This is a genomic window from Streptomyces sp. NRRL S-37 (assembly GCF_000721605.1).
Lineage (GTDB): Bacteria > Actinomycetota > Actinomycetes > Streptomycetales > Streptomycetaceae > Streptomyces.
Window position 1 is genome coordinate 112288 of the sequence record NZ_JOIZ01000005.1, and the last position, 456278, is coordinate 568565.

A 456278-nucleotide genomic window follows, 5' to 3' on the forward strand; every position below is an offset into this window, starting at 1 on the left:
GGGGTCGCGCAGCTGGTAGGCGGTGTGCCGCTGGGAGCCGTGGTTGTCCAGCTCGGTCGGCCCCTGGTCGCGGACGTAGGTGCGTCCGCCCCAGAAGTTGAACCCCTCGACGTCGGGAACGGCGACACCGACGCCGAGGTGGTGGGTGTGGTCGGCGGGGCTCAGTTCGGTGACCGCCGTGCCGGCCAGGGTGGTGACGGGGTGCAGGTACGGCCGCGGGGAGAGCCGGGCCGGCAGTTCGGGCCGGGTGACGTACCGGCCGACGGGCCGGCCCGCGACGCGCAGCACCACGGAGTCGTTTCCGGTCATCGGGTGCTCACCTCTTTCGGCAGGTGGTGGGCGGGCGGGGCCCAGGGGGCGCCCAGCTCGGAGTAGAGGGACAGGGTGTCGGCGGCGGCCGCGACGAGGCCGTCGACGCCGGGCACGACCCGGCGGTTCTCGCCGGGGACGCGGTGCCAGGCCCCGTCGGGCAGCGGGGCCGGGTCGGGGGCCTGACGGATCGCCTCGACAACCTGCATGAAGGCGCCGGTCTCGTCCGGGGTGACCAGCAGGGGGGTGCCGTCGGTGAGGTGGGCGACGAGGTTCTCCAGCAGGTCGGTGCGGTCGAACCGCGTCTCCTCGGGGCCGTGGCCGGCGCGCTGGAGCAGGACGCGGTCCTGCTTGTACCAGAAGGTGATGCGTCCGCCGGTGCCGTGCACCACGACGTACGGTTCGTCGGCCCGCTCGGCGCACAGGGTCGCGGCGACGGTGACCGAACCGCCCCGCGTGGTGGTGATCCTCACGCAGGAGGTGTCGTCGGACTCGATGTCGTTGGCGCGCAGCAGCTCGGTCTCGATGCCGGCGACGTCCTCGGCGCGGGTGCTGCCGGCGAGCGCGAGGGCGGTGGCGACGGCGTGGGCGAGCGGGTTGGTCAGCGCCCCGTCGACGACGTCGACGCCGTTCAGCCGGCGCCGGCCCGCCCAGGGCGCCCTACGGAAGTACTCCTCGGGCCGCACCCAGGCACCGGCTCCGCCGATCCCCACCACCCGGCCGACGGCGCCCCCGTCGATCAGCTCGCGGATCGCGGGCACGGCGTGCGAGCCCAGCGACTGGAAGCCGATCTGGCAGGCGACCCCGGCCGCGGCGACCCCGTCGGCCATCCGGCGGTACTCGGCGTACGACGGCGCGGGCGGCTTCTCCAGCAGGATGTGCACGCCCCGCCCGGCCGCCGCGAGGGCGAGGTCGGTGTGGGTCGGGATCGGGGTGCAGATCACCGCGATCCGGGCGCCGGTGGACTCCAGCAGCGCGCCGAAGTCGGCGGACTGCTCGGGGAGTTCACCGCCGAACTCGTCCTCGGTGAGCGGGGTGAGCTCGCAGATCCCGGCGAGCCGGACGAGTCCTTCCGCTTCGAGGCGGCGGATGTTCGCCACGTGCCAGCGGCCGTGGCCGCGGGCACCGGCGAGGACGACGGGCAGCGGGGTGCCGGGCACGGTCCGGGGCGTGGTCCGGGGTGCGGTCATCCCTTCACCGCCCCCGCGCTGAACCCGGTGATCAGCCACTTCTGGATGAAGGCGAAGACGATCACGACGGGGACGGCCGCGATGATGCCGCCCGCGGCGAGCGCGCCGAGGTCGACGCTGTCCGCGCTCATCAGGGTGTTGAGGCCGACCGGGATGGTCTGCTTCTCCTGGTTGTTGAGGAACATCAGGGCGAACAGGAAGTGGTTCCAGGAGTGGACGAAGGCGAAGGAGCCGACGGCGATCAGGCCGGGCCGCAGCAGTGGCAGGACGACCACCCGGAAGGCCTTGAACCGGTTGCAGCCGTCGACCCAGGCGGCCTCCTCCAGGGAGTACGGCACGTTCTTGATGAAGTTGCTGATCAGGATGATCGACAGGGGGAGCTGGAAGACCGTCTCGGCGATGATGACGCTGCCGAGCGAGTTGATCATCTGCAGTTCGGCGAAGATCTCGAACAGCGGGACCAGCAGCAGCGCGCCGGGCACGAACTGGGAGCAGAGCAGGGCGAGCATGAAGCCCCGCTTGATCTTGAAGTCGAACCGGGCGAGGGCGTAGCCGCCGGCCAGGGCGACCAGCGTCGTCATGATCAGGGTGGCGACGCCGACCAGCACGCTGTTGTAGAAGAAGGTGCCGAAGCTGCGGTCCGTCCAGACCTTCTCGAAGTGGACGAAGGTCATCGGCCAGGGGACCAGCGAGGTGGAGCCGGCCGGGCGGAGCGCGAAGAGCAGGATCCAGTAGAAGGGGATGAGGGTGAAGACGAGGTAGATGCCCAGCGGCAGGTAGATCTGCCAGCGGGGGGCCTCGTCCCAGGCCCGGCGCTTCTTGTCCGGGCGCGGCGGCGCGGGGGCGGTGCGCGTGGGGGCGGGGGCGGCCACGGTGGCCTCCTTGGTGATCACTTCTCGCCTCCGAACTTGCTCAGCCGCAGGTAGACCATCGAGCAGAAGAGCAGGATGAGGAACGCGACCGTGGTCAGGGCCGACGCGTAGCCGAAGTTGTGGGCGTCCACCGAGGTGTTGGCGATGTACAGCGGCAGTGTCGTGGTCTCGCCCGCGGGTCCGCCGCCGGTCAGCGTGTAGAGCAGGTCGACGTTGTTGAACTCCCACACCGCGCGCAGCAGCGTGGACAGGATGATGGCGTCCTTCAGGTGCGGCAGCGTGATGTGCCAGAACTGCTTGAGGCGGCTGGCGCCGTCGACCTCGGCGGCCTCGTAGAGGTCCTTCGAGACGGACTGGAGGTCGGCGAGGATGAGGATCGCGAAGAAGGGGACACCGCGCCACAGGTCGGCGACGACCACCGCCGGGAAGACGGTGGAGGTGTCCGACAGCCAGCTCACGCCGTAGTCGCCGATGCCCATGTCCGCGAGGTAACGGGTGATGCCGGTCTGGGAGTTGTAGAGCAGCACCCAGATCGCGGAGGTCAGCACGCCGGAGACGGCCCACGGCGAGAAGACCATGGCGCGGCCCAGGGCGCGGCCGACGAAGGTCTGGTTGACGATGAGGGCGAGGGCCAGGCCGAACAGCAGCTGCAGTCCGACCTCGACGAAGACCCACTTGGCGCTGAAGACGAGGGTGTCCCAGAACAGGGGGTCGTCGGTGAAGATGCGGGTGAAGTTGTCGAAGCCCGCGTAACCGTTCCGCCAGGGCTTGGTGGGGTTGTAGTTCTGCAGGCTGTAGTAGAAGACGCTGATGACCGGGTAGGCGATGAAACCCAGCATGAGCAGGGCGGCCGGCCCGATCAGCAGGTACGGGAGCCTGCGGGGCGTGGCGGAGGCACGGCGCCGCCGGGGTGGCCTGGGCGGTTTCGCCACGGCTGCGGCATGGGCCATGACTGTTCTCCGTTTCTCGGTACGTCGTGCTGTGTGGCGCGTGTGCGGGGGGGGAAGCGCTTTCTTCACAGGTGTGCGGGGGCCTGGACCCGCGGCCGGTCAGCCGGCGTACGGGTCCTGGACCGTGCCCGGGCGGGCGAGGAACTCGAAGTCGCAGCCGGTGTCGGCCTGCGTGATCTGCTCGTTGTAGAGCGCGCCGTAGCCGCGTTCGTAGCGCACGGGCGGTGGCGTCCACTGCTCGCGGCGGCGCTGAAGCTCCTCGTCGTCGACGTCGAGCCGGAGGAGGCGGTTCTCGACGTCGAGGGTGATCGAGTCCCCGGTGCGCACCAGGGCGAGCGGTCCGCCGACGTGCGACTCGGGGGCGACGTGCAGGACGCACGTGCCGTAACTCGTCCCGCTCATCCGGGCGTCGGAGATCCGCACCATGTCGCGTACGCCCTGCTTGAGCAGGTGGTCGGGCAGGGGCAGCATCCCGTACTCGGGCATGCCGGGGCCGCCCTTGGGTCCGGCGCCCCGCAGCACCAGCACGCTGTCGGCGGTGATGTTCAGCGCCGGGTCGTTGATGGTGCGCTGCATCTGCTTGTAGTCGTCGAAGACGACGGCGGTGCCGGTGTGCTTCAGCAGGTGCGGTTCGGCGGCGATGTGCTTGATGACGGCGCCGTCCGGGCAGAGGTTGCCGCGCAGTACGGCGACCCCGCCCTCGTCCGCGACCGGGTTGTCGCGGGGCCGGATGACGTCGTCGTCGTGCACCCGCGCGCCGGCGATCTGTTCGCGCAGGGTGTCGTGGCAGACGGTGGGACGGTCCAGGTGGAGCAGGTCCGGGATCCGGGAGAGGAACCCGGGCAGTCCGCCCGCGAAGTGGAAGTCCTCCATCAGGTACGTCTGTCCGCCGGGCCGCACGTTGGCCAGCACCGGGACGGTGCGGGCGATGCGGTCGAAGTCGTCGAGGGTGAGCCTGACGCCCGCGCGTCCGGCCATGGCGATCAGGTGGATGACGGCGTTGGTGGAGCCGCCGAGTCCGAGGACGGTCGTCACCGCGTCCTCGAAGGCGTCCGCGGTGAGGATGTCGCTCAGTTTGCGGTCCTTGTGGACCAGGTCGACGATGGTCATCCCCGCCCTGGCGGCCATCCGGTCGTGCCCGGAGTCGACGGCCGGGATGCTGGACGCGCCCGGGACGGTGACGCCGAGGGCCTCGGCGGCGGCGGTCAGCGTGGACGCCGTACCCATGGTCATGCAGTGGCCGGGCGAGCGGGCCAGGCCGCTCTCCAGTTCCTGCATCTCGCAGTCGCCGATGAGGCCGGCCCGCTTGTCGTCCCAGTACTTCCACATGTCGGTGCCGGAACCGAGGACCTCGTTGCGCCAGTGCCCGGGCAGCATGGGCCCGGCGGGCACGAACACGGCCGGCAGGTCGGCGCTGGCGGCGCCCATCAGCAGGGCGGGCGTGGACTTGTCGCAGCCGCCCATCAGCACGGCCCCGTCGACCGGGTAGGAGCGCAGCAGCTCCTCGGTCTCCATGGCGAGGAGGTTGCGGTAGAGCATGGGGGTCGGCTTCTGGAAGGTCTCGCTGAGGGTGGAGACCGGGAACTCCAGGGGGAAGCCGCCCGCCTGCCACACGCCCCGCTTGACGGCCTGCGCGCGATCACGCAGGTGGACGTGGCAGGGGTTGATGTCGGACCAGGTGTTCAGGATCGCGATGACCGGCTTGCCCAGGTGCTCCTCGGGGAGGTAGCCGAGCTGGCGGGTGCGGGCGCGGTGACTGAAGGAGCGCAGGCCGTCGGTGCCGTACCACTGGTGGCTGCGGAGCTGCTCGGGGGACTTCCCGGTGCTCATATCGACCACCCCGCGGCGATGGCGGCGACCTCGGCGCGCTCGCTCTCCGGCAGCGGCCTGCTCGGCGGGCGGACCTCGCGGCGGCACAGGCCGAGGGAGGCGAGGGCCTCCTTGACGACGGTGACGTTGTTGGCGGAGCCGTTGGCGGCGCGCAGTTCCTCGAAGCGGCGGATCTGCTCCCACACCTTCATGGCGGTCGGGTAGTCGCCGGAGCGCAGCGCCTCGAGCATGTTCAGCGAGACGGACGGGGCGACGTTGACCAGGCCCGAGGTGAAGCCGGTGGCGCCGGCCGAGAAGTAGGAGGGGGCGTACGGCTCGGCCAGCCCCGCCACCCACACGAACCGCTCCAGGCCCGCGTCGCGGGCGAAGGCGGCGAACTTCGCCGCGTCCGGCACGGCGTACTTCACACCGATCACGTTGGGGCAGGCGTCGGCGAGTTCGGCGAGCCGGGCGCCGGTGAGCTGGGCGTTGCGGAGGTAGGGGACGACGCCGAGCTCGGGCACGGCCTCGGCGATCGCGCGGTGGTAGTCGACCCAGCCGCTCTGCGAGACGTAGGGGTGGACGGGCTGGTGCACCATCACCATCTGCGCGCCGAGTTCCCGGGCGTGCCGCGCGGAGGCGACGGCGGTGGGCACGTCGTGGCCCACGCCGACCAGGATCACCGAGCGGTCGCCGGCCTCCTCGACGGTCAGCTCGGTGACCAGCCGGCGCTCGTCGGGGGTGAGGGCGTAGAACTCGCCGGTGTTGCCGTTGGGGGTGAGGGTCGTGATGCCACCGTCGAGGAGACGACGCAGCAGGGTCCGGTAGGTGTCCGGGTCGACGGAGCCGTCCTCGGCGAACGGGGTCACCGGGATCGCCACCACGCCGGCCAGGGCCGCCCGCTGGGTCTCGAACGTCGTTGTCATGCCTGACCGTCCTCTTTCTGGGCTTCCGGGGCCGCCTCGAAGTCCGCTTCGACCTCGGGGAAGGCCCGTCGCACGAACGACGCGATGTGCGAGTGCAGGGCGCGCGCCGCGCCGTCCGCGTCCCCGTCGAGCGCGAGCCGCAGGATCTCGCGGTGCTCGCTCGCCTCCTGTTCCCAGGAGGGGTCGGCGGCCCAGGCGACGGCCGAGACGAGGGCGGCCTGGTCGCGGACCTCGTCGAGCATCCGGCCGAGCAGCGGGTTGCCGCAGGGCACGTAGAGGGCACGGTGGAACGCGCGGTTGGCGAGCGACCGTTCGGCGGTGTCGCCGGCCTCGTCGGCGCGGGTCAGCGCGTCACGTGCGGCGTCCAGGGAGGCGCCGCGGCGCACGGCGCGCCTGAGCGCCTCGGGTTCCAGGAGCAGCCGCACGTCGTAGACCTCGCGTGCCATGTCCGCGTCGACCATGCGCACCGTGACGCCCTTGTACTGGCTCATCACGACCAGACCGGTGCCGGCCAGGGTCTTGAGCGCCTCGCGCACCGGGGTCTTGGACACCCCGAACTGTGCGGCGAGGTCGGTCTCGACCAGGGCCTGGCCCGGTGTGAACCGGCCGGTGAGGATGCGGCGTTTGATCTCCTCCAGCACGTACTGCGTGCGGGAGGGGATCGGCGTGGGCACAGAGGTCATGCGCGCCTCTCGGATGTCGCGTCGGATCTCGCGTATCGGATCTCGCGTATCGCGTCTCATATATGACGTACGAAGTACGACGCCGATGACCGTAGGAGCGGCCCAGAGTTTCGTCAATGCTTCTGACACAGAAAGTTTCTGTTGCCTCACACGGTGTACGTGCGGCCCTCCCGGGCGGTGGCGGTGGGTCCGCCGAAGGCGGAGGCGGCCCGGCCGGTCGCGGCCTCGGGGGTGAGCGCGGGGCCGACGTGGGTGACGAGGAGTGCGCGCACGGCCGCCCGCCGGGCGGTGTCGCCGGCGTCCTCGGGCGTCAGGTGGACCCGTTCGCTTTCGCGATGCTCGTCGATGTCCGCCTCGCAGAGGAACAGGTCGGCGCCGCGGGCGAGTCCGGTGAGCGCGTCGCACGGTCCGCTGTCCCCGGAGTAGGCGAGGACCCGCCCCGCGCACTCGGCGCGCAGCCCGTAGGCCTCGACGTCGTGGACGACGGCGGTGGAGGTGAGGGACAGGCCGCCGTGCCGGACGGTCTGCCCGTCGTACAGGGGCCGGAAGTCGAATACGCCGCTGAGGAAGTCGGTGTCCGGGCGCCCGAAGAACCCGGCGAGCCGCTGTGCGCAGCCGGCCGGCGCGTGGACGGGGATCGGCGCGGGCGGGGTGAGCCCGCCGTACGCGAGGCCGTACACGGCGGCGAGCAGATCGGCGCTGTGATCGGCGTGCAGATGGGAGATCCACACGGCGTCGATGCGCGCCGGGTCCGTGTGCCGCCGCAACTCGGCGAACGTCCCGAACCCCGCGTCGACCCACACCTCGGCGCCACCACCGCGCAGGAGATACCCGGAGCTGGGGCGGTCGGGGCCGGGGTGCGGGGAGGCGGTGCCGAGGACGGTGAGTGCGAGATCGGAAGTCATGCGGGGAGGCTATGAGGCGCTGCCCGGCCCGCGCGCCTGCTTTAACTCGGTCCTCGGCCCGCGCTCCTGCTTTACGCGGTCCTCGCCCTTTACGCGGGCCGCGTCCAGCCCGGGTCCCGGCCGCTCAGCCCGATCGTCCGGTCCAGGAGCGGGGCGTCGGGCGGGACGGGGACCACGGGGCCGAAGATGCCGCCGTCCCGGTCGGAGTCCGCGGCGGCGGCCAGGAGGAAGTCGTACGACGCCCGCAGCAGGACGGGATCGGGCGCGTACGACTGGCCGGTCGCGCGGGCCAGGTCCCAGCCGTGGATCACGAGCTCGTCGGCGGTGACGGCACCGGCGACGTCGCCCGGCAGGTCCAGGCCGCCCGCGCGGGTCATGCCGGTCCAGGCCGCCGGGTCCCGCCAGACCCCGGCGAGTTCGTCGAGCACCTCGGGCAGCTCCTCGCGCCAGCCGGGCCCGATGTCCGGCAGGGCGGTCTCCGGGCCGGTGTCGGTGGTGGCACCCGGCTTCTTGCGGCCGGCGTCCCGGAAGGCGACGGCCAGCCCGAGGAGGTGGCCCAGCATGTTCCGTACCGCGTACCGCGGGCAGGGCGTCCCGTCCGCCAGCTGTTCGTCGGTGACGCCTTCGGCGAGGCGGGCCACGATCCGGGTCTGCGGTCCGAGGTCGAGCGTGGTGTCGGTCATCGGGCTGCCCTCCTGAGGGTCTTCCTGGGTGGTAGACCGATCCCGGCGGCGGAACTCATCGCCCGGCCGCCTCGTCTCTAAGGCATCTGCCCGATCCCCGGGGCCCGTCCTTAGCCCCACGATGGCCAGGCATGACGACGACATGGACGACGGCCCGCGTCATACGCGACCGCAACGCCGGGCTCTGCCTCGCCGGGGTGGTGATCTCCGGGTTCGGCACCTCCGCGCTGTGGCTGGCCTCGGGGGTGTGGGTCAAGGACCTCACCGGCTCGGACGGTCTCGCGGCCCTGTGCCTGCTGGCGATGTGGGCACCCACCCTGGCCGGCCCGCTGCTGGGCACCCTGGCCGACCGGTTCCGCCGCCGGCCGCTGCTGATCGCCGCGAGCCTGCTGATGGCGGTGCTGCTGCTCACCCTCTGCGCCGTCGACTCACCGCGCGGGCTGTGGCTGCTGTACGCGGTGCTGTTCGTGTACGGCGCGACGGGCGTCGTCCACGACGCGGCCGAGTCGGCGCTGATCGCCACCGCCGTGGACCGCTCCCTGCTCGGTGACTTCAACGGGCTGCGGACGACCGCCGGCGAGGGCATGAAGCTGCTGGCCCCGCTGGCGGGCGCGGGCCTGTACGCGGCGTACGGCGGGGCGGGTGTCGCCGTACTGGACTCGGTCACCTTCCTGCTCGCCGCGGTCGTGTACGCGTTCCTGCGGGTACGGGAGGACCGGCCGGCGCCCCCGTCGGGCAACCGCCGGAAGCGGACGGCCGAGGGCGCCCGCCACCTGTGGGCGCATCCGCTCCTGCGCCCCTTGGTGCTGGCGGGCGGCACGACGATGCTGTGCGCGGGCCTGAGCGGGGCGCTGCTCTACGCCGTGGTCGACGCCCTCGGCCACTCCCCCGCGTACGCCGGTGTGCTGTACGCCGTCCAGGGCGCGGGGTCGGTGGCGGTCGGCCTGCTCTCCGGCCCGGCCCTGCGCCGCCTCGGCGAACGGCGCTTCGCGGCGTACGGCATCGCCGTACTGGCGGTCGCGGTGGCGCTGCGCGCGGTGCCGGACGACCCGCTGGCGTGGGTGTGCAGCGCGGCGATCGGCGCGGGCCTGCCCGCCGTGCTGATCGCCACCCTGACCGCCGTGCAGCGCGAGACCCCGCCGCCGCTGCTGGGCCGGGTCACCGCCACCGCCGGCACGCTGGTGTTCGCCCCGAACGTCCTCGGCCTGGCGGCGGGCGCGGCCCTGGTCGAACTCGTCGACCACCGGCTGCTGCTGGCCGTGCTCGGGGGTGTCCTGGCGGTGACGTCGGCGATGCTGTCTCACAGGCCGGCGAGCGCCGACCGCACCGCCTCCAGGTCCCCGTCCGACGCCAGCCCCGCGTGATACAGCCGCAGTTCCGTCGCGCCCAGCCGGCGGGCCTCCGTCGCGTCCGCCGCCAGCGTGCCGGGGCTGCCGCCCATGCCGGAGACCACGGTGAAGTTGGCGGCGAGGACGGTGTCCGCGCGGGCCTCCCGAGCGAACGGCGTCAGCAGGCCGGCGCCTCCCGTGCAGGGCACGACCACTCCGTCGGCGACGGAGAGGATGTGGGCCGGGTCGACGCCGGCGTTGGCGCCGCAGTGGTAGGAGACCGGGTCCGCGTGCAGGAGGACCTGGAAGCCTTCGGGCGCGGCCTCCCGTACGGCCCGGACCGCGGCCTCCTGGAGCGTGCGGGCCGTCGCGTCGCGCCACGCGCGCGTGGCGTTCGCCGGTGTCTCGCCGAGGAGCTTCTCGACGCCCGCCCAGCCCCCGTCGGAGGGCGCCCCCCGCCACACCGGTTCCAGCGCGGCGCGTACGGCGGCGGCGAGTCCGTCGGCGTCCAGGCCGTGCGCCCCGTAGCCCTCCCGGCAGGAGGGGCAGAAGCACAGGGACATCAGGTACTGTCCGGCGTCCCCGAGGCCGACCCCGGCGGTCTTGTCGTGGGCGTGCAGATGGGCCAGTCCGTACCAGCCGAGGGACTCCAGCTCGGTGCCGCGCGCCCCGGGGCGTACCGCCGCCTCGGCGGCGAGGCCGGTCAGGTACGCGCGGGTGGCGGGCTGGGCGATACACGGCGCCCAGGGGTAGCGGTCGCCGTAGGCGTTGACCACCGAGGTGTCCGGATGCTCCGCGCCGAGGCGGGAGTTGTGCGCGAGCACCACCCAGGTGTGCACCTCCAGGCCCGCGTCCGTGAGGGCGGCGGCGGCCTCGCCGAAGGCGTCGCCGGGTGCCCAGTCGCCGGCCGGGTACGGGCGCGGGGTGCGGCCGGACCAGTGGTCCCCGGCCGGGTACAGCACGGCCGCGTGTTCGGCGGTGACGACGCGGTGGCGCGGGTGGCGCGGGGTCAGCGCGCGGGTGGAGTGGTAGGCGGAGGCGAGCGTCACCTGCGCCGTGCCGAGCGCGGCGATCCGCGCGGGTGCCTCCGGGTCCCCGTTGACGTCCCAGGGGTAGACGAACGCCGACGTCTTCACCGGCTCTCCTCCAGCAGTGCGTGTCCCCGCTCGATCAGCCGAGCGAGCTGCTTGACATGGTCCCCGGCCGGTTCGTGCAGCGGCGGCCTGACCTCCCCCACGTCCAGGCCGCGCAGGCGTACGCCGGCCTTGACGAGGGAGACGGCGTAGCCGCTGCCCCGGTCGCGCAGTTCGACGAACGGCCGGTAGAAGCCGTCGATCAGGCGGTGCGCGGTGGCCGTGTCGCCGGTGCGGAAGGCGGTGTGGCAGGCGAGGGCGATCTCCGGCACGAAGCAGAACGCCGCGGACGAGTAGAGGATGACGCCGATGCCGTCGTAGGCGGGCTGGGTCAGTTCGGCGGTCGGCAGCCCGTTGAAGTACAGGAAGTCGGCGGGGCCCTCGGTGCGTACGGCGCTGACGATCCGCTGCATCAGGCCGAGGTCGCCGAGGCCGTCCTTGAAGCCGACGATCCCTTCCGTACGGGCCAGTTCGACGACGCTTTCGGGGGTGAGGACGGCGTTGTCGCGCTGGTAGACGATGACCGGCAGGGAGGTGGCCGCGGCCAGTTCCCGGTAGTGCCGCAGCAGTCCCTCCTGCGCGGCCCTGACCAGGTAGGGCGGCATCGCGAGCAGTCCGTCGGCCCCGGCGCGTTCGGCGAGGCGGGCGTAGCGGACCGCGAGCGCGGTGCCGTATCCGGCGCCCGCGACGACCGGGACGCGCCCGTCGGCGGCCTCCGCGGCGGCCGTGACGCACAGTTCGAACTCCTCCGGCGTCAGCGCGTGGAATTCACCGGTGCCGCAGCAGGCGAACACGGCGGCGGCTCCGGCCTCCACCCCGCGCCGCACATGGAGGCGGTAGGTGTCGAGATCGACGGAGCCGTCCGGTCCGTAGGCGGTGACCGGGAAGAACAGCGGCCCGCTGGGAACACCGAGTCGGGCGGCGAGAGGGGCTGACGTCACAAGCTCTCCCTGGTCCACATTTCTGATTCACGTCCCCATATTTGAACATGTTCACGCTAAGACGCCCCGGAGGTCCCGGTCAAGCACCGCATCCCGTCACGCACCAGCGAATTCTTTCGTTCCACGGGAAGTCGCGGGATACTTGACGCACCACGCCCCGCCTTCTTAGCGTGTCCAAGAATATGAACATCGTGCACCCATGTGCAGGGGTGACACGGTCGGCGAGGCAAGGAGACCCGAGGATGCCCGCTCCCCGCACCGTTCTGCTCACCGGCGCCGCCGGCGGCCTCGGCACGCTGATGCGGGACCTGCTCCCGGACCTCGGCTACGAACTGCGCCTGCTCGACCTGCGCCCGATCGACGGCGAACCGGACGCGATCGTCGCGGACCTCGCCGACCGGGACGCCGTGCGCGAGGCGGTCCGCGGCGTCGACGCGATCATCCACCTCGCGGGCATCTCCCTGGAAGCCCCGTTCGAGAAGATCCTGAAGGCCAACATCGAGGGCACGTACCACCTGTACGAGGCCGCCCGCGAGGAGGGCGTCAAGCGCGTCGTCTTCGCCTCCTCCAACCACGCCGTCGGCTACACCCCGCGCCCGCGGGGCGACGACCCCCTCATCCCGGTCGACACCCCGCGCCGTCCCGACACCTTCTACGGCCTGTCCAAGTGCTTCGGCGAGGACCTCGCCCAGCTCTACTGGGACAAGCACGGCATCGAGACCGTCTCCGTGCGCATCGGCTCCTGCTTCCCCGAGCCGACCAGCGTGCGCATGCTCTCGGTGTGGATGAGCCCCGCCGACGGCGCCCGCCTCTTCCACGCCGCCCTGACCGCCGAGGACGTCGGCCACACCGTCGTCCACGGCTCCTCCGCCAACACCCGCCTGTGGTGGGACCTTTCCTCCGCGCGGGCGCTCGGCTACGACCCCCAGGACGACTCCGAGCCGTACGCCGAGAAGCTGATCGCCGAGCAGGGCGAGCTGGACCCGGACAACCCGGCGCACGCCCGCCTCGGCGGCCACTTCGTCACCGACCCGCCCGTCTGGCCGTACTGACGGAGCAACTCCGGCGGAAAATCGACGCATCCGACGGCGGGCGGGCAGCGAACGGGCCCGCCCGCCGCCGTATTCGGGCATCCGCGCTGCCCGCTCCCACCCGCTCCCCCGCACCCTCCCAGGTCCGAGCCGGACACGGGACGATCCGAACGGGCACAACCGGGCAGCAACGGACTCGCGACAGACCTGGTCAGCTCCGAAAGCCCGCTGTAGAACTTCCTGCATGGGTCCCACCGGGCCCGAACGGGCAGCGAGACCAGGAAACGGGAGTCCGGCCATGAGCAACAGGACGGCCGAAGAACGCCAGCGGGAGATCGTACGGGTGGCACGCACCACCGGCTCGGTCGACGTCAGCGCGCTCGCCGCCGACCTGGGCGTGGCCAAGGAGACCGTACGACGGGACCTGCGCGCCCTGGAGGACCACGGTCTGGTGCGCCGCACCCACGGCGGCGCCTATCCCGTGGAGAGCGCCGGCTTCGAGACGACGCTCGCCTTCCGCGCCACCAGCCACGTCCCCGAGAAGCGCAGGGTCGCGGCCGCCGCGGCCGAGCTGATCGGGGACGCCGAGACGGTCTTCGTCGACGAGGGCTTCACCCCCCAGCTCATCGCCGAGGCCCTGCCCACCGACCGGCCGCTCACCGTGGTCACCGCCTCCCTGCCGGTCGCGGGCGCGCTCGCGGAGACCGGCACCACGTCCGTCCTGCTGCTCGGCGGCCGGGTCCGCTCCGGAACCCTCGCCACCGTCGACCACTGGACGACGAGGATGCTCTCCGGTTTCGTCATCGACCTGGCGTTCATCGGCGCCAACGGGATCTCCCGCGAACACGGACTGACCACGCCCGACCCCGCGGTCAGCGAGGTCAAGGCACAGGCGGTCCGGGCCTCCCGCCGGGTGGTGTTCGCCGGTGTCCACACCAAGTTCGGGGCGGTCAGCTTCTGCCGGTTCGCCGAGGTCGGCGCGCTGGAGGCGATCGTCACGAGCACCCTGCTCCCGGCGGCCGAGGCCCATCGCTACTCCCTGCTGGGGCCGCAGGTCATCCGGGTCTGAACCAGATCAGCACACCGTTCCACGTCCCCCTCGGGCCGATCCACACCGGATCACGCCCGTTATCTCCCTCTATGTCCAGGAGCGATCCATGCGAACCCAGAGCCGACGGAGGCCGCCGCGAGCCACACTCGCCGCGGCCGCCGCAGGGACGCTGCTCGCCCCGCTGCTCTCCGGCTGCTGGGTCGGAGCGGGCGGGGCCGGATCCGGCGGTGACTCCATCAACGTCCTGATGGTCAACAACCCGCAGATGGTCGAGTTGCAGAAGCTGACCGCGGACCACTTCACCGAGGAAACCGGCATCAAGGTCAACTTCACCGTGCTGCCGGAGAACGACGTCCGCGACAAGATCAGCCAGGACTTCGCCAACCAGGCCGGCCAGTACGACGTGGCCACCCTGTCCAACTACGAGATCCCCATCTACGCCCGCAACGGCTGGCTCCACGAGATGGACTCCTACGTCGGTGAGGACGCCTCCTACGACGAGCAGGACGTCCTCAAGCCGATGCGCCAGTCCCTCACCGGCGACGACGGCAAGCTCTACGGCCAGCCCTTCTACGGCGAGTCGTCCTTCCTGATGTACCGCAAGGACATCTTCGAGAAGGAGGGCCTGACCATGCCCGCCGAGCCCACCTGGCGGCAGGTGGCCGACCTCGCCGCCGAACTCGACGGCGCCGAACCGGGCATGAAGGGCATCTGCCTGCGCGGGCTGCCCGGCTGGGGCGAGGTCATGGCCCCGCTGACCACCGTGGTCAACACCTTCGGCGGCACCTGGTTCGACAAGGACTGGAAGGCCCGGCTCGACTCCCCCGAGTGGAAGGAGGCCGTGGAGTTCTACGTCGGCCTGGTCCGCGAGCACGGCGAGTCCGGCGCCCCCCAGGCCGGCTTCGCCGAGTGCCTGAACAACATGACCCAGGGCAAGGTCGCCATGTGGTACGACGCCACCTCCGCGGCCGGCTCCCTGGAGGCCGCCGACTCCCCCGTCAAGGGCAAGGTCGGTTACGCCCCCGCGCCCGTCGAGAAGACCGAGTCCTCCGGCTGGCTCTACACCTGGGCCTGGGGCATCCAGCACGCCTCCCGCAACCCCGACAACGCCTGGAAGTTCGTCTCCTGGGCCTCCAGCAAGGAGTACGAGCAGCTGGTCGGCGACCAGATCGGCTGGTCGAACATCCCGGCCGGAAAGCGCGCCTCCACCTACGCCAACCCCGACTACCGCGCGGAGGCCGCCGCCTTCCAGGAGATGACCAAGGAGGCCATCGAGCAGGCCCGGCCCGACGACCCCGGCGTACAGCCCCGTCCGGCCCCCGGCATCCAGTTCGTCGGCATCCCCGAGTTCACCGATCTCGGCACCAAGGTCTCCCAGGAGATCAGCGCGGCCATCGCCGGACGCCAGTCCGTCGAGTCGGCCCTGAGGAAGTCCCAGCAGCTCGCAGAAGAGATCGCCGAGGAGTACGAGGGACGATGACCGCCACGACAACGGCCCCCGTGGCCGCGCCGGAGACACGCTCCGCCCTCCGCCCGCCCTCCGCCCGGCTGCGCGCCTGGGCCACCCGGGCCCCCCTGCTGCCCGCCCTGATCTTCATGATCGCGGTGACCCAGCTGCCCTTCGTGGCGACGCTGGTGATCTCCTTCTTCGACTGGAACTCCCTCTATCCCGACGCCCGTCACTTCGCCGGCTTCGAGAACTACCAGGAGGTCCTCACCGACGCGGCCCTGCGCAAGTCGGTCTGGACGACGATCCTGCTGACCGTCGCGGTCGTCCTCGCCAGCCTGGTCCTCGGACTGCTGCTCGCCCTGCTGCTGGACCGGAAGTTCCGCGGCCGGGGCATCGTCCGCACCCTGCTCATCGCCCCGTTCCTGGTGGTCCCGGTGGCGGCCGCGCTGCTGTGGAAACACGTCCTCTACAACCCCGAGTACGGACTCCTCAACGGCCTGCTGCACTACGTCGGCGGCCCTCAGCCCGACTGGATCTCCAACACTCCGCTGCTCGCCGTCGAGGCCTCACTGGTGTGGCAGTGGACCCCGTTCATGATGCTGATCCTGCTCGCCGGACTGCAGAGCCGGGACCAGCAGCAGATCGAGGCCGCCCGCGTCGACGGCGCGAGCGACTGGCAGATCTTCGTCCACCTCACCCTGCCCCACCTGCGCCGCTACCTCGAACTGGGCGCCCTGCTCGGCTCGATCTACATCGTGCAGAACTTCGACGCGGTCTTCACCATCACGTCCGGCGGCCTGGGCACCGCCAACCTGCCCTACACCGTCTACCAGACCTTCTACCAGGCCCACGAGAACGGCCTCGCCTCGGCCGCCGGCGTCCTGGTCGTCATCGGCTCCATCATCATCGCGACCTTCGCCCTGCGCGTGGTCTCGTCCCTGTTCCGCGAGGAGGTGTCCCGCGCATGAGCAGCACCACCGTACGCACCGGCGGCCGGTTCCGCGGCGGAGCGGGTCTCGGCCTGGTCGCCTGGCTGGCCGGCATCGTGTTCTTCCTGCCCATCGCCTGGATGGCGCTGACGTCCTTCCACTCCGAGACGGACGCGGCCACCAACCCGCCGTCCTTCACCGCCGCCCTCACCCTCGACGGCTACCGCGAGTTCTTCGGCGCGGACGGCGGCGCCAGCCCCTGGCCTGCGCTGATCAACTCCGCGGTGGCGTCGATCGTGTCGACCCTGTTCGTCCTGGTCCTGGCACTGCCCGCCGCGTACGCCCTGTCCATCCGCCCGGTGAAGAAGTGGACGGACGTCCTCTTCTTCTTCCTCTCCACCAAGATGCTGCCCGTCGTGGCCGGCCTGCTGCCGATCTACCTGTTCGCCAAGAACACGGACATGCTGGACAACATCTGGCTGCTGGTCATCCTCTACACCTCCATGAACCTGCCGATCGCGGTGTGGATGATGCAGTCCTTCCTCGCCGAGGTCCCGGTCGCGATCATCGAGGCCGCGCGGGTGGACGGCGCGAAACTGCCGACGATCCTGGCCCGGGTCGTCGCGCCCATCGCGCTCCCCGGCATCGCCGCCACCTCCCTCATCTGCTTCATCTTCAGCTGGAACGAACTGCTCTTCGCCCGGGTCCTGACGGGCGTGGTCGCCGAGACCGCCCCCGTCTTCCTGACCGGCTTCATCACCAGCCAGGGCCTGTTCCTGGCCAAGGTGTGCGCCGCGTCGCTCGTCATCTCCCTGCCGGTGCTCGCCGCGGGGTTCGCCGCCCAGGACAAACTCGTCCAGGGCCTGTCGTTGGGAGCCGTGAAATGAAGGCCGCCGTCATCGAGTCCGTGGGCAAGGCCGTCGTCGCCGAGGTCCCGGACCCGACACCAGGGCCGCGCGACGTCGTCGTCGAGGTCGCCGCGTGCGGGCTGTGCGGCACGGACCTGCACATCCTCCAGGGCGAGTTCGCGCCGAAGCTGCCGATCGTGCCGGGGCACGAGTTCGCCGGCGAGGTGGTCGGGATCGGCTCCCAGGTCACCGAGGTGTCGCTCGGCGACCGGGTCGCGGTCGACCCCTCCCTGTACTGCCACGAGTGCCGCTACTGCCGCGTCGGCCACAACAACATGTGCGAGCGGTGGGCGGCGATCGGCGTCACCACGGCGGGCGGCGCGGCCCAGTACGCGGTGGCGCCGGTGGCGAACTGTGTGAAGCTCCCGGAGCACGTCCGCACCCAGGACGCGGCGCTGATCGAGCCGCTGTCGTGCGCGGTGCGCGGCTACGACGTGCTCCAGTCGCGTCTCGGCGCGCACGTGCTGATCTACGGGTCCGGGACCATGGGCCTGATGATGCTGGAGCTGGCGAAGCGGACCGGCGCCGCGAGCGTGGACGTGGTGGACCTGAACCCGGCGCGGCTGGAGACGGCGCGGCAGCTGGGGGTCTCCGCGGCGGCGGCGTCGCCGGACGAGCTGGACCGGCCGCAGGGCTGGGACCTCGTCATCGACGCGACGGGCAACGCGGCGGCGATCCAGGACGGCCTGGACCGGGTGGCCAAGGCCGGTACGTTCCTCCAGTTCGGGGTGGCCGACTACGCGACGCGGGTGACGATCGACCCGTACCGGATCTACAACCAGGAGATCACCATCACGGGGTCCATGGCCGTGCTGCACAGCTACGAGCGGGCGGCGGAGCTGTTCGCCGGGGGTGTCCTGGACCCGGACGTCTTCATCAGCGACCGTCTGCCGCTCGACCAGTACCCGCAGGCGCTGGAGCAGTTCGCGTCCGGCGTCGGCAGGAAGATCGTGGTGGTGCCGTAAAGGTTTTCGCCCCCGCCGCTCTTACCCGTCCCATCCCGGGGGCGCTGCCCCCGGACCCCCGCTCCTCAAACGCCGGAGAGGCTGAGATGTAGCCCCTCCGGCGTTTGAGGAGCGGGGTCTGGGGCGGAGCCCCAGGTTCGGGACGGGAAGGGGCGGCGGGGGCGAGATCCCTCCGGCCCGATCGGGCCGGAGGTAAGGGAACGGCAAAACGCCCCCGCTCGTTCACCCGGCATGACCGCAATGACCCCCGGCTCGAACATCCCTCTCCCCGCCGCCCGAGTGACGGTGGACGTCTCCGCGCCCGTGCGGCTCGACGTATCGGGCCTGCTGCTCACCGCCGACGGCAAGGTGCGCTCCGACGACGACTTCATCTTCTACAACCAGCCCGCCGGCCCGGGCGTGACCTACCGGTCCGGCGGCGGCACCGCCCCCGACGCCATCACGGTCGACACCACGGCCGTACCCCCCGGCATCGAGAAGATCGTCGTCACCGCCAGCCCCGACGCCGCCGGCCAGACCTTCCAGGGCATCGAGCCCACCGCCACCCTCCGCAACGCGGACGACAACGCGGTCCTGGCCACCTTCACACCCCCGGCCCTCGGCACCGAGACGGCCCTGGTGGTCGTCGAGATCTACCTGCGCAACGGCGCCTGGAAGGCCCGCGCCGTCGGCCAGGGCTACGCCAACGGCCTGGCCGGCATCGCCACCGACTTCGGCGTCACGGTCGAAGAACCGGCCGCCGCCCCGCCCCAGCCGGCGGCCGCCCCGCAGGCACCCCCCATGCCGGCCGCCGCTCCCACGGCACCCGCCGCGCCCGCCGCTCCCCCGGCCCCGCCCGCCGCCGCCCCCGGCACCGGGAAGATCAACCTCGACAAGGGCCGGGTCAGCCTCCAGAAGAACCAGACCGTCTCCCTGATGAAGGGCGGCAGGCCGCTGCTCTCCCAGGTCAAGATGGGGCTCGGCTGGGAGCCGGCCTACCGCGGCAAGGACATCGACCTCGACGCCTCGGTCATCGCCTACGGCCCGCAGCGCAACCACATCGACAGCTGCTACTTCGGCAAGCTCCAGATCGTCAACGGCGCGATCCGCCACTCCGGCGACAACCTCACCGGCGAGGGCGGCGGCGACGACGAGGTGATCACCGTCGACCTCGGACGCCTCCCCCAGGACGTCTCCGGCCTGGTCTTCACGGTCAACTCCTTCTCCGGCCAGAAGTTCACCGAGGTCGCCAAGGCGTACTGCCGCCTCCTGGACGCCACCACGGGCGAGGAGCTGGTCCGCTTCGACCTCACCAGCGCCGAACCGCAGACGGGCGTGATGATGGCGAAGCTGATCCGCCAGTACTCCGGCGAGTGGGAGATGACCGCGATGGGCGACTTCGTGAAGTCCCGCACCGTACGGGGGATGGTGAAGCCGGCCGCCCAGGCGCTGTGACCACTCCGCGAGCCGTCGGGCGCCCCCGCTCAGGGGGCGTCCGGGGCCCGCAGTCCGGTCATCAGCAGCTCCAGGTACCGGCGGATCTGCGTGCCCTCCCCGCCCGCCAGCTCCGAGGCCGTCGCCACCCCGTGGGCCAGCCGCAGCACGTCGACGGGCTCGACGTCGCGCCGCAGCACGCCCGCCTCCCGCGCCGCCCCGACCAGCCGGTCCACCGCGCTCTTCAGCGGATCGCAGCACTCCGTGCCGCCGTCCCCGACGGCGGCGCCCAGCAGCGCCCGCAGTCCCCGGATCCGGAGCATCCCGGCGCCGAGTTCGTTCAGCCACTCCACCAGCGCCTCGCCCGGCGGCAGCCGCCCGGCCAGGTCGCCGGCCCGCGCCGCGATCGACTCGATGCGGTCGACGTACGCGGCCTCCAGCAGCGCCTGCCGCGTGGGGAAGTGCCGGTAGAGCGTGCCGGACCCGACGCCCGCCCGCTTGGCGATGTCGTCGAGCGAGGCGCCCTCACCGTGCGCGGCGAACGCCTCCACCGCGGCCTCCAGCAGCAGTTCGCGATTGCGGCGGGCGTCCGCGCGCATGGACCTGACCTGCGCCATCAGCCACTCCTCACCCCGGGAACCCTCCCCGTACCCTACCGAGCGGGCAGCGGGGAGGGTCCCGGAACGGAGCACCGCCTCACACGGCCCACGGCCAGTCGGCGTCCCGGCCGGCCTCCAGCAGCGGAACCATCCGGAAGGCCGCGTCGGAGAGACCGCCGAAGGTGTGCCGGTTCGCGGTGCCCGACGGGCCGTGGCCCGCACGGTACCCGGCGAGGTTCCAGGTGTAGACCGGCACGTCCGCCGGGACCTGCTCGGTCGGGTCGCCGTGGTGGCTGTGGGCGTACTGCTCGTCGGTGACGATCAGCACCCGGTCGTGCCGCCGGTAGTGCCGGCGCACCGCCCCGGTGGTGTCGGTGCCGCCGAGGTCGCCGAACCGGCCGAGGATCCTCAGCACCGACTCGCCCCGGCGGAACGGCACCGGCCTGCTCGTCGAGCCGAACTCGACGAGGTCCGCCTTCCGGGCCCGCAGCGCGAGCGCCGTGCCGAAGACCGCCGCCGCGTCCGCGCGGGTGAGCTCGGAGCGGTCCGACATCCGCGAGTAGAACATCGAGCCGGAGCGGTCGACGAGCACCAGGGTGCGGCCGGGCAGCGCGGGCACGTTGGCCAGCGAGTGGCCGAGCGCCTGCTCCAGCGGGTACGACCAGCGCAGCGACGGCGCGTGCCGGTACGCGGCGAGGTACCGGAAGGGGAACTGCCGGGACTTCGCGACCTCCGCCGGGTCGGCGATGCGGGCGGCGACCCGCGCCGCTGCTTCGTCGGAGACCCCGGCCTCGTCGAAGTTCCGCAGATTCCGGATCAACGCCATCGCCCCCATGGAGGGAATCATGGCCTCCCAGGCCGCCTTGTCCATCGGCCCCTGGAGCCAGCCCGCCAGCGCCTCCCAGGTGATGCCCGCAGCCGCGAGCCGCTCGGCCCCGTCGGGTGCCGTGACGACCGCGCGCCGCTCCGCGACGGGCAGTGCCATCAGCTCGCGGTGCGCGGTGAGGACACGGTCCGAGGCGGGTGGCACCGCGGTGTCCGGGTTGTGCCGGCGGTCGAGGGCGTACCGGAACAGCTCTCCCTGCCACGGCTTGTCCGGGTCGGGGGCCGCGTGCACCAGGTTGAGGATGTCGCCGAAGCGGTAGCCCTTGGACGCGGTGTCGTACTTCAGCAGGGACTTGCCGCCGTAGAGCCGTCGTACGGCGTCGGCGAGACCGCGCTTGACGGGCTTGGGGATGCCGCGCCCGTACCGGGCGGTCCAGTACGCGAGGAGTTCACCGGGCTCGTCGGGGCGCCGCAGTACGGAGTCCACGACCTGCCGGTTCGACGGGCCGCCGGTCGCGCCGGCGTCCAGGCGGGCCTTGACGTACTCGGCGGCGCCCACGATCGACGCGGTCCGCAGGTTGCCCTCGCCGCGCAGCCAGCCGAGCAGCCCGGCCGTCCAGGACGGGTCGCTCACGGCGAGCTCGCGCACGAGCTTCGCGAACCGGTCGTCGCGGTCGTCACCGGTCTCGTAGAAGGCCCGCTGCGTCACGAAATGGGACACGGCGAGCAGGAAAAGCTCGGAGCGCGGCTCCCGCTCGCGGCCCCGGCCGCCCTCGTAGGTACGCAGCACACGGCCGGTCGACGTCACGCGCGACGCCGGCTGCGCCTTGGCGGTCCGGATGTTGAATCGCGCCATGGTGAATTCCCCCGAATTCTTTTCGCTGTCGGAGGGAGGCGCGACAAAGGAGGGTGCCCGAGAAACGAGTCGGCCGCGGAACAAGTCGGGCGCGTCTTCCACTTCCGCCACACCGGCCCGAAGCCGATGACGGGATTCGAACCCGCAGTGAACCCGATCCGAGAAGTACCCGCTGCCTGCGCACCGGGCACCCACCAAATGCCGCACCTCCCGAGATCAAGTCGGCGGCGGCCTGGATTCGTCTGCGGCGAAGGAGCCGTCGCCCGCGCACCGGGAGGTACGTGAAGTTGTGGTGTCCAGAGATCGAGGCCGGCGGAACCAACGATGGTGCTCTAACCCCTGAGCTACACCGGCGCGTTGTGCCGGTGACGGGACTCGAACCCGTGACCGCCCCATGATGAGTGGAAGTAGGTCCTGCCTTCGCACCTGGACGTGCATCACTCTAGGAGGGCGGCCCTCGGCCGGGCGAGCGAATTAATCAGCGGCGCTTCTGCCGCTTCCAGGGCCCGGTGATGGCGAGCATGATGCCGGGTTCCTGGATGTTGGCGTACAGGGTCTTGCCGTCGGGGGAGAAAGTGACGCCGGTGAATTCGCTGAACTCGGGCTCCTCCTCGGTGCCGATGTTCAGTTCGTTGCGGGCGATGGGGTAGGTGCGTCCGCTGTCGGTGGCGCCGAACAGGTGCTGCGCGCCCTCGCCGTCCTCGGCGATGATCAGGCCGCCGTACGGCGAGACGGTGATGTTGTCCGGGCCGTCGAAGGCACCGTCCCCGGACGGGTCCCGGTCGGCGCCGAGCAGGACCTTCAGGGTCAGCGTGCGGCGCCTGGGGTCGTAGAACCAGACCTGGCCGTCGTGCCGCACGGGGCTCTCCTCGCGGGCGTACGAGGAGACGATGTACGCCCCGCCGTCACCCCACCACATACCCTCCAGCTTGCGGGCGCGGGTGACCTCGCCCTCCGCGAACTGCTCACGCACGTCGACGGTCCGCGCGTCGCGGTCGGGTACGTCCACCCAGTCGACGCCGTACACCGTGCCGGTCCTCGTGGCGCGGGAGAGGTCGTCGACGTACCGGCCGCCGGAGTCGTAGCACTTGGGCGCCTGGAGGACGCCGGCGTCGTCGGCGAGGGTGCGGAACCTGCCGGGGCCGTGGCGGAAGTCCTCCGGCGGGGTCCAGCGGTAGAAGAGGCCGTTGGGCTCGTCGGCGTCCTCGGTGAGGTAGGCGTGGCCGCGCTTGACGTCGATGACGACGGCCTCGTGGTCGTAACGGCCGAAGAACTTCAGCGGCTTGGGGTCGCGGTTGGCGCGCCGGTCGGCGGGGTCGACCTCGAAGACGTAGCCGTGGTCCTTGGTCATGCCGTTCTGGCCGGCCCGGTCGGAGTTCTCCTCACAGGTGAGCCAGGTGCCCCAGGGGGTGCTGCCGCCGGCGCAGTTGTTGGCGGTGCCGGCGATGCCGACCCATTCGGCGACGCTGCCGTCGCGGCGCACCTCGACGACGGTGCAGCCACCGGGGGCGGCCGGGTCGTAGACCAGGCCCTCGGCGAGCGGGACGGGGAACTCCCGTTCGTCGCGCGGGCCGTCCATCTCGTGGTTGTTGACCAGGAGGGTGCTGCCGCGAGGTCCGGGGAAGGCGGCGGTGCCGTCGTGGTCGGCGGGCGTGAACTCCCCCGATTCCAGGCGGGTTCTACCGGTGTGGGTGAGGACGCGGTAGGTGAACCCGGCGGGCAGGGCGAGGAGTCCGGCCGGATCCGCGACGAGCGGCCCGTACCCGACCCCGTCGTGCCGTCCGGCCGCTGCCCCGGCGCCTTCGTCCACGCTCTCGGTGTCGGTGACCGCGAGGGCGTGGGGCGCGGAGGCGAGGGCGGCCACACTGCCCGCCAGCGTGACACCGGCGAGCGCGGACGTCCTGGTGAAGTCCCTGCGGGTGAGCGACATGCTGTCTCCTGTGGCGTGGCCGGTCCGTGGAGGGTGGCGAACCTCGTGCGCCCGCCACACTCCCGCCCATGCCTGAACGCCGGTTGAACACCAGGAGTCACGGTGGTTCTCCCTTGCGTGAACCACCCGGCCCCCGCACGGCACCGGGCGCATGCCGCTGTCGCGGCGCGGAGAATTCCCGCCCCCCTCCGGTCCTTTCCCGTCCCTGGAAGCCGGCCCCTCGGCCCCCCGCTGCGCCCACACGGCAAAGCCGCATGCCGGCACGGCCCCGCGCACATCGCGCCGCCCGGCCGCCGGTCACGCGAGCGCGAACGGCACGGCGCAGGTGCCCGGCCCGCTGAGCGGCCGCCGGCTCGGTCACGCGCGCGCGAGCGGCGCGGCGTTCAGCTCCCGTGCTGCGACCGCGCCTTGAACGCCGCCTTCCTCGCTTCCTTCGCGATCCGCTTGTCGGGGTGCAGCCGCCCCATGGCCTCCAGCACGTCCGCGGTGGCCGGGTGCTCCACCCGCCAGGCCGTGTCGAAGAAGCCGCCGTGCTGCCGCGCCAGCCCCTCCACCAGGGAGCGCAGTTCCTCGGAGTTGCCCTCGGCGGCGAGCTGGGCGGCGACCGTGTCGATGGTCAGCCAGAAGATCAGGGCCTCGGACGGCGGCGGCACGTCGGCCGCCCCGTGCTCGGCCAGCCACACCCGGGCCAGCCCGCCGAGTTCGGGATCGTCCAGCACCTCCCGCAGCGCGGGCTCCGCCGCCGTACCGACCAGTGACAGCGCCTGCTGGCACCGCAGCCGCCGCAGCGGCGCGCCCTGGTCCGCCCCGCGTGCCGCCGCCAGCAGCTCGCGTGCGGCCTGGAGCGGATCACGCCGGTCCAGCCACTGCGCGGTCTCCGCGTGGGCGGCGGCCGGCGGGAAGTCCGCGGTGCCGTCGAGCAGCGCGTCCGCGCCCTTGTCCACGAGGTCGCCGACGGCCGGCGCCTCGAACCCGGCCTCCAGCAGCCGGGCGCGCAGTCCGTACAGTCCGAGCGGGGTCAGCCGCACCATGCCGTACCGGGCGACGTCGGTGTCGTCGACCGGCGCGGCGGGCTCCTCGTCGGCGTCGGCCATCAGCGCCTCGTCCACCGGCCGGTACTCCACGAGCCCGGCCGGCTCCAGCATGCGGAACTGGTCGTCCAGCCGCATCATCGCGTCGGAGATCCGCTCCAGGACGTCGTCGGTGGGTTCGGCCATGTCCTCGGGCACGATCACCGACGCGGCCAGCGCGGGCAACGGCACCATCGTCCCGTCGGCGTCCTCCCCGCCCACGGTCAGCAGGTAGAGGTTCCCGAGCACGCCGTCGAGGAACTCCGCCTCGGCCTCCGGGTCCCAGCCCAGCGCGTCGAAGTCGATCTCCCCGGGCCCCTCCCCCTCGGCGAGGGCGTCGGCCAGTCCGTCCAGGTCCGGAACGCTCGCGTCATCGAGCACCGTCTCCAGGGCCGCGAGCCACACTCCGAGCACGTCCTGCGGCGACCCCCCGGTGAGCACCCCCAGCCCGTCCCCCGCGGTGACGGTCCCCTCCTCCTCGTCGACCACCTCGACGAGCCCGGTGTCCACGGCGACGCGCCAGGCCTCACTGGCGTCGGCGGCGGCGTCCTCCCCGGTCAGCCCCAGCTCCGCGGCGGCCGCCGGCAGCTGCTCGTCGACGAGCCCGGCGCCGGCGTCGACCCTGGTGTCCGGTCCGGCCCAGCGGGCGAGCCGGGCGGCCCGGGAGAGCACCGGGGTGGACAGGGCGTCGTGCGCCAGCTCCGCTTCGGGGCGCAGCCGCGCAGGCGGCAGGATGGAGCTGTCTGACATCGGCTGTTTCTCCTAGGCCTCTCACGACTCGGCCACTCAGCCTAGACGGATTTCCCCCCATGCCGCCCGCTTCATCTCCTCTTCAGCGGGCGTACATGGCCGGAACCTTGACAAGTGGCGGGGCCCGGCTGGAGATTGACGCGCGTAGAAGAGGGTGGGTCACACGTCCCGGGAGGGAATCCGTTGCCGAGAAAGTCCGCGCGTCTCGCCGCGCTCACCGTCGCCGCCGCATGTTCCGCGGCGTCCGCCGTCGTCCTCACGTCGCCCGCGCACGCCGACACGGTGCGCGTCCATGACATCCAGGGCGACACCCGCACCTCACCGCTGGCCGGGCAGCAGGTCACCGGCGTGACCGGCATCGTCACCGGCGTCCGTACCTACGGTTCGTCCCGCGGCTTCTGGATCCAGGATCCCGCCCCGGACGCCGACCCGGCCACCAGCGAGGGCGTCTTCGTCTTCACGAGTTCCACCCCGAAGGGTGTGGCGGTCGGCGACGCCGTCACCGTCTCCGGCACGGTCTCGGAGTACGTCCCCGGCGGCACGTCCTCGGGCAACCAGTCCCTGACGGAGATCACCCGCCCCACGTTCACGGTCACCTCCAGCGGCAACCCGCTGCCGGCCGCCACCACCCTCGACGCGCGTTCCGTCCCCGCCGCCTACACCCCCGAGCCGAACGGCTCGGTCAACGCGCTTCCCCTGCGCCCCGCCCGGTACGCCCTGGACCTCTACGAGTCACTGGAGGGCATGACCGTCCAGGTCTCCGACACGCGCGTGGTGGGCGCCACCGACCCGTACACCGAACTCTGGGTCACGGTGAAGCCGTACGAGCACCGCAACCGCCGGGGCGGCACGGTCTACGGCTCCTACGACGCCCAGAACACCGGCCGCCTCCAGATCCAGTCGCTGGGCAAGGCGTCCGACTTCCCCGACGCGAACGTCGGCGACACCCTCGCCGGCACCACCGCGGGCCCCCTGGACTACAACCAGTACGGCGGCTACACCCTCGTGGCGAGCGAGCTGGGCACGCTCGAGAGCGCGGGTCTGCGGCGCGAGACGACCCGCGAGCAGCGCGGCACCGAACTGGCCGTCGCCACCTACAACGTCGAGAACCTCGACCCGGGCGACGACACCTTCGCCGCCCACGCCGCGGCGATCGTGAACAACCTCAGGTCGCCCGACATCGTGTCCCTGGAGGAGATCCAGGACAACAACGGCGCCACCGACGACGGTACGGTCGCCGCCGACCTGACGATGGCCAGGCTGATCGAGGCCATCGAGGCGGCGGGCGGTCCCCGTTACGACTGGCGCTCCATCGACCCCGCCGACAAGCAGGACGGCGGTGAACCGGGCGGCAACATCCGCCAGGCCTTCCTCTTCAACCCGGCGCGGGTCTCCTTCACGGACCGTGCCGGCGGTGACGCCACGACCGCCACCGGCGTCACGAAGATCCGCGGCAAGGCGGCCCTGACCCTCTCCCCCGGCCGCGTCGACCCGACGTCCGAGGCCTTCGACGACAGCCGCAAGCCGCTCGCCGGCGAGTTCACCTTCCGGGGCCGCACGGTCATCGTCATCGCCAACCACTTCGCCTCGAAGGGCGGCGACCAGGGCCTGACCTCCCAGTACCAGCCCCCGGTCCGCGGCTCGGAGACCCAGCGCCATCTCCAGGCGAAGGCCGTCCACGACTTCACGGCGAAGATCCTCAAGACCCAGAAGAACGCCGACGTGGTGGCCCTGGGCGACATCAACGACTTCGAGTTCTCGGAGACGACGGAGATCCTCGAAGGCAGGGGGACCCTCTGGTCGGCGGTCAAGTCCCTCCCCCGGTCCGAGCGCTACTCCTACGTCTACCAGGGCAACAGCCAGGCCCTGGACCAGATCCTGATCAGTCCGTCCATCCGCCGCGGCGCCTTCACGTACGACAGCGTGCACATCAACGCGGAGTTCCACGACCAGATCAGCGACCACGACCCGCAGGTGCTGCGCTTCCGCCCGTAGGGAGGAACAGCCGCCCACGGCGGTGAGGGGACGGGGCGGAGGTGTCCGCCCGCCGCGGCCGGCGCGTCGGCCCGGGCGCCTGAGGGCGCCCGGGCCGCGCCGGACCGAGGACGGGTACTCCCGGCCCGTCCCCGCCCCCACGCCGCCGAAGGCGCCGCGCCGTGGGTACGGACGGCTCAATGCCGATGGCGCCGCACCATCACCGCACCCGCCACGACCGCGGCCACCGCGCCGGCGATCATCACCGGCTTGCGATGCCGCATGCCGACCTCCCCGGCGTGGGCCGCACCGCTCCGCATCTGCACGGTCATCGCCCCGGCCCGGTCCCGAAGGTCGTCGGCCCGCGCCCGCGCCCGTGCCCTCACATCCATCTTCCCGGCCAACTCCTCCACGGTGTCGCCGAGTTCATGCCGCGTCCGCTCGATCTCCCGCCGCAGCTCGTCCGGTCCCTTGGCCCCGCGCCCCGCGGCCTCCGCGTCCGCATCCACATGGGACCCCGCGCGCCTCATGTCGTGCGTCATCGGTGCGCCCTTCCCTTGATCTCCTCGACATCGGCCTTCACGCTGCCCAGCGTCCGCTCGGGTTTGGGCGGCGTGGCCCGGCGCAACTGTCCACGACCGGCGAGAGCGAGCACACCGGCGATGGCGAACAGCAGTCCCGTGACGACGAGCGCCGCCGCCCACAGCGGCAGCACCAGGTCCAGCGCGGCGACACCCGTACCGGCCAGCGCGAGCAGCCCCGCATAACCGAACGCCCCCGCCGCACCCAGCATCCCGCCGCCGCGCCCCGCGCGGCGCCCCTTCTCCGCCAGCTCCTCCTTGGCGAGCGCCACTTCCTGCCGTGCGAGCCGGGAGATCTGCTCGGTGGCCTGTCCGACGAGCTCACCCACGCTGTGCTCGTCGCGAACCGGCCGTCGCTCGATGGTTCCGGTCACGATGCGCCTCCTCTCGGGTCGGGAACCCCGGGTACCCCCACCACACCGGCGCTATCCATAAAGCAACGCTTACCGGTAACAGGCACAACATGTAAGTAGACCTTCACCGCTCCTCGCCGGACACTACCCCCATGACCCCACCCCTCGGCCGCACCCTGTGCGCGATGATCACCCCGTTCACCCCCGCCGGCGCACTCGACCCGGACGGCGCCCAGCACCTGGCCGACCACCTGGTCACCCACGGCTGCGACGGCCTGGTCCTTTCGGGAACCACGGGCGAGTCCCCCACCACCACCGACGCGGAGAAGTCGTCCCTCATCAGGGCGGTACGCCAGGCCGTCGGCACCCGGGCGACGATCGTCGCGGGCGTCGGCACCCCCGACACGGCCCACACCGTACGACTGGCCCGCGAGGCGGAGAAGGCGGGCGCGGACGCCCTCCTGGTGTCGGCCCCGTACTACAGCAGACCCCCGCAGGACGCGATCGAGGCCCACTTCCTCGACGTCGCGGAGGCCACCTCCCTCCCCCTCGCCCTGTACGACATCCCGTCCCGCACCGGAGTCCGCATCGAGCCGGACACCCTTCTCCGCCTGGCGGAACATCCCCGCGTCCAGGCGGTCAAGGACTGCTCGTACGACTTCCTGGCCGCCCAGAAGGTCATGTCCCGCACCGGCCTCGCGTACTACGCGGGCTGCGACGAACACAACCTGGCCCTCTACGCGGTGGGCGCCGCCGGCTGCGTCAGCACGGTCGCCAACGTGGCCCCCGCCCGCATCCGCGCCGTACTGGACGCCTTCGACGCGGGCGACACGACGAGGGCGGCCCGCCTCCAGCACCGGGCCACCCCCCTCATCGAGGCGATGATGGCGGACGGCCTCCCCGGCACGGTCACCGCGAAGGCCCTCCTCACCGCCCTGGGTCTCCCCGCAGGCCCGGTCCGCCCACCGCTGAGGCCTGCCGACCGGAGGACGACCGACGGGCTCAGGGCGGCACACGCGCTCCTGACGGAACCCGGCTAGGAGCGACGCTCGACGAAGACCGGCTCCCACTCCACCGTCCCGAACGCCTCGTCCGGCTCACGCACCCCGCTGAGCGGTACGACCTTCTCGCTGCCGATGGTGACCAGTACCAGCCGCGGCCGGTACTCCTCCGACCCGGGAGCCCGCTCCCAGGCGATGAGCCGCCGGTCGTCCACCCAGGCGAGCAGTTGCGCCCCGCGCACCCGGGCGATCTCCTCGCCCGTGTACGGATCACGGATCCCGGACCAGGACGTGTCCTTGGCCTCGGCCGTCAGACCGAGCGCGGCCAGCTTGCCGTCGGGTGACAGCCGCGCGGAGACGTCGGACCGCAGGTGCCGTTCGTTCGCGGGCGCGGGAACCGTGTCCCCGTCGAGGTCGTGGAACTGCTGCAGTCCGTCCTTGCCCCCGATGACCTGCGAGTACACGAGCCGGCCGTCCCGGGAGAACGAGAAGTCCTGCCGCCCGTTGATGTCCCGGCGGTCCGCGACCGGGCTCCAGTCGCCCCTGCCGTCGGCCGCGTCCAGGACGTAGAAGCCGCTCCGGGACGAGTGGCTGCCGAACGGCGACACCCAGGCCATGTCTCCGGAAGAACCCTTCACCCGCGTGATCAGATCGGGGTGTTCACCGTAGGTCGTGGCGACGAGCCTGCTCCCGTCGCGCGAGTAGGCGAGGCCGCCGACTCCGCGGTCGACGGTGATCCACCGGTCGACGCGTCCCGAGGCCAGGTCGAGGATGCCGATCCGCCGGGCGGGCAACGTCCGCTCCAGTACGGCCGCGGTACGCGCACCGGGCGCCACGGCGACGAACGACCACCGGTCGTCCTTCTCGTACGTCCCGGTCTCCGGGTCGAGCAGCCAGTAGGTACGGGTCAGCACCCCTCGGTCGCCCGACCGGGCCACAGGTTCCGCCCTGTAGTAGGCGGCCAGCACGGACCGCCCGGCCGCGATCGCGTCGCGCGGCGGCGACTGGTCCGGGTGCGCGGATACACCGCTCCCGTCGAGGACGGACGCGGGGCGGACGTCCTCCTTCCCGGTGTCCAGCAGCGGTACTCCGACGGCGACCGCGACGACGGCCGCCACGGCGGCGGCGACGGCGACCAGCCCGCGGACCCGGCGCCGCCGTACCGCCAGCACCCGGTCGGCGAATCCCGGTCCGGGCGCGGTCAGTTCCGCCGCCTGTTCACGCAACGCGTCACGCACGAGTTCGTCGACGTTCACGACCGCACCTCCACGGGTGAGTGGTCACCGGACGGCCGTCGCCCGGCCTCGGACCGGCCGAGGGAGCGCAGTTCGGGCGCGAGGGCGCGCAGCCGGGCCAGGGAACGGTGGGTGGTGGACCGCACCGTGCCCACCGAGCAGCCCAGGATGCGGGCCACCTCGGCTTCGGGAAGGTCCTCGAAATAGCGCAGTACCAGCATGGTGCGCTGGCGCGCGGTCAGCCGGGCCAGCGCGCCCCGCATCAGCAGGCGCAGTTCCGCGTCGGCCGAGACGGCGCCCCCGTCCGTACCCGCTTCCGGCGGTTGGGCCACGCTGAGTTCCCGCCCGCGCCGTTTCAGCCGCCAGCGGCTGATCTGCTGCCGGTAGAGGATCTGCCGTACGTACGCCTCGGGTTCGTCGATGCGGTGCCAGCGGCCCACCGCCTTGATCAGCGCGTTCTGCAGCAGGTCCTCGCCCGCGTGCCGGTCGCCGCCGCTCAGCAGGACCGCGGTCTTCAGCAGCGCGGACGACCGGTTCGCCACGAACTCCCGGAAACTCTCCTGCGCCTGGTCATCCATCGTCACCTTCTCTTCACCCGGGAGCGGCCCCTGTGTCCGCTCCCCGCGCCCCTATGGACGCGCGCGGGCGGCTCCCGCTATGCCACCGCGCAGCGACTTCACAGAAAAAGGCGGGCCGGACCGCGTCACGTTTCCACGCGCTGCGGTCCGGCCCGCCGAAGCGGCCCTCAGTCCCAGGCGTACCCGTCCCCGAACAGCAGGGTGTGTTCCAGTACGTCCTCGGCGGGGTCGTCGATCTGACCGACGTTGGCGTTGATCAGTCCGACGCGGTGACCGTTGTGGGAGGCCGTGTTGGTCTCGTCCGCGTGTGCGGAACCGGCCAGTGTGCCGCACAGCATCAGCACGGCCACCACTCCCATCACTCCGACCGCACAGCGGAACACGCCCCACACCCACTCGTTCGTCATCGCCCGTTCGTCCCCATTTCTGTATGTCAGTCGTCCCGGCTTCTGATCGGACCCTGTGTCCACCCGTTCATCTGCCAAAACGACCCCGAAGTCACGGGGAGTAACCCGTACGAGAGCGTACGGGGGTGACGGCCGGCTCAGTTGTGGCTGTGCAGGACCTCGTTCAGGCCGCCCCAGACCGCGTTGTTCGGGCGGGCCTCGACGGCGCCGGTGACGGAGTTGCGGCGGAACAGGATGTGGGAGGCGCCGGACAGTTCACGGGCCTTGACGACCTCACCGTCGGGCAGGGTGACGCGGGTGCCCGCGGTGACGTACAGGCCGGCCTCGACCACGCACTCGTCGCCGAGGGCGATACCGACGCCCGCCTCGGCGCCGACCAGGCAGCGTTCGCCGATGGTGATGCGCACGTTGCCGCCACCGGAGAGGGTGCCCATGGTGGAGGCGCCGCCGCCGATGTCGGAGCCGTCGCCGACGACGACACCGGCCGAGATACGGCCCTCGACCATCGACGTGCCGAGCGTGCCGGCGTTGAAGTTGACGAAGCCCTCGTGCATGACGGTGGTGCCCTCGGCGAGGTGCGCGCCGAGCCGTACGCGGTCGGCGTCGGCGATGCGGACGCCCTTGGGGGCGACGTAGTCCGTCATGCGGGGGAACTTGTCGACGGAGGTGACGGCCAGGTGCAGGCCCTCGGCGCGGGCGTTGAGCCGCACCTTCTCCAGGTCGTCCACGGCGACCGGGCCGAGGGAGGTCCAGGCGACGTTGGCGAGGTGGGCGAAGATACCGTCCAGGTTCTGGCCGTGCGGCCGGACCAGGCGGTGGGAGAGCAGGTGGAGGCGCAGGTAGACGTCGTGGGCGTCGACGGGCTTCTCGGCGAGCGAGGAGATGACCGTGCGGACCGCGACCACCTCGACGCCGCGGCGGGCGTCCGGACCGACCGCCGCGGTGGCGCCGCCGCCCAGAAGTTCGGCGGCCTGCTCGGCGGAGAGCCGCTCGGTGCCGGACGGGCCGGGCTCGTCGGCCAGGACGGGGGCGGGGAACCAGGTGTCGAGAACGGTGCCGTCGGCGGCGACGGTGGCGAGGCCGGCGGCCACCGCGCCGGAGGTGCTGTGAGCAGTCGTGTCGGTCATGAGGGCAACCTAACCAACCGGCGGCCACGGACGCGAACCGGTGCGGAGCACGTCTCAGCGTGCGGTCCACGCGGACGGCGGCCCCACCGTCTGTCGCCCCGCCGGGGCGACGCACGGCCACAGGACAGCCCGGCTGGGAACGGCACGCGCACCACCGGACAGCCCGCCCGGAACGCGACGCACACCAGCACCGGACAGCCCGGCCGGAGCGGACACACTCGCGAAACAACCCTCGTCCGGAACGGCACACCACCGCCGAACAGCCCTGCCCGGAGCGCGACGCACACCACCGCCGGACAACCCCGCCCGGAGCGGCACACACGCCGTCGAACGGCCCCGTCCGAGGCGGCACACCGCCGTCAGTGCGCCCCGCCCATGTTGAGCACCACCACCCCGGCGATGATCAGCGCGATGCCACCGGCCTTGGCGGCGGTGAGTCCCTCGCCCAGGAACATCGTGCCGATCACCGCGATGGCGGCCGTCCCGACCCCGGACCAGATGGCGTACGCCGTCCCGACCGACAGGGTCTTCAGGGTCTGTGCGAGCAGGGCGAACGCCACCAGGTACCCGGCGACGGTGACGACCGAGGGCCACAGCCGGGTGAATCCCTCGCTGTACTTCATGGCGGTCGTCCCGACCACTTCCGCTGCGATGGCTCCGGCGAGCAGTACGTACCCCATGACGGCGATCGTAGCCAGGGACGATCACATGCGAGTGGCCCCCGGCAGGATGCCGGGGGCCACTCGACCGAACCGCTCGCTCAGACGTTGAAGCCCAGCGCCCGCAGCTGCTCACGGCCGTCGTCCGTGATCTTGTCGGGGCCCCACGGCGGCATCCACACCCAGTTGATGCGCAGCTCGCTGACCAGACCGTCCGTGGCGGACTTGGCCTGGTCCTCGATGACGTCCGTCAGCGGGCAGGCCGCGGAGGTCAGGGTCATGTCGACGGTCGCCACATTGGAGTCGTCGACGTGGATGCCGTAGATGAGGCCGAGGTTGACGACGTCGATGCCCAGTTCGGGGTCGACGACGTCCATCAGAGCCTCGCGGAGTTCCTCCTCCGAGGCCGGCTTCGTCTCCAGGGTCTCGCTCATGCCGTAGTCCTTTCGGCGTCGGCGCCCAGCGCCTGGGCCGTCGCGTCCTTCCACGCCATCCAGCTGAGGAGGGCGCACTTCACCCGGGCCGGGTACTTAGAGACCCCGGCGAACGCGACCGCGTCCTCCAGGACCTCCTCCATCGCGTCGTCGGGCTCGATCCTCCCCTTGGACTGCATCAGTTCCAGGAAGGTCCCCTGGATCCGCTGCGCCTCGGCGAGGTCCTTGCCGACCAGCAGGTCGTTCAGCACGGAGGCGGAGGCCTGGCTGATGGAGCAGCCCTGCCCCTCGTAACTGACGTCGCTGATCGTCGTGCCGTCGTACTTCACGCGGAGCGTGATCTCGTCGCCGCACGTCGGGTTGACGTGGTGCACCTCGGCGTCGCCGTCCCGGAGACCACGCCCGTGCGGGTTCTTGTAGTGGTCCAGGATGACGTCCTGGTACATGGAGTCCAGCTTCACGCCTCAGCTCCTCATCCGAAGAAGTTCCGTACGTGCTCCAGGCCGTCGACCAGTGCGTCGATCTCGGCCGGCGTGGAGTACAGATAGAACGACGCTCGCGTGGTCGCGGGAATTCCGTACCGCAGGCAGACCGGCCGTGCGCAGTGGTGGCCGACCCGGACGGCGATGCCCTGTTCGTCGAGGACCTGGCCCACGTCGTGCGGGTGGATGTCGCCGAGCGTGAACGAGATCGCCGCTCCCCGGTCCTCGGCCGTGGCGGGACCGATGATGCGCAGGTCCGGGACCTCGGTCAGGCGCTTGACCGCGTACTCGGTGATGGCGTGCTCATGGGCGAGGATCTTGTCCATGCCGATGGCCGACAGGTAGTCGATCGCCGCGCCGAGACCGACCGCCTGGGCGATCGGCGGGGTGCCCGCCTCGAACTTGTGCGGGGCCGGCGCATAGGTCGACGAGCTCATCGACACGGTCTCGATCATCTCGCCGCCGCCGAGGAACGGGGGCAGGTCCTCCAGCAGCTCCTGGCGGCCCCAGAGCACCCCTATGCCGGTCGGGCCGCACATCTTGTGGCCGGTGAAGGCCACGAAGTCGGCCTGGAGTGCCTGCACGTCCAGCGGCATGTGCGGGGCGGCCTGGGAAGCGTCGACGCAGACCAGCGCGCCGACCTCCTGGGCGCGGCGCACGATCGCCTCGACCGGGTTGACCGTGCCCAGGATGTTGGAGACCAGCACGAAGGAGACGATCTTCGTCTTCTCGGTGATGATCTCGTCGATGTCGGACAGGTCGAGCCGGCCGTCGTCGGTCAGCCCGAACCACTTCAGCTTCGCGCCGGTGCGCTGCGCGAGCAGCTGCCACGGCACGATGTTGGAGTGGTGCTCCATCTCCGTGATGACGATCTCGGTCTCGTGGTCCACCCGGTAGGGCTCGTCGGCCCAGCCGAGCATGTTGGCCACGAGGTTGAGCGACTCGGAGGCGTTCTTGGTGAAGATCACCTCGTCGCGCGAGGGCGCGTTGACAAACTCCGCGACCTTGTCGCGCGCGCCCTCGTACAGCGCCGTGGCCTCCTCGGCGAGCACATGCACACCGCGGTGGACGTTGGCGTTGTAGCGCTCGTAGTACTCGCTCAGGGCGTCCAGCACCTGGCGCGGCTTCTGCGAGGTCGCCGCGTTGTCCAGGTACACGAGCTTCCGTCCGTCGTGGACCTGCCGGTCCAGGACGGGGAAGTCCTTGCGGATCGCCTCGGTGTCGAGGAGGCCCGGCAGCTGTGTCACTCGGATGCGCCACCCTTCGTGTATGCCTCGTAGCCCTCTTCCTCCAGCTTGTCGGCGAGCTCGGCACCGCCGGACTCGACGATGCGGCCGGCCGAGAAGACGTGGACGTGGTCGGGCTTGATGTAGCGCAGGATGCGCGTGTAGTGCGTGATCAGCAGGGTGCCGACCTCACCGGTCTCGCGGACGCGGTTGACGCCCTCGGAGACGACGCGCAGGGCGTCGACGTCGAGGCCGGAGTCGGTCTCGTCGAGGATGGCGACCTTCGGCTTGAGCAGCTCGAGCTGGAGGATCTCGTGGCGCTTCTTCTCACCGCCGGAGAAGCCCTCGTTGACGTTGCGCTCGGCGAAGGCGGGGTCCATGTTGAGGCGCTCCATGGCCTCCTTGACCTCCTTCACCCAGGTGCGCAGCTTGGGGGCCTCGCCGCGGACGGCGGTGGCGGAGGTGCGCAGGAAGTTGGAGACGGAGACGCCGGGGACCTCGACCGGGTACTGCATGGCGAGGAAGAGGCCGGCGCGGGCGCGCTCGTCGACGGACATCTCCAGGACGTCCTCGCCGTCGAGGGTGACGGTGCCGCCGGTGATCGTGTACTTGGGGTGACCCGCGAGGGAGTAGGCGAGGGTCGACTTGCCGGAGCCGTTGGGGCCCATGATGGCGTGCGTCTCGCCCTGCTTCACGGTCAGGTCGACACCCTTGAGGATCTCCTTCGTGGCGTTGTCGGCCTCGACGGTGACGTGCAGGTCTCGGATTTCAAGCGTTGCCATGGGTGCCTCAGGACTCCTGGGTGAGGGAGACGAGCACGTCGTCCCCTTCGATCTTTACGGGGTATACGGGGACGGGGCGCGTCGCCGGGAGGGCGTCGGGCTTGCCGGAACGGAGGTCGAAACGCGAGCCGTGCAGCCAGCACTCGATGTGGCAGTCGTCCACCTCGCCCTCCGCGAGGGAGACGTTCGCGTGCGAGCAGATGTCGTGGATCGCGAACACCTCCCCCTCGGTGAGCACGACGGAGACCGGCGTGCCGTCGAGTTCCACCCTTTTCGGGGTGTCCTCCTCCAGCTCGCCCAGTCCACAGGCGCGTACGAAGGTCATGCGACCGCGGCCTCCAGCTCCTCCTCGATCTTGGCGATCAGGCGCTCCTCGATGTCCGGGACGCCGATCTGCTGGACGAGTTCGGCGAAGAAGCCGCGGACCACCAGACGGCGGGCGTCCTGCTCGGGGATGCCGCGGGCCATCAGGTAGAAGAGCTGCTCGTCGTCGAAGCGGCCGGTCGCGGAGGCGTGGCCGGCGCCGACGATCTCACCGGTCTCGATCTCCAGGTTGGGCACGGAGTCGACGCGGGCGCCGTCGGTGAGGACCAGGTTGCGGTTCATCTCGTAGGTGTCGGTGCCCTCGGCCTTGGCCTCGATGAGGACGTCGCCGATCCACACGGCGTGCGCGTCGTCGCCCTGGAGCGCGCCCTTGTAGGCGACGTTGGACGTGCAGTGCGGGACGTTGTGGTCGACGAGGAGGCGGTGCTCCTGGTGCTGGCCGGCGTCGGTGAAGTACAGGCCGAACAGTTCGGCCTCGCCGCCGGGGCCGGCGTAGACGACGCGCGGGTGGAGCCGGACCACGTCGCCGCCGAAGGTGACGACGACCGACTTGAAGGAGGCGTCGCGGCCGACGAGGGCGTTGTGCTGGCCCACGTGGACGGCCTTGTCGTCCCAGTCCTGGACGGAGACGACGGTCAGCTTGGCGCCGTCGCCGAGCAGGTACTCGACGTTGGCGGCGAGCACCGCGTCGCCGGTGTGGTCGATGACCACGACCGCCTCGGCGAAGGCGCCGAGCTCGATCACCTGGTGACCGTAGGCGGTGCCGCCCTCGCCGTGCACCGCGATGCGGATCGGCTCGGTGAGGACGGTCTCCTTCGGCACGGTCACGACCGAGGCCCGCTCGAAGGCGGAGTACGCCTGGGCGGCGACGCGGTCCACCGGGGCGCCCGCGCGGCCGAGCCGGGCGTCGTCGCGCCCGACCGTCTCGACGGTGACGCCCTCGGGCGCCTCGACGGCGACCTTGACGCCCTCGCCGGTGGCGGTGGCGGTGCCGTCGTGCAGACCGCGCAGCCGCTCCAGCGGGGTGAACCGCCACTCCTCCTCGCGGCCGTGGGGGACGGGGAAGTCCGCCACGTCGAAGGAGGGGGGCGCGCTCATGCGGGTCGCGACGGTCGACTCCGCGGCGACCGCGATCGAGCCCGCGGTGGTGGAACCCACGGGGATGTTCTGAGCCTCAGCCATGGCTGTCGTAGTGCTCGCTTTCCTGTGCGTAAGGGGCTTGACGGAACGGCGTGGTGCTCAGCCGACCGCGCCTTCCATCTGCAGCTCGATCAGCCGGTTGAGCTCGAGTGCGTACTCCATGGGCAGTTCCTTGGCGATGGGCTCGACGAAGCCGCGCACGATCATCGCCATCGCCTCGAACTCGCTCAGGCCGCGGCTCATCAGGTAGAAGAGCTGGTCCTCGGAGACCTTGGAGACGGTCGCCTCGTGGCCCATGGACACGTCGTCCTCGCGGACGTCCACGTAGGGGTAGGTGTCCGAGCGGGAGATGGTGTCGACGAGCAGCGCGTCGCAGAGCACGTTGGACTTGGAGCCCGGGGCGCCCTCGCCGATCTCGATCAGACCGCGGTAGGAGGTACGGCCACCGCCGCGCGCCACCGACTTGGAGACGATGTTGGACGAGGTGTTGGGGGCCATGTGGACCATCTTGGCGCCCGCGTCCTGGTGCTGGCCCTCGCCTGCGAAGGCGATGGACAGCGTCTCGCCCTTGGCGTGCTCGCCCATCAGGTAGACGGCCGGGTACTTCATCGTCACCTTGGAGCCGATGTTGCCGTCGACCCACTCCATGGTCGCGCCCTCGTAGGCCACGGCGCGCTTGGTGACCAGGTTGTAGACGTTGTTCGACCAGTTCTGGATGGTCGTGTAGCGGCAGCGGGCGTTCTTCTTGACGATGATCTCGACCACGGCGCTGTGCAGCGAGTCCGACTTGTAGATCGGCGCGGTGCAGCCCTCGACGTAGTGCACGTAGGCACCCTCGTCGACGATGATCAGGGTCCGCTCGAACTGGCCCATGTTCTCGGTGTTGATCCGGAAGTAGGCCTGGAGCGGGATCTCGACGTGCACGCCCGGCGGGACGTAGATGAAGGAGCCGCCCGACCACACGGCGGAGTTCAGCGACGCGAACTTGTTGTCACCGACCGGGATGACCGTGCCGAAGTACTCCTTGAAGAGCTCCGGGTGCTCCTTCAGCGCGGTGTCGGTGTCGAGGAAGATGACGCCCTGCTCCTCCAGGTCCTCACGGATCTGGTGGTAGACGACCTCCGACTCGTACTGGGCGGCGACACCGGCGACGAGGCGCTTCTTCTCGGCCTCCGGGATGCCCAGCTTGTCGTAGGTGTTCTTGATGTCCTCGGGCAGGTCCTCCCAGGACTCCGCCTGCTTCTCCGTGGAGCGCACGAAGTACTTGATGTTGTCGAAGTCGATGCCGGAGAGGTCGGAGCCCCAGTTCGGCATGGGCTTCTTCTCGAACAGGCGCAGGCCCTTGAGGCGGAGCTTGGTCATCCACTCCGGCTCGTCCTTCTTCGCGGAGATGTCCCGGACGACGTCCTCGTTCAGGCCGCGGCGCGCGGACGCACCGGCCTCGTCACGGTCGGCCCAGCCGTATTCGTAGGTGCCCAGACCCTCCAGCTCGGGGTGGGCAGTCTCCGTGGGGAGAGTCATGCGGGGTTCCTCCCGGACGTGCTTTCAGATGCGTGGTGGGAAATCTTGGGGATGAACGTCGTACAGACGCCGTCGCCGTGCGCGATGGTCGCGAGGCGCTGCACATGCGTACCGAGAAGCTCGGCGAAAAATTCCGTCTCGGCCTCGCAGAGCTGCGGGAACTTCTCGGCGGCGTGGGCGACCGGGCAGTGGTGCTGGCAGAGCTGCTCACCGACCGGCGCGCTGCGCGCAGTCGCAGCGTACCCGTCCACACTCAGGGCCTTGGCCAGCGCTTCCGTCCGCTCCTCGGGGGCCGCGGCCTCGACCGCCTTGCGGTAGGCGTCCGCCTGGGCCGCGATCCGGGCGCGGGCGAACGCGGCGATCGCCTCGCCGCCGCCCTCCCGCTCACCGATCCACCGCAGGGCGTCCAGGGCCAGTTTGTCGTACGACTGGTCGAAGGCGTCCCGCCCGCAGTCGGTGAGGGCGAAGACCTTGGCCGGACGCCCGCGCGTGCGCGCGCCGTAGACGCGCCGCTCGCGGGCTTCCACGACGTTGTCGGCGGTCAGCGCGTCCAGGTGCCGGCGTACGGCCGCCTGGGTGAGCCCGAGCCGCTCGGCGAGCTCGGCGACGGTCGACGGGCCGTGGTCCAGGATGGAGCGGGCGACACGGTTGCGGGTGGACCGCTCACCGGTCGCCAGTTCCTCGTGAGGAGCCTCGCCGACGTTTTTCACAACGCCATTGTTGCGTAATTCATCCGAGCCGGGCAAGCCGCGTCCGGACGGCCCGAAGGTGCGCTGCATCACTTAGGCATACCTAACGTGACCTGCGGAAACGATCTTTGATCGATCAAATCGGCGAGGCCGGGTGCCACCTCCGGAGCACCCGGTGGCCCCGCCCGCGCCCCCTCCGACCGGCCCTCTTGCCACGCGGGGAGGAGTTCCCGCACCCGGCGCCCCGACGCCCCGGCCGCCTCCCTAGACTCGTGACCCATGCGAAGTGAGCCCGTGGTCCAGGTGCAGGCCCTGGTGAAGCGGTACGGCACGAAGACCGCGGTGGACGGCCTCGACCTGGTGGCCCGGCCCGGCGTGACCGCCGTGCTCGGCCCCAACGGGGCGGGCAAGACGACCACGGTCGAGACCTGCGAGGGGTACCGGCGGCCGGATTCCGGCACGGTGCGCGTCCTGGGCCTCGACCCGGTGCGGCAGTCGGCGGCGCTGCGGCCCCGCGTCGGGGTGATGCTCCAGTCCGGCGGCGTCTACTCGGGCGCACGGGCCGACGAGATGCTCCGCCACGTGGCGAAGCTGCACGCGCACCCGCTGGACGTGGACGCGCTGATCGAGCGCCTCGGGCTCGGCTCCTGCGGCCGTACGTCGTACCGGCGGCTCTCCGGCGGCCAGCAGCAGCGGCTCGCGCTGGCGATGGCCGTGGTGGGGCGCCCGGAGCTGGTGTTCCTGGACGAGCCGACCGCCGGCCTCGACCCGCAGGCCCGCCGCGCCACCTGGGACCTGGTCCGGGACCTGCGCGCGGACGGCGTCTCCGTCATCCTCACCACCCACTACATGGACGAGGCCGAACAGCTCGCCGACGACGTGGCGGTCATCGACGCCGGCCGGGTCATCGCCCAGGGCTCCCCCGAGGAACTGTGCCGGGGCGGCGCCGAGAACACGCTCCGCTTCTCCGGACGGCCGGGCCTGGACATGGCGTCCCTGCTGAAGGCGCTGCCCCCCGGCTCCTCGGGCGCCGAGGTGGCCCCGGGCTCGTACCGGGTCATGGGCACGGTCGACCCGCAGCTGCTCGCCACGGTGACGTCCTGGTGCGCGCAGCACGGGGTGATGCCGGACCGGATCTCGGTGGAACGGCACACTCTCGAAGACGTCTTCCTGGAGCTGACCGGCAAGGAGCTGCGTTCGTGACCGCCACCGGCGCCTACTCACCGAAGCCGGGCGCGGCACCCCTCGCCCGCATGATCGCCGCGCAGGCCGCGCTCGAGACGAGGATGCTGCTGCGCAACGGCGAGCAGCTGCTGCTGACGGTGATCATCCCCACGCTGCTGCTGGTGCTCTTCAGCACCGTGGACGTGGTGGACACCGGTGAGGGCGAAGCGGTGGACTTCCTCGCCCCCGGCATTCTCGCGCTCGCGGTGATGTCGACGGCGTTCACCGGGCAGGCCATCGCGACCGGCTTCGAGCGCCGGTACGGCGTGCTGAAGCGGCTGGCCTCGTCACCGCTGCCGCGCTGGGGTCTGATGACCGCGAAGACGCTGTCGGTGCTGGTCACCGAGGTCCTCCAGGTGATCCTCGTCACGGTGATCGCGCTCGCGCTCGGCTGGTCCCCGCAGGGCGGCCCCTTCGCGGTGCTCTCTCTGCTGGTCCTCGGCACGGCCGCCTTCTCCGGGCTCGGCCTGCTGATGGCGGGCACCCTCAAGGCCGAGGCGACGCTCGCCGCCGCCAACCTGGTCTTCCTGCTGCTGCTCGTCGGCGGCGGGGTGGTCGTACCGCTGGACAAGTTCCCGGACGCGGCCCAGGACGTGCTCGGCCTGCTGCCGATCTCCGCACTGTCGGAAGGCCTGCGGGACGTGCTCCAGCACGGGGCCGGAGTGCCGTGGGCCGGCCTCGGGATCCTCGCCGTGTGGGCGGTGGCGGGCCTCGCGGCGGCCGGGAAGTTCTTCCGCTGGGAGTAGGGGCGATGGCCGAGACGGACCCTCGTGAAAGCGTGCACAAGCGACGTCCTACGATGGGACGCGTGCCAAACGTGACCCGCGCCGACGCCCTGGCGGCCCTGCGCAACCCGCTCGCCTTCATCGCCACACGCTGGACCCCGGATCCCCGGACCGTCCGCCGGGCGGCCCTCGCCGCGCTCGTCATGACGGTCGTCATCGTGGTCACCGGCGGTGCCGTACGCCTGACCGGCTCCGGCCTGGGCTGCCCGACCTGGCCCAAGTGCACCGACGACTCGCTCACCACGACCAGCGAGATGGGCCTGCACGGCGTCATCGAGTTCGGCAACCGCCTGCTGACGTACGTGCTCTGCGCCGCCGTCGGCTGGGCGATCATCGCCGCCCGCTCGGAGAAGCCGTACCGGCGCGGCCTGACCCGGCTGGGCTGGGCGCAGTTCTGGATCGTGATGAGCAACGCCGTCCTCGGCGGCATCGTCGTGCTCGTCGGCCTCAACCCGTACACGGTCGCGGCGCACTTCGTGGCGACGGCGGCCCTCCTCGCGGTGGCCACGGTGATGTGGTACCGCACTCGGGAGGGCGACGGAGCCCCGCGGCCCCTGGTCGGCAAGGCCGTCCAGCAGCTGGTGTGGGTCCTCACCGGCGTCTCCGTGCTGCTCATCCTGGTCGGCACCGTGGTCACCGGCGCCGGTCCGCACGCGGGTGACTCCAGCGAGGTCCCGCGGATGCCGGTCGACTGGGAGACGGTCAGCAAGCTGCACGCCGTACTGGCGTGGGTCGTGGTGACGCTGACGTTCGCCCTGTGGTTCGTCCTGAAGGCGGTCGACGCCCCCAAGGGCCCGCTGGCCCGCACCCGCGAGCTGTTCCTGATCCTGCTCGCGCAGGGTGCCGTCGGCTACGTGCAGTACTTCACCGACCTTCCCGAGGTCCTGGTCGGTCTGCACATGTTCGGCTCGAGCGTGATGTGGATCTGGGTGCTCCTGGTCCTGCTGTCGCTGCGCGAGCGCCCGGCCGGCGGGACGTCCGTCCCGGCTCCCGGCCCCGCCGGACGGCTGGAGCCCGCCGCCGGCTGACGGCGGCCTTCTCAGGCCAGTCCGTACACCCGGCCCGCGTTCCCCGAGGCGATCAGGCCGGCCACCCGCTGGGCGTCGTCGAGCGACCACGCGCCCTCGGCGACCCAGGTGCCCAGCACCCGGCCGAGCGCCTCGCGGAACAGGTGGGCGCCGACGACGTGCAGCTCGGGCAGGCCGCGGGCGCCGCTGGAGAAGAGGATCTTGCCGAAGGGGGCGAGTTCCAGGATCTCCGCGAGGACGGTCGCCGCGCGGGCGCCGGTGCGCACCAGGGCGGCGCCGCAGTCGGCGTAGACGTGCGGGAAGACACCGGCGAGATGGGCGGCGTGACGGTGGTACGGGTAGCCGTGCAGCAGCACCAGATCGGTGCCGAGACCGGCGGTGGCCCGGACGAAGTCGGTCAGCAGGACCGGGTCGGTACGGTCGACGCGGGCGCCCGGTGCGGCGAGACCGGCATGGAGCTGGAGGGGTCGGCCCGAGGCGACGGCGATCCACAGCAGGTGCCGGAGCAGTACGGGGTCGCTCAGTTCGTCCCCGGCCCGGCGGGCGGCCAGCCAGCGCCCCGCCGCACCCCGCACCTCCCCCGGTCCGGGCGGCTCGGGGGCGAGCGCCAGACCGTGCCGTACGCCGGCGACGGAGGTAAAGGCGACGGCGTGCGCGGCGGCCGCGTGCACCGACTCGGCGAGGTTGGCGAGGAAGGACTCGACGGTGCCGGAGGTGTCGGCGACCTGTTCGGCGAGCTGTTCCAGACGGACGATCTCGTGCGCCTCGGCGTCCCCGGCCGTGCCCAGCTCGGTGGGTCCCGTGAGGTCGCCGGGCAGCCCGGTGTCGACGAGGTAGGCGGTGATGCCGCTGCCCCGCAGCAGCCGCCGCCCGGCCTCGAGCACGCCGAGTTCACGGCGCCGGGCGAGGTAGCGGGCGGGCGGGCAGTGCGGTTCCAGACCGAGCAGGGGCGGACACCAGCGGCGTACGGCGAAGCCGGTCTGGGTGTCGAAGAGGGTGGTGCCGGGGGCGGGCGGTCCCTCGGTGGCGGCGAGCTGGGCCTCGAAGGTGCCCAGGCCCAGCTCCGTGCGGAGTACTCCGTGGCAGTACTGGTCCACGAGTGAGGGCGTTTCGATCATCCGGGGCTCCCCGTCGTGGACCGTGTGCGTCACAGGTCCTAACGGGTGAACCCCGGAAGAGGTCGCGCGTCCGCCGGGTACGGGCTGTCCGTGGCCGCTCGCGCCCACGCGGCGAAACCGCACACCGGTACGGTCCCGCGCCGCCGGGCCGGCCGCCGTTCAGCCGTCGGACGGGCCGCCGACCTGGATGCCCGCCATGCGGCTCCACTCGTACGGCCCCGTCCTCACCTTCGCCGCGAACTCGCCGTCGAAGTTCTCGTGGACGGTGATGCCCGCCTTCTCCACGGCCTTCCCGGCGATCTCCATGGAAGGGGCGAAGACGTCGCCCCAGGCGCCGTCCTCGCCGACGAGGACGATGCGGGCGCCGCGCTGTCCGAGGTACGCGATCTGTCCCTCGGCGCCGCCGTGTGCCGTGGCGAAGCCGCTGATCTGCTTGGCGAGCCGGGCCGCCTTCTGCTCGGCCTTCGGGTCCACCTGCTGCGTGTCTGCCATGACCAGGATGCTACCGACGGGTAGATCGAACGGCGACGGGCGGGGTCCGTGGCCTTGACCACGTACCCCGCCCGGTCGGCGAGCACGGAGCGGCTACCGCAGGAACGGGTCCACCGCGATGGCCACGAAGAGCAGCGACACATAGGTGATGGACCAGTGGAACAGCCGCATCTCCTTCAGCTTGCCGCCCGTCACCTCGGCCTTCGCGCGGTTCAGCAGCGCGTGCGCCTCCCACAGCCACCAGCCGCCCGCCGCGAGGGCGACCGCCGTGTAGAACCAGCCGGTGTAGCCGAGCGGGGTGAGCAGCAGCGACACCGCGACCATGACCCAGCTGTAGAGCACGATCTGCTTGGCGACCGCCTTGTTGCCGGCGATGACCGGCAGCATCGGCACGCCGACGCGCGCGTAGTCGTCCTTCACCTTCATGGACAGCGGCCAGTAGTGCGGCGGCGTCCAGAAGAAGATGACGAGGAAGAGGATGACCGGTGCCCACGACAGCGAGTCGGTGACCGCGGACCAGCCGATCAGCACCGGCATGCAGCCGGCGATGCCGCCCCACACGATGTTCTGCGACGTGCGCCGCTTGAGGATCATCGTGTAGACGACGACGTAGAAGAGGAGCGCGCCGAGGGAGAGCCACGCGGACAGCCAGTTGACGGCGAGCCCGAACATCAGCGTCGAGACGACCGCCAGGGTGATGCCGAAGGCCAGGCACTCGCGCGGGCTGACCATGCCGGTCACCAGCGGACGCTGGGAGGTGCGGTCCATCAGCGCGTCGATGTCGCGGTCGATGTACATGTTGAGCGCGTTCGCACCGCCCGCGGACAGGTAGCCGCCGACGCAGGTCAGCAGCACCAGCCCCAGGTCGGGCACGCCCTGCTGCGCCAGGAACATCACCGGGACGGTGGTGATGAGCAGCAGCTCGATGATCCGCGGCTTGGTGAGAGCCACGAATGCCATCACGCGGGCCCCGAACGGCCGATGGGCAGGGCTCTGACTCGTCCCCAGCACCCCCGCTGGACGGGATTCAACGGCCGTCACGCACACCCCTACAGAGATTCCAGCAAGCCTCCCCGCGTGAAGCGGGGGTAAAGGCTCGCGCGTACCACGCCACTGTAGACGTTGCCCAGACCCGGACATCCGCGGGGGTCCGCTCGTGTTGGCCGGCACCCTCCGAGGTGCGCCCGGAAGCTCGATTGAGCACCCGGATGAGCGGCTCCGTATTCATCTGCCGAATGGGAAAACGAACCGGTCAGGAGGCGGATCCACAAGAGTGACCGCACTCTGGAACGACACGGAAAAAGGCACGTCCTACGGGGGTAGGCTCGACCACGCCGGTGGGCAGTCACCGGCCGTCCGAATCCATGTGGAGAGGAGCCCTGACTCAGGGTGAGCAACAAGCCGACCACCACAGACCTCGAGTGGACCGAGTTGGATCAGCGGGCCGTCGACACCGCCCGCGTCCTGGCCGCCGATGCCGTACAGAAGGTCGGTAACGGCCATCCGGGTACGGCGATGAGTTTGGCGCCCGTCGCCTACACCCTCTTCCAGAAGGTGATGCGGCACGACCCGGCGGACGCCGACTGGGTCGGGCGCGACCGTTTCGTGCTGTCCGCCGGCCATTCGTCCCTGACCCTCTACACCCAGCTCTACCTGGCCGGCTTCGGCCTGGAGCTGGACGACCTGAAGGCGTTCCGCACCTGGGGCTCGAAGACGCCGGGCCACCCGGAGTACGGGCACACCACGGGCGTGGAGACCACGACCGGCCCGCTGGGCCAGGGTGTCGCCAACGCCGTGGGCATGGCGATGGCCGCCCGCTACGAGCGCGGTCTGTTCGACCCGGAGGCCGCCGCGGGCGAGTCGCCGTTCGACCACTTCGTCTACTGCATCGCCGGTGACGGCTGCCTCCAGGAGGGCATCTCCGCCGAGGCGTCCTCCCTCGCGGGCCACCAGAAGCTGGGCAACCTGGTGCTGCTGTGGGACGACAACCACATCTCCATCGAGGGCGACACCGAGACGGCCGTCTCGGAGGACACCGTCAAGCGGTACGAGGCGTACGGCTGGCACGTGCAGCGTGTGGCGCCGAAGCCGGACGGCGACCTGGACGTGAACGCGATCTACGACGCGATCCAGGAGGCCAAGAAGGTCACCGACCGTCCGTCGTTCATCGCGATGCGCTCGATCATCGCCTGGCCCGCGCCGAACGCGCAGAACACCGAGGCCGCGCACGGCTCGGCGCTCGGCGACGACGAGGTCGCGGCCACCAAGCGCGTCCTCGGCTTCGACCCGGAGAAGTCCTTCGAGGTCACCGGCGAGGTCATCGGCCACACCCGCAAGGCGCTGGAGCGGGGCCAGGCGGCCCGCGCGGTGTGGGAGAAGTCCTTCCAGCAGTGGCGGGACAACAACCCCGAGCGTGCCGCCGAGTACGACCGGATCGCCGCAGGTGAGCTGCCCAAGGGCTGGCAGGACTCGATCCCGGTGTTCGAGCCGGGCAAGGGCGTGGCCACCCGTGCCGCCTCCGGCAAGGTGCTCCAGGCGCTCGGCGCGGTGATCCCGGAGCTGTGGGGCGGCTCGGCCGACCTGGCGGGCTCCAACAACACCACGATCGACAAGACGTCGTCGTTCCTCCCGGCCGGCAACCCGCTGCCCGAGGCGGACCCGTACGGGCGCACGATCCACTTCGGCATCCGCGAGCACGCCATGGCCGCGGAGATGAACGGCATCGCGCTGCACGGCAACACGCGCATCTACGGCGGCACCTTCCTGGTGTTCTCCGACTACATGCGCAACGCGGTACGCCTGTCGGCGCTGATGCACCTGCCGGTGACGTACGTGTGGACGCACGACTCCATCGGTCTGGGCGAGGACGGCCCCACCCACCAGCCGGTCGAGCACCTGGCCTCGCTGCGCGCCATCCCCGGTCTGAACGTGGTCCGCCCGGCGGACGCCAACGAGACCGCGATCGCCTGGCGGGAGATCCTCACCCGCTGGACGAAGGAGTTCGGCAAGGGCGCCCCGCACGGTCTGGCGCTGACCCGCCAGGGCGTGCCGACGTACGAGCCCAACGAGGACGCGGCGAAGGGCGGCTACGTCCTGTTCGACGCGGAGGGCGGTGAGCCGGAGGTCGTCCTGATCGCGACCGGCTCCGAGGTGCACGTCGCCGTCGAGGCGCGCGAGCGGCTCCAGGCCGACGGTGTGCCCACGCGTGTGGTGTCCATGCCGTCCGTGGAGTGGTTCGAGGAGCAGGACCAGGGGTACCGGGACAGCGTCCTGCCGCCGGCCGTCAAGGCGCGCGTGGCCGTGGAGGCGGGGATCGGTCTCACCTGGCACAAGTACGTCGGGGACGCCGGCCGGATCGTCTCCCTGGAGCACTTCGGCGCCTCCGCCGACGGCAAGGTGCTGTTCGAGGAGTTCGGCTTCACCGCCGAGAACGTGGCGGCCCAGGCCCGGGAATCGATCGCCGCGGCCCAGCGCTGACGCCCATACACGACACGTAGGAGATGGAATTTCCATGACGGACGCACTCAAGCGCCTTTCCGACGAAGGCGTCGCGATCTGGCTGGACGACCTGTCGCGCAAGCGGATCACGTCCGGCAACCTCGCCGAACTGATGGACCAGCAGCACGTCGTGGGCGTCACCACCAACCCGACGATCTTCCAGAAGGCGATCTCCGAGGGCGACGGCTACGACCAGCAGCTGAGCGACCTCGCCGCCCGCAAGGTCACCGTCGAAGAGGCCATCCGCATGATCACCACGGCGGACGTCCGCGACGCCGCCGACATCCTGCGGCCGGTCTTCGACGCCACCGGCGGCCAGGACGGCCGGGTCTCGATCGAGGTCGACCCGCGGCTGGCGCACGACACCAAGGCGACGGTCGCCGAGGCCAAGCAGCTCGCGTGGCTGGTGGACCGGCCCAACACCCTCATCAAGATCCCGGCGACCGAGGCCGGCATCCCGGCGATCGCCGAGGTCATCGGCCTGGGGATCAGCGTCAACGTCACGCTGATCTTCTCCCTGGAGCGCTACCGCAAGGTCATGGACGCGTTCCTGACCGGCCTGGAGAAGGCCAAGGAGCGCGGCCTGGACCTGTCGAAGATCCACTCCGTGGCGTCCTTCTTCGTGTCCCGCGTGGACACCGAGATCGACAAGCGGATCGACGCGCTCGGCACCGACGAGGCCAAGGCGCTGCGCGGCAAGGCCGCCATCGCCAACGCGCGCCTGGCCTACCAGGCGTACGAGGAGGTCTTCTCCACGGACCGCTGGAACGCGCTGGAGCGCGAGGGCGCCAACAAGCAGCGTCCGCTGTGGGCATCGACCGGTGTGAAGGACAAGGCGTACAAGGCCACGATGTACGTCGACGAGCTGGTGGCGCCGAACACGGTGAACACCATGCCGGAGGCGACGCTGTTCGCCACCGAGGAGCAGGGCGAGATCCGGGGCGACGCCGTCTCCGGCACCTACGAGCAGGCCCGCGCCGACCTGGACGCGGTCGAGGCGCTCGGCATCTCGTACGACGAGGTGGTGCAGCTTCTGGAGGACGAGGGCGTCGACAAGTTCGAGGGCTCCTGGAACGACCTGCTGAAGTCGACCGAGGCGGAGCTTCAGCGCCTCGCCCCCGCGGAGGGCTGAGACCTTGTCGAGCAGCAACCCGCTGCGTGACCCCGCCGACCGACGGCTCCCGCGTATCGCGGGGCCGTCGGGCCTGGTCATCTTCGGCGTGACGGGCGACCTGTCCCGCAAGAAGCTGATGCCGGCCGTGTACGACCTCGCCAACCGGGGCCTGCTGCCGCCGGGCTTCTCGCTGGTGGGGTTCGCCCGCCGGGAGTGGGCGAACGAGGACTTCGCCCAGGAGGTCCACGACGCGGTCAAGGAGCACGCCCGCACCCCCTTCCGCGAGGAGGTCTGGCAGCAGCTCATCCAGGGCATGCGCTTCGTGCAGGGCACCTTCGACGACGACGCGTCGTTCGAGCGGCTGCGCGACACGATCGAGGAGCTGGACAAGGCGCAGGGCACGGGCGGCAACTTCGCCTTCTACCTGTCGGTGCCGCCGCGTTCCTTCCCGGTGGTCATCCAGCAGCTGAAGAAGCACGGGCTGGCCGACCAGAAGGACGGTTCCTGGCGCCGCGCGGTGATCGAGAAGCCGTTCGGGCACGACCTGAGGTCGGCCGAGGAACTGAACGCGATCGTCCACGAGGTCTTCGCCCCGGACCAGGTCTTCCGCATCGACCACTACCTGGGCAAGGAGACGGTCCAGAACATCCTGGCGCTGCGCTTCGCCAACACGATGTTCGAGCCGATATGGAACCGGTCGTTCGTCGACCACGTGCAGATCACCATGGCCGAGGACATCGGTATCGGCGGCCGGGCCGGCTACTACGACGGCATCGGCGCCGCCCGTGACGTCATCCAGAACCACCTCCTCCAGCTGATGGCGCTGACCGCGATGGAGGAGCCGGCCTCCTTCGACGCGGACGCGCTGGCGGCGGAGAAGACCAAGGTGCTCGGTGCCGTGCGGCTGCCGAAGGACCTGGGCCGGGACACCGTGCGCGGGCAGTACGCGGCCGGCTGGCAGGGTGGCGCGAAGGCGGTCGGGTATCTGGAGGAGGAGGGCATCGACGCCTCCTCGAAGACCGACACCTACGCCGCGATCAAGCTGGGCATCGACAACCGCCGCTGGGCGGGTGTCCCCTTCTATCTGCGCACCGGCAAGCGGCTGGGACGGCGGGTCACCGAGATCGCGGTGGTCTTCCAGCGGGCGCCGCACTCCCCCTTCGACACGACGGCCACCGAGGAGCTGGGCTCCAACGCGATCGTCATCCGCGTCCAGCCGGACGAGGGCGTCACGGTCCGGTTCGGCTCCAAGGTGCCGGGCACGTCGATGGAGATCCGGGACGTGTCGATGGACTTCGCCTACGGCGAGTCGTTCACCGAGTCCAGCCCGGAGGCGTACGAGCGCCTGATCCTGGACGTCCTGCTCGGCGACTCCAACCTCTTCCCGCGCACGGAGGAGGTCGAGCTGTCCTGGAAGATCCTCGACCCGATCGAGGAGTACTGGGACACCCACGGCAGGCCGGCCCAGTACCCGGCCGGGACGTGGGGACCCGTCGAGGCGGACGAAATGCTCGAGCGAGACGGACGGAGCTGGCGCCGGCCATGAAGACAGACCTCACGGACACCACGGCCAGCAAGATCAACAAGGCGCTGGTGAAGGCCCGCCGGGCCATCGGCACTCCGGCCGTCGGCATGGTGCTCACGCTGGTCATCGTCACGGACGAGGAGAACGCCTACGACGCGCTGAAGGCGGCCGGTGACGCCTCGCGCGAGCACCCCTCGCGCACGCTGGTCGTCGTCAAGCGCGTCTCCCGCTCCCCCCGTGACCGCACCCAGTCCCGCCTCGACGCCGAGGTCCGGGTGGGCGTGGACGCCGGCACCGGCGAGACCGTCATCCTGCGCCTGTACGGCGAGGTCGCCGACCACGCCCAGTCGGTGGTGCTGCCGCTGCTGCTGCCGGACGCCCCGGTGGTGGTGTGGTGGCCGGTCAACGCCCCGCTGGACCCGGCGAAGGACCCGCTGGGCGCGCTGGCCCAGCGCAGGGTGACCGACACCTACGCCTGCGAGAAGCCGGTGGAGGAGCTCGCCGCCCGCGCCGACGCCTACACCCCCGGCGACACGGACCTGTCGTGGACCCGCATCACGCCCTGGCGTTCGATGCTGGCGGCGGCGCTGGACCAGATCGCCTGCGAGGTGCAGGGCGTCGAGGTGGAGGGCGAGGAGTTCAACCCGAGCTGCGAGCTGCTGGCGATGTGGCTCGCGGACCGGCTGGACGTCCCCGTCAAGCGCTCCCACTCCGGCGGCCCGGGGCTCACGGCGGTCCGCATGGACACCGACTGCGGCCCGATCGTGCTGGACCGCGCCGACGGTTCGCTGGCGACGCTGTCCATCCAGGGCCAGCCGAAGCGTGCGGTGGCGCTCAAGCGCCGCGACACGGCGGAACTGATCGCGGAGGAGCTGCGCCGTCTGGACCCGGACGACACGTACGCCTCGGCGCTGCGCTACGGCGTGGAACGCCTGAAGTCGTCGGAGCCGGAGAGGGCTGACGCACCGGCCAAAGGAGAACGGGAAGCGGTCCCGGCTCCCGTCGAGTCGGCTGCGAAAGCTCCCGCGGCCGAGGCGACGGCGCAGGCCCCGGTGAAGAAGGCGGCGGCGAAGTGAGTACGGCACCGCAGCTGGTCGTGCACCGGGACAAGGAGCTGATGGCGCAGGCCGCGGCGGCCCGGCTGATCACGAGGATCGTGGACGCGCAGGCCTCGCGGGGTGCGGCGTCCGTGGTCCTGACCGGCGGCCGCAACGGCAACGGCCTGCTGGCCGCGCTGGCCGCCGCCCCGGCGCGGGACGCGATCGACTGGGCCCGGCTCGACCTGTGGTGGGGCGACGAACGCTTCCTGCCGGAGGGCGACCCGGAGCGCAATGTCACCCAGGCCCGTGAGGCGCTGCTGGACGCGGTGCCGCTGGACCCGAAGCGCGTGCACGCCATGCCCGCGTCGGACGGCCCGCACGGCACGGACGTGGACGCGGCGGCGGCGGCCTACGCGGAGGAACTGGCCGCGGCGGCCGGCCCGGAGAACCATGGCCCGGTCCCGACCTTCGACGTCCTGATGCTGGGCGTCGGCCCGGACACACACGTGGCGTCCCTCTTCCCGGAACTCCCGGCGGTCCGGGAGACGGAACGCACGGTGGTGGGCGTCCACGGCGCCCCGAAGCCCCCGCCGACGAGGGTCACCCTGACCCTCCCCGCGATCCGGGCGGCCCGGGAGGTCTGGCTGCTGGCGGCCGGCGAGGACAAGGCGGAGGCGGCGGAGATCGCCCTGGCGGGTGCGGGGGAGATCCAGGCCCCGGCGGCGGGTGCGTACGGCCGCAGCCGCACCTTGTGGCTCCTGGACAGGGCGGCGGCGTCACGGCTGCCGAGGGATCTGTATCCGGCGGCGTCGGCATAGCCCGGTCCGGCGGTGGGGAACGAGCCGTTTGATTCGCCCCCGCCGCCCCTTCCCGTTCCCGTCCTCCGGGGGCGCTGCCCCCGGACCCTCGCTCCTCAAACGCCGGAGGGGCTGAGATTTAGCCCCTCCGGAGTTTGAGGAGCGGGGTCTGGGGCGGAGCCCCGGTTTCGGGACGGGAAGGGGCGACGGGGGCGAAGAAACCTACTTGACGGACCCCGCCATGACCCCCTGCACGAAGTGCCGCTGGAACGCGAAGAACACGACGACCGGCACCACCAGCGACAGGAACGCCCCCGGCGCCAGCACATCGATGTTGCTGCCGAACTGCCGGATCTGCGACTGAAGCTGCACCGTCAGCGGCTGCGCGGAACTGTCCGCGAACAGCAGCGCGACCAGCATGTCGTTCCACACCCACAGGAACTGGAAGATCGCGAGGCTGGCGATCGCCGGCCGCCCCACCGGCAGCACCAGCCGGGTGAAGATCCGCCACTCGCTCCCCCCGTCCATCCGCGCGGCCTCCAGCATCTCCTTCGGCATCTCGGCGAAGTAGTTCCGCAGCAGGAACACCGCGAACGGCAGCCCGTAGGCGACGTGGAACAGCACGACACCCGGAATGGTCCCGAACAGCCCGAGCTGCCCGAAGAGTTTCGCCACCGGCAGCAACCCGATCTGCACGGGCACGACCAACAGCGCGACGACGACCAGGAAGACGGGCTCACGCCCGGGGAAGTCCAGCCACGCGAAGGCGTATCCGGCCAGCGCGGCGACGACCACCACCAGCACCGTGGTCGGCACCGAGATCAGCACGGTGTTCCAGAACGCCTGCGTGATCCCCGCATTCCCCAGCAGGGCCGAGTAGTTCTCGAAGGACAACTCCCCCGGGCTGGTGAACACGGTCCACCAGCCCCCCTCCGCCGTCTCCTCGGCCGACCGCAGCGAGGACAGGAACAGCCCGGCCAGCGGGGTCATCCACACCAGCCCGATCACCACCAGGAACGCCTGCACCACCGCGTTGCCCAGCACACGCCGTACCGCGCTCACCGCTGACTCCTCCGAAAACGACGGACGTTGAACACCATGGCCGGAATGACCAGGAGCAGCAGCAGCACGCCCAGCGCGCTGCCCAGCCCCTGGTTGTTGCCGCCGCCGAACGACACCAGCCACATCTGCGTCGCGAGCACGGTCGCGTCCTCCTGCACGGGACCGGGCGCGATGATGTAGACGAGGTCGAAGACCTTCATCACGTTGATCACCAGGGTCACGAACACCACGGTGAGGACGGGCGCGAGCAGCGGGACGGTGATCCGCCGGAAGATCTGCCACTCGTTGGCCCCGTCCATCCGCGCGGCCTCCAGCGCGTCCCGGGGCAGGGTGGACAGCCCCGCCCCGATGAGCACCATCGCGAACCCGGTCCAGATCCACAGGTACGCCCCGATGATCGCGGGGGTGACGAGCGTGGGGCCGAGCCAGGAGACGCCGTCGTAGGGTGCGGCGAAGTTCGACGCGGGCAGCTTCAGGGCGTACGGGCCGCCGTCCAGCCCCGTGAACCGGAACGACCCGTCGGCCGCGGTGGTCGTACGGGCGGCCGTCTCCCCGTCACGCACCGCTTCGACCGTGACCCCGGGCAGTCCGCTCTCCTCCCGGTCGACCACTCCCGGCTTCCCTCCCCCACCGGGCGTGAAGTCGAGGTACACCACACCGCGCACCTCGCCGGAACCGGCCTTTCCGGCGACGGCGGCGGGTTCGGCGTCCCCCGGCAGGTCCTTGGGGGCCACCCCGACCAGCCCCAGCACCGCCGCCGTCCCCCCGGGCGACACCTCCGCCCCGGTGACGTACGACCCGTCCTTCTCCTCGGTCAGCCCCTCCCCGTCCCGCGCACGGGCGGTCGGGTACGAGGAGGACCCCTTGAAAGCGTCGTGCACGGACACGACGGCCGCGTTGAGCACCCCCTTGTCCGGGTCGTCGTCGTAGGCGAGCCGGAAGATGATGCCGGCGGCGAGGAAGGACACCGCCATCGGCATGAACAGCAGCAGCTTGAAGGCGGTGGCCCAGCGGACCTTCTCGACCAGGACGGCCAGGATCAGCCCGAGCCCGGTCAGCAGCGTCGGCGCCACGACGACCCAGATCGCGGTGTTCCGGATGGCCTTGAGGGTGACCGGGTCGCGGAACATCTCGGCGTAGTTCTCGCCGCCCACGAACTCGTTGCCGGAGGCGTCGAAGAAGCTGCGGCCGACGGAGAACAGCACCGGGTACACGACCAGCGCGCCCAGCAGGAGCAGCGCGGGGAACACGAACAGCAGGGCGATGACGCGGCCCCGACGGCGCAGGCGTCGGCCGCCCGCGCCGTCGGGGTGCACGGATGCCGGCGGGCTCGCCTCTTTCACCAGGGTGTCGGTCATGGCGGTCAGTTCCCGTACGCCTTGGCCGCGGCCTTCTCGAGTGCGGCGGCGGTCTTCGCCGGGTCGGCCGGGTCGCGCAGGAAGTCCTGGAGGATCTTCCACTCGCCGGTGCCCTTGGTGCCGCCGAACGCCGCGGGGGCCTGGTCGGACATGTCGAAGCGGACCGAGTCGCCCGCCTCGACGAGGGACTCGGCGGTGGCGCGGGTGACGTCGTCGCCGTAGGAGGAGAGGTCGAGCTTCTTGTTCGGGGAGAGGAAGCCGCCCGCCTCGGCCCATACGGCGGCGGCCTCCGGGCTGGCGAGGTACTCCACGAGTGCCATGCCGGCCTCGCTGTTCTTGCCGTCCTTGAGGACGACGGCCGCGTCACCGCCGCTGACCACGGGGGCCTTGCCGTCGCCGACCGGCGGGAAGGGGAAGAAGTTCGCGTCGGTGCCGATGCTCCTGCCGAACTGGTCCTTGGCGACACCGGCGACGAAGTCGCCCTCGTAGACCATGGCGGCCTCGGCCTTGGGCCCGAAGACCTTCTCCACGGAGCCGGGGAAGTCGGTGTTGAGGGCCTGCTTCCGGCCGCCCGCGACGAGCTGCTCGTCCTTGAACAGTTTGCCGAGGGTGGTGAGCGCCTCGACGACGGTCGGGTCGGTCCACTTGATCTCGTGGGCGGCGAGGGCGTCGTACTTCTCGGGTCCGGCCTGGGAGAGGTAGACGTTCTCGAACCAGTCGGTGAGGGTCCAGCCGTCCTGTCCGGCCACCGAGAACGCGGCGAGACCGGAGTCGGAGACGGTGCGGCCGTTCTTCAGCATCTCGTCGTAGGTCTTCGGCGGGGTGACGCCGGCCTGTTCCAGGGCCTCGGGGCTGTACCAGACGGTCGACTTGTGGGCGGCCTTGAAGTAGAGGCCGTACAGGGTGCCGTCGACGCTGCCGTAGTTCCGCCACACCTCGGCGAAGTTGCCGTCGACGGTGGACCGCACCTTCTCGTCGAGCGGCTTGAGCCAGCCCTTCTCGGCGAACTGCTTGAGCACGCCGACCTGCGGGACCATGACGACGTCGGGGGCGTTGCCGCCCTCGATCTTGCTGCCGACGACGGTGGAGACGTTGTCGCCGGTGGAGACGAAGGCGGTCTCGGCACCGGTCTTCTCGGTGAAGGCGTCCAGCACCTTCTGGAAGTTCTTCTGCTCGCTGCCGGACCAGACGCCGGCCACGGTGACGGTCTGGCCGCCGAGCGACTTGTCGCCGCCGCCGGCCGTGACGGGGTCGCCGCTGCCGCAGGCGGTCGCGCCGAGCGCGAGGACGAGGGCGGTGCAGCCGGTGAGCAGGGTGGTACGTCGTCGCATCATCGTCGATGTCCCTTCGTGGGTACGGAGATTCAGTCGGTACGGGGTTTCAAGGAGCCGTCGATCCACCAGGCGGCGGTGGAGCCGGGGAGCGTCCCGGGCGGGCAGGGGCCGCTGGCGAGCAGCGGGGCGCCGGCGGCCGGGGCGGGTACGGGGGCGGTACCGAAGTTGACGGCGCAGACCAGGTCGTCGCCGCGGGTGAAGGCGAGGACGCCGGGCTGGGTGTCCAGCCAGCGGAGCGTTCCCTCGCCCAACTGATTCAGGGCGGAACGTAGTTGGAGGCCGTCGCGGTACAGGTGCCAGGAGGAGCGGGTGTCGGCCAGCGCCCGGTCGGTGGCGTGCTCGGCGAACCACTCGGGCTGCGGCAGCCAGGGCCGTACGCCCTCGGCGCCGGAGGTGAAGCCGAACGGTGAGGCCTGTCCGGACCAGGGCAGCGGCACCCGGCAGCCGTCGCGTATCCGGGCGCGGCTGCCGGTGCGGCGGAAGATCGGGTCGGTGAGCACGTCGTCGGGCAGGTCCACGACCTCGGGCAGGCCCAGTTCCTCGCCCTGGTAGATGTACGCGGCGCCGGGCAGCGCCAGCATCAGCAACGCGGCGGCGCGGGCGCGGGCCGGGCCGAGTCCGCTGCCGTCCGGGGCGGGTTCGCCGTAGCGGGTGACGGTGCGGACCTGGTCGTGGTTGTTGAGGACCCAGGTGACGGTGGAACCGGTGCCCGCGATGTCCTGCATGGCCTCGGAGATGACCTTGCGGAAGGCGTCGGCGTCCCAGGGGGCGCCGAGGAGGTCGAAGAAGAAGGCCTGGTGGAGTTCGTCCGGGCGGACGTAGCGGGCGTGTTCGCGGGCGGTGGGGACGGAGACCTCGCCGACCAGGAGGCGTTCGCGGCCGTCGCGGGCGGTGTACTCCTCGCACACCGCGCGCCAGTGCCGCCACACGTCGTGCACCTCGGGCTGGTTCCAGGCGAGCGGGTTGACCGAGTCGCGGGTGCGGGCGTCGGCCTCCGGGTCCGGGGAGTCGGGCAGCTCCGGGTGTTTGAAGAGGCCGGCGGCGACGTCGATGCGGAAGCCGTCGACGCCCCGGTCCAGCCAGAAGCGGAGGATCCGGTCGAACTCGGCGGCGACCTGGGGATCGCGCCAGTTCCAGTCGGGCTGTTCGGGCGTGAACATGTGGAGGTACCACTGGCCGGGCCGGCCGTCCGGCTCGGTGATCCGGGTCCAGGCGGGGCCGCCGAACATGGCGTGCCAGTTGTTGGGCGGCTCGGCGCCGTCCGGGCCGCGGCCGTCGGCGAAGTGGAAGCGGGCGCGCTCGGGGCTGCCGGGGGCCGCGTCGAGGGCGGCGCGGAACCAGGGGTGCTCACTGGAGCAGTGGTTGGGGACGATGTCCAGCAGCACCTTGACGCCGAGCCGCCGGGCTGCGTCGACCAGCAGGTCGAACTCGGCGAGGTCGCCGAAGACCGGGTCGACGCCGGTGTAGTCGGCGACGTCGTAGCCGTGGTCGTGCTGCGGCGAGGGGTAGAAGGGGCTCAGCCAGATCCCGTCCACGCCGAGCTTCTTCAGATACGGCAGCCCGGCCCTGACGCCGGCGAGATCGCCGATGCCGTCGCCGGTGCTGTCCAGAAAGCTGCGGACGTAGACCTGGTAGATCACCGCGTCACGCCACCAGTGGTGCCTGTTCACCCCATTGACCTGTCTGTGAGGAGTGCTCGTTATGCATGCATGTTAGGTAGCGGAGTCGCGAGGGTGTCAATGAACGTGCGCGAGCTACCGTGGAGTTGGCCGGTCCAGACAGGTATTCAAGTGGGTATAGCGGACACATTCGAGACGTCCGCGTTACCTAACATGTAACTAGGGAGGGTTCTATCGCGAGGAGACGGCGGCCAGCTCGGCCGCCAGCCGGCGCACCGCGGCCCCGGGCGTCTGCCGCCCGGTCATCGCGTCGTGCACCACCGCCTGCACCACCAGGCTCACCTGGTCGTAGTGCGGGCTCTTGGGGCGCGGGGCGGCGGCGAGCACGCTCTCGCGCAGGGTCGGCAGGTAGGGGAACCGCCGGACCAGTTCCGGATCGTCGTACAGGCCGGCCCGTACGGGCGGCAGGGCGCCGCGCGTGAGGACCTGGCGCTGCACGCGCTCGCTGGTGAGGTACGCGATCAGGCGCGCGGCCGAGTCGGGGTGCCGGGCGTGGCCGGCGACGGCCAGGTTGGAGCCGCCGAGGACGCTGGTGCCCGGACCGTCCGGTCCCGGCAGCGGTACGGCGCCGACCTTGCCGGCGACCTTCGAGCCCGGGGCGGAGGCGGCGACGTAGGCGTAGGGCCAGTTGCGCAGGAAGAGCAGCCGGCCGTCCTGGAAGGCCCGCTTGGACTCCTCCTCCTTGTACGTCAGCGCCTCGCGGGGGATCCAGCCCTCGCGGACCCCGCGCGCGAGGAAGCCGATGCCGTCCCTGGCCGCCCGTGAGTTCACGGTGACGCGTTCGCCCTCGTCGCCGAGGATGGTGCCGCCGGCCGAGTAGACGGCCTCGGCCGCGTTGACGGTCAGGCCCTCGTAGGGCAGGAACTGGCCGGCGTAGCCGTCGAGACCGTGCTCCGGGGCGAGGGTCCTCGCGGCCCGTTCGAGATCGGCCCAGGTGCGCGGGGGCGGGACGCCCTCGGCGTCGAGGACGTCCTTGCGGTACAGGAGCAGTCCGGCGTTGGTGACGTACGGGACGGCGTACAGGCGTTCGTCGTAGGTCGCCGTGTCCACGACCCGGGGCAGGAAGGCGTCGAGCGGGAAGCGGTCGCGGGACAGCGGGCGGATCCAGCCGGCGGCGGCGAACTCCGAGGTCCAGCTCACGTCGATGTTGAGCACGTCGAACCGGCCGCGCTCGCCGCCGCGCAGATCGGTGATCATCTGCGCGCGGGTCTCGTCGGCGGAGTCGGGCAGCTCGACGAGGGTGACCTCCTCGCCGGGATGGGTGCGGTTCCAGCCCTCCAGCACGGAACCCAGATAGCCGGTGAGGTCACCGGCGGTGGCCAGGGTGAGCGGTCCACGACCGCCCCCGCCGGCCTCGTCGGCCCGCGCCCCGGAGGCGACGTAACCGGTCAGGACGACGACCAGGACGAGGAGGCCCCTACCCGCGGCATGGATCCACCGCATAGGTTCCTCCCTGTACACCGGCACCCGGGCACCATCGTCCGGGGTCAGAGGCCATGTATACCCGTTAGGTATGCGCGATACTAGGCCCTGCGGCACATTGCCCCCCAGGACGCGAGGAGGAGAGCACGAGTGCGGCTGCCCCTCCTGGCGCTGCTCGCCCGTGGCCCGGCCCACGGCTACGAGCTCAAGCAGGACCTTGAGCAACTGCTGGGCTCCGCGTACCCTCAGCCGAACGTCGGCCAGATCTACGTCACCCTCGGCCGCCTCGAGAAAACGGGACTGATCGAGGGCGAGGACGTCGAGCAGTCGAGCCGGCCCAACAAGAAGGTCTACCACCTCACCGACACCGGGCGGGAGGCGCTGCGCGCCTGGTACGAGGAGACGGCGGACGAGCCGCGGGTGCGGGACGAGTTCTTCATGAAGCTGGCCCTGGCCCCGCAGACCGGTCTCGCCGACCGGATCGCGCTGATCAACCGACAGCGGCGCCAGTACCTGAACACCATGCGGCAGTTGTCGAAGCTGGCCGCCGCCGAGGACCGGGACAACCGCATCTCCCACCTGCTGATCGAGGGCGCCATGCTGCATCTGCAGGCCGACCTCGACTGGCTGGAGCGGTGCCAGGAGGAGCTGGAGGAGCTTCAGTGAGCGAGCGCACCGCTGAAGTGCTGCGCGCCGAGGGCCTGGTCAAGACGCACCACGGCGAGGGCGCCCCGGCGCACGCCGTGCGCGGGGTCGACCTGCGGGTGGCGCGCGGCGAGTTCGTGGCGATCACCGGCCCGTCCGGTGCGGGCAAGTCGACGCTGCTGCACCTGCTCGGCGGGCTCCAGCGGCCCGACGCGGGCAGCGTCTGGCTGGACGGCGTGTGCACGGACGGCTACGGCGAGGCCCGCTGGGCGGTGGAGCGCCGCAAGCGGATCGGGATCGTCTTCCAGTTCTTCAACCTCGTCTCCGGCCTGTCGGTCGCCGACAACGTGGAACTGCCCGCACTGCTCGCCGGGGTGCCGCCGAGAAAGGCCCGCGCCGGGCGGGAGGAACTCCTGGCCGAACTGGGGCTCGCGGGCAAGGAACGCAGCATGCCGGGCGAGCTGTCCGGCGGTGAGCAGCAGCGGGTCGCCCTCGCCCGGGCGTTGGTCAACCACCCGCCGCTGCTGCTGGCCGACGAGCCCGCGGGCAGCCTGGACAGCAAGGGCACCCGCGAGGTGATGCGGCTGCTGTCCCGCTTCCACCAGCGCGGGCAGACGATCCTGCTGGTCACGCACGACGCGCGGCTGGCGAGCGCGGCGGACCGGGTGATCAGCTTCTTCGACGGCCGGATCGCCGACGACGCCGCGCTCGACGGCGGCGTCCCGCCGCGCCGGACCGGTGCGTCCGGTGTGCTGGAGCTCAAGGACTGACATGCGCGTCCACGACCGCCCCGCGCCGAGGGGTTGAGCGCCCGTGCGAGCCACTCTGCGCTGGGCGCACTCCGATCTGCGCACGCACCGCGGCGAGGCGCTGTTCCTGGTGCTGGCCACCGCGGGCATCGTCGCGTCGCTGCTGCTGGCCACGGCCCTGTTCGGGTACGCCACCAACCCCTGGCAGCGGGTCTTCACGCAGGCGCGCGGCGCGCACGTCACGCTGCACACCACCGCCTCCGCCGACGCGGGGAGGCTGGCCGGGCTGGACGGCGTGGAGTCCGTCGCCGGCCCCTACCCGACGGCCTCGCTCACCCTCGCCTCGGCGGGCGGCCGGGCCTCCGTGGAGCTGCGCGGCACCCCCGCCGAGCCCGAGGTGGGCCGCCCGCTGATCACCTCCGGGCACTGGCTGGACCCGGCCACCCCCGACGGGGTGGTCCTGGAGAGCCGCCTCGCGCGGGCGCTGTTCACGGCCCCCGGTGACACGCTCACCGTGCCCGGCACCGCGCGGGAACTGACCGTGGTGGGCGTCGCCGACAGCGCCGAGCCGCGCTACCGGCCGGGTGAGCGGGCGGGCCTGGTGTGGGCGCTGCCGTCGGCGGTGCCGGACCCGGGCGGCCGGGTGGTCGGGCTGCGGCTGACCGACCCGGGCGACACCGGGTACGCCGTGCAGCGGGCGGTGACCGAGCTGGGCGCCGGGGCGATCGGCGAGGTGGCCACCTGGCAGCAGGCGCGGGCCGAGGCGCAGGGCGACAACCGGCTGCTCGGGCAGGTGCTCGGCCTGTTCGGCCTGGGCGCGCTGGCCGCCGCCGGGTTCGCCGTGCACGGGGCGATCGCCACCCGGATCCGGGGGCACCTGCGGGACATCTCGGTCCTCAAGGCGATCGGCTTCACGCCCGGCCAGGTCGTCCGCGTCTTCCTGATCCAGCACCTCGGTTACGCCCTGCTCGGTGCCGTGGCCGCCGCCGTGCTCACCGAGGCGCTGGGCGGCGCGGTGCCGGGGCGGCTCGGGGACGCGGTCGACGTGTGGCAGGGGCTGCCCGGACACACCGCGGCGCTGTTCGCCGTACCGGCCGGGGCGGTGCTGTTCATCGGCGCGACCACCGGGCTGGCCGCCTGGCGGGCGGGGCGGGTGCCGCCGGTGCCGGTGCCGCGCCCGGCGGCGCCCCCGGCCGGGCGGCTGACCGGTGTGGCGCGGCGGGCGCTGGGGGCACGGGTGCCGCCGGCGCTGGTCCTGGGCTGGCACAAGGCGTTCACCCGCCGGTCGCGTTCGCTGGGCGCGGTGGGCAGGCTGGCGCTGCCGCTGCTGCTGATCGTGGTGGCACTGAGCGCGTGGACCACCCTCGACCGCTTTCACAGCAGTCCGGAGCAGGTGGGGCTGCCCACCGCGCTCGGTGTCCGCGCGGACGCCTCGCTGGGCGACCGGGAGACCCGCGCGCTGCTGGAGCGCGACCCTCAGGTCGCCGCCGCCTATCCGGGTGTGGAGGTGGCCGCGCTGGTTCCCGGCCAGACCGCCACCATCGCCCTGCGCGGCCTCGGCACCCGTGCGGAGCCGTACCCGTTCACGCTGGCCGAGGGGCGTCCCGCGCGCGGCCCGGACGAGGCGGTGGCCGGTCAGGGGCTGCTCGACCTGCTGCACGTGCGGGTGGGCGACTGGGTGCGGATGACCGTCGGCGACCGGCCGCAGATCCTGCACATCGTCGGCCGCAGCATCGAACCGGAGAACGCCGGACGGACCGTCTCCACCTCGCTGGACACCCTCCGCGCCAACGACCCGGACCTGCGCCCTGCCCTTTACCAGCTCCGGCTGGACCCCGGCGCGGACCCGGTCGCGGTCGCCGATCGGCTGACGGCGGCGGGCCGCGGCCATCTGGACGTGCATGCCGTGGCCAACCCGGCCGACGGGCTGTCCCCGCTGCGCGCGGTGGTCCTCGGGCTGATCGTGGTCCTCGCGCTGATCGGACTGATCGAGCTGCTGACGGCGATCGGCGGCACGGTCCGCGAGGGTGAACGCGATCTGCTGGCGCTCAAGGCCGTCGGCCTGACCCCTCGGCAGATCACCGCCGTCACGGTCACCGCCACGGCCGGTACGGCTCTGGTGGCCGTGCTCCTCGCCATGGCCCTGGGGCTGCCGCTGGCGCGCTGGCTGATCGACGCCCAGGGGAGGTCGAGCGGCATCGGCGCGGGGATCGCCCGGCTGCCCTCCCCCGCGCTGCTGGTGCCGCTCGGGGCGGCGGCGGTGCTGGGTGCCGCGGGGCTCGCCGCCCTCCCGGCGGCGCGAGCGGCCCGGCGGCGCCTCGCGGACACGCTGAGCGCGGTGGCCTGAGCGGCGGGGGCGAAACAACCCCGTGCGACGCGGCGTCAGCCGCTGCCGCGGACGTAGGGATTCCCCTGCGGCGGTACGTGAGGCAGTCCCGTCGGCGGCATGACCGGAGGCATCGGGGGGACCGGTCCCGGGACCGGCGGGAGGCTCGCCGGGTGGACCTCCAGCCGGATGCCGTAGCGCCGCTTCAGCCGGCCCGCCTCCGCCAGGGCGATCGCCGTGACGGTCACCGGTGCGCCCAGGATGAAGACGATGCCCAGGGTGAGACTGAGCCCGTGCAGATCGCCGGTGACGAGGTCCGGGATCGCCATCAGCCAACTGGTCACCGTGGCGAGCAGCGCCGGCAGACAGCGGTGCACGGCGGCCGTGCCGAAGAAGTTGCCGGAGACCCGGATGGCTCCGGAGACCAGGAAGACGGCCATCCACATCATCGTCAGGCCGACGCCCATGACCGTGAGCATGCTGTTCGAGCCGTTCGTCCACTGCACCAGCACCACCGTCGCCACCACGCAGCCGATGAACAGCAGGAGCAGCTTGAGGGAGTTGAGCAGCGGTACCCGAAGCTGGCGCACGGTGCCGGTGCGCCGCCAGACGAAGAGCATCACGCCGACCGTCAGCGGGGTGAGCACCAGCAGCACCGCCGAGGCGGTCAGCGCGTTCTCCAGCAGCTCCGTGATCTCGAAGCCGCCCTCCACGACGGTGTAGACGCCGACGGAGGCGACCGCTCCGGCGATGACCCTGAAGCGCTTCAGCCGCTCGATGGACGGGTCGAGCGGCTGCGGGATCCACGCGGGGTGGAACACCGCCCTGGCGACGTGGTGGGGTTTCAGGAAGGTACGGACCCTCAGCGTGCCGCCGGTCCAACTCCCGGACGTACGTGTCACCTTGTGCTCCCCCGAGCGCTCGCCGTGATGATCGCGGGGGATTCTACGGGAAGCGGACGGCATCGCGCCGCCCGCTTCCCGCACCGTGCTCACCGCCGGCCGCGCAGCTCCCGGTAGGTGGCGACGAGGGCCTTGGTGGAGGCGTCCAGGCCGGGGACGTCGGCGCCCTCGGTGAGGGCGGGTTCGACGCGCTTGGCGAGGACCTTGCCGAGTTCGACGCCCCACTGGTCGAAGGAGTCGATGTTCCAGATCGCGCCCTGCACGAACACCTTGTGCTCGTAGAGCGCGACGAGCTGGCCGAGCACGGACGGCGTGAGCTCGCGCGCGAGGATCGTGGTCGTGGGGTGGTCGCCCTTGAACGTCTTGTGCGGGACCAGTTCCTCCGGCACCCCTTCGCCGCGCACCTCGTCGGGGGTCTTGCCGAAGGCGAGGGCCTGCGTCTGGGCGAAGAAGTTAGCCATCAGCAGGTCGTGCTGGGCCCTCAGTTCGTCGCCCAGCTCGGCGACGGGCTCGGCGAAGCCGATGAAGTCCGCCGGGATGAGCTTCGTGCCCTGGTGGATCAACTGGTAGTAGGCGTGCTGCCCGTTGGTGCCGGGCGTGCCCCACACCACCGGGCCCGTCTGCCAGTCCACCTCGCGCCCGTCCCGGCCGACGTACTTGCCGTTGGACTCCATGTCGAGCTGCTGGAGGTAGGCGGTGAACTTCGACAGGTAGTGCGAGTACGGCAGCACCGCGTGCGACTGCGCGTCGTGGAAGTTGTTGTACCAGACGCCCAGCAGGCCCATCAGCAGCGGCACGTTGGACTCGGCCGGGGCGGTGCGGAAGTGCTCGTCGACGGTCCGGAACCCGTCGAGCATCTCCCGGAAGCGGTCCGGGCCGATGGCGATCATCAGCGACAGGCCGATCGCCGAGTCGTAGGAGTAGCGTCCGCCGACCCAGTCCCAGAACTCGAACATGTTCGCCGTGTCGATACCGAAGTCGGCGACCTTCTGGGCGTTCGTCGACAGGGCGACGAAGTGCTTGGCGACGGCGGCCTCGTCCTTGAGGGCGTTCAGCAGCCAGGTCCGCGCGGAGGTGGCGTTGGTGACCGTCTCGATGGTGGTGAAGGTCTTGGACGCGATGATGAACAGCGTCTCGGCCGGGTCCAGGTCCCGGGTCGCCTCGTGCAGGTCGGCGCCGTCCACGTTGGACACGAACCGGACGGTGAGGTCGCGGTCGGTGAAGGCGCGCAGCGCCTCGTACGCCATGGCGGGGCCCAGGTCGGAGCCGCCGATGCCGATGTTGACGACGGTGCGGATGCGCTTGCCGGTGTGACCGGTCCACTCCCCGGAGCGGACCCGGCCGGCGAAGTCGGCCATCTTGTCGAGCACGGCGTGCACGGCCGGGACGACGTTCTCGCCGTCGACCTCGATCACCGCGTCCCGCGGGGCGCGCAGCGCGGTGTGCAGCACGGCCCGGTCCTCGGTGGTGTTGATCTTCTCGCCGCGGAACATGGCGTCACGCAGCCCGAACACGTCGGTGGCGACGGCCAGTTCACGCAGCAGCCGCAGGGTGTCGTCGGTGACCAGGTGCTTGGAGTAGTCGATGTACAGGTCACCGACCCGGAGCGTGTACCCGGTGCCGCGGCCGGGGTCGGCGGCGAACAGCTCGCGCAGCCGCACCTCGCCGAGCTCCTCACGGTGCTTGGCCAGTGCGGTCCACTCGGGCGTCTGGTTGAGCCTGGTACGACCGTCTGCGTTCATCTCGGACTTCAGCCTTCTTCCTTGGGTGGCCCCGCTGCGTCCAACCTAATTGATCAGCGGTGAACAGAACGGAAGAGGAAGGCGAAAGGAATCCGAAGCGGTTCGGCGGTACTCCGAAGGGGCGCGGACCGTACCGGCGTGCGGCTACCGCCGTGTGGGCGCGGCCGGCCGCGACGGCGCCGCGGACGCCGTACCGCCCCGCGGGGCGCTCAGATCTCGCCCCGCAGCTTCGCGAGGGCCTCCGCGAGGATCGCCTCGCCGTCCGCGTCGCTGCGCCGCTCCCGCACATAGGCGAGGTGCGTCTTGTAGGGCTCGGTGCGCGGCGGGTCCGGCGGGTTGTCGCGGTCCTGCCCGGCCGGGAATCCGCAGCGGGGGCAGTCCCAGGTATCGGGCACCTGCGCGTCGCTCGCGAAGCTCGGCTGTGTCTCGTGCCCGTTGGAGCACCAGAAGGAGATGCGCAGCCGGGGCGCGGACTCGCCGCGTTCGGCCTCGCCCATCGGGCCCGCCCCGACCCGGCTTCCCCGGATCGCGTTGCCACTTGCCACGGTCGTAACTCCCTGCGTGATGGTGCCGCGAAGCGAGTCGGCGTGCCGCTTCGCTGCGAGCGCCTCAGTCTACGTAAGGCCCAACGCACGTCCAGTGTGGGGAGTTACCGGCCCCGTATCCAGACGCAGGCCCCATGATAGGCCGCGCTCTGCTGCGCGTACCGAACATGGGGCCTTACGTGCGGAATGCTGGGGAAATGGGGGCGGACGCGCCCTCGGATCAGTTGTTCATCTTCATGGTGATGCCGAGGACGACGATGCACGCGAACCAGAGCAGACCGACCACGACGGTGATCCGGTCGAGGTTGCGCTCGGCGACCGAGGAGCCGCCGACGGAGGACTGCATGCCACCACCGAACATGTCGGAGAGGCCGCCGCCCTTCCCCTTGTGCATCAGCACCAGCAGCATCAGCAGCAGGCTGAAGACGATCAGGGCGATGGAGAACCCCATAACCACGGCTGGACCAACTTCCTCGGATTCGGATGGACGACGCGGGGTCCAGCACAGTGCTGGACCCCGCAAGGGTACGACGGATCGCTGCTAGCGCATACTCACTGGTCGCGGAAACGAACGATCTTGACGAACTCGTCGGCGTCCAGCGAGGCGCCGCCGACCAGGGCGCCGTCGATGTCGGCCTGCGCCATGATCTCGGCGACATTGCCGGACTTGACGGAGCCGCCGTACTGGATGCGGACCTTGTCGGCCAGCTCCTGGCTGTACAGCTCGGCGAGCTTGCCCCGGATGGCCGCGCAGACCTCCTGGGCGTCCTCGGCGCCGCAGACCTTGCCGGTGCCGATGGCCCACACCGGCTCGTAGGCGATCACGACCGTCTCGGCCTGCTCGGCCGGGAGGTCCTTCAGACCGCCCTCGACCTGGGCGAGGGTGTGGGAGACGTGGTTGCCCGCCTCGCGGACCTCCAGTTCCTCGCCGACGCAGAGGATGGGGGTGATGCCGTGCTTGTAGGCGGCCTTCACCTTGGCGTTCACGATCTCGTCGGTCTCGGCGTGGTACTGGCGCCGCTCCGAGTGCCCGACGGCGACGTAGGTGCACTTCAGCTTGGCCAGCATCGGGCCGGAGATCTCGCCGGTGTAGGCGCCGCCGTCGTGCGCCGAGATGTCCTGGGCGCCGTACGTGATCCTCAGCTTGTCGCCGTCGACCAGGGTCTGCACGGAGCGCAGGTCGGTGAAGGGCGGCAGGACGGCGACGTCGACGGCCTCGTAGTCCTTGTCGGCGAGGGCGAAGGCGAGCTTCTGGACGTGGGCGATGGCCTCGAGGTGGTTGAGGTTCATCTTCCAGTTGCCCGCCATCAGCGGCGTGCGGGTGGTCATCGGGGTCAGTCCTCCAGTGCGGCGAGGCCGGGGAGCGTCTTGCCCTCGAGGTATTCGAGGGAGGCGCCGCCGCCGGTCGAGATGTGGCCGAATGCCTGCTCGTCGAAGCCCAGGATGCGGACGGCCGCGGCGGAGTCGCCGCCGCCGACCACGGTGAAGCCCGGGGAGTCGATGAGGGCCTGGGCGACCGCCTTGGTGCCCTCGGCGTAATCGGGGTGCTCGAAGACGCCCATGGGGCCGTTCCAGAAGACGGTGGCGGCGTCGGCGAGCTTCGAGGCGTACAGCTTGCGGGTCTCCGGACCGATGTCCAGGCCCATGTGGCCGGCCGGGATGGCGTCCGCGGCGACGTTGGCGGGGTGGGACGGCGCCTTGGCCTTCATGTCGGGGAACTCGGCGGCGACCAGCGTGTCGACCGGCAGCAGCAGTTCCACACCGTTCTTCTCGGCGCGCTCCAGGTACTCCAGGACGGCCGGGATCTGGTCCTCCTGCACCAGCGACGTGCCGATCTCGTGGCCCTGGGCCTTGAGGAAGGTGTACGCCATGCCGCCGCCGATGAGGATGCGGTCGGCCTTGCCGAGCAGCTCGTCGATGACGGCGAGCTTGTCGGAGACCTTGGCGCCGCCGAGGGCCACGACGTAGGGCCGCCGGACGTCGTCGGTGAGCTTCCTCAGGACGCCGACCTCGGTGGCGATGAGGTGGCCGGCGTAGTGCGGCAGCCGCGCCGGGAGGTCGAAGACCGAGGCGTGCTTACGGTGCACCGCGCCGAAGCCGTCGCCCACGTACAGGTCGGCGAGGGCGGCGAGCCGGTCGGCGAAGGCGGCGCGCTCGGCGTCGTCCTTGGACGTCTCACCGGCGTTGAAGCGCAGGTTCTCGATGACCGCGACCTGTCCGTCGGCGAGGCCGGAGACGGTGGCGGTCGCGGACTCGCCGACCGTGTCGGTCGCGAACGCGACGTCGGCGCCGAGGAGTTCACCGAGGCGCGCGGCGGCCGGGGCGAGCGAGAAGGCGGGGTCCGGGGTGCCCTTGGGGCGGCCCAGGTGGGAGGCGACGACCACGCGGGCGCCCGCCTCGGCGAGGGCCTTCACGGTGGGCAGTACGGCGCGGATACGGCCGTCGTCGGTGATGGTGGTGCCGTCCAGCGGCACGTTGAGGTCGGCGCGGACGAAGACCCGCTTGCCCGCGACGCCTTCGGAGAGGAGTTCGTCGATCGTCTTCATAGGGGCTCCCTGGCTAGAGCTGGCTGGAGCGACGTGCCCAGCGACGTGTTCGCTCGTGATCGCTCGTGATCGAAAGAGGGCGACCGTTCCGATACGTGCGTCAGGGCTCGGACAGCGCGTTGCCGCACCGGCCGAGCCCTGCACTCATATCAGGCTGCCCGCTCCGCGATCAGAGCTGGTTGCCCACGAAGACCGTCAGGTCGACGAGGCGGTTGCTGTAGCCCCACTCGTTGTCGTACCAGCCGATGACCTTCACGCTCTTGCCCTCCTGGACCATGGTCAGGGAGGAGTCGAAGGTGCAGGACGCCGGGGCGTTGACGATGTCGGAGGAGACGATCTCGTCCTCGGTGTACTCGAGGTAGCCCTTCAGCTCGCCCTCGGCGGCCTTCTGGAAGGCGGCGTTGACCTCTTCCTTGGTGACCTCGCGGGAGAGCTCCACGACCAGGTCGGTGACCGAGCCGGTCGGGACCGGGACGCGCATGGCCATGCCGTCCAGCTTGCCCTTGAGCTGCGGGAGCACCAGGGCGGTGGCCTTGGCGGCACCGGTGGTGGTCGGGATGATGTTCTCGGCGGCGGCACGGGCGCGGCGCAGGTCCTTGTGCGGGAAGTCCAGGATGCGCTGGTCGTTCGTGTACGCGTGCACCGTGGTCATCAGACCCTTGACGATGCCGAAGTTCTCGTCGAGCACCTTCGCCATCGGCGCCACACAGTTGGTGGTGCAGGAGGCGTTGGAGATGACGTGGTGGTTGGCCGCGTCGTACTGCTCGTGGTTGACGCCCATGACGAGGGTGATGTCCTCGTTCTTCGCCGGGGCGGAGATGATGACCTTCTTGGCGCCGCCGGTGATGTGCTTCTCGGCGTCTTCCTTCTTGGTGAAGATGCCGGTCGACTCGATGACGATGTCGACGCCCAGCTCGCCCCACGGGATGTCGGCGGGGTTGCGCTCGGAGAGCACCTTGATCGTCTTGCCGTCGACGGTGATCGTGTCGGCGGTGTGGGTGACCTCCTGCTTGAGGCGGCCCAGGATGGTGTCGTACTTCAGCAGGTGGGCGGTGGTCGCGGTGTCACCCAGGTCGTTGACAGCCACGATCTCGATGTCCGCGCCCTGCTCCAGCAGCGCGCGGAAGTAGTTGCGACCGATGCGGCCAAAGCCGTTGATGCCTACGCGGATCGTCACGAACCGATCTCCTCGTTGGTACGCCGGCCCGATGTGCCGGCGAGCTGTATTTGGGATGTCCCCGACCACTGCCGACCCTACCTCTCCGGGGCCCCAGCCGTGACATCGAGTTGCCCCATACCCGGCAGGGCGGCCCGTACCCGTCAGTAGGGTGCGGACCGCCCCGTCCGACGCTCCGTCGTCACCCGATCTCGTCACGGATCGTCAGCGTGCGTTGACGCGAGGTGTCACCCGTCCAGGGCGGCCAGCGCCTTCCTCAGCAGCGCGGTCCGGTCGGCCGCGGAGGTGAGGTGCTCCAGGCCGAAGCCCAGCAGCACGGTGTCGCCGGTGGTGACCGCTCCGTAGGTCCGGAACAGCGCCCCGGTACGCGTCCAGTCCTTCAGGACGGCCGGGCTTCCCGCGGGCGGCCCGGAGACCGTCCAGGCGCCGAGCGAGCTCTCGAAGCCCTCGGTGCCGGCCGCGGTGCCACCGGTCACGAGCGAGGCCTCGTCGGCGAGGACCCCGTGGCCGCCGCTGCCCGGGTCGGTGACGTAGGCGAGGGAGACCTCGACCGTCTTCCCGGCGTAGGCGCTCAGGTCGAACTCCACCTGCCGCCAGCCGCCGGAGGAGCCGGTGAGGCTGTTCCAGGAGCCGGTGGTGCCGGTCGCGGCGCAGCCGTCGTCGCCCAGGGTCAGGTAGTGCTCCAGCCAGGGGTGCTCGCCCATGTAGAACCCGGCGGCGCACTCGGCCGGCACGGTGGTGCGGGTCGCGCCGCCGGCCTCGGGCAGGGTCGTCCAGTCGTCGGCGCCGGCGGTGTGCGCCTCGACGACGACGTGGTCGTAGCCCGGCTCGGTGTCCCACAGGAGCTGGGTGCGCAGGGCGGGCCGGTCGGCCGCGGCGGTGCCGGTGAGGTCGATGGTGCGGGTGAGGCGCTTGTAGCCGTCGTCGGTGTGCACGGCGGCGGCCATGAAGGAACCGGCATAGGGCCCGTACGGGTTGACCGTGCCGGGGAACTCTCCGGCACCCGCGCTCGCGAACTGCGGGTAGGTGCCTGCGGGCAGTTCGTCGGAGGTGACGCCGTAGGTGCCGGCCTTGTCCAGCGGGTTGCCGGGCGCGTCGCCGAGCGGGCCGGTGAAGCCGCCCAGGCCGCCGGAGCCGGCGAACGCCGTGGCCCCGGAGGTGGAGGTGCGGGAGTAGGCGCCCAGGTAGTACTGGCTGAAGTCGTCGGACAGGGTGCCGCCGCCGAGGTCGACGCTGCCGCCGGCCTGCTCGCCCGCCTCGATCAGCCGGCCACCCTCGTTGAGGAAGGCCCGCAGCTGGAGCTGGGTGGCGATGCCCGGGGTGGCGGCGCCGGTGTGGTGGACGACCGTGTCGAAGTGGCTCAGCACGCCGAGCGCGTCCGGGGCTCCCTGCTCGGCGACGTCCCAGACCGCCGCGCGGCGGCCGCCGGCCTTCAGCGCGTCGACGTACTTCTGGGTCTGGGTGGCCTTCGCGCCCTCCTCGGAGACGACGAGGACGTCCGCGCGGGGCCGTTCGGCGACGGTGTAGGTGAAGTGCCCGCTGGAGACGTCCCGGCCTCCGCGGGTCTCGCCGGTGAACCACACCTCGACCTTGTCGCCCGGGTCGGCGTGCCTCACCCTGGCCCGGTACTCGTCGAAGTAGAGGTTGTCCTCACCGCCGTACCGCTCGCCGCCCTTCCACCGCCTGAGGTCCTCGTCGTGCGTACGGCCGCCGTTGACGCGGTACTTGAGCTCCTTGTCGCGTACGGCCCTGCGGACGACGACGGAGACCTCCTGGTCGGCGCCGCGCGCGTACGACGTGCCGAAGGCCGCCGGGGTGAAGTCCGCGGCCTCCAGGCCGACCGAGGAGGACGGCCGGTCGGGGTGGGCGGCGGTCTCGGCGACGGAGAGCGCGAACGGGATGTTCTTCACGAACTCCTGCTGGATCAGCTTCTCGTCGTCGGGGAAGTTGAAGCCCGACCGGCAGTCGCTCGCGTTCCACTCGTCGTCGGGGTCGGCCTCGGAGACGGTCTGACAGGTCGACATCTCGGGGGTGAACATCGCCATGCCGTTGACGTTGGCCGCGTGGCCGTCGGCCTCACCGTTGGTGGTGTACAGCTCGGAGGAGAGCTGCGGGTGGTAGCCGGGGATCGCGGAGTTGCCGGGCGTGCCGGCGAGGGCCTCGTAGAGGACGTCGTCGGGGGTGGGGGTGGCCACCTGCCAGCCGACCCCGTAGAGGAGGAGTTCGGCCGCGGAGTGGTAGTTGATGCCGTAGGTGAAGCCGATGCGCTTCTCGAAGGCGTCGATGGCCTTGGTCTCGGGCTCGGAACCCGGGCTCGCGCCGCGGTAGGTCTGGCTGGTGGGGTTGGGGGACGAGCCCTCGTCGTCGTAGCCCCACTTGTAGGGGAAGTTGCGGTTGAGGTCGACGCCGTCGCCGGTGCCGATGACGCCGTCGCCGTTGACGTCCCGCAGGTTCTTGCGCCAGAGGCGGTTGTCGTCGTCGGCGAAGGTGTAGTCGTAGCCGTCGGGGTTGGCGGAGAGGACGAACCACAGTTCCGTGGTGTCCACAATCTTCTTGATCCGCTTGTCCGTGCGGTACGAGTCCAGGTAGTGGTGCATCAGCCGCCGGGTCATCTCCGGCGTGATCCACTCGCGCGCGTGCTGGTTGGACATGTAGAGGACCGAGGGCTTGGAGCCGTCCTCGGTCTTCCTGGCCTTCTTGGTGAGCTTTAAGGCGAGGATGTCCTGGCCCCTGACCGTCTTGCCGATGGAGACGACCTTGGTGAGGTCGGGGTTCTCCCGCGCGGTGCGCAGGATCTCCTCCCGCAGACCGCCCGCTCCGCTGTACGGGCGGAACACGCCCTCGGCGGCGTCCTCGACGCGGGTCTCCGCGCGGGCGGAGAGCGCGTGCTCGGTGAGGTCGACGCCCTGTTCCTCCAGCTTTTCGGCCTGCCCCTCGGTGAGGTAGACCTCCACGGTGGCCGTGCCCTTGTCGGGCACCCGCTCACCGAGTTCGTGGCCGTCCTGCCCCGCCGCGAGCAGCAGGGACACCTGCCGCTTGGTGACGTCGGCGCGGAAGACCTTGACCTCGTCGGTGTCGGAGGCCGCGGGGTTCGCGGGCTGTGCCTGGGCGATGGGCGCCAAGCTCGCTCCGCCGATCAGGAGCGTGCCGACAGCGAGGATCGATCTCGCTCTGTGTCTCATGAGCCCCCCTCGAAGTGGTCCGCCACAGTGGCGAACAGATGCCAGGCTCATGACACAACATGATCGAGTCAAGGGCGCCGCCGCGACACGCGAAAACCGGCGCCGGTCACCCGGGTGGGCGCCGACGCCGGTCTTCTGACGGCGGGTCAGACCATGAGTTTGTCGTCCAGCTCCTCGCCGAGGTTGGCCTCCGTGCCCGGGATGCCGAGGTCGGCGGCGCGCTTGTCGGCCATCGCCAGCAGCCGGCGGATCCGGCCGGCCACGGCGTCCTTGGTGAGCGGCGGGTCGGCGAGCGCGCCCAGCTCCTCCAGGGAGGCCTGCTTGTGCTCCATGCGCAGCCGGCCGGCCGCGGCGAGGTGCTCGGGGACGTCGTCGGCGAGGATCTCCAGGGCGCGCTGGACGCGGGCGCCGGCGGCGACGGCCGCGCGGGCGGAGCGGCGGAGGTTGGCGTCGTCGAAGTTGGCCAGCCGGTTCGCCGTGGCGCGCACCTCGCGGCGCATCCGGCGCTCCTCCCAGGCCAGCACCGACTCGTGCGCGCCGAGCCGGGTGAGCAGCGCGCCGATCGCGTCGCCGTCGCGGACCACGACCCGGTCCACGCCGCGCACCTCGCGCGCCTTGGCGGCGATCGACAGCCTGCGGGCGGCGCCGACCAGGGCGAGCGCGGCCTCGGGGCCGGGGCAGGTCACCTCCAGGGAAGAGGAGCGGCCGGGCTCGGTGAGGGAGCCGTGGGCCAGGAAGGCGCCGCGCCAGGCCGCCTCGGCGTCGCAGGTGGCGCCGGAGACCACCTGCGGGGGCAGGCCGCGGATCGGCCGGCCGCGGCCGTCCACCAGGCCGGTCTGGCGGGCGAGCTGGTCGCCGCCGGCCACCACCCGGACGACGTAGCGCGAGCCGCGGCGCAGCCCGCCCGGGGCCATCACGATCAGTTCGGAACTGTGGCCGAAGATCTCCAGGATGTCCCGCTTGAGGCGGCGGGCCGCCATCGCGGTGTCCAGCTCCGCCTCGATCACGATGCGCCCGCTCACCAGGTGGAGGCCGCCGGCGAACCGCAGGACGGCGGAGACCTCCGCCTTCCTGCAGCAGGTCCGGGTGACGGGGAGCCGGGAGATCTCGTCCTTCACCGCTGCCGTCATCGCCATGGGCCGATCCTTCCATGCATCCGAAAAATACGGTCGTACGCGGCGGCCAACAGCTCCGGGTCGTGCCGGGGGCTTCCGTCGGGCCTGGCCACCGGGGCCAGCTCGACCGCGGCGCCGAACCGCTCGGCGGCATCGGTCAGGGAGTCGCGGTCGGGCACGGCGGCCTCGTCGGCCAGCACCACGTCCAGGGCGAGTTTAGGGGCGTGTCGTCCCAAAACCTCCAAATGACGCTGCGGGGAGAAGCCCTCGGTTTCTCCTGGCTGCGGCGCGAGGTTAAGGGAGAGTACCCGGCGCGCCTTGGTCTCGATGAGGGCGTCCAGCAGTTCCGGCACGAGCAGGTGCGGGATGACCGAGGAGAACCAGGAGCCGGGGCCGAGCACCACCCAGTCGGCGTCGAGGACCGCCGCGACCGCCTCGGGGACGGCGGGCGGGTCGTTCGGCACGAGGTGCACGGACTGCACCTCGCCCGGGGTGAGGGCGACAGTGGCCTGGCCGCGGACGGTGCCGATCTCGTCGGGCCGCTCGGGGTCGTGGCCCTTGACCAGGGCCTGGAGCTCCAGCGGCACGGCGGACATCGGCAGCACCCGCCCGTGCGCGCCGAGCAGCCGGCCCACCAGGTCGAGGGCCTGGACGTGGTCGCCGAGCTGCTCCCACAGGGCGACGATCAGCAGATTGCCGACCGCGTGCTCGTGCAGATCGCCCTGGGACTGGAAGCGGTGCTGGATGACGCGGGCCCAGGTCTGGCCCCAGTCGTCGTCGCCGCACAGCGCGGCCAGGGCCTTGCGCAGGTCACCGGGCGGCAGCACGCCCAGTTCGTCACGCAGGCGCCCGCTGGAGCCGCCGTCGTCGGCCACGGTGACGACGGCGGTGAGATCACCGGTGATCCGGCGCAGCGCGGCGAGCGAGGCGGACAGGCCCATGCCGCCGCCGAGGGCGACGACCTTGGGCTGGGTGCCCCGGCGGCGCGGTCTCGCGCCACGGGTCTCGGCCGGCCGGCTCGCGCGTCCCTCGGGGACCGCTCGGCGCAGCCGGCTCAGCCGCGGAGTACGTGGTGTCATTCCCGTCCCATGTCCCGGTGGACCACCACCGTCTCCACGCCCTCGGCGACGAGCCGGGCGGCGAGCTTCTCCGACATGGCGACCGAACGGTGCTTGCCACCGGTGCAGCCGACCGCGATGGTCACGTAGCGCTTGCCCTCACGGCGGTAGCCCGCGGCGACCAGCCGCAGCATCTCCGCGTACCGGTCGAGGAACTCCTTGGCGCCGGGCTGGTTGAAGACGTACGACGCCACCTCCTCGTTGAGTCCGGTGTACGGGCGCAGCTCGGGGACCCAGTGCGGGTTGGGCAGGAACCGCATGTCCACGACCAGGTCGGCGTCGACCGGCAGGCCGTACTTAAAGCCGAAGGACATGACGGTGGCCCGCAGCTCGGGCTCCTCCTCGCCGGCGAACTGGGCGTCCATCTTGGCGCGCAGCTCGTGCACGTTGAGGCTGGAGGTGTCGATCACCAGGTCGGCGTCGCCGCGCAGCTCGCGCAGCAGCTCCCGCTCGGCGTCGATGCCGTCGACGATGCGGCCGTCGCCCTGCAGGGGGTGCGGGCGGCGCACCGACTCGAAGCGGCGCACCAGGGCGTCGTCGGAGGACTCCAGGAAGACGGTCCGCCGGGTGACGCCCCGCCCGTCGAGGTCGGCGAGGGACTCGCGGAGGTTGTCGAAGAAGCGCCGGCCGCGGACGTCGACGACGACCGCGATCCGCGCCACGTTGCCCTGGGAGCGCGCGCCGAGCTCCACCATGGTGGGGATCAGCGCGGGCGGCAGGTTGTCCACGACGAACCAGCCGAGGTCCTCCAGACACTTCGCGGCCGTCGAACGGCCGGCCCCGGACATGCCGGAGATGATCACCAGCTCGGGGATGGCCGCCTCGGGCACCCCGGCCTTTTCCTTGCCCGTACTCACCTGTGCTCCGTCGTCCTGGCGGGCGGTCCGGCCGGTGCCGTCCCCGCCCGCCTCCTGCGGTGTCCGGTCCCGCGCGGGTCCCGTCTCGTGCTCGGTCATCGCTCCTGCCCCCGTCGTCCGTCCGGGGCGCCCGTGGTGACGGGCTCCCCGGAAGAACCCGTCGCCTGCCCGGGTTCTTCCGTGTCATCCATGATCTCGCCCGTCGCCGTGTTCACGGCGGGGGCGGCGGGTGCCGCCCGGTCGAGGGCCGCGACGATCGTCTCGGCCGTCTTGCGGCCTATGCCCGGAACCTCGCAGATCTGGTCGATTGTCGCCGACCGCAGCCTCTTCACCGAACCGAAGTGCTTGATCAGCGCCTGCTTTCGGGTCTCGCCGAGGCCGGCCACGTCGTCCAGCGGGCCGGCGCGGAAGCGCTTGGCCCGCTTGGCGCGCTGGTAGGTGATCGCGAACCGGTGGGCCTCGTCGCGGACCCGCTGGAGCAGGTAGAGGCCCTCGCTGGTGCGCGGCAGCACCACCGGGTCGGTCTCGCCCGGCAGCCAGACCTCCTCCAGCCGCTTGGCGAGGCCGCACACGGCGATGTCGTCGATGCCCAGCTCGTCCAGCGCCCGCTGGGCCGCCGCGACCTGCGGCGCGCCGCCGTCGACGACGACGAGCTGCGGCGGGTAGGCGAAGCGCCTGGGGCGGCCGTCGTCCTCCGTGAGGGTGTTCCCGGGCGGCTCGGCGAGGCCTCCGGGGGGCCCTTCGGCGCCGGGGTCCTCGCCGTCGGTCCACTCCCCCGTGCGCTCCTTCTCCGCGAGGTAGCGGCGGAAGCGGCGGGTGATCACCTCGTGCATCGAGCGGACGTCGTCCTGTCCCGCGAAGCCCTTGATCTGGAAGCGGCGGTACTCGCTCTTGCGGGCCAGTCCGTCCTCGAAGACGACCATGGAGGCCACCACGTCGTCGCCCTGGAGGTGTGAGATGTCGTAGCACTCGATCCTGAGCGGGGCGCTGTCCAGCTCCAGGGCGTCGGTGATCTCCTCCAGCGCGCGCGAGCGCGTGGTCAGGTCGGAGGCGCGCTTGGTCTTGTGCAGCACGAGCGCCTGCTGGGCGTTGCGCTCCACGGTCTCCATCAGGGCCCTCTTGTCGCCGCGCTGCGGGACGCGCAGGGACACGCCGGAGCCGCGCCGCTCCGTCAGCCACTGCTGGACCGGCTCCACCGGGTCGGGCAGGGCGGGGACCAGGACCTCCCGGGGGACCGCGTCGCCGGTCTCCTCGCCGTAGAGCTGCTGCAGCGCGTGCTCGACGAGGGCGCCGGTGGTGATCTCCTCGACCTTGTCGGTGACCCAGCCGCGCTGGCCGCGCACGCGTCCGCCGCGTACGTGGAAGATCTGGACGGCCGCCTCCAGCTCGTCCTCGGCGACCGCGATCAGGTCGGCGTCGGTCGCGTCGGCGAGCACGACCGCGCTCTTCTCCATGGCCTTCCTCAGCGCCCCGATGTCGTCGCGCAGGCGCGCGGCCCGCTCGTACTCCATCTCCTCGGCCGCCTCCGCCATCCGCCGCTCCAGACGGCGCAGGTAGGCCCCCGTACGGCCGGCCATGAAGTCGGAGAACTCCTCGGCCAGCGCGCGGTGGTCCTCGGCGGAGACGCGGCCCACGCACGGTGCCGAGCACTTGCCGATGTAGCCGAGCAGGCAGGGGCGGCCGGTGCGGGCGGCGTTCTTGAAGACCCCGGCCGAGCAGGTGCGCACCGGGAAGACGCGCAGCAGCAGGTCCACGGTGTCGCGGATCGCCCACGCGTGCGTGTACGGACCGAAGTACCGTACGCCCTTCTTCTTGTGACCGCGCATCACCTGGACGCGCGGGAACTCCTCGTTCATCGTCACCGCGAGGTACGGGTAGCTCTTGTCGTCGCGGTACTTGACGTTGAAGCGGGGGTCGTACTCCTTGATCCAGGAGTACTCCAGCTGGAGCGCCTCGACCTCCGTGGACACCACCGTCCACTCCACGGACGCGGCCGTGGTGACCATGGAGCGGGTGCGCGGGTGCAGCCCGGCCAGGTCCTGGAAGTAGTTCGCCAGGCGCTGGCGCAGGCTCTTCGCCTTTCCGACGTAGATCACCCGGCGGTGCTCGTCGCGGAACCGGTAGACCCCCGGCGAGTCGGGGATCTCACCTGGTTTGGGGCGGTAGCTGGAGGGGTCGGCCATGTCTCACACCCTACTGGCGGGGACCGACACCGCGGCGGGCCTGTGGACGGCGGGGCCCGGCCGGGTCCGGAGGGGTTACGGCGTGCGGGAAGCGGGAAGGTGGGGGTTCCGTCCCCCGGATGATCGGCGGACGGCCACGAGGGCGGTCACGAGGGCGGTCACGAGTCGGAGGGCTGGTCGGATGCGACAGACGCGGATCGAGAAACCACGACGGCCGGCCCGGACCCGCCGGTACGCGGACGAGACGTCCGGCCTCGCCGACTCCCTCGACCCCCGCGATCCCGACATCGTGCGCGCGAAGCGCCTGCGGGCGCGGCCGGCGGGCGGGGCCGGGGCCGGCGCGTCGTAGGGAGGGCGCGTACCGCCGTCGTGGGCCGCTGTCGGGCGTCAGGTGTTGTCGGGACTTGGTCAACACGCTTCAATGCGGGGGAACTCCGGGCCCTGAACGGCGGCGTACGGATGTGAAGACTCCGCCGCGCCGGCGGGGGACGGTTCCGGGGTGCCCGCGCGACGGCCCGACCAGCCGTCGCGGACTTCACAGAAAGGCCCCTGCATGCCGCACGCCACACCGCACGCGGACCCCGTCACCGCGGAACTGGACTCGGCCCTGCGAGGCGGCCCCTTCCACGTCGCCCTGCGCGCGGCGATCGCCGCGCGGGGGCTGCCGTTGCAGCGGGTGCAGCACCATCTGTCGCGCCACGGCGTGAGGGTCGGCGTCACCAGTCTGAGCTACTGGCAGCAGGGAGCCCGCCGCCCGCAGCGCCCGGAGTCGCTGCGCGCCGTACGGGCGCTGGAGGAGATCCTGCAGCTGCCGGAGGAGTCGCTGATCCGGCTGCTCGCCGAACCGGACGAGCACACGGCGGACCGCCACTCCCCCCGGCGGTCCTACCGCTCCCTGGTCGAGGCCTCGGGCGTACGGGAACGGCTGCTGGCCGAATTCGGCGCCCCGCGCGACGGCGGGCTGCACACCCTGGGGCACCACGAACGGATACGGATCGGGGCGCGCCGCGAACTGGCGGAGCGCGAGTCGCACCACATCGTGCGCGCCCACCGGGACGGCGTCGACCGCTATGTGGCCGTCCACCACGGCGATCCCGGGGCCGTGCCGGAGCGGATGACCGTGCGGGCGCTGGAGAACTGCCGTACCGGACGCGTGCTCCGGCACCACGACACCGGGGTGCTCGCGGCCGAGCTGCTCTTCGACACCCGGCTGCGGGCCGGTGACACCTTCCTCTTCCGCTACGCCGTCGAGGACGGCACGGCGGGCGTCTCGCGCGAGTACGTGCGCGGGGCGGAGCCCCCGGGCGGCCAGTACGCGCTCCAGGTGTGCTTCGGCTCCGGGACGCTCCCGGTGCGCTGCCACCGGTTCACCCAGCACTCGGCGGCGGCACCGCGCGGCGGCCACCAGGAGCTGCTGCTCAGCGGGCGGCACCGCTCGGTGCACCTGGTGGAACCGCGTATGCGGTCGGGCTACGTGGGGATCGCCTGGGACTGGGAGTGACCCCGGTCAGGTCTGCGGCCTGACGACCAGCGTGCCGTTCCTCACCTCGACGGCCAGCTTCTTCAGGGGTGCCACGGCCGGCTCGCGCAGCACCTTGCCGGTGGTGGCGTCGAACTCGCTGCCGTGGCAGGGGCAGATCAGCTTCGTGCCCTCGAGCTTGTTGATGGGGCATCCCGCGTGGGTGCAGACGGTGTCGTACGCCTTGAGGGTGCCGTCCCCGCTCCGGCTGACCACGACGTTGTGGTCCCGGTACAGCTTCGCGCCGTCCTCGGTGACCTCGCTCTCGGGGCCCAGCTCGACGGGGCCGGTCAGCGGGGCGGCGCCCTCCTCGGTGCCTCCGCACGCGGTGAGGCCCAGTCCGGCCACGGGGGTCAGGGCCACGCCTCGCAGGACGGTGCGGCGGGTCGCGGCGGGGCGGCGGGCGGGCATGAGGGCTCCACGGGTGGGACGACGGTGCGCGGGTGGACATCGGGGACGATACCGGGAGTGATCGTTCCGGCTGTGGGCGGGGCTGTCGCGAGGCGGCCCGGCAGGCGTTTACGCACGTCCGGCGAATGGGATACGGTCCCCACCCGAGAGGCGGCACGTGGTGCGCGGCTGTACGGAGCCGGCAGGTCGTGAAGCCCGGTCCTTCGGAGACCTTCGGAGAAGGGAACCCCTCGTGATCGTCGTGACCGGTGAGGCACTGATCGATCTGGTACCGCGCGGCGCGGGCGCGCTCGCGCCGCTGACGCCGGCGCTCGGCGGCGGCCCGTTCAACACGGCGGTGGCGCTGGGCCGCCTCGGCTCCCCCACCGCGTTCTGCTCCCGGGTGTCGCGCGACGCCTTCGGTACGGCGCTGCTGGACCGGCTGCGGGAGACCGGCGTGGACGTGTCGTCGGTGCAGCGCGGCGACGAGCCGACGACGCTGGCCGTCGCCACGGTCGGCACGGACGGCTCGGCGGCGTACACCTTCTATGTGGAGGGGACCGCGGACCGCCTGTTCACGGCCTCCGGCGCCTTGCCGGCCGGCACCCGCGCGGTGTCCTTCGGGACCTGCTCCCTCGTGCTGGAACCGGGCGCGAGCGCGTACGAGGAGCTGATGCGCACCGCCCGCGCGCAGGGCGTCTTCACGGCGCTGGACCCCAACATCCGGGCGGGTCTCATCCCTGACGGCGACGCCTACCGGGCCCGGTTCCGGAGCTGGCTGCCGTCGGTGTCGCTGCTGAAGCTGTCCGCGGAGGACGCCGAGTGGCTCGGCGGGTCCCCCAAGGAGTGGCTGGCGGCCGGTCCGGCGGCGGTCGTGGTCACCCGGGGCGGGGACGGGCTGACCGTGTTCACCCGCGACGGCGGCGAGTACGCCGTGCCGGGTGAGCGGGTCGAGGTGGTGGACACGATCGGCGCCGGTGACACGGTGAACGCGGCGCTGCTGCACGGCCTGGCGGTGCGGGACGCGCTCAGTGACGCGGGGGTGGCCGCGCTGGGCGGCGAGGGCTGGGCGGACCTGCTCGGCTTCGCGGCGCGCGCGGCGGCGGTCACCTGCTCACGCGCGGGCGCGGAACCGCCGTACGCCCATGAACTGGAGCCGCTGGAGCCGGAGGCCGCCTGACGTACGTACGCGCCGTGCCGCACGGGGTTCCGTGCGGCACGGCGCATGCGAGTGCGGGCCGGTCAGGCCTTGGGCGCCCGCGTCGTCCTCTTCGCGGCGGCCTTGGTGGCCGTCTTCTTGGCGGACGCCTTCGCAGGGGCCGTACCGTCGATCGACTTGGTGGCCGTCCTCCTGGTGCCGGCCTTGGCCGCGACCGTCTTCTTCGCCGCCTTGCGCGGGGCCGGGGCCTGCGCGGCGTCGCTGATCCGCTCCGCCCCCAGAATGTCGCGCAAAAACTTGCCCGTGTGGCTGGCCGGGACGCCGGCGACCTGCTCCGGGGTGCCCTCCGCGACCACCAGGCCGCCGCCGGAACCGCCCTCGGGGCCCATGTCGATGACCCAGTCGGCGGTCTTGATCACGTCGAGGTTGTGCTCGATGACGATGACCGTGTTGCCCTTCTCGACCAGGCCGGACAGGACCGTCAGCAGCTTGCTGATGTCCTCGAAGTGCAGACCGGTGGTCGGCTCGTCCAGGACGTAGACCGTGCGGCCAGTGGAGCGCTTCTGCAGCTCGCTGGCGAGCTTCACGCGCTGCGCCTCACCGCCGGACAGGGTGGTCGCGGACTGGCCGAGGCGGACGTAGCCGAGACCGACGTCGTTGAGCGTCCGCAGGTGGCGGGAGATGGCCGGGACCGCCTCGAAGAAGTGCATGGCCTCTTCGATCGGCATGTTCAGGACGTCGGCGATGGACTTGCCCTTGTAGTGGACCTCCAGGGTCTCCCGGTTGTAGCGGGCACCGTGGCAGACCTCGCACGGGACGTACACGTCCGGGAGGAAGTTCATCTCGATCTTGATCGTGCCGTCGCCCGCGCAGTTCTCGCAGCGGCCGCCCTTGACGTTGAAGGAGAAGCGGCCGGGCATGTAGCCGCGGACCTTCGCCTCGGTGGTCTCGGCGAACAGCTTGCGGACATGGTCGAAAACGCCGGTGTACGTCGCCGGGTTGGAGCGCGGGGTGCGGCCGATGGGCGACTGGTCGACGTGGACGACCTTGTCGACCAGGTCGTCGCCGTCCACGCGCGTGTGCCGGCCGGGGACGCTGCGCGCACCGTTCAGCTCACGGGCGAGGTGGGTGTACAGGATGTCGTTGACCAGCGTGGACTTGCCGGAGCCGGAGACACCGGTGACCGCGGTGAAGACGCCCAGCGGGAAGGACACGTCGATGTCCCGCAGGTTGTTCTCGCGGGCGCCGTGCACCGTGAGCCGGCGCGAGGGGTCGTGCGGGCGGCGGAGGTCGGGCAGCGGGATGGCCTTCTTGCCGGACAGGTACTGGCCGGTCTGCGACTCGGTGTTGGCGAGCAGCTCCTTGAGGGAGCCGCTGTGCACGACCTTGCCGCCGTGCTCGCCGGCGCCGGGGCCGATGTCGACGATCCAGTCGGCGACCTTGATGGTGTCCTCGTCGTGCTCCACGACGATGAGCGTGTTGCCCATGTCGCGCAGCCGGACCAGGGTCTCGATCAGCCGGTGGTTGTCGCGCTGGTGCAGGCCGATGGAGGGCTCGTCGAGGACGTAGAGCACGCCGACGAGTCCGGAGCCGATCTGGGTGGCCAGGCGGATGCGCTGGGCCTCGCCGCCGGAGAGGGTGCCGGCCGCGCGGTTGAGCGAAAGGTAGTCCAGGCCGACGTCGACCAGGAACCGCAGCCGCTCGTTGACCTCCTTGAGGACGCGCTCGGCGATCTTCTTGTCGCGGGCGGTGAGCTTCAGTTCGCCCAGGAAGTCCGCGCAGTCGCTGATGGACATCCCGGAGACCTCGGCGATGGACTTGCCCATGACCGTGACGGCGAGGACGACCGGCTTGAGCCGGGTGCCCTCGCAGGCGGGGCAGGGCACCTCGCGCATGTAGCCCTCGAAGCGCTCACGGCTGGCGTCGCTCTCGGCCTCGCTGTGCCGGCGCTTGACGAAGGGGACGGCGCCCTCGAAGGCCGTGGTGTACCGGCGCTCGCGGCCGTAGCGGTTGCGGTAGCGGACCTCGACCTGGGTCTTGTGGCCGTGCAGCAGGGCCTTCTTGGCACGCTGCGGCAGACCGGCGAACGGGATGTCGGTGCGGAAGCCCAGCGCGTCCGCGAGGGCGCCGATCAGGCGGCCGAAGTAGTCCTTGGTGTGACCGTGCGACCACGGGTGGATGGCGCCCTCGTCGAGGCTCTTGTCCGGGTCGGGGACGATCAGCTCGGGGTCGACCTCCATGCGCGTGCCGATGCCGGTGCACTCGGGGCAGGCGCCGAAGGGCGAGTTGAAGGAGAAGGAGCGGGGCTCCAGCTCTTCGAAGGACAGGTCGTCGTACGCGCAGTACAGGTGCTCGGAGTACATGCGCTCGCGCTCGGGGTCGTCCTCGGGGAGGTCGACGAAGTCGAGCACGACCATGCCGCCGGACAGCCCGAGGGCGGTCTCGACGGAGTCGGTGAGGCGGCGCTTGGCGCTGTCCTTGACGGTGAGGCGGTCGACGACCACCTCGATGGTGTGCTTCTCCTGCTTCTTCAGCGTGGGCGGGGTGGAGAGCTGGATCGTCTCGCCGTCCACCCGGGCGCGGGAGTAGCCCTTGGTCTGGAGGTCGGCGAACAGGTCGACGAACTCGCCCTTGCGCTCGCGCACCAACGGGGAGAGCACCTGGAAGCGGCTGCCCTCGGGCAGTTCCAGGACCTTGTCGACGATGGCCTGCGGCGACTGGCGTGCGATCGGGCGGCCGCACTCGGGGCAGTGCGGCTTGCCGATGCGCGCGAAGAGCAGGCGCAGGTAGTCGTAGACCTCGGTGATGGTGCCGACCGTGGAGCGCGGGTTGCGGGAGGTCGACTTCTGGTCGATGGAGACCGCCGGGGACAGACCCTCGATGAAGTCGACGTCCGGCTTGTCCATCTGGCCGAGGAACTGCCGGGCGTACGAGGAGAGGGACTCCACGTAGCGCCGCTGTCCCTCGGCGAAGATCGTGTCGAAGGCCAGCGAGGACTTGCCCGACCCCGACAGGCCCGTGAAGACGATGAGCGCGTCGCGCGGGAGATCGAGCGAGACGTTCTTGAGGTTGTGCTCGCGCGCTCCACGGACGATGAGACGGTCGGCCACGCCGGTCCGCACCTTTCTTGAGAGAAGTGACAGGGGCGGGGCCCCCGTCTTTCCCAGACTAGGGGGAGCCACTGACAACGCCGGTTCGGATTCACGGGTTGTCAACAAACCCCGGCTCTCCAGCATGCCCGACGCCGAACACGACCATATAGCACGTACATTCGATTCAGGGTGCGGCTTCACCACCTTCACCCGATGGTGTGATGGGACTAGGGTCAGCACCATGATTGATCACGCTGATGACCTGGCGTCTGTACAAGCAGCGACCGACCGGCTGCTCACCGCGGTCGCCGCACTGGACAACGCGGCTGTGACCCAGTCGTCACGGCTGCCCGGCTGGACCCGCGGCCACGTCCTGGCCCACCTGGCCCGCAACGCGGACGCCCTGGTGAACGTCTTCGAGGGCCGCCCCATGTATGTCTCCGCCGAGGCCAGGGACGCCGACATCGAGCGGGACGCGCCGCGCCCCCTCGACGTGCACCTCGCCGACCTGCGGGAGAGCGGGGAGCGCTTCCGCGCGGCGGGCGCGGCCCCGGCGGACTGGTCACGCACGGTGGAGCTGCGCAACGGGATCACGGACCGGGCGGAGCGGGTGCCGTTCCGCCGGTGGATCGAGGTGGAGCTGCACCACGTGGACCTCGGGATCGGCTACGAGCTGGAGGACCTGCCGGCGGACTTCACGGAGCGGGAGATCGACTTCCTCGCGGCGCGGTTCGCCGGCCACCGGGACGTGCCGCCGGCCACCCTGGCCACCGTGGACGGCGGGACCTGGACGACCGGCGGCGGGGCGGACGGCGACCCGGTCTCGGTCGAGGGGACGGCCGCCGACCTGCTGGGCTGGCTGGCCGGCCGCCGGGACGGCGCCGCCCTGACGGTCAAGGGCGGCGATCTTCCGTCGCTTCCCCCGCTGTAGCACCTGTCCGGCGCGGGTTCCCGCTATAGGCTGGCGGTCATGACGTACAGCGGTCGGGTGACGGTCGGCGGCCCAGCCGACGTGCACGAACTCAAGGACCTAATGATCACCAAGGTCGCGGTCGGCCCCATGGACAACAACGCCTATCTGCTGCGTTGCCGGGCCACCGACGAGCAGTTGCTGATCGACGCGGCCAACGACGCGAGGGCCCTGCTGGCGACGATCGGTGACGACGGCATCGTGTCCGTCGTCACCACCCACCGGCACGGCGACCACTGGCAGGCGCTCGCCGAGGTCGTCGCCGCCACCGGCGCCCGCACCCACGCGGGCCGGGAGGACGCCGAGGGCATCCCCGTGCCGACCGACGTGCCGGTCGACGACGGCGACACCATCCGCGTGGGCCGGGTGGAACTCACCGCCCGCCATCTGGTCGGCCACACACCCGGCTCGATCGCCCTGGTCTACGACGATCCTCACGGGCATCCGCATGTGTTCACCGGGGACTGCCTGTTTCCGGGCGGCGTGGGCAACACCCACAAGGACCCGAAGGCGTTCGCCCGTCTGATCCACGATGTCGAGACCAAGATCTTCGATGTCCTCCCGGACGAGACCTGGGTCTATCCCGGGCACGGCGACGACACCACCCTGGGCGCGGAGCGCCCGCACCTGCCGGAGTGGCGCGCGCGGGGCTGGTGAGACGCAGCTCACGCCTGGGCCACTCCGGGGCCGGCCAGCGCGGCGATCCGCTCCACCGCGAACACGTACCCCTGCACCCCGCACCCCGCGATGACTCCGTCGGCGCGCAGGGAGACGTAGGAGTGGTGCCGGAAGGACTCGCGCCGGTGGATGTTGGAGATGTGGACCTCCATCACGGGCAGGCCGTCGCAGGCGTTGAGGGCGTCCAGAATGGCGACGGAGGTGTGGGAGTAGGCGCCGGGGTTGATGACGATCCCGCAGTGGTTCAGCCGCGCCTCGTGGATCCAGTCCACCAGCTGACCCTCGTGGTTGGACTGGCGCAGGTCCACGGTGCCGCCCCGCGCGGCCGCCGCCTCGGCGCACATCGCCTCCACGTCGGCGAGCGTGTCGGAGCCGTAGATCTCCGGCTGGCGCTGTCCCAGCAGGTTCAGGTTGGGGCCGTTGAGGATCATGATGGGGGCGTTGGCCAGATCGCGGGGCACGGTTCCTCCGGTCCGTCGGGGTGGGGCGGTCCTCACCGGAACCGCTGCTCGGACCCGGTTTATCACGCTGCGCCGCACGGCCCTTGAGCCCGGCCCCGGCCCGTACCGGGCGACCGCGTGGCCGCGCCCGGGGCGCTTTTCGGCACTGCTCGTGGGCCGCCCGGAGAACCAGGTCTCCGGGCGGCCCACGGGCTCCGGGGAGCACGGTCACAGCCTGTGCCACCGGGCGACGTGCTCCCCGTCAGGGGTTGAGCGCCAGTTCCAGATAGGCCGCGAGCAGCACCAGGTGCACACCGCCCTGGAGCGGTGTGGCCCGCCCGGGGACCACGGTCAGCGCGCCCACCACCATGGTCAGGGCGAGCAGCACCATATGGGTGTTGCCGAGGCCGAGGACGAGCGGGCCGGGGAGCCAGAGGGAGGCCAGCGCGACGGCGGGGATGGTCAGGCCGATGCTGGCCATCGCCGAGCCGAGCGCGAGGTTCATACTGGTCTGCACCTGGTTGCGGCGTGAGGCGCGCACCGCGGCGATGGTCTCCGGGAGCAGGACCAGCAGGGCGATGATCACACCGACGACGGAGTGGGGCAGCCCGGCCGCCTCCACTCCGGACTCGATCGTGGGCGAGACCCCTTTGGCCAGCCCGACCACTCCGATCAGGGCCAGGCCCAGCAGCCCGAGACTGATCAGGGCGGTGCGCGTGGAGGGCGCCTCGGCGTGCTCCTCCTCTGGGGCCGCCGTTTCGCTCTGCTTGACGATCGGCAGGAAGTAGTCGCGGTGTCTGACGGTCTGGGTCGCCACGAACAAGGCGTAGAGGATCAGCGAGGAGACCGCCGCGAACGTGAGCTGGACCGTGGAGAACTCCGGGCCCGGCTTGCTCGTGGTGAACGTCGGCAGCACGAGGCTGAGGGTCGCCAGCGTCGCGACCGTGGCGAGGGCCGCGCCGGTGCCTTCCGAGTTGAAGACCGCCGTGCCGTGGCGCAGTGAGCCCACCAGGAGACTCAGTCCGAGGATGCCGTTGACGGTGATCATCACGGCCGCGAACACGGTGTCCCTGGCGAGGGTCGCGCTCTTGTCCCCGCCGTCGAGCATCAGTGTGACGATCAGCGCCACCTCGATGACGGTGACGGCGACCGCGAGGACCAGGGAGCCGAAGGGCTCACCGACCCGGTGCGCTACCACCTCGGCGTGGTGCACGGCCGCCAGCACGGATCCCGCGAGAACCGCGGTCACCAGTACGACGACCCAGCCGGGCAGTTCGCGTCCCCAGGTCAGGGCCAGCAGAACCACGGCGAGCACCGGCACCAGGGTCGTCCACTGTGCCGTGAGTGACCTGAGCCGAGCGGTCATGGGGCGATCGTCGCAGACGTGAACGGGCGGCGCACCTCACCGCGGCCCTCCGACCACCGGCCGACCGTGGGGGGCGCGGGGGGTGTCACCGCCGCACGGTGTACCCCTCCGCTCCGTGTTCCTGATCGTCTCGGGGTCATCATGGTCACGCATGGCCTCCTCGTACGAGTCGTGTTCGGTCGGCGCCGACGGGCGGCGCGGAGTGGGAGCGAACAGACCGGGAGCGGAGGCCGGCGATGTGCCGGCCTCCGCTCCCGGTACCGGCGTCCCGGTGTCCGACAGGGTCAGACGTCGATGTCGTTCTTCACGGGGTTCTCGCCCCGGCCCGCCGCCGCCTCGGCCTCCGCCTGCTTGCGGGAGGCCCGCAGGCTGGTGAGCGTGGTGACGACCAGGACCGCGCAGATGACGCCCAGCGAGACCGGGATGCTGATCTCGGGGACGTGTACCCCGGATTCGTGCAGTGCGTGCAGCACCAGCTTCACGCCGATGAAGCCGAGGATGATCGACAGGCCGTAGGACAGGTGGACCAGCTTCTTCAGCAGGCCGCCGATGAGGAAGTACAGCTGCCTCAGGCCCATCAGCGCGAACGCGTTCGCCGTGAACACGATGTACGGGTCCTGGGTCAGGCCGAAGATCGCGGGGATGGAGTCGAGCGCGAACAGGACGTCCGTGGTGCCGATGGCGAGCATGACGACGAGCATCGGGGTCATGACCCGCTTGCCGTTCTGCTCGATCCACAGCTTGGTGCCGTGGTACCGGTCGGCCACGCCGAAGCGGCGCTCGGCGGCCTTGAGCAGCTTGTTCTCCTCGTACTCCTCGTCCTCCTCGTCGGCCCTGGCCTCCTGGATGAGCTTCCAGGCCGTCCAGATCAGGAAGGCGCCGAAGAGGTAGAACACCCAGGAGAAGCTGGCGAGGATCGCGGCGCCGGCGGCGATGAAGATCGCGCGCAGTACCAGGGCTATGAGGACGCCGATGAGGAGCACCCGCTGCTGGTACTGCGACGGGACCGCGAACTTCGCCATGATCAGGACGAAGACGAAGAGGTTGTCGACGCTCAGCGACTTCTCGGTGATGTAGCCGGCGAAGAACTCGCCTCCGGCCTGGCCTCCGCCCCAGATCAGCAGGCCGAATCCGAAGAGCGCGGCCAGGACGATCCAGACGACGGTCCAGATTCCGGCTTCCTTGATGGACACGTCATGCGGTTTGCGGCCGATGAAGAAGTCGACCGCGATGAGGACACCGAGGCCCACGATCGTCAGGACCCATAGGGTCGGGGAAACATCCACTGCGCCTCCGGCAGATACGTCACACGGCAAATGTCAGCGTCGTCGCTGCCGGAGGTCTCTTCCACCCGGGTCGCCGGCGCTCGAGTGCGTCCGGACGGTCCATCGGGCCGACGCCCCGGGATCTGGCCTGATCCGTATTGACGGGGTCGCCGCACAGACAGGGAGTACTCCCCTCCGTGCGGTCAACAGTACCCAACCACCAAGGATTGGTAAAGAGGCGGGTAAAGAAAGATACAAAGCACCAGGTGGGAAAGGTTTACGCGAACTTGGTCAAAGGCGCGGGGACGTCACCTGCCCCATGCGCGGCGGGCCGCCGCGACCTGGGTGAGCACCTGGTGGAGGACCTGGCTGCCCGGCGGCACGAGCGGCGGCTCGTACGTCCAGGCGTGGCCGACCCACGGGTCGGCCAGATGGTCGTCGGGCACGGGGGTCAGTCGCAGCAGCGAACGCCACAGCGGGTCGAGGAGCGGACCGTAGCCCGCGGACTCCTCGCGGTCGGCGACCATCATCAGATGGACCCCGACGGCCGGGCCCTCGTCGGCGAGGTAACGCAACTGGTTCACGGCCCGGTCGTCGAAGCCGTGCGGGAAGTCGTTGACGATCAGTAGCTGCTGGGAGGTGTCGAAGCCGGGCGGCAGCGCGTCCGGGGCACCTCCGCGCAGCGCCATCTGCACCAGGTCGACCCGCTGCGTGAGCCGGCCCAGCACCTCCGCCACCCCCGCGGCGCCCTGGGCGGGCGGGGCCGCCAGCACATCGGTCCGCGTCAGCGGTGCCAGCGGCTGCGCCCCGGATCCGGCCGGGTCGATGACGTGCACGGTGAACTCGCCCGCCGGGTAGACGGCGAGCAGCCGGGCCGCGTGCGCCACCGCCGTCTCCATGGCGAGGCGCCGCATGTCGTGGGAGTCGGTGAACGACCCGTCGGCCGAGTCGGCCCGCCCGCTGTCGATCCACAGACCGCGCTCCAGCGGCAGCCGGAGCAGCATCGGGATGCGGATCCGGTCGGCCTCGGGCAGCCGCAGGTCGCCCAGGCGCAGCGCCATGGGTATCTCCATCGGCACCCGGTAGGCGTGCCAGGCGGGGTTGTCCCAGCGGGCGAAGGCGGGGGGCAGCGCGGGTTCGACGACGTCGGCCTCGGCGACGAGCTGGACGAGGTCCCGGTCGAGGGCCTCTCGCGCCTGGTCGACGAGGTGGGTGTACCGGGCCCGGGCGGCCTCGCGCGCGGCGTCGCCCTGACCGCCGATCCGGCTGCGCGGGTCGGACAGGGTCTGCTCCAGTTCCTTGTCCATGCGGGACTCGGCGAAGTCGACGGCACTGCGGTAGGCGGCGGTGGTACGGGCCAGGTCCTCGAACATGCCCCAGACCTGGTTGTAGAGCCGCTCCTCCATGGACCAGCCGGTCGCGTCCCCCGCGACGGGCTGCGCGGGCTGTCCGGGCTGCGCCGGCGGTGCGGTGGGCGGGGGCGGCGGCGGGGCGGAGTTCCGCCGGCCGGGGTGGCTGTAGTCGATCGGACCGCCGGTGGTGGCGGACGGGTCCGCGGCACCGGCTCCGCCGTACGCCGGCTGCGGCCCTGTCTGTCCCGGCCCTCCGTACGACGGCGGTACGGGGCCGGGAGCGCCCTGCGGTGCGGTGCCGCCCTGGTCGGAGCCGAGGGCGGGGGCGGCCGGCTGACGGGAGCGGTCACCGTCGGCCGGACGGGGCGGGGGTGCCTGCACGGAGCGGGCGAGACCCCGCGCGACCGCCTCGTTGATGGTGTCCGCAAGCGGTACGGCCTCGGGCAGGCCCTGGTCGGTGAGGAGGTCGGCCAGGCCGCCCGCGTAGCCCTGGCCGACGGCGCGCACCTTCCAGGCGCCCTGCCGCCGGTAGAGCTCCAGCGCGATGACGGCCGACTCGGTCTCCAGGCCGGTGATGGTGTAGCTGGCGATCTCGTCGCCGTCCAGGCCGGTGACGGCGACGAAGGGGGCCGCCACGGCGCCGAACCGGGCCGGTCCCGGCCCGCCGCCCGGGGCGGGCAGGGCGAGCAGCACGCTGACGCGGTGCACCGCGTCCGTCATGGCGTCCAGGTCCACCGCGAGACGGTGGTCGGCGGCCGCCTGACGCGACACCTCCAGGCCGGGCTGAGTGGGCGCGCCCGGGTGGGCCACCCACTCCACTCCGTGGATCCGGCCGTTCTCGTCGCCGAGCGCGGCCGCGGCCACGACCGGCGTGCCGGCCGAGATCCTGATCTCCAGACGGGACTGGGAGAGCGGGTGGTTCTGTCCCCGCACCAGCTCGGCCGTCATCGCCTTCGTCCCCCTGTGTCGCGGTGGTGGCTGCTCGTATCGCCCGTGGTGCCTAGAGGACCGGCAGGATCGCCGGCATCAGGTCCTGGAAGGTGCGGCCGTTGGCCGGGTTGCCGAGGGCCGTCATCGTCCAGCCCGTGCCCGTGCGGTGCACCTTCGCCATGAGCTGGGCCGTGTAGGCGCCGCCGCCGGCCAGCGTGTAGCGGGCGAGCTCCTGGCCGTTGGTCTCGTCGACGAGGCGGCAGAACGCGTTCTGCACCTCCTGGAAAGTCTGGCCCGTGAAGGAGTTCACGGTGAAGACGATCTGGTCGATGTGGACCGGGACGCGCGCGAGGTCGACGAGGATGGCCTCGTCGTCGCCGCCCTGGCCGACACCGCCGACGAGGTTGTCGCCCGTGTGGCGCACGGAGCCGTCGTCGCTCACCAGGTGGCGGAAGAAGACGACGTCGACCGGCTGCTTGTCCGCGAACAGGACGGCCGAGGCGTCCAGGTCGATCTCCCGGGTGCGCGAGCCGAACAGGCCGCGACGGGGAGCCGCCTGCCAGCCGAGACCCATGCGCACCGCGGTCAGGCTGCCACCGTCGTTCTTCTGCAGACTGATGGCCTGACCCTTGGTCATGTTGACGGTCACGCGCTGATTCCCCTCTCGAACTTCCCCTGTTACCGCGCGATCGCGGTTGACCAGAACCCTACGCAGGGGCACTGACAGCGACGTACCCGGGACCGCACTTTGTGTCGTTCTTGCAACACATCGCGTACGCGGCCGTCAGGACAGTCCAGCCTCCTGCATCTGCCGCAACTCCTTCTTCATCTCGGAGACCTCGTCACGCAGCCGGGCCGCGATCTCGAACTGCAGGTCGGCGGCGGCGGCCCGCATCCGCGTGGTGAGCTCCTCGATCTGCTCGGCGAGTTCGGCGGCGGGGCGGTCGGTCGGCGCGGTCTCGGCGGCCTTGCCCCTGGTGCCCTTGGCGCTCTTCGCGCCCTTGGCCGCCTTGGCGCCCAGGGAGGGCACGGGCGCCTTGGTGCCGCCGCCCTCCTTCTTGGTCTGGCGGTAGCCCGAGCCGAGCAGTTCCTCGGTGTCGATGTCCTCGCGGGCGATCTGCGCGACGATGTCGTTGATCTTCTTGCGGAGCGGCTGGGGATCGATGCCGTTCGCCTTGTTGTACGCGACCTGCTTCTCCCTGCGGCGGTTGGTCTCGTCGATGGCCTTCTCCATCGCCGGGGTGATCTTGTCGGCGTACATGTGGACCTGGCCGGAGACGTTGCGCGCCGCGCGGCCGATGGTCTGGATCAGGGAGGTGCCCGAGCGCAGGAAGCCCTCCTTGTCGGCGTCGAGGATGGCGACCAGGGACACCTCGGGCAGGTCGAGGCCCTCGCGCAGCAGGTTGATGCCGACGAGGACGTCGTACTCGCCGCTGCGCAGCTCCCGCAGCAACTCGACCCGGCGCAGGGTGTCGACGTCGCTGTGCAGGTAGCGGACCTGGATGCCGAGTTCCAGGAAGTAGTCGGTGAGGTCCTCGGCCATCTTCTTGGTGAGTGTGGTGACCAGGACGCGTTCGTCCTTCTCCACACGGGTGCGGATCTCGTGCACCAGGTCGTCGATCTGGCCCTCGGTGGGCTTGACCACGACCTCGGGGTCGACGAGGCCGGTGGGGCGGATGATCTGCTCGACGAAGCCGTTCGCGCGGGAGAGCTCGTACTGGCCGGGGGTGGCCGACAGGTAGACGGCCTGCCCGATGCGCTCCTGGAACTCCTCCCACTTCAGCGGCCGGTTGTCCAGGGCGGAGGGGAGCCGGAAGCCGTGGTCGACGAGGGTGCGCTTGCGGGAGGCGTCGCCCTCGTACATGGCGCCGATCTGCGGGACGGTGACGTGCGACTCGTCGACGACGAGGAGGAAGTCGTCCGGGAAGTAGTCCAGCAGGGTGTTCGGCGGGGAACCGGGCGAGCGGCCGTCGAAGTGCATCGAGTAGTTCTCCACGCCGGAGCAGGAGCCGATCTGGCGGAGCATCTCGATGTCGTACGTGGTGCGCATGCGCAGGCGCTGGGCCTCCAGGAGCTTGCCCTGCTTCTCCAGCTCGGTCAGGCGCTCGCCGAGCTCCTTCTCGATGTCGCCCACCGCGCGCTCCAGCCGCTCGGGGCCCGCGACGTAGTGGGAGGCCGGGAAGACGTACAGCTGCTGGTCGTCGCTGATGATCTCGCCGGTGAGCGGGTGGAGCGTGGACAGCGCCTCGATCTCGTCGCCGAACATCTCGATGCGGACGGCGAGCTCCTCGTAGACCGGGAAGATCTCGATGGTGTCGCCGCGGACGCGGAAGGTGCCGCGGGTGAAGGCCATGTCGTTGCGCGTGTACTGGATGTCCACGAAGCGGCGCAGCAGCTCGTCCCGGTCGAGCTCGTCGCCTACGCGGAGGGGGACCATGCGGTCCACGTACTCCTGCGGGGTGCCCAGGCCGTAGATGCAGGAGACGGAGGCGACCACGACGACGTCGCGGCGGGTGAGCAGCGAGTTGGTCGCTGAGTGGCGCAGCCGCTCGACCTCCTCGTTGATCGAGGAGTCCTTCTCGATGTAGGTGTCCGACTGCGGGACGTACGCCTCGGGCTGGTAGTAGTCGTAGTACGAGACGAAGTATTCGACCGCGTTGTTCGGCAGCAGCTCGCGGAACTCGTTGGCCAGCTGGGCGGCCAGGGTCTTGTTCGGCGCCATGACCAGGGTGGGGCGCTGGAGCTTCTCGATCATCCACGCGGTGGTGGCGGACTTGCCGGTGCCGGTCGCGCCGAGCAGGACGACGTCCTTCTCACCTGCTTGGATGCGCCGGGCGAGGTCGGCGATGGCCGCCGGCTGGTCACCGCTCGGCTGGTAGGGACTGACGACCTCGAAGGGCGCCACCGTGCGTTCGATCTGGGAAACGGGCCGCATGCCATCCACCGTACGGCCCCCCACTGACAACAGGTCCGGATCAGCGGCGCTGCGGGGTCCGGGAGCGGTGTTCCACGGGGCCGCGGGCCCGCAGCCGCGGGCGTGCCGGGGAGTGGCGGGCCGGGGAGTGGGCGGGGACGCCGGGCTTGTGCTCGGCGGGGGGTGCGGCGGGCCCGCCGGCGACCATCAGCGGGTCGAAGATCACCACGACGCCCGCGAGGACGAGGAAGGCGAGCGGGCCGACCATCATCGGCCCGATCAGGGCGGCCGCCGGCTCCCCCGCAACGGGCTCGGCCGTGCCGTGGACGTGCACCTCGAGTGCGGCCATGCCGGTGTAGTGCATCCCGGTGACCGCGAGTCCCATGACGACGCTGGCGCCCACACTCCACAGGAAGCCCCGCACCCGTCCGGCCGCCCACAGGGCGGCGCTGGCGGCGGCCATGGCGATGGCCACGGACGCGGCGACCGTGGGGATGTCGTACTCCAGGTATCCGTCGAGGCTCATCCCGGCCATGCCGAGGTAGTGCATCGAGGCGATGCCGAGGCCGGTGATGGTGCCCCCGGTGAACAGGGCCGTTCCGGAGGCGCCCTTGTAGCCGACGATGAAGACCCCGATGCCCACCATGACGACGGCGACGGCCAGGCTCGCGAACGTGATCAGCCGGTCGTAGTGGATCGGCGTGCCCTCGACGGTGAAGCCCGTCATCGCGACGAAGTGCATCGTCCATATGCCGGAGCCGATGGTCGCGGCCCCCAGGGCGAGCCAGCCCGGGCGCCAGGAGCCGGACATCCTGATCGCCCTGGTGGTGCAGCGCAGGCCCAGGGCGCCGCCGAGGCAGGCCATGAGGAAGGCCACCACCGGTGTGACCAGGCCGTAGCTGAATCCGTCGACCGTGCCTTGCATGCGCGGCCTCCCTCCCGACCTGCGTGTCTCGTGATGTCCCGATATCCCCCCTCCTGGCGCCGTGACGGCGGCCAGGGATGACGCAGAGAGTATGACCCCACCGGAATGGTCGAACGACTTTCCGGCAAAGAAACACGTCCTTGCCCCAGGTGTGTGGCATCAGTGTGCGAAGTCCGGGCGGCATCGTTCAATCCGCGGCCATCCCGCACTCGCCTCGCGTCGACCCTCTGCTGTCACAGTGGGACTGACCGTGACCGCTCGACGCGAGGAGTACGCATGCACGCACGCGCTGTCGCTGCTTCGACCACCGCGCTCCTGGGCACCGCCTCCCTCCTGCTCCCGCTGTCCCCCGTGCGGGCCGCGGAGGACTCCGCGCGGCCCTTGGTGATAGCCCACCGGGGCGCGTCCGCGTACGCGCCCGAGAACACCCTGGAGGCCGTCGACAGGGCCGCCGCGCTCGGTGTCGACTGGGTGGAGAACGACGTCCAGCGCACCAGGGACGGTGAGCTCGTCGTCCTGCACGACGACAGCCTGCGGCGCACCACCGACGTCGAGGAGGTCTTCCCCGACCGGGCTCCGTGGAAGGTGAAGGACTTCACCGCCGCGGAGATCGCCCGGCTGGACGCGGGAAGCTGGTTCGGCGCCGCGTACGCGGGCGCGCGCGTGCCGACGCTGGAGCAGTTCGTGCACCGCGTCGAGCGGCACCGGCAGAAGCTGCTGCTGGAGATCAAGAACCCTCAGCTGTATCCCGGCATAGAGCGGCAGATCGTCAAGGTGCTGGGCAACGAGGGCTGGCTGGACCGCCGGCATGTGCGGAACCGGCTGGTCGTACAGAGCTTCAGCGCGGACAGCGTACGGACGGTCCACGATCTGCGGCCCGCGGTGAAGACGGGCTTCCTCGGGACGCCGCCGGTGTCGGACCTGCCCGCGTACGCGGCCTTCACCGACCAGATCAATCCCTCGCACGGTTCCCTCTCCGCCGGTTACGTCGCCGCCGTGCACGCCTTCAAGGGGGCGCGCGGCAAGCCGCTGGAGGTGTGCGCCTGGACCGTGAACGACGCGGCCGCCGCCCGGCGGGTCGCCGGGTTCGGGGTCGACGGGATCATCACCAACACGCCCGACGTGGTGCGGGACGCGGTGCGCGGCTGAGGCGTCCGCCCGGGGCGTTGTCAGTGGCGGGCCGTACGGTGGTGCGCATGGACAGCCATGGGCAGTGCGAGCAGCGGGTGGTGTGGGCCGTCGTCGGCACCGGCATCGGCCCGCTGCTGCTGGCCGCGACCCGTGAGGGCCTGGTCAACGTCGTGTTCCACGCCACCGACGAGGTGCGCGGCAGCGCGCTGGAGCGGCTGGCGTCGCGGCTCGGCACCGAACCCGTCGAGGAGCCCGGCTCCCCGCTGCTGGCCGAGGCGATACGGCAGGTCGAGGCGTACTTCGCGGGTGAGCGGCGGGACTTCGAGCTGCCGCTGGACTGGTCGCTGGTCTCGGGCTTCAACCGCGAGGTGCTGCGGGAGCTGGCCGCCGGGGTGCCGTTCGGCTCGGTCGTCGGGTACGGCGATCTGGCCCGGCAGGTGGGCCGGCCCGGCGGGGCCCAGGCCGTGGGGATGGCGATGGGCGCGAACCCGCTGCCGGTGGTCGTGCCGTGCCACCGGGTGGTGGAGAGCGACGGGGGCATCGGCGGGTTCGGCGGCGGCCTGGAGACCAAGCGCCACCTCCTCGTCCTGGAGGGCGTCCTCCCCGAGCCGCTGTTCTGACGGCTCGGAGACCCGCTCGCGGTGCTCGCCGGGCGCTGTCGCGCCCGCCCGTGCCGCCCCGAGGTGACTTTCGGGCTCGGGGCACCGGGGAGGCACGACGGCCCGCGGATCGCGAGGGCTCGGGTCAGTCGTAGTGGCGGGCCTCGAAGACGTTGCCGTCCGGGTCGCGGAAGTAGAAGCTGCGCTTGGCCAGGCCGCGCGCCCCGAAGGAGTCGCGCGAGACGTCTGACACCGGTACGGAGCTCGCCTCCAGGCGGTCGCGGAGGGTGTCGAAAGCGTCGGCCGGCAGGGACAGACAGACGTGGTTGACGGGATGCCCCGAGCTTTCGGCGGCGCCGGGAACCATGCCCATGCGTTCCGCCTTCGCCCGCGGCATGAGATCGAGGATCGTCTCCTCGTTCACCCGCACCGAGGGGAACGGCGCCTCACCGACGGAATAGTCGGTGAGCCTGACGGGCTCCAGGCCCACGGCCTTCTCGTAGAAACCGGCGGCGACGATGGGGTCGTCCACCCACAGGACGATGTGATCGAGGCGGGTCGTGTTGTCCGTCATGGTCCCCAGCCTCCGCGACACCCATGACGGCGCGCAAGGGGGTTTGGCCCGGTGCCCGGCCCGCCAGAGATGAGGGGAGAACCGGCAGACAGGAGACAGGCACGTGGTGCTCATGGTGTCCGAAGAGGTACGGGAGGCGATCGCCGCGGCCCGCCCGGTGGTGGCCCTGGAGTCCACGATCATCGCCCACGGGCTGCCCCGGCCGCGCAATCTCCGGGTGGCGCTGGAGCTGGAGGCGGCCGTACGGCAGGAGGGCGCGGTACCGGCGACGATCGCCGTGCTGGACGGGCGGCCCCGGGTCGGCCTGGACAAGGAGCAGCTGGAGCGGGTCGCGAGCGAGGACGGCATCCGCAAGCTGGGCCACCGGGATCTCCCGCTCGCGGTGGCCGCCGGGGCGAGCGGGGCGACCACGGTGTCGGCCACGGCCCTGCTGGCGGCGCTCGCGGGCATACGGGTGTTCGCCACCGGAGGGCTCGGTGGTGTGCACCGGCAGTGGACGGTGAGCCAGGACGAGTCGGCCGACCTCGGCCTGCTGGCGCGGACGCGGATCACCGTGGTGTGCGCGGGCGTGAAGTCGATCCTGGACGTGCCCGCGACCCTTCAGCGGCTGGAGACGCTGGGGGTGGCGGTCGCCGGATACGGCACGGACCGTTTCCCCGGCTTCTACCTGTCCGACTCCGGACACCCCGTGGACTGGCGGCTGGACTCTCCGGCGCAGGTGGCGCAGGTCATGCGGGCACAGGACGCGCTGGGCGGACCGGAGTCGGCGCTGATCGTGGCCAACCCGGTTCCCGAGGAGGAGCAGTTGGATCCCGGGCTGCACGCGCGGGTGCTCGACGAGGCGCTGCGCGCGTGCGAGGCGGAGGGCGTCACCGGCCAGGCCGTCACGCCCTTCCTGCTCGATCACCTGGTCCGGCACACCGACGGCGCCTCCCTCGCCGCGAACCTGGCGGCGGTCCGGGGCAACGTACGGCTGGCCGCGCGGGTCGCGGCGTCCTGGGCCGCCGGGGAGTGACGGACACCGTGCGGGGCGGGGCGCTGCTGGTCGTCGGCGATGTGATCACGGATGTGGTCGTCCGGCACCGGGGTCCGCTCGCGCCGGGTACGGACACGGCGGCGGCGATCCGGACGGTGCCGGGCGGCGCGGGCGCCAACGTGGCCTGCTGGGCGGCGCGCCGGGACGGCACGGAGGTGCGGCTCCTCGGGCGGGTGGGCGAGGACGCGGCGGCCTGGCACGAGCGGGAGCTGGCCGCTTGCGGGGTCCGTCCGCTGCTGGTCGTGGACGGACAGGCACCGACGGGAACGGTGATCTGCCTGGTCGACGGAGGCGCGGCGGCCGAGCGGACGTTCCTCACGGACAGTGGCGCGTCGCTGCGACTGGCCCCCGGTGACTGGTCGGACGCGTTGCTGGACGGGGTGGCGCGGCTGCATCTGTCGGGCTACCTGCTGTTCACCGAGCCGGGCAGGGCCTTGGCCTCGGTGGCGTCGAAGGCGGCGCGGGCCCGTGGGGTGCCGGTGAGTCTGGATCCGGCGTCGGCGGGGTTCCTCGTGCGGCTGGGCGTCGACCGGTTCCTGTCGCTGGCCGAGGGCGTGGACGTCCTGCTGCCCAGCCGTGACGAGGCGTGCCTGCTCACGGGGGTGTCCGAGGTCGCGGACGCCGCGGCACGGCTGAGCCGGCACGTTCCGCTGGTGGTGGCCAAGCAGGGTGCCGAGGGCGCGTTGCTCGCGCGGTCCGGGAAGGTGTACGCCCGCGTCCCGGCCGTGCCGGCGGTGCCCCGGGACACCACGGGTGCCGGTGACGCGTTCACGGGCGCGTTCCTCGCGGCCCTGCTCGCGGGAGCCGGCCCGGAGCAGGCGGCGCGGGAGGGCTGCCGGGCGGGCGCGCAGGCGGTGGAACACATAGGGGGCCGCCCGTCGGCACCCGTCTGACGAACGGGTGTCACGACGGGTCAACTCCCTTTGTCCACAGGAGGGAACAAAGCGGAATTCCCTCTTCCCACAGGCTCGCACACGACTCGTCCGGGACTGGCAGACTGGCGGTCCAGAGCGCGGGACGCAGGACGGCGCACGGGGGAACCACGCAAGGAGAAGCGGATGTCCATGGCAGGGAATCTGCGGAAGGTCACGAATCTCGGCAAGGTCGGCGGGCTGCGCCGGGTGGCACGGCTGGCGCGGCGGCGGCCCCGTGTGGACCTGAGCCATCCGGCCCGCTCCCCGCTGGGCTCCTCGGTGGTCAACTGCGTGACGTACCGGGACGGTCACCGCACCGGCGCGCCCGGGGACCTGGTGGACGCGGTGAGGCAGGTGCGCAAGAGCGGCGAGGGTTTCGTCTGGCTGGGGCTGCACGAGCCGACCACCCGGGAGTTCGCCGGCATCGCGGAGCTGTTCGACCTGCACCCGCTGGCGGTGGAGGACGCGGTCGAGGCCCACCAGCGGCCCAAGCTGGAGCGGTACGGGGAGACGCTGTTCGCCGTGTTCAAGACGGTCTGCTACGTCGAGCACGAGGAACTCACCGCGAACAGCGAGGTGGTGGACACCGGCGAGATCATGGTGTTCCTCGGCGAGGACTTCGTGGTCACGGTGCGGCACGGCCGGCACGGCTCGCTGGGACCGCTGCGCGAGGGGCTGGAGTCCGATCCCGAGCAGCTCGCCCAGGGCCCGTCCACGGTGCTGCACGCGATCGCGGACCATGTGGTCGACGACTATCTGACCGTCATCGACTCGGTCCAGGAGGACATCGACCAGGTCGAGACGGATGTGTTCGCGGAGCACGGCGCGCGGGTCGATCCGGGCCACATCTACCAGCTCAAGCGCGAACTCCTCGAACTGAAGCGGGCGGTGGTGCCACTGGGCCGGCCGCTGGAGGAGCTCGCCACCCGGCCGATCCGGGTGGTCCCCCCGGAGATACAGGCGTACTTCCGTGACGTCTCCGACCATCTGCTGCGGGCGAAGGAGCAGATAGCGGCCTTCGACGAGCTGCTGAACTCCATCCTCCAGGCGCATCTGGCGCAGGTCACGGTCGCGCAGAACGAGGACATGCGCAAGATCACCGCTTGGGCGGCGATCGTGGCGGTGCCGACGATGGTCTGCGGGATGTACGGCATGAACTTCGACCACATGCCGGAGCTGCACTGGCGGTACGGCTACGGCATGGTCATCGGGGTGATATCCGTGGCGTGCCTGCTGCTGTACCGGGCGTTCCGGCGCAGCCGCTGGCTCTGAGACCCGCTGCCCTCCACCGCCGGGCGGGGAGGCGGGGTCAGCCACGCCAGGCCGGATGGCGGGGGTCGTCGGCCCGTACCAGTACGTCGGCCGTGCCGGCGGGGTCGGTCTCCTGCTCGTAGCACTCGAAGGCGGGGAGGGTCCAGTGCTCGGCCTCGGCGGTACGGCGGCGCAGGGCGCCCGGGGAGAGAAGGACATGGACGCTCAGGTCGAAGGGGAACCAGTGGCGCAGGAGGAGGGGGCCGTGCAGCAACAGCACGCCGCCGGGAGGTAGGGGGACATAGGGGCTGCGGGTGGCGCGGTCGGTGACGGGGTCCCACAGGTCGGGCAGGACGCGTCCGCTCCCGCCGGGTTCGAGGGGGCCGAACACCTCGCGCCAGAGGGCGCCGGTGTCGTACCAGCCGCCGTAGTAGGACTCCAGGTCCCGGTGGCCGTATTCGAGCCGGACGGAGGCGGGCCGCAGGAAGCCCTCGGTGCCGACGACCAGGGAGGGCCGGCCGCGTATCCGCAGCGCCTCGGCGACCCGCTCAGCGAGGTCTCCCGGACGCGCGGCGGGGGCGCCGTCGAGGGCGACCCGCGGCCAGGGTCCGCCGTCGGCCGTCTTCAGCTCCAGCAGGCGCTCGGCGAGGAGGTCGCCGAGCCGGTCCCAGGTGATCGCTTCGAGTCGCACACGGCCATGATGCGCCCGCGGTCCGTCCGGCCGCGTGGGCCTCCTGACGGTACAGATCTCCCGGCTGTACGGATTCGGGGCCCGATGCCCGGAGGAGCGGGTGGCGCCCGGGGTGTTCGACGTCCCTGGACGTTCGCGCATGCGCCCGCGCTCCTGGGCCATGGCCGGGGACGCCAAGGGGCGCTTTCACTGGCGATGACGGTGGTGGCCGGGGAGGAGTCCCGGCCGGGACGGGGGTGACGACATGATCGACGGGCCGTACTTCGTGCTGACGGTGCTGGGCGTGCTCGGGACCGGGCTGACGGCCGGGGTCTTCTGCGCCTTCTCCACGTTCGTGATGAGAGGGCTCGCGGCGCTGCCGCCGGCACAGGGGGTGGCCGCCATGCAGGCGGTCAACGTGGCGGCGGTGCGGCCGGCCTTCATGCTGCTGTTCCTCGGTACGGCGATACTCTGCGCGGTGGTCACGGTGGTGACGTGCGTGCTGTGGCCGGACGAGGGGACGGTCGAGCTCCTGGTGGGCGGTGCCCTGTATCTGGTCGGCTCGTTCGGGCTGACCGTGGCCGCGAACATACCGCGCAACGAGGCGCTGGCCCGGCTCGGACCGGACGGCCCGGAGGCGGCCGCGTACTGGCCGGCCTATGTGCGCGAGTGGACGAGGTGGAACCACGTCCGCGCGCTCGCCTCAGCCGGGGCGGCGGTGGCGTACCTCCTGGCCCTCGTCTGAGGGGCCCGGCCGACGGGCTCCCGGGAAAGCGCTGTCCCGGCGCTCTGCGGGGGCGGGTGAGCGGACGTATCGTGGCCCGAGGAGTGCCGCCCGACGACGCACGGCCTGTCACCCGCGCACGCAAGGAACACGGCCATGGCCGATCCCAAGGGTTTTCTGACCACGCCCCGCGAGGAATGGCCGCGCCGGCCCGTCGAGGAACGGGTCCGCGACTGGAACGAGGTGTACGTGCCGGGGGCGCTGCTGCCCATCGTCAGTGCGCAGGCCGACCGCTGCATGGACTGCGGTGTGCCGTTCTGCCACCAGGCCTGCCCGCTCGGCAATCTCATCCCCGAGTGGAACGAGCTGGTCTCGCGGGAGGACTGGCGGGCGGCGGCGGAGCGGCTGCATGCCACCAACAACTTCCCGGAGTTCACCGGCCGGTTGTGTCCGGCGCCCTGCGAGGCGGGGTGTGTGCTCGCCATCAACCAGCCTGCGGTCACCATCAAGAACGTCGAGTGTGCCATCGCCGACCGGGCCTGGGAGGAGGACTTCACCCCGCCGGCGCCGCCGGAGCGGCTCTCCGGCCGGACGGTCGCGGTCATCGGTTCGGGCCCGGCCGGGCTGGCCGCGGCCCAGCAGCTCACCCGGGCGGGGCACACGGTCGCCGTGTACGAGCGGGACGACCGGGTCGGCGGACTGATGCGGTACGGCATCCCCGAGTTCAAGATGGAGAAGCGGCATCTGGAGCGGCGGGTGGAGCAGATGCGGGCCGAGGGGACGAAGTTCCGTACGTCCACGACGGTCGGGCGGGACGTGGACGCGGCGGAGTTGCGGGCGCGGTACGACGCGGTGGTGATCGCGACGGGGGCCACGGCGTGGCGGGAGCTTGCCGTGCCGGGGCGTGAACTGGCGGGGATTCACCAGGCGATGGAGTATCTGCCGCTCGCGAACCGGGTGTGCGAGGGGGATCTGGAGTCGTCGCCGCTGTCGGCCGCGGGGCGGCATGTCGTCATCGTCGGTGGCGGTGACACGGGGGCGGACTGTCTGGGTACGGCGGTGCGGGAGGGGGCCGCGTCGGTCACCCAGCTCGACATCTACGGCCGGCCGGGGGACGAGCGCGATGAGGACGCCGAGCCGTGGCCGACGTATCCGAGGGTGTACCGGATGTCCGCGGCGCATGAGGAGGCCGGGGTGTCGCGGATGGCGCCGGCGGTGGGGGCGGGCGTGGACGCGGGCGTGGGCGCTGACGCGCGGTTGTTCGCGGCGTCCACGGTGCGTTTCACCGGGGACGGGGACGGACGGGTGTGTGCGCTGCACCTGGTGGGGGTGGACGCCGGACGTCGGCCCGTGCCGGGGACCGAGCGGGTGCTGCCGGTGGATCTCGTGCTGCTCGCGCTGGGCTTTTCCGGGCCGGAACGGGGGGACGGGCTCCTCGCCCGGCTCGGGGTGGAGGTGTCGCCTCGTGGCACGGTCGCACGGGATGCGGGCTTCGGCACGAACGTGCCGGGGGTGTTCGCGGCGGGGGACGCGGCTCGGGGGCAGTCGCTGATCGTGTGGGCGATCGCCGAGGGGCGGGCGGTGGCCGCGGCGGTCGACCGCTATCTGACGGGTGCGGCGAGTCGGCTGCCGGCGCCGATCGGTCCCTATGACCGGCCGATGGCGGTATGAGCCGGTCCTGCGGATTGTGTGTCCCGGGGCGGTCTGGCGTCATGCGGGGCACCCGGGGTTGGTTCGGGCCGGGGGTGTTCGCGCGGCCCGGCGCTTGCGGGGTGCCGTCGCGCCCACCCGTGCCGCCCTGGGGGTACCTCCCAGGCCCTTAAGGCACTGGGGGAGGCACGACTGCCCGCGGAGGGCGGGGATGCGGCGTGTGGGGGACCGCGGGTGTGAAGGGGGCGGCCCGCTGTGTTGTGGGGGCGGGCCGCCGCCTCCGGGGTCACGGCTTGCGGGCCACCGCGCCGTAGCCGGGGATGATGTCGTCGTCCTGGCCCGGAATCGGGTCGCCCAGTTCGGGGCGCCAGTGGTGGGGAACCTGGACGCCCGGTTCCACGAGGGTCAGGCCGTCGAAGAAGCGGGTGAACTCCTCACGGGAGCGGAGCGCCAGGGTGACGCCCGCCGCCTTGAGCTTCTCCGTGGCCGCCTTCGACTCCTCCGGGGTGAAGTCGGACGTCGCGTGGGTGACGACCAGGTAGCTGCCCGAGGGCAGCGCGTCCAGCAGCCGCCCGACCAGCTCGTGCGCCCCGTCCTCGTCGGAGACGAAGTGCAGCAGCGCGATCAGCGACAGCGCGATCGGCTCGTCGAAGTCGAGGATCTTCCGCGCGCCTTCCAGGATGACGTCCGGATCACGCACATCGGCCTGGAGGTACTCGGTCACTCCCTCGTCCGTACCGCGCAGCAGGGCCGCCGCGTGGGCCAGCACGATGGGGTCGTTGTCGCAGTACACGACACGGGCGTCGGGCGCGACCCCCTGCGCCACCTGATGCAGGTTGGGCTCGGTGGGGATGCCCGTGCCGACGTCGAGGAACTGCCGTACGCCCTGCCCGGCCAGCCAGCGCGTGGCCCGCTGCATGAACGCGCGGTTCACCCGCGCCATCACCGGCACCCGCGGGTCGAGGGCGAGCATCTGCTTCCCCATGGCCTCGTCGACCGGGTAGTTGTCCTTGCCTCCGAGATACCAGTCGTACATCCGCGCGGGATGGGGCCTGCTCGTGTCGATCTCCACGGGGTGCTGCCCGGTCATGAAGGACTCCATAAGTCTCTGCGCCTGCAATTGCAACGGTTAGGGATCAAGTCGGTGCCAAGCCAGAAGGGGGAACAAAGGTAGAGCGGACAACAAGGTTCAGGACAGCAGGAAATCCGCCTCTCCCGCCTTCGCTCCCTCGATGAAGGCCGTCATCTCGGCGGAGGTGTAGATGAGCGCCGGCCCGTCCGGGTCGGTGGACTGGCGTACGGCGATCCGGCCGTCCTCGAGCTTCATCGCCTCCAGGCAGTTCCCTCCGTTGCCGCCGCTCCACGGCTTGTGCCAGCCCTCGCTGCCCAGCTCCCGCGCGGGCATGCCGTTGTAGATCCTTCCGGTGCGCGCCCGCGGGCGGGGCGGGGACTTCAGGGGGTCCAGGGGCTTCACGAGTTCCATTCACAGCTCCTTGCGGAGATCTCTGAGGATCTCCTTCGTGCGATGTGCCGTAGCGGCCTGCGCCGCCATGCGGTCCATGACCTCGAGGTGGGTCGCCACCTCTTCGCGCGCGTCCAGGTAGACGGCGCCGGTCAGGTACTCGCTGTAGACCATGTCCGGCAGTTCGGGCATGGCGAATCGGAACAGCACGAACGGCCCGTACGTGCCGGGATGGGGCCCACCGGCGAACGTGGCGATCTGCAGCGTCACATTGGGCAGCTTCGTGGCCTCGAGCAACTTGTCGATCTGCGCGCGCATCACCTCCGGGCCGCCGACCGGGCGGCGGAGCGCGGTCTCGTCCATCACGACCCACACCCGGGGCGCGTCCTTGCGGGTGAGCAGCTCCTGCCGTCGCATGCGCAGGTCGACGTGGCGTTCCATGTCCTCGGGCCGGGTCTGCCCGACGGCCCCGGAGCGCAGCACGCCGCGCGCGTAGTCCTCGGTCTGGAGCAGTCCGGGGACGAAGTGGGGTTCGTAGCTGCGGATGAGGGAGGCCGCACCCTCCAGGCTGACGTACATCGAGAACCAGCCGGGCAGGATGTCATGGAAGCGCTGCCACCAGCCGGGCCGGTTGGCGTCCTCCGCCAGGTGCACGAAGGCCTCGGCCTCCTCGTCGGAGACGCCGTACTCCTTCAGCAGCATCTGGAGGTACGGGATCTTGAGCGCGACCTCGGCCATCTCCATGCGGCGGACGGTGGCGGGCGCGACACGGAGGATGCGGGCCGCTTCCTCACGCTTGAGTCCCGCGCGTTCCCGCAGGTCCAGCAGGCGCCGGCCGAGGACGACCTGTCCCACCGTCGGCGCGGACCGGGGTTCGCTCACTCTCCACCTCCCTCGAACAAAAGCCGACAGCCCGGCGGCGCCACTCGAAGATCCATCCGAAGATCCACTCTGCCCGAACTCGCATTCGAACGGATCTTCGGCGATCCCAACTGGCGCCGCGCGGGGTGCTGTTGCGAGCAGTGTGCCACGCCCGTCCAGAACGTCACACCGCACTCTGCATTTTTCAGAGTGACACTTGCCAAGTGTTCACGGCGGGGCGATAGTGGCAAGCGTGATTCCGTCCGCGCCCTTAGGAACAGACGCCGCCGCAGGGTCCATCGGCCTCGGCGCCGCCTCGGTGTCCGCCCCCTCGGGGGTCGCCGCCGAGCGCCGGTTCCGTTTCGAACTGGCCGCTCATCCGGGTTCCCCGGCTCAGGCCAGACGCCTGACGAGGGCACGGCTGACCGGCTGGTCGGTGTGCGAGGACACCTGTGACACCGCGGCTCTCGTCGTCTCCGAACTGGTCACCAACGCCATCGTGCACACGGCGAGCAGCCACATAGTCTGCGAGCTGCACGACGGTGGCGAGCTGGTGCGCATAGCCGTGCGCGACGAGGGGTGCGCGCCGGGCCAGCCCCGGGCGAACACCCGGCAGCAGCCGGAGGACGAGCACGGGAGGGGACTGCTCCTCATCGACGCCCTGTGTCATTCGTGGGGCGCGCACGAGAACGGCCCCGGACTGCTGGTCTGGGCCGACCTCCCCCGCACGGCGGACGCCGGCGGCACCGGGCACGGTCCCGTGGAGCCCACCGACGACCTGGGCTGGGGCGCCCGCCCGAAGCCGGGCCCGCCCGGCACTCCGGACGACGACTCCGCGGACGAACCGGACCGCCCCCACGCCCCGGCGGCCGGAAACCACGGCCCGGCGGCGGAAACCCCCGGCCCGACGGCCGGAGACCAGACCCCCACCCCGCCGGCCCCGCCACTCCCCCCGCACCAGCGCACCCCCCGCCCCTGGAGCCGGGCGTGACAGGCGGTGCACCCGGCACCCGTGTGCTGGGCCTGAACTCACTGGTGCGGTTCCAGCGCGAACGGCACGCCCTCGGCGCCCACGCCCCCCGGCGGCTCCCCGTCCCCGACGGCATGACCGCGCCCATGGGCTGCGACGCGGTGGCGGTGCCCGCCCGCTTCGGCCCGCTGGTGATGCCCCGGCTGCCCCGCGTGGGCTGCGTGTACGCCGATGACGCGCACTGGTGGTGGCTGGTCCCGTCCGATTCCGACTACGCCATGGAGTGGCCGGCCCCCGCCCACTACGCCACCGGCGCGGTCCTCCCCGCTCCCTCGGAGGCCCCCGGCGGTGCCCCGGGCCTCCCCGGCCTGATCCACCGCCCCGACGGCACGCTCCCCTATACGCCGCCGATACCGCTCTATCTCGCCCTGTGCCGCCTGACGGGAACGCCCCCCGCCTGGTCACGCCCCGTCACCGCGTAACCGGGCAGCCCGGCACGGTCACGCCGTGGCGTCGCCACCCCCGCCGTTCCCCCGGACGATCACCAGGAACATGTCGGTCGCGAGGTCCATGACAACCTCGGCGGGCAGACCCTCCAGGCGGCGCGCGTGGGCGAACTCCTCCGCCGGCCATGAGCCACGCGGTCCACCTGCGGGAAAGCGTTCGAGCACCGTTCGCCCGTTCACCCTGCCACCTCCATGCTGCGTTGTACTCGTAGAGTTAAACGCCAACCATGGGGTGAACGCCTTGCTCAGTGACGGTACTGAGACGTAGTTGACACCCGTTCACCGCCAAGTGTGACCGGACTCTCGACCGATCGCACCAGAAGGTCACCCTCCGTACCGGCCGCCGCACCGATCGTGCCGTCAGGTGCCGTACTCCTGGATCCGCCGTCCATGGCTCCGGTCGACCAGCGCGGGCAGCCGCTCCCCCAGCTCCCGCACCACCTCGGGCACGTCGATCGTGAGCAGTTCCCGGTCCCGCATGAGGATCCGGCCGTCGACGATCGTCGTACGGACGTCGGCGGCGCGGGCGCTGTGCACCAGGGTCGCGGCGAGGTCGTGCACGGGCTGGGTGTGCGGCCCGGTGAGGTCGACGAGGACGAGGTCGGCGCGGTGGCCCGGCGCGATGCTGCCGACGCTGCCGCCGAGGCCGACCGCGCGGGCGCTCTGCAGGGTGGCGTGGTGCAGGACCTGCCGGGAGGTCAGCCAGCGGGGGTCGTTCTCGGTCGACTTCTGGATCAGGGAGGTGAGCGCCATCGACTCCCACACGTCGAGGGAGTTGTTGGAGGCGGCGCCGTCGGTGGCGAGTCCGACCGGAACGCCGATGTCGCGCAGGGCGCGTACGGGTGTGGTGTGGGGCCAGGCGAACTTGAGGTAGCCGCGGGGCGCGGTGGCCACGGCCGTACGGCCGCTCGCCCGCTCCAGCAGCGGCAGGTCGCTCTCGACGATGCCGGTGCCGTGGGCGATGAGCACGTCGGTGTCGAGGACGCCGGTGCGGTGCAGGACCTCGACGGGGGTGACACCGTACCGGGCGAGACTGGCCTCGGTCTGGTCGCGGTTCTCGGCGGCGTGCAGATGCACGGGCAGTCCGTGCTCGCGCGCCAGCCGCGCGGTGGCGGCGAGGTCGGCGTCGTCGACGGTGTAGGGGGCGTGCGGGGCGAGGGCGGTGGTGATACGGCCGTCGGCGGCCCCCCGGTGCCGCAGCGCGAACGCCAGCGACCGCTCCCGCCCCTCGGCCCCCTGCGAGGAGAAGAACGCCTCCCCCAGCAGCGCCCGCATCCCGCACCCGGTGACCACGGCGGCGACCGCGTCCATGGCGAAGTAGTGGTCGGCGAAGCAGGTGACCCCGCCCCGGATCATCTCGGCGCAGGCGAGCAGCGCGCCCAGTTCGACGTCCCGCCCGGTGAGGTTGGACTCGACCGGCCAGATGACGTCGTTGAACCACTCCTCGGTCGGCAGGTCCTCGGCGATGCCGCGCAGGGCGGCCATCGGGGCGTGCGTGTGGCAGTTGATCAGACCGGGCAGCGCGACCTGCCCCCGGGCGTCGATCCACTCCCGGGCCGTCCGCCCCGTGACCGCCCCGGCACCGGTCACCTCCTCCACCACCCCGCCCCGTACGACGATCGCCGAGTCCTCCGCGAAGCCGATCCGTTCCCGGTCGTCGTGCGTGAGGACGGCGCATCCGGTGATGACGAGGTCGGCCGGACTCTCCGTGGCAGCGGGTGTCATCCCGTCAACGTACGACGCGGTCGCGGTCCGGTGTGAGCCGAACCGCCACATCGCCCCGGCTCCCCAGGCGGTCCGCGAGCTCGGTCAGCCGCCGGACGTGCCGGGGGTCGAGGCGGCCGGTGTCGTCGAGGTGGACGGCGCCGGCGGTGACGGTGTCGACGAGGAGCTCGAGGGTGGCGGCGGTCTCGTCGGTGCCGTCGGCGTGCCGGGCGAGCGGGGGGAGTTCGGCGGAGGCGAGGGCGATGGCGGCGCGGGCCTCGGCGAGGGTGCGGTAGGCCTCGCGGCGCAGCGCCCAGCGGGCGGCGCGGTCGTCGGACCCGCCGAGCACGTGGTCGAGGTACGCCTGGGCGGCGCCGGCCGCTTCGGTGAGGCGGGCGCGGATGGCGGCGCCGCCGCGCTGTCCCGGCATCGGAAGGTGTCCCGCGACGAGGACGAGGGCGCAGGCCAGCAGGGTCTCACCGATGCGTCCGGCGGAGGCCTGGGGTTCGCCGCCGGCCATCACCAGGGCGAGGACGAGCACGGTGACGACGGCGGTCTGCGCGGCGAAGTGCCGGGTGGCGACGGGGATCAGCGCGCCGCTGACCGTGACCAGAGCGACGAGTCCTTCCGGGCGGGGCAGCACGGCGGCGAGCCCGGCGAACAGGAGCGCCCCGAGGACGGTTCCGGCGGCCCGGGACAGGACGCGGGAGGCGAGGGGTCCGAGGTCGGGTTTGACGAGGAAGACGGCGGTGGCGGGCAGCCAGTACCAGTGGTCGTGCTGCCCGTACCAGCGGGTGTGGTGCAGGGCCTGGGCGAGGGCGGCGCTCACCCCGAAGCAGAGGGCGACCCGCGTTCCGTACTCCCGGCCGCGGGCGCCGAGGACGGTCCGCAGGGCGGCGGTCCGGGAGCGGCTGCGGCCGTGCAGGTCGCCGCCGTCTCCCCGGTCGAAGGCCTCGGCGGCGCGCAGGAGGGCGTCGTCGAGGGCGCGCAGGGCGGGGACGGTGCGGGAGGGGGCGGGCAGCGGGCCGGTGGGAGTGCTGTCCCGTACGGCGGTGGCGAGGCGCCGGGGGCCTTCGGCGGCGCGGGCCGGTACGGGGTCCCCGGCCCAGGCGAGCGCGGTGGCGGCCTCGGCGAGCGGGAGGGCGGCGGCGTACCGGGCGTGCAGCCGGCGTTCGGCGGAGGAGGAGGCGTAGCGCCGCAGCCGGGGGCCGGCGAGCGCGTCCTGCGCGTGGTCGAGCGCGGCGGTGAGCGCGGCCCGCCGTGCGGTGGCGGTCTCCGACCCGGTGGCGTCGAGCAGGCCGGCGATGGCGTCGTACACCCCGGCGACGGCGTTCCGCTCCCCGTCGAACCGGAAGCCCCCGGCGAGCGAGCCGGGGGTGGGCAGCGCCAGCCGCAGCAGGAGCAGCCAGGCCGCGCCGGCGAGGAAGGCGAGCGCCCGCTGCCAGCCCGGTTCGGGCAGCGGCATCCCGGCACCGACGGCGGCGCCGACCAGGAGTTGCGTCCCGACGGAGGATCCGACGGGCCCCAGCGCGCTGACCGCGCCGGCGACGAGACCGAGCCCGGTCAGCAGCAGGGTGAGCAGTACGGCGGGGACGTGGTCCCCGCCGTACGTGCCGACGACCAGCCCGGCCGCCCCCGCGAGCGCGGGCCCGCCGACGCGTCCGACGGAGGCGCGACGGCTGCCCGGCCGGTCGTTGATCCCGGCGAACATGGCACCGATGGCGGCGACGACGCCGAGCGTGGGCCGCCCGGCGAGGACGGCGGCGAGCAGCAGCGGCCCGCCGCCCAGCGCGCCGCGCGCGACGGCGCTCCACGGGACCGGTCCGCGCTGGGCACGCAGGGCGTGGGCCAGCCATGGGGGTACGGCACGGGCGGGTCGGGTCACGGGGCTCCAGTCGTCGCGTCGGGAACGGGGCGGGCTCACGGGCGACGGTGACCGGGCGAGGGGAAACGTACGGTCCACGGTAGTCGGTGGGGTGGAAGGGGAGCGAACGGCCGCGTTTCCGGAATGTGACGGTGCGGACGGGAGCGGGACGGCGGGCCGGGCCGGGGATCCGTGCCCGGGCGAGCGGTTTCTCCGCCCGGACGGGTTCCCGGCCCGGCCCGCCGTAGCGTCGACCGGGCCGTGACGCGCAGTTCGGTGTCCTTCGGCCGCTCGGCGGACTCGGCCCGCGCCTCGGCGTGCCCGTCCGCCCCGGGCCTGCCGGACCCGTTCCTCCGGTTCCTGGCAGCGGTCCGCCCGCTCCCCCACCGCACACGTCGGCACCTGGCCGACGACGTCGGCCCGCGCCTCCGTCCGCACGTCGCCGCGGATCTCCTGGCCGCCGGCCGCCCGGCGCCGACGCTCTTCCACCAGGTCCCGCAACTCTTCGGCGGCTTGCGGATGTTCACTGGGCAGTGCCGCGGAACTCCCGCGCCGTTGCTCCCACCGTAGCCCGATCCTCGCTCACAGTAACGACGTTGCCGTGCGGTCCACGGGCTCGGGGCCGGTCCGCCTGAGGTGCGCGCGGAGCGTCCCGGGAAGAGGATGGGAAGGGGCGGGGGAACCCGGGGAGTGGTCCGACACCGGGATGTGAGCAGGATGGTTGACGGTGTAACAAGCGGCCGTGAGGCCGGCGACGGGGAGGCACGTGGCCCCCGGAGTGCCCGCCGTCACGACCGGCCCCGCCACCGGGCCCGTATCCCGGGATTCGCGCGTGAGGGAGCGGAGATCGGACTGGGCGACGCCGTCGCCCGGGTGACCACGGCCGTGGGTCTCCGGCCCTGCGGCGGCTGTGGTCGCAGGGCCGAGGCGCTGAACCGGTGGATGGCGATCGGCGGCGGCCGGGACCGCTGAGGCACCGCGGGGGCGCGTACGCGGTCAGGACGGTCGGCGCGCGACCCGCTGTGGCCGGAGAGCCCCGGCCGAGCATGTGTGAGGAGTGACCGATGGACCCCGAGACCACCGACGCCGTCACCGCCACGGGCCCTTTGGCGGAGGCCGGAACACGGCCCGCGCCCACTCCTGTTCCCGGTCCCGAGGATCCCCGCCCCCTGCCCGGCGAGCCCGCCGTCGCCCACGCCTCGTGCGGCTGCGGTACGGTCGCCTCCTGCGAGGGCGGCCGGGAGACCGGCGGCGACATCGGCGCCGGTTACGTCTACGTCCTGGGCCGTGTCCACGCCGTCTTCCCGGACCTCTCCGTTCAGCATGAGTTCTTCCAGGTGGCGGGAGCCGACGGCGCCACCGACGTCACCGACGCCGACGCGCTCCACCGGGTCCTGTCCGACCCGGAGAACCGCTACATCGCCCGGCAGATGTGCTACGTCCTCTCCGTGCAGGGCGTCGACGCCTACATCCTGGAGCCCGCCGACCCCACCGGTCTGGACGACATCGTGGAGGCCCTGCGCCCGGTCGCCGACCGGCGCGACCTCGCCGTGGTCGTCGGCCGTCTCGGCCCGGTCGCGCCCCCGGGCGCCTGCCAGGGGCTCTCCGTCCCGGTCGTCCGCGTCGAGAAGATCTGGGCCTTCGACAGCAAGGATTTGATCCGGGCGATCGACCGCCCCGACGACACCCCCCGCAAGGAGTTCCAGAGGGCCGCCGGAGCCCTGCTCGACCGGTTGCTCCAGCTCGGCGACAACGCGGGTACCGAACCCGTCGACCGGGCCCTCAACTACCTGACGGTCAGGGACCAGGAGATCTACCGGAAGACCCACGAGAAGTCCACCGACGGCTACGCGCTCTCCGCGGTGGAGGCCGGGCCCTCCCGGCTCAGCTCCGGATCGCACACCGTCATCACGGTCGTCTTCTCCTACACCCACCGTCAGACCAATGTCACCGAGCAGTGGTTCGTCCGCGTCGGTCTCGCGGGGCTCTTCCCCTTCCACGTGACCTCGCTCCAGCCCTACTACGCCCGGTGAACCACGAGAGAGAAAGAGGCGAACGGACATGCGTATCCCCGGATTCGCCGTCGAGCGGGCGGCACGTGGAGTGAACCCCGGTGATCTGTTCCTCCCTCAGCAGTTCACCTGCGAGGAGGAACTGGCTCCGGTCTGCCGCAACCAGTGCCGGGGCGCCCACAACGTCCGTGTGTGCGTGCGGAACTGCCTGACAAGGCTCTGCTCGGAGAAGTGGTGACCGCAGGATGAGCATCCCTGGATTCGAGCGCCGGCGGGAGCCACGGGGCGGCTCCGGACCGGCACCCGGCGACCGGTTCGTGCCGCAGCAGATCACCTGCGCGGAGGAGTACCAGTCGATCTGCGAGAACGTGTGCGAGGACTCCTGGGACCCTCGCTGCTTCCGCAAGTGCATCAACCGGTACTGCTTGGGCCCCGGGCCGGAGCGGTGGTGACCCCGCCCGTCCGCCCCGTCCGGCCGCACGCCGCTCCCCGCCCGGCGAAGCGGCACTCCGTATGACGTCCCGGACGTGCCCCCGCCCGGCGGGGGCCGCGGGACGGTGACCGGCCGCGCCCGCCCCGTGGCCGGAGGCGGGAGGGCTTCCGTGGATCCCAGGGACCTGGTCCGCCTCACGCCGCTCATGGCGCGCACCTCCGGTCGGCCCTCGGTCGCCGTCGGCCTGATCGACGGCCGCGTCGACCCGCACCACCCCGCCTTCGCGGGCCGCCCGGTCCGGGAGCTGCGCCCGGCCGCCGGTGCGGGGGCCTGTCACCGTGCCGACGTCTGCTGTGCGCACGGCACCGCCGTCGCCGGGACCATCGCCGGGGCCGGGGGCGTCTGCCCCGGCTGCACTCTGGTGTCCCGGCCCCTCTTCACGGACCGGCCGGCCGACGGCGGGCCCGCGACCTGCCTCTCCGGCGTGCGGACGGGAGAGCTGGCCGAGGCGATCGTGGAGACCGTCGACGCGGGCGTCCTCGTCCTGAACCTCAGCATGGCCCAGCCCGCGCCCTCCGGGGCCCGCGACCCCGCGCTGGAAGCGGCCCTCGACCACGCCGCCGACCGGGGCGTGATCCTCGTGGTCGCCGCCGGGAACCAGGGGCGACCGGGCTCCTCCGCCCTCACCGGGCATCCCTGGGTCATCCCGGTGACCGCGTACGACCGCGCCGGGCGCCCCATGCCCCAGTCCAATCTCGGCGTGTCCATCGGCCGCCGCGGAGTCGGCGCCCCCGGTGACCGCGTCCCGGCGCCGGGGCCCGGCGACCGCCCCTTCGTCCTGAACGGCACGAGCGCCGCCGCGCCGTTCGTCACGGGTGCGGTCGCCCTGCTGTGCTCGGCGTTCCCGGAGGCCACTCCGGCGGCCGTACGGTACGCGGTCACCCATGGACCCGGCCGACGGCATTCGGTCGTCCCGCCGCTGCTGGACGCGTGGGCCGCGTACACGGCGCTCCGCGACCGGCCCCGGGAGCCGTCCCGCCGGTCTCCCCGGACCCTTGGCGTCCGGAACCGGGTTCATCCGGCCCGGGAACCTTTCCGGCGGCTGTGACGACCTGTGGACCTTCCGGGTCGACGGGTCCGCACACCGCTTCTACGAGCGGCACGGTTTCGCGCCCGTGGAGTGGACGGACGGGTTCGGGAACGAGGAGCGGGAGCCGCCGAGGGCGACGGCCCGGACACCGGGGAGGCCGGCGAGGCGGTCGGCCGTACGGTCGAGGAAGGCTTGGTCCGGGAGGGCGGACGGCACGGGGCTCCTGGTGATCGGCGGTGTGCGGGAGGCATCGGGCAGGGTACGGGGAGGTGGTCGAGGGTGCGAGCGAAATACGGGTGCGGTGGCTCGGTGTGTCGTGCAGGATCGGGGGTTGTCCGTCCTCCCCGCAGATCGGAGTCCGCGTGATCCGGCGCGTCACCGTCCCCGCTCTCTTCCCGCCGCCCACCTACTCCCACGCCTCCGTCGTCGAGGCGGGCACGAGGCTGGCGTTTCTCGCCGGGTCGGTCCCGTTGGACGCCGACGGGAAGCTGGTCGGCGAGGGGGATCCGGTGCGACAGGCCCGGCAGGTGATCGCCAATCTCGAGGAGCAGTTGCGGGCGGTGGGCTCCGGCCTGGGGCACGTCGTCGCGACGGACGTGTACGTCGTGAGCGGTGAGTCCGCGGTGCTGACCTCAGTATGGGACGTGGTCGAGGCGTCCGGGCTGAGCACGGGGCCCCACTCGTCGACCCTGATCGGTGTGGCCTGCCTCGGATACACCGGGCAGCTCGTGGAGATCACGGCGACGGCGGTCGTGCCGGACACCGACGCCGGATCGTGAGGGACGGCGACCGGACGGTGGAGCTGCGCCGGGCGCTGCCCTCCGACGCCGGGGCCGCGGCCGGTGTCTGGCTTCGGTCCTTCGCCGCCGCGCTGCCGGGCGTGGTCCGGCCCCGGTCCGACGACGAGGTGCGGGACCACTTCCGGCACGTACTCATACCCGTACGGGAGACGTGGGTGGCGGAGGCGGGCGGGGGCGTGGCCGGTGTGATGGTGCTGGACGGCGAGGAGCTGGACCAGCTCTACCTCGCCCCCGAATGGCGCGGGCACGGAATCGGTGACCGGTTCGTCGCGCTGGCCAAGGAACGCAGCCCCAACGGGCTCGCGTTGTGGACCTTCCAGGTCAACGCGCCCGCGCACCGCTTCTACGAGCGGCACGGTTTCGCGCCCGTGGAGCGGACGGACGGCTCCGGGAACGAGGAGCGGGAGCCGGACGTCCGGTACGTGTGGCGGCCGTAGGCGGCCGGGCGGCGTCGTTCACCGTACGACGCGGTCGTGGCCCGGCGTGAACCGGGCGGGCGGGACGGCCGGGAAGTGGCCGGTCACTCGGCAGGTGCCGCCGGTTCCGCGCCGCCACGCATGGATCGGGGCGAGGTCACCCGCAGGCCATTCACATCATCGTCGAGCGAATGAGCCACCATCACCTTCCTGGCGGAAAACCCACCACCCACAAGAATACGTTCCAGGAAAATCCGACACCGAGCGATTCGTCACCGGCAGATCTTCTGCACCCGCATTCTTTCCAAAAAATGTTTACACCGGGCAGCTCTTGATCATGGATGCTTCCGGCAGGTGAAAGACGCCGCCGCAAGATGATCCGGAAATGACTTCAGGAGGGTCTTCCATGTACGGAGTGCCGCGCACTGTGGGCAGGACGATAACCACCGCCGCGATCGCCCTCGCGATCACGGCGGCCGGCCCGTTCGCGACCTCTTCCCACGCCGCCGACGACATCCGGATCGGGCCCGGCGTGGACGCCGAATCCGCGGCCTACGCGCAGGCCCACCCCGAGAAGGTGGCGGCCATGGCCAACCTCTGCGGGGCGGAGTACGACACCATCACCCTCGCCCTGCGTCTGCCCACCGACACGAACCGGCTGGGCACACTGTGGGTCTACGGGGGCAACGGTGCCGCCAGCGACCAGAACACCTGCTCCATGTTCGACAACAACACGGGCGGCGCCAAGTGGATGAAGCTGCAGCTCTGTGACAACTTCACGTCCACCCCGTGCGCCGTCGACGAGGGCACGTTCAGCTCGTACGCCGGTCCCGTGTGGCAGAAGCCGGGAGGCTGCGGCACGGTGACGGCCCTGATGAAGTCGTCGTCGTCCTCCTCCACCTACCTCATCAACCGGGTCGCCAAGAACGTCACCAACTGCAACTGACCCACGCACGGCTCCCACCCGGCGGGGACCGCGGCCGGGCGGTGGGGACGCTCGCGGCCACCCCGCGCGGATCCGGATGCTCGCCGCCCGCACCCACTTCCGGGCCCGCCTGAACGCCGGATCGCAGCCGGCCGTCAACACGCCGGTGCCCCGTGACCACGTCAGCGGTCACGGGGCACTGCGACAGCTCCACCGGGACCGAGGGCGGCATAGTGCGCCCCGGTGACGGCCGTCCGGGAAACCCGTCCCGGCGCTTGTCGGCCGGGGCGTCCTTTTCCGTTGTTTCCGCCGCGCTTTCGGTCGTTGGCATGGGGCCGGATTTCGTCGGGCGCAATTTCCGCGCGTACTTCCGGTGCGGAACCGGGCGGTTATACCCCATGCGGAACACGCGGCGCCACCGAGAAGACAAACGGGGGTGAAGCAACCACATTCCGGGGCTTCAGTGACCCCAAATGTCCCATCGCTCGACACGCCGTCATTCAACTGGTCAACAATCCGGCCGCCGTTCGGAATTCTCCGCAACGGCTCGTTCGGCGTGCCCATTTCGCGTCCGGCGGGACAGGCCGCCGATGTCGAAAGGTCATGACGTGAAGGTGCCGCACAGGAGACATCTCTCCTGTCCGGTGGTGGCGGCGACAGCGGGATCGCTCTTGCCGCAGGTCGCGTACGCGGCCCCGCCATCGGAGCCCGGAGCCGATGTACCACGTGCCGGGCACGCCGGCCCGGATGACGCCCGACTCCGCCCACACCGTCGACGTCACCCTCACCACCATGGATCGCGCTGGAGCAGGAACTCGGCATGGGATTCCCGTCGGACTTCCGCGAGATCGTGGACGCCTACGGTTCGATCGAAATCAACGGACAGTTGTATCTGAAGCATCCCGCCGCGCACCTTCTGCACGATCTGGGGACGCTGATCCGGATGGACCTCGGCCTCTGGCGCGAGGAGGACATGGCGGAATTCCTGCCGAGTCCGGTAGGGGCGAACCCCGGCGAACTGATGCCGGTGGCGACGGCCGCGACGGGGGAGGCGGTCTTCCTCCGCGTCCCCGACGCTCCCTCGTCGCCCTGGCGCGTCGTGGTCCAGGAGTTCGACAGTCCGGCCTGGACCCTCTACGAGATGACGTTCAGCGAATGGTTGCTGGATTACCTCAAGGGGAGAGACGTGACGTTGTGTTCCCGCGATCGCGCGCCTGAGGGCCCGTTCTGGGAGTTCCTGCCCGGCGGCTGACGCCCGGCGCCTTGCTCCATTGGAAGGAAACGTCCTGCTCCGGGCGCCCTCTCACGGCGATGCGCATACGCTGCCGATGAGGGAGGGGAAGGCCTGTGCCATTCCTGCCGAGGAGAGCCGATGGCTGAACGCATCAAGGCGGAGAGCAGCCCACGTCGTCGTGGTTACCGAGAAGATCTCGGCGGCGAGATGATCGCCGAATTCCTGGGGACGTTCGTCCTGCTCCTGCTGGGCGCCGGGTCGGTGGCCGTCGCCGTCGTCGGTCTTCCCGGCTCGGGACGGCAGATCGTGGAATTCGGGCCGGCCAACTGGCTCATCATCTCGTGGGGCTGGGGCCTCGCCGTGGTGTTCGGTGTCTACGTGGCCGGCGGTGTCAGCGGCGCCCACATCAACCCCGCGGTGACGCTGGCCTTCGCCGTGCGCGGGGACTTCCCCTGGCGGAAGGTCCTGCCGTACTGGCTGGCGCAGGTGGTGGGCGCCTTCGCCGCCGCCGCGCTCGTCTACGCGTGCTACCGGTGGGCCATCGACGCGGCCGACGCCAAGGCCGGAATCCCGCGGGACGAGTCGCTGGCGACCTACTCCATCTTCGCGACGTTCCCCGCCGAATACTTCGGGAATTCCTGGTGGGGCCCGCTGCTCGACCAGATCGTGGGAACGGCGGTCCTGCTGCTGCTCATCTGCGCCGTCATCGACACCCGCAATACGGCTCCGACGGCGAATCTCCACCCGTTCATCATCGGTCTGGTGGTCGTCGTGATCGGCCTGACCTTCGGCACCAACGCCGGGTACGCGATCAATCCCGCGCGTGATTTCGGACCCCGGCTGTTCACCTTCTTCGCAGGCTGGGGCGACATCGCCCTGCCCGGCACCTTCGGTTGGTTCAGCGGCTACTGGTGGATCCCCATCGTCGGCCCGCTGATCGGCGGGATCGTCGGTGTCGGCGTGTACGACCTGCTCATCAAACCGGTGATCACCGCCAGGGCGAGGGCGCTGGAGGAGCAGGAGAAAGGCCCGGCCACCGAGGAACCGTAGGTCCCCGGACCCTGCCGTCAGGACCCTGCCGTCAGGCCCCTGTCGTCAACCAGGAGGTGTCAGCGATGCCCGAATTCGTCGGCGCGGTGGACCAGGGGACCACCAGCACCCGCTTCATGATCTTCGACCACGCGGGGAACGAGGTGGCCAGGCACCAGCTCGAACACCAGCAGATCCTGCCCCGGTCCGGCTGGGTCGAGCACGACCCGGTGGAGATCTGGGAACGCACCAACACGGTGATCCAGAACGGCCTGCGCGACGGCGGCCTGACCGCCGCCGACCTGCGGGCCATCGGCATCACCAACCAGCGCGAGACGACGGTGGTCTGGGACCCGCGCACCGGCCGCCCGTACTACAACGCCATCGTCTGGCAGGACACCCGCACCGACCGCATCGCCGCCGCTCTCGAGCGGGACGGTCACGGCGACACCATCCGCCACAAGGCCGGTCTGCCGCCGGCCACCTACTTCTCCGGCGGCAAGATCAAGTGGCTGCTGGAGAACGTGGACGGCCTGCGCGAGGCCGCCGAGGCGGGCCACGCCCTGTTCGGCAACACCGACGCCTGGGTGCTGTGGAACCTCACCGGCGGGCCCAGCGGCGGTGTGCACGCCACGGACGTGACCAACGCCAGCCGCACCATGCTGATGAACCTCGAGACCCTGGACTGGGACGACGAGCTGCTGGACCTCTTCGGCGTCCCGCGCACGATGCTGCCGGACATCCACGCCTCGTCCGACCCCGAGGCGTTCGGCCAGGCCCGCACCTCCCGGCCGCTGGGTGCCGCCGTCCCGATCACCGGTGTGCTCGGCGACCAGCACGCGGCGACCGTGGGCCAGGTCTGCTTCTCCCCCGGCGAGGCCAAGAACACCTACGGCACCGGCAACTTCCTCGTGCTCAACACGGGTACGGAGCTGGTGCGTTCACGCAGCGGGCTGCTGACGACGGTGGCGTACCGGTTCGCGGGAAGCCCCGCGGTCTACGCCCTGGAGGGCTCCATCGCCGTCACCGGCGCGGCCGTGCAGTGGCTGCGCGACCAGTTGAAGATCATCGGGAGCGCCTCGGACAGCGAGCAGCTGGCGCGTTCGGTGGAGGACAACGGCGGGATGTACTTCGTCCCGGCGTTCTCCGGTCTCTTCGCCCCCTACTGGCGCTCCGACGCACGCGGCGCCATGGTGGGGCTGGCCCGGTACAACACCGGCGGCCACATCGCGCGGGCCACACTGGAGGCCATCTGCTACCAGAGCCGCGACGTGGTCGAGGCCATGGAGCAGGACTCCGGTGTGCGCATGGACGTGCTCAAGGTCGACGGCGGCGTCACCGCGAACGATCTGTGCATGCAGATCCAGGCCGATGTGCTGGGCGTGCCGGTCAGCCGTCCCGTGGTGGCCGAGACCACCGCGCTGGGCGCCGCCTACGCCGCCGGGCTCGCCGTGGGCTTCTGGCGCGACACCGACGAGCTGCGCACCCACTGGCAGGAGTCGAAGCGCTGGACCCCGCAGTGGAGCGAGGAGCGGCGCCAGGAAGGCTACCAGGACTGGAAGCGGGCGGTGGAGCGGACCCTGGACTGGGTCAAGGTCAGTGACGACTGACACCGGCCGGTGGGTTCCGTGCCGGCCGACGGGTGACGGGCGCCTCGGTCAGCGGTCGGCGATGTCCTCGCGGAGGCCGTCGGAGAACTCCCACCACGACAGCGGAAGCCAGTCGCCGTTCACGAACCCGTCGACAGTGGCCCCACGGCCACGGACCGTCACCGTCGTGCCCGGGGGGTAGGTGGTGCCGGACAGTCCGGGCACCGCGACCAGCAGGGTCCCCAGCCGCTGCGCTGCCATGGCGGCCTCTTTCCGTTCTCGGTTACGGCATGCGTCGTCCGCGGAACGCCGGACGATATGCGTCCGGATATTACCGGCTTGCCCTGTCGGCCAGACCGGAGAACCATGAGAAATCGGTCACGCGGAACCATCGGGAGAGGCGCGCCACCGGACCCGTACGTCACCGAGTGGAGGTCGTAACCATGAAGGCCGTCGTGTACAAGGGACCGTTCGAGGTCGCCGTCGAAGAGGTCGACAACCCCGCCGTCCAGCATCCGAACGACGTGATCGTCAAGGTCACCTCGACCGCGATCTGCGGTTCCGACCTGCACATGTACGAGGGTCGTACCGCCGCCGAGCCCGGTATCACCTTCGGTCACGAGAACATGGGCGTCATCACGGAGGCCGGCCCGGGGGTCACCTCGCTCAAGGAGGGCGACCGTGTGGTCATGCCCTTCAACGTCGCCTGCGGATTCTGCCGGAACTGCGCCGAGGGATTCACCGGGTACTGCCTGACCGTCAATCCCGGTTTTCCCGGCGGCGCCTACGGCTATGTCGCGATGGGACCGTGGAAGGGCGGCCAGGCGGAATACCTGCGCGTCCCCTACGCCGACTTCAACTGCCTGAAACTGCCGCCGGGAAAGGAGCACGAGAACGACTTCGTGCTGCTCGCCGACATCTTCCCCACCGGCTACCACGGCTGTGAACTCGCCCAGGTCCGCCCCGGCGAGAGCGTCACCGTGTACGGCGCCGGACCGGTCGGTCTCATGGCCGCCTACTCGGCACTGCTGCGCGGCGCGAAGAAGGTCTTCGTCGTGGACCGGGTCCCCGAGCGGCTGCGGAAGGCCGAGGAGATCGGCGCGGTCCCGGTCAACTTCGCCGAGGGCGACCCGGTGGAGCAGATCCACGAGCAGACCGAGGGCATGGGCACCGACAAGGGCATCGACGCGGTCGGCTACCAGGCCACGGCGGGCGGCACGGACCGCGAGGAACCGGCGACCGTCCTGAACTCGCTCATCCGCACGGTGCGCGCCACCGGAATGCTCGGTGTTCCCGGGCTCTACGTGCCGTCCGACCCCGGAGCCCCGGACGAGCAGTCCAAGCAGGGCATGCTCCTCGTCGCGGTCGGCAAGCTCTTCGAGAAGGGCCTGCGGCTGGGCACGGGGCAGTGCAACGTGAAGCGCTACAACCGGCAACTGCGCGACATGATCATCCAGGGCAGGGCGAAGCCCAGCTTCGTCGTCTCCCACGAACTGCCCCTGGACCAGGCGCCGTCGGCCTACGACAAGTTCGACAAGCGCATCGAGGGCTACACGAAGGTGGTGCTGCGCCCGTAGAGCCCCGGCGCCGCGGGAGCAACGCGGATGCGGGGGCGGGGCTCTACGGGCGGCGGGCCGGAATGCGGCCGGCGTGCCGGTGCCGGAGGGCGAGGAGGCGGACCGGCTCCGCCTCCTCGCTCCGAGTGGCGCGGGCACGGAACCGGTGACCGGCCCGTCCCCCTGGCCAGGGAACGTGGCCCCGAAGGACTCGCGCTGTGGACCTTCCGGTCAGCACACCCGCGCACCGCTTCTCCGAGCGCACGGTTTCACAGCCGTGGAGTGGACGGACGGGTCCGGGGACGAAGAGCGGAAGCCGGACGTGCGGTACGTGTGACGGCCGTGAGGTGTCAGGCGCGGGACCGGGCGTCCCGGTCCGCCGCCGGCGCGTCGTCGTACGGGTTCGCTCCATGGATGCCGGCTCGCCGGAGCACCGTACCGGCGTCGTCCTGGACCGCTCATCCCCTTCCCTGTGTACTCAGTCCCGCTGCCCCGGCCGCCGTGCGCAGCGCCTCCCGGAGCATCTCGGGGGTGAGGCGGCCGGTGAAGGTGTTGCGCTGGCTGACGTGGAAACAGCCGAAGAGGTCGAGGCCGGGGCCGTCGGGGGCGTCCAGGGTGACGCGGGCGCCGTGCGCGAAGGCGGGCCGGGGCCGGGGCACGGTCCAGCCGGCCTCGGCGAACGCGGGCAGCGCGGCCTGCCAGCCGAAGGCCCCCAGCACGAGCGCGGCCCGTACCGTCGGCCGCAGCAGGCGCAGCTCCCGTACCAGCCAGGGCCGGCAGGTGTCCCGCTCCTCGGGGGTGGGCTTGTTGGCCGGCGGGGCGCAGTGCACGGGCGAGGTGACGCGCACGCCGTACAGCTCCAGACCGTCCCCGGCATGGGTGGAACCCGGCTGTGAGGCGAGCCCCACGTCGTACAGCGCCTGGTACAGCACGTCCCCGGAGCGGTCCCCGGTGAACATCCGCCCGGTGCGGTTGCCGCCGTGCGCGGCGGGTGCCAGGCCGACGATCAGCAGCCGGGCGTCCGCCGGCCCGAATCCGGGCACCGGCTTCCCCCAGTACGTCCAGTCCGCGAACGCGGCCCGCTTGGTCCGGGCGACCTCCTCCCGCCAGTCGACCAGCCGGGGGCAGGCACGGCAGCCGGCGATGCGCTGGTCGAGCCGGTCGAGGCCATGGGGGTCCATGGTTCCACCGTAGGTGTTCGGGGCGGGCGAAAACCCCGCACCACCGGCCGGGGTCAGGAGTTAGGGTCGGGACCATGGCTTCTGAGAGTGCCGAGGACCCCAAGGTCGCCGCCGCCGTGGCCGCCGCCGAGGCGGCCGGCCCGCCGAGTGGTGAGTCCGTACGGATCGACAGCTGGATCTGGTCGGTGCGGCTGGTCAAGACGCGCTCCCTCGGAGCCGCCGCCTGCAAGGGCGGACACGTCCGGGTGAACGGCGAGCGTGTGAAGCCCTCCCACTCCCTCCGGGTCGGTGACGAGGTGCGGCTGCGGGCCGAGACCCGGGAGCGGATCGTCGTCGTCAAGCGGCTGATCCGCAAGCGGGTCGGCGCCCCGGTGGCCGTCCAGTGCTACATCGACAACTCCCCGCCGCCCCCGCCCCGCGAGGCCGTCGCCCCCGCCGGCATCCGCGACCGCGGCACCGGCCGCCCCACCAAACGCGACCGCCGGGAGATGGAACGGCTGCGCGGCCTGGGCGGCCCCGCCCTGTTCGGCGGACACGCGGGACCGGGCGGGCCGGGCGGCAGCGGTGCCCCGGGCGCCGCGTCCGGTGGAACCGGCAGGGGGCGCGGTGGATCCGCCGGACGTGAGACGGCCGGTGGACGCAAGGACCGCGGCAGGGGGACCGGGGGCGCGGCACGGCCGTGAGCGCGGGGCGCGTGATCAGGTGTCGGACATCGGCACCGCCCTCACCCACATCCTGTCCTCCGTCAGGTACCGGTCCACCGTCAGGCCCGTCTCCGCCAGCGCCTCCTCGAACTGCTCCCTCGTCAGGGGGCGGGCGCGGAACGTCTGGGTCCAGGTCGCGTCCGGGAACACGTACTCCGCGTGGACCGAGTCGACGCCGTCGCCCACCGGCTCCGCCGACACGATCCGCACGGTGAAGCCGGCCGGGTCGACCCGCTCGCGCGGCACATCGGTGTGGTAGTCCTCGCCCTCCCGCTGGATCAGCACGCACCCGCCCTTCGCCAGATGCCGCGCGCAGGTGCGCAGCAGGCCCCGCCGCACCTCCACGTCCCCCGCGTGCACCAGGAACGACGCGAGCAGCACCACGTCGAACGTCTCACCGAGGTCGAGCTTCTCTATGGGGCCGCATATCGTCCGTGCCCCGCGCACCCGCTCCAGCATCCGAGCGGACTCGTCCACCGCCGTGACCTCGAAGCCGCGTTCCAGCAGCGCGTGGGTCATCCGCCCGACGCCGCTGCCCAGCTCCAGGATCCGCGCCCCCGCCGGCACCGCGGCGGCGATGATGTCCGGCTCGTCCCCGACGGGCAGTCGCGCGTACAGCTCCACCGCGCAGCCGTCCGGGGTGATCGCCCCGGGACCCGTCCCCTCATGGCCCTCGCGCATTCTCAGTTCCATGCCCGTGAAACGGCCGGCGGCCGCACGCCCGTTCCCCTCCCTCGTCGGTTCACCCGACCGAGTGACACGCGGTCCTGGAGGCGGTTCGGGGAACCCGGAGCACGTGGGAGCGGCGTGGACGAGGTGGTGACCGGGATGCGTACGGGCAGTGAGCCGACGACCGCCCGCAGTGCTCTGCGGATGCGGTTCTGGCTGAGCGTGTGGGGCGTGGTCTGGACGGTGTCCGGGACCGTGGCGTTCGCGCTCGCGGGGCATCCGGGCTGGGCACTCGCCTGCGGGCTGCTGTGGCTGGTCGTCACGGTCGACCTGGCCGTCGTCCTGCGGCACATCCGCCAGGGCCCGCACTACCAGCCGGGGCGCGATGTGCCCCCGTACCAGCCGCCGGGGGGCCGCCCGTAGCGCCGGCCGCCGCTCACTCGTCGAAGCGGGCCGCCTTCAGGTACTCCGGGTTCGGGTCCAGCGCGGCCGCCAGCCGGAAGTGGCGCTTGGCCGGGTGCGGGCGGCCCTGCCGCTGGTAGGTGCGGGCGAGCGCGAAGTGGGCGAAGGCGTTGTCCGGCTCGCGCTCCAGCACCAGGGAGAACTCCAGCTCGGCGGGGCGCAGCTGGGCCGCCGCGAAGAAGGCACGGGCGCGCAGCAGCCGCGCGGCGGTGTTCTCCGGGTGGACGTCTATGACGCCGTCGAGCAGCTTCACCGCGCCCCTGGGGTCCCGGGAGGCGAGCAGGTGCTCGGCGGCACGGAAGTCGATGACATGCGTTTCCGGCGTACGTCCGGTCGAACCGCTGGTCTCGGGCACGGCGGAATCCTTCCCTTGCTGAACGGGTTCAACGCCCCGCCCGGCACCCGCTATTCCGGGTGGGAGGCCCGCTCCCGGTGGACGAGGTCGGCCCACACCTCCTTGACGCGCCGGTGCAGTTCGTCGAGGGGGACGTCGTTGTCGATGACGATGTCGGCGATCTCCCGGCGCTGCTCGCGGGTCGCCTGGGCGGCCATCCGCGCGCGTGCGTCCTCCACCGTCATGCCGCGCCGGCCGACGAGCCGGTCGAGCTGGGTCTCCGGGCTCGCGTCGACGACGATCACGAGGTCGTAGAGGGAGGCCAGGCCGTTCTCCGTGAGGAGCGGGACGTCGTGGACCACGACGGCGTCCTCGGCGGCGGCCTCCTCCAGCTCACGGGAGCGGGCACCCACCAAGGGATGGACGATCGAGTTGAGGACGGCCAGCCTCTCGGGGTCGGCGAAGACGACGGAGCCCAGCTTGGGCCGGTCGAGCCTGCCGTCCTCGGTGAGGATCTCCGCGCCGAAGGCGTCCACGACCGCCGCGAGACCGGGCGTGCCCGGTTCGACGACCTCGCGCGCGATCCGGTCCGCGTCGATCAGCACGGCCCCGCACTCGACGAGCAGCCGCGACACCTCACTCTTGCCGGCACCGATCCCGCCGGTCAGCCCCACTGTCAGCATGGGGACAGCCTAGGGCGTCAGCCGTCGCCCTCGCGCTCCGCCAGGAAGCGCTCGAACTCGCGGCCGATCTCGTCCGCCGACGGGATGTCCACCGGCTCGGCGAGCATGTTGCCCCGGCTCTCCGCGCCCGCCGCCGCGTCGTACTGGTGCTCCAGGCCCTGGACGAGGGCGGTGAGTTCGTCGTCGCCCTCCCGGATCTGGCGGTCGATCTCCGTCTGGGTGCGGTGGGCGTCGGTGCGCAGCGCGTGCGCGACGCCGGGCAGGACCAGTCCCGTCGCGGCGGTGATCGCCTCAAGGGCGGTCAGTGCCGCGTCCGGGTACGGGGAACGGGCGATGTAGTGCGGCACGTGCGCGGCGACGCCCAGGACGTCGTGCCCGGCCTGCATGAGCCGGTACTCGACGAGCGCCTCGGCGCTGCCCGGCACCTGTGCCTCGTCGAAGACGCTGCCGGCCACCGGGACGAGGTCGGCGCGGTTGCCGTGCGGGGTGAGGCCGACGGGCCGGGTGTGCGGGACGCCCATGGGGATGCCGTGGAAGTTCACCGACAGACGCACGCCGAGCCGCTCCACGATCTGCTGGACGGCGGCGGCGAAGCGCTCCCACTCCACGTCCGGTTCGGGCCCGGAGAGCAGCAGGAAGGGCGCTCCCGTGGCGTCCTGGACGAGGCGCACCTCGATGGCGGGCACCTCGTAGTCGCTCCACCGGTCGCGGGTGAAGGTCAGCAGCGGGCGGCGGGCGCGGTAGTCGACGAGCCGGTCGTGGTCGAACCGGGCGACGACCTGGTGGGGCAGCGAGTCGAGCAGCCGGCTGACGATCTGGTCCCCGGTCTCCCCCGCGTCGATGTATCCGTCGAAGTGGTAGAGCATGACAAGTCCGGCCGACTCCTGGGCCAGTGCCACGTCGACGACACCGAGCCCCTTCGGCTCCCACGCGTACAAACCCTGCGGATCAAGCACAGTGACCGCTCCTCCTCATGTCCGTACACCACAACATGGCACGCACCACTGACATTCCCCGGCGAGGGCAACTCCCCGGGGATCGTGTGGATCTTCTCATCGGAGCCGCCGACAGCTCCCCGGAGGGCACGGGGGTCTCCCTCGGGGGCACGCGGGCGCGGCGGACTCCTCATCGGGGCCGCGGGCGACTCCCCAGAGGCGCGGGACCGTATCGGTATGCGGCTCCGCCGCCCGGGCGCGAGAACCCCCACCGGGCACGGCCCGGAACACAGCACTGAGGGGCCGCACCCCGGAAAGGTGCGGCCCCTCAGTCAACGGCTAGGCGTCAGTGGAGAGCGTCAGCTCTGCCCACCCGCCAGCTTCTCGCGCAGCGCGGCGAGCGCCTCGTCCGAAGCCAGCGCACCGGACTGGTCGCCACCCTCGGAGGAGTACGAACCGCCACCGGACGCGGCCGGAGCGGCGGCCTCGCCACCCTCGGCAGCGGCCTTCTCGTCCGCCTCGCGGGACTTGATGACCTGCGCCTGGTGCTGCTCGAAGCGCTGCTGCGCCTCGGCGTACTGGGTCTCCCACGCCTCGCGCTGGGTCTCGTAGCCCTCGAGCCAGTCGTTGGTCTCGGGGTCGAAGCCCTCGGGGTAGATGTAGTTGCCCTGGTCGTCGTAGGACGCGGCCATGCCGTACAGGGTCGGGTCGAACTCGACCGCCGACGGGTCGGCACCGAAGGCCTCGTTGGCCTGCTTCAGCGAGAGGCTGATGCGACGGCGCTCGAGGTCGATGTCGATGACCTTGACGAAGATCTCGTCGTTGACCTGGACGACCTGCTCCGGGATCTCCACGTGGCGCTCGGCCAGCTCGGAGATGTGGACCAGACCCTCGATGCCCTCGTCCACGCGGACGAACGCACCGAACGGAACCAGCTTCGTGACCTTGCCGGGCACGACCTGGCCGATCTGGTGGGTGCGGGCGAACTGCTGCCACGGGTCTTCCTGGGTCGCCTTCAGCGACAGGGAGACGCGCTCGCGGTCCATGTCGACGTCGAGGACCTCGACCGTGACCTCCTGGCCGACCTCGACGACCTCGGAGGGGTGGTCGATGTGCTTCCAGGACAGCTCGGAGACGTGGACCAGACCGTCGACGCCACCCAGGTCCACGAAGGCACCGAAGTTGACGATCGAGGAGACGACGCCGGAACGGACCTGACCCTTCTGGAGGGTGGTGAGGAACGTCTGGCGGACCTCGGACTGGGTCTGCTCCAGCCAGGCACGGCGGGACAGGACCACGTTGTTGCGGTTCTTGTCCAGCTCGATGATCTTCGCCTCGAGCTCCTTGCCCACGTAGGGCTGGAGGTCGCGGACGCGGCGCATCTCGACCAGGGAGGCCGGGAGGAAGCCGCGGAGGCCGATGTCGAGGATGAGACCACCCTTGACGACCTCGATGACGGTACCGGTGACGATGCCGTCCTCTTCCTTGATCTTCTCGATGGTGCCCCAGGCACGCTCGTACTGGGCGCGCTTCTTCGAGAGGATCAGGCGGCCTTCCTTGTCCTCCTTCTGGAGGACGAGGGCCTCGATCTCGTCACCGACGGCGACGACCTCGTTGGGGTCGACGTCGTGCTTGATCGAGAGCTCGCGGCTCGGGATGACACCTTCGGTCTTGTAACCGATGTCGAGCAGGACCTCGTCCCGGTCGACCTTCACGATGACGCCGTCGACGATGTCGCCGTCGTTGAAGTACTTGATCGTCTCGTCGATCGCGGCGAGGAATGCTTCCTCGTTACCGATGTCGTTGACCGCAACCTGCGGGGTGGTGGCGGTGGTCTCGGTGCTGCTCGTCATGTGGGAAAGGGCTCCGGTACGGACATTGAAGTCGTAGGTACTGCTACGCCGGAGCCCGTTTCGCTCTGCAGAAGCCGGACAGCCAAGGAAGCGCCTCACCGTATGACCAGTGATGACACCTCGAGAACCGAGGGGACATACAACAGATGCGAGCGCAGCCTGCTACGTCTGAGGTGCGCAGGCTCGCAGCGCAACTTGTAGCATACGGGGACTGCCGGGCATGGTCAATGCGCGAAGCCGCCCACCCGGGGCGGATCGCCGCATAACCGGCACAATCACGGTCTCTCGAGGCCACGCAGGGGTGATGAGACCCCTTCTGCGACACGCCGGGGACCGGCTGGTTGGACGGAAGAGTACGACGAGGGAGCCGATCATCCAAGAGCCCGAAGCGCCCGAACCGGAGGCGACCCGGCGGCAGGCCGGTGTCACGGAGAGCTCCCGAGCCAACCGGGGATGGTGGGACCGCAACGCGGACGAGTACCAGATCGAGCACGGCACGTTCCTCGGCGACGACCGCTTCGTGTGGGGGCCCGAAGGTCTGGACGAGGTGGAGGCGGAGCTGCTCGGCCCGCCGGAGGAACTGAAGGGGCGGGACGTCCTGGAGCTGGGCGCCGGCGCGGCGCAGTGCTCGCGCTGGCTGGCCGCGCAGGGGGCGCGGCCGGTGGCGCTGGACATCTCGCACCGGCAGTTGCAGCACGCGCTGCGGATCGGCGGACCGGTCCCGCTGGTGTGCGCCGACGCGGGGGCGCTGCCGTTCGCGGACGGCTCCTTCGACCTGGCCTGCTCGGCGTACGGGGCGCTGCCCTTCGTCGCCGATCCGCGGCTGGTGCTGCGCGAGGTGCGGCGGGTGCTGCGGCCCGGCGGCCGGCTGGTCTTCTCGGTCACGCACCCGATCCGCTGGGCGTTCCCCGACGAGCCCGGCCCGGAGGGGCTGAGCGTGTCCGCGTCGTACTTCGACCGCACGCCCTACGTCGAGCAGGACGGGAAGGGCCGCGCGGTGTACGTGGAGCACCACAGGACGCTCGGGGACCGCGTCCGTGACGTCGTCGCCTCGGGGTTCCGGCTGGTGGACCTGGTGGAGCCGGAGTGGCCGGCCTGGAACACCGCCGAGTGGGGCGGCTGGTCGCCGCTGCGCGGGAACCTGATCCCGGGGACGGCGATCTTCGTGTGCGTACGGGACTGAGTGCGTGATCCGTCACGACGCCCTGGACGCCCTTCCCGTACGCGAGGCCCTGCCGGGGCTGACCGGCGCGCTCGACGCGCACGGCACCGCCGTCCTGGTGGCGCCGCCGGGCACGGGCAAGACGACGCTGGTGCCGTTGGCGCTGGCGGGGCTGCTCGGGGACGGGCCCGCGCGGCGGGTGGTGGTCGCCGAGCCGCGGCGGATCGCGGCCCGCGCGGCGGCCCGGCGGATGGCGTGGCTGCTGGGCGAGCGGGTCGGCGGGTCGGTCGGTTTCACCGTGCGCGGGGAGCGGGCGGTGGGGCGACACACGCGCGTGGAGGTCGTCACGACCGGTGTGCTCCTCCAGCGCCTCCAGCGCGACCAGGAGCTGTCCGGGGTGGACGTGGTGGTGCTCGACGAGTGCCACGAGCGGCACCTGGACGCGGACACGGCGGCGGCGTTCCTGTGGGACGTGCGCGAGGCGCTGCGCCCGGAGCTGCGGCTGGTGGCCGCGTCGGCGACGACGGACGCGGAGGGCTGGGCCCGGCTGCTGGGGGACGCGCCGGTGGTCGAGGCGCGTGGTGCCGCGTTCCCGGTGGACATGGTGTGGGCGCCTCCCGCGCGTGCGGTACGGCCGCCGCACGGGACGCGGGTCGATCCGGCGCTGCTGACGCATGTGGCGTCGGTGGTGCGGCGGGCGCTGGCGGAGCGGGACGGGGACGCGCTGGTGTTCCTGCCGGGGGTCGGCGAGATCGCCCGGGTGGCCGGGCAGCTCGGAGGCCTCGGGGACGTCGACGTGCTCCAGGTGCACGGGCGGGCGCCGGCCGCCGTGCAGGACGCGGTGCTGGCGGCCGGGGAGCGGCGCCGGGTGGTGCTGGCGACCTCGGTCGCGGAGTCGTCGCTGACGGTTCCCGGGGTGCGGGTGGTCGTGGACTCCGGGCTGGCGCGCGAGCCGCGCGTGGACCACGCGCGGGGGCTGAGCGCGCTGACGACGGTACGGGCCTCCCGCGCGGCGGGGCTCCAGCGGGCGGGCCGGGCCGGGCGTGAGGCGCCGGGGACGGTGTACCGGTGCTGGGCGGAGGCGGAGGACGCCCGTCTGCCGCGGTTCCCCTCCCCCGAGATCAAGGTGGCCGACCTGACCGCGTTCGCGCTCCAGGCGGCCTGCTGGGGCGATCCGGACGCCTCGGGGCTGGCGCTGCTCGATCCCCCGCCGGCCGGGGCGATGGCGGCGGCCCGCTCCGTCCTGACGGCGATCGGGGCGGTGGGCCCCGACGGACGGGCCGGCGAGCGCGGGGCGCGGCTGGCCCGCCTGGGCCTGCACCCGCGTCTGGGCCGCGCCCTGCTGGACGCGGCACCGGTGGTGGGCCCGGACCTCGCGGCCGAGGTGGTCGCCCTGATCGGCGAGGAACCACCGCGCGAGTACGGCGACGACCTCACCGCCGCGCTGCACGCCGCCCGGCGCGGCGGCGACGCGTACACCGCGCGGTGGCGCAAGGAGGCCGCCCGCCTCCGTGCTCTCCTCTCGGAGCCCGCACGGACCTCCCCACCGGCACCGGCGGACCGGGGCGGCACCCGGGCCGTCGGCGGCGCGGACACGTCCGCCCCGGGCACCCCGCGAGGGCCTGGGGACGGGAGCGCCGGGCCGGGGGCGTCGCGGGCGGCCGAGGGCTCCCGGCCCCGGTGGACGGACGGAGCCGGCTTCCCGCCCGTGGCCGGGGACGGTGAGGACGGGCGGGTCGGGTTCGTCGTCGCGCTGGCTTTTCCCGAGCGGGTCGCCCGGGTGGAGGGCGGGTCGTATCTGATGGTCGGCGGGACGCGGGCCGAGACGGGGGCCGGGTCGCGGCTGCGGGGGGCCGAGTGGATCGCCGTCGCCGTGGCCGACCGGCCTGTGGGGCGGGGGCACGCGCGCGTGCGGCTCGGGGGCGTCGTCGACGAGGGGGTCGCGCGGGCCGCGGCGGGGGCGTTGCTGGAACACCGGGAGGAAGTGGGCTGGGCCGACGGGGACGTCGTCGCGCGGCGGGTCGAGCGGCTCGGGGCGGTGGAGGTGGCCGTGCGGGCGTATGCCGACGCCGGCCCCTCGCTCGTCCGGGACGCGCTGCTGGACGGGCTGCGGCAGGAGGGGTTCGGGCTGCTGCGGTGGCCGGCCGGGGCCGTCGTACTGCGGCAGCGGCTGGCGTTCCTGCACAGCCGGCTCGGTGCGCCGTGGCCCGATGTCTCCGACGAGGCGCTGCACGCGCGCGTGGCGGAGTGGCTGGAGCCGGAACTGAGCCGGGCGCGGCGACGGGCCGACCTCGGACGGATCGACGCCGGGCAGGCGCTCGCGCGGCTGCTGCCCTGGGCCTCCGGCGAGGCCGTACGGCTCGACGAGCTCGCCCCCGAGCGGATCACCGTACCCAGTGGGTCCGGAATCCGGATCGACTACTCCGACCCGGAGCGGCCGGTGCTCGCCGTGAAGCTGCAGGAGATGTTCGGGCTCCAGGAGTCACCGCGGGTGGCCGGGGTGCCGCTGCTGGTGCACCTGCTGTCCCCGGCCGGGCGGCCCGCCGCCGTGACCGCCGACCTCGCCTCGTTCTGGCGGGACGGCTACCACGGCGTACGGGCCGAACTGCGCGGACGCTACCCCAAGCACCCCTGGCCGGAGGATCCGGCCACCGCCGAGCCGACCCGGCACACCAACGCGCGGCTCCGGCGGTGATCCATCCGTCTCGTTCCGGTTCCGTCAGACGGCAGGGCTCGCCGACGGGCTGGTGGACGGGGTCTCCGACGGAGCCGGCGTCTCCGTCTCGGCCGGGGGTTCCGTCTCGGCCGGGGGTTCCGTCTCGGCCGGCGCCGCCACGGTCAGCTCGACCGTGATGGTCGCCCCGCCCGCGGTGGTGACGCGGAGCTGGAACGTGCCCGGGGTGTTGTCCGCGTAGAGCTGAGGCAGCTTCAGCAGGCCGTCCGCGTCCGTCGTCAGGCCGCTCAGGGTGCGTACGGCCTTGCCGTCGGCGTCCTTGAAGTAAGGGCCCTTGTCGTTCTCGGTGCCGTCCTCGGCCGACGTGACGAGCGTCGCGGTGGCGGCGACCTTGTCGGCGACCGCGCCCTTGTAGGTGGCCTTCAGCTCGACCGCGTCCGCGAACGCGCCGCCCGGCGTGCAGGTCAGCTCCTTCACACTGGTGCGGACGAGGGTGTCGGCGGCGCGCTCGGTGACGGTCGCCCGGTAGGTGACGCCCTTGACCGTACGGCCGACCACGGCGGCCCGGACGGTGACGGAGCCGGTCTTCTCGCCCGCCTGGAGCGCGGGCGCCACGGCGACGCCCGAGCCGTCGGTGACGACGGTGGCCACGCTCTCGCCGCCGGCGAAGGTGGTGTCGGTGTCACCGGCGATGGTGAACCGGATCCGCACCTTGGCCACGGCCTTGCCGGCGTCCGTCTCCGCGCGGGCGCTCATCCGCTCGGTGAACGCGTCGCCCGCCATCGCGGTGAACTGCGCGGTACCGGCGTTCTCCAGGTGGTCCACCGTGTCGGTGGGGGTGGACGGGGTGGTGGGCGGAGTGGTGGGCGGCGGCGTGCTCGGGCTGCCGGAGCCGGCGGGCTTGTCCGGCTTCGGGCTGGGCTTCGGCGACGGCGACGTGCTCGGCGGCGCGCTCGGCACCCTCGGGGAGGGAGGCACCGTGACGGTGCTGTCGCTGCGGTCCCTGGGCAGCGTGCCGGTGCCGTCGGGGATCTCGTGGGTGCCCCTGCGGTAGTACTCCAGCCACGACATGACGGTGTTCAGGTACTCCGTCGACTGGTTGTAGCTGAGGATCGCCCTGTCGAGGTCCCGCTGGTCGGACAGGTCCCAGTCGTTGCGGCACAGGTAGTGGCCGGCGGCGAGGGCGGCGTCGTAGATGTTGTTGGGGTCCTCACGGCCGTCGCCGTTGCCGTCGCGGCCCGCCCACTCCCAGGTGGAGGGGATGAACTGCAGGGGGCCGACGGCCTGGTCGTAGGAGCTGTTGCCGTCGTAGGCACCGTTGTCGGTGTCCTTGATGAGGGCGAAGCCGTTGCCGTCGAGCTGGGGGCCGAGGATGGGTGAGAGGGTGGTGCCGTCGGCGTCGACGCGTCCGCCGCGGGCCTGACCGGACTCCACCTTGCCGATGGCGGCGAGGAGTTGCCAGGGCAGGTTGCAGCCGGGCTTCTTCTCGCGCAGCGTCGCCTCGGCCCGCTTGTAGGCGTCGAGGACCGTCGCGGGTATGCCGGCCTCGGTCACGCCCGACGTGTCCGTCCCGGTGCTCGCGGACGGGGCGGGGTTGGGGCTGTTGAGCGGCGGCAGGTCCGTGTAGTACGGCGAGTTGCCGGTCGCGCCGGCGGCCTCCTCGGGCGAGGGCGTGGCGTCCGAGGTGGTCTGCCCTCCCCCTTGACCGTCGGTGGTCGCGCCGGGGGCCTGGGACGCGGCCAGGGCCGCCACCGCCGCCGCGGCGACGGCGGTGGTCGTCACTCCCTTGCGCAGCCTCCTGCCGAATTGCGCCGCCATAGAGTGAGCCCCTCCCCTGAACGCCGTGACGTCCGTCAGCCTGTGTTGTGTTCGCCCTGTTGTGACGATCTACCCGCCCCACTGGTTGCCCTCCTGAGGGCATCCGGCACGACGGCCCTCGCGACCCTACGGCAACTTCCTTTGCGCGGACACCTGTTCATGCCCGATATTCACCGGTTCACCACGTTCCCGTGGGGCGGGAGTCGCCGCGGGGTTTCCCGCATACTGGGGCCTGCCGATCAGGTGGGCCCGCGGGCCCGGTCAGCCACTGCCACGAGGAGCCGCGTTGCCGTTCACGCTGAGCCATGCGGCGGCGGTGCTGCCCGCCGTGCGCGCCGACGGAAGCGGGCGGGGCCCCCTGGTCCCCGCCGTACTGGTCGCGGGCAGTTTCGCTCCCGACATGACCTATTACGCGGCGAGTGTCCTGTCCGGGGCGATGGAGTTCGGTGACGTCACCCACGCGTTCGGGGGTGTGTTCACGGTCGACGTGCTCATCGCCTGGGCGCTGGTGGGGCTGTGGCTGCTGGTGCGCGAACCGCTGGTGGCGCTGGTGCCGCGGGCCCGTCAGGGGCGGGCGGCGGCGCTGCTGCGCTGCGGGGCGCCGCGTGCGCGGATACGGCCGTCGCTGGTGGCGCGCTGGTATCTCTCGGCCGTGGTGGGGGCGTTGACGCATGTGGTCTGGGACGCGTTCACGCATCTCGACCGGTGGGGGACGCGGGTGTTTCCCGTGCTGGGCGAGAAGGTGGCGGGGTCGCCGCTGTACTGGTATCTGCAGTACGGCGGTTCGGCGGTGGCCGCGGTCGTCATCGCGCTGTTCGTGGCGCGGGCACTGCGGCGGGCGGCCCCCGGGGGCGAGCCGGCGGGGGTGCCCGTGCTGTCCGCCGGGGACCGGTGGTGGGCCGTCGCGCTGCTCGGCGGGTGCGCGGTGGTGGGGGCGGTGCAGCGGGCCTCGCGGTGGTGGGCCCACTGGGGCTCGTCCGCGAAGCCCTGGGAACTGATTCCGACGGTGTGCTTCGGGGCGGGCGCTGGACTGGTCCTGGCGCTGCCGCTGTACGCGGTGGCTGTCAGGGTGTGGCGTCCGGCCACGGGGGTCCCTGCGCGCGCCGGTACGCGGCGGCCGGACCGTACGGGCGCACGCTGAGGGTGTCGCTCGCCGCGACGAACACGGTGACGGTGCGGACCGGGCGGGGGCGGGGCAGCAGGGTGAGCACGAGGGTGAGGTGGGCGCGGGCCAGCTCGGCCCACAGCCGCCACGGCGGCTGCTCGGCCGTGAGGATCCCGGCGGCGGGGGTGCGGGCGGTTCGCCGGCGGCCGCCGGCGATACGGCGGCCGAGGCCCGCCGTGACGCTGCGCAGCGCGGTCACGAGGGTGGCGGGGATGCGGACGGTACTTGCGGAGGCCGCGAAGACCGGGACCGGCGGATACGGTGCGCGTCCGCCGGGGCGCGGGGGTGCGTTGCCTGCCGCTGCGCGGTGAAGCATGCGTATACCCATGCATGGCATGGTGTCCGGCCCTGCGGGCGGGGGCTTTCCCGCGGGGGCCACGCGAGTGAAGGTTCCCGGCCCCGGGGGCCGCCCCCTCCGGCCTTGGACGGGCCTTGCCCTCAAGCACCGGACGGGCTGAAACGACAGGCCTTGCCCTCAAGCACCGGGCGGACCGAAATTCGGCCCTGGGCGGGCTCCGTCCTCGAGCACCGGACGGACCGGACGGACCGGGCGACGGGCCTCGCCGTCACATACCGGACGGGCCGGGATCGGTCCGTCCGGCGTGTGAGGAGCGATGGCACGGGGACTGCGCCCCCGGAAGGGCTAGTGCGCCGCCGACTCCCAGTCCGGGCCCGCGCCCACCGAGACACCCAGGGGGACCCGGAGCTCGACCGCGGACGCCATTTCGCGGCGGACCAGGTCCTCCACCGCGGCGCGCTCGCCGGGGGCCAGTTCCAGGACGATTTCGTCGTGGACCTGGAGGAGCATGCGGGAGCGCAGATCCGCCTCGCGCAGCGCGCGGTCCACGTTCAGCATGGCGATCTTGACGATGTCCGCCGCCGTGCCCTGGATCGGCGCGTTCAGCGCCATGCGCTCCGCGGCCTCGCGGCGCTGGCGGTTGTCGCTGTTGAGGTCGGGCAGGTAGCGGCGGCGGCCGAAGAGCGTCGCCGTGTAGCCGGTCGCCCGCGCCTCGTCGACGACCCGGTGCAGATAGTCCCGTACGCCGCCGAAGCGCTCGAAGTACGCGTCCATCAGGGCGCGGGCCTCCGCCGCCTCGATGTTGAGCTGCTGGGAGAGGCCGAAGGCCGACAGCCCGTACGCCAGCCCGTACGACATCGCCTTGATCTTGCGGCGCATCTCCGCGTCGACCGCGGACCGCTCGACCGAGAACACCTGGGCCGCCGCCGTGGTGTGCAGGTCCTCACCCGAGGTGAACGCCTCGATCAGGCCGGCGTCCTCGGAGAGGTGGGCCATCACGCGCAGTTCGATCTGGCTGTAGTCGGCGGTCAGGAGCGACTCGAAGCCCTCGCCGACCACGAAGCCGCGGCGGATCGCGCGGCCCTCGTCCGTGCGGACCGGGATGTTCTGGAGGTTGGGGTCCGTCGAGGACAGCCGGCCCGTCGCGGCGACGGTCTGGTTGAACGTGGTGTGGATCCGGCCGTCCGTGGCGATCGTCTTGATCAGGCCCTCGACGGTGACGCGCAGCTTCGCCTGCTCACGGTGGCGGAGCATGATCACCGGCAGTTCGTTGTCGGTCTGTGTGGCGAGCCAGGCCAGGGCGTCGGCGTCCGTGGTGTAGCCGGTCTTCGTCCGCTTCGTCTTCGGCAGGGCCAGCTCGCCGAAGAGGACCTCCTGGAGCTGCTTGGGCGAGCCCAGGTTGAACTCGTGCCCCGCCGCCGCGTGCGCCTCCTTCACCGCCTGCTGCACGGCGCCCGCGAACATCTGCTCCATCGCCTGGAGGTGGTCCCGGTCGGCCGCGATGCCGTGCCGCTCCATGCGGGCGAGCAGCGCGGACGTGGGCAGCTCCATGTCACGGAGCAGGTCCGCCGCGCCCACTTCCGCCAGGCGGCTCTCGAAGGCCCCGCCCAGGTCGAGGACGGCGCGGGCCTGCACCATCAGCGCCTCGGCCTCCGCTCCGTCGTCCGCGCCGAAGGCGAGCTGGCCGTCGGGCGCGGTGGCGGGCGCCAGCTCGCGGTGCAGGTACTCCAGGGACAGCGCGTCCAGGTCGAAGGAGCGGCGGCCCGGCTTCACCAGGTACGCGGCGAGCGCGGTGTCCATGGTGACGCCCTCGATGGTCCAGCCGTGCTCGGCGAAGACCCGCATCGCGCCCTTGGCGTTGTGGAACACCTTGGGCCGGTCCGCGTCGGCGAGCCAGGCCGAGAACGACCGCTCGTCGGCCTCGTCCAGCTCGGACGGGTCGAACCAGGCAGCCGGTCCGTCGGCCGTGGCCAGCGCGACCTCGGCGACCGAGCCGGTGCCGAGGGCCCAGGTGTCGACCGTGGCGACGCCGAGCGGGCCGGTGCCGTGCTCGGTGAGCCAGCCGGTCAGCTCACCGGTGCCCAGCACCGCGCCGTCCAGCTCCACGCCCTCCGCGACGACCGGGGTGGCCTCGGCCTCCTCCGCGCCCGGGTCGACGGCGAACAGCCGCTCGCGCAGTGACGGGTTCCTGATCTCCAGGGTGTCCAGGATCATCGCCACGGCCTTGCGGTCGTAGGCGGTCCGCGCCAGGTCGAGGACGCCCTTGGGCAGCTCGACGGCGCGCTCCAGCTCGGTGAGGCGGCGGTTGAGCTTGACCGCCTCCAGGTGGTCGCGCAGGTTCTGCCCGGCCTTGCCCTTGACCTCGTCGACGCGCTCGACCAGCTCGGCGAAGGAACCGAACTGGTTGATCCACTTCGCGGCCGTCTTCTCACCGACGCCGGGGATGCCGGGCAGGTTGTCCGACGGGTCGCCGCGCAGCGCCGCGAAGTCGGGGTACTGCGCGGGGGTCAGGCCGTACTTCTCGACGACCTTCTCCGGGGTGAACCGGGTCAGCTCGGAGACGCCCTTCGTCGGATACAGCACCGTGGTGTGCTCGGAGACGAGCTGGAAGGAGTCGCGGTCGCCGGTGACGATCAGCACCTCGAAGCCCTCGGCCTCGGCCTGGGTGGCGAGGGTGGCGATGATGTCGTCCGCCTCGAAGCCCTCGACGGCGAAGCGGTCGGCGTGCATCGCGTCGAGGAGCTCGCCGATGAGCTCGACCTGGCCCTTGAACTCGTCCGGGGTCTTGGAGCGGTTCGCCTTGTACTCGGCGAACTCCTCCGAGCGCCACGTCTTGCGGGAGACGTCGAAGGCGACGGCGAAGTGGGTGGGGGCCTCGTCACGGAGCGTGTTGGCCAGCATCGACGCGAAGCCGTAGATCGCGTTGGTCGGCTGGCCCGTCGCGGTGGTGAAGTTCTCCGCGGGCAGCGCGAAGTACGCGCGGTACGCGAGGGAGTGCCCGTCCATGAGCATCAGGCGGGGACGGGTGCCGGTGGGGGGCTGGTCGGTCTTCTTCGATGCTGTGTCTGCCACGTGTCCGATCCTGCCACGTGACACTGACAGTGGGGGGCGGGCGTGTGCCGTGGGGTTGATTCGCCCCCTCCCGTCCCGTCCCCGGGGGCGGTGCCCCCGGACCCCCTTTCGGCCCTGAACGGGCCTCGCCCTCAAACGCCGGACGGGCTGGGGGTGACCGCCTCGTCCTCAAGCGCCGGACGGACCGGAAGGGCGTGGCAGGATCGGGGGTCCACCTCATACGTGTATGTGGAACAGGAGTGCGCGATGGCAGCGAAGCCGCCCAAGAGTGATCCGGTCCAGGACGCGCCGCAGGTCGCCGGACCGCAGCACGCGGCCGCGGGGCTGCCCGCGATCGGGCACACCCTGCGGATGGCCCAGCGGCAGATGGGCGTGAAGCGGACCGCGCTGACCCTGCTCAGCGTGAACCAGAAGGACGGCTTCGACTGCCCGGGGTGCGCCTGGCCGGAGCCGGAGCACCGGCACCGCGCGGAGTTCTGCGAGAACGGGGCGAAGGCCGTGGCCGAGGAGGCCACCCTGCGCCGGGTCACCCCGGAGTTCTTCGCCGCGCACTCCGTCGCCGGCCTGTCCGGCCGCAGCGGCTACTGGCTGGGGCAGCAGGGGCGGCTGACGCACCCCATGTACCTGCCCGAGGGCGGCGAGCACTACGAGCCGGTCACCTGGGAACGCGCCTTCGGCATCGTCGCCGAGGAGATCGCCGCCCTCTCCTCCCCGGACGAGGCCGTCTTCTACACCTCCGGGCGCACCAGCAACGAGGCCGCCTTCCTCTACCAGCTCTTCGCCCGCCGGCTCGGCACCAACAACCTGCCGGACTGCTCCAACATGTGCCACGAGTCGTCCGGCTCGGCCCTGTCGGAGACGATCGGCGTCGGCAAGGGCAGCGTCCTGCTGGAGGACCTCCACAAGGCCGACCTGATCATCGTCGCCGGCCAGAACCCCGGCACCAACCATCCCCGCATGCTGTCCGCCCTGGAGAAGGCCAAGGCGAACGGCGCGCGGATCGTCAGCGTCAACCCGCTGCCCGAGGCGGGCCTGGAGCGCTTCAAGAACCCGCAGACCCCCAAAGGGCTCACCACCGGAGCCGCCCTGACCGATCTGTTCCTGCAGATCCGCATCGGCGGCGACCAGGCCCTCTTCCGTCTCCTCAACAAGCTGATCCTGGAGACGCCGGGCGCGGTCGACGAGGAGTTCGTGCGCGAACACACGCACGGCTACGAGGAGTTCGCCGAGGCCGCGCGCGCCGCCGACTGGGACGCGACGCTCACCGCGACCGGTCTCACGCGCGGGGACATCGAGCGGTGTCTGCGGATGGTCCTCGAATCGAAGCGCATCATCGTGTGCTGGGCGATGGGGCTCACCCAGCACAAGCACTCGGTGCCGATCATCCGCGAGGTCGTCAACTTCCTCCTGCTGCGCGGCAACATCGGCCGTCCGGGTGCGGGCGTGTGCCCGGTGCGCGGCCACTCCAACGTGCAGGGCGACCGCACCATGGGCATCTTCGAGCGGCCCGCGCCCGCGTTCCTGGACGCCCTGGAGAGGGAGTTCGGCTTCGCACCGCCGCGCGAGCACGGCTTCGACGTGGTCCGGGCCATCCGGGCGCTGCGCGACGGGAAGGCGAAGGTCTTCTTCGCCATGGGCGGCAACTTCGTCTCCGCCTCCCCCGACACGGAGGTCACCGAGGCGGCGATGCGCCGGGCGCGGCTGACGGTGCACGTGTCGACCAAGCTGAACCGCTCGCACACCGTCACGGGCGCGCGGGCCCTGATCCTGCCGACGCTGGGCCGCACCGAGCGCGATGTCCAGGGCGGCGGCGAGCAGTTCGTGACGGTCGAGGACTCGATGGGCATGGTGCACGCCTCGCGCGGGCGCCTGGAACCGGCGAGCGGGCACCTGCTGTCCGAGCCGGCCATCGTGTGCCGGCTGGCCCGCCGCGTCCTCGGCGAGGACGACACGGTGCCGTGGGAGGAGTTTGAGAAGGACTACGCGACGATCCGCGACCGCATCGCGCGGGTGATCCCCGGTTTCGAGGACTTCAACGCGCGCGTGGCGCGTCCCGGGGGCTTCGCGCTGCCGCACGCCCCGCGCGACGAACGCCGCTTCCCCACCGCCACCGGCAAGGCCAACTTCACCGCCGCGCCGGTGGAGTACCCCGAACTGCCGGAGGGCCGGCTGCTGCTGCAGACGCTGCGCTCGCACGACCAGTACAACACCACGATCTACGGTCTCGACGACCGCTACCGGGGCATCAGGAACGGCCGCCGCGTGGTGCTGGTCAACCCCGAGGACGCACGGGAGCTGCGGCTGGCGGACGGCGCTTACGTCGATCTGGTCGGCGAGTGGAAGGACGGCGTGGAGCGCAGGGCGCCCGGGTTCCGCGTCGTGCACTATCCGACGGCGCGGGGCTGCGCGGCGGCGTACTACCCGGAGACCAATGTCCTGGTGCCGCTGGACGCCACCGCGGACACCAGCAACACCCCGGCCAGCAAGTCCGTGGTGGTGCGTCTGGAACAATCGGCGACCGACTGAGCGTTCGCTCAGCAGACAGCCGTACCGACGCAGGACGAATGGAGCCGGGCCCATGGGAGAGCAGCAGCAGGTGACGTTCCCGCAGGAGGTCATCGACGAGTACGCCGCGCTCGGCGTGGACCTGCCGGCACTGTTCTCGGCGGGCCACCTGGGCACGCGTATGGGCGTGCAGATCCTGGAGGCGTCGGCGGAGCGGGTCGTCGGGACGATGCCGGTGGAGGGCAACACCCAGCCGTACGGGCTGCTGCACGGCGGCGCCTCGGCCGTGCTGGCCGAGACGCTGGGGTCGGTGGGGTCGATGCTGCACGGCGGCAGCTCCAAGATCGCCGTCGGTGTCGACCTCAACTGCACGCACCACCGCGGTGTCCGCTCCGGCCTGGTCACCGGGGTCGCCACTCCGGTGCACCGGGGGCGGTCCACGGCGACGTACGAGATCGTCATCACCGACGAGGCGGACAAGCGGGTGTGCACCGCGCGCCTGACCTGCCTGCTGCGGGACGTCCGGCCCGGCGACGGGGAGCAGGCGGCGGGCTGACGGCCGCCGGGGGTGCGGAGGGCGTCCGCGGCTCCGCACCCCGTTGCCGTGGGGCGGCGGCCGCCCTACGGTGCGGGCATGGGACGGGGAGGCACCTCTCGGACGTGGGCCGTGTCCTTCGCGGCGGCGCTCCTGGCAGGCTCGACGGTGACCGGCTGCGGCGCGACGGATTCCGGCACCGCGGACCGGGCGTCCCCGGCCGGGGCGGACGGCGGGCGCACGACGTCACCGTCACCGCGAGTGACGTCCGACGAGGACCTGTGCGCGAAGCTCGTCGGCCACTGGGCGCGCCAGGTGCTGAACGGCCGCGCCTACGGCGACTACCAGTCCATGGGGCTGTCCGGCGGACAGTACGACATCCTGCGCGAGGTGGTCGATTCCGCCCGGGCCGCCGAACGCCAGGGAGCGGCGGATCTCGGTCAGTCGATCGACCGTGAGGCGCGCGAGGGGTGCGCCGAGTGGTACCGCGCCGGCGGGCCGGGCAAGGGGCCCTGGGGGTGAGCGGGGTCGGTCCGGTGGAACCGGGCGAGGGCACTCACGCCCGGACCGTTCTCTCCGCGCCCCGCCCTCAACGCGGGCTCATGGCACAGCCCTTCGAGCGGCACCGCAGGGCCGCGCTGGGCGCGCTCCTCACCACCGCCGCCCTCGCGGGCAGCGGCTACCTCTACGTCACCCGGCCCCGGCCGGAGCCGCCGCCTCCGCCGCCGTACCCGAGTCAGGTGACCACCGTCGCGTACCTGGCCCCGCGAGCCACGGGCGCCGCGGCCGATCCGCGGATTTTCTCCTTCGACGTGACGGTGACCGTGGAATCCGATCATCCGGTTACCGTCACCCGGATAGCGCAGCCGTACGCGGGACTCTCCGTGTCATCCAGCCCGCGCACACCTTTTCGGACAAAAACAGGATCTCCCCGCAAGATCACGATCACCGCACGGGTGACGGAATGCGGAAAAGTGCCATGGAACGTCGGACTCCCTTTCCTGGACGTAACTTTGCGTAATCCGCGCGCAATACAGACGCACAGCTTCATCCTCGGGCCACGGTACGCACAGGACCTCTCCCACGCCCTGCAAGTAGCCTGCAGCAACAACTTCAGGTAATCACCAAAACGCCTGATACACCTGAACCAACGCGGCCGGGTCCTGCGGTTTCTCACCATCCGGACAGGGCAAAACGGCGAGAATTCCGCCGTTCCCCCCACTCAGTACCGCTCTGCAATACGTCGTGTCATAACAAGAGCGTCACAGCCTTGGCCAGAGTCTCCTCCGCATTCCCCACCCCCGCTTAGAGTCACGGCCAGTCACCGCGCCGTCCGATTCACACGTCGGCCCAGCGCTCGACTCGGCCGTTTCCACCGGGAAGCGACCGTCAGGGGAAAGGACTGGATCGTGCGTCAACGTTCGCTCATCGCCATCACCGCCGCCCTGGCGGCGGGAGCACTCACCCTCACCGCCTGCGGCTCACGCGACGAGAACGGCGGCGGCAGCTCGGACTCCGGCAACGGTGGCACCACCGTGGTCATCGGCGTCGACGCGCCGATGACCGGCGACCTGTCCGCGCTGGGCCTCGGCATCAAGAACTCCGTGGACCTCGCGGCCAAGACCGCCAACAAGGAGAAGTACGTCGAGGGCGTCACCTTCAAGATCGAAGCCCTCGACGACCAGGGCCAGGCCTCCGTCGGCCAGCAGAACGCCACCAAGCTCGTCGCCAACGACGACGTCCTCGGCGTCGTCGGCCCGCTGAACTCCTCTGTCGGCGAGGCCATGCAGCAGGTCTTCGACCAGGCCAAGCTGGTCGAGGTCTCCCCCGCCAACACCAACCCCGCCCTCACCCAGGGCGTGGACTGGCAGACCAAGCAGGCCCGGCCGTACAAGTCGTACTTCCGCACCGCGACCACGGACGCCATCCAGGGCCCGTTCGCCGCGCAGTACGTCTACAACGACGCCAAGAAGAAGAAGGTCTTCGTCATCGACGACAAGAAGACCTACGGCGCCGGCCTCGCCGCCACCTTCACCGAGGAGTTCAAGAAGCTCGGCGGCAAGGTCGTCGGCACCGAGCACATCAACCCCGACAGCAAAGACTTCAGCGCCGTCGCCACCAAGGTCAAGAACTCCGGCGCCGACGTCGTCTACTACGGCGGCGAGTACCCGCAGGCCGGCCCGCTGAGCAAGCAGATCAAGGAAGCCGGCGCCAAGATCCCGCTGGTCGGCGGCGACGGCATCAAGGACGACACCTTCATCAAGCTGGCCGGCTCCGCCGCCGACGGCGACCTCGCCACCTCCGTCGGCTCGCCCGTCGAGGAACTCCCCTCGGCCAAGAAGTTCGTGGCCGACTACAAGGCGGAAGGCTACAAGGAGGACTACGCGGCCTACGGCGGCTACTCCTACGACTCCGCCTGGGCGATCATCGAGGCCGTCAAGAAGGTCGTCGAGGACAACGACGGAAAGCTCCCCGACGACGCCCGCTCCAAGGTCGTCGACGCCATGCAGAACGTCTCCTTCGACGGAGTGACCGGCAAGGTCTCCTTCGACGAGTTCGGTGACGCGACCAACAAGCAGCTCACCGTCTACGCCGTCGAGAACGGGGCCTTCAACGACGTCAAGTCCGGCACCTACACCGGCTGACCGACCCCGCACCACAGCCCACGAGCCGCGCGGGGCGCTGTTCCACAGGCGCCCCGCGCGGACTCGCATCCGGCCCCATCCGTCGAACATTCCGAAAGTCTCGGAGGACATGCGGTGAACGAACTGCCGCAGCAGCTGGTCAACGGCCTGCTACTGGGATCCATGTACGGCCTCGTCGCCATCGGCTACACAATGGTCTACGGCATTGTCCAGCTCATCAACTTCGCCCACGGCGAGATCTTCATGGTCGGCGCCTTCGGCGCGCTCACCGTACATCTGTACATCTTGCCCGACGGCACCTCCATCTGGGTCGCACTGCCCCTGATGCTGCTCGGCGCCGTGATCGTCTCGGTCCTGGTCGCCATCGGAGCGGAACGGTTCGCCTACCGCCCCCTGCGCAACGCGCCCCGCCTGGCCCCCCTCATCACCGCCATCGGACTCTCCCTCGCACTCCAACAGGCCATCTGGGCCTTCTACCCCGAGGCGAAGTCCAAGCTGCCCTTCCCCCAGATCGAAGGCGGCCCCTTCACCATCGGCGGCGCCACACTCCAGACCGGTGACATCTTCCTCCTCGTCGCCGCCCCCATCAGCATGGCCTTCCTCGCCTACTTCGTGATGCGCACCCGCACCGGACGCGGCATGCAGGCCACCGCCCAGGACCCGGACACGGCCAAACTCATGGGCGTCAACACCGACCGCATCATCGTGGTCGCCTTCGCCCTCGGCGCCGTCTTCGCCGCCGTCGGAGGCGTCGCCAACGGCCTCAAGTACGGCCAGATCGACTTCAAGATGGGCTTCATCCTCGGTCTCAAGGCCTTCACCGCGGCAGTCCTCGGCGGCATCGGCAACATCTACGGCGCCATGATCGGCGGCGTGGTCCTCGGCGTCGCCGAAACCCTCGCCACCGCCTACATCGCCGACATCCCCGGACTCGACAAGTTCGGCAGCCAGTCCTGGGCCGACGTCTGGGCCTTCATCCTCCTCATCCTCGTACTCCTGTTCAGGCCACAGGGCCTGCTCGGCGAGCGCGTCGCGGACAGGGCGTGACACCGATGACCACACAGACCACCGCTTCGACCACCGCAGCCGCCCCCACCACGAACGCCTCCACCGGCCTCATCGGCATACCCCCGCACACCGGCCGGGCCCTCGCCACCGGCGGCAGCGTCCTCACCATCGTCTCCACCTTCCTCGCCTGGACCTGGACCGCCGAATTCCCCGGCGACCTCACCTTCTACGGCTACCCCGGCGGACTCCAGGTCCTCGTCCTCATCGGCGGCGCACTCACCACCCTGCTCGGACTCGCCTCCTACGGCGTCAAGGGACTGGGCTGGCTCACCCCGGCCGGCGCCGACGCGGCCGTCAAGTACGCCGCACTCGGCACCTTCGTCACCGCCTGGTACACGATCCTCGCCATCAGCTTCCAGCTCGGCGGCCTCGTCAACCTCGAACCCGGCGGCTACGTCGTCGCCGTCGCCACGCTGACCGCCCTCCTCGGCGCCCTCGCCCTCCCCTTCGAACGGCCCGAACCCGACCCCTTCGACCCCGACGACACCGGCTGGGAGCAGTTCAAGCACAGGACCGGCCACAGCATGACCGTCCTCCGGGCGGCCTTCGCCTCCGGCAGCCCGCGCCCCGTGCGCGCCCTGCCGTCCTACGCCGAGATCCTCATCATCGTCGCGGTCCTGGCACTCGCCCTGGTCGTCTTCACCTACGGCATCGGCACCGAGTACGACGAACTCTTCGTCGGCTTCCTCATCACCGCCGGCTTCGGATTCGCCGCCCTCAACCGCTCCGGCCTGATCGCCCACGCCTCGCAGATCACCGCGCGGCACACGAACATCACCGTCTGCGGCGCCTTCGTCGCGGCCGCCTGCTTCCCCTTCACCCAGACCGACGACCAGTACGCCACCCTCGGCGTCTACATTCTCATCTTCGCCACGGTCGCCCTCGGCCTGAACATCGTCGTCGGCCTCGCCGGCCTGCTCGACCTCGGATACGTCGCCTTCCTCGGCGTCGGCGCCTACGCCGCCGCACTCGTCTCCGGCTCCCCCAGCTCACCGTTCGGCGTCCACTTCCCCTTCTGGGCCGCCGTACTCGTCGGAGCCCTCGCCTCCCTCGTCTTCGGCGTCCTCATCGGCGCCCCGACACTACGACTGCGCGGCGACTACCTCGCCATCGTCACCCTCGGCTTCGGTGAGATCTTCCGCATCGCGGCCAACAACACCGACGGCACCTCCGGCCCGGACCTCACCAACGGCTCCAACGGCATCGCGTCCATCCCGGACCTGAAGATCCTCGGCTTCGACCTCGGCATCCAGCACGACATCGCCGGCTTCACCATCGGCCGGTTCGCCAATTACTTCTTCCTGATGCTGCTCATCACGGCCGTCGTCGTCCTCGTCTTCCGACGCAGCGGCGACTCCCGCATCGGCCGCGCCTGGGTCGCCATCCGCGAGGACGAGACCGCGGCACTCGCCATGGGCATCAACGGCTTCCGGGTCAAACTCATCGCCTTCGCCGTCGGCGCCACCCTCGCCGGCCTCGCCGGAACCGTCCAGGCACACGTCACCTACACCGTGACCCCCGAGCAGTACCTGTTCGCCGGCACCACCCCGCCCAACTCCGCCTTCCTGCTCGCCGCAGTCGTCCTCGGCGGCATGGGCACCATCGCCGGACCCCTCATCGGAGCCGCGCTGCTCTTCCTGATCCCCAACAAACTCCAGTTCCTCGGCGACTACCAGCTCCTCGCCTTCGGACTCGCACTCGTCCTGCTGATGCGCTTCCGCCCCGAGGGCCTCATCCCCAACCGCCGCCGCCAGCTGGAGTTCCACGAAGAGGACGACGCGCCCGCAGTCCTGAGCAAGACAGGGGCCTGACCACCATGACCACCGACACCACCACCAAGGACACCACCCCGGGCACACCCGCCCCCGGCGAAACCGTCCTCGACGCACGCGGCGTCACCATGCGCTTCGGCGGACTCACCGCCGTCCGCGACGTCGACCTCACCGTCAGCAGCGGCGAGATCGTCGGCCTCATCGGCCCCAACGGCGCCGGCAAGACCACCTTCTTCAACTGCCTGACCGGCCTCTACGTCCCCACCGAGGGCGAAGTCCGCTACAAGGGCAAGGTCCTGCCGCCCAAGTCCTTCAAGGTCACCGCCGCCGGCATCGCCCGGACCTTCCAGAACATCCGGCTCTTCGCCAACATGACCGTCCTGGAGAACGTCCTCGTCGGCCGCCACACCCGGACCAAAGAAGGCTTCTGGTCGGCCGTCCTGCGCGGACCCGGCTTCCACAAGGCCGAGGCCGCCTCCCGCGAACGAGCCATGGAACTCCTGGAGTTCGTCGGCCTCGACACCAAAGCCGACCACCTCGCGCGCAACCTCCCCTACGGCGAACAGCGCAAACTCGAGATCGCCCGCGCCCTCGCCAGCGAACCCGGCCTGCTGCTCCTCGACGAGCCCACCGCCGGCATGAACCCCCAGGAGACCCGGGCAGCCGAAGAACTCATCTTCGCCATCCGCGACCAGGGCATCGCCGTCCTCGTGATCGAGCACGACATGCGGTTCATCTTCAACCTCTGCGACCGCGTCGCCGTCCTTGTCCAGGGCCAGAAACTCGTCGAAGGCGACCCGGCCACCGTCCAGGGCGACGAACGCGTCATCGCCGCCTACATCGGTGAACCCATGGAGAACGACCCCGGCGCCGCCGAAGCCGCCGAAGTCGAGGCCGCCGAAGCCGCGGCCGAGGCCCAGGCCGAAGCCGCCACGGACGCCGCGCCCGGCAAGGAGAACGACCGATGACCGCACTCCTCGAAGTCGAGGACCTCAAAGTCGCCTACGGCAAGATCCAGGCCGTCAAAGGCATCTCCTTCAGCGTCGACGCCGGCGAAGTGGTCACCCTCATCGGCACCAACGGCGCCGGCAAGACCACCACCCTGCGCACGCTCTCCGGACTCCTCAAGCCCGTCGGCGGCCAGATCAAGTTCAACGGCAAGTCACTCAAGAAGATCCCCGCCCACAAGATCGTCTCCCTCGGGCTCGCCCACTCCCCCGAAGGGCGGCACATCTTCCCCCGCATGACGATCGAGGACAACCTCCGCCTCGGCGCCTTCCTCCGCAACGACAAGGCAGGCATCGAGAAGGACATCCAGCGCGCCTACGACCTCTTCCCCATCCTCGGGGAACGCCGCAAGCAGGCCGCGGGCACCCTCTCCGGCGGAGAGCAGCAGATGCTCGCCATGGGCAGGGCGCTGATGTCCCAGCCCCAGCTCCTCATGCTCGACGAGCCCTCCATGGGCCTCTCACCGATCATGATGCAGAAGATCATGGCGACCATCACCGAGCTGAAGGCCCAGGGCACCACCATCCTGCTCGTCGAGCAGAACGCCCAGGCCGCCCTCTCCCTCGCGGACCACGGTCACGTCATGGAAACCGGCAACATCGTCCTCTCCGGCACCGGACAGGACCTCCTCCACGACGAATCCGTCCGCAAGGCCTACCTCGGCGAGGACTGAGCCGCACGACGAGGCCCGCGCCCCCTGCCGTGCAGGGAGCGCGGGCCTCTCGCCGTATCGCGGGACCTCAGCCCTTCGACGCCTTCTTCTCCTCCGCGTCGTCGATGACCGCCTGCGCCACCTGCTGCATCGACATCCGCCGGTCCATCGACGTCTTCTGGATCCACCGGAACGCCGCCGGCTCCGTCAGCCCGTACTGCGTCTGCAACACCGACTTCGCCCGGTCCACCAGCTTCCGCGTCTCCAGCCGCAGACTCAGATCCGCGACCTCACGCTCCAGCTCCTTCAGCTCCGTGAACCGCGACACCGCCATCTCGATCGCCGGCACCACATCACTCTTGCTGAACGGCTTCACCAGATACGCCATCGCACCCGCGTCCCGCGCCCGCTCCACCAGGTCACGCTGCGAGAACGCGGTCAGCATCAGCACCGGGGCGATGCTCTCCTCGGCGATCTTCTCCGCCGCCGAGATACCGTCCAGCTTCGGCATCTTCACATCGAGGATCACCAGATCGGGCCGGTGCTCACGCGCCAGCTCCACGGCCTGCTCACCGTCACCGGCCTCACCGACGACGGAGTAGCCCTCCTCCTCCAGCATCTCTTTGAGATCGAGCCGGATCAGGGCCTCGTCCTCGGCGATCACGACACGGGTCGTCATCGGAGGCACGTGCGACTTGTCGTCGTCGGGCACGTCTGCGGGCTGGGGCGACTCGGGGGCGCTCACGTGGGCTCCTTGGTGCGGGGCAGGCCGGTACTGCTGAGAAGCAGCGTACCTAGAGGCGGCGACCAAGGGTGACCCGGTATGATTCCGTGAGCCAGTCCTGCCGGGTTGGTGGAATGGCATACACGGATGTCTCAAACACATCTGCCCGAGAGGGCTTGCGGGTTCGAATCCCGCACCCGGCACTCCTGAAGCGGAGGATCACGTTCGCGTGGTTCTCCGCTTTTTACTGCATGGCGTCACGATCGCTCACGCACAGTGTCCGTATGGAACAGCACAGTCCTTCGATCCGCGCACATGCTGTCGCACTCATGCGGCAGGGCGTTCCCAACCGTGTGGTGGCGGAGCAACTGAACATTCCGCGAGGCACCATCGGCTGGTGGCGCTGCGAGGACCGCAAACTACGCGGTGAGGTGTACCGGCAGCCAACGGATTGCCCGAAGTGCACAGGCCGCGACTTCGACGAAGTGGCGTACTCGTATCTGCTGGGCCTCTACCTCGGCGACGGCCACATCGTCTCGAAGCCGAAGCAGCATCACCTGTCGATCTTCTGCAACGCAGAACAAACAGGACTGATCGCGGCTGCCGAAGACGCGATGCGCAAGGTGATGCTTTTACCCAGCGTCGGACGCCACTACAAGCCCGGCTGCATCGAAGTGAAGTCGTACACCAAGCACTGGGTGTGCATGTTCCCCCAGCACGGCCCCGGCATGAAGCACACCCGCAAGATCGCCCTCGAACCCTGGCAGCAGGCCATCGTCGACGAGCACCCCTGGGAGTTCATCCGCGGGCTGATCCACTCGGACGGCTGCCGGATCACCAACTGGACGACCCGCATGGTCGCCGGGGAGCGCAAGCGCTACGAGTATCCGCGGTACTTCTTCACCAACAAGTCGGACGACATCAGGAAGCTCTTCACGGACACGCTGGACAAGGTCAGCGTCGAGTGGACGACGCTGACCCGCGGCAGCGACCCCTTCAACATCTCCGTCGCCCGCAAGGCCTCCGTAGCCCTCATGGATCTCCACGTGGGCCCCAAGTACTGACCGCCCCGGGGCCCGGCCCTGCTACTTGGGGCTGTCGTCCTCGCCGATGTGGTGGACGCGGACCATGTTCGTCGAGCCGGAGACGCCCGGTGGGGAGCCGGCCGTGATCACGACCGTGTCGCCCTTCGCGCAGCGGGCGTACTTCAGGAGCAGTTCGTCGACCTGGGCGACCATGGCGTCCGTGGTGTCGACGTGGGGGCCGAGGAAGGTCTCGACGCCCCAGGTGAGGCTGAGCTGGGAGCGGGTGGCGGGGTCGGGGGTGAAGGCGAGGAGGGGGATGGGGCTGCGGTAGCGGGAGAGGCGGCGGGCGGTGTCGCCTGACTGGGTGAAGGCGACGAGGAACTTGGCGCCGAGGAAGTCGCCCATCTCCGCGGCCGCGCGGGCGACCGCGCCGCCCTGGGTGCGGGGCTTGTTGCGTTCGGTGAGGGGTGGGAGGCCCTTGGCGAGGATGTCCTCTTCGGCTGCTTCGACGATGCGGGCCATGGTGCGTGCGGTCTCGATGGCGTGTTTGCCGACGCTGGTCTCGCCGGAGAGCATGACGGCGTCGGTGCCGTCGATGACGGCGTTGGCGACGTCGGAGGCTTCCGCGCGGGTGGGGCGGGCGTTGTCGATCATGGAGTCGAGCATCTGGGTGGCGACGATGACCGGTTTGGCGTTGCGCTTGGCGAGTTTGATGGCGCGCTTCTGGACGATGGGTACCTGTTCGAGGGGCATTTCGACGCCGAGGTCGCCGCGGGCGACCATGATGCCGTCGAAGGCGGCGACGATGTCGTCGATGTTCTCGACGGCCTGGGGTTTTTCGATCTTGGCGATGACGGGGAGGCGGCGGCCTTCCTCGTCCATGACGCGGTGGACGTCCTTGATGTCGCGTCCGCTGCGGACGAAGGAGAGGGCGATGACGTCGAAGCCGGTGCGCAGTGCCCAGCGGAGGTCGTCTTCGTCCTTTTTGGAGAGGGCGGGGACGGAGAGGGCGACGCCAGGGAGGTTGAGGCCTTTGTGGTCGGAGACCATGCCGCCTTCGAGGACGGTGGTGTGGACGCGGGGGCCGTCGACGGCGGTGACTTCGAGGGTGACCTTGCCGTCGTCGACGAGGATGCGTTCGCCGGTGGTGACGTCGGTGGCGAGGCCGGCGTAGGTGGTGCCGCAGATGTCGCGGTCGCCTTCGGTGCCTTCTTCGACGGTGATGGTGAAGGTGTCTCCGCGTTCGAGGAGTACGGGGCCTTCGGTGAAGCGGCCGAGGCGGATTTTCGGGCCTTGGAGGTCGGCGAGGAGGCCGACGCTGCGGCCGGTCTCGTCGGCTGCTTTGCGGACTCGTCGGTAGCGCTCCTCGTGTTCGGCGTGTTCGCCGTGGCTGAGGTTGAGGCGTGCGACGTCCATTCCGGCGTCGACCAGGGCTTTGATCTGGTCGTAGCTGTGGGTGGCGGGGCCCAGGGTGCAGACGATTTTCGCTCGGCGCATGTTTCGAGCCTAGGGCTTACCGGTCGGTAGCGACTTGGTGGCGTGTGACGACTCAACGGCCAGTGGATGAAGGGTTGTTGACAAGAAGTGTTGGTTTGTGCGCGGGGTCGCTCCGATGAGCGTGCGCGCTCCTTGTTCTCGAATGCCGGTTCTACAGGCGGGGTGGTTGGAGGGTGAAGCGGGCGCTGACTTCGGCGTGGACGTGCTGCCGTTGGGGTTCGAGGTCGAGGGGTGGGGGCGGGGTGTTGTCGGTGGTCGCGGTGAATGCCATGGAGCGGGTGCGGGGGAAGGGTTCGGGTCCTGCCGAGGTGTCGGTGAGTTCGATGAGGGCGGCGAGGGTGGTGCCGAGTGCTTCGGCGTATTCGCGGGCGCGGCGGAGGGCGTCGTGCACCGCGAGTCGTCGTGCTTCGCGGTGGGTGGGGGATTCCGGGCGGAGGGTCCACCAGGGGCCGTCGATGCGGGTGAGGTCGAGGTCGGCCAGTCGGGTGATGAGTGTGCCGAGGGTGGTGAAGTCGTTCAGGTCGGCGGTGAGGTGGACGGTGCCGTGGTGGGCGCGGATGCGTTCGCCGCGGCTGTGGGGGCTGAGTTCGGGGGTGATGGTGAGGGTGCCGGTTTCGAGGTGTTCGACGGTGTCGCCGTAGGACTTGAGCAGGTCGAGGGCTTCCGTGTTGCGGCGGGTGAGGTCGTCGAGGGTGGTGCGTCGGTCGCGGTCGCGTGCGGTGAGTGTGATGGTGATGCGGGCGAGGTCGGGGGTGGTGTCGAGGTGGGCTTCGCCGCGGACGGTGAGGTGGGGTGTGTCGGGTGTGCCGTGGGGGTGGGGGGTGGTCATGTGTCTCACTGTGTCATCGGTCGTACGGGTGGGGGGAGGGTGTGGGACACCGGATCGCAACCTGGGGGGTCTGTTGTGCGTGGGCGTGTTCAGGTCAGAATCATCGGGCGAATCTACGCGCGTTGTTCCGTTGTTGTCCGAGGAGAGCCTGCTATGCCGTTGAACCGCCGGAAGTTCTTGAAGAGGTCCGCTGTGGCGGGGGCGGGGGTGGCGCTGGCGGGTACGGCGGCGGTTCCCGCGGCCGAGGCGGCCGGGGCCACCGGGGTGGGGCGGGGGAGGAAGCCGGTGAAGCGGTACGCGCTGACCGTGATGGGCACGACCGATCTGCACGGCCATGTCTTCAACTGGGATTACTTCAAGGACGCCGAGTACACGGACGCGGCCGGTAACGCGCAGGGGCTGGCGCGGGTGTCGACGCTGGTGGACCAGGTGCGTGAGGAGAAGGGCCGGCGCAACACGCTGCTGCTGGACGCGGGTGACACCATCCAGGGCACCCCGCTGACGTACTACTTCGCGAAGGTGGACCCGATCACCGCCGAGGGTGGTCCGGTGCATCCGATGGCGCAGGCGATGAACGCGATCGGGTACGACGCGGTGGCGCTCGGCAATCACGAGTTCAACTACGGCATCGAGACGCTGCGGAAGTTCGAGGAGCAGTGTGACTTCCCGCTGCTGGGTGCCAACGCGCTGGACGCGAGGACGCTGAAGCCGGCCTTTCCGCCGTACTTCATCAAGAAGTTCCACGTGAAGGGCGCTCCCCCGGTGAAGGTGGCGGTTCTCGGGCTGACCAATCCCGGTATCGCGATCTGGGACAAGGCGTACGTGCAGGGGAAGCTGACGTTCCCGGGTCTGGAGGAGCAGGCGGCGAAGTGGGTGCCGAGGCTGCGGTCGATGGGTGCGGACGTGGTGGTGGTGTCGGCGCACTCGGGGTCGTCGGGCACGTCGTCGTACGGTGACCAGTTGCCGTACGTGGAAAACGCGGCGGCGAACGTGGCGCGGCAGGTGCCGGGGATCGACGCGATCCTGGTGGGGCACGCGCATCAGGAGATCGCGGAGCTGCGGGTCGTCAACGAGGAGACCGGCAGGGAGGTCGTGCTGTCGGAGCCGTTGTGCTACGCGGAGCGGCTGACGCTGTTCGATTTCGAGCTGGCCTTCGAGCGGGGCCGGTGGCGGGTGGAGTCGGTGAGGGCGTCGTTGCGGGACGCGGCGACGGTGGAGGACGATCCGAGGATCACCCGGTTGCTGCGTGACGAGCACGCGCGGGTCGTGGAGTACGTCAATCAGGTGGTGGGGTCGGCGACCGAGACGCTGACGACGGTGGAGGCGCGCTACAAGGACGCGCCGATCATCGACCTGATCGGCAAGGTGCAGGAGGACGTGGTGCGGGCGGCCCTGGCGGGTACCGAGTACGCGTCGCTGCCGGTGCTGTCGCAGGCGTCGCCGTTCTCGCGTACTTCGGAGATTCCGGCGGGCGAGGTGACGATCCGGGACCTGTCGAGCCTGTACGTGTATGACAACACGCTGGTGGCGAAGCTGATGACGGGTGCGCAGGTGCGGGCGTACCTGGAGTACTCGGCGGAGTATTTCGTGCGGACGGCTGCCGGTGCGGTGGTGGACGTGGACAAGCTGACGAACGCGGGCGGCCGCCCGGACTACAACTACGACTACGTGTCGGGGCTCTCCTACGACATCGACATCGCGCAGCCGGCGGGTTCGCGGATCAGGAACGTCACGTTCGGCGGCGCCCCGCTGGACGACGCGGCGCGGTTCGTGTTCGCGGTGAACAACTACCGGGCGAACGGTGGTGGCGCGTTCCCGCATGTGGCGTCGGCGAAGGAGCTGTGGTCGGAGTCGACGGAGATCCGGACGCGGATCGCGGAGTGGGTGACGGCGAAGGGTGTGCTGGACCCGAGGGACTTCGCGTCGGTGGACTGGAGGCTGACGCGGGACGGTACGCCGGTGTTCTGATCCTCGTTGCTCTGTACGGGTGATGGTCAGGTCCCGTCCGCCAGTGGGGTGAGCCGTATGGCTCGCCGGGCGGGCGGGATCTGTGGTGTGTGGGGGTGGAGGCCGAAGGTGGTGAAGGCGGTGCGGGTGGGCTGGGGGTAGGTCTGGCGGCCGGTGAGGTGGTTGAGGATCGTGGCGCTGCGCCAGGCGGCGAGTCCGAGGTCGGGGGTGCCGACGCCGTGGGTGTGGAGTTCGGCGTTCTGGACGTAGATGTTGCCGGTGACGGTGGGGTCCAGGTCGAGGCGGAAGTGGGTGTCGACGCGGGGCCGGCCGGCGTGGTCGCGGCGCAGGTGGGGGTCGAGGGGGGCGAGGAGGTGGTCGAGGGGGCGTGGGCGGTGGCCGGTGGCGAGGACGACGGCGTCGGTGGTGAGGCGGGTGCGGGTGTGCTGCACGGTGTGCTCGATGTGGAGCTCGATGCGGCCGGGTCCGAGGCGTCCGGCGGTGCGGACGTGGACGGCGGGGGTGAGGACGGTGTCGGGCCAGCCGCCGTGGAGGGTGCGCCGGTAGAGCTCGTCGTGGATGGCGGCGATGGTGCCGGTGTCGATGGCTTTGTGGAGTTGCCATTGAGCGGGGACGAGCCGGTCGCGGACGGGTTCGGGCAGGGCGTGGAAGTAGCGGGTGTGGTCGGGGGTGAAGTGTTCGAGGCCGAGTTTGGAGTACTCCATGGGGGCGAACGCGCCGGTGCGGCCGATCCAGTGGAGGCGTTCTCGTCCGGGGGGCCGGTGGCGCAGCAGGTCGAGGAAGACCTCGGCGCCGGACTGTCCGGTGCCGACGACGGTGATGTGGCCGGCGGCGAGGAGGGTGTCGCGGTGGGTGAGGTAGTCGTCGGAGTGGATGACGGGGAGGTCGGGGTCGTCGGTGAGGGGTCGTAGCGGTTCGGGCACCTGGGGTTCGGTGCCGATGCCGAGGACGAGGTGGCGGGCGTGGACGCGGTCTGCCGAGGTGGGCTGTCCGTTCGGGTCGAGGCGGGTGAGGTCGATCTGGAACAGGGCGTGTCGGGGGTTCCAGTGGACGGTGTCGGCGCGGTGGCCGAAGTGGAGTGCGGGGAGGTGGTCGGCGACCCAGCGGCAGTAGGTGTCGTATTCGGTGCGTCGGATGTGGAAGTGCTCGGTGAAGTAGAAGGGGTAGAGGCGTTCGCGGTCTTTGAGGTGGTTGAGGAAGGTCCAGGGGCTGGTGGGGTCGGCGAGGGTGACGAGGTCGGCGAGGAAGGGGACTTGGATGGTGGCGTCGTCGAGGAGGAGACCGGGGTGCCAGGTGAAGTGGGGGTGCTGGTCGTAGAAGGCGGTGTGCAGTGTGGTGAGGGGGTGGGCGAGGGCGGCGAGGGAGAGGTTGAAGGGGCCGATGCCGATGCCGACGAGGTCGTGGGGTGTGTCGGGGGGTGTGGGGGTCATCGGGGTCCTTCCGCGTGGGCCCGGTGGGCGGGGGTGAGGGGGCCTGCGAGGTCGCCGGGGCGGGTGGCGGGGTCCCAGCTTGTGGGCGCGGGAGGGCGACGCGCCCGGAAGGTTGGGGAATCAGACCCGAAAGGGGGTACGTCCGCATTGGTGAGGTGTGTGCGGGGTGTTCTCTGTCCTCTTCCGCCGGGGCGGTTTCCCGGGGTGTGGGGTGGGTCCGGTGGTTGTGGTCACCGGCCTGTTGTCAGTGGGTTGCGGCATGATGCGGGGAGGTGACGGTCCGTCCGGTGGCGGGTTCCGGGCCGTGTGTGCCGGACCGGTCGGTGCTCGAGGCGATACCTCCGGAGCGGCCGTCGTACCGGCCGCCCACGTCGTCGGAGGAGGCCGGGTGGAAGCGGGTCCCGGCGGCAAAGGCGGGGGCCGGCAGGGCGAGGCGGCCGGGTCCCGGCCGGGTTCCGGGTGCGCCTGTGCCGGCGGTGCCCGTCGGCGGGAGCGCGGCGGCGGAGACGGAGCGTTGTGCCGTCGTGGTGGGCCCGGTCTCCGGCCGCCCGCGTGAACCCTTGCGGATCTCGCAGCCGCACTTCGCGCTTCCCGCCGTGCTCGCCGCCGCCGGGTCCGATCCGCTCGAGGCGGCTCTGGACGCGGTGTGGCACGCGGTGGGCACGTACGGCGAGCACTGTGCGGTGCTGCCGGCGGAGGTCCGGTCGGTGTGCGGCGGGTAGGCCGGGCGCCGGGCGGGAGTGGGCGCGTCTTCCGGGGCCGTCGTGTCTACCGGCCGCCCGGTGCGGGGCTGTCCGTCGTCCGCTGACGGGGTGTGGCTCGGTGCACGGTGGCGATGGCCCTGTCCGCGGCCGCGCGCAGGGTGGTGTCGTCCCGGTCGGTGCCGGCCCAGGCGATGTGCCCGTCGGGGCGGATCAGGGCGGCGCGTACCCCGGTCCAGGCGTCCGGGGGTTCTTCCAGGGTGCCGGTGCGGACGGTGAGCCCTCGCGGCGTGCGGTCGCCGAGGGTGCGGTCGGCCGTGAGGTCGAGCAGGAGGGGGACGTTCGGGGGCAGCAGGGTGAACAGGGTGTCGTCCGTGCCGGTGAGGGCGAGGTCGGTGGCGCGGGTGCCGGTGAGCGGGTGGTCCGTCGGTTCGGGGTGGGGGGAGGTGACCGCGAGGGCGGTGAGCCGCTCGGCCAGCGCGCGGTTGAGCTCGGGGAGTGTGGCGATCAGTCGGCTCAGTACGGCTCGCAGGTCGAGGCCCTCGGGTGTGAAGGTGGTCATGAGGGCGGTCTGGGCGCGGCTGTGTTCCGTCAGTTGTGCTCCGACCGGGTGGCGTTCGCTGTGGTAGGTGTCCAGCAGGCCGTCCGGGGCCCGGCCGTTGAGTGTCGCGGCCAGTTTCCAGCCGAGGTTGTGCGCGTCCTGGATGCCGACGTTCATGCCGACTCCTCCGGCGGGGAAGTGCTGGTGGGCGGCGTCGCCGGCGAGCAGGACGCGTCCGCGCCGGTATGTGGCGGCCAGTCGGGTGGCGTTGCCGAAGCGGGAGAGCCACGAGGGGTCGCGCATACCGAAGTCGTCCCCGGTGACGGCGAGGGTCTTCTCCCGCAGTTCCTCCAGGGTGAGGTCGCCGGGGCGTTCGGTGGTGAGACTGTCGGGGCTGACGCCGACGACGCGGAACCTGTCGCCGGGCAGCGGCGCGACCATCACCCCGCCGCGGAGTGTGAAGGCGCTGAAGCCGGGCCGTGGCGGGCGGTCCAGGGTGACGTCGCCGAGCCAGCCGAGGACGGTGGACGGCGTGCCGGGGAAGTCGATGCCGGCGGTGGTGCGCACGGTGCTGCGGGTGCCGTCGCAGCCGACGAGGTACGAGGCCCGGATCTCGTACGGTCCCTCGGGGCCGGTCACGTGTACGGTCACCGCGTCCGGGTGCTCGGTGAATCCGGTGAGGCGGTGGCCTCGTACGATCCGCGCGCCCAGGGTCAGGGCGCGCTCCTGGAGCAGTTCCTCGGTACGGGCCTGGGGCAGGGCGAGGGTGTACGGGAACGGGGTGTCCAGTGCCTGGAAGTCGAGCCGGTCGTCGAGCATCGCGAAGTGACCGCTCGGGATCGGCAGGCCTTCGGCGAGGAACGGCCGGTGCGCCCTGCGCGAGGCCAGCACCTCGATGGTGCGCGGGTGGACGGTGAGCGCCTTGGAGCGTCCGTCGATCCCGGCGCGTTCCTCGACGACGGTCACGGAGATGCCGCCCAGCCGTAGTTCGGCGGCGAGCCAGAGTCCGACGGGGCCTCCTCCGGCGATGATCACCTGCTGCTGTTCCATGAACCCACCCTCCTTGGTCGGTGACCAATTCCTTGAGGCCGCAGTAAACTAGGTCAATGACCAATAGGCAAGCGGGTGGCCGGCTCGATCCGGGCACCGTGACCCGTGCCGCGCTGGACCTCCTGGACGAGAAGGGCCTCGACGCGCTGTCCACGCGTGCGGTCGCCGACCGGCTCGGCGTGCGGATGAACACCGTGCTGTGGCACGTGAAGACCAAGGCCCGGCTGCTGGAGCTGATGGCGGACGCCGTGCTCGGCGAGATCCCGCTGGACGGGCTGCCGGCCGCGCCGGACGAGCGCGCCCGTGAACTGCTGCGCCGCTACCGCCGCGCCCTGCTCGCCCACCGCGACGGCGCCGCGCTCGTCGTCGGCACCCATGCCGCCGAACCGCACACCCTGCGTTTCGCCGACGCCCTGGTCGGCGCGCTCCTGGAGGGCGGCCGGGACGAGCGCGAGGCCGCCTGGACCTCGTGGACGGCCGTCTACTTCACCCTCGGTCTCGCCCAGGAGGAACAGGCGGCCGGGCACCGGGCGCCGGGCGCCGCCCTGGCGGACACGGTCTCGGAGACGGCCCATCCCGCCCTCCACCGCGTGCTCGGCCATCTCGTCCCGGAGGCCTTCGACGAGCGCTTCGAACACGGCCTGGCCGCGGTCCTCGCCCGGCGGTGAGCGGTGACCGGCGCGCATCGGAGCACGGGCTCCGGACAGGCCGGGCCCCGCCCCCGTCCGTGCCCACCGGGCGGACGGGGGCGGGGCCCCGCGCGCCGGTTACGCCTCCCGCACGCGCAGGGCGCGGGCCAGGTCGTCGAGCTGGTCGACGAGTTTGCGGCGCAGGGCGGGGATCGGGTCGGCCTTGCGCAGGCACTTCTCGCCGAGCTTGAGGGTTTCGGTGTCGACGGCGTGGGCGGGGAAGGCCCAGCGTCCGGCGGCTTCGGCGATGGCGGGGCCGCGGCGGGCGGCGACGGCGACGGCGGCCTTGAAGTAGCGGGACACGTAGGGCTGTACGAGGTCGGCCTGTTCGGGCTGCCAGAAGCCCTGGGCGGTGGCGGTGAACAGGTAGTTGGACAGGTCGTCGGAGCCGAACATGGCGTCCCAGGCGCGGGCCTTGGCGTCCTCGTCGGGCAGGGCGGCGCGGCAGCGGGCGGCGCCCTCCTGGCCGGTGGCGCTGGGATCGCGGGCGAGTTCGTCGGCGATGGCGGCCTCGTCGGTGGCGCCGAGCACGGCGAGCCGGGCGAGGATCCGCCAGCGCAGTTCGGGGTCGAGTTCGGGGCCGCCGGGGACGGTGCCGTCGGCGAGCCAGGCGGCGATGGTGTCGGGGTGGGCGGCGGTGTCGATGCGGTGCCGTACGGCGATCAGACGCAGGCCGGGGTGGTCGCCGTCCTCGGTGCGGCGGATGAGGTCGCGGCACAGCTCGGTGAGGGTGGCCAGTGCGGCCGGGCGCCGGTCGGGGGTGAGGTAGCGGCCGGCGATGTGGGTGGAGGCGAAGGCGAGGACGCCCTGGACGAGGGCGAGGTCGGTCTCCTCCGGCAGGTGGGCGGCGGCGGTCGCGAGGTAGTCGGCGGGGGCGAGTTCGCCGTCGCGGACCATGTCGCGCAGCGTGTTCCACATGACGGCGCGGGTGAGCGTGTCGGGGATGCCGGACAGGCCGCGCAGGACGGTCTCCAGGGAGGTGTCGTCGAGGCGGATCTTGGCGTAGGTGAGGTCCAGGTCGTTGGGGACGACCAGGGCGGGGCGGGTGCCGGTGTGCGGCTCGGGGGCCGCTTCCTGGGGCACGTCGGTCTCGTAGCGCTCGCGCAGCAGGAGGCGGCGGCCGTCGTGGAGGTCGCGGTCGTACACGCCGACGGTGACCCGGTGGGGGCGTTCGCCGGTGCGGTCGAGGGCGAGGGTCCACTGGCCGGGGCGGGAGCCGACGGACGCGGTGAGGGTGTCGACACCGGTGGTGCGCAGCCAGGCGTCGGCCCAGGCGTGGACGTCGCGTTCGGTGGCGGAGGCGAGGGAGTCGATGAAGTCGGCGAGTGCGGCGTTGGCGAACCGGTGCCGGGCGAAGTGGGTGTTGATGCCGGCGAGGAAGTCCTTCTCGCCGAGCCAGGTGACGAGCTGGCGCAGGGCGGAGGCGCCCTTGGCGTAGGAGATGCCGTCGAAGTTGAGCAGGGCGGAGGCGGTGTCCTCGACGTCCTTCGGCGCGACGGGGTGGGTGGAGGGCCGCTGGTCGGCGTCGTAGCCCCAGGGTTTGCGGGTGACGCCGAAGTCGGTCCAGGTGTCGGTGAAGCGGGTGGCCTCGGTGAGGGTCTGGTAGCCCATGTACTCGGCGAAGGACTCGTTGAGCCAGATGTCGTCCCACCAGCGGAGGGTGACGAGGTCGCCGAACCACATGTGGGCCATCTCGTGGGCGATGACCATGGCGCGGGTCTGTCGTTCGGTGTCGGTGACGGCGGAGCGGTAGACGAACTCGTCGCGGAAGGTGACCAGGCCGGGGTTCTCCATGGCGCCCGCGTTGAACTCGGGCACGAAGGCCTGGTCGTAGGAGTCGAAGGGGTAGGGCTCCTCGAACTTCTCGTGGTAGCGGTCGAAGCAGGCGCGGGTGATGTCGAGGAGTTCGTCGGCGTCCGTGTCGAGGTAGGGGGCGAGTGAGCGGCGGCAGTGGATGCCGAAGGGCAGGCCGCGGTGTTCGGTGCGCACGGAGTGCCAGGGGCCGGCGGCGACGGCGACGAGGTAGGTGGAGATCAGCGGGGTGGGGGCGGCCTTCCACACGCCCTCGCCGGTGTGCTCGGTGATGCCGTTGGCGAGGACCGTCCAGCCCTCGGGAGCGGTGACGGTCAGCTCGAAGACGGCCTTGAGGTCGGGCTGGTCGAAGGCGGCGAAGACACGCTGCACGTCGTCGAGGAAGAGCTGGGTGTAGACGTAGGTCTCGCCGTCGGTGGGGTCGGTGAAGCGGTGCATGCCCTCGCCGGTGCGGGAGTAGCGCATGCTCGCGTCGACGCGCAGTTCGTGCTCGCCGGCGGTGAGGTTCCTCAGCGGCAGCCGGTTGCCGTCGAGGGTGCCGGTGTCCAGGGGCTGTCCGTCGAGGGTGGCGGAGCGCAGCTCGGCGGGCTTGAGCTCGACGAAGGTGTCCGCGTCCGTGCGGGCGCTGAACCTGATCAGGGTGCGGGAGTCGAACGTCTCGTCACCGGTGGTCAGATCGAGTTCGATCGTGTAGCGGTGGACGTCGAGGAGCTGTGCTCGGTTCTGCGCTTCGTCGCGCGTCAGTACGGACATGCGGGCCATGCTGCCTGATGCGGTCGCCGAACCACAGGGGCGGATCGGGTACGCACCCTATGTCCGGTCTCGTTCGAGCTCCCCGGTGTGCGCCCCGGCGGGCCCTGAGGGCGGTGTGTGCGCGTGCGGGTGGGGCAGGGCGGGATGTCCGGGGGTGGGGGTGCGTTCCTCGAGGCGGGCGCGCAGGGCGCGGATCTCGTGTTCCAGGGCGAGCCGGCGCTGGTGTGCGTCGTAGAGATGACGGATCTTGGTACGCAGCGCCCACGGGTCGACCGGTTTGGTGACGAGATCGGCTACGCCGAGGGCGTACGCGGCGGCGCCGAGCTGGGGGTCGCGGGCGAAGCCGGTGAGCAGGACGACGGGGATGAGCCGGGTCTGTTCCAGGCGGCGCATGTAGCGCACGACGTCGAGTCCGCCGGTGCCCGGCAGGTGGACGTCGAGGAGCAGCAGGCCGACGTTTCCGCGCAGCAGCTGTTTGAGGGCCTCGTCGCCGCTGGTGGCCCGGCCCAGCAGGTGGCCGAGCGGGGCCAGGGCGCTCTCCAGGGCGTACAGGGTGTCCTCGTGGTCGTCGACGATGAGGATGCGGGCGTTCGGCGGCATGCGGCGCGTCCCTCCTCGCAAGGGACCGGATGGCTGTCCGGGAGCCGGCGGGTGGTGCTCGCCGGCCGACAAGGAGTGCACAGGGCAGCATGCTCCGCGCGGGGGGTTCTGTCACTCCCCGGGGGAGGGTGCCGTGGTGCGGTTCGCCGAGGGCGTGGCACCGCCCGCGGTGTCCTCGGCGATGCGTTCGTGGTGGCGGATCACCTCGGCGATGATGAAGTTCAGGAACTTCTCCGCGAAGGCCGGGTCGAGTTTGGCGTTCTCGGCGAGGGCGCGCAGCCGGGTGATCTGGCGTGCCTCGCGGCCCGGGTCGGCGGGCGGCAGCCGGTGCTCGGCCTTGAGGCGGCCGACCTGCTGGGTGCACTTGAAGCGTTCGGCGAGCATGTGGACGACGGCCGCGTCGATGTTGTCGATGCTGTCGCGCAGCCGGGCGAGCTCCTCGCGGACGGCGGGGGCGGCGTCGCCGGTGGTGGTGTTGCTGGTGGTCATGGTGGGTCACCTTACGGGGCGGGCACCGGCCGGGGCAGGCCCGTACAGTGGAACCGGGTTCAGGGCGTCCGGGGGTGAGACGTGGCGAACGGCGGGCCGGTCGAGCACGGTTATCCGCATCTGGAGACGGTGCGGGCGGCCGTCACCGCGCTGTACCGGCGGCTGTCGTGCGACACGGTCCGCACGTTCTCGGTGAGCGTGGCGCCGGCCGATGTGGCGTTCTGCGACACGGACGATCTTCATCTGGGGGCGCAGCGGGTGGCGCGCGAGCTGGTGCGGCACTACCGGCTGCCGGATGCGCGGCTGATCGTCGGGTTCCGTGAGATGACGCATGCGGCGAACGTGGAGCTGGCGGCCGGGCCGGAGTACTTCGTCGAGCTGAACGACCGGTTCCGGACGCATCGGCGGGACATCGGGGCGGCCCTGGCGCACGAGGTGGCGCATGTGTATCTGCACCGGTTGGACCTGTCGTTGCCGGGGACGCGGGAGAACGAGATCCTGACGGACACGGTGGCGACGTACCTGGGGGCGGGGTGGCTGCTGCTGGACGCGTTCCGTCAGGACGGGGCGTCGTCGCAGAAGCTGGGGTATCTCACTCCGGAGGAGTTCGGGTATGTGCTGGCGAAGCGGGCGCTGGCGTTCGGGGAGGATCCGTCGGTGTGGTTCACCAGTGCGCAGGCGTATACGGCGTACACGGAGGGGCTGGCGCTGGCGCGCCGGGACGAGCGGCAGCCTCCGCTGGTCTCCGCCGGGTGGGCCGGCCGCAGGCGGTACGCGCGGGACCGGCGGCACGCCCAGGATCACCGGGTGTCCGCGGGGCGGCCGGATGTTCCGTACAGCTTCACTCCGGCGGAGCACGGCTCCCTGCGGGTGGCGTTTCCGTGTCCCACGTGTCACCAGCGGATCCGTGTGCCGGTGCGGGGGCGTGTGCGGGCGCGGTGCGGGTTGTGCCGGACGGTGCTGGAGTGTGACACCTAGCGGTGTCGGGTGCGGGTACGTGAGGGGGTGATCGCGCCCGCGCGGCGGATCCGCGCATCGGTACAGTCCCGCGTCCCTGCGGGGGCGCTACCCCTGCCCCACGATTCCCTGTGACCGTGCTGCCGCCAGCCAGTGCGGGAACTCGCCCACCAGGCGGTCGTAGAGGTCCGCGTCCGTGACCTTGTTCGGGTTCTCGCCCGCGTGGAAGAAGCCGGCGTTGTCGATCACGCGCTTGGCCGGGACTGCCAGGTCGTCGAGTCTGCGCAGGTAGTCGAATTGTTTGCTGTGCGGGTCGCCGAAGCCGATGAACTGCCAGAACAGGGGGAGGCGGGCGGCCTTGCAGAGGTATTTCTCCGCGGCGAGTCTGTTGACGGGGCCGCCGTCGGTCTGGAAGACCACCAGGGCGGGGGCCGTGGAGCCGCTGTCCAGGTAGTGGTCGATGACGGCGTCCATCGCCAGGTGGTAGCTGGTCCTGCCCATGTGGCCGAGGCCGGAGACGATCCGTTCGATCCGGCCCCGGTGGTCGGCGAGGGCGATGTCGGTGACGGCGTCGACGTCGGTGGAGAAGAAGACGACCGGCACGGTGCCGTCGTCGTCGAGGTGGGCCGACAGGCCCAGCACCCGGTCGGCGAGCGCCTGCACGCTGCCGTCCTTGTAGTACGGCTTCATCGATCCGGAGTAGTCGACCACCAGGTAGATTGCGGCGCGCAGTCCGTCCAGTCCGTGCTTGGCGAGGGACACCCCGGCGGTCTTGTAGAGGCTGACCAGCGCGGGCGCCGTCGCCTCGATCCTGCTGAGACTGATCGCGGCCATACGGCTCCCCCTCGGTCGTGAACTGGGCCTGAGCGTACGGCACATCACCCCGGCATTCGCCCATGCCACCCGCGTTCGATATTTTGTTCGCCGCCGTCCCCACCGGCTCACTTCCGTCCCGTCCCTCCCGAGGAGCCGGCCCGTGGATTCCGAGTCCACCGTCACCACCTGCTACCGCCATCCCCGAGTGGAGTGCTACGTCCGCTGCACCCGCTGCGAGCGGTACATCTGCCCGGACTGCATGCGTGAGGCGGCCGTGGGCCACCAGTGCCCCGAGTGCGTGAAGGAGGGCGCGCGGTCGGTGCGGCAGGCCCGCACCCTGGTGGGCGGCCGGGTCTCGGCGGTGCCCGTCGTGACGTACGTGCTGATCGTCCTCAATGTGCTGGTGTACCTGGCGGAGCTGGCGCGGCCGGAGGTCGTGGACCGGTTCGCGATGGTGGGCGCGGGGCTGGCCGGGCCGGACGGCGGGCACTACCTGTGGATGGACCCGTACCCCGCGGGCTTCAGTCCGGAGGGGCTGGTGGGCGGGGAGTGGTACCGGCTGCTGACCGGCGCGTTCCTGCACCTGCCGCCCACCGAGGGCACGTTCGGGATCGCCCACGTCGTGATGAACATGCTGGCGCTGTGGAACCTGGGCCGGCTGGTCGAGCCGATGCTGGGCCGGGTGCACTACCTCGCCCTGTACCTGCTGTCGGCGCTGGGCGGTTCGGTGCTGGTGCTGCTGATCGCGCCCCGGGACTCCGTGGTCGGCGCGTCCGGCGCGATCTTCGGGGTGGGGGCCGCGTACTACGTGATGGCCCGGCGCGTCGGGGCCGACATGAGCCGGGTCAACCGGTTCATGGCGGGGCTGCTGCTGTGGCTGGTGCTCTCCGCGTTCGTCACGTCCTGGGAGGGGCACCTCGGCGGGCTGCTGGCCGGCGGCACGGTGGCGTTCGCGTTCGCGTACGCCCCCAGGAACGGGTGGCGGCCGGTGGTCCAGGTGGGAGTGTGCGTGGCGCTGGTGGTGGTGCTGGGGGTGGCCGCGGTGGTCAAGGTGTCCGAACTGACAGGTGGAGGTATCCCCCAGTGAAACGTTCCGGTGTGCTGCTCCTCGCGGCCGTTCCTGTGATCGTCACGGGGGTGTACTTCGTCATGCCGGCGGACTCGGCGGACACCCCGGCGTCCGCGCCGCCCGCGGCCACCGCCCGGTCGGCCCGTGAGGACGCCAAGGACCGGGCCGAGGAGGAGCGGGCCGAGGACGACGCGGTCATCGCCGGTCTGCCGGCCGGGCTGGCCGCCCCCGCGAAGAAGGAGCTGGCCCAGCGGCTGGTGGCGAGCGCCGAGCACTCCACCACCGACTGGCGCGCCACCTACGGCGCCGTCGAGGACGAGGGCGACGGCTGCGGCTACACGGCGGGCATCATCGGCTTCTGCACCGGCACCCACGACCTGCTCATGCTGGTCGAGAGCTACACCGAGGACCACCCGGACAACGGGCTGGCGTCCTATCTGCCCGCCCTGCGCGAGGTCGACGGCACGGACTCCCACGAGGGCCTGGACCCCGGCTTCCCGGCCGCCTGGGAGGCGGAGGCGGAGGTGCCCGCCTTCCGGAAGGCGCAGGAAGCGGTGCGGGACCGCCTCTACTTCGAGCCGGCGGTCCGGCTCGCCAAGCTGGACGGCCTCGGCACGCTGGGCCAGTTCGTCTACTTCGACGCGATGGTCTTCCACGGCCCCGACACCGACGCGGACGGTTTCTACGCCCTGCGCGAGCGCACCCTGAAGCAGGCGAAGACGCCCGCCGCGGGCGGTTTCGAGAAGAAGTACCTGAACGCCTTCCTCGACATCCGCCGCGAGGCCATGCTCACCCGGTACCCGGACGGCGACACCTCCCGCGTCGACACGGCCCAGCGCCGGTTCCTGGAGGCCGGGAACCTGGGCCTGGACACCCCGCTGGTATGGGAGATGTACGGGGACCACTACCGGCTCCCCTGACCATGCGGAGGCGCCTGCCCGGTCGTCCGGTCGGGGACTGGGGGGCAGGCGCCACCAGGTGTTCCGTACGCCGTTGTACGGGACGCATGTGAGGGACCGTCAGGTCACCTTGTGCACCGCTCGTCAGACCGTCAGCGAGCGGTCCGTCGGGCGGATCGGGGCCGGCAGCTCGCTCGCCCCGGTGAGGAAGCGGTCGCAGCCGCGGGCGGCCGAGCGGCCCTCCGCGATCGCCCACACGATGAGCGACTGGCCGCGGCCGGCGTCACCGGCGACGAACACACCCGGCACGTTGGTCTGGAAGTCGGCGTCACGGGCGATGTTACCGCGCTCGTCGAGGTCCAGGCCGAACTGCTCGACCAGGCCGTTGTCCCGGTCGGTGCCGGTGAAGCCCATGGCGAGGGTGACGAGCTGGGCCGGGATCTTGCGCTCGGTGCCCGGCTTCGGGGTGAGCCTGCCGTCGACGAACTCGACCTCGCTCAGGTGCAGCCACTGGACGTTGCCGTCCTCGTCGCCCTCGAAGTGGGTGGTGGAGACGGAGTAGACCCGCTCACCGCCCTCCTCGTGCGCGGACGTGACCTTGTAGAGCATGGGGAAGGTCGGCCACGGCTGGGAGGCCGGGTCCCGCTCCTCGTTCGGGCGGGGCATGATCTCCAGCTGGGTGACGGAGGCCGCGCCCTGGCGGTGGGCGGTGCCCACGCAGTCGGCGCCGGTGTCGCCGCCGCCGATCACGACGACGTGCTTGCCCTCGGCGGTGATCGGCGGGGAGACGTAGTCGCCCTCCTGCACCTTGTTGGCCAGCGGCAGGTACTCCATGGCCTGGTGGATGCCCTTGAGCTCGCGGCCCGGCACCGGCAGGTCGCGGGCGGTCGTCGCGCCGACGGCGAGGACCACGGCGTCGTACCGCTTGCGCAGCGCGGTGGCCGGCATGTCACGGCCGATCTCCACGCCGGTGCGGAACTTGGTGCCCTCCGCGCGCATCTGCTCGATGCGGCGGTTGATGTGCCGCTTCTCCATCTTGAACTCGGGGATGCCGTAGCGCAGCAGGCCGCCGATGCGGTCGGCGCGCTCGTACACCGCGACCGTGTGGCCGGCCCGGGTCAGCTGCTGGGCGGCGGCCAGGCCCGCGGGGCCCGAGCCGACGACCGCGACGGTCTTGCCGGAGAGGCGCTCGGGGACCTGCGGGGCGACGTCACCGGTCTCCCACGCCTTGTCGATGATCGAGACCTCGACGTTCTTGATGGTGACCGGCGGCTGGTTGATGCCGAGCACGCACGCCGACTCGCACGGAGCCGGGCACAGGCGGCCGGTGAACTCCGGGAAGTTGTTGGTGGCGTGCAGCCGCTCGGAGGCGGCGCCCCAGTCCTCGCGGTAGGCGTAGTCGTTCCACTCGGGGATGAGGTTGCCCAGCGGACAGCCGTTGTGGCAGAACGGGATGCCGCAGTCCATGCAGCGGCTGGCCTGCTTGCTGATGATCGGCAGCAGGGAGCCGGGGACGTAGACCTCGTTCCAGTCCTTCTTCCGCTCCTCGACCGGACGGGACCTGGCGACCTCGCGGCCGTGGTTCAGAAAGCCCTTCGGGTCAGCCATTGATCGCCGCCTCCATCATCTTCTCGGTGATCTCGGTCTCGGTCAGACCGGCTCGCTCGGCGGCGTCCTTGGCGGCGAGCACTGCCTTGTACGTGCTGGGGATGATCTTGCTGAAGCGCTCCACAGCGGTGTCCCACTCGGCGAGCAGCTTCTCGGCGACGGTGGAGCCCGTCTCCTCCTGGTGGCGGCGGACGACGTCGTGCAGCCACTGCTTGTCGGCGTCGTCCAGGGGGCCCACGGCGTCCAGGTTGCCGGCGTTGACGTTGTCGCGGTCGAGGTCGATGACGTAGGCGATGCCGCCGGACATGCCGGCCGCGAAGTTGCGTCCCGTCTCGCCGAGGACGACCGCGTGTCCGCCGGTCATGTACTCGCAGCCGTGGTCGCCCACGCCCTCGGAGACGACCGTCGCGCCGGAGTTGCGGACGCAGAACCGCTCACCGGTCCGGCCGCGCAGGAACAGCTCGCCGCCGGTCGCGCCGTACGCGATCGTGTTGCCCGCGATGGTCGAGTACTCGGCGAGGTGGTCGGCCGCGCGGTCCGGGCGGACCACGATCCGGCCGCCGGACAGGCCCTTGCCGACGTAGTCGTTGGCGTCGCCCTCCAGGCGCAGCGTGACACCGCGCGGGACGAAGGCGCCGAAGGACTGGCCGGCGGAGCCGGTGAAGGTGATGTCGATGGTGTCGTCGGGCAGGCCCGCGCCGCCGAACTTCTTCGTCACCTCGTGGCCGAGCATGGTGCCGACCGTGCGGTTGATGTTGCGGATGGCGACCTGGGCGCGCACCGGCTGGACGTCCTCGGCGCCGGACGCGGCGAGGGCGTCGGCGGCGAGCTTGATCAGCTCGTTGTCGAGCGCCTTCTCCAGGCCGTGGTCCTGGGCGACGACCTGGTGGCGGACGGCGCCCTCGGGCAGCTCGGGCACGTGGAACAGCGGGGCCAGCTCCAGGCCCTGCGCCTTCCAGTGGTTCACCGCGCGGGTCACGTCGAGCACCTCGGCGTGGCCGACGGCCTCCTCGATGGAGCGGAAGCCCAGCTCGGCGAGGAGCTCGCGGACCTCCTCGGCGATGAACGTGAAGAAGTTCACGATGTACTCGGCCTTGCCGGAGAACCGGTCCCGCAGGACGGGGTTCTGGGTGGCGATGCCGACCGGGCAGGTGTCCAGGTGGCAGACGCGCATCATGACGCAGCCGGAGACGACCAGCGGGGCGGTGGCGAAGCCGAACTCCTCGGCGCCGAGCAGCGCGGCGATGACCACGTCACGGCCGGTCTTGAGCTGGCCGTCGGTCTGGACGACGATCCGGTCGCGCAGGCCGTTGAGCAGCAGGGTCTGCTGGGTCTCGGCGAGGCCGAGCTCCCAGGGGCCGCCGGCGTGCTTCAGCGAGGTGAGCGGGGAGGCGCCCGTGCCGCCGTCGTGGCCGGAGATCAGGACGACGTCCGCGTGCGCCTTGGAGACGCCCGCGGCGACGGTGCCGACGCCGACCTCGGAGACCAGCTTGACGTGGATGCGCGCCTTCGGGTTGGCGTTCTTCAGGTCGTGGATGAGCTGGGCGAGGTCCTCGATGGAGTAGATGTCGTGGTGCGGCGGCGGGGAGATGAGCCCCACGCCCGGCGTCGAGTGCCGGGTCTTCGCCACCCACGGGTAGACCTTGTGGCCGGGCAGCTGGCCGCCCTCGCCGGGCTTGGCGCCCTGGGCCATCTTGATCTGGATGTCGTCGGAGTTGACCAGGTACTCGGAGGTCACGCCGAAGCGGCCGGAGGCGACCTGCTTGATGGAGGAGCGGCGGGCCGGGTCGTACAGGCGCTCCGGGTCCTCGCCGCCCTCACCGGTGTTGGACTTGCCGCCGAGCTGGTTCATGGCGATGGCGAGGGTCTCGTGCGCCTCGCGGGAGATGGAGCCGTACGACATGGCGCCGGTGGAGAACCGCTTGACGATCTCGGAGACCGGCTCGACCTCGTCGACCGGGATCGGCTGCCGGTCGGACGTGAAGCCGAACAGGCCGCGCAGCGTCATCAGGCGCTCGGACTGCTCGTTCACCCGCTCGGTGTACTTCTTGAAGATGTCGTAGCGGCCGGAGCGCGTGGAGTGCTGGAGGCGGAAGACCGTCTCCGGGTCGAACAGGTGCGGCTCGCCCTCGCGGCGCCACTGGTACTCGCCGCCGATCTCCAGCGCGCGGTGCGCGGGGGCGATGCCGGAGGCGGGGTAGGCCTTGGCGTGGCGGGCGGCGACCTCCTGGGCGACGACGTCGATGCCGACGCCGCCGATCTTGGTGGCGGTGCCGTTGAAGTACTTCTCCACGAAGGCGTCCTCGAGGCCGACGGCCTCGAAGACCTGGGCGCCGCGGTAGGAGGCGACCGTGGAGATGCCCATCTTGGACATGACCTTCAGGACGCCCTTGCCGAGGGCGTAGATGAGGTTGCGGATGGCCTTCTCGGGCTCGATGTCCGGCAGGAAGGTGCCCGCGCGGACCAGGTCCTCGACGGACTCCATCGCCAGGTACGGGTTGACGGCGGCGGCGCCGTAGCCGATGAGCAGGGCGACGTGGTGGACCTCGCGGACGTCGCCGGCCTCGACCAGCAGGCCCACCTGGGTGCGCTGCTTGGTGCGGATGAGGTGGTGGTGGACGGCCGCGGTGAGCAGCAGCGACGGGATCGGCGCGTGCTCGGCGTCGGAGTGCCGGTCGGACAGGACGATCAGCCGGGCGCCGTTCTCTATGGCGGCGTCGGCCTCGGCGCAGATGTCCTCGATGCGTGTCGCGAGCGCGTCGCCGCCGCCGGAGACCCGGTACAGGCCGGAGAGGGTCGCGGCCTTGAAGCCGGGCATGTCGCCGTCGGCGTTGATGTGGATGAGCTTGGCCAGCTCGTCGTTGTCGATCACCGGGAAGGGCAGGACGACGCTACGGCAGGAGGCTGCGGTCGGCTCCAGCAGGTTGCCCGACGGGCCCAGCGGGGAGCGCAGGGAGGTGACCAGTTCCTCGCGGATCGCGTCCAGCGGCGGGTTGGTGACCTGGGCGAAGAGCTGGGTGAAGTAGTCGAAGAGCAGGCGCGGGCGCTCGCTCAGCGCGGCGATCGGCGAGTCGGTGCCCATCGAGCCGATCGGCTCGGCGCCGGCCTTGGCCATCGGCGCGATCAGGACCCGCAGCTCCTCCTCGGTGTAGCCGAAGGTCTGCTGGCGGCGGGTGACCGAGGCGTGGGTGTGCACGATGTGCTCGCGCTCGGGCAGGTCGGGCAGCTCGATCTCGCCGGCCTCGAGCCACTCCGCGTAGGGGTGCTCGGCGGCGAGCCCGTCCTTGATCTCGTCGTCCTCGATGATGCGGTGCTCGGCGGTGTCCACCAGGAACATCCGGCCGGGCTGGAGGCGGCCCTTGCGGACGACCTTCGCCGGGTCGATGTCGAGGACGCCGACCTCGGAGCCGAGGACGACCAGACCGTCGTCGGTGACCCAGTAGCGGCCGGGGCGCAGGCCGTTGCGGTCGAGTACGGCGCCGACCTGGGTGCCGTCGGTGAAGGTGACGCAGGCGGGGCCGTCCCAGGGCTCCATCATCGTGGAGTGGTACTGGTAGAAGGCGCGCCGGGCCGGGTCCATGGAGTCGTGGTTCTCCCACGCCTCCGGGATCATCATCAGCACGGAGTGCGGCAGCGAGCGCCCGCCCAGGTGCAGGAGCTCCAGGACCTCGTCGAAGGAGGCGGAGTCGGAGGCGTCGGGCGTGCAGACCGGGAAGATCCGCTCGAGTTCCTTGCCGGTGCCGAACAGGTCGGAGACGAGCTGGGACTCGCGGGCGCGCATCCAGTTGCGGTTGCCCTTGACGGTGTTGATCTCACCGTTGTGCGCGACGAAGCGGTACGGGTGTGCGAGCGGCCACGACGGGAAGGTGTTCGTGGAGAAGCGGGAGTGCACCAGTGCGATCGCGGAGCCGAAGCGGCGGTCGGACAGGTCCGGGAAGAAGGGCTCGAGCTGGCCGGTGGTCAGCATGCCCTTGTAGACGATGGTCCGCGCGGAGAGCGACGGGAAGTAGATGCCCACCTCGCGCTCGGCGCGCTTGCGCAGGACGAACGCCTTGCGGTCGAGGTCGAGGCCCTTGAGTTCGCCGGCGGTGACGAAGATCTGCCGGAAGAGCGGCATCGTCGAGCGGGCGGTGGCGCCGAGCAGTTCGGGCGCGACCGGCACCTCGCGCCAGCCGAGGACGGTCAGGCCCTCGTCGGCGGCGATCTCCTCGATGCGGGCGACGGCGGCGTCGGCGCCGTCCTCCGGGAGGAAGGCGATGCCGACGGCGTAGCCGCCGGCCTCGGGCAGGTCGAATCCGGCCACCTCGCGGAAGAAGGCGTCCGGGACCTGGGAGAGGATTCCGGCGCCGTCGCCGGAGTCCGGCTCGGAACCGGTGGCACCGCGGTGTTCGAGGTTGCGCAGGACCGTGAGGGCCTGGTCCACCAGGGTGTGGGACGCCTCGCCGGTGAGGGTGGCGACGAAGCCGACGCCGCAGGCGTCGTGCTCGTTGCGGGGGTCGTACATACCCTGCGCAGCAGGGCGAGCATCCATGAAAGACCAGCTCAGGCGGTCGTTCGCGGAATGCTGGGACGGCTGGCGCGGCGTACGCATCGGCTCTCCCGTCGTCGTCATGTGGCATGTGCAAGGTGCCGAGGGACGACGTTGGCCCTCTGCGTGGTGCAAAATTTCGTGCAGGTTACATGATGGAGCGGTTCTCGGAAACCGGGATAATCCGTTCCAGCATGCGGACACCACATGGGTCGCGGTGAGGTTCCGCGCCTGATGGTGGAAGCCATGGGGACCGGTCGGACAGATCGATGTCCCTCGCGGTCCGGTGGCGGGAAAAGGCTCCTTCGCCCGACCCGCGGGGCGCGCTGTCGGCCTCTTTGCCCACAGCGCTTACGGCTCATGCCCAGTGGCCATGCGCCCGAAACCAGCACGTTACGACTACTTATGCGGCCCAACGCATAAGTGCGAGTCGCATTATCCTACGGCCGTTCCGAACAGTGTGCCCAGGGTGTACGTCACACCGGCCGCCGCGCCACCGAGGGCGAGCTGCCGCAGGCCGCTGTACCACCAGCTCCGCGCCGTCACCTTGGCCACCACCGCACCGCACAGGAAGAGCCCGAGCAGCGCCAGCAGCACGGCGGGCCACAGGCTGCTCGCGCCGAGCAGATACGGCAGTACGGGCAGCAGGGCGCCCAGCGCGAAGGAGCCGAAGCTGGACACGGCGGCGACGGTGGGCGAGGGCAGGTCGGAGGGGTCGATGCCGAGTTCCTCGCGGGCGTGGATCTCCAGCGCCTGCTCGGGGTCCCGGGAGAGCTGCCGGGCGACCTCGCGGGCCAGCCCGGGCTCGACGCCGCGCGACGCGTAGAGAGCGGCGAGCTCGGCCTCCTCGTCCTTGGGGTGCTTGCGCAGCTCACGCCGCTCGACGTCGAGCTCGGCCTCGACCAGCTCACGCTGGGAGGCGACGGAGGTGTACTCGCCGGCCGCCATGGAGAAGGCGCCGGCGGCCAGACCGGCGAGGCCGGTGAGCACGACGGTCTGCTGACCGACCGCCCCTCCGGCGACACCGGTCATCAGGGCGAGGTTGGAGACCAGTCCGTCCATCGCGCCGAAGACCGCGGGGCGCAGCCAGCCGCCGTTCACGTCCCGGTGCGTGTGGTTGTCGCGGTGCGCCTCGTGCAGCGTCGCCTCGGTCTCGATGATGGCCATGCCTGTGTCCCCCACAGTTCCTCTTTGGACAAGTTCTATTATTCGACAACACCCAACGTACGCCTCCTCATTCCGTCCCGCCAGCAAGGAAAGGCTGGGCTAACCTGCGGTTTTGCATGGTTTGCTCGTTTGCGTGGATGGGTGCGCAGATGTCGACCGGGTGACGCTGGGGCCGGTGAGGCTGCGCCGGGCACCGAGCCGGGGACAGATGCGCAAAGGGCTCCGCGCCTCTCGGGGCGCACCTGAGAGGAGAGCCGCGTATGGCATCGACCGCCCGCATCCCCTCTGTCCCGGCTGTCCCGACCGGCCCGGCCGGCCCGCCTGTTCCGACCGGCCCGGCGCCCGGGGACACCCTCGGGCGCCGTGAGCGGGCGCGCGGCGCGCTGCTCGGCCTGGCCGTCGGCGACGCGCTGGGCGCCCCGGCCGAGAACATGAAGCCCTCCGACATCCGCGCGCGGTGGGGCCGCATCACGGGGTACGTGACGGAGCACCCGGCGGGCACGGACGACACCGAGTACGCGATCTTCTCCGGCCTGCTGCTGGCCCGGCACGGCTCCGCGCTCACCCCGGCGCACGTCGACGCGGCCTGGCACGAGTGGATCGCGGACCGCGCGGAGGGCCCCTTCCGGGGCGCCGGCTTCAGCGAGCGCGGCACGCTGGAGAACCTGCGCCGGGGGCTGGCGGCGCCGATCTCCGCCCAGCACCGGCACGCCTGGAGCGACGGGCTGGCGATGCGGGCGGCTCCCCACGGGGTGTTCGCGGCCGGCCGTCCCGACGAGGCGGCCCGGCTGGCGGCGATCGACGGTTCGGTCAGCCACGACGGCGAGGGCATCTACGGCGGCCAGGCGGTCGCGGCGGGCGTCGCGGCGGCGATGGCCGGGGCGCCGGTGGTCGCGGTCGTGGCCTCGGCCCTGGCGGTCGTCCCGGACGACTCCTGGACCGCCCGCTCACTGCGCCGCGCCGTGACCGCCGCCCACCTGGGCGAACGCGCGGTCCGCGCGGCGGTGGTGATCGGCGGCTACCCGTGGACGGACCTGGCCCCCGAGGCGGTCGCCCTCGCCTTCGGCGCCTACGCGGCGGCCGACGGCGACTTCGAACAGGCGGTGCTGACGGCCGTCAACATGGGCCGCGACGCGGACACCACGGCGGCGGTGGCCGGCGCCCTGGCGGGCGCGACCCGGGGCGCCGCGGCGATCCCGCCGGCCTGGTCGTCCGCCATCACCCCGGCCCGCGGCACCTGCCTCCCGACCATGGCGGGCCACCACATCCTGGACATCGCGGACCTGCTGACGCCGGAGGCGCCCAGATGATCCCCCTGACCGAGACACAACCCACCCCCACGAAGAGCACCCCACCCGAGGCCGCCGACGGCGAGACGACCCCACAGGGGCCACCCGCACCCGACGACGAATGCCGCACGGGTGGTGCGGGTGGGAACATCCGGGCCGAAGGCGAAACCGAGGCCGAAAGCCCCGCCCGACCGCCGCAGGCACGAACCGAGGCCGTCGAGACCGCGCCGCGGGCGAGAATCGAGGGCCTCCTCCTCGGCCTCGCCGCAGGCGACGCCGCCGGCTGGCCCGCCGCCCGCCACCGGGCGGCACGGATGCCCGAGTGGACCAGACGCCTCACCCGTGAACTGGACACCTTCGCGGAGCAGAACGCGACGACCACCCTCCCCGTCCCCATCGCCCTCAACCAGCCTTCCGAACCCCTGCGCCTGGGCCCCTCCGACGACGCCGAATGGGCGGCCTTCGCCGCGGAGGCCGTCCTCCGCGCCGGGGACGACACCGCCTTCGGCGACCTGAGCCGGGAGCGCCGCACCCGCGCGGCGATCGACCTGACCTGGAACACCGTCGCCGGCGAGGTCGCCGCGGCGGCGGACCGCGCCCCCGAGACGGAGTCCGCCGTACTCCCCCTGCGCGCCCGCATCTCCGTCCGGGCCGGCCTCGGAAACCTCGCCACCGGCCTGCGCCCGCCCGCCACCGGCCACGACAATCCCCATTACTTCGACGACGCCGCCTGCGTACGCGCCTGTGTGCTGGCCGTGGCCCACCCGGGCGACCCACGGGCCGCCGCCGACCTCGCGGAGTTCGACGCCCGCTACACCCAGGACGGCGACGGCGTGCACGGCGCCCGCGCCATGGCCGCCGCCGTCTCCCTGGCCCTCACCGGCGCGGACCCGCACACCTGCGTGGCGGCGGCCTGCGCCGAGCTGCCCGAGGACACGGAGATCGGCCGCAACGCCCGGTACGCCCTGAAGCTCGCGGCGGACGCCGACAGCGCCTTCGCCCTCGTACCACCGCTGGAGCACCAGATCGTCGACCACGTCTACAGCTACGGCGTCGCCGCCGCCGAGACCGTCCCCGTCGCCCTCGCCCTCGCCACCGCCGCCCACGGCCGGATCGCGGAGGCGGTCCCCGCGGCGGCCTGTCTGTCCCGGGTCGCGGACTCCGCCCCGGCGCTCGTCGGCGCCCTCACCGGCGCGCTGGGCGGCGGGGCCGCGATCCCGGGGACGTGGCGGGAGAGCTGCCGCACCCTCTCCGGCTGCGTACTCCCCCGGCTCACCGGCACGGACCTGGTGGAACTCGCCGGACTCCTGGAAGCCGCACAACCGGCCCCGGCGGGGGGATGATTCGGTCATGACGCGCGAAAAGGCGGAAAAGAGCGACCAGGGCCCGCCCCTGGACGAGCGGATCACCGGTGCTCTCGTCGGAGCGGCCGTCGGCGACGCCCTCGGCGGGCCGGTCGAGGGGTACTCCCCCGAGCAGATCGTCGAGCGCCACGGCGGGCGCGTGCACGGCGTCGTCGGCCCGTGGAACGGCGACGCGTGGCGCACCGCCCGCCCCATCGCGCCGTACCACAAGGGCGACGGCCACGTCACCGACGACACCCTGATGACGCACGCGCTGATCCGGGTGTACGCGACGGTCCGCGACCACCTGGACGCCTACGCCGTCGCCGACCACCTGGTCCCGGACCTGATGACGAACCCGCGCTGGATCCCGGAGCTGGAGGCGGAGGCGCTCCCGCTGCAGCGGATCTTCCTCGCCGAGAAGTGGCTCGTGGCCCGCCTGCACTACGGCCACGTCGACCCGCGCGAGGCCGGCACCGGCAACATCGTCAACTGCGGTGCCGCGATGTACATGGCCCCGGTCGGCCTGGTCAACGCCGCCCACCCGGCCGCCGCCTACGCCGAGGCGCTGGATGTCGCGGGCGCGCACCAGTCGTCGTACGGCAGGGAGGCGGCCGGGGTCCTCGCGGCGGCCGTGGCGGCGGCGTGCGCGCCGGGCGCGACGGCGGACTCGGTGGTCGCCGCGTGTCTGTCGTCGGCGAAGGACGGCACGCGGGCGGCGATCGAGAAGGTCTGCGACGTCGCCTCGCGGTACACGGACTTCGAGTCGGCGCTGGGTCCGCTGCGGGAGGCGGTGGCGCCGTACGACACGGTCGGCCCCGACTACCGCTCCCCCTCCCTGGGCGCCCGCCGCCCGTCGCGGCTGCACGCCGTCGAGGAGCTCCCGGTGGCGCTCGGCATGCTGGTGGTGGCCGGCGGCGACTTCCGCCATGCGGTCCTCGGCGCGGTGAACTACGGCCGCGACTGCGACTCCATCGCCACGATGGCCGGCGCGGTGGCCGGCGCGCTCGGCTCACCGGTCCCCGAGAGCTGGGCCAAGACGGTGGCGGAGGCCAGCCGCCTCGACCTGTGGGAACCGGCGGCCACCCTCACCGCCGTGACGCGCGAGATCTTCGTACGCGACGTCCAGCGCCGCCGCGCGCACGAGCGGGCGTTCGCGGACCTGGGAGGCCCCGGATGCTCCGACTGACCTGGGTCCAGCCGGAGGACCTGATCGGCCACGAGCTGCGCCAGGCGTCCCAGGACGGCCGCGAACCCTCCGCCGTCGCCGCCCGCTGGCACGCGGCGGGCGGCCCCGAGGCCCCGCTCCACGCGGGCGCGTCCCCGGAACCGGCCTCCCCCTACCTCCGCCTCCTGGCCACCGACCTCCTCGACGAACTCGCCGACCTCCCCAGCGCCTTGGCGGACGACGAACCGACCGACCTGACCAGAATCAAGTCCCTGTGCCCCGACTGGCCCGTGACCGCGGGCGATCGTCCCGCCCGGGGCGATGGGGGTCCCCTCACTCGAGCGGAGCCGAGAGCCGGGGAGGGCGGGCGACGGGAGTCCCCCCGCCCGAGCGGAGCCGAGAGCGGGGCAGGCACCCCCCGAACGCCGGGCCGCGCGACCCGCCCCCGCCCGGCGTCCCCCGCCGCCCTGGAAGCCGCCTGGCTCGGCAGAGCGGTCGGCTGCCTCCTGGGCAAACCGGTGGAGAAGCTCCCCCTCACCGCCATCCGCCAACTGGCCCGGGCCACCGGCAACTGGCCCCTCACCACGTACTTCACCGCTCACGGCGTCCCGGACGACCTCCTCACCCGCCACCCCTGGAACCGCCGCTCCGCGACCACCTCCCTCGCCGAGAACATCGACGGCATGCCCGAGGACGACGATCTCAACTACCCCCTCCTGAACCTCCTCGTCCTCCAACGCCACGGCCGCGCCTTCACCCCCACCGACGTGGCCCGGGTCTGGCTGGACGAACTCCCCGCAGGGCGTACCTTCACCGCCGAACGCGTCGCCTACCGCAACCTCCTCAGCGGTCTGGAACCGCCACTGACCGCCCGCCACCACAACCCCTTCCGCGAGTGGATCGGCGCCCTGATCCGCGCCGACGTGCACGGCTGGACCAATCCCGGCGACCCGGCCGCCGCCGCCGAGCAGGCCCACCGCGACGCCACCCTCACCCACACCGCCAACGGCGTCTACGCGGCGATGTTCACGGCGGCCGTCATCGCCACCGCCGCCACCGGAGACCACGACGTCCACGCCTGTCTGCGCACCGGCCTCACCGTCGTCCCGCCCCGCTCCCGCCTCGCCCGGGCCGTCCACCGGGCCATTCGGCTCGCGCACGAGCACACCGACTTCGACACCGTCGTCGACGTCCTGCACAGCACCTACGCCGCCACCCACCACTGGGTGCACGCCGTCCCCAACACCGCTCTGATCGCCGCCGCCCTCACCCACGCCGACGGCGACTTCACCGGCTCGATCCGCCGCGCGGTGTCCGGCGGCTGGGACACCGACTCCAACGGCGCGACGGCCGGCAGCATCGCCGGCCTGCTCGCCGGTTCGCCCCGTGCCCTCCCCGAACGCTGGACGGCCCCGCTGAAGAACCGCCTGGCCACCTCCGTCGGCGACTTCCACGGCACCGGCTTCGACACCCTGGCCCATCTGACCCACCTGGAGGCCACCCGCCCATGACGCCGTACGACGATCCCGCCCCCGCCCCGACCGGCCCCCCGCTGACCGGACTGCGCGTCCTGGACCTCGCCACCCTCTTCGCCGGCCCCCTCGCCGCGACCCTGCTCGGCGACTTCGGCGCGGAGGTCGTCAAGGTCGAGCACCCGAGGAAACCGGACCCCTCCCGCGGCCACGGCCCGTCGAAGAACGGCATCGGCCTGTGGTGGAAGATGCTCGGCCGCAACAAACGCACCATCACCCTCGACCTGTCCACGCGCGGCGGACAGGCCACCCTGCTGCGCCTCGCCGGGACCGCCGACGTGATCATCGAGAACTTCCGCCCCGGCACCCTGGAGAAGTGGGACCTGGGCTGGCCCGAGCTGTCCGCCGTCAACCCCCGGCTGATCCTGGTCCGGGTCACCGGCTTCGGCCAGTTCGGCCCGTACGCGCACCGCCCCGGCTTCGGCACCCTCGCCGAGGCGATGAGCGGCTTCGCCGCGATCACCGGCGAACCGGACGCACCGCCCACCCTCCCCCCGTTCGGCCTGGCGGACTCCATCGCGGGCCTGACCACGGCGTACGCCGTCATGACCGCGCTCGCCGGCCGGGACCGCACGGGAGAGGGCCAGGTCGTCGACATGGCGCTGATCGAGCCGATCCTCACCGCGCTCGGCCCCCAGCCCACCTGGTACGACCAGCTCGGCCACGTCCAGCCCCGTACCGGCAACCGCTCCCAGAACAACGCCCCGCGCGGCACCTACCGCACCGCCGACGGCACCTGGGTCGCCGTCTCCACCTCGGCCCAGTCGATCGCCGAGCGCGTGATGGTGCTGGTGGGCCGGCCCGACCTGCTCGACGAACCCTGGTTCGCCACCGGCGAGGACCGGGCCCGGCACGCGGACGTGCTGGACGAGGCGGTCGGCGGCTGGATCTCCCGGCACACCCGCGCCGACGTGCTGGCCGCCTTCGAGAAGGCGGAGGCGGCCGTCGCCCCCGTCCAGGACGTACGGGACGTGATGACGGACCCGCAGTACCAGGCCCTGGACACGATCACCACGGTCGACGACCCCGAGCTGGGCCCGCTGCGCATGCAGAACGTCCTCTTCCGGCTCTCCGGCACCCCGGGGGCGATCCGCTGGGCGGGCCGCCCGCACGGCGCGGACACCGAGGAGGTCCTGACCGAGCTGGGCCTCACGCCCGACGACCTCGCTGAGCTCCGCGCGGAGGGCGCCCTGTGACGGGCTCCCCGCTGACCTGGCTGTACGCCCCCGGCGACCGTCCTCCCGTGGTGGCGAAGGCGCTCGCCTCCGGCGCCGACGTGGTGGTCATCGACCTGGAGGACGCGGTCGCCCCCGACCGCAAGGCCTACGCCCGCTCCGCCACCGCCGAGCTGCTGCGCGACCCCCAGCCGGTCCCGGTCCACGTCCGCGTCAACGCCCTGTCCGGCCCCTGGGGCCGCGCCGACCTCGCGGCCGTCGCGCACGCCCCCGGCCTGTCCGGTCTGCGCCTGCCCAAGGTGTCGTCCCCGTCCGACGTCGTACGCGTCGCCCGGCGCACCGTGTCCGCCCACGGCGGCGCACTGCCCCTGTACGCCCTCCTGGAGACGGCCCTCGGCATCGAACGCGCCCATGCCGTGGCCACCGCCCACCCGTCCCTGCGCGGTATCGCCATCGGTGAGGCGGACCTACGGGCCGACCTGGGCGTACGCGACGACGCTGGCCTCGACTGGTCCCGCTCCCGGGTGGTCGTCGCCGCGCGTGCGGCGGGCCTGGCCCCGCCCACCCAGTCCGTCCACCCCGACATCCGCGACCTGGACGGCCTGGCCGCCTCCTGCGCCCACGGCCGCGCCCTGGGCTTCCTGGGCCGCGCCGCCATCCACCCCCGCCAGCTCCCGGTCATCGAGCGCGCCTACCTCCCCACGGAGGAGGAGATCGAACAGGCGGAGACCATCCTCAAGGCGGCAGCCTCCGACCAGGGCGCCCAGGCCCTCCCCAACGGCACCTTCATCGACACGGCAGTGGTGAAAGCAGCCCAGAGAACCCTCTCCCTGACCACCAGACCCTGACCTACCCATAAACGGCGGACAGCCGCGCCGCCCCCATCCTCGCAATCCGCGGGCAGTCGTGCCGCAGGGCGGCACGGGTGGGCTGGGGGTCCCCCCTCTGGGGGAGGCACCCCGCGAACGCCGGGCTGCGTGAACCGCCCCCGCCCCACACACGCCGAGGGCGCCCGGAAAACCCGGGCGCCCTCGGTGTCGTACAGCGAACCGTCAGCTCTTCTTCGCCGACCCGGCCCCGTCCTTGGCGTCCTCGCCCGCGTCCGACGACTCGCCCTCGTCCTTCTTCTCCACGCCCTCGGCGGAGTCGCCCTCGGCCTTCTCCACGCCCTCGGCGGAGTCGCCCTCGGCCCCATCCGCCTCACCGCCGGAGGCACCCTCACCGCCGGAGGCACCCGGCTCCACCACGTCCTCCCGCCCCGGCCGCTTCCGCACCGACAGCACGATGTACAGCACCGCCAGCAGGAACACCAGGAGCGCCGTCCAGTTGTTCAGCCGCAGACCGAGGATGTGGTGCGCCTCGTCGACGCGCATGTACTCGATCCAGAACCGCCCCGCGCAGTACCCGGCGACGTACAGCGCGAACGCCCGCCCGTGCCCGAGCTTGAACCGCCGGTCCGCCCAGATCACCAGCAGCGCCACACCGACGCACCACAGCGACTCGTACAGGAACGTCGGGTGGTACGTCCCCGGCTCCCGCCCGGCGGCGGAGGAGGTGATCTCCACGGCCCACGGCACGTCGGTGGGCCGCCCGTACAGCTCCTGGTTGAACCAGTTGCCCCAGCGTCCGATCGCCTGGGCGAAGGCGATGCCCGGCGCGATGGCATCGGCGTAGGCGGGCAGCGGGATGCCACGGCGCCGGCAGCCGATCCAGGCGCCCAGCGCACCGAGGGCGATCGCGCCCCAGATGCCGAGGCCGCCCTCCCAGATCTTGAAGGCGTCCACCCAGTCACGGCCCTCGCTGAAATACAGCTGGTAGTCCGTGATCACGTGGTAGAGCCGGCCGCCGATCAGGCCGAAGGGCACGGCCCAGACAGCGATGTCGGCCACCGTGCCGGCCCGCCCGCCCCGGGCGATCCAGCGCTTGTTGCCGAGCCAGACGGCAACGAAGACGCCGATGATGATGCAGAACGCGTAGCCGCGCAGCGGAACGGGGCCGAGGTACAGCACCCCGCTCGACGGGCTGGGAATGTAGGCAAGTTCCATGGCAGGGTCGACGCTACCGTGCCGGACCGGCCGCACGGCAGGCAGCCCGGCTACGGCTCCATAACAGGACCGTCGGATCGTCGGTCCGGGGCGTCACTGTCCCTTGTTGGCCTCCTCGACCATCCGCTTGAACTTCTCGGGGGTCATCGAGCGGTCCTGGTTGATGTTCCTGCCCTCGTACAGCACCGTCGGCGTGCCGCTGAAGCCGCCCTTCTGGAACGCCTCGTGGGACTTGGCGACCCAGCTGTTGTGCGTGCCGTCCTCGACGCAGGTGCGGAAGGCGGGGGTGTCGAGTCCGTCGACCTTGCCGGCCAGCTCGATCAGCTTGCCGCCGTCGGCGAAGGCGTCGTCGCTCTCCGGCGGCTGGTTCTCGAACAGCACGTCGTGGTACGCGGCGAACTTCCCGGCGTCCTGGGCGCAGGCGGCGGCGTTGGCCGCGTTGCGGGAGCCGGTGCCGCCCAGGCCGTTGTCGATCAGTGTGACCAGGTGGTACTCCACCTTCAGCTGCCCGGATCCGGTCAGCTCGTGGATGGTGGGGCTGTAGTTCTGCTCGAAGACCTTGCAGGCCGGGCAGCGGAAGTCCTCCCACACGGTGAGGGTGGCCTTGGCGCTCTCCTTGCCGACCGGGATGGCGAGGCCGTCCTTGCCCAGGGCCCCGGAGGGCGCCACGACGGGGCCGGACGCCTCGCTCTCGTCGTCCCCGCCCGAACTGGCGGCGATGACACCGATCACCGCCGCGAGCCCCAGGACACAGAGCACGCTCGCGCCCACGATCAGGGCACGGCGTCGCTTCTCCGCCTTCTTCCGCTTCTCTCGCTCGTCCGCCATCCGCTCCCGGGCGGTGCGCTTTCCCTCACGGTTCTTCTCGCTCACACCCGCAGAACGAACCGGGGAGGCGCACAGCGCCTCCCCGGTCCCAGGACCACTCGTACGAGGGACCCGTACGACTATCCGCGGATCCCCCTGCCGGTTACGCCTTCCGGCGTACGCCCTCGGCCAGGTCACCGGCGAGTGCGCGGACGGCCTCGACGCCGGCGGCGGCGTCGGGGGCGTCCAGCATCCGCTTGACGAAGGCCGAGCCGACGATCACGCCGTCGGCGAAGCGGGCGACCTCGGCGGCCTGGGCGGGGTTGGAGACGCCGAGTCCGACGCAGACCGGGAGGTCGGTGGTGGCGCGGGTGCGCCCCACCAGGTCCTCGGCCTGCGCGCCGACCGACTCACGGGTGCCGGTGACGCCCATCAGGGAGGCGGCGTAGACGAAGCCGCTGCCGGCCGCGGTGATCTCGGCCAGCCGCTCGTCCTTGCTGCTGGGCGCGACCACGAAGACCGTGGCGAGCCCGTGCTTCTCCGCGTGCTCCCGCCACAGCGCCGACTCCTGGACCGGCAGGTCGGGCAGGATGCACCCGGCGCCGCCCGCCTCGGCCAGCTCGGCGGTGAACCGCTCCACGCCGTAGCGGTCGATGGGGTTCCAGTAGGTCATGACGAGGATCGGCTTGCCGGTGGCCGCGTGCGCCTCGCGGACCGTGCGCATCACGTCGGCGATCCTCACGCCGCCGCGCAGGGCGATGTCGTCGGCGGTCTGGATGACCGGGCCGTCGAGGACCGGGTCGCTGTGCGGCAGACCCACCTCCACGACGTCGGCGCCGCCGTCCAGGGCGGCCTTGACGGCCTCGATGCCGCCGTCCACGGTGGGGAACCCGGCCGGGAGGTAGGCGATGAGGGCGGAGCGGCCCTCGGCCTTCGCCGCGGCGAGGGTGTCGTCCAGCAGCCGCACGTTCCCGCTCACTTGGCGTCCCCCTCGATCTCGGCGGTGCCGGCCTCGTCGGCGGCGACCTCGGCGTCGGTGTCGTACAGCCCGAAGTAACGGGCGGCGGTGTCCATGTCCTTGTCGCCGCGGCCGGACAGGTTGACCACGATCAGCCCGTCCTCGCCCAGCTCCCTGCCGACCTCCAGGGCGCCGGCGAGGGCGTGGGCGCTCTCGATGGCCGGGATGATGCCCTCGGTGCGCGACAGCAGGCGCAGGGCCTGCATGGCGGCGTCGTCGGTCACCGCGCGGTACTCGCCGCGGCCGCTGTCCTTGAGGTAGGAGTGCTCGGGCCCGATGCCCGGGTAGTCCAGACCGGCCGAGATCGAGTACGGCTCGGTGATCTGGCCCTCGTCGTCCTGGAGGACGTACGACCGGGAGCCGTGCAGGATGCCGGGCTCGCCGGCGGTGAGGGTGGCCGCGTGCTCGCCGCTGTCGATGCCGTGTCCGGCGGGCTCGCAGCCGATGAGGCGTACGCCGGTGTCCGGGATGAAGGCGTGGAAGAGGCCGATGGCGTTGGAGCCGCCGCCGACGCAGGCGATCGCGGCGTCGGGCAGGCGTCCGGCGCGTTCCAGGAGCTGGCGGCGGGCCTCGACGCCGATGACGCGGTGGAAGTCGCGCACCATCGCCGGGAAGGGGTGCGGTCCCGCGACGGTGCCGAAGAGGTAGTGGGTGCGGTCGACGTTGGCGACCCAGTCGCGGAACGCCTCGTTGATGGCGTCCTTCAGGGTGCGGCTGCCGGACTTCACGGCGATGACCTCGGCGCCGAGCATCCGCATCCGGGCCACGTTGAGGGCCTGGCGCTGCGTGTCGATCTCACCCATGTAGATGGTGCACTCGAGGCCGAAGAGGGCGCAGGCGGTGGCGGTGGCCACGCCGTGCTGGCCGGCGCCGGTCTCGGCGATGACGCGGGTCTTGCCCATGCGCTTGGTGAGCAGGGCCTGACCGAGCACGTTGTTGATCTTGTGGGAGCCGGTGTGGTTCAGGTCCTCGCGCTTGAGGAAGATCCTTGCTCCACCTGCGTGTTCGGCGAAGCGGGGGACCTCGGTGAGCGCGCTCGGACGGCCGGTGTAGTGGGCCAGGAGGTCGTCGAGTTCACGGGCGAACTCGGGGTCGTGCTTGGCCTTGTCGTACTCGACGGCGACCTCGTCGACGGCGGCGACGAGGGCCTCGGGGATGAACTTGCCGCCGAAGGCACCGAAGTAGCCTTCGGCCGAGGGGACTTGACCCTCCGGGTCGGGGATGAAGAAGGTGCTGGGCATGCGGGTACCTCACGGTGAGTGTCGTTGGGACTAATCGCCGTGGGGGCGGGGTCGTCAGTCGGTCGCCGGCCGGTTGTGGCTGGTCGCGCTCACGCGACGGAGTCGCATATTCAGTACAGCCCCGCGCCCCTATGGGGCGCGCTGCCATCGCCGCCCGTTCACTTGTCCCGGCTCGTCGCCGATGACGTAGCGAACCCTGCGGCCGTGGACCCGGCGGGCGGGGGCACGGCAGCCACGGGGCCGGCAGCCGCGCGCGAGGCGGGCGTACGGGTCCCGGGCCGGGGTCGGCGAAAGGGTCATCGGGGTCAGCCTACCGGTGGATCAGCCGCGGCCGTGGCGGAGGGCCGGGTGTTCGCCCGCCGCCACCAGGTCGGAGACGGCCGTCTTCGGGTCCCTGCCGGTGACCAGGGACTCGCCCACCAGGACGGCGTCGGCGCCGGCGTTGGCGTAGGCGATGAGGTCGTGCGGGCCGCGGACGCCGGACTCGGCGACCTTGACGAGGTGCGCGGGGATCTCCGGGGCGACCCGCTCGAACGTGCCGCGGTCGACCTTCAGCGTCTTCAGGTTGCGCGCGTTGACGCCGATGACCTTGGCGCCCGCGTCGACCGCGCGCTCGACCTCGTCCTCGTCGTGCACCTCGACGAGCGGGGTGAGGCCGATGGACACGGCGCGCTCGATCAGCGACTCCAGGGCCGGCTGGTCGAGGGCCGCGACGATCAGCAGGGCGAGGTCGGCGCCGTACGCGCGGGCCTCCCAGAGCTGGTACGACGTGACGATGAAGTCCTTGCGCAGGACGGGGATGTCCACGCGCGCGCGGACGGCCTCCAGGTCGGCCAGCGAGCCGCCGAAGCGGCGCTGTTCGGTGAGGACGGAGATGACGGCGGCGCCGCCCGCCTCGTAGTCGGCGGCGAGTCCCGCCGGGTCGGCGATCGCGGCCAGCGCGCCCTTGGACGGGCTGGAGCGCTTGACCTCACAGATCACCTTGACGCCGTCACCGCGCAGGGCGGCCGCGCCGTCCTTGGCCGCGGGAGCCTTCGCCGCACGCTCCTTGAGCTCGTCGAGGCTGACGCGCGCCTGCCGCTCCGCGAGGTCGGCACGGACTCCGTCGATGATCTCGTCGAGCACACTCACGCGAGCGGCCCCCTTCCCTGCGGTCGGTCTTCACTGGTCACTGCGATGGTATCCGCAGCGGGGCGGATGCCTCGCATCCAGGTTGACGCCCCTCTCCCCACCTGGACTTTCGCTGGTCGATCAAGGATGCAGCCAGCCACCGAACGGCAGGTTCCGGACAACCGTGAACACCAGGAGCAGTGCTCCCAGGGACCACAGGAGCACCGGCGGCGGATCGATCCGCGGCGGCGGCCCGCCGCGTGCCGCGCGGACCACCCAGACGGTCCACAGCACGGCGCAGACGGCGTAGCCGAGGACGGCGGGCGCGTTGGCCTGGAGGGCGGCCGGGAGGTCGCCGTGGACGACGGCGTGCGCGCTGCGCAGCCCGCCGCAGCCGGGGCAGTACAGGCCGGTGAGGCGCAGCAGCGGGCAGGCGGGGTAGTGGCCGGGCTCGTTGGGGTCCACGGCCCCGACGTAGGCGAAGGCCCCGGCGACGGCGGCGAGCAGCCCCGCGGGGACGGCCAGTCGGGCCGCTCTGCCGGGAGGCGTTCCGGGGGTGGGAGCGTTCACGTCGTGCATTGTGCCCCGGACACGGCTCAGGGGCGGTTCCGGCGTCGTGCCGGACCGCCCCCGTGCGGAGTGCTCCGCCGTGCTCAGCCCTGGGCGCGGGCCGGCGCGCTGTCGCCGGTGACCTGGTGCACGGGGTGGTTGCTCTTCGGCTGGCCCATGCCCATCGAGCGCATGACGGCGCCGACGACACCGCCGAGGAGTACGACGCCGATGCTCGCCCAGAAGCCCACGGGCTGGTCCATCACCATGAACGCGCCACCGGCGCAGAAGCCGATGAAGGCGATGATGACACCGGTCCAGGCGGCCGGGGTGTGACCGTGGCTGCTGCCCGCCATTGCTTGCTCCTCGTTGCTGTGTACCTGTCTGAGCAGACGCTCTTTCTCATTGTCCCGCACGCGTGCGCCGGGGGTGAGCGGGGGTACCGCACCTCCCCCGCTCACCGCGGGCAGAGGGCGTGTTACGCGTTCGTCGGGTCCTCGCCCCTGTCCAGGGCCTTCCAGAGGTCCTCCGGGCGGTCGGGGTCGACGGAGGCGGGCCTGCGGCGTGGGCGGGGGGTGCCGCCTCGTTCGTAGCGGCCGGACATGGCCGGCCAGAGGCGGCCGTAGCGCAGGGCGAGCAGGCCGGCCAGCAGCAGCAGGACACCGCCCACGGCGGCCACGTACGGCCACGCCGTGTGGCTCAGGGCCGCCACGGTCGCGGACGTGTCACCCGACGCCTGAGCCGCCTTCTCGTCGAGCGCCCCGCTGTCCGACGCCCCGAACAGCGCCGCCGCCACCGTGCCCGCCCCCGACAGCGCCAGCAGCGCCGCGACGGCGAGGCGGCCGGCCCGGCGCACGGCGAACACCGCGACCAGCGCCGCCAGACCCACGACGGCCAGGGCGGCGGGCACGCCCGTCACGTCGCTGCCCTTCGCGGTCAGCGGGAACGCGCCGCCGGCCACCGTGGCGGTGCCTTCCGACCACTGCTGCCGGGTGGCGAGCAGGGCCACGGCCGCGCCCAGGGCGCCGCTCAGCAGGGCGACGGCGAGGCTGAGGCGGCCGCCGCGGGCGGAGCCGGCGGCCTCGGAACGGGGGGTAGGTACAGCAGTCACGCCCTCCACTATCGCCTGAACCCCGGGCGAACCGACACCCGGGGTTCGCCTCGGACGCCCCTCAGACCGTTCCCAGCCGGTTCGCGGTGTGCACCGCGCGCAGCACCGCCGCCGCCTTGTTGCGGCACTCGGTGTCCTCCGCGACCGGATCGGAGTCGGCCACGATCCCCGCTCCGGCCTGCACGTACGCGGTGCCGTCCCGCAGCAGGGCGGTACGGATCGCGATCGCGGTGTCGGAGTCGCCGGCGAAGTCGAGGTAGCCGACGCAGCCGCCGTACAGTCCGCGCCGGGACGGTTCGAGTTCGTCGATGATCTGCAGGGCGCGGGGCTTGGGCGCCCCGGAGAGCGTGCCGGCCGGGAAGCAGGCGGTGAGCACGTCGAACGCGGTGCGGCCGGCGCCGACCCGGCCGGTGACCGTCGAGACGATGTGCATGACGTGCGAGTACCGCTCGACGGACATGAAGTCGACGACCTCGACGGAGCCGGGTTCGCAGACCCGTCCGAGGTCGTTGCGGCCCAGGTCGACGAGCATGAGGTGCTCGGCGCGTTCCTTGGGGTCGGCGAGGAGTTCGTCGGCGAGGGCCTGGTCCTCCTGCGGGGTGGCGCCGCGGTGCCGGGTGCCGGCGATGGGGTGGACCATGGCGTGCCCGTCCTCGACCTTCACCAGCGCCTCGGGGGACGAGCCGACCACGTCGAAGCCGTCGAAGCGGAACAGGTACATGTACGGGGACGGGTTGGTGGCCCGCAGTACCCGGTAGACGTCGAGGGCGCTCGCCGTGCACGGCGTCTCGAACCGCTGGGAGGGGACGACCTGGAAGGCCTCCCCCGCGCGGATGCGTTCCTTGATGTCGTCCACGGCCTGCCGGAAGTCGGGGCCGCCCCACCGCGCGGTGTACTCGGGCAGCTCGGAGGGCGGCAGCACGGCGGGCGGCTGGGCGACCGCGCGGGTGAGGTCGGTCTCCATGGCGTCGAGCCGGGCCACGGCGTCGGCGTACGCCTCGTCGACGCCGGTCTCCAGGTCGTTGTGGTTGATCGCGTTGGCGATCAGCCAGACGGCGCCCTCCCAGTGGTCCATGACGGCGAGGTCGCTGGTGAGCAGCATGGTCAGCTCGGGCAGCCTCAGGTCGTCCCGCTCGCCGGGGCCGACCTTCTCCAGGCGGCGCACGATGTCGTAGCCGAGGTAGCCGACCAGGCCGCCGGTGAAGGGCGGCAGGCCCAGGTCGTGGGCGAGGTCGCGCGGGGTGTGCAGGGTCTGGAGGGTCGTGCGCAGCGCGGCGAGCGGGTCGCCGTCCACGGGGACGCCGACGGGCGGGGTGCCCTCCCAGTGCGCCTGTCCGGCGCGCTCGGTGAGGGTGGCGGCGCTGCGGACGCCGACGAAGGAGTAGCGGGACCAGGAGCGGCCGTTCTCGGCGGACTCCAGCAGGAAGGTGCCGGGGCGCTCGGCGGCGAGTTTGCGGTAGAGCGCGACCGGGGTGTCGCCGTCGGCGAGGAGCTTGCGGGTGACCGGGATGACCCGGCGGTCGGTGGCGAGCTTGCGGAACGTCTCGAGGTCCATGGCGGCAGACCTTACTGATCCGGGGCGGGGGTGTGCGCCGGCAGCACGTCGGCGTCGAAGCAGGTGCGGGCGCCGGTGTGGCAGGCGGCGCCCACCTGGTCGACCTTGACCAGCACGGTGTCGGCGTCGCAGTCCAGGGCGACCGACTTGACCCACTGGAAATGTCCGGAGGTGTCGCCCTTGACCCAGTACTCCTGGCGGCTGCGCGACCAGTAGGTGCAGCGGCCGGTGGTGAGCGTGCGGTGCAGCGCCTCGTCGTCCATCCAGCCCAGCATCAGCACCTCTCCGGTGTCGTACTGCTGGGCGATGGCGGGCAGGAGGCCGTCGGGGCTGCGCTTGAGCCGCGCGGCGATCTCCGGGTCGAGGCGGCTGGGCCGGGAGGTGCTGCTGGTCATGCCGACCATTGTGCCGCGCGGGGCGGTCACGTCCGCGCGGATGTCCACGGTGTGGAAACAGCGGCGTACAGCGCGTCGTTGAGAGGCGATTGGGTGGGCGGACTTCCCGCCCGGCCGTAGGCTGGCATGCATGTCGACCCATGCCAAGCGTGAACGACTTCTCCTGGCCGATCTGCTGGAGACCGCGGGTCCCGAGGCCCCGACCCTGTGCGAGGGCTGGACGGCCCGGGACCTCGCCGCCCACGTGGTGGTGCGCGAGCGCCGGCCCGACGCGGCCGGCGGCATGCTGGTCAAGCAGCTGGCGGCCCGTCTGGAGCGGGTGACGGCGGAGTTCACCGCCAAGCCGTACGAGGAGCTGATCCAGCTCATCCGGACGGGTCCGCCGCGCTTCTCACCCTTCTCGCTCAAGCAGGTCGACGAGCTGTCGAACACCGTCGAGTTCTACGTCCACACCGAGGACGTGCGCCGCGCCCAGCCCGACTGGACGCCGCGTGCGCTCGACCCGGTGTTCCAGGACGCCCTGTGGTCGCGTCTGGAGCGCTCCGCGCGGTTGATGGGCCGCGGGGCGCCGACGGGTCTGGTGCTGCGCCGTCCGGACGGCCGGACGGTGGTGGCCCACCGTGGCACCCCGGTGGTCACGGTGACCGGGGAGCCGTCCGAGCTGGTGCTGTTCGCCTACGGCCGGCAGAGCGCCGCCAAGGTCGAGCTGGACGGCGACGAGGACGCGATCGCGAAGGCGCGCGAGACCGGACAGCTCGGCATCTGAACCGCACCCGAAAGGCACAACTCGTGATCAAAGTGGCCATGACCAGTGTGTACGTCGACGACGTGGCGAAGGCGCACGCCTTCTACACCGATGTCCTCGGCTTCGAGACCCGCACCCACATGGATCTGGGCGACGGCACGCTGTTCGTCACCGTGGGCGCGAAGGACGGCGCCCAGCGGGACCTGGAGCTGCTGCTGGAACCGGGGCAGGGGCCCATAGCGGAGCCGTACCGCAGGGCGGTGCGCGAGGCGGGGCTGCCCGCGATCGTGTTCTCCGTGGACGACCTCCGCGCGGAGTTCGAACGGCTCCGCGGGGAGGGTGTCCACTTCGTCCAGGACCCGCAGGAGCAGGGGCCGGTGATCGCCGCCGTCCTGGACGACACGGTCGGCAATCTCGTCCAGCTGGCCCAGCCGGCCGGCTGAGCCTCACCGCACCGGGTGACCGGCTCCCCGCAGCGTCTCCTTGACCTGGCCGATGCGCAGGTCGCCGAAGTGGAAGACGGAGGCGGCCAGCACCGCGTCCGCGCCCGCCGCGACCGCCGGCGGGAAGTCGGCGAGCTTGCCGGCGCCGCCGGAGGCGATCACGGGGACGGTGACGTGCTTGCGGACGGCGGCGATCATCTCCAGGTCGTAGCCGTCCTTGGTGCCGTCGGCGTCCATGGAGTTGAGCAGGATCTCGCCGGCGCCCAGTTCGGCGGCCCGGTGCGCCCACTCGACGGCGTCGATGCCGGTGCCGCGACGGCCGCCGTGCGTGGTGACCTCGAAGGAGCCGGAGTCGGTGCGCCGGGCGTCGACCGAGAGGACGAGCACCTGCCGGCCGAAGCGTTCCGCGATCTCGCGGATGAGGTCGGGCCGGGCGATGGCCGCCGTGTTGACGCCCACCTTGTCGGCGCCCGCGCGGAGCAGCTTGTCCACGTCCTCGGTGGTGCGGACGCCGCCGCCCACGGTGAGCGGGATGAACACCTGCTCGGCGGTGCGGCGTACCACGTCGTAGGTCGTCTCGCGGTTGCCGGACGAGGCGGTGATGTCCAGGAACGTCAGCTCGTCGGCGCCCTCGGCGTCGTACACCTTGGCCATCTCGACGGGGTCGCCCGCGTCGCGCAGGTTCTGGAAGTTGACGCCCTTGACGACCCGGCCGCCGTCCACGTCCAGGCAGGGAATGACTCGGACCGCCAGGGTCATGAATCCACGGCTCCTCTGAATGCTTCGAGTTCCACTGAGACCAGGACGCGCGAGTCGACGAAGCCCTCGACCACCAGGAGGGTGGTGACCGGGCGCACCGCGTCGAACAGCTCCTTGTGGGCGCGTCCGGCCGCGTCGACGTCCCGCGCGTGGGCGAGGTGGAGGCGCGTGCGGATCACGGACTCGATGCCGAGCCCGAACGCGCCGATCGCCTCCAGCGCGCTGGTGAAGGCCACCTTGGCCTGTTCGTACGGGTCGCCCTCCCCGTACAGCACATCGCCCCGGAACGCGGTCGTGCCCGCCACCAGGACGCGGTCGCCCGCCGCCACGGCACGTGCGGAGCCGAGGATCTCCTCCCAGGGATTCGTGCCCTGCACGCGCCGTACGGCATCGGACGTCATCGCGACACAGCCTCCAGGGCCTCTTCCAGGGTGAACGCCTTGGCGTACAGGGCCTTCCCGACGATGGCGCCCTCGACACCGAGCGGCACGAGGCCGGCGAGGGCGCGCAGGTCGTCCAGGGAGGAGACGCCGCCGGAGGCGACCACGGGGCGGTCGGTGGCGGCGCAGACGTTCTTCAGCAGCTCCAGGTTGGGGCCCTGGAGGGTGCCGTCCTTGGCGATGTCGGTGACGACGTAGCGGGCGCAGCCCTCCTTGTTCAGGCGGTCCAGCGTCTCGTAGAGGTCGCCGCCGTCGCGGGTCCAGCCGCGGCCGCGCAGGGTGGTGCCGCGGACGTCGAGGCCGACGGCGACCTTGTCGCCGTGCTCGGCGATGACCTTGGCGACCCATTCGGGGGTCTCCAGGGCGGCGGTGCCGAGGTTGACGCGGGTGCAGCCGGTGGCGAGGGCGGCGGCGAGGGTGTCGTCGTCGCGGATGCCGCCGGACAGCTCCACCTTGATGTCCATGGCCGCGGCGACCTCGGCGATCAGCGCGCGGTTGTCGCCGGTGCCGAACGCGGCGTCCAGGTCGACCAGGTGCAGCCACTCGGCGCCCGAGCGCTGCCAGGCGAGGGCGGCCTCCAGGGGGGAGCCGTAGGACGTCTCGGTGCCGGACTCGCCGTGCACGAGGCGGACGGCCTGGCCGTCGCGGACGTCGACGGCGGGGAGGAGTTCGAGCTTGGCCATGTCTCTACAGGGTTCCGATCCAGTTGGTGAGGAGCTGGGCACCGGCGTCGCCGGACTTCTCGGGGTGGAACTGGGTGGCCCACAGGGCGCCGTTCTCCACGGCCGCCACGAAGGGCTTGCCGTGGGTGGACCAGGTGACCAGCGGGGCGCGCATCGCCGGGTTGGCGGTCTCCAGCGTCCAGTCGTGGACGGCGTAGGAGTGCACGAAGTAGAAGCGGGAGTCCGCGTCGAGGCCGGCGAACAGTTCGGAGCCGGCCGGGGCGTCCACGGTGTTCCAGCCCATGTGGGGCACGACGTCGGCCTGGAGCGGCTCGACGGAGCCGGGCCACTCGTCGAGGCCCTCGCTCTCCACGCCGTGTTCGATGCCCCGCGCGAAGAGGATCTGCATGCCGACGCAGATGCCCATCACCGGGCGGCCGCCGGAGAGCCTGCGGTCGACGATCCAGTCGCCGCGCGCCTCCTTGAGGCCCTTCATGCAGGCGGCGAAGGCGCCGACGCCGGGCACCAGCAGCCCGTCGGCGTTCATGGCCGCGTCGAAGTCGCGGGTGATCTCGACGTCGGCCCCCGCGCGGGCGAGGGCGCGCTCGGCGGAGCGGACGTTGCCGAAGCCGTAGTCGAAGACCACGACCTTCTTGGTGGTGCTCAAGGGTTCACACCTCCAGCCTCAGGAGCCCCGTGCCGAGGCACATCACGGCACCGATGGAGAGCAGCACGATGAGGCTCGTGGGCATCTTCTGCTTGACGAAGGAGATGATCCCGCCGACGAAGAACAGGCCGACGACGATCAGGACGGTGGACAGTCCGTTCATGGCTTACAGCGCGCCCTTCGTGGAGGGCAGGATGCCGGCCGCGCGGGGGTCGCGCTCGGAGGCGTAGCGCAGGGCGCGGGCGAGGGCCTTGAACTGGCACTCCACGATGTGGTGCGCGTTGCGCCCGTAGGGCACGTGCACGTGCAGCGCGATCTGGGCCTGGGCGACGAAGGACTCCAGGATGTGCCGGGTCATCGTCACGTCGTACGCGCCGATCATCGGCGCCATGTTCTCGGGCTCGGTGTGCACGAGGTAGGGGCGGCCGGACAGGTCGACGGTGACCTGGGCGAGGGACTCGTCCAGCGGGACCGTGCAGTTGCCGAAGCGGTAGATGCCCACCTTGTCGCCGAGTGCCTGCTTGAAGGCGGCGCCAAGCGCGAGGGCGGTGTCCTCGATGGTGTGGTGGGAGTCGATGTGCAGGTCGCCGTCGGTCTTCACGGTCAGGTCGAACAGGCCGTGCCGGCCGAGCTGGTCGAGCATGTGGTCGTAGAAGCCGACCCCGGTGGAGATCTCGGTCTTCCCGGTGCCGTCGAGGTCGATCTCGACGAGGACGGACGTCTCCTTGGTGGTGCGTTCCACGCGTCCAACGCGGCTCATGCGCTCTGCTCCTTCTTGATGTCACGGACCGCGTCGAGGAACGCGTCGTTCTCGGCGGGGGTGCCCGCGGTGACCCGCAGCCATCCCGGTACGCCGTTGTCCCGGACCAGGACGCCCCGGTCGAGGATCCTCCGCCAGGTGGCGTGGGAGTCCTCGAACCGTCCGAACTGGACGAAGTTGGCGTCGGACTCGGTCACCTCGTAGCCGAGGGCGCGCAGTTCGGCGACCAGGCGGTCGCGTTCGGCCTTCAGCTGCTCGACGTAGCCGAGCAGGGTGTCGGTGTGCTCCAGGGCGGCCAGCGCGGTCGCCTGGGTGACCGCCGAGAGGTGGTACGGCAGCCGGACGAGCTGGACGGCGTCGACGACCGCCGGGTGCGCGGCGAGGTAGCCCAGGCGCAGGCCCGCCGCGCCGAACGCCTTCGACATGGTGCGGGAGACGACCAGGTTCGGGCGCCCGTCGAGCAGCCGCAGCAGCGAGTCGCCGTGGCTGAACTCGATGTACGCCTCGTCGACGACCACCATCGAGGGCTTGGCGGCCTGGGCGGCCTCGTACAGCGCGAGGACCGTCTCCGGGGGGACCGCGTTGCCGGTGGGGTTGTTGGGGGTGGTGACGAAGACGACGTCGGGCCGGTGCTCGGCGATCGCCTTCTCGGCGGCGGCGAGGTCGATCGTGAAGTCCTCGTTGCGGGGTCCGGAGATCCAGCCGGTGCCGGTGCCGCGCGAGATCAGGCCGTGCATCGAGTACGACGGCTCGAAGCCGATGGCGGTGCGGCCCGGTCCGCCGAAGGTCTGCAGCAGTTGCTGGATGACCTCGTTGGAGCCGTTGGCGGCCCACACGTTCTCGACGCCGAGCGGGTGTCCGGACGTCTTCGTCAGGTACTCGGCCAGCCTGGTGCGCAGTTCGACCGCGTCCCGGTCGGGGTAGCGGTTGAGGTGCCGGGCCGCCTCGCGAACCCGCTCGGTGATCCGCTCGACCAGCGGTTCGGGCAGCGGGTAGGGGTTCTCGTTGGTGTTCAGCCGTACGGGGACGTCCAGCTGGGGGGCGCCGTAGGGGGACTTGCCGCGCAGCTCGTCCCGTACGGGGAGGTCGTCGATGCTCACGTCGCTCACTTGTTCTCGGGCACCTTCCAGCCGAACCTTGCCTTGATCGCCGCGCCGTGCGCGGGCAGGTCCTCCGCCTCCGCCAGCGTGACCACGTGGTGCGCGACCTCGGCCAGCGCGTCCTCGGTGTAGTCGACGATGTGGATGCCGCGCAGGAAGGACTGGACGGACAGGCCCGAGGAGTGGCAGGCGCAGCCGCCGGTGGGCAGCACGTGGTTGGAGCCGGCCGCGTAGTCGCCGAGGGAGACCGGGGACCAGGGGCCGACGAAGACCGCGCCCGCGTTGCGCACCCGGTCGGCGACCGCGGCGGCGTCGGCGGTCTGGATCTCCAGGTGCTCGGCGCCGTAGGCGTCGACGACCCGCAGGCCCTCCTCGAGGCCGTCGACCAGGACGATGGCGGACTGGCGGCCGGACAGGGCCGGGACGATCCGCTCGTCGATGTGCTTGCTGGCCTCGACCTGGGGTTCCAGCTCCTTCTCCACGGCGTCCGCGAGCTCGGCGGAGTCGGTGACGAGGACGGCGGCGGCCAGCGGGTCGTGCTCGGCCTGGCTGATCAGGTCGGAGGCCACGTGCACCGGGTCGGCCGTGGAGTCCGCGAGGATCGCGATCTCGGTCGGGCCGGCCTCGGCGTCGATGCCGATCATGCCGGTGAAGTAGCGCTTGGCGGCGGCGACCCAGATGTTGCCGGGACCGGTGACCATGTTCGCGGGCGGGCAGGACTCGGTGCCGTACGCGAACATCGCGACGGCGGTGGCGCCGCCGGCCGCGTAGACCTCGTCGACGCCGAGCAGGGCGCAGGCGGCGAGGATGGTCGGGTGCGGCAGCCCGCCGAACTCGGCCTGGGCCGGGGAGGCGAGCGCGAGGGACGGGACGCCGGCCTCCTGGGCGGGCACGGCGTTCATGATCACGGAGGACGGGTAGACGGACCGGCCGCCGGGCGCGTACAGGCCCACGCGGTCGACCGGGACCCATTTCTCGGTGACCGTGCCGCCGGGCACGACCTGGGTGGTGTGCGTGGTGCGGCGCTGCGCGCGGTGGACGAGGCGGGCCCGGCGGATCGACTCCTCCAGGGCGGCGCGCACGGCAGGGTCGAGCTCCTCCAGCGCGCGCTCCAGGGCGGCGGCCGGGACCCGTACCCGCTCCAGCTTCACGCCGTCGAACCGCTCGGCGAAGTCGATCAGCGCCGCGTCGCCCCGATGATGCACGTCCTCGCAGATGGGCCGCACCTTCTCCAGGGCGGCCGCGACGTCGAAGTCGGCTCGGGGCAGCAGGTCGCGCAGGGCGGGGCCCTCGGGGAGGGCGTCGCCGCGCAGATCGATTCGGGAGATCACATGCACAATTCTCTCAGACCCGCACGGTGGGCCGTCCGCCCGTTCCAATGGCTGATACGTCACGCCCTCGGTGACGGTGCGCGCACATTTCCGAGATCCTCTTCACTTTCCGTGTTCAACACGTCACCGTACCGGGCATGAACGGTTGTACGAAGGGACGAACCGGCGAGTAGATGAGGAGGAGGGGGAGCTCCGTGACCGAGGGGGTGGGACCGGGCGGCGGTGAGCCGCCGGAGGATCTGACCGCCACGGAGGCCGGGATGTGGCAGGCCTTCCGCAACGGCAGCGTGTACGACCTGAGCAGCGGGGACACGACCGTCGACGATCCGCACGGAGGGCATCCGTGGGGTCCCGAGCGGACGGTCCGGGCGCGCGTCGTGTGCTGGCTGCTGCTGGACGGACCACCCGCCCTGGCCGGCCGGGTCTCGTCGCTGAAGCTGGTCGGGGTACGGATCAGCGGCGTGCTGGACCTGGCGGGCGGCACGGTGGTGCCGTACCTGGAGATGCGGGCCTGCCGCTTCGAGCGGGACGTGCTGCTGCCGGAGGCCCGTTTCACGACCGTGCGGATGGTGGACTGCTCGATACCGCGCCTGGAGGCGGCCCGGCTGCACACCGAGGGCGATCTGCATCTGCCGCGCTGCCGGTTCACGGGCGGCATACGGCTCACCGACGCGCGGATCGGCACGGATCTGCTGCTCAACCAGGCGATCGTGCACCGGGACCGCAGCGGCCGCTCGATAGCCGCCGACGGGATGAACGTGGGCCAGGACCTCCAGGCGGAGATGCTGGAGTCGCACGGCGAGCTGAGCCTGCGCAGCGCGACGATCGGCGTGTCGCTGAGCCTGCGCGGGGCCCGGCTGGTCAACCCGTACACCCGGCTCGCGCTGAACGCGCCGCAGCTGACCGTGGAGCGCTCGCTGTACCTGACCCCGGCGGGGGTGGGTGCCCAGGCGCGCAGCGGGATGACACCGGCGCGCGGGACGCGGATCCAGCGCTTCGAGTGCCAGGGCGGGGTGCGCCTGGACGACGGGCGGTTCGGGGACGCGGTCGACTTCGAGGGGGCCCGGTTCACCTTCACCGACGAGCAGGAGCTGTCGCTGCGCCGGGTGCAGACGCCGGAGCTGCGCTTCCTCGGGGAGCGGCCGGTGCGCGGCAGGGTCGTGCTGTCGGGGGCGAAGGTGGTCAACCTGATGGACAAGGCGGACAGCTGGCCCGGACCGGGCCGGCTGCACATGGGCGGCTTCACCTACGAGAACCTGGTGCCGCGCGGGCCGTTCCCGCTGGCGCTGCGGCTGCGCTGGGTGGACGCGGCGAGCGCCGAGTACAACCCGGAGCCGTACGAGCGGCTGGCCGCCGTACTGCGGGAGGGCGGGGAGGACGAGGACGCCCGCGAGGTGCTGCTCGCCAAGCAGCGCCGGCGCCGCGAGAGCCTGCCGGTCGCGGCCAAGCTGTGGGGGTACGCGCAGGACTGGACGGTCGCCTACGGATACCGTCCGGGCCGGGCGGCGGTGTGGATGGCGGTCCTGTGGGCGGCCGGTTCGCTGGCCTTCGCGCGGGCCGACGCCCCGCCCCTGAAGAGCGGTGAGCACCCGGCGTGGAACCCGCCCCTGTTCACCCTGGACCTGCTGCTGCCGGTGATCGACCTCGGCCAGGTCGGCTTCTGGCAGCTGCGCGGCGGCTGGCAGTGGCTGTCGGCCGCGTTCATCCTGCTGGGCTGGATCCTGGCGACGACGGTGGCGGCGGGGGCGACACGGACACTGCGCCGTACGTAGCCGTACGCAGGGGTCCCCGCTGCCGCCGGTGACGCCGTCGGCACGTCCCGCCGCCGTTCGGCGAGGAGAGCGTTCCTCCCGACGTGGTGCCGGGGCGGGTGCCTGACGCGTGCCCGGCGCCCGTCCGACGGACTCGCCCCCGGCGTCCCACTGGTCACCGGGGGCGCGAAAGGCTCACACGAAAGGAAAAGCGCTCTGCTTTTTGCCGGGCCTTGACCGAGCCCCGTACAACCTTCCATGACTTCCGTGTCGCCTCTGGCGCGCCTGTGACCTGCGGTCTTTCAATGGTCGACACCATGGCTCTGCTGCACGGGTTCACCCGTACATCCCGGGTGCGAGGAAAGACGACGGGCGCGACGTCCCCCGTCGCCGTCGTGCTGCCCGCCGACGACGAGGTGCTGCTCGACGCACCCGACGATCTGCTGGGCCCGGCGCTGGTCGGGGCCGCGGGCGGTGACCCCGCGCCCGTCGCCGAACTGCTCGCCGCCACCCGGCGCGGCGGCGCCTGGGAGCACCGCGACCGGTATGTGCGGCGGCTGGCCGCCTTCGCGCGTTCGCGCCCCGAGTGGCTGGACACCTGGCGCGCCCGCGACCCGCGCGACCCCGACGGGCTGCTGGTGGACGCCCAGCGGGCGGTGGACCGCGCCTGGGCCTCACCGGCCCGCGCCGAGCTGCTGCGCGAGGTGAGCCCGCTGATCACGGCTGCCGCCCGGGCGGACAACCGCGACCCGGTGCCCTGGCGGCTCGCCCTGGACCACGCCCGCGGCGCGCGCGCCGGGCACACCTACTTCGAGGAGCTGTGGGAGGCCGCGGTCCGGCGGGCCCCGCACCACCACGGCTGCCATGTGGCGGCCCTGCGCTACCTGGCGTCCTCCTGGCACGGTTCGCACCAGGAGTGCTTCACCTTCGCGGACCTGGCCGCGCAGGACGCGCCGGAGGACTCGCTCACGCAGGCGCTGCCGCTGCGGGCGGCGTTCGGCTACCTGACCGACCGCTGCGGTCCCGACGTGCCGCGCGCCCGGCTGGAAGCGGCGGCCGACCGCGCCGTCGCCCTGTCCGCCCGGCTGCCGGCGGGCCAGCCCTGGCCGGCCGAGCTGCGCAATCTGCTGACGTACGTCCTGGTCCGGCTGGAACGCCGGCGGGACGCCCTGGAGCAGTTGCGGCTGACCGGCCCGTACGCCACGTCCTTCCCCTGGGACCGGGAGGCGGACGATCCCCTCGGCCGGTTCCTGGAGGTCCGTCAGAACGTGCGCGCGGCGGTCGCGTCCGGCTGTCCCTAGCCGGGATCCGGCTCCCCGGCGGCGGCCTCGGACCGGCCGAGGAGTGAACAGGGCGGCCGGCTCCGCTCCGGCGACCATTAGGCTCTTGACCCGTGACCACCGTCCGGCTCCCGCTCTTCCCCCTGAACACGGTGCTGTTCCCGGGGCTCGTGCTTCCGCTCAACGTCTTCGAGGAGCGCTATCGCGCCATGATGCGCGAGCTGCTGAAGACCCCGGAGGACGAGCCGCGCCGGTTCGCCGTCGTGGCGATCCGCGACGGGCACGAGGTGGCGCCGAGCGCGCCCGGCATGCCCGATCCGACGGCCGTGCCCGCGCGCGGTCCGGCGGCGGGCTTCGGCACCGATCCGCTGCGCGCCTTCCACAAGGTGGCCTGTGTCGCGGACGCGGCGACGGTCCGGGAGCGGGCCGACGGCACCTTCGAGGTGCTGGCGACCGGTACGACCCGGGTGCGGCTGCTGTCCGTCGACGCCTCGGGGCCGTATCTGACGGCCGAGACGGAGCCGCTGGCCGAGGATCCCGGCGACGAGGCGGGGGCGCTGGCCGAGGGGGTGCTGCGGTCCTTCCGCCAGTACCAGAAGCGGCTGGCGGGGGCGCGGGAGCGGTCGCTGACGACCGGCGCGGAGCTGCCGGACGAGCCGGGTGTCGTCTCCTACCTGGTCGCCGCCGCGATGATGCTGGACACGCCGACGAAGCAGCGGCTGCTCCAGGCGCCGGACACCGCGTCCCGGCTCCGTGACGAGCTGAGGCTGCTGCGCGCGGAGACGGCCGTCATCCGTCATCTGCCGTCGCTGCCGGCCGCGGAGCTGACGCGCGGTCCGACGAGTCTCAACTGACGTACGAAATCGACCGGGGTACAGGCGGGGATGGCGAAGAAGTCCAAGAAGCAGCAGCAGCCGGGAGGCACGCCCGCGACGGTGGCGCTCACCGCGGCCGGGGTGCCGTTCACGGTGCACTCCTATGAGCACGACCCGGCCCACCCGTCGTACGGCGAGGAGGCGGCCGAGGCGATGGGGGTCTCGCCGGACCGGGTCTTCAAGACGCTGGTGGCGGACGTCGACGGCACGCTGACGGTGGCGGTGGTGCCGGTGGCGGGCCAACTGGACCTGAAGGCCCTCGCGTCGGCGGTGGGCGGCAAGCGGGCCACGATGGCCGACCCGGTCCTGGCGGAACGCACCACGGGCTACGTGCGGGGCGGTATCTCCCCGCTGGGCCAGCGCAAGAGACTCCCCACGGTCCTGGACGAGTCGGCCACCCGGCACGAAACGATCTGCGTCTCGGCGGGCCGCCGCGGCCTGGAGGTGGAACTCACCCCGACCGACCTGACCACCCTGACCTCGGCGTCCTTGGCCCCGATCAGCCGCGCATAGCCCGCAGCCACGGACAGTCGTCCCGCCGCCCCGCCGCTTCCGCGGGCAGTCGTGCCTCCCCCAGTGCCTCAAGGGCCTGGGAGGTACCCCCAGGGCGGCACGGGTGGGCGATGGGGGTACCTCCCGCTCGAGCGCAGTCAGCCGGCGGAAACTGCTCCGGATCCCGCGGGCCGAACAACCCCGTCAGCCCCAGATGCAACACCAGCGCCGCGAACGGCCACGCCAGCAACGCCCCCTTCGCACTCAGCTTCAACGGCGCGTCGAACGTGACCCCCTTGCCGACACTCCGCGCGTGCGCGATCACGTCCTGCGCGGGACCGAGCCACACCCCCACCCGCCAGGCCAGCAACGACCCCAGCAGCCCGCCGACCGCCAGCGCCACAACCAACGGCACACCCCCGCGCCGCCGCATCAGGAACACGGCCAGCGCGCTCACCGCCCCGAACCCCAGCGCGAGCAGCGAGAACGTCCCGTCCACCCCGATGCCCTGCTCGCCCTCGGAGTCCTTGAGGTACACGGCCCAGTTGTCGCCCGCCACGTCGCCCACCAGCGGCACGTGCGGCGCCAGCCACCACCACAGCACCCCGAGCAGCACCCCGCCGAGCGCCACCGCCACCACGGTCACGGCGGCCTCACGTATCTCCGCCTTCATCCCGGGGCCGTCCTGTTCGTCCCACCAGCCGTGCCGTGGATACGCGGCGTCGCCGGCCTTCCCGTACGGATACGAGGCGGCGGCCTGCTCATGGTCGTGCGGAGGCGGTGGTGGTGTCAGAGGTGCGCTCACCCTGCCATCGTGCCAGGCCCGGCTGTGCGGCGCGTCACCGGACGGCCGCCCTGCGGTACGCCCAGGTCGCGACGGCCAGCGAGAGGACACCGACGACTCCGCACACCGCGAGGTCACCGAGCACCCGCGCCCAGTCGGGGTGCGGTCCGAAGGTCCGTGCGAAGGCCTCGACGCCGTACGTCGACGGCAGCAGGTCCCGGGCGAGGCGCACCGCCTCCGGCATCCGCTCCGCCGGCAGCACACCGAGCAGCAGCGCGGCCGACATGCCGAGCTGCCCCAGCAGCGTGGCCAGCTCCGCGCGGGGCGCGAGCAGCCCGAGCGCCGCGCCGAGTCCGGCGAGCGCGGCCCCGGCGAGCGGGATCACGGCGGCCAGCACCCACAGGTGTGCCAGCGGCAGCCCGAACAGCACGCATCCGAAGACGGCGGTCACCACGGTCCCCGGCACGGTGAACGAGGCGTACGCGCCCGCCGCGCCCAGCACCACCGCCGCCGGCGGCACCGGCAGGGTCGCGTAGTGGTCGAGCCCGCCGCTGGCCCGTAGCTGCCCGAAGTACTGGGCGAGCAGGTTCAGCGCGACGAAGGCGACGACCAGGACCGCCGAGCCGGCGACCACGGCCTGCGCCTCACCGCCGCCGTCCACGACGCCGCGCATCAGGATCATGATGCCGACCGACTGGAACGTCGCCACGAACAGCAGCGGTATCCGCGCGACCCGGGCCCGGGAGAGCTGCGCCCGGTACACGGCGGCCATCGACGGCCACAGCCGCGCGCGGGGGCCGAGTCCGGCCGGTCGCGGCGCGGCCTCCTCCACGGCCAGGGCGCCGCCCGGCACGACATCGGCGGGTACGACACTCACGTCGTGCTGCTCTCCTTCGGTCGGAGGTCCGCCCGGATCCGCTGCGGCGGTCGCCCTGTTCCGTACGGATGACGCGGCCCGTGTGCTCACGCCTTCACCAGTCCCTGTCGTACGGCGCCGCCCAGCGCCAGGTAGACGTCCTCCAGGCTGGGCGTGGCCAGCGTGAAGTCGTCCAGCGCGGCGAAGGCGGCCCCGCCGGTGACGGTGGCGACGACCGTACGGGCCTCCTCGGGCGCGAGCCGCAAGGTCCAGCGACGGCCCGACTCGACGGCCCGGTCCCGCAGCGCGGCGACCTCGGGCACGTGCAGGGGGGCCGCCTCGCGCCACACCAGGTCGACCCGGACCTCTCCGGCGACCCGCTCCTTGAGTCCGGCGGGGCTGTCACAGGCGATGACCCGGCCGCGGTCGAGCACGGCGACCCGGTCGAGGACGGTCTCGGCCTCGATCACGTTGTGGGTGACCAGCAGCACGGTGGTGCCGTGTCCGGCGCGGCGCCGGTCGACGGCGGACCACACGGCGCGCCGGGCCACCGGGTCCATGCCGGTGGTGGGTTCGTCCAGGACGAGCAGGGGCCGCTCCCCCACCAGCGCGGCGGCGAAGCAGGCCAGCCGGCGCTGGCCGCCGGAGAGTTTCTTCAGCGGGCGCCCGGCGATCGGGGTGAGCCCCAGTTCGTCCAGCACGTCGTCCCGTTCGGCCCGTGCCCGCCGCGCGTCGAGCCCGCGCAGCCGGCCGGTGGTCTCGGCGGCGAGGGACACGGTCAGTTCGTCGAGGGCGCTGGACTCCTGGCCGAGGTAGGCGAGGATGCGCGCGGCGCGCTCGGGGTGGCGCACGATGTCGTGGCCGAGGATCTCGACGCTGCCGCGGTCGGGCCGCATCAGCCCGGTGAGCTGGCGTACGAGGGTGGACTTGCCGGCGCCGTTCGGCCCGAGCAGGCCGAAGATCTCACCGCGCCGGATGTCGAGTCCCACGTCGTCGGTGGCCCGGACCTCGGGCGTGGCGGGGGCCCCGCGCCGGCCGCGCACCGCCGGATAGGTCTTGGTCAGCCCGCGCACCGCACACACGACATCACCGCCGTGCCGGGATCCCTGTGCCGCGCGCGTACTCACAAGGCACGAGCCTACGGGGTCCCGGACCCCGCCCCGCCCTCGGGTCACCCCACCACCCACAAACCCACCCCAACCACCCAACGCCCCGGAACAACAGCCACCCCCGGCCCACCGAGCCAGACCGTGGCCCGCCTTCCAGCCCACCGAGTCGGGTGGTGGGTGGGCACAGGCCGGGGGTCCAGGGGACGGGAGCCCCTGGCGGGGGCGCGGGGGCGGAGCCCCCGTACACGGGAGCACGGGGGCAGCCCCTCCGACACGGGGCACGGGGGCACCCCGTCTACTCCCCGACGGGAGCCCTTTCCGTACCGGTACGAAGATCCAGCTCACGCCAGAACCCCGCCCGAATGGCGTAACGATCACGCTCGTCGATCTGATCGTCCTTGTGCGCGAGCAGCCCGAAACGCGCCGCGTACCGCAACAGCTCCCCGTCGACACGGTGCGGAATCCGGGGATACATCCCGGACAGCTTCTGGATGTGCCCCTGGTCCCCCAGCCGCTCCACCCAGCGCCGGGCGAACACCTGCCCCACCTCGAAGGGGTCCCCGCCGACGGTGGTGATGTCCTCCTCCCGGTCGGCCCACCGCTGCTCCGCCGTGGTCAGCTGGGCGAGCGTCGGCAGGGAGGCCGCGTCCGGCGGCTCGGCGGCCGGCCGGTCGACCCAGCCCTTGTCGGAGGACCAGCGCAGGGTCGCGGAGGCGGGCTGCTGGGGCGGGTGCGGGCCGGGGCCGCGCAGCGCGGCCAGGTCCTTGGGGGTGGGTACGCCCTTGGCCGCGGCCGCCCGTTCGGCGGTGCCGTTGTGCCCGGCGGCGGCCGGGTGCCGCGGCTCCTCGACGGTCCGCTCGGCCGTCGCACCGGGCGCGGACTCCGGCAGCGGGGCGGAGAGGATCGCGGCGATCTCCGGCCGCGGCACGGGCGGCGGGGCGCACACCCCGGTGTGCTCCTTGGCCCGTACGGCCCGGGTGATCCACGCCCGGTCCAGCACCCGGCGCTCGTCGGCCTCGGCGACCAGGTCCTCGGACTGGTTGTAGTCGCCGTCGGCGGCCTGCACGGCCCACAGGTGCACGGCGACACCGTGTTCCTTGGCGGCCATCATGCCGGGCAGCAGGTCACCGTCCCCGGTGACCAGGACGATGTCGGAACAGGCCCGGTTGCGGGCCAGCTCGGTCAGCTCGGCGTGCATCGCGGCGTCGACGCCCTTCTGCGCCCAGCGGCCGTCGCTGCGGGTCAGCGCGCCGAGCCGGACGGTGACCCGGGGCATCACGCGCAGCCTGCGGTGCTCGGGCTGCGGGACGCGGTCGGGGGCGCCGTCGAACCAGTAGATGCGCAGCAGCGGCTGACGCGTGTCGGACTCGGCGCGTTCCCGCAGCCCCTGGATGAGGGCCGCGTGATCGACGGTGATGCGGGACCGCGACGGTTCCCCGGCGAGGAGACTGGCGGCGGCCCCCAGCAGATACCCGGCGTCCACCAGGACGATGCAGCGGTCCACGCGATCCACCCTCTTTCCGGGAGGTTTGCTTCGGGCTTGCTTCGAGTCTGCCCGACCACACCGGGGTTAACGGCCCGAACTCGATCTTCGGCGTGGCGTTTCCACACTTCCTCCCCGATCACCCCGGTCACACACGGTCATTGTCCGACATGCGTCTGTTATCAGGCTGTGTGAATCTGGTCCCGGCCCTGGCCCCTAGTCCCCCACAGGAGGCATCACCATGGCCAAGAACAAGAACCGTGACCGTAAGCAGCCGCAGGCCGAACGCGCCCAGCGGGCGGCGCAGGCGTCCACGATGGAGACGCCGGACGAACAGCGCACCACACAGGCCGTGCCCGGCGAGGTCGGCCGGGGCAAGGGCCGGCAGAAGCGCTTCGGCCACAACTGACGTCCTCACCACGGCCCGTCGCGGCCCGGGGACATGAAGCCCCGGGCGTGTGAAGGCCCAGGCACATGAAGAGGGGCGCACCCACCACAGGGTGCGCCCCTCACGCGCGCCGGCCGGACGTGCCCGCTAGCCCGCCAGGCAGGACGGTCCGAGAAGGACCTTCAGATCACCGAACAGGGCCGGGTCCGGCTTCACCCGGTGCCGGTCCAGGCGCAGCACCGTCGTCTTCGTCGGCCCCTGGAGCTTGATCCGCACCTCGCTGTCGCCCTTGTGGTGGGTGAGGATCTCGCCGAGCCTGCTGACCATCGGCGGGGTCACGCGGGTGGCCGGGATGGTGAGCACCACGGGCGCGTTGGTGCCGGCGTTGGACAGGTCGGGGACCATCAGCTCCATCGCGACCAGCCGCGGCACGTCCTCCCGCTTGTCGAGCCGGCCCTTGACGAACACCACGGCGTCCTCGACGAGTTGCGTCGAGACGAGCTGGTACGTCGCCGGGAAGAACATGCACTCGATGGAGCCCGCGAGGTCCTCCACGGTGGCGATCGCCCAGGCGTTGCCCTGCTTGGTCATCTTGCGCTGGAGGCCCGAGATGATGCCGCCGATGGTGACCACCGCGCCGTCGCCGAAGTCGCCGCCGGTGAGCTGGGAGATGCCCGCGTCGGCCTTGTCGGACAGCACGTGCTCCAGGCCGAACAGCGGGTGGTCGGAGACGTAGAGGCCGAGCATCTCGCGCTCCTGGGCGAGCAGGTAGGTCTTGTCCCACTCGTCGTCGGTGAAGGTGACGTCGAGGCCGAAGCCGGGCTCGCTGGTCTCCTCCTCGCCCATGCCGCCGAAGAGGTCGAACTGCCCCTCGGCCTCCTTGCGCTTGACCGCGACCACGTTGTCGATCATCGGCTCGTAGTGGGCGGTGAGGCTCTTGCGGGTGTGCCCCAGCTCGTCGAAGGCGCCGGCCTTGATCAGCGACTCCGTGGTGCGCTTGTTGCAGACGATCGCGTCGACCTTGTCGAGGTAGTCGGGGAAGGAGGTGTACTTCCCCTTGGCCTTGCGGCACTTGATGATCGACTCGACCACGTTGGTGCCGACGTTGCGCACGGCCTCCAGACCGAAGAGGATCACGTCGTCGCCCTGGGCGGCGAAGTTGTGCACCGACTCGTTGACGTTCGGCGGGAGCACCTTGATGCCCATGCGGCGGCACTCGTTGAGGTAGATCGCCGACTTGTCCTTGTCGTCCTTCACCGAGGTGAGCAGCGCGGCCATGTACTCGGCCGGGTAGTTCGCCTTGAGGTAGGCGGTCCAGTAGGACACCAGTCCGTACGCGGCGGAGTGCGCCTTGTTGAAGGCGTAGCCGGCGAACGGCACCAGCACGTCCCACAGGGCCTGGATGGCCTCGTCGCTGTAGCCGTTCTTGCGGGCGCCGGCCTGGAAGATGGTGAAGTTCTTCGCCAGTTCCTCGGGCTTCTTCTTGCCCATCACGCGACGGAGGATGTCGGCCTCGCCGAGCGAGTAGCCGGCGATGATCTGGGCAGCCTTCTGCACCTGCTCCTGGTAGACGATCAGGCCGTAGGTGACCGCGAGGACCTCTTCGAGCGGCTCCTCCAGCTCCTTGTGGATCGGGGTGATCTCCTGGAGCTTGTTCTTGCGCAGCGCGTAGTTGGTGTGCGAGTCCATGCCCATCGGGCCGGGACGGTAGAGCGCGGAGACGGCGGAGATGTCCTCGAAGTTGTCCGGCTTCATCAGCCGCAGCAGCGAGCGCATCGGTCCGCCGTCGAACTGGAAGACGCCGAGGGTGTCGCCGCGCTGGAGGAGTTCGAAGGTCTTCGGGTCGTCGAGCGGCAGGCTCAGCAGGTCCAGGTCGACGCCCTTGTTGGCCTTCACCATCTTGACGGCGTCGTCCATGATGGTCAGGTTGCGCAGGCCGAGGAAGTCCATCTTCAGCAGGCCCAGCGACTCGCACTGGGGGTAGTCCCACTGCGTGATGGTCACGCCGTCGGTGTGCCGCACCCAGATGGGGGCGTGGTCGACGATGGGCTCGCTGGACATGATCACGCCGGCGGCGTGCACGCCCATCTGCCGGACCAGGCCCTCGACGCCCTTGGCGGTGTCGATGACCTTCTTCACGTCCGGCTCGTTCTCGTACATCGACCGGATCTCGCCGGCCTCGCTGTAGCGGGGGTGCGAGGGGTCGGTGATGCCGTTCAGGTCGATGCCCTTGCCGAGGACGTCGGCGGGCATCGCCTTGGTGAGGCGGTCGCCCATCGCGTACGGGTAGCCCAGCACGCGCGCGGAGTCCTTGATGGCGTTCTTCGCCTTGATCTTGCCGTAGGTGCCGATCATGGCGACCTTGTCGGCGCCGTACTTCTCCGTCACGTACCGGATCACCTCGACGCGCCTGCGCTCGTCGAAGTCGATGTCGACGTCGGGCATGGAGACGCGCTCGGGGTTGAGGAACCGCTCGAAGATCAGTCCGTGCGGGATCGGGTCGAGGTCGGTGATGCCCATGGCGTAGGCGACGATCGAGCCGGCCGCCGAGCCACGGCCGGGACCGACCGCGATGCCGTTGTTCTTGGCCCACATGATGAAGTCGGCGACGACGAGGAAGTACCCCGGGAACCCCATCTGGATGATGACGTCCATCTCGTAGTCGGCCTGCTTCTGGCGGTCCTCGGGGATGCCGCCGGGGAAGCGGCGCTCCATGCCGCGGCGGACCTCCTCCTTGAACCAGCTGACCTCGGTGTACCCCTCCGGGATGTCGAACTTGGGCATCAGGTCGCGCTTGACGAACATGCCCGTGGTGTCGACCATCTCGGCGATCAGCCGGGTGTTGGCGCAGCCCTGCTGCCAGGCGTCCGAGGAGTCGATGGCGTACATCTCGTCGGTGGACTTGAGGTAGTAGCCGGTGCCGTCGAACTTGAAGCGGTCGGGGTCGGAGAGGTTCTTGCCGGTCTGGATGCACAGCAGCGCGTCGTGGGCGGTCGCCTCGTGCGCGTACGTGTAGTGCGAGTCGTTGGTGACCAGCGGGGGGATGCCGAGCTTCTTGCCGATCTCCAGGAGGCCGTCGCGGACCCGGTGCTCGATCTCGATGCCGTGGTCCATCAGCTCCAGGAAGTAGCGGTCCTTGCCGAAGATGTCCTGGTAGTCGGCGGCGGCCTTGAGGGCCTCGTCGAAGTGGCCGAGGCGCAGCCGGGTCTGCACCTCGCCGGAGGGGCAGCCGGTGGAGGCCACGATGCCCTCGGACCACTGGCTGATGGTCTCCTTGTCCATCCGGGGCCACTTCTGCAGCCAGCCCTCGGCGTACGCGTCGGAGGAGAGCCGGAAGAGGTTGTGCAGGCCGGTGTTGTTCACGGCCCACATCGTCTTGTGGGTGTAACCGCCGGAACCGGAGACGTCGTCCCGCTTCTGGTGCGGCTGGCCCCACTGGATCTTGCGCTTGTTGCGCCGGGACTCGGGCGCGACATACGCCTCGATCCCGATGATCGGGGTGACTCCGGCCTTCTGCGCGGAGTGGAAGAAGTCGTACGCCCCGTGCAGGTTGCCGTGGTCGGACATGGCGATGTGCGTCATGCCCATTTCGTTGCAGGCGTTGAACATGTCCTTCAGCCGCGCGGCACCGTCCAGCAGCGAGTACTGGGTGTGGACGTGCAGGTGCGTGAACGGCGGCTTCGACACGGTGCGGCCTCCAAGGAAAACAGCCTGTGACGAGCAGGCGGACGGAGTGGGGGACAGCGTCGAAGTCTATGCCCCGAGGCTGACACGCGGAGGCCGCCACGACGTACCTTCGAACGGGGCGCGGGCACTCCCGCGTCCCGCCGCACGTTGGACGGGGGACGGACCAGCCGTCCCGGAACATCCCGCACCTGGAGGCACACAGCGATGTCGGTACCGCAGCTCAACGACGAGCACCGCGGTGAGGAGATCCTCGCCGTCCTCGACACCGCCTTCGGCGAGCTCCTGGCCGCCGACCCGGCCGCGTTCCGGGTGAAGTTCCGCAAGATGGCGGCCTCGGCGTTCGCCTTCTACCGCGGGACGGCGTGCCTCTTCTACCACGATCTGACCGTGTCTGCCCAGTTCGGGGCGAAGCGGGGCGGCCCGTACCTGGACGACCGCACCTCGCGGGTGTGGATCCACGGTGATCTCCACGCGGAGAACTTCGGCACGTACATGGATTCGAACGGCCGCCTGGTCTTCAACGTCAACGACTTCGACGAGGCCTACGTCGGCCCCTTCACCTGGGACCTCAAGCGCCTCGCCGCCTCCGTGGCGCTGATCGGCTACGCGAAGGCGCTCAGCGACGAGCAGATCACCGAGCTGGTCACGATCTACGCGGCCGCCTACCGGGAGCGGATCCACGCGCTGGCCACCGGCGCGAAGAGCGACGAGGTGCCGCCGTTCACCCTGGACACCGCCCAGGGGCCGCTGCTCGACGCGCTGCGCGACGCCCGCTCGCTGACCCGGTTCGGGCTGCTGGACTCGATGACCGAGATCCGTGACTTCGAGCGCCGCTTCGCCTCCGGCGGCGGCGCGGTCGAGCTGGACGCCGCCACCCGTTACAAGGTGCTCGCGGCCTTCGACGGCTATCTGGAGACGCTGCCGGACGCCTCGCTGGCCCGTCCGGACTCCTACCGCGTGAAGGACGTCGTGGGCCGCCGCGGCATCGGCATCGGCTCGGCCGGGCTGCCGTCGTACAACATCCTCCTGGAGGGTCACAGCGACGCCCTGGAGAACGATGTGGTGATCTACATCAAGCAGGCCCAGACCCCGGCCGTCTCCCGGCACGTCACGGACCAGGCGATCAAGGACTACTTCCAGCACGAGGGGCACCGCACGGTGATCTCCCAGCGCGCCCTCCAGGCGCACGCCGACCCGTGGCTGGGCTGGACCGAGCTGGACGGCGCGGGGCAGCTCGTCGCCGAGGTCTCGCCGTACGCCGTGGACCTGGACTGGGGCGACATCGACGACCCGGAGGAGATCGCCCTGGTCGTCGCCGACCTCGGCCGGGCCACGGCGACGATGCACGCGGCCGCGGACGACACCTCCGGCGAGTCCCTGGTGCCGTTCTCCACCGAGCGCGCCATCGACGCGGCGATCGCCGCCGACGAGGACTCCCTGGTCCCCCTCCTGGTCGACTTCGCGCACGCCTACGGCGCCCGTGCGCGCGGCGACCACCAGATCTTCCTGGACCTGTTCCGCAACGGCCGGATCCCGGGCCTGTGACCCTCCGCACATCCACAGGAACCGTTTAGGGACTCTTTACCGGAGCACGTGACACACTCTTCACCGCCATGGACATATCCGGAACCCAGCTCAGAGCCGTCCGCGCGGCGCTGTTCACGGCAGTCGTCGTGACGCTCAGCGCCGCGTCGCACGTGCTGCTGTCCGGGGTCCCGCTGCCGCTGAACACGGTGGCCGCGATCGCCGCCGCCGTGTTCGGCCTGGCGTACGCCCTGGCGGGGCGGGAGCGTTCCTTCGGGCGGATCGCCGCCCTGCTGATCCCGCTGGAGCTGGCCGCCGACACCGTCTTCACCACCGGCCAGCACGTCTGCTACGGCCGGATGGGCGGGCCCGTCGCGGGCCCGCTGCGCTCCGTCGGCTTCGACGTGCTGTGCGGCGACGGCACCGGTGTGGGCGCACCGCTCGTCCGGGCCACCGGGCACGCCGCCGAGGGCGGCGACCGGCTGGCGGCCCTGATCGCCCAGGCCGACCCGGCGACCGCCTGGGCGCTGCTCGGCGCGCACATCGGGGTCGGTCTGTTCGCCGCCGCCTGGCTGCGCCGCGGCGAGCGGGCGCTGGCCCGGCTGCTGGGCGCGGTGGCGGCCACGACCTTCCGGCCGCTGCTGCTCGCGGTCGCCGCGGTGACCGTGCGCCGGGCCCCGGAGGCCCGTCGTCCGGCCCGCCCGGTCCGCCGTACCGCCACGGTCCGGACCCTGCTCCTGGCGCACTCCCTGGGACGGCGCGGACCGCCGTGCTCCGTCACCTTCGCCTGAGGCGGCCCCGCCTCCGGCGAACCCTCCGAGCACCAGCATCCCCCTTACGTATCCCGCACACGGCACGCCCGTGTGCGTCCCCCGTGGAGACATCATCATGAGCAAGCGGAACAGCCAGGCGGCGAAGTCGGCGGCCCGGGAGCGGCTGCGCGTGGAGCGCGAGCGCCAGGCGAAGAAGGCGAAGGTCAGGCGGCAGCTCATCGTCGCCGCCTCGGTGGTCGGCGTGCTGGCCGCGGCCGGCGGCATCGGCTACGCGGTCGTCCAGGCCAACCAGCCCGACTACTGGGAGTCCGCGAAGGACGCCAAGCTCGTCAAGCCGGCCAACACCAGCGGCAAGAACGGCACGACCGTCGTCATCGGCGAGTCCGGCGCGAAGAAGACCCTGGAGCTGTACGAGGACCCGCGCTGCCCGGTCTGCGCCTCCTTCGAGCAGACGGTCGGCAAGACCGTCGAGAAGGACGTCGAGGACGGCAAGTACAAGATCCGCTTCATAGGCGCCTCGTTCCTCGACCGCGGCCTGACCGGTGAGGGCTCCAAGAACGCCCTGAGCGCCCTGGGTGCCGCGCTGAACGTCGGCCCCGACGCGTTCCTCGCCTACAAGAGCGCGCTCTACTCGGCCGAGTACCACCCCGAGGAGACGGACGACAAGTTCGCGGACGACGCGTACCTGATCAAGGTCGCCAACACGGTCGACGCCCTGAAGAACAACAAGGAGTTCCAGGCGGACGTGAAGGACGGCACCTACGACAAGTGGGCGCTGGAGATGTCCGACGTGTTCGACAGCACCGAGGGCGTCCAGGGCACGCCGACGCTGATGATGGACGGCAAGAAGCTCACCGGCTCCGACGGGCAGAACGCGCCCATGACGGTGGACGAGTTCAACACGGCCGTCGACAAGGCGCTCAAGGCCTGACCCCCGGCCGACGGCACGCCGAAGAGCGGGCGAACTTTCGCGAGTTCGCCCGCTCTTGCGTGTACCTGTCAGTAACCTGATCGGCTGTGACCAGTCGACACAGATCATCCGAGAGCGCCGTCCCCGCCACCGCGGACACCGGCTTCCCGTCCCCGCGCCGTCGTACGGTCGTCAGGGCGGCCGCCGCCACCGCGGTGCTGGCCGGACCGCTCGCCGCCGCCCTCCCCGCGCGTGCCGCGACCGCGCAGGCGCCCGCCTTCCTGCACGGCGTCGCCTCCGGCGACCCGCTGCCCGACGGCGTCCTGCTGTGGACCCGGGTGACACCGGTTCCGGAGGCGATACCCGGCTCCGGACTCGGCCCGGACACTGAGGTGAGCTGGGCCGTCGCCCGGGACAGGGCGTTCACCGACGTCGTCGCGCGCGGTTCGACGCTCGCCACCGCCGCCTTTGACCACACCGTCAAGGCGGACGTCCGCGGCCTGCGTCCGGCCACCGACTACTGGTTCCGCTTCTCCGCCGGCGGCACCGACTCGCCCGTCGCCCGCACCCGTACCGCCCCGGCCGCCGACGCCGCCGTGACCGGGCTGCGCTTCGGCGTGGTCTCCTGCGCCAACTGGGAGGCCGGCCACTTCGCCGCATACCGCCACCTCGCGGCCCGCGGCGACCTGGACGCCTGGCTGCACCTGGGCGACTACATCTACGAGTACGGCACCGGCGAGTACAACGCCCGCGGCGAGACCGTACGGCCGCACGCCCCCGCCCACGAGATCGTCACCCTCGCCGACTACCGGCTCCGGCACGCCACGTACAAGACCGACCCGGACCTCCAGGCCCTGCACGCCGCGGCGCCGGTCGTCGCGATCTGGGACGACCACGAGTTCGCCAACGACACCTGGTCGGGCGGCGCCGAGAACCACACCGAGGGCACGGAGGGCACCTGGGCGGCCCGCCAGGCCGCCGCCAAGCAGGCCTACTTCGAGTGGATGCCGGTACGGCCCGCGCTCGCCGGCACCACCTACCGCCGGCTCCGCTTCGGCAAGCTCGCCGATCTGTCCCTGCTCGACCTGCGCTCCTTCCGCTCCGCGCAGGTCTCCCTGGGCGACGGCGAGGTCGACGACCCGGACCGCACGATCACCGGACGCGCCCAACTGGACTGGCTGAAGGCGGGGCTGACGGCGTCCGACACCACCTGGCGGCTGGTCGGCACCCCGGTGATGATCTCGCCGTTCTCCCTCGGCTCCCTCCCCGCGAGTCTCCTCAAGCCGCTCGCGAAGCTGCTGGGCCTGCCGCAGGAGGGGCTCGCCCTCAACACCGACCAGTGGGACGGCTACACCGACGACCGCCGTGAGATCCTCGCCCATCTGCGGGCGAACGCGATCCGCAACACGGTCTTCCTCACCGGTGACATCCACATGGCGTGGGCCAACGACGTGCCGGTGAACGCCGGCACCTATCCGCTGTCGGCGTCGGCCGCCACGGAGTTCGTGGTCACCTCGGTCACCTCCGACAACCTCGACGACATCGTGAAGGTCCCCGAGGGCACCGTCTCCGCGCTCGCCGCACCGCTGATCCGGGCGGCCAACCGGCACGTCCACTGGGTCGACACCGACCGGCACGGCTACGGCGTCCTGGACATCACCGCCGAGCGGGCGCAGATGGACTACTACGTGCTCTCCGACCGTACGGCGGCGGACGCCACGTCCGAGTGGGTCCGCTCCTACCGCACCCGCAGCGGCACACAGAAGGCCGAGCGCGTCCACGCCCCGGTGTGACGCCCTGCCCGGCTCAGCCCTCCAGCGAGTCGAGGAAGCCGAGCGCCACCCGCCAGGTGGCCTCGGCGGCCTCCTCGTCGTAGTCGGGGAGATCGGGGTCGGTGTAGAGGTGACCGGCGCCCGCGTACCGGTACACCTCGACGTCGGCGCCGGCCCGGCCCATCCGCAGGTACCAGGCGGTGAGCCAGTCGTCCGTCTCGAACGGGTCCGGCTCGGCGACGTGCAGCTGCACCGGCAGCTCGTCCGCCGAGGCGTTCTCCGCGATGTCCGACGTGCCGTGCAGGAGCAGCAGTCCGCGCGCCTTGTCGTCGCCGAGGGCCAGCGTCTGGGCGACGGAGGCGCCGAGGGAGAAGCCCGCGTACACCAGCCCCCGCTCGGAGTAGGGCGCGGCGGCCAGCACGGCCCGCTTCAGCAGCTCGTCCTTGCCGATCCCCTCCTTGTACGCCATGCCGTCCTCGACCGTGTCGAACGTGCTGCCTTCGAAGAGGTCGGGCGTCCACACCTCGTGTCCGGCCGCGCGCAGCCGGTCCGCGGCCCGGCGCACCGCGGGCCGCAGGCCGTAGGTCGAGTGAAAGAGCATGATGTTCATGGCGTCCATGGTGCCAGCCCGGTGTGACGGCGCCGGATCACCGCCCTACCCGCGATCGCGCGGAAGTCACATGTTCATGCCCGCGCGGGCCGGTTAGGTTCGGGGACATGGATGACGTGCTCCGCCCATTGATCGTGGTCGGCGGCTCGGTCGTGCTCACCCTGCTGCTCGGCTGGGCCACCGACCTGCTGCTGCGCAAGGCCGACGAACGCCACCCGGAGACTCCGCTGTGGGGTCTGCTGCGCCGCGGCCGGATCCCCTACCAGCTGCTGCTGTGCGCGGCCCTGCTGAGAGGGTCGTACGACCAGGTGGAGCTGTTGCGGGACCACGGGACCGTCATCGGCCGGACCCTGACCCTGGTGCTGATCGGGTCGGCCGCCTGGCTGGCGATCCGGATCGCGGCCGCGGTCGTCGAGACCACGTACACGCGGTACGCCAGCACCCACCGCGAGCGCGACCCGGCACGGGTCCGCCGGGTGCGCACCCAGGTGACGCTGATCCGGCGGGTGGTCTCGGCGATCGTCGGCGTGGTGGCGGTGGCCGCGATGCTGCTGACCTTCCCCGCGATGCGGGCGGCCGGGGCGTCGCTGCTGGCCTCGGCCGGAATCCTCGGCATCGTCGCCGGTGTGGCCGCCCAGTCCACGCTCGGCAACATGTTCGCCGGGCTGCAGATCGCCTTCGGCGACATGGTGCGCATCGGCGACACGGTGGTCGTGGACGGCGAGTGGGGCACGGTCGAGGAGATCACGCTGACCTTCCTGACCGTACGCACCTGGGACGAGCGCCGGATCACCATGCCGGTGTCGTACTTCACGTCCCAGCCGTTCGAGAACTGGTCGCGCGGGACGCCGCAGATGACGGGCACCGTCTTCTGGCACGTCGACCACTCGGCCCCGCTGGAGGCGATGCGCGACAAGCTCCGGGACATCCTGCGGGAGTGCCCGGCCTGGGACGGCCGCGCCTTCAACCTGAACGTGACCGACAGCACCCCCAGCACCATGGAGGTGCGCGCCCTGGTGACGGCCAAGGACGCCGACGACATCTGGACGGTACGGGTCACGGTCCGCGAGGAGATGATCCGCTGGCTGACCGCCGAGCACCCCTACGCGCTGCCCCGGGTCAACACGGCCGACGCGGTGCCGCCGCCCCGGACCGGCGGCCACCGCTCCCCCGACGGCGTACCGGCGGCCCGTCGCGCGCACCATCATCCGAGGGAGCGCTGACCCGCTCTCAGTGGCCGCGTTCGGCGCCGCCGTTGACCTGGACGATCTGCGAGGTGATGTGCGCGGCGGCCGGGGAGGCGAGCCAGTGCAGGGTCGCGGCGACGTCCCCGGGCGTTCCGGCGCGCCCGTCCAGGGTCTCCCCGACCAGCCGGGTACGCAGTTCCTCGTCGATGCCGTCGCCGAAGAAGGCGGTGTCCTCGATGTAGCCGGGGGCGACCACGTTCACGGTGATGCCGTGCGGGCCCAGTCTCCGGGCCAGGTCGTGGGCGTACGGGTGCAGCCCGGCCTTGGCCGCCGCGTACGCCACCTGTCCGTGGCCCCGGTAGGCGGCGATGGAGCTGATGAACAGCACGCGCCCGCCGGGTTCGGCGAGCCGGGCCCGCAGGGCCTCGGTGAGCAGGGCGGCGGTCAGCAGGTTGAGCCGGAAGTTGACCGTCCAGGAGCGGGCGACGGCGTCGAGCGGGTCGTCGCCGTCGGCCCGGGGTTCGAGGAGCCCGTTGCCCCCGGCGCTGTGGATCAGCACGTCCACCGCGCCGAACTCCCGTTGCACGAAGCCGGCGACACCGCGCACGGCCTCGGGGTCCGCGAGATCGGCGGCGTACGTCAGCGCGTCCGGCACCTTCGCCCGCTCCAGCACATCCCGGCGCCGGCCGAGCAGCAGCACCCGGTCCCCGTCGGCGGCGAACACCCGCGCGGCGGCGAGCCCGATCCCGGTACCGCCTCCACTGATCACAATATTCCGAGTCATAACGGCACTTTACGAACGAAAAGCCGCTGAAGGCGCTGAGCTCCCACGGGAAACGCCCGCTTCTCGACCGGCCGAAGCGGGCAGTGCGCCGGCCAAGACCCCTGAGGCGTCAGCGCAGGCTGCGCATGTCCAGATGCCGCAGCACCCGGTCCACCACCTCCGGATCCGCCCCCGCCTCGCTCCGCGCGGCCAGCACTTCGTGCCGGGCCGCGCTCAGCATCTCCCGCTGGATCCCCCGCACCCGCTTCAGCCGCCGCGCCCGCTGCCGGTGCGCCTCCCGCCGCTCGTCGTCCGCGAGGTCGGGGCTGATCCGCACCCCGATGTCGAAGGCGCTGCGCAGCATCTGCTCGGACAGCTCCTCCGGCAGGTCCTCGACCTCCTCGATCTCGCGCAGCCTCCGCTTCGCCGCCTTCGCCGCCCGGACCGCCAGGTCGTGCTCGAGCTGCTTCTCCCGCCCGGTGTCGGCCCGCACTCCCAGCCGCCCCACCAGCCACGGCAGGCTCAGCCCCTGCACCAGCAGGGTCGCCATGATCACGCTAAACGCGATGAAGACGATCTCGCCCCGGCCGGGGAAGTCGCCCCCGGCGTCGGTCTCCAGCGGAATCGCCAGCGCCAGCGCGACGGAGGCCACCCCGCGCATCCCGGACCACCACATCACCACGGTCTCGCGCCAGCTCACCGGGATCTCCTCGGCGGTGTCCCGCGCGGCGTGCAGCCGTTTCGTCAGCCAGGTCGCCGGCAGCAGCCACAGCAGCCGGACCAGGACGACCACGCCCACGATCACCGCCGCCCGGCCGAGCAGCTCGCCCCAGTGGCCGGACGCGGTCCGCACCGCGTTGTGCAGTTCGAGCCCGACCAGCCCGAACGCGACCCCGGTGACCAGGGTGTCGACGATGTCCCAGAAGGTGTGCCCGGCCAGCCGGGTCATGACGTCGTCGGCGTCGGTGGCGTACTCGACGAGGAACAGCGCGGTGGTGAGCACGGCGAGCACGCCCGAGCCGTGCAGCTCCTCGGCCGCGACGTAGGAGGCGTACGGCACGAGCAGGCTCAGCCCGATCTGCAGCGTCGCGTCCCCGAGGAGATCCATCAGCCTGTTGGCGCCCCAGCCCAGGGCGAGCCCGACCGCCACCGCCACCACGGCCGACAGCACCAGGTCGAGCCCGGCCTCCCAGGCGGAGAAGCTTCCGCTGACGGCGGCGGCGATCGCCACGTTGTAGAGGACGATCGCCGTGACGTCGTTGAAGAGCCCCTCGCCCTCCAGGATCGACACCAGCCGACGCGGCAGCCCCAGCTTCCCGGCGACGGCGGTGGCCGCGACCGGGTCGGGCGGCGCGACCAGCGCACCGAGGGCGAAGGCGGCGGCGAGCGGCAGTCCCGGCACGATCGCGTGGGCGACGGTGGCCACGCACAGCGTGGTGACGAGGACCAGCGCCACCGCGAGCAGCAGGATCGGTCTGACGTTCGCCGCGAACTGCCGCCAGGAGGTCCGCCGTACGGCGGCGTACAGCAGGGGCGGCAGCAGCAGCGGGAGAATCAGGTCGGGCGGGATGTCGACGTTCGGCACGAACTCCAGCAGGGCCAGGACCGCCCCGAGGACCGTCATCAGCACCGGCGCCGGCAGCCTCAGCCGCTCCCCGACCGGGACACTCACCACGGCCCCGAGCAGCAGGGCGAACAGCAGGGTCAACTGGTCCACGGTCACGGCTCCGGGCGGATCGGCGATCGGCGGGCGGATCTCCACCCTGCCACGCCGACGCCCCCGCCCGGCTGTTCGCGGCCCCGGCTACAGAACGCGCCGCATGGCCCGGTGCGGTATCCCCGCGTCCGGGAACTCGGGGCCGTAGGCCTCGTAGTCCAGCCGCTCGTAGAAACCGAGGGCGTGCGTCTGCGCGTGCAGGTCGACGGCGGTGAGGCCCCGGGCGCGGGCCGCCTCCTCGATGGCCCGCACCAGCGCCGCGCCGACGCCGAGGCCCCGCGCCCGGCGCGTCACCGCGAGCCGGCCCAGCGAGCCGACCGCCGGGTCGCCGCCGTTCTTCGCCGCGGCGGCCTCGCCGTACAGCAGCCGTCCGGTGCCGAGGGGGGTGCCGTCCTCGGCGACCGCCAGCACGTGGACGGCGCCGGCGTCGTAGGCGTCGTACTCGATGTCCTCGGGGACGCCCTGCTCGGCGACGAAGACCTCCTTGCGGACCGCGAAGCACGCCTCACGGTCGGCGGACTCCTCCGCCACGCGGACCATGAAGGCGGCGCTCATGCGTAGGTCTCCTCACGGACCTGGTCCAGCGCCTGCTGAAGGTCGTCGGGATAGTCGCAGGAGAACTCCACCCACTGCCCGTCGCCGGGGTGCTCGAAGCCCAGACGTACGGCGTGCAGCCACTGGCGGGTCAGGCGAAGCCGCTTGGCGAGCGTGGGGTCGGCGCCGTAGGTGAGGTCGCCGACGCAGGGGTGCCGGTGGGCGGCCATGTGGACGCGGATCTGGTGGGTGCGGCCGGTCTCCAGCTTGACGTCGAGGAGGGAGGCGGCGCGGAAGGCCTCGATGAGGTCGTAGTGCGTGACGGACGGCTTGCCGTCGGCGGTGACCGCCCACTTGTAGTCGTGCTGCGGGTGGCGGCCGATGGGGGCGTCGATGGTGCCGCTGGTGGGGTCGGGGTGGCCCTGGACGAGCGTGTGGTAGCGCTTGTCGACCGTGCGCTCCTTGAACTGGCGCTTCAGCGACGTGTACGCGTACTCCGACTTGGCGACCACCATCAGGCCGGAGGTGCCCACGTCGAGGCGGTGCACGATGCCCTGGCGCTCGGCGGCGCCGGAGGTCGAGATGCGGTACCCGGCGGCGGCGAGGCCGCCGATCACCGTCGGGCCGGTCCAGCCCGGCGAGGGGTGGGCGGCGACGCCGACGGGCTTGACGATCACGACCACGTCGTCGTCGTCGTGCACGATCTCCATGCCCTCGACCGGCTCGGCGACGACCTGGACCGGCGCGGGCGCCTGCGGCATCTCCACCTCCAGCCAGGCGCCGCCGCTGACCCGCTCCGACTTGCCGACCACCGACCCGTCGACCGTGACCTTCCCCGCGGCGGCGAGCTCGGCCGCCTTGGTGCGGGAGAAGCCGAACATGCGGGAGATGGCGGCGTCGACGCGCTCGCCCTCCAGGCCGTCGGGCACGGGCAGGGTACGGATCTCGGGAATCGTGCTCACCCGTCGAGTATGCCGGACGGGTCCGACAACCCCGCAGGCGCGTTCAGTCCTTGTGGACGGTGCCGTCCGGGTCGAGGCCACGGAACGACAGCAGCACGATCAGGATGCCGCCGCACACGATCGCCGAGTCCGCCAGGTTGAACACGGCGAAGTGCTTGGGCGCGATGAAGTCGACCACCGCGCCCTCGAAGACGCCCGGCGAACGGAAGATCCGGTCGGTGAGGTTGCCGAGGGCGCCGCCGAGCAGCAGGCCCAGCGCGATCGCCCAGGGCAGGCTGTAGAGCTTGCGGGCGAGGCGGACGATCACCACGATCACGGCCGCGGCGATCACCGTGAAGATCACGGTGAAGGCCTCGCCGAAGCCGAAGGCCGCGCCCGCGTTGCGGATCGCCTCGAAGCGCAGCCAGTCCCCGACGATCTCGATGGGCTCGTGGTGCTCCAGCTTGGCGACCACGATCATCTTGCTGATCAGATCGAGGGCATACGCGAACACGGCGACGGCGAACAGCACGGCGATCCGCCGCTTGCCGCGAGGCCGCTCGGCCTCCTCCGCCGCCGTCGCCCCGGTGCCGGCCCGTTCCTGGTCCTCCCGGTCCGCGTCCGGGGTGTCCGGCGTACCGATGATGCGCTCCGCCTCTGCCACGTGAGTCCCTCAGCCTAGGTACCTGACTAGAGGACGAGGGTACGGCACGCCCCGCGCGCCCGCCGATCAGTACCGCCGCTCCTGCTTCTGCTTGCACTCGACGCACAGGGTGGCCCGGGGAAAGGCCTGCATACGGGCCTTTCCGATGGGTTTGCCGCAGTTCTCGCAGAGGCCGTAGGTACCGGCGTCGAGGCGCTGGAGGGCGCGCTCGAACTGGGTGAGCATGTCGCGCGCGTTCGCGGCGAGCGCGAGTTCGTGCTCGCGCGTGATGTTCTTGGTGCCGGTGTCGGCGTCGTCGTCGCCCGCGCCGTCGCCGGAGTCCCGCATCAGGCCGGCCAGCGACTGCTCGGAGGCGGCGATCTCCTCGCGCAGCCTCAGCACCTCGGACGTCAGCTCGGCCCGCGCCTCCTCGACCTCTTCCGGAGTCCAGGGCTCCTCCCCCGGACGCACCGCGAGGTCGCCCGGCTCCACCACGCCGATCCGGGCCTTGGGTACGGGGCTCTTCGCCGCCGTGGCCGTGCCAGGAGTCTTCTTCGCACCCACCGTCGTCACTCCCGTCTGCGCCGCGGCATCCACCGCGCCCGCGTCATCGGCCGTGCTGCGCCCGGCCACATCCTGTACGGGCCCGCCGGGCCCGCTCTCCGGGAGGCCGGCCTCCCGGGGGCCCGCGGGAGCCGCCTCCCGGACGGCGCCCTTCCCCGGCACCTTCTTCCCCGCAGCGCCCCCACCAGGCACCACGGCCTCGGGGGCCGCCTTTCCGGCGGCCCGCTTCCCCGCCCCGTCCGGCTTCCTCACCGCGGCCTTCCCCTCGGGAGACGGTTTCTTCGCCGCGGCCTTCCCGGCGGACGCCCCCTCGACGGCCGGCTTCCTCGCCGCGGCCTTCCCGGCGGACGGCTTCCGCGTGGGGGTCCTTTTCGCGGGCGCCTTCCCCGCCGCGGCCTTCTTCGCGGGTGTCCCGGCGGGCGGCTCCGACGCCACCGGGACACCGTCGTGCGCCGTCCGCGCCGTCGCCGCGGCTCCGGCCGTCCCGCCCGCCCTTCCGGCCCCGCCGCCGGCAGTGGCCCCGGACCTGCCGGACGGTGCCGGCTGCTGTACGGCGGTCTTCTTCGCCACCATGGCCGCGGCCCCTTCACATATTGTGATCTTGCACGCGAATCGTGCTGGGACGATAAATCGACTCGAGTCCCGCGGCAACGGGGCGCACCGCCCGATTCCCTCGCCCCGCGGACGCCGCGCGGCGAACCTGCATGCGTTGTGCCCAGCTCCCCGCCGGGTATGCCACCGACATGGACGTCCCGGGATCCGGACGGGCGCGCTTCGCCATTCGAAGTACGCCGGGTCGTACGGCGAGCGGAAATCCGGTCGGCCGCCGCCCCCGCCGCGCCGTACACTGGGCGGAGCGAAAAGCGTGGATGGGGACGAGTAGCGGCGTACGCAGCCCAGAGCGACCCGGGGACGGTGTGAGCCCGGGGGCGAGCGCGACGTGAAGATCACCCCGGAGCCGCCGGAAGAAACCCCCGCGCGGGGCGGTAGAACCGGCATCGCGACCCCAATGAGGGGGCTCACCGGAGCGTACGGCGCACCGGGGGGCCAAGGAGGGTGGTACCGCGGGAGCGCGCCGACGGCGGCGTAAGGACACAGCTCTCGTCCCTCCGGACGGAAGGCAGCAAGTCCGCCGGAGGAAGCCCGCTGATGACAACGCCGACGTACCGCCAGGTACCCGCCCAGGTCGACCTGCCCGCGCTCGAGCACACGGTGCTCACGTTCTGGGACGAGCAGAAGATCTTCGCCAAGAGCCTGGAGCAGTCCGAGGGACGCCCCGAATGGGTGTTCTACGAGGGTCCGCCCACCGCCAACGGCATGCCCGGCGCCCACCACATCGAGGCCCGCGTCTTCAAGGACGTCTTCCCCCGCTTCCGCACCATGCGCGGCTACCACGTGGCCCGCAAGGCCGGCTGGGACTGCCACGGCCTCCCGGTGGAGCTGGCCGTCGAGAAGGAGCTCGGCTTCTCCGGCAAGCAGGACATCGAGGCGTACGGCATCGCCGAGTTCAACGCCAGGTGCCGCGAGTCGGTGACCCGGCACACCGACGCCTTCACCGAGCTGACGACCCGCATGGGCTACTGGGTCGACCTCGACGACGCCTACCGCACCATGGACCCGGAGTACGTCGAGTCCGTCTGGTGGTCGCTGAAGGAGATCTTCGGCAAGGGCCTGCTGGTCCAGGACCACCGCGTCGCCCCCTGGTGCCCCCGCTGCGGCACCGGCCTGTCCGACCACGAGCTGGCGCAGGGCTACGAGACGGTCGTCGACCCGTCCGTCTACGTCCGCTTCCCGCTCACCTCGGGACCGCTGGCCGGCGAGGCCGCGCTGGTCGTCTGGACGACGACCCCGTGGACCCTGGTCTCCAACACGGCCGTCGCCGCCCACCCCGAGGTCACCTACGTCGTCGCCACGAACGGTGAGGAGAAGCTGGTCGTCGCCGAGCCCCTGCTCACCAAGGCCCTCGGCGAGGGCTGGGAGGCCACCGGGCAGTCCTTCACCGGCGCCGAGATGGAGCGCTGGACCTACCGGCGCCCCTTCGAGCTGGTGGACTTCCCGGAGCCCGCCCACTACGTGGTGAACGCCGAGTACGTCACCACCGAGGACGGCACCGGCCTCGTCCACCAGTCCCCCGCCTTCGGTGAGGACGACCTCAAGGTCTGCCGCTCCTACGGCCTGCCCGTGGTCAACCCGGTCCGCCCCGACGGCACCTTCGAGGAGGACGTCCCGCTGGTCGGCGGCGTCTTCTTCAAGAAGGCCGACGAGAAGCTCACCGCCGACCTCGACGAGCGCGGCCTGCTCTTCAAGCACATCCCGTACGAGCACAGCTACCCGCACTGCTGGCGCTGCCACACCGCGCTGCTCTACTACGCGCAGCCGTCCTGGTACATCCGCACCACCGCCATCAAGGACCGGCTGCTCCAGGAGAACGAGAAGACCAACTGGTTCCCGGACACGGTCAAGAACGGCCGCTACGGCGACTGGCTGAACAACAACATCGACTGGGCGCTCTCCCGCAACCGCTACTGGGGCACCCCGCTGCCGATCTGGCGCTGCGAGGACGACCACCTCACGGTCGTCGGCTCCCGCGCGGAGCTCACCGAGCTGTCCGGCACCGACCAGTCGGGCCTCGACCCGCACCGCCCGTACATCGACGAGGTCACCTTCGGCTGCCGCCACGACGGCTGCGGGAAGACGGCCACGCGCGTGCCGGAGGTCATCGACGCCTGGTACGACTCGGGCTCGATGCCGTTCGCGCAGTGGGGCTACCCGTACAAGAACAAGGAGCTGTTCGAGGCCCGCTACCCGGCACAGTTCATCAGCGAGGCCACCGACCAGACCCGCGGCTGGTTCTACACGCTGATGGCGATCGGCACCCTGGTCTTCGACAAGTCGTCGTACGAGAACGTCGTCTGCCTCGGTCACATCCTCGCCGAGGACGGCCGCAAGATGTCCAAGCACCTGGGCAACATCCTGCAGCCGATCCCGTTGATGGAGCAGCACGGCGCCGACGCGGTCCGCTGGTTCATGGCGGCCGGCGGTTCGCCGTGGGCGGCCCGCCGGGTGGGCCACGGCACCATCCAGGAGGTCGTCCGCAAGACGCTGCTGACGTACTGGAACACGGTCGCCTTCCAGGCCCTGTACGCCCGTACGTCGAACTGGGCGCCGTCGGCGGCCGACCCGGCCCCGGCCGACCGCCCGGTCCTGGACCGCTGGCTGCTCTCCGAACTGCACGCGCTCACCGACCAGGTGACCCAGGCGCTGGAGGGGTACGACACCCAGCGCGCCGGCAAGCTGCTCTCCGCGTTCGTCGACGACCTGTCCAACTGGTACGTCCGCCGCTCCCGGCGCCGCTTCTGGCAGGGCGACAAGGCCGCGCTGCGCACGCTGCACGAGGTCGTGGAGACGGTCACCAAGCTGATGGCCCCGCTGACCCCGTTCATCACCGAGCGGGTCTGGCAGGACCTGATCGTCCCCGTCACCCCGGGCGCCCCGGAGTCGGTGCACCTGTCCGCGTGGCCGGAGGCGGACCTGTCCGCCATCGACCCCGGGCTGTCGAAGCAGATGGTGCTGGTGCGCCGGCTCGTGGAGCTGGGCCGGGCCACCCGCGCGGAGTCGGGCGTGAAGACCCGCCAGCCGCTGAAGCGCGCGCTGATCGCGGCGAGCGGCTTCGGCACCCTCGACCCCGAGCTGCACACGCAGATCACGGAGGAGCTGAACGTCGAGTCGCTGGCGTCGCTGTCCGAGGTGGGCGGCTCGCTGGTGGACACCACGGCGAAGGCCAACTTCCGTGCGCTGGGCAAGCGGTTCGGCAAGCGGGTCCAGGACGTGGCCAAGGCGGTCGCGAACGCGGACGCCGCCGCGCTCTCCCTGGCGCTGCGCGAGGGCACGGCCTCGGTGGAGGTCGACGGTGAGACGGTCGCCCTGGCCCCGGACGAGGTGATCATCACGGAGACCCCGCGCGAGGGCTGGTCGGTGGCGTCCGACGCCGGTGCCACGGTCGCCCTCGACCTGGAGATCACCGAGGAGCTGCGCCGCGCGGGGCTCGCGCGGGACGCGATCCGGCTGATCCAGGAGGCCCGCAAGAACAGCGGCCTCGACGTGGCCGACCGGATCGCCCTGCGCTGGACGGCGACGGAGCCGGCGACGGTCTCCGCGCTGGCGGAGCACGCGGGACTGATCGCGGACGAGGTCCTGGCGACGGACTTCGCGCAGGGTGAGGCGGACGACACGTACGGCACGCCGTTCACCGACGAGGGCCTGTCCCTGACGTTCCGCCTGCGCAAGGCGTGAAGCGCCGGTGAGCCCCGCGCCCCGAGGGGCGCGGGGAACCGCGCGATCGGCCACACACGATCCGCGGACGCCCGGCTGACCGCCCCCGCGGACGGTAAGGCGCGCACGCCGAAGGCCGGGGCCCACCAGGATGTCCGGTGGGTCCCGGCCTTCGGCGTTGCGTACGTCGGACATGGCACCCGGACCCGAACAAACACCGCACACCCACGTGAGCAAGCGCAGCGAAGGGGCGGGGCATCGGCTGGGTCATCGCCGGCTGCATCTGCTGCTGACCGCCGCCGTAGGAGGGACCACCCTGACCGCCGGGAGGGCCGCCCATCGTCTGGTTGCCGCCGTAGGACGGCGCACCGGCTCCGGCGGGAGCCATCGAGGGCGCCGGGGACGGCGGCAGCGACGGCGCGGAGCTCGCGGGCTGGCGCGGCGGGGCGAGCGAGTCGTCCGCCTGGGTCTCCAGCTGGCGCAGCTGCGACTCCAGGTAGGACTTCAGTCGCGTGCGGTACTCGCGCTCGAAGCCGCGCAGGTCCTCGACCTTGCGCTCCAGCGTGGCGCGGGCGGACTCCAGGGAGCCCATCGCGACGCGGTGCTTCTCCTGCGCGTCCCGCTCCAGGGCGTCGGCCTTGGCGCGGGCGTCCCGCTCGAGACCCTCGGCACGCGAACGCGCCTCGCCCACGATCTTGTTGGCCTCGGAACGGGCCTCCGCGATCGCCTGGTCCGCGGTCTGCTGGGCCAGCGACAGGACGCGCGCGGCGCTGTCGCCACCGGGACCGCCCTGACCGGGCATACCCGGGCCGCCCTGACCGGGCATACCGGGACCGCCCATGGGGCCGCCCATCGGGCCACCAGGACCCATCTGCCCCTGCATCGGGCCGCCCTGGCCCATCGGACCGGGGCCCTGGCCCATGGGGCCCTGACCCATCGGACCGGGACCCTGGCCCATCGGCCCGGGACCCTGACCCATGGGGCCGGGACCCTGCGGGCCGCCCTGTCCGCCGGGGCCGGCGGGCAGCTGAGGAGCACCGCTCGGCAGCTGGGGCGGGCCACCCATGGGGCCACCCATCTGCTGCTGCGGCGGGCCCGATATGCCGGCGGGCACCGGAGCGCCGGGACCTCGCATGCCCTGCTGGGGCATGCCCTGGGGCGGCCCCTGCTGTTGCTGCTGGTCCTGTGGCTCAGGAGGCTTGCGCATGTTCTGCTGGTTCTGGGCAGCGGCACGCGTGGCCGCGGCCAGCTTGGCGCGCAGGTCCTCGTTCTCGCGGAGCAGGCGCGTCAGTTCGGCTTCGACCTCGTCGAGGAAGGCATCGACCTCGTCCTCGTCATAGCCTTCTCGGAGGCGGACGGTCGTGAACTGTTTGTTCCGCACGTCCTCGGGGGTCAACGGCATCTCTTCACCTCAACGTAGTCATCGGCAGTCGGCAAGACCGTATCGTCCATCCTCATCACACAAACCTCTGTGCGACGGAGATGAGGATCCAGACGATGATCATCAGGACGAAGAAGGACAGGTCTAGCGCCACGCCCCCGAGACGCAGCGGCGGGATGAACCGCCGCAGAAGCTTCAGCGGTGGATCGGTGACAGTGTAAGTGGCCTCCAGGACGACCACCATCGCCTTGCCGGGTTGCCATGAGCGGGCGAACTGGAACACGTAATCCATGACCAAACGGAAGATCAGCACGATGAGGAACACCATCAGCGCGATGTAGATCACCTGCGCGAACACGCTCATGGCCTGCTTTTCCCTCTCCCCATGTACCGCTCTTCGTCCGGTCCTGCGTCTCAGCTCTGGTTGAAGAACCCGCCCTCTGCGATGCGGGCCTTGTCCTCCGCCGTGACATCGACGTTAGCAGGCGACAACAAGAACACCTTCTGCGTCACCCGCTCGATGCTGCCGTGAAGACCAAACACCAGACCGGCCGCGAAGTCGACAAGTCGCTTCGCGTCCGTGTCGTCCATCTCGGTCAAGTTCATGATCACCGGCGTGCCCTCACGGAAGTGTTCCCCGATGGTACGGGCCTCGTTGTAGGTCCGGGGGTGAAGCGTGGTGATCCGGTAAGGCTCTCGTTCGGACACGACCTTGGGCATGATCACCGGCGCGTTCTTCTCCAGGCTGGCACGTTCTTGTGTGATGGATGCCACGGACGCGATCCGCGCCGGGCGTGGCGATTCCGCGGGGAGCGAAGCGGATCGGGCGATCGGTTCGCGCGGCGCGGGAGGATGGGCGACTCGCACCTCTTCGTCCCTTTGGGGCTGATGTGAGACGTGGGGCTGGTGCGACGGCTCGTGCCGCCGGTGGTCCCGCTCGGGCTCCGGGTCGAGTTCGGGCTCGAAGTCGTCGTCTGGGTCGAATCCGCGGCCGTCGTACCCATCGTCCTCCACGAGGCCGAGGTAGACCGCCATCTTGCGCATCGCGCCGGCCATGCTCCTAGTCCTCCGCTCTGTGGTGGATCCGCTGACGACCGCCAAGTGCCCGCGATCCACTGGGTCTTTACGTCCGCTGTTCGGCGGAACTGACCATATTTTCTGCTGTGGTCCGACTTCTTGGCGACGTTACCCGAGCGCGGGGCGGACTCCGAGTACCGCACTGCCGACGCGCACATGTGTCGCTCCGGCGGCCACGGCCTGTTCGAGGTCCGCACTCATCCCTGCCGAGACCATGTTCGCAGCCGGATGGTCCCTGCGCAGGTCGGTCGACAAATCCATCAACCGCTCGAAGGCCGCCCGTTCGCGTCCCGCGTACTCCCCGGCGAGCGGGGCGACGGTCATCAGTCCGCCGAGCCGCAGCCCCTCGGACCGCGCGACCAGGTCGGCCAACTCCGCGACACCGGCGGGCGCCACACCCCCGCGCTCCCCCCGGCCGCTCGCGTCGGCGTCGAGCGCCACCTGGATCAGACAGCCGATCTCCCGGCCGGCCCGTACGGCCTCTTTGGAGAGGGCCGTCACCAACCGGGAACGGTCGACGGACTGCACGAAATCGGCGTAACCCACCACGGAACGCACCTTGTTGGTCTGAAGCTGACCGACGAAATGCCAGCTGAGGGGCAGATCCGCACACGCGGCCGCCTTGGGGGCGGCGTCCTGGTCCCGGTTCTCGGCCACATGACGCACCCCGAGTCCGGACAGGATCCGCACATCGTCCGCGGGGTAGGTCTTGGTGACCACGATCAGGGTCACCTCGTCCCGCCCGCGTCCGGCGGCGGCGCACGCGGCGGCGATCCGCTCTTCCACTTTCGCCAGGTTCGCGGCGAGTTCGTCCCTACGGTCCGTCATGTCCCATCAGTCCAGCCACACATAGCCGGCGAGCCGCCCGGTGGTGCGGTCGCGGCGGTACGAGAAGTGATCAGCCGACTCCAGCGTGCACACCGGCGACTGCTCCCGGTCACGCACCCCGAGCCGTTCGAGCTGCGCGTGCACGCCCGCGGCCACGTCGACCGCCGGTATGCCCCAGCTCGTGACGGCGTGCGCCGCCGGTTCGACGGCGGCCACCTCGGCGCGCATCGCCTCCGGCACCTCGTAGCACCGGCCGCAGACGGCGGGGCCGGTGCGGGCGACGATCCGCGCGGGGTCGGCACCGAGTTCCGTCATGGCCCGTACGGCGGCGGGGACGATCCCGGCGGTCATGCCGGGCCGGCCCGCGTGGGCCGCTGCGACGACGCCGGCGACCGGGTCGGCCAGCAGGACCGGTACGCAGTCGGCGGTGAGCACCGCGAGGGCGAGCCCGCGCCGCACGGTGACGATCGCGTCGACCTCGGGGACCGGGCGCTCGCCCCAGGGACCGTCGACCACGGCCGCATCGGCCCCGTGCACCTGGTTCATCCAGACCACCCGGGCCGGGTCCACGCCGAGCGACTTGGCGGCCAGTTCGCGGTTGACACGCACGGCCGCGGGGTCGTCACCGACCGCACCGCCGAGGTTGAGCTCCTCATACGGAGCGGCGCTCACCCCGCCCCACCGGTCGGTGAAGGCGAAGTGCGCGCCGCTCACGCTCTCGCGCCGTCCTATCACTTCAGGAAGTCCGGTACGTCCAGTTCCTCGACCGGGCTGTCGTAGGTCCGCGACGGCGGGACCGGCGGCTGGACGGCCGGGATGTCGCGCACCGGCTCCGGCGCCGGCGGCTCCGGGTCCTCCTTCGGCGTGACGCTGCCGAGCGAGCCGAAGGACGGACGGCTCTCCGGCTGCCGCGCCGGGGCGGGCTCCTCGCGCTTGGCCGAGGACGAGCCGAGGACGTTGTCCCGCTTGGCGGGCGGCTGGCCGCCGTCGAAGCCGGCCGCGATCACGGTGACCCGGACCTCGTCGCCGAGGGCGTCGTCGATCACCGCACCGAAGATGATGTTGGCCTCGGGGTGGGCGGCCTCGCTGACCAGCTGGGCGGCCTCGTTGATCTCGAACAGACCGAGGTCGGAGCCGCCGGAGATGGAGAGCAGCACGCCGCGGGCGCCGTCGATGGAGGCTTCGAGCAGCGGCGAGGAGATGGCCATCTCGGCGGCGGCCACCGCGCGGTCGTCGCCGCGGGCCGAGCCGATGCCCATGAGGGCCGAACCGGCCTCGGACATGACCGACTTGACGTCCGCGAAGTCCAGGTTGATCAGGCCGGGCGTGGTGATGAGGTCGGTGATGCCCTGGACACCGGAGAGCAGCACCTGGTCCGCCGACTTGAAGGCGTCGAGGACCGACACCTGACGGTCCGAGATGGACAGCAGCCGGTCGTTCGGGATCACGATGAGGGTGTCGACCTCTTCGCGGAGCTCGGCGATGCCGTCCTCCGCCTGGTTCGCACGGCGCCGCCCCTCGAAGGTGAACGGGCGGGTGACCACGCCGATGGTGAGGGCACCGAGCGAGCGGGCGATGTTGGCCACGACGGGCGCGCCGCCGGTGCCGGTGCCGCCGCCCTCGCCGGCCGTCACGAAGACCATGTCGGCCCCCTTGAGGACCTCCTCGATCTCCTCGCGGTGATCCTCCGCGGCCTTGCGGCCGACGGCCGGGTTGGCTCCGGCGCCGAGTCCGCGGGTGAGTTCACGGCCGACGTCGAGCTTGACGTCGGCGTCGCTCATCAACAGGGCTTGCGCGTCGGTGTTGATGGCGATGAACTCGACGCCCTTGAGACCGACCTCGATCATCCGGTTGATGGCATTGACACCACCGCCGCCGACACCGATGACTTTGATGACTGCGAGGTAGTTCTGCGGTGCTGCCACGTCGAAGGCCTCTCGCCTCGAGTTACGTGTCGCCCGACCGCTGAAGCACTGATGCCCCCGCGACCCGACGACTGATGCCGAATGGGACGGTCCGTAGCGCCGACCCGAACCCTAACGTTGAAGTTTAGGGTTACCAGTGTGTCCGTTCCCTGGAGTCTTCTGAACAGGACACTAAGTCGACAAGCGGCGCCCGTTCAACGAACACGCCGAACCTCCCGTTTTTCTTTTCACCCTATGTGATCAGCCGTAGCGCTGCCCAATCAGGGTGCTGGCCTGCGCTGATGTGCGTCAACTCCCCGCTGACGCCGGGGCCGTGGGCACGCTGACGTCGAAGTGCCGCGCGCCGGGCTCCGCTTTCATCAGTGCGGTGAGAATACGGCCCTTCTCGGCTCCCTTCTCACTGCTTCCCCAGTCGACCGTACGGCCGTCCGCCAGTTCCAGCGAGATGTCGTCGTAGGAACGGACCTTGACGCTGCGGGTGGCCTGCGCCACGGGGGCCGGGACCGCGCCGGCCACCCGCACCGCCTCCCGGGTCAGCCGGTCCTCGTCGAAGCGGCGCAGGCTCGCCGCCGCGGAACCGCTCCTGGAAACGGTCATTTTCAGCGCCGGTACCCCCTTGGGGGCCTGGGAAACCGTGGCGAACCGGACACCTTCCTTGTCCACTTCGATGAATTTCCCGCCTTTGTGGACAAGGAGGACAGCGGTGCGTTCCGTCACTTTCAGCGTGATCCCACTCGGCCAGGAACGAATCACGTCAACCGTGTCGATCCGGGGCAACGCACCGGAAAGCCGCGCCTCGATCGCGTCGGTGTCGACGGAGACCAGTTGTTCCCCGAGGGGGACGTCGGCGGCCTCGCGCACCTCCGCGGGCGTCAGGACCCGGGTCCCCGACACCGTCACACGCTCCACGCGCACCAGGTCCGACCCGTACAGCAGCCAGAACGCCCCGCTGCCGAGGAACACCAGGACGACGGCCAGGACGATGATCCGACGAACCTGTCGTCGCCCGAACCGCCGCACGGGCGGCGGGCCGGACGACTCCCGCTTGCGTTCACCCCGCTCGGCGGTGGTCGATCCGGCCATGTTGCCTGCCCTCCGTCATACGCCTCTAGCGGTGCGCACGGGCGGCGATCGCCTCGTACACCATGCCGACGAGCAGGTCGTCGGCGTCCCGGCGGCCGAACTCGGCGGCGGCGCGGGACATCTCGTACAGCCGGTGCGGGTCGGCGAGCACGGGCAGCACGTTCTGCTGCACCCAGTCGGGCGTCAGCTCCGCGTCGTCGACCAGCAGTCCGCCGCCGGCCTTGACCACCGGCTGGGCGTTGAGCCGCTGTTCGCCGTTGCCGATGGGCAGCGGGACGTAGGCGGCCGGGAGCCCGACGGCGGAGAGTTCGGCGACGGTCATCGCGCCCGCGCGGCAGAGCATCATGTCGGCCGCGGCATACGCGAGGTCCATCCGGTCCAGGTAACTTACCGGGATGTAGGGGGGCATGCCCGGCATCTGGTGCACCTGCGGCAGTTCGTTCTTCGGGCCGACCGCGTGCAGGATCTGGATCCCGGCCTGCTGGAGCCACGGAGCGACCTGCTGGACCACCTCGTTGAGCCGCCGGGCGCCCTGCGAGCCGCCGGAGACCAGCAGCGTGGGCAGATTGGGGTCGAGGCCGAACGCGGCGCGGGCCTCGGGGCGTACGGCGGCCCGGTCCAGGGTGGAGATGGAGCGGCGCAGCGGGATGCCGATGTAGCGGGCGCCCCGCAGCTTGCTGTCGGGCGTGGAGACGGCGACCTGGGCGGCGTACCGGGAGCCGATCTTGTTGGCCAGTCCGGGCCGGGCGTTGGCCTCGTGGATCACGATCGGCACGCCGAGCCGCTTGGCCGCGAGGTAGCCGGGCAGGGCGACGTAGCCACCGAAGCCGACCACGGCGTCCGCCTTGGTGCGCTCCAGGACCTGCTCGGCCGCCTTGATGGTGCCGCGCAGCCGGCCCGGAACGGTGATCAGCTCGGGGGTGGGCTTGCGCGGCAGCGGTACGGCGGGGATCAGCGCCAGTTCGTACCCGCGCTCGGGTACGAGACGGGTCTCCAGGCCGCGTTCCGTGCCCAGGGCCGTGATGCCCACGGTCGGATCCTGCCTGCGCAGGGCGTCCGCGAGGGCGAGCGCGGGCTCGATGTGGCCTGCGGTTCCTCCGCCGGCGAGTACGACATGCACCGAAATTCACCGCTCTCCGGACGAACGCGCCACCGGGGCACGCCGTCGCATCGTGTTCCATCTCCGGGGCCGCTGTGGACCCCCGCCCCGCTTTCTACCAAAGCGGGGTTGCCGCATGGCAAGCGCCATCCGTGCAGCGGGGTCCTCACGCGCGAAGGCGATCAGCAGCCCGATGGCGAACATGGTCGGCAGCAGGGCGGATCCCCCGTAGGAGAACAGCGGGAGCGGGACTCCGGCGATCGGCAGCAGACCGAGCACCGCACCGATGTTGATCACGGCCTGGGCCGTGATCCAGGTGGTCACGCCTCCCGCGGCATACCTGACGAAGGGGTCCTCCGTGCGTCCGGCCACGCGGATACCCGCATAGCCTAGAGCCGCGAACAGGGCGAGTACCGACAGCGTCCCCGCCAGACCCAGTTCCTCACCGGTGATGGCGAAGATGAAGTCCGTGTGTGCTTCGGGAAGTTGGCCCCATTTCTCCACACTTGCACCGAGCCCGGAACCGAAGATCCCGCCGGAGGCGAGGGCGTAGATCCCGTGCACCGCCTGCCAGCAGTCGACCGGTCCCGTCTGGGGCTCGGTGGCGCCGAGGCAGGTGAGCCGGGCCATGCGGTTGGGGCTGGTGCGGATGAGGATCGCGCCGAGCAGCGCGGCGATCGACAGCACGCCGACGAAGAGCCGGGTCGGCGCCCCCGCCAGCCACAACAGGCCGAAAAGGATCGCCGTCAGGATGATCGCCGTGCCCATGTCGCCGCCGAGCATGATCAGCCCGAGCAGCATGAAGGCGGCCGGGACGAGCGGCACCAGCATGTGCTTCCACTGGGACAGCAGCCGCTTGTCCTGCTTGCGGGCGAGCAGATCGGCGCCCCACAGCACCAGCGCGAGCTTGCCGAACTCGCTGGGCTGGATCTGGAAGGACCCGCCGAGGGCGATCCAGTTCTGGTTGCCGTTGACCGCGACCCCTACCCCCGGCACCTGCACCAGGGCCATCAGGACGACGGCGCCCGCGAGGATCGGGTAGGCCAGGGCCCGGTGCAGCCTCACCGGCATCCTGGAGGCCGCCAGCAGCAGGACGCAGCCGATCCCGGCGGCCAGCAACTGCTTGCGGAAGAAGTACGAGCCCGGCAGCGACATCTGCAGCGCCGTGATCTGGGAGGCCGAGTAGACCATCACCAGGCCCAGCACGGTGATCAGCGCGCTGCCGCCGAGGATCAGGTAGTACGCGGTCAGCGGCCGGTCCCAGGCCCTGCGCGCCCGGGTGACCAGGGTGCGGACGGGGTTCTCGCGCGGGGGCCCGGGTACGACGGGTCCGCGCACGGCCCGCCGTACGGGCGGGCGGCCGGTACGGCTACCGGTCATCCGGGCCTCCGCTGTACGCCGTCGACGGTCCCACGCGTCCCTCCCAAGGTCGCCCGGCGCCAGGCGGGCCGGGGTCAGGCGCCGAGCTCGCGCACCGCCTGTGCGAACGCGTCACCGCGCTTGTTGTAGTTGGTGAACATGTCCATCGAGGCGCAGGCCGGGGCCAGCAGCACCGTGTCGCCGGGCCGGGCGAGCCGCCGCGCCTCCTGGACGGCCCGGAGCATCGCCCCAGTGTCGGTCCGGTCGAGGTCGACGACGGGTACTTCCGGGGCGTGTCGCGCGAGGGCTTCGCGGATCAGGGCGCGGTCCCGGCCGATCAGCACGGCACCGCGCAGCCGCTTCGCCGCGCCGGCGACCAGTTCGTCGAAGGTGGCGCCCTTGGCGAGCCCGCCGGCGATCCACACGATCGACTCGTAGGCCGCCAACGAGGCTTCGGCGGCATGCGTGTTGGTGGCCTTGGAGTCGTCGATGTACGCGACCCCGTCCACGTCGGCGACATGCGCGATGCGGTGGGCGTCCGGGGTGAAGGCCCGCAGGCCGTCCCGTACGGCGCTCGCGGGCACCCCGTAGGCCCGCGCGAGGGCCGCCGCGGCAAGGGCGTTGGCGATGTTGTGCGGGGCGGGCGGGGTGACGTCGGAGACCTCGGCGAGCTCCTGGGCGTTCCGCTGCCGGTTCTCGACGAAGGCGCGGTCGACCAGGATGCCCTCCACGACGCCGAGTTGGGAGGGGCCGGGCGTACCGAGGGTGAAGCCGACGGCGCGGCAGCCCTCCTCGACGTCGGCCTCGCGGACCAGGTCCTCGGTGGCCTTGTCGGCCACGTTGTAGACGCAGGCGACGCGGTTGCCCTCGTAGACGCGGCCCTTGTCCCTGGCGTACGCCTCCATGGAGCCGTGCCAGTCGAGGTGGTCCGGGGCGAGGTTGAGCACGGCCGCCGAGTGGGCGCGCAGGGAGGGCGCCCAGTGGAGCTGGTAGCTGGACAGCTCCACGGCGAGCACGTCGTACTCCTCCTCGCCGAGCACGGCGTCCAGGAGGGAGACGCCGATGTTGCCGACGGCGGCGGTGCGCAGGCCCGCCGCCCTCAGGATGGAGGCGAGCATCTGGACGGTCGTGGTCTTGCCGTTGGTGCCGGTGACCGCGAGCCAGTCGGCCGCGCCGGGCTTCCTGAGCCGCCAGGCGAGTTCGACGTCGCCCCACACCGGCACCCCGGCCGCGTCCGCCGCCGCGAACAGCGGCTTGTCCGGCTTCCAGCCGGGGGCCGTGACGATCAGCTCGGTGCCTTCCGGCAGGGTCGCCCCGTCACCGAGGCGCACGGTGACGCCGAGCGCCTCCAGTCCGGCGGCCTGCTCACGCGCGCGCGGATCGTCCCCGTCGTTGACGACGGTGACCTTCGCGCCGAGCCCGTGCAGCACCTTGGCCGCCGGGACGCCGGAGACGCCGAGTCCGGCGACGGTGACGTTCTTCCCCTGCCAGTCGGTCACTTGTCCGCTGCCCATCCCGCGTAGAAGAGGCCCAGTCCGACGATCACACAGATGCCCTGGATGATCCAGAAGCGGACCACCACAAGGACTTCGGACCAGCCCTTGAGTTCGAAGTGATGCTGGAGCGGTGCCATCCGGAAGACCCGCTTCCCGGTGAGCTTGAACGAGCCGACCTGGATGACCACCGACATGGTGATGAGGACGAACAGACCGCCCAGGATGGCCAGCAGCAGCTCGGTGCGGGAGCAGATCGCGAGACCCGCGAGCACACCGCCGAGCGCCAGCGAACCGGTGTCACCCATGAAGATCTTGGCCGGAGAGGTGTTCCACCACAGGAAGCCCAGGCAGGAACCCATCAGCGCGGAGGCGACGACCGCGAGGTCCAGCGGGTCGCGCACCTCGTAGCAGGCGCCCGGGTTGGTCAGCGTCTCGCCGTTGGCGCAGGACTCCTGGAACTGCCAGACGCCGATGAAGGTGTAGGCGCCGAAGACGAGCACGGAGGCGCCGGTGGCGAGGCCGTCCAGACCGTCGGTCAGGTTCACGCCGTTCGACATCGCGAGGATCATGAACAGCGCCCAGACGACGAACAGCACCGGGCCGATGGTCCAGCCGAAGTCCGTGATGAACGACAGCTTCGTGGAGGCCGGGGTCTGTCCGCGGGAGTCCGCGAACTGCAGCGAGAGCACCGCAAAGGCGATACCGACGATGAGCTGGCCGGCCATCTTCGCCTTGGCCCGCAGACCCAGCGAACGCCGCTTGACGATCTTGATGTAGTCGTCCAGGAAGCCGACCAGGCCCATGCCGACCATCAGGCCCAGCACCAGCACGCCCGAGTACCTCGGGGGCTCGCCGCTGATCACCTTGCTGAGGAAGTACGCGGCGACCGTCGACAGGATGAAGGCGATACCGCCCATCGTCGGCGTACCGCGCTTGCTGGCGTGCTCGCGCGGGCCGTCGTCACGGATGTACTGCCCGTACCCCTTGCGCGCGAGCAGCTTGATCAGCAGCGGGGTGCCGATCAGCGTCAGGAAGAGGCCAATGACTCCTGCGAACAGGATCTGATTCATCATCGGGCGGAGACCTCACCCTCGGCACCGGTCTCGAGCAGCGCCTGCGCCACGCTCTCGAGCCCGACCGAACGGGACGCCTTCACGAGTACGACATCCCCCGGGCGCAATTCGCTGCGCAACAGGTCGACCGCCGCCTGTGCGTCGGACACGTGCACCGACTCCTCACCCCACGAACCCTCGTTATATGCGCCCAGTTGCAGCCAGGCGGCTTCCCTGCCCCCGACTGCGACGAGCTTGCTGACGTTGAGCCGGACGGCGAGCCGTCCGACCGCGTCGTGCTCGGCGAGCGCCTCGTCCCCGAGCTCGGCCATCTTGCCGAGCACCGCCCACGTACGGCGTCCCTTGCCCATGGCCGCCAGCGCGCGCAGCGCTGCCTTCATGGACTCGGGGTTCGCGTTGTAGGCGTCGTTGACGACCGTCACGCCGTCCGGGCGCTCGGTGACCTCCATCCGCCAGCGGGAGAGGGAGCCCGCCTCGGAGAGCGCGGTGGCGATCTCGTCTGCGGACATGCCCAACTCGTGGGCGACGGCGGCCGCGGCGAGCGCGTTCGACACGTGATGCTCACCGTACAGGCGCATGGTCACATCGGATGCACCGGAGGGTGTGTGAAGCCTGAAGGAAGGCTGTCCGTTGTCCGTGAGTCGCACGTTCTCGGCCCGAACGTCCGCTTCGTCGGACTCTCCGAAAAGGATCACCTTCGCCTTCGTACGGGAGGCCATGGCCCGTACGAGGGGGTCGTCCGCGTTGAGGATCGCGGCGCCGCCCTCCTCGGCCGGGGGCAGGGCCTCCACCAACTCGCCCTTGGCCTCGGCGATCTGCTCCCGGCCGCCGAACTCGCCGATGTGGGCGGAACCGACGTTCAGGACCAGTCCGACCTTCGGGGGCGTCAGACCGGTGAGGTACCGGATGTGGCCGATTCCGCGCGCTCCCATCTCCAGCACGAGGAACTTCGTCTCCTCGGTGGCGGTGAGCGCGGTGAGCGGCAGGCCGATCTCGTTGTTGAGCGAGCCGGGGGTGAAGACGGTCGGCGCCTTGCGCCGCAGGACCTGGGCGATGAGGTCCTTGGTGCTGGTCTTGCCGGCCGAGCCGGTGAGCGCGACGAGGGTGGTGCCGAGCCGGCCGACGACGTGCCGGGCGAGGGCGCCGAGGGCCGCCTGGACGTCCGCCACGACGATCGCGGGGACCCCGACGGGCCGGGAGGCGAGCACGGCGGCCGCGCCCGCCTCGACGACCTGCGCCGCGAAGTCGTGGCCGTCCACGCGCTCGCCGGCGAAGGCGACGAACAGGCTGCCCGGACCCGCCTCCCGCGAGTCCCTGACGACCGGTCCGGTGACCCGGACGGAGGAGTCCGGTATGTCGTGCGTCTGCCCGCCGACGACTTCTGCGATCTCGGCGAGGGAGAGGGCGATCACAAGTTCATCCCTGGGTTTTCTTGATGGCTTCCCGAAGCACCTGGCGGTCGTCGAAGGGACGCACCACCCCGGCGATGTCCTGCCCCTGCTCGTGGCCCTTGCCCGCGACCAGCACGGTGTCGCCGGGTTCGGCCCGTGCGACGGCGGCGGCGATCGCGGCGGCCCGGTCCTCGAAGACCTGCACCTCGCCGCGCTCGTGGGCGGGCACGGAGGCCGCACCCCGGAGCATGGCGGCGAGGATCGCGAGGGGGTCCTCGGAGCGGGGGTTGTCGGAGGTCAGTACGGCGGTGTCGGCGAGCCGCGCGGCGGCGGCGCCCATGGGCTCCCGCTTGGTCCGGTCGCGGTCGCCGCCGCAGCCGAGCACGACGTGCACCCGGCCCTCGGTGACCTTGCGCAGGGCGCGCAACACCGATTCCACGGCGTCGGTCTTGTGGGCGTAGTCCACCACCGCGAGGTACGGCTGTCCGGCGTCCACGCGCTCCAGCCGGCCCGGCACGCCCGGTACGGCGGCGACGCCGTCGGCGGCGGCCTGCGGGTCGAGTCCGGCGACGGCGAGGGCGACGATCGCGGCGAGGGTGTTCGCCACGTTGAACGGGCCCGGCAGCGGCGAGCGGGCGGTGATCCGCTCGTCCCCGGGGCCGGCCACGGTGAACGTCGAGTCCATCGGGCCGACCTCGACGTCCTCGGCGCGCCAGTCGGCGTCGGGGTGGCCCTCGGCGGAGTAGGTGACGACCGGGACGCCGGCCTCCTTGGCGAGGCGGCGGCCGTACTCGTCGTCCACGTTGACCACGCCGAGCCGGCTGCGCTCCGGCGTGAACAGCTGCGCCTTGGCCCGGAAGTAGTCCTCCATGTCGGAGTGGAACTCCATGTGTTCCGGGCTGAGGTTGGTGAAGACGGCGATGTCGAAGACGCAGCCGTCGACCCGGCCGAGGACCAGGGCGTGGCTGGAGACCTCCATGGCGACCGCGTCGGTGCCGCGCTCGCGCATGACGGCGAACAGGGCCTGGAGGTCGGTGGCCTCGGGCGTGGTGCGCTCGGACTTGATGCGCTCGTCGCCGATGCGCATCTCGACCGTGCCGATGAGCCCCGTGCGGTGGGCCGTTTTCAGGCCACCCTCGACCAGGTAGGCGGTGGTGGTCTTGCCCGAGGTGCCGGTGATGCCGATCTGGAGCAGCTCGCGGCCCGGACGGCCGTAGATGGTGGCCGCCAGCTCGCCCATCCGCGCGCGCGGGTCGTCGACCACCAGCGCCGGCAGTCCGGCCGCGGCGGCGCGCTCGGCGCCGGACGGGTCGGTCAGCACGGCGACCGCGCCGAGGCCGGCGGCCTGGGTGACGAAGTCGGCGCCGTGGACGCGGGCGCCCGGGAGGGCGGCGTACAGGTCGCCGGGGCGGACGGCGCGCGAGTCATGGGTGATGCCCGTGACGTCGGCGGCCCGTTCCGGCACGGGGGCACCCAGCTGACCGGCGAGTTCCGCGAGGGGTGTGGCGGAGACCTGAACCGGACGGGGCGGTCCCGGATATGTCACGGGGTGGCCCTTCTGGGCGGTTTGGGACTGATCGGCGTGTGGCACGGCGGTGAGCGTACCCGGCGCACCGGTGGGGGGGCCAAGTGAGGGGCCGGAGGCGTCCTGGTTCCCGGGGTCGGGGGTGATCGTCGTCACGGGGTGGTTCCTGGTGGCTCGGTGCTCGGTTCGGGTCAGGGTGTGAAGGTGACCGGGAGGTCGGCGGGGTCGGCGCCGGTCGGCGGCACCTGCAGGGTCTTCAGGGCGAACTCCATGACCTGCTTGTACACGGGTCCGCAGATCTGGCCGCCGAAGTAGCTGCCCTCGGTGGCGTTCTGGATGGCGCAGTAGACGGTGATCCTGGGCTTGTCGGCGGGGGCGAAGCCGGCGAAGGACGAGGTGTAGCCGTGGTATCTGCCGGTGGCCGGATCCACGCGGTTCGCCGTACCCGTCTTCCCCGCGACCCGGTAGCCCGGGATGCGTGCCTTGGTGCCGGTGCCCTCCTCGTCGTCGACGACCGACTCCAGCATCCGGGCGAGCGTCTTCGCCGTCTTCTCGCTGACGACCCTGGTCCTCTCGGGCTCCGGGGCGGGGGTGAAGCGTCCGTCGGGGCCCGTGGAGCCGCGCACGAGGGTGGGTTCGACACGGACGCCGCCGTTGGCGATGGTCGAGTAGATGGACGCGGCCTGCATGGCGTTCACGGAGACGCCCTGGCCGAAAGGAATCGTGTACTGCTGCGAGGTGGACCACGCGTCCGGCGGGGCGAGGATGCCCTTGGTCTCGCCGGGGAAGCCGAGCCCGCTGTGGCCGCCGAGGCCGAACTTGCGCAGGTACTCGTAGAGGACCTTGTTGGCCTGGGCCTGGGTCCTGCCGAGCTGGCCGGTGGCGAGGATGGTGCCGATGTTGCTGGACTTGGCGAGGACGCCGTTGAGCGTCAGGTACCAGGTCGGGTGGTCGATGTCGTCCTTGAAGAGCCGGTCGCCGCGGTGCAGCCGGTTGGGCACGACGACGTGGGTGCCGGGGGTGGCGGCGTTCTCCTCGAGGACCGCCGCCATGGAGAGCACCTTGGCGGTGGAGCCGGGTTCGAAGGCGTCCTGGACGGCCGCGTTGCCGAGGGCGTCCGGGTCGGCCTCGGAGAGGTCGTTGGGGTCGAAGCCGGGCGCGTTGGCCATCGCGAGGACCTCGCCGGTGCGGGTGTCCTGGACGATGACGTAGCCGCGGTCGGCCGCGGACTTCCTCACCTGCTCGCTGATGGCGTTCTGCGCGGCCCACTGGATGTCGCGGTCGATGGTGAGCTCGACGTCGTCGCCGGGCACCGCCGGGGTCTCGGTGGAGCCCGCGGTCGGGACGAGACGGCCGCCGGACTGGGCGTAGCGGATCTTGCCGTCCTCGCCGGCCAGCCGCTCGTCCAGCTGGAGCTCGATGCCGCCGCCGCCCTTGCCCTCGGCGTTGACCCAGCCCAGTATCCCGGCGGCGAGTTCCTTGTTGGGGTACACCCGCTTGCTGGTGGGCACGGAGAAGACGCCGGCCAGGACGTTGACGGTGGACTCGTCGGTCTCGGCCTTCTTGGCGAGCGCGGCCTTCAGGTCCTTGATCTGCTTCCAGGTCTGCGGGGTCTGGCGGCCGGCCAGCCTGACGTAGCGCAGGGCCTTGTTCTCCGGGCGCAGCTTCCCGACCAGCTCGTCCTGGTCCTGGCCGAGGATCGGGGCGAGGAGGGCGGCGGCCTGCTCGGGACCGTCGGTGATCTCCAGCTCGTCCGGGGCGAACATCGTGGGGTCGGCGGTGATGTCGTAGGCGTCCTCGGTGGTCGCCAGGGCCACGCCGTGGCGGTCGGTGATCCCGCCGCGCTCGGCGTCCAGCACCTGGCCGACGTAGCGGTTGCGGTCGGCCTTGGCGGCGTAGGTGCTCGCGTCGACGGCCTGCACCTGGAACAGGCGTACGACGAAGGCGAGCAGCACCAGGGTCAGGGCGACGCCGATCAGGCGCAGCCGGGGGCGGGGGCTGCCCAGCCGGATGGACTTCGGGGGCGCGGGGCGGGGGCCCGAAGGCCTGCGGGCCGGGCGGGCGCCGGGGCCCGGGCGCTGTCCGGCGGCCGGGCGGGCGGGCCTGGCGGGGCCGGGGACCCGGCGGCGGGGCGGTTCCCTGTCGGACACTTCCGTCACCTGCCGGGGGTCGATGAGGAGGGCGTGGAGGCGGTGGGCGCCTCGGGCGCGAGGGGGGCGGGGGCGGCACCGGGTACGCCCTTGACCTTGCCGTCGGGGCCGAGGAAGGCGGGGTCGCCGCCGGGCACCATGCCGAGTTCGCGGGCGCGGCGCTGGAGGGCGTCGGGGGCGGAGTAGGCGTCGATGTCCCGCTGCAGGGCCTGTTCCTCGTCGGTGAGGTTCTTGGTCTCCCGCTGGAGGTCGTCGAGCTGGAACGCACCCTCGCTGAGGGCGGAGTTCAGCACCAGGAGGCCGATCAGGCCGCCGCCGAGGAGGGTGACGACGAGGAGGACGAAGGGGGTGCGCGCCGCCTGGGCGCGCCCGGTGGGCAGGAGATGCGTGAGCCGGGCCGCCCGCCCCTTCAGCTCGGGCCGCCCCTTCAGTTCGGGTTTCCTACTCACTCACGCTCCCCTGAGTTCGCTTTCCCCACCCGTCCGCCCGGCCGCCCGTCACCCGCCTCGTGCGCCGTACGTGCCGCACACCGTCCGTGTCTCAATCGACGTCCTCCCGGATCCGCTCGGCGCCGCGCAGCCGCGCAGGGGCCGCGCGCCGGTTCTCGGCGATCTCCTCCTCGGTGGGAAGTTCGGCACCGCGCGTGAGCAGCTTGAGCCGGGGCTGGTACCGCTCGGGGACGACCGGGAGTCCGGGCGGGGCGGTGGTGGCGGCGCCGGCCGCGAACACCTGCTTGACGAGCCGGTCCTCCAGGGAGTGGTACGACAGCACGGCGATCCGTCCGCCGACGTCGAGGGCCTTCACGGCGGCCGGGATCGCCCGCTCCAGCACCGACAGCTCGCCGTTGACCTCGATCCGCAGGGCCTGGAAGGTGCGCTTGGCCGGGTTGCCGCCGGTGCGCTTGGCGGCCTGCGGCAGCGCGTCGCGGATCAGCTCGACCAGGCGGGCGCTGTTGGTGAACGGCTCCTTCTCGCGTTCGCGCACGATCGCGGAGACGATGCGCTTGGCCTGCTTCTCCTCGCCGTAGGCGCGCAGGATGCGGACGAGTTCACCGGCCGGGTAGGTGTTGAGGACCTCGGCGGCGCTGACGCCGGTCGTCTGGTCCATGCGCATGTCGAGGGGGGCGTCCTGGGCGTAGGCGAAGCCGCGGCCGGCCTCGTCGAGCTGCATGGAGGACACCCCGAGGTCGAACAGGACGCCCCGCACGCGCGGGAGCCCGAGCCGGTCGAGGACGTCGGGGAGCTCGTCGTAGACGGCGTGCACCAGGGTGGCCCGCTCGCCGTAGGGCGCGAGCCGCTCACCGGACAGGCGCAGGGCCTCCTTGTCGCGGTCCAGGGCGACGAGCCGCGCCTCGGGGAACCGCCGGAGCAGGGCCTCGCTGTGGCCGCCGAGCCCGAGCGTGCAGTCGACCACCACCGCTCCCGGCCGCTCCAGGGCGGGCGCCAACAGGTCCAGGCACCGCTGGAGCATCACCGGGACGTGTCGACTCTGGCTCAAGTGGCCCTCTCAAGTCCGGCACGGCGCTTCACGCACCGCCGGGTTCCCGCCCTCCCCCGTCGAGGGGCGGCCGGCGCCGTCAGGCGCAGGCCGGGCGGCGGCGGGAGGAGGCCGAGCCGTACGTGCGCGCCGCGCACGCGGGGAGACCCCCCGGTCGTCGCCGGGGGATCCGGGGAAAGTCAGGCAGCGGGCGCTCTCGCCTCCCGCTTCGCGCCACTTTAGTCCACGGCCCCGCCCGGTCAATCAACCGGCCTGCGCGTCGCGGCCCGCGCGGCGGGTCAAGGGGCGGATCGGACACATCACCCGCGGGAGGGAGCTCACACCACCCCTGTGGGTTACCTCACACCAAGGCCCGCTGACGTTCTTTGTCACCTCTCACAACGGGCCCGACGCCCTGGTGACCAGTAACGTCATGGGTATGACGACTTCCGCATCGGTTCCCACCGGTCCCCAGAACGGCACCTCCGGCCACGGCACGGTCACCGACCGCCTGGTCGACGCCAACCAGCAGTACGCGGCCGTCTTCACCGACCCCGGCATGGACGCCCGCCCGGTCCTGAACGTCGCCGTGGTGGCCTGCATGGACGCCCGTCTCGACCTGCACGCCGCGCTGGGCCTGTCGCTCGGCGACTGCCACACCATCCGCAACGCGGGCGGCGTCGTCACCGACGACGTGATCCGCTCGCTGACCATCAGCCAGCGCGCCCTGGGCACCCGCAGCGTGGTCCTCATCCACCACACCGGCTGCGGCCTGGAGTCCATCACCGAGGAGTTCCGGCACGAACTGGAGATGGAGGTGGGCCAGCGCCCCAACTGGGCCGTGGAGGCCTTCCGGGACGTGGACCAGGACGTACGGCAGTCCATGCAGCGCGTGCGCACCTCGCCGTTCCTGCTGCACACCGACGACGTGCGCGGCTTCGTCTTCGACGTGCACACGGGCCTGTTGCGCGAGATCGACCCCGCCTGACCCGGCCGCCCGCCCCGGAGGAAACCCGGACTCCGGATCCGTTCGACGTCGTGGGACCTGACACATCGCTGTCAGTTGTCCACAGGCGAGTGACACGAATCGGTAACGGCGGCAACAATGCGGAAGTGGCGTCACGCGGAACTTTTCCCGCGTGGTGTCCGTGATTCGGGGTGGGCCGGTCCGCACAGCAAGGCGTCGGCCCGGGACATTTGGGGTCCCCCGCTCCTTTCCGGAGCGCGGGGAAGGGCCGAGGAGGGCCGGGTGACGACCTATGACGATCGAGCGAGCCTCACTGATCTGACCGCCGTGGTGGAGCGCGTGCGGAGTTCGGTGGAAGGCGTGATCGAGGGAAAGCCCGAGGTCGTACGGCTCTCGCTGACCGTGCTGCTCGCCGAGGGACATCTGCTCATCGAGGACGTCCCGGGAGTCGGCAAGACGATGCTGGCCAAGGCACTGGCGCGGTCCATCGACTGTTCGGTGCGGCGGATCCAGTTCACGCCGGACCTGCTGCCCTCGGACATCACCGGTGTGTCCATCTGGGACCAGCAGCGCCGCGACTTCGAGTTCAAGCCGGGCGCCATCTTCGCGCAGGTGGTGATCGGCGACGAGATCAACCGCGCGTCGCCGAAGACGCAGTCCGCGCTGCTGGAGTCGATGGAGGAGCGCCAGGTCACCATCGACGGCAAGACCTACGAACTGCCCAGCCCGTTCATGGTCGTGGCGACGCAGAACCCGGTCGAGATGGAGGGCACCTACCCGCTGCCGGAGGCCCAGCGCGACCGTTTCATGGCCCGCGTCTCGGTCGGCTACCCGAGCGCGGAGGCCGAGCTGCAGATGCTGGACGTGCACGGCGGCGTCTCCCCGCTGGAGGACCTCCAGCCGGTGGCGCACGCGCACGAGATCCTCAAGCTGATCGAGGCGGTGCGCGACGTGTACGTGGCCGAACCGATCCGCCGGTACGTGGTGGACCTGGTCGCCGCCACCCGCACGCACCCCGATCTCAGACTCGGCGCCTCACCGCGCGCGACCCTGCATCTGCTGCGCGCGGCGAAGGCGTCGGCGGCCCTCGGCGGCCGGGACTACGCGCTGCCGGACGATGTGCAGGCACTCGCCGTGGCCGTCCTCGCCCACCGGCTGCTGCCCACCGCCCAGGCCCAGCTCAACCGCCGCACCTCCGAGCAGGTGGTGCAGGAGATCCTCCAGAGCACCCCGGTGCCCGCGGACCGCCCCCGGACGCCCTCGGACGCCCCGCGGCAGAGCGGCCTCGGCCACGGCGGGCCGGGCTACGGCCAGCCGCCCCGGAGGCTGTGATGACGACCGCGGGCGCGGTCCGCTCGGAGGACGACCGGGGTGACCGGAGCGGCGTCAGGACGGCCCTGGCGGGTCTCACCACCCGCGGACGCTCCTTCCTGGCCGCCGGTGTGGCCGCCGCGATCTGCGCGTACGTGCTCGGGCAGAGCGATCTGCTGCGGGTCGGGCTGCTGCTGGCGGTGCTGCCGCTGATGTGCGCGGCCGTGCTCTACCGCACCCGCTACCGGGTCGCCGGCAGCCGCCGGCTCTCCCCCGGCCGGGTGCCCGCCGGCTCCGAGGCGCGGGTGCACCTGCGGATGGAGAACGTCTCGCGGCTGCCCACGGGCCTGCTGATGCTCCAGGACCGGGTGCCCTACGTGCTCGGCCCGCGCCCCCGGTTCGTCCTGGACCGGGTGGAGGCGGGCGGGCGCCGGGAGGTGTCCTACCGGGTCCGCTCCGACCTGCGCGGCCGCTATCCGCTGGGCCCGCTGCAGCTGCGGCTGTCCGACCCGTTCGGGATGTGCGAGCTGACCCGGTCCTTCTCCACGTACGACACGCTGACGGTGATCCCGCGCGTGGAGCCGCTGCCGCCGGTACGGCTGAGCGGTGAGGCGAAGGGGTACGGCGACGGCCGGCAGCGCGCGCTGGCGCTGGCCGGCGAGGACGACGTGATCCCGCGCGGCTACCGCTACGGCGACGACCTGCGCCGGGTGCACTGGCGCTCCACCGCCCGCTACGGCGAGCTGATGGTGCGCCGCGAGGAACAGCCGCAGCGCGCCCGGTGCACGGTGCTGCTGGACACCCGGGCCGTCGCCTACGCGGGCGCCGGGCCGGACTCGGCGTTCGAGTGGGCGGTGTCCGGTGCGGCCTCCGTGCTGGTGCACATGCTGGAGCGGGGCTTCTCGGTGCGGCTGCTGACCGACACCGGCACCTCGGTGCCCGGCGAGGGCTCCGACGGGTTCGCGGGGGTGAGCCAGGAGTCGGCGGACGCGGCCGGGCTGATGATGGACACCCTCGCCGTGGTGGACCACTCCGACGAGGAGGGCCTGTCCCGCGCCTACGACGTGCTGCGCGGCGGGAACGAGGGGCTGCTGGTCGCCTTCCTCGGCGACCTGGACGAGGAGCAGGCCGCGGTGCTCACCCGGATGCGTCAGCGCGGCGGGGGCGCACTCGCCTTCCTGCTGGACAGTGGGGCCTGGCTGCGGGAACCGTCCGATGTGCCCGGCGCGCCGGACCGGCGCGGGGAGCGGCTGCGGATGCTGCGCGAGGCGGGCTGGACGGCGCTGGACGTGCCGCCGGGCGCCCCGCTGGACGAGCTGTGGCGGCAGGCGGACCGGGAGCGTTCGGGCCTGGCCGCGGCGAGCGGTGGGGAGGGACCGTGATCAGCGGACGGGCGAGGCTGACGCTGTGTGCGTGGGCGGCCACACTGATGGCGGCGTGCGCGCTGTTGCCGCTGGTCGACGAGGCGGGCTGGATCATCCAGGCGGCGTTCCTGCTGGCGGTGCAGTCGGGTGTGGGCGCGGCGGCCCGGCGGGTACCGCTGGCGCGTCCGCTGACGGTGGCGGCGCAGTTCCTGGTGACACTGGTGCTGCTGACCCTGGTGTTCGCGCGTGAGCATGCCTTCGCCGGGCTGATACCCGGCCCCGACGCCGTCCGTTTCTTCGCCGAACTGCTGGAGCAGGGCGGCGACGACGTCAGCCGGTACGCGCCCCCGGCGCCGCTGTCCGACGGCATCCGGCTGATGCTGGTCGGCGGCGTGCTGGTGATCGGGCTGCTGGTGGACGCCCTCGCGGTGACCTTCCGCGGCGCGGCCCCGGCCGGGCTGCCGCTGCTCGCCCTGTACTCGGTGGCCGCAGGGCTGGCCGACGACGACATCGACTGGCTGTGGTTCCTGCTGGCGGCGGCCGGCTATCTGATGCTGCTGCTCGCCGAAGGCCGGGACCGGCTCTCCCAGTGGGGGCGCGTGTTCGGCGGGGCGTCCGGTCCGGGCGGGGACTCGTCCGGCGCCGTCGCACCGGTGCGCACCGGGCGGCGGATCGGCGCGGTCGCCCTGGGCATCGCCCTGGTGGTGCCGCTCGCCCTGCCCGCGATGAACGGCGGTCTGCTGGACCCCGCCGGTACGGGGGTCGGATCGGGCTCCGGCGGGGGCGGCACCATCTCGGCGGTGAACCCGCTGGTGTCGCTGCGCGACTCGCTGAACCAGGACGAGGACCGCCAGGTCATGTCGATACGCTCCGAGATGACGGACGTGTCGGACCTGTATCTGCGGATCGTGTCCCTGGACGACTTCGACGGCACCACGTGGAAGCCGTCGAAGCGGTCCATCACCACCGTTCCCGACGGCACGTTCCCGACCCCGCCGGGCCTCGGCCCCACTGTCGCGCGCACGGAGATCGGTACGACGATCTCGACCGCCGACTCGTACGGCCAGGACTGGCTGCCGATGCCGTACCCGCCGAGCGGGGTGAGCATCCGGGGCAACTGGCGCTACGAACCCGTCGGCATGACACTGGTCGGCGACCACGGACAGAACACGCGCGGTCTGACGTACGAGGTGCGCAGCCTCCATGTGCGGCCCACGGCGGAGCAGCTGGCCGGTGCGCCGCGGCCGCAGGCCGCGCTGGAGCGCGAGTACACCGCGCTGCCGGACTCGCTGCCGGACGTGGTCTCCCGCACCGCCCGCGAGGTCACCGAGGGCGCGGCCAACGCCTACGACCAGGCGGTCAAGCTCCAGGAGTACTTCACGCTGTACGGCGGCTTCAGGTACGACACCGAGGTCGACGTCGGCAGCGGCTCGCAGGCGATCGCCCGCTTCCTGCGGGACAAGCAGGGCTTCTGTGTGCACTTCTCCTTCGCGATGGCGTCGATGGCCCGTTCGCTGGGCATACCGGCGCGGGTCGCGGTGGGCTTCGCGCCCGGCACCCGGCAGCCGGACGACACGATCGCGGTCACGCTGCGGGACGCGCACGCCTGGCCCGAGCTGTACTTCGAGGGGGTGGGCTGGACCCGGTTCGAGCCGACCCCGACCCGTGGTTCGACGCCGTCCTACACCGTGCAGGACACCGCGGAGAACCCGGTGCCCGATCCCGCCCTGCCCTCGCGGACCGCGTCCGCGGAGCCGTCGGCGGAGCCCTCGGAGAGCGAGAGCTGCACGGCGGAGCAGAGGAAGCTGGAGGCGTGCGAGAGCGAGTCGCCGCAGGCGGCCCTGCCCGCGGGCGGTGACGGGCCGAAGTGGTACGCGCTGCTGGCGTGGGCGCTGGCCGGGCTCTCGGTGCTGGTGCTGCCGCTGTCGCCGATGCTGTGGCGGGGACGGACCCGGGCGGTACGGCTGGGCGGGCACGGCCGGTCGGAGGCGGAGGCCGCGCCGTACGTCCTGGCCGTCTGGGACGAGCTGACCGACACGGCGTGGGACTACGGCATCACGCCGGACGAGTCGCTGACCCCGCGCCGGGCGGCGGACCGGATCGTACGGCTGGGCCGGCTCGGGCCGGGTGCGGCGGCGTCGGTGCACCGGGTGGCCGACGCGGTGGAGCAGGTCCTGTACGCGCCTCGGCCGCGGCCGGTGGTGGGGCTGGCGGACGAGGTGCGGGAGGTGGCCGCGGGGCTGCGGGCCTCGGCCGGCGGCCGGCGGGTGCGGATACGGGCGGTGTTCGCTCCGCGGTCGAGTGTGCGGGTGGTGTGGGCGGTGTCGGCGTGGTGGGCCGGGGTGCGTACGCGTCTGGCGGCGCTTCGTCCGGTCTGGCGCCGGCCGTCACGACAGCGGGGCTGAGGCCCGCCGGCCCCGCAGGGCGGGGCCGGTCCGCGCGGGGTTGCGCGGTACCCGGCGTGAGTGCTGAGCGGGGGTGAGGCACACTGCCCGGCGCTCACGGGGTGCCTCCCCGCTCTCGGCTTCGCTCGAGCGGGGCCCCAGGAGCGGGAGGTGCCACCCCACCGCCCGCTCGTGCCGCTGGGGGCACTTCCAGGCCCTCAAGGCACTGGGGAGGCACGACTTGCCCGCGGAGAGCGAACGGACAGGCACGACCGCCCACGGGAACGGGTGGGCAGGCACGACCTCCCGCGGAGAGCGAGCAGGCGGGCACGACCGCTCGGCGGGAACGGCGGAGCATGCCGAAGGGGCGGCCACCGTGTGGTGGCCGCCCCCTTCGGCGGGTTTCCGGTCGGGCTAGTGGCCGCCCTGTTCGTCACGGCGGCGCTGCCAGCGTTCCTCGATGCGGTCCATCATCGAGCGGCGCTGTCTGGTCTGGTGGCCCGCCTGCGGCGTGCCCGTCGCGCCGACGGCCTGCTCTCCGGGCTTGGGTGCCTTGCGCCAGCCGGTCACCGCGAGAACCGCGCAGCCCAGCATCACGAGGAACCCCACCACACTGAGCCAGACCTGCTGGGCGACCATACCGGCCATGAGGAGCGCAATACCCACGAGGAAGCCCGCGACCGCCTGGTAGACCCGTCGCCGGGTGTACGTACGCAGCCCGCTTCCCTCGAGCGCCGTCGCGAACTTGGGATCTTCGGCGTACAGCGCTCGCTCCATTTGCTCGAGCATGCGCTGCTCGTGCTCCGAGAGCGGCACGGAGTCCTCCTCATCGTGCAGTCGCCGGGGCGACCCGGGGGTCCCTTCAGGATAGGCAGGGAATCGCCCCCGTGAAACCCGCCCCTCTGCGCCAATTGGCCAACCGGTACCAGCCATCACGTCCCAGTCCGCCTGAGGCTTCTCATTCCCCGGCGGCCGACCCGTCATGCCCGGTGGTCTCCCTCGATCATACGGCGCCAAGCCGCCATTCGGGGGGCCTGTGGCGCACTCCATGCGCGGCGGGGCCACCGGACGCGCCGCTGATCAGCGGCGCGTCCCGGCAGCCGCTCAGGCCTCCGGGGTCCCTCGCGTCTCACCGAGCACATGAAGTTGCGTGGCCACGGAGTGGAAGGCGGCGAGCTCGGCCGCCGCGGCCTCCAGCTTCAGCAGCGCGTCCAGGGCTCCGGGCTCGGTGTCGACGAGCACGCCGGGGACGAGGTCGGCGAAGACCCGCACGCCGTGCACGGCGCCGACCGTCAGGCCCGCGCCCTCCACGAGCGCGGTGAGCCGGTCGGCGGTGAAGCGGCGCGGTACGGGGTCGCCGGTGCCCCATCGGCCGTCCGGGTCGTCGAGCGCCTGCTTGGCCTCCGTGAAGTGACCGGCGAGGGCGCGGGCGAGCACGGCGCCGCCGAGGCCCGCGGCGAGCAGGCTGAGGACGCCGTCGGGGCGCAGGGCCGCCACCGCGTTGCGGACGCCTTCGGCGGGGTCGTCGACGTACTCCAGGACGCCGTGGCACAGCACGACGTCGTAGCCGCCGCGCTCGGCCACGTCGAAGAGGCCCCGGGCGTCGCCCTGGACGCCCCGCACCCGGTCGGCGACGCCGGCCTCGGCGGCGCGGCGCTCCAGCGCGAACAGCGCGTTGGGGCTGGGGTCGACGACGGTCACCTGGTGGCCGAGCCGGGCCAGGGGCACCGCGAAGTTGCCGCTGCCGCCGCCGGTGTCGAGGACGTCCAACGTCTGCCGTCCGGTCGCCTTGACCCGGCGTTCCAGGGCGTCCTGGAGGACCTCCCAGACCACGGCGGTACGGAGGGCGGCGCGGGGCCGCATCGGGTCCGACACGGTAGTTGACTCCTCGGCGGGGCGCCGCCTGGTCTTCGGCGGGGCGATCGGGTTTCAGGCGGTGTCCACCCTATGGCCTGCGCCGTGGTTTCCGGCCACCTGGCCGAGGGGCTAGGGGGCCGCGCGAGGTGTTTCGCCTCCTCCGTCCCTCCCCGTCCCGTCCTCGGGGGCCTCGCCCCCGGACCCCCTTCGCGCGCTTCCCCGCGCCGCCGGGAGGGGCAGGACCGGCTGGAGGACCAGCATGCGTTCGACCAGGCGGAGGAACATCGCCACGTCGCGTATCAGGTCGTCGGCGTCCCGGCCGCTCGCCGCGCCCTGGATGCCGGCCTCGGCGCGGGCGCGGCGTCCGGCCCCGGAGGCGAACAGCGCGCTCCAATCGGCGAGTTCGGGCGCGATCTCGGGGAGCACGTCCCAGGCGCTCCGTATCCGGGCCCGGGCCCGGGGCGAGGTCTCGGGCCGGCCGCGGGCGGCGAGCACGGCGGCGGCGGTGCGCAGGGCGGCGAGGTGGGCCGTCGCGTAGCGCTCGTTGGGTGTCTCCAGGACGGACGCCTCGTCGAGTCCGGCACGGGCCTGGGCGAGCAGGTCGAGGGCGGCGGGCGGGGCCGTGGCGCGGCGCAGCACGGGGTGGATGTCGCTCGCCGGGCCGTTCAGTGAGGGGGCAGGGCCGGTTGCGCGGCGCCGACGGGCGGCGGCTGCGGACGGGTTGGCCATGACGAACCTCCTGTCGTCTTGGTGACGGCTCCCCTCCCAAGAGGTGCCGTATGTACACATCGTGAGGTATGCCACTGACAATCCGTTCTGACCTGGGCCTTTGCTTCGATCGACTGTTCGCGTTAGTTTTTGCACTGACCAGTCAGTTTAAAAACAGGGGGATGCGGTGGACGGTCCGTCCGGATTCGCCGTCACGGCCCGCGACTTCGGCCTGAAGGGGCCCCGGGGGTGGGTGTTCCGCGGGGTCTCGGCCGACGCGGAGCCCGGTTCGCTGATCGCGGTGGAGGGGCCGTCCGGGTCGGGCCGCACCTGCCTGTTGCTCACCCTCACCGGCCGGATGCGGCCCACGGAGGGCCTGGCCTCCGTGGGCGGGCTGGAACTGCCCCGGCGGATGTCCGCGGTCCGCCGGGCCAGCGCCCTCGCCCACGTCGGCGGCGTCACCGACCTCGACCCCGCCCTCACCGTCGGCGAGCACCTGCGCGAACAGAACCTGCTGCGACGCCGTTTCGGCGACTCGCCGTTCCTCCGGCCGCCACGTCCGCGCACCGCGCGGGCCGCCGAGGAGCGGCGCCTCGTCGGCACGGCCCTCACCAGCGCCGGACTCGACCTCGCGGCCCTGCCCAAGGGCGCGCGGACCGCCGTACGGGACCTGGAGCGGGTGGAGGCGCTGCGGCTGTCGCTCGCGCTGGCGCTGCTGGGGCGCCCCCGCCTTCTCGGTGTGGACGACGCCGACCTGAAGCTGTCGCCCGCCGAACGGGACACGGTCTGGGCCCTGCTGCGGTCCATCGCCGGCGCCGGCACCACCGTGCTGGCCGTGTGCGGCGAGGCACCGCCCGACGCGACGCCCGTCCGCACGGGGACCGGCCGCCTCGACGACGGGAAGGAGACCGCCGGTGCGATCACCGCGACTGGCCGCTCTTGAACTGCGGCGCTTCGGCCGGGGCAAGCTGCCGCGCGCGGCCCTGGTCGCCCTGCTGGTGCTGCCGCTGCTGTACGGCGCCCTGTACCTGTGGTCGTTCTGGGACCCGTACGGCAGGCTGGACCGGATCCCGGTGGCGCTGGTGAACGACGACGAGGGGGCGCGCGCCGGCGGGAAGCGGATCACCGCGGGCGACGACATCGCCGAGGGGCTGCTCGACAGCGGCACCTTCGACTGGCGGGAGGTGAGCGCTGCCGAGGCCCGGCGGGGCGTCGAGGACGGCACGTACTACCTGTCGCTGACCCTGCCCGCCGACTTCAGCCGCCGCATCGCCTCCGGTTCGGGCGGCTCCCCCGAGACGGGCGCCCTCCGGGTGCGCACGAACGACGCCAACAACTACATCGTCGGGCAGATCTCCCGGACGGTCTTCGGCGAGGTGCGCCGGGCCGCGTCCACGAAGGCCTCGCGCTCCTTCCTGGACCGGATCTTCGTCTCGTTCTCGGACATCCACGGCGAGACCGTGAAGGCGGCCGAGGGGGCCGACGAGCTGAGCGGCGGCATCGGGAAGGCGGAGAAGGGCTCCGAGGACCTTTCCGACGGCCTGGCGGACGCCCGCAAGGGCAGCCGGAAGCTCTCCAAGGGGCTGAAAGACCTCCACGAGGGCGCCGGTGACCTGGAGGACGGCTCGAAGAAGGTCGCGGACGGCATGCGGAGACTCGCCGACAAGGTGAACGCGGTCGACGCCGAGGCGGGCCCGTTCCTGAAGGACAACGAGAAGACCATCGGCGACACCGCGCGGTTCGTCGCCGACTCGGCCGGAAAGCTCCGTGAGGACCTCGACACCCTCGAGGAGGAGGCGCCGGCCGCCGTGAAGGACACCCGCGCGGCGTCCGAGACCATGGACGGCATCCACAAGGCGCGCTGCGAGGACCCCGTCCTGCCCGACGCCGCCTGCCCGGACCTGGAGAAGGCCAGGAACGCGGCGGCCACGGCGGCGGACGTCGCCGCCAACACCGGCGCCCTGGTCACCGGCCACCGCGACGACCTGAAGAAGCTCGACACCCGCCTCGCCGCCCTGGAGAAGCAGGCCCGGGCGCTCGCCGACCGCGCCCCGCACCTCTCCGAGGACCTCGACGACGCCGTCACCAGGATCAACGAGCTCGACGCCGGGGCCGGCAAGGTCGCCGCCGGCGCGAAGAAGCTGAACAAGGGACTCGGCACCGTCGAGACCGGCGCCACGGACCTGGACGAGGGCGTAGGCGAGCTGAAAACGGGCGCGGACGACCTGAACGGCGGCCTCCACAAGCTCGTCGACGGCTCCGGCGAACTCGCCGGCGGCCTGCACGACGGCGCCGGGAGGATCCCCGACTACGACGAGCGGGACCGCGACCGGCGCACCGAGGTGATGGCCGACCCGGTCCGGCTCGTCTCCCACGACCCGCACAAGGCGCCCGACTACGGCACCGGCTTCGCCCCGTACTTCATCCCGCTGTCGCTGTGGGTGGGCGCGATGGTGGCGTACATGCTGATCGCGCCGATGAACCGGCGCGCGCTCGCGGCGGGCGCCTCCGCCTGGCGGATCGCGCTGGCGGGCTGGCTGCCGGTGGTGGCGATCGGGGTGCTGCAGACGCTGGCGCTGATGTCGGTGCTGCACTGGGCGCTCGGGCTGCGGATGGCGCGGGCGGCCGGGACGGTGGGCTTCCTGTTCCTGGTGACGGCGTGCTTCGCGGCGATCGTGCAGTGGCTGAACGCGCGCTTCGGCGCGGCCGGCCGGATCCTCGTCCTCGCGCTGCTGATGCTCCAGCTGACCTCGGCGGGCGGCACGTACCCCGTGCAGACCAGCCCCGGCTTCTTCAACGCGCTGCACCCGTTCCTGCCGATGAGCCATGTCGTCGGGGCGCTGCGGCGGCTCATCACGGGCGGCGGGCTCACACCGGTGTGGCAGGCGTGCGCCGTGCTCGCGGCCTTCACCGCGGGCGCTCTCGCGCTGACCGCGCTGTCGGCCCGCCGCCGCCAGGTGTGGACGGTGGACCGCCTTCACCCCGAGCTGAGCCTTTGAACGGGCGCGCCGGTGCTCCTGTGAGAATCAGGGCCATGGAACGCAGCAGCACCACGCCGGGCGGCAGTGCCCGCCGCGAGGCCACCCGGCAGAAGCTCTACGAGGCGGCCGTCACCCTCATCGCCGAGCAAGGCTTCTCCGCCACCACCGTGGACGAGATCGCCGAGCGGGCGGGGGTCGCGAAGGGCACGGTCTACTACAACTTCGCGAGCAAGTCGGTCCTCTTCGAGGAGCTGCTGCGACACGGGGTCGGTCTGCTGACCGCCTCGCTGCGGGAGGCGGCCGAGCGGACGGCCGCGGAGGGCGGCGGCAGGGTCGACGCCCTGGACGCGATGATCCGCGCGGGGCTCGTCTTCATCGACCGCTACCCGGCCTTCACCCAGCTGTACGTGGCCGAGCTGTGGCGCACCAACCGGGCCTGGCAGTCCACGCTGACGGTGGTGCGGCAGCAGGCCGTGGCGGTGGTCGAGGGCGTGCTGCGCGAGGGCGTGGCGAACGGCGAGTTCAGCGACGAGATCGACGTCCCGCTGACGGCGGCGGCACTGGTCGGCATGGTGCTGGTGGCCGCGCTGGACTGGAAGTCCTTCCAGCCGGAGCGCTCCCTGGACGACGTGCACTCCGCCCTGTCCCGGCTGCTGCAGGGGCGGGTCAGCGGCCGCCCCTGAACCCCGGACGGACGAAGGCGCCGGCCCCGCGGTAGCCGCGTCCCCCGCGGGCCACCGCGGGACCGGCGCCTTCCTTGCTCCCCCGTACGTTCCCCCCGGAACCCCGTTGCGGTCGTCCCCCGGGTTCCCCCGTGCCTCGCTCCCGCCGGCGGTTCCGGCGGAAGGAGCGGATCGCGGGCCCGCACCGTTCCGGCGCCCCGTGTCGCCGGTTCCGGGGCGGGGCCCCTCTCCGTGGTCTCCACTCTCCCGTTCCCGGGGTCCGGCCCCCATCCGCGCGCGTACTCAACTCGGCGGCTAGGTACGGGTACTCAGGGCCGCGCACGCGCGCCCACGGCCCGGTGCCGCCGCCTGGGGCCGGGGACGGGGGCGTGGGTACTCGGGAACGGGCTGTCGGAGGCGGCGGATAAAGTCCCTGGCATGGCACGGATTGCGGTGATCGGCGCCGGGATGGGCGCGATGGCGGCCGCCGCCCGGCTGGCCGTCGCGGGCCACCGGGTGGCGGTGTACGAGCGGACGGAGACGTACGGCGGCGCGCTGCGCCGTCTGGAGCGGGACGGGTTCGCCTTCGACACCGGGCCCGGACTGCTCCCGCTGCCGGCGGTCTACCGGGATCTGTTCCTGAAGACCGGCAAGGAGCCGCTGGAGGCGTGCGTCGAGCTGGTCCAGGTCGACCCGTCGTCGCACCACGTGTTCGCGGACGGTACGCGCGTGTCGCTGCCGAACGCCTCCCGCGCGGGCGTCGTCTCCGCGCTGGAGGAGAGCCTCGGGGCGGACGCGGCCCGGCGCTGGGGGGAGTTCCTGGTGCGGGCCCGGGATGCCTGGGACCGGTCGCGCCGGCCGCTGCTGGAGGAGCCGCTGTGGCCCAACTGGCGGGTGCTGGCCGAGCGTGAGCCGTATCCGGCGGTCCCGCACCGGAGGTTCCTGCGCACGCGCACGGCGGGCACGCTCGCGGAGGCCGGTGCGTGGGAGCTGCGTGATCCCCGGCTGATCGCGCTGCTGGAGGGCCACGCCCTGGCGTACGGCCTCGACCCCCGCGCCACTCCGGCGAGCGCGGCGGTGCTGCCGTACATGGAGCACGCCTTCGGCATGTGGTACGTGCGCGGTGGCATGCGGGAGCTGGCGCGGGCCGTGTACGAGCGGTGCCTGGCCCGCCGGGTGGAGTTCCGCTTCGGCGCGGAGGTCGCCGGGATCCTGGAGAAGGACGGCCGGGCGGCGGGGCTGGAGCTCGCCGACGGCACCGTCGCGGAGGCGGACCTCGTGGTCGCCGGGGTGGCCCCCGGGGTGCTGGACCGGCTGAGCCGGGGGACGCGGGTGCGCGGTGCCGGAGAGGTCCCGGCCCGGCGGGGGACGGCGAGCAGGGTGACGGTGGCGCTGGCGCTGCGGGGCGGGCGCCCGGAGGGGACCCCGCACCGTACGGTCGTGCACACGGAGGACCGGGAGGCCGAACTGGAGTCGCTGTCCGGTGCGCCCGGAGGCCTGCCCCCGCGGCCCACGGTCACGGTGCTGCGGCCGGACGACCCGGCCCTGGTCCCGGACGCCGGCCACGAGGCGGTCACGGTGACGTCGGTGGTGCCCGCCGGGGCCGAGGGGGCCTGGGACGCGTACGCCGGGAATCTGATCGCCGTCGCCGAGCGTGCCGTGCCCGGCCTGCGCGACCGGCTGCTGTGGCACGAGGTGCGCACCCCGGCCGACATCGCCGGGGAGACCGGCGCGGAGGGCGGCGCGGTGCCGGTGCCGGCGCTGGCCGCGGCGGGCGGGCGGCTGCTGCACCCGGCCAACAGCACCTCTCTGGCGGGGCTGTTCACGGCCGGCGGCTGGTCCCATCCCGGCGGCGGGCTTCCGCACGCCGGGATGTCGGGGGCGCTGGTGGCCGGACTGATCGTGGAGGGGCCGGAGTTCCGCGGGTCGCAGTGAGCGCGCTCAGTAGCGGTACTGCTCGTCGTACCCGCCGCCGCTGCCGTCGCCGTGCGTCTGTCCGTCGCCCTGGTACGGGTACTGCTGCTGCTCGGGCGGGAGTTCACCGCCGTACGGGTCGTCGGCGGTGCGCTGCTGCGGGACCCACAGGCCGCCGGCCGGGGTCTCGCCGCCGTAGCCCTGCTGGGCGTACGGGTCCTGCCCGTAGCCCTGCTGGGAGTACTGCTGCGGGTCGGCGTAGCCGGTGTCGTACGAGGCGTTCCCGTAGGCCGAGTTGCCGATGTACGGATCGGAGTAGGCCGCGTACTGCTGCTGGCCCGTGGTGTCGTAGCCCTGTTGCTGTCCGTAACCGGAGTAGTCGTAGGCGTAGTTGGGGTCGGCACCCTGGGCGGCCGTCGCGTACTGGTCCTGCTGGTCCTGCGCCGGGGCCGCGTACCCGGTGTCGCCGCCGTAGACGCCGTAGGAGCCGGTGTCGTCGGGGATCGGCTGCGGCTCGTAGACGGCGGTGGTGTCGGCCGCCGGCCGGTCGGGGCGGGCGGCCGGGGTGAACACGTCGTCGCGGTCGTAGTCGTCGTCCGCGGGGTGGCCGGCCCGGTCGCGGGGGGTGTCGTCCTCGTCGCCGTGGCCGGCGCCGGGCGCCTCCAGGCCGGAGACCTCCAGGGTCGGCTCCTGGCGCCCGCGGTCGCCGCGGCGGCCCTTGGCGGCGGCCAGCATCGGCGCGTTGACCGCCCAGCCGGCCGCGAAGCCGCGGCGGAACGACAGGGTCACATAGGTCTGGCCGACCGCGAAGGCCGCGGCGCCCAGCCCGATGACGACCACGGACGGGATCAGCACGCCGAGCACGACGCCGAGGAAGCCGGCGAAGGCGAGCAGCCGCCAGCGCAGACGCGCCTTGTACTGCAGCAGCACCTCACCGAGCAACCACAGCGCGACGACGCCGAACGCGATGTAGAGGACCGCCCAGCCCATGTACGCCCCTCTCCCAGTGGTCGCTACTCAGTGTGTCGTATATGAGTGCGACCGGTCTAGGCCCGCGGTGGGTGATGCAGGCCCAGGTTCTCGTAGATTTCCAGGGTCGCCGTGGAGTTGTTGAGCGTGATGAAGTGCAGTCCGGGCACTCCCTCGGCCAGCAGCCGGGCGCAGAACTCCGTGGCGAACTCGATACCGATCGAGCGTACCGCCGCCGGATCGTCCTTCGCTGCGAGGATCCGCTCTTCGAGGGCCCGCGGGAACACGGCGTTACTGAGCTTTGGCAACCTCTCCAGCATCTTCACGCTGGTCACCGGCATGACCTCGGGAATCACCGGGGTCTCGCAACCCGCCGCGTGGACTCGGTCACGCAGCCGCAGATAGGACTCGGGCTGGAAGAACATCTGGGTGATCGCGTAGTCGGCGCCGGCCCGGCACTTGTCGACGAAGTGGGCGACGTCGGTGTCCCAGTCGGCCGAGCGCGGGTGCATCTCCGGGAAGGCGGCGACGCCGACGCAGAAGTCGCCCGACTCCTTGATGAGCCGGACGAGTTCGGCGGCGTAGGTCAGTCCCTGCGGGTGCGGCACCCAGTCGCCCATCGGGTCGCCGGGCGGGTCGCCGCGCACGGCGAGCATGTTGCGGATCCCGGCGTCGGCGTACTGGCCGATGATGTTGCGCAGTTCGGCGACGGTGTGGTCGACCGCGGTGAGGTGGGCGACCGGGGTGAGGGTGGTGTCGGCGACGATCTGCTGGGTCTCCTTGACCGTGCCGGCGCGCGTGGAGCCGCCGGCGCCGTAGGTCACGGAGACGAAGTCCGGCGCGACCGCCTCGACCCTGCGCAGCGCGCTCCACAGGTTCCGCTCGCCCTTGGGGGTTTTCGGCGCCGAGAACTCGAACGAATACGTCGTCTTGCCTGCGGCGAGCATGTCGCGCACGGTGCGTGCGCGGTCAGTCCTGGTGGATGCGGTTCCGAGGGCCATACCGGCAGGTTAGCCAGGGGGCGGCGGTCCCCCAACCGGATGCGGGACATTTGTCCGAAATGCCGATGTGTTGTCCATCCCTTGGACACATCTGAGACGCGTAGGGGTCATCCGGCGTGCGGGGGCGCCGCCTGCCGCAGCCGCTTCGCGAACTCGGCTGCCGCCGCGCCCGGGTCGTCCGCCTCGGTGATGGCCCGTACGACGACGACCCGGCGGGCACCGGCGTCCAGCACCTCGTCGAGGTTGCCGAGGTCGATGCCGCCGATGGCGAACCAGGGGCGCTCGGTGCCCAGGGCGGCGGTGTACCGGACGAGGTCCAGGCCGGGGGCGTGGCGGCCGGGCTTGGTGGGGGTGGGCCAGCAGGGGCCGGTGCAGAAGTAGTCCACACCGGGCTGGACGGCCGCCGCGGCGGCCTCGGACTCGGCGTGGGTGGAACGGCCGATCAGGACGTCGTCGCCGACGATCGCGCGGGCGGCGGGGACGGGCAGGTCGCCCTGGCCGAGGTGGAGGACGTCGGCCCCGGCGGCGTGGGCGACGTCCGCGCGGTCGTTGACCGCGAGCAGCTTGCCGTGCCGGGCGCAGGCGTCGGCGAGGACCGCGAGATGCTCGAGTTCCTCGCCGGCCTCCATGCCCTTGTCCCGCAGCTGCACGATGTCGACCCCGCCGGCCAGGACCGCGTCCAGGAACTCCGGGAGGTCGCCCTGCCGCCTGCGGGCGTCGGTGCACAGGTAGAGCAGGGCGCCGGCGAGCCGGGCGCGAGCGGTGGCGGTCACAGGAGGGTCCCCCAGGGTGTCGGCGGCGTACGGGCCCGGCGGGCCCGGTATGTCAGGGGCGCACGCCTCCGGCCGTCACGGGCCGACGGGGCGCCCACCGCAACGGACCCTATGCCGCCGCGCCGACGACCGCGAGAGGCCCCTCACGGACCACCGCCCCGCCCCGGGTGCCGCGAATCGCCGGCGCCCGGTACACGGGGCCGCCCCGCCCGGAATCCCGGTGGCCGCGGCCCGGCGAACGCCTCCGTGCGCATGCGAGGCCGCGGCCACCTCGCTCGGCCGGCCCACCGCCCGGTGCGCGAGGCTGTCTCGGCCGGAATCCCGGCGATCCGACGGACGTGAACCCGTCACACGGCCCGGCTCACCGCCCGCCCCGGGCTCCGTACCGGCGCGGATTCCCGCGGCCGGGGCTCGCCGCACCGGCCGGCGGGGTCCGGATCGTGGACGGTCGGGGCCGGGTCAGACGGCGAGCGCCTGGGCGCGGCGCTTCACCTCCGTGCCGCGGTTCTCACTGAGTGCCTGGGCGGGCGTGCCCGGCAGGGAGGGGTCGGGGGTGAAGAGCCATTCCAGCATCTCTTCGTCCGTGAAGCCGTCGTCCCGCAGGAGCGTCAGGGTCCCGGTCAGGCCCTTGACGATCTTGTCCTCGTCGATGAAGGCGGCGGGTACGTGCAGCGCGCGGTTCTCACCTCGGCGTACGGCGATGAGCTGGCCCTCCTTGACCAGCTGCCGGACGCGCGTCACCTCGACACCGAGCATCTCGGCGATGTCGGGCAAGGTGAGCCAGGCGGGGACGAGAGCATCGATCTTTGCGTCAATCTCGGTCACGGGACAAGCCTGCCATCCGCCACCGACAGTCGGAAGTCAGCCCCGCCCACCTGGGCGGACGCGCCGGGCCGGGAGTGTCACGCCGTCGCCGACTTCAGAGGCCGCGCCGGGTCCGCCAGCGCCTCCGCGTCCATCGCCGTGCCCGCCTCGATCAGCCTGCGTCCCTGCGCCAGGTCCCGGGGCCGTCCCACCGCGAGCAGCGCGACCAGGCGGGACCCCCGCAGCCAGCAGACGCTCCACGCCGCCTCGGCGGGGTCCCCGCGCCGCACCGTCCGGTCGGCGTCCGCGTGGTGTCCCGCGTACTGCACGAAGCGCCCGAACTGCTCGGACCAGAAGTACGGCACCGGGTCGTAGGCCACCGGCTCCCGGCCGGTGGCCGCGCCGAGGATGTTCACGGCGACCGTGCGCGGCCCCTGGAGGGCGTTGTCCCAGTGGTGGACCAGCAGACGCTCGCCGTAGCGCCCGGACGGGAAGGACGCGCAGTCGCCGACCGCGTACACGTCCGGCAGGGAGGTCGCCAGATGACGGTCGGCGACGACCTCCCCGTGCGTCCCGAGCTCGATCCCGGAACCCGCCAGCCAGGAGGTGGCGGGCCGGGCCCCGATGCCGACGACCACGGCGCCCGCGGGCAGCCGCGTGCCGTCGTCCAGGACCGCGGCACCGGGTTCGACGCGCTCCACGCGCGCGTGCGTGCGCAGGGTGACGCCCGCCTCGGCGTACCAGGCGGCCATCGGGGCGGTCACCTCGGCGGGCAGCGCCTCGGCGAGCGGCCGCTCCCCCGCCTCCACGACGGTGACCGCGCAGCCCGCCTCGCGGGCCGCCGTGGCGAACTCCGCGCCGATCCAGCCGGCGCCGACCACCACGATGTCGTGCTGCCGCGCGAGCACCGGCCGCAGCCGCGCGACGTCGTCCAGGGTGCGCAGCAGGTGCACGCCGGGCACGCCCTCCGCGCCCGGCAGCCGGAGCGGTTCCGCACCGGTGGCGACCACCAGGACGTCGTACGGGACGGGCCCGTTCTCCGTGTCCAGTTCGTGGTCGGCGGGGCGCAGGCCGAGCACCTCGCAGCCGAGCCGCAGTTCGACGCCGGCGTCCTCGAAGTCGACGTCGAAGGCGGAGTCCTCGGCCTTGCCGAGCAGCACCGCCTTCGACAACGGCGGTCTGTCATACGGCTGGTGGGGTTCCGCGCCGATCAGGGTCACGGCGCCGGTGAAGCCCTGCTCCCGCAGGGCGAGGGCGGTCTGCACGCCGGCCATGCCCGCGCCCGCCACCACCACCCGCCGCGGCTCGGACCGTCCCGGTCCCTGGGTCTGCTCGCTCACCCGATCACCTTAGACACCTGACGCGGCATCATCGCCGAGCTGTTCCACCACGCTCGTCCCGCTGCCCGGCTGCGACTCCCACTCCCAGGTCTCCTCCAGCCGTACCCGCCCGTCGGGCAGCTCCACGACCGTCGACACGCAGTGCCCCGAGGAGGTGGTGCCGTCCCGCTTGAGCTGCACGTACCGGAAGTCCAGCCGGTCCCCCGCGCGGGTGCCCACCAGGTACCCGCGTACGACGTCGCCGCCCGCGTACTCGGCCCAGATCTCGCCGCCCCGCTCGTGGTAGACGAACCGGGTGCGGGTGCCGACCTGGCCGGGGGCCTGGTCGGCCACGGGGGCGAGGACGAGTCCGTCGAGCGATGGTGCCACGCGGAGGCTCCCTTACAAGCGCGGTGTACTGCGGGCTAGGGTGGCCAACGTACAAGCACTCGCGGGAGCCCGGACGCACCGGGCTGAGAGGGAGGCTGGCGGCCTCCGACCGTACGAACCTGATCCGGGTCATGCCGGCGAAGGGAGGGGCTGGACGCCCATGTCGCCCACGCGTACCTCAGACGTCCTCGTCGTCGGGGGCGGAATCATCGGACTGGTCACGGCCTGGCGGGCCGCGCAGCGCGGTCTCGCCACGGCCGTGGTGGACCCCGAGCCGGGCGGCGGCGCCGCCCGGGTGGCCGCCGGGATGCTGGCCGCCGTCACGGAACTGCACTACGGCGAGGAGACCCTGCTCGGTCTGAACCTCGCCTCCGCGCGGCGCTATCCCGGCTTCGCGGCCGAACTGACCGAGCTGACCGGCCACGACCTCGGCTACCGCGCGTGCGGCACGCTCGCCGTGGCACTGGACGCCGACGACCGCGCCCACCTGCGGGAACTGCACGCCCTGCAGCAGCGGTCGGGGCTGGACTCGCAGTGGCTGTCCGGGCGGGACTGCCGGCGTCTGGAGCCGATGCTCGCGCCGGGGGTGCGCGGCGGCCTGCGGGTGGACGGCGACCACCAGATCGACCCCCGGCGGCTGGCGGCCGCGCTGGTCACCGCCTGTGAGCGCGCGGGCGTGACCGTCCACCGCGCGCGGGCCGAGCGGCTCGTCGTCACGGGGGACCGCGCGACGGGCGTGGTCACGGCCGACGGCACCGAGCTGGGTGCCGGGCAGGTGGTGCTCGCCGCGGGCAGCCTCAGCGGACGGCTCGCGGGCGTCCCGGCGGACGTCCTGCCTCCCGTGCGGCCCGTGAAGGGACAGGTGGTGCGGCTGACGATGCCCGCGCGGCACGGTCCCTTCCTGAACCGGACCGTGCGGGCCGTGGTGCGCGGCAGCCATGTCTACCTGGTGCCGCGCGAGAACGGCGAGCTGGTGATCGGGGCGACCAGCGAGGAGATGGGCTGGGACACCACCGTGACCGCGGGCGGCGTGTACGAGCTGCTGCGCGACGCCCACGAACTGGTCCCCGGCATCACCGAGCTGCCGCTGACCGAGACCCTGGCCGGACTGCGCCCCGCCTCCCCCGACAACGCGCCGCTGCTCGGCCCGACGGAGCTCGAGGGGCTGCTGCTCGCCACCGGCCACTACCGCAACGGCGTCCTGCTGACGCCGGTCACCGGCGACGCCATGGCGGAGGCCCTGACCACCGGCGCCCTGCCGGAGGTGGCCCGCCCGTTCACCCCCCGGCGCTTCGGCGCCGCCGTCCTCACGGAGCAGCCCGCATGAACGTCTCGGTCAACGGGGAGCGCCGGGAGTTCGCGCCCGGCACCGCTCTCGACCTCGTCGTGAAGTCACTCACCGCGGCCCCCTCGGGGGTGGCCGCCGCCCTCAACGAAACCGTCGTCCCGCGCGCGCAGTGGCCCGCCACGCCCCTCAGCGAGGGGGACAGGGTGGAAGTCCTGACCGCCGTCCAGGGAGGCTGACCATGGCCGACGATCCGTTCCTCCTCGGTGGTACGTCCTTCACGTCCCGCCTGATCATGGGCACCGGCGGGGCGCCGAGCCTCGACGTGCTGGAGCGGGCGCTGGTGGCGTCCGGGACGGAGCTGACGACCGTCGCGATGCGGCGGGTGGACCCCTCGGTGCACGGCTCCGTGCTGTCGGTGCTGGAGAAACTGGGCATCCGGGTGCTGCCGAACACGGCGGGGTGCTTCACCGCCGGGGAGGCCGTGCTCACCGCGCGCCTCGCGCGGGAGGCGCTCGGCACGGACCTGGTCAAGCTGGAGGTCATCGCCGACGAGCGGACGCTGCTGCCGGACCCGGTCGAGCTGCTGGACGCGGCGGAGACGCTGGTCGACGACGGGTTCACGGTGCTGCCGTACACGAACGACGATCCGGTGCTGGCGCGGAAGCTGGAGGACGTGGGGTGTGCGGCGGTCATGCCGCTGGGGTCGCCGATCGGGTCGGGGCTGGGGATCCGCAATCCGCACAACTTCGAGCTGATCGTGGAGCGGGCGGGGGTGCCGGTGATCCTGGACGCGGGGGCGGGAACGGCGTCGGACGTGGCGCTGGCGATGGAGCTGGGGTGTGCGGGGGTGATGCTGGCGTCCGCCGTCACCCGGGCGCAGGAGCCGGTGCTGATGGCTTCCGCGATGCGGGGGGCCGTGGAGGCGGGGCGGCTGGCTCGGCTGGCGGGGCGGATTCCCCGGCGGTGGTTCGCCGCGGAGGCGTCTTCTCCTGCGGAGGGCATGGCTGTGCTGGATCCTGAGCGGCCGGCTTTCTAGGGGCTGCTTGCTGGGGCTGGGCAGGGCTGGGTTTCGCTTGCTGGCGCTTGCAAGGTGCCGCTGCGCCCACCCGTGCCGCCCTGCGGCACGATTGCCCGCAGCTACGGCGGTGCGGCTGTCCGCGGCTACGGCGGTGCGGCTGTCCGCGGCTGCGGCGGTGCGGCTGTCCGCAGTTACGCGATACGCACGTCACAGGTCCGCTTCAAGGAGGGGTGAAGCGGTGAGGGGTGTCGGTGGGGGCTCGTAGACTCACTGCGTGGATACGACCCTTCAGGACCCCCTGGTCGGGCAGGTGCTCGACGGCCGGTATCGCGTCGAGGCGCGGATCGCGGTCGGCGGGATGGCCACGGTCTACCGGGCCCTGGACACCCGTCTGGACCGCGTCCTCGCGCTCAAGGTGATGCACCCCTCCCTCGCGGCCGACGGCTCGTTCGTCGAGCGGTTCATCCGCGAGGCGAAGTCGGTCGCCCGGCTGGCCCACCCGAACGTGGTGCAGGTCTTCGACCAGGGCACCGACGGGGCGTACGTCTACCTGGCGATGGAGTACATCGCCGGCTGCACCCTGCGCGACGTGCTGCGCGAGCGCGGCGCGCTCCAGCCGCGGGCCGCGCTGGACATCCTGGAGCCGGTGCTGGCCGCGCTCGGCGCCGCGCACCGGGCCGGGTTCGTGCACCGGGACATGAAGCCCGAGAACGTGCTGATAGGGGACGACGGCAGGGTCAAGGTCGCCGACTTCGGGCTGGTGCGCGCCGTGGACTCGGTGACGAACACCACGGGCACGGTGCTGGGCACGGTTTCGTACCTGGCCCCCGAGCAGATCGAGAACGGCGTCGCGGACTCCCGCGTGGACGTCTACGCCTGCGGCATCCTGCTCTACGAGATGCTGACCGGCGAGAAGCCGCACGACGGCGACTCCCCGGCGATCGTGCTCTACAAGCATCTGCACGACGACGTGCCGGCCCCGTCGGCCGCCGTGCCCGGCATGGCGTACGAGCTGGACGAGCTGGTCGCGTCGGCGACCGCGCGCAACCCCGAGCTCCGTCCGCACGACGCGGTGGCGCTGCTCGCGCAGGCCCGCGCGGGGCGCGGCCGGCTCACCGACGAGCAGCTCGACGCGCTGCCGCCGCAGGCGCTGACGTCGGAGCACGACAACGCGGAGGACCGTACGAGCGTCATCCCGCGCTCCCTGACGGTGCCCCGCCCGCTGCCCGTCGACGAGGACGAGGCCGCGGACCCCGTGCACCGCACCAGCCGGTTCCGGTCCCCGCCGCCGCTGCCGCCCCGGCGCCGGACGGCGCTGCGGCGCGGACCGATGGCAGTCGTCGTGGCCGTGCTCCTGGTCCTCGGGGTCGGCACCGGCATCTGGTACATCAACTCCGGCCAGTTCACCAAGGTCCCGCCGTTGCTGGGGAAGACCGAGCAGGAGGCCAGGGAGCGGCTGGCGGACGCCGGGCTGGACGCCGGCCAGGTGAAGGAGGCGTACAGCGACACCGTGGAGCGGGGCACGGTGATCAGCACCGACCCGAAGGCGGGCGCCCGCATCCGCGGCGGCGACTCGGTGTCGCTGACCCTCTCCAAGGGCCGGCAGACCGTGCGGGTGCCCGACCTCGACGGCTACCCGCTGGACAAGGCGCGGGACCTGCTGAAGGACGAGGATCTGGAGCCGGGCATGGTCACCCGTGAGTTCAGCGACACCGTGGAGCGGGGCTCGGTGATCTCCACGGAGCCGGGCAAGGGCACCGAGGTCCGCGCGGGCTCCGCCGTGGCGCTGACCGTGAGCAAGGGCAGCCCGGTGGACGTGCCGGACGTGACCGGCGACGACGCGCAGGACGCCCGCGCGGAGCTGGAGGAGGCCGGCCTCAAGGTGAGGATCGCCGACGGGCGGGTCAACTCCGAGTACGACGCCGGTCAGGTGGCCCGGCAGACCCCGGGCGCGGGACGGCGGGCCGCCGAGGGCGACACCGTGACGCTGACGCTGTCCAAGGGCCCGGAGATGATCGAGGTGCCGGACGTGATCGGCGACAGCGTGGACGAGGCCAAGGAGAAGCTGAAGGACGCCGGGTTCGGCGTGTCCGAGGACCGCGGGCTGCTCGGACTCTTCGGCGACACCGTCAAGGGCCAGTCCGTGGACGGCGGGGACCCCGCGCCCAAGGGCTCGACGATAACCATCGAGATCCGCTGACCGGCGGGACCGGCGCACGTGACACCCTTGACGGGTGAAGAGTCACCTGTCCGGTCCCGCCCGCAACCCGGTCGGCGGCCACGTCCCCGTGGCCGGCGGTCTGCACTCCGTCGGCCTGTCCTACGCCCGTGAGCTGAACGCCGAGGCGGTGCAGGTCTTCGTCGCCAATCCGCGCGGCTGGGCCACCCCGGCCGGCAGTCCGAAGCAGGACGAGGCGTTCCGCGCGGCCTGTGCGGCCGGTTCCATCCCGGCGTACGTGCACGCCCCGTACCTGATCAACTTCGGGTCCCACACCGAGGCGACCGTCGAGCGGTCCGTGGAGTCGCTGCGGCACTCGCTGCGACGCGGCCGGGAGATCGGCGCGCTGGGCGTGGTGGTGCACACGGGCAGCGCGACCGGCGGACGGGAGCGGGCGGTGGCGCTGCGGCAGGTACGGGAGCACATGCTGCCGCTGCTCGACGAGCTCACCCATGACGACGACCCGTTCCTGCTGCTGGAGTCCACGGCGGGGCAGGGCTCCTCGCTGTGCTCGCGGACCTGGGACTTCGGACCGTACTTCGAGGCGCTGGACGCCCATCCGAAGCTGGGCGTCTGCCTGGACACCTGCCACGTCTTCGCGGCCGGCCACGACCTGACCGGGCCGGACGGGATGCGTCAGACGCTGGACCTGCTGGTGGACACCGTCGGCGAGGGCCGGCTGAGGCTGATCCACGCCAATGACTCCAAGGACGTGGCCGGTGCGCACAAGGACCGGCACGCGAACATCGGCGCCGGGCACATCGGCGAGGACCCGTTCCGGGTGCTAATGACGCACCCGGCGACCGAGGGCGTACCGCTGGTCATCGAGACGCCCGGCGGCAAGGAGGGACACGCCGCGGACGTGGAGCGGCTGAAGAAGCTGCGGGACGGCTGAGACCGTACGCCGGCCGGAACGGCGGTCAGAGCTCGGGCCCGTCCCCGGGCCCCTCCTGGTAGGAGTAGCGCTGCTCCGTCCAGGGGTCGCCGACGTTGTGGTAGCCGCGTTCCTCCCAGAAGCCCCGGCGGTCGGCGGTCATGTACTCCACACCGCGCACCCATTTGGGGCCCTTCCAGGCGTACAGGTGGGGGACGATCAGCCGCAGCGGAAAGCCGTGCTCGGCGGTGAGCAGTTCGCCGTCCTTGTGGGTGGCGAAGAGGGCGCGCTCGGAGGTGAAGTCGGCCAGCCGGAGGTTGGAGCTGAATCCGTACTCCGCCCAGACCATCACATGGGTGACGTCCGGCGCGGGCGGGGCGATGTCCACGACGGTGCGCGCCGGGATCCCGCCCCACTCGGCGCCGACCATGCTGAACTTGGTGACGCAGTGCAGGTCGGCCACGACGGTGGTGTACGGCAGGGCCGTGAACTCCTCGTGGTTCCAGCAGTGCTTCGCGCCGTCGGCGGTGGCGCCGAAGACCCGGAACTCCCAGCGTTCGGGCCGGAACTTGGGGACCGGCCCGTAGTGCGTGACCGGCCAGCCCTTCTGCAGCCGCTGCCCCGGCGGGAGCTCGAACCGCGCCGCTCCTTCTGCTGCGCGCTCCCCCGATTCGCGTTCCGCCGGCTGACCCATGCCTCCATCCTGACAGACCGGTGGCGATGCCCCTGAACCGGGCCCGGCAGAATCGGTCAAACAGGTACATAAAGCACCGAGTATGTACTTACTTACTAAGTCAAGACTTACTGGACGATCTTCTCCGCCGGTGCAATCATGCGGCCCAACCGGCCAGTTCCCCCCGCGCGGAAGGAGCCCATGCGATGCAGGGCGACCCCGAGGTCATCGAATTCCTGAACGAGCAGCTGACCGCCGAGCTCACGGCGATCAACCAGTACTTCCTGCACTCGAAACTGCAGGACCACAAGGGCTGGACGAAACTCGCCGAGTACACGCGCGCCGAGTCCTTCGACGAGATGCGCCACGCCGAGGTGCTCACCGACCGCATCCTGATGCTCGACGGCCTGCCGAACTACCAGCGGCTGTTCCACGTCCGGGTCGGACAGAGCGTCACCGAGATGTTCCAGGCCGACCGGGAGATCGAGCTGGAGGCGATCGACCGGCTGCGCCGCGGGGTGGAGGTCATGCGCACCAAGGGCGACATCACGTCGGCCAACGTCTTCGAGGCGATCCTGGCCGACGAGGAGCACCACATCGACTACCTGGACACCCAGCTCGACCTGATCGAGAAAATGGGCGAGTCGCTGTACCTGTCGACGGTGATCGAGCAGTCCCAGCCCGACCCGTCGGGCCCGGGGACGAGCGGCTTTTCGACCCCCTGAGGGGGTTCTACGCGGCTTCCGGGAGCTCCGCCGTGAGCGGCGGCTCACCCTGGTCGACGAGCTGCCGGCGCGGGCAGGAGCCGCGGCCGAGCAGTGCCTGGATGCGCCGTACGCAGCCGCCGCAGTCGGTGCCGGCCTTGCAGGCGGAGGCGATCTGGCGGGGCGTGCACGCTCCGGCGTCCGCGTGACTCCTCACCTGTTCCTCGGTCACACCGAAGCAACTGCAGACGAACACGCGGTTCACCTCCCGATACGGTACTGGGCCGAGCCGTCCCGACCCCCGATCGGTGAGGCTAACCTAACCTTACCTGTCGCCCGAAGGGCACAAAAGTGAGGTGGGGCGCGATCCGGTGTGATACACGCCCCACCCCTTCGCCGGTGTCACCGGCCGCGCCGGCTACTGGTCGCGGTACATCTCCGCGACGAGGAACGCCAGGTCCAGCGACTGGCTGCGGTTGAGCCTCGGGTCGCAGGCCGTCTCGTAGCGCTGGTGCAGATCGTCGACGAAGATCTCGTCGCCGCCGCCCACGCACTCGGTGACGTCGTCACCGGTGAGCTCCACGTGGATGCCGCCCGGGTGGGTGCCGAGCCCCTTGTGGACCTCGAAGAAGCCCTTGACCTCGTCGAGCACGTCGTCGAAACGGCGGGTCTTGTGGCCGGAGGCCGCCTCGAAGGTGTTGCCGTGCATCGGGTCGGTCACCCAGGCCACGGTGGCGCCGGACGCGGTGACCTTCTCGACCAGCTCGGGCAGCTTGTCGCGGATCTTGTCCGCGCCCATCCGGACGATGAAGGTCAGCCGGCCGGGCTCACGCTCGGGGTCGAGGCGCTCGATGTACTGCAGCGCCTCCTCGGCCGTGGTGCTGGGGCCGAGCTTGACACCGATCGGGTTGCGGATCCGCGAGGCGAACTCGATGTGCGCGTGGTCCAGCTGCCGGGTGCGCTCACCGATCCACACCATGTGCCCGGAGACGTCGTAGAGCTGACCGGTGCGCGAGTCGACGCGGGTGAGCGCCGACTCGTAGTCGAGCAGCAGCGCCTCGTGCGAGGAGAAGAACTCGACGGTCTTGAACTCCTCCGGGTCGGTGCCGCAGGCCCGCATGAAGTTCAGCGCGTTGTCGATCTCCCGGGCGAGCTGCTCGTAGCGCTGGCCGGACGGCGACGACTTCACGAAGTCCTGGTTCCAGGCGTGCACCTGGCGCAGGTCGGCGTAGCCGCCGGTGGTGAAGGCGCGCACCAGGTTCAGCGTGGACGCCGACGCGTGGTACATGCGCTTCAGCCGCTCGGGGTCCGGGATCCGGGCCTCTTCGGTGAAGTCGAAGCCGTTGACGGAGTCGCCCCGGTAGGTCGGCAGCGTCACGCCGTCGCGGGTCTCGGTCGGCTTGGAGCGCGGCTTGGAGTACTGGCCGGCGATCCGCCCGACCTTCACGACCGGCACGGACGCCGCGTACGTGAGGACGGCGCCCATCTGGAGGAGGGTCTTGAGCTTGTTTCGGATGTGGTCGGCGGACACGGCGTCGAAGGCCTCGGCGCAGTCGCCGCCCTGGAGGAGGAACGCCTCTCCCTTGGCGACGGACGCCATCCGGGCGCGCAGCTGGTCGCACTCGCCCGCGAAGACGAGCGGCGGATACGACTCGAGGTCCGCGATCACTGCGCGCAGAGCCTCGGTGTCGGGGTACTCGGGCTGCTGCGCCGCGGGCAGGTCTCGCCAGGTGTTGCCAGCGCTCGGGCTGGTCTTAGCGTTCACGGTCACGCCCTCAACACTACGGGGTGCTTTCGCCGCTTCCGGGCCATGCCCAGAAAGTGAGACAGGCGATACGTTCCGTGGACATGGGGTAGGGTGCGTCACATGTTCGCGCACTCGACCCAGAACTGGTGGTGGCCCGCTTCTCCGGCGGCCCACTGACTGCGCGTACGCAAGACTTCGCGAAGGCCGCCCGAGGGGCGGCCTTCGGTGTTTCCCGGGGCCGTTCCTCACGCTCATGACAGCGACGAGACGAGGGACACCCCATGGACCTGGCACAGCTCCCGCACGACGACCGCCCCTTCGCCCTGCTGCGCCGCCGCACGCCGGGCCACGACCACGACGTGGTCGAGCTGCTGATCGGCCCGGTCGGCACCCGCGACCTGCTGGCCGACCTGCCCGACGAGTGCCTGGCGGTCGTCCCCTTCCGGCAGATCCGCGAGCGCGGCTTCGACGTCCGTGACGACGGCACCCCGCTGCTGGTGCTGACGCCCGAGGAGCGGTACGAGATCCCGCTCGCCGAGGCCCTCGACCGGCTCCCCGCGCACGACGTCCGGGTGGAGGGCGGCGGCTTCGACGTCGGCGACGAGGAGTACGCGCGGATCGTCGGGCGCGTCCTGGACGAGGAGATCGGACGGGGCGAGGGCGCCAACTTCGTGATCCGGCGGACGTACGAGGGTGAGATCCCCGGGTTCGGACGGGCCGACGCGCTCGCGCTGTTCCGGCGCCTCCTCGAAGGGGAGCGGGGCGCGTACTGGACGTTCGTCGTGCACACCGGGGAGCGCACGCTGGTCGGGGCGAGCCCCGAGGTGCATGTGCGGGCGTCGGGCGGGACGGTCGTGATGAACCCGATCAGCGGCACCTACCGCTATCCCGCCGAGGGGCCGGCCCCCGAGCACCTGCTGGAGTTCCTCGCCGACGGCAAGGAGATCGAGGAGCTGTCGATGGTCGTCGACGAGGAGCTCAAGATGATGTGCACCGTCGGCGACATGGGCGGGGTCGTGGTCGGGCCCCGGCTGAAGGAGATGGCGCACCTCGCGCACACCGAGTACGAGCTGCGCGGCCGGTCCTCGCTGGATGTGCGCGAGGTGCTGAAGGAGACCATGTTCGCGGCGACCGTCACCGGCTCGCCCGTCCAGAACGCCTGCCGGGTGATCGAACGGCACGAGACCGGCGGGCGCGGCTACTACGCGGGGGCGCTGGCGCTCATCGGCCGCGACGAGGGCGGCGCCCAGACGCTGGACTCCCCCATCCTCATCCGCACCGCCGACATCGACGCGGCCGGGCGGCTGCGGGTGCCGGTCGGGGCCACGCTGGTGCGCGGCTCCGACCCGGCGGGCGAGGTCGCGGAGACCCATGCCAAGGCGGCCGGCGTGCTGGCCGCGCTGGGGGTGCGTCCGGGACGCCCGCGCGAGGAGTCCGTACGGCCGAGGCTGGCCGACGACCCCCGGGTGCGGGCGGCGCTGGACGGACGGCGGGCCTCGCTGGCGCCGTTCTGGCTGCGGATGCAGGAGCGGTCGGACGAGCTGACCGGGCACGCCCTGGTCGTCGACGGGGAGGACACCTTCACCGCGATGCTCGCCCACGTACTGCGCGCCACCGGGCTGGATGTGACCGTCCGCCGGTACGACGAACCGGGGCTGCGGGAGGCGGTGCTCGGGCACGAGGGGCCGCTGGTGCTGGGCCCCGGACCGGGCGACCCGTCCGACACGGCCGACCCGAAGATGCGGTTCCTGCGCGCCCTGGCCGCCGAGGTGATCGGGGAGAACCGGCACGGCGTCCTCGGGGTCTGCCTCGGCCACGAGCTGATCGCGGCCGAGCTGGGCCTGGAGACCGTGCGCAAGGAGGTGCCGTACCAGGGGGCGCAGACGGAGATCGACCTGTTCGGGCGGCCGGAGACGGTCGGCTTCTACAACAGCTTCGTGGCGCACTGCGACGACGACACCGCGCGGGAGCTGGACGCGCACGGCGTCGAGGTGAGCCGTACCGCGGGCGGCGAGGTGCACGCGCTCCGGGGGCCGGGCTTCGCCGGGGTGCAGTTCCACCCCGAGTCGGTGCTGACCCTGAACGGTTCGGCGATCGTCCGGGAGCTGGTGGGTCAGCTCCGGGGCACCAGCACGTTCTCGGAGCGGCGGCCGGCGGTGTAGTCGAGGACGTTGTCCACCGTGGTCCGGACGATCTGCCCGACGGCGTCCGCGGTGTAGTACGCCTGGTGGGAGGTGACCAGGACGTTCGGGAACGTGACGAGGCGGGCCAGGGTGTCGTCGTCGACGGCCTCCAGGGACTTGTCGAGGAAGAACAGTCCCGCCTCCGCCTCGTACACGTCCAGGCCGACGCCCGTGAAGCGGCCCTCGCGCAGCTCGGCGACGAGGGCCGCGGTGTCGACGAGGCCGCCCCGGCTGGAGTTCACCAGGATCGCGTCGTCCCGCATGATCTTCAGGGCGTCGGCGTCGATGAGGTGCCGGGTGGCGGGCAGCAGCGGGACGTGCAGGCTGATCAGGTCGGACTCGGCGAGCAGCCGCTCCTTGGGGACGTAGGTCATGCCGAGGTCCAGGCAGGCGGGGTTCTCGGTGACGTCCCAGCCGAGCAGCCGCATGCCGAAGCCGTGGGCGATCCGGGCGAACGCCTCGCCGATCTTCCCGGTGCCGAGGATCCCTGCGGTGCGGCCGTGCAGGTCGCGGCCCATCAGCCCGTCGAGCCGGAAGTCGAAGTCGCGGGTGCGGGTGGAGGCGCGGACGATCCGGCGGTTGACGGCCATGGCGAGCGTCCAGGCGAACTCGGCGACCGAGTACGGCGAGTAGGACGACACCCGGGCGACCGTCAGGCCGAGCCGTTCGGCGACCTCCAGGTCGATGTTGTTGAAGCCGGTGGAGCGCTGGGCGACCATCCGGGTGCCGCCGGCCGCGAGGCCGGAGAGCACCTCGGCGCCGAGGTCGCAGTTGACGCTGGTGGAGACGATCTCGTGGCCCGCGGCGATGGGGGCGGTGTCCGCGTTGAGGAAGACGTCGAGGCCGCGCACCTCGTGGTGTCCGGCGAAGGCCCGCTCGATCAGGGGCTTCTCGTCGGCCTGCACTCCGAACGCCAGGATCTCCACGGTTCCCTCCGGGGTTCGTGCCGGGTTCCTTGCCGTACCCGCGAATATACGAGGGCCGGGGAGGGCGTGCCCGGGCCGGACGGGGCACACCTGAAGGGCCGTCCGCCCGTTCCGCCCGGCCTACTCGTCGTCGAGGCCGCGCTCTATGGCGTAGCGGACGAGTTCGACGCGGTTGTGCAGTTGCAGCTTGCCGAGGGTGTTCTGCACGTGGTTCTGCACGGTGCGGTGGGAGATGACGAGCCGTTCGGCGATCTGCTTGTAGCTGAGGCCCTTGGCGACCAGGCGCAGCACCTCGGTCTCGCGGTCGGTCAGCCGGGGCGCGCCCGGTTCGCCGTCGGCGGGGGCGGGTCCGGCCGGTTCGGAGGCGAGGCGGCGGTACTCGCCGAGGACCAGCCCGGCCAGGCCCGGGGTGAACACCGGGTCGCCGGCCGCCGTACGGCGCACCGCGTCCCGCAGCTCCTCGGTGGAGGCGGACTTCAGCAGGTAGCCGGTGGCGCCGGACTTGACGGCCTCCAGGACGTCGGCGTGCTCGCCGCTCGCCGAGAGCACCAGCACGCGGACGGCGGGGTCGGCGGCGACGACCTCCTTGCAGACCTGGACGCCGGGCTTGCCGGGCAGGTTCAGGTCGAGGACGAGGACGCCGGGCGCGGCGGCCTTGGCGCGGCGCACCGCCTGGTCGCCGTCGCCGGCGGTGGCGACGACCTCGAAGCCGGATTCGGACAGGTCGCGGGCGACGGCGTCGCGCCACATGGGGTGGTCGTCGACCACCATGACCCTGATCGGGTCCCCGTGGTCCCCATGGGTCCTGTGGTCCCCGTGGTCCCCGTGCTCCCTGTGCTCCCCGGTGCTGTCCGTCATCGCCGTTCCGCCTTCCCCCGCGGGTCCTTCGTTTCCTTCATGTCCTTGGGCACCTTCAGTTCGACCTCCGTGCCCTGCCCCGGCACCGAGATCAGTTCCGCGCTGCCGCCGAGGTCGCGCAGCCGGCCCCGGATGGACAGCGCCACGCCGAGCCGGCCCTCGCCCTCGGCCTGGGCGAGCCGGCCCTCGGGGATGCCGGGACCGTCGTCGCGGACGGTGACGATCACCTCGTCCGGTTCGTCCTCGACCAGGATCCAGGCGCGTGCCCGCTCCCCCGCGTGCCTGCGGACGTTGTCCAGGGCGGCCCCGACGGCGGCGGCCACCTCCCGCGCGGCGGCCGGCGCCAGCCGCACCGGCGCTCCGGGCTCGGCGAGGCTGACCAGGGAGCCGGCGTAGGGGGCGAGCAGGGTGCGCAGGTCGACCGGCCCGTCGTCCCCGGTGTCGTCCTCGTCCACGGCCCGTACGACGGCGCCCTCGGCGGTGTCCTCCGAGGCGCGGGAGACGGGGACGAGCCCGCCGGAGACCAGGGTGCGCAGGGCGATCTCCTGCTCCCCGGCCATCCGGCCCAGTTCGGCGGCCTCCCCGCCGATGACCGCGCCCCGGCGCTGCACCATGGCCAGCACCTGGAGCACGCTGTCGTGGATGTCCCGCGCGAGGCGCTCCCGCTCCCTGGTCGCGGCCTCGATCTCCAGCGCGCGGGCGAGGGTGCGCTCGGAGGCGCGGGCCACCTCGACGACGTAGCCGATGGCGATGGAGGCGACCCATACGAGGATCACGTTGTGCACGGTGTCGCGGGCGGGGTTGCCGCGCTCGATCAGGTTGGCGACGGCGACGAGGGTGGAGGCGAGGGCCGCCCAGCGCCAGCCGCCCTTGACGGCGAAGGCGAGCACCGATCCGGCGGTCCAGATGGACGGCAGCGTCGGGCCGCCCCCGTGGACGCGTTCGGGCGCGTCGGCGAGGGGCGTGAGCAGGATGCCGACGAGCGCGACGGTCAGGTCGGCGGTGAGGAAGCGCTTGGTGCAGGCGGCCTCGCTCGCGGTCCTGGGCAGGGTGGCCAGGGTCCACACCGCGAGGACGGCGAAGTAGCCGACGGCGAGCCAGGGGCGGGGGAACTCCGCGTGGGCGGTGGCGAACAGGCCGATCGCGTACACGAGGGTGAGGACCCGGTAGCCGGTGAGGGCACGCCACAGCGGCTGCTCGACCGACATGCGCATGACTCGCTCGCGCCTGGCCATGTCCCCCACTCCCCCCTGTGCCCCCGTCCAGGGGCCGGGCCGTCGCCCGTTCTACCGCTCCCGGCCGTCCTGTCTACTGCTCCCGGTCGTCCTGCTCCATCGCGGCCTTCAGTTTCTCGGCCTGTTCCTTCTCCGCGCGGGCGAGCGCGGCCTTCGCCGCCTTCTCCGCTTCCTTCTCGGTCTTGGCCGCCTCCGAGAGCTGCCGCTTCATGGCGGTGGCGTACATGTCGACGTACTCCTGCCCGGACAGCTTCATGATTTCGTACATGACCTCGTCGGTCACCGCGCGGAGCACGAAGCGGTCGTGCTCCATGCCCTGGTAGCGGCTGAAGTCCAGCGGCCTGCCGATCCGTATACCGGGCCGCATCAGCTTCGGCATGACCTGGCCGGGCGGCTGGATCTTCTCCGTGTCGATCATGGCGACCGGTATGACGGGCGCCCCGGTGGCCAGCGCCACGCGCGCGAGGCCGCCCGGCTTGCCCCGGTAGAGGCGGCCGTCGGGCGAGCGGGTGCCCTCCGGGTAGATGCCGAACAGCTCGCCGCGCTCGATGACCTCGATGCCGCTCTTGATCGCGGCCTCGCCCGCGCCGCGCGTGCCGGAGCGGTCCACCGGGAGCTGGCCCACGCCCTTGAAGAAGGCGGCCGTCAGCCGGCCCTTCACGCCCGGCGTGGTGAAGTACTCGGCCTTGGCGATGAAGGTGACCTTGCGGTCCAGTACGGCCGGCAGGAAGAAGGAGTCGGAGAACGACAGGTGGTTGCTGGCCAGGATGGCGGGGCCCTCGGCGGGGATGTTCTCCAGGCCCTCCACCCAGGGCCTGAAGGCGAGCTTCAGCGGCCCTCCGATGGCGACCTTCATCGTGCCGTACAACAACCGAGTGCCTCCTGTGCGTGTTCGTCAGACCATATCCCGGAGCGCGGTCAAAGGCCCCGACGGCCCTGGTCGGTGTCAGTGCGGTCGCGTACGGTGAAGGTCCTGCAACCCGTGTGCGGCGCCTGCCGCGATCATCGTGACGTACCAGACCTTCCTACGAACAGGAGGCCGAAGGTGCCGCTCCTGACCGGAGCCGAGCCGTTCCGCCACGAGGGCGGGGAGACCGCCGTCCTCCTCTGCCACGGCTTCACCGGTTCACCGCAGTCGCTGCGCCCCTGGGCGAAGCACCTCGCCGCTCGCGGCCTGACCGTCTCGCTGCCGCTGCTGCCCGGGCACGGCACCCGCTGGCAGGACCTCTCGGTCACCGGCTGGCAGGACTGGTACGCGGAGGTGGACCGCGAGCTGCGCCTGCTGCGGGACCGCCATGAGCGGGTGTTCGTCGCCGGCCTGTCGATGGGCGGCGCGCTGGCGCTGCGGCTGGCCGCGAAGCACGGTGACGCGGTGAGCGGGGTGGTGGTCGTGAACCCGGCGAACAAGGTGCACGGGGTGGCCGCGCACGCCCTTCCGGTGCTGCGTCATCTCGTCCCCGCGACGAAGGGCATCGCGAGCGACATCGCGAAGCCGCTGAGCAGGGAGCTCGGGTACGACCGGGTGCCGCTGCACGCGGCGCACTCCCTGCGGAACCTCTTCCGGCTCGTCGACGGCGAGCTGCCCCGGGTCACCCAGCCGCTGCTCCTGCTGCGCAGCCCCCAGGACCATGTGGTGCCGCCCGCGGACTCGGCGCGGATCCTCGGCCGGGTGTCGTCGACGGACGTCACGGAGATCCTGCTGGAACAGAGCTACCACGTGGCGACGTTGGACTACGACGCGGAGCGGATCTTCCAGGAGAGCACCGCGTTCATCGGCCGGCTCGCACCCGGCGCCGTCAAGGAGCCCGGTCTCGGCAAGGAAGGGACGACCGCAGGTGGCTGAGCACGACTCGGACCGCGAGGACCGCGAGGATCGCGAGAACCGTGAAGGCCGCGAGCCGGAGGAGAAGGGGGTTCCCTTCGACGAGGCCGCCGCGTGGGAGGCGATCGTCGCCGGGTACGGGGAGGAGCCGCCGGATCCGCCGGGCGCCAAGCCGTTCAAGTCCGTCGAGGACCTGGCGCTGCTGGAGCCCGAGACGAACGAGGGCGAGGCGCGGGCCGAGTCCCCCGTCAAGGCCGAGGACAAGCCGGCCAAGCCGCTGGGCGGCTCCGTCTCCTTCGCCCCCGGTGTCGGCGGCCCGCGCGACTACAGCGTGGCCGAGCCGTCGGACGACGACCTCGACGAGACCGACGAGGGCCACTTCGTCCCGCCGGAGCCGCCCCCGCTGCCGGACGCCGACGTCACGTCGAAGTTCGCCTGGCTGGGAGTGCTCGGCGGCCCGGTCCTGCTCCTGCTGGCGATCCTGCTCGGCTGGGAGATGACCTGGTGGCTGACCACCGTGTGCATCGGCGGCTTCCTGGGCGGCTTCGCCACGCTGGTGATGCGCATGCGCACGGACGACGAGGACGACGACGATCCGGGGCGGGGCGCGGTGGTCTGACCGTTTCCACGCGGCGGGAAGCCTGCTCTACGCGGCGGGAATCCGGAGGGCGGCCAGGACCGGAAGGTGGTCCGTGGCCGCCCTCAGGTCCGCCGCGCTCACCCCGGGCTGCTCCAGCGGCACCCCGCAGCCCAGCACCTCGACGCCCTTGGTGACGAAGAGTGCGTCGATCCGCCGCCGCGGTTCGTCCCGGACCCAGGTGTGCTCGCCGCCCCAGGGGGCTGCGGCATGGCAGTCGGTGAGTGACTCGGCCAGCCGCCGGAAGGTCCGCCCGTCCGGCCGCTCGTTGACGTCCCCGCCGGCGATGACGTGCTCGACGCCCATCCCGGCGACCCGGTCGAGCAGCATCCCGCCCTGCTCGTACCGCTCGTCCTTCTCCAGCGACAGATGACAGCTCAGCACCCCGACCCGGGCACCCCCGAACCGTACGACGGCGGTGGCGAACCCCCGCCGGTGCTGCCCGGGGGTGAGCGGCAGCAGCACGTCCTCGGTGCGCTCGACGGTGGCCCGCAGCGAGCACAGCATCGCGGGCCCGGCGGCGGTGGCACCCCCGGAGAGGATGACGAGGCCCGTCTCCGAGGCGAGCCGGGCGAGCTTCTTGCGCCAGCGGAAGAACCGCGGCGCCTCCTGGAGCAGGACGAGATCGGGAGCGCAGGCGGTGATCACCCGGGCGAGGGCACCGGTGTCGTCCTGCATCGACCGGATGTTGTAGCTGAGCACCCGGATGACGGCCGAACCGTCGGACTCGGTCCGGGAGTCGGGCAGCAGCGGAGTCGTCGCCATACGGATCAAGATACGCCGCCCCGCACGGCGTGACGCGGGTCAGCGGCCCATACGGTCAAGGAAGTCACGCCAGGCAACCGAGGAGACGACGAACCGCGGCCCGCCCTGCGTCTTGGAGTCCCGCACGTGCACGACCTCGGCTGCGAACGCCACCTCCACCGGCGAGCTGCTCCTGTGTCATCAGGGCACGTTCCCGGAACGTCTTCAAGGCCGCCCCGAACGCCTTGAGACTGTCGGACGACTCAAGCGTGCTGCCGTTCGCCATGGACGACGACCCCCTTGTCGCGTAACCGGCACACCTTGCAGCCGTACAACATCCCGGCACCCGGCAGGGGTTACGCGCGGGCCCCGGCCTCAGCCCGTACAGGCCGACGTGTACGGGTCGTCACGGCGAACGCGGGCGCACCCGCCCGGGTGATTCCCCGGCTCGGCGGCATCCGCCGAGCGCCCCCAGGGGAATTCCACGGTCACTGGCTGTCCCGCCGCAGCCTCGCTTCCCGTGCCCGAGGAGGCTCGAACAGACATGTCGGACCCCGCGCGTATCGACGTGCACCAGCATCTGGTCCCACCGCACCTCGGTCGTGCGATGGCCGAGCGGGCCGAGGCCCTGGGCTGGCCCGCTCCCGCGTGGGACGTCCACAGCGCGATCACGATGATGGACCGCAGGTCGATCGCCACCGGCATCCTGTCGTTCCCCGCCCCGGTCGCAGCCCCGGACGACCCCGCCGCGGCCCGCGCCGGTGCCCGCGGCGTGAACGAGTACACCGCCGAAGTGGTCAAGGACCGGCCCGATCGCTTCGGCCACTTCGCGGTCCTCCCGCTGCCCGACGTGGACGCCGCGCTCGCCGAGGCGGCCCGTGCGCTGGACGAGCTGAACGCCGACGGACTGACGGTCCTGTCCAACGTGCACGGCCGTTATCTCGGCGCCCCGGTGTTCGAGCCGCTCTGGGCCGAGCTGGACGCCCGTGCCGCCGTCGTTCTCGTCCACCCCACCGCGCCACCGGTCGCGCCGGTCCCCGGCCTGCCCAGCCCTCTGGTGGACTTCCCGTACGACACGGTCCGCACGGCCCTCCACATGGTGGTGAACGGAGTGCCGAGGCGGTATCCCCGGATCAGGATGATCCTGCCGCACGCCGGCGGCTTCCTGCCGTACGCCGCCCACCGCTTCGCCGTGGCCGCCCGGCTCCATCCCGACTCCACGCCTGAGAGCCTGCTGGACGACCTGCGGTCCTTCTACTTCGACACGGCCATCTCCGCCGGCCCGGCCGCCCTGCCCTCCCTGCTCGCCTTCGCCGCCCCCGGACACGTCCTGTACGGCAGCGACTTCCCCATGCTCCCCGAGGAGTGGGCCACCGGCTTCGACAGCGGGCTGGACGCGTACCCGCGCTGGGAACCCGGGCAGCTCCACGCCGTCAACCGCGGCAACGCCGAACTCCTGCTCCCCCGGCTCGCCCGGTTCTGACGCCGCGAGGCGGTCGTACGGCTCCTGCGCGTCGGTGGTGCCGCGTCAGACCCGGAATGCCCGGCGAGCCGGCCGCCTCCCAGAACGCGATCGACGCATCGCCGTAGGACGGAGACCCGCCATGCGCAGCAACGTGTTCGAGACCGACGGAGCACGCCTGTACCACGAAGTGCGCGGCAGCGGGCCCGCCCTGTTGATGATCAGCGGGGCCGGAGGGGACGCGGGGTACTACTCGGGTGTCGCCGAGGAGCTGGCCGACGCCTTCACCGTGATCACCTACGACCGGCGGGGCAACTCCCGCAGCACCGGCCGCTCCGCCGAACCGATGGACCTGGCTCAGCAGGCGGCCGACGCCCGCCGGCTGATCGAGTCGGTGGCGGACGGACGTGCTCTCGTGTTCGGCAACAGTGGGGGCGCGATCATCGGTCTCACGCTGGCCGCGCTGCACCCGCAGGTGCTGACCGGTCTGGTCGCGCACGAGCCGCCTGCCGTGAGCGTCCTGCCCGATGGCGACCCCGACCGCGATTTCTTCGGCGAGATGGCCGCGCTGTACGCCCGGGGCGGTGCCCCGGCGGCGGGGCGCCGGTTCGCCCGGACGACACGCGGTGAGGGGACGTACCGCTGGCCCGACGACCTCTGGAAGCGGTTCCTGGGAAACCAGGACCATCTGTTCGGCACGGAGTGGCCGGGCTTCGCCGGCTTCCATCCCGACTGGGCCGCGCTGAAGGCCGCGCCCTTCCCGATCGTGCTGGGCGCGGGCGCCGACGACCGGGGTGCGTACTACGCGCGGCCCTCCGCTGAGATCGCCCGCCGGATCGGTGTGCCGTGGGCGGAGTTTCCCGGCATCCACATGGAGTTCCTGCGGGATCCGGCGCTCTTCGCGGCGGCCCTGCGGGTGCTGGCGACGCAGCTGCTGAGCCGTGAGGGACGGGTGCCCGCGAAGTGGGCGGACGGGCGCATGCCGGAATAGGAATCCCCTATAGGGCCTGCTCACATTTCGTCTTTGCCTCCCGCTGTTCTCCGGACCTACCGTGAAACAGCTCGACGAGGTGATCACCGTGATTCGCCCATCGAGCGGACAATTGCGCGATGGAGAGGGCCGGTGGCATGACCACAATCGAGAACGGGTCGGGAATTCGGGAGCTCGCGGGAAAGCGGGCCCTGGTCACGGGTGGTTCCCGTGGTATCGGGGCGGCCGTCGTGCGCCGACTCCTGGAGGCGGGCGCCGAGGTGCTCACGACCGCCAGGTCGGCGTCGGACACGGTGCCGGAGGGGGCGGCCTTCGTGACGGCCGACGTACGGACACGGGACGGCGCCCAGGCGCTCGCCGCGGCCGCGCGGGAGGTGCTCGGCGGGGTGGACGTCCTGGTCCACAACGCGGGTGGGGCGCGGCCCCACGAAAGCGCCGTGGCCATCCCCGAGGAGGAGTGGCAGGACGCACTCGACCTGAACTACCTGGCGTCGGTACGGCTGGACGCGCTGCTGGTACCGGGGATGCGGGAACGGCGTTCGGGGGTGATCGTGCACGTCTCCTCGGCCGCGGTCCCCACCTCGGCACCGCCGTTCCTGCACTACACGGCGGCGAAGGCGGCGCTGGAGAACTACAGCCGGGGACTGTCCCAGGAGCTGGCCCCGGCCGGGATCCGCGTCAACACCGTGACTCCCGGCAGGGTCGCCACCCCCGGCGGCGAGGCGACGCGTGAGCAGTGGGCGCGGCTGAACGGGGCACCGGCCCGGACCAACGCCGACGACACCCCTCCGCTGGGGCGCGACGGAAGGCCGGACGATCTCGCCCACGCGGTGCTGTTCCTCGTGTCCGACCGGGCGAGCTGGCTGACCGGGAGCAATCTCGTCGTGGACGGCGGGGAATTCCCCAGGGGCTGACGCCGGCGGGATTTCGCATTTCCATGGTGAAGAATGACCGATTCGATTTCGAGAAAGAGAATCCCGGCATGGGTAAGTACAGCGGAAAGAACGCCGTGATCACGGGCGGCGGCAGCGGAATCGGGTTCGCGACGGCGCGGCTGCTGGTGGACGGCGGGGCCCGCGTGGTGATCACCGGGCGTTCCCGGGCCACGCTCGACGCCGCGCGGGAGCGGCTCGGCGAGAACGCGGTGGCCGTCCGGGGCGACGTGGCCTCCCTGTCCGACCTGGACGCCCTGGCCGGCCGCGTGGAGGACGAACTCGGCACGGTCGACGCCCTGTTCGTCGACGCCGGTATCGCGGGCGCCACCCCCTTCGAGTCGACCACCGAGAAGGACTACGACGAGCTGTTCTCGGTCAACGTCAAGGGCGCCTACTTCACGGTGCAGAAGCTCGCCCCGCTGCTGGGCGCGGGCGCCGGCGTCGTCCTCACCACCTCCGCCGCGAACGTCATGGGCCTGCCGGAGACCAGTGTGTACGCGGCCGGCAAGGCGGCGCTGCGCTCGATGGCCCGCACCCTCTCCGGCGAGCTGCTTCCGCGCGGGATCCGCGTCAACGCGGTCAGCCCCGGCCCCGTCGACACGGGGATCCTGGAGCTCACGATGACGGCGGAGGCCGCCGCGGAGTTCAAGGCCCAGCGGATCTCGGACAATCCGATGCGACGCTTCGGCACACCCGAGGAGATCGCCGGGGCGGCCGCGTTCCTCGCCTTCGACGCCACGTACACCGCCGGCGCCGAACTCGCCGTGGACGGAGGCTACACCCAACTCTGAACGGCCCCGGACCAGGTCTCCTGGCGCAGGAGTTCGAGCAGGGCCGTCTCCGCCGGGCCCGCGCCCTGCCGGACCACGGCGATGACGGGCTGGGAGACCGGCGGGGACACCGGGCGGACGAGGTGTTCGTGACCGTCGGGCACCGCGGAGGCCGGGACCAGGGCCACCCCCAGCCCTTGGGCGGCCCAGCGCGCGGCCGTCGCGGTCTGGGACACGCGGGCGGCCGTGGTCGGGGACGGGTCGTCGTCCCGCAGCGCGTGCAGCAGCACGCTGTCGAGCGCGCTGTCGCGGTCGAACCTCACCCACGGCTCCCCCGCCAGATTGCGCAGCTCGACCCGGTCCGCGGCAAGCTGCCGGTGCCCCTCGCCCAGCATGACGACGAACTCCTCGTCGCCGAGGTGGTGGGCGTCGGCAGGGCTCCGCTCGCACGCCGCCATCAGGGCGAGGTCCAGCACGCCCCGGCGGCACAGCCGGTCCAGCTCCGCGGAGCTGGGTTCCTCGAAGACGGTGACCTCCAGCCTCGGGAAGCGGCGGCGCAGCGCGCCCAGCGCGCCCGGGAGCTGCCGGGTGCCGAAGCCCATCTGCACCGCGACCACCAGCTCGCCCACCAGCTCGTCGGCACCGGCCCGCGCCGTCGCCCTGGCCCGCCGCGACGCGCTCACCGCGACCTCCGCCTCCCGCAGGAAGGCGCGGCCGACCATGGTGGGCACCAGCCCGGTCGGGGTGCGGGCGAACAGTTCCACGCCGAGCTCCCGCTCCAGGCCGCGGATCTGCTGGGACACCGACGGCTGGGCGACGTGCAGCAGTTCCGCCGCCGCGGTCACCGAGCCCGCCTCGGCGACGGCCAGGGCGTACTCGTACTGACGAAGACTCATCGGTTCCCGTTCCCTCCCCGCGGCGGACCCTCGTCCACCCCGTCGTCACCGTGGGCAACCCGGTTCCGGCGGCGGGGATTCCCCGCTGCCCGGCCACCGTCTCCTCCGGCTGGGCCCGCTCACGGAACCGCACTTCCGGAAGCGGTCAGCGGGGGGAGTCCGCCAGCCAGCGGCGGACGTCCGCCATCGCCGTGCCGTCGCTGTCGCGGTCGATGCCGGCGGCCAGGTCCGCGATCGACACGGCATCGAGGGCGCGGTGCCACGCTTCCTGCGCCGTCGCCATGGCCCGGGCGATGGCGCACGGGCGTGCGCACTGCTCGGCGGGGACGGCCAGTGGTCCGCGTTGCCGGATCTCCGTGCACCGGTACGCCGGTTCGGTGCCGTCGATGGCCTGGACCACTTCGAGCAGGGTGACCGAGGCGGCGGGCCGGGTGAGGGTGTAGCCGCCGACCTGGCCGGCTGTCGCGTGGACGATTCCCGCGCGGGACAGTGCTTGCAGGTGTTTGGCCAGGTAGGCCCGCGGAATGCCGTGCAGCTCCGCGAGCCTGGTGGCCTGGACCGGGTCGCGGCTCTGGCTGAGGGTGACGCAACTGTGCAGGGCCCATTCCACGCCGTTGGACAGCTTCATGGCCTCACCCTAGCGGTTCCCGGACATTTCCTGTCCGAGTTGTGATAGCAATTCGGATAGCAAGTATCCGAGATCATCCCGAAGGGGCCATGATGCAGACCCAGGGTCATCCCGCCGTCTCGGCACACTCGGCGCGCTCGGCGCTCGGACTGACCGCCGTGGCGTTGTTCGTCGCGGCGGCCAACCTCCGGCCGGCGATCGCGGCGGTGTCACCGCTGGCCGACCACATCCGCTCGGACCTGCGCTTATCGGCGACCGGCCTGTCGCTGCTGACCACCGTCCCCACGCTGGCCATGGGCGTCTGCGCGCCCGCCGCCGCGGTCGTCGCCCGCCGGTTCGGGCTGCACCGCGGCGTGCTGCTGGGGCTGGCCGTCATCACCCTGGCCACCGCGGCGCGCGCCGCCGGGGCGTCCTCCTGGCTGCAACTGAGCTGCTCCGCGGCGGCCGGAGCCGGGATCGCGATGGCGCAGACCCTGCTGCCCGCCGTGGTCAAGGCCCGTTTCGCCGACCGGGTGGGGCTGGTCACCGGCGTCTACACGGCCGGGCTCGGACTCGGCGGCGCGGTCGCGGCCGGGGTCAGCGCGCCGCTGGCCGACGCGATCGGCTCCTGGCCGGGCGCCCTGGCCTCATGGGCGGTCCTCGCGCTGGCCGGCACCGTGCTGTGGTCCGTGGCCGGACGCGCCCTCGGTCCGGACGGCGTCGCCGCGCCGTCCGGACCGGTGACCCGCGGTCTGCCCTGGCGCAGCGCCAGGGCATGGCGCATCACCGCGCTGGCCGCGGGGAACTCCGCGCTGTACTACTGCGAACTGGCCTGGGTGGCGGCGCTGTTGCAGGACGACGGCGGCCACAACGCCGCGGGGGCCGGTCTGCTGCTGACCGTGATGATCTCCATCCAGGTCGTGTCCATGCTGGCGGTGCCGGCGCTGCTGGGTGAAGGCCGGGACATGCGTCAGGGTCTGGCGTGGACCATCACGCTGACGGCCGTCGGGTTCCTGGGCCTGGCCTTCGCCCCGGGCGCGGCGACATGGCTGTGGATCGTCGCGCTGGGCATCGGCCACGGCGGTCTGTTCACCCTCGTCCTCACCCTGCCGGTGGTGGCCGGCCGCGACTCCGCCGAGGCCGGCCGGATCAGCGCGATGGCCTTCTTCGTCGGCTACGCCTGCGCCGCACTGGCACCGGTGCTGGTGGGTGCGCTACGGGATTCTATGGGCGACTTCCACCTCGCCTTCGGCCTGCTGGGCGGAGTGGCCGCCCTGATGCTGCTTCCCCTGGCCCGGCTGTACGGCGGCGACGAAACGGGGGTGCGGCGGTGAGGATCGTACAAGGATCCGGTCCCGTGGTCCTCGGCGTTCTGGACGCGCTCAGCGACGCCTACGCCGAGATCTTCACGGCTCCGCCCTGGTCCCATCGCTCCCCGGACGCCGTGCGGCACGACTTCCGGGAACGTCTGGAGAGGGACGCGCGCCGCCCCGGATTCCGGGCCGTCGTCGCCCTGGACGAGTCCGGTGCCGTGGCGGGGTTCGCCACCGGGTGGATCACCCAGGATCCGTTCCCCACGGACCGGGCCTACGGCAAGGTGCTGCGGCGCCTGGGCGCCGAGCGGGTCGGTGAACTGCTGACCGGTTCCTTCGAGGTCGACGAGCTGGGGGTGCGTTCCCACGCCCGCGGGACCGGTCTGGGCGGACGGCTGCTGTCCGGGATCACCGCCGGCGCGCCCGGCGGCCGGTCCTGGTTGCTGACCTGGGACCGGGCGCATGACGCGCTCGCCTTCTACCGGCGCCAGGGGTGGGAGGAGCCCGAGGCCGTGCGCGGCGGGGAGACGGACATCGTCGTGTTCCTGTCGCCGCCGTAGCGGCTCCTCCCGGGCCGCTCATCCCAGATCATGCGCGGATCCCGCACCGGCGGCGGTCACGGCCGCGCCCGCCGTCCCCGGGGGGATCAGGCGGGCGCTGCCGTGCGTATGGGTGGGGAGGTGGTCACATGACCGGGTCGGGCTCCCGGGCCAGGTCCGCCGCGCCCACCAGGCCCGCCTTGTTGCCGAGCTGGGCGCCGAGAACGTCGGCGACCGGGCGCCAGTTGCCGCCGACCAGCCAGCGCTTGTAGGACTTGCGGATCGGGCCGAGGACCAGTTCGCCCTCGTCGGAGAGGCCGCCGCCGACGATGAACGCGGAGGGGTCGAAGAGGGAGGCCAGGTCGGCGAGGCCGGCGCCGACCCAGCGGGCCAGCTCGCGGTAGGAGTCGACGGCCACCCGGTCGCCCTGGCGGGCGGCCATGGAGACGTGCTTGCCCTCGATGCCCTCGGGGGTGCCGTTGCCGAGGGAGAGCAGGGTCTCCGCGTTCTCGGGGGTGGCGTTGGCGCGCTGCTTGGCGTAGCGGACGAGGGCGCGGCCGGAGGCGTACTGCTCCCAGCAGCCCTGCGAGCCGCAGCCGCACAGCAGACCGTCCGGCACCATGCGGATGTGGCCGAACTCGGCGGCCACGCCGAAGTGGCCGCGGCGCAGCTTGTTGCCGATGATCACGCCGCCGCCGAGGCCGGTGCCGAGCGTGATGCAGATGACGTTGCGGTGGCCCTTGCCCGCGCCGAACTTGTACTCGCCCCAGGCGGCGGCGTTGGCGTCGTTCTCCACGACGACCGGGAGACCCGTGCGGGCCTCGACCTTCTCCTTGAGCGGCTCGTTGCGCCAGTCGATGTTGGGCGCGAAGTACACCGTCGAACGCTGACGGTTGACGTACCCGGCCGCACCGATGCCCACGCCGACGATCTCGTGCCCCGCGCGTGCTCCCTCCACCGCGGAGGCGATGGCGTCCACGATGCCCTCGGGCGTGCCCGGGGTCGGCACCTTGTGGGTCGAGAGGATGTTGCCTTCCTCGTCGACCACGCCGGCCGCGATCTTCGTGCCGCCGATGTCGACGCCGATGGTGAGTCCCATGAATCCCTCAGTTCCGGTCGAGCCCCGCTATCGCCAACGGTACCCGAGGCGCTGCCCTGAGGGGCCCGGCGTCCGCACGGTGGGCGGTCCGGCGGGGATCACGGGAACCCGCGGAGGACCTCGCCGTCAGTCCAGGTCGATGCGTTCGCCGGGGCCGGTGCCGGGGTCGTCGCCCCGGTCCCGGCGCTCGTCGAGGTCGCGGGGGTCGGACTCGCCGGCGGTCCAGCGGCGCTCCTGGTCCTGTACGGCGGAACGGTAGGCGGCGAGGAGTTCGCCGCCCGCGGCGGCAAGGTGGTCGAAGACGTCGGGGTTGCGTTCGATGACGGGTTCGACGGCGGCCTTGGCCTGCTGGACGACCTGCCGCACCACCTGCTGCGCGGCGGGTCCGGCGACCGCGCCGAGCAGCGGGGACCGCAGACCGGAGAGCTTGTCGGCGACCGCGTCGACGAGCTTCCTCAGCTCCTCGGCGGCGGAGCCGGGGGGCGGTCCGTACTGTGCGCGGCGGCGGGCCTTCTCCGCCTCGAGGTCCTCGGCGGCGGCGGTCGCCCAGGCGTCGGCGTGGGTCTCGGCATGGGTCCCGGCCGCCCGTACGTCGTCCACCGGCTTGTCGACGATCTCGTCCCCGGCGTCGTCGGACGGGGGGAGCTGTTCGCTCATGACGGACTCCTGACTACGGCTGGCACCTTCGACGGTACCCGAACGGCCGCCGTCGCCTCAGCGGGTGCGCGGCCACAGTGCCGGATCCGGCCGGAAGCGGATGCGCAGCTCGTCCTCGCGCAGGGCGGCGCCGGCGACGGTGCAGCGGCGCAGCGCGGAGGGCAGCGGGACGATGCGGCGGAACGGTCCGGCGGTGACGACGATCTCGTCGCCGCGCCGGATCAGGTCGAGTTCGTCGCGGCGGGCGCCGGGGAGGGGGAGGTGCCAGACGAGGACGCCGTCGTCGGCGAGGTGGTCGGTGACCGGCCAGTCGACGGCGGCGGGGCGCGTCGTGACGCCCGGTACGGCGAGTGCGGTCAGGTCGTCGGTGCCGCGCGGGTCGCGGCCCAGGTGGGCGGCGGGGTGGACGTCGTACGACTCGCGCCACTCGTCCAGGGTCTTGCGCTGCTGGGCGACGGGTCCGGCGAGCCAGCCGGCCGCCTCGCTCTCCGGCAGGACGCGGGTCGCGATCAGCGCGTCGGTGCGCAGTCCGCGCAGGGCGAGTCCGAGGGCGGCGGTGCGTACGGCGTCGGCGCCGGCGGGGCCCGGTTCGGCGACCAGGCGTACGGCGGTGTCGCGGTCGGCGAGCACGGCCTCGACGGCGGCGAGCTGGAGGTCCAGGCGGGCCGCCGTGCCGTACAGCCATTCCGCGGGCATGGGGACGCCGGCGAGGCGGCCGAGGACGGGGCGCAGGGCACGGGCGGCCTGCCGTTCGGGCGGGAGGAGGCGGCGCAGGTAGCGGCGGAGCTCTTCGGGGAGGGCGAGGAGGGAGAGGGCGCGGGGGGTGGGCGGGAGGTCGACGACGAGGAGGTCGTACGACTCCGAGAGCGCGGCGTCGCGCAGGGCGCGCAGGACGGCGAGTTCCTCGGCGCCGGGGAGGGGGACGGCCTCCTCGGGGTCGAGGCGGGAGGCGCCGAGGAGGTCCAGGGCGGAGGCGGCCCGGTCCTGGAGGGCGGCGAGGTCGGCGCGGAAGTCCGCGTCGGGGTCGACGCGTTTCACCGTGAGGCGTGGGGTGGCCTCGGTGCCGGTGCCCAGCACGGGGCCCAGGGTGTCCGTGCGGTCGGTGCCGAGGAGCAGGGTGCGGGCACCCTCGCGGGCTGCGGTGAGCGCGGTGGCGGCGGCGGTCGTGGTGCGGCCGCTGCCGCCGGGGCCCGTGATCAGGAGGGTGCGCATGGGGGTGAACCGTAGTGGACGCCGGGCGGGGGGTGTTCGCGCGGCCCGGCGCTCGCGGGGTGCCGCCGCGCCCACCCGTGCCGCCCTGCGGCACGATTGCCCGCGGTTACGGGGGTGGGACGCCGACCCGGGAGCACGACCGCCCGCGGTTACGGGGGGTGGGACGCCGACCCGACAGCACGACCGCCCGCGGTTACGGGGGGTGGGACGCCGACCCGACAGCACGACCGCCCGCGGTTACGAGGGGTGGGACGCCGACCCGACAGCACGACCGCCCGCGGTTACGAGGGGTGGGACGCCGACCCGACAGCACGACCGCCCGCGGTTGCGGGGGGTGGGGCGCCGGCCCGGGAGCACGACTGCCCTCGGTTGCGGGGGTACTACTTCGGGCTCGACTCCACTCGCTTCTTCAGGCCGGCCAGGGCCCGGTCGATGATGACCTTCTCCGCCTTGCGCTTGATCATGCCGAGCATGGGGATCTTGACGTCGACGGTGAGGCGGTAGGTGACCTCCGTCGTGCCCGGGGCGGCCGGGGTGAGGATGTAGGAGCCGTCGAGGGAGCGGAGCATCTGGGATTTCACCAGGGTCCAGGAGACCTCGTGCTGCCCGGTCCAGGTGTACGCCAGGGTCTGGTCGTCCTTGATCGCGCCGGCGTCCATGACGAGACGCACCTGCTCGGCGCGGCCCTCGGCGTCGGTCGCGAGGACCTCGGCCTCCTTCACCTCACCGGTCCAGTCCGGATAGCGGGCGAAGTCGGCGATCACTCCCATGACGTCGGCCGCCGCCGCCTCGATCGTGATGCTCGAGCTGGTGTGTTCCGCCATCGCCGTGGCTCCTCCGGATGCGGGCCGTCAGTCGTCGTCGCCGCGCGCGGGGCGCACAGCGCACGCGCGTGCAGCGGAAGGCTACCGCGCGCCCGGCCGGCGCCACTCATCCGACCTGGGGCGTCGTCACCATTCCAGCCGCCAGGGCCGCCCGCTGCTCGCGAAGTGCCCCACGTTCACGCACTCGGTGGCGCCGATCCGCATCCGCCGCGCCAGCGGCTGGTGGACGTGTCCGAACAGGGAGTAGCGGGGCCGGGTGCGGCGGATGGCGTCCAGCAGGGCACGGCTGCCGCGTTCGAAGCGGCGCGCGACGGTGTCGTAGACCAGCTCGGGCACCTCCGGCGGGATGTGCGTGCACAGCACGTCGACCTCGCCGACGGCCTCGATCTTCGCCGCGTACTCCTCGTCGTCGATCTCGTACGGCGTCCGCATCGGCGTGCGCAGGCCGCCGCCGACGAAGCCGAAGGTCCGGCCGCCGATCTCCACCCGCTGCCCGTCCAGCACGGTCAGACCGGGCCCGGCGTACTCCTGCCACAGGGGCGGCACGTCGACGTTGCCGTACGTCGCGTACGTCGGGGTGGGGAACGCGGCGAACAGCTCGGCGTACTGCTTGCGCACCGCCTTCTCGATCGCGGCGGCCTTGTCCACGCCGATGCCCGCCCACAGCCGCCGCTGGAACTCGCGCGCCTCCTCGAAGCGGCGGGCGGTGCGCAGCTCCACGATGCGGTCGGCGTTCCCGGTGCCGAACAGGTCGGGGAAGATGCCGCGCGAGTGGTCGGCGTAGTCCAGGAAGAGCACCAGGTCGCCCAGGCAGATCAGGGCGTCGGCGCCCTCCCCCGCGCGGGCCAGGTCACGGGCGTTGCCGTGCACGTCACTGACCACATGGACGCGTGTGCGCCGGTTTCCGCCTGGTGTGGATGCCATGACGATCAAGGGTAAGCGTGTGCGGCCCGTGTGAACAATGGCGGGCCTACCTGCGGTTACTGGCTCGTCGGTGACGGCGTGGACTACTGTGCGCAATGAAACATCAACCTGTGTGACGCAGCGAACATCTCGCCGGGACCCCCTGTCGTAGACGCCATACCGGCGGGTAACGTCCGGGCAGTCCAGTCGTGCTCGGGATTTCAACATGTGAATCCGTGAGCACCCGCCCGAGCCTTGGACCGCACCGTCGCATCGCACAACGTCGTGGCGCCGGAGCCCTAAGAGGAGCAGCAGTCTTGCGCGAGTTCAGCCTTCCGGCTTTGTACGAGGTCCCCGCCGACGGAAACCTGACCGACATCGTCCGCAGAAACGCCGCGCAGCACCCGGACGTCGCCGTCATCGCCCGCAAGGTGGGCGGGACCTGGCAGGACGTGACGGCGACCACCTTCCTGGCGGAGGTACGGGCGGCCGCCAAGGGCATGATCGCCGCCGGTGTGCGGCCCGGCGACCGGGTCGGCCTGATGTCCCGCACCCGCTACGAGTGGACCCTGCTGGACTTCGCGATCTGGAGCGCCGGCGCGGTCACCGTGCCGGTGTACGAGACCAGCTCGGCGGAGCAGGTGGCGTGGATCCTCGGCGACTCCGGTGCCACCGCCTGCTTCGTGGAGCTCGACGCCCACGCGGCGACGGTGGAGTCCGTGCGCGACCGGCTGCCCGCGCTGGAGAACCTGTGGCAGATCGAGGCCGGCGGGATCAAGGAGCTGAACCGGCTCGGGCAGGACGTCGACGACGCGACGGTCGAGGAGCGCGGCGCGTCCGCGAAGGCGGACGACCCGGCGACCATCGTCTACACCTCCGGTACGACCGGACGGCCCAAGGGCTGTGTGCTCACCCACCGCAGCTTCTTCGCCGAGTGCGGCAACATCGTGGAGCGGCTGCGCCCGCTGTTCCGCACCGGCGAGTGCTCGGTGCTGCTGTTCCTGCCGCTCGCGCACGTCTTCGGCCGGCTGGTGCAGATCGCGCCCATGATGGCGCCGATCAAGCTGGGCTGTCTGCCCGACATCAAGAACCTCACCGACGAACTGGCCGCGTTCCGTCCGACGCTGATCCTGGGCGTGCCCCGGGTCTTCGAGAAGGTCTACAACTCGGCGCGGGCCAAGGCGCAGGCCGACGGCAAGGGCAAGATCTTCGACAGGGCGGCGGACACGGCGATCGCCTACAGCCGGGCGCTGGACACGCCGTCCGGGCCGTCGCTCGGCCTGCGGATCAGGCACAAGGTGTTCGACAAGCTGGTCTACGGCAAGCTGCGCGCGGTGCTGGGCGGGCGCGGCGAGTACGCCATCTCCGGCGGCGCCCCGCTGGGCGAGCGCCTGGGACACTTCTTCCGCGGCATCGGCTTCAGCGTGCTGGAGGGCTACGGGCTGACCGAGTCCTGCGCGGCCACCGCGTTCAACCCGTGGGACCGGCAGAAGATCGGCACGGTCGGCCAGCCGCTGCCCGGCTCGGTCATCCGGATAGCGGACGACGGCGAGGTGCTGCTGCACGGCGAGCACCTGTTCAAGGAGTACTGGAACAACCCGGGCGCGACCGCCGAGGCGCTCGCCGACGGCTGGTTCCACACCGGGGACATCGGCACCCTGGACGAGGACGGTTATCTGCGGATCACCGGCCGCAAGAAGGAGATACTGGTGACCGCGGGCGGCAAGAACGTCGCCCCGGCGGTGATCGAGGACCGGATCCGGGCGCACGCGCTGGTCGCGGAGTGCATGGTCGTGGGGGACGGGCGGCCGTTCGTGGGCGCGCTGGTCACCATCGACGAGGAGTTCCTGGGCCGGTGGTGCGCGGAGCACGGCAAGCCGGCGGGATCGACGGCGGCGTCGCTGAGCGAGGACCCCGATCTGCTCGCGGCGATCCAGACGGCGGTGGACGACGGCAACTCGGCGGTCTCCAAGGCGGAGTCGGTGCGGAAGTTCCGGGTTCTGCCGGCGCAGTTCACCGAGGAGTCGGGGCACTTGACGCCTTCGCTGAAGCTGAAGCGGAATGTCGTCGCCAAGGATTACGCTCACGAGATCGAGGCGATCTACGCGAAGTAGAGCCTGCTTGGGCGCGGTTCGGGGTGCCTCTTCGGCGCCGTCGGCGGGTGCGGGTTGGCTGTGGCTTGTCGCGCAGTTCCCCGCGCCCCTGAGGGGCGCGTTGCTCTACAGCAGTGTTCTCAAGCGCTCCGCCAACAGGTCCCAGCGCCACTTCTCCTCGACCCATTCGCGGCCCCGCTGCCCCATCCTGCGGCGGAGTTCCTCGTCGGCGAGGAGGGTGATGACGCGCTCGGCCGTCTGGTCGGCCGAATCGCCCGGGACGACCCAGCCGGTCTCGCCGTCGAGGACCGCGTCGGGGGCGCCGCCGGAGTCGCCGGCGACGACCGGGAGGCCGGTCGCGGAGGCCTCCAGGTAGACGATGCCGAGGCCCTCGACGTCCAGGCCCCCGCGCCGGGTGCGGCAGGGCATCGCGAAGACGTCACCGGCGCCGTAGTGGGCGGGCAGCTCGGACCAGGGGACGGAACCGGTGAAGCGGACGGAGGCGCCGACGCCCGTGTCGTGCGCGAGGCGGCGCAGGTCCTTCTCGTAGGGTCCGCCGCCGACGATCAGCAGGACGGCGTCCGGTTCGGCGGCCAGGATCGCCGGCATCGCCCGGATCAGCGTGTCCTGCCCCTTGCGCGGCACCAGCCGGGAGACGCACACGACCACCGGCCGGTCGGTCAGCCCGAGCCGCGCCCGCACCTCGTCGCCGCCCGAACCGGGGTGGAAGGTCTTCTCGTCGACGCCGGGCGGCAGTTGCACCATCCGGGAGGCCGCCTCGGGGGTCAGCGCGCCGGCGATGCGGGAGCGCGTGTACTCGCCGAGGTAGGTGATCGTGTCCGTGGAGTCCCCGATCCGGCGCAGCAGTTGCCGTGCGGCGGGCAGCTGGGCCCAGCCGGCCTCGTGGCCGTGGGTGGTGGCCACGATCCGCTCGGCGCCCGCCCGGCGCAGCGCCGGTGCCATCAGTCCGAGCGGTGCCGCCGCCCCGAACCACACCGAGGTGCACCCGTGTTCGCGCAGCAGCCCGACGGCCCGCCGGGTGGCCGCCGGGGTCGGCAGCAGCATGGTCGTACGGTCGCGTACGACGGTGAAGGGCTGCTCGGCGTCGAAGGCGGCGGTGGCCTCGACGCCCTCCCGGGAGCGCTTCCAGGTGGAGGCGTAGACGACGAGCCGCTCCGGGTCGAGGCGCAGCGCCATGTTGTGCAGGAACGCCTGGATGCCGCCGGGGCGGGGCGGGAAGTCGTTGGTCACGATCAGGGTCTTGTGCATCGCCGCCGACCCTACCGAACGGGGGTGCGCCGTTCGCCGCGGCGGTGCTCCGTGGCACGTGCACAGGTGTCCGGGCCATCATGGCCCTTCACGACCGCACACCGGACGGGCAGGGAGCAGATGAAGACGACGGCCGTACGGGGGTCCCTCGCCGGGCTGCTGCTCCTGTGGGCCCTGACGCGGGCCGCCCTGCTGCTGTGCGTCCTGAAGGTGATCGTCTTCCCCGGTCCTGACGTCACCAGCGACGTGTCGGTCATCTACCGGGGCTGGTACGACGTCCTGCGCACCGGAACGTTCCCGCTGGACGACGTGACCTGGCAGTACCCGCCCGCCGCGGCCCTGGCGGTCCTCTCCCCCGGCCTGCTGCCGTTCCTGGAGTACGCCACCGCCTTCTTCGTCCTGGCGTGTCTCGCCGACCTGGTCACCCTGTGTCTGCTGCTGTATGCCGGCCGCCGTCCCGGACGGTCGCCGCGCGGGGCGTGGGTGTGGGTGGTGGGCGTGCCGCTGCTCGGGCCGACGGTGTACGCGCGCTACGACGTGATGGTGACCGCGGTCGCCGTGGCCGCGCTGCTGGCGGCCGCCCGGTACCCCCGGCTGGCGGGGGCGCTCGCCGGTTTCGGGGCGCTGGTGAAGGTGTGGCCGGCGCTGCTGCTGATCGCGGTGCGGCGGCGTGGGGCGTGGGTGTCGGCGGCGGTGACCGGTGCCGGTGTGGCCGGCCTGTTCGCCGCACTGATGCCGGGGGCGTTCGCGTTCCTGGCCTTTCAGCGGGACCGGGGGACGGAGGTGGAGTCGCTGGGGGCGCTCGTCTTCCATGTGGCGCGGCAGCACGGCTGGGAGGGGGAGGTGCTGCTCAACTACGGCTCGGTGGAGTTCCTCGGGCCGTACGTGGACCGGGTGAGCACGGGGGCGCTGGTGCTGAGCGGGGCCGCGCTGGGGTGGCTGGTGCTGTGGCGGGTGAGGGCCGTCCGGTTCCCGGCGCACGGGGTCGCCGACGCGGCGTTCGTGGCGGTGCTGCTGTTCACGACGACGAGCCGGGTGATCAGTCCGCAGTACATGGTGTGGCTGGTGGGGCTCGGGGCGGTGTGTCTGTGCTTCCGTGAGAGCCGGATGGGGGTGGCGGTGGGGCTGGTGCTGGGGGCTTCGCTGGTGACGGTGCTGGAGTTTCCGCTGTGGTTCGCCCATGTGGTCGCCAGTGACTCGCTCGGGATCGGCCTGCTGGTTCTGCGCAACGGGCTGTTGGTGGCGGCGGCGGCGGTGGCGGCGCGGGTGCTGTGGTGTACGACGGTTCCTCGTCGGCGGTCGGCTCCCCGGGTGCCGGGGCCGGCCCGGGGGGCCGGGACGCCGGTCTCGTCCTGATCGCGGGCCGGCGTTCGCGGGTGCCTCGCGTTGGTGCGGGCCGGGAGGTGTTCGCGCGGCCCGGCGCCGTACGGGTGTCCCGCGTTGGTGCGAGCCGGGGGTGTTACGCAGCCCGGCGTTCGCGGGGTGCCGTCGCGCCCACCCGTGCCGCCCCAGCGGCACGACTGCCCGCGGATCGCGGGGGGCTACACGCGGAGGGGCGGGGTCAGGTCAGGGTGGTTTTCAGGTAGTGCTGCCATTGGGCTGTGAACTCTTCGCGGGTTGTGTCGAGGACTTGGCGCATCGCGGTTTCCACCGCGCCGTCGCGGTGTTCGTGTGCGCCCACGGCGCGGTAGAACTCGCCGAGGCGGTCCTCGCCCCAGTGGTCGGCGATGAGGCGGCAGGCCAGCCAGCCGCTCTCGTAGGCGCGGGCGAGGTGGTCCGCGTCGCCGGAGAAGCCGAAGTCCTCGTCGTCCGGCAGTCCGGCGGGCACCTCGCCCCGGCCCACCGCGTAGGCGAGCTCCGGTGCGACCTCCGCGGGGGCGCGGTCGCCGTCGCGGTAGCCGACCCAGTCGGCGAACCCCTCGGACAGCCACAGCGGGGTCGCGGCGGAGGTGTGGGCGCGGGTGGCGACGTGGGTGGTCTCGTGGGTGAGGACGACCTGCCGGCCCGAGTCGCCGAGCATTCCGAAGGCGTCCGGGTTGACGATGATCCGGTCCGCCGGGGCCCGCCCGTCCGCGCCGATGGTGCCGGTGGTGACCGCCGCGATCCCCCGGTAGGAGGAGGCGGGCGAGCCCAGCAGGCCCGCCATGCCCTCCAGGGTCTCCGGGACGAGGACGACCACGCGCCGGGCCCATCGCGGGCCCCACGCGTCGGACACCGCGGGCACCGCGCGGTCGGCCAGCTCGGCGTAGTCCCGCAGCTTCCCGTCGGGCTGTCCGACGCCGAGGACGAGGCTCCGCTCGCCCCGCACGGCGCGGGTCGTGCCCTGGTCCCACAACTGCTGGCCGGACTTCTTCGCGGGCCGGTCGGAGTCGACGGACCAGCGGCCGTCGCGGTCCCGGCTCAGGCTCAGGGAGCGGGCGGTGGTGACCGGGGACCGGTCGTGGCCCTCGACGCGGTAGCTCAGGTCGGCGGAGGCGGTGGCGGTGTCACCGGTGCGGTCGAGGGCGGTGACGCGGTAGGACCAGTCCGCGAGCGGCACCGCGCGCAGGTTGGCGAACCCGGCTCGGGTGCCGGTGCGGGCGTACGCGGCGGCGTCACGGTCGAGGACGGCCTCCGCGCGGCGGTCGAGGAGGGACTGCACCTGCGCGCGTACGGTGTCGGCGGCCGGTCCCCCGCCGCACCCCACCAGGGAGACGAACAACAGACACAGCGCCAGCACCGACGCACCCGACACCCGCCTTCGACCAGCCATCTTCCCGAGGGTACGGGCGCCGGGCCGGTGCGGTCAGATCCTGGTGACCGACGAGACGGGCATCATGCCGACCGGGTCGTAGCGCACCGGGGCGCCGGGGTGGGGCGCGTGGATCACCTGACCGTTGCCCATGTACATCCCCACGTGGGAGGCGTCGGAGCGGTAGACGACCAGGTCACCGGGGCGTGCCTCGGACAGGGGGATCCGCCGGCCGGCGTACCGCTGGGCCTGCGAGGTGCGCGGCAGCGCGACCCCGGCCTGGGCGTACGCCCACTGGATCAGCCCGGAGCAGTCGAAGGCGTGCGGGCCCTCGGCGCCCCAGACGTAGGGCCTGCCGAGGGCGGAGCGGGCGGCGGCGACGGCGGCTGCCGCGCGGGCCGAGGCGGGCGCGCCGGACGGGCCGAGCAGGTCCGCGCGTGCGGAGCGGGTGGCGCGGTCCCAGGCGGCGCGTTCGCCGGCCGGGAGGGAGTCGAGCAGCCGGCGGGCCTCGGTGAGCTTGCGCTCGACGGTCCGCTTGTGCGCGGCGACGGCCCTGCGGCTCCGCTCCAGCGCGCCGAGCTTTCCGGCCGCCTCCGCGCGGTCCTGGGCGAGGGAGCGCAGGGTGCTCCTCAGTCTCCTCAGCTCGGCGGCCTGGTGGACGGTGATCCGGTCCAGTACGGAGGCCTTCTCGAGGTAGTCCTCCGGGTCGTCGGAGAGGAGCAGGGCGAGGGTGGGGTCGAGGCCGCCGGAGCGGTACTGGGCGCCGGCGAGCGAACCCAGCGACTCCCGCATGGTGTTGACGCGCGCCTGCTGCCGGGCGATGACGTCCTGTGCGGTGGCGATCTGCCGGCGCAGTCCGTCGGCGCGCTCGTCGGCCTCGTTGTACGCCTCGGTCGCCTTCTCGGCCTCCCGGTAGAGGCGGTCCACCTCGGCCCGGGTGACGTCGTACGGCGTGGCCGCGGCCGGTACGGCGGCGAGGGCGGTGGCCGCCGCGGACAGCAGACCGAGGGCGACGGCGGCGCCCCGGTCGGATCCGGACGACGGTGCGGTACGGCGATGGGACCCCACGGGAAGCCGCGCTCCTTCCACTGACGGACAGGGAAACGCGGCAGACAGTAGCCTCACGGCGCCGGGCGAACCCTTGGCCGGGGCGACCGCACACAGTGACGCCCCGCCTGTGACCTGCGTCAGAGGCGGGGCGCGGGGAAGACCGGCGCGGCGGGGAATCCCCCGAACGGCGGCAGCCAGGGGGTGTCGTTTGGATCTTGCCGGGGTCGCGGGGTCCGGCACCCGCTCACTGGAGCCGGCCTGATCCAGACGACGCCCCCTAGACGCGGACGCCGAACATGAACGGGCCGCCGATGGTGTTCATCGACTCGTAGCGCACGACGGTGCCGGTGCGCGGGGCGTGCAGCACCTGGCCGTTGCCCGCGTAGAGGCCCACGTGGTGCAGGTCGTTGAAGAAGAAGACGAGGTCGCCGACCTTGAGCTGACTCATCGAGTAGATCCTGGTGCCCGCGCCGGTCTGCGCCTCGGAGGTGCGCGGGATGCCGACGCCGGCCTGCGCGTAGGCCCAGGAGGTCAGGCCGGAGCAGTCGAAGGAGGACGGGCCGGTGGCGCCGTAGACGTAGGGGGTGCCGATCTTGCTCTGGGCGGCGGCGAAGGCGGCGGCGGCGCGGCCGGAGCCGGCCGGGACGTTGACGGAGAGCGCGTCGCGCTCGCTGGCGCGGGTGGAGCGGGTCTCCTCCTCGTCGAGCTGGGCCCTCTCCGTGGCGGTGAGGCTGTTGAGCAGCTTCTGCGCGGAGGAGAGCTTGCCCTGGACTTCCTTCTTCTTCTTGCCCAGTTCGGTGCGGGTGGCGGAGAGGTCCTTGAGCTTCTCGGCCGCCTCGGAGCGCTGCTGGGCGAGCTCGCGCTGCTTCCCCTGGATCTCCTTGAGCGCGTCGACCTGCTGGGTGCTCAACTGGTCGAGCGTGGACGCCTTGTCGAGGTAGTCGTCCGGGTCGGCGGAGAGGAAGAGCTGGACGGAGGGGTCGATGCCGCCGCTGCGGTACTGGGCGCTGGCCATCGAACCGAGGCCGTCGCGCAGCTCGTTGAGCTCCTGCTGGCCCTTGGCGACGTTGTCCTGGATCGTGGAGATCTCCTTCTGGAGCTTCTCCTGCTTCTCCTTGGCGCCGTTGTACTTCTCGGTGGCCTGCTCGGCCTGCTCGTAAAGCTTGTCGACCTTGGCCTTGACCTCGTCCTTGCTCGGCTTCTCGCTGGGCGCGGCGTTGGCGGCCTGCGAGCTCATGACGACAGCGGCAGCGGCAGCGGTGGTGAGCACGGTGACGCGTGCGCGGCTCGGCTGCTTGGGACGACGGTGGGACGCCACGGAGACGAGCTCCTTCTCGAGAGTGATCGCGCGAGCGAGGGTTCGAAGAGAGACCCTAGTGATTCTCTTGTGATCAGTTCAAATCCCTGGACACAAAATCTCCGTTACAGCGCGTTTATTCGGTCCGAATTCACCTGCAGTAACGCCTCTTTGACGCTACGTTGCGTGACGGTTCCGTCAATTCGGGCAAAGGTCCCGTACGTTGTACGAGGGACGGACGGGAATCAGATGTCAGGAAAGCCTTTTGAGGAGCACCGCCGACGCGACGGGGCGTGCGCCCGCGCGGGCCACCCCGTCGGCGACCTCGCGGTCGGTGGAGGCGACGATGACGGGCCGTCCCGGCGGCTCGGCGCGCACCAGCTGGCGGATCAGCTCGTCGGCGGTGACGCCCGGCTTGGAGAACAGCACCCGCACCCCGCGCGGCGGCGCGAGCAGCACCGGCACGGCCAGTTCGGCGCCGTCGAAGACGCACGTCACCTCGGCGCCGGTCTGGGCGGCGAGCTGGGCGAGCTGGCCCAGGAGCCTGAGCCGCTGCTTCTCCAAGGGCATCTGGGGATAGCCGGTCTTGGTGACGTTGTAGCCGTCGACGACCAGATGGGCCTGCGGCAGCGCCAGCAACTGGTCGAGGACGGCCGGGTCGTGCTCGGACAGCGCGCGGTTGGCGATGTCCTTCGGGGTCATGCGGCCGGGCTCGACGGCGTCCACGGTCTCGGCGGGCCGGACGGACACGGGGGGCAGCGCCAGCTCCCGGCGGAGCCCCTGGGCGGCGTCCAGGACGGTGTCGAGGAGCAGCCGGACCCGCATGTCCTCCACGCTGCGGCCCTCCCGGGCGGCCCGGCGGGCGGCCTCCAGGGCGGCCTCGGTCTCCCCCAGCCGGGCCTTGAGGCGCCGGCTCTCGCTCTCGGCGGCCGACACCTGGGCGCTCCCCTCGGCGCGCACGGCCTCCATCTCGCCCCGCAGCTTGCGCACGGCGGCCTCGCCGCGCTTGACGTCGCTGAGGGCGGAGCGCAGCTTGCGGTGCAGCGACTCGGCTTCCTTCTTCGCCGTCTCCAGCTCGGTGCGCAGCCGTTCGGTCTCGGACCTGGTGTGCTCACGGGCCCGGGCGAGTTCGTCACGCAGCCGCTCCAGCTCGGCCCGGGTCTCGTCGTCGGCGCGCTCGGCGTCGGCGCGCTGGGCCTCCTCGCCGGCGGCGGTCACCAGCTTGACCCAGCCGGCCGGGCGGAGCACATAGGCCGCGGCCGCCACGTCGAGCGGGTCCGCGGCCGGGGGCGGGGAGCCGGAGTCGAGGGCGCCGGTCAGTTCCGGCTGGGCCTCTCTGAGCTTCTCCCCGATGCGCTGCCGGAACAGCGGATCGGTCTCCAGCGCCGCGGCCATGGCGTTGCCGGCGAACTTGGCGCGGCGGTTCGGGGTGAAGCGCGCGTACTGCCGGAGCTGGGCGGGCAGCTCGGCGACCGTGAGCCCGCCGAAACCGTCGGCGACGATCTGCACGACCCGGCGGCGCACTCCGTCGGGCAGCGGACGGTCGAGCACCTCGGCGGCGCCGTCCTGCGGCCCCCCGCCCGTGGTCTCCACCATCCGTCACACCCCAATGTCCGTGTGCGACCCCGTGTACGGGGTCGCCGTCAGCGGAGCCCTCCCCCGCTCTCGACTTCGCTCGAGCGGGAGGGACCCCCTTCGCTCAGGAGCCGGCACCCGGCCTGTCCACGAGTTCCACCTGGTCCACCGCGTTGCACCAGCGGCACCGCACCGACTCGGTGGTCTCATCGAGCACCTCGCGCTCCTCGACCGTGGGCTCTCCGGCCAGATCGAGGTGGACGTACTCGACGACCTTCGACGAGCGGGTCACGTCGAAGCGGGTGAGGTTGCCGCAGAGGGTGCAGCGCCACCGCGTCGAGGCGGTCGGCAGAGGAACCGTCATCGTGGCTGTTCGCCTTCCTTCCAGTGTCCGTGACACACCGGATCTCCGGTGCGTATGGCTTGTAACCCTACGGCCTGGCGGGTCCCCGCCGCCCGCCCGTCCATGGCGGCGAGGCGGTCTGTGCGGTTGCGTCCGGTTACGTCATGCTCTGTATTCATGATCCGTGACTGGAGTGCGTCGGCCGCCGGGGCGATCCGGGGCACCTCCGCGCCGGTGACCCGCACCCTCACCGTGCTGTGCTGCCTGGTCTTCCTGGCCGGGCCGGCCTCCGGCCTGCATCCGGCCCACGGCTCCGGGGTGGAGCTGCTGGAGGCGCGGAGGGCCTATTTCCGGCACTGGGGCGTCATCCCCGCAGACCTGTTCGAAGGGTCCCCCGGGGCCGTCCTCACCCCCGCCACGGCGCTGTTCGTGCACGGCGACTGGGTGCATCTGCTCGGCAACATGCTGTTCCTCCACGTCTTCGGAGCGATGACCGAGGCACGGATGGGCCGGGTGCGGTTCACCCTCTGCTACGCCGGCTGCGGCTATCTCGCGCTGCTGGGGTACGCCGCCGCCAACGCGGACTCCGAGCGGTCCCTGGTCGGTGCCTCAGGGGCGATCTCGGCGGTGCTCGGCGCGTTCCTCTTCCTGTTCCCCCGGGCCCGGGTGACCAGTCTCCTGCCGTTCCTGTTCTTCCTGCCGGTACGGCTGCCGGCGTGGGTGGTGCTGCCGTTCTGGGCGGCGCTGCAGTGGGCGGCGGCGGGGCGGGCGGGCGAGGGGCCGGGGGTGGCGTACCTGGCGCACCTGATCGGGTTCGGGCTGGGCTTCGGCTGCGCGTGGGTGTGCTCCGGCAGGGCGACTACAGTGAAGGCCACCCCTGCTCCGGCCCCCGAGGGAGAGAACCAGCCGTGATCACCGCGATCGTCCTCATCAAGACCAGCGTGGACCGGATCCCCGAGATCGCGGAGCGGATCGCCGCGCTGGAGAGTGTCAGCGAGGTCTTCTCCGTGACCGGCACGTACGACCTGATCGCCATGGTGCGGGTGCGGGAGCACGAGGATCTGGCGGAGGTCATTCCCGGTCGGATCAGCAAGATCCCGGGGGTGGAGGGGACCGACACGCATGTGGCGTTCCGTACGTACTCGCAGCACGATCTGGAGGCGGCGTTCGCCATCGGGCTGGACAGCTAGCGGTTCGCCGGGGGCGGGGCGGGCGTCCTCCGGTCGGTGCCGGTTCTGGGTGCCTCGGCCACCTTTTTTCGCCCCCGCCGCCCCTTCCCGTCCCGAACCCGGGGCTCCGCCCCGGACCCCGCTCCTCAAACGCCGGAGGGGCTGAATTACGCCCGAGGGGATCGGATTGTGCCCGGGGGTTGGGTTGTGCCGGGGGCTGGAAGTCGGCGGCGGATGAAGGGTTTTTCATCCGGCGCTCATCCGGGAGCTCCGGTGCGGTGCGCAGGATCGGGACATGGTCTTCACTCGCCGGATGGCGGCGCTCGCCGCCGTCGTGCTGATCCCGCTGGGCGTCGCCGCGACCAGCTTCGCGCTCGCCGACAGTCCCGAACCGCCGAAGGTGCCGCCCCAGGTCGAACTGGACAGCGGCTCACCCACTCCGACGTCCACGGCCCCGTCCGCACGGCCCGAGCCGACGCCGAGCGACGAGGTCGTCTCCCGGCCTCCGGTGACCGACAGCCCAGCGGATGAGGACGATGACGACGACCGAGGCCAGGACTCCCCGGACGACGGCCCCGGCGGGGACGACGGACCCGGCGACGACGGCTGACGCCGCCCGCCGGCGGATCTCCGCCCGGGTCCGCATCCTGCTGTGGCTGCTGTTCGTCATGGCGGTCGCGCTCGCCTCGGTCGCCATGACCACCCGCTCCTTCCTGCTGCGGGACGTCGACCACCGGATCAACGGGCTGCTCGCCCAGGAGGCGGGCGAGTTCGCCAACTTCGAGGAGCGCGGCTTCGATCCGGAGACGAGCCGGCCCTTCACCGACCCGGACCGGCTGCTGCGGGTCTTCCTGGAACGGCAGTACGCCGACCCGGACGAGGAACTGATCGGCCTGGTCGCGCGGAAGAGCGGCGGCCCGGCGAAACTCACCCAGCCGCGCGACCTGCCCGTCGCCCTGCCCCTGCACCGGGACGGCGACGCCCGGCGCCGCATCTTCGACTCGCCCGACGCCTCCGGCGTGCTGCACCGGCCCGAGGGCGAGATCCGCTGGGCCAAGGTGGCCGTGGCCCGGCACGGCGGCGGCACGTCCGAGGCGGCGTTCGTCGTCGCCTTCCACCCCGAACGCGAAGTGGCCCGGGTGGACGAGGTGTTCCGGGTGCTGCTCGCCATCTCCGGGGTCGCCCTGCTGCTGACCACCGGCATCGGCTGGGCGGTCGCCGGGCGGATCCTGCAGCCCGTACGGCTGGTGCGCACCGCCGCCGCACAGCTCACCGAGCAGGATCTCACCCGCCGTATCCCGGTGCGCGGCCGCGACGACATCGCGGCCCTCGCCGAGACGTTCAACGCGATGCTCGACCGGCTGGAGCGGGCCTTCGCCGCCCAGCGCCAGTTCGTCGACGACGCCGGCCACGAACTGCGCACCCCCATCACCATCGTGCGCGGCCACCTGGAGCTGATGGGTGACGATCCGGCCGAGCGCGAGGAGACCGTCCGGCTCGTCACCGACGAACTCGACCGGATGAGCCGCATCGTGGAGGACCTGCTGCTGCTCGCCAAGGCCGAACGCCCCGACTTCGTCCGCCCCGAGCCGGTCCAGCTCGCCGAACTCACCGCCGACGTCTACGTCAAGGCCCGCACCCTCGGCGAACGCGACTGGCAGCTCACGGAGACGGCCGACCGGGAGGCCGAGCTGGACCCGCAGCGGATCACCCAGGCGATGGTGCAGCTCGCGCAGAACGCGGTGCAGCACACCACCCCCGGCCAGACCATCCGCATCGGCTCCCACGCGGAGGGTTCCCGGATCGAGCTGTACGTCGCCGACTCCGGCCCCGGTGTCCGGCCGCAGGACCGTGAGCTGATCTTCGAACGCTTCCGGCGCGGCACCTCCCGGCGCGGGGCGCGCGGTTCGGGCGCCGGACTGGGCCTGTCGATCGTCAAGGCGATCGCCGAAAGCCACGGCGGCCGGGTCCGCCTGCACGACACCGAGGGCGGCGGCGCCACCTTCGTACTCACCCTGGGAGAGACACGGACGTGAACCGGATCCTGATCGTCGAGGACGAGGAGCGCATCGCCTCCTTCGTGGAGAAGGGCCTGCGCGCCAACGGCTTCACCACCACCGTCGTCCCCGACGGCGAGACCGGCTACGAGTACGCCCTGACCGGCGGTTTCGACCTGGTCGTCCTGGACATCGGGCTGCCCGGCCGGGACGGCTTCACCGTGCTGCGCGAACTGCGCGAGTCCCGGGTGACGACCCCGGTGATCGTGCTGACCGCGCGGGACTCGGTACGGGACACGGTGGCCGGCCTGGAGGGCGGCGCCGACGACTGGATGACCAAGCCGTTCCGCTTCGAGGAACTGCTCGCCCGGGTACGGCTGCGGCTGCGCACGGCGGCCCGGGCGCCGGAGGTGACGGTGCTGAAGTCCGGCTCGCTCAGCCTCGATCTGCGCACCCGCCGCGCCCGCGCCGGAGAACGCACCGTCGACCTGACGGCCCGTGAGTTCGTGCTGCTGGAACTGTTCCTGCGCCACCCCGGGCAGGTACTCTCCCGCGAGCAGATCCTCTCCCACGTGTGGGGCTACGACTTCGACCCGGGCTCCAACATCGTGGACGTCTATGTGCGGGCGCTGCGCAAGAAGCTCGGCGCGGAGAAGGTGGAGACGGTCCGCGGGATGGGCTACCGCCTCCCCGCGTGACGGCCCCGGCCGCCGGGTGAAGTTCCCTTCATCTCCGGCTCATCGACGGCTCACCGCTCCGGTGGATCGTCGATGACGTGACACTGAATCCCCGCCTGACCGCGGCCCTGTGCGTGGCGCTGTCGCTGTGCGCGCTGCTCGCGGTCCCCGGCAACTTCCCCGGTCTCGGCGGGGACGCGCGCCTGACCCTCGCCGTGTTCGCGCTGGCGACCTGTGCGTGGGTCGGTACGCCGATCGACGACACGTACATCGCGCTGGGCGCCGGACTCGCACTGACGGTGACCGGGGTGATCAGCAGCGACACCCTGTTCGGCACCCTGGGCGACTCGACGGTGTGGCTGCTGATCTGCGCGTTCGTGCTGGCCGCCGCGGTCGCCCGGACCGGGCTCGCGGGGCGGGCGGCGGCCTTCCTGGTCGGCGGGGCCCGTACGGTACGGCAGTTGACGCACCTGACGACGGCCGCGCTGGTCGTCACGGCGTTCGCGGTGCCGGCCACCTCCGGCCGGGCGGCGCTCGCCCTGCCGGTGTTCCTCGCCCTCGCCAAGGCACTCGCCGACCGGAAACGACTGGTGGTGATGCTGGCGCTGCTGTTCCCGACCGTGATCCTTCTGTCCGCGGTGGCGACCCTGATCGGCGCGGGCGCGCACCTGATCACCGTGTCGGTGCTGTGGGAGGCCGCCGGGGAACGGGTCGGCTTCACCGAGTGGCTGCTGCTCGGGCTGCCGCTGGCCGTGGCCTCCTCCCATCTCGCCGCCGAGGCCGTCCTGTTGACCACCACCCGGCGCGCGGACCGCGAGGGCGGCGTGCACATCACCGCCGAGGAGATCCAGCGGCACAGCGACCGCCCGGTCACCGGCCCCTGGACCCAGGCCGAGAAACGCTGCGCCCTGCTGCTCGCCACGGTCGTCGCCCTGTGGTGCAGCGAGCCGCTGCACCGGGTGTCACCGGCCATGGTCGCGCTGATCGGCGCGGTCGTCGCCGCCTCGCCGGCGCTGGGCACCGTACGGCTGAAGGACGCGCTGAGGACGGTGCCCTGGTCGCTGCTGCTGTTCATGGCGGCGACCATGGCGATGGGCGTGGCGCTCGCCGAGTCGGGCGCGGCGAAGTGGCTGGTCGGGGGGCTGCCGGCGGGGATCACCCCGGTGATGTTCCTGGCGGTCGTCATCGCGGTCAGCACGGCCGCCCATCTGGTCCTGCAGTCCCGCTCCGCCCGCTCCTCCGTGCTGGTCCCGCTGGTGGTCGCGGCGGCCGTGGGCGCCGGGGTGAACCCGGTCGCGGCGGCGCTCGCCTCCACCGCCGCCGCGGGCTTCTGCCACACGCTCCCGGCCTCCGCGAAGCCGGTCACGCTCTTCGCGGACATCCCCGGCACCCCCACCTACACCTCGCGTGACCTGCTGCGGCTGTCCGCCGTACTGGCCCCGCTCACCGCCGCCCTGGTCCTGCTGTTCGCCGCCCTGGTGTGGCCGCTGCTCGGCGTCCCCGTGACCCGCTAAGGAGTTCCCCTCATGCTGAACCGTGTCGTCGTAGCCCCCAGCGGTTTCAAGGAGTCGCTGTCCGCCCAGGCCGCCGCCGACGCCATCGCGGCGGGTGTCCGCCGGGTGCTGCCGGACGCCGAGATCGACCGGATCCCGCTGGTGGACGGCGGTGAGGGCACCGCCTCGGCGCTGGCCTCGGCGACCGGCGGCCGGCTGGTCGCGCTGGCCGCCACCGGCCCGGTCGGCGAACCGGTCGGCACCCACTTCGCGCTGCTCGGCTCCGGGGACACGGCGGTGGTGGAGATGGCGGCGGTCGCCGGCCTCTCCCTGGTCCCCCGCACCCGGCGCGACCCGGGCGCCACCACCACGTACGGCGTCGGGGAACTGATCCGCGCCGCCCTCGACCAGGGCGTACGGCGGATCCTGGTGGGCTGCGGCGACTCGGGCACCTCCGACGGCGGCGCGGGCGCGCTCCAGGCGCTCGGCGCACGGCTGCTGGATGCGGACGGTTTCGAACTGGCTGCTGGTGGCCGGGAGTTGACGCGTCTGGCCCGCATCGATCCGGCCGGGCTCGATCCCCGCCTGGCCGGTGTGGAACTCCTCGTCGCCTGCAACCCCTTCAACGTGCTGTGCGGGGAGCGGGGCGTGGCCCGGGTGTTCGGTCCGCAGAAGGGGGCGGGTCCGGAGCAGGTGGAGGAGTTGTCGGCGGCGCTGGAGAACTGGGCGCGGGTGCTGACCCGCGATCTGGCCGTCACCGGTACCGATCTGCGCCTCGGCCGCGGTACGGGCGCCTCCGGCGGGCTCGGTGCCGGGCTCGCCGCGCTGGGCGGGGCCCTCCTGCCGCGCTTCCACGTCCTGCTGGACCATCTCGACCTGGACGCCCGGCTGGCCCGCGCCGATCTGGTCGTCACCGCGGAGGGGGCGCTGGACCACCAGACGCCGCGCGGGAAGGTCCCGGCGGAGGTGGCGCGGCGCGCCAAGCTGTCGGGGCGGCCGGTGCTGGCGCTGGCGGGGACGCTCGGGGAGGGGGCGGGGGAGGTGCCGGGGGTGGACGCCTGTCATGGCATCCTGCCCGCGCCGATGGCTCTGGCGGAGGCGCTGGTCCGCGGCGCGGAGCTGCTCACCGACGCGACGGAGCGCGCGCTGCGCATGATCGTGCTGGGTGCGCGGCTGCCGGCGGCCACCTAGGGGTTTCGCCCCCGCCGCCCCTTCCCGTCCCGAAACCGGGGCTCCGCCCCAGACCCCGCTCCTCAAACGCCGGAGGGGCTGAGATCTAGCCCCTCTGGGGGTACCCCCTCTGGGGGAGTTTGAGGAGCGGGGGTCCGGGGGCAGCGCCCCCGGGGACGGGAATGGGAAGGGGCGGCGGGGGCGAAAACCCCTCAGGCGGAGGTGTCCGGGACGCAGCGCCCGTCCACCGTGCGGTAGCTCCAGCGGGCGCCGTCACGCACCAGCTCCCGTACCGCCCGTACGAACCGCTCCACGTGCTCGTCGGGCGTCCCCGCCCCGAAGCTCACCCGGATCGCGTTGAGCGACTTCTCACCGGGCCCCGCCTCGGGCGCCCCGCACTCCCCCTGCGCCCGCGCGTCACCGCCGAGCAGCGTCCGCACCAGCGGATGCGCGCAGAACAGCCCGTCCCGCACACCGATGCCGTACTCCGCGGACAGCGCCGCGGCGAAGTGGGAGCTGTTCCAGCCCTCCACGACGAAGGAGAGCACACCGACGCGCGGGGCGTCGTCCCCGAACAGGGACAGGAACCGCACCTCGGGCACGTCCGCGAGCCCTTCGCGCACCACGCGGACCAGCCGCTCCTCACGCGCGGCCAGCGCCTCGAACCCGGCCTCGGTGAGCGCCTTGCAGGCGGAGGCGATGGAGTACGCGCCGATGACGTTGGGCGAGCCGGCCTCGTGGCGGGCGGCGCCGTCGTGCCACTCCACGTCCACTCCCCCGTCCTCGCGCCGGGTGACCTTGCGGCTGGCGCCGCCGCCCGCGAGGTAGGGCTCGGCCTCCCGGAGCCAGTCGGCGCGGCCGGCCAGCACACCGGAGCCGAAGGGGGCGTACAGCTTGTGCCCGGAGAAGGCGACCCAGTCGACGTCCAGGCCGGTCACCGAGACGGCGTGGTGCGGGGCGAGCTGGGCGGCGTCCAGCACGATCCGCGCGCCGTGCGCGTGCGCGGCGGCGGCCAGTTCCCGTACGGGCCACAGCTCGCCGGTGACGTTGGAGGCACCGGTGACGCAGACCAGGGCGGGGCCGTGGGGGTCGCGGTCGGTGAGGGCGCGCTCCAGGGTCTCGACGGCCTGGCGGGGGCTGCGCGGGGCGTCCAGGCAGGTGACCCGCGCGTCGCGCCAGGGCAGCAGGGAGGCGTGGTGCTCGGTCTCGAAGACGAAGACCTCGCAGCCGTCGGGGAGCGCGGCGGCGAGCAGGTTGAGGGAGTCGGTGGTGGACCGGGTGAAGACCACCTGGTCCCCGGTACGGCAGTCGAGGAACTCGGCGACGGTCCGGCGGGCGTTCTCGAACAGGTCGGTGGAGAGCTGGGAGAGGTATCCGGCGCCCCGGTGGACGCTGCCGTAGTACGGCGCGTAGGCGGCCACGTCGTCCCAGACCCGCTGGAGGGCGGGGGCGCTGGCGGCGTAGTCGAGGGCGGCGTAGGTGACCTCGCCCCCGGTGACGAGGGGGACGGTGACGTCCCGGCCGAGGACGGGCAGCGGGGCGTGGACGGACGGGTCGGCGGCGACGGTGGGCACGGACATGGCACAACTCCCGGCGAGGCAGGCGGAATCCCCGCGCGAGCGCACATCGCTCGAGCGCGGAGGGAAGGGAAAAGGGGTGCGTGGAGGCGGGGCTCGGCAGCCCTAACGCATTCGCTTGCTCACGGGAGACTCCTCGACGACCAGGACCCCTGGTGTGCGAGGGGTCCGCGCTTGCCGTGAGCCTTGCTGCTCACGGCCTGGTCTTCACCCGGGGCACCCCGCCACGGACGGAGGGTTGCCGGACAGCCGGCCGGGGCCTGATGGCTGTCACTCATGACCTGGACAGGAAAGTACGCGAAATGATCGACGCCCCGCAACCCGCGTCCGGATCGCGGGACATCCCCAGCCTGACGAGAGGACCTGCCCGGCGGATCGCCTCGAAGAAAACCGACGGCGTCTCGCAGCCCCGGCCGGCGAGGGCGATGCAGGTCCCCCTCACAGGGAACCCGAACAGGGGAACCACGCAGGGAGCCCCCGCAGGGGCCCGCACCGGGAACCCGCACCAGGAACCCACGCAGGGGAACCCCCGCAGGAGCCCGCATCAAGAGCCCGCCGCTCGGCTTCGCTGGAGCGGCGGGAGGAGGTGGGCGTGCGGCTGCGAGGCGGTGGAGGAACACGCACCGGGTCCGGCGCCCCGCCGGGCAGGCCTTACGCGTTGCTGACGGCCACCCAGCGTTCCAGGACCCGCTTGGCGGCTCCCGAGTCGATCGACTCGGCCGCCTTCGCCATTCCGGTGCGGATCTGTTCCGTCAGGGTGCCGCCGCCCGGCTCCAGGGCCACCAGCGCCGCCGCCGAGTTCAGCAGTACCGCGTCCCGTACGGGGCCCGGTTCGCCGTCGAGGAGCCGGCGGGCGACCTCGGCGTTGTAGGAGGCGTCGGCGCCGCGCAGCGCCTCCACGGGCACCAGCTCGATGCCGGCGTCGCGCGGGTCGAAGGCCTCCTCGGTGACCTTGCCGTCGCGGACCACCCACACCCGGGAGGTGGCGGTGGTCGTCAGCTCGTCGAGTCCGTCGTCACCGCGGAACACCAGCGAGGAGTGGCCGCGCTCGGCGAACACCCCGGCCATGATGGGCGCCATCCGCGGGTCGGCGACCCCGACGGCCTGCGCCTTGACCCGTGCCGGGTTGGCCAGCGGGCCGAGGAAGTTGAACACCGTGCGGACACCCAACTGCCCCCGCGCGGCGGCCACGTGGCGCAGCGCCGGATGGAACTTCACCGCGAAGCAGAAGGTGATCCCGGCCTCCTCGGCGACCTCGGCGACCCGCCTCGGCGTCAGCTCCAGATTGACGCCGAGCTTCTCCAGGACGTCGGAGGCGCCGGACGCGGAGGACGCGGCCCGGTTGCCGTGCTTGACGACCTTCGCGCCGGTGCCGGCCACGACGATCGAGGACATCGTGGAGATGTTCACCGTCTTGGCGCCGTCGCCGCCGGTACCGACGATGTCGACGGTCGCGCCCGGCACCTCGATCACATGGGCGTGGTCGTACAGCGCCCGTACGCAGCCGGTGATCTCCTCGACGGTCTCGCCCTTGGCCCGCAGGGACACCGCGAACCCGGCGATCTGCGCGTCGGTCGCCTCGCCGCGCATGATCAGGTCCATCGCCCAGGCGGTGTCGTCGGCGGTCAGGTCCCGGCCGTCCAGCAGTCCGTTCAGTACGGCGGGCCAGGAGCGGCCCGCCGCGGTGTCGCCTCCAGCGGGGGTCACAGCGCTCATGGCCGCTCCTGATGGTCGTAGAGGAGTCCGGGGACCGGGCAGGATCCCGGTGGTGTCCACCCTATCCAGGTCCGGGGACGGCGAAGGGCCCCCGTCCGCAGAACGGACGGGGGCCCTTCGCCGTCGTGTGGCGACTGGGGTGAGGCGCTGAAGGCGATCAGTGGTGGCCGTGGCCGCTCGTGATCTCCTTGTACTCCTCGACGGTCGGCTTCGGGATCTGGGCGTCCTCGCCGTAGTAGCCCTTGCTCAGCTTGACGCGCAGCTTCTCGGTCGCCTTCACCTTGCGCCGGACGCCGTTCTCGTCGACCTCCGGGCCGATCTCGGCCGGCTTGTACTGCTCGTGCGCGGTGAGGGTGTACATCTGCTCCTGGCTGAGCGGCTCGTGCACCTCGATGAACTCACCGTGCGGCAGGCGCTTGATGATGCCCGACTCGCGGCCGTGCAGCACCTTGTCCTTGTCCCGGCGCTGGAGGCCGAGGCAGATCCGCTTGGTGACGACGAACGCGATGACCGGTCCCACGAAGAAGCCGATGCGGACGAACCAGGTGACCGAGTTGATCGAGAGGTTGAAGTGCGTGGCGAAGATGTCGTTGCCGCCACCGATCAGCATGATCACGTACGCCGTGACCCAGGCGACGCCGAAGGCCGTACGGGTCGGCGCGTTGCGCGGCCGGTCCAGGATGTGGTGCTCGCGCTTGTCCCCGGTGATCCAGGACTCGATGAACGGGTAGAGCGCGATGACCGCCAGGAAGAGACCGAAGATCACCAGCGGGACGAAGACGCCCAGGACCAGGGTGTGGCCCCAGAACCTGATCTCCCAGCCGGGCATGGCGCGGACCAGGCCCTCGGCGAAGCCCATGTACCAGTCGGGCTGGGCGCCCGTGGAGACCATGTCCGGACGGTACGGGCCCAGGGCCCAGATCGGGTTGATGGACGCGATGCCGGCGATCAGCGCGGTGAAGCCGAAGACCAGGAAGAAGAAGCCTCCCGCCTTGGCCATGTAGACCGGCAGCAGCGGCATGCCCACGACGTTCTTGTTGGTCCGTCCGGCACCCGCGAACTGCGTGTGCTTGTGGTAGAAGACCAGGATCAGGTGGGCGACCACCAGGCCGAGCATGATGCCCGGCAGCAGCAGGATGTGGATCGAGTAGAACCGCGCGACGAAGTCGGTGCCGGGGAACTCCCCGCCGAACAGGAACATCGAGATGTACGTGCCGACGATCGGCACGGACAGGATCGCGCCCTGGGTGAAGCGGACACCGGTGCCGGAGAGCAGGTCGTCCGGCAGCGAGTAACCGGTGAAGCCGGTGAACATGCCGAGGACGAACAGCAGGAAGCCGAACAGCCAGTTGATCTCACGCGGCTTGCGGAACGCGCCGGTGAAGAAGACGCGCATCATGTGCACGAACATGCCGGCCAGGAAGATGACCGCGGCCCAGTGGTGGATCTGCCGGATCAGCAGACCGCCACGGACGTCGAAGCTGATGTCCAGCGTCGACTTGTAGGCCTCGCTCATCAGCTGTCCCTGCAGCGGGACGTAACTGCCGTGGTACTCCACCTCGTTCATCGACGGGTGGAAGAACAGCGTCAGGTACACACCCGTGAGGATGATGATGAGGAAGCTGTAGAGGCAGATCTCGCCCAGCATGAAGGACCAGTGGTCCGGGAAGATCTTGCGCATGTTGGCCTTGGCCAGGGAGTAGATCCCCAGCCGGCCGTCGGCCCAGTCGGCGACGCGTTCGCCGGCCGGTGCCTTCCCGCGCGAGCGGGACTCGGGGGTCGTCGTAGTACTCATCCGCGCTCCCAGAAGGCAGGACCGACGGGCTCTGCGAAGTCGCCGAGCGCTTCGAGGTAACCCTCGTCGTTCACGCCGATGCGCAGCTGCGGCAGCGGGTGACCGGCGGGGCCGAAGATGACCTTGGCACCGTCGGAAAGGTCGAAGGTGGACTGGTGGCAGGGGCACAGCGCGTGGTGCGTCTGCTGCTCGTACAGGGAGATCGGGCAACCGACGTGGGTGCAGATCTTCGAGTACGCGAGGATGCCCTCGTGCGACCACTCGAGTGACTGCTTGTCCTTGATGTCGTCCGGCTTGATGCGGACCAGCATCAGGGCAGCCTTGGCGATCTCGTTCTGGAAGTCGTGGTCGTGCTCCTCCAGGCCCTCGGGCTTGGCGAAGGTCAGCGAACCCACGATGAGGTCGGACGGCCGCAGCGGCTCGTTGGTGTTCATGTTGACGATCAGCTTGCCCTTGCCCCACGGGGTGTGGCGCAGCTTGGTCTCGGGCAGCGGCCCGAGCTCGCGCAGCAGCACGACGCCGGAGAGCGGGAACAGGGCGAGGGCGCCGAACATCGTGTTGCGGATCAGCTTGCGCCGGCCGAGCGCCGACTCCTTGGCACCCTGGCGGAAGTCGTCCATGACCTTCGCCTTGACCTCGGGCGAGGCCTCGATCGGGTGCCGCTCGTCGGCCAGCTCCTCGTCGGACATCAGGGTGCGGGCCCAGTGGACCGCGCCCGCGCCGATGGCGAACAGGGCGATGCCGAGCGTCACGCCGAGCGCGAAGTTCAGGGCACTGATGTGACCCAGCGGGAAGATGTAGACGATCTTCTCGACCGGGATCGCCACGAACGAGGCGATGAAGCCGATGGTGGCCAGCATCGACAGCGTGAACATCAGGGCGACCGCGCGCTCGGACCGCTTGGCGGCCCGCTCGTCGATGTCCTGGATGCGGTGCTCGTGGGGCGGCAGGCCCGGGTCGGCGAACGGGTTCTTCTCGTCCGCGACCTTCACCGCGCCGTGGGTGGTGTCCTGCGCTGCGGGCAGGTTCTCTTCAGGGATGTCTTGGCTACTCATGACTTCTTGGCCTTTGCGGTCCGAGCGGCGACCCACACGGCGACGGCGATCAGGCCGCCGAGACCGAAGATCCAGCCGAACAGGCCCTCGCTGACCGGGCCCAGCCCGCCCAGCTCCATGCCGCCCGGGCTCTCGGACTCGTCGGTGTCGACCTCGCCCAGGTACGCGATGATGTCCTTCTTGTTCTGCTCCGTCAGCGTGCTGTCGGGGAAGGAGGGCATGTTCTGCGGGCCGGTGAGCATGGCCTCGTAGATGTGCTTGGGAGCGACGTCCTCAAGGCTCGGGGCGTACTTGCCGTGCGTGAGCGCACCGCCCTTGCCGGTGAAGTTGTGGCACTGCGCGCAGTTGTTGCGGAACAGTTCGCCGCCCTTGGCGATGTCGGCGCCCTTGGGGCCGTACTGCTCGGCGGTGGGGACGGCCGGGCCGGCGCCCAGGGAGGCGATGTACGCCGCCAGCTGGTCGATCTCGGCCTGGCTGTAGACGGCCGGCTTGTCCGGGATCTGCGCGGCCTGCGAGGTGGCGGCCGGCATACGGCCGGTGCTCACCTGGAAGTCGACCGCGGCGGCGCCCACGCCCACCAGGCTCGGACCGTCGGAGGTGCCCTGACCGCCGGTGCCGTGGCAGCTGGCACAGCCGACCGCGTAGAGCTTCTTGCCCTCCTCGATGGTGAGGGACTGGGCGGTTTCGTCGGCCTGCGCCTTGTCCGCGGGTGCGAACACGGCGTAGAGCCCCCCGGTGCATGCCAGCGCGAGGAGTAGGACGACGAGCGCCGCCAGCGGATGGCGTCGTCGTGCGGAGAGCTTTTTCACGGATTACCCCGGTGTCAGGATCTTCTGCGTCGATGCTTCTGGATGGTTGCGCCCGGAAAGGCGCGCGCGGATGTGGGCCCGGCTACTTGATCATGTAGATCGTGGCGAAGAGGCCGATCCAGACGACATCGACGAAGTGCCAGTAGTAGGACACGACGATGGCCGCGGTCGCCTGCTCGTGGGTGAACCTCTTGGCCGCGTAGGTCCGGCCCAGGACCAGCAGGAAGGCGATGAGACCGCCCGTCACGTGCAGGCCGTGGAAGCCGGTGGTCAGGTAGAACGCCGAGCCGTACGGGTCGGAGGAGAGGGACAGGCCCTCGTGCTTGACCAGCTCGGTGTACTCGAAGACCTGGCCGCCGATGAAGATCGCGCCCATGATGAAGGTGACGACGAACCAGCCCCGGAGTCTCTTCACGTCACCGCGCTCGGCGGCGAACACGCCGAGCTGGCAGGTGAGGGAGGAGAGCACCAGGATCGTGGTGTTCGTCGCCGAGAACGGGAAGTTCAGGGCGTCGGCCTTCTCGGCCCAGAACTCCGGACCGGTCACCGATCGCAGGGTGAAGTACATCGCGAAGAGGGCCGCGAAGAACATCAGCTCGGAACTCAGCCAGATGATGGTTCCGACGCTGGTGAGGTTCGGCCGGTTGACCGACGGGTGCGCGTGCCCGGTATCTACTGTCGTTGCTGTCGCCACGCCGACATTATGTCGGTCGCTTATCCCGCCCTCACTCCCGGGGGTGCCGTTCGGTGCGTTCAGCCCTCCTGGACTGCCCGTATGGCCCATCCGCGAGCCGTGGCGGAGCCCTCGCGGAACCGTCTCGAAGGCGTGTCCGAACCAGTGTTGACAAGCGGTCCGAAGGGGTAGCATCCGCGCCATCGGTACCCGAAGTTCCCGACAGAGCCGTGCCCTCTTTCTTACGCGTGGAGGAACAATGCAGGCGACCGCCACGGTGCTGGTCTACAGCGACGACGCCAACACCCGGGAGCAGGTGCGGCTCGCCACGGGGCGGCGGCCGGCGCCGGACGTGCCCGTCGTGGAGTTCGTGGAGTGCGCGACCCCGGCGGCGGTGCTGGCCGAGCTGGACCGGGGCGGCATCGACGTGTGCGTGCTGGACGGTGAGGCCGTGCCGATGGGGGGCATGGGGATGTGCCGGCAGATCAAGGACGAGGTGTTCAACTGCCCGCCGGTGCTTTTGCTGATCGGCAGGCCGCAGGATGCGTGGCTGGCGACGTGGAGTCGCGCCGAGTCGGCGGTGAGCTTGCCGGTGGAGCCGGTGGAGTTCGCCTCGGCGCTGGCGTCTCTGCTGCGGCGGAAGGCTCTTGCGGGGGCCTAGGAGCTCGGACCTGTCCGTGGTTCGGCGGCCTCGGGCCGGTGGGGGTTGTTCGCGCAGTTCCCCGCGCCCCTGAGGGTGCTGCCCCTAGGGCGTTTCATGCGGTCTGTGGCCTGAGGCGGGCCTGCTCGGCCGGGTTCTGGGCGGTGCCGGGGGTCAGGGCGCTGCCTGCCTGCCAGGTGGGCCAGTCGAGGTTCCAGTCGCCGTAGCCGTTGCCGAAGGGTTCCATCGTGGCGCCGGCCGAGTTCTCGACCTTGACGACGTCGCCCTCGCGGACGGTGTCGAAGAACCACTTCGCGTCGTCGGTGCTCATGCCGACGCAGCCGTGGCTGACGTTGTCGTAGCCCTGGGAGCCGACGGACCAGGGGGCGGCGTGCACGTACTCGCCGCTCCAGGTCACCCGGGTGGCGAACTCGACGTCCATGTCGTACGACTCCTCCGAGCCCTCGGCTATGCCGACGGTGGTGCTGCGCATACGTACGAGGCGTTCCTTGGCGAGCACGACCTTGACGCCGTTGCGGGTCTCGAAGCCGGGCTTGCCCGTGGTGACGGGGATCCGCTTGATCTCCTCGTCGTTCTTGTAGACCGTCAGCCGGTGCGCGGCGGCGTCGGTGACGGCTATGACCCGGTCGCCGGTGCGGATCGTCAGGGGCTCGGACCTGCCGCCCCGCAGCCGGTCGTTGACCTTGACGCCCTCCAGGGTGCTGCGCACGCCGATGGTGGCGTGGGCGGGCCAGTAGTCCCGGGGGCGGTAGTGCAGCTTCCTGTCGTCCACCCAGTACCAGGTGCCGGACACGGCGGGGGTGGACTCGACCTTCAGGGCGCGCTCCACGACGGCTCGCTGGGCCGGGTCCCTGACGGGTGCGCTCAGCTCGGCGGTGAGGGGCTGGCCGACGCCGTACGTGCCCGCCCCGGGGCCGAAGGCGACGGTCAGGCGCTCGGCGGTGGAGGGCTTGGCGGTGGTGAAGGTGAGGACCTTGCGGCCGGGTGCCCCGTCCTCGTCCTCGGTGCTCACCCGGACCGTGTACCGGGCGCCCGCGGCCAGCGGGGAGGTGCTGTGCCAGCGGCTGCCGTCGGCGGCCAGTTCGCCCGTCACATGGCGTCCCGAGGCGTCCACGACGGTGACGTCCGTGATGCGTCCGTCGGAGTCCTCGGCGACGACCTCCAGGGGCTTGTCGGGGTCGGCCTCCCCGTCCGTTTCGACGGATCCGCCGAAGGAGATCCGGTCCGCCGCGTCGTAGGGCTCGGCGGCCAGCGGGTCGCCGTCGGAGGAGCAGCCCGCGACGCCCGCGCCGAGGGCTATCGCCAGCAGCGCGCAGCCGGCGACGCGGCTCCGCCCGGCGCCCGCGCCACGAGGGGACTTGGTGCGTCTCATGGCCTCACGCTAGGAACCCGCACCGCCCTCGGCTCATTGGAAGGGCCGAACGGGTGAAACGACGGCGAGGGGCCCGGACCCTCCTGGTGGAGTGTCCGGGCCCCTCGCCGCTGTGGTCACTGGGTGCGGTTCTCACCGCGGTAGTACTCGAAGACCCAGCCCCAGATGCCGATCAGGAGCAGCGGCGCCGAGAAGTACATCAGCCACCAGCCGATCGCGACGCTCGTGAAGGCCAGGGCACCGCCCACGGCCAGGGAGAGCGGCTGCCAGCTGTGCGGGCTGAAGAACCCGACCTCGCCGGCGTCGTCGGCGACGTCCGCCTCCTTGTTGTCCTGCGCGCCCACGTCGACCCGCCGGGCCGTGAAGCCCAGGTAGAAGCCGATCATGATGGACAGGCCGAACGCCAGGAAGAGGGCGGTGGTACCGACCGGCTCCTTCGACCACACGCCGTAGACCCCGGCCATGATGAGGAAGAAGATGCTCAGCCACATGAACATCTTGCCCTGGATCTTCACTTGCCGGCCTCCTTGCTGCCGGAGAGGGCCTTCTCACCGTGACCGGCGTTCTCGAGTTCGTCGAGCGCGGCGATCTCGGGGTGGTGCAGGTCGAACGCCGGGGATTCACTGCGGATCTTCGGCAGGGTGAGGAAGTTGTGGCGCGGGGGCGGGCAGGAGGTCGCCCACTCCAGCGAACGGCCGTAGCCCCACGGGTCGTCGACACCGACCGGCTTGCCGTACTTGGCCGTCTTCCAGACGTTGTACATGAACGGCAGCATCGACATGCCCAGCAGGAACGAGGCGATCGTCGAAACCGTGTTCGTGGAAGTCCAGCGGCGGCGAGGCCAGGATGACGCCGGTCAGACCACCGAAGGTGAAGGTGATCAGGAAGCCCAGCGTCCACAGCATCGGGGTCTCGAAACTCAAGGACCCCTTCCACATGGTGCCGATCCAGTTGAAGAACTTCACACCGGTGGGCACCGCGATCAGGAACGTCATGAAGGAGAAGAACGGCAGCAGCACACCGCCCGTGACGTACATGTGGTGCGCCCACACCGTCACCGACAGACCCGCGATGGCGATGGTCGCGCCGATCAGGCCCATGTAGCCGAACATCGGCTTGCGGGAGAAGACCGGGATGACCTCACTGACGATGCCGAAGAACGGCAGCGCGATGATGTACACCTCGGGATGGCCGAAGAACCAGAAGAGGTGCTGCCAGAGCAGCGCCCCGCCGTTGGCCGAGTCGAAGATGTGCGCGCCGAACTTGCGGTCCGCCTCCAGGGCGAACAGCGCCGCCGCGAGGACCGGGAAGGCGAGCAGGACCAGCACACCGGTCAGCAGCACGTTCCAGGTGAAGATCGGCATGCGGAACATCGTCATGCCGGGCGCGCGCATGCAGATGGGTACAGCCAGTAGGCGAACATGTTCAGCCGCGGGAACGCCACATCGGGCGCGCCGATCTGCAGCGGCATGATCCAGTTGGCGAAACCGGCGAACAGCGGCGTCGCGAACATCAGCAGCATGATCGTGCCGTGCATCGTGAACGCCTGGTTGAACTGCTCGTTCGACACGATCTGCAGGCCCGGCCGGGCCAGCTCGGCGCGCATCACCAGGGCCATGACGCCACCGATGATGAAGAACACGAACGACGTCGCCAGGTACAGCGTGCCGATCGTCTTGTGGTCCGTGGTCGTCAGCCACTTGACGACGACCTGGCCACGGGTCTGGCGCCGTACCGGCAGCTCGTCCTGGTAGTGGGACCCTGCCGCCGCGGCACCCTGGGATTCGTTGAGGATGCTCACAGGATGTTCGCCTCCCGGTTCTTCTCGTGCTCCGTCTGGGAGATGCCAGCGGGCACGTAACCGGTCTGCCCCTTCTTCACAAGGTCCTTCAGGTGCTGCTCGTAGCGCTCGGGGGAGACGACCTTCACGTTGAACAGCATCCGGGAGTGGTCGACGCCGCAGAGCTCGGCGCACTTGCCGAGGAAGGTGCCCTCACGGTTGGGGGTCACCTCGAAGGCGTTGGGGTGGCCGGGGATGACGTCCTGCTTCATGAGGAACGGCACCACCCAGAAGGAGTGGATGACATCACGCGAGGTCAGCACGAAGCGGACCCGCTTGCCCTCGGGCAGCCACAGGGTGGGGCCCGGGTTGTTGGTCTGCGGGTTCCGGGTACCGGGGACACCGCAGTCGTAGACGCCGCCGGCGTCGGCCGGGAAGGCCTTCTTGTAGCGCTCCGGGACCGACTCCAGTTCCTTGGACGTCTTGGCGTCGCCGGTGGAACCTTCGACGTTCTCGACGTAGTTGAAGCACCAGCTCCACTGGAAGCCGACCACGTTGACGGTGACGTCGGGCTTCTTCTCGAGCCTCAGCAGTTCGGATTCGTCACGCGCGGTGAAGTAGAAGAACACCGAGACGATGATGAGCGGAACCACCGTGTACAGCGCCTCGATGGGCATGTTGTAACGGGTCTGCGGAGGAACCTCCACCTTGGTGCGGCTGCGCCGGTGGAAGAAAGCACTCCACAGGATCAGGCCCCACACCAGCACGCCGACGACGAGCGCGGCGGCCCAGGAGCCCTGCCACAGGGAGAGGATCCGCGGAGCCTCTTCCGTGGTGGGGGTGGGCATACCAAGGCGGGGGAAGTCCTCCCATGTGCAACCGGTGGCGGTCGCCAGGACCAGGCCCGCGGTCAGTGCCTGCAGCAGCTTCCGCCGCATCGGGCGCCGCGGCGAGCGGTCGGAGCCGTTGGGACTCACGTAGCGCCTTCCCGAGAGTCTCGCCCGCGCGGATTGGCTGCGGCCTGCCTTCTCGCTGGTCGGTCGCCACCCTGCGTCGGGCAGGGGTTTGGATGTTTATGCGGAGCAAACCCTAGCCGACGCCCTCCGAGGGGTCGCGGGGAGGGGTGCCGTACGCGCCGCGGGTTACACCGAGCGCCTCATCATCCGGGGGTACGGGCGTCGTGGCGGCTGCGGCGTCGTCGTGGTCGATCGCGCGGTTCCCCGCGCCCCTGAGGGGGTTAGCGTTGCCGTGTGTCCTACTTCGATGCCGCTTCCGGTGCTCCTCTTCATCCCGTTGCCCGTCAGGCGCTGATGGCCTCTCTGGACGAGGGGTGGGCGGATCCGGCGCGGTTGTACCGGGAGGGGCGGCGGGCGCGGTTGCTGCTGGACGCGGCGCGGGAGGCCGCCGCGGAGGCGGTGGGGTGCCGGCCGGACGAGCTGGTGTTCACGTCGTCCGGTACGCGGGCGGTGCACGACGGGATCGCGGGGGCGCTGACCGGACGGCGGCGCACCGGGCGTCACCTGATCGTGTCAGCAGTCGAACACTCTTCTGTACTCCATGCGGCGGAAGTTCACCGGAGCGGCGGAGGATCGGTCAGCGAGGTCGCGGTGGAGCGCACGGGGGCCGTGAGCCCGTCCGGGTACGCGGACGCCCTGCGGCCGGACACCGCGCTGGCCTGCCTGCAGTCGGCCAACCACGAGGTGGGAACCGTGCAGCCGGTGGCCGGGGTCGCCGAGGTGTGCCGGGCGGCGGGGGTGCCACTGCTGGTGGACGCGGCCCAGTCGCTGGGGTGGGGGCCGGTGGAGGGCGACTGGTCGCTGCTCGCGGCGAGCGCCCACAAGTGGGGCGGTCCGCCGGGGACCGGACTGCTCGTCGTACGGAAAGGGGTGCGGTTCGCTCCCCAGGGGCCGCGGGACGAACGGGAGTCGGGGCGGGCGGCCGGGTTCGAGAACCTGCCGGCGATCGTGGCGGCGGCGGCTTCGCTGCGGGCGGTACGGGCGGAGGCCGCCGAGGAGGCGGTACGGCTGCGGGAACTGACGGAGCGGATCCGGGCGCGGGTGCCGGGGCTGGTGCCGGACGTGGAGGTGGTCGGGGACCCGGAGCGGCGGCTGCCCGGGATCGTCACCTTCTCCTGTCTCTATGTCGACGGGGAGACTCTGCTGCACGAGCTGGACCGGGCCGGTTTCTCCGTGTCGTCCGGGTCGTCCTGCACGAGCAGCACGCTGACGCCGAGCCATGTGCTGCGGGCGATGGGCGTGCTCAGCGAGGGCAACATCCGCCTCTCGCTGCCGCCGGGGACGCGGGAGGAGGACGTCGAGCGCTTCCTGTCCGTCCTGCCGGAGGTGGTGTCGGGGGTGAGGGAGAAGCTCGGCGCGCCGGTGTCCGCCGGCCCCGTCCCGGCGGAGGAGAAGGGCGAGGTCCTGGTGGTGGACGCCCTGGGCCGGCGCTGCCCGATCCCGGTCATCGAACTGGCCAAGGTCATCGGAGACGTCCCGGTGGGCGGCACGATCCGCGTCCTCGCCGACGACGAGGCGGCCCGCCTGGACATCCCGGCCTGGTGCGAGATGCGCGGCCAGGAGTACGCCGGCGAGGAACCGGCACCCCGGGGAACGGCCTACGTGGTCCGCCGGACGAACTGACTCCCCCTCCTCGGAAACACGGAGAACCGCACACCACCAGGGGCGCGGGGAACCGCGCGTCTTTTCGGGGGCGCGGGGAACTGCGCGTTTTTAGGGGCGCGAGGAACCGCGCACCTCAGGGGCAGGAGGAGCAGCATGCCATCAGGGGCGCGGGGAACTGCGCGTCTTTCAGGGGCGCGGGGAACTGCGCGACCAGCCCCCACGCACCCGCACCCGCACCCGCGCCCGACGGCTCAGCCCAGATGCGCCCGGACCTCCTCCGCCGCTTCCTCCCCGTACGCCTTGGTGAAGCGCTCCATGAAGTGCCCGCGCCGCAACTGGTACTCCTGCGTCCCCACCGTCTCGATGACGAGAGTCGCCAGCATGCAGCCGACCTGCGCCGCCCGCTCCAGCGGGACCCCCCACGCCAGCCCCGACAGGAACCCCGCCCGGAACGCGTCGCCGACGCCCGTCGGATCGGCCTTGCGCTCCTCGTCCGGGCACCCGACCTCGATCGTCTCCTCGCCGGCCCGCTCGATGCGGACGCCCCGCGCGCCGAGGGTGGTGACGCGGTGGCCGACCTTGCCGAGGATCTCCGCGTCGCTCCAGCCGGTCTTCGTCTCGATGAGCCCCTTCTCGTACTCGTTGGAGAAGAGGTAGGTCGCCCCGTCCAGCAGTATCCGGATCTCCTCGCCGTTCATCCGGGCGATCTGCTGGGAGAAGTCGGCGGCGAACGGGATGCCCCGGGAGCGGCACTCCTCGGTGTGCCGGAGCATCGCCTCGGGGTCGTCCGCGCCGATGGAGACCAGGTCGAGTCCGCCCACACGGTCGGCGACGGTCTTCAGCTCGATGAGGCGGGCCTCGCTCATCGCGCCCGTGTAGAAGGAGCCGATCTGGTTGTGGTCGGCGTCCGTGGTGCACACGAAGCGGGCGGTGTGCAGGGTGTCGGAGATGCGGACGGACTCGGTGTCGACGCCGTGCCGGTCCAGCCAGGCCCGGTATTCGTCGAAGTCGAAGCCGGCGGCCCCGACGAGGATCGGGCGGGTGCCGAGCTGGCCCATCCCGAAGGCGATGTTCGCTCCCACGCCGCCCCTGCGCACGTCGAGGTTGTCGACCAGGAAGGACAGCGAGACCGTGTGGAGCTGGTCCGCGACGAACTGGTCGGCGAAGCGCCCGGGGAAGGTCATGAGGTGGTCGGTGGCGATGGAGCCGGTGACTGCGATGCGCACGGCGTGGATTCTCCTGAGGGAGGCGGTTTGACACTTCACGCTACCGGTTGGGAAGGGCCCGCAGAAGCGGCCTAAAATACCCGATAGCAGATCTTTCTTCGTGACCTTCTCCGTGCGTACGGTGCCGATATGACGAACCCCAGGGCCCACACCCCCGCCCCTGCCCCCGCGGACCTCGAAGGCGGCCTGGCGTCGCTGCGCGGCGACTGCGCCCGGATGGTCCCCCACTGGGCGGTGCCCGACCGGGTGGCCGCCCGGCCGGTCTCCCCGTCCTCGATCCACGGCGTGACCGTGCCGCCCGGCTCGGCGCGGCTGCTGGACGCGATGGCCGAGTACGGCGACTGAGCCGGCTCCGGCCGGTCCGGCGTTCCCGGGGAACCGCGCGCTCCCCCGCTGCGTCCCATCGCTGTCCCCCGTAAAGGGGATGCGGGATACGACCCATGAGCGGTCCCGGCACGACCGGGAAGGGTCTTTCCGGGACAGTCGCGCAGCCGAAGGAGCGATGCGGTGAACACCGAGCGACCCGACAACGACGACGAGGCGCGCACCGCCCCGGGCGGCGCGCCCAACTCCGGGGGCGCTTCGGGCCACGACAGGGAGACGGACTCCCCGGAGCGGCGGGAGCCGGAGGCCGCCGCCCCCGGGCCGGGTACGGCACGGCCGGCCGACGACGCGCCCGGTGCCGGGAAGGCGGACGCCGCCGCCTCCGGCGAGGCCCCGGACGGCGAGCCCGCGTCCGGCGCGGACGAGACCGTCGTGGGGGAGCACCGGGCCGGCGGCCCGCCCTCCGGGGAGGGGCACCCCGACGAGGCGTCGCCCCGGCGGCGTCCGTCCCTGCTGATCGCCTCCGTCGCCGCCGCCGTGCTGCTGGTGGGGGGCGGCGGGGCCTACCTTGCCTCCGGTGCCGCCGGTGGTTCCGGGGACTCGGGGGGCGGTACGACCCCGGGGGCGAACGGCGACGCCACTCCCCCGCCGCTCGCCCTGGACGGCCCCTCCGAGGGCGCCGCGAACGGGATCGCCCCCGGCGAGCCCAACCCCTACGGCGTCGTCTACCGCGCCGACGGCTCACTCCCGGAGGGTCCCGGTTCGGCGCCGGTGTACCACGCCCGGGGGCAGGTCACCGAGGAGCGGGTGGTCACGCTGGCGAAGGCCCTGGGGCTGGAGGGGAAGCCGGTCGCGGAGGGCGGCTCCTGGCGGATCGGCGGCAAGGACGGTTCGGGGCCCACGCTGCGGGTGGACCGGGAGGCTCCCGGCTCCTGGACGTTCAGCCGGAACAACCCGGGCACCGACAACTGCAAGGGCGCGACGTGCTCGGCCCCGTCCGCGGGCGGTCCGGTCGTGAGCGAGTCCGTCGCGAAGAGGGCCGCCGCGCCCGTGCTGAAGGCGGTGGGCCAGGACGACGCGAAGCTCGACGCGGGGCAGATCACGGGCGGCAGGCGCGTGGTGAACGCCGACCCCGAGGTCGGCGGGCTGCCGACCCACGGCTGGACGACCGGTGTGGTCGTCGGCGCCAAGGGCGAGGTGGTCGGCGGCAACGGCCGGCTCGCGGAGCCGGTGAAGGGCGACACCTACCCCGTGGTGAGCGCCGCCGACGCGCTGAAGCTGCTGAACGCGGCGCCGGACGCCGGCCCGGGCGCGGGGATCGGCGGCTGCGCCAGTCCCGTACCGCTGGAGGACGGGCGGCCGGAGCCGTGTGCCCCGGCGACGAAGCCGAAGGGCGACAGCGTGACGGTCGGCGACGCGGTGTTCGGGCTGGCCTCGCACTCCGTGGACGGGCGGCCGGCGCTCGTGCCGTCCTGGCTGTTCGAGGTACGGCCCCGGGGGGCGGAGGACGCCTTCACGGTGACGTATCCGGCGGTCGCCCCGGAGTTCCTCGCCCCGCGGGCGGAATCCGGGTCCGGGGAGGCGAGCCCGCGGCCCACGGAGCCCGGCGACGAGCCGGCCGCGGCCCCCTCCACCCGTGACGTCGACGTCGAGGGCTACACCGCCGAGGGCGACGAGCTGACCGTGACCTTCACGGGCGGTGTGTGCGCCGACTACGAGGCGACGGCGCGGGAGAGCGGCGACCGGGTGACCGTGCGGGTGACCGAGACGCCCTGGCCGGACAAGGTGTGCATCCTGATCGCCAAGCAGTACCAGCGGACGGTGCGGCTGGACGCCCCGCTCGGCGACCGCGAGGTCGTGGGCACGGACGGCGAGCCGGTCCCGCTGCGGAAGGACGGTGCCCGGCTGCCGGCACCGCCCGCCCGGTAGCTCCGGGAGGAGGAGAACGCGAAGGCGGCGGCCCCCTCGGAGGGGGCCGCCGCCTTCGTCACGTGCTGTCCGGGACGGGGATCCGGCTCAGCTGAAGGAGTCGCCGCAGGCGCAGGAACCGGTGGCGTTGGGGTTGTCGATCGTGAAGCCCTGCTTCTCGATGGTGTCGACGAAGTCGATGGTGGCGCCGCCCAGGTACGGAGCGCTCATGCGGTCGGTGACGACCTTCACACCGTCGAAGTCCTTCAGCACGTCGCCGTCGAGCGAGCGCTCGTCGAAGAAGAGCTGGTAGCGCAGGCCGGAGCAGCCGCCGGGCTGGACGGCGACACGCAGGGCGAGGTCGTCACGGCCTTCCTGGTCGAGCAGGGCCTTGACCTTGGACGCGGCGGCGTCGGTCAGGACGATGCCGTCGGTGACGGTGGTGGTCTCGTCCGATACGGACATCTACATCTCTCCCGGGTTGTACGGAGACTGCTTGCCGACGGTTGCAACCGGCGGGACCGCGGATTCATTCCGGGCCGGGCGCGTGTCTTCCTCGCCTCCCTCCTCATGCTCGCACACACGGTACGGAGCGGAAACCGGCTCCGGTGGGGCCTTCCGGGAAGGGACCGGCACCCGCCGGGATTCACGTCACATGGACGTTATGGCCGTCGTCAAAGTGACGTGAACCGGTTATGATAGATAGCGTCATTTCGACGAGAAGTCGGACGAGAAGTCGCCAGAACAGAAAGGGTGCGTGCCGTGACCACCGCCCAGACCCAGGAGCTCGACGTACAGCCGACGCCCCTCGCCCTGCTGCTGCTCGGCCGTGAGGCCGACCCGAGGAGCGAGCGCGGTGTGGAGTGTCCCGGCGACCTCCCCTCGCCGTCCGACCCGGACCTGGTGGAGCGCGCCCGCGCCGCCAAGGAGAAGCTCGGCGACAAGGTCTTCGTGCTCGGCCACCACTACCAGCGCGACGAGGTCATCCAGTTCGCCGACGTCACGGGCGACTCCTTCAAGCTGGCCCGCGACGCCGCCGCCCGCCCGCAGGCCGAGTACATCGTCTTCTGCGGTGTGCACTTCATGGCCGAGTCGGCGGACATCCTCACCGGTGACGACCAGAAGGTGGTCCTGCCCGACCTCGCGGCCGGCTGTTCCATGGCCGACATGGCCACCGCCGAGCAGGTCGCCGAGTGCTGGGACGTGCTGACCGAGGCCGGGATAGCCGAGCAGGTCGTCCCCGTCTCGTACATGAACTCCTCCGCCGACATCAAGGCCTTCACGGGCAAGCACGGCGGCACCATCTGCACCTCCTCCAACGCCAGGCGCGCCCTCGACTGGGCCTTCGAGCAGGGCGAGAAGGTCCTCTTCCTGCCCGACCAGCACCTGGGCCGCAACACGGCGGTGCGGGACATGGGGATGTCCCTGGAGGACTGCGTCGTCTACAACCCGCACAAGCCGAACGGCGGGCTGACGGCGGACGAGCTGCGCGCCGCGAAGATGATCCTGTGGCGCGGCCACTGCTCGGTGCACGGCCGGTTCAGCCTGGACTCGGTGAACGACGTGCGCGAGCGCATCCCCGGCGTGAACGTCCTGGTGCACCCGGAGTGCCGGCACGAGGTCGTGGCCGCCGCGGACCACGTCGGCTCGACCGAGCACATCATCAAGACGCTGGAGGCGGCCCCGGCCGGCTCCAAGTGGGCCATCGGCACCGAGCTGAACCTGGTCCGCCGCCTGGCGAACCGTTTCGCTCCCGAGGGCAAGGAGATCGTCTTCCTCGACAAGACGGTCTGCTTCTGCTCGACCATGAACCGCATCGACCTCCCGCACCTGGTGTGGGCGTTGGAGTCCCTGGCAGACGGCACACTTGTCAACCGCATCGAGGTGGACAAGGAGACCGAGGCGTTCGCGAAGCTGGCGCTGGAGCGGATGCTGGCGCTGCCGTAGGGCCACACGTGAAGGGGCGCCCCGTGCAGGCACGGGGCGCCCCTTCGTCGTACGGCCGGACGTCGGATTCGTCGTCCGGCCGGACGACGTCAGAGCTGGGCCGGCTTCGGCTCCTTCGAAGGCTCCGTCCGCGCGGACGCGTCCTTCTTCGCCGCCCGCTTCTTCGCGCGCCGCTCCTTGCGGAGCTCCAGCATCGTGTAGAGCGTCGGGACCAGCAGCAGGGTGAGCAGGGTCGACGTGATCAGGCCGCCGATCACCACGACCGCCAGCGGCTGGGCGATGAAGCCGCCCTCGCCGGTGACGCCCAGTGCCATCGGGAGCAGGGCGAAGATGGTCGCCAGGGCCGTCATCAGGATCGGCCGCAGACGGTGGCGGCCACCCTCCAGCACGGCCTCGACGACGCCGTAGCCCTGCTTGCGGTACTGGTTGATCAGGTCGATCAGCACGATCGCGTTGGTGACCACGATGCCGATCAGCATCAGCATGCCGATCATCGCCGGGACACCCATCGGGGTGCCGGTGACCAGCAGCAGGCCGATGGCGCCGGTCGCCGCGAACGGGATGGACACCAGCAGGATCAGCGGCTGGGCGAGCGACCGGAAGGTGCCGACCAGCAGCATGAAGACGATCGCGATCGCGGCCAGCATCGCCAGGCCCAGGTTGAGGAACGCCTCGTCCTGGTCCTCGGTCACGCCGCCGATCTCCGCCGTCGCGCCCGTGGGCAGCGTCAGCTCGTCGATCTTCTTCTGGAGGTCCACGCCCACCGCGCCGGTGTTGTCACCGGTCGGCTTCGCGGTGACGGTGGCCGAGCGCTGACCGTCGATCCGGGTCATGGAGACGGGGCCGTCCACCACCTCGACGGTGGCGACGTCACCCAGCTTCACCGCGCCCAGGCGCAGGTTCCTCAGCTCGGCCACGGTGGTGGCCGGCTTCGCCGAACGGATGACGATGTCACGCTCGGTGTCGTCCAGGACCGCCTTGGCGGCCGGGGTGCCCTTCACCGCCAGGGAGACGGCCGCGCCGAGGGTCTGGTCGTCGAACCCGGCCGCGGCGGCCTTGTCGTTGGCCTTCACCGAGACACGGGGCACGCTCTGCGCCAGGTCGCTGGTGACGTCCGTGACGTCGTCCAGGGAGGCGACCGCGTCCCGGACCTGGTCCGCCGCCTTGCGCAGCGCCTGCGCGTCGGCCGCCTTGACGACGACGCTCAGGTCCTGGCTGCCGAAGCCGTCACCGGCCGCGATGGTGGTGGTGCCGATGCCGTCGAGCTTCTCCAGGCCCTTCTCGACGCTGTCCGTCACGTCCTCGGAGGACGCGTCGTCCTCCAGCATCACCTGGTACGTCGCCTGGTTGGTGTCCGTACCACCGCCGAAGGCCGCCATCCAGCCGGACGAACCGATGGTCACCTGGTAGTCCTTGACGCCCTCGGTGTCGCCGAGCAGCTTCTCGACCTTCGCCGCCCGGGCGTCGGTCGCGGCCAGGCTGGTGCCGGGCTCCAGCTCCTGCCGGACGGTGAGGACCTGCTGCTCGCCCGCGTCGAAGAAGTTGGTCTTCAGCAGCGGCGCCATGGCGAACGTGGCGATCAGGACGACGACCGCGATGGCCACGCTGGTCAGCCTGCGCCGGGTGGCGAAGCGCAGCACGGGGACGTAGAAGCGCTGGAGGCGGCTCTTCGCCTCCTTCTCCTCCGCGATCCTGCGCGCCTCCTCGGCGTCCTCCGGGGTGCCCTTCGGGGCCCGCAGGAACCAGTACGACAGGACGGGCACGACCGTCAGCGACACCAGCAGGGACGCGAGCAGCGCCGCCGTGACGGTGAGGCTGAAGGAGCCGAACAGCTCGCCCACCATGCCGCCGACCAGGCCGATCGGCAGGAACACGGCGACCGTGGTGAGCGTCGACGACGTCACCGCGCCGGCCACCTCACGCACCGCGTTCATGATCGCGGACTGGCGCTCCTCGCCGTAGCCGAGGTGCCGCTTGATGTTCTCCAGGACGACGATGGAGTCGTCCACGACCCGGCCGATGGCGATGGTCAGCGCGCCCAGCGTCAGCATGTTCAGCGACAGGTCGCGCGTCCACAGCACGATCAGGGCGAGCACCACGGACAGCGGGATGGAGACCGCCGTGACGAGGGTCGAGCGGACCGACGCCAGGAAGACCAGGATCACCAGGACGGCGAAGAGCAGACCGAGCGCGCCCTCGGTGGTGAGGCCGTCGATGGCCTTGGAGACCGCCGGGCCCTGGTCGCTGACGACGGTGAGGGTGGCCCCGTCACCGAGGTCCTCGCGCAGGCCGGGCAGCTTCTCCTCGACGGCCTCCGAGATGGCGACCGCGCTGCCGTCGTGGTCCATGGTCGCCATCACGGCGAGGCTGGGCTTGCCGTTGGTGCGGGTGAGGGAGTCGGCCTTGGCCTCCTCCTCCTTCACCGTGGCGACGTCCCCGAGACGGACCGGCTTGCCCTTGCCGGGCTCGGCGGCGACCCTCAGGTCCTCGATCTGCTGCAGCGAGGTGAAGCCGCCGCCGACCTGGACGGTGCGGTTGGCGCCGTCCTCGTCGAAGGAGCCGGCCGGGACGGTCGCGCCGCCGGCCTGGAGGGCCGTCGACAGCGACTGCGCGGTGAGACCGGCCTTCGCCAGCTTCGCGTCGTCGGGGGTGACGGTGACCTGGACGTCGCGCACGCCGTCCACGGTGACCTGGCCGACGCCGTCGATGCCCTCCAGCGCGGGCACCACGGTCCGGTCGAGCCGGTCGGCGAGCGCCTGCTGGTCCTGGCCGGAGGTGACGGCGAGGACGACGGTCGGGATGTCGTCGGTGGAACCGGCGACGACCTGCGGGTCGACGTCGTCCGGGAGGCGGGCGCCGGCCCGGTTGACGGCCTGCTGGACGTCGGCGACGAGCTGCTGGGTGTCGTTGCCGTAGTCGAAGGACGCCATGATCACGGCGTTGCCCTCGCTCGCCGTCGAGGTGACGCCGGAGATGCCGTCGACGGCTTCCAGGCTGTCCTCGATGGGTTCGACGACCTGCTTCTCGACCACGTCCGGGGAGGCGCCCTGGTACGGGGCGATCACGGACACCATGGGCAGTTCGATGGTCGGCAGCAGCTGCTGTTTGAGCTGGGGTATCGCGATCGCCCCGAAGACGAGCGCGATGATCGACATCAGTCCGATCAGCGCCCGTTGCGCGAGGCTGAATCTGGACAGCCAGGACATGGTCAGGGTCTCTTTTCCGTGGAGCGGCAGAAGTCCGGCAAGCGGGCGCGCGCACAAGTGAGCGCCCGCTCTACACCTTGAGCCATCGACGGGGGCCGATCCGTAGCCCCGAGGTCCCATCCCTTATGCGGCGCATACTCCCGCCGCAGTACGTCCCGCGGAGCTCACTCCACCCTTGGGCGGACCAGCCCCGACTCGTAGGCGGTGACCACCAGCTGGGCCCGGTCGCGGGCGCCCAGCTTGGCCATGGCCCGGTTGACGTGGGTCTTCACGGTGAGCGGGCTGACCTCCAGGCGTTCGGCGATCTCGTCGTTGGAGTGCCCGCCGGCGACCTGGACCAGCACCTCGCGCTCGCGCACCGTGAGCGACTCCAGCCGCTCGGCGCGGGCCGGGTCGTGGTCGGCCCCGGACGGGCCCTCCTGGGCGAGGAACCGGGCGATCAGGCCCTTGGTGGCCACCGGGGACAGCAGGGCCTCTCCCTGGGCGGCGATCCGGATGGCGTTCAGCATCTCCTCGGGCTCGGAGCCCTTGCCGAGGAAGCCGGAGGCGCCGGCCCGCAGCGACTGCACCACGTAGTCGTCGACCTCGAAGGTCGTCAGGATCACCACCCGGACCCCGGCGAGCTCCGGATCCGCGCTGATCATGCGGGTGGCGGCGAGTCCGTCGGTGCCGGGCATCCGGATGTCCATGAGGACGACGTCGGCGCGCCGCTCCCGGGCCAGCCGGACCGCCTCCGCGCCGTCGGACGCCTCCCCCACCACCTCCATGTCCGGCTCGGAGTCGACGAGCACCCGGAAGGCGCTGCGCAGCAGTGCCTGGTCGTCGGCGAGCAGGACACGGATCGTCATACGGGCTCCAGCGGGGTGATCGGTGGTCACGGGCCGCTGTCCTGAGCGGCGGAGGTACGGGTCTTGACGGGCAGGATCGCATGGACGCGGAAACCGCCGCCGTAGCGGGGGCCGGTGGTGAGGGTGCCGCGCAGCGCGGTGACGCGTTCACGCATGCCGAGCAGTCCGTGTCCGCCGCCGGGGGTGTGGTCCTGGTCCTCGCCGGTGCCGTCGTCGAGGACGGTGATCTCGATGTGGGGTCCGACGCGGACGACGCTGACCTCGGCCCGCGCGTCGGGGCCGGCGTGCTTGCGCACGTTGGTCAGGGCCTCCTGGATGATCCTGTACGCGGCCAGGTCGACGGCGGCGGGCAGGTCGGCGCCCTCGTCGCCGCGGGCCACCTCGACGCGCAGTCCGGCGCTGCGGAAGGTGCCGGCGAGTTCGTCGAGGCGGTCCAGTCCCGGCGCGGGTTCGGTGGGGGCCTCCGGGTCGCCGGACTGGCGCAGCAGGCCGACGGTGGCCCGCAGCTCGCCGAGCGCGGAGCGGCTGGCCTCACGGACGTGGGCGAGGGCCTCCTTGGCCTGGTCGGGCCGCTTGTCCATGACGTGGGCGGCGACCCCGGCCTGGACGTTGACCAGGGCGATGTGGTGGGCGACCACGTCGTGCAGATCGCGGGCGATGCGCAGGCGCTCCTCGGCGACGCGGCGGCGGGCCTCCTCCTCGCGGGTGCGCTCGGCCCTCTCGGCGCGCTCCCGGATGGCCTGGACGAAGGCGCGGCGGCTGCGGACGGCGTCCCCGGCGGTGGCGCCGATACCGGTCCAGGCGAAGATCGCCAGATTCTCCTGGGCGTACCAGGGCAGGGGGCCGGCCGCCATCGCGGCACCGGTGAGGACGGTCATGGTGAGCAGGCCGATCCGCCAGGTGGTGGGGCGGTCGGTGGTGGAGGCGACGGTGTAGAGCGCGATCACGGCGCACATGGCGACGGGGGCGCGGGGGTCGCCGGTGACGGACTCCGCGACGGAGAGACAGCCGGTGAGGGCGAGGACGGTGCGGGGGGCGCGGCGGCGGAAGACGACCGCGGCGGCGCCGAGGGTCATGAGGACGAGGCTGAGCGGGTCGGGGGTGCGCAGGGCCCATTTGACGCCCTCGGGGCCGTGGGGGTCGACGAAGGAGCCGGCGACCATGCAGAGGAGGACGCCCGCGGCGAGGGCTGCGTCCAGTGCGAAGGGGTGTGCCTGTGCTCGGCACCGGGCGCGGGTCAGGGTGCTCACGGCTGTTCACGGTAGCCGGGGCCGGGGGCCGGGTGGAGGGTGACCGGGGTGCTCCGGGCCGGGTGGTGACCGGGGGGCTCCGGGCCGGGTGGGGTTGCGCGGCCCGGCGTTTGCGGGGTACCGCCGCGCCCACCCGTGCCGCCCTGCGGCACGATTGCCCGCGGTTACGTGAGGCGGGTGCCCGCGGTTGCGTGAGGCGGGTGGCCGCGGTTGCGTGAGGCGGGCGGCCGCGGTTATGTCGTGCCCGGGATCAGTCCGTCGTCGCTCAGGAGGTCCTGGACCTCCTCGAGCGTCGCGTCGGGGGACGGGAGGATCAGGTCGGAGGGTTGCAGGGAGTCGTCCGGCAGCGGCTCGCCGAGTTCGCGGACCTTGGCCAGCAGCGCCTTCAAGGTGGCGCGGAAGCCCGGACCGTCGCCGTTCTCCATCTCGGCGAGCAGTTCCTCGTCCAGCTTGTCCAGCTCGGCGAGCCGGCCATCGGCCAGCGTCACCTGGCCCTCCCCCATGATCCGTACGATCATGTCGCCCTCCTCGGCGTGGGCTACTGCTTGTCGAAGCGTGGAGTGTCCTGCGGCTGCTGCTGGGACTGCTGCTGACCGTTTCCGCCTTCGATGGCCTGCTGCCCACCCGTGGGACCGCCGGCCAGCTCGGCCTTCATGCGCTGCAGCTCCAGCTCTACATCCGTACCACCGGAGAGCCGGTCCAGCTCGGCCTGGATGTCGTCCTTGTGCATGCCGGACTGGTCGTCGAGGGCGCCGGAGGCGAGCAGTTCGTCGATCGCGCCGGCCCGCGCCTGGAGCTGGGCGGTCTTGTCCTCGGCCCGCTGGATCGCCATGCCGACGTCGCCCATCTCCTCGGAGATGCCGGAGAAGGCCTCACCGATCCGGGTCTGCGCCTGGGCGGCGGTGTACGTGGCCTTGATGGTCTCCTTCTTGGTGCGGAAGGCGTCCACCTTGGCCTGGAGGCGCTGGGCCGCGAGGGTGAGCTTCTCCTCCTCGCCCTGGAGCGTGGCGTGCTGCGTCTCCAGGTCCGTCACCTGCTGCTGGAGCGCGGCGCGGCGGGAGAGGGCCTCACGGGCCAGGTCCTCGCGGCCGAGCGCGAGCGCCTTGCGGCCCTGGTCCTCCAGCTTGCCCGACTGGGACTGGAGCTGGTTGAGCTGGAGCTCCAGGCGCTTGCGCGAGGTGGCCACGTCGGCGACACCGCGGCGGACCTTCTGGAGCAGCTCCAGCTGCTTCTGGTACGAGTAATCGAGGGTCTCGCGCGGGTCCTCGGCCCGGTCAAGGGCCTTGTTCGCCTTCGCGCGGAAGATCATCCCCATACGCTTCATGACACCGCTCATGGGCTTCGCGCGCCCCCTTCTGACCGACTCCAACTCCAGCACCTGCGACAGAACCCACAGTACGGGCCCCACATCCATTACCGCACTGTTCGGGGACGGATGCGCTCATCCCCAAGGACGACTGAGTACCCTCCCGATCCGGCGTAGGGAGTAGGTGGTCCCCGGGGGGGGGCGGCCCGCCGAACCGTCCGGAGGCCCGCACAACGTCCCCCTCCGTCCTTTTGGAAACGTCCCCCTCTGTCCTTTTGAAGACGTCCGGTGTTGCCGGATCGTTCCCCATGGGGCTGGGGTCCAACCCCGGGCACCCCGTACCCTTGGGTTTTGTGTTCCGTAGCCGCGCCAAGGAAGAGAAGGCATCGGTCGCCGACAAGGCGACGGTGACCGACTCCAAGCAGACCCGTCACCCGGAGGCCCCGAAGGGCCGCCCCACGCCCAAGCGGAGCGTGGCCCAGTCGCAGCGTCGCAGCGTCGCCAACACGACGATGACGCGCAAGGAGGCCGCCAAGCGGCAGCGTGAGGAGCGCCGTGCCGCGATGGAGCGTCAGCGCCAGGCGCTGGCCAGCGGCGACGAGCGCTATCTGCCCGCCCGCGACAAGGGGCCGGTGCGCCGGTTCGCGCGTGACTTCGTGGACTCGCGGTTCAACATCGCGGAGTACTTCCTGCCGATGGCCGTGATCATCCTGGTGCTGAGCATGATCCAGGTGCCGCAGCTGCAGAACGCCGCGCTGCTGCTGTGGCTCGTGGTGATCGTGATGATCGTCCTCGACTCGGTCGTGACCGGGTTCCGGCTGAAGAAGCGGCTGGCGGAGCGCTTCCCCGACGACCGCCGGCGCGGCGCGGTGGCCTACGCGCTGATGCGCACGCTCCAGATGCGCCGGCTGCGGCTGCCCAAGCCCCAGGTCAAGCGTGGGGAGCGGCCCTGAGCGCCACGCCGTTCACGGATGACGCGGTCCCGGGCCCGCCGAGCGAGCTCGGCGGGCTGCGCGATGTCGTCCGGGAGGAGCTGGTGGCCCGCCAGCTGGAGGAGCAGATAGTCGGGCGCTTCCCGGTGGGGCGGCGTCTGCGGGTGCTGGACGTGGGCATGGGCCGAGGGACGCAGGCGCTGCGGCTGGCCCGGGCCGGTCACCAGGTGACCGGTGTCGAGCAGGACGCGACGATGATCGCCGCCGCGCGGGAGGCGTTCGCCGGGGAGCCGGAGGGCATCCGGGAACGCATGCGGATCATCGAGGGGCACGCCGGGGACACCGGTGTGCACTTCCTGCCGGGGAGCTTCGACGTCGTGCTGTGTCATGGCGTGCTCATGGACGCCGAGGAGCCGGACGCGCTGCTGGCGGGGATGGCACGGATGCTCGCGCCCGGGGGCCTGCTGTCCCTGCTGGTGCGCAACGGGGACGCGCCGGCGATGCGGCCCGGCCTGTCCGGCGACTGGGCCGGGGCGCTGGCGGCTTTCGGCACGACGGCGTACGGGCTGAAGAGGCTGACGTCGACGCTCGCCGGGATCGGGGCGCCGCTGCACACCTGGTACGGCGTACGGATCTTCACGGACACGGCGCCGGACGACGCGGCGGTCCCGGACGACCTGGACGCCCTGCTCACCCTCGAGGACCGGGCCGGCCGCACGGACCCGTACCGCGGGGTGGCGGGACTGCTGCACCTGTGCGGGGTCCGGGGCTGAGACCTCGGCCCCGGACGACTGAGGAGCCGGGGTGACACGGGCAGGGGCCTGCCCCTTTTCCCGCCCCCGCCGCTCCTTCCCTCTCCCGCTCTCGGCTTCCCCCATGAGCCGGGGGCTCCATGAGCGGGAGGTACCCCCATCGTCCCTGGGGGCCGCGGCCTGGACCCTCTTCGCGCCCACGCGGCAAAGCCGCATGTCGGCACAGCCCCTCGTCCCTTTCAGGGGTCGACGCGGTCCTCAGCGGACGAGCCGGACCGGCCGCGTGTGGACACCGGCCGTGCCCGTGTTGTCAGTGGCGGCCCATAAGGTGCGTCCGACATCTCGAAGGGAGAAGCACCGTGGGATTCTCGGGGCACCTGGTCTTCGCTCGCAGCAGCCGTCCTCCGTTGGAAGCTCCCGTGTTCGACGACCTCGACGAAGAGTGCAAGGTCACCGTGGACACCTGGGAGTCGCGGCCGGGTGGCTGGCGGACGCTCCGGTTCGATTCCGGGACATGGGACGACGCGGACCTGCCCGCCCTGGTCGAGTGGAGCGGCGCACCGGCCTGTGTCGCCGACGTCTCCGACAGTTCCCTCGCCCTCGTGACCGGGCTGGACACCACCGGACGGCGTTGGCAGGCATGGCTCAACCCGGACATCGCCGCCGGGCTCCTGGTCGAGGAGCCCGAGGACATCGACGATCAGCTCCTGTGGCTGGACACGCCGGAGTTCCACGACGCCGTCAGGGACAAGCGCGCGGAACTCGACGCGGAGATACCCACCGACGCCGAGGGCGCCGTCGCCTGGGCAGCGGCCGCCGGTGTCCCGGTCCCGCCACGGACGGCCAGGATCGAAGAGCTGCTTCGCTCCCACGAGACCTTCGTGGAAGACCTCTTCGGCACGCTGCTCGACGAACTGGGTTTCCCCCGGGCCACCCAGCCCTCACCCGAGCCCTAGGCAACGACGCCTCGGGAGCGCGGGGCCGTGCCGGCATCCGGTCAACCGCGTATCCGGGGTCGAAGGGGCGGCGGTGGCGGGGAGAAGTGCGGCCCCCGGCCCGTCACTCCGGCTTCGCCGGAGTCTCCGGAAGTTCCGCCGCCAGGGCCGCCGCCGCCTGGATCAGGGGCAGGGCCAGCAGGCCGCCCACGCCCTCCCCGACCGTGACCCCGTGCGCCAGCACGGGGTCCAGCGCCATCCGGTCCAGCGCCTTCGCCTGTCCCGGCTCGCCGCTGTCGTGCGCCGCGAGCCACCAGTCCGGTGCCCGGAACGCCACCCGCTGCGCCACCAGCGCACACGCCGCCGTCACCACGCCGTCCAGCACGACCGGCAGCTTCCGCACCGCCGCCTGCAGCAGGAACCCCGTCATCGCGGTCAGGTCGGCCCCGCCGACCGTCCCCAGCAGCCGCAGCTGATCGCCCAGCACCGGCCGCGCCCGCCGCAGCGCGTCCCGGATCGCCGCGCACTTGCGCATCCACGCCAGGTCGTCGATCGCCAGTCCGCCGCGCCCGGTCACCACCGACGCGTCCGTCCCGCACAGCGCCGCCACCAGCACGCCCGCCACCGTGGTCCCGCCCACGCTCACATCGCCGAGCACCACCAGGTCCGTACCGGAGTCGGCCTCCTCGTCGGCCACGGCCATCCCCGCGCGGAAGGCCGCCTCCGTCTCCTCGGGGGTCAGCGCGTCCTCGATGTCGACGCGTCCGCTGCCCCGCCGCACCCGGTGGCGTACGACGTCCTCGGGCAGTGATTCCGGGTCGCAGTCCAGGGACATGTCGACCACCCGCACCGGCACGCCCTGCCGCCGGGCGAGCACGGACACCGGACGGCCGCCCTCCAGCACCTCCCGCACCAGTTCCACGGCGCTGCCCGCGGCCCGCGCGGAGACACCCAGTCCGGCGATCCCGTGATCGCCGGCGAACAGCACGACCCGCGGCCGTTCGATCGGCCGCACCGGCACCGCGGACTGCGCCGCCGCCAGCCACTCACCCAGGTCGTCCAGGCGGCCCAGCGATCCGGGCGGCACGATCTGGCGCTCCCGGCGCGCCTCCGCGTCACGGCGCACCCCGCCGTCCGGACGCTCGATCAGATCGGTGAAGTCGTCGAGATTAAGCGAGCTCATTCGCCGAACAGTACCGGCCCCCGCCGGACCCGACGGCCCACCGGTCGGCCTCCCGTACGGGGCCTCACCCCCTCCACGCCACCCCGGCGCCGTTCCACCCCGTGACGCCCTCCCATCCGTAACGTTTTGCCGTGGATCACCGGACATCCGTCCATGCGTCCCATCCGTCCCCGTACGTCGCGCCGCCCGGGTGCCGTACGCCCTCACGCCGGGAGCCGCCCATGTCCACAACCGACCCAGCCGGCGCGATCCCCGCCGCCTCCCACGGCTCCGCCCGGGTGCACGAGCCGCGCCGCGGGGACTGCCCCTGGTGCGGCTCCGCACGGCTGCGCAACCGGCTGAGAACGGGCGATCTGCGCCGGCACCGGCCGGGCCTGTTCACCGTCGACGAGTGCCGGGACTGCGGCCACACCTTCCAGAACCCCCGCCTCACCGCCGAGGGCCTCGCCTTCTACCGGCGGACCGTGCGCGGCGCCCCCCGCGACCCCGCCACCGAACGCGTCCTCGCCCTGCACGCCGTCCGGCACCGCCACCGGGGCGCGGCCCGCGCGATGCTCCCCTTCGGCGAACCGGAGAGCTGGCTCGACGTCGGCACCGGGCTCGCCCGCTTCCCGCTGACCGCGCGGGAGTTCTTCCCGTACACCGCCTTCGACGGCACCGACCTCACCGCACGCGTCGAGCGGGCCCGTACGCTCGGCCGCGTCGAGGAGGCCCACATCGGGCCGCTGACCGATCCGCGGGTCCTGGCCCGGCTGGCCGGCCGCTACGACGTCGTCAGCCTGCTGCACCACCTGGAGCACACCACCGACCCCCGCGCGGAGCTCCACGCCGCCCTCGACGCCCTGCGCCCCGGCGGCCATCTGCTCGTCGAGACCCTGGACCCGCGCTGCGCCTTCGCCGCCCTGTTCGGCCGCTGGTGGCTGCCCTACGACCAGCCCCGCCGGCCGCACCTGCTGCCCCAGCGCAACCTCCGCGCGGAGCTCGAGGGGCGCGGCTGCGCCATCGTCACCGCCGGGCACCGCGCCGCGCACGTACCGCACGACCTGGCCGGCCTGACCGCCCTCGTCCTCTCCCACGCGCTGCCCGCCCCGGACACCCCCTGGCGCGCCGTCCCGCCGACCCCGTTCCAGCAGCGCCTGCGCGCGGTGCTGCTCCGCGCGGGCACCCCGCTGGTGGTCGCGGCGGCGGTGACGGACCTGGCCCTCGCGCCCGTGGTGCGGCACACCCCGTTCGCCAACGCCTACCGGATCATCGCGCGAAAGCCGAAGTCGTAGCCGAAGCCGAAGTCGTAGCCGTAGCACCGTGCCCGGGGGGCTCATCCCCGCAGGACGACCGCCTGTCCCGCCACCACCAGCAGCACCTGTTCGCACTCCCGCGCGAACGCCGTGTTCAGCCGCCCGAGTTCGTCCCGGTACCGGCGGCCGGACGCGGTCGCGGGCACGATGCCCGAGCCGACCTCGTTGGACACGGCGACCACCGTCCGCCGTGCCCCGCGCACCGCGTCCGTCAGCTCCCGCGTCCGGTCCCGCAGCGCCCGTTCCCCGCCGTCCGCCCACTCCGCGTCGTCCCACGCCCCTACGGCGTCCATCGCGTCCGTCAGCCACAGCGACAGACAGTCGACCAGCAGCGGCGGCCCGTCGTCCTTCAGCAGCGGCACCAGGTCGCACGTCTCGACGGTCCGCCACGACCCCGGCCGCCGCTCCTGGTGCGCCGACACCCGCGCCGCCCACTCCGTGTCCCCGTTGCGTGTCCCGCCGGTCGCCACGTACAGCACCTCCGGGAACGACTCCAGCCGCCGTTCCGCCTCCACCGACTTGCCCGAGCGCGCCCCGCCCAGCACCAGCGTCCGCCGCGGTACGCCGGGCACGTCCTCGCGGGCGCCCACCTCCAGCGTGGTCCCGTCCGGTACGGCGCGCGCCCCGGCCGCCGCGAGCCGGCGCCGGGTCTCCGCGCCCGGCGGCACGTCGTGGTCCAGGTGGACGGCGACGACGTCCGTGGCCGGGCTCACCGCCCCCGTCTCCCGCAGCCTGGCCAGCGCGTCCGGCCGCCCCACGACGTCCAGCAGCACCATGGCGTACGGCTCGGCCGGCCCCTCGAGACCGGCCGGCGCCCCGCCCGGCGGCAGGTACAGCAGCCGCCGCCCGTCCGGTCCGGTCACCGCGTACCCGGTGCCGGGCGCGTCCAGCGCCACCGCCCGCACCCGATGCCCCGTCAGCAGCGCCAGCTCCCGCCCGTCCGGCACCCGTCCCGGCTGCGGCAGTCCGGCCGGCACCTCGAGAGCGGGGCCGTCGTGCGGGTGCGACAGCAGCACCTGGCGTACGCCGCCCGGCGAACGCCCCGCGCGGGCGGCCGCGAACGCGGTGCCCGGCGTGAGGTCGAGCAGCAGCGTCCCGTCCACGAGCAGCGAGGTGGCCGCCCGCGCGTCCGTGCCGAGCGCGGACGCGCACGCCGCGCAGGGACAGTCGGGGCGGGGCAGTCCCGCCGGGGCACCGGTGCCGAGCAGAGTCAGTTCCACGCCCCGATTCTCACCTGCCCCCACGGTGACTGCCCGTCCGACTACGCTTTGGGTCCGGTGTGATCACACTCTTGGGAGGCGTACATGGCGGCATGGACGTGGCGGTTCGAGAAGGCCGACGGGACGCAGGTCGAGCCCGCGGTGCCGCCGGAGGAGTTCCCCACGCAGGGGGATGCCGAGTCCTGGATCGGGGAGCACTGGAAGGCTCTGCTCGAGGGTGGTGCGGATCAGGTGCGGCTGCTGGAGGACACCACGGAGATCTACGGCCCGATGAGCCTCCACGCGGAAGAGGCGTGAGCTCGGAGGGCTGAGCGGAAGGGTTTCTCCGCCCCCGCCGCCCCTTCCTTCAAGGGGCGCCGCCCCTTCGACCCCGACGTGCGGGTGGGCGGGTGGTTGCTCGCGCAGTTCCCCGCGCTCCTGCAGGGGCGCGGGGTTGTGCCGACATGCGGTTCCGCCGCGTGGGCGCGAAGGGGCGGCTGGGGCGGAAAAGACTTGGGGTCAGCCTCGTTCCAGGGGCCGCGGTGTGGGGTCCGGTGTGCCGCCGAGCCAGTTCTCGACGGCCCGGCGGGGGCCGGACCAGCGGCGGTCGTGGCGGTAGGCACGCAGGATCGCGCGGGCGCGGGCACGCGGCCGGCGCCGGTAGAGGCGCCGGGCCCACAGCGATCCCGGCCGGGCCAGCCGCAGCGCCCCGATCACGGCGACGACCGGGATGATCACGCCGAAGACGGCGACCCGCGCCTTGCCCTTGCTCAGGGCGATCAGCGCGAACAGGAAGTTCGCGCCGATGCTCGCCGCGGCACCCGCGCGGTTCTGCAGCTCCTCCTGGGACAGGTCGTTGACACCGAACGGCACGAATCCGGCGAGCAGCAGCCCGACCAGCGCGGCGGTGAGGACGACCATCTCCACGCTCTTGCGCCCCGCCTCGGTCCAGTACACGTCGTCGAGGTGCAGGATGAGCGCGAACTCGTCCAGGACCAGCCCCGCGCCGATCCCGAACAGCACCGCGGCGAAGGCGGAGCCCAGCCCTTCCCCGCCGCTCGCCACCGCGCCGAAGCCACCGACGACCGTGAGGATGACGCCGGGCACCACATGGTGAATGTGCACCGAGCCCGCCGTGACATTGCCGAAGGGGCCCTTCCCGGCCCGGATCAGACGGGTGATGATCCGGGTGATCACGAAGGTGAGGACGAAGGCGGCGAGCGCGAGGAGCAGCGGAAGCTTGCCCGGCTCGATGATGTTCCGGTCCAGCCAATGTCCCATATCGGCACTTTATCCACAGCGGCCGTGGGCGCCCCGGTGACCGCCGGGTAATCTGCGCCGGTGCCCGCACCCCCCTCCCCCGCATCCGCCGCCGACGGCCTCCGCTTCGCCTTCGGCACCCTCACCGCGCTCCCGGTCCGGGTCACCCGCTGGGACCGGCCGGCCGCGCGCGCCGGAATGCTGTGCGCCCCGGCGGCCGGGCTGGCGGTCGGCGCCCTGGCCGCCGCCGCGGGGCTCCTGCTGCTGCTCCTCGGCGCGGGCGCGCCGCTCGCCGCCGTCGCCGCCGTCGCCGTACCGGCCGCCCTGACCCGCGGTCTGCACCTCGACGGGCTCGCCGACACCGCGGACGGACTCGGCAGCGCCAAGCCCGCCGAGGACGCGCTGCGGATCATGAAGCAGTCGGACATCGGCCCGTTCGGGGTGCTCACGCTCGTCCTCGTGCTGCTGGCCCAGGTGGCCGCGCTGGCGCAGGCGTACGGCCATGACGGGGCGCGGGGCGCGTTCGCCGCCGTCGTGTCGGCGGTCGTGGCGCGGCTGGCGCTCACCCTGGCCGCCCGCACCGGTGTGCCGCCGGCCCGCCCGGAGGGGCTGGGCGCGGCGGTCGCGGGGGTGGTGCCGGTGGCGGGCACGGTGGGCGTCGCGCTCGCGGTCACCGGGCTCGCGGCGGCCGGGGGCGCACTCCTGGGGGCGTACGACGTCCTGCGCGCCGTACTCGCGGTGGTCCTCGCCGTCGCCGTCGCCGAACTGCTGCTGCGGCACTGTGTCCGCCGTTTCGGCGGGGTCACGGGGGATGTGTTCGGCGGGCTCGCGGAGACGGCGGCGACGACCGCGCTCGTCGTCATGTCACTGGGCTGAGACCGCCTCGGGACCGGGCCGTCGTCACCGGACGAGGAACGCGGCGATCGCCGTGGCCACGCCGCTCGCCCCCGCCACGACCGCCAGGGCGACGCAGCGCGCCCTCAGCCGCCGGTAGCGGGTCTCGTACTCGGTGCGCAGTTCGGCCGCCCGGTCGCGGATCCGTACCAGTGCGGCCCGGGAGGCGGCGATCCGGTCGGCCCGGTACACGCGTTCCACCTCTTCGCGCTGCGCGGTCGTCAGCCACGGCAGCTCCCCGGCGAACCGGTGGGCCTGCCGCCGGGCCTCCTCGACCTCGGCGGCCCACAGAAGGTGGCCTTCGAGCCGGTTCCAGCCGAGGGCGCCGTCCTGACGGGGGTTCACACGCTCCTCCACGTTCCGGGCCGTGTTCTCATTGCTGCTTGTCGCCGGGGGCCACGGTCACGGAGGTCCGGGGACGGTTCTCGCTGTCGTCCAGCGCGGCGATGTCCGGGTGGTGCAGGTCGAACGCCGGGGACTCGCTGCGGACCCTCGGCAGGGTCAGGAAGTTGTGGCGCGGGGGCGGGCAGGAGGTCGCCCACTCCAGCGAACGGCCGTAGCCCCAGGGGTCGTCGACGCCGACCGGCTTGCCGTACTTGGCCGTCTTCCAGACGTTGTACATGAACGGCAGCATCGACATGCCCAGCAGGAACGAGGCGATCGTCGAAACCGTGTTCCCGTGACGTGGAAGTCCAGCGGCGGCGAGGCCAGCAGGACGCCGGTCAGACCGCCGAAGAGGAAGGTGACCAGGAAGCCCAGCGCCCACAGCATCGGCGTCTCGAAGGAGAGACTGCCCTTCCACATGGTGCCGATCCAGTTGAAGAACTTCACCCCGGTGGGCACCGCGATCAGGAACGTCATGAAGGAGAAGAACGGCAGCAGCACCGCACCGGTGGGGAACATGTGGTGCGCCCACACCGTCGCCGACAGACCCGCGATCGCGATGGTCGCGCCGACCAGGCCCATGTAACCGAAGATCGGCGTGCGGGAGAAGACCGGGATGACCTCGGTGATGATGCCGAAGAACGGCAGCGCGATGATGTACACCTCGGGATGGCCGAAGAACCAGAACAGGTGCTGCCACAGGATCGGCCCGCCGTTGGCCGCGTCGAAGATGTGCGCGCCGAACTTGCGGTCCGCCTCCAGGGCGAACAGCGCGGCGGCCAGCACCGGGAAGGCGAGCAGGACCAGCACACCGGTCAGCAGCACGTTCCAGGTGAAGATCGGCATGCGGAACATCGTCATGCCGGGCGCGCGCATGCAGATGCGCGGGAACGCCACATCCGGCGCGCCGATCTGCAGCGGCATGATCCAGTTGGCGAAACCGGCGAACAGCGGCGTCGCGAACATCAGCAGCATGATCGCGCCGTGCATCGTGAACGACTGGTTGTACTGCTCGTTCGAGACGACCTGCAGGCCCGGCCGGGCCAGCTCGGCGCGCATCACCAGCGCCAGGATCCCGCCCAGCAGGAAGAACCCGAACGACGTCGCCAGATACAGCGTGCCGATCGTCTTGTGGTCCGTGGTCGTCAGCCACTTGACGACGACCTCGCCACGCCTCTGACGCCGCACCGGCAGCTCGTCCTCGTAGGTCTCCTCGTGGAACGAGCCCACTGTGCTCTTGTCCGCCACTGTCCAAGTCCTCCTATGGGCCCGGGGAGAGTTCCGAAGGCAGCATGACGGGACGATTCCCCGTTGTGCCCGAAATGGGACACAGTGGCGCACTTTCCACTCGGCAATCGGGTGAGGCCGGGTTTTCCGCCCCGTGAGATCGCGGGACGGTGCCGGGCCCGGCCTCCGCTCCCTCGCCTACCGGACGGCGGACACGCCGGTGACGGGACCGGGCCTCAGCAGGCCTGGAGCCACGCGTCCAGTTCGTACTTCTTGAGCAGGGAACTCAGCCCCAGCCGGCGGGAGTCGGCGCAGAAGCGGTCGGTGGTCAGCTCGTACTCGACGTGGAAGACGGCCTTGTCCGCCTCGACGAACGGGGTCAGCTCGGCGCACTCGCCGTACTGGGCGCACTGCTCGTTGACCGCGAAGTCGAAGTCGTCCACCAGTTCGGGGATCTGGTCGAGGTCGTTCTTCAGGCCGACGGCCATGCCGCGCTCGTGGGCGAGCCGGGCGATCAGCCGGTTGTAGCGGAGCTGGTCACCGGCGGTGAGCGGGAACCCGGTGCGGTTGCGGTAGCCGTCCATGTTGTCCGGCTCCACCGCGTCGAAGCCCTTCTCCCGGCACATGTCGAGGCGTTCCGCCATGAGCGGCTCCAGGACGTCGGTACGGCGGATGTCGAGCCAGCGCTCGCCCTCCCAGCCGTTGCCGCGGCCGATCACCGACTTCGGGAAGTCGTCGGCGTCCGGGCGGAAGTCCTCCCAGGCGCCGGTGGAGAGGTAGCAGATGACCTTCCGGCCGTCGCGGTGCAGCTTCGCGACCGTCTCCTCCGAGTGGTCGAAGCCGTCGATGTCGTAGACCGGGACGTCGACGGAGGTGTCGAGCCGTCCGCTGAGCTGCCACTGCCAGGCGGTGCCGGCCCGGGGCCGCCAGCGGTCGCCGGCCGGTGTCCTCGCGGCGTCGTCGGCGCCGGCACCGGGTCCGGGTCCGGCCGTACAGGCCGCCAGCAGCAGGGCGAGCAGCGGAAGAAGGAGGAAGGGTCGTCTCACCGGGCGGTCTCCAGAACGGGCGGCGGTGTGGTCGGCACCGCGGGCGGTACACAGGAACCTCAAGGATCATCGTCGCCGTCCCCGGGTACGACGGCGGGGTACGGGAAACGGCCACGGCGCCACCGTGAGGTGAACGCCCGCAGGAGCGAGCGAACGCTCACACGCGCGTAGGCTCGTGCCGAGTGTCCGCCGCCCGGGGACGACCCCGACGGCACCGCGCCCGTATGTCGGAACTAGGGTCGGCTGCCGGGCCCGGTCGACCCACACCTTTCGGCCACCGCAACTTCACATCGGAAGCGAGATTTCACCACCGTGACTGCTCTCACTCTCAGCACCGCCGCGGTCCCCGGCCTGCGGGCCGACGCGATCGTGATCGGTGTCGCCAAGGGCTCCACGTCAGAGCCGGGAGGTCCCGTCGTCGCACCGGGCGCCGAGGCCGTGGACCAGGCGTACGACGGCGGACTCGCCGGCGTCCTGGAGACCCTCGGCGCGTCCGGTGCCGAGGGCGAGGTGACGAAGCTCCCCGCGCCGGCCGGCTTCAAGGCGCCGCTCGTGGTGGCGGTGGGCCTCGGCACCCAGCCCGAGGAGGACGCCGGCTACGACGCCGAGGCGCTGCGCAAGGCGGCCGGTGTGGCCGCCCGTGCCCTCGCCGGCTCCAAGAAGGCCGCGTTCGCCCTGCCCCTGACGGACGCCGCCGACGCCGGCGCGGTCGCCGAGGGCGTGCTGCTGGGCGCGTACTCCTTCGACGCCTACAAGGAGAACGGCAAGAACGGCAAGGCGCCGCTCGCCGAGGCCGCGCTGCTCGGCGGCAAGCCCCGCGACAAGGCGTACAAGGCCGCGGTCGAGCGCGCCACCGCCGTCGCCGAGGAGCTGAACCGCGCCCGCGACCTGATCAACACGCCGCCGAACGACCTCAACCCCGAGGCGTTCGCGGCCATCGCCCAGGCGGCGGCCAAGGAGCACGGCATCAAGGTGCAGGTGCTCGACGAGAAGGCCCTGACCAAGGGCGGTTACGGCGGCATCCTCGGCGTCGGCGCCGGGTCGGCGTCGGGGCCGCGGCTGGTGAAGCTGTCGTACACCTCGTCCAAGGCGAAGAAGCACCTCGCGCTGGTCGGCAAGGGCATCACCTACGACTCGGGCGGCATCTCGCTGAAGCCGGCCGGCCACAACGAGACGATGAAGTGCGACATGAGCGGTGCCGCCGCCGTGTTCGCCGCGGTCGTCGCCGCCGCGCGCCTCGGCCTCGAGGTCAACGTGACCGGCTGGCTGGCGCTGGCCGAGAACATGCCGTCCGGCTCGGCGACGCGCCCGGGTGACGTGCTGCGCATGTACAGCGGCAAGACGGTGGAGGTGCTCAACACGGACGCCGAGGGCCGGCTGGTCCTCGCGGACGCGCTGTGGGCGGCCTCGCAGGAGAAGCCGGACGCGATCGTGGACGTCGCGACGCTGACCGGGGCGATGGTGCTGGCGCTGGGCAGCCGGACGTTCGGGATCATGGCGAACGACGACGCGTTCCGCTCCGCGGTGCTCGAGGCGGCGGAGGAGGCCGGCGAGCCGGCGTGGCCGATGCCGCTGCCGGAGCACCTGCGCAAGGGCATGGACTCGGCGACCGCCGACATCGCCAACATGGGTGAGCGGATGGGCGGCGGGCTGGTCGCGGGCCTCTTCCTGCGCGAGTTCGTGGGCGAGGGGATCACCTGGGCGCACCTGGACATCGCCGGGCCGGCGTTCAACGAGGGCGGGCCGTTCGGGTACACGCCGAAGGGCGGGACGGGGTCGGCCGTCCGCACGCTGGTGCGGGTTGCCGAGCTGGCGGCTTCGGGGGATCTCGGCTAGGAGTTGCTCCTGGGCGCGCCCAAGGGGCCGGAAGTGCGGGGAATTGCGCGACTGCGGGTCCGTTGTGGCCGGTCGCGCAGTTCCCCGCGCCCCTTTCGGGCCGGCTGCGGCCGGCCCCTCCTGGCAGACGCCGCCCGCCGGACGCGCCCCTTCAGGGGCGCGGGGAACTGCGCGAACAACCCCCGCCCACCCGCACGTGCGAGACCGAGGGGCAGCGCCCCCTCGGAGGCGCGGGCAGGCCCCGCCCGCCCGGGCGTCCGGGGGCGAAGGGGCACCCCCCTTGGGGAACGTGGGGTGTCTCACACCACGGCCCGGCGTCTCGTTCGGGTCCCGCAGGTGCGAAGATGGGGCTCGGCAGGACAGGGCCCCACCTAAGGGCCGAGAACATAGAGCGGCCGGACACCAGCCGCCGACCGGTCACTGGAGACCGGCGTGGCGCACATGCATGGAGGACGTGACGTGGCGAACGACGCCAGCACCGTTTTCGACCTAGTGATTCTCGGCGGTGGAAGCGGTGGCTACGCCGCGGCCCTGCGCGGGGCGCAGCTGGGCCTGGACGTCGCCCTGATCGAGAAGAACAAGCTCGGCGGCACCTGCCTGCACAACGGCTGCATCCCCACCAAGGCCCTGCTGCACGCGGGCGAGATCGCCGACCAGGCCCGCGAGAGCGAGCAGTTCGGCATCAAGGCGTCCCTCGAGGGCGTCGACATGGCGGGCGTGCACAAGTACAAGGACGACGTGATCGCCGGCCTGTACAAGGGCCTGCAGGGTCTGGTCGCCTCCCGCAAGATCACCTACATCGAGGGTGAGGGCCGGCTGTCCTCCCCCACCTCCGTCGACGTGAACGGCCAGCGCGTCCAGGGCCGCCACGTCCTGCTGGCGACCGGCTCCGTACCGAAGTCGCTGCCGGGCCTGGAGATCGACGGCAACCGGATCATCTCCTCCGACCACGCCCTCGTCCTGGACCGCGTGCCGAAGTCCGCGATCATCCTGGGCGGCGGCGTCATCGGCGTCGAGTTCGCCTCCGCGTGGAAGTCCTTCGGCGCCGACGTCACGATCGTCGAGGGCCTCAAGCACCTCGTCCCGGTCGAGGACGAGAACAGCTCCAAGCTGCTGGAGCGCGCCTTCCGCAAGCGGGGCATCAAGTTCAACCTGGGCACCTTCTTCCAGAAGGCCGAGTACACCCAGGACGGTGTCAAGGTCACCCTCGCCGACGGCAAGGAGTTCGAGGCCGAGGTCCTGCTCGTCGCCATCGGCCGCGGCCCGGTCTCGCAGGGCCTGGGCTACGAGGAGCAGGGCGTCGCCATGGACCGCGGCTACGTCCTGGTCGACGAGTACATGCGCACCAACGTGCCGACCATCTCCGCCGTCGGTGACCTCGTCCCGACCCTCCAGCTCGCGCACGTCGGCTTCGCCGAGGGCATCCTGGTGGCGGAGCGTCTGGCCGGTCTGAAGACCGTTCCGATCGACTACGACGGTGTCCCGCGGGTGACGTACTGCCACCCGGAGGTCGCCTCCGTCGGCGTCACCGAGGCCAAGGCCAAGGAGATCTACGGCGCGGACAAGGTCGTCTCCATCAAGTTCCCCCTCGGTGGCAACGGCAAGAGCCGCATCCTGAAGACCGCCGGCGAGATCAAGCTGGTCCAGGTCAAGGACGGGGCCGTGGTCGGCGTCCACATGGTCGGCGACCGTATGGGCGAGCAGGTCGGCGAGGCGCAGCTGATCTACAACTGGGAGGCGCTGCCGGCCGAGGTGGCCCAGCTCATCCACGCCCACCCGACGCAGAACGAGGCGCTCGGCGAGGCCCACCTGGCGCTGGCCGGCAAGCCGCTCCACATGCACGACTGACCGCTTCGGTCTTCGGGCGCGACGACACAGACTTCCGCACTTTTAAAGGAGCAACCGAAACCATGGCGGTTTCCGTAACCCTTCCGGCGCTCGGCGAGAGCGTCACCGAGGGCACTGTCACCCGCTGGCTGAAGGCCGAGGGTGAGCGCGTCGAGGCCGACGAGCCGCTGCTCGAGGTCTCCACCGACAAGGTCGACACCGAGATCCCGGCCCCCGCCTCGGGCGTGCTGTCCTCCATCAAGGTCGCCGAGGACGAGACGGTCGAGGTCGGCGCCGAGCTGGCGCTGATCGACGACGGCACCGGCGCCCCTGCGGCCGAGCAGGCCCCGGCCGCCGAGCAGGCCGCCCCGCCGGCTCCCGCCCCGGAGCCGCAGGCCCAGCCCTCCACCGAGCAGGCCGCCCCGGCCCCGGCGCCCACCGCCGAGGCCACGGCCGGCGGCGGCTCCGCCCAGGGCACGGACGTGGTCCTGCCCGCGCTCGGCGAGTCCGTCACCGAGGGCACCGTCACCCGCTGGCTGAAGTCGGTCGGTGACACCGTCGAGGCCGACGAGCCGCTGCTGGAGGTGTCGACGGACAAGGTCGACACCGAGATCCCCGCCCCCGCGTCCGGCACGCTGCTGGAGATCGTGGTCGGCGAGGACGAGACGGCCGAGGTCGGCGCCAAGCTCGCCGTCATCGGCGAGGCGGGTGCCGCTCCGGCCGCCGCCCAGGCCCCGGCCGCCCCCGAGGCCCCGGCGCAGCCCGCCCCGGCTCCGGCTCCCGCCCCGGCCGCTCCGGCTCCGGCTCCGGCTCCGGCTCCGCAGCAGGCCGCCCCGGCGCCCGCTCCGGCCCCGGCCGCCCCGGCTCCGGCCCCGCAGGCGCCCGCGGCCCCGGTCGCTCCGGCGCCCGCCCCGGCCCCGGCTGCCGCTCCGGCCGCTCCGGCCGCCGCCCAGGCCACGGACGAGGGCGCCTACGTGACCCCGCTGGTGCGCAAGCTCGCCGCCGAGAACGGCGTCGACCTGTCCGCCGTCAAGGGCACCGGCGTCGGCGGCCGCATCCGCAAGCAGGACGTCATCGCCGCCGCCGAGGCCGCGAAGGCCGCCGCCCCGGCCCCGGCCGCCGCGGCGGCTCCCGCCGCGAGGAAGGCCCCGGCCCTGGAGGCCTCCCCGCTGCGCGGCCAGACCGTGAAGATGCCGCGGATCCGCAAGGTCATCGGCGACAACATGGTCAAGGCCCTGCACGAGCAGGCCCAGCTGTCCTCGGTGGTCGAGGTCGACGTCACCCGTCTGATGAAGCTGCGCGCCCGTGCCAAGGACGCGTTCGCGGCGCGTGAGGGCGTCAAGCTCTCCCCGATGCCGTTCTTCGTCAAGGCCGCGGCCCAGGCGCTGAAGGCGCACGCGCCGATCAACGCCAAGATCAACGAGGCCGAGGGGACCATCACCTACTTCGACACCGAGAACATCGGTATCGCGGTGGACTCCGAGAAGGGCCTGATGACCCCGGTCATCAAGAACGCCGGTGACCTCAACATCGCCGGTATCGCCAAGGCCACGGCCGACCTGGCGGGCAAGGTCCGGGCCAGCAGGATCAGCCCGGACGAGCTGGCCGGCGCGACCTTCACCATCTCCAACACCGGTTCGCGCGGTGCGCTGTTCGACACGATCATCGTGCCCCCGGGCCAGGTCGCGATCCTCGGCATCGGTGCCACGGTCAAGCGTCCGGCCGTCATCGAGACCGAGGAGGGTACGGTCATCGGCGTCCGCGACATGACCTACCTGACCCTCTCCTACGACCACCGCCTGGTGGACGGTGCCGATGCGGCCCGTTACCTGACGGCGGTCAAGGCGATCCTGGAGGCCGGCGAGTTCGAGGTCGAGCTCGGCCTGTAGGCGTCGTCCGTCGAGGCAGACGCCCGTGCCCCCACCCGGAGTTCTCGGGTGGGGGCACGGGCGTGTGGGGGGCGTGGGCCCGTGTTCCGGTCGGCAGGGATCACGCCGGCGGCTGCGGGGTGACCGGGGTCCACGGGTCGTTGCACACGAGCTGGTTGCCGGGGACGCTGCAGAACGTCTCGACCACCGTGCCGGTGGTGGTGATCACCTGGACGTTCAGCGTGTTCCCCTGCTCGGTCACCGTGATGCTGCAGGCGTTCGTCGGGGCGTCCTGGTTGTCCGACAGGTCCGACCAGGTGTACGGGGCCGGGTCCGCCTGGAGGTCCCGGGTGCCGACCCTGATGTCACTGTCGGGGTTGATGACGCCGGTGTACTGCTGTGAGCCGCGGTTGTAGCTGTCGATACTCACGCACGGCCCGGGAGGACCAGAGGGGCCGGGAGGACCGGAAGGCCCAGGAGGACCAGAAGGGCCAGGAGGACCGGAAGGCCCAGGAGGACCAGAAGGGCCAGGAGGACCGGAAGGCCCAGGAGGACCAGAAGGGCCAGGAGGACCAGAAGGCCCAGGAGGACCAGAGGGGCCAGGAGGACCGGAAGGCCCAGGAGGACCGGAAGGCCCAGGAGGACCGGGGGGTCCAGAGGGGCCGGGAGGGCCGGGTTCGCCCTTACAGGGGTCGTAGTGGCCGTAGCCGCACTTGCCGGGGTCGGGCCCGTCCCCGCCGAGGCCGGTGACCGCCGCGACACCGGCCGGCGAAACACCGAGCAGCGCGACGGCGAAGACCATCGCGCCGCCCAGTCGAAGGCCGCGTCGTCGGGCGGAGACCCACGGGCGCGAGAGTCCGGGCCATTTGGCTCGCGTCATCGTCGTTCATGTCCCGTCTGATCCGAGGGAAAAGTGCAGGATCATTTTTTGGAACGGCCGACTCATCCGCGACTCGTCACGCACATCACTGGTCCGATGACCATATAAAGCCACCTGGTCAGCGCAGCGAGGACCGCGTGTAAGTCTCGTCTCACCTGGGCGAAAGCTCCCCTGTGCGCCCCTCCCGGGCGGGTCGGTCGCCGTATTGTCTAAGCGTCAAAGCCCCCCGGGGGCCCGTGGGCCCCGCTAAGGAGCCCGTCATGACCGCGCCCGTCGTCCACTCGCTGCGCGAACAGATCCGCGAGCACATCCTGGAAGGGATCATCAGCGGACGCTGGCAGCCGGGCGAGCGGATCGTGGAGCGGCGGATCGCGACCGAGCTGGAGGTCAGCCAGACGCCCGTACGGGAGGCGCTGCGCGAGCTGGAGTCGCTGCGGCTGATCGAGTCGGCGCCCAACAAGGGCGTACGGGTGCGGAACCTCACGGCGGCCGACCTGGAGGAGAGTTACCCGGTGCGGGCCGGTCTCGAGGCGATCGCGGCGGAGCTGGCCGCGGGGCGGCTGGCGGAGGACTGCTCGGCGCTGGAGCCGCACGTCGCCGCGCTGTACGAAGCCGACCGGCTGTCCGACGGGACGGGGCAGGTGCGGCATACCGTGGGATTTCACCGGGAGTTGGTGCGGGCGGCCGGGAACTCGGTGCTGCTGCACACGTGGGAGGGGCTGGGGATCGAGGTGTTCACCGCGTTGTCGATACGGTGGCTGGGGACGGTGCAGCAGTCCTATGCGGAGGAGCACGAGGAGCTGGTCGCCGCGTTCCGGCGGCGGGATCCGTTGATCGCGGATCTGGTCAAGGCGCATGTGCTGGGGTGTGCGCCTCGGGCGTGACGCCGGGGGTTTTCTCGCCCCCGCCGCCCCTTCCCTCCCCCACTCTCGGCTTCGCTCGAGCGGGAGGTACTCCCATCGTCCCTGGGGGCTTCGCCCCCAGACCCCCTTCGCGCCCACGCGGCCGAGCCGCCCGGGCTCTTCTGCGCGTACGCCTCCTCACCTGCGCAAACACCCCGACCGGGCAGTCACCCCGTGCCACCGCCGAAGGCACGCGGTGCCTACTTTCTCGGGATTGAGAGATTTTGCCCCTCAACCCTTTGATCGATCATCGATCAGGGAGTTACAGTCGCCAGCGGGCTTGCACCCGAGCCCTCCGCCCTGTCCTGCCAAAGACACAAGGGCACCCCCCTTCGACTGAGGAAGGCGGCGACATGACGACCGACCCCAACGCCATCCAGCCGAGCGAGCTCGACCAGCTCCCGGACCGCGACCCCGAGGAGACCGCCGAGTGGCAGGCCTCCCTGGACGCCGTCACCAAGGCGGCCGGGCCGCACCGTGCCGCGTACCTGATGCGCCGCACGCTGGAGCGTGCCGAGGGAGCCGGCCTCGCGCTGCCGAAGCTCCTCGAGACGGACTACGTCAACACCATCCCCACCGCCGCCGAGCCCTCCGTGGACGGCGACGAGACGCTGGAGCAGCGGATCACCGCCTGGAACCGCTGGAACGCGGCGGCCATGGTGACCCGCGGCAGCAAGTACGGCGTCGGCGGCCACATCGCCACCTTCGCCTCCGCGGCCTGGCTCTACGAGACCGGCTTCAACCACTTCTTCCGCGGCAAGGAGGGTGACGGCTCCGGCGACCAGCTCTACATCCAGGGCCACGCCTCCCCCGGCATCTACGCCCGCGCCTTCCTCGACGGCCGGATCGGCGAGCAGCAGCTCGACAACTTCCGCCGCGAGGCCGGCGGCAACGGCCTGCCGTCGTACCCGCACCCGCGCCGCCTGCCCTGGCTGTGGGAGTTCCCCACCGTCTCCATGGGCCTCGGGCCGATCTCCGCGATCTACCAGGCGCGCTTCAACCGCTACCTGACCAGCCGCGGCATCAAGGACGTCTCCGACTCCCACGTCTGGGCGTTCCTCGGCGACGGCGAGATGGACGAGCCCGAGTCGACGACCGCGCTCACCCTCGCCTCCCGCGAGCGGCTCGACAACCTGACCTTCGTCATCAACTGCAACCTGCAGCGCCTCGACGGTCCGGTCCGCGCCAACTTCAAGATCGTGCAGGAGCTGGAGGCCCAGTTCCGCGGCGCCGGCTGGAACGTCATCAAGACGCTCTGGGGCACGGCGTGGGACGAGCTGTTCCGGCTCGACACCACCGGCGCCCTCGTACGACGCCTCCGCGAGGTGCCCGACGCGCAGGTGCAGACGTACCAGACGCGCGACGCCGCCTACATCCGCGAGGACTTCTTCGGCAAGGACCCGGCGCTCGTCGAGATGGCGAAGCTGCTGAGCGACGACAAGATCCTCGAGTGCTTCCACCTCTCGCGCGGCGGCCACGAGTCCCGCAAGGTGTACGCCGCGTACAAGGCCGCGCTCGCCCACAAGGGCGCGCCGACCGTGATCCTGGCGCAGACCGTCAAGGGTCACACCCTCGGTGAGGGCTTCGCCTCCAAGAACGCCAACCACCAGATGAAGAAGCTGACGGTGGACGAGTTCAAGGCGATGCGCGACCGGCTGGAACTGCCGATCCCGGACTCCCTGTTCGTCGACGGCCAGGTCCCCTACGTCCACCCGGGCGCCGACTCCCCCGAGGTCCGCTACCTCCAGGAGCGCCGTGCCGCCCTCGGCGGTCCGGCCCCGGCCCGCCGCGTGCACCCGGTCGCGCCGCTGCCGCAGCCGGCCGACAAGGCGTTCGCCGCCTTCGACAAGGGCTCCGGCTCGCAGAACGTGGCCACCACCATGGCCTTCGTCCGCCTGGTCAAGGACCTGGTCCGCGACAAGGAGACCGGCAAGCGCTGGGTGCCGATCGTCCCCGACGAGGCGCGCACCTTCGGCATGGAGAGCCTCTTCCCGTCCCTCGGCATCTACTCGCCGATGGGCCAGACGTACGAGCCGGTCGACCGCGACCAGCTCATGTACTACAAGGAAGCCAAGAACGGCCAGATCTTCAACGAGGGCATCACCGAGGCCGGTGCCATGGCCGAGTTCGTCGCCGCCTCGACGTCGTACGCGACGCACGGCGAGACGATGATCCCGTTCTACATCTACTACTCGATGTTCGGCTGGCAGCGCACCGGCGACCAGATGTGGCAGCTCGGCGACCAGCTCGGCCGCGGCTTCCTCGTCGGCGCCACGGCCGGCCGCACCACGCTGACGGGCGAGGGCCTGCAGCACGCCGACGGCCACTCGCCGGTCATCGCGGCGACCAACCCGGCGGCCCTGACGTACGACCCGGCGTTCGCGTACGAGATCGGCGTCATCGTCAAGGAGGGTCTGCGCCGGATGTTCGGCGAGGCCCTGCCCGGCGAGGACCAGAACGTCTTCTACTACCTGACGGTCTACAACGAGCCGCTGCCGCAGCCCGCCAAACCGCAGGCGGCCGGCATCGACGAGGGCATCGTCAAGGGCCTGTACCGCTTCAACACGGCGGAGACGGCCGGGCTGTCCCCGGCGGCCAACGCCCCGCGGATCCAGCTGCTCGGCTCCGGTACGGCGATCCACTGGGCGCTGAAGGCGCAGAAGCTGCTCGCCGAGGAGTGGGGCGTGGCCGCCGACGTGTGGTCCGCCACCTCGTGGACCGAGCTGCGCCGGGACGCCATGGAGGCGGACGAGGCGCTGCTGCGCGGCGAGGACCGGGTGCCGTTCGTCCGGCAGGCGCTCCAGGGCGCCGAGGGTCCGGTCCTCGCGGTCTCCGACTACATGCGCCAGGTCCCGGACCAGATCGCGCAGTGGGTCGAGCAGGACTACTCGTCGCTGGGCGCCGACGGCTTCGGCCTGTCGGACACCCGTGACGCGGCCCGCCGCCACTTCGGCGTGGACGCCGAGTCCATCGTCGTCGCGGCCCTGGCCCAGCTCGCCCGCCGTGGTGAGGTCCAGGCGGCCTCGGTGAAGGAAGCGCGCGAGAAGTACGGCCTGTGACGGCCTGACCGCGCAGGAGGCCCCCGCCCACCCCGGGCGGGGGCTTCTTGCATGATGGGCGCATGCGCGCTGCCCGGCTGATCAAGATGGTGTTGCTGCTCCAGTCCCGGCCCTCCATGACCGCCGCCGAGCTGGCGGGGGAGCTGGAGGTGTCGGAGCGGACGGTCACCCGGGACGCGCAGGCGCTGTCGGAGGCCGGGGTGCCGGTGTACGCGGACCGGGGGCGGATCGGCGGCTACCGGCTGGTCGGCGGGTACCGGACGCGGCTGACGGGGCTGGCGCGCGGGGAGGCGGAGGCGCTGTTCCTGTCCGGGGTGCCGGGGGCGCTGCGCGAGATGGGGCTGGAGGACGCGGCGTCGGCGGCCCGGCTGAAGGTGTCGGCGGCCTTGTCGCCGTCCCTGCGGGACGCCCCCCGTACGGCGGCGCAGCGGTTCCATCTGGACGCGCCGAACTGGTTTCACGAGCCGGACACGCCCGGGCTGCTGCCGGCGGTCGCGGACGCGGTGTGGGACGACCGGCGGGTCACCGCCCGGTACCGGCGTGACGGCGGCGAGGTGGAGCGGGAGCTGGAGCCGTACGGGCTCGTGCTCAAGGCGGGGGTCTGGTACCTGTGTGCGCGGGTGGCCGGGCAGGGGTCCTTCCGGGTGTACCGGATCGACCGGTTCACGGCGGTGGAGGCGGGCGCGGAGCGTTTCGAGCGGGCGGAGGACTTCGATCTGCCGGCGTTCTGGGACGAGCGGGCGAAGCAGTTCGCGCGGTCGATCCTGCGGGCGGAGGTCGTGGTGCGGCTGTCGGCGGAGGGGGTGCGCCGGCTGCCGCACGCCATGGACGCGGTCGCGGCGCGGGAGGCGTTGGCGCGGGCGGGGGAGCCGGAGGGGGACGAGTGGGTGACGGTGACCCTGCCGGTGGAGTCCGAGGAGGTCGCCCGCGAACAGCTGACGGCGCTGGGGGCGGAGGTGGAGGTGCTGGCGCCTCCGTCCCTGCGGGAGCGGTTCGCGGCGGAGGCGGCGCGGCTGGCGGAGCTGTACGGGTTGTGAGAAGGGGGGCCTTTTCGATTCCCTGGTGCGGGGATGGGGTGCCCTCCGGGGATTTCGCCCCCGCCGCCCCTTCCCTCCCCCCACTCTCGGCTTCGCTCGAGCGGGAAGTACCCCCATCGTCCCTGGGGGCTTTGCCCCCAGACCCCCGTGCGCAGTTCCCCGCGCCCCTGTGTGCGCTGCGGGTGCGTCCGTGGGGCGTAGGGTCGATGCTTGACTTCGTGATGGACGAGACGGAGTTCTGGGAGCTGGTGGACGCCGCCCGTGAGGACGCCGGGGGTGATCCGGAGGAGCAGGCCGATCTGCTGGTGGAGCGGCTGCTGCGGCTGGACCCGGAGGCGGTCCTGGACTTCGCCCGTCACTTCGAGTCCCGGTACCACCGCGCCTACCACTGGGATCTGTGGGGCGCCGCCTGGGTGCTGCTGGACGGGGCGAGCGACGACGCCTTCGACTACTTCCGGTGCTGGCTGATCGGCCAGGGCCGGGAGGTGTTCGAGGGGGCGCTGCACGACCCGGACGCGCTGGCCGATCTGCTGGACGAGTTCGACGAGGAGGTCGACGGCGACGGCGAGGACCTCGGTTACGCCGCGGACGAGGCGTACGAGCAGCTCACCGGGACGGTGGCGCCCGACCTCGACCTGCCCCCGGCCCCCGCGGAGCCGGAGGGCACGCCGCTCGACTTCGAGAACCAGGCCCTGCTCGCCGAACGCTACCCGCGGCTGTGGGAGCGGTTCGGGGGCTGAGCGGCGGGCCGGTTCACAGGCGCCGGTGGGGGCACGGCGCGTGGCGCAGGGGCGCGGCGTTGGCCTGCATGAGGGCGGCGGCGGTGTGGGCCGTGGGGCCCAGGACGACGGCGGCGGCGGCGCACAGGGCCGTCCAGGGGCGGCGCAGGGCGTCCGCCCAGGTGGTACTTCGGTCGGGTGTGTCGTTCATGGGGCCTGCTCTTCGTTCCGTGTGTTCCTTGTGTCGTTGTCGTTCCGTACGGCGGTCCGGGTGTCGTCGGGCAGGGTGTCCCCGGTCCCGCGGCCCTGGAGGCGGGCCGCCAGGGACCTGATCTCCGGGAGGCGGGCCCTGAGCGCGGCGCCCGGGCAGTCGGTCATGTAGCCGTCGCTGTGGCCGGCGACCGTGGGCAGGACGGCGGTGGTGCCGGCCGCGTAGCGGCTGCCGCCGTTGCTGGAGACCAGCCGGACGTCGGCGCGCGGGTCGGTGCCGGACGTGCCGAGTTTCCAGGCGGCCACGGCGGCGATCGCGCGCAGCATCTCCCGCGGCACCTCGACCCCCTCGGTGAAGGTGCCGAGGGCGGCGATCCCGGTGGTGCGGTGGTTGAAGCCCTGGGTGTGGGCGCCGGTGACGGGGCGGTCGGTGCCGCCCGCGCGGCCCTCGTAGACGGTGCCGCAGCGGTCGACGACGAAGTTGTAGCCGAGGTCGTCCCAGTCGCGGGCGCCGGTCTGGCCCTCGTACAGGGCCCGGATGATGCCGGGGGCGTCGGCGCAGTCGTAGCCGTTGGGCGAGTCGGTGTGGTGGACGAAGACGGCGACGACCTCGTCGTCGTAGCGCGGCGGCGGCTGGTCCCGCTCGGCTTCGCCCAGCCAGACGGAGCGGGGTACGACGGCCGGCGCCGGCGCCCGGTGGGCGGCCGCGGTCCGTGCGGCGCTGCGCGCGGCGGAGTCCTCGGCGGCGTGCTCGACGCCGTAGGCGCACAGCACCAGGGCGACCGCGGCGGCCACGCCCGGCAGACAGCCGAGCGGCGCCGTGACGGCCCGTGGCGGGCGCGGGGAGCCGGGCCCGCCGTGTATCCGGGGGGAGCGGTGTCTCCGCGCTCCGCGCGGTCTCCTGGGGACACGCATGAGCCCACTGTGGGCCGGTCCGCCCCCGTCCGCGATCCGTACTGCGCCACCCGGTGGAACCATCGCCTCGGTCCGGGACGTTTTCCCCGGTACACGCGCGCGTGGCCGCATTTCCGCGGCCGTCGCGCGCGCGTGGCTGATCACCGGGCCCCTCCCCCACGTACTGATGGGCCGGTGGTCCCGAGAGAGAGGCGGCGTGCGTGGACCTGCTCGACATCCTGCTGTTGCTGGTGGTCCTGGCCTACGCGGCGTCCGGTTACCGGCGCGGACTGCTGGCGGGCTGCGTCTCGCTGGCCGGTTTCGTGGGCGGTGCGGTCGTGGGCGTGTGGATCCTGCCGTGGGTGATGGACCTGGTGACGCCGGGGACGACCCGGGCGACGGTGACGGCCGTCTTCACGGTGCTGCTGCCGGCCGTGACGGGCCATGAGCTGGCGGGGCGGCTGGCGCTCAGACTGCGGCGGGAGCTGGACCGGGGCCCGCTGCGGGTGGCGGACGGGGTCGGCGGGGCGGCGGCCAACTCGGTGGCCGTGCTGATCGTGGCGTGGGTGGTGGCGAGCGTGCTGGGCGCCTCCTCCTCCCCGCTGGTGACGTCGGCGATCCGGGACTCGCGGCTGCTGGGCACGGTGCAGGACGCGATGCCGGACACCACCCCGGGCTGGTTCTCCCGGGCCACGACGGCGCTGACCGAGGCGGGTTTCCCGCAGGTCTTCAACCCGTTCGAGAACGAGTCGACCGCCGAGGTCGCCGCGCCCACCGGCGACAGCGTCACCGCCGCCGCCACCCGGGCGGCGCGGCTCGGCACGGTGAAGGTCGAGGGCGTGACGGGCCTCCAGGGCCGCGAGGGCAGCGGCTTCGTGTACGCGACGGAGCACGTGATGACCAACGCCCATGTGGTGGCCGGCATCGACGAGCCGACCGTGCGCGTGGGCGGGGTGGGGCGGACGTACGCGGCACGGGTGGTGCTCTTCGACCCGCGCAAGGACGTGGCCGTGCTGTACGTGCCGGAGCTGCGGGCGCCCGTCCTGGAGTTCGACGACGACGCCGGTCGCGGCGACTCCGCGGTCGTCGCCGGCTACCCGCAGGACGGCGACCTGAACCTGCAGGCGGCGACGGTCGCAGGCCGGGTGCGGGCCCGGGGGCAGGACATCTACAACGACGCGGTGGTCGTCCGGGAGATCTACTCGATCCGCTCGACCGTCCGCCCCGGCAACTCCGGCGGCCCGCTGCTGACCACCGAGGGCCGGGTGTACGGCGTGGTGTTCGCGCGTTCCACCTCGGACGCGGAGACCGGCTATGTGCTGACGGCGGACGAGGTGGCGGACGACGCCGAGCGCGCGGCGGACGCGACGGCGCCGGTGGACACGGGGGAGCCGGTGACGTCGTAGCCCCCGCGGTCCCCGTCAGACCAGCGACTGCCCCATCAGGACGTCGTCGACGTACTCGCCCCCGAGGAAGAACTCCCCCGGCTGCACGCCCTCCACGACGAAGCCCTCGGACGCGTAGAGCGCGCGTGCGGCGGTGTTGTGGCCGAGCACGCGCAGGGTGATCCGGCGGGCGCCGCGCTCCCGTGCCTCCGCGACGGCGGCCCGCACCAGGGCCCGGCCCACGCCCAGACCGCGCGCCTCCTCGGCGACGGCGAGGCCGCGGATCTGCCGTACGTGCGCGTTGCTGGCGAGTTCGGTGGGGAAGCCGAGACGGACGTACCCCATGATCCGGCCCCCGTACTCGGCGACACGGTGGTCCCGGGGCCCGGACCGCTCGCTGAAGAACGAGTCGTCCGCCGGCGGCGGGGTGACGGCGTGCAGGGTGGACCAGGTCTCGCGGTCGAGGCGGGCCAGTTCCCCCTCGTCGTCGGGACGGGCGATGCGTATGGACGGTTCGGACATGAGTGCCACTGTACGGGCGGATCGCGTCGCCCCGGCCGTGATTTCCGTGCCGTCAGGGGCAGGATGGACGCCATGGAACGTTCCCGAATCGCGGTGGCCGGTGCGTCCGGGCTCATCGGTGGCGCGCTGGCGCGGTCCCTGACGGCGGACGGGCACGAGGTGGTCCGGCTGGTGCGGCGCGTTCCGCGGGCGGCGGACGAGGTCCGCTGGGACCCGGAGCGCGGGTCGGTGGACGCGGCCGGCCTCGCCGGGTGCGACGCGGTGGTCAATCTGGCGGGCGCCGGGGTCGGCGGCCGGCGCTGGACGGCGGCCTACAAGGCGCGGATCAGGGCCAGCCGGGTCGGCGGCACGACCGCGCTCGCCGAGGCCGTCGCCGGGCTGCCCGGGGACGTACGGCCCCGGGTGTTCCTCAACGGCAGCGCGATCGGCTACTACGGCGAGACCGGCGACCGGCCGGTGGACGAGAGCGCGCCGCCGGGCGAGGGCTTCCTGCCGGAGCTGTGCGTCGAGTGGGAGGCGGCCGCGGCACCGGCGCGGGAGGCGGGCGTACGGACGGTGTTCGCGCGCACCGGCCTGGTGGTGGCGCGCGAGGGCGGGGCGTGGGGCAGGCTCTTCCCCCTCTTCCGGGCCGGGCTGGGCGGACGGATGGGCGACGGACGCCAGTACTGGTCGTTCGTCGCCCTGCACGACGAGGTGGCGGCCCTGCGCCATCTCCTCGACACCGACGGACTGTCCGGACCGTTCAACCTGACCGCGCCCCACCCGGTGACCAACCGTGAGATCACCGCGGCGATGGCGCGTGTGCTGCGCCGCCCGGCGGTGTTCGCGGTGCCGGCGCCGGTGCTGCGGGCGGTGCTCGGGGAGATGGCCGGGGATGTCCTCGGCAGCGCCCGGGTGCTGCCGGCCCGGCTGCTGGAGTCCGGCTTCCGGTTCGCGTTCCCCCGGATCGAGGGGGCGGTCCGGGCGGCGCTTTGAATCCTCCCCTCCCTGAAGGGAGGGGATTCCTGGCTCAGGCTGCCTCCTGGAGCGGCGCTCCAGGAGGTCTTGTGCCATCGGCGCCAGCCGGGTTGAGACCAGCCCGGACGAGCATGACGCGTGCGGAGTTCTTGTCCCGTGGGGAGACGGTTCCGCAGGCGGTGCAGGTGTGGGTGCGTTCACCCAGCGGCAGTGCGTGCTTGGCTCTCGCTCCGCACTGTGCGCAGTCCATCGTGGTGTACGCGGGGTGGACCAGGCGGATGTCCCGCCCGTGTTTGCGTCCCATCTCGATCAGATACGACAGCCGCACACACACCCACCCTTCCCGCAACCACCACCCCGACCAGCGATCACAGGCACAAGCGTTCGCCTCACCTTGGGTCATGCTGGTAGCCATACGGGCTTCGGCGACGCTCCGCGTCGCCATACTCGGATGCGATTCCTCCCCGGCGTGAACGCCGGAGCCTCCTCGCAAGAATCAGGTGAAGGCGGGAGGGCGCACCGGCGTGACCACGGTCCGCCCGGGACCGGTCCGTCTCCGAGCCCTCTGCGACCACCTCGTGCCCGTCCGGCGTGCGTATGCGACCGTCGTGCGCCCGTGCCCTGTCCATGCGCGACTGACCGGGTACTCGGCCACAGCCCTAACCTCGACCCGAACTCGGGTATCCCTGGGGCCTGTTGAGGGCATGACGTCTGCAGCGCCCGCGCAACCTCGAGGAGGGGCACGTGCTTGAGCCCACGTACCAGGCGGACGTCGTCGTCGTGGGAGCCGGGGTCGCCGGACTCTCCGCGGCGCGACGACTGACCAGCGCAGGAGTCACCACCCTGGTCCTGGAGGCCGCCCATGAGGTGGGCGGCCGGATGGCGACCGAGAAGATCGACGGCTTCCGGCTCGACCGGATCGGACGGCTGCTGTCCACGGCGTATCCCGAACTACGGCCGGCCTCGGGCCTCGACGGGCTGGTGCTGCGGCCCTTCGCGCCCGGTGTCCTGCTGCACAGCGACGGACGGCACCACCGTGCGGGCGTGCAGCCGGGCGCGAGAGGAGCGCGGAGCGCGAGGGGCGCACTCCATGCCGTGCGCGCCCTGGCGAGCGCCCCACGGCCGGGCGGCGGGCCCGGAAGGCCGGTGGCCGTGCCCGGACGGCAGGTGTCCGTGCCCCGCAGCCGCACCGGCGCCCCGCTGGGCACGGCGGTCGACCAGGCCCGCCTGGGCGCCGCGTTCAGCAAGCTCGCGGGCACGCCGGTGGAACGGCTGCTGGCCCGGCCCGAGACGACGGCGGCCGAGGCGCTGCCGGCCCGGGGCCTGCCCGCCCGGACCATCGACGGCTTCCTGCGCCCTCTCCTCGCCGCCCTGCTGTGCGATCCGGACCTCACCACGTCCAGCCGGTGCGCGGATCTGGCGCTGCGGGCGTTCGCGAGCGGGCGGCTGTGTGTGCCGGAGGGCGGTGCGGAGGCGCTGCCGCGGGCACTGGCGCGGACGCTGCCGCCGGGCACGGTGCACACGGGGGTGCGGGTCACCTCCGTGTCGACGACCTCGGTGACCACCGCGGAGCACGGGGAGTTCCGGTGCGGCGCGGTGCTGATCGCGACCGGGGCGCGGGCCGCCGCCGAGCTGCTGCCCGGGCTGCGGGTGCCGGGCTTCCACCCCGTGACGGTGGTGCACCACAGCGTCGACGAGGTCCCGGGGGCCGGTACCTCGCTGCTGCTCGACGCCGAGCGGGGCGGGCCGGTGGCGCACACGGCGGTCGTCAGCCGGGTCGACCCGTCCCGGGCCCCGGCCGGGCGCACGCTGGTCAGCTCGACGGTCCTGGGGCCGCCGGCGCCGGGGGTGGACACGGCCGTGCGCATGCATCTGGCCCGGCTGTACGGGGTGTCGACGGCGCGGTGGGAGACGCTGGGGGTGTATCACACGGCGGAGGCGGTGCCGGCGATGCGACCGCCGCACGATCTGCTGCGGCCGGTGCGGTTGCTGGCGGGGCTGTACGTGTGCGGTGACCACCGGGACACCGGGACGGTGCAGGGGGCGTTGCACTCGGCGCACCGGGCGGCCGCGGCGATCCTGGCGGATCTGGGCGTGGGGCGGTCGATGCACCAGGCGGATCCTGTACCGAGCGCTCACGCGGCGTGAGCCGGGGGGTGCCCCGCGCGGATGCGGTCCGGGGCGTCCGCGCCGACCGGCACCTCGCCGAGGCCCGGCTCGGGTGCGGGCCGGGGCGTTCGCACCGCCCGGCACCTCGCCGGGCGGTACGCGAGTGCAGGCCGGGACGTCCGCACCACCCGACACCTCGACGGGCCCCGGCTCGGGTATGGGCCGGGGCGTTCGCACCGCCCGGCACCTCGCCGGGCGGTACGCGAGTGCGGGCCGGGACGTCCGCGCCACCCGACACCTCGACGGGCCCCGGCTCGGGTTTGGGCTGGGGCGTTCGCACCGACCTGCACCTCGCCGGGCCCCGGCGTGGGTGACGGAAGCCGCGGGCGCTGCCCCGGTCAGCCGTAGGCCGCGACTCTGTCGCGGTACGTGCGTACGGGGGCGGCGTCCCGGTACGGCTCCAGCCTGCGTTCGAAGTCCCGGACGTACTCGACGGCCCGGACCGAGCGCATCTCCGCCGCCGCCCCGGCCGCCTCGGCGGCCAGCTGGCACGCCTGGTCCAGCTCCCCCAGACCGAGCCGGGCGGTCGCCAGCACCACCCGGCAGAAGAGCCGGCTGCGGGCGTACCCCGGCGCCCGCAACCGCAGTGACCGCTCGGCGTGCTGCGCGGCGGCCCGGAACTGCTGCAGATCCCGGTGGCAGTGCCCGAACTCGTCGGCGAGCTGCGCCTCGTCGAAGAAGCGCGCCCAGTACGGAACCTCGTCACCGGGCCGCGCCCCCTCCAGCGCCCGCTCCGCGCGCACCAGCGCCGCCGTGCAGGCCCGCACCTCTCCGAGCACCCCGTGCCCCCGCGCCTCGGCCGCGTGCAGCAGCGCCTGCACGGCCGGCGGTCCCGACCCGCCCGCCCCCTGCTGGGCGACCCGCGCGAGCTGCACGGCCTCCCGTCCGTGCCCGAGGTAGACGGCCTGCCGGCTCATGGTGACCAGGACGTATGCGCCGTACGCCCGGTCCCCCGCCGCCTGTGCCAGCCGCAGCGCCTGCACGAAGTACCGCTGCGCGAGCCCGTGCGCCGCGATGTCGTACGACGTCCACCCGGCCAGCCGCGTCAGATCCGCGGCGGCCGCGAACAGCCGCCGCCCGGTCTGCTCACCGTACGTGCCGCGCAGCATCGGCTCGCACTCGTGCTCCAGGTACCGCACGAGGGCCTGGCGGGCGTGCCCGCCGCCGTACGCGTCGTCGAGGGTGCGGAACAGCTCGCCGACCGACCGCAGCGCCGCGATGTCACCGCCGGTGACCCGGTGGCCCGGACCGCGTTCGGCCGCGGCACGCCGGCGCGCGAGCAGTTCGGCCGGCCGCAGCGGCGGCCGGCCCTGTGCCGGAACCCGTACCGGCGGCTCCGCCCGGGCCACCTTCTCGTCCGCCCGCCCGATCAGCCAGTCCCGGCTCGGCACGACCAGCCCCGCCGAGGTGAAGGCGATCTTCCGCAGCTCGGCGTGGCTGCCGGAGTCCTTGCGCCACAGCCCGCTGACGATGTCGACGGCCTCCTCGGGGGTGGCGGCGAACTCCAGCCCCGCGTAGACCGGCGCACAGGCGTCCAGCCCCAGGTCCTGCGCGGTCAGCCGCCGCCCCAGGCGCCGGGTGAAGACCTCGGCGATCAGCGCCGGGGTCGTACCGCGGGGCTGCTGCCCGCGCAGCCAGCGGGTGACGGACGTCTTGTCGTATCTCAGGTCGAGCCCGTGTTCGAGACCGAGCTGGTCCACGCGACGGGCGAGTCCCGCGTTGGAGAACCCCGCTTCTGCGATGAGCGCGGCGAGCTGTCGGTTGGGGGTGCGCTGCGCGGGTCGTTCCGTCATCTGCGGTGCGGTCTCCTGCCTTCCGGCTGAGCGAGGTGCCCGGATTGCCTGTGAGCAGCCCTTATGGCCACACGGACGGCGTGAATGTAGCGGAGAGTAAGCACCCGATCGCAGAATTCGACCGTCATTCATCCGATCGTGTGAGGATTGCCCGAAGGCTGACAGTCGCCCCGGCCGACTCGGCCGGCCCGACCGACCCCGACCGGCCCCCGGTCACCCCCCGCTCGAACGGTCGTACAGTGGCGTGGGCGCGTTCCGTGCCTGACGACCTTCTAGGGAGGCGCTTTGCCGTGAGCGATCTGCGGTTCGTACGGATGGGTTTCGGGGCCGAGGCCGTGGACTACCAGCTGGCCTGGGACGAGCAGCGCCGGGTGCACGCGGCACGGTTCGCCGACGAGGTGCCCGACACCGTGATCCTTTTGGAGCACCCCCCGGTCTACACGGCCGGCCGGCGCACCGCGGAGAACGAGCGCCCCCTCGACGGCACCCCGGTCATCGACGTGGACCGCGGCGGCAAGATCACCTGGCACGGCCCCGGCCAGCTCGTGGGCTACCCGATCCAGAAGCTGCCCCGCCCGGTGGACGTGGTCGCGCACGTCCGCCGCCTGGAGGAGGCCCTGATCCGCACCTGCGCGGAGTTCGGCCTGGAGACCACCCGGGTCGAGGGCCGCAGCGGCGTCTGGGTCCTCGGCGACCCGGTGGAGCAGCGCCCCACGCTCGGCGGGCTCTCCCTGGACTTCGACCCCCGGCTCACCGACGACGAGTTCGACCCCCGCCTCAACGGCCCGGAGTACGCGCCCTCCAACGCCGGCCAGCGCCGCGAGGACCGCAAGATCGCCGCGATCGGCATCCGGGTGGCCAAGGGCGTCACGATGCACGGCTTCTCGTTCAACGTGAACCCCGACAACAAGTGGTTCGACAAGATCATCCCGTGCGGCATCCGCGACGCGGGCGTCGCCTCCCTGGCGGACGAGCTGGGCCGCGACATCACGATCGCCGAGGTGCTCCCCGTCGTGGAACGCCACCTCCGGGACATCCTGGAGAACGCGGAACTCAAGCCGAGGATCGTCGAGAAGGCCCCGGCGGCATAAACGCGCGGAGCCCGGTGTTCGCAGTCGTGGTGGTCCAGGCCGAACCGGGGGCCGCGGCCGACAGCCGTCAGCAGGCGGACACCCCGCCTGGCATTCAAATCAACGGGCGTACGCTTACGCACGCCGAAGAATCAATCGCTAGGGAGCCGGTCGTGTCCGCAGTCGCACCCGACGGACGCAAGATGCTGCGCCTGGAGGTCCGCAACAGCCAGACCCCCATCGAGCGCAAGCCCGAGTGGATCAAGACCCGGGCGAAAATGGGCCCCGAGTACTCCAAGATGCAGAACCTCGTCAAGAGCGAGGGGCTGCACACGGTCTGCCAGGAAGCCGGCTGTCCGAACATCTACGAGTGCTGGGAGGACCGCGAGGCGACCTTCCTCATCGGCGGCGACCAGTGCACCCGGCGCTGCGACTTCTGCCAGATCGACACCGGCAAGCCCGAGGCGCTGGACCGTGACGAGCCGCGCCGCGTGGGCGAGTCGGTCGTCACCATGGACCTGAACTACGCCACCATCACCGGCGTCGCCCGCGACGACCTGGAGGACGGCGGCGCCTGGCTGTACGCGGAGACCGTGCGCCAGATCCACGCGCAGACGGCCGACCGCGCCGAGGGCCGCACCAAGGTCGAGCTGCTCGCCCCCGACTTCAACGCGGTCCCCGAGCAGCTCGCGGAGGTCTTCTCCTCCCGCCCCGAGGTGTTCGCGCACAACGTCGAGACGGTCCCCCGGATCTTCAAGCGGATCCGCCCCGGCTTCCGCTACGACCGCTCCCTGAAGGTCATCACCGAGGCCCGCGACTACGGCCTGGTCACCAAGTCGAACCTGATCCTCGGCATGGGCGAGACCCGTGAGGAGGTCAGCGACGCGCTGCGGCAGCTGCACGACGCGGGCTGCGAGCTGGTCACCATCACGCAGTACCTGCGGCCCTCCGTGCGCCACCACCCCGTGGAGCGCTGGGTGAAGCCGCAGGAGTTCGTGGAGCTGAAGGAGGAGGCCGAGCAGATCGGCTTCTCCGGAGTGATGTCCGGCCCGCTGGTCCGCTCCTCGTACCGCGCCGGCCGCCTCTACCGGATGGCGGTCGAGAAGCGGGGCGCGTACGTGGCCTCCCAGGCCGTCTGACCTCGCCCGGAGCCCTCCGGCGGCACACCGCCGACGGCGTGTGAATTCACACACAAGGCCCTACTCGCCGGTAATGGCCGAGACCACGCGGCCCCGACCGTCCTCGCAGATGAGGGCACAGGTCGGGGCCGCGTCGGCGTTCCGGACCCTCCCACCGGGGCTTCATGCCTGTTTGACCGGCCGGTCACGCCCTGGTAACACCAGTCAGTGAGCCTGGAATCACCGCACGTGCACCCCTGTCCGCCGGCACCGAGGGAGACCTCCACCATGCAGGCCGCGCCCGTCCGCGCCACCGCCATCCCGTCCTTCGCCACCGCACTGCGCGCCGTCGAGTCGCTGCTGATGAGCGGCGGTCAGCGCACCGCCCGCCGCAACGCCTGGACCTCGGTGCTGGAGGACCGCCGTCGCGCCAGGGACCGGGTCGAGGCACAGCGCGTCCTCGACCAGACCCCGAGCGCCCCGCCCCTGAGCGTCCCGTCCCTGCCGACCCGCCCCTGACCCACCGCCCCCCGCCGGGACACGTAGACTTCATGACATGGCGAGGAAGGAAACCGCAGCGGACGCTGCGAACCCCGGGCGACTGAAGCAGATCGCCCTGACCTACAAAATGACCCGCAGGGCCGACAAGAAGATCGGTCTTGTACTCGCGGCTGTCGGAATCGTCACCTTCGGTGTCTTCCTCGCGATCGGTTTCTTGATCGGGCACCCCATCTATCTCGGCATCCTGGGCTTCCTGCTCGCCTTCCTCGCGACGGCGATCGTCTTCGGGCGCAGGGCCGAGCGGGCCGCCTTCGGGCAGATGGAGGGACAGCCGGGCGCCGCCGCGGCCGTGCTCGACAACATCGGCCGGGGCTGGACGACGACCCCCGCGGTGGCGATGAACCGCAACCAGGACGTGGTGCACCGCGCGGTCGGCAAGGCCGGCATCGTGCTGGTCGCCGAGGGCAACCCGAACCGGGTGAAGAGCCTGCTGGCCGCCGAGAAGAAGAGGATGAACCGCATCGTCGCGGACGTCCCGGTGCACGACCTGATCGTGGGCACCGGCGAGGGCCAGGTCGAGCTGAAGAAGGTCCGTACGACCATGCTCAAGTTGCCCCGCGTGCTCACCGGCCCGCAGGTCACCGCGACCAACGACCGGCTGCGTGCCCTGGGCGACCTGATGAGCAACATGCCGCTGCCGAAGGGCCCGATGCCCAAGGGCATGAGGCTGCCGAAGGGCGGCGGCGGCCAGCGAGGCCGCTGACCCGCTCCGTACCGCTACGACGACGGGGGCGCCGGAATCACTTCCGGCGCCCCCGTCGTCGTATCCCGTCGAAAGCGGCTGTCAGATCCGCACCTCGACCGTGCGGGCCAGCCGGTCGTGCAGTCCGCGGCCGTCACGGTCCCAGACGAGGGCGGGGACGGCCAGGCACAGCAGCACCGAGCGCACCAGCCCGCGCAGCGGCTGGATCCGGCCGCTGTCGAGGGCGACCACCCGCAGCCCGAACAGCCGCTTGCCGGGGGTGAAGCCGACCGTGCCGACGGTGAGGACGCTCAGCACGAGGAACACCAGAAGCGCCCAGTTGCTGGTCGCCTGCCCCTCGTAGCCCTGGGTGATCAGGCCGTATGCGATCAGGACGCACAGACCCCAGTCCACGGCGAGGGCGCCGAGCCTGCGGCCGGGACCCGCGATCGAACCCGGTCCGTTCTCCGGCAGCCCCAGCTGCTCGCCCCGGTAGCCGAACTCGGCACCGGCGTCCTCCAGGGCCGCGCGGGGCCCCGAGAGCCATGATCCGATTGCTTGCCTGTTGTCCACCCGTCCACGGTACTGCGCCCGGATATGACCACAGGACGGCGGGGTGCGCCGGGGCTACCGTGGGAGAGGACCCGGTTAACTTGTGCGAAACAAATGGGTCACGCCCGAGAAATGACCCGTCCCTAGGGTCGAGGGGAGCGTGTGCCACCCGCACTGGCCACACGAACGATCTACCACCCCGGCGGGACGGTCGGGAGTAGGAGGAGCTGGATGTTCCAGAACGCCGACGACGCCAAGAAGTACCTCGCGGACGAGGACGTCAAGTTCATCGATGTCCGGTTCTGCGACCTCCCGGGTGTGATGCAGCACGTCACGATCCCTGCCGAGGCGTTCGACCCGGACGAGGAGCTGGCGTTCGACGGATCGTCGATCCGCGGCTTCCAGGCCATCCACGAGTCCGACATGTCGCTGCGCGCGGACCTGTCGACCGCCCGGGTCGACCCGTTCCGCCGTGACAAGACGCTGAACATCAACTTCTTCATCCACGACCCGATCACGGGCGAGCAGTACTCCCGCGACCCGCGCAACGTGGCCAAGAAGGCCGAGGCGTACCTGGCCTCCACCGGGATCGCGGACACCGCGTACTTCGGTCCCGAGGCCGAGTTCTACGTCTTCGACAGCGTCCGCTTCAAGACCTCCGAGAACGAGTCCTTCTACCACATCGACTCCGAGGCCGGCGCCTGGAACACCGGTGCGCTGGAGGACAACCGCGGTTACAAGGTCCGCTACAAGGGCGGCTACTTCCCGGTCCCGCCGGTCGACCACTTCGCCGACCTGCGTGCCGAGATGTCCCTGGAGCTGGCCAGGGCCGGCCTGAAGGTCGAGCGCCAGCACCACGAGGTGGGCACCGCCGGCCAGGCCGAGATCAACTACCGGTTCAACACGCTGCTCGCCGCCGCCGACGACCTGCAGCTCTTCAAGTACATCGTGAAGAACGTCGCGTGGCGCAACGGCAAGACCGCGACCTTCATGCCGAAGCCGATCTTCGGTGACAACGGCTCGGGCATGCACGTCCACCAGTCGCTGTGGGCGGGCGGCGAGCCGCTCTTCTACGACGAGCAGGGCTACGCCGGCCTGTCGGACACGGCCCGCTACTACATCGGCGGCATCCTCAAGCACGCGCCGTCGCTGCTGGCCTTCACCAACCCGACGGTGAACTCGTACCACCGTCTGGTGCCGGGCTTCGAGGCCCCGGTGAACCTGGTGTACTCGCAGCGCAACCGCTCCGCCGCGATGCGCATCCCGATCACCGGCTCCAACCCGAAGGCCAAGCGCGTCGAGTTCCGCGCCCCGGACGCCTCCGGCAACCCGTACCTGGCCTTCTCGGCGCTGCTGCTGGCCGGCCTGGACGGCATCAAGAACAAGATCGAGCCGGCCGAGCCGATCGACAAGGACCTCTACGAGCTGGCTCCCGAGGAGCACGCGAACGTGGCCCAGGTCCCGACCTCCCTCGGCGCGGTCCTCGACCGCCTGGAGGCCGACCACGAGTTCCTCCTCCAGGGCGACGTCTTCACGCCGGACCTGATCGAGACGTGGATCGACTTCAAGCGCGCCAACGAGATCGCCCCGCTCCAGCTCCGCCCGCACCCGCACGAGTTCGAGCTCTACTTCGACGTGTAAAGAGCGAGGTCGCACCCGCGAAGGCCGTCGCCCCGGACCAGGGGTGGCGGCCTTCGCCGTGCGGCCGGTGGCGGTCCGGCCGAGTGGATCGTCAGTGGGGCACCACAGAATGACGCCATGTCATATACAGACGAGTTCCGCGCCTTCGCCTCCCGGCACGGCGTCTCGAGCGACGCCATCACCCGGATCATGTGGAACATGCAGCCGTCCTTCCACATCTACGCGACCGATGAGGGCGCCGTCGAACCCGGGGAGATCGTGGTGGGTTACGTCGGCGGGCTGCCGGAGTTGCCCGCGGACACCGAGTGGGACCCGGGGCACCACTTCGTCGCGGCCCTCGACCTCGCCGCGCTGCCGAAGCAGCCGCTGGACGCCGGCCTCCCGCGTGAAGGGCACCTGTTGTTCTTCGCCTTCGAGGACTACCACGCCGAGGACGGTGTCGTGCCGGTGATCCACGTCCCGCCGGAAACCGGGACGGCCGTGCGTCCCGTGCCCGTGGGCGAGAGCTGGGACGGCGAACCGTACGAGCTGGAGCCGCTGAGGCGGCAGGTACTGGTCTGTGATCCCGGCACGTCGTGGGACGTGCTCGGCTGGATGTGGGACCCCGAGGTCCCCGAGGAGGGGCAGACGATCGAGCTGCTGTCCCTCGATGAGGAGATTAACGAGGAGGAGCGGGAGGGGCTCGGCCTGCTCCTGGCCGCTGTCCGGGAGTACGCCGAGCGGACCGGGACGCTCCCGCGCGTGGAACGCAACGGCGGACTGCGCGGGGTGGAGATGAACCCTCCGTACTACCGGGCCGTGTACGACGCGGAGTTCCTGAGGAAGTGCGAGGAGGCCGTGGTCGTCTGCCGGGACACCCCCGAGAGGTTCGAGGAACTGTACGCCCGGGCCATGGCGGAAGCGGCGACCAAGGAGGGAGGCCCGTGGCTGAACCTCCTGGAGCTCACTCAGGCCGACGTCTTCGACTGGGGCGACGGCGAGGTGGGCTGGATCATCAACCGCGACGACCTGCTGGCACAGCGCTTCGACCGCGTCCGGCAGGCGTACAACTGCTGACCGCGGATCCGGACGAGGGGGTCGAAATGTCGGACGCCGGTGAGGGGACGGCCTTCGTCCGTCCCGGGGCTCAGGCCGGGACGGACGGTGCCGGGGGCCGGGGCGTGACGCCGACGGCGCGGGGGCGCCGGGTGGTGGCGCACCGGCTGCGCCTGCTCGCGGCCGTACTGGTGAGCCTCTGCGCCCTGCTGGGAGCGGTGCGGCTGGTGGTGCCCGCCACCGCGGGACCGGACGGCGAACCGCCCGGGATCGAAAGACAGTTGGCGTTCCTGCGGGAGGCCCTGGACGACGGGGCCGGTGACGAGGCGCAGGCCATGTTCCCCGAGGGGCATTTCTTCCTGCACGTGCTCTACGGGCTGAGCCGGGTCGAGCTCGGCATGCGCGCCCCCGCCGGCGAGCGGTCGACGGCGTTACGGGAGGCCCGGTGGGCGCTTCGGCGGCTGGACTCCCCGGCGGGCCGGGCCCCGTTCAGCCCGGAGCTCACCCCGCCGTACGGTGTTTTCCACCGGGGGTGGAGCAACTGGCTGCGCGGCGGGGTGCTGAGTCTCCAGCAGGCCGGGCACCGCGATGCCGCCGAGGTGCGCCGGTTCGCGCGCGACTCGGCCGAGCTCGGCGCGGCGTTCGACGCCTCCTCCTCTCCGTATCTGGAGGCGTACCCGGGGCAGGCGTGGCCGGTGGACTCGACCGTGGCGGTCGCGTCGCTGCGGCTGCACGACCGCCTGCTGCCGGACCGGTTCGGTCCCACCGTCCGGCGGTGGTTGCGAGAGGCGCGCGAGCGGCTCGATCCGCGCACCGGACTGTTCCCGCACCGGGCCGACCCGGTCACCGGGGAGCCGGCCGAAGTGGCCAGGGGCACCTCGCAGAGCCTCATCCAGCGCTTTCTGGTCGACATCGACCCCGCCTTCGCCGCCGGGCAGTACTCCCGCTTCCGTGACCTGTACCTGACCGCACCGCTCGGTCTCGGGCCGGCGGTGCGGGAGTATCCGGACGGCATGGACGGACCGGCCGACGTCGACTCCGGTCCGCTTCCGCTCGGGGTGAGCCTGTCGGCGAGCGTCGTCACCATCGGTGCGGCCCAGGTCCACGGAGACGCCCGGCTCGCCGGCGCGCTCGCGGGCGTCAGCGAACTGGCGGGCGTTCCGGTCGGCACTCCGTGGACCAAGCGGTACGCCTTCGGTCTGCTCCCGGTCGGTGACGCGTTCCTGGCCTGGTCGAAGACCGCCCGGCCGTGGGTGGCCCCGGTGCCGGCCCCGCCGCCGGCGGCCGTTCCGGCGTGGTGGCGCGTCCCTCTGCTGTCACTCCTGGTGCTGTCCGGCGCCCTGCCCTGGCTGCCCGCTCTGCTACGGCGCCTCCGGGACCCGCGGCGGGCCCGGTCCCGCACCCTGCCGGACGTCCGCCCCGGGAACGGGACGGAGCCGTGAGCCCTCCCCCGCTGCCGTCGTATGACCGGAAAGCTTCCCTCTCCGTACGCGGAGAGGGATCCTTGATCTGACACTGTTGTTCGAGAGAAGGCCACGGGGATGTCCGAAAGGGACGACGAGGAGCGGGAGTTCGACATCAAGTGGGCGGACGGTGCCGCGCACAAGGAGCCGTCGGCACGGGCCCGGATGCTCGCCGCGCGCTGGAAGGACAACCCGCCCGGACCGGTCCCGTTCCGCGGCGAACCGGAGTACCGGGGATCGGCCGGCCGCTCGTCATGGGTGTCGACGGCCGTGGTGCTCGGGTGCGTCGTCGCGGTGATCGTGCTGCTCGGGTACACCGGCTTCCGCCCGTACTGATCCCGGCTAGTCGGCCCGGGCGACGGCGACCGTCGGTGGGGTCCGGGAGGCGCGGAGGGCGGGCAGCGTTCCCGCGGCGGCGGTCACCAGGACGAGAGTGGCGAAGACCGCCGCGAGCTGTCCCGCCGGGACGCTGAACGGGGCGCTCGTCTCGGCGACCCGGACCACCAGCCAGGAGTACGGCATGCCGAGGGCCAGACCGAGGACTCCGCCCAGGACGCCGTAGAGCGCGCATTCCACCGTGACCATGCGGTGCACGGCCGCTCCGTTGAGCCCCAGGGCCCGCAGCAGCCCGAACTCGCGCTTGCGCTCGACGACGGTGAGGCTCGCCGTGGTAGCGACTCCCGCGACCGCCACCAGGACGGTCAGCCCCAGGACCATGATCACTGTCGTGGCCATCGTCCGCAGGTTGTCCGGCTCGCCGGCCTGTGCGGCCGAGTCCTCGGCCATGACACGGCCGTCGCCGCGCTCCGGGCCGGTCAGCGTGTCGGTGATGGCCCGCTGCGCGCGTATCCGCCCCCGGGCGCCGTCCTGCGAGGCGTTGGCGGTGACCGTGGTGGGCGCGGCGCCCGCTCCCATACGGGTGAGGTCCGCGGCGGGGACGAAGAAGTTCCCTCCGTAGGGCCCGGCTCCGGGCAGCGTCGCCGCCACGGTGAGTTCGACGGGGCGGCTCTCGAACGTCAGCGTCACGCGGTCGCCCGCCCGGACGCCGAGGCGGTGGGCGTGGTCGGCGTCCACGACGACGTGGGCGGGTTCGAGGTGGTCGAGGGAGCCGGTACGGGCGGTCAGGCCCACGCCGGAGCGGACGGTGCCGAGGTCGAGGTCGGAGACGGTCGCGCTGCGGGAGTCCCCGACGACCTCCGCCGTGCGGAACGCGGTCACGTCGGCGAGTTCGGGGTGGGAGGCCAGATCGGCGGCGAGCGACCGGTCCAGCGTCTCGCTGTCCCGTGGGTACAGGTGGAAGTCGGCGGGTGCCTCCACCGCCTGCCGGTACCGCTCGTAGGCGTTCAGGGAGGCGAGGCAGGTCAGGGTCGAACCGACCAGGCAGGCGCCGAGGGCCACGACGACCGCGACCGAGGCCGCCCTGCCCGGCGCACCCCCGACGCCCGCGACCGCGAGCCGGCCGGCCGCACCGGTGCGGCGCAGGGGCACGGCGACGGCCGACAGCACCGGCCGGACCAGACGGGGGCCGAGGGCGATCAGGGCCAGGAAGGCCAGCCCGCCCGAGAGCACCACGACGGTCAGCGCCGCGAACCGGTCGTACTCCGTGTCACCCGGCTGGGGCAGTCCGCCGTACTGCTGCCGGGCGAGGAGCGCGGCGCCCGCCGCGCACAGCAGGCCCAGCAGGGTCCGGCCGATACCGCCCGCCGCGCCCTCCCCGGACGCCGCGCTGCGCAGGGCCTGCAGCGGGGAGACCCGCGAGGCGCTCAGGGACGGGGCCAGGACCGCCAGGACCGCGAGCAGGCCGGTGCCCAGAACGGTGAGAGCGGCCTCCGTCAGCGGAAGGTGGGAGGGGACGGACAGGTCGTGCCCGAACCGCCCGGCGACCGGGGGGACGAGCCGCCCGCAGCCCCAGGCCGCCAGCACACCGGTCGCGCCTGCCAGCAGGCCGACCACCGCCCCTTCGGCGACGAGCGCGGCGGCGAGCCGTCGCGGGGTCGCCCCGATGGCACGCAGCAGCGCCAGCTGGCGTACACGTCGTGCGAAGACGATGCGGAAGGTGGAGGTCGCGACGAGGACGGCCGCGCCGACGGCGACGACGAGGAAGACGGTGACCAGCTCCAGGGTGTCCTTCGCCTCCGCCACCGCCTCGCGGGCCTCCTCCTCCCGCACCTCGTCCCCGGACCGCACCTGTGCTCCGGGCACCGCCTGCCGGATCCGTTCCGCCGGGTCCACGGAGCCGGACGCGGAGGACGCGGAGGACGCGGTGTCGGTGCGGACGTCGACGCGGGAGTAACCCGACACGCCGAGCAGCTCCCCGAGCAGGGGCCCGGGGGCGTACCCCGTGGGCTCCGCGTCGTCCGTGGCGGTGCTGCGGACGATGCCGCTGACCTCGACCGTCACCCGTCGGGTGCCGTCACCGTCGGCTTCGGGCTGCAGCAGGGTGAGCGACGATCCCGGAGCGAGGCCGTACTCCCGCGCGGCCCGCGTGTCGACGGCGAGCCGGCCCGGCCCTGAGGGGTACGTGCCGTCGAGCAGCCGGACTTCCGCCAGGGCGCCGGCGCCGGGGTCCGCGGACAGGGCGAGGTAGCGTTCGACGGCGCTGCCGTCCAGCGGACTGCCGCCGTCGAGCCGGCCGACGGCCTCGGCGACTCCGGGCGTCTTCAGGATCTCGCTCAGGCGGTCCTCGCCGATGTCCTCCCCGTCGCCGGGCGTGACCACCAGCGACACCGCTTCGGGTGTGCCGCGGAACTTCTCGACGACGGTCGCGGTGATGATCTGCTGGGCCATGACGGTCCCGAAGACGACGAACGCCGCGATCAGCAGCGACAGTCCGGTCGCCGCGAACCGTCCGGGCCGCCGCAGGAGTTCCGCCACCTGGGAGCCCAGGACGGTCGCGCGCCACGGGGTGCTCATCGCCGCCTCCCCATGACGTCGCCGGCGGGGGCGGTGTGCTCGTCCTTGACGACGCGTCCGTCCGCGAGGGTCAGCACCCGGTCCGCGTACCGCGCCGCCGCGGGGTCGTGGGTGACCATCACGACCGTCTGGCCGAGGTCGTCGACGGACCGGCGCAGCATGGTGAGGACTTCGGTGCCGGCCCGGGAGTCGAGGTTGCCGGTGGGTTCGTCGGCGAAGAGCACGGCCGGCCGGGCCACCAGCGCCCGGGCCACGGCGACCCGCTGCTGCTGGCCCCCGGACAGCTCGGCGGGGCGGTGCGAGAGCCGGTGGGCGATGCCGAGAACCTCGCAGAGGTGGTCCACCAGGGCGCGGTCCGGGCGCCCGCCGGACATGGCGACGGGCAGCACGATGTTCTCGTACGCCGTGAGCTGGGGCAGCAGGTTGAACGACTGGAAGACGAACCCGATCCGCTCCCGGCGCACCCGGGTCAGCTGCCGGTCGGACAGCCCGGTGATCTCCGTCCCGTCCAGGACGATGCTGCCGGAGGTGACGGTGTCGAGTCCGGCGACGCAGTGCATCAGGGTCGACTTTCCCGACCCGGAGGGGCCGACGACGGCGGTGAAGCGGGCGCGCCGGATGCCGGCGGACACGCCGTCGAGGGCCCGTACCTCGGTGGTGCCCTGACGGTAGGTCTTCACCAGGCCGGTGGCGGTGATGACGTCGTCCGGTGCGCGGTCGCGGGCGGCGGTGTGGACAGCCATGGGGACGGTTCCCGCGATCCGGGTCAGGCGCCGAGCGGCGGCATGGTGAGGGTGACGCCGGAGTCCGAGCAGTGTCCCCGCGCCTCTTCCTGGAGGTTCTTCACGTCCTTCGCGGACGGCGCTTCGGGGGACTTCCGGGCGGTCGCGAGCGCCCAGCCCTCGTACCGGGAGATCTTGGCTCCGAGGTAGCCGTCCTTCATCTTCGCGCGGCGCTCGTCGCCGGTCTCCTGCCACCACTTCTCCGCGTCCGGCGCGGGGCCGGTGGAGACCTCCTCGGCCTCGGTGACGATGCGCTGCGCCAGCCGGCAGTCCTCGGCGGAGGCCTGGCTGAGCTCGTCGCGGTCCAGCCACCAGTACCCCGCTCCGGCGGCCAGGGCCGCGGCGGCCACGGCCGCGGCCGCGCCGATGACGAGACGGTTCCGCTTGCGGTTCTGCGTGGTGGACGTGGCGTTCATCGAATCCTCCGGATGTCTTCTCGGCCGCGTTCGGCGACAGTGAGAAGTCTGGAGTTCGACGGCCCGCCGGACATCGGCCACGGACCCGAGATCGGAGGCGGCGGATCTGGCACACCGGACGGGGTGGTCTCCGCACCCCCGGGTGCAGAACCCGGGGACGCTTCTGCACCCTCAGGGGGAGGGACGGACCAGCCCGGACTCATAGGCGAACGCGACGGCCTGGGCACGGTCCCGCAGGTGCAGTTTGGCCATCAGGTTGCCCAGGTGCGTCTTCACCGTGGCCCCCGCGACATACAGCTCCTCCGCGATCTCGGCGTTGGACAGTCCCCGGGCGACCAGGGTGAGCACGTCCCGCTCGCGCGCGGTGAGGGCGTCCAGCCGTTCGGCCTGTCCGTTCGCCGGTGCCAGCCGGTCCGAGACCCGGTCGAGGAGCAGCCGGGTGATGCGCGGCGCCACCACCGACTCCCCCGCGGCCAGGACCCGGATGGCGTTCACGACCTCCGTGGCGGGGGCGTTCTTCAGCAGGAAGCCGCCGGCTCCGGCGCGCAGGGCCGCGAACGCGTCCTCGTCGTTGTCGAAGGTGGTCAGCACCAGCACGCCGGGCGGATCGTCCCTCCGCATCAGCTGCTCCGTGGCCTGGATGCCGTCCATGACGGGCATGCGGATGTCCATGATGACGACGTCCGCCTCGACCTTTTCCAGCAGGTCGAGGGCGTCCGCCCCGTTCTCCGCCTCACCGACGACCTCGATGTCGTCCTGACCGGCCAGCACCATGGAGAAACCGGCCCGGATCAGCGGCTGGTCGTCCACCACGACCACCCGGATCGGCCTGTCCGCCCGCGTCATCACTTCGTCCTTGTCGGAATCGAGGCACGTACGTGCCATCCGCTGCCGAGCCGGGGGCCGGCCTCGAAGCTGCCGCCGGCGAGCTCCACCCGCTCCCGCATCCCCACGAGTCCGTTCCCTCCGGAACGCCCGCCGACGCCGTGGCCGGCGAGGGTGCCCGCTCCGTCGTCGACCACGCTGATCAGCAGGGTGTCCCGCTCCTCGTGGAGCCGGATGTCCACCCCGGCCCCGGCCCCGGCGTGGCGGAGCACGTTGGTGAGGCACTCCTGGACGATGCGGAAGGCCGTCATCTCCTCCGCCGGGGACAGCCGCCCCTCGCCGACCTCGACCGACACGTCCACGGTCAGCCCGGCGGCCCGGGCGCGTTCGGCGACGACCTCGATCTCGTCGAGGGTGACCAGGCGCCGTGGCGGGCCGCCGTCGGCGGAGTCCGGGGCTCCGGGGTCCGGGTCGGCGGAGCCGGGGTTCCCCTCGCGCAGCACCCGGACGATGCGGTGCATGTCGTCGATCGCGTCCCGGCCGGTGGCGGCGATCGTCCTCAGCGCGGACTGCGCCCTGTCCGGAGACTTGCGCAGCACGGCCTCGGCGCCGTCGGCCTGAAGGATCATCACGGCCAGGCTGTGCGCCACCACGTCGTGCAGTTCACGGGCGATCTCGGCCCGTTCCCGGGTCGCGGCCAGCCGGATCCGCTGTTCCTGTTCCCGCTCGGCGTGCCAGGCGCGGGCCGCCTGGCTCTCGGCGTAGAGGCGCCGGGTGTGCAGGGCGAAGGCCGTCAGCCAGACCGTCAGCGTCAGTCCCCAGAAGATCGGGAGCGATTCGAGGTCGACGAACGGCTCGATGCCGAGGACCGGCATCCCCACCGTCCCGGCCGCCGTGGCCAGCAGCACCACGGCGCCCGCGAGATACGGCATCCAGGTGGTCCGGGAGTGGTGGACGACCGACATCATGGCGAACAGCACGGCCACGTCGTAGGAGGCGGGCGCCGACGCCAGCGGGAAGTCGGGCACGTCGTACAGGACGAACTGGACGACGCCCAGCGCCAGGACGGCCGCCAGCACCGTGCCGGGGAACCTTCTGCGGGCCAGCAGGCACAGCGCCATCAGCCCGCCCAGGAGCAGGTCGTACTCGACGCTGTAGTACTCCGCCGCCACCAGGACCACCAGCGCGATGCCGATGTCGCACGCCCGGGCGACGGCGCGTCCGTACCTGCCGGACGGCGTCATCCAGGCCGACAGGACCGGGACCGCCCTCTCCTCAGCCAACCGTCGTACCTTTCGCCTCCGGCGGGGCCGCGACCGTGCGGCCTGCCGGTACAAGTGCCGCCGGACCGCGGCGACTTCGGGGTGAGGACGGCGTCCTCACCCGCCCATACTGCCTCAGCGCGCGGCATACCGGCGCCGGGCGCCCCGCACACGGAGGCCGCCCGGCACCGGTCCGCGGCTCAGCGGTTGTAGCGCATGAACGCGCGCACCATGTGGCACGTGGTGTCCGACGGCGGGTGGACGCCGATCAGGGCCGCCGTGCTCCGGATCTTCTCGTTGCGCGCCTGGTTCGGCAGGTAGACGCCGGAGTCGAGCAGGGCGATGGCGAGCCGCATCGCCTTGAGCCGGCGGTTGTGCGTGACGTACCACTCGCGCGGGCGGCCCGCGGGGAGCGGGCGCTTCTCCACCGGGGCGCAGGGCAGTTCGAGCGGCACGGGGCGCTTCGCGGTGGACTGGGTGGGCAGGGGCTTCGGCTTCAGTGCGGCAGCGGGCACGGGCATCCTCCTGTCGCGGTCGGGGCGGCCCGCCGGAGTCCCCGACGACCCCGGTACCACCCTCGAACACTGCCTCCATTCTACTGTCCGCAACTGACAATCAGCAGACCTGCTCCGGCCAATAAATGCGCTGGTGGGCAAGGGTTTTGCCGTCGTGTCACAGGGGTCACGCGGGACACGCCCAAGGGAGCTGAAAATTCGAACAGCGGGGGTGGCGGCGTACCGTGGGCGGCATGGAGATCTGGATCAACCCGGCCTGTTCCAAGTGCCGTAGCGCCCTCAGCCTGCTCGACGCCGAGGGGGCCGATTACACCGTCCGCCGCTATCTGGAGGACGTACCGAGCGAGGACGAGATCCGGGCGGTGCTGGAGCGGCTCGGGCTGGAGCCGTGGGACATCACCCGGACCCAGGAGGCCGTCGCGACGGAGCTGGGGATCAAGGAATGGGCGCGGGACGCCGGCACGCGGGACCGCTGGATCACGGCGCTCGCCTCGCACCCCAAGCTGATCCAGCGGCCGATCATCACGGCGGACGACGGCACGGCGGTCGTGGGCCGCACGGAGGACGCCGTACGGGACGCCCTCTCCCGCTGACGGCCGTGTGACGCAGGCCACTTCGATTGTCCGGCCCGACCACTGAGCAACTCTGTTCGGTATCTCGTACATAGCGGCGTACGCCCCCCCTACCTCTTCAGGAGGCGCGGATGTCGCGCAGGAGAACGCTCGGTCCGAAGAAGAAGCTCGCGCTGCTGGTCAGTGCCGCGACGGTGGCGGGAGGCGGGGCCTTCGTCATGGCGGCCACGTCGAACGCCTCCCCGCCGTCGGCCACCACCAAGTCGGCGGCGGACTCGACCGTCTGTCAGGGCCTGGCCACCGCGCTCGGCAACAACGAGAAGTTCATCGAGGGCCAGCGGGCCGCCCCCGACGCGCAGTCGGAGGCGCGGATCGCCAACCGCGAGGCGGTCATCGCCCAGATCCGGGTCCAGCAGGAGGCGTCCGGGTGCACGGTGGGGGAGTCGGCTCAGGACTCCCAGGCCGCGCAGCCGCAGCAGCCCGCCCCCTCGCAGCCGCCGGCCGCGGCCGAGGAGGGGGAAGGAGCGGCGCAGGCCTCCGGTGAGCAGGTGTGCAACGGCTCGACCGTCACCCTCTCCGGCGAGGACGGCGCCCCGGCCGCGTCCAGCAACCAGTTCCCGGCCGGCACGAGGCTGAAGGTGACCAACCTGGACAACAACAAGTCCACGACGGTGGAGGTCACCTCGGTCTCCGGCAGTTGCGTGCTGCTCAACAACGCGGCCTTCGAGCAGGTCCGGGAGGCCGGCAAGTTCCTGATCCGCCGTGCGGTGATCGAGAAGGTGGGGTGAGGTCCGGGTTCGTCGCGGATTCCCAGGGCCCGCCGCTCCCCCACCGGGGGCGGCGGGCCCGTCCGCGCCCCCGCCACCGGGCACGCGTGCTCACACGGTGCGGCGGGACGCGGCGGTGTCAGGTAACACGGGGTTCACATGCGGGCAATGGCCGGGAAATCGCCTGTTGACAAGCTGCGTGGCATCGACGGCGGCGCCCCAGTGCCGCAGCGCCGCAGCACCCGCACCAGCGCCCAGACCCACCCCCGAAGGATGTGGACCGTGAGCTTCAAGGCCGAGTACATCTGGATCGACGGCACCGAGCCGACCGCCAAGCTGCGTTCCAAGACGAAGATCCTGGCCGACGACGCCAAGGGCGCGGAGCTGCCGATCTGGGGCTTCGACGGTTCCTCCACCAACCAGGCGGAGGGCCACGCCTCCGACTGCGTGCTCAAGCCGGTCTTCGTCTGCCCGGACCCGATCCGCGGCGGTGACGACGTCCTGGTGCTGTGCGAGGTCCTGAACACGGACATGACGCCGCACGCGACCAACACCCGTGCCGCGCTGGCCGAGGTCGCCGGGAAGTTCGCCGCGCAGGAGCCGATCTTCGGCATCGAGCAGGAGTACACCTTCTTCAAGGGTGCCCGCCCGCTCGGCTTCCCCGAGGGCGGCTTCCCGGCCGCGCAGGGCGGCTACTACTGCGGTGTCGGCTCGGACGAGATCTTCGGCCGTGACGTCGTCGAGGCGCACCTGGAGAACTGCCTGAAGGCGGGCCTCGGCATCTCCGGCATCAACGCCGAGGTCATGCCCGGCCAGTGGGAGTTCCAGGTCGGCCCGCTGGCCCCGCTGGAGGTCTCCGACCAGCTGTGGGTGGCCCGCTGGCTGCTCTACCGCACGGCCGAGGACTTCGAGGTCTCCGCCACCCTCGACCCCAAGCCGGTCAAGGGCGACTGGAACGGCGCGGGCGCGCACACCAACTTCTCCACCAAGGCGATGCGCGAGGGCTACGACGCGATCATCACCGCGTGCGAGTCGCTCGGTGAGGGCTCCAAGCCGCTGGACCACGTCAAGAACTACGGCGCCGGCATCGACGACCGCCTCACCGGTCTGCACGAGACCGCCCCGTGGAACGAGTACTCCTACGGCGTCTCCAACCGCGGCGCCTCGGTCCGCATCCCGTGGCAGGTCGAGCAGGACGGCAAGGGCTACATCGAGGACCGCCGTCCGAACGCCAACGTCGACCCGTACGTGGTGACCCGTCTGCTGGTCGACACGTGCTGCACCGCGCTGGAGAAGGCCGGCCAGGTCTGATCCGTACCGCAGTCCGCGCGCGAGGGCGTCCACCGTGGGGGGGGTGGGCGCCCTCGCGCGTTGTCCGAGCCGTGGAAGAGGGCTCCTGCGGACCGCGGGTGTCTGCTTCAATGGAAGGCATGGCCAGCTTCCGGAAGTACGACGCGACGGGTCGCCGTGACCTGGAACCGTTCTGGCCCTCCCGTCAGCACCACGACTTCGACCGGGTGTGTTGTCGCGCGACGAACGCGCCGGCTCTCTGACGCCCGGATCCCCTTCCGGCCTTCGGCCGGCGCGCACCGCGTACGTCCTCGACGAACTCCTTCGCGCGAAAGAGCTGACGACTCATGGCGACCCCCCGTTCCCTGTCCTCCGTCTCCCCCACCGTTCCTCCCCGGCTGCGTGCCGTCGACCGGGACGAGGTGGTGACCGTGGCGGACCTGCTGCCGCCGGGCGCCACCTGGCTGCCCGCGCCGCAGCACGCCCTGCCCGTCCTGCCCGGCCGACCCCCGATGGTCGGCTACCTGGTGCTGGTCCCCGCCGACCAGCGGCCGCCGTTCCCGGCCGGCTCCCCCGCCCCCGAAACCGCCGGCGACCCGCTGATCCGGATCGACCCCGCGCAGCGCACCGCCCACGTCGACGGACGGCGACTCGACCTCACCTACCTGGAGTTCGAACTGCTCGCCCACCTCGTGGCACACCCGAACCGGGTGCACACCCGGGACCACCTGGTCGGCACGGTGTGGGGCTACGGCCACGTCGGCGACGGCCGTACCGTCGACGTCCACATCGCCCGGCTGCGCCGCAAACTGGGCTCCGGACACCGGGACACGATCCGCACGGTGCGCCGGGTCGGCTACCAGTACGTGCCGCCGGCCGGGCGCTGAGTCCCGTACGGCCGGTCTGCCGACGGCAGATTCCCGTTCCCCCGCGCCGCCCGGCCGGGCAGAGTCACCGGTATGAGACTTCTGGTGCTGGGTGGTACGGAGTTCGCGGGCCGGGCCGTCGTCGAGGCGGCCCTCGGGCGGGGCTGGGAGGTGACCGTCTTCCACCGGGGGCGGCACGAGGCCCCGGAGGGCGCGCGGACGCTGCGGGGCGACCGCACCGCGCCGGGCGGCCTGGCCGCGCTCGACGAGGAGCCCGGCGCGTGGGACGTCGTCGTCGACACCTGGTCGGCCGCCCCGCGCGCGGTGCGGGACACGGCGCGGCTGCTGCGGGGCCGTGCCGGACGGTACGTGTACGTGTCGAGCTGCTCGGTGTACACCTGGGCCCCGCCCGCCGGGTACACCGAGCGGGCACCCGTGGTGGAGGGCGCCCGTGCCGACGCCGGTCCCACGGACTACGCGCGGGACAAGCGGGGCGGTGAGCTGGCCGCCGTGGACGCCTTCGGCGCGGACCGGTCGCTGCTGGTGCGGGCGGGTCTGCTCCTCGGGCCGTACGAGAACGTGGGCCGGCTGCCCTGGTGGCTGGACCGGACGGCGCGCGGCGGGCCGGTCCTCGCGCCGGGCCCGCGTGACCTGCCGCTCCAGTACGTCGACGTCCGTGACCTCGCGGAGTGGATCCTCGGGGCGGCACAGCAGGGGCTGAGCGGGCCGTACAACCTGCTGTCGCCGCAGGGGCACACCACGATGGGCGGGCTGCTGGAGGCGTGCGCCGAGGTGACCGGGGGCGCGGCCGAACTGCGGTGGACCGCGCCGGAGGTGGTCCTCGAAGCGGGCATCGAGCCGTGGACGCAGCTTCCGGTGTGGGTGCCGCCGGGCAGTGAGGGGTACGCCGCGCTGCACTCGGCGGACGTCTCCCGGGCGGTCGCGGCGGGGCTGCGCTGCCGCCCGGTCGCCGGGACCGTGGCCGACACCTGGGCCTGGCTGGAGGACATCGGCGGCACCGCGCCCCGGCGCCCGGACCGGCCGGTCATCGGGCTCGATCCGGAGGTGGAGGCGAAGGTGCTGGGGGCTACCGGAGGGGTGTAGGTAACACCACCCCCGGGTCGGGTGCCCGGCCCAGTGTCCCATCCGCCCCGCCCGGCCAGACTGGTGCCATGACCACCGACACGAAGAACGGCCAGGGGCGGACCGGGGGGCGGGGCATCGCGCTCGCCGCGATACGAGGGCTGGCGCTCGCCCTGGTGGCGCTGCCGGGGGCGGTGCTGTGCTTCGTGCTGTCCGTGGTGTCCATCGCGCTGATCCCGATCGGGGTCGGCATCGTCACCACCCCGTACGTACTGCAAGGGGTGCGGGCGTTCGCGGACTGGCGGCGGGTGCTGGCGGCCGAGTGGGGCGGGGTGCGGATCCCGCCGTCGTACCGGCCGATACCGAAGGACGCCAACCCGTGGGGGCGGACGTTCGGGATGCTGGGCGACCCGGCGACCTGGCGGGACCTGCGGTGGCTGCCGGTCGACATGACCGCCGGTTTCGTCACCGCGCTGCTGCCGTTCGCGCTGCTGGTCTATCCGCTGGAGGGCATGGCCATCGCGGCCGGACTGTGGCGGGTGCTGCCCGACGGGTACTGGTACGGCTTCGTACGGGTGACGGACCAGATGTCCGCGCTGGGCGCCGGCGCGCTCGCCCTCGCCCTGCTGTTCCTCGCTCACTTCCTCACCTCGCGCCTGCTGCACGTCCACTTCCTGCTCACCCGGGCCGTCCTCGGCTCGGGCCGGGGCGAGCTGACCGAGCGGGTGCGGGTGCTGACCGAGACCCGGCGGGACGCCGTGGACACCTCCGCCGCCGAACTGCGGCGCATCGAGCGGGACCTGCACGACGGGGCGCAGGCGCGGCTGGTCGCCATGGGCATGGACCTGGGGACGATCGAGGCGCTGATCGAGAAGGACCCGGCGAAGGCGCGTGAGCTGCTGGCGCACGCCCGGCAGTCCTCCGCCGAGGCGCTGACCGAGCTGCGGGAGCTGGTGCGCGGCATCCATCCGCCGGTGCTGGCCGAGCGCGGGCTCGGGGACGCGGTGCGGGCGCTGGCGCTGCGGCTGCCGGTGGCCACCGAGGTGACCGTGGAGCTGCCCGGACGGGCGGAGGCGCCGGTGGAGTCGGCGGCGTACTTCGCGGTGAGCGAGGTGCTCACCAACGCGGTGAAGCACTCCGGGGCGGACCGTGTCTGGGTCGACCTGCACCACGCCGACGGCCATCTGCGGGTGACGGTCACCGACAACGGGCGGGGCGGCGCGGTGATCGGCGCCGGTTCGGGACTGACCGGGGTGGAGCGGCGACTGGGTACATTCGACGGCGTCCTGGCCGTCAGCAGCCCCGCCGGCGGCCCCACCATGGTCACCATGGAGATCCCTTGCGCGTTGTCCTAGCCGAAGACCTGTTCCTGCTGCGCGACGGACTCGTCCGGTTGCTCGAAGCGCACGACTTCGAGATCGCGGCGGCCGTGGAGTCCGGGCCCGAGCTGACGCGGGCGCTGGCCGAGCAGGAGCCCGACGTCGCCGTGGTCGACGTACGACTGCCGCCGACGCACACCGACGAGGGGCTGCAGTGCGCGCTGGAGGCGCGCCGCAGGCGTCCGGGGCTGCCGGTGCTGGTGCTCTCGCAGCACGTGGAGCAGCTCTACGCGCGGGAGCTGCTGGCGGACGGCAGCGGCGGGGTGGGCTATCTGCTGAAGGACCGGGTGTTCGACGCGGAACAGTTCGTGGACGCGGTACGGCGGGTGGCGCGGGGAGGTACGGCGATGGATCCGCAGGTGATCCAGCAGCTGCTGGCGCGGCAGTCGGGGAACGACCGGCCGCTGGCCCGGCTGACGCCCCGCGAGCTGGAGGTGCTGGAGCTGATGGCGCAGGGACGGACCAACGCGGCGATCGCGGCCAAGCTGGTGGTGACGGAACGGGCGATCGCGAAGCACACCGCGAACATCTTCGCCAAACTGGGTCTTGAGGTCTCGGACGACGACAACCGGCGCGTGCTGGCGGTTCTCGCGTATCTCGACCACGGCCGGTGAAACCGGGCCCGCCGCCCCTTCACTCCGGGTGGACGGTCGACAACTCCCGGTGCTTCAGGGCCTGTTGAAACCAGTGGGGCGTACGAACTTCTCACCGATTTCCGTGACGGGTGAACACCCGTGGGGCGGTTCCCGTACTCAAGGGAGCCGCTTCACTCCTGTCGGGCCGCTCGATGCCCCGCAAAGGGATGCCCCCGTAAGGAAGGTCAAGAGGGAGTTCCATGGGACGCAACACAAGAAAACGCCGTATGCCGCTGGCCACCAAAGTGACAGCCGGGGCGGCGGCCCTGGCGCTCGGTGGGGGCGGGCTGGTCTGGGCCAACTTCTATGCCTCGGCGCACGAGGACGGAGGCCACAACCGGACGAAGTCGAGGGGGGCGCAGGTCGCCACGATCAACTGCCCCGACGTCGGCCAGAAGCTGACGAAGGTGCCGCGGCAGGCACGCAGGGGCGTGGCGAAGGAACTGGCGCTGCTGGACCGGCAGATCACGGACGCCTACACGCGTCTCGCGGAGACGCGCCAGGCCCAGGCGGGTGACGCGAGCTACGTCGACAACGCCATCCTCGGACCGCTGAAGTCCAAGCGGACGGCCACCCTGGACCGGATCGGCATCAACATCAACCGGGCGGGCGGCAAGGCGCCGCGCGACCTGGGCCGGTTCGCCCGGTGCCAGGGCGTCCCGGCCGAGCAGCCGGGGAACGACGGCGGCGGCCAGGACCAGGGCAACGGTCAGGACCAGGGCGACGGCGGCCAGAACCAGGGTGGCGGCCAGGACAACGGCCAGGACCAGGGCAACGGCGGTCAGGCCGGCAACGGTCCCGTGGCGGACGACTTCATCAAGATCGAGGACGTCCAGCCGAACTCCCGCAACCTGCCCAACGGCCTGGCCGCGAACGGCGACAGCGGTTCGACGGGCACCTTCACCACCGACTGCGGCACCAACGAGAACGCGCTGCGCAACTCGGACAACGTGATCGCCGCCCCCGGCGTCAGCAACGGCGCCCAGCACCAGCACGACTACGTCGGCAACCAGGCCAACAACGCCTTCGCGAGCGACGAGGACCTGGCCAACGGCGAGACGAGCTGCCGGAACCAGGGCGACAGGTCGACGTACTTCTGGCCGGTCCTGCGGATCCAGGACGGCACGCAGGACATCGACCAGGGCCAGCCGGGCGGCGGTCAGGACGGCAACGTCGGCAAGATCGTCGCGCCCACCGAGGCGGAGCTGAAGTTCGTCGGCAACCGGACGAGCGACGTCGTCGCGATGCCGAGGGCGCTGCGCATCATCACCGGTGACGCCAAGTCCTTCACCAACGGGCTGAACAACGCCAACACCTCCTGGAGCTGCACCGGCTTCGAGGACCGGCAGGTGACGGACAAGTACCCGATCTGCCCCGAGGGCAGCGGCGTGGTCCGCACGACCGCCTTCCAGAGCTGCTGGGACGGCCAGAACACCGACAGCGCCAACCACCGTACGCACATGGACTTCGTCGAGGCGGACGGCACCTGCTCGAACGGCTTCCAGGCCATCCCCCAGCTCCAGGTCCGCCTGGTGTACGACAACATCCCGGCCCCGCGGATCGAGAACGGGCAGGTCGTGAACCCGTTCGCGCTGGACTCCTTCCCGGAGCAGCTGCACAAGCCGATCACCGACCACAACGACTTCATCAACTTCTTCGACGAGGAGCTGATGAACCAGATGGTCGAGTGCATCAACAGCGGCCAGGACTGCCAGTAGCGGCGGTCCGGTAGCCGGAGAAGGGGCCGGCGGCGGGAGATCCCGCCGCCGGCCCCTTCGTCTGCCCGGGGACCGCGGGTCAGCCGTGGTGGCCGCCCTGGCTGTGGCCGCCGCCCTGGTTGTGGCTGCCGCCGGGGTTCATGTGCGCGGAGCCTTCCTCCATGGTCCCGCCGAGCATGCTCCGCAGCGCCGTGACGGTCCGCTCCTCGCCGACGGCCACCCACTTGCGGCCGACGAGGTAGTAGCCGCCGTAGTCCTTGGCGGTGCTGAGCCATTCGGCCTGGCCCCGGTCGGTGGCGAAGGTGGCGAGGACGTACTTCTCGTCGCCCTTCTCGCACAGCGCCTGGCGGATGGTGTCGGCGTCGGTCTGCATGTTCGGGTCGCACTCCGCCTCGGCGGCCAGGTGCTCCAGGCTGCCGGTCGCGGTGGGCGGCACCTCGTCCTCGCCGCCCCCGCCGGATCCGCAGGCGGTCAGCGCCAGTGCCGCCGCCGCACCGGCCAGCGCGAGCATCGGTCGGGTCAGCCTCATGTGTTCCTCCGGTCCCTCACGGGCGACATGCCGCACGGAGCCCCGGCTCGGGGCCCTCCCCCTTCGATACGGCCGCGACGCCCGCGACGCTCACATCCCGGTGCGACTCCGGGGACGCGCGTGCGAGAGTGACCGGATGAACAGCGACTGGGAAGCTCGCACGGCCGCCGCCTGGGCCGGCTTCGACGACTACGCCGAGGACGACGCACCGGCCTTCCGGGCCGTGATCGACGCGCTTGTCGCGGAACTGCCCGAGGACAGCCCGCTGGGCCCCTTCGAGCGGGCCTGCGCCTGGGACTCCACAGGCCACTCGGACCGGGCGGTGCCGCTCTACCGGCAGGCCCTGGACGGCGGGCTGGCCGAGGTCAGCCGCTACAAGGCGCGGCGGGCGAAGATCCAGCTGGCCAGTTCGCTGCGGAACATCGGCCGGGCGGAGGAGGGGGTCCGGCTGCTCACCCCCGAACTCGTCACCGAGTCCGACGAACTGGACGACGCCGTACGGGCCTGTCTCGCCCTGTGTCTGTCGAGCCTCGGACGGGACCGCGAAGGACTCTCGCTGGCCCTCGGGGCCCTCGCCCCCCACCTGCCCCGCTACCAGCGTTCCATGGCCAACTACGCCCGGCTGCTCGTCGAACCCGCCGGGGAGTGACCCCGGGGCCAGGTGACCATCCGCCGATTCGCTCGTTCTGCTGGGCGTGCAGTCACAGGATGTCGTCCCGCCCTCCCCCGCCTCCTCCGCGGCCGGTCCGGTCGTGGGCGTCGAGCAGGCCGAGGCCGCGCTCGTCGAGCACTATCCCCGGCTCGTCCGGCTCGCCTACCTGGTGCTGCCGTCCGGCAGGGGCCGCAGCAGGCGGGTGCTCACCGCGCACTCCCTGGTCCAGCGGGCACTGCCCCGGGGCCGCACGCCCGCGCCGCCGCTCCCCGCCCAACGGGCCGGCCACGACGGCGACCCCGGCTACGCGCTGCTCCGCCTCCAGGTGCTGCGTACGGCGCTGGGGCGCGGGTCGCGGCTGCCGTCGCCGCTTCCGCGGGTGTGGGGGCTGAAGCTGTTCCCGCGTTCGGGCGGCGCCGACGAGCTCGCGCTGGAGCAGCGGCTGGCCGAGCTGTCCGGGCCGGCCCGCGCCGCCCACGCCCTGCGCGGCCTGGAGCGGCTCCCGGACGGGGGCGTGCGGGAGGTGCTCACGGCGGCGGGCGTCGCCGACGTGGACGCCGCGCTGGAGGAGGCCGACCGGATCCCCGACCCGTACCGGCTGCTCGACTCCCCCGAGTTCGACCCCTGCGTGCTCCAGGCCCGGCCGACGGATCTGCTGCGCCGCCGCCGGCGTCTGAAGGCCGCGCTGGTCGGCGGGGCGGCGCTGGCGGTGTGCGGGACGCTGCTGGGGCTGCCGGGCGACGGCTGGGGACCGGACGGCGCCGCCGCGCCCCCGTACGCGCGCAACCCGGCCGCGCAGGCCGCGCTGGACCCGGGGAAGCTGACCCGGGTCTCCCCCACCGCGTGGAAGACCTCCGCGCGCACCGACTTCTCCGTGTGGCCGGCGCGCGGCGACCGCACCGGTGACGAGGCCCTGCTGCGCCGCGCCCTCGCCGTCTGGGCCCGGCCCGGGGAGGGCGTGCGGGTGTCGGCGACCCCGGGCACCCCGTCCGGCGGCCCCGCCGGACCGCCCCGGCTGCTGTACGCGGGGACGGTCGACACCGCGCGCGTGGTGGTGCTGTACGACGGTCTGCGCCTGGCCAGGTACGCCGAGCCGGAGGACGGCGCGCAAGGGGCCGTGTTCGACCTCGCCCGCGTCGACGGCGCCGGCCGGGCCGGGTCGAGCGCGGTGGTGCTGAGCCGCGTCGACGGCAACGTCCGTTATCTGCTGGCGCCCTGGGTGCGTGAGGCGGGCGCGCGGGACCTGCGCGAGCCCGGCGCGGAGGCGACGGCCCTCGCCTTCACCGACGGCGTGACCTCACCGCTGGCGAGTCCCGCCCTCCGGACGGGGCCGTGCGCCTCCTGGACCGTGCTGCGGCTGACCGACGGCACCGGCACCCGGCTGGTGACCGACCTCGGCGAACTGGTCCCGGCCCACCTCACCGCCGGGCGTCCCGGCGAGACGCGCGAGGCCTCCGGCGCCGGGGCGCTGCGCCTCTGGGCGCCGTACGCCTGCTCGCTGAGCGCGATGCGCTCGGCGGGCGTACGGAGCGTGAACGCGTGGGCGTTCGCCGAGCAGCCGCTGCCCGACCGGAGCGGTGAGGCGGCGTGGGTGTGCACGCGGGCGGAGACGTGGCGGGGCGGCGGGGAGCGGGTGCTGGCGCAGTTCCACACGCCGGGCGCGCGGTCCGGGGCGGTGGCGGCGACGGCCGAGTCCGCGCCGGCCTGCGGGGAGCGCGAACCGCGGGTGCTGGCCGGAGTGCTGTGGAAGTCCGGGTCCGGCACCTGGTACCTGCTCGCCGCCGGCAGCCGCGACCTGGCGTCCGTCAGGGCGACGGGCGGAGTCGAGGGCTCGGCGCGGGGCCGGCTGCTGGCCGTCCGCGCCGAGAGAAGCGCCCGCCCCGCGCTCAAGGGCACGCTCGGGAACGGGCGGTCGATCGACGGACTGCACTAGCCGGACGAACACCACTGCCCGGTCCGGGCCGTTCGCGGCCGGAATCGATCGGTAAGGTGTTCGTATGACGAGCGGGGTGCGGCGCAGGATGGGAGTCGAGGAGCGGCGGCAGCAGTTGATCGGCGTGGCCCTCGAACTGTTCAGCCGGCGCTCCCCCGACGAGGTCTCCATCGACGAGATAGCGTCGCGGGCGGGCATCTCCCGCCCGCTGGTCTATCACTACTTCCCCGGCAAACTCAGCCTGTACGAGGCCGCGTTGAGGCGGGCGGCGGATGATCTGGCGTCCCGGTTCGCGGAGCCGCGGGAGGGCCCGCTGGGGTCGCGGCTGCGGCGGGTGATGGCCCGCTTCTTCGACTTCGTCGACGAGCACGGGCCCGGTTTCGCCGCCCTGATGCGCGGCGGCCCGGCGGTCGGTTCCTCGGCCACCAACGCGCTGATCGACTCCGTGCGGCAGGCCGCGTACGAGCAGATGGTGGCGCACATGGGTGTGGTGGGCCCGGCGCCGGTGCGGCTGGAACTGGTCGTACGGTCCTGGATCTCGCTCGTCGAGTCGACGGCGCTGATCTGGCTGGACGGCAGGCGCATCCCGCGCGCCGAGCTGGAGGCGCAGCTGGTGCAGGACTTCGCCGCGCTGGCCGCCGTGGCCGCCGCCCGCGACGAGGAACTGGCCGCGCTCCTGCGTGGCCTGCTCAAGAACGAGCCGGGCGACGGGCCGTTCACCGACCTCGCCACCCGGCTGATCTCGCTGGCCGCTTCCTAGCGGGCCCCTACTCCTCGAACTTGCGGTACGAGGCGTCGAGGTCGCGCACCTCGGCGGAGGCGTGCAGCATCAGTCCTTCGGCCGGCTTGACGTACTGCCGCAGCAGTTCCAGGACGGTCTCGGTGAGGCGGGCCTTGGTCTCGTCCGTGCGGCCGGGCAGCAGGGCGATGTGGACGTGGACGAGGGCGTGCCCGTCGGTGTCGGGGCCGACCACGACGTCCTCGGTGCGCCGGAACCGGGTCTTGCACGCCGGCGGCTTGGCGGCCGCGATGTCCACCACGGCGGTGTGCAGGTCCCGCGCGAAGGCGGGCCGGTCGAAACCGTCCGCCAGCCGCTCGGAGTAGTCGACGGTGATCTGCGGCATGAGCCCTCCTGATCCGGGTCGGGAGGGCTCACCCTAGCCGCAGCTCCTGACGGGCCTAGCCGGCGGTGGTGAACACCGCGACCGTGCGCGCCGGGACGGTGAACGTGCCGGACCCCTTCGCGTACGACGAGGTCTTCACGACCGCGTCCCCGCCCGCCGCCTGCACCGGGTGCAGCCGGTAGCCGGTCCCGGCGAGCGCGGCGACCCGCTGTTCCTGCCGCTCCGGCGTGGCGTTGAAGACGACGACCAGGTCACCGAGGGTCATCGTGATCACGCCGGGCGTCTCGTCCTTCCCGGAGAGCGGGAAGGCGAGCCGGGACTGCACCTGGGCGGCCGTGTCGAGGGAGAAGGCCTGCTCCGTCGTACGGATCCTCAGCAGGTCCCGGTACGCGGCCGAGGCGCCGGTGATCTGCGGGCAGCCGACCTTGACCGTGCCGAGCAGGGGCTTGGCGTACGGCCACTTGGCCTCGTTGTCGGCGGCCGGCGGCAGACCGCGGCCGAAGCCGTTGCCGTCCGCGCAGTTCCAGTGGATGGCGTTGAACCAGTCGCCGCTGTCGTAGGAGTTGCGGTCCAGGGACTTGGAGCGCAGCAGGTCGGTGCCCGCCTGGGAGAGGGCCGGGCCCTGCGAGAGGGTGGCCGTCGCCATGGCGAGGACCTGCATGCGGGCCCGGTCGTCGGCGGACGTGTCCTTCGGCAGCTTGAAGGCGAGCGCGTCGAACAGCGACTCGTTGTCGTGGGCGTCCGCGTAGGCGAGGGCGTCGCCGGGCGCGGCCGCGTAGCCGGCGGGGGCGCCGTTGTAGTCGACCTGGGAGCCCTTGACCTCCTTGCCGCTGGTGTCGGTGAAGGTGTAGTCGGCGAGGTTGCCGCTCAGGCCCACCTTGATCAGGTCCTGGTAGTGCAGCAGGCGGGCCTTCTGCTCGGCCTCGGTGCCGTTGTCCGCGGCGGAGTTGGGGTCGGTGTAGAGGCCGGAGGCGAAGCCCTGCACGCCGGGGTCCTCGTCGAAGGGGCCGCCGCCGCGCACGGCGTCGCGGGCCCGGTCGGAGAAGGTGGCGATGCCGGTGCCGGCCATGTTCTTCTGCGTGGCCTGCACGAAGCGGGCGTCGTCGGCGATCTCGCCGAAGTTCCAGCCCTCGCCGTACAGGATGATCTTCTTGCCGTCGACGCCGTCCTTGGCGGGGGTCAGCTCGTCGAGGGCCTTCCTGACCGCGAGGATGTTGGCCTTCGGGTGGTGGCCCATGAGGTCGAAGCGGAACCCGTCGACCTTGTACTCCTTGGCCCAGGTGACGATCGAGTCGACGACGAGCTTGCCCATCATGGCGTTCTCGGTGGCCGTGTTGGCGCAGCAGGTGCTGGTGGCGACCGAGCCGTCGGCGAGGAGCCGCTGGTAGTAGCCGGGGACGATCCGGTCCAGGACGCTCGTCTCCGCCTGGCCGCTCGCGGCGGTGTGGTTGTAGACGACGTCCATCACGACGCGCAGGCCGTCCTCGTTGAGCGCCTTGACCATCTTCCGGAACTCGACCGTGCGCTCGGTGCCGTCCGGGTCGGTGGCGTAGGAGCCCTCGGGGACCGTGTAGTGGTACGGGTCGTAGCCCCAGTTGAAGGCGTCCTTGGCGGCGGCTCTCGCCACGCACTCCTGCTGCCGGTCGGAGTCGGCCGGGTAGGAGGCGAGGTCGCAGTCGACGGTGGCCTGGTCGGACTTCTTCTCGGGGATGGTGGCGATGTCGAACGCGGGCAGCAGGTGCACGTACGAGGTGCCGGCCTCGGCCAGCTCGCGCAGGTGCCTGCTGCCGTCGCTGTCCTGGTCGGTGAAGGCGAGGTAGGTGCCGGGGTGCTCCGCCGTGCGGTCCGCGACGGAGAAGTCGCGGATGTGCAGCTCCTGGATCTGGGCGTCCTTGAGCGGTACGGCCTTCGGCTTGTCGTACGTCGACCAGTCACGCGGCTTCAGGGACCGGTCGGCCAGGTCGACGACGAGGCTGCGCTCGGAGTCGGTGGTCAGGGCGACCGAGTAAGGATCGGTGACCGTGTTGGTGGTGATCTCCTGAGTGCTCGGCGCCCACACCTTGACCCGGTACCGGTACTCCTCGCCCTCCCAGGAGCGCGGGCCGGTGACGGACCAGACGCCGGTGGCGTCGTCGCGGCGCATCCGGACGGTGCGGTCGCCGATCTCCAGGGAGACGTCCCGCGCGGTCGGCGCCCACACGGAGAGGGTGGGCCGGCCGTGGCGGAACACCGGGCCGAGCTTCGCCTTGGTGGCGCCGGCCGCGTAGAGGTCGTCGAGGACGCCCGCGATCTGCACGCCGGTCGCCGCGAGCACGGCGCCGTCGGCCGTGTGCTGGGTGGCGACGACCTGGCCGCGCAGGGCCTCGCGCACGCGGTCCCGGTCACGCGGGTCGACGGACCAGGCGGTGCCGTCCTTCAGGTGCGGGTACTTCGCCTTCTGGGCGTCGGTGAGGTCCGTCTTCGCCAGCCGGAGCCAGCGCGCGTCCCCGCCGGTCAGCTTCCCGTCCTGCACCGTGACGGAACCGGTGCGGGAGGCGAGGAGCTGGGTGGAGGCGGCGGCCTCGGAGCCGTCCCAGACGACGGTGTCCCGGTCGATCCAGACCGTCTTGGAGGTGGTCAGGTCGAGGGCCGCCGCCGAGCCGGCCGGCTGCGGCAGCAGGTAGTCCTCCTGGCCGCTCAACAGCCACACCTCGTGGCCGTTCGCCGTGAGGTCCAGCGACTGGTCGGTGGGGAGGTCCTTCTCGTCGCCCTTGTGGAGGATGTAGCTGAGGCTGGTGGCACCCTCGGCGAGCGGCACCTCGAAGACAGCGCCATAGGCATCAGTCTTCACCGGCTGAAGGGGCTTCGACCAGTCGGTGGGGTGCGCGGCACCGGTCCAGGTGTGCAGGCCCCAGCCGTCGTAGTTCCCGTCGGCGCGCTGGTAGTGCAGTACGGCCTTGGTGGTGTCCTGGGCTGGGTAGTCGGGCCGTTCGGTGGTGACGGTCTCCTTGCCCTGCTCGATCCAGATCTCGCCGTGCCGGGTGACGTCGATGGTGCGGTCGGTGGCGACGTCCTTGTCGCCGTCCTCGTCGATGACGAGGAAGCCGACGTCGGAGGCGCCCGGCTTGAGCTTGACGTGGGCGAAGGCGCCGTAGGCGTCGCGGCCGGTGAAGGGGTGGCTGTCCGGCCACTCGGTGGCCTCGCCGTCGGCGAGGTCGCCCCAGGCGTACAGGCCCCAGGCGTCGTAGTCGCCGTCGGTGCGCTTGTAGTGGACGATCGCGTAGTCGCGGGAGGCGGCGGCGGGCGGCTCCTCGACGGGCGGGGTGCCGGTGGTGGAGGCGGCGAGGGCGCTCGCGGTGCGGCCTGCCGAGTCGATCACGACGGCCTTGTAGCGCAGGGCGGTGCCGGCGGGGACGTCCTCGCCGATGGTGTGGGTGACCTTGTAGGGGGCGTGGTCGGCGGAGCCGAGCGTCCGCCACTTCCCGTTGCCGGTCCGGGCGGCGAAGACGACCCGGTTGAGTTGTCCGCCCTCGACGTCGGCGGTGACCTCGACGGTGCCGGTGGCGCCCGCCTCGGGGGCCTCGAGGGTGACCGTGGGCTTCGCGGCGGGCGCGGCGAGCGGGCCGGACGCCTTGAGGACGATCGCCGAGCCGGCCGGGACGGTGACGGTGATCTTCCTGTCGGCGTCGCTGGTGACGGTGGCGTCGGTGCCGTACAGGCCCTTGAACGTCATCCGGGCGGAGCCGGTCGCGAAGGTGGCCTTCCGCGCCTCGCCGGAGTTGTTGAAGGCGACGACGTACTCGGTGGTGTCCTTGCCGGTGCCGGTGCGGGAGAAGGCGTAGACGCCCGCGCCGTCGGCCGCGTACCGCTCCTGCTGGATGCCGTCGGTGAGGGCGGGGTGGGCCTTGCGGAGCTTGGCGAGAGCACTGATCCGCCGGTAGAGCGGTGCTCGCGTGTCGTAGGTGTCCTCGGCGTGGGTGCGGTCGGTGCCGATCAGGTTGTCGTCGAGGTAGTCGGCGGTGCGGGAGGCGAACAGGGTCTGGCGGGCGTCCTTGTCGCCGCCGGCGCCGGTGAAGCCCTGCTCGTCGCCGTAGTAGACGACCGGGTTGCCGCGGCTGAGGAACATCAGCTCGTGGGCGAGCACGTCCTTCTTCAGCAGTTCCGCCTCGGACGCCTCCGGGTCGTCCTGGGTCAGGAACGTCCCGAAGCGGCCCATGTCGTGGTTGCCGAGGAAGGTGACCTGCTCATAGGCGTTGGCCCGGTCGGTCGTGTACTTGTGGTCGTCGCCGAAGACCGAGGCCAGCTTCTTCGCGCTGCCGCCCTGGGAGGCGTACTGCCGGGCCGCCTCCTGGAAGGGGAAGTCGAGCGTGGCGTCCAGGCGGCCCTGGGTGACGTACGGGGCGGTGACGTCCGTGTCGGCGGAGTACACCTCGCCGAACATGAAGAAGTCGTCCCGGCCCTTCTTCGCCGCGTAGGCGTCCAGGGCGGTGGCCCACTGGGTCCAGAACTCCATGTTGACGTGCTTCACGGTGTCGATCCGGAAGCCGTCGATGTCGAAGTCCCTCACCCACCGCTGGTAGATCTTCTCCATGCCGTCGACGACCTCGGGACGCTCGGTCCACAGGTCGTCGAGGCCGGAGAAGTCGCCGTACTCGGCGGACTCGCCGGCGAAGGTGGAGTCGCCCCGGTTGTGGTACATGTCCGGGTCGTTGAGCCAGGACGGGGCCTTGAGGTCCTTCTTCGCGGCGGGCACGACCGGGGTGCGCGGGAAGGAGCCTTCGTCGACGCGCGGGAACTTCCGGGAGCCGTCGGCGTAGTCGGCGTCGTCGAAGGGCTCGCCGTCCTTCGTCAGGTAGGGGAAGGCGCCCTTGGAGAGGTAGCCGTAGGACTTCTCCTCGTAGTCGACGACGTCGGCGGTGTGGTTGGTGATGACGTCGAAGAAGACCTTCATGCCCTTTTTGTGAGCTGCGTCGATGAGGGTCTCGAGGTCGTCGTTGGTACCGAAGTGCGGGTCGACCTGGGTGAAGTCGGTGATCCAGTAACCGTGGTAGCCGGCGGAGGCGTTCTCCCCCGTCCCCTGCACGGGCTGGTTCTTGAAGAGGGGCGCCATCCAGATGGCGGTGGTGCCGAGCCCCTTGATGTAGTCGAGCCTCTTCGTCAGGCCCTTGAGGTCGCCGCCCTGGTAGAAGCCCTTGTCGGTGGGGTCGTACCCGGTGGTGAGGCGCGAGCCGGTCAGTCCGCCGCGGTCGTTCTTCGTGTCACCGTTGGCGAAACGGTCCGGCAGGACGAAGTAGAACTGCTCGCGGGTCAGGTCGTGCCGTGCGGGCGACGTGGCGAGCTTCGCGTCCGAGGGCGGTGCGGGCGGGGTCGCGGCGCCGGCGGTGACCGGCTGCACCAGGGCGGCGGCGAGCGCGGCCACGGTGACGGCGGCGACGCGTCCGCCGCGCGCGGTGCGGCGCCCCGGGGGCGCGGGCCATCTGGGTATCAAGGCGAGAACTCCTTGCGCTTACGGCTCGATTCGGGTCCGACCCCGCACGCCGCGGCACGGCCTGTTTCGGCCACGTCACCGGAGCGTCGGCGTGACCGTATCGCCGTTGAAAGCTTTACAGCAAGGGTTGTGAAAGTAACGGTAAGGACTTGCACGCGGACGCGGGCCGCGCCGCCGCCCCGTGAACGGCGGCGCGGCCCGCGCGTCTTCAGCAGGACGACTTGCCGGCGTACACCGCGAGGGCCGTGTGGGAGCCCAGGGTGGCGGTGAGCTGTCCGGAACCGTTCACGGTGACCGTGGTGTTGTTCTGGACGTTGCAGTACGTCCCCGCGGCCAGGGAGGTCTGGTAGGTGCGGGTCAGGGAGCCGGACTCGTGGTTGATGGCCACGAAGCCCTTGTTCCCGCGTCCGAAGGCGATGGCGTCGCCGCCGTTGTCCCACCAGTTGGTGACCGACTGGCCCCGGGTGGCGTTGCGGAAGGCGACCATGGACCTGATCTCCGGCCAGTTGTGCTGGCACTTCCAGCCGTTCTGCCAGCAGGCGTCGACCCGGCCGCCGTTGGGCGGTCCGGCGTCGTGGTCGGAGAACTCGTACCCGGAGTTGATGTCCGGGGCGCCGTAGGGCCAGGCCAGCATGAAGACGTTGGCCAGGGTGTAGGTGGCGCCGTCCTTGTAGTTCAGGGTGGAGCCGTTGCGCTCGGTGTCGTGGTTGTCGACGAAGACGCCGGAGACGGAGCTGTTCATGTAGCCCCAGCCCTCGCCGTAGTTCTTCAGGTAGGCGAGGTTCTCGTTGGTGAAGACCCGCTTGAGGTCGTAGGCGTACCGGAACTCCTGGACGTCCCCGTTGCCGGTGTACTCGGTGGGCTGGACGGCCTCGCCGGCGCCGTAGATGACCTCCTGCTTCCAGTAGGCGTTCGGATTGCTCAGCCGGGACTTGATGTTGGCCAGGTCGGCGGCCGGCATGTGCTTGGCGGCGTCGATGCGGAAGCCGTCGACGCCCAGCGACAGCAGGTCGTTCATGTAGCGGGCGATGGCGCCGCGGACGTAGTCCTCGCCGGTGTCGAGGTCGGCGAGGCCGACCAGCTCGCAGTTCTGGACGTTCCAGCGGTCGCCGTAGTTGTTGATCTGTGAGGTGCAGTTGTCGAAGTCGTACGAGGAGTACAGGCCGGGGTAGTCGTACTTCGTGTACGACGAGCCGCCGGTGCCGGTGCCGCTGCCCGCGGACATGTGGTTGATGACCGTGTCGGCGACGACCTTCACGCCGGCCGCGTGACACGTGTCGACCATGCTCTTGAACGCGGCGCGGTCGCCGAGCCGCCCGGCGATCCGGTAGCTGACCGGCTGGTACGAGGTCCACCACTGCGAGCCCTGTATGTGCTCGGCGGGCGGGGAGACCTGGACGTATCCGTATCCGGCGGGGCCGAGGGTGGTGGTGCACTCCCGGGCGACCGAGGCGAAGTTCCACTCGAAGAGGACGGCGGTGACGTCCTTGCTTCCGGGCGGGGAGGCCTGCGCACCGGTTGGGGTCATGACAACCGAGGCGGCCGCGAGCGCGGCGGCCACGGCGAGGGTTCTGCGTGCCATGTGGGGTTACCTTCTTCATCGAAGGGTGTGGGGATACCGCTCGAGCAGGCTGAATTCTCTTGCAGAAAACTTCAGCAACCTTGCGGCAACGCAGATGGTAGAGGCCCGCCACCCGAAAGGGCAGCGGGCCGTACCGACTTGAACGAAAAAAGTTGCGAGCCGGACCTCAGCCCGTGGTCCACCACACGGTGGTGTCGGCGGGCACCTTCGCCTCGCCGGCCGTCTCGTCCACCTCACCGCTGGCGAGCAGGACACGGCCGTACGACGGGGTGGTCACCGACTCCCCCGTGGTGTTGGCGACGCACACGAAGTCGCCGCGCCGGAAGGCGAGGACGCCCTCGGGGGCGCGCAGCCACTCCACCGCGTCGCCGGCGCCCAGATCGGCCTGGGCGCGGCGCACGGCGAGCGCGGAGCGGTACAGCTCCAGGGTCGAGCCGGGGTCGCCGGTCTGCGCCTCGACACTCAGCCCGCCCCACTCCGCCGGCTGCGGCAGCCAGCTCCCGCCGTCGCCGAAGCCGTACGAGGAGCCCTCGCGGGTCCACGGGATCGGCACGCGGCAGCCGTCGCGGAAGCCGTCCTGGCCCGCGCCCCGGAAGTACGCCGGGTCCTGACGCACCTCGTCCGGCAGGTCCACGACGTCCGGCAGGCCGAGCTCCTCGCCCTGGTAGACGTACGCCGAACCGGGCAGCGCCAGCATCAGCAAGGTCGCGGCGCGGGCGCGGCGCAGGCCCAGTTCGCGGTCGCCGGCCAGACGGATCTGGGTGCCCAGGCCCGGCGGGTTGGCGAAGCGGGTGGCGTGGCGGGTGACGTCGTGGTTGGACAGGACCCAGGTGGCGGGGGCGCCGACCGGGCGCATGGCGTCCAGGGTGCGGTCGATGACCTCACGCAGTTCCGACGCGTCCCAGTGGGTGCCCAGGTACTGGAAGTTGAACGCCTGGTGCAGTTCGTCGGGGCGGACGTAGTTCGCGGTGCGCTCGACGGTCGGGGTCCACGCCTCGGCGACGAAAATACGCTCGCCGGAGTACTCGTCGAGGATGAGCCGCCACTGGCGGTAGATGTCGTGGACGCCGTCCTGGTCGAAGAACGGCATGACATCGTTGCCCAACAGCTTAAGCTGCTCGTGGGATCCAAGGTCGGGGAGGCCTTCCGCCTTCACCATGCCGTGGGCGACGTCGATGCGGAAGCCGTCCACGCCCATGTCCAGCCAGAAGCGGAGGATGGAGCGGAACTCGTCGCCGACCGCCGGGTGCTCCCAGTTGAAGTCGGGCTGCTCGGGCGCGAACAGGTGCAGGTACCACTCGCCGGGCGTGCCGTCGGGCTCGGTGACGCGGGTCCAGGCCGGGCCGCCGAAGATCGACTCCCAGTCGTTGGGCGGCAGCTCGCCGTTCGCGCCCTTGCCGGGGCGGAAGTGGTAGCGGTCGCGGGAGGGCGAGCCGGGGCCCTCGGCGAGGGCGCGCTTGAACCATTCGTGCTGGTCGGAGGAGTGGTTCGGAACCAGGTCGACGATGATCCGGAGGTCGAGGCCGTGGGCGTCCCGGATCAGCGCGTCCGCGTCGAGCAGGGTGCCGAACATCGGGTCGACGGCGCGGTAGTCGGCGACGTCGTAGCCGGCGTCGGCCTGCGGGGAGGCGTAGAAGGGGCTGAGCCACACGGCGTCCACGCCGAGGTCGCGCAGGTACGGCAGGCGGGAGCGGATGCCTTCCAGGTCGCCCATGCCGTCGCCGTTGCTGTCGGCGAAGCTGCGCGGGTACACCTGGTAGATCACCGCGTCCCGCCACCAGTCGCGACGCCGGGTGACGGTGGCGACGGCCGCGTCGGTGGTGGGGGTCGGGGCCGGGGCGGCGGAGTGCTGCTGGCTCATGTCGTCCTTGATACGAGTGCGGGCAGGGAAGCGGGTGGGGGCGGGCGGCGTGGAGACGAGACGGCCGCGGTGGCGGCGGGGTCGGATGGCCACCGCGGCCGTCTCGGGTCCGGGGAGGGCGACGCCGTACAGGGGCGCGGTCCGCGCCGGTGTGCGGCTCCGCGGCGCCGGCACGCCACGACGGCGCGGCGGCCGGACGACGGCGGTTCGCCCCCTGGCGGCTCTTACCCCTTCGTACCGCCGGCGGTGAGGCCGGCCACCAGGTTCTTCTGCACGAGGTAGAAGAACGCGGAGACCGGTATCGCGATGAGGACCGCGGTGGCGGCCATGAGGTTGCGCTGTGCGTCGTGCTCGCTGACGAAGCTCTGCAGACCGACGGCGAGCGTGTACTTCTCGTCGTCGAGCATGAACGTCGTGGCGAAGGCGACCTCGCCGAACGCGGTGATGAAGCTGTAGAACGCGGCGACCGCCAGCCCCGGCTTGGAGAGCGGCAGGATCAGCCGTGCGAACGTGCCGAAGGGGGTCAGCCCGTCGACGCGTCCCGCCTCGTCGATCTCGAACGGGATGGTGTCGAAGTAGCCCTTCATCAGCCAGGCGCAGTACGGCACCGCCGTCGAGCAGTAGACGAGGACAAGTCCAAGATAACTGTCGATGAGCCGCAGGTCCGACAGGATCTGGTACATCGGGACCATCAGGACGGCGACCGGGAACATCTGGGTGACCAGGAGGACCCACATGAACTTCCGGTAGCCGGGGAAGCGCATGCGGGAGACCGCGTAGCCGGTGGTGGCGGCGACGAGGACACCGATGACCGTGGTGCCGAGCGAGACGATCAGCGAGCTCTTCAGCCAGTCGAAGAAGTTCGTGTGCTGCAGGACGAACGCGTAGTTGTCCAGCGTCATCTTGCCCCAGATGCCGCCGGGGTGCAGATAGTCGTCCTTGTCGGGGCCGAGGGACAGGAAGACCAGCCAGGCGACCGGGAACAGCGCGACCAGACCGGCCACGGTCAGGACGCCGTGCGAGGTGAGGCGGGCCAGGGGGCCGCTCTCGCCGCGCCGGCGCACCTTACGGGGTGCGGCAGGCCGGTCCGCCGGAGCGGTGGGGGTGACCGATGTGGTGCTCATGGGGACTCCTGCCTCAGATCGCGAGCTGCTGCTCATTGCGGTTCAGCCAGCGGCGGTAGAAGGAGGTGAAGACGACGAGGATGGCCAGCAGCAGCATGCCGTAGGCCGCGGACTCGGCGAACTCGCGCGGCTGCTGCCCGAAGCCCAGGTAGTAGGACCAGGTGACCAGGATCTGGGCGTCCGGGGCGGTGTTGCCGAACAGCAGGAAGATGATCGCGAACTGGTTGAAGGTCCAGATCACACCGAGCAGGACCACGGTGGAGCTGACCGAGCGCAGTCCGGGCAGGGTGACGTTGCGGAACCGCTGCCAGGCGTTCGCGCCGTCCATCTCGGCCGCCTCGTACAGGCTGGCGTCGATGGACTGCAGACCGCCGAGCAGGGAGATCATCATGAACGGCACACCGCACCAGGTGTTGACCATGACCGCGGCGAACCGCTGCCAGAAGGTGTCCTCCAGCCAGGCCGGCGAGGGCAGGCCGAGGGAGTCCAGGGCGGTGTTGACGATGCCGGCGTCGGCGAGCATGAAGCGCCAGCCGAAGACGGTGACGAAGGTCGGCACGGCCCACGGCAGGATCAGGACCAGCCGGTAGAAGGTGCGGCCGCGGATCTTCTGGTTGAGCAGCAGGGCGAGGCCCAGGCCGATGGTGTAGTGCAGGGTGACGCAGGCGGCCGTCCACACGATCGTCCAGACGAACTTGGACCAGAAGCGGTCGTAGGCCGTCTCGCCCCACAGGATGTCGGCGTAGTTGTCGATGCCGATGAACTTGTAGGTGGCCTCGATCTCGTTGACGCCGATGGTGCGGGCCGAGTTCAGACTGTCCGCGTCGGTGAGCGTGAGATAGAAGCCGTACGCCAGGGGGTACAGCACGATGACGCCGAGCACGAGCGCCACCGGCGCGATCATGGCGTAGGCGTACCAGTGCTTCTGGTATCCGCGCTTCAGACGGCCGGCCGGCCCGGGGCGGGGCGCGCGGTCACCGCGGCGCTTGCCGGTCGCGCGGTCGATGGTGACAGTCATGGTTCGGCACCTTCTGGATGGTCAAGGGGTACGGCACACAGGCCGGCGGCCGCCGGACCCTCCCCTCCTGGAAGCGGGTCCGGCGGCCACACGGGCGTTACTTGCTGAAGTCCGGCACCAGCTTGGCGATCGCGGTCTCGACGTCGCCCAGACCCTTGTCCAGGGACTTCTTGCCGCTCGCGATCTGCGGGAGCTCGTCGTCCAGCGGGCCCCACAGGGAGCTGTACTCGGGCAGGGCCGGGCGCGGCTGGGCGGCGGAGAGGACCGTCTGGTAGCCGGCGATGCCCGGGTCGGCCTTGACCTTGCCGGTGTAGGCGTCGTCGCGGGTGGGCAGCGTGGAGTTCTTCAGCGCGATGGTCTCCTGCGCCTTGGCCGAGGTCATGAAGTTGACGAACTTCAGCGCGGCGGCCTGCTTGTCCTTGCCGGAGCCGGCGTAGACGGAGAGGTTGTGGCCGCCGGTCGGGGCGCCCGCCGTGCCGGTGGAGCCGGCCGGGACGGGGACGATGCCGAGGTTGTTCTTGTCCTTGAACGCGGAGCCCTTGTAGAAGTTGGTGATCTCCCACGGGCCCTGGATGATCGAGGCGACCTTGCCGTTGACGAACGCGTCCTGGATGTGCGTGTAGGCGTCGGCGGTGACGTCGGCCTTGTGCAGGCCCTTGCCGTCGAAGAGGTCCAGCCAGGTGCCGTACGCCTTCTGGGCCTCGGGCGACCTGACGGTGACCTTCTTGGCGTCGGCGTCGACCATGTCGGTGCCCTCGCCGTACAGGAACGGCTGGGCGTAGTAGCCGGCCGTGGAGCCCCAGTAGCCGTCGACGCCGGTCTTGTCCTTGATGGTGGCGGCGGCCTTCTTCAGGTCGTCCCAGGTCTTGGGGGCCTCGACGCCGGCCTTCTCGAACAGTTCCTTGTTGTAGACGAAGGCGAGGGTGTCCGTGGTGAAGGGGACGCCGTAGGTCTTGCCCTCGTACTTCGCCTGCTCGATCAGGTTGGGCTTGAACTTGTCCTGCTCGGCGAGGGCGTCGGTGCCGTCCAGCGGCAGGAAGAAGCCCTTCTTGGCGAAGGCGGGGGTCCAGCCGACCTCGGAGCGCAGCACGTCGGGGGCGCCCGACGCGCCGGCGGCGGTGTCGAACTTGTTCTGCGCCTGGTCGAAGGGGACGTTGACGTACTCGACCTTGATGTCCTTGTTGGCGGCCTCGAACTCCTTGACCAGGGCCTGGTACGTCGGCGCCTCGTTGGTCGCGTTGGAGGTGTCCCACCAGGTGATGGTGACCGGACCGCCGGCCGAGTCGCCGCTGTCGCCGTCTCCGCCGCAGGCCGTCGCCGCGAGGGCGAGGGACGCCACCAGCGCGGTGGCCGCTATGCCACGCCGCATGAGGTTCTCCTTGAGGGTGAAAGCCCGTAAGTGCAGGTGCGGCCCCGTCTGCCGTCCTGCCGACTTGCCGACCGCGCCGTTGCCGCCGCCGGGCGACGTGAACGTAACAGCGCTGGAACCTTTTCGAAAGACCTTGCAGAAAAGTTTTGCAAGCACCGCCGAGAGTTATGCCGTCGTGACCTGTCCCCGACCGCCCGGCACCCCGGGTTTCCGCCCGTACGACAGGGGTTCGGACGGTTGTGCAAGACTCTGCAAGCACTTGCCATCCGTTGCCGCCGGGGGAATCATCCCTTGCGGAGCGGACGCCGACCACGACTTGAGGGACCGCGATGACCCAGCAGCCCGCAGCGGGCCGTTCGACGGCGCGCACCAGGCGTCCGATCGGTGTGCAAGGGGAGAACCGGCAGCTACAGTCCAGTCCTGTGACCACACGCCTTGCCGACATCGCTGCTCAGGCGGGGGTGAGCGAGGCGACCGTCAGCCGCGTCCTCAATGGCAAGCCGGGCGTCGCCGCCACCACCCGCCAGTCCGTGCTCGCCGCCCTCGACGTCCTCGGCTACGAGCGTCCGGTGCGGCTGCGGCAGCGCAGCGAGGGCCTGGTCGGGCTGATCACCCCGGAGCTGGAGAACCCGATCTTCCCGGCGCTGGCCCAGGTCATCGGGCAGGCGCTGACCCGGCAGGGCTACACGCCGGTGCTCGCCACCCAGACCCCGGGCGGGTCGACGGAGGACGAGCTCACCGAGATGCTCGTGGACCGCGGGGTGGCCGGCATCATCTACGTCTCCGGACTGCACGCGGACACCACCGCCGACACCCAGCGCTACGAGCGGCTGCGGGCGCAGGGCGTGCCGTTCGTGCTCGTGGACGGTTTCTCGCCGAAGGTGCAGGCGCCGTTCATCTCCCCCGACGACCGGGCCGCGATGGCGCTCGCCGTCACCCACCTGGTCTCCCTCGGCCACACCCGGATCGGGCTGGCGCTCGGGCCGAAGCGGTTCGTGCCGGTGCAGCGCAAGATCGAGGGCTTCGTGCGCGCCGTGCAGGAGCAGCTCGGGCTGAGCGCCGAGACGGTCGAGACCGAGCTGGTCCAGCACTCGCTGTACACGCTGGAGGGCGGCCAGGCCGCCGCCACCGCGCTGATGGACCGCGCCTGCACGGCGGTGGTGTGCGCGAGCGACATGATGGCGCTGGGCGCGATACGGGCGGCCCGGCAGCGCGGTCTGGACGTGCCGAAGGACATCTCGGTGGTCGGCTTCGACGACTCCCCGCTGATCGCCTTCACCGACCCGCCGCTGACCACGGTCCGCAAGCCGGTCCCGGCGATGGGCCAGGCCGCGGTGCGCACGCTACTGGAGGAGATCGGCGGAACGCCCGCGCCGCACAGCGAGTTCGTGTTCATGCCGGAACTGGTGGTGCGCGGTTCGACCGCTTCGGCCCCTGGGGACCGCCATCGTCCCTAGGGTGGAGAGGAGGGCCCCCGGCGCACTGCCACAGGAGGAAGGGGCGGGCCTGCCCCTGGGGAGAACGTGCGGGTCGGGCCCGACCGGGGGATGATCTGGTGGGAGGGTCTTTTCTGGCAGACTCTGGCCCATGGGTGACACGACGGTGACGACGCTGGAAGGCCGGGAAGAGGCCGCAGCGCACCCTGTCGCGGAGAAGACGGGGCCGGGCCGTCTGCGCCGTCTGCGCTCGCCCCGCCGGCCCCGGCTGTGGTTCGAGATCCTGCTGATCGCGGTAAGTTACTGGACGTACTCGCTGATCCGCAACGCCGTGCCGGAACAGCGGGCCGAGGCGCTGCGCAACGCCGACGGGATCTGGCGCCTGGAACAGCAACTGGGCCTCGCCGTCGAGGAGTCCGTCAACCACGCCGTGAACTCGGTGACCTGGCTCGTCGTCGGCATGAACTACTACTACGCCACCCTGCACTTCGTGGTGACGCTGGGCGTCCTGGTGTGGCTCTACCGCGGTCATCCCGGCCGGTACGCGGCGGCCCGCCTGGTCCTCTTCACCACCACCGGCATCGCCCTCGTCGGCTACTACCTGTATCCGCTCGCCCCGCCCCGGCTGATGAACGGCCAGGACTTCATCGACACCGTCCTGGTCCACCAGACGTGGGGGTCGATGGCCTCCGGCGACCTGAAGAACATGTCGAACCAGTACGCCGCGATGCCGTCGATGCACATCGGCTGGTCGGTGTGGTGCGGGCTGACGATCTTCGCGCTGGCCACCGTCCCCTGGGTGCGGGTGCTGGGTCTGATATACCCGGTGGCCACGCTGGTGGTCATCGTCGCCACCGCCAACCACTTCTGGCTGGACGCGGTGGGCGGCGTCCTCTGCCTGTCCTTCGGGTACGGCGTCGCACTGCTCTGGTACGGACGCCGGCCGTACACCCTGCCGAGGCGGGTGCCCGAACAGCGGAGACGGGAACCGGAGCGTATCCCGGTGCCGAAGCAGGGCTAGGGCGGCGCCTCCTCAGGAGGGCCGGGCCCCGCCGGGGGTCACAGCCCTCCGTAGAACAGCTCCTCCACCACGCTCCGTGCCCGCCGTGCCGTACGCCGGTACGCGTCGAGCATGTCGCCGGCGTGACCGGGGCCGTAGCCCAGGTAGCGCCCGACGGCGCCCAGTTCGCGGGGCACGGTGGGGAAGGTGTCCCCGGCCCGGCCCCGGACCAGCATCACCGCGTTGCGCACACGGGTGGCGAGCACCCAGGCCTCGTCGAGGACGGCGGCGTCGTCCTCGGAGATCAGCCCGGCCGTGCGGGCGGCGGCCAGCGCCTGCCGTGTGCGGGTGGTGCGCAGGCCCGGCTCCCGGGCACCGTGCCGCAGCTGGAGGAGCTGCACGGTCCACTCCACGTCGGACAGTCCGCCCGGACCGAGCTTGGCGTGCAGCTTGGGGTCGGCGCCGCGCGGCAGCCGCTCGGACTCCATACGGGCCTTCAGCCGCCGGATCTCCCGGACGGCCTCCTCGCCGAGCCCGGCGGCCGGGTAGCGCAGCGGGTCGATCAGCTCGGTGAAGCGGCGGCCCAGGTCCTCGTCCCCGGCGACGGGTTCGGCGCGCAGCAGCGCGTGCCGCTCCCACACCAGCGACCAGCGGCGGTAGTACGCCTCGTACGACTTGAGCGTACGCACCAGCGGCCCTGACTTGCCCTCCGGGCGCAGGTCGGCGTCGACGATCAGCGGCGGGTCGGCGCTCGGCAGCTGCAGCAGGCGGCGCATCTCGGCGACCACCTTGTTGGCCGCCTCGGCGGCCTCCCGCTCGTCCACGCCGTCGCGCGGTTCGTGTACGAACAGGACGTCCGCGTCGGAGCCGTAGCCCAGCTCGTGCCCGCCGAAGCGGCCCATGCCGATGATCGCGAACCGGGTGGGGAGGGTGTCCCCCCAGCCCTCGCGGACCACCGCGCGGAGCGTGCCGGCGAGGGTGGCGGCCGTCAGGTCGGAGACCGCGTCGCCCACCAGGTCCACCAGGGCGCCCTGGTCGGCCTCGGCGGGCTGGGACTCGGTGCCGTAGGAGCCGACGATGTCGGCGGCGGACGTGCGGAACAGTTCGCGGCGGCGCACCCCGCGGGCGGCCGTGACGCCCTGGACGGCGTTGTCGGCGCGGCGGACGGCGGCGAGGATCTCCTGCTCCAGGTGGGCGCGGGGCCGCGGTTGGAGCCCGCCGCCCCCGTCGCCGAGCAGCGCCACCGCCTCGGGGGCGCGCATCAGCAGGTCGGGGGCGAGCCGGCCGGCGGACAGCACGCGGGCCAGGTTCTCGGCGGCGGCGCCCTCGTCGCGCAGCAGCCGCAGGTACCAGGGCGTCTTGCCGAGCGCGTCGGAGACCTTGCGGAAGGTGAGCAGACCGGCGTCCGGGTCGGCGGAGTCCGCGAACCAGCCGAGCAGCACCGGCAGCAGGGTGCGCTGGATGGCGGCCTTGCGGGTGACACCGGACGCCAGCGCCTCCAGGTGGCGCAGCGCGGCGGCCGGATCGGCGTACCCGAGCGCGATCAGCCGCTCCCGCGCGGCCTCGGCGCTGAGCCGGGCCTCGCCGGGGGCGAGCGCGGCGACGGCGTCCAGCAGCGGCCGGTAGAACAGCTTCTCGTGCAGCCGCCGTACGACGGAGGCGTGCCGCTTCCACTCCCTGAGCAGGGTGGCGACCGGGTCGGTGCGCAGGTCCAGGGAGCGGCCCAGGCGGCGCAGGTCGGCCTCGTCCTCGGGGACGAGGTGGGTGCGGCGCAGCCGGTGGAGCTGGATGCGGTGCTCCATGGAGCGCAGGAAGCGGTAGGCGTCGTCGAGCTGGGCGGCGTCCGCGCGGCCGACGTAGCCGCCAGCGGCGAGGGCCTTCAGCGCGTCGAGGGTGGTGCCGCTGCGCAGCGAGGCGTCGGCGCGGCCGTGCACCAGCTGGAGCAGCTGCACCGCGAACTCGACGTCCCTGAGGCCTCCCGGGCCCAGCTTGAGCTGGCGGTCGACCTCGGCGGCGGGGATGTTCTCCACCACCCGGCGGCGCATCTTCTGCACGTCGGCGACGAAGTTCTCCCGCTCGGCGGCCTGCCACACCAGCGGCTGGAGCGCGGCGACGTACTCCTCGCCGAGCGCGGGGTCGCCGGCGACCGGGCGGGCCTTGAGCAGTGCCTGGAACTCCCAGGTCTTGGCCCAGCGCTGGTAGTAGGCGAGGTGGGAGGCGAGGGTGCGCACCAGCGGCCCGTTGCGGCCCTCGGGGCGGAGGTTGGCGTCGACGGGCCAGATGGAGCCCTCGACGGTGGTCTCGGAGCAGATCCGCATCAGGTGCGCGGCGAGCCGGGTCGCGGCGCGCAGCGCCTTGTCCTCGTCGGCGCCGTCCACCGCCTCGCCGACGAAGACGACGTCGACGTCGGAGACGTAGTTCAGCTCGTGTCCCCCGCACTTGCCCAGCGCGATCACCGCGAGCCGGCACAGCGCGGCGTCCTCGGGCGCGGCGTCCCGGGCGAGAGTGAGGGCGGCGCGCAGGGTGGCGGTGGCGAGGTCGGCGAGCTCGGCGGCGGTCTGGGCGACCTCGATGGTGCCGCAGACGTCACGGGCGGCGATGGACAGCAGGCAGCGCCGGTAGGCGACGCGCAGCGAGACCGGGTCGCCGGCCCCGGCGAGGCCCCGCTCGAACTCCTCGACACCCGGGTGCAGGTCGCGCGGCTCGTAGGTGACCAGGGCCTGCCAGTCGCTGGGGTGCCGGGCCAGGTGGTCGGCGAGCGCCTCGGACGCGCCGAGCACGCCGAGCAGCCGGTCCCGCAGCGGCTTGGCGGCTATCAGCGTGTCCAGCAGTTCCTGACGGGCGGTGGGCCCGTCCTGCGCCTCCAGCAGCCGTACCAGGCCCCGCAGCGCGAGGTCGGGGTCGGCGGTGGCGCCGAGGGCGTCCAGCAGCACGGGGTCGTTGCGCACCAGCGTGAGTCCGGCGCTGTCGAGCAGCCGCTCGGCGGCGGACGGATCGGTGAAGCCGTGCCGCAGCAGTCGCGTGAAGGTACTGCTCCTGCGCCCCGGCGCCGACGTCATCCCCGGCCTCCCTCGTGCCTCGTGGCTGTGCCTGCCGCACATGCCCCGGATCAGGGTCGTACGGCCATGAGCCTATCCGGAGTACGGGGTCCTGGCCCGGGGCACGGTGGGACGTGCCGGTATCGGTGTTTCGGTGGCGCGGCGGACGGTTTTCGGATTCGGTGGGGGGGCAGCCGTCCCGCCGGACCGGGTGACGGTCCGGGCGACGCGCAGCCGATACGCCGACGAAGGAGTCGCTGTTCCATGGACATGACCCTCGAAGTGATCCCGCTCCCGGTGAGCGACATCGACCGCGCCAGGGACTTCTACCGGGACAAGGTCGGCTTCCACGTCGACATCGACCAGGAGGTCATGCCGGGCATGCGCATCGTCCAGCTCACCCCGCCCGGCTCCGGCTGCTCGATCGCGCTGGGCGACAGCATCTGGGAGATGACCCCGGGATCCACCCCGGCCCCCGGCTCCTACCGGGGGCTCCAGCTCTGCGTCGCCGACATCGGGGCGGCCCACGCGGAACTGACCGCCCGGGGCCTGGACGTCTCCGAACCGGTCCGGTACGCCGACGCGGACGGCGCGACCTTCATGTACTTCACGGACCCGGACGGCAACGGCTGGTCGGTCCAGGAGTACCGGCGGCGGGCGACGGAGCCGCTGCACAAGGTGCTGGGGGGATCCGGCGGGGCATAGAACACCCATGTAGTAACATGTACTACATGGAGACTACTGCCCGCGAATTCAATCAGAGGTCTTCCCAGATCCTCGCGGCGGCCGCACGCGGAGAGACTGTCACGGTCACCAAGAACGGCGTCGCCGTCGCCCGCGTGATACCGATCGCAGAGGAAGACGTCCCCGCCTATCCCACAGACCCCATGGGAGATCTCGACCTTCCCGACCTGGGACTGCCCGACCTCGACGACGACGAGATCGAGGAAACGCTCAGGGGGATGGGAACTTGAGCGTCATCGCCATCGCCGACACCAACGCGCTGTACCGCTTGCTGGACCCCAGGCTGTCCGGCCACCAGGCACACAGGAACGCCCTGGCCTCCATCAGTCACCTCGTCATCTCGCCCATGGTCCTGGCCGAACTGGACTACCTCATCGCCACCAGGGCCGGGGCCGGGAAGGCTGTCGTGGCCGCCCGGTTCGTGGAACGCAACGTGGCCAACCGCCGGTTCGAAGTACCGCCCCTGAGCGCCCACCTCAGTTCCGCCATCGCCGTTGCGGAGGGGTACAAGGACGCGGACGGAGGCAAGGGCGTCGGGCTCACGGACGCGATGAACGTCGCCCTGGCCGCGGCCTACCACACCAACGCCATGTTCACCTCGGACCTGCACTTCCGCATGATCCGTCCGCTGACCGGGCACAAGGCGTTCCGGCTCCTGCCCGACGATCTGTAGCGTCCCCGCACGCCCCTCGGCCACCGTCGTCTGCGCCGACGACGGTGCGCCTCGGAGCCGTGCCCGCACGGTACGGCTCGCTCATCGAGCAGGCGCGGTGGGAGCCGGCGGCGAACCGCTCCGTCACACTCGCCCCACTGCATGACACGACACGGCGCGGCACAGGTTTCCCTCATAGCGTGTCAAACCGTCGCAAATGGCCACTCGGGCCGGGACGGACGGCCACGTGTGCGGTCCGGAACGCGAGTTCCGGCCCACACCGGGTCACCGGGCACGGGCCGTACGCACACATCCGATGAGGGGAAGTCGCCGATGAGTGAGTCCGTACGAACCGGATCCGGGAGCACCGGAGACAAGGTCAGGGCAGAGGCCTCCGCGACGGCCGGCCAGGCCAGGCAGGCCGCCGGCCAGGTGGCGGGGACCGCGGCGGAACAGGCCCGGACCGTCGTGGGCGAGGCGCGGCAGCAGGCGGGCACGGTCATCGAGGACCTGCGCGGCCGCGCGATCGACGAGGCGGACGGGCAGACCAGGCGGGCGGCCGGCACGCTGCGGCAGTGGGCGAACGACTTCTCGAGCCTGGCCGCGCACGCCGAACACGACTCGCCCGCCCGCAGTCTGGCGGCCCGCGCGGGCGACAAGGGAATGCGGCTGGCCGGCTACCTGGAGCGGCAGGGGGTCGAAGGCATCACCGCCGACCTCCAGGGCTTCGCCCGGCGCCGCCCCGGCGCCTTCCTCGGCGGCGCGCTGCTGGCCGGACTGGCCGTCGGCCGCCTGGCGAAGGTGACGCAGACGGCGTCCCGGGCCGGCGGGGACGGGGACGGGGACGGGCAGCGGAGGGTCACCGCGGCCCCGGCTCCCGAGGCCCTGCCGGCCGCTCCCCCGCCGGGGACCGCGCCGCCCGCGCCGTCCACGCCGCCGAGCCTCGGCACGCCGGGCCGCCCGTTCCCGGAGGCGTGAGATGGCCACGATGTCACCGCTGTCCCGGGCCCGCTCTGCCGAGCCGTACGCAGGGGAGCGGTCCGCGGGCGAGCTGCTGTCCCGGGTGACCTCCGACCTCCAGGTCCTCTTCCGCCAGGAGGTGGAACTGGCCAAGGCCGAGATCAAGGAGGAGGGCACCAAGGCGGGCAAGGCGGCCGGGATGTACGGCGGTGCCGGCTTCGCCGGTTACATGGTCCTGCTGTTCCTGTCGCTGGCGGCCATGTTCGGCCTGGCCGACGTGATGGACGACGGCTGGGCCGCGCTGATCGTCGCCGCGCTGTGGGCCGTCGCCGCGGCCGTGCTGTACCAGAAGGGCCGCGCGAGGATGCGCACCGTCTCGCCGAAGCCCGAACACACCGTCCAGACCCTGAAGGAGGACGCGGAATGGGCACGTCACCCGACCAAATGAGGGCCGAGATCGCGGCCACCCGCAACCAGCTCTCCGCGGACGTGGAGCGGCTCGCCGACCGGGCCAGCCCACGCCGTATGGCCCGCCGCCGCAGGGCGAGGATGCGCCGCACGATGTCGGGCGTCCGCGACCGCGTCATGGGCACCGCCTCGTACACGGCGCACGGTGTGGCCGGCACCGCCCGGTCGGCGGCCGGCTCGGTGCAGTCGGCCGCGGGCTCGGCGGCCGGCTCGGTGCAGTCGGCCGCGGGCTCGGTGCAGGAGGGCACCGGGCGGGCGGCCGACTCGGCGCGCGAGGTCGCGGAGCAGGCGGGCCAGGCCGTCCAGCAGACACCCGAGATGGCCCGCCGCCAGACGCAGGGCAACCCGCTGGCCGCCGGCCTGGTCGCCTTCGGCGTCGGCCTGCTGGCCGCCTCGATGGTGCCCGCCTCCGAGAAGGAGCAGCAAAAGGCGTCCGAGCTGATGGAACGCGGCGCCGAGGTGCTGGAGCCGGTGAAGCAGGCCGCCGGCGAGTCCGCGCAGCACCTGCGGGAAGACGCCAAGGAGGTCACGCAGAGCGCGGCCGCGGAGGTGAAGGACACCGCGCAACAGGCGGCCCGCACCACCCAGGACGAGGCCCGCGACCAGGCCGGCCAGGTCACCGACCAGGCCAAGGAATCCGGCCGCGGCCTCAAGGACGAGGCCGGCCGCCGCTCCGGACCGGCGTGAGCGACGCCGCGGCCCTGCCTCCGGCGCCCGCACGGGTACGGAGGCAGGGCTCCGGCCGTCCGGTCCGTCAGCCGCTCTCCGGCTGGAAGTCGTGTGCGCTCCCGCAGTTGTCGCTCACGGTCACCGGCACCCCCAGCACCTTCGACAGGTACTCCCCCGTCGCCAGGGCGACCGGCCAGGCCTTGTCCCAGTGGGGATCGTCCGGGGGTGCGATCTCTATCGTGATCCCGGCCATGGCTCCTCCTCGTTCCCGCTCGCTCGGTCAACCGCAATGTAGGGCACGCCACTGACATCGGACGCCGGGAGATGTCACCGGTCGGCGTGTTCCGAAGCCCGTTCGCCCCGTCCCGCCCTCAGGGCGGCAACGTGGACCCGCTTCGTGACGCGTCACGCCGACCGGGGCCCGGGGGCCGCCGCGAGGACGGCCCCCGGCATGTGTCAGCTCGCGTACGTCTCGAATTCGGCGATCCTCGGGGTGCCCGAGGCGCTGGTGATCTCGAAGGTGATCTTCTTCAGGGAGGTCGCGGAGAAGCCGATGACGCCCGCTCCGCTGCCGGAGGCCAGGACCGCGCCCGTGTCGTGGTTGAGGACGCGGTAGGAGCCGATGGTGCCCGAGCCCGACGCCTGCCTGATGTTGATCTTGGAGACGGTGGTGGCCGAGCCCCACTTGACCGAGACGGAGCCGGTCGAGCCGGACGGCGACCAGTACGTGCTCGTGCTGCCGTCGACGACGTTGCCGTAGCTCGTCCCGGAGGCCTTGGAGGAGCCGTCGGCACCCGCGCCGATGCTGAGGTTGGTGCCGGCGGGCGGGTCAGTGGGGTCCGGGTCCGTCGGGTCCGGGTCCGTCGGGTCGGGGTCGGTCGGGTCCGGGCTCTGCGGGGTGCAGCTGCCGTCGGAGACCTTCAGGCCCTTGTTGGCGCCCGCCGTCTGGCTCACCACGCCCGGTACGCAGGTGGCCGCGTCGAGGGTGTACGCGTACGGGACGCTGACCGAGGTGTTCGACGTCGGGTTCGGACCGGCCGGGTTGTTGTCGCCCTCCCGCTCGGACCAGGTCACGTTGTCGAAGATGTTGCCGCTGACCTGCCAGTAGCCGGCGGCGTCGGTGTAGAAGGTGCCGAGGACGTCCTTGGAGTCCTCGAAGTAGTTGTTGTCCACCTTGGCGCGGGCGCCGGCCCGGGAGTTGATCCCGGACTCGTTCAGGTTCCTGTAGTGGTTGTTGTAGATGTGGGAGATGCCGCCGCGCAGCAGGGGCGTACGGGAGTCGATGTTCTCGTACAGGTTGTGGTGGAACGTGACGTACCCGTTCGAGGTGTCGCTCTCGCTGGAGCCGATCAGGCCGCCGCGGCCGGAGTTGCGCAGGGTGCTGTAGGACAGCGTCACGTACTGGGTGTTGTCCTTCATGTCGAAGAGGCCGTCGTAGCCCTCCGACTCGCCGCCGGACGCCTCCAGCGTGGTGTGGTCGACCCAGACGTTGCGGACATCGCTTTCCATGCCGATGGCGTCGCCGCCGTTCGACGTGGGCGAGCCGGACTTCTTGACGTTCCGCACCGTCACGTTCTGGATGATGATGTTGCTGGACTCCCGGATGTGGATGCCCAGTTGGTCGAAGACGGCGCCGTTGCCGACCCCGACGATCGTGACGTTGCTGATCTGCTTGAGCTCGATCTTGTCGGCGGCGGTGCTGCAGCTGTCGCCGGACACCTTGGTGGTGTTGCCGTGGTTGATGGTGCCCTCGACCTGGATGGTGATCGGGGTCGAGCTGCTGGCCCGGTTGCACAGGGCCTGGTGGATCGCGGTGCCGGTGGTGGCGCGGACCGTCTGGCCGCCCGCGCCGCCGGTGGTCCCGCCGTTCTGGGTCGCGTAGCCGGTGACACCGCCGGTGGCGGCGGAGGCCGTGGACGTGGACAGGGCCACACCGGTCGCTGCCGCGAGGGCTCCCGTGGCCAGTACGGCCGAGAGCCGTACGGCGACTGATCGTCTCATTCTCGTCTCGCCTTTCGTCCTCTGATTCAGGGGGCTGATGCCGGCGCCGGTCCGAGCTATGTCATGGGCATGACATTGAGATCGATGAGGGGGCAGGGGTGGGCCGGACCCATCGATGAGAAAGCGCTTTCTTCTGATCTGTCGCGACAGTAGGGCCACGCCCGAGGGGCTGGCAAGACTCCGCACGGTTACGGACGGCAATCTTCCGCTTACCGTCGCGCCGCGGCCCCCTTCCCGCCCCTTCCCGATCTAGGCCAGGATCTGACCTCTATGGCTTCTAGCGTGGTCCTCGACCGACGGAACAGAACACCGGAAGGCGAAGACATGACCCTCAACGAGCCGGCCTCCCACGCCCCGGCCGGAACCCCGGCCCCCACCGGTGAGCGCGCCGACCTGCTGGAGACGCTCGCCAAGCACCGGCACTTCCTGCGCTTCACCGTCCGTGACCTCACCGACGAACAGGCCGGGCTGCGGACCACGAGCAGCGAGCTCTGCCTGGGCGGCCTGATCAAGCACGTCACCGCCGTCGAGCGGAACTGGGTGGACTTCATCCTGAACGGCCCTTCGTCGATGGGGGACTTCACCGCCATGACCGAGGCCGACTGGGCCCGGCGGGCCGACGAGTTCCGGATGCTGCCCGGCGAGACGCTGGCCGGTGTGCTGGCCGAGTACGCCGACGTGGCCCGCCGGACCGATGACCTGGTCGCCGCCCTGCCCGACCTGGAGGCCGCGTGGCCGCTGCCGAAGGCCCCGTGGTTCGAGTCCGGCGCGACGTGGTCGGCCCGCAGGACGCTGATGCACATCATCGCCGAGACCGCTCAGCACGCCGGCCACGCCGACATCATCCGTGAGTCCCTGGACGGCGCGAAGAGCATGGGCTGACCGCCGGGGCGCAGACGGAGGGGGCCGGCGGTGGAACCGCCGGCCCCCTCTCGCTCGGTCGGCGGGAGATCCGCTCCGACCCGCGCCTACAGCACCGGCAGGTTCTTGCGCAGCTCGAAGGCCGTGACCTCGCTGCGGTACTCCTCCCACTCCTGGCGCTTGTTGCGCAGGAAGAAGTCGAAGACGTGCTCGCCGAGGGTCTCGGCGACCAGGTCGCTGCGCTCCATCAGGGTCAGGGCCTCGCCCAGGTTCTGCGGCAGGGGCTCGATGCCCAGCGCGCGGCGCTCCGCGTCGGACAGGGCCCACACGTCGTCCTCGGCGCCCGGCGGGAGCTCGTAGCCCTCCTCGATGCCCTTCAGACCGGCGGCCAGCAGGACGGCGTAGGTCAGGTACGGGTTGGCGCCGGAGTCGATGGAGCGGACCTCCACGCGCGCCGAGCCGGTCTTGCCGGGCTTGTACATGGGCACGCGGACCAGCGCCGAGCGGTTGTTGTGGCCCCAGCAGATGTACGACGGGGCCTCGCCGCCGGCGCCGGCCGTGCGCTCCGTGCCGCCCCAGATGCGCTTGTAGGAGTTGACCCACTGGTTGGTGACCGCCGAGAGCTCCGCCGCGTGCCGCAGCAGGCCCGCGATGAAGGAGCGGCCGACCTTGGAGAGCTGGTACTCCGCGCCGGACTCGTAGAACGCGTTCCGGTCGCCCTCGAAGAGGGAGAGGTGGGTGTGCATCCCGGAGCCGGGATACTCGGAGAAGGGCTTCGGCATGAAGGTCGCCTGGACGCCCTGTTCGAGGGCCACCTGCTTCATGACCAGGCGGAACGTCATGATGTTGTCCGCCGTGGAGAGCGCGTCCGCGTACCGGAGGTCGATCTCCTGCTGGCCGGGGGCGCCCTCGTGGTGGGAGAACTCCACCGAGATGCCCATCGACTCCAGCATGGTGATCGCCTGACGGCGGAAGTCCATGCCGACGTTCTGCGGGGTGTGGTCGAAGTAGCCGGAGTTGTCCGCGGGGGTCGGACGGCTGCCGTCCAGCGGCTTGTCCTTCAGCAGGAAGAACTCGATCTCCGGGTGGGTGTAGAAGGTGAAGCCCAGGTCGGAGGTGCGGGCGAGGGCGCGCTTGAGGACGAAGCGCGGGTCCGCGAAGGACGGGGAGCCGTCCGGCATGAGGATGTCGCAGAACATGCGGGCCGTGCCGGGGGCCTCGGCGCGCCAGGGGAGGATCTGGAACGTCGACGGGTCCGGCTTGGCGATCATGTCGGACTCGTACACCCGGGCGAAGCCCTCGATGGCGGAGCCGTCGAAGCCGATCCCTTCATCGAACGCCTGTTCGAGTTCGGCGGGGGCGACGGCCACGGACTTGAGGAAGCCCAGCACGTCGGTGAACCACAGGCGCACGAACCGGATGTCGCGCTCCTCCAACGTCCGGAGCACGAACTCCTGCTGCTTGTCCATCTTCCGCTTCCCCATCCTTGCCGGTCAGGCCGCCTGTCCGCTCCCACACCCCGGGGAGACGGCCGGGCATTGCGAGCATCCCACCACACCAGCGTTTCATACGCGTTGCCGACCTTGACCGGACGGCCTGACCGGGCGGTCCGGTCAGGCGGCCCGGCCGGGCGGCTTGCCGCGGGCCGGACGCCTCGCACACGACAGGTGTACCGCTCCGGGGCCCATCTTGCCCGCTCGGGCCGGTATCCGGAACGGGCGGCTCACGGCCTCGGGGAGATGCCCAGCAGGAGGGGGCCGGTGGGGGCCGAGACGATGTCCGCCACCGTGACCGGGTCCAGCGAGGCGAAGAACGCCTCCTGGGCCCCGCGCAGGGCGCCGCGCAGCCTGCAGGCCGAGTTCAGCGGGCAGGGGGACGAGGTGGCGGTGCCCTCGCAGTCGACGACGTCCCCCTCGCCCTCGAAGGCCCGGACCACCGCGCCCACCGAGGCGGTACGGCCCTCCTCCGTGAGGCCCAGACCGCCGCCCCGGCCGCGGCGGGCCGTCAGCAGGCCCATGTGCTGGAGCTCGGCGACCACCTTCGCGGCGTGCGTGTAGGGCACGTCCATGGCTTCCGCGACGTCGCGCGTCGTCGGGGTGGAGTCACCGGCCACGGCGAGGCGCATGAGGACGCGGAGGGCCAGGTCTGTGGAGCGGAGGAGCCGCATGGCGGAGAGCGTAGGTAATGCGCATCTTGGGTTCAAGTTTTCCGGGGGGGGTCCTATGGAGTGCGGCTCCACAGGGCCGGTTCTGCGGGGCCGGCTCCATGGGGTGCGGTTTTGTTGCTCATGAGCCCTACGGCTCTCCCCCTCTCCCCTATTACGATCAGCTGACCCGCTCGTCCCACTTCCGCGAAGGACACTTCCATGGGCTCCGCCAAGAAGAGCAGCTCGTCACGTTCGGCGCGCATAGAGGAGATGCGGCGTGCCGAGAAGGCCCGCGAGCGTCGCGCCCGCGTCCTCACCATCGCCGCCAGTGCGGTGGTCGTCGTCGGGCTCGTCGCCGGCGGTGTGGTGCTCGTCCGGTCGCAGTCGGACGACGACGGCGGCAGCGCGGCCGCCGATGCGAAGAACCCGGGCAAGTTCGTCACGGGCAAGGACGGTGTGCGGAAGTGGGAGGGCGAGCTGGGGCGCACCCACGTGACCAAGGCCGTGGACTACCCCGTCTCGCCCCCGGTGGGCGGTGACCACAACCCGGTCTGGATGAACTGCAACGGGGACGTCTACACCGACGAGATCGACAACACCAACGCCGTGCACTCGCTGGAGCACGGTGCCGTGTGGGTGACGTACAACTCCTCGGCCGACAAGGCCGCCGTCGACGCGCTCGCGGCGAAGGTGAAGAAGACGCCGTACACGCTGATGAGCCCGGTGGACGGCCAGAAGGATCCGATCATGCTGTCCGCCTGGGGGCACCAGCGCACGGTGACCGGTGCGGACGACCCGGCCCTGGACGCGTTCTTCGAGAAGTTCGTCCAGGGGGAGCAGACGCCCGAGCCGGGGGCCGCCTGCACCAACGGGCTGTCCAAGTGAGGCAGGCCGGGCTGGTCGCGGGGGCCGCGGCCCTCGCACTGGTCGCGACCGGGGCGATCACCTACGCGGTGGCCGGGGACGAGGGCTCCTCGGCCACGGTCCCGGTCGCGGACTCCGCGGACGCCGGGTTCGCCCGGGACATGGCCGTGCACCACCAGCAGGCCGTCGAGATGTCGTACGTCGTACGGGACCGCACGGACGACGAGGAGGTCCGGCGGCTCGCCTACGACATCGCCCAGACGCAGGCCAACCAGCGGGGCATGCTGCTGGGGTGGCTCGACCTGTGGGAGCTGCCCAAGGTGTCCATGGATCCGCCCATGACCTGGATGGGGATGGGCGACAGCGCTTCCGGAAAGGACGGCGCGCTGATGCCGGGGATGGCCACCGACGCCGAGATGGAGCGGCTGGGGTCGCTGAGCGGAAAGCGGGCGGAGGTCTTCTACCTGCAGCTCATGACGGACCACCACAAGGGCGGGGTGCACATGGCCCAGGCGTGTGTCCGCGCGTGCGAGGTGGGGGCCGAGAAACGGCTCGCCCGGACGATGGTGGAGGGGCAGGAGTCCGAGATCGCGCTGATGGCGGGGATGCTGGAGGAGCGGGGAGCGGCGGCCCGGCCGTAGCGGACGGGGCTCCGGGACATCGCGTCGTTGTGACGATTACACTGGGCCCGTGCCTCAACTACGTCTCGCCCTGAATCAGATCGACTCGAGCGTCGGCGACCTCGCCGGCAACGCCGACACGATCGTCCGCTGGACCCGGCACTCCGCCGAGCAGGGAGCGCACCTCGTGGCGTTCCCCGAGATGGCGCTGACCGGGTATCCCGTCGAGGACCTCGCCCTGCGGTCGTCCTTCGTGGAGGCCTCGCGGGCGGCGCTGCGCTCGCTGGCCGCCCGGCTCGCCGAGGAGGGGTTCGGGGAGCTTCCGGTGATCGTCGGATACCTCGACCGCAGCTCCGCCGCCCAGCCGAAGTACGGGCAGCCGGCCGGTGCCCCGCAGAACGCGGGCGCCGTGCTGTACGGGGGTGAGGTGGTGCTGAGCTACGCCAAGCACCACCTGCCGAACTACGGCGTCTTCGACGAGTTCCGCTACTTCGTGCCCGGCGACACCATGCCGGTGGTGCGGGTACGCGGGGTCGACGTCGCCCTCGCCATCTGTGAGGACCTGTGGCAGGACGGGGGGCGGGTGCCGGCGGCGCGGTCGGCCCGGGCCGGGCTGCTGCTGTCGGTCAACGCCTCGCCGTACGAGCGCGACAAGGACGACACCCGGCTGGAGCTGGTGCGCAAGCGGGCGCAGGAGGCCGGGTGCACGACCGCGTACCTCGCGATGACGGGCGGGCAGGACGAGCTGGTCTTCGACGGGGACTCGATCGTCGTGGACCGTGACGGCGGCGTCGTGACGCGTGCGCCGCAGTTCGCCGAGGCGTGTGTCGTGGTCGACCTCGAACTGCCCCTCGCGGAGGCCGACGCGCCGACGGGAACCGTCGACGACGGGCTGCGGATCGACCGGGTCGTGCTGTCGGAGGAGCCCGTGCCCGCGTACGACGCCTCGTCGCCCGGTGGGTACGCCGAGCGGCTCGACGACGACGAGGAGGTGTACTCCGCGCTGGTCGTGGGGTTGCGGGCGTACGTCGAGAAGAACGGGTTCCGGTCGGTGCTGATCGGGCTGTCCGGGGGGATCGACTCGGCGCTGGTCGCCGCTCTCGCCTGTGACGCGGTGGGCGCGGAGAACGTGTACGGCGTGTCGATGCCGTCGAAGTACTCGTCCGAGCACTCGAAGGACGACGCGGCGGAGCTGGCGCGGCGGACGGGGCTGAACTACCGGACGGTTCCGATCGAGCCGATGTTCGACGCGTACATGGGGGCGCTGGGGCTGACGGGGCTGGCGGAGGAGAACCTGCAGTCGCGGCTGCGGGGGACGCTGCTGATGGCGATCTCCAACCAGGAGGGGCACATCGTGCTGGCGCCGGGGAACAAGTCGGAGCTGGCGGTGGGGTACTCGACGCTGTACGGGGACTCGGTCGGGGCGTACGGGCCGATCAAGGACGTGTACAAGACGTCGGTGTTCCGGCTGGCCCAGTGGCGCAACCGGGCGGCGGCGGAACGGGGGCAGACGCCGCCGATCCCGGAGAACTCGATCTCGAAGCCGCCGAGCGCGGAGCTGCGGCCGGGACAGGTGGACACGGACTCGCTGCCGGACTACCCGGTGCTGGACGCGATCCTGGCGCTGTACGTGGACCGGGACCGGGGGGCGGACGAGATCGTCGCGGCCGGGTTCGACGCGGAGCTGGTGACGAAGACGCTGCGGATGGTGGACCGGGCGGAGTACAAGCGGCGGCAATATCCGCCGGGCACGAAGATCTCCCCGAAGGGCTTCGGCAAGGACCGCCGTCTGCCGATCACGAACGGCTGGCGTGAAGGCGTGCGCGTCTGACGCCTGCGGAGTGCCCGCGGCGCGGCGTCCGGCCCGGTGCGGGCGAGGGATGAGGAAAGGGCGGCTGACCTGATGTTCTCAGTCGCCCTGTGAGGTGACCCTCACACGTGCCGCTATGGGGAGGTGGTCGCTCGCCGTGGCCGGGAGGGTCCAGGAGCTTTCCGGTTCGGCGCCCTTGACCAGGATCTGGTCGATCCGCGCCATCGGGAACGACGCCGGCCAGCTGAAGCCGAAGCCGCTGCCCACGGCGCCCTGGGTGGAGCGCATCTGGGAGGTGACGGCGTTCAGGGCGCGGTCGTTCATCGTGCCGTTCAGGTCGCCGAGCAGCACGACGTTCGGCAGTGGTTCGTCGGCGATGGCCTCGCCCAGGGCGTTGGCGCTCTTGTCCCTCTGACGGGCCGTGAACCCTGCCTCCAGCTTCACGCGGACGGAGGGGAGGTGGGCGACGTAGACGGCGACCCGGCCGGCGGGGGCGGCCACCGTGGCACGCATCGCGCGCTTCCAGCCGAGGCGGATGTCGACCGCCCTCACGTCGCTCAGGGGGTACTTGCTCCACAGGCCGACGGTGCCGACCACCTCGTGGTACGCGTACGTCGCCTTCAGGGCCCGTTCGTACGTCGGGACCGCCGAGGCCTTCAGTTCCTCGAGGGCCAGCACGTCCGCGCCCGAGGCGGCCACGTCGCGGGCGGTGGCGGAGGGGTCCGGGTTGTCGGCGTTGACGTTGTGCGTGGCCACCGTGAGGTCGCCGCCGCCGGTGGCGGTCTTGTCGGTGAGCAGGCCGCCGAAGAGGTTCAGCCAGACGGCCGCCGGCAGGATCGTCGCGATCAGCGCCGTCGCCGACTTGCGGATCAGACCGAGGACGAGCAGGACCGGGATCAGCAGGCCCACCCAGGGGAGGAAGGTGTCCACCAGGCTGCCCAGGTTGCCGATCGCGTTCGGGATGTGACCATGGGCCAGCATGACCAGGGCCGTCAGGACCGAGCAGGCGGCCAGGACGAGGCCGCGGCGCCAGATGCGGCGGTCACCGCGCCAGCCTCTGGTGAGGCGCTCGCGCAGGCGTCCAAGCCGGGTCGGCCGCGGTTCGGGCTCCGAACCGCCGTTGTCCGTCTCCGTCCTGTACGCCTGCTGCGCCATACCGTCGCCTCACAACCTGCCGTGCACACCGTCGCCCCGTGTCCGTAAGACACTAGGGGATGATCGGTTCCGTTCCCGCCGCCCCTCGACGGCCGTACGGGGGCGAGGACGTGCGGGGGCGCTCGGGGAGTTCCGGACGGGGGTGGTGAAAGCGCCCTCTGTGACGAAACGCGCACATCATGACCGGCCGGTGACGGGGCGTAGGCCTTCGAGGAGCGTGTCGACGACTTGTTCGGCCAGGTCGTCCGGGAGCTCCGCGTCGGGGCGCAGGACGGTGCGGACGAGGATGGGGCCCACGACGATGTCGTTGAGGATCTCCAGGTCGACGTCGGCGCGCAGTTCGCCGTTCTCCCGGCCCCGGCGCAGCACCTCCAGGCCGAGCCGGCGGCGCGGCAGGATGACGGTGTCGTGGTAGGCGGCCCAGAGGTTGGGGCTGCTCTTCATCTGGGCGCGCACGTTGTGCAGGAGCGCCGAGGTCCGTCCGGCCAGGCCGCGCAGGCGCAGGGACTCCAGCAGGACGACGAGGTCGTCGCGCATGGAGGTGCCGGGGAGTTCGGGGTCCGGGGGCTCGGCGGCGCGCAGGACGTCGACGAAGAGCTGCTCCTTGCCGCTCCAGCGGCGGTAGATGGTGGCCTTGCCGACGCCGGCGGTGCGGGCGATGCGCTCGATGGAGAGCTCCGCGAGGGGCACGCCGTCCTCCAGGAGCCTCATCACTCCCTCGATGATGGCGCGTTCGACCGCCTCGCTGCGGGGGCGGCCCCGTACGGGGCCGTCCTGCCGGGGGTCGGTGCCGGCCGGGATCACGTCGTCGGGCTCCTTACGTCGGAGGCGGGCTGGGACGATTCTCCCGGTGGGCGGTGGCGGCGGTCCACCGCCCGGGGATCACCGGTCCGCCGCCGGCACCGCTTCCCGCCTCTCCTCGTCCCCTTCGGGCGCCGGCGTACGGCCGGGCAGGAACACGGCGACGACGACCGCGCCCAGCACGGCGACGCCCGCTCCCCACAGCGCGGTGACGTGCATGGCGTGCAGGAACGCGTCGTCGGCCGCGCCGATCAGGGACTCGCCGCGCGCGCCCAGCCGGTCCGCCACGGCCAGGGTGGCCTCGATGGACTCGCCGGCCGCGTGCCGGGCGCCGGGCGGCAGCAGGCCGAGTTCGTCCTCGATGCCGCTGCGGTAGGCGGCGGACAGCACCGAGCCGAGTACGGCGATGCCGAGGGCGCCGCCGACCTGGCGGAAGACGTTGCTGAGGGCGGAGGCGGAGCCGGCCTTCTCGCGGGGCAGGGCCTGCATGATGACGACGCTGACCGGTGTCATGACGTGCGCCATGCCGGCGCCCATGAGGAAGAAGACGACCTCCAGGATCCAGATCGGCGTGTCCGCGTCCAGGGTGGCGAACGCCGCCAGGGTCGCGGCGAGCACCAGCAGGCCGGCGGTCGTGGTGACCTTGTTGCCGAAGCGGTCCACCAGGAGGCGGGCCCGGGGCGCGAAGATCATCTGGGTGGCGGCCAGCGGCAGCATCAGCAGGCCCGTCTCCAGCGGCGAGTATCCGCGCACGCTCTGGGTGTAGAACACGGCGAAGAACGTCACGCCCATCAGCGCGAAGAAGACCAGCGCTATCGCGACGACCGCGGCGGAGAACACCTTGTTCTTGAAGTAGGTGACGTCGATGGACGGGTGGTCGCTGCGCTTCTCGAACACCACGAACGCGGCGAGTACGGCGAGACCGGCGCCGATCGTCGACACCACCGTGACGTCGGTGAAGTCGGCGAGCTGGCCGCCCTTGATGATGCCGTAGACCAGCAGGACCAGTCCGGCCACGGACAGGACGACGCCGACGGGGTCGATCCGGCCGGGGTTCGGGTCGCGGGAGTCGGGGACCAGCCACAGCATCAGGGCGACGGCGAGGACGACGATGGGCACGTTGACGAGGAAGACCGAGCCCCACCAGAAGTGGTCCAGGAGGAATCCGCCGGTGATCGGGCCGATGGCGATGGCGAGGCCCACCCCGCCCGCCCAGATGCCGATGGCCTTGGGCTGCTCGTCGCGTTCGAAGACGTTCATCAGGACGGCCAGGGTGGCCGGCATGACCAGTGCGGCGCCCAGCCCCATCACCGCGCGGAAGCCGATCAGCTCGGCCGGTGAACCGGAGAACGCGGCGAACGCCGAGCCGATGCCGAACACGACGAGGCCGCCGATCAGCACCTTCTTGCGGCCGAGCCGGTCGCCGAGGAGCCCCGCGCTGAAGAGCAGACCGGCGAAGACGAGCGTGTAGGAGTTGATCGCCCACTCCAGCTCGCTCTGGGTGGCGCCCAGGCCGGTGGGAGCGGGGGTGGAGATCGTCTTGATGGCGACATTCAGGATCGAGTTGTCGAGTACGACGATCAGCAGGCTGAGCATCAGCACGCCGAGGATCGCCCAGCGGCGCCGGTGCACGGCTTCCGGGACCCGGCGGCGGGCAGGGGCGGCAGGAGAAATCATGCGCCCCAGCGTAGTTAATTACGATACGGAACCGTCTCGTATCGTAAACGTTTTGCCCAGAACTTGCCGGAATATTGCACGGCGGAACTCACAGGGGGGCCTCTGGCCCTCTCCGGGGCGAGGTGCCACCATGGACGTGGTCCGGGGACGCCGTCGGGGCGCCTCGAGATGACGTGTTGGGAGACGGTTCAATGACGCAGCTTTCGGCTGCCCAGACCGGGACGACGTCCGGTTCCCCCTCCGGCGGAGCGACGCTGTACGGGGGCAAGGGCACGCGCCGTATCACTGTCCGCGACATCGCCGCCGCCAAGGAGCGCGGCGAGAAGTGGCCCATGCTCACCGCGTACGACGCGATGACCGCGTCCGTGTTCGACGAGGCCGGCATCCCGGTCATGCTCGTCGGCGACTCGGCCGGCAACTGCCACCTCGGGTACGAGACCACCGTGCCCGTCACCCTCGACGAGATGACCATGCTGTCGGCGGCGGTCGTACGGGGCACCTCGCGCGCGCTGATCGTGGGCGACCTGCCCTTCGGCTCCTACCAGGAGGGTCCGGTGCAGGCGCTGCGCTCGGCGACCCGGCTGGTGAAGGAGGCCGGTGTCGGCGCCGTGAAGCTGGAGGGCGGCGAGCGGTCGCACCGGCAGATCGAGCTGCTGGTGGAGTCCGGGATCCCGGTGATGGCCCACATCGGGCTGACGCCGCAGTCGGTGAACGCGATGGGCTACCGGGTGCAGGGGCGGGGCGAGGAGGCGGCACAGCAGTTGCTGCGCGACGCGAAGGCCGTGCAGGACGCGGGGGCGTTCGCGGTGGTGCTGGAGCTGGTGCCGGCGGAGCTGGCGGCCGAGGTGACGCGGACGCTGCACATTCCGACCGTCGGGATCGGGGCCGGGCCGGAGACGGACGCGCAGGTGCTGGTGTGGACCGACATGCTGGGGCTGACGGGTGGGCGTGTGCCCAAGTTCGTCAAGCGGTACGCGGATCTGCGTGAGGTCATGAGCGGGGCGGCGAAGGCGTTCGCCGAGGATGTGGTGGGCGGAACGTTCCCTCAGGAGGAGCACTCCGTGCACTGAGCAGCTTCTGCTGCCGCTGAGCCACTGTCGCACCACCTGCCGGCCCCGTCGATCTTCCCCCGTCGACGGGGCCGGCACCCTTTTTGCGCCTAAACCGGCGCCGCTCTCGCGGATGTGGTGCGCGCCGTGGTGGTACCTCAATTGATGGTTGCGGTGGCCATGGGGAGTTGTCGGTGCCGTCGGCCGAGCTGTCGGTGGGATGTCGGGGATCTGTCGGTGGGGGGCGGCAGAGTCGGGGCATGACGCGAAACGACAAGGACCTGAGGGGCGCGGGGAGCGCCGTCACCGTGCGGGGGCTGGTCAAGCACTACGGCGGGACCAAGGCACTGGACGGTGTCGATCTGGATGTGCGTGAGGGCACCGTGATGGGGGTGCTCGGGCCGAACGGGGCCGGGAAGACCACGCTGGTGCGGATCCTGTCCACCCTGCTCACGCCGACCGCCGGGCACGCCACCGTCGCGGGGTACGACGTGGTGCGCCAGCCGCGGCAGCTGCGCCGGGTGATCGGGCTGACCGGGCAGTACGCCTCCGTGGACGAGAAGCTCCCGGGCTGGGAGAACCTGTATCTGATCGGGCGGCTGCTCGACCTGTCCCGCAAGGAGGCGCGGTCCCGCGCCGACGAGCTGCTGGAGCGGTTCTCGCTCACCGACGCGGCGCGGCGCCCGGCGGCCACCTACTCCGGCGGTATGCGGCGCCGTCTCGACCTGGCCGCCTCGATGATCGGCCGGCCGGCCGTGCTGTACCTGGACGAGCCGACCACGGGACTGGACCCCCGTACCCGCAACGAGGTGTGGGACGAGGTCAAGCGGCTGGTCGGGGACGGGGTGACGGTGCTGCTGACCACCCAGTACATGGAGGAGGCCGAGCAGCTCGCCTCCGAGCTGACCGTCGTGGACCGGGGCAAGGTCATCGCGAGCGGCGGCATCGAGGAGCTGAAGGCCAAGGTCGGCGGCCGTACGCTGCGGATCCGCCCGGCCGACCCGCTGCGGTTGCGCCCGCTGGCGGACGCCCTCGACACCCTCGGCATCACCGGGCTCGCCATGACCACCGTGGACACCGAGCGGGGTGCCGTGCTCGTCCCGGTGCTGAGCGACGAGCAGTTGACGGCCGTGGTCGGCGCGGTCACCGCGCGCGGTATCACGCTCAGCTCCATCACCACCGAACTGCCCAGCCTGGACGAGGTGTTCCTGTCCCTCACCGGCCACCGCGCCAGTGCCCCGCAGGACGCCGTACCCGCCGAGACCCACGAGGAGGTCGTCGCCGTATGAGTGCCGTCACCGCCACCGCTGCCACCACCACCGACCTCCGCGCCGACGCGCGTATCCCGTTGCGTGCCCATCTGCGGCACACCGGGGCGCTCATGCGCCGCAATCTGCTGTGGATACGGCAGGACCCGGAGTCGATGTTCGACGCCGTGCTGTTCCCGATCGTCTTCACCCTGCTGTTCGTGTACGTCTTCGGCGGCTCGATCGGGCAGTCGCTGGGCGGCGGGCAGGACGCCTACGTGCAGTACATCGTGCCCGGCCTGATGGCCATGATGGGCATGAACATGGCCCAGGGCGTGGGCACCGGGTTCAACCAGGACTTCAACACCGGGGTCATGGACCGCTTCCGTTCGCTGCCCATCGGGCGCGGCTCGGTGCTGTTCGCGAAGATCTCGGTCGAGATGGTGCGGATGCTGATCGCCACCGCCATCCTGATGATCGTCGGTGTGCTCGTCGGCTTCGACGTCGAGAACTGGCCGGGGCTGTTCGCCGCCGTGGGACTGTCCGCGGTGTTCGGCTCGGCACTGATGTGGGTCTTCCTCACGCTGGGCGTGGTGATGAAGAACGCGCAGTCGGTGCAGGCGATGGGCTTCCTGGTGCTGATGCCGCTGCAGTTCGGCTCGTCGATCTTCGCGCCGACCCAGTCGATGCCGGGCTGGCTGGAGTCCTTCACCGAGGTCAACCCGCTGTCCGCGCTGGCGGACGCCGCGCGCGGGCTGATGGTGGGCGGCCCGGTCGCCCACGACCTGTGGCTGACGCTGGCCTGGTCGGTGGGGATCACGGCGGTGATGGCACCGGTCGCGATCCACAAGTTCCGTACGAAGAGCTGATCACGCCGGTTCGAGCAGGGCGGCGGCCTCCTCCGGGGAGAGGCCGGCGCCCTCGGCGTACGCGGTGTCGTACGCCGCGTCGCCGAGCACCGACCGGACCCGCGCCTCGGCGCGTGCCCGGACCTCGCGTTCCACCTGCCCGGCGTGGTGTTCGGGCGGCAGCCAGGAATCGGCCGCGCCGAGGCAGCGGGCCGCGTCCGCCGCGCGCCGCCCGCCGTCGACTCCGGCGAGGGCGACGGCGCCCGTGGTGACGTACGCCGAACGCATGTGGGGCGCCATGGCGGCGGCCAGCGGGTCGCCCGCCTGCCGGATCGCCTCGCGGATGATCGTCAGGGCCCGCTCGTCGTTGCCGTCGGCCGCCTCCAGCCAGCCCTCGGCACCGAGGATGAACGCGTCGAAGACGACGTAGTGCGCGATGCGGAACTCCTCGCGCAGCGCCCGCAGGTGCTCCCGCGCCTCCGCGGTGCGCCCGGTCGTGGAGAGCCAGCCGGTCAGGAAGAGCCGGGCGGCGGGCAGGGCCTCGGTGTGCCGGCCGCGCGTGTCGTCGATGACCTCGCGCAGCAGCCGCTCACCGCGCTCCGCCTCGCCCGCCTCCAGCAGCGCGCTGCCCAGCCGGGCGGTGAGGACGGCCGTGTGGGCGCGGGCGCCGAGGCGGTCGGCGTGCTCGATCGCCGCCTCGTAGTCCGCGGCCGCGGCCTCGTACGCGCCGACGCGTTCGTGGGCCTCGCCGCGCGCGGAGTGGGCCTCGGCGAGGCCCCAGGTGTCGCCGAGCCGACGGTGGATCTCCAGGGCCTCGTCGGCGTCGCGGCGGGCGTCGCCGGCCCAGTCGCTGCGGTTGGCCAGGAAGTTGGCGCGCAGCTGGAGGTTGGAGGCCAGCTCCCATTCGAATCCGGGGTTCTCCCGGCAGGTGCGGATCGCCGCGTCGACCACGTGGCGCAGCCGGTCCATGTCGCCGGTCAGCATCACGGCGAAGATCCAGAGCAGGCCGGGCGGCCGGCAGGCCTGCGGCATGCCCGGCTCGTAGGCCGCGCCGACGAGGCGCAGCTTGTGCTGGGCCTCGGGGGTCTGCCAGTCGTCGAGTTCGGTGTCCATGTGGGCCAGGTGGGCCAGGTGCACCCCGCGGCGGGCCTCGGCGAGGAGTTCGCCGGTCATCGGGGGCGGGGCGTCGGTGCAGCGCTCCCACAGCGGCACGGCGCGCCGCAACGGCTCGGCGAACGGATCGGGGGCGAGGGCCATGACCTCGGTGCACCAGTTGCGGGCCTCGATGCGCAGGTCGCGCATCTGCCAGTACCAGACGAGCGACAGGGTGATGCAGAGGGCCTCCTGCTCGTCGCGCAGGGCGAGGGCGTGGCGCAGGGCCGTGCGTATGTTCTCGTACTCCCGCTCCAGCAGGGCGATCGCCTCCACCTGGCGCGGGCCGCGCAGCATCGGCTCGGTGGTGCGGGCGAGTTCACGGAAGTACGTCAGGTGCGCCCGCTCGGCCTCCGCGCGCCGGCCGGACTCGTCGAGGCGTTCTCCGGCGTACTCGGCGACGGTCTCCAGGAGCCGGTAGCGCATCTCGCCGTCGCCCGAAGGGGCGGCCACCACCAGGGACTTGTCGACGAGGGAGCCGAGCGCCTCGAGGGCGGCCGGTCCGCACACGGCCTCGGCGGCGGCGAGGCCGCAACCGCCGGCGAAGACCGACAGCCGGCCCAGTACGTCGCGTTCGCCGGCGTCGAGCAGGTCCCAGGACCAGTCGACGACGGCCCGCAGGGTCTGCTGTCTGGGGAGGGCGGTGCGGCTGCCGGAGGTGAGGAGGCGGAAGCGGTCGTCGAGCCGGTCGGCGATCTGGCGCGGGGTGAGCATCCGCAGCCGGGCGGCGGCGAGTTCGATGGCCAGCGGCAGTCCGTCGAGGCGGCGGCAGATCTCCGCGCAGGCCGCCGCGGTGCCGGCGTCGGCGTCGGGGCGGAAACCGGGGCGGGCGGCGGCGCCGCGGTCGGCGAGCAGGCGCAGCGCGACCGGCTCGGGCAGCGGCTCCACCGGCCGCAGCAACTCCCCGCGCACACCGAGGGGTTCGCGGCTGGTGGCGAGGACGGTGAGCCGGGGGCAGCGTTCCAGCAGCGCCTCGACGAGGTGGGCGGCGGCCTCGACGACGTGCTCGCAGTTGTCCAGGATCAGCAGCATGCGGCGCGGTCCGCAGTGCTCGGCGAGGCGCTCCACCGGGTCGTCGTGCCGGTCGGTGACGGCCCGCATGCTCTCGGCGCCGGCGCCGTAGAGCACGGTCTCGCGGGCGCCGACGGCGGTGAGGACGGCCTCGGGGACGGCGTCGGGGTCGTCGACGGGGGCGAGTTCGGCGAGCCACACGCCGTCGGGGAGGTCCTGCCGTACGGTCTCGGCGGCCTCCTGCGACAGCCGGGTCTTGCCGGCCCCGCCCGGTCCGAGCAGGGTCACCAGGCGGGCGGCGGCGAGGTCGGCGCGGATGGTCTCGATGTCGGCCTCCCGGCCGACGAACGAGGTCAGCCGGGCCCGCAGGTTGCCGGGCGGCGCGTCGGCGCGGGGCGCGGGCGCCGGTTCGGGCCGCAGCAACTCGTCGTGCAGGGCGCGCAGTTCGGCGCCGGGGTCGGAGCCGAGGCGGTCCGCGAGCAGGCGTCGTACGTCCTCGTAGGCGGCCAGGGCCTCGGCGGTGCGGCCCGTGGCGCGCAGGGCGCGCAGCCGGAGCGCCTGGAGGGGTTCGTCGAGGGGGTGGCCGTCGCACAGCGCGGTCAGCTCGGGCAGGGACTGCTCGGCGTCGCCGAGGGCGAGGGCGGCGGTGTGCCGGGCGCGCAGCACGTCCAGGTGCCGGGTCGCCAGGCGGGCCTCCTGCGCGGTGCGGTCGGGCAGGCCGGTGAGGGCGGGGCCGCGCCACAGGGCGAGGGCGTCGTCGAGGACGGTGGCCGCCTTCGCCGGGTCGCCGTCGGCGAGGGCGCGCAGGCCGTCGCCGGCCAGCCGCTCGAAACGGTGCAGGTCGATGTCGTCGGGCGCGGCGGTCAGCCGGTAGCCGCCGTCGACGGAGGCGATCTGGTCCGCGCCGAGCGTCCGGCGCAGCCGCCCCACCAGCGCCTGGAGCGCCCCGGTGGCGTCGGCCGGCGGGTCCGCGTCCCCCCAGACCTCGTCGACCAGCAGGCCCACGGGCACGGTGCGCCCGGTCCGCAGGGCGAGCACGGTCAGCAGGGCGCGCAGCCGCGCCCCGCCGACCGGGACGACGGTGCCGTCGGGACGGAGTGCCTGGGTGGTGCCGAGGATGCGGTAGCGCACGGGGTCCATTGTCTCCGGTGGTGGTGGCGGGGGTCACGGGGGCCGGTCGGCGTGGCCGGGCCGGTCGTCGTAGCAGGCGTGGTCGTCATGGTCGTTCCCACCCTGCGCGGAACCGGCGGCCGACGCGAGACGTTTTCCCCGTGCGCCCGGTACCGTCGGGCGGTCCCGTCCGCGCCCGGCCGTCCGAGGAGTCCCATGACCACCGCCGCCACCCGTCACAGCGACCGGAGGATCAGCCCGGTCTTCCTGGGCATCCTGGCCGTGACGGCGGTCACCGGGTGGGCCACCTGGACCGGGTTCGCCGAGCAGCCCGGGCTCGCCGTGTTCCTGTTCGTGACGGCCGCCTGGATCGTCTCCCTGTGCCTGCACGAGTACGCGCACGCGCGCACGGCCCTGCACAGCGGCGACATATCGGTCGGTGCGAAGGGCTACCTCACGCTGAACCCGATGAAGTACACGCACGCCCTGCTGAGCGTCGTGCTCCCGGTCGTCTTCGTCATCATGGGCGGGATCGGCCTGCCGGGCGGTGCCGTGTTCATCGAGCGCGGCCGGATCCGGGGGCGCTGGCGGCACAGCCTGATCTCGGCGGCGGGCCCGCTGACGAACGTGCTGTTCGCGATCGTGTGCACGGCGCCGTTCTGGCTGGGCGCGCTGGACGACGTACCGGCCGACTTCCGCTTCGCGCTGGCGTTCCTGGCGCTGCTCCAGGTGACGGCCGCGATCCTGAACTTCCTGCCGGTCCCGGGGCTGGACGGCTACGGCGTGATCGAGCCCTGGCTGTCGTACGGCGTCCGGCGGCAGGTGGAGCCGTTCGCCCCGTTCGGTCTGCTGTTCGTGTTCGCGCTGCTGTGGGTGCCGTCGGTGAACGGCGCGTTCTTCGACGTGATCGACGCGCTGCTGGGGACGCTGGGCATCGACGAGCTCGACACGTACTGCGGCTACGACCTGTTCCGCTTCTGGCGGGAGACGGACGGGTACTGCGCGGTCAGCCCGTGACGGAGCCGCTGCGCGCCGCCGCCCGCCCCCGCCGCAGGTAGTACCAGGTCATGTTGGACGACAGCCCCGCCAGCAGCACCCAGACGATGCCGATGAACACGCTGCCCCGCACGAAGGAGACGACGGCCGCGGCGACGGCGAGGAGGCAGACGGCGAGGGCGTAGAGGGCGAGGCGGGGCATGGCGGGGGCTCCTGTCGGGGGACACTGCTGGCACTGCTGCGGCACTGCTACGGCCTCCAGTGTCCCCCATCGCCTCATACGTCCGTGACGCGGAGCCCGGCGTGTGCCTTGTAGCGGCGGTTGACGGAGATCAGGTTGGCGACCAGCGACTCCACCTGGTGGGCGTTGCGCAGCCGTCCGGCGAAGATGCCCCGCATGCCCGGGATGCGCCCGGCGAGCGCCTGCACGATCTCGACGTCGGCGCGGGCCTCGCCCAGCACCATCACATCGGTGTCGATCTCGTCGATCCCCGGGTCCTGGAGCAGGACGGCGGACAGGTGGTGGAAGGCGGCGGTGACCCGGGAGTCCGGCAGCAGCGCGGCGGCCTGCTGGGCGGCGCTGCCCTCCTCCGGCTTCAGCGCGTAGGCGCCCTGCTTGTCGAAGCCGAGCGGGTTGACGCAGTCCACGACGAGCTTGCCGGCCAGCTCCTCGCGCAGGGACTCGAGGGTCTTGCCGTGGCCGTCCCACGGCACGGCGACGATCACGATGTCGCTGCGCCGGGCGGTCTCGGCGTTGTCGGCGCCCTCGACACCGTGACCGAGCTCCTCGGCGGCGGCCCGGGCGCGCTCGGCGGCACGGGAGCCGATGATCACCTTCTGGCCGGCCTTGGCGAGCCGGTAGGCCAGGCCCTTGCCCTGCGGTCCGGTGCCGCCGAGCACGCCGACGACGAGCCCGGAGACGTCGGGCAGGTCCCAGGGGTCCTTGGCGGGGGCCTTCGCGGGCTGCTGGGCGCTGTCATTGTCACTGGAGGTCATGGCCCGACTCTACGTCCGTGACGGCGCCGCGCCCGGCGTACGTGAGCCCTGTCACGCGGTCCGGGGCCGTGTCCCCGGTTCGGGCGAATCCGGGCCGGACTCCGGGACGCGGGCGCGGGGTGGGGAGCAGGATGCGGCCGTATGGATGCGGTACGGGTCGCGCTGCTGCGGGAAGTGCTCGCCGGGACGGAATGGCTGGGCGCCACCCGGCACTTCGCGGGGACGCTGCGCGGGTCGGTGGTCTCGCACGGCGGCGGGCTGCTGCTCGTGGGCACACCGGCGTACGAGCCGTGGCACCTGGCGGCGCACCTGGCGGACGAGGCCGCCTGGTCGGGCACGCCGGAGCTGGCCCCCACGCTCGTACGGCATGCCGCGCGCCCCTCGGACCCCGCGCATCTGGCGGTGGGCCTGGGGCGCCTGGAGGCGGCGCGGCGGGGCGAGACGCTGCTGGTGGTGGCGCCCGGGGAGCCGGCCGGAAAGGCGGCGGCCCCGCTCCTGGAGCGGGTGTGCGACGCCCGCCGGGCCGGGGCGACGGTGCTGTCGCTGGGCCCCGGTGAGGGTGAGCTCCCGGCGATGGCCCACGAGGTCCTGCCCGTGCCCGACGGCTCCGAGCTGGACCTGGACACCGTGCAGCACCTGGTCAGCGCGGCGGCCGGGGAGAACGCGCTGCCGGCCCGCCGGGGCCCCCGCCGCTTCCGGGACCGGCTGTCGCGGCTGGCCGACCTGCTGACGGCCCCGCCGCCGACGCGCTGGTAGCGCGGCCCGCGCCGGTGCGGTCAGTCGTCGCCCCGCTCGCCCGCGGGGGCGTCGCGCCACCGGGAGTCGTTCTCCCACTGGAGGTTGCGCTCGCGGGCCGTCTCCATGGCGTGTTCGGCCTCGGTGCGGCTGGCGTACGGGCCGAAGCGGTCCTTGCCCGGGCAGTCGGGCCCCTCCTCGACCTTCTTGTGCTCCAGGCAGTAGTACCACTCGCCCGGCTTTCCGACCGTCCGCTTCCTGAACAGGGGCATGACCGGCTCCTCTCACCGTCTCGCCGTCTCACCAGGAAGATGGTCCCCCGTCGCCGCTGAATTAGACTCGCCGGCATGTCTGGCCAGTCGCTGCTCGTCCCTGGGGAGCTGTCCCCCACCCGTTCCGTGCCCGGGAACATCCGTCGTCCCGAGTACGTCGGCAAGCCCGCCCCGACGCCGTACACCGGTCCGGAGGTGCAGACGCCCGAGACGATCGAGGCGATGCGCACCGCGGGCCGGATCGCCGCGCGGGCGATGGCGGAGGCCGCGAAGCTGATCGCGCCCGGCGTCACGACGGACGAACTGGACCGGGTGGCGCACGAGTACATGTGCGACCACGGCGCCTACCCGTCGACGCTCGGCTACCGCGGCTTCCCCAAGTCGCTGTGCACGTCGGTCAACGAGGTGATCTGCCACGGCATCCCGGACTCGACGGTGCTGCGCGACGGCGACATCGTCAACCTGGACGTGACGGCGTACATCGGCGGGGTGCACGGCGACAACAACGCGACGTACCTGGTCGGGGAGGTGGACGAGGAGAGCCGCCTGCTGGTGGAACGCACCCGCGAGTCCCTCGCCCGCGCGATCAAGGCGGTCAAGCCGGGCCGGCAGATCAACATCATCGGCCGGGTGATCGAGTCGTACGCGAAGCGGTTCGGCTACGGCGTGGTCCGTGACTTCACCGGCCACGGCATCAACTCGTCCTTCCACTCGGGCCTGATCGTCCCGCACTACGACAGTCCGCACGCGACGACGGTGATGCAGCCGGGGATGACCTTCACCATCGAGCCGATGCTGACGCTGGGAACCCACGAGTACGACATGTGGGACGACGGCTGGACGGTCGTGACGAAGGACCGCAAGCGCACAGCCCAGTTCGAGCACACGCTGGTGGTGACGGACACCGGCGCGGACATCCTGACGCTGCCGTAACCGTCCCGCCGGCCTGTGGCCCGCCCTCCCCGGAGAGCGGGCTTTCCCGGCACATGTGTGCCGGCATGGCGCCGGTGGACGTGTCGACCGACTCCCGGCAGTCCCGGTCCGGGCGATCGCACACCTTCGCCGCGACGGCTCCCGTCAGGCCGGCGTCTCGTTCTCCGCGTCGTCGGGGTCGTCGGGGTCGTCGGGGGTGATCGTCATGATCGCGACCGCCGGCGGATGCGGCTGCGGTGTATACACGTACACGACGGTCAGGCCCGGCATCCCCTCACGCGGTTCGAGTCGGGTCCGGTACACGGCCAAAGAGGCGCCGCCGTGCAACGGGCCCCGCCGGATGCCGAGTCCGGGGTTGTCTTCACAGCTCCCGCCGCAGCTCTTCGACCGTCTGCCGGGCAACGGGACCGAGCGTCTGGAGGCGTTTCTCCGCCGCGGTCGCGACCACGACGACGGCACGGCTCACACGCGTCCGCCCTTCTTGATCTCGGCGATGAGATCGAGCCCTTCCTGGAGCGCGTCGTCGAACTCGGGGTCACTATAGGCACGGATACTTCCGGCATACGTTTTGATGACCTCGGCGACCTGGTGCAAGTCGGTAGCCGTGGAGGCGTCGAGGGCACGAGCCAGATCGGCCTCGAAATCTTCCTTGTCCCCCGGGAAACCGCGGCCCTCGCGCAGGGCGGCCCGGATGTCGGCCACGGTCCTGAGCGGGGGCAGTGGCGTGTGGGGTGTCTCGGCGCGCTGCGCACCCATGAGGTCTCCTCGGGACGGGTATGCGGTTACGGCCATTATCGCGTCCCCCCATCGATCACGAGCCGGATTGCCGCATTCATCCACCCTCCCCCCGCCGTAGCACTTCCCTGCCCCCTCGGCCCGTCCTCCTTCCGGAGGGCGGGCTTTCCCGTGCCGTGACAGAGTGAGAGTTACCGACAAGCCGTCGGCAACCATTGACTTAGGTAAGCCTAACCATAGAAGATCTGGATTCATGGACTCCTTCTCGGCCCTCATCCGCACCGCCTCCCACGAGCAGCACGTGGAGGCGGAGACGTCGACGTTCATGAGCGATCTGCTGGGCGGCCGGCTGGGCGTGGATGCGTACGCGCGCTACACCGAGCAGCTGTGGTTCGTGTACGAGGCCCTGGAGTCCGGGGCGCGGAGCCTGACGTCGGACCCGGTGGCGGGCCCGTTCGTCCAGCCGGAACTCTTCCGCCTGCCCTCCCTGGAACGCGACCTGGCCCACCTGCGCGGCCCCGGCTGGCGCTCGACCTTGACCGCCCTCCCCGCCACCCGGACGTACGCGGCCCGTGTCGCCGAGTGCGCCCGCACCTGGCCGTCCGGCTACGTCGCCCACCACTACACCCGCTACCTCGGCGACCTCTCCGGCGGCCAGATCATCCGCGGCACGGCGGAGAAGACCTGGGGCTTCGACCGCAAGGGCGACGGCGTCCGCTTCTACGTCTTCGAGGACATCGCCAACCCGGCCGCCTTCAAGCGGGGTTACCGCGAACTCCTGGACGCGGTCCCGGTCGACGACCTGGAGAAGCAGCGCATCGTGGGCGAGTGCAAGCGGGCGTTCGCGCTGAACACGGAGGTCTTCCGGGCACTGGGCGAGGAGTTCCCTCTGTCGGCGTGACTCCAGCCGGCGCCACCGAGCCTCGCGCCATCCGGGTGGCAAGCTGATCAAGAGAGGGCCAGGAGAGTGCCACCCTTGGCGAACAGGCTGGTGATCTCATCCCTACGGCAGCAAGGCCAAGGCGGACACGTGATGCGGCTTGACAGCTCGGAAATGGCGGTGATCAAGGGTGGCGATCCGGTCGACCTCGTACCGTTCCGCAACGGCGATGACGGAAGCGCCGACCGCGCCGAGGGGGAAGCCGGCGTATGTGGTGATCAGCTTGCTGACTCGCAGCAGGTCGTCCGAGGTGAGATTGACAAGTTCGAAGAAGCCCATGGCAACATGCTCGACGAAGGCAGCTTCGATACGCGGCCAGTGTTCCAGCTGCCAGCTCACCTCGGCCAGCACTGTGACGGGGAGCAGCCTGCGGCCCCGTAGCTGGGAGAAGAAGGCGACGCAGTTCTCGTGGTGCTTGTCCCTGGCGTTGAAAAACGCCACCAGCGGGCCGGTGTCGAGGACCGTGGTGATCACTCGCCGGCGCTCCGCTCGCGTTCCGTGCGCTCACGGATGTAGTCGTCGTGTCGCTCGGCATAGTCGGCTGGTGCTTCGATACTGCCGGACAGTGCGAGGAAGCCGGCGGGCAGGAGGTCACCGTCATCGCCCCCTCCGGCCGCGTCCGGGATCTGCTGGTCGACCTGGGAGAGTTCCTCGTCCTCAGTGATGATCAGCCGCAAGCGCCGCACCTGGGTCGGGCTCAGCCGGTCAACCAGGTGGTGCAGGTGCTCGTAGTCGTGCGCTGCCGTCATGGCTCAAGCCTGGCACGCCCCGGCCTGCCTGTCCTGGCCCCTTTTGTTCCGGGTACGTTCGTACTCCAGGGGGTGACGAACGTCCACGACCTGTACCCGTCGACCTCGATCCGCGTGATCACCCTGCCACCCCTCTCCCCACTGTCACATGTGCACTGCGCCACATCATCCGCCGCTCGTTCCCGTCCGTACGGCCAACGGCTCGGCCGCGTGCACCCTCAGCGCGGGGCCCTCGTCGAACTCCAGCACCACGGCGGGACCGCCGGCCGCGTACCGATCACCGCGCACGTGCCGCACGGTGCGCCACTCCCCCCACACCCGTACCTCCTGCCCTGTCCGGACCATGACCGCCGCCACCTCGCGCACCTCGGGTCCGGCCACGATGTCCGGAGCTTTCAGCTCCGCGAACACCGTCTTGCCGATCCCGCCGGGGCGCACCTCATGACCCCAGCGGTGCGCGAGCGCCGCGACGAGCAGCAGCCCCCGTCCGCCGGTCTCGTCCTCCCCGGGCTCCCGCACCTCGGGCCGCCCGCTCCCGGCGTCGCTCACCTCGATCCGCAGCATCCCGTCCGCCACGGAACGGCTGACCCGCACACCCACCTGCCGGTCACCCGGCACGGGAACGCGCAGCGCGTTGGTGACCAGCTCCGACAACACCAACTCGGCGCTGTCCAGCGTCTCCTGACCCACACCCCAGCCGCCGAGCACGGCGTGCAGCAGCGCCCGGGCGCGGGGGACGCTGCGGCGGCGCAGGGAGGGCTGGTGGCACCCGTACGCGTCCGTGCTCAGCGACACCTACATCGATCAGATCGAGATGGAGTCCATCTGCGCCGGCATCCGGACGTATCAGGTACAGCTGATTCCCGGGCTCTTGCAGACGGAGGAGTACGGACGGGCTGTGACTGTCGCTTCACGGGCCTGGCAGACCCCCGAGGAGATCGACCAGTTCGTACGGGTGCGCCTCACCCGCCAGGAACGGCTCGCCGGCGAAAGCCCCATCGAGTACTGGGCGGTGCTGGCGGAAGGTGTTCTGCATCAACAGGTGGGCGGCACCGACGTGATGAGGGCACAGCTGCACCACCTCTTGGCCATGGCGCAGCGGCCCAACGTCACGATCCAGGTGCTCCCGTTCTCCCGTGGTGCGCACTCGAGCATGTACGGCCCGTACCTGCTGCTCTCCTTTCCGCAGATGGGGTCACTCGACCTGGTCCTCACGGAGACGCCCACCGGCAACATCTGGATGGAGAGGGAGACCGAAGTGGCGTGTTACCGAGCGCTCTTCGACGACGCTCGAATGGCAGCATTGCCCCCTACGGAATCACTCGCGCTCATCCAGCGCGTCGTCAAGGAGTACAGGCCATGAACCACGAAGCCCTCGACCATGCGGCCACCGACACGGCGATATGGCGCAAGAGCAGTCACAGCGGCGGACAGGGCGACTGCCTGGAACTCGCCCACAACATCCCCGCCCTCGCCCCCGTCCGCGACAGCAAGAACCCGGGCGGCCCGGTGATCCCCTTCGGGCGGAACGCCTGGGACGTCTTTGTCACACAGTGGAGCGGTCAGCGTCCCAAATAGTCATGGCCGTCGAGGATGATTCCGGCACAATTCCATGTAACGGGATTTGGCGCCCTCCTTGTGATGGGCTGGCCGAGAGTACGCCGCCTCATCATGTCCAGGTGAGGCGTCCGCCCTGCCCGTTACGCCCGCCATGTGGCACGTGAGATCGTCGTGCTCATGGTCGAGTCCTGGGTGATCGATGACGGCAGCACCACCCCTGTACCGTCCGGAGCGGTGTCGGCAATGCTTCGGGCGAGGTGTGACAGGGGCCAGTTCGAAACGTGGCTGACCAGTTCGTCCGGCCGGTCGCTGACCTTTGTGACGAACACCGAGCGGGCGATGGTGATGCTGCTGGACGGCGAGGGCGATCCCGGCGAGCATGCCGTGGACCCGGGAGCCGAGGGCCTCAGCCACGGGTTCATTCTGTCCGACGGGCAGCACGACGCGTACCCGGACCGGGACACCGTTCCCATCGATGAGGCGTTGCGGCTCGTGGAGCACATCGTCGGCACAGGGTCCTGGCCTGCGGCCGCACGCCGGGTTGTCGATCGCTGAGACTCGCCGTCCTCCTCGTCCGGGCCCGGACCGGCGAACGGCTCCGCCCCGGCACCATCAGCGCTCCAGGTACACCCGGCCGCCGATCTCCGTCCAGCCCTCCGGCTGGGGGGCGGTGAGGATCTGGGAGCCCGTGCCCTGGGCGATGTTCAGGGCCCGGCCCAGGCGGTCGGCGAGGAGGAAAGCCGCGGCGCCCGTCACCTCGTCTTTGCCGACGCGGTCCTGCACACCGGCTACGGCGCCCAGTAGATATACCAGCGGCGTGTTCGCCGCTGCCTGCCGCCGGGCCGGATTCCGTCAGTCCATGAGCGCGATCGGCAACTTGGCGGACAATGCATTCGTCGATTCCTTCAACGCAACGTTCAAACGCGAGACACTCCAGGGCCGAAAGCATTGGTCCAGCGAACGCGAAGCCTGCCTCGTCCAGCTCAGCCCGATCATCTACGGAAACACCTTCCGAACGATATCAACTACGTCGGCGCAAGCCGCATATCCATGTCCAGGGTTTGGGCCAAGGCCCCTGTGGACGTTCTGAAAACACCTGCATGGTTAACGGGCCACATAAGGACTGCGCTAGTCAAGCTGGTATTTAATCCAATCCGTCCCACCCATCAGTGTCACACCAGCGTCCGCAAGACACTTGGCTTCTTCCGTGTAGTAATGGTTCGCCACCCGCGATCGAGCACCCGACATAGCGTTCTCCGCCCAGGCTCCTGCGAACATGGTTTTCCTGGCACGCTCTCGAAGCTTATTCCAGGCTGCCGCCAGAGACAATTCGTCAGTCATGGCCGAAAGAACAGACTCTCGCAAGATGGCGTCCGACTGCCCACCAAGGGTAATGAACAGAGAATCCGGATTCCTTTTCGAATACTCGAGGGATGAAGCGGCATTCAGGTCGACTGGGGATGGATTCAAAGAAATGCGGCGAACGTCATCACCACACTCCGGAGTGACTCCTGACCCCTGCCCCCCACCTACCAGTTTCACTTGGTAGGTGGGGGCGAAGCGCTCCTCAGCCAGGAGCATCCCCAACTCTCGGGCCCACTCCCAAGCCATAACGTATATCTCGCGGCGGCTACCATGAAACTGGAGTGTTACTTTCATCGAGACTCGCTAATTGTAAGCAACGAAATGCATCTCCATTCCGATCCCTTCGAGGTCTTGCAATGCTTCCGCTTCTCGCTTGATCGGGGCTCCGGACCGCATCGTTCGTTTTCCAACATTGATTCCGTATTGGGTGCCGTCTGGCCGCTCCACCAGGATGTCCGGCCGACGAGCATCCTTGAATCCACCTGGCGTGGCAAACTCACGTTCAGGCAATCTACCTCCTCCCGCAATCACCTGACCATCCGTTACCCGGTCGGCAATTTCGGCGATCTTCAGGTTATGCGGCCCCGTGCCAGCCGGCTTGGGGCCGCGCATCATTTGCGGCTTACCTCCATTAGCGCAGTCGCATATCGACCTGTGGCGAGGAAGGGAACCATCACAGTTGTGAACAAGTACCGGCGTAGCCCCGGCCAGCACATAGTACGTGTGGACGTCACGGATGGTGAGGTCGTGGGTGCGCTGGCGCTGCTCGAAGGTGCGGGTGTCGGTGAGGGTGGCGGTGCCTCCGTCGGCGGTGCGGAGGGTCATGCCGGGCTCGAGGTCGCCGGCTTCGATCCAGCGCTTCGCCGAGGGGGACCAGAAGGGGTGGTTGACGGTGGAGGTGAGGGTGGCCGTCGAGGAGTTGCCGTCCGCCTTGCCTGCGGTCTTCTCTCCCGTCTTGTTGTCCGGGCCTTCCTGCTTCGTGGTGATGGTGAGGTCGACGAAGTACTTGTCGTCCTCGGTGGTGATGGTGCGGACGACTTCGCGGACGGTGGTCTTGCCGGTCTTGGGGTCAGTGGCGATGATCTTGTCGCCGAGCTTGACGTCCTTGATCGACTTGGTCTTGCCGTTCGCGGCCAGGACCTTCGTCTTGGGCAGGAAGCTGTGCTTGTCGCACGTTATCCCGGACCCGGAGTCAGCTTCTGCCGCGCGTTTCTTCGCCGCGGCGAGGGCTGATTCCGCTCGGGCCATCGCCTGCTTCGCCTTGGTGACCTTGCGGGAGGCGCTGAGCATGTCCATCGCGCCGCCGACGATGTCGTCGACAAGGCCGACGACACGTTTGACGAGCTGGTATCCCTTGTTCCACTCCCAGCGGGCGCCGTATTTCGCGAGGAGCTTTCCGGCCATGCCGCCGGCGAAGCTTCCGGCGATGTTGAGGAGGGTCTCACCGCAGGCGCCGACGTCTCCGGTGGAGACGCAGTCGAGTGCGGCGTTGATGCCCAGCTCATCCTTGAGGATCTCGACGAAGGCCTTGGCCGCCTGGACGGTGCGCTGTTTGGCGGAGGAAAACTCCTGCTCAGCGGCTGCTTGGTTCGCTACGGCCTTGTCCCGGACCTTCTCCGCCTCGGCTTCCCTCACATCGGCGCCGTTCCCAACCGGCTTGCGGGAGCAGCTCCGGGGGTCATAAGCGCCGCAGTCCGCGTACAGGCCGGTGGGGTCGGAGAGGGTGACGGGAGTGTTGTCGGCGTAGGCGTAGCCGTTGATCTGCTGGGGGCGGGTGTAGTCGATGACCGGGTCGACGGAGATGAATTTGCCGAGTTGGGCGTCGTAGGAGCGGGCGCCGATGTGGGTGAGGCCGGTGGAGGCGTCGATGGTGCCGCCGACGAAGCCCTTCTCGCCCGGCCAGGTCCCGCTCGCCTTGCCGCGGTCGACGCCGTACGGGTCGGAGCGGCGCTGGGTGACGGCGCCGGTGGCGGCGTCGATGGCGAGTTCGCCGGTGCCGTGGTGGTCGGAGGCCAGGAAGGACAGCTTGTCGTCGCTGGTGCGTATGGCGATGGTCTGGCCCGCGTGGCTGTAGTAGCGGGTGGCCTTGACGGTGCTGGAGCCGGCGGCGAGGGAGAGCTCCATGCCGGGCAGGTAGACGGTCGTGGCCTTGGGATCCTTGCGGATCATGCGTGAGCCGTCGGGACCGTAGACGAAGGTGGTGTCGCCCTCCGAAGTCTTGATCTTGGCGGGCTGACCGGTGGCGTTCCAGTCGAGGGTCTGGGTGTTGCCGCCGATCACACGGGTCGTGGTGTTGCCGGCGTCGTCGTAGGTGTAGGTGGACTGGCTTTCGCCGGTCGGAGTCTTCTCCACGACCTTGGTGACCTGGTGCGGGCCGTCGCCCGCGGCGCCCGCGCCGCCGTAGGTGTAGGTGCGGGTGATGTCCTTGGCCGCGTCCCGGCCGATGTCGTGGATGACTTCCTGGGTGCGGTTGCCGATCGAGTCGACGGTGTAGGACTTCCAGTACGCGGCGGGTCCGCCCAGCGCGTTCGTGCCGGGTGCGGCGTCGCAGGCGGAGGGCCTGGAGGCACCGAGCCCGTTGCTGCCGACGGTGCCCGCGCCTTGGGCGGTGGTGGCGGTGGCGGCGGGGGTCCAGGCGTCCTTGAGGCGGGCGCCGGTGTCGTAGGCGAAGCACTGGACGTCGGTGGTCGCCGTGGAGCCGGTGTCGGCGGTGTCGGAGATCGACAGGACGTTGCCGGCCTGGTCATAGGAGTAGGAGGACCGCTTGGCGGGAGCAGTGGCACCGGCTATGTCGACCGTCGCGGTGCGCAGTCGGCCGGTTCCGGCCTCGTACTCGAAGGTCTGGCCGACCTTCTTCCCGCTGCCGGTGTAGAGCTCCATGCCCATGATCTGGCTGATGCCTGAGTAGGTGGTGCCGGTGACGTAGGGGGTGGCTCCCTTGAGGGTGGTGGGGCGCTGGAGTTCGTCGTAGCCGTAGTAGAGGGATTCGGCGGGCAGGCCTCCGGCGGCGGGCAGTCCGGTGCCGCTGACGGTGCCGTCGCGGTTGTAGGAGGTGGCGAACTCGTACGTCCCGGCGAGCGCGCCCTCGGTGGTGGGCACGGCGTAGGTGGTCTTCAACGGCCGGTAGAAATCGTCCATCGAGGTGACCATGGAGCCGATGTACTTGGTCGCGGTCACATAGCGCATGGAGGCCCAGGCGTGACCGAGCCAGCCGGCTTTGTCATACCGGGTCTCGGTGAGCTTGGTGCCGGTCGTCGGCTCGCCCTCCCACGTGAACGTGGGCCGTGACAGGGAGTCGTACTGGGTGGAGACCGGCCCCGCTCAGGTGGTTGCCCTCGCCTTCACTGATCTACTTCACGGCGAGGCCGGTTCCCAGCCCGGCGGGAGCACCGTAGTAGAGCTGCACCAGTCCGGCGTCGCGGTAGTTCACCGTTTCACCCGATGTCGCGGTCACCGACAGATCCTCGTACGGAATACCGACCACCAGGTCGCTGCACCCGTCAAGGTTCGCGTCGTAGACCGCCAGCGCGGAACCGAACTGGTCCCCCGGCTCGGCGGCACCGGGAGCACCGGGTGACTCCTGGCCGAGGCTCAGAACACCTTTGTCACCGCCGTAAACGATGTGGACTTCCCCGGCCCGCTCCTGGCCGCCCACTGTCGCCTCCGGGTCGGCGATCGCCGTGTCCCTGACGCCATCGCCGTTGAAGTCCGACTCCACCCCCGAAGGACACGCCGCCGCCGCGGCCGCTGGAGCAACCGAGCTGGTCAGCCCGGAACCAGCGACCACTACTGCCATCAAGGCAGCGCTGAGCCACCGCACACGCATACAGAACTCCCACCCCAACGGCCACATCTGAAGCAGCTGTGATCAAAATGTGTAGCCGAGCGCACATGTCTAATCACAGGGCGAGGTCAAGAGTTGGCTGATAGTGGTAATACGTGCAGCGTGCGCTGTCCAAAAAGTGAGGTGCGGCGTTCCGCATATCGAGAACTCGCGTGCGGCTCCCTCGAGATCATGTTTCGGCCTGGACAGCAAAGATCGCGCCGACTTGGTGGTCTCTTTCGGGGAGGAGGCGTCTTCGTCGCGCAGTGGAGCGGTCAGCGTTCCAGGTAGACGCGGCCGCCGATCTCCGTCCAGCCCTCCGGCTGGGGGGCGGTGAGGATCTGGGAGCCCGTGCCCTGGGTGATGTTCAGGGCGCGGCCCAGGCGGTCGGTGAGGAGGAGGGCCGCGGCGCCCGTCGCCTCGTCCTCGTCGATGCCGTCGTCGCGGCCGGGGAAGGCGCGGGCCCGGATACGGCCGGCCGGTTCGTCCAGCCAGGCCCAGGCGTAGATCCACTCCCCCTTCGGCGGCACCGGCAGGTCGTCCACCTCGGCGGCGCTCGCGTACTGGCGCAGGGTGCGCGGCGGCGCCCACTCCGCCCGTGCCTCGATCCAGCAGAACTCCCCGTCCTGCCGGGCCCCCATCACCCCGGCCGGCACGACCAGTTCGGGCACGTCGAGGAGCCAGGCCGCACCGACGCAGGGGTGGCCGGCGAAGGGCAGGCGCAGGGTGGGGGTGTAGATGTCGATCACTCCGCGCTCGGGGTCGTCGACGAACACGGTCTCACTGAACCCCAGCTTCGCGGCGAACTCCTGCCGCTCCTCCCGCTCGGGCATCACGGAGCCGTTGCGCACGACACCGAGTTCGTTGCCGTACCCGCCACGGGGCCCGCAGAAGACACGCACCACGTCGTAATCAGTCACGGGGGCATTCAAGCACCGCGCGGGCGGCGAGGTCGTCCCAGGCCACGGGGCCTCCGGCCAGGGGCCAGGTGAGGGTGGGGGCGCCGTCGTACGGCAGGGAGGCCATCGTGTCGGCGTACCCGCGCTCCAGGGCTGCCCGCTGATGGGGAGCGGCCGGACGTTCCGCCCGCTGCCGGTACGCCTCGGTCACCTCGTCGGCGGTGCGCCGCCACTCCTCGTCGCCGGTCAGCCGTACGAGCTCCAGGCACGGAGGTTCCTCTCCCTCCGCCAGTGCGGCGACGGCGCGGTCGTGGCCATCGAGGATCAGCCAGCCGTCGAGGAAGGTGACCCACCACAGCAGTACGGGTGCCAGGGTGCCCTCGCGGACGTGCTTGCGGTGCGCCTTCACGCGCGGGGCGTCGGGCGGTGACAGCCGGCGCAGGGGGAGGACGCCGTGCCAGCCGCCGCCGCAGTACAGCTCCAGGCTGCCGCCCGGCCAGTCGCGTACCAGGTCCTCGGTCCAGATGCCCGGGGCGAAGGCGGACCGCGGGGACAGGTGCCAGCGTCCGTCGTGCACCGGGACACCGGGTGACTCCTCCAGCCGGTGGGCGTACCGGTGCGCCCAGTCGGGGGTCGATCGCTGGGCCGTGGAGCTCAGGGGCGGCAGTGGGGAGCGGTAGGCGCCGAGGCGGTGGAGGGAGAGGTCACGGCAGCAGCCCTCGGTGTGCGCACGGCCCAGCAGCAACGGCCGGTCCTGCTGCCGCAGCAGCATCAGGCCCCCGTCCGCCGTCTCGAAACGCAGCGGGGGCGGGCCGGGCCGGCCCGAAACGGTCAGCACCAGCCCGCCTCCCGGCTGGGACTGTCTGGTCCACCTCGTCATGGGACCGAGTCTGGGTGACGGCCGGGACGGGCGGAAACTGTTTTCGGGGCCGTCCCTCGGCTCCTCTCACCGTGCTTCCCCCCTCCCAGGGAGGGCGGGGTGCCCCGGAAGCCCATCCGGGTTCGAAGAACTCCTCCCGGAAGATGTCCACCGCCGCCCTGAGCGGGGTGATGTCGATTTCCGACCGGATGAAGCTCAGCCGCGCCGAGGTGTCGTCCATACGGAATTCGAGCAGTGTCCCGCCGGGTGCGCCCTCGACCCACTCCACCGCTTCCATGGCATCGAAGCCGGCATGGTCACTCAGGACGATGAGCGCGAAGCAGTCGCGCCCCTGTACGGAAAAACGCCTCACACCCGTTCCTCGAAATGGAATTTTCCACCTGAAGTTTTCCACCCGGAATGCTCAACTGATCGACGATCCCGCCCTCATACCATTGCTGCCCCCACCGGATTTTCCGGTGGGGGCAGCAATGGTATTTACCAGTTATTCCTTTGTCCACGCGGAGGCGTCCCACAGGGGCCCCTGCGCCATATTTCCGTCACAGACTTTCGATGAAGCGGCGGACGCGTGCCCGGTGGTCGGCGATCCATCCCTCTTCCACGGCGATGGGGACGCGGACGGTCACCATGGAGATGGATTCGTCCTCCACGACGATCTCCGGGCAGTCCCGTTCGCCTTCGAGCTGGATGCTCACCGTAGGGCCGCGATCCGTCCGCATCCACGTGACGTCCTGCCCCATGGACAGCGCCTCCAGTGCCTGCCCCCAGGAATCCAGCTTGGCCCGGGAGAGAACGAGGAGAGTGCTGCCTTTGACGAACAGGCTGGTGATCTCGATTCTCGCTTCCCAGAAGGCGTCATCCATTGACGACTGGACAACGATCCTGACTTCGTTTTCGAAATCGGTCAACCGCACGAGCTCGAACGGAAACACGCCAGCCCCTTCAGTCGACCAGGAACTGGGCCGCAGTGGACCAGCCGTTGTCATCGAACGCCTTTATATCGATCCGGAACGGAACATTCGATCCCGGTAGATATCTGGGCGTCGCCTGGAACAGGATCGTATTACCCTTCGCCACATGAGCGGCAATCGAATCACCGAAGGCGGACATCGCTCCGTTGTCCACCTTTGAATTCGTCCTGACGATATTGGCGGGAACCTTGCCGTCACCCCCCAATGATTGCGGAAGGAGATGACCTCGCGTGTGGCCGGAGGAGTTCTTGACGAAACCCGGAGGGATGATCCTGCGACCGGCTTTGGACCCCTTGCCGAGATCCGCCGGAGTGACGATGGCCGTCACTCCTGTGCGCCGTTCATCAGAAAGCACCTGTCCGTAGTCGACGTCACCGCAGTTGTGGACGAGTACCGGCGCGGCGCCCGCCACCACATAGTACGTGTGGATGTCCGCGACGGTCAGGTTGTAGACCGTGGCCTGCTGGGTCCAGCGCTTGACGGCGCTGATCTGGACGCGGGTGCCCGCGCTCGTCTTCAGCCAGTCGCCGGACTTCAGGTCCGTGGCGCGGACCCATTCGCGCAGTTCGGGCACCCAGAACGGGTGGCCGTCGGTGGCCGTGGCCTTGGCGGTCTTCCCGCCCTTCTCACCGTCGGTGTCGATGGTGATCTCGACGAGGTTCTTCGCGCCCTTGCCGATGATGAGGGCCGTGACCTCCTTGACCGCCGTCTTGCCGGTCTTGGGGTCGGTGGCCACCACCTTGTCGCCGGGCTTGATGTCCTTGATGGGCTTCTTCCGCCCGTCGGCCATCAGGACCGGGGTCTCGGGCGTGAAGCTGTTCACCCGGCAGGACTCGCCGGCGGACTGGGTGCCGTCGCCTCCGCCGCCGTCGCCGTCGCTGTCGGCCTTCTTGGCGGCTGTCGCCTCGGCTTCCTCGGCTTTCGCCTTCTTCGCGGCCTTGGCGGCGTCAGCCTGTTTCCTCCATTCGGCCATGTCCTCCGTGTACTTGGCCATGGCCTTGGCGTCCGCGTCCGCCCGCCTGATGATGCCGGTGGCCCAGCGGACCTCGTCCTCCCACTTGCGGTAGGCGCTCCAGGCCTTGTCGAGTGCCTTGAGGAGGCGCTTGGCCTTGCCCGCGAACGGGACCGCGGCCTCGAGGGCGATCATGGCGCAGGTGCCCAGGGCGCCGTTGAGGCAGTCGACGATGTCGTTGTAGCCGCTGGCCTCCTTCACCGCCTCCTTGGCCACGTGCATGACCATGTCCATCTTGGACTGCTTCTTCAGCCACCTGGCCCGCTCCACGTCCTTCTTGCTGACGCTGGGCGCCGGCTTGGAGGGGGCCGGAGGGGTGCCGCCGGTGAGTGCGGCGTAGGCCTTCTTGTACAGCTTGACGGCCGCCTTGATGAGGTTGAAGAAGCCCCAGAACTGGCCGGACGGGTCGCTGAAGGTGACCGGGCTGTTGTTGGCGTACGCGTACGGGTTCATCGTCTGCGACTCGGCCGTGTCCATCATCGGGTCGACCGAGATGAACCGTCCGATCGCCGGGTCGTACTCCCGTGCGCCGAGGTGGGTGAGTCCGGTGGACTCGTCCATCGTGCCGCCGACGAAGCCCTTCTCGCCCGGCCACATCGACGGCTTCTGGCCGCGCACCTCGCCGAACGGGGTGAACGCGCGACGTGTCACCGTGCCCGCCGCGGCGTCCACGGCCACGGTCGCCGTGCCGTTGTGGTCGGAGAGGAGATAGGCGGTGGTGATCTTGCCGCCCTGGGCGGTGCGCATCATCGCCGGGCCGGCGGGGTGCTGGTAGTGGCGCGTGCCCTTGACGACGTTCCCGGACTTGTCCAGCTGGACCTCCGTACCCGGCAGGTACAGGGTCGTGCCGTTCGGGTCGCGCCGGATGAGACGGTTGCCGCCCGCGTCGTAGACGTATGACGTGGACTTGGCCTCGTCGCCGGTGCCCTCGGTCACCTTCTCCAGGCGACCCTCGGCATCCCATTCCAGGTTCTGGGTGGTGCCCATGACGGTGCGGCGGGTGGTGTTGCCGACCTTGTCGTAGCCGAAGGAGTCCTCGCGCTCGCCCTCGGGTCCCTTGGTGTGGACCTTCAGGAGCTTGCTGGTGGTGGAACCGCCTTCGGCGTACTCGTACTCGCGCGTGACGTCCTTGGTGGTGTCACCGGTGACGTCGTGCTTGACCTCCGTCTTCCGGTTGCCGGCCGCGTCGAACGTGTACGACGTCCAGTACGGGTCCGGTCCCCCGACCCGCGGCCCGGCCGAGGGGCCCGCCGCCGGGTTGGCGCACTCGTCGGCCTTCGCCGACGTCCAGGACTCGGTCATCCGGCGCAGGTAGTCGTACGCGAAGCACTGCGTGTCCGTCGTGGCCGCCGTCGGGTTCGGGCCCTGGGCGTCCGTGATCTTCAGGATGTTGCCGGAGTCGTCGTACGCCGTGCGGACGTCGCTGATCCGGGCCGTGCCCGTCGTGCCGACCTCCTGATCGAAGACCGTACGGAGCGGGCGGCGGGTCTGCTCGTCGAACTCGCGGCTCGTGACGAGCTGTTTGCCCGCCGGGCCGACCCGGGTCCGGACGACGTCACCGAGCGGTGTGTACTCCGTGCCCGCCACGAACGTCTTGCCCGCGACGGCCATCGTGGTGACCATGTCGAAGCCGTTGTAGCCGACCGACGTCCGTTCCTTCGGCAGGCCGGCGACGGCCGGCTGCGTCATCGTCTGGGGCATGCCGGTCGTCTTGGTGTACGTGTTGCTGTACACGTACTCGCCGGCGAGCTTGCCCTCGGACTCCGGGATGGTGATCTTGGAGCCGAGAGGGCGGTACTCCTCGTCGTAGCCCGTGACTTCCTGCTTGTAGGCGTTGCCGTCGACGTAGCGGATCGTCGTGACCGGCATGCCGACGGCGCCCGGGAGGGTGTCGTAGGTCTGCTCGGTGAGCTTGCGCCCCTTGAGGGAGCCCTCGTACGTCGCGACGGGCCGGTTCAGCGTGTCGTACGCGTACGCGATCGTCTTCGCCGGGTCACGGCCGTCCGTGGTGGTCAGGATGCGGTCGGCGTCGTCGTACGTGGTCCTCGTGATCCCCTTGTCGGGGTCCTTCGTCTCGTACGCGCGGCCCCGCAGGTCGTATTTGTACGACCATTCATTGCCGGCCTGGTCCGTGACGGACTCCAGCATGCCGCGACGCTCGTACGTGTACGTCGTCCTGTCGTACGCGCCCGTCGGACCCTCGCCCTTGAACTGGCGCAGCTCCGTCTTGCGGCCCCGGGCGTCGACGAGGGACATCGTGGGGATCTCGCCCTTCGGCGGATCCACCGCGACCCAGTCGCCGCCGTACGTGGTGGTGGTGCGCCAGGTCTCCTCACCGAACTTGCGGGCGATGGTGGCGACCGGGCGGCCCTGGCCGTCGTACTCGGTGCGGGTGGAGGCCGGGACCTTGTTGTCGTCCGAGATCCACAGCTCGGGCGAGGGGTCCTTGTCGTTGAAGTGGGCGCCGTTCTCCTTCCAGATCAGGCCGCGGCTGTCGTAGAAGGTGTCGGTGATGACCCGGCCGCCGTCGAGCGCCGGCTGCTGGGTCTGGCGCAGACGCAGGGCGCCGTCGTAGATGTCGTACGTGACCTGGTGGTCACCGCGCTCGAGGAGCTTCTTGGTCGTGATGACGACGGGCGCGTCCGGGGTGACGGTGTAAGCGAACTCGGCGTCCGGGGTCTGGGTGGCCGGATCGCGGTCGGGCGACCAGGTCTTCACCAGACGGCCGAGCGCGTCATACTCCAGCACCTGACGGCGCTTGTTGGTGTCCTCCTTGGCGAGCGCCAGGCCGCGTGCGGGGTCCAGCTCGGTGGTGTCGGTGTGGCCCTTGGGGTTGGTGACGACCGTCTTGACCGGCAACGAGCCCGACGCGGGAACGTAGGCCGTGCGTGTGGTGTTGTCGTGGATGTCCGTCGTGGACGTGATGCGGCCGTACTTGTCGAAGGTGGAGGAGCCGTCCAGCCGGTAGACCGGCTTGCCGTCCTTGTAGTCGGCCAGGGACTCGACCTTGGTGACGTTGTAGACCGCGTCGTACGACATGACCTTGTCGCTGCCGACGTCGGCCGGCCGGGCGATGTCCTTGGCGTCGCAGGACGTGGTGAGCGTCTCCACGCGCTTCTGCGGCGTGTACACGTGCTTGCCCGCGTCGTTGACGTATTCGTAGCGGGTGCAGGTGTCGTCGTCGCCGCGGGACAGGTCGCCGCGGTCGGTGGTGTGGTCCAGACGGCCGCGGCTGTCGTAGGCGTGCTCGACGGCCGTGCGGCGCTGGCCGCGGTTGTCCGACAGGATGGTGCGGGAGGCGATCCTGCTGGTGCCGGCCATCCAGGCCTGCAGCGGCTCGGCGCCCTCGGTGCGCTTGCGGGTGGCGGTGGGGCCGCGTACCCAGGGGGTGTAGAGGGTGGCGGACTGGAGGGGGCCGCCCTCGCCGTCGTAGTAGAGCGACTCGCGGATCTGGCCGGCGAACAGCTTGTGGTCGTCGACCGTGCCGCCTTCGCTGTCCTTGACCGTCACCTCGCGCTTGCCGGTGGGCAGCCTGTCGCCGTCCATGCCGCGGAAGTAGACCGTCTCCACCTGGGAGCGCTTGTCCGGTGCGGTGCCGACGAGCGTGCGCACCTTCCCGTAGCCGCGCCACTGCGACCAGGTGCGGGCCTTCTCGCTGAGCAGCTCGCTGTCGTCGTCGTAGGCCCAGGCGGGGTCGCCGAGGTACTGGAAGGTGGTGACCTTCGTCGGCGAGGTGCCGTTCTTGTCCTCCTCGCGGATCTCGTCGACGCGGTGCTTGTGGAACCAGTCGGTGAAGTACTTCTTCTTCAGACCGGTCTCGTCGGTGGGGTCGGGGACCTCGTTGACGACCGGGTAGCAGCGCATGGTGTTGGTGTGCGGCGCGGCCGGGAGCTTCTTGGGATCGGTCTCGGTGGAGCACTCCGGTTCGGCGTACTCGACCGCGATGCGGGCGCCCGTCTCGGTCTGGACGGTCTCCACGCGCCAGCGCAGGAACGGCGGGTTGCCGTCGCTGTCGTTGTCGACCCGGTTGGGCAGTTGTTTGCCCCGGAAGGTCACCGGGGGCAGGGAGACCGGTGTGCCGTTCCTGCCGGTGTGCTGGATGGCGTCGAGCCACAGCGGGTAGTCGCCCGCGACGCCGCCGTCACCGGTGGACTTGAAGTCCTGGGTGAGGGCCCAGGTGTCGACCGGCTGGTGCTTGCCGTCCCGGAGGATCTCCGTGGTGATCGAGGTCAGCCGCTTGCGGGTGAAGAACGTGGGCGCGTAGCGGTCCTTGCACTCCTTGCCCTCGGCGCACAGCTGGTCGGCGGGCACGTCGGGCCAGTTGCGGGTGACCTCCCACTTGGCCTCGGAGGTGAGTTTGTCCTCGTCGCAGTCGAACGTGGTGGTCTTGACGCAGCGTTCGGCGACCTCGAAGGTCACCTGGGCCGGGGCGGCGGCGAACAGGTCGTCGTCGCGCAGGCCGTAGGAGATGCGCTTGAGCCAGCCGCCGCGGTCGTAGCCGCGGTTGGTGGACTTGCCCTCGCGGGTGACGGCGGAGCCGTAGTGGTTGCGCTCCTTGCCGTACCAGTACGTCATGGCGTTGCCCCGCAGGTCCACGACGTAGTCGAGGTTCCAGCGGTACACCTGGTCGCAGACGGAGTCGGCGTACGCGGTCTTGTGGCAGGGCTCGCCCGCGTGGTTGCCGTACACCGGCAC

Annotated in this window: 410 protein-coding genes, 1 tRNA gene, 9 pseudogenes and 2 riboswitches (2 of these 422 only partly in view); of the genes and pseudogenes, 185 read left to right on the top strand and 235 right to left on the bottom strand. The window is 71.7% G+C overall.

Annotated features, from left to right (window positions below; all coding sequences use genetic code 11):
• The 9 genes from IH50_RS0107380 to IH50_RS0107420 form a co-directional block, all read right to left on the bottom strand.
• Positions 1 to 309 carry the beginning of a PmoA family protein gene (locus tag IH50_RS0107380; protein ID WP_030858594.1) on the bottom strand. 537 nt of this gene lie to the left of the window's left edge, so the window shows 309 of its 846 coding nt (coding positions 1–309); its start codon is at positions 307 to 309; the stop codon falls past the left edge of the window.
• Complete coding sequence (locus IH50_RS0107385; RefSeq protein ID WP_051767213.1) at positions 306 to 1499, bottom strand: Gfo/Idh/MocA family protein; 1194 nt, start codon at positions 1497 to 1499, stop codon at positions 306 to 308. The genes IH50_RS0107380 and IH50_RS0107385 overlap by 4 nt, the downstream gene beginning before the upstream one ends.
• The gene (locus IH50_RS0107390) at positions 1496 to 2392 is read right to left on the bottom strand and encodes a carbohydrate ABC transporter permease (RefSeq protein WP_030858598.1); all 897 of its coding nucleotides are present in this window, start codon (positions 2390 to 2392) and stop codon (positions 1496 to 1498) included. The genes IH50_RS0107385 and IH50_RS0107390 overlap by 4 nt, the downstream gene beginning before the upstream one ends.
• Entirely contained in the window at positions 2389 to 3321 is a 933-nt protein-coding gene (locus IH50_RS0107395) for a carbohydrate ABC transporter permease (protein WP_030858600.1), read from the bottom strand. Before IH50_RS0107395 ends, IH50_RS0107390 begins: the two co-directional genes overlap by 4 nt.
• Before the next feature lie 99 nt (positions 3322 to 3420).
• Positions 3421 to 5151, bottom strand: coding sequence for an L-arabinonate dehydratase (araD, locus tag IH50_RS0107400; RefSeq protein ID WP_030858601.1), 1731 nt, complete (start codon positions 5149 to 5151; stop codon positions 3421 to 3423).
• Positions 5148 to 6056 carry a dihydrodipicolinate synthase family protein gene (locus tag IH50_RS0107405; RefSeq protein ID WP_030858603.1) on the bottom strand — a complete coding sequence of 303 codons (909 nt, stop codon included), beginning with the start codon at positions 6054 to 6056 and terminating at the stop codon, positions 5148 to 5150. Before IH50_RS0107405 ends, araD begins: the two co-directional genes overlap by 4 nt.
• Positions 6053 to 6739 carry a GntR family transcriptional regulator gene (locus IH50_RS0107410; protein ID WP_030858605.1) on the bottom strand — a complete coding sequence of 229 codons (687 nt, stop codon included), beginning with the start codon at positions 6737 to 6739 and terminating at the stop codon, positions 6053 to 6055. The genes IH50_RS0107405 and IH50_RS0107410 overlap by 4 nt, the downstream gene beginning before the upstream one ends.
• A gap of 146 nt (positions 6740 to 6885) precedes the next feature.
• Positions 6886 to 7644 (bottom strand): MBL fold metallo-hydrolase, encoded by a 759-nt coding sequence (locus IH50_RS0107415; protein WP_030858607.1) that lies wholly within the window; start codon positions 7642 to 7644, stop codon positions 6886 to 6888.
• 89 nt (positions 7645 to 7733) lie between these two features.
• A complete protein-coding gene (locus IH50_RS0107420; RefSeq protein WP_030858609.1) occupies positions 7734 to 8327 on the bottom strand; it encodes a TIGR03086 family metal-binding protein in 594 nt (197 codons plus the stop codon).
• Positions 8328 to 8458: 131 nt separating this feature from the next.
• Between IH50_RS0107420 and IH50_RS0107425 the strand changes: the two genes are divergently transcribed.
• On the top strand, positions 8459 to 9691 hold the full coding sequence (locus IH50_RS0107425; protein WP_030858611.1) for an MFS transporter: 1233 nt from the start codon (positions 8459 to 8461) through the stop codon (positions 9689 to 9691).
• On the opposite strand, the gene IH50_RS0107430 is transcribed toward IH50_RS0107425, so the two are convergent.
• Both IH50_RS0107430 and IH50_RS0107435 read right to left on the bottom strand, forming a co-directional pair.
• Positions 9628 to 10791: a hypothetical protein gene (locus tag IH50_RS0107430; RefSeq protein WP_030858613.1), complete on the bottom strand. Its 1164-nt coding sequence runs from the start codon at positions 10789 to 10791 to the stop codon at positions 9628 to 9630. The two genes, IH50_RS0107425 and IH50_RS0107430, sit on opposite strands and share 64 nt — an antisense overlap.
• The gene (locus IH50_RS0107435; protein WP_030858614.1) at positions 10788 to 11729 is read right to left on the bottom strand and encodes a 5-dehydro-4-deoxyglucarate dehydratase; all 942 of its coding nucleotides are present in this window, start codon (positions 11727 to 11729) and stop codon (positions 10788 to 10790) included. The genes IH50_RS0107430 and IH50_RS0107435 overlap by 4 nt, the downstream gene beginning before the upstream one ends.
• A gap of 242 nt (positions 11730 to 11971) precedes the next feature.
• Here IH50_RS0107435 and IH50_RS0107440 point away from each other — a divergent pair, with 242 nt between their 5' ends.
• The 7 genes from IH50_RS0107440 to IH50_RS0107470 all read left to right on the top strand — a co-directional run bounded on the left by IH50_RS0107440 (position 11972) and on the right by IH50_RS0107470 (position 19497).
• Positions 11972 to 12781, top strand: coding sequence for an NAD-dependent epimerase/dehydratase family protein (locus IH50_RS0107440; protein WP_030858615.1), 810 nt, complete (start codon positions 11972 to 11974; stop codon positions 12779 to 12781).
• A gap of 277 nt (positions 12782 to 13058) precedes the next feature.
• Complete coding sequence (locus tag IH50_RS0107445; protein WP_030858617.1) at positions 13059 to 13829, top strand: DeoR/GlpR family DNA-binding transcription regulator; 771 nt, start codon at positions 13059 to 13061, stop codon at positions 13827 to 13829.
• Between the two features lie 88 nt (positions 13830 to 13917).
• Positions 13918 to 15291, top strand: a complete 1374-nt coding sequence (locus IH50_RS0107450) for an ABC transporter substrate-binding protein (RefSeq protein ID WP_030858618.1) — start codon at positions 13918 to 13920, stop codon at positions 15289 to 15291.
• Positions 15288 to 16229 carry a carbohydrate ABC transporter permease gene (locus tag IH50_RS0107455; protein ID WP_030858620.1) on the top strand — a complete coding sequence of 314 codons (942 nt, stop codon included), beginning with the start codon at positions 15288 to 15290 and terminating at the stop codon, positions 16227 to 16229. The genes IH50_RS0107450 and IH50_RS0107455 overlap by 4 nt, the downstream gene beginning before the upstream one ends.
• Positions 16226 to 17077, top strand: coding sequence for a carbohydrate ABC transporter permease (locus IH50_RS0107460; protein WP_030858622.1), 852 nt, complete (start codon positions 16226 to 16228; stop codon positions 17075 to 17077). Before IH50_RS0107455 ends, IH50_RS0107460 begins: the two co-directional genes overlap by 4 nt.
• Positions 17074 to 18063, top strand: a complete 990-nt coding sequence (locus IH50_RS0107465; protein ID WP_030858624.1) for a zinc-dependent alcohol dehydrogenase family protein — start codon at positions 17074 to 17076, stop codon at positions 18061 to 18063. Before IH50_RS0107460 ends, IH50_RS0107465 begins: the two co-directional genes overlap by 4 nt.
• 240 nt (positions 18064 to 18303) lie before the next feature.
• Positions 18304 to 19497 carry a TerD family protein gene (locus IH50_RS0107470; RefSeq protein WP_030858626.1) on the top strand — a complete coding sequence of 398 codons (1194 nt, stop codon included), beginning with the start codon at positions 18304 to 18306 and terminating at the stop codon, positions 19495 to 19497.
• Positions 19498 to 19526: 29 nt separating this feature from the next.
• Here IH50_RS0107470 and IH50_RS0107475 read toward each other — a convergent pair whose 3' ends face one another.
• From IH50_RS0107475 to IH50_RS0107490, 4 genes are all read right to left on the bottom strand, one after another.
• Entirely contained in the window at positions 19527 to 20093 is a 567-nt protein-coding gene (locus IH50_RS0107475) for a TetR/AcrR family transcriptional regulator (protein WP_030858628.1), read from the bottom strand.
• Positions 20094 to 20172: 79 nt separating this feature from the next.
• The gene (locus IH50_RS0107480; protein ID WP_030858630.1) at positions 20173 to 21756 is read right to left on the bottom strand and encodes a TROVE domain-containing protein; all 1584 of its coding nucleotides are present in this window, start codon (positions 21754 to 21756) and stop codon (positions 20173 to 20175) included.
• A 478-nt stretch (positions 21757 to 22234) separates the two neighbouring features.
• Positions 22235 to 23686 carry an alkaline phosphatase PhoX gene (locus IH50_RS0107485; protein ID WP_030858633.1) on the bottom strand — a complete coding sequence of 484 codons (1452 nt, stop codon included), beginning with the start codon at positions 23684 to 23686 and terminating at the stop codon, positions 22235 to 22237.
• A gap of 383 nt (positions 23687 to 24069) precedes the next feature.
• Positions 24070 to 25506: a hypothetical protein gene (locus tag IH50_RS0107490; protein WP_030858635.1), complete on the bottom strand. Its 1437-nt coding sequence runs from the start codon at positions 25504 to 25506 to the stop codon at positions 24070 to 24072.
• Positions 25507 to 25689: 183 nt separating this feature from the next.
• Here IH50_RS0107490 and IH50_RS0107495 point away from each other — a divergent pair, with 183 nt between their 5' ends.
• Positions 25690 to 27501: an endonuclease/exonuclease/phosphatase family protein gene (locus IH50_RS0107495; protein WP_030858637.1), complete on the top strand. Its 1812-nt coding sequence runs from the start codon at positions 25690 to 25692 to the stop codon at positions 27499 to 27501.
• Between the two features lie 176 nt (positions 27502 to 27677).
• On the opposite strand, the gene IH50_RS0107500 is transcribed toward IH50_RS0107495, so the two are convergent.
• Both IH50_RS0107500 and IH50_RS0107505 read right to left on the bottom strand, forming a co-directional pair.
• Positions 27678 to 28022: a DUF3618 domain-containing protein gene (locus IH50_RS0107500; protein ID WP_030858639.1), complete on the bottom strand. Its 345-nt coding sequence runs from the start codon at positions 28020 to 28022 to the stop codon at positions 27678 to 27680.
• The gene (locus IH50_RS0107505) at positions 28019 to 28435 is read right to left on the bottom strand and encodes a phage holin family protein (RefSeq protein ID WP_030858641.1); all 417 of its coding nucleotides are present in this window, start codon (positions 28433 to 28435) and stop codon (positions 28019 to 28021) included. Before IH50_RS0107505 ends, IH50_RS0107500 begins: the two co-directional genes overlap by 4 nt.
• A gap of 131 nt (positions 28436 to 28566) precedes the next feature.
• Here IH50_RS0107505 and dapA point away from each other — a divergent pair, with 131 nt between their 5' ends.
• On the top strand, positions 28567 to 29454 hold the full coding sequence (dapA, locus tag IH50_RS0107510; RefSeq protein WP_030858643.1) for a 4-hydroxy-tetrahydrodipicolinate synthase: 888 nt from the start codon (positions 28567 to 28569) through the stop codon (positions 29452 to 29454).
• Here dapA and IH50_RS0107515 read toward each other — a convergent pair.
• The 13 genes from IH50_RS0107515 to IH50_RS0107575 form a co-directional block, all read right to left on the bottom strand.
• Complete coding sequence (locus IH50_RS0107515) at positions 29451 to 30671, bottom strand: hypothetical protein (RefSeq protein WP_030858645.1); 1221 nt, start codon at positions 30669 to 30671, stop codon at positions 29451 to 29453. The two genes, dapA and IH50_RS0107515, sit on opposite strands and share 4 nt — an antisense overlap.
• On the bottom strand, positions 30668 to 31228 hold the full coding sequence (locus IH50_RS0107520) for a SigE family RNA polymerase sigma factor (RefSeq protein ID WP_030858647.1): 561 nt from the start codon (positions 31226 to 31228) through the stop codon (positions 30668 to 30670). The genes IH50_RS0107515 and IH50_RS0107520 overlap by 4 nt, the downstream gene beginning before the upstream one ends.
• Positions 31229 to 31395: 167 nt before the next feature.
• On the bottom strand, positions 31396 to 31635 hold the full coding sequence (locus IH50_RS0107525; protein WP_030858649.1) for a hypothetical protein: 240 nt from the start codon (positions 31633 to 31635) through the stop codon (positions 31396 to 31398).
• Between the two features lie 137 nt (positions 31636 to 31772).
• Positions 31773 to 32762 carry a 2,3,4,5-tetrahydropyridine-2,6-dicarboxylate N-succinyltransferase gene (gene dapD / locus IH50_RS0107530; protein ID WP_030858651.1) on the bottom strand — a complete coding sequence of 330 codons (990 nt, stop codon included), beginning with the start codon at positions 32760 to 32762 and terminating at the stop codon, positions 31773 to 31775.
• Between the two features lie 359 nt (positions 32763 to 33121).
• A complete protein-coding gene (locus tag IH50_RS0107535) occupies positions 33122 to 33442 on the bottom strand; it encodes a DMT family transporter (RefSeq protein WP_030858653.1) in 321 nt (106 codons plus the stop codon).
• Between the two features lie 80 nt (positions 33443 to 33522).
• The gene (locus IH50_RS0107540; protein WP_030858655.1) at positions 33523 to 33855 is read right to left on the bottom strand and encodes a metal-sulfur cluster assembly factor; all 333 of its coding nucleotides are present in this window, start codon (positions 33853 to 33855) and stop codon (positions 33523 to 33525) included.
• Complete coding sequence (gene sufU, locus IH50_RS0107545) at positions 33852 to 34316, bottom strand: Fe-S cluster assembly sulfur transfer protein SufU (RefSeq protein WP_030858657.1); 465 nt, start codon at positions 34314 to 34316, stop codon at positions 33852 to 33854. Before sufU ends, IH50_RS0107540 begins: the two co-directional genes overlap by 4 nt.
• Before the next feature lie 11 nt (positions 34317 to 34327).
• A complete protein-coding gene (locus IH50_RS0107550; protein WP_030858659.1) occupies positions 34328 to 35584 on the bottom strand; it encodes a cysteine desulfurase in 1257 nt (418 codons plus the stop codon).
• Entirely contained in the window at positions 35581 to 36345 is a 765-nt protein-coding gene (gene sufC, locus IH50_RS0107555; RefSeq protein WP_030858661.1) for a Fe-S cluster assembly ATPase SufC, read from the bottom strand. Before sufC ends, IH50_RS0107550 begins: the two co-directional genes overlap by 4 nt.
• A 7-nt stretch (positions 36346 to 36352) precedes the next feature.
• Complete coding sequence (locus tag IH50_RS0107560) at positions 36353 to 36670, bottom strand: non-heme iron oxygenase ferredoxin subunit (protein WP_030858662.1); 318 nt, start codon at positions 36668 to 36670, stop codon at positions 36353 to 36355.
• Positions 36667 to 37851, bottom strand: coding sequence for a Fe-S cluster assembly protein SufD (gene sufD / locus IH50_RS0107565; protein ID WP_030858663.1), 1185 nt, complete (start codon positions 37849 to 37851; stop codon positions 36667 to 36669). The genes IH50_RS0107560 and sufD overlap by 4 nt, the downstream gene beginning before the upstream one ends.
• Before the next feature lie 57 nt (positions 37852 to 37908).
• A complete protein-coding gene (gene sufB / locus IH50_RS0107570) occupies positions 37909 to 39330 on the bottom strand; it encodes a Fe-S cluster assembly protein SufB (RefSeq protein ID WP_030820938.1) in 1422 nt (473 codons plus the stop codon).
• A complete protein-coding gene (locus IH50_RS0107575; RefSeq protein WP_030858664.1) occupies positions 39327 to 40040 on the bottom strand; it encodes a helix-turn-helix transcriptional regulator in 714 nt (237 codons plus the stop codon). Before IH50_RS0107575 ends, sufB begins: the two co-directional genes overlap by 4 nt.
• 258 nt (positions 40041 to 40298) lie before the next feature.
• Here IH50_RS0107575 and IH50_RS0107580 point away from each other — a divergent pair, with 258 nt between their 5' ends.
• The 3 genes from IH50_RS0107580 to IH50_RS0107590 are packed head-to-tail and all read left to right on the top strand — an operon-like array spanning position 40299 to position 43056.
• Positions 40299 to 41222 carry an ABC transporter ATP-binding protein gene (locus IH50_RS0107580; protein ID WP_063759472.1) on the top strand — a complete coding sequence of 308 codons (924 nt, stop codon included), beginning with the start codon at positions 40299 to 40301 and terminating at the stop codon, positions 41220 to 41222.
• Positions 41219 to 41989 (top strand): ABC transporter permease, encoded by a 771-nt coding sequence (locus tag IH50_RS0107585; protein WP_030858666.1) that lies wholly within the window; start codon positions 41219 to 41221, stop codon positions 41987 to 41989. Before IH50_RS0107580 ends, IH50_RS0107585 begins: the two co-directional genes overlap by 4 nt.
• A gap of 53 nt (positions 41990 to 42042) precedes the next feature.
• On the top strand, positions 42043 to 43056 hold the full coding sequence (locus tag IH50_RS0107590) for a COX15/CtaA family protein (RefSeq protein ID WP_234328108.1): 1014 nt from the start codon (positions 42043 to 42045) through the stop codon (positions 43054 to 43056).
• A gap of 11 nt (positions 43057 to 43067) precedes the next feature.
• Here the strand turns inward: IH50_RS0107590 and IH50_RS0107595 are convergent, their stop codons facing one another.
• From IH50_RS0107595 to IH50_RS0107605, 3 genes are all read right to left on the bottom strand, one after another.
• Positions 43068 to 44174: an amidohydrolase family protein gene (locus tag IH50_RS0107595; protein WP_030858669.1), complete on the bottom strand. Its 1107-nt coding sequence runs from the start codon at positions 44172 to 44174 to the stop codon at positions 43068 to 43070.
• 159 nt (positions 44175 to 44333) lie between these two features.
• Positions 44334 to 44666: a hypothetical protein gene (locus IH50_RS0107600; protein WP_030858671.1), complete on the bottom strand. Its 333-nt coding sequence runs from the start codon at positions 44664 to 44666 to the stop codon at positions 44334 to 44336.
• Positions 44667 to 44759: 93 nt separating this feature from the next.
• On the bottom strand, positions 44760 to 45713 hold the full coding sequence (locus IH50_RS0107605; protein WP_078913887.1) for a heme o synthase: 954 nt from the start codon (positions 45711 to 45713) through the stop codon (positions 44760 to 44762).
• Between the two features lie 342 nt (positions 45714 to 46055).
• Here IH50_RS0107605 and tkt point away from each other — a divergent pair, with 342 nt between their 5' ends.
• Genes tkt through pgl form a run of 5 tightly spaced genes read left to right on the top strand, consistent with a single transcriptional unit; the run spans position 46056 to position 52661 of the window.
• A complete protein-coding gene (tkt, locus tag IH50_RS0107610; RefSeq protein ID WP_030858675.1) occupies positions 46056 to 48143 on the top strand; it encodes a transketolase in 2088 nt (695 codons plus the stop codon).
• Positions 48144 to 48177: 34 nt separating this feature from the next.
• Positions 48178 to 49296, top strand: coding sequence for a transaldolase (gene tal, locus IH50_RS0107615; protein WP_030858677.1), 1119 nt, complete (start codon positions 48178 to 48180; stop codon positions 49294 to 49296).
• Between the two features lie 4 nt (positions 49297 to 49300).
• Positions 49301 to 50824, top strand: coding sequence for a glucose-6-phosphate dehydrogenase (zwf, locus tag IH50_RS0107620; protein WP_030858679.1), 1524 nt, complete (start codon positions 49301 to 49303; stop codon positions 50822 to 50824).
• Positions 50821 to 51879 carry a glucose-6-phosphate dehydrogenase assembly protein OpcA gene (gene opcA / locus IH50_RS0107625; RefSeq protein ID WP_030858681.1) on the top strand — a complete coding sequence of 353 codons (1059 nt, stop codon included), beginning with the start codon at positions 50821 to 50823 and terminating at the stop codon, positions 51877 to 51879. The genes zwf and opcA overlap by 4 nt, the downstream gene beginning before the upstream one ends.
• Positions 51876 to 52661, top strand: coding sequence for a 6-phosphogluconolactonase (pgl, locus tag IH50_RS0107630; RefSeq protein WP_030858682.1), 786 nt, complete (start codon positions 51876 to 51878; stop codon positions 52659 to 52661). Before opcA ends, pgl begins: the two co-directional genes overlap by 4 nt.
• Positions 52662 to 52862: 201 nt before the next feature.
• On the opposite strand, the gene IH50_RS0107635 is transcribed toward pgl, so the two are convergent.
• From IH50_RS0107635 to IH50_RS0107655, 5 genes are all read right to left on the bottom strand, one after another.
• Positions 52863 to 53702 carry a carbohydrate ABC transporter permease gene (locus IH50_RS0107635; RefSeq protein ID WP_030858683.1) on the bottom strand — a complete coding sequence of 280 codons (840 nt, stop codon included), beginning with the start codon at positions 53700 to 53702 and terminating at the stop codon, positions 52863 to 52865.
• A complete protein-coding gene (locus IH50_RS0107640; RefSeq protein WP_030858684.1) occupies positions 53699 to 55060 on the bottom strand; it encodes a carbohydrate ABC transporter permease in 1362 nt (453 codons plus the stop codon). The genes IH50_RS0107635 and IH50_RS0107640 overlap by 4 nt, the downstream gene beginning before the upstream one ends.
• A 5-nt stretch (positions 55061 to 55065) precedes the next feature.
• The gene (locus tag IH50_RS0107645; protein ID WP_030858685.1) at positions 55066 to 56394 is read right to left on the bottom strand and encodes an ABC transporter substrate-binding protein; all 1329 of its coding nucleotides are present in this window, start codon (positions 56392 to 56394) and stop codon (positions 55066 to 55068) included.
• 29 nt (positions 56395 to 56423) lie between these two features.
• Positions 56424 to 58064 carry a glycoside hydrolase family 13 protein gene (locus tag IH50_RS0107650; protein WP_030858686.1) on the bottom strand — a complete coding sequence of 547 codons (1641 nt, stop codon included), beginning with the start codon at positions 58062 to 58064 and terminating at the stop codon, positions 56424 to 56426.
• Positions 58065 to 58244: 180 nt separating this feature from the next.
• Positions 58245 to 59516, bottom strand: a complete 1272-nt coding sequence (locus tag IH50_RS0107655) for an ABC transporter substrate-binding protein (RefSeq protein WP_030858687.1) — start codon at positions 59514 to 59516, stop codon at positions 58245 to 58247.
• Between the two features lie 129 nt (positions 59517 to 59645).
• Here IH50_RS0107655 and IH50_RS0107660 point away from each other — a divergent pair, with 129 nt between their 5' ends.
• From IH50_RS0107660 to IH50_RS0107670, 3 genes are read left to right on the top strand one after another with little or no spacing between them, the layout of a single operon-like run.
• Positions 59646 to 60161 (top strand): PadR family transcriptional regulator, encoded by a 516-nt coding sequence (locus tag IH50_RS0107660; RefSeq protein WP_030858688.1) that lies wholly within the window; start codon positions 59646 to 59648, stop codon positions 60159 to 60161.
• On the top strand, positions 60158 to 60910 hold the full coding sequence (locus IH50_RS0107665) for an ABC transporter ATP-binding protein (protein ID WP_030858690.1): 753 nt from the start codon (positions 60158 to 60160) through the stop codon (positions 60908 to 60910). The genes IH50_RS0107660 and IH50_RS0107665 overlap by 4 nt, the downstream gene beginning before the upstream one ends.
• A 43-nt stretch (positions 60911 to 60953) precedes the next feature.
• Positions 60954 to 63236, top strand: coding sequence for an ABC transporter permease (locus IH50_RS0107670; RefSeq protein WP_030858691.1), 2283 nt, complete (start codon positions 60954 to 60956; stop codon positions 63234 to 63236).
• Positions 63237 to 63271: 35 nt separating this feature from the next.
• Here IH50_RS0107670 and IH50_RS0107675 read toward each other — a convergent pair whose 3' ends face one another.
• The 12 genes from IH50_RS0107675 to uvrC all read right to left on the bottom strand — a co-directional run bounded on the left by IH50_RS0107675 (position 63272) and on the right by uvrC (position 78582).
• The gene (locus IH50_RS0107675; protein WP_030858693.1) at positions 63272 to 64117 is read right to left on the bottom strand and encodes a hypothetical protein; all 846 of its coding nucleotides are present in this window, start codon (positions 64115 to 64117) and stop codon (positions 63272 to 63274) included.
• 89 nt (positions 64118 to 64206) lie between these two features.
• Entirely contained in the window at positions 64207 to 65859 is a 1653-nt protein-coding gene (pgi, locus tag IH50_RS0107680) for a glucose-6-phosphate isomerase (RefSeq protein ID WP_030858695.1), read from the bottom strand.
• A 209-nt stretch (positions 65860 to 66068) separates the two neighbouring features.
• Positions 66069 to 66404, bottom strand: a complete 336-nt coding sequence (locus IH50_RS0107685; protein ID WP_003957010.1) for an RNA polymerase-binding protein RbpA — start codon at positions 66402 to 66404, stop codon at positions 66069 to 66071.
• Positions 66405 to 66624: 220 nt separating this feature from the next.
• A complete protein-coding gene (gene secG, locus IH50_RS0107690) occupies positions 66625 to 66855 on the bottom strand; it encodes a preprotein translocase subunit SecG (RefSeq protein WP_030858697.1) in 231 nt (76 codons plus the stop codon).
• A 101-nt stretch (positions 66856 to 66956) separates the two neighbouring features.
• On the bottom strand, positions 66957 to 67733 hold the full coding sequence (gene tpiA / locus IH50_RS0107695; RefSeq protein ID WP_030858699.1) for a triose-phosphate isomerase: 777 nt from the start codon (positions 67731 to 67733) through the stop codon (positions 66957 to 66959).
• Between the two features lie 5 nt (positions 67734 to 67738).
• Positions 67739 to 68950: a phosphoglycerate kinase gene (locus tag IH50_RS0107700; protein WP_030858701.1), complete on the bottom strand. Its 1212-nt coding sequence runs from the start codon at positions 68948 to 68950 to the stop codon at positions 67739 to 67741.
• A gap of 169 nt (positions 68951 to 69119) precedes the next feature.
• Positions 69120 to 70127, bottom strand: coding sequence for a type I glyceraldehyde-3-phosphate dehydrogenase (gap, locus tag IH50_RS0107705; RefSeq protein ID WP_030858703.1), 1008 nt, complete (start codon positions 70125 to 70127; stop codon positions 69120 to 69122).
• 227 nt (positions 70128 to 70354) lie between these two features.
• Positions 70355 to 73309 (bottom strand): M14 family metallopeptidase, encoded by a 2955-nt coding sequence (locus IH50_RS0107710; protein WP_030858705.1) that lies wholly within the window; start codon positions 73307 to 73309, stop codon positions 70355 to 70357.
• A 146-nt stretch (positions 73310 to 73455) separates the two neighbouring features.
• Entirely contained in the window at positions 73456 to 74445 is a 990-nt protein-coding gene (gene whiA / locus IH50_RS0107715; protein WP_030858707.1) for a DNA-binding protein WhiA, read from the bottom strand.
• Complete coding sequence (locus IH50_RS0107720; RefSeq protein ID WP_030858710.1) at positions 74436 to 75503, bottom strand: gluconeogenesis factor YvcK family protein; 1068 nt, start codon at positions 75501 to 75503, stop codon at positions 74436 to 74438. The genes whiA and IH50_RS0107720 overlap by 10 nt, the downstream gene beginning before the upstream one ends.
• Complete coding sequence (gene rapZ, locus IH50_RS0107725; protein WP_030858712.1) at positions 75500 to 76498, bottom strand: RNase adapter RapZ; 999 nt, start codon at positions 76496 to 76498, stop codon at positions 75500 to 75502. The genes IH50_RS0107720 and rapZ overlap by 4 nt, the downstream gene beginning before the upstream one ends.
• Positions 76495 to 78582 carry an excinuclease ABC subunit UvrC gene (uvrC, locus tag IH50_RS0107730; protein ID WP_030858713.1) on the bottom strand — a complete coding sequence of 696 codons (2088 nt, stop codon included), beginning with the start codon at positions 78580 to 78582 and terminating at the stop codon, positions 76495 to 76497. The genes rapZ and uvrC overlap by 4 nt, the downstream gene beginning before the upstream one ends.
• A 181-nt stretch (positions 78583 to 78763) precedes the next feature.
• On the opposite strand from uvrC, the gene IH50_RS41960 reads away from it, so the two are divergent.
• Together IH50_RS41960 and IH50_RS0107740 are read left to right on the top strand one after the other, a co-directional pair.
• On the top strand, positions 78764 to 78931 hold the full coding sequence (locus IH50_RS41960) for a hypothetical protein (protein WP_199822055.1): 168 nt from the start codon (positions 78764 to 78766) through the stop codon (positions 78929 to 78931).
• A 204-nt stretch (positions 78932 to 79135) separates the two neighbouring features.
• Complete coding sequence (locus tag IH50_RS0107740; RefSeq protein WP_030858715.1) at positions 79136 to 80083, top strand: hypothetical protein; 948 nt, start codon at positions 79136 to 79138, stop codon at positions 80081 to 80083.
• 6 nt (positions 80084 to 80089) lie between these two features.
• Here IH50_RS0107740 and IH50_RS0107745 read toward each other — a convergent pair whose 3' ends face one another.
• Positions 80090 to 80512 carry a Rieske (2Fe-2S) protein gene (locus tag IH50_RS0107745; RefSeq protein ID WP_030858717.1) on the bottom strand — a complete coding sequence of 141 codons (423 nt, stop codon included), beginning with the start codon at positions 80510 to 80512 and terminating at the stop codon, positions 80090 to 80092.
• A 232-nt stretch (positions 80513 to 80744) separates the two neighbouring features.
• Between IH50_RS0107745 and IH50_RS0107750 the strand changes: the two genes are divergently transcribed.
• Positions 80745 to 81671, top strand: coding sequence for a carbohydrate kinase family protein (locus IH50_RS0107750; protein WP_030858719.1), 927 nt, complete (start codon positions 80745 to 80747; stop codon positions 81669 to 81671).
• Positions 81672 to 81733: 62 nt separating this feature from the next.
• Here the strand turns inward: IH50_RS0107750 and uvrA are convergent, their stop codons facing one another.
• On the bottom strand, positions 81734 to 84760 hold the full coding sequence (uvrA, locus tag IH50_RS0107755) for an excinuclease ABC subunit UvrA (protein ID WP_030858721.1): 3027 nt from the start codon (positions 84758 to 84760) through the stop codon (positions 81734 to 81736).
• A gap of 223 nt (positions 84761 to 84983) precedes the next feature.
• Between uvrA and IH50_RS0107760 the strand changes: the two genes are divergently transcribed.
• Both IH50_RS0107760 and IH50_RS0107765 read left to right on the top strand, forming a co-directional pair.
• Complete coding sequence (locus tag IH50_RS0107760) at positions 84984 to 85673, top strand: maleylpyruvate isomerase family mycothiol-dependent enzyme (RefSeq protein ID WP_030858723.1); 690 nt, start codon at positions 84984 to 84986, stop codon at positions 85671 to 85673.
• 39 nt (positions 85674 to 85712) lie between these two features.
• Positions 85713 to 86369 carry an MBL fold metallo-hydrolase gene (locus IH50_RS0107765; RefSeq protein ID WP_030858725.1) on the top strand — a complete coding sequence of 219 codons (657 nt, stop codon included), beginning with the start codon at positions 85713 to 85715 and terminating at the stop codon, positions 86367 to 86369.
• A gap of 8 nt (positions 86370 to 86377) precedes the next feature.
• Here IH50_RS0107765 and aroQ read toward each other — a convergent pair whose 3' ends face one another.
• The 7 genes from aroQ to IH50_RS0107800 form a co-directional block, all read right to left on the bottom strand.
• Positions 86378 to 86851, bottom strand: a complete 474-nt coding sequence (gene aroQ / locus IH50_RS0107770; protein ID WP_030858727.1) for a type II 3-dehydroquinate dehydratase — start codon at positions 86849 to 86851, stop codon at positions 86378 to 86380.
• Between the two features lie 241 nt (positions 86852 to 87092).
• Entirely contained in the window at positions 87093 to 88196 is a 1104-nt protein-coding gene (locus IH50_RS0107775) for a calcium:proton antiporter (RefSeq protein WP_030858729.1), read from the bottom strand.
• Between the two features lie 284 nt (positions 88197 to 88480).
• Positions 88481 to 89482 (bottom strand): TerC family protein, encoded by a 1002-nt coding sequence (locus IH50_RS0107780; protein ID WP_030858731.1) that lies wholly within the window; start codon positions 89480 to 89482, stop codon positions 88481 to 88483.
• Between the two features lie 287 nt (positions 89483 to 89769).
• On the bottom strand, positions 89770 to 91761 hold the full coding sequence (locus IH50_RS0107785; protein WP_030858733.1) for a TerD family protein: 1992 nt from the start codon (positions 91759 to 91761) through the stop codon (positions 89770 to 89772).
• Between the two features lie 52 nt (positions 91762 to 91813).
• Positions 91814 to 92392, bottom strand: coding sequence for a TerD family protein (locus IH50_RS0107790; protein WP_030858735.1), 579 nt, complete (start codon positions 92390 to 92392; stop codon positions 91814 to 91816).
• A 135-nt stretch (positions 92393 to 92527) separates the two neighbouring features.
• Positions 92528 to 94678, bottom strand: a complete 2151-nt coding sequence (uvrB, locus tag IH50_RS0107795) for an excinuclease ABC subunit UvrB (RefSeq protein ID WP_030858737.1) — start codon at positions 94676 to 94678, stop codon at positions 92528 to 92530.
• Positions 94679 to 94718: 40 nt separating this feature from the next.
• Positions 94719 to 95582, bottom strand: coding sequence for an MHYT domain-containing protein (locus tag IH50_RS0107800; protein WP_030858739.1), 864 nt, complete (start codon positions 95580 to 95582; stop codon positions 94719 to 94721).
• Positions 95583 to 95858: 276 nt separating this feature from the next.
• On the opposite strand from IH50_RS0107800, the gene IH50_RS0107805 reads away from it, so the two are divergent.
• Both IH50_RS0107805 and IH50_RS0107810 read left to right on the top strand, forming a co-directional pair.
• The gene (locus IH50_RS0107805; RefSeq protein ID WP_030858742.1) at positions 95859 to 96731 is read left to right on the top strand and encodes a glycerophosphodiester phosphodiesterase; all 873 of its coding nucleotides are present in this window, start codon (positions 95859 to 95861) and stop codon (positions 96729 to 96731) included.
• Between the two features lie 47 nt (positions 96732 to 96778).
• Positions 96779 to 97333 (top strand): methylated-DNA--[protein]-cysteine S-methyltransferase, encoded by a 555-nt coding sequence (locus IH50_RS0107810; protein WP_030858743.1) that lies wholly within the window; start codon positions 96779 to 96781, stop codon positions 97331 to 97333.
• 124 nt (positions 97334 to 97457) lie between these two features.
• Here IH50_RS0107810 and IH50_RS0107815 read toward each other — a convergent pair whose 3' ends face one another.
• A complete protein-coding gene (locus IH50_RS0107815) occupies positions 97458 to 97886 on the bottom strand; it encodes a VOC family protein (RefSeq protein WP_030858745.1) in 429 nt (142 codons plus the stop codon).
• A 103-nt stretch (positions 97887 to 97989) separates the two neighbouring features.
• Here IH50_RS0107815 and IH50_RS0107820 point away from each other — a divergent pair, with 103 nt between their 5' ends.
• The 3 genes from IH50_RS0107820 (at position 97990) to IH50_RS0107830 (ending at position 101108) form a co-directional block, all read left to right on the top strand.
• Positions 97990 to 98901: a pseudouridine-5'-phosphate glycosidase gene (locus IH50_RS0107820; protein ID WP_030858747.1), complete on the top strand. Its 912-nt coding sequence runs from the start codon at positions 97990 to 97992 to the stop codon at positions 98899 to 98901.
• Positions 98883 to 99815 (top strand): carbohydrate kinase family protein, encoded by a 933-nt coding sequence (locus IH50_RS0107825; protein ID WP_030858749.1) that lies wholly within the window; start codon positions 98883 to 98885, stop codon positions 99813 to 99815. The genes IH50_RS0107820 and IH50_RS0107825 overlap by 19 nt, the downstream gene beginning before the upstream one ends.
• A 165-nt stretch (positions 99816 to 99980) precedes the next feature.
• Complete coding sequence (locus IH50_RS0107830) at positions 99981 to 101108, top strand: magnesium and cobalt transport protein CorA (protein ID WP_030858752.1); 1128 nt, start codon at positions 99981 to 99983, stop codon at positions 101106 to 101108.
• A gap of 37 nt (positions 101109 to 101145) precedes the next feature.
• Here IH50_RS0107830 and IH50_RS0107835 read toward each other — a convergent pair whose 3' ends face one another.
• Entirely contained in the window at positions 101146 to 101778 is a 633-nt protein-coding gene (locus tag IH50_RS0107835; RefSeq protein WP_030858754.1) for a uridine kinase, read from the bottom strand.
• Positions 101779 to 102022: 244 nt separating this feature from the next.
• Between IH50_RS0107835 and IH50_RS0107840 the strand changes: the two genes are divergently transcribed.
• Both IH50_RS0107840 and IH50_RS0107845 read left to right on the top strand, forming a co-directional pair.
• Positions 102023 to 102502: a DUF1772 domain-containing protein gene (locus tag IH50_RS0107840; protein ID WP_030858756.1), complete on the top strand. Its 480-nt coding sequence runs from the start codon at positions 102023 to 102025 to the stop codon at positions 102500 to 102502.
• Between the two features lie 135 nt (positions 102503 to 102637).
• Complete coding sequence (locus IH50_RS0107845) at positions 102638 to 104152, top strand: glutamate synthase subunit beta (RefSeq protein WP_030858757.1); 1515 nt, start codon at positions 102638 to 102640, stop codon at positions 104150 to 104152.
• Between the two features lie 265 nt (positions 104153 to 104417).
• Here the strand turns inward: IH50_RS0107845 and IH50_RS0107850 are convergent, their stop codons facing one another.
• The 3 genes from IH50_RS0107850 to IH50_RS0107860 form a co-directional block, all read right to left on the bottom strand.
• Positions 104418 to 105221 (bottom strand): SAM-dependent methyltransferase, encoded by an 804-nt coding sequence (locus IH50_RS0107850; RefSeq protein ID WP_078913889.1) that lies wholly within the window; start codon positions 105219 to 105221, stop codon positions 104418 to 104420.
• Positions 105222 to 105320: 99 nt separating this feature from the next.
• Positions 105321 to 105614, bottom strand: coding sequence for a DUF397 domain-containing protein (locus IH50_RS0107855; protein ID WP_030858759.1), 294 nt, complete (start codon positions 105612 to 105614; stop codon positions 105321 to 105323).
• On the bottom strand, positions 105615 to 106475 hold the full coding sequence (locus IH50_RS0107860; RefSeq protein WP_030858760.1) for a helix-turn-helix domain-containing protein: 861 nt from the start codon (positions 106473 to 106475) through the stop codon (positions 105615 to 105617).
• A 223-nt stretch (positions 106476 to 106698) separates the two neighbouring features.
• Here IH50_RS0107860 and IH50_RS37495 point away from each other — a divergent pair, with 223 nt between their 5' ends.
• Positions 106699 to 107445, top strand: coding sequence for an ATP-binding protein (locus tag IH50_RS37495; protein ID WP_078913890.1), 747 nt, complete (start codon positions 106699 to 106701; stop codon positions 107443 to 107445).
• On the top strand, positions 107442 to 107906 hold the full coding sequence (locus tag IH50_RS0107870; RefSeq protein ID WP_030858762.1) for a hypothetical protein: 465 nt from the start codon (positions 107442 to 107444) through the stop codon (positions 107904 to 107906). The genes IH50_RS37495 and IH50_RS0107870 overlap by 4 nt, the downstream gene beginning before the upstream one ends.
• Before the next feature lie 18 nt (positions 107907 to 107924).
• Here the strand turns inward: IH50_RS0107870 and IH50_RS39450 are convergent, their stop codons facing one another.
• From IH50_RS39450 to IH50_RS0107885, 3 genes are all read right to left on the bottom strand, one after another.
• Entirely contained in the window at positions 107925 to 108110 is a 186-nt protein-coding gene (locus IH50_RS39450; RefSeq protein WP_030858763.1) for a hypothetical protein, read from the bottom strand.
• Between the two features lie 180 nt (positions 108111 to 108290).
• The gene (locus tag IH50_RS0107880) at positions 108291 to 109655 is read right to left on the bottom strand and encodes an amidohydrolase (RefSeq protein ID WP_030858764.1); all 1365 of its coding nucleotides are present in this window, start codon (positions 109653 to 109655) and stop codon (positions 108291 to 108293) included.
• A 4-nt stretch (positions 109656 to 109659) separates the two neighbouring features.
• On the bottom strand, positions 109660 to 111519 hold the full coding sequence (locus IH50_RS0107885; protein WP_030858765.1) for an FUSC family protein: 1860 nt from the start codon (positions 111517 to 111519) through the stop codon (positions 109660 to 109662).
• 1043 nt (positions 111520 to 112562) lie between these two features.
• Between IH50_RS0107885 and IH50_RS0107895 the strand changes: the two genes are divergently transcribed.
• The 5 genes and pseudogenes from IH50_RS0107895 to IH50_RS42450 all read left to right on the top strand — a co-directional run.
• Positions 112563 to 113531: a hypothetical protein gene (locus IH50_RS0107895; protein ID WP_030858767.1), complete on the top strand. Its 969-nt coding sequence runs from the start codon at positions 112563 to 112565 to the stop codon at positions 113529 to 113531.
• 28 nt (positions 113532 to 113559) lie between these two features.
• Positions 113560 to 113748, top strand: coding sequence for a hypothetical protein (locus IH50_RS39460; RefSeq protein WP_078913893.1), 189 nt, complete (start codon positions 113560 to 113562; stop codon positions 113746 to 113748).
• Between the two features lie 7 nt (positions 113749 to 113755).
• On the top strand, positions 113756 to 113962 hold the full coding sequence (locus tag IH50_RS0107900; RefSeq protein ID WP_030858768.1) for a hypothetical protein: 207 nt from the start codon (positions 113756 to 113758) through the stop codon (positions 113960 to 113962).
• A gap of 150 nt (positions 113963 to 114112) precedes the next feature.
• Entirely contained in the window at positions 114113 to 115051 is a 939-nt protein-coding gene (locus tag IH50_RS0107905; RefSeq protein ID WP_234328110.1) for a S8 family peptidase, read from the top strand.
• Between the two features lie 4 nt (positions 115052 to 115055).
• Positions 115056 to 115160 (top strand): annotated as a pseudogene (locus IH50_RS42450) (histone acetyltransferase); the annotation flags it as partial.
• Here IH50_RS42450 and IH50_RS40805 read toward each other — a convergent pair.
• Positions 115148 to 115249: pseudogene (locus tag IH50_RS40805) on the bottom strand (nucleotidyltransferase domain-containing protein); the annotation flags it as partial. The pseudogenes IH50_RS42450 and IH50_RS40805 sit on opposite strands and share 13 nt — an antisense overlap.
• Before the next feature lie 146 nt (positions 115250 to 115395).
• Between IH50_RS40805 and IH50_RS0107915 the strand changes: the two are divergent.
• From IH50_RS0107915 to glpK, 6 genes are all read left to right on the top strand, one after another.
• Positions 115396 to 115812 carry a RidA family protein gene (locus IH50_RS0107915; RefSeq protein ID WP_030858770.1) on the top strand — a complete coding sequence of 139 codons (417 nt, stop codon included), beginning with the start codon at positions 115396 to 115398 and terminating at the stop codon, positions 115810 to 115812.
• Positions 115809 to 116270, top strand: coding sequence for a GNAT family N-acetyltransferase (locus tag IH50_RS0107920; RefSeq protein WP_030858771.1), 462 nt, complete (start codon positions 115809 to 115811; stop codon positions 116268 to 116270). The genes IH50_RS0107915 and IH50_RS0107920 overlap by 4 nt, the downstream gene beginning before the upstream one ends.
• A 406-nt stretch (positions 116271 to 116676) precedes the next feature.
• Entirely contained in the window at positions 116677 to 117195 is a 519-nt protein-coding gene (locus IH50_RS0107925) for a hypothetical protein (RefSeq protein WP_030858772.1), read from the top strand.
• A 799-nt stretch (positions 117196 to 117994) separates the two neighbouring features.
• Entirely contained in the window at positions 117995 to 118426 is a 432-nt protein-coding gene (locus IH50_RS0107930) for an SMI1/KNR4 family protein (protein WP_234328111.1), read from the top strand.
• Between the two features lie 189 nt (positions 118427 to 118615).
• A complete protein-coding gene (locus tag IH50_RS0107935; RefSeq protein WP_420709044.1) occupies positions 118616 to 119458 on the top strand; it encodes an MIP/aquaporin family protein in 843 nt (280 codons plus the stop codon).
• A gap of 65 nt (positions 119459 to 119523) precedes the next feature.
• On the top strand, positions 119524 to 121047 hold the full coding sequence (gene glpK / locus IH50_RS0107940) for a glycerol kinase GlpK (RefSeq protein ID WP_030858775.1): 1524 nt from the start codon (positions 119524 to 119526) through the stop codon (positions 121045 to 121047).
• 48 nt (positions 121048 to 121095) lie between these two features.
• Here glpK and IH50_RS0107945 read toward each other — a convergent pair whose 3' ends face one another.
• Positions 121096 to 121287: a hypothetical protein gene (locus tag IH50_RS0107945; RefSeq protein ID WP_030858776.1), complete on the bottom strand. Its 192-nt coding sequence runs from the start codon at positions 121285 to 121287 to the stop codon at positions 121096 to 121098.
• 182 nt (positions 121288 to 121469) lie between these two features.
• Here IH50_RS0107945 and IH50_RS0107950 point away from each other — a divergent pair, with 182 nt between their 5' ends.
• Both IH50_RS0107950 and IH50_RS42455 read left to right on the top strand, forming a co-directional pair.
• Positions 121470 to 122603, top strand: coding sequence for a glutathione-independent formaldehyde dehydrogenase (locus IH50_RS0107950; protein WP_030858777.1), 1134 nt, complete (start codon positions 121470 to 121472; stop codon positions 122601 to 122603).
• A gap of 70 nt (positions 122604 to 122673) precedes the next feature.
• Positions 122674 to 122919: pseudogene (locus IH50_RS42455) on the top strand (histone acetyltransferase); the annotation flags it as partial.
• A 121-nt stretch (positions 122920 to 123040) separates the two neighbouring features.
• Here IH50_RS42455 and IH50_RS0107955 read toward each other — a convergent pair.
• A complete protein-coding gene (locus tag IH50_RS0107955; protein ID WP_030858779.1) occupies positions 123041 to 123763 on the bottom strand; it encodes a uracil-DNA glycosylase in 723 nt (240 codons plus the stop codon).
• Between the two features lie 74 nt (positions 123764 to 123837).
• On the opposite strand from IH50_RS0107955, the gene IH50_RS37500 reads away from it, so the two are divergent.
• Positions 123838 to 124446 (top strand): RNA-binding S4 domain-containing protein, encoded by a 609-nt coding sequence (locus tag IH50_RS37500; protein WP_037872178.1) that lies wholly within the window; start codon positions 123838 to 123840, stop codon positions 124444 to 124446.
• A gap of 15 nt (positions 124447 to 124461) precedes the next feature.
• Here IH50_RS37500 and IH50_RS0107965 read toward each other — a convergent pair whose 3' ends face one another.
• A complete protein-coding gene (locus IH50_RS0107965; RefSeq protein WP_030858781.1) occupies positions 124462 to 125160 on the bottom strand; it encodes a class I SAM-dependent methyltransferase in 699 nt (232 codons plus the stop codon).
• 135 nt (positions 125161 to 125295) lie between these two features.
• Between IH50_RS0107965 and IH50_RS0107970 the strand changes: the two genes are divergently transcribed.
• Positions 125296 to 125559 (top strand): DUF6343 family protein, encoded by a 264-nt coding sequence (locus IH50_RS0107970; protein WP_030858784.1) that lies wholly within the window; start codon positions 125296 to 125298, stop codon positions 125557 to 125559.
• A gap of 13 nt (positions 125560 to 125572) precedes the next feature.
• On the opposite strand, the gene IH50_RS0107975 is transcribed toward IH50_RS0107970, so the two are convergent.
• The 4 genes from IH50_RS0107975 to rpsA form a co-directional block, all read right to left on the bottom strand.
• Positions 125573 to 125953, bottom strand: a complete 381-nt coding sequence (locus IH50_RS0107975; RefSeq protein WP_030858785.1) for a tetratricopeptide repeat protein — start codon at positions 125951 to 125953, stop codon at positions 125573 to 125575.
• A gap of 50 nt (positions 125954 to 126003) precedes the next feature.
• Positions 126004 to 126615, bottom strand: coding sequence for a dephospho-CoA kinase (coaE, locus tag IH50_RS0107980; RefSeq protein ID WP_030858787.1), 612 nt, complete (start codon positions 126613 to 126615; stop codon positions 126004 to 126006).
• 17 nt (positions 126616 to 126632) lie between these two features.
• The gene (locus IH50_RS0107985) at positions 126633 to 127571 is read right to left on the bottom strand and encodes a PAC2 family protein (RefSeq protein WP_030858789.1); all 939 of its coding nucleotides are present in this window, start codon (positions 127569 to 127571) and stop codon (positions 126633 to 126635) included.
• Positions 127572 to 127909: 338 nt separating this feature from the next.
• A complete protein-coding gene (gene rpsA, locus IH50_RS0107990) occupies positions 127910 to 129403 on the bottom strand; it encodes a 30S ribosomal protein S1 (RefSeq protein WP_030228486.1) in 1494 nt (497 codons plus the stop codon).
• A 304-nt stretch (positions 129404 to 129707) separates the two neighbouring features.
• Here rpsA and IH50_RS0107995 point away from each other — a divergent pair, with 304 nt between their 5' ends.
• On the top strand, positions 129708 to 130586 hold the full coding sequence (locus IH50_RS0107995; protein WP_078913894.1) for a class I SAM-dependent methyltransferase: 879 nt from the start codon (positions 129708 to 129710) through the stop codon (positions 130584 to 130586).
• 4 nt (positions 130587 to 130590) lie between these two features.
• Entirely contained in the window at positions 130591 to 133260 is a 2670-nt protein-coding gene (locus tag IH50_RS0108000; protein ID WP_030858793.1) for an ATP-dependent RNA helicase, read from the top strand.
• A gap of 24 nt (positions 133261 to 133284) precedes the next feature.
• On the opposite strand, the gene IH50_RS0108005 is transcribed toward IH50_RS0108000, so the two are convergent.
• Positions 133285 to 135057 carry a lytic transglycosylase domain-containing protein gene (locus tag IH50_RS0108005; protein ID WP_030858795.1) on the bottom strand — a complete coding sequence of 591 codons (1773 nt, stop codon included), beginning with the start codon at positions 135055 to 135057 and terminating at the stop codon, positions 133285 to 133287.
• A gap of 286 nt (positions 135058 to 135343) precedes the next feature.
• On the opposite strand from IH50_RS0108005, the gene IH50_RS0108010 reads away from it, so the two are divergent.
• A complete protein-coding gene (locus tag IH50_RS0108010; RefSeq protein ID WP_030858797.1) occupies positions 135344 to 136198 on the top strand; it encodes a DUF4184 family protein in 855 nt (284 codons plus the stop codon).
• Here IH50_RS0108010 and IH50_RS0108015 read toward each other — a convergent pair.
• Both IH50_RS0108015 and polA read right to left on the bottom strand, forming a co-directional pair.
• Positions 136122 to 136550 carry a hypothetical protein gene (locus IH50_RS0108015; RefSeq protein ID WP_037872179.1) on the bottom strand — a complete coding sequence of 143 codons (429 nt, stop codon included), beginning with the start codon at positions 136548 to 136550 and terminating at the stop codon, positions 136122 to 136124. The two genes, IH50_RS0108010 and IH50_RS0108015, sit on opposite strands and share 77 nt — an antisense overlap.
• Before the next feature lie 315 nt (positions 136551 to 136865).
• Positions 136866 to 139592 (bottom strand): DNA polymerase I, encoded by a 2727-nt coding sequence (gene polA / locus IH50_RS0108020; protein ID WP_030858800.1) that lies wholly within the window; start codon positions 139590 to 139592, stop codon positions 136866 to 136868.
• A gap of 246 nt (positions 139593 to 139838) precedes the next feature.
• On the opposite strand from polA, the gene IH50_RS0108025 reads away from it, so the two are divergent.
• From IH50_RS0108025 to IH50_RS0108060, 9 genes are all read left to right on the top strand, one after another.
• Complete coding sequence (locus IH50_RS0108025; RefSeq protein ID WP_030858801.1) at positions 139839 to 142118, top strand: FdhF/YdeP family oxidoreductase; 2280 nt, start codon at positions 139839 to 139841, stop codon at positions 142116 to 142118.
• 52 nt (positions 142119 to 142170) lie between these two features.
• The gene (locus tag IH50_RS0108030) at positions 142171 to 142653 is read left to right on the top strand and encodes a PaaI family thioesterase (RefSeq protein WP_030858802.1); all 483 of its coding nucleotides are present in this window, start codon (positions 142171 to 142173) and stop codon (positions 142651 to 142653) included.
• 240 nt (positions 142654 to 142893) lie between these two features.
• Positions 142894 to 143154 carry a hypothetical protein gene (locus tag IH50_RS43300; protein WP_324617119.1) on the top strand — a complete coding sequence of 87 codons (261 nt, stop codon included), beginning with the start codon at positions 142894 to 142896 and terminating at the stop codon, positions 143152 to 143154.
• Complete coding sequence (locus IH50_RS39475; protein WP_078913918.1) at positions 143151 to 143753, top strand: Tat pathway signal sequence domain protein; 603 nt, start codon at positions 143151 to 143153, stop codon at positions 143751 to 143753. Before IH50_RS43300 ends, IH50_RS39475 begins: the two co-directional genes overlap by 4 nt.
• Positions 143754 to 144041: 288 nt before the next feature.
• Positions 144042 to 145277, top strand: a complete 1236-nt coding sequence (locus IH50_RS0108040; protein WP_030858804.1) for a branched-chain amino acid ABC transporter substrate-binding protein — start codon at positions 144042 to 144044, stop codon at positions 145275 to 145277.
• Positions 145278 to 145391: 114 nt separating this feature from the next.
• Positions 145392 to 146324 carry a branched-chain amino acid ABC transporter permease gene (locus IH50_RS0108045; RefSeq protein ID WP_030858806.1) on the top strand — a complete coding sequence of 311 codons (933 nt, stop codon included), beginning with the start codon at positions 145392 to 145394 and terminating at the stop codon, positions 146322 to 146324.
• Positions 146325 to 146329: 5 nt separating this feature from the next.
• On the top strand, positions 146330 to 148156 hold the full coding sequence (locus IH50_RS0108050) for a branched-chain amino acid ABC transporter permease (RefSeq protein WP_030858809.1): 1827 nt from the start codon (positions 146330 to 146332) through the stop codon (positions 148154 to 148156).
• A gap of 5 nt (positions 148157 to 148161) precedes the next feature.
• The gene (locus IH50_RS0108055; RefSeq protein WP_030858811.1) at positions 148162 to 149085 is read left to right on the top strand and encodes an ABC transporter ATP-binding protein; all 924 of its coding nucleotides are present in this window, start codon (positions 148162 to 148164) and stop codon (positions 149083 to 149085) included.
• Positions 149082 to 149798 (top strand): ABC transporter ATP-binding protein, encoded by a 717-nt coding sequence (locus IH50_RS0108060; RefSeq protein WP_030858813.1) that lies wholly within the window; start codon positions 149082 to 149084, stop codon positions 149796 to 149798. The genes IH50_RS0108055 and IH50_RS0108060 overlap by 4 nt, the downstream gene beginning before the upstream one ends.
• A gap of 67 nt (positions 149799 to 149865) precedes the next feature.
• Here the strand turns inward: IH50_RS0108060 and IH50_RS0108065 are convergent, their stop codons facing one another.
• Positions 149866 to 150522, bottom strand: a complete 657-nt coding sequence (locus IH50_RS0108065) for an ANTAR domain-containing response regulator (RefSeq protein ID WP_030858815.1) — start codon at positions 150520 to 150522, stop codon at positions 149866 to 149868.
• Positions 150523 to 150621: 99 nt separating this feature from the next.
• Here IH50_RS0108065 and IH50_RS0108070 point away from each other — a divergent pair.
• Positions 150622 to 150704 (top strand) — tRNA-Leu (locus tag IH50_RS0108070).
• Positions 150705 to 150785: 81 nt separating this feature from the next.
• Positions 150786 to 151565 (top strand): hypothetical protein, encoded by a 780-nt coding sequence (locus tag IH50_RS0108075; protein ID WP_030858817.1) that lies wholly within the window; start codon positions 150786 to 150788, stop codon positions 151563 to 151565.
• 21 nt (positions 151566 to 151586) lie between these two features.
• Here IH50_RS0108075 and pyk read toward each other — a convergent pair whose 3' ends face one another.
• Together pyk and IH50_RS0108085 are read right to left on the bottom strand one after the other, a co-directional pair.
• Positions 151587 to 153023, bottom strand: coding sequence for a pyruvate kinase (gene pyk, locus IH50_RS0108080; RefSeq protein WP_030858819.1), 1437 nt, complete (start codon positions 153021 to 153023; stop codon positions 151587 to 151589).
• A 151-nt stretch (positions 153024 to 153174) separates the two neighbouring features.
• Entirely contained in the window at positions 153175 to 153852 is a 678-nt protein-coding gene (locus tag IH50_RS0108085) for an SIMPL domain-containing protein (RefSeq protein WP_030858821.1), read from the bottom strand.
• A gap of 153 nt (positions 153853 to 154005) precedes the next feature.
• On the opposite strand from IH50_RS0108085, the gene IH50_RS0108090 reads away from it, so the two are divergent.
• A complete protein-coding gene (locus IH50_RS0108090; protein WP_030858822.1) occupies positions 154006 to 155820 on the top strand; it encodes a bifunctional metallophosphatase/5'-nucleotidase in 1815 nt (604 codons plus the stop codon).
• Between the two features lie 26 nt (positions 155821 to 155846).
• Here IH50_RS0108090 and IH50_RS0108095 read toward each other — a convergent pair whose 3' ends face one another.
• The gene (locus IH50_RS0108095) at positions 155847 to 157250 is read right to left on the bottom strand and encodes a lysine N(6)-hydroxylase/L-ornithine N(5)-oxygenase family protein (RefSeq protein ID WP_030858823.1); all 1404 of its coding nucleotides are present in this window, start codon (positions 157248 to 157250) and stop codon (positions 155847 to 155849) included.
• A gap of 560 nt (positions 157251 to 157810) precedes the next feature.
• Here IH50_RS0108095 and IH50_RS0108100 point away from each other — a divergent pair.
• Positions 157811 to 157972, top strand: coding sequence for a hypothetical protein (locus IH50_RS0108100; protein WP_234328112.1), 162 nt, complete (start codon positions 157811 to 157813; stop codon positions 157970 to 157972).
• Positions 157973 to 158018: 46 nt separating this feature from the next.
• On the opposite strand, the gene IH50_RS0108105 is transcribed toward IH50_RS0108100, so the two are convergent.
• Entirely contained in the window at positions 158019 to 159542 is a 1524-nt protein-coding gene (locus IH50_RS0108105) for an FAD-dependent monooxygenase (RefSeq protein WP_051767218.1), read from the bottom strand.
• A 56-nt stretch (positions 159543 to 159598) separates the two neighbouring features.
• Here IH50_RS0108105 and IH50_RS0108110 point away from each other — a divergent pair, with 56 nt between their 5' ends.
• On the top strand, positions 159599 to 160210 hold the full coding sequence (locus IH50_RS0108110) for a TetR/AcrR family transcriptional regulator C-terminal domain-containing protein (protein ID WP_030858828.1): 612 nt from the start codon (positions 159599 to 159601) through the stop codon (positions 160208 to 160210).
• A gap of 99 nt (positions 160211 to 160309) precedes the next feature.
• On the opposite strand, the gene pepN is transcribed toward IH50_RS0108110, so the two are convergent.
• The 3 genes from pepN to IH50_RS0108125 all read right to left on the bottom strand — a co-directional run bounded on the left by pepN (position 160310) and on the right by IH50_RS0108125 (position 163885).
• Positions 160310 to 162805: an aminopeptidase N gene (gene pepN / locus IH50_RS0108115; RefSeq protein WP_030858829.1), complete on the bottom strand. Its 2496-nt coding sequence runs from the start codon at positions 162803 to 162805 to the stop codon at positions 160310 to 160312.
• A gap of 48 nt (positions 162806 to 162853) precedes the next feature.
• On the bottom strand, positions 162854 to 163396 hold the full coding sequence (locus IH50_RS0108120; protein ID WP_030858830.1) for a response regulator: 543 nt from the start codon (positions 163394 to 163396) through the stop codon (positions 162854 to 162856).
• 111 nt (positions 163397 to 163507) lie between these two features.
• Positions 163508 to 163885, bottom strand: coding sequence for a chorismate mutase (locus tag IH50_RS0108125; RefSeq protein WP_030858832.1), 378 nt, complete (start codon positions 163883 to 163885; stop codon positions 163508 to 163510).
• A gap of 81 nt (positions 163886 to 163966) precedes the next feature.
• Here IH50_RS0108125 and IH50_RS0108130 point away from each other — a divergent pair, with 81 nt between their 5' ends.
• The gene (locus tag IH50_RS0108130) at positions 163967 to 164863 is read left to right on the top strand and encodes a hypothetical protein (protein ID WP_030858834.1); all 897 of its coding nucleotides are present in this window, start codon (positions 163967 to 163969) and stop codon (positions 164861 to 164863) included.
• 87 nt (positions 164864 to 164950) lie between these two features.
• On the opposite strand, the gene IH50_RS0108135 is transcribed toward IH50_RS0108130, so the two are convergent.
• Positions 164951 to 165676: a vWA domain-containing protein gene (locus IH50_RS0108135; protein WP_030858836.1), complete on the bottom strand. Its 726-nt coding sequence runs from the start codon at positions 165674 to 165676 to the stop codon at positions 164951 to 164953.
• A 142-nt stretch (positions 165677 to 165818) separates the two neighbouring features.
• Here IH50_RS0108135 and IH50_RS0108140 point away from each other — a divergent pair, with 142 nt between their 5' ends.
• The gene (locus IH50_RS0108140) at positions 165819 to 166745 is read left to right on the top strand and encodes a rhomboid family intramembrane serine protease (protein WP_030858838.1); all 927 of its coding nucleotides are present in this window, start codon (positions 165819 to 165821) and stop codon (positions 166743 to 166745) included.
• Positions 166742 to 167647 (top strand): chitosanase, encoded by a 906-nt coding sequence (locus tag IH50_RS0108145; protein ID WP_030858840.1) that lies wholly within the window; start codon positions 166742 to 166744, stop codon positions 167645 to 167647. Before IH50_RS0108140 ends, IH50_RS0108145 begins: the two co-directional genes overlap by 4 nt.
• Before the next feature lie 123 nt (positions 167648 to 167770).
• On the opposite strand, the gene IH50_RS0108150 is transcribed toward IH50_RS0108145, so the two are convergent.
• The 3 genes from IH50_RS0108150 to IH50_RS0108160 form a co-directional block, all read right to left on the bottom strand.
• A complete protein-coding gene (locus IH50_RS0108150) occupies positions 167771 to 169234 on the bottom strand; it encodes a glutamate synthase subunit beta (RefSeq protein WP_030858842.1) in 1464 nt (487 codons plus the stop codon).
• Complete coding sequence (gltB, locus tag IH50_RS0108155; protein WP_078913895.1) at positions 169227 to 173825, bottom strand: glutamate synthase large subunit; 4599 nt, start codon at positions 173823 to 173825, stop codon at positions 169227 to 169229. Before gltB ends, IH50_RS0108150 begins: the two co-directional genes overlap by 8 nt.
• 372 nt (positions 173826 to 174197) lie before the next feature.
• Positions 174198 to 174929, bottom strand: a complete 732-nt coding sequence (locus tag IH50_RS0108160) for a VIT1/CCC1 transporter family protein (protein ID WP_030858846.1) — start codon at positions 174927 to 174929, stop codon at positions 174198 to 174200.
• A gap of 260 nt (positions 174930 to 175189) precedes the next feature.
• Here IH50_RS0108160 and IH50_RS0108165 point away from each other — a divergent pair, with 260 nt between their 5' ends.
• Genes IH50_RS0108165 through IH50_RS0108190 form a run of 6 tightly spaced genes read left to right on the top strand, consistent with a single transcriptional unit; the run spans position 175190 to position 182284 of the window.
• Positions 175190 to 176239, top strand: coding sequence for an ADP-ribosylglycohydrolase family protein (locus tag IH50_RS0108165; protein WP_030858848.1), 1050 nt, complete (start codon positions 175190 to 175192; stop codon positions 176237 to 176239).
• Complete coding sequence (locus tag IH50_RS0108170) at positions 176236 to 177561, top strand: ADP-ribosylglycohydrolase family protein (protein WP_234328113.1); 1326 nt, start codon at positions 176236 to 176238, stop codon at positions 177559 to 177561. The genes IH50_RS0108165 and IH50_RS0108170 overlap by 4 nt, the downstream gene beginning before the upstream one ends.
• 7 nt (positions 177562 to 177568) lie before the next feature.
• On the top strand, positions 177569 to 178750 hold the full coding sequence (locus IH50_RS0108175; protein ID WP_030858852.1) for an ADP-ribosylglycohydrolase family protein: 1182 nt from the start codon (positions 177569 to 177571) through the stop codon (positions 178748 to 178750).
• The gene (locus IH50_RS0108180) at positions 178738 to 180240 is read left to right on the top strand and encodes an ADP-ribosylglycohydrolase family protein (RefSeq protein ID WP_030858854.1); all 1503 of its coding nucleotides are present in this window, start codon (positions 178738 to 178740) and stop codon (positions 180238 to 180240) included. The genes IH50_RS0108175 and IH50_RS0108180 overlap by 13 nt, the downstream gene beginning before the upstream one ends.
• On the top strand, positions 180237 to 181457 hold the full coding sequence (locus IH50_RS0108185) for a CaiB/BaiF CoA transferase family protein (RefSeq protein ID WP_030858856.1): 1221 nt from the start codon (positions 180237 to 180239) through the stop codon (positions 181455 to 181457). Before IH50_RS0108180 ends, IH50_RS0108185 begins: the two co-directional genes overlap by 4 nt.
• Entirely contained in the window at positions 181454 to 182284 is an 831-nt protein-coding gene (locus IH50_RS0108190) for an HpcH/HpaI aldolase/citrate lyase family protein (RefSeq protein ID WP_030858858.1), read from the top strand. Before IH50_RS0108185 ends, IH50_RS0108190 begins: the two co-directional genes overlap by 4 nt.
• 204 nt (positions 182285 to 182488) lie before the next feature.
• Here the strand turns inward: IH50_RS0108190 and lgt are convergent, their stop codons facing one another.
• From lgt to hisI, 11 genes are all read right to left on the bottom strand, one after another.
• The gene (gene lgt / locus IH50_RS0108195; RefSeq protein ID WP_078913896.1) at positions 182489 to 183481 is read right to left on the bottom strand and encodes a prolipoprotein diacylglyceryl transferase; all 993 of its coding nucleotides are present in this window, start codon (positions 183479 to 183481) and stop codon (positions 182489 to 182491) included.
• 93 nt (positions 183482 to 183574) lie between these two features.
• On the bottom strand, positions 183575 to 184354 hold the full coding sequence (locus IH50_RS0108200) for a DsbA family protein (RefSeq protein ID WP_030858863.1): 780 nt from the start codon (positions 184352 to 184354) through the stop codon (positions 183575 to 183577).
• Between the two features lie 97 nt (positions 184355 to 184451).
• Positions 184452 to 185267 (bottom strand): tryptophan synthase subunit alpha, encoded by an 816-nt coding sequence (gene trpA, locus IH50_RS0108205; RefSeq protein ID WP_030858864.1) that lies wholly within the window; start codon positions 185265 to 185267, stop codon positions 184452 to 184454.
• Entirely contained in the window at positions 185264 to 186547 is a 1284-nt protein-coding gene (gene trpB / locus IH50_RS0108210; RefSeq protein ID WP_030858866.1) for a tryptophan synthase subunit beta, read from the bottom strand. The genes trpA and trpB overlap by 4 nt, the downstream gene beginning before the upstream one ends.
• Before the next feature lie 129 nt (positions 186548 to 186676).
• The gene (trpM, locus tag IH50_RS43510) at positions 186677 to 186847 is read right to left on the bottom strand and encodes a tryptophan biosynthesis modulator TrpM (protein WP_107061995.1); all 171 of its coding nucleotides are present in this window, start codon (positions 186845 to 186847) and stop codon (positions 186677 to 186679) included.
• A 21-nt stretch (positions 186848 to 186868) separates the two neighbouring features.
• Positions 186869 to 187678, bottom strand: a complete 810-nt coding sequence (trpC, locus tag IH50_RS0108215) for an indole-3-glycerol phosphate synthase TrpC (protein WP_030858868.1) — start codon at positions 187676 to 187678, stop codon at positions 186869 to 186871.
• Positions 187679 to 187798: 120 nt separating this feature from the next.
• A complete protein-coding gene (locus IH50_RS0108220) occupies positions 187799 to 188236 on the bottom strand; it encodes a DUF2752 domain-containing protein (RefSeq protein ID WP_030858870.1) in 438 nt (145 codons plus the stop codon).
• A 74-nt stretch (positions 188237 to 188310) separates the two neighbouring features.
• A complete protein-coding gene (locus IH50_RS0108225; RefSeq protein WP_030858872.1) occupies positions 188311 to 188562 on the bottom strand; it encodes an HGxxPAAW family protein in 252 nt (83 codons plus the stop codon).
• A gap of 122 nt (positions 188563 to 188684) precedes the next feature.
• Complete coding sequence (locus IH50_RS0108230) at positions 188685 to 189326, bottom strand: TIGR02234 family membrane protein (protein WP_030858874.1); 642 nt, start codon at positions 189324 to 189326, stop codon at positions 188685 to 188687.
• 52 nt (positions 189327 to 189378) lie between these two features.
• Positions 189379 to 190872: an anthranilate synthase component I gene (locus IH50_RS0108235; protein WP_030858876.1), complete on the bottom strand. Its 1494-nt coding sequence runs from the start codon at positions 190870 to 190872 to the stop codon at positions 189379 to 189381.
• Positions 190873 to 190883: 11 nt separating this feature from the next.
• Complete coding sequence (hisI, locus tag IH50_RS0108240; protein ID WP_037872216.1) at positions 190884 to 191276, bottom strand: phosphoribosyl-AMP cyclohydrolase; 393 nt, start codon at positions 191274 to 191276, stop codon at positions 190884 to 190886.
• 121 nt (positions 191277 to 191397) lie between these two features.
• Between hisI and IH50_RS0108245 the strand changes: the two genes are divergently transcribed.
• Positions 191398 to 192033: a TIGR03085 family metal-binding protein gene (locus IH50_RS0108245; protein WP_030858880.1), complete on the top strand. Its 636-nt coding sequence runs from the start codon at positions 191398 to 191400 to the stop codon at positions 192031 to 192033.
• Between the two features lie 23 nt (positions 192034 to 192056).
• A complete protein-coding gene (locus tag IH50_RS0108250) occupies positions 192057 to 192455 on the top strand; it encodes a VOC family protein (RefSeq protein ID WP_030858882.1) in 399 nt (132 codons plus the stop codon).
• Between the two features lie 3 nt (positions 192456 to 192458).
• On the opposite strand, the gene hisF is transcribed toward IH50_RS0108250, so the two are convergent.
• Genes hisF through hisD form a run of 8 tightly spaced genes read right to left on the bottom strand, consistent with a single transcriptional unit; the run spans position 192459 to position 198174 of the window.
• Positions 192459 to 193214 (bottom strand): imidazole glycerol phosphate synthase subunit HisF, encoded by a 756-nt coding sequence (gene hisF, locus IH50_RS0108255; RefSeq protein ID WP_030858884.1) that lies wholly within the window; start codon positions 193212 to 193214, stop codon positions 192459 to 192461.
• The gene (locus IH50_RS0108260; protein ID WP_030858886.1) at positions 193211 to 193615 is read right to left on the bottom strand and encodes a Rid family hydrolase; all 405 of its coding nucleotides are present in this window, start codon (positions 193613 to 193615) and stop codon (positions 193211 to 193213) included. The genes hisF and IH50_RS0108260 overlap by 4 nt, the downstream gene beginning before the upstream one ends.
• Positions 193612 to 194337: a bifunctional 1-(5-phosphoribosyl)-5-((5-phosphoribosylamino)methylideneamino)imidazole-4-carboxamide isomerase/phosphoribosylanthranilate isomerase PriA gene (gene priA, locus IH50_RS0108265; RefSeq protein ID WP_030858888.1), complete on the bottom strand. Its 726-nt coding sequence runs from the start codon at positions 194335 to 194337 to the stop codon at positions 193612 to 193614. The genes IH50_RS0108260 and priA overlap by 4 nt, the downstream gene beginning before the upstream one ends.
• A gap of 4 nt (positions 194338 to 194341) precedes the next feature.
• Positions 194342 to 194983, bottom strand: a complete 642-nt coding sequence (gene hisH / locus IH50_RS0108270) for an imidazole glycerol phosphate synthase subunit HisH (protein WP_030858890.1) — start codon at positions 194981 to 194983, stop codon at positions 194342 to 194344.
• A 4-nt stretch (positions 194984 to 194987) separates the two neighbouring features.
• Positions 194988 to 195146: a hypothetical protein gene (locus IH50_RS41965; RefSeq protein ID WP_030858893.1), complete on the bottom strand. Its 159-nt coding sequence runs from the start codon at positions 195144 to 195146 to the stop codon at positions 194988 to 194990.
• A 3-nt stretch (positions 195147 to 195149) separates the two neighbouring features.
• Complete coding sequence (gene hisB / locus IH50_RS0108280) at positions 195150 to 195743, bottom strand: imidazoleglycerol-phosphate dehydratase HisB (protein WP_030858895.1); 594 nt, start codon at positions 195741 to 195743, stop codon at positions 195150 to 195152.
• Entirely contained in the window at positions 195740 to 196852 is a 1113-nt protein-coding gene (locus tag IH50_RS0108285; protein WP_030858897.1) for a histidinol-phosphate transaminase, read from the bottom strand. Before IH50_RS0108285 ends, hisB begins: the two co-directional genes overlap by 4 nt.
• Entirely contained in the window at positions 196849 to 198174 is a 1326-nt protein-coding gene (gene hisD, locus IH50_RS0108290) for a histidinol dehydrogenase (protein ID WP_030858899.1), read from the bottom strand. The genes IH50_RS0108285 and hisD overlap by 4 nt, the downstream gene beginning before the upstream one ends.
• 194 nt (positions 198175 to 198368) lie before the next feature.
• On the opposite strand from hisD, the gene IH50_RS0108295 reads away from it, so the two are divergent.
• The 4 genes and pseudogenes from IH50_RS0108295 (at position 198369) to ybaK (ending at position 202593) form a co-directional block, all read left to right on the top strand.
• The gene (locus IH50_RS0108295) at positions 198369 to 199946 is read left to right on the top strand and encodes an oxidoreductase (protein WP_030858901.1); all 1578 of its coding nucleotides are present in this window, start codon (positions 198369 to 198371) and stop codon (positions 199944 to 199946) included.
• A 284-nt stretch (positions 199947 to 200230) separates the two neighbouring features.
• Positions 200231 to 201307 (top strand): annotated as a pseudogene (locus IH50_RS37505) (hypothetical protein).
• A gap of 11 nt (positions 201308 to 201318) precedes the next feature.
• The gene (locus IH50_RS0108305) at positions 201319 to 202059 is read left to right on the top strand and encodes an LON peptidase substrate-binding domain-containing protein (RefSeq protein ID WP_030858903.1); all 741 of its coding nucleotides are present in this window, start codon (positions 201319 to 201321) and stop codon (positions 202057 to 202059) included.
• A gap of 30 nt (positions 202060 to 202089) precedes the next feature.
• Positions 202090 to 202593, top strand: coding sequence for a Cys-tRNA(Pro) deacylase (gene ybaK, locus IH50_RS0108310; protein WP_030858905.1), 504 nt, complete (start codon positions 202090 to 202092; stop codon positions 202591 to 202593).
• Here the strand turns inward: ybaK and IH50_RS37510 are convergent.
• The 4 genes from IH50_RS37510 to IH50_RS0108330 form a co-directional block, all read right to left on the bottom strand.
• Positions 202580 to 203377 (bottom strand): DUF2567 domain-containing protein, encoded by a 798-nt coding sequence (locus IH50_RS37510; RefSeq protein WP_234328114.1) that lies wholly within the window; start codon positions 203375 to 203377, stop codon positions 202580 to 202582. The two genes, ybaK and IH50_RS37510, sit on opposite strands and share 14 nt — an antisense overlap.
• A gap of 34 nt (positions 203378 to 203411) precedes the next feature.
• A complete protein-coding gene (locus tag IH50_RS0108320; protein WP_030858909.1) occupies positions 203412 to 204233 on the bottom strand; it encodes an ABC transporter permease in 822 nt (273 codons plus the stop codon).
• Positions 204234 to 204319: 86 nt separating this feature from the next.
• Positions 204320 to 205294, bottom strand: coding sequence for an ABC transporter ATP-binding protein (locus tag IH50_RS0108325; protein ID WP_030858912.1), 975 nt, complete (start codon positions 205292 to 205294; stop codon positions 204320 to 204322).
• A gap of 322 nt (positions 205295 to 205616) precedes the next feature.
• Positions 205617 to 206825 carry an NYN domain-containing protein gene (locus IH50_RS0108330; protein ID WP_030858914.1) on the bottom strand — a complete coding sequence of 403 codons (1209 nt, stop codon included), beginning with the start codon at positions 206823 to 206825 and terminating at the stop codon, positions 205617 to 205619.
• A gap of 220 nt (positions 206826 to 207045) precedes the next feature.
• Between IH50_RS0108330 and IH50_RS41970 the strand changes: the two genes are divergently transcribed.
• A complete protein-coding gene (locus tag IH50_RS41970; RefSeq protein WP_167748606.1) occupies positions 207046 to 207213 on the top strand; it encodes a hypothetical protein in 168 nt (55 codons plus the stop codon).
• Positions 207214 to 207339: 126 nt separating this feature from the next.
• Here the strand turns inward: IH50_RS41970 and dnaE are convergent, their stop codons facing one another.
• A complete protein-coding gene (gene dnaE / locus IH50_RS0108340) occupies positions 207340 to 210879 on the bottom strand; it encodes a DNA polymerase III subunit alpha (protein WP_030858916.1) in 3540 nt (1179 codons plus the stop codon).
• Between the two features lie 204 nt (positions 210880 to 211083).
• On the opposite strand from dnaE, the gene IH50_RS0108345 reads away from it, so the two are divergent.
• The 4 genes from IH50_RS0108345 (at position 211084) to IH50_RS0108360 (ending at position 215879) form a co-directional block, all read left to right on the top strand.
• Positions 211084 to 212424: a DUF2252 domain-containing protein gene (locus tag IH50_RS0108345; RefSeq protein WP_030858918.1), complete on the top strand. Its 1341-nt coding sequence runs from the start codon at positions 211084 to 211086 to the stop codon at positions 212422 to 212424.
• Positions 212425 to 212492: 68 nt separating this feature from the next.
• A complete protein-coding gene (locus IH50_RS0108350; protein WP_030858920.1) occupies positions 212493 to 213194 on the top strand; it encodes a hypothetical protein in 702 nt (233 codons plus the stop codon).
• A 97-nt stretch (positions 213195 to 213291) separates the two neighbouring features.
• Positions 213292 to 214107 carry a DsbA family protein gene (locus IH50_RS0108355; RefSeq protein WP_030858922.1) on the top strand — a complete coding sequence of 272 codons (816 nt, stop codon included), beginning with the start codon at positions 213292 to 213294 and terminating at the stop codon, positions 214105 to 214107.
• Between the two features lie 86 nt (positions 214108 to 214193).
• Positions 214194 to 215879, top strand: a complete 1686-nt coding sequence (locus tag IH50_RS0108360; RefSeq protein ID WP_030858924.1) for an alkaline phosphatase D family protein — start codon at positions 214194 to 214196, stop codon at positions 215877 to 215879.
• Positions 215880 to 215892: 13 nt separating this feature from the next.
• On the opposite strand, the gene IH50_RS0108365 is transcribed toward IH50_RS0108360, so the two are convergent.
• Positions 215893 to 216468 carry a dienelactone hydrolase family protein gene (locus tag IH50_RS0108365; RefSeq protein ID WP_030858926.1) on the bottom strand — a complete coding sequence of 192 codons (576 nt, stop codon included), beginning with the start codon at positions 216466 to 216468 and terminating at the stop codon, positions 215893 to 215895.
• A 107-nt stretch (positions 216469 to 216575) separates the two neighbouring features.
• Between IH50_RS0108365 and IH50_RS0108370 the strand changes: the two genes are divergently transcribed.
• Positions 216576 to 217691, top strand: a complete 1116-nt coding sequence (locus tag IH50_RS0108370; protein WP_030858928.1) for a mechanosensitive ion channel family protein — start codon at positions 216576 to 216578, stop codon at positions 217689 to 217691.
• Positions 217692 to 217698: 7 nt separating this feature from the next.
• On the opposite strand, the gene IH50_RS0108375 is transcribed toward IH50_RS0108370, so the two are convergent.
• From IH50_RS0108375 to IH50_RS0108400, 6 genes are all read right to left on the bottom strand, one after another.
• The gene (locus IH50_RS0108375; RefSeq protein ID WP_030858930.1) at positions 217699 to 218439 is read right to left on the bottom strand and encodes an SDR family NAD(P)-dependent oxidoreductase; all 741 of its coding nucleotides are present in this window, start codon (positions 218437 to 218439) and stop codon (positions 217699 to 217701) included.
• Positions 218440 to 218548: 109 nt separating this feature from the next.
• Entirely contained in the window at positions 218549 to 220135 is a 1587-nt protein-coding gene (locus IH50_RS0108380) for a Na+/H+ antiporter (RefSeq protein ID WP_030858931.1), read from the bottom strand.
• An 87-nt stretch (positions 220136 to 220222) separates the two neighbouring features.
• Positions 220223 to 220690: a GNAT family N-acetyltransferase gene (locus IH50_RS0108385; protein WP_030858933.1), complete on the bottom strand. Its 468-nt coding sequence runs from the start codon at positions 220688 to 220690 to the stop codon at positions 220223 to 220225.
• Positions 220687 to 221631 (bottom strand): RluA family pseudouridine synthase, encoded by a 945-nt coding sequence (locus tag IH50_RS0108390; RefSeq protein WP_030858936.1) that lies wholly within the window; start codon positions 221629 to 221631, stop codon positions 220687 to 220689. The genes IH50_RS0108385 and IH50_RS0108390 overlap by 4 nt, the downstream gene beginning before the upstream one ends.
• 43 nt (positions 221632 to 221674) lie before the next feature.
• Entirely contained in the window at positions 221675 to 222274 is a 600-nt protein-coding gene (lspA, locus tag IH50_RS0108395) for a signal peptidase II (protein WP_030858938.1), read from the bottom strand.
• Positions 222275 to 222340: 66 nt separating this feature from the next.
• Positions 222341 to 223390, bottom strand: coding sequence for a TraR/DksA family transcriptional regulator (locus tag IH50_RS0108400; protein WP_030858940.1), 1050 nt, complete (start codon positions 223388 to 223390; stop codon positions 222341 to 222343).
• Between the two features lie 576 nt (positions 223391 to 223966).
• Here IH50_RS0108400 and ileS point away from each other — a divergent pair.
• Positions 223967 to 227110, top strand: a complete 3144-nt coding sequence (ileS, locus tag IH50_RS0108405; RefSeq protein WP_030858942.1) for an isoleucine--tRNA ligase — start codon at positions 223967 to 223969, stop codon at positions 227108 to 227110.
• A gap of 235 nt (positions 227111 to 227345) precedes the next feature.
• Here the strand turns inward: ileS and IH50_RS39485 are convergent.
• The 16 genes and pseudogenes from IH50_RS39485 to rsmH all read right to left on the bottom strand — a co-directional run.
• Positions 227346 to 228491 (bottom strand): annotated as a pseudogene (locus IH50_RS39485) (DivIVA domain-containing protein); the annotation flags it as partial.
• Between the two features lie 55 nt (positions 228492 to 228546).
• Positions 228547 to 228834, bottom strand: a complete 288-nt coding sequence (locus IH50_RS0108420; RefSeq protein WP_019521941.1) for a YggT family protein — start codon at positions 228832 to 228834, stop codon at positions 228547 to 228549.
• 50 nt (positions 228835 to 228884) lie between these two features.
• Entirely contained in the window at positions 228885 to 229526 is a 642-nt protein-coding gene (locus tag IH50_RS0108425; RefSeq protein WP_030858948.1) for a cell division protein SepF, read from the bottom strand.
• Between the two features lie 129 nt (positions 229527 to 229655).
• Positions 229656 to 230375, bottom strand: coding sequence for a YggS family pyridoxal phosphate-dependent enzyme (locus IH50_RS0108430; RefSeq protein WP_030858950.1), 720 nt, complete (start codon positions 230373 to 230375; stop codon positions 229656 to 229658).
• A 6-nt stretch (positions 230376 to 230381) separates the two neighbouring features.
• Entirely contained in the window at positions 230382 to 231110 is a 729-nt protein-coding gene (gene pgeF / locus IH50_RS0108435) for a peptidoglycan editing factor PgeF (protein WP_030858952.1), read from the bottom strand.
• Positions 231107 to 232300: a cell division protein FtsZ gene (gene ftsZ / locus IH50_RS0108440; RefSeq protein ID WP_030858954.1), complete on the bottom strand. Its 1194-nt coding sequence runs from the start codon at positions 232298 to 232300 to the stop codon at positions 231107 to 231109. The genes pgeF and ftsZ overlap by 4 nt, the downstream gene beginning before the upstream one ends.
• 288 nt (positions 232301 to 232588) lie before the next feature.
• Positions 232589 to 233383 carry a cell division protein FtsQ/DivIB gene (locus IH50_RS0108445; RefSeq protein WP_030858955.1) on the bottom strand — a complete coding sequence of 265 codons (795 nt, stop codon included), beginning with the start codon at positions 233381 to 233383 and terminating at the stop codon, positions 232589 to 232591.
• A 25-nt stretch (positions 233384 to 233408) separates the two neighbouring features.
• On the bottom strand, positions 233409 to 234503 hold the full coding sequence (gene murG / locus IH50_RS0108450) for an undecaprenyldiphospho-muramoylpentapeptide beta-N-acetylglucosaminyltransferase (protein ID WP_030858956.1): 1095 nt from the start codon (positions 234501 to 234503) through the stop codon (positions 233409 to 233411).
• A gap of 6 nt (positions 234504 to 234509) precedes the next feature.
• A complete protein-coding gene (ftsW, locus tag IH50_RS0108455; RefSeq protein ID WP_030858957.1) occupies positions 234510 to 235862 on the bottom strand; it encodes a putative lipid II flippase FtsW in 1353 nt (450 codons plus the stop codon).
• Positions 235863 to 235936: 74 nt separating this feature from the next.
• On the bottom strand, positions 235937 to 237355 hold the full coding sequence (gene murD, locus IH50_RS0108460) for a UDP-N-acetylmuramoyl-L-alanine--D-glutamate ligase (protein WP_030858958.1): 1419 nt from the start codon (positions 237353 to 237355) through the stop codon (positions 235937 to 235939).
• Positions 237337 to 238410: a phospho-N-acetylmuramoyl-pentapeptide-transferase gene (gene mraY / locus IH50_RS0108465; protein WP_030858959.1), complete on the bottom strand. Its 1074-nt coding sequence runs from the start codon at positions 238408 to 238410 to the stop codon at positions 237337 to 237339. The genes murD and mraY overlap by 19 nt, the downstream gene beginning before the upstream one ends.
• A complete protein-coding gene (locus tag IH50_RS0108470) occupies positions 238407 to 239822 on the bottom strand; it encodes a UDP-N-acetylmuramoyl-tripeptide--D-alanyl-D-alanine ligase (protein WP_030858960.1) in 1416 nt (471 codons plus the stop codon). The genes mraY and IH50_RS0108470 overlap by 4 nt, the downstream gene beginning before the upstream one ends.
• 4 nt (positions 239823 to 239826) lie before the next feature.
• Positions 239827 to 241347 carry a UDP-N-acetylmuramoyl-L-alanyl-D-glutamate--2,6-diaminopimelate ligase gene (locus IH50_RS0108475; RefSeq protein ID WP_030858961.1) on the bottom strand — a complete coding sequence of 507 codons (1521 nt, stop codon included), beginning with the start codon at positions 241345 to 241347 and terminating at the stop codon, positions 239827 to 239829.
• A 170-nt stretch (positions 241348 to 241517) separates the two neighbouring features.
• Complete coding sequence (locus tag IH50_RS0108480) at positions 241518 to 243476, bottom strand: penicillin-binding transpeptidase domain-containing protein (protein WP_030858963.1); 1959 nt, start codon at positions 243474 to 243476, stop codon at positions 241518 to 241520.
• A 5-nt stretch (positions 243477 to 243481) separates the two neighbouring features.
• On the bottom strand, positions 243482 to 243925 hold the full coding sequence (locus tag IH50_RS43155) for a septum formation initiator family protein (protein WP_030858965.1): 444 nt from the start codon (positions 243923 to 243925) through the stop codon (positions 243482 to 243484).
• Between the two features lie 91 nt (positions 243926 to 244016).
• Complete coding sequence (gene rsmH / locus IH50_RS0108490; protein WP_078913898.1) at positions 244017 to 244973, bottom strand: 16S rRNA (cytosine(1402)-N(4))-methyltransferase RsmH; 957 nt, start codon at positions 244971 to 244973, stop codon at positions 244017 to 244019.
• A gap of 418 nt (positions 244974 to 245391) precedes the next feature.
• Between rsmH and IH50_RS0108495 the strand changes: the two genes are divergently transcribed.
• The 4 genes from IH50_RS0108495 to IH50_RS0108510 all read left to right on the top strand — a co-directional run bounded on the left by IH50_RS0108495 (position 245392) and on the right by IH50_RS0108510 (position 250999).
• Positions 245392 to 245940 carry a beta-class carbonic anhydrase gene (locus IH50_RS0108495; RefSeq protein WP_030858968.1) on the top strand — a complete coding sequence of 183 codons (549 nt, stop codon included), beginning with the start codon at positions 245392 to 245394 and terminating at the stop codon, positions 245938 to 245940.
• A 261-nt stretch (positions 245941 to 246201) separates the two neighbouring features.
• Positions 246202 to 247251, top strand: a complete 1050-nt coding sequence (locus IH50_RS0108500) for an AAA family ATPase (protein WP_030858971.1) — start codon at positions 246202 to 246204, stop codon at positions 247249 to 247251.
• Positions 247251 to 248612, top strand: coding sequence for a DUF58 domain-containing protein (locus tag IH50_RS0108505; protein WP_030858973.1), 1362 nt, complete (start codon positions 247251 to 247253; stop codon positions 248610 to 248612). Before IH50_RS0108500 ends, IH50_RS0108505 begins: the two co-directional genes overlap by 1 nt.
• A gap of 47 nt (positions 248613 to 248659) precedes the next feature.
• Entirely contained in the window at positions 248660 to 250999 is a 2340-nt protein-coding gene (locus tag IH50_RS0108510) for a transglutaminase TgpA family protein (protein WP_199822066.1), read from the top strand.
• Between the two features lie 393 nt (positions 251000 to 251392).
• On the opposite strand, the gene IH50_RS0108515 is transcribed toward IH50_RS0108510, so the two are convergent.
• The 3 genes from IH50_RS0108515 to IH50_RS0108525 all read right to left on the bottom strand — a co-directional run bounded on the left by IH50_RS0108515 (position 251393) and on the right by IH50_RS0108525 (position 253564).
• The gene (locus tag IH50_RS0108515) at positions 251393 to 251794 is read right to left on the bottom strand and encodes a DUF3040 domain-containing protein (protein WP_030858977.1); all 402 of its coding nucleotides are present in this window, start codon (positions 251792 to 251794) and stop codon (positions 251393 to 251395) included.
• A gap of 288 nt (positions 251795 to 252082) precedes the next feature.
• Positions 252083 to 252853: a methyltransferase gene (locus IH50_RS0108520; RefSeq protein WP_030858979.1), complete on the bottom strand. Its 771-nt coding sequence runs from the start codon at positions 252851 to 252853 to the stop codon at positions 252083 to 252085.
• 111 nt (positions 252854 to 252964) lie between these two features.
• The gene (locus IH50_RS0108525; protein ID WP_030858981.1) at positions 252965 to 253564 is read right to left on the bottom strand and encodes an SAV_6107 family HEPN domain-containing protein; all 600 of its coding nucleotides are present in this window, start codon (positions 253562 to 253564) and stop codon (positions 252965 to 252967) included.
• A gap of 166 nt (positions 253565 to 253730) precedes the next feature.
• Between IH50_RS0108525 and IH50_RS0108530 the strand changes: the two genes are divergently transcribed.
• The 4 genes from IH50_RS0108530 (at position 253731) to IH50_RS0108545 (ending at position 259121) form a co-directional block, all read left to right on the top strand.
• The gene (locus tag IH50_RS0108530; protein WP_030858984.1) at positions 253731 to 254486 is read left to right on the top strand and encodes an ATP-binding cassette domain-containing protein; all 756 of its coding nucleotides are present in this window, start codon (positions 253731 to 253733) and stop codon (positions 254484 to 254486) included.
• A complete protein-coding gene (locus tag IH50_RS0108535) occupies positions 254458 to 256542 on the top strand; it encodes a YhgE/Pip family protein (protein WP_030858985.1) in 2085 nt (694 codons plus the stop codon). The genes IH50_RS0108530 and IH50_RS0108535 overlap by 29 nt, the downstream gene beginning before the upstream one ends.
• A 35-nt stretch (positions 256543 to 256577) precedes the next feature.
• Positions 256578 to 257207 (top strand): TetR/AcrR family transcriptional regulator, encoded by a 630-nt coding sequence (locus tag IH50_RS0108540; RefSeq protein ID WP_030858987.1) that lies wholly within the window; start codon positions 256578 to 256580, stop codon positions 257205 to 257207.
• A 417-nt stretch (positions 257208 to 257624) separates the two neighbouring features.
• On the top strand, positions 257625 to 259121 hold the full coding sequence (locus tag IH50_RS0108545; RefSeq protein ID WP_030858989.1) for a phytoene desaturase family protein: 1497 nt from the start codon (positions 257625 to 257627) through the stop codon (positions 259119 to 259121).
• A 6-nt stretch (positions 259122 to 259127) separates the two neighbouring features.
• Here the strand turns inward: IH50_RS0108545 and IH50_RS0108550 are convergent, their stop codons facing one another.
• From IH50_RS0108550 to IH50_RS0108575, 6 genes are all read right to left on the bottom strand, one after another.
• Positions 259128 to 260090 (bottom strand): hypothetical protein, encoded by a 963-nt coding sequence (locus tag IH50_RS0108550; protein ID WP_030858991.1) that lies wholly within the window; start codon positions 260088 to 260090, stop codon positions 259128 to 259130.
• 56 nt (positions 260091 to 260146) lie between these two features.
• Positions 260147 to 261070 carry a methylenetetrahydrofolate reductase [NAD(P)H] gene (gene metF, locus IH50_RS0108555; protein ID WP_051767220.1) on the bottom strand — a complete coding sequence of 308 codons (924 nt, stop codon included), beginning with the start codon at positions 261068 to 261070 and terminating at the stop codon, positions 260147 to 260149.
• A 107-nt stretch (positions 261071 to 261177) separates the two neighbouring features.
• Positions 261178 to 261843, bottom strand: a complete 666-nt coding sequence (gene thiE / locus IH50_RS0108560; RefSeq protein WP_037872185.1) for a thiamine phosphate synthase — start codon at positions 261841 to 261843, stop codon at positions 261178 to 261180.
• 459 nt (positions 261844 to 262302) lie between these two features.
• On the bottom strand, positions 262303 to 262668 hold the full coding sequence (locus tag IH50_RS0108565) for an Rv2175c family DNA-binding protein (RefSeq protein ID WP_030858998.1): 366 nt from the start codon (positions 262666 to 262668) through the stop codon (positions 262303 to 262305).
• Positions 262669 to 262745: 77 nt separating this feature from the next.
• The gene (locus IH50_RS0108570; protein WP_030858999.1) at positions 262746 to 263987 is read right to left on the bottom strand and encodes an NAD(P)/FAD-dependent oxidoreductase; all 1242 of its coding nucleotides are present in this window, start codon (positions 263985 to 263987) and stop codon (positions 262746 to 262748) included.
• 9 nt (positions 263988 to 263996) lie between these two features.
• The gene (locus tag IH50_RS0108575) at positions 263997 to 264356 is read right to left on the bottom strand and encodes a hypothetical protein (protein ID WP_030859001.1); all 360 of its coding nucleotides are present in this window, start codon (positions 264354 to 264356) and stop codon (positions 263997 to 263999) included.
• A 51-nt stretch (positions 264357 to 264407) separates the two neighbouring features.
• A riboswitch (TPP riboswitch) is annotated at positions 264408 to 264519 on the top strand.
• Between IH50_RS0108575 and thiO the strand changes: the two genes are divergently transcribed.
• The 5 genes from thiO (at position 264517) to IH50_RS0108600 (ending at position 269775) form a co-directional block, all read left to right on the top strand.
• A complete protein-coding gene (thiO, locus tag IH50_RS0108580; protein WP_030859003.1) occupies positions 264517 to 265683 on the top strand; it encodes a glycine oxidase ThiO in 1167 nt (388 codons plus the stop codon). It overlaps the preceding riboswitch by 3 nt.
• Positions 265680 to 265880, top strand: a complete 201-nt coding sequence (gene thiS / locus IH50_RS0108585; RefSeq protein WP_030859005.1) for a sulfur carrier protein ThiS — start codon at positions 265680 to 265682, stop codon at positions 265878 to 265880. Before thiO ends, thiS begins: the two co-directional genes overlap by 4 nt.
• A gap of 2 nt (positions 265881 to 265882) precedes the next feature.
• Positions 265883 to 266680 carry a thiazole synthase gene (locus IH50_RS0108590; protein WP_030859007.1) on the top strand — a complete coding sequence of 266 codons (798 nt, stop codon included), beginning with the start codon at positions 265883 to 265885 and terminating at the stop codon, positions 266678 to 266680.
• Positions 266681 to 266936: 256 nt separating this feature from the next.
• Positions 266937 to 268862, top strand: coding sequence for a Stk1 family PASTA domain-containing Ser/Thr kinase (gene pknB, locus IH50_RS0108595; RefSeq protein WP_030859009.1), 1926 nt, complete (start codon positions 266937 to 266939; stop codon positions 268860 to 268862).
• Positions 268863 to 268896: 34 nt separating this feature from the next.
• Complete coding sequence (locus IH50_RS0108600; RefSeq protein ID WP_030859011.1) at positions 268897 to 269775, top strand: deoxyribonuclease IV; 879 nt, start codon at positions 268897 to 268899, stop codon at positions 269773 to 269775.
• 25 nt (positions 269776 to 269800) lie between these two features.
• Here IH50_RS0108600 and IH50_RS0108605 read toward each other — a convergent pair whose 3' ends face one another.
• Entirely contained in the window at positions 269801 to 270448 is a 648-nt protein-coding gene (locus IH50_RS0108605) for a sulfite oxidase-like oxidoreductase (protein ID WP_030859014.1), read from the bottom strand.
• A 185-nt stretch (positions 270449 to 270633) separates the two neighbouring features.
• Here IH50_RS0108605 and bfr point away from each other — a divergent pair, with 185 nt between their 5' ends.
• Positions 270634 to 271152, top strand: a complete 519-nt coding sequence (bfr, locus tag IH50_RS0108610) for a bacterioferritin (protein ID WP_030859016.1) — start codon at positions 270634 to 270636, stop codon at positions 271150 to 271152.
• Positions 271153 to 271159: 7 nt separating this feature from the next.
• Here the strand turns inward: bfr and IH50_RS0108615 are convergent, their stop codons facing one another.
• On the bottom strand, positions 271160 to 271396 hold the full coding sequence (locus IH50_RS0108615) for a (2Fe-2S)-binding protein (protein ID WP_030859018.1): 237 nt from the start codon (positions 271394 to 271396) through the stop codon (positions 271160 to 271162).
• 153 nt (positions 271397 to 271549) lie between these two features.
• The gene (locus IH50_RS0108620; RefSeq protein ID WP_030859020.1) at positions 271550 to 272902 is read right to left on the bottom strand and encodes a class II 3-deoxy-7-phosphoheptulonate synthase; all 1353 of its coding nucleotides are present in this window, start codon (positions 272900 to 272902) and stop codon (positions 271550 to 271552) included.
• A 96-nt stretch (positions 272903 to 272998) separates the two neighbouring features.
• On the opposite strand from IH50_RS0108620, the gene IH50_RS43515 reads away from it, so the two are divergent.
• Positions 272999 to 273055 carry a trp operon leader peptide gene (locus IH50_RS43515; RefSeq protein WP_107062014.1) on the top strand — a complete coding sequence of 19 codons (57 nt, stop codon included), beginning with the start codon at positions 272999 to 273001 and terminating at the stop codon, positions 273053 to 273055.
• A gap of 104 nt (positions 273056 to 273159) precedes the next feature.
• On the top strand, positions 273160 to 275040 hold the full coding sequence (locus IH50_RS0108625; RefSeq protein ID WP_030859023.1) for an anthranilate synthase family protein: 1881 nt from the start codon (positions 273160 to 273162) through the stop codon (positions 275038 to 275040).
• Here IH50_RS0108625 and IH50_RS0108630 read toward each other — a convergent pair.
• The 4 genes from IH50_RS0108630 to IH50_RS0108645 all read right to left on the bottom strand — a co-directional run bounded on the left by IH50_RS0108630 (position 274992) and on the right by IH50_RS0108645 (position 278936).
• Complete coding sequence (locus tag IH50_RS0108630; protein WP_030859025.1) at positions 274992 to 275987, bottom strand: 2-hydroxyacid dehydrogenase; 996 nt, start codon at positions 275985 to 275987, stop codon at positions 274992 to 274994. The two genes, IH50_RS0108625 and IH50_RS0108630, sit on opposite strands and share 49 nt — an antisense overlap.
• A gap of 120 nt (positions 275988 to 276107) precedes the next feature.
• Entirely contained in the window at positions 276108 to 276758 is a 651-nt protein-coding gene (locus IH50_RS0108635; protein ID WP_030859027.1) for a response regulator, read from the bottom strand.
• 83 nt (positions 276759 to 276841) lie between these two features.
• Positions 276842 to 278080, bottom strand: a complete 1239-nt coding sequence (gene macS, locus IH50_RS0108640) for a MacS family sensor histidine kinase (RefSeq protein ID WP_030859030.1) — start codon at positions 278078 to 278080, stop codon at positions 276842 to 276844.
• A 73-nt stretch (positions 278081 to 278153) separates the two neighbouring features.
• Complete coding sequence (locus tag IH50_RS0108645; protein ID WP_030859033.1) at positions 278154 to 278936, bottom strand: lysophospholipid acyltransferase family protein; 783 nt, start codon at positions 278934 to 278936, stop codon at positions 278154 to 278156.
• A 189-nt stretch (positions 278937 to 279125) separates the two neighbouring features.
• Between IH50_RS0108645 and IH50_RS0108650 the strand changes: the two genes are divergently transcribed.
• Both IH50_RS0108650 and IH50_RS0108655 read left to right on the top strand, forming a co-directional pair.
• Positions 279126 to 279923 (top strand): alpha/beta hydrolase, encoded by a 798-nt coding sequence (locus tag IH50_RS0108650; protein WP_030859034.1) that lies wholly within the window; start codon positions 279126 to 279128, stop codon positions 279921 to 279923.
• Entirely contained in the window at positions 279916 to 280521 is a 606-nt protein-coding gene (locus IH50_RS0108655) for a hypothetical protein (RefSeq protein WP_030859036.1), read from the top strand. Before IH50_RS0108650 ends, IH50_RS0108655 begins: the two co-directional genes overlap by 8 nt.
• Before the next feature lie 27 nt (positions 280522 to 280548).
• Here the strand turns inward: IH50_RS0108655 and IH50_RS0108660 are convergent, their stop codons facing one another.
• Positions 280549 to 281304 (bottom strand): endonuclease/exonuclease/phosphatase family protein, encoded by a 756-nt coding sequence (locus tag IH50_RS0108660; protein WP_030859038.1) that lies wholly within the window; start codon positions 281302 to 281304, stop codon positions 280549 to 280551.
• Positions 281305 to 281343: 39 nt separating this feature from the next.
• Entirely contained in the window at positions 281344 to 281463 is a 120-nt protein-coding gene (locus IH50_RS39495) for a DUF397 domain-containing protein (RefSeq protein WP_078913900.1), read from the bottom strand.
• 364 nt (positions 281464 to 281827) lie between these two features.
• Between IH50_RS39495 and IH50_RS0108670 the strand changes: the two genes are divergently transcribed.
• The 4 genes from IH50_RS0108670 to IH50_RS0108685 all read left to right on the top strand — a co-directional run bounded on the left by IH50_RS0108670 (position 281828) and on the right by IH50_RS0108685 (position 285462).
• Entirely contained in the window at positions 281828 to 282766 is a 939-nt protein-coding gene (locus tag IH50_RS0108670) for an amidohydrolase family protein (RefSeq protein ID WP_030859040.1), read from the top strand.
• A gap of 121 nt (positions 282767 to 282887) precedes the next feature.
• The gene (locus IH50_RS0108675) at positions 282888 to 283736 is read left to right on the top strand and encodes an alpha/beta fold hydrolase (RefSeq protein WP_030859042.1); all 849 of its coding nucleotides are present in this window, start codon (positions 282888 to 282890) and stop codon (positions 283734 to 283736) included.
• Between the two features lie 137 nt (positions 283737 to 283873).
• The gene (locus IH50_RS0108680) at positions 283874 to 284650 is read left to right on the top strand and encodes an SDR family oxidoreductase (protein ID WP_030859044.1); all 777 of its coding nucleotides are present in this window, start codon (positions 283874 to 283876) and stop codon (positions 284648 to 284650) included.
• A 68-nt stretch (positions 284651 to 284718) separates the two neighbouring features.
• Complete coding sequence (locus IH50_RS0108685; RefSeq protein WP_030859046.1) at positions 284719 to 285462, top strand: SDR family oxidoreductase; 744 nt, start codon at positions 284719 to 284721, stop codon at positions 285460 to 285462.
• Here the strand turns inward: IH50_RS0108685 and IH50_RS0108690 are convergent.
• Positions 285447 to 286337 carry a LysR family transcriptional regulator gene (locus IH50_RS0108690; RefSeq protein ID WP_030859047.1) on the bottom strand — a complete coding sequence of 297 codons (891 nt, stop codon included), beginning with the start codon at positions 286335 to 286337 and terminating at the stop codon, positions 285447 to 285449. The genes IH50_RS0108685 and IH50_RS0108690 overlap by 16 nt on opposite strands.
• A 145-nt stretch (positions 286338 to 286482) precedes the next feature.
• Positions 286483 to 286965 carry an RrF2 family transcriptional regulator gene (locus IH50_RS0108695; RefSeq protein WP_030859049.1) on the bottom strand — a complete coding sequence of 161 codons (483 nt, stop codon included), beginning with the start codon at positions 286963 to 286965 and terminating at the stop codon, positions 286483 to 286485.
• Positions 286966 to 287054: 89 nt separating this feature from the next.
• On the opposite strand from IH50_RS0108695, the gene IH50_RS0108700 reads away from it, so the two are divergent.
• Positions 287055 to 288278 carry a CynX/NimT family MFS transporter gene (locus IH50_RS0108700; RefSeq protein ID WP_199822056.1) on the top strand — a complete coding sequence of 408 codons (1224 nt, stop codon included), beginning with the start codon at positions 287055 to 287057 and terminating at the stop codon, positions 288276 to 288278.
• A gap of 23 nt (positions 288279 to 288301) precedes the next feature.
• On the top strand, positions 288302 to 288817 hold the full coding sequence (locus IH50_RS0108705; RefSeq protein WP_107061997.1) for a GNAT family N-acetyltransferase: 516 nt from the start codon (positions 288302 to 288304) through the stop codon (positions 288815 to 288817).
• A gap of 124 nt (positions 288818 to 288941) precedes the next feature.
• Here the strand turns inward: IH50_RS0108705 and IH50_RS0108710 are convergent, their stop codons facing one another.
• The 5 genes from IH50_RS0108710 to IH50_RS0108730 form a co-directional block, all read right to left on the bottom strand.
• Positions 288942 to 289895 (bottom strand): ROK family glucokinase, encoded by a 954-nt coding sequence (locus IH50_RS0108710; RefSeq protein WP_030859055.1) that lies wholly within the window; start codon positions 289893 to 289895, stop codon positions 288942 to 288944.
• 126 nt (positions 289896 to 290021) lie between these two features.
• Entirely contained in the window at positions 290022 to 290552 is a 531-nt protein-coding gene (locus IH50_RS0108715; protein ID WP_030859057.1) for a DUF5304 domain-containing protein, read from the bottom strand.
• Between the two features lie 57 nt (positions 290553 to 290609).
• Entirely contained in the window at positions 290610 to 291764 is a 1155-nt protein-coding gene (locus IH50_RS0108720) for an ArsA family ATPase (protein WP_030859060.1), read from the bottom strand.
• A 380-nt stretch (positions 291765 to 292144) separates the two neighbouring features.
• Positions 292145 to 292588, bottom strand: coding sequence for an SRPBCC family protein (locus IH50_RS0108725; RefSeq protein ID WP_030859062.1), 444 nt, complete (start codon positions 292586 to 292588; stop codon positions 292145 to 292147).
• A gap of 126 nt (positions 292589 to 292714) precedes the next feature.
• On the bottom strand, positions 292715 to 293512 hold the full coding sequence (locus IH50_RS0108730; protein WP_030859064.1) for a metallophosphoesterase family protein: 798 nt from the start codon (positions 293510 to 293512) through the stop codon (positions 292715 to 292717).
• A 296-nt stretch (positions 293513 to 293808) separates the two neighbouring features.
• On the opposite strand from IH50_RS0108730, the gene IH50_RS0108735 reads away from it, so the two are divergent.
• Positions 293809 to 295605: an AMP-dependent synthetase/ligase gene (locus tag IH50_RS0108735; RefSeq protein ID WP_030859066.1), complete on the top strand. Its 1797-nt coding sequence runs from the start codon at positions 293809 to 293811 to the stop codon at positions 295603 to 295605.
• Between the two features lie 105 nt (positions 295606 to 295710).
• Here the strand turns inward: IH50_RS0108735 and IH50_RS0108740 are convergent, their stop codons facing one another.
• Positions 295711 to 296853 (bottom strand): glycosyltransferase family 4 protein, encoded by a 1143-nt coding sequence (locus IH50_RS0108740; protein WP_030859067.1) that lies wholly within the window; start codon positions 296851 to 296853, stop codon positions 295711 to 295713.
• A gap of 120 nt (positions 296854 to 296973) precedes the next feature.
• On the opposite strand from IH50_RS0108740, the gene IH50_RS0108745 reads away from it, so the two are divergent.
• Positions 296974 to 298209 carry a glycosyltransferase family 87 protein gene (locus IH50_RS0108745; RefSeq protein ID WP_030859070.1) on the top strand — a complete coding sequence of 412 codons (1236 nt, stop codon included), beginning with the start codon at positions 296974 to 296976 and terminating at the stop codon, positions 298207 to 298209.
• Between the two features lie 205 nt (positions 298210 to 298414).
• Here IH50_RS0108745 and IH50_RS0108750 read toward each other — a convergent pair whose 3' ends face one another.
• The 5 genes from IH50_RS0108750 to IH50_RS0108770 all read right to left on the bottom strand — a co-directional run bounded on the left by IH50_RS0108750 (position 298415) and on the right by IH50_RS0108770 (position 303870).
• Entirely contained in the window at positions 298415 to 299605 is a 1191-nt protein-coding gene (locus tag IH50_RS0108750) for a hypothetical protein (RefSeq protein WP_030859072.1), read from the bottom strand.
• A gap of 33 nt (positions 299606 to 299638) precedes the next feature.
• On the bottom strand, positions 299639 to 300652 hold the full coding sequence (locus IH50_RS0108755; RefSeq protein ID WP_030859073.1) for an NlpC/P60 family protein: 1014 nt from the start codon (positions 300650 to 300652) through the stop codon (positions 299639 to 299641).
• A 259-nt stretch (positions 300653 to 300911) separates the two neighbouring features.
• The gene (locus tag IH50_RS0108760; protein ID WP_030859075.1) at positions 300912 to 301952 is read right to left on the bottom strand and encodes a C40 family peptidase; all 1041 of its coding nucleotides are present in this window, start codon (positions 301950 to 301952) and stop codon (positions 300912 to 300914) included.
• Positions 301953 to 302183: 231 nt separating this feature from the next.
• Positions 302184 to 303527, bottom strand: a complete 1344-nt coding sequence (locus IH50_RS0108765; RefSeq protein ID WP_030859076.1) for an NYN domain-containing protein — start codon at positions 303525 to 303527, stop codon at positions 302184 to 302186.
• A 103-nt stretch (positions 303528 to 303630) separates the two neighbouring features.
• A complete protein-coding gene (locus IH50_RS0108770) occupies positions 303631 to 303870 on the bottom strand; it encodes a hypothetical protein (protein WP_030859078.1) in 240 nt (79 codons plus the stop codon).
• Positions 303871 to 304026: 156 nt separating this feature from the next.
• Here IH50_RS0108770 and IH50_RS0108775 point away from each other — a divergent pair, with 156 nt between their 5' ends.
• The 7 genes from IH50_RS0108775 to IH50_RS0108805 all read left to right on the top strand — a co-directional run bounded on the left by IH50_RS0108775 (position 304027) and on the right by IH50_RS0108805 (position 310376).
• Positions 304027 to 304761 (top strand): rhomboid family intramembrane serine protease, encoded by a 735-nt coding sequence (locus IH50_RS0108775; protein ID WP_030859081.1) that lies wholly within the window; start codon positions 304027 to 304029, stop codon positions 304759 to 304761.
• Positions 304758 to 305039, top strand: coding sequence for an Lrp/AsnC family transcriptional regulator (locus IH50_RS0108780; protein WP_030859083.1), 282 nt, complete (start codon positions 304758 to 304760; stop codon positions 305037 to 305039). Before IH50_RS0108775 ends, IH50_RS0108780 begins: the two co-directional genes overlap by 4 nt.
• Positions 305040 to 305313: 274 nt before the next feature.
• Positions 305314 to 305628 (top strand): hypothetical protein, encoded by a 315-nt coding sequence (locus tag IH50_RS0108785; RefSeq protein WP_030859085.1) that lies wholly within the window; start codon positions 305314 to 305316, stop codon positions 305626 to 305628.
• Positions 305555 to 307054 (top strand): sensor histidine kinase, encoded by a 1500-nt coding sequence (locus IH50_RS0108790; RefSeq protein WP_030859087.1) that lies wholly within the window; start codon positions 305555 to 305557, stop codon positions 307052 to 307054. Before IH50_RS0108785 ends, IH50_RS0108790 begins: the two co-directional genes overlap by 74 nt.
• Positions 307051 to 307713 carry a response regulator transcription factor gene (locus IH50_RS0108795; protein ID WP_030859089.1) on the top strand — a complete coding sequence of 221 codons (663 nt, stop codon included), beginning with the start codon at positions 307051 to 307053 and terminating at the stop codon, positions 307711 to 307713. Before IH50_RS0108790 ends, IH50_RS0108795 begins: the two co-directional genes overlap by 4 nt.
• Before the next feature lie 77 nt (positions 307714 to 307790).
• A complete protein-coding gene (locus tag IH50_RS0108800) occupies positions 307791 to 309206 on the top strand; it encodes an SLC13 family permease (protein ID WP_030859091.1) in 1416 nt (471 codons plus the stop codon).
• A 12-nt stretch (positions 309207 to 309218) separates the two neighbouring features.
• Positions 309219 to 310376, top strand: coding sequence for a glycerate kinase (locus IH50_RS0108805; protein ID WP_051767221.1), 1158 nt, complete (start codon positions 309219 to 309221; stop codon positions 310374 to 310376).
• Positions 310377 to 310567: 191 nt separating this feature from the next.
• On the opposite strand, the gene IH50_RS0108810 is transcribed toward IH50_RS0108805, so the two are convergent.
• From IH50_RS0108810 to IH50_RS0108835, 6 genes are all read right to left on the bottom strand, one after another.
• Positions 310568 to 311935 carry an aminotransferase class V-fold PLP-dependent enzyme gene (locus tag IH50_RS0108810; protein ID WP_030859097.1) on the bottom strand — a complete coding sequence of 456 codons (1368 nt, stop codon included), beginning with the start codon at positions 311933 to 311935 and terminating at the stop codon, positions 310568 to 310570.
• Positions 311936 to 312097: 162 nt separating this feature from the next.
• Positions 312098 to 312214: riboswitch (SAM riboswitch) on the bottom strand.
• A gap of 369 nt (positions 312215 to 312583) precedes the next feature.
• A complete protein-coding gene (gene trpD / locus IH50_RS0108815; RefSeq protein WP_030859098.1) occupies positions 312584 to 313648 on the bottom strand; it encodes an anthranilate phosphoribosyltransferase in 1065 nt (354 codons plus the stop codon).
• Between the two features lie 157 nt (positions 313649 to 313805).
• Positions 313806 to 315443, bottom strand: a complete 1638-nt coding sequence (locus tag IH50_RS0108820; protein WP_030859100.1) for a cytochrome b — start codon at positions 315441 to 315443, stop codon at positions 313806 to 313808.
• Entirely contained in the window at positions 315440 to 316498 is a 1059-nt protein-coding gene (locus IH50_RS0108825; protein WP_030859102.1) for a ubiquinol-cytochrome c reductase iron-sulfur subunit, read from the bottom strand. Before IH50_RS0108825 ends, IH50_RS0108820 begins: the two co-directional genes overlap by 4 nt.
• On the bottom strand, positions 316495 to 317307 hold the full coding sequence (locus IH50_RS0108830) for a c-type cytochrome (RefSeq protein WP_030859104.1): 813 nt from the start codon (positions 317305 to 317307) through the stop codon (positions 316495 to 316497). The genes IH50_RS0108825 and IH50_RS0108830 overlap by 4 nt, the downstream gene beginning before the upstream one ends.
• Positions 317308 to 317389: 82 nt before the next feature.
• Positions 317390 to 318001, bottom strand: a complete 612-nt coding sequence (locus IH50_RS0108835; RefSeq protein ID WP_030859107.1) for a cytochrome c oxidase subunit 3 — start codon at positions 317999 to 318001, stop codon at positions 317390 to 317392.
• Positions 318002 to 318239: 238 nt separating this feature from the next.
• Between IH50_RS0108835 and IH50_RS0108840 the strand changes: the two genes are divergently transcribed.
• A complete protein-coding gene (locus IH50_RS0108840) occupies positions 318240 to 318641 on the top strand; it encodes a hypothetical protein (protein ID WP_030859108.1) in 402 nt (133 codons plus the stop codon).
• Between the two features lie 94 nt (positions 318642 to 318735).
• Here the strand turns inward: IH50_RS0108840 and IH50_RS0108845 are convergent, their stop codons facing one another.
• The 4 genes and pseudogenes from IH50_RS0108845 to coxB form a co-directional block, all read right to left on the bottom strand.
• Positions 318736 to 320013 carry a L,D-transpeptidase gene (locus tag IH50_RS0108845; RefSeq protein WP_030859111.1) on the bottom strand — a complete coding sequence of 426 codons (1278 nt, stop codon included), beginning with the start codon at positions 320011 to 320013 and terminating at the stop codon, positions 318736 to 318738.
• A gap of 116 nt (positions 320014 to 320129) precedes the next feature.
• The gene (locus IH50_RS0108850; protein ID WP_030859113.1) at positions 320130 to 320528 is read right to left on the bottom strand and encodes a cytochrome c oxidase subunit 4; all 399 of its coding nucleotides are present in this window, start codon (positions 320526 to 320528) and stop codon (positions 320130 to 320132) included.
• Positions 320525 to 321814, bottom strand: a pseudogene (locus IH50_RS37515) (cytochrome c oxidase subunit I). The gene IH50_RS0108850 and the pseudogene IH50_RS37515 overlap by 4 nt, the downstream one beginning before the upstream one ends.
• A complete protein-coding gene (gene coxB, locus IH50_RS0108860) occupies positions 321811 to 322770 on the bottom strand; it encodes a cytochrome c oxidase subunit II (RefSeq protein WP_030859115.1) in 960 nt (319 codons plus the stop codon). Before coxB ends, IH50_RS37515 begins: the two are co-directional and overlap by 4 nt.
• A 273-nt stretch (positions 322771 to 323043) precedes the next feature.
• On the opposite strand from coxB, the gene IH50_RS0108865 reads away from it, so the two are divergent.
• Positions 323044 to 324432 (top strand): cysteine desulfurase/sulfurtransferase TusA family protein, encoded by a 1389-nt coding sequence (locus IH50_RS0108865; protein WP_030859118.1) that lies wholly within the window; start codon positions 323044 to 323046, stop codon positions 324430 to 324432.
• Positions 324433 to 324665: 233 nt separating this feature from the next.
• Here the strand turns inward: IH50_RS0108865 and IH50_RS0108870 are convergent, their stop codons facing one another.
• On the bottom strand, positions 324666 to 325640 hold the full coding sequence (locus IH50_RS0108870; RefSeq protein ID WP_030859120.1) for a carbohydrate kinase family protein: 975 nt from the start codon (positions 325638 to 325640) through the stop codon (positions 324666 to 324668).
• A 129-nt stretch (positions 325641 to 325769) separates the two neighbouring features.
• Here IH50_RS0108870 and IH50_RS0108875 point away from each other — a divergent pair, with 129 nt between their 5' ends.
• Both IH50_RS0108875 and IH50_RS0108880 read left to right on the top strand, forming a co-directional pair.
• Positions 325770 to 325985 (top strand): hypothetical protein, encoded by a 216-nt coding sequence (locus IH50_RS0108875; protein ID WP_030859122.1) that lies wholly within the window; start codon positions 325770 to 325772, stop codon positions 325983 to 325985.
• Positions 325986 to 326147: 162 nt separating this feature from the next.
• Entirely contained in the window at positions 326148 to 327893 is a 1746-nt protein-coding gene (locus tag IH50_RS0108880) for a membrane protein (RefSeq protein ID WP_030859124.1), read from the top strand.
• An 87-nt stretch (positions 327894 to 327980) separates the two neighbouring features.
• On the opposite strand, the gene erpA is transcribed toward IH50_RS0108880, so the two are convergent.
• Complete coding sequence (gene erpA, locus IH50_RS0108885) at positions 327981 to 328337, bottom strand: iron-sulfur cluster insertion protein ErpA (RefSeq protein WP_030859125.1); 357 nt, start codon at positions 328335 to 328337, stop codon at positions 327981 to 327983.
• 297 nt (positions 328338 to 328634) lie between these two features.
• On the opposite strand from erpA, the gene nadA reads away from it, so the two are divergent.
• A complete protein-coding gene (gene nadA / locus IH50_RS0108890) occupies positions 328635 to 329819 on the top strand; it encodes a quinolinate synthase NadA (protein WP_030859127.1) in 1185 nt (394 codons plus the stop codon).
• Positions 329820 to 329908: 89 nt separating this feature from the next.
• On the opposite strand, the gene IH50_RS0108895 is transcribed toward nadA, so the two are convergent.
• From IH50_RS0108895 to IH50_RS0108915, 5 genes are all read right to left on the bottom strand, one after another.
• Positions 329909 to 333025: an efflux RND transporter permease subunit gene (locus IH50_RS0108895; RefSeq protein ID WP_030859129.1), complete on the bottom strand. Its 3117-nt coding sequence runs from the start codon at positions 333023 to 333025 to the stop codon at positions 329909 to 329911.
• 164 nt (positions 333026 to 333189) lie between these two features.
• Complete coding sequence (locus IH50_RS0108900; protein WP_030859130.1) at positions 333190 to 333873, bottom strand: response regulator; 684 nt, start codon at positions 333871 to 333873, stop codon at positions 333190 to 333192.
• A gap of 26 nt (positions 333874 to 333899) precedes the next feature.
• Positions 333900 to 335123: a sensor histidine kinase gene (locus IH50_RS0108905; RefSeq protein ID WP_030859132.1), complete on the bottom strand. Its 1224-nt coding sequence runs from the start codon at positions 335121 to 335123 to the stop codon at positions 333900 to 333902.
• Between the two features lie 233 nt (positions 335124 to 335356).
• A complete protein-coding gene (pspAA, locus tag IH50_RS0108910; protein ID WP_030859134.1) occupies positions 335357 to 335641 on the bottom strand; it encodes a PspA-associated protein PspAA in 285 nt (94 codons plus the stop codon).
• Between the two features lie 20 nt (positions 335642 to 335661).
• Positions 335662 to 336447: a PspA/IM30 family protein gene (locus IH50_RS0108915; RefSeq protein ID WP_267883270.1), complete on the bottom strand. Its 786-nt coding sequence runs from the start codon at positions 336445 to 336447 to the stop codon at positions 335662 to 335664.
• Between the two features lie 290 nt (positions 336448 to 336737).
• Between IH50_RS0108915 and IH50_RS0108920 the strand changes: the two genes are divergently transcribed.
• From IH50_RS0108920 to IH50_RS0108930, 3 genes are all read left to right on the top strand, one after another.
• Positions 336738 to 337382, top strand: coding sequence for a DUF3043 domain-containing protein (locus tag IH50_RS0108920; RefSeq protein WP_078913903.1), 645 nt, complete (start codon positions 336738 to 336740; stop codon positions 337380 to 337382).
• A gap of 83 nt (positions 337383 to 337465) precedes the next feature.
• The gene (locus tag IH50_RS0108925; RefSeq protein WP_030859139.1) at positions 337466 to 338134 is read left to right on the top strand and encodes a class I SAM-dependent methyltransferase; all 669 of its coding nucleotides are present in this window, start codon (positions 337466 to 337468) and stop codon (positions 338132 to 338134) included.
• Between the two features lie 398 nt (positions 338135 to 338532).
• A complete protein-coding gene (locus IH50_RS0108930; RefSeq protein WP_078913904.1) occupies positions 338533 to 339069 on the top strand; it encodes a hypothetical protein in 537 nt (178 codons plus the stop codon).
• Positions 339070 to 339172: 103 nt separating this feature from the next.
• Here the strand turns inward: IH50_RS0108930 and cobT are convergent, their stop codons facing one another.
• Positions 339173 to 340231 (bottom strand): nicotinate-nucleotide--dimethylbenzimidazole phosphoribosyltransferase, encoded by a 1059-nt coding sequence (gene cobT, locus IH50_RS0108935; RefSeq protein ID WP_030859141.1) that lies wholly within the window; start codon positions 340229 to 340231, stop codon positions 339173 to 339175.
• Between the two features lie 221 nt (positions 340232 to 340452).
• Here cobT and IH50_RS0108940 point away from each other — a divergent pair, with 221 nt between their 5' ends.
• A complete protein-coding gene (locus tag IH50_RS0108940) occupies positions 340453 to 341505 on the top strand; it encodes a class I SAM-dependent methyltransferase (protein WP_030859142.1) in 1053 nt (350 codons plus the stop codon).
• 41 nt (positions 341506 to 341546) lie between these two features.
• Here IH50_RS0108940 and IH50_RS0108945 read toward each other — a convergent pair whose 3' ends face one another.
• Positions 341547 to 342746, bottom strand: a complete 1200-nt coding sequence (locus IH50_RS0108945) for a bifunctional adenosylcobinamide kinase/adenosylcobinamide-phosphate guanylyltransferase (RefSeq protein ID WP_030859143.1) — start codon at positions 342744 to 342746, stop codon at positions 341547 to 341549.
• Positions 342747 to 342830: 84 nt separating this feature from the next.
• On the opposite strand from IH50_RS0108945, the gene IH50_RS0108950 reads away from it, so the two are divergent.
• Positions 342831 to 343043, top strand: coding sequence for a hypothetical protein (locus tag IH50_RS0108950; protein ID WP_030859144.1), 213 nt, complete (start codon positions 342831 to 342833; stop codon positions 343041 to 343043).
• Positions 343044 to 343244: 201 nt separating this feature from the next.
• Here IH50_RS0108950 and IH50_RS0108955 read toward each other — a convergent pair whose 3' ends face one another.
• Complete coding sequence (locus tag IH50_RS0108955; protein WP_030859145.1) at positions 343245 to 344006, bottom strand: hypothetical protein; 762 nt, start codon at positions 344004 to 344006, stop codon at positions 343245 to 343247.
• 60 nt (positions 344007 to 344066) lie between these two features.
• On the opposite strand from IH50_RS0108955, the gene IH50_RS0108960 reads away from it, so the two are divergent.
• Positions 344067 to 344861 carry an adenosylcobinamide-GDP ribazoletransferase gene (locus IH50_RS0108960; protein ID WP_030859146.1) on the top strand — a complete coding sequence of 265 codons (795 nt, stop codon included), beginning with the start codon at positions 344067 to 344069 and terminating at the stop codon, positions 344859 to 344861.
• A 24-nt stretch (positions 344862 to 344885) separates the two neighbouring features.
• Here the strand turns inward: IH50_RS0108960 and IH50_RS0108965 are convergent, their stop codons facing one another.
• From IH50_RS0108965 to IH50_RS0108975, 3 genes and pseudogenes are all read right to left on the bottom strand, one after another.
• Positions 344886 to 345224 carry a hypothetical protein gene (locus IH50_RS0108965; protein WP_030859147.1) on the bottom strand — a complete coding sequence of 113 codons (339 nt, stop codon included), beginning with the start codon at positions 345222 to 345224 and terminating at the stop codon, positions 344886 to 344888.
• A 28-nt stretch (positions 345225 to 345252) separates the two neighbouring features.
• Positions 345253 to 346457: pseudogene (locus IH50_RS37520) on the bottom strand (cytochrome c oxidase subunit I).
• Between the two features lie 269 nt (positions 346458 to 346726).
• Positions 346727 to 347536: an endo alpha-1,4 polygalactosaminidase gene (locus IH50_RS0108975; protein ID WP_030859148.1), complete on the bottom strand. Its 810-nt coding sequence runs from the start codon at positions 347534 to 347536 to the stop codon at positions 346727 to 346729.
• A gap of 312 nt (positions 347537 to 347848) precedes the next feature.
• On the opposite strand from IH50_RS0108975, the gene IH50_RS0108980 reads away from it, so the two are divergent.
• From IH50_RS0108980 to sucB, 3 genes are all read left to right on the top strand, one after another.
• Positions 347849 to 349372, top strand: a complete 1524-nt coding sequence (locus tag IH50_RS0108980; protein WP_030859149.1) for a leucyl aminopeptidase — start codon at positions 347849 to 347851, stop codon at positions 349370 to 349372.
• Positions 349373 to 349831: 459 nt separating this feature from the next.
• Positions 349832 to 351220, top strand: coding sequence for a dihydrolipoyl dehydrogenase (lpdA, locus tag IH50_RS0108985; protein WP_030859150.1), 1389 nt, complete (start codon positions 349832 to 349834; stop codon positions 351218 to 351220).
• 62 nt (positions 351221 to 351282) lie between these two features.
• Positions 351283 to 353088, top strand: coding sequence for a 2-oxoglutarate dehydrogenase, E2 component, dihydrolipoamide succinyltransferase (sucB, locus tag IH50_RS0108990; RefSeq protein ID WP_030859151.1), 1806 nt, complete (start codon positions 351283 to 351285; stop codon positions 353086 to 353088).
• A gap of 100 nt (positions 353089 to 353188) precedes the next feature.
• Here sucB and IH50_RS42465 read toward each other — a convergent pair whose 3' ends face one another.
• A complete protein-coding gene (locus tag IH50_RS42465; protein WP_051767222.1) occupies positions 353189 to 353497 on the bottom strand; it encodes a hypothetical protein in 309 nt (102 codons plus the stop codon).
• A 710-nt stretch (positions 353498 to 354207) separates the two neighbouring features.
• Here IH50_RS42465 and IH50_RS0109005 point away from each other — a divergent pair.
• From IH50_RS0109005 to IH50_RS0109020, 4 genes are all read left to right on the top strand, one after another.
• The gene (locus IH50_RS0109005; RefSeq protein ID WP_030228993.1) at positions 354208 to 354831 is read left to right on the top strand and encodes a GntR family transcriptional regulator; all 624 of its coding nucleotides are present in this window, start codon (positions 354208 to 354210) and stop codon (positions 354829 to 354831) included.
• A 371-nt stretch (positions 354832 to 355202) separates the two neighbouring features.
• Complete coding sequence (gene aceE, locus IH50_RS0109010; RefSeq protein ID WP_030859155.1) at positions 355203 to 357908, top strand: pyruvate dehydrogenase (acetyl-transferring), homodimeric type; 2706 nt, start codon at positions 355203 to 355205, stop codon at positions 357906 to 357908.
• 62 nt (positions 357909 to 357970) lie between these two features.
• On the top strand, positions 357971 to 358945 hold the full coding sequence (locus IH50_RS0109015) for a helix-turn-helix transcriptional regulator (protein WP_030859157.1): 975 nt from the start codon (positions 357971 to 357973) through the stop codon (positions 358943 to 358945).
• Positions 358946 to 359166: 221 nt separating this feature from the next.
• Positions 359167 to 359685 (top strand): DUF4240 domain-containing protein, encoded by a 519-nt coding sequence (locus tag IH50_RS0109020; RefSeq protein ID WP_030859159.1) that lies wholly within the window; start codon positions 359167 to 359169, stop codon positions 359683 to 359685.
• Between the two features lie 13 nt (positions 359686 to 359698).
• Here the strand turns inward: IH50_RS0109020 and IH50_RS41975 are convergent, their stop codons facing one another.
• Together IH50_RS41975 and IH50_RS0109030 are read right to left on the bottom strand one after the other, a co-directional pair.
• Positions 359699 to 359875, bottom strand: a complete 177-nt coding sequence (locus tag IH50_RS41975) for a hypothetical protein (RefSeq protein ID WP_199822057.1) — start codon at positions 359873 to 359875, stop codon at positions 359699 to 359701.
• Positions 359872 to 360669, bottom strand: a complete 798-nt coding sequence (locus IH50_RS0109030; RefSeq protein WP_420709037.1) for a peptidoglycan recognition protein — start codon at positions 360667 to 360669, stop codon at positions 359872 to 359874. Before IH50_RS0109030 ends, IH50_RS41975 begins: the two co-directional genes overlap by 4 nt.
• Before the next feature lie 320 nt (positions 360670 to 360989).
• On the opposite strand from IH50_RS0109030, the gene IH50_RS0109035 reads away from it, so the two are divergent.
• Complete coding sequence (locus tag IH50_RS0109035; RefSeq protein WP_030859162.1) at positions 360990 to 362174, top strand: MarP family serine protease; 1185 nt, start codon at positions 360990 to 360992, stop codon at positions 362172 to 362174.
• 15 nt (positions 362175 to 362189) lie between these two features.
• Here the strand turns inward: IH50_RS0109035 and IH50_RS0109040 are convergent, their stop codons facing one another.
• A complete protein-coding gene (locus IH50_RS0109040; protein ID WP_030859164.1) occupies positions 362190 to 362675 on the bottom strand; it encodes a GNAT family N-acetyltransferase in 486 nt (161 codons plus the stop codon).
• A gap of 72 nt (positions 362676 to 362747) precedes the next feature.
• On the opposite strand from IH50_RS0109040, the gene IH50_RS0109045 reads away from it, so the two are divergent.
• Positions 362748 to 363650, top strand: a complete 903-nt coding sequence (locus IH50_RS0109045; RefSeq protein WP_030859166.1) for a TIGR01777 family oxidoreductase — start codon at positions 362748 to 362750, stop codon at positions 363648 to 363650.
• A gap of 34 nt (positions 363651 to 363684) precedes the next feature.
• Here IH50_RS0109045 and IH50_RS39510 read toward each other — a convergent pair.
• Positions 363685 to 363945 (bottom strand): annotated as a pseudogene (locus tag IH50_RS39510) (zinc ribbon domain-containing protein); the annotation flags it as partial.
• A gap of 431 nt (positions 363946 to 364376) precedes the next feature.
• Between IH50_RS39510 and IH50_RS0109050 the strand changes: the two are divergent.
• Positions 364377 to 365780: an NAD(P)/FAD-dependent oxidoreductase gene (locus tag IH50_RS0109050; RefSeq protein WP_030859168.1), complete on the top strand. Its 1404-nt coding sequence runs from the start codon at positions 364377 to 364379 to the stop codon at positions 365778 to 365780.
• A gap of 359 nt (positions 365781 to 366139) precedes the next feature.
• Here the strand turns inward: IH50_RS0109050 and IH50_RS0109055 are convergent, their stop codons facing one another.
• Positions 366140 to 367594 carry a hypothetical protein gene (locus tag IH50_RS0109055; RefSeq protein WP_030859170.1) on the bottom strand — a complete coding sequence of 485 codons (1455 nt, stop codon included), beginning with the start codon at positions 367592 to 367594 and terminating at the stop codon, positions 366140 to 366142.
• Between the two features lie 290 nt (positions 367595 to 367884).
• Here IH50_RS0109055 and lipB point away from each other — a divergent pair, with 290 nt between their 5' ends.
• From lipB to IH50_RS0109075, 4 genes are all read left to right on the top strand, one after another.
• Positions 367885 to 368685, top strand: a complete 801-nt coding sequence (gene lipB / locus IH50_RS0109060) for a lipoyl(octanoyl) transferase LipB (protein WP_030859172.1) — start codon at positions 367885 to 367887, stop codon at positions 368683 to 368685.
• Between the two features lie 152 nt (positions 368686 to 368837).
• Positions 368838 to 369803, top strand: a complete 966-nt coding sequence (gene lipA / locus IH50_RS0109065; RefSeq protein ID WP_030859174.1) for a lipoyl synthase — start codon at positions 368838 to 368840, stop codon at positions 369801 to 369803.
• A gap of 267 nt (positions 369804 to 370070) precedes the next feature.
• Positions 370071 to 370301: a hypothetical protein gene (locus tag IH50_RS0109070; protein ID WP_030859177.1), complete on the top strand. Its 231-nt coding sequence runs from the start codon at positions 370071 to 370073 to the stop codon at positions 370299 to 370301.
• A 37-nt stretch (positions 370302 to 370338) separates the two neighbouring features.
• Complete coding sequence (locus tag IH50_RS0109075) at positions 370339 to 371046, top strand: DUF4191 domain-containing protein (protein WP_030859179.1); 708 nt, start codon at positions 370339 to 370341, stop codon at positions 371044 to 371046.
• A gap of 81 nt (positions 371047 to 371127) precedes the next feature.
• On the opposite strand, the gene IH50_RS0109080 is transcribed toward IH50_RS0109075, so the two are convergent.
• Entirely contained in the window at positions 371128 to 371598 is a 471-nt protein-coding gene (locus IH50_RS0109080) for an RDD family protein (protein WP_030859182.1), read from the bottom strand.
• A 210-nt stretch (positions 371599 to 371808) separates the two neighbouring features.
• Between IH50_RS0109080 and glnA the strand changes: the two genes are divergently transcribed.
• From glnA to IH50_RS0109100, 4 genes are all read left to right on the top strand, one after another.
• Entirely contained in the window at positions 371809 to 373218 is a 1410-nt protein-coding gene (glnA, locus tag IH50_RS0109085) for a type I glutamate--ammonia ligase (protein ID WP_030859183.1), read from the top strand.
• A gap of 117 nt (positions 373219 to 373335) precedes the next feature.
• Positions 373336 to 374274 carry a DUF1963 domain-containing protein gene (locus IH50_RS38680; protein ID WP_051767223.1) on the top strand — a complete coding sequence of 313 codons (939 nt, stop codon included), beginning with the start codon at positions 373336 to 373338 and terminating at the stop codon, positions 374272 to 374274.
• A 26-nt stretch (positions 374275 to 374300) separates the two neighbouring features.
• Positions 374301 to 375695, top strand: a complete 1395-nt coding sequence (locus IH50_RS0109095; RefSeq protein ID WP_199822058.1) for a hypothetical protein — start codon at positions 374301 to 374303, stop codon at positions 375693 to 375695.
• 99 nt (positions 375696 to 375794) lie between these two features.
• A complete protein-coding gene (locus IH50_RS0109100; protein WP_030859190.1) occupies positions 375795 to 376052 on the top strand; it encodes a hypothetical protein in 258 nt (85 codons plus the stop codon).
• A gap of 6 nt (positions 376053 to 376058) precedes the next feature.
• On the opposite strand, the gene IH50_RS0109105 is transcribed toward IH50_RS0109100, so the two are convergent.
• The 6 genes from IH50_RS0109105 to IH50_RS0109130 form a co-directional block, all read right to left on the bottom strand.
• Complete coding sequence (locus IH50_RS0109105) at positions 376059 to 378629, bottom strand: ABC transporter permease (RefSeq protein WP_030859192.1); 2571 nt, start codon at positions 378627 to 378629, stop codon at positions 376059 to 376061.
• Positions 378626 to 379309, bottom strand: coding sequence for an ABC transporter ATP-binding protein (locus IH50_RS0109110; protein ID WP_030859194.1), 684 nt, complete (start codon positions 379307 to 379309; stop codon positions 378626 to 378628). The genes IH50_RS0109105 and IH50_RS0109110 overlap by 4 nt, the downstream gene beginning before the upstream one ends.
• Positions 379310 to 379395: 86 nt before the next feature.
• The gene (locus IH50_RS0109115) at positions 379396 to 379827 is read right to left on the bottom strand and encodes a hypothetical protein (protein ID WP_030859196.1); all 432 of its coding nucleotides are present in this window, start codon (positions 379825 to 379827) and stop codon (positions 379396 to 379398) included.
• Positions 379828 to 379998: 171 nt separating this feature from the next.
• The gene (locus IH50_RS0109120) at positions 379999 to 380673 is read right to left on the bottom strand and encodes a response regulator (protein ID WP_030859198.1); all 675 of its coding nucleotides are present in this window, start codon (positions 380671 to 380673) and stop codon (positions 379999 to 380001) included.
• Positions 380673 to 381935: a sensor histidine kinase gene (locus IH50_RS0109125; protein WP_030859199.1), complete on the bottom strand. Its 1263-nt coding sequence runs from the start codon at positions 381933 to 381935 to the stop codon at positions 380673 to 380675. The genes IH50_RS0109120 and IH50_RS0109125 overlap by 1 nt, the downstream gene beginning before the upstream one ends.
• A gap of 179 nt (positions 381936 to 382114) precedes the next feature.
• Positions 382115 to 382429, bottom strand: a complete 315-nt coding sequence (locus IH50_RS0109130; protein WP_030859201.1) for a hypothetical protein — start codon at positions 382427 to 382429, stop codon at positions 382115 to 382117.
• Between the two features lie 233 nt (positions 382430 to 382662).
• On the opposite strand from IH50_RS0109130, the gene IH50_RS0109135 reads away from it, so the two are divergent.
• From IH50_RS0109135 to IH50_RS0109170, 9 genes are all read left to right on the top strand, one after another.
• Positions 382663 to 383022, top strand: coding sequence for an arsenate reductase family protein (locus IH50_RS0109135; protein WP_030859203.1), 360 nt, complete (start codon positions 382663 to 382665; stop codon positions 383020 to 383022).
• Between the two features lie 110 nt (positions 383023 to 383132).
• The gene (locus IH50_RS0109140) at positions 383133 to 383789 is read left to right on the top strand and encodes a hypothetical protein (protein WP_030859205.1); all 657 of its coding nucleotides are present in this window, start codon (positions 383133 to 383135) and stop codon (positions 383787 to 383789) included.
• A 261-nt stretch (positions 383790 to 384050) separates the two neighbouring features.
• Positions 384051 to 385079, top strand: a complete 1029-nt coding sequence (gene glnII / locus IH50_RS0109145; RefSeq protein WP_030859206.1) for a glutamine synthetase — start codon at positions 384051 to 384053, stop codon at positions 385077 to 385079.
• A gap of 119 nt (positions 385080 to 385198) precedes the next feature.
• Entirely contained in the window at positions 385199 to 385321 is a 123-nt protein-coding gene (locus IH50_RS43160; protein WP_107062017.1) for a hypothetical protein, read from the top strand.
• Positions 385322 to 385405: 84 nt separating this feature from the next.
• Positions 385406 to 385945: a winged helix-turn-helix domain-containing protein gene (locus IH50_RS0109150; RefSeq protein WP_030859208.1), complete on the top strand. Its 540-nt coding sequence runs from the start codon at positions 385406 to 385408 to the stop codon at positions 385943 to 385945.
• 72 nt (positions 385946 to 386017) lie between these two features.
• On the top strand, positions 386018 to 387028 hold the full coding sequence (locus IH50_RS0109155) for an NAD-dependent epimerase/dehydratase family protein (protein WP_030859210.1): 1011 nt from the start codon (positions 386018 to 386020) through the stop codon (positions 387026 to 387028).
• A 68-nt stretch (positions 387029 to 387096) separates the two neighbouring features.
• A complete protein-coding gene (locus tag IH50_RS0109160; protein WP_030859212.1) occupies positions 387097 to 388362 on the top strand; it encodes a sensor histidine kinase in 1266 nt (421 codons plus the stop codon).
• Positions 388347 to 389000: a response regulator transcription factor gene (locus tag IH50_RS0109165; protein ID WP_030859215.1), complete on the top strand. Its 654-nt coding sequence runs from the start codon at positions 388347 to 388349 to the stop codon at positions 388998 to 389000. The genes IH50_RS0109160 and IH50_RS0109165 overlap by 16 nt, the downstream gene beginning before the upstream one ends.
• A gap of 221 nt (positions 389001 to 389221) precedes the next feature.
• Complete coding sequence (locus IH50_RS0109170) at positions 389222 to 390739, top strand: DUF1996 domain-containing protein (RefSeq protein ID WP_030859217.1); 1518 nt, start codon at positions 389222 to 389224, stop codon at positions 390737 to 390739.
• 79 nt (positions 390740 to 390818) lie between these two features.
• Here the strand turns inward: IH50_RS0109170 and IH50_RS0109175 are convergent, their stop codons facing one another.
• Positions 390819 to 391268, bottom strand: coding sequence for a hypothetical protein (locus IH50_RS0109175; protein WP_030859219.1), 450 nt, complete (start codon positions 391266 to 391268; stop codon positions 390819 to 390821).
• Positions 391269 to 391404: 136 nt separating this feature from the next.
• On the opposite strand from IH50_RS0109175, the gene IH50_RS0109180 reads away from it, so the two are divergent.
• The 3 genes from IH50_RS0109180 to IH50_RS0109190 all read left to right on the top strand — a co-directional run bounded on the left by IH50_RS0109180 (position 391405) and on the right by IH50_RS0109190 (position 394613).
• On the top strand, positions 391405 to 391917 hold the full coding sequence (locus IH50_RS0109180; protein WP_030859221.1) for a tetratricopeptide repeat protein: 513 nt from the start codon (positions 391405 to 391407) through the stop codon (positions 391915 to 391917).
• A gap of 46 nt (positions 391918 to 391963) precedes the next feature.
• Positions 391964 to 393853 carry a hypothetical protein gene (locus IH50_RS0109185; protein ID WP_030859224.1) on the top strand — a complete coding sequence of 630 codons (1890 nt, stop codon included), beginning with the start codon at positions 391964 to 391966 and terminating at the stop codon, positions 393851 to 393853.
• Between the two features lie 64 nt (positions 393854 to 393917).
• Positions 393918 to 394613, top strand: coding sequence for a TetR/AcrR family transcriptional regulator (locus IH50_RS0109190; RefSeq protein WP_078913907.1), 696 nt, complete (start codon positions 393918 to 393920; stop codon positions 394611 to 394613).
• Positions 394614 to 394620: 7 nt separating this feature from the next.
• On the opposite strand, the gene IH50_RS0109195 is transcribed toward IH50_RS0109190, so the two are convergent.
• The 7 genes from IH50_RS0109195 to IH50_RS0109225 form a co-directional block, all read right to left on the bottom strand.
• Positions 394621 to 394977, bottom strand: coding sequence for a 5-carboxymethyl-2-hydroxymuconate Delta-isomerase (locus IH50_RS0109195; protein WP_030859228.1), 357 nt, complete (start codon positions 394975 to 394977; stop codon positions 394621 to 394623).
• Between the two features lie 55 nt (positions 394978 to 395032).
• Positions 395033 to 400444 (bottom strand): pullulanase-type alpha-1,6-glucosidase, encoded by a 5412-nt coding sequence (gene pulA / locus IH50_RS0109200; protein ID WP_030859230.1) that lies wholly within the window; start codon positions 400442 to 400444, stop codon positions 395033 to 395035.
• Between the two features lie 208 nt (positions 400445 to 400652).
• Positions 400653 to 402026, bottom strand: a complete 1374-nt coding sequence (locus IH50_RS0109205; RefSeq protein ID WP_030859231.1) for an alpha-amylase — start codon at positions 402024 to 402026, stop codon at positions 400653 to 400655.
• A gap of 166 nt (positions 402027 to 402192) precedes the next feature.
• Entirely contained in the window at positions 402193 to 403887 is a 1695-nt protein-coding gene (locus tag IH50_RS0109210) for a glycoside hydrolase family 13 protein (protein ID WP_030859232.1), read from the bottom strand.
• 224 nt (positions 403888 to 404111) lie between these two features.
• Positions 404112 to 405011 (bottom strand): sugar ABC transporter permease, encoded by a 900-nt coding sequence (locus IH50_RS0109215; protein ID WP_030859233.1) that lies wholly within the window; start codon positions 405009 to 405011, stop codon positions 404112 to 404114.
• A gap of 13 nt (positions 405012 to 405024) precedes the next feature.
• Positions 405025 to 406029: a carbohydrate ABC transporter permease gene (locus IH50_RS0109220; RefSeq protein ID WP_030859234.1), complete on the bottom strand. Its 1005-nt coding sequence runs from the start codon at positions 406027 to 406029 to the stop codon at positions 405025 to 405027.
• A 97-nt stretch (positions 406030 to 406126) separates the two neighbouring features.
• Entirely contained in the window at positions 406127 to 407398 is a 1272-nt protein-coding gene (locus tag IH50_RS0109225; RefSeq protein ID WP_030859235.1) for an extracellular solute-binding protein, read from the bottom strand.
• Between the two features lie 422 nt (positions 407399 to 407820).
• Between IH50_RS0109225 and IH50_RS0109230 the strand changes: the two genes are divergently transcribed.
• Together IH50_RS0109230 and IH50_RS0109235 are read left to right on the top strand one after the other, a co-directional pair.
• Positions 407821 to 408855 (top strand): LacI family DNA-binding transcriptional regulator, encoded by a 1035-nt coding sequence (locus tag IH50_RS0109230; protein WP_030859236.1) that lies wholly within the window; start codon positions 407821 to 407823, stop codon positions 408853 to 408855.
• Between the two features lie 130 nt (positions 408856 to 408985).
• Positions 408986 to 409855: a phosphatase PAP2 family protein gene (locus tag IH50_RS0109235; protein WP_030859237.1), complete on the top strand. Its 870-nt coding sequence runs from the start codon at positions 408986 to 408988 to the stop codon at positions 409853 to 409855.
• A gap of 38 nt (positions 409856 to 409893) precedes the next feature.
• Here the strand turns inward: IH50_RS0109235 and IH50_RS0109240 are convergent, their stop codons facing one another.
• A complete protein-coding gene (locus IH50_RS0109240) occupies positions 409894 to 412893 on the bottom strand; it encodes a bifunctional [glutamine synthetase] adenylyltransferase/[glutamine synthetase]-adenylyl-L-tyrosine phosphorylase (RefSeq protein WP_030859238.1) in 3000 nt (999 codons plus the stop codon).
• A gap of 243 nt (positions 412894 to 413136) precedes the next feature.
• Here IH50_RS0109240 and IH50_RS0109245 point away from each other — a divergent pair, with 243 nt between their 5' ends.
• The 6 genes from IH50_RS0109245 to IH50_RS0109270 all read left to right on the top strand — a co-directional run bounded on the left by IH50_RS0109245 (position 413137) and on the right by IH50_RS0109270 (position 416383).
• On the top strand, positions 413137 to 413577 hold the full coding sequence (locus tag IH50_RS0109245; RefSeq protein ID WP_030859241.1) for a VOC family protein: 441 nt from the start codon (positions 413137 to 413139) through the stop codon (positions 413575 to 413577).
• 26 nt (positions 413578 to 413603) lie between these two features.
• Positions 413604 to 413846 (top strand): type II toxin-antitoxin system Phd/YefM family antitoxin, encoded by a 243-nt coding sequence (locus tag IH50_RS0109250; RefSeq protein ID WP_030859243.1) that lies wholly within the window; start codon positions 413604 to 413606, stop codon positions 413844 to 413846.
• Complete coding sequence (locus IH50_RS0109255) at positions 413843 to 414289, top strand: PIN domain-containing protein (RefSeq protein WP_030859246.1); 447 nt, start codon at positions 413843 to 413845, stop codon at positions 414287 to 414289. Before IH50_RS0109250 ends, IH50_RS0109255 begins: the two co-directional genes overlap by 4 nt.
• A 312-nt stretch (positions 414290 to 414601) precedes the next feature.
• Entirely contained in the window at positions 414602 to 415246 is a 645-nt protein-coding gene (locus tag IH50_RS38685) for a hypothetical protein (protein WP_051767224.1), read from the top strand.
• A gap of 1 nt (position 415247) precedes the next feature.
• Positions 415248 to 415676, top strand: a complete 429-nt coding sequence (locus tag IH50_RS0109265) for a phage holin family protein (protein WP_030859250.1) — start codon at positions 415248 to 415250, stop codon at positions 415674 to 415676.
• The gene (locus IH50_RS0109270; RefSeq protein WP_030859252.1) at positions 415652 to 416383 is read left to right on the top strand and encodes a DUF3618 domain-containing protein; all 732 of its coding nucleotides are present in this window, start codon (positions 415652 to 415654) and stop codon (positions 416381 to 416383) included. The genes IH50_RS0109265 and IH50_RS0109270 overlap by 25 nt, the downstream gene beginning before the upstream one ends.
• 67 nt (positions 416384 to 416450) lie before the next feature.
• Here the strand turns inward: IH50_RS0109270 and IH50_RS41585 are convergent, their stop codons facing one another.
• A complete protein-coding gene (locus IH50_RS41585) occupies positions 416451 to 416618 on the bottom strand; it encodes a hypothetical protein (protein ID WP_158801176.1) in 168 nt (55 codons plus the stop codon).
• A 203-nt stretch (positions 416619 to 416821) separates the two neighbouring features.
• A complete protein-coding gene (locus tag IH50_RS0109280) occupies positions 416822 to 418366 on the bottom strand; it encodes a pectate lyase family protein (RefSeq protein ID WP_030859254.1) in 1545 nt (514 codons plus the stop codon).
• Between the two features lie 324 nt (positions 418367 to 418690).
• Between IH50_RS0109280 and IH50_RS0109285 the strand changes: the two genes are divergently transcribed.
• Positions 418691 to 419248 (top strand): DinB family protein, encoded by a 558-nt coding sequence (locus IH50_RS0109285; RefSeq protein ID WP_030859256.1) that lies wholly within the window; start codon positions 418691 to 418693, stop codon positions 419246 to 419248.
• Between the two features lie 86 nt (positions 419249 to 419334).
• On the opposite strand, the gene IH50_RS0109290 is transcribed toward IH50_RS0109285, so the two are convergent.
• Together IH50_RS0109290 and IH50_RS0109295 are read right to left on the bottom strand one after the other, a co-directional pair.
• Positions 419335 to 420696 carry a glutamine synthetase family protein gene (locus tag IH50_RS0109290; RefSeq protein WP_030859258.1) on the bottom strand — a complete coding sequence of 454 codons (1362 nt, stop codon included), beginning with the start codon at positions 420694 to 420696 and terminating at the stop codon, positions 419335 to 419337.
• Between the two features lie 254 nt (positions 420697 to 420950).
• Positions 420951 to 421394 carry an RrF2 family transcriptional regulator gene (locus IH50_RS0109295; RefSeq protein ID WP_030859260.1) on the bottom strand — a complete coding sequence of 148 codons (444 nt, stop codon included), beginning with the start codon at positions 421392 to 421394 and terminating at the stop codon, positions 420951 to 420953.
• A gap of 198 nt (positions 421395 to 421592) precedes the next feature.
• Between IH50_RS0109295 and IH50_RS0109300 the strand changes: the two genes are divergently transcribed.
• From IH50_RS0109300 to IH50_RS0109310, 3 genes are read left to right on the top strand one after another with little or no spacing between them, the layout of a single operon-like run.
• Complete coding sequence (locus IH50_RS0109300) at positions 421593 to 422258, top strand: DUF3105 domain-containing protein (protein WP_030859263.1); 666 nt, start codon at positions 421593 to 421595, stop codon at positions 422256 to 422258.
• Positions 422255 to 422878, top strand: a complete 624-nt coding sequence (locus tag IH50_RS0109305; RefSeq protein WP_030859265.1) for a DUF305 domain-containing protein — start codon at positions 422255 to 422257, stop codon at positions 422876 to 422878. The genes IH50_RS0109300 and IH50_RS0109305 overlap by 4 nt, the downstream gene beginning before the upstream one ends.
• A 49-nt stretch (positions 422879 to 422927) precedes the next feature.
• Complete coding sequence (locus IH50_RS0109310) at positions 422928 to 424688, top strand: NAD+ synthase (RefSeq protein ID WP_030859267.1); 1761 nt, start codon at positions 422928 to 422930, stop codon at positions 424686 to 424688.
• A 78-nt stretch (positions 424689 to 424766) separates the two neighbouring features.
• Here IH50_RS0109310 and IH50_RS0109315 read toward each other — a convergent pair whose 3' ends face one another.
• From IH50_RS0109315 to IH50_RS0109325, 3 genes are all read right to left on the bottom strand, one after another.
• Positions 424767 to 425822, bottom strand: coding sequence for an endonuclease/exonuclease/phosphatase family protein (locus tag IH50_RS0109315; RefSeq protein ID WP_030859268.1), 1056 nt, complete (start codon positions 425820 to 425822; stop codon positions 424767 to 424769).
• A 177-nt stretch (positions 425823 to 425999) separates the two neighbouring features.
• Entirely contained in the window at positions 426000 to 426626 is a 627-nt protein-coding gene (locus IH50_RS0109320) for a TetR/AcrR family transcriptional regulator (protein ID WP_030859270.1), read from the bottom strand.
• Positions 426627 to 426704: 78 nt separating this feature from the next.
• Positions 426705 to 428300 carry an MFS transporter gene (locus IH50_RS0109325; protein ID WP_030859272.1) on the bottom strand — a complete coding sequence of 532 codons (1596 nt, stop codon included), beginning with the start codon at positions 428298 to 428300 and terminating at the stop codon, positions 426705 to 426707.
• A 191-nt stretch (positions 428301 to 428491) separates the two neighbouring features.
• On the opposite strand from IH50_RS0109325, the gene panB reads away from it, so the two are divergent.
• From panB to IH50_RS0109340, 3 genes are all read left to right on the top strand, one after another.
• Entirely contained in the window at positions 428492 to 429370 is an 879-nt protein-coding gene (panB, locus tag IH50_RS0109330) for a 3-methyl-2-oxobutanoate hydroxymethyltransferase (protein WP_030859275.1), read from the top strand.
• 239 nt (positions 429371 to 429609) lie between these two features.
• Entirely contained in the window at positions 429610 to 430638 is a 1029-nt protein-coding gene (locus tag IH50_RS0109335) for an ATP-binding cassette domain-containing protein (protein ID WP_030859276.1), read from the top strand.
• A complete protein-coding gene (locus tag IH50_RS0109340; protein ID WP_030859277.1) occupies positions 430635 to 431465 on the top strand; it encodes an ABC transporter permease in 831 nt (276 codons plus the stop codon). The genes IH50_RS0109335 and IH50_RS0109340 overlap by 4 nt, the downstream gene beginning before the upstream one ends.
• Here the strand turns inward: IH50_RS0109340 and IH50_RS0109345 are convergent, their stop codons facing one another.
• Positions 431466 to 434747, bottom strand: a complete 3282-nt coding sequence (locus tag IH50_RS0109345) for a BTAD domain-containing putative transcriptional regulator (RefSeq protein ID WP_030859278.1) — start codon at positions 434745 to 434747, stop codon at positions 431466 to 431468.
• Between the two features lie 186 nt (positions 434748 to 434933).
• Here IH50_RS0109345 and IH50_RS0109350 point away from each other — a divergent pair, with 186 nt between their 5' ends.
• Positions 434934 to 435734, top strand: a complete 801-nt coding sequence (locus IH50_RS0109350) for a site-2 protease family protein (protein WP_030859279.1) — start codon at positions 434934 to 434936, stop codon at positions 435732 to 435734.
• Here IH50_RS0109350 and IH50_RS0109355 read toward each other — a convergent pair.
• Together IH50_RS0109355 and npdG are read right to left on the bottom strand one after the other, a co-directional pair.
• The gene (locus tag IH50_RS0109355; protein ID WP_030859280.1) at positions 435724 to 435915 is read right to left on the bottom strand and encodes a hypothetical protein; all 192 of its coding nucleotides are present in this window, start codon (positions 435913 to 435915) and stop codon (positions 435724 to 435726) included. The genes IH50_RS0109350 and IH50_RS0109355 overlap by 11 nt on opposite strands.
• Before the next feature lie 74 nt (positions 435916 to 435989).
• Positions 435990 to 436709, bottom strand: coding sequence for an NADPH-dependent F420 reductase (npdG, locus tag IH50_RS0109360; protein WP_030859281.1), 720 nt, complete (start codon positions 436707 to 436709; stop codon positions 435990 to 435992).
• A gap of 141 nt (positions 436710 to 436850) precedes the next feature.
• Here npdG and IH50_RS0109365 point away from each other — a divergent pair, with 141 nt between their 5' ends.
• Positions 436851 to 437465 (top strand): hypothetical protein, encoded by a 615-nt coding sequence (locus tag IH50_RS0109365; protein WP_030859282.1) that lies wholly within the window; start codon positions 436851 to 436853, stop codon positions 437463 to 437465.
• A gap of 20 nt (positions 437466 to 437485) precedes the next feature.
• Here IH50_RS0109365 and IH50_RS0109370 read toward each other — a convergent pair whose 3' ends face one another.
• Positions 437486 to 437716 carry a hypothetical protein gene (locus tag IH50_RS0109370; RefSeq protein WP_030859283.1) on the bottom strand — a complete coding sequence of 77 codons (231 nt, stop codon included), beginning with the start codon at positions 437714 to 437716 and terminating at the stop codon, positions 437486 to 437488.
• 75 nt (positions 437717 to 437791) lie between these two features.
• Between IH50_RS0109370 and map the strand changes: the two genes are divergently transcribed.
• Positions 437792 to 438649: a type I methionyl aminopeptidase gene (map, locus tag IH50_RS0109375; protein WP_030859285.1), complete on the top strand. Its 858-nt coding sequence runs from the start codon at positions 437792 to 437794 to the stop codon at positions 438647 to 438649.
• A 462-nt stretch (positions 438650 to 439111) separates the two neighbouring features.
• Here map and IH50_RS0109390 read toward each other — a convergent pair whose 3' ends face one another.
• The gene (locus IH50_RS0109390) at positions 439112 to 439405 is read right to left on the bottom strand and encodes a DUF6247 family protein (protein ID WP_030859287.1); all 294 of its coding nucleotides are present in this window, start codon (positions 439403 to 439405) and stop codon (positions 439112 to 439114) included.
• 232 nt (positions 439406 to 439637) lie between these two features.
• On the opposite strand from IH50_RS0109390, the gene IH50_RS0109395 reads away from it, so the two are divergent.
• Positions 439638 to 440285, top strand: a complete 648-nt coding sequence (locus IH50_RS0109395; protein ID WP_030859289.1) for a heme oxygenase (biliverdin-producing) — start codon at positions 439638 to 439640, stop codon at positions 440283 to 440285.
• Positions 440286 to 440387: 102 nt separating this feature from the next.
• Here the strand turns inward: IH50_RS0109395 and IH50_RS0109400 are convergent, their stop codons facing one another.
• The 3 genes from IH50_RS0109400 to IH50_RS37540 all read right to left on the bottom strand — a co-directional run bounded on the left by IH50_RS0109400 (position 440388) and on the right by IH50_RS37540 (position 441868).
• Positions 440388 to 440798, bottom strand: a complete 411-nt coding sequence (locus IH50_RS0109400; RefSeq protein WP_030859291.1) for a type II toxin-antitoxin system VapC family toxin — start codon at positions 440796 to 440798, stop codon at positions 440388 to 440390.
• A complete protein-coding gene (locus tag IH50_RS0109405) occupies positions 440795 to 441073 on the bottom strand; it encodes a hypothetical protein (protein WP_234328115.1) in 279 nt (92 codons plus the stop codon). The genes IH50_RS0109400 and IH50_RS0109405 overlap by 4 nt, the downstream gene beginning before the upstream one ends.
• Before the next feature lie 165 nt (positions 441074 to 441238).
• Positions 441239 to 441868, bottom strand: a complete 630-nt coding sequence (locus IH50_RS37540) for an ATP-binding protein (protein WP_234328116.1) — start codon at positions 441866 to 441868, stop codon at positions 441239 to 441241.
• Here IH50_RS37540 and IH50_RS0109415 point away from each other — a divergent pair.
• The 3 genes from IH50_RS0109415 to IH50_RS0109425 all read left to right on the top strand — a co-directional run bounded on the left by IH50_RS0109415 (position 441855) and on the right by IH50_RS0109425 (position 443188).
• Positions 441855 to 442436, top strand: a complete 582-nt coding sequence (locus tag IH50_RS0109415) for a DUF5753 domain-containing protein (protein ID WP_199822059.1) — start codon at positions 441855 to 441857, stop codon at positions 442434 to 442436. The two genes, IH50_RS37540 and IH50_RS0109415, sit on opposite strands and share 14 nt — an antisense overlap.
• Positions 442433 to 442651: a DUF397 domain-containing protein gene (locus IH50_RS37545; RefSeq protein WP_037872195.1), complete on the top strand. Its 219-nt coding sequence runs from the start codon at positions 442433 to 442435 to the stop codon at positions 442649 to 442651. Before IH50_RS0109415 ends, IH50_RS37545 begins: the two co-directional genes overlap by 4 nt.
• Before the next feature lie 135 nt (positions 442652 to 442786).
• On the top strand, positions 442787 to 443188 hold the full coding sequence (locus IH50_RS0109425; protein WP_234328117.1) for a hypothetical protein: 402 nt from the start codon (positions 442787 to 442789) through the stop codon (positions 443186 to 443188).
• A 57-nt stretch (positions 443189 to 443245) separates the two neighbouring features.
• On the opposite strand, the pseudogene IH50_RS39515 reads toward IH50_RS0109425, so the two are convergent.
• From IH50_RS39515 to IH50_RS0109460, 7 genes and pseudogenes are all read right to left on the bottom strand, one after another.
• Positions 443246 to 443395: pseudogene (locus IH50_RS39515) on the bottom strand (PhzF family phenazine biosynthesis protein); the annotation flags it as partial.
• Positions 443396 to 444301: 906 nt separating this feature from the next.
• The gene (locus IH50_RS0109435) at positions 444302 to 447175 is read right to left on the bottom strand and encodes an RHS repeat-associated core domain-containing protein (protein ID WP_234328118.1); all 2874 of its coding nucleotides are present in this window, start codon (positions 447173 to 447175) and stop codon (positions 444302 to 444304) included.
• A 172-nt stretch (positions 447176 to 447347) separates the two neighbouring features.
• A complete protein-coding gene (locus IH50_RS0109440; RefSeq protein ID WP_199822060.1) occupies positions 447348 to 447818 on the bottom strand; it encodes a hypothetical protein in 471 nt (156 codons plus the stop codon).
• Between the two features lie 278 nt (positions 447819 to 448096).
• Positions 448097 to 448741: a PhzF family phenazine biosynthesis protein gene (locus tag IH50_RS0109445; RefSeq protein WP_030859306.1), complete on the bottom strand. Its 645-nt coding sequence runs from the start codon at positions 448739 to 448741 to the stop codon at positions 448097 to 448099.
• Entirely contained in the window at positions 448734 to 449600 is an 867-nt protein-coding gene (locus IH50_RS0109450) for a hypothetical protein (protein WP_037872196.1), read from the bottom strand. Before IH50_RS0109450 ends, IH50_RS0109445 begins: the two co-directional genes overlap by 8 nt.
• Positions 449601 to 450139: 539 nt before the next feature.
• Entirely contained in the window at positions 450140 to 450532 is a 393-nt protein-coding gene (locus IH50_RS0109455; RefSeq protein WP_030859311.1) for a DUF5959 family protein, read from the bottom strand.
• 10 nt (positions 450533 to 450542) lie between these two features.
• Positions 450543 to 456278, bottom strand: the 3' portion of a protein-coding gene (locus IH50_RS0109460) for a polymorphic toxin-type HINT domain-containing protein (RefSeq protein WP_051767226.1). Its footprint extends 1329 nt past the window's final position; 5736 of the gene's 7065 nt are visible here — the last part of the coding sequence; its start codon lies off the right edge, out of view; its stop codon occupies positions 450543 to 450545.

Coding starts and splice junctions, on each gene's coding strand:
- IH50_RS0109190 (WP_078913907.1), top strand. CDS start 393,918: ATGACGAGCGGGGTGCGGCGCAGGATGGGAGTCGAGGAGCGGCGGCAG.
- IH50_RS0107815 (WP_030858745.1), bottom strand. CDS start 97,886: ATGACGGACAACACGACCCGCCTCGATCACATCGTCCTGTGGGTGGAC.
- IH50_RS0107440 (WP_030858615.1), top strand. CDS start 11,972: ATGCCCGCTCCCCGCACCGTTCTGCTCACCGGCGCCGCCGGCGGCCTC.
- IH50_RS0107765 (WP_030858725.1), top strand. CDS start 85,713: ATGACGTACAGCGGTCGGGTGACGGTCGGCGGCCCAGCCGACGTGCAC.
- murD (WP_030858958.1), bottom strand. CDS start 237,355: ATGGGCAGCGGACAAGTGACCGACTGGCAGGGGAAGAACGTCACCGTC.
- IH50_RS0108260 (WP_030858886.1), bottom strand. CDS start 193,615: ATGACGTCCGATGCCGTACGGCGCGTGCAGGGCACGAATCCCTGGGAG.
- IH50_RS0109295 (WP_030859260.1), bottom strand. CDS start 421,394: ATGCGGCTCCTCCGCTCCACAGACCTGGCCCTCCGCGTCCTCATGCGC.
- IH50_RS0109340 (WP_030859277.1), top strand. CDS start 430,635: ATGAGTGCCGTCACCGCCACCGCTGCCACCACCACCGACCTCCGCGCC.
- IH50_RS0108110 (WP_030858828.1), top strand. CDS start 159,599: ATGACCAATAGGCAAGCGGGTGGCCGGCTCGATCCGGGCACCGTGACC.
- IH50_RS0107845 (WP_030858757.1), top strand. CDS start 102,638: ATGGCCGATCCCAAGGGTTTTCTGACCACGCCCCGCGAGGAATGGCCG.
- IH50_RS0107855 (WP_030858759.1), bottom strand. CDS start 105,614: ATGGAACTCGTGAAGCCCCTGGACCCCCTGAAGTCCCCGCCCCGCCCG.
- IH50_RS0109245 (WP_030859241.1), top strand. CDS start 413,137: ATGGACATGACCCTCGAAGTGATCCCGCTCCCGGTGAGCGACATCGAC.
- IH50_RS0108015 (WP_037872179.1), bottom strand. CDS start 136,550: ATGGGTATACGCATGCTTCACCGCGCAGCGGCAGGCAACGCACCCCCG.
- IH50_RS0107540 (WP_030858655.1), bottom strand. CDS start 33,855: ATGAGCGAGACCCTGGAGACGAAGCCGGCCTCGGAGGAGGAACTCCGC.
- IH50_RS0108525 (WP_030858981.1), bottom strand. CDS start 253,564: ATGGCCAACCCGTCCGCAGCCGCCGCCCGTCGGCGCCGCGCAACCGGC.
- IH50_RS0108710 (WP_030859055.1), bottom strand. CDS start 289,895: ATGGGACTCACCATCGGCGTCGACATCGGCGGCACGAAGATCGCGGCC.
- IH50_RS0108750 (WP_030859072.1), bottom strand. CDS start 299,605: ATGGCTGGTCGAAGGCGGGTGTCGGGTGCGTCGGTGCTGGCGCTGTGT.
- IH50_RS0108730 (WP_030859064.1), bottom strand. CDS start 293,512: ATGGCATCCACACCAGGCGGAAACCGGCGCACACGCGTCCATGTGGTC.
- IH50_RS0109390 (WP_030859287.1), bottom strand. CDS start 439,405: ATGGGTGCGCAGCGCGCCGAGACACCCCACACGCCACTGCCCCCGCTC.
- IH50_RS41975 (WP_199822057.1), bottom strand. CDS start 359,875: ATGAACGACACACCCGACCGAAGTACCACCTGGGCGGACGCCCTGCGC.
- IH50_RS43160 (WP_107062017.1), top strand. CDS start 385,199: ATGGCCAGCTTCCGGAAGTACGACGCGACGGGTCGCCGTGACCTGGAA.
- IH50_RS41965 (WP_030858893.1), bottom strand. CDS start 195,146: ATGAACGGACTGTCCACCGTCCTGATCGTCGTCGGCCTGTTCTTCGTC.
- coaE (WP_030858787.1), bottom strand. CDS start 126,615: ATGCTGACAGTGGGGCTGACCGGCGGGATCGGTGCCGGCAAGAGTGAG.
- npdG (WP_030859281.1), bottom strand. CDS start 436,709: ATGACCTCCAGTGACAATGACAGCGCCCAGCAGCCCGCGAAGGCCCCC.
- IH50_RS0108400 (WP_030858940.1), bottom strand. CDS start 223,390: ATGGTGGCGAAGAAGACCGCCGTACAGCAGCCGGCACCGTCCGGCAGG.
- IH50_RS0108895 (WP_030859129.1), bottom strand. CDS start 333,025: ATGTCCTGGCTGTCCAGATTCAGCCTCGCGCAACGGGCGCTGATCGGA.
- sufC (WP_030858661.1), bottom strand. CDS start 36,345: ATGGCAACGCTTGAAATCCGAGACCTGCACGTCACCGTCGAGGCCGAC.
- IH50_RS0107385 (WP_051767213.1), bottom strand. CDS start 1,499: ATGACCGCACCCCGGACCACGCCCCGGACCGTGCCCGGCACCCCGCTG.
- IH50_RS0108160 (WP_030858846.1), bottom strand. CDS start 174,929: ATGGCCATCATCGAGACCGAGGCGACGCTGCACGAGGCGCACCGCGAC.
- IH50_RS0108875 (WP_030859122.1), top strand. CDS start 325,770: ATGACGAACCCCAGGGCCCACACCCCCGCCCCTGCCCCCGCGGACCTC.
- IH50_RS37500 (WP_037872178.1), top strand. CDS start 123,838: ATGGCTTCTGAGAGTGCCGAGGACCCCAAGGTCGCCGCCGCCGTGGCC.
- IH50_RS0109350 (WP_030859279.1), top strand. CDS start 434,934: ATGACCACCGCCGCCACCCGTCACAGCGACCGGAGGATCAGCCCGGTC.
- IH50_RS0107480 (WP_030858630.1), bottom strand. CDS start 21,756: ATGGCGCGATTCAACATCCGGACCGCCAAGGCGCAGCCGGCGTCGCGC.
- IH50_RS0107415 (WP_030858607.1), bottom strand. CDS start 7,644: ATGACTTCCGATCTCGCACTCACCGTCCTCGGCACCGCCTCCCCGCAC.
- IH50_RS0107930 (WP_234328111.1), top strand. CDS start 117,995: ATGGGATTCCCGTCGGACTTCCGCGAGATCGTGGACGCCTACGGTTCG.
- IH50_RS0108495 (WP_030858968.1), top strand. CDS start 245,392: ATGACGACTTCCGCATCGGTTCCCACCGGTCCCCAGAACGGCACCTCC.
- panB (WP_030859275.1), top strand. CDS start 428,492: ATGACGCAGCTTTCGGCTGCCCAGACCGGGACGACGTCCGGTTCCCCC.
- IH50_RS0107405 (WP_030858603.1), bottom strand. CDS start 6,056: ATGACAACGACGTTCGAGACCCAGCGGGCGGCCCTGGCCGGCGTGGTG.
- IH50_RS0107785 (WP_030858733.1), bottom strand. CDS start 91,761: ATGACGGCCGAGCTGGTGCGGGGACAGAACCACCCGCTCTCCCAGTCC.
- lgt (WP_078913896.1), bottom strand. CDS start 183,481: ATGGAACTTGCCTACATTCCCAGCCCGTCGAGCGGGGTGCTGTACCTC.
- IH50_RS0107420 (WP_030858609.1), bottom strand. CDS start 8,327: ATGACCGACACCACGCTCGACCTCGGACCGCAGACCCGGATCGTGGCC.
- IH50_RS0109270 (WP_030859252.1), top strand. CDS start 415,652: ATGGGCACGTCACCCGACCAAATGAGGGCCGAGATCGCGGCCACCCGC.
- IH50_RS0108540 (WP_030858987.1), top strand. CDS start 256,578: ATGGAACGCAGCAGCACCACGCCGGGCGGCAGTGCCCGCCGCGAGGCC.
- IH50_RS41585 (WP_158801176.1), bottom strand. CDS start 416,618: ATGGCCGGGATCACGATAGAGATCGCACCCCCGGACGATCCCCACTGG.
- dapD (WP_030858651.1), bottom strand. CDS start 32,762: ATGACCGACACGACTGCTCACAGCACCTCCGGCGCGGTGGCCGCCGGC.
- IH50_RS0109285 (WP_030859256.1), top strand. CDS start 418,691: ATGACCCTCAACGAGCCGGCCTCCCACGCCCCGGCCGGAACCCCGGCC.
- IH50_RS0108635 (WP_030859027.1), bottom strand. CDS start 276,758: ATGGTGGTCGACGACCACCCCATGTGGCGCGACGCCGTCGCCCGCGAC.
- IH50_RS0108840 (WP_030859108.1), top strand. CDS start 318,240: ATGCAGGCGACCGCCACGGTGCTGGTCTACAGCGACGACGCCAACACC.
- rpsA (WP_030228486.1), bottom strand. CDS start 129,403: ATGACGAGCAGCACCGAGACCACCGCCACCACCCCGCAGGTTGCGGTC.
- pgi (WP_030858695.1), bottom strand. CDS start 65,859: ATGAACGCAGACGGTCGTACCAGGCTCAACCAGACGCCCGAGTGGACC.
- IH50_RS0108430 (WP_030858950.1), bottom strand. CDS start 230,375: ATGACGGACCGTAGGGACGAACTCGCCGCGAACCTGGCGAAAGTGGAA.
- IH50_RS0109335 (WP_030859276.1), top strand. CDS start 429,610: ATGACGCGAAACGACAAGGACCTGAGGGGCGCGGGGAGCGCCGTCACC.
- IH50_RS0107935 (WP_420709044.1), top strand. CDS start 118,616: ATGATCGCCGAATTCCTGGGGACGTTCGTCCTGCTCCTGCTGGGCGCC.
- sufD (WP_030858663.1), bottom strand. CDS start 37,851: ATGGCTGAGGCTCAGAACATCCCCGTGGGTTCCACCACCGCGGGCTCG.
- IH50_RS0108660 (WP_030859038.1), bottom strand. CDS start 281,304: ATGGCGACGACTCCGCTGCTGCCCGACTCCCGGACCGAGTCCGACGGT.
- IH50_RS0109365 (WP_030859282.1), top strand. CDS start 436,851: ATGGATGCGGTACGGGTCGCGCTGCTGCGGGAAGTGCTCGCCGGGACG.
- IH50_RS0108695 (WP_030859049.1), bottom strand. CDS start 286,965: ATGAAGCTGTCCAACGGCGTGGAATGGGCCCTGCACAGTTGCGTCACC.
- IH50_RS41960 (WP_199822055.1), top strand. CDS start 78,764: ATGCGACAGACGCGGATCGAGAAACCACGACGGCCGGCCCGGACCCGC.
- IH50_RS0107655 (WP_030858687.1), bottom strand. CDS start 59,516: ATGCGGTGGATCCATGCCGCGGGTAGGGGCCTCCTCGTCCTGGTCGTC.
- IH50_RS0107720 (WP_030858710.1), bottom strand. CDS start 75,503: ATGACACCACGTACTCCGCGGCTGAGCCGGCTGCGCCGAGCGGTCCCC.
- IH50_RS0109095 (WP_199822058.1), top strand. CDS start 374,301: ATGTCGGACGCCGGTGAGGGGACGGCCTTCGTCCGTCCCGGGGCTCAG.
- opcA (WP_030858681.1), top strand. CDS start 50,821: ATGAAGACAGACCTCACGGACACCACGGCCAGCAAGATCAACAAGGCG.
- IH50_RS0107410 (WP_030858605.1), bottom strand. CDS start 6,739: ATGACCTCTGTGCCCACGCCGATCCCCTCCCGCACGCAGTACGTGCTG.
- IH50_RS0109100 (WP_030859190.1), top strand. CDS start 375,795: ATGTCCGAAAGGGACGACGAGGAGCGGGAGTTCGACATCAAGTGGGCG.
- IH50_RS0108095 (WP_030858823.1), bottom strand. CDS start 157,250: ATGACCCCCACACCCCCCGACACACCCCACGACCTCGTCGGCATCGGC.
- hisI (WP_037872216.1), bottom strand. CDS start 191,276: ATGGTCGGCATGACCAGCAGCACCTCCCGGCCCAGCCGCCTCGACCCG.
- IH50_RS0108550 (WP_030858991.1), bottom strand. CDS start 260,090: ATGGGCTGGGCGGTCCTCTACATCGCGTTCGGCGTCGTCGCGCTGTGG.
- IH50_RS0107830 (WP_030858752.1), top strand. CDS start 99,981: ATGTCCATGGCAGGGAATCTGCGGAAGGTCACGAATCTCGGCAAGGTC.
- IH50_RS0108940 (WP_030859142.1), top strand. CDS start 340,453: ATGTCCACAACCGACCCAGCCGGCGCGATCCCCGCCGCCTCCCACGGC.
- IH50_RS39460 (WP_078913893.1), top strand. CDS start 113,560: ATGCGTATCCCCGGATTCGCCGTCGAGCGGGCGGCACGTGGAGTGAAC.
- IH50_RS0107445 (WP_030858617.1), top strand. CDS start 13,059: ATGAGCAACAGGACGGCCGAAGAACGCCAGCGGGAGATCGTACGGGTG.
- IH50_RS0108420 (WP_019521941.1), bottom strand. CDS start 228,834: ATGAGCGTGTTCGCGCAGGTGATCTACATCGCGCTGATGGTGTTCCTC.
- IH50_RS0108510 (WP_199822066.1), top strand. CDS start 248,660: ATGGCGGCGTGCGCGCTGTTGCCGCTGGTCGACGAGGCGGGCTGGATC.
- IH50_RS0109450 (WP_037872196.1), bottom strand. CDS start 449,600: ATGACGAGGTGGACCAGACAGTCCCAGCCGGGAGGCGGGCTGGTGCTG.
- IH50_RS0108375 (WP_030858930.1), bottom strand. CDS start 218,439: ATGACTCGGAATATTGTGATCAGTGGAGGCGGTACCGGGATCGGGCTC.
- IH50_RS0109395 (WP_030859289.1), top strand. CDS start 439,638: ATGGACTCCTTCTCGGCCCTCATCCGCACCGCCTCCCACGAGCAGCAC.
- IH50_RS0109135 (WP_030859203.1), top strand. CDS start 382,663: ATGGAGATCTGGATCAACCCGGCCTGTTCCAAGTGCCGTAGCGCCCTC.
- map (WP_030859285.1), top strand. CDS start 437,792: ATGTCTGGCCAGTCGCTGCTCGTCCCTGGGGAGCTGTCCCCCACCCGT.
- IH50_RS0108790 (WP_030859087.1), top strand. CDS start 305,555: ATGACGACGACCGAGGCCAGGACTCCCCGGACGACGGCCCCGGCGGGG.
- IH50_RS0108060 (WP_030858813.1), top strand. CDS start 149,082: ATGACCGCACTCCTCGAAGTCGAGGACCTCAAAGTCGCCTACGGCAAG.
- araD (WP_030858601.1), bottom strand. CDS start 5,151: ATGAGCACCGGGAAGTCCCCCGAGCAGCTCCGCAGCCACCAGTGGTAC.
- macS (WP_030859030.1), bottom strand. CDS start 278,080: ATGGCCAGGCGCGAGCGAGTCATGCGCATGTCGGTCGAGCAGCCGCTG.
- IH50_RS0108590 (WP_030859007.1), top strand. CDS start 265,883: ATGGCCGACGATCCGTTCCTCCTCGGTGGTACGTCCTTCACGTCCCGC.
- IH50_RS0109155 (WP_030859210.1), top strand. CDS start 386,018: ATGAGACTTCTGGTGCTGGGTGGTACGGAGTTCGCGGGCCGGGCCGTC.
- IH50_RS0107740 (WP_030858715.1), top strand. CDS start 79,136: ATGCCGCACGCCACACCGCACGCGGACCCCGTCACCGCGGAACTGGAC.
- IH50_RS0109290 (WP_030859258.1), bottom strand. CDS start 420,696: ATGGACAAGCAGCAGGAGTTCGTGCTCCGGACGTTGGAGGAGCGCGAC.
- IH50_RS38685 (WP_051767224.1), top strand. CDS start 414,602: ATGAGTGAGTCCGTACGAACCGGATCCGGGAGCACCGGAGACAAGGTC.
- IH50_RS0107895 (WP_030858767.1), top strand. CDS start 112,563: ATGGACCCCGAGACCACCGACGCCGTCACCGCCACGGGCCCTTTGGCG.
- IH50_RS0108675 (WP_030859042.1), top strand. CDS start 282,888: ATGCGCAGCAACGTGTTCGAGACCGACGGAGCACGCCTGTACCACGAA.
- IH50_RS0108180 (WP_030858854.1), top strand. CDS start 178,738: ATGCTCCGACTGACCTGGGTCCAGCCGGAGGACCTGATCGGCCACGAG.
- IH50_RS0108845 (WP_030859111.1), bottom strand. CDS start 320,013: ATGAGACGCACCAAGTCCCCTCGTGGCGCGGGCGCCGGGCGGAGCCGC.
- IH50_RS0108370 (WP_030858928.1), top strand. CDS start 216,576: ATGGATGACGTGCTCCGCCCATTGATCGTGGTCGGCGGCTCGGTCGTG.
- IH50_RS0109370 (WP_030859283.1), bottom strand. CDS start 437,716: ATGCCCCTGTTCAGGAAGCGGACGGTCGGAAAGCCGGGCGAGTGGTAC.
- IH50_RS0108825 (WP_030859102.1), bottom strand. CDS start 316,498: ATGAGTAGCCAAGACATCCCTGAAGAGAACCTGCCCGCAGCGCAGGAC.
- IH50_RS0107475 (WP_030858628.1), bottom strand. CDS start 20,093: ATGGCGCAGGTCAGGTCCATGCGCGCGGACGCCCGCCGCAATCGCGAA.
- IH50_RS0109045 (WP_030859166.1), top strand. CDS start 362,748: ATGGAACGTTCCCGAATCGCGGTGGCCGGTGCGTCCGGGCTCATCGGT.
- IH50_RS0108445 (WP_030858955.1), bottom strand. CDS start 233,383: ATGGCCGGATCGACCACCGCCGAGCGGGGTGAACGCAAGCGGGAGTCG.
- IH50_RS0109055 (WP_030859170.1), bottom strand. CDS start 367,594: ATGACGGAACGACCCGCGCAGCGCACCCCCAACCGACAGCTCGCCGCG.
- IH50_RS0108125 (WP_030858832.1), bottom strand. CDS start 163,885: ATGACCACCAGCAACACCACCACCGGCGACGCCGCCCCCGCCGTCCGC.
- IH50_RS0108170 (WP_234328113.1), top strand. CDS start 176,236: ATGATCCCCCTGACCGAGACACAACCCACCCCCACGAAGAGCACCCCA.
- whiA (WP_030858707.1), bottom strand. CDS start 74,445: ATGGCGATGACGGCAGCGGTGAAGGACGAGATCTCCCGGCTCCCCGTC.
- IH50_RS0108670 (WP_030859040.1), top strand. CDS start 281,828: ATGTCGGACCCCGCGCGTATCGACGTGCACCAGCATCTGGTCCCACCG.
- IH50_RS0108090 (WP_030858822.1), top strand. CDS start 154,006: ATGCCGTTGAACCGCCGGAAGTTCTTGAAGAGGTCCGCTGTGGCGGGG.
- ileS (WP_030858942.1), top strand. CDS start 223,967: ATGACAACGCCGACGTACCGCCAGGTACCCGCCCAGGTCGACCTGCCC.
- IH50_RS0109170 (WP_030859217.1), top strand. CDS start 389,222: ATGGGACGCAACACAAGAAAACGCCGTATGCCGCTGGCCACCAAAGTG.
- uvrB (WP_030858737.1), bottom strand. CDS start 94,678: ATGCGGCCCGTTTCCCAGATCGAACGCACGGTGGCGCCCTTCGAGGTC.
- sucB (WP_030859151.1), top strand. CDS start 351,283: ATGGCGGTTTCCGTAACCCTTCCGGCGCTCGGCGAGAGCGTCACCGAG.
- IH50_RS0107840 (WP_030858756.1), top strand. CDS start 102,023: ATGATCGACGGGCCGTACTTCGTGCTGACGGTGCTGGGCGTGCTCGGG.
- IH50_RS0109220 (WP_030859234.1), bottom strand. CDS start 406,029: ATGACTGTCACCATCGACCGCGCGACCGGCAAGCGCCGCGGTGACCGC.
- IH50_RS0108050 (WP_030858809.1), top strand. CDS start 146,330: ATGACCACACAGACCACCGCTTCGACCACCGCAGCCGCCCCCACCACG.
- IH50_RS0107745 (WP_030858717.1), bottom strand. CDS start 80,512: ATGCCCGCCCGCCGCCCCGCCGCGACCCGCCGCACCGTCCTGCGAGGC.
- IH50_RS0109020 (WP_030859159.1), top strand. CDS start 359,167: ATGGACGAGACGGAGTTCTGGGAGCTGGTGGACGCCGCCCGTGAGGAC.
- IH50_RS0108820 (WP_030859100.1), bottom strand. CDS start 315,443: ATGAGTACTACGACGACCCCCGAGTCCCGCTCGCGCGGGAAGGCACCG.
- IH50_RS0107450 (WP_030858618.1), top strand. CDS start 13,918: ATGCGAACCCAGAGCCGACGGAGGCCGCCGCGAGCCACACTCGCCGCG.
- ybaK (WP_030858905.1), top strand. CDS start 202,090: ATGGCGAAGAAGTCCAAGAAGCAGCAGCAGCCGGGAGGCACGCCCGCG.
- ftsW (WP_030858957.1), bottom strand. CDS start 235,862: ATGACCGGTAGCCGTACCGGCCGCCCGCCCGTACGGCGGGCCGTGCGC.
- IH50_RS0107640 (WP_030858684.1), bottom strand. CDS start 55,060: ATGACCGACACCCTGGTGAAAGAGGCGAGCCCGCCGGCATCCGTGCAC.
- IH50_RS0109215 (WP_030859233.1), bottom strand. CDS start 405,011: ATGAGCACCACATCGGTCACCCCCACCGCTCCGGCGGACCGGCCTGCC.
- hisB (WP_030858895.1), bottom strand. CDS start 195,743: ATGAGCCGCGTTGGACGCGTGGAACGCACCACCAAGGAGACGTCCGTC.
- uvrC (WP_030858713.1), bottom strand. CDS start 78,582: ATGGCCGACCCCTCCAGCTACCGCCCCAAACCAGGTGAGATCCCCGAC.
- IH50_RS0108120 (WP_030858830.1), bottom strand. CDS start 163,396: ATGCCGCCGAACGCCCGCATCCTCATCGTCGACGACCACGAGGACACC.
- IH50_RS0108505 (WP_030858973.1), top strand. CDS start 247,251: ATGACGACCGCGGGCGCGGTCCGCTCGGAGGACGACCGGGGTGACCGG.
- IH50_RS0107995 (WP_078913894.1), top strand. CDS start 129,708: ATGAGACCCCTTCTGCGACACGCCGGGGACCGGCTGGTTGGACGGAAG.
- IH50_RS0107485 (WP_030858633.1), bottom strand. CDS start 23,686: ATGTCGCTCACCCGCAGGGACTTCACCAGGACGTCCGCGCTCGCCGGT.
- IH50_RS0109280 (WP_030859254.1), bottom strand. CDS start 418,366: ATGAGACGATCAGTCGCCGTACGGCTCTCGGCCGTACTGGCCACGGGA.
- IH50_RS0107945 (WP_030858776.1), bottom strand. CDS start 121,287: ATGGCAGCGCAGCGGCTGGGGACCCTGCTGGTCGCGGTGCCCGGACTG.
- IH50_RS0109195 (WP_030859228.1), bottom strand. CDS start 394,977: ATGCCGCAGATCACCGTCGACTACTCCGAGCGGCTGGCGGACGGTTTC.
- IH50_RS0108365 (WP_030858926.1), bottom strand. CDS start 216,468: ATGAACATCATGCTCTTTCACTCGACCTACGGCCTGCGGCCCGCGGTG.
- IH50_RS0108810 (WP_030859097.1), bottom strand. CDS start 311,935: ATGTCCGTGCCCACCGTCGCCGCCGACCCGTCCGTCCACGCCCCGCTG.
- IH50_RS0109235 (WP_030859237.1), top strand. CDS start 408,986: ATGGGTGACACGACGGTGACGACGCTGGAAGGCCGGGAAGAGGCCGCA.
- IH50_RS0107500 (WP_030858639.1), bottom strand. CDS start 28,022: ATGACGCACGACATGAGGCGCGCGGGGTCCCATGTGGATGCGGACGCG.
- IH50_RS0107810 (WP_030858743.1), top strand. CDS start 96,779: ATGGACAGCCATGGGCAGTGCGAGCAGCGGGTGGTGTGGGCCGTCGTC.
- IH50_RS37545 (WP_037872195.1), top strand. CDS start 442,433: ATGAACCACGAAGCCCTCGACCATGCGGCCACCGACACGGCGATATGG.
- pyk (WP_030858819.1), bottom strand. CDS start 153,023: ATGCGCCGAGCGAAAATCGTCTGCACCCTGGGCCCCGCCACCCACAGC.
- IH50_RS0109150 (WP_030859208.1), top strand. CDS start 385,406: ATGGCGACCCCCCGTTCCCTGTCCTCCGTCTCCCCCACCGTTCCTCCC.
- pspAA (WP_030859134.1), bottom strand. CDS start 335,641: ATGATCGTACGGATCATGGGGGAGGGCCAGGTGACGCTGGCCGATGGC.
- IH50_RS0107525 (WP_030858649.1), bottom strand. CDS start 31,635: ATGACGAACGAGTGGGTGTGGGGCGTGTTCCGCTGTGCGGTCGGAGTG.
- IH50_RS0108345 (WP_030858918.1), top strand. CDS start 211,084: ATGTCGGTACCGCAGCTCAACGACGAGCACCGCGGTGAGGAGATCCTC.
- IH50_RS0107465 (WP_030858624.1), top strand. CDS start 17,074: ATGAAGGCCGCCGTCATCGAGTCCGTGGGCAAGGCCGTCGTCGCCGAG.
- IH50_RS0107880 (WP_030858764.1), bottom strand. CDS start 109,655: ATGACACCCGCTGCCACGGAGAGTCCGGCCGACCTCGTCATCACCGGA.
- IH50_RS0107850 (WP_078913889.1), bottom strand. CDS start 105,221: ATGACCGGGCAGCACCCCGTGGAGATCGACACGAGCAGGCCCCATCCC.
- IH50_RS0107800 (WP_030858739.1), bottom strand. CDS start 95,582: ATGCAAGGCACGGTCGACGGATTCAGCTACGGCCTGGTCACACCGGTG.
- IH50_RS0107965 (WP_030858781.1), bottom strand. CDS start 125,160: ATGGAACTGAGAATGCGCGAGGGCCATGAGGGGACGGGTCCCGGGGCG.
- glnA (WP_030859183.1), top strand. CDS start 371,809: ATGTTCCAGAACGCCGACGACGCCAAGAAGTACCTCGCGGACGAGGAC.
- thiS (WP_030859005.1), top strand. CDS start 265,680: ATGAACGTCTCGGTCAACGGGGAGCGCCGGGAGTTCGCGCCCGGCACC.
- mraY (WP_030858959.1), bottom strand. CDS start 238,410: ATGATGAATCAGATCCTGTTCGCAGGAGTCATTGGCCTCTTCCTGACG.
- IH50_RS0108085 (WP_030858821.1), bottom strand. CDS start 153,852: ATGACCACCCCCCACCCCCACGGCACACCCGACACACCCCACCTCACC.
- IH50_RS0108715 (WP_030859057.1), bottom strand. CDS start 290,552: ATGAGCGAACAGCTCCCCCCGTCCGACGACGCCGGGGACGAGATCGTC.
- IH50_RS0108225 (WP_030858872.1), bottom strand. CDS start 188,562: ATGGCGGGCAGCAGCCACGGTCACACCCCGGCCGCCTGGACCGGTGTC.
- cobT (WP_030859141.1), bottom strand. CDS start 340,231: ATGAGCTCGCTTAATCTCGACGACTTCACCGATCTGATCGAGCGTCCG.
- IH50_RS0107580 (WP_063759472.1), top strand. CDS start 40,299: ATGCGAAGTGAGCCCGTGGTCCAGGTGCAGGCCCTGGTGAAGCGGTAC.
- IH50_RS0108075 (WP_030858817.1), top strand. CDS start 150,786: ATGGAACAGCACAGTCCTTCGATCCGCGCACATGCTGTCGCACTCATG.
- IH50_RS0109180 (WP_030859221.1), top strand. CDS start 391,405: ATGAACAGCGACTGGGAAGCTCGCACGGCCGCCGCCTGGGCCGGCTTC.
- IH50_RS0108915 (WP_267883270.1), bottom strand. CDS start 336,447: ATGAAGCGTATGGGGATGATCTTCCGCGCGAAGGCGAACAAGGCCCTT.
- rapZ (WP_030858712.1), bottom strand. CDS start 76,498: ATGACCGAGCACGAGACGGGACCCGCGCGGGACCGGACACCGCAGGAG.
- IH50_RS0109175 (WP_030859219.1), bottom strand. CDS start 391,268: ATGAGGCTGACCCGACCGATGCTCGCGCTGGCCGGTGCGGCGGCGGCA.
- IH50_RS0107805 (WP_030858742.1), top strand. CDS start 95,859: ATGCACGCACGCGCTGTCGCTGCTTCGACCACCGCGCTCCTGGGCACC.
- IH50_RS0108005 (WP_030858795.1), bottom strand. CDS start 135,057: ATGGCGGCGCAATTCGGCAGGAGGCTGCGCAAGGGAGTGACGACCACC.
- IH50_RS41970 (WP_167748606.1), top strand. CDS start 207,046: ATGGCCAAGAACAAGAACCGTGACCGTAAGCAGCCGCAGGCCGAACGC.
- IH50_RS0109355 (WP_030859280.1), bottom strand. CDS start 435,915: ATGCCCCGCCTCGCCCTCTACGCCCTCGCCGTCTGCCTCCTCGCCGTC.
- IH50_RS0109345 (WP_030859278.1), bottom strand. CDS start 434,747: ATGGACCCCGTGCGCTACCGCATCCTCGGCACCACCCAGGCACTCCGT.
- IH50_RS0107900 (WP_030858768.1), top strand. CDS start 113,756: ATGAGCATCCCTGGATTCGAGCGCCGGCGGGAGCCACGGGGCGGCTCC.
- tal (WP_030858677.1), top strand. CDS start 48,178: ATGACGGACGCACTCAAGCGCCTTTCCGACGAAGGCGTCGCGATCTGG.
- IH50_RS0109040 (WP_030859164.1), bottom strand. CDS start 362,675: ATGTCCGAACCGTCCATACGCATCGCCCGTCCCGACGACGAGGGGGAA.
- dapA (WP_030858643.1), top strand. CDS start 28,567: ATGACCCCACCCCTCGGCCGCACCCTGTGCGCGATGATCACCCCGTTC.
- IH50_RS0107535 (WP_030858653.1), bottom strand. CDS start 33,442: ATGGGGTACGTACTGCTCGCCGGAGCCATCGCAGCGGAAGTGGTCGGG.
- IH50_RS0107950 (WP_030858777.1), top strand. CDS start 121,470: ATGAAGGCCGTCGTGTACAAGGGACCGTTCGAGGTCGCCGTCGAAGAG.
- IH50_RS0107560 (WP_030858662.1), bottom strand. CDS start 36,670: ATGACCTTCGTACGCGCCTGTGGACTGGGCGAGCTGGAGGAGGACACC.
- IH50_RS0109240 (WP_030859238.1), bottom strand. CDS start 412,893: ATGACGTCGGCGCCGGGGCGCAGGAGCAGTACCTTCACGCGACTGCTG.
- IH50_RS0109225 (WP_030859235.1), bottom strand. CDS start 407,398: ATGCGGCGTGGCATAGCGGCCACCGCGCTGGTGGCGTCCCTCGCCCTC.
- IH50_RS0108385 (WP_030858933.1), bottom strand. CDS start 220,690: ATGAGCGCCGCCTTCATGGTCCGCGTGGCGGAGGAGTCCGCCGACCGT.
- IH50_RS0108625 (WP_030859023.1), top strand. CDS start 273,160: ATGGACCTGGCACAGCTCCCGCACGACGACCGCCCCTTCGCCCTGCTG.
- IH50_RS0108425 (WP_030858948.1), bottom strand. CDS start 229,526: ATGGCCGGCGCGATGCGCAAGATGGCGGTCTACCTCGGCCTCGTGGAG.
- IH50_RS0107425 (WP_030858611.1), top strand. CDS start 8,459: ATGACGACGACATGGACGACGGCCCGCGTCATACGCGACCGCAACGCC.
- IH50_RS0108685 (WP_030859046.1), top strand. CDS start 284,719: ATGGGTAAGTACAGCGGAAAGAACGCCGTGATCACGGGCGGCGGCAGC.
- IH50_RS0107590 (WP_234328108.1), top strand. CDS start 42,043: ATGGGACGCGTGCCAAACGTGACCCGCGCCGACGCCCTGGCGGCCCTG.
- pepN (WP_030858829.1), bottom strand. CDS start 162,805: ATGGCCCGCATGTCCGTACTGACGCGCGACGAAGCGCAGAACCGAGCA.
- IH50_RS0108350 (WP_030858920.1), top strand. CDS start 212,493: ATGGACATATCCGGAACCCAGCTCAGAGCCGTCCGCGCGGCGCTGTTC.
- IH50_RS0108235 (WP_030858876.1), bottom strand. CDS start 190,872: ATGGACCTCGAGACGTTCCGCAAGCTCGCCACCGACCGCCGGGTCATC.
- IH50_RS0108680 (WP_030859044.1), top strand. CDS start 283,874: ATGACCACAATCGAGAACGGGTCGGGAATTCGGGAGCTCGCGGGAAAG.
- metF (WP_051767220.1), bottom strand. CDS start 261,070: ATGGCCCTCGGAACCGCATCCACCAGGACTGACCGCGCACGCACCGTG.
- IH50_RS0108775 (WP_030859081.1), top strand. CDS start 304,027: ATGATCCGTGACTGGAGTGCGTCGGCCGCCGGGGCGATCCGGGGCACC.
- IH50_RS0107595 (WP_030858669.1), bottom strand. CDS start 44,174: ATGATCGAAACGCCCTCACTCGTGGACCAGTACTGCCACGGAGTACTC.
- IH50_RS0108605 (WP_030859014.1), bottom strand. CDS start 270,448: ATGGGTCAGCCGGCGGAACGCGAATCGGGGGAGCGCGCAGCAGAAGGA.
- thiO (WP_030859003.1), top strand. CDS start 264,517: ATGTCGCCCACGCGTACCTCAGACGTCCTCGTCGTCGGGGGCGGAATC.
- IH50_RS0109105 (WP_030859192.1), bottom strand. CDS start 378,629: ATGAGCACCCCGTGGCGCGCGACCGTCCTGGGCTCCCAGGTGGCGGAA.
- IH50_RS0109070 (WP_030859177.1), top strand. CDS start 370,071: ATGCAGGCCGCGCCCGTCCGCGCCACCGCCATCCCGTCCTTCGCCACC.
- IH50_RS0108105 (WP_051767218.1), bottom strand. CDS start 159,542: ATGGAACAGCAGCAGGTGATCATCGCCGGAGGAGGCCCCGTCGGACTC.
- IH50_RS0107775 (WP_030858729.1), bottom strand. CDS start 88,196: ATGACCGCTCGGCTCAGGTCACTCACGGCACAGTGGACGACCCTGGTG.
- IH50_RS0107760 (WP_030858723.1), top strand. CDS start 84,984: ATGATTGATCACGCTGATGACCTGGCGTCTGTACAAGCAGCGACCGAC.
- aceE (WP_030859155.1), top strand. CDS start 355,203: ATGACGACCGACCCCAACGCCATCCAGCCGAGCGAGCTCGACCAGCTC.
- IH50_RS0107600 (WP_030858671.1), bottom strand. CDS start 44,666: ATGGCAGACACGCAGCAGGTGGACCCGAAGGCCGAGCAGAAGGCGGCC.
- IH50_RS0108025 (WP_030858801.1), top strand. CDS start 139,839: ATGGCAGCGAAGCCGCCCAAGAGTGATCCGGTCCAGGACGCGCCGCAG.
- IH50_RS0107460 (WP_030858622.1), top strand. CDS start 16,226: ATGAGCAGCACCACCGTACGCACCGGCGGCCGGTTCCGCGGCGGAGCG.
- IH50_RS0108700 (WP_199822056.1), top strand. CDS start 287,055: ATGATGCAGACCCAGGGTCATCCCGCCGTCTCGGCACACTCGGCGCGC.
- trpM (WP_107061995.1), bottom strand. CDS start 186,847: ATGACCCTTTCGCCGACCCCGGCCCGGGACCCGTACGCCCGCCTCGCG.
- IH50_RS0108740 (WP_030859067.1), bottom strand. CDS start 296,853: ATGCACAAGACCCTGATCGTGACCAACGACTTCCCGCCCCGCCCCGGC.
- IH50_RS0108645 (WP_030859033.1), bottom strand. CDS start 278,936: ATGAAGGTCGCCATCGGAGGGCCGCTGAAGCTCGCCTTCAGGCCCTGG.
- IH50_RS38680 (WP_051767223.1), top strand. CDS start 373,336: ATGTCATATACAGACGAGTTCCGCGCCTTCGCCTCCCGGCACGGCGTC.
- bfr (WP_030859016.1), top strand. CDS start 270,634: ATGCAGGGCGACCCCGAGGTCATCGAATTCCTGAACGAGCAGCTGACC.
- IH50_RS0109120 (WP_030859198.1), bottom strand. CDS start 380,673: ATGACGCGGGCGGACAGGCCGATCCGGGTGGTCGTGGTGGACGACCAG.
- trpD (WP_030859098.1), bottom strand. CDS start 313,648: ATGAGCGCTGTGACCCCCGCTGGAGGCGACACCGCGGCGGGCCGCTCC.
- IH50_RS0109325 (WP_030859272.1), bottom strand. CDS start 428,300: ATGATTTCTCCTGCCGCCCCTGCCCGCCGCCGGGTCCCGGAAGCCGTG.
- IH50_RS0108055 (WP_030858811.1), top strand. CDS start 148,162: ATGACCACCGACACCACCACCAAGGACACCACCCCGGGCACACCCGCC.
- IH50_RS0109405 (WP_234328115.1), bottom strand. CDS start 441,073: ATGACGGCAGCGCACGACTACGAGCACCTGCACCACCTGGTTGACCGG.
- IH50_RS0109005 (WP_030228993.1), top strand. CDS start 354,208: ATGACCGCGCCCGTCGTCCACTCGCTGCGCGAACAGATCCGCGAGCAC.
- IH50_RS0107970 (WP_030858784.1), top strand. CDS start 125,296: ATGCGTACGGGCAGTGAGCCGACGACCGCCCGCAGTGCTCTGCGGATG.
- tpiA (WP_030858699.1), bottom strand. CDS start 67,733: ATGACCACCCGCACGCCGCTGATGGCGGGCAACTGGAAGATGAACCTC.
- IH50_RS0108720 (WP_030859060.1), bottom strand. CDS start 291,764: ATGCGCACCCTCCTGATCACGGGCCCCGGCGGCAGCGGCCGCACCACG.
- IH50_RS0109205 (WP_030859231.1), bottom strand. CDS start 402,026: ATGGCACGCAGAACCCTCGCCGTGGCCGCCGCGCTCGCGGCCGCCTCG.
- IH50_RS0107710 (WP_030858705.1), bottom strand. CDS start 73,309: ATGAGACACAGAGCGAGATCGATCCTCGCTGTCGGCACGCTCCTGATC.
- IH50_RS0107490 (WP_030858635.1), bottom strand. CDS start 25,506: ATGTCAGACAGCTCCATCCTGCCGCCTGCGCGGCTGCGCCCCGAAGCG.
- IH50_RS0108805 (WP_051767221.1), top strand. CDS start 309,219: ATGCTGAACCGTGTCGTCGTAGCCCCCAGCGGTTTCAAGGAGTCGCTG.
- IH50_RS0108165 (WP_030858848.1), top strand. CDS start 175,190: ATGGCATCGACCGCCCGCATCCCCTCTGTCCCGGCTGTCCCGACCGGC.
- IH50_RS0109210 (WP_030859232.1), bottom strand. CDS start 403,887: ATGAGCCAGCAGCACTCCGCCGCCCCGGCCCCGACCCCCACCACCGAC.
- hisF (WP_030858884.1), bottom strand. CDS start 193,214: ATGACCCTGGCGGTCCGAGTCATTCCCTGCCTGGACGTGGACGGCGGC.
- IH50_RS0107395 (WP_030858600.1), bottom strand. CDS start 3,321: ATGGCCCATGCCGCAGCCGTGGCGAAACCGCCCAGGCCACCCCGGCGG.
- IH50_RS0109140 (WP_030859205.1), top strand. CDS start 383,133: ATGTCGCGCAGGAGAACGCTCGGTCCGAAGAAGAAGCTCGCGCTGCTG.
- IH50_RS0109315 (WP_030859268.1), bottom strand. CDS start 425,822: ATGGCGCAGCAGGCGTACAGGACGGAGACGGACAACGGCGGTTCGGAG.
- IH50_RS0108245 (WP_030858880.1), top strand. CDS start 191,398: ATGTCGACCCATGCCAAGCGTGAACGACTTCTCCTGGCCGATCTGCTG.
- IH50_RS0107955 (WP_030858779.1), bottom strand. CDS start 123,763: ATGGACCCCCATGGCCTCGACCGGCTCGACCAGCGCATCGCCGGCTGC.
- IH50_RS0108950 (WP_030859144.1), top strand. CDS start 342,831: ATGGCGGCATGGACGTGGCGGTTCGAGAAGGCCGACGGGACGCAGGTC.
- IH50_RS0108220 (WP_030858870.1), bottom strand. CDS start 188,236: ATGCACGACGTGAACGCTCCCACCCCCGGAACGCCTCCCGGCAGAGCG.
- IH50_RS0109160 (WP_030859212.1), top strand. CDS start 387,097: ATGACCACCGACACGAAGAACGGCCAGGGGCGGACCGGGGGGCGGGGC.
- priA (WP_030858888.1), bottom strand. CDS start 194,337: ATGGCCAAGCTCGAACTCCTCCCCGCCGTCGACGTCCGCGACGGCCAG.
- IH50_RS0108900 (WP_030859130.1), bottom strand. CDS start 333,873: ATGACGATCCGTGTCCTGCTCGCCGACGACCAGGCACTGCTGCGCAGC.
- glpK (WP_030858775.1), top strand. CDS start 119,524: ATGCCCGAATTCGTCGGCGCGGTGGACCAGGGGACCACCAGCACCCGC.
- IH50_RS0109015 (WP_030859157.1), top strand. CDS start 357,971: ATGCGCGCTGCCCGGCTGATCAAGATGGTGTTGCTGCTCCAGTCCCGG.
- trpB (WP_030858866.1), bottom strand. CDS start 186,547: ATGCCCAGCACCTTCTTCATCCCCGACCCGGAGGGTCAAGTCCCCTCG.
- IH50_RS0109075 (WP_030859179.1), top strand. CDS start 370,339: ATGGCGAGGAAGGAAACCGCAGCGGACGCTGCGAACCCCGGGCGACTG.
- IH50_RS0109250 (WP_030859243.1), top strand. CDS start 413,604: ATGGAGACTACTGCCCGCGAATTCAATCAGAGGTCTTCCCAGATCCTC.
- IH50_RS0108175 (WP_030858852.1), top strand. CDS start 177,569: ATGACGCGCGAAAAGGCGGAAAAGAGCGACCAGGGCCCGCCCCTGGAC.
- IH50_RS0107455 (WP_030858620.1), top strand. CDS start 15,288: ATGACCGCCACGACAACGGCCCCCGTGGCCGCGCCGGAGACACGCTCC.
- IH50_RS0108150 (WP_030858842.1), bottom strand. CDS start 169,234: ATGGCTGACCCGAAGGGCTTTCTGAACCACGGCCGCGAGGTCGCCAGG.
- IH50_RS0108765 (WP_030859076.1), bottom strand. CDS start 303,527: ATGGTGGAGACCACGGGCGGGGGGCCGCAGGACGGCGCCGCCGAGGTG.
- erpA (WP_030859125.1), bottom strand. CDS start 328,337: ATGTCCGTATCGGACGAGACCACCACCGTCACCGACGGCATCGTCCTG.
- IH50_RS0108725 (WP_030859062.1), bottom strand. CDS start 292,588: ATGGCGGAACACACCAGCTCGAGCATCACGATCGAGGCGGCGGCGGCC.
- IH50_RS0108920 (WP_078913903.1), top strand. CDS start 336,738: ATGGGGCTGGGGTCCAACCCCGGGCACCCCGTACCCTTGGGTTTTGTG.
- secG (WP_030858697.1), bottom strand. CDS start 66,855: ATGGGGTTCTCCATCGCCCTGATCGTCTTCAGCCTGCTGCTGATGCTG.
- sufB (WP_030820938.1), bottom strand. CDS start 39,330: ATGACTCTCCCCACGGAGACTGCCCACCCCGAGCTGGAGGGTCTGGGC.
- IH50_RS0108135 (WP_030858836.1), bottom strand. CDS start 165,676: ATGGCCGCGATCAGTCTCAGCAGGATCGAGGCGACGGCGCCCGCGCTG.
- IH50_RS0108545 (WP_030858989.1), top strand. CDS start 257,625: ATGGCACGGATTGCGGTGATCGGCGCCGGGATGGGCGCGATGGCGGCC.
- IH50_RS0108955 (WP_030859145.1), bottom strand. CDS start 344,006: ATGGGACATTGGCTGGACCGGAACATCATCGAGCCGGGCAAGCTTCCG.
- IH50_RS0108030 (WP_030858802.1), top strand. CDS start 142,171: ATGGGAGAGCAGCAGCAGGTGACGTTCCCGCAGGAGGTCATCGACGAG.
- IH50_RS0107520 (WP_030858647.1), bottom strand. CDS start 31,228: ATGGATGACCAGGCGCAGGAGAGTTTCCGGGAGTTCGTGGCGAACCGG.
- IH50_RS0108770 (WP_030859078.1), bottom strand. CDS start 303,870: ATGACGGTTCCTCTGCCGACCGCCTCGACGCGGTGGCGCTGCACCCTC.
- IH50_RS0108355 (WP_030858922.1), top strand. CDS start 213,292: ATGAGCAAGCGGAACAGCCAGGCGGCGAAGTCGGCGGCCCGGGAGCGG.
- IH50_RS0108690 (WP_030859047.1), bottom strand. CDS start 286,337: ATGAGTCTTCGTCAGTACGAGTACGCCCTGGCCGTCGCCGAGGCGGGC.
- IH50_RS0108785 (WP_030859085.1), top strand. CDS start 305,314: ATGGTCTTCACTCGCCGGATGGCGGCGCTCGCCGCCGTCGTGCTGATC.
- IH50_RS0107645 (WP_030858685.1), bottom strand. CDS start 56,394: ATGATGCGACGACGTACCACCCTGCTCACCGGCTGCACCGCCCTCGTC.
- IH50_RS0109115 (WP_030859196.1), bottom strand. CDS start 379,827: ATGAACGCCACGTCCACCACGCAGAACCGCAAGCGGAACCGTCTCGTC.
- IH50_RS0108185 (WP_030858856.1), top strand. CDS start 180,237: ATGACGCCGTACGACGATCCCGCCCCCGCCCCGACCGGCCCCCCGCTG.
- IH50_RS0108745 (WP_030859070.1), top strand. CDS start 296,974: ATGAAGACGACGGCCGTACGGGGGTCCCTCGCCGGGCTGCTGCTCCTG.
- IH50_RS0109300 (WP_030859263.1), top strand. CDS start 421,593: ATGGGCTCCGCCAAGAAGAGCAGCTCGTCACGTTCGGCGCGCATAGAG.
- IH50_RS0107470 (WP_030858626.1), top strand. CDS start 18,304: ATGACCCCCGGCTCGAACATCCCTCTCCCCGCCGCCCGAGTGACGGTG.
- IH50_RS0107700 (WP_030858701.1), bottom strand. CDS start 68,950: ATGAAGACGATCGACGAACTCCTCTCCGAAGGCGTCGCGGGCAAGCGG.
- IH50_RS0109265 (WP_030859250.1), top strand. CDS start 415,248: ATGGCCACGATGTCACCGCTGTCCCGGGCCCGCTCTGCCGAGCCGTAC.
- gltB (WP_078913895.1), bottom strand. CDS start 173,825: ATGCGTACGCCGCGCCAGCCGTCCCAGCATTCCGCGAACGACCGCCTG.